A 461,373-nucleotide genomic window follows, 5' to 3' on the forward strand; every position below is an offset into this window, starting at 1 on the left:
GATCTGCATCCCTATTATTCGGATTATAGAGATGATTTAAAACCTATATTAGGATTGCAATCTAAGTTGGTAGACTTTAAATTATTTTTCAAAGGATACCAAACCAATTCAACAATTATGCATGTTATTCGTTATTATGCATCACCCCAGCTGGATTATAAAGGATACAGACCATTATTTGGAAAAGTTAAACCTTCTAAACATATAAACGAAGAAGCTCAATCAAAAATTGAAAAAGGAGCAGAGGATATAGATCAAAATTTTGTAGCCGCGCTCCATATGTTTATTGCAACTGCTAAGGATCATAATATAGATTTGGTTTTTGTTACTTCCCCAACTTATTTTACTGTAGATCATTCTATGAATACTTCTTTTAATAGGATTAAGGCAATAGCCGAAAAAGAAAATATTCCTTTTGTAGATTTTTTTAATGATCAACAATTTATGGGTAAACCAACATTGTTTCATGATCCATCACATTTAAATAATGACGGTGCAAAGCTATTTACCAAAAAATTGGCAGACCAGATTAAAAAATTTAAATAATGTGAGTTCGACGTTATTATATTAGTCAGAGTGACTTTTTATAGTGAGACGCCTTTTTAAAACTAAAATCTTATATCGATTTCACGTTTAATACTATCATGACAGTATTAAAATAGGTTATAAAATAAAAAAACCAGAGTATATCAACTCTGGTTTTTTATAGAATATTTTAGACTAATTAGTTACATGTATTACCTGTATCGGTTACCGCACCTGGATTAGTAGAATTGTTATTTATACATACAAATCTCGCTGCACCAGTTGGTTCAAAGATGGTATTATTAAGCAACGTTACTGATGAGTTATCTCCGAATAATCGAATTCCATCACTCTCTGTAGGGCTAATTTTAGTATTTCCAGAAACTTCTATATTAGAAGCATCTCCAATTTGTAAACCACCATCTACCTTATTATTTTTAAATATGACACCATTTGCTTTAGAGAAACTTATAGCTTTAGAAGTAATAAAAGTATTATTTTCTAGTGTTACTCTATAATCTGCATATTCTGGTTTATTATTAAGCTGTGCAAAATATACGTGAAAACGACCTCCATTAACTGTATTACGTTTTAGAGATATATTTTGTACAAAGGAATTCGTAGCACTTATAGCATTACCAGTTGTGGTAATGGTATTGTCATTGAATTCTGAATTCTTAGATTTTCCTATCTGTAATCCTATTGCACAATCTGTTATGGTATTATTAGTGATATCGGTATCATCTGCATTGGTAGCAATACCCAAATCATATCCAGATATGGTGTTACCAGAAATTATATTGTTGAAAGCAGTTTCACCACCATCTGCCGCAAATATGGCAAAGCGCTCTTTAGCTTCTGGTGATAGTGCTTTAAACGTATTATTGATTATCCTGGTCCCATTGGTATGTGTAAATACTAACTGGGTTTCAAAATTATTATCTTCAACCGTTACAGTTTGACCAATAGTTATAGAAACACATCCGCCTCTACTACCAGTTTCTGTATTTCCTTTGATGAGTACATCAAAGACTCTTTCGAATTCTTTAAGCTCTCCTGTATCAGGATCTCTTCTCCTTGTAGGTTCAATATTGATGCCATATCCAACTTCACCACCATCAGAATTTGTAGAAGGGTTACCAGTATTGGTAAATGTATTATTTAATATTTTGATATCTCTACCTTCTGTCAAAGCGATACTCATTCTTCTACTATTCTCGAATTTACAGTTTTGTACAGTTACATTGGTTGTAGGATTATAGGTGTCTGGATTAAAAGAAAAACCAATAGAGTTAATATTAAGAGAACCACTAGATCCGTCAACAAATCGAACACCATCTATGGTAACATTTCTTCCAGAACGGATTAACAAAGTATGTGAACCATACTGTCCTGCTAATTCACCAGGAGGATAAGCTCTTAGATCTCTATCACCATATAAAACTCCTCCAGATATAGTAATGTTTTCTGCATCTCGCACAGCTAACAGGGCTCCTCTTTCATGTTCTGCAGTACCAGGAAAAACACGTAGGTTGGTATTATCAGACATGACCAGGTTAAAATCAGAAGGCACATTTACGGCTTCAATACCTTTATGATGAACTGTAGAATATGGAGGTGTCGGATTGTGTATCTGGAAAAAAGCATCAAACTTACCAATCTGAAAAGTTTTAGCTCCATAGCCTTTTGTATACTCAAATAATCGTTCTAACTCAAAAGTATTTTCTTGGGCAATGTCAGAAGTAGTAGTTCCTTCGACAATACCTTTCCATCGCGAAGCAAAAAATTTAAAGGTAGGTTCTTTAAGTTGTACATCTCCTTCGATTTCTAATTCAGAACTTAAAAGTTCACCAGCGATAGTACCGCCGGCAAAAATTAATTTTCCATTTTTAACATCACCACCATCAAATTCAAATTTAACATTAGCAGGTAGTGTAATCGTTTCTCCTTTAAGATCTAAAACACAATTAAATATAATTGTAGAATTGGGATCAACAGTAGATAAATCAAAATCACAAGGAGTAGTCACTACATTTGGTGGCGTATCTGCTATTGGATCAATAACAGGAACTTCTCCTTCGGTATCTGGCGGAGTAACTTGATCAACATTTTCTTTGCTACAGGAAATAGCAATACAGCTCATAAAAATAAGTAGGTAATAAGGTAACTTTTTCATTGGGGGGATATTTATTTGGGTTAATTATTATTCTGATTTGAGTTATTTACCATGTTTTTTGAGTTTGTTGTTACTTTTTTGAGTTAGTTATTAAGTGCACTAACGTAAGATTGGGAAATTAATTGTGTAAATTTTATTTGGAAATGTTAAATTTTATTCAAAAAACGTAAATACTTGATTTTACTAGGGCAAACCTTACTTTTTTTGTTGATTTTCCGCAGAAAATAGCAACATTTTCACTAGTCATTTTGACTGGCGATTAAAAAATAAAAGAAACTATAATTTAAAGTTTTCAAACACTCGCATATAACTATATTTGTATCCGAAAATATTTTAGAATCAACTCATTATTATTGTAAACAAAAATAGATGATGAGTTTACTAGTTATACTTTTTAAGTCTGGGGAAAATGCAAAAAATAATTAGGGTTACTACTGTACCTATATCATTAGGGAAATTATTACAGGGGCAATTAAAATTTATGTCTCAATATTATGATATCATTGGGGTATCGGGAGAAGGAGAAGGGCAGTTAGATGTAGTGTCACAGAACGAAGAAGTACGTGTAATCCCGGTAGAGATGACCCGTAAGATTACTCCGATCAAAGATTTAAAAGCAGTCTACAACTTATATAAAGTTTTTAGAAAAGAAAAACCGCAAATAGTACATAGTCATACCCCTAAGGCAGGAACATTGTCTATGTTGGCTGCAAAACTGGCAGGCGTGCCTCATCGTTTACATACGATTGCCGGATTACCACTACTTGAAGCTACAGGAGCAAAGAGAGTACTATTGGATACAGTAGAAAAAGCAACCTATGCCTGTGCTACCAGGATTTACCCAAACTCATCCGGGCTTAATGATATTATTATAGCGAATAAATACACGTCACCAAAAAAATTAAAAGTTATTGCCAATGGGAGTTCTAACGGAATAGATACTTCGTTCTTTGACCCGGGACTTTATACTGAAGAAGAAAATCTGAAATTATCTGATAGTCTTGGTATTAAATCTACAGATACTGTAATTATATATGTTGGCAGACTAGTAAAAGATAAAGGTATACATGAGCTTATTGATGCGTTTAAGAAATTGAATACAGCATCTGCTACTGCAAAATTACTATTAGTAGGTACCTATGAAAAGGATTTGGATCCATTATCCCCAGATGCAGAAGAAGAAATCAATACCAATCCAAATATTATTACTGTAGGCTGGCAGAATGATGTACGGCCTTATTTTGCAATTTCAGATGTATTGGCATTTCCTAGCTATCGCGAAGGGTTTCCTAATGTAGTGATGCAAGCAGCATCTATGGGATTAGCTAGTGTTGTTACTGATATTAATGGGTGTAATGAGATTATAACAGAGGGTATAAATGGCAAAATCATCCCGGTAAAAGATGCAGAACTGTTATTTCAGAATTTAAAAATATTGGTAGAGGATAAGGCGCAACGAGATACCTTGGCCGGTAATGCACGAAAATCGATCACTAGTCGGTATGAACGAAAAGTAGTTTGGGAAGCGCTGTTAAAAGAGTATCGCGCGTTGTAGTTATGGCAACAGATACACTTTTTTAATGTGTGTTTGTATCTGTTTTTGCACATAATTTTTAATAACAATTCCTTGTTAAAAAAAGTTAATTTAATGAGGTGAAAACCGAAATATTGATTGTATATTTACTCTCGATTTTTAGATATAGAATCATAGACAAATTATTAACTTCATTCCCTGGTAGTATAAATAATATTTGTCTGTTTATTCCCCCAATTTTTAGTGTTATATGATAGTCCTGGTTAAATCTTAGGATCATATCATTTGGTTGTTAATATTAATGATTGTAAAGGAGATAATAATTCTTTTATTTCACTTTTTAACAAATGGTTTATACATTTGTTGGATTAAATAATAGAGTCCCTTTTATGGCCGTCTAAACTTTAAAAAGGTGTATAAGTTTTTTATAAAAAGAAGTCTTGATTTTAGTGTATCACTACTATTACTGATCTTTATTTCACCTGTATTTATACTATTGATTCTTTTTCTGGCTATTGCAAATCAGGGTAAACCTTTTTTTGTTCAAAGAAGACCAGGTAAAAATGAAAAGATTTTTAGCATTATAAAGTTTAAGACAATGAACGATAGAAAAGATGCACAAGGAAATCTATTACCAGATAAGGATAGAATAACCAAAGTAGGAGCATTTGTCAGAAAAACTTCTTTAGACGAAATTCCACAATTGATTAATGTATTAATAGGAGAAATGTCCTTGATAGGGCCTCGTCCTTTGATAATAGAATATTTACCTGTGTATAATGATGTTCAAAAAAAGAGACATGATGTAAGGCCAGGTATTACCGGATGGGCTCAGGTTAATGGAAGAAATTCTATTACCTGGAAAAAAAAGTTCGAATATGATGTATGGTACGTAGAAAACTATAGTTTTTTGTTAGATCTAAAAATAATCGGATTAACATTAAAAAAGGTAATACAAAAAGAAGATGTGAATCTATCAAATGACTTGACATCAGAATATTTTGACGGTACAAACTAGTTATATTTCTTAGGAAGAATAGATGAGTAAAAATTTAAACATAGTAGCCTTAACCAAAAAAATGCTTAGAGAAGGTATAGAAAAAAATACCTATTGGAAAGGAAACCTTACCCCATTACCAAAAAGTAAAGCATTATGGTTAGTTTCGAATTCGAGAATAGAAGAGGAGGACTATTGTGGAGTTATTGGTTATGAAGACGAAAAAATGATCTCTTTTGTTTTTATGTTTCCCGATCTGCTTAATAATGGAAACAGAGAACCATCAAAAGTATATTGGATGATCTCCTGGTGGGTGCATAAAGATTATAAAGATACAGTTCTGGGAACCTATATTTATAATGAAGCTGTGAATCTAACAGGGAAACAAATTCTCATAAAATCGTATGCAGAAAATGTAACTACATTTTACGAAAAACAACCTTTTACCGTAATCGCATCAAGATTAAGACATACCATCTTCTTTAGTCTCGATGCATCGATGCTTATAGGAAGGTTTCGGTTTTTAAAATCAATTAAGTTTGTTCTGGATAGAATTGATAATACGGTAGCATCAAGTATTAGGTTACTAAATAGACCTAAAGCTAGAAAAAGAACAGAAACTCTTTCTTATGATTATATCAACCAGATGGATGATGAAACCTGGGAATTTATAGATCCGCTTTGCAAAAATGACCTGATCTATAAAACAAAAGAATATATAAACTGGCAGATTAATGGGATGCAGTATATGCAAACCCCAATAGCAACAAAACATCCATATACATCATTACAAACAGGAACCAGTAATAATATTTACATTCATAACCTTAAAATTATAAAAGAAAATGAAATTATTGGTTTTTTATCTTATGTGATAAATTATAATGAGTTTAATGTTAAATACTTTTTGGTAAAAGAAGAAGAAAATTATAATTTGTGTGTAGATGCTCTTATAGAGAATTTTATCCAAAAGAGAACTAAGTTTATTTTTACAGATGATACTCAATTATCAGATTGTATAACAAAACGATATAGTACTGTTTTTACACATAAGGTGACAAAAAAGGGACTGGCTCATAATGAAACCAAACTCGATTTTGAAAACTCAAATATGTTGAATAGAGATGGACATTTTTATTAAATCCAAAATTTAAACGTGTGAAATTTGTAAAAAAACTACAAGATTCGATAGAAAGCCATTCTGATTGTAATGCTTTATGTATAAACAATACATTTTATACATATCATGATTTCGCTATTGAAATATCTAAAATAAGAGATGCTATAGCAAATACTGTAGAAGATTCTGAAAAACTAATTGGTTTAGTAACCAATGATGATCTTCAGACCTATGCAAGTATCCTTGCACTTTGGCTCGAAGGGAAAGCATACGTTCCTGTAAATCCATCAACACCAATTGAGCGTAATCATAAAGTTTTTGAATTAACAGAAACACGATATGTTATTGATTCTTCTGAAACTTCAATTTATCAAGATTATAACGTTATTGCTTCAGGAGCATTAGATACTACAGATATTAATCTGAAGCCTAAACATGTTTCTGGTGATCAATTAGCATATATATTATTTACCTCGGGTACTACAGGGCTTCCTAAAGGAGTTCCTATTACTTTTGATAATGTTAATGCACTGGTAAATGCGATTGATGTTGAACCAGAATTTAATCTGGTTCCTTCAGATCGATGTTTACAAATGTTCGAACTTACTTTTGATTTTTCTGTAGTCACCTACTTATTTCCTTTCTTATCAGGTTCTTGTATTTATACGATACCAAAAGGGGCAATCAAGTACTTTTATATTTTTAAACTTATTAAAGAACAAAAACTTACAGTTCTTACTATGGTGCCTTCGATCATAAATTATCTAAGGCCATATTTCCCAGAAATTAACGCTCCCGATGTGCGGTATTGTAGTTTTGGAGGAGGAGCATTACATAGTGATATTGCCAAAGAATGGAGTGAATGCCTTCCTAATTGTAAAATATTTAATTATTATGGTCCTACAGAGTTTACTGTTTATAGTGGCTTTTATCCATATCATAAAGAAACTCATCAAAAAGCCCATAATGGAATAATAGCCATAGGAACACCACAAGAAGATACATTGTATCTTGTGGTGAATGAAGATAATGAAGAAGTGCCAGTAAATGTAACAGGAGAACTGTCCCTTGGAGGCCCACAGATAACTCCTGGATATTGGAAAAATGAAGAGCGAAATGCGCAAAGTTTTTTTGTGAAAGAAGAAAATGGAAAAAAACAACGTTACTATAAAACCGGAGATCTTTGTTTTAAAGATGAAGAAGGGGATTTTTTATATGTAGGTAGAGCAGATTTTCAGGTAAAAATTAGAGGATATCGGGTAGAACTGGCAGAAGTAGAATTTCATGCCAAAGCAAAATCAGAGAGAAAAGTGAATATGGTTGCTTTAGATATTACCAATGCATTAGGTAATGCAGAGTTAGGCTTAGCTATAGAATCCGAAGAATTTGATACTGAAGAGATATTCAATTATATGAAAGCTAAAATGCCGGATTATATGATTCCGGGACATATACGATTTATAAAAGAGTTTCCGCACAGTATCAACGGAAAAATTGACAGAAAAGAATTAAGAACATATTTTGACATAAATTAAATAATCAATAATGAGTAAAGAAGAGATTTTATCAAAAGTAAAAGAAGCTTTTGTATCTGTATTAGAGCATGATAATTTTCAGCTTGCTGATGAAACCACAGCAGATGATGTTGATGGGTGGGAATCTGTAACGCATATGATGATTATTTCTGAAGTCGAAAAATCTTTTGGTATTAAATTTAAACTAATGGATTTAATGAATATGAATAATGTTGGGGATTTAATAAGAACCATAGAATCAGAATTATAAGTATATAAAGTACATTTGTAGGTATACCAAGAAATAATTTGTAAAAAAAAACGTGGATGGATAAAGTTTTGATAATTGGTGCTTCGGGTCACGCTAAGGTGATTATAGAAACTATTGAGTTGAATGCAAATTATCAAATTCATGGTCTTATAGATACGTTTAAACCAAAAGGTGAAAAGCTACTTGATTATGAAGTCCTTGGTGCAGAAGATTATATTAAAGATCTTGTAGAAAAAGGGATTAATAAAGGAATTATAGCAATAGGAGATAACTGGACTAGGTTTTTAATGCAAGAGAGAATAAAAAAAATATCTCCGGATTTTGAGTTTATTACAGTAATTCATCCGTCTGCAATAATTAGCCCAAGTGTTGTGATAGGCAAGGGAAGTATAATATTAGCTTCGGTTACTATTAATGCGCATGCAAGGATTGGAGATTTTTGTATCATGAATACCGATGCTAATTTTGATCATGATAGCGATATACAGGACTTTTCTAGTTTAGCACCAGGAGTTACTGTTGGAGGAAATGTTAGTATAGGTACATGTACTGCAATATCACTGGGCGCAAATATCATTCAAGGTATAACTGTTGGGAAACATAGTATTATTGGAGCAGGGGCTTTACTTCTAAACGATGTAGGTGATTTTAAACTGGTATATGGTGTCCCTGGAAAAGAAATAAGAACTGTTGTAAAAGGAGAAAACTATTTGTCTAAGTCCTAAGAATAGAGACTATAATTTTAGAAATAATGGTAAGCTTACGGATATAAAGCGTTGTTAATTAAATTTATAAAAGCGATAAAAAATATATGTACAACCCATATGTAAAACGATTATTAGATTTTGTGCTTTCCTTCTTAGGTTTAGTAATGTTATCTCCCATTATACTAGTGCTGGTTCTAATATTAATTGTGGTTAATAGCGGTAAGCCATTTTTTTTGCAGTTGAGACCGGGAAAAAATGGTCGACTTTTTAAAATCATTAAATTTAAAACAATGTCTGATTTAAGATTAGTAGATAAAGATGATGTACACAATGTTTCTCGTATAACCAAAGCAGGAGCATTTATTAGAAAGTACTCGTTAGATGAGATTTTGCAGCTTATTAATGTTTTAAAAGGAGATATGAGTTTAATGGGGCCAAGACCTCTTTTGGTCGAATATTTACCTTTGTATAATGAAACGCAAAAGAAAAGACATGATGTAAGACCAGGTATAACAGGATGGGCGCAGGTAAAAGGTAGAAATACAATATCCTGGAGTCAGAAATTTGAATATGATGTATGGTACGTAGAAAACCTAAGTTTTATGTTAGATATAAAAATTTTATTTTTAACCATAAAGAAAGTAATTAAGAAAGAAGGTGTAAACATCGATCAAAATACCATTATGCCTGCTTGGAAAGGAAATAACTAATAAAAAAACTTTTATAAAAGTTCTTATAGAACACTATAATTCACACAACCAACAAATCAACTTAAATTTAGTAATGAGTAAAATGAAAATAACTGACGACCCTAAAAAAATAAGGATTTATGGAGCTGGCGGGCATTCTCAAGTCATACGAGAAGTACTAGAAGAGAACGGTTATGAAGTAACCGAAACTTTTGATGATAAACCATCTGGACGTCATTATGCGTCTAAGAATGTAACTTCTGGGGCAAGAAAAAATCTAAAAGAATTTCCACATAAAGGATATCCTGTAATTGTAGCTGTAGGTATAAATGCAGAAAGAGCAGAAATAGCTGGTTTTCTAAAAAGTGATTTTGAAAAGGCAATACATCATTCGGCGATTATAGCCCCAACAGCAAAAATAGGAGAAGGTACCGTTGTTTTTGCGGGAGCGATAATTCAACCCAATACGGTTATTGGAGAGCATGTAATTATAAATACAGCAGCAAGCATAGACCATGATAATATTATAGGAAATTTTGCACACATCTCACCAAAAGCTGCTTTATGTGGTCATGTTGAGGTTGGAGAAGGTTCACATGTTGGAGTTGGTGCTGTTGTAATACCAAAAGTTAAAATAGGAAAATGGTGTACCATTGGCGCAGGAACCGTAGTTTTAAAAGACGTTCCTGATTATTCTACAGTTGTTGGTAATCCCGGTAAAATCATAAAAACAAAACTCTCAAACTTGAAGCTTAATAACAAACCAAAATCATCAGATATCACTTTTATTGGTTCAGGAATTTCATCATCCTTTACGATTTTACATTTTTTAGATCTTATAGAAAGCCATAAAACAAAAAGAAAGATCAATATCAATATAATTGATAAATATAGAGAATTTCACTCTGGGATACCATACGGTTCAAGATCTGGTTTTTCGGTACATCTTATAACGTCTTTAAAAAACTTTTTGCCAGAACCAGAATTGGGAAAATTTATTAAATGGCTTAATAATAATAAGAATTGGTTATTAGACGAATTAAAAAAAGACGGAGGTACATTATCCTCTGAATGGATTACCAAACATGAGGATAAAATTAAAAATAATGAGTGGGAAGATCTTTTTATCCCTCGCCGCTTTTTTGGATGGTATATCAATGAAAAAGTAAAAAACAGATTAGAAGAATTTAAAATCAAAGGTGCTATTGATGTTAATTACATCAATGCAGAAGTGATTGATATAGAAAAATCAGAAAATACATATGAATTGTCTCTAGATAACCAAGACACTGTTTATTCTGAAAAAGTAATCTTATCTGTTGGTTCTCTACCTGTTAATCACCTTTGGAAAAATGAAGATATAATAGAAGAGGATAATTTACTTTTTGTAAATGATCCTTACAGTTCTGAGTTAAAGACAACTTTAGAGAAAATCGATAGCTTTCTTGAAAAACAATCAGAAAAGAAAACTAATGTGCTTATAGTAGGAGCCAATGCAAGTGGATTAGAGTTGCTTTATAAATTAAATGATGTCGAAAAAATAAAGTCTAGAATTAATAAATTCATTATTCTTTCTACTCAAGGATTATTGCCAGATGCTGTTATCGATGAAAAACGAAAAAAAGAATACACGCCTTTTAACTTACAGGCATTAACCAAAGAAAAAAATATAACTGCAGAAATTATAGCAGAAGCAACATTTAAAGATTTGGATTATGCCGATCAGATTCATCTGGGAGCAGCGTCTACAGTAGATATTATATCAAAAGCTTTTGGCACTTTATTAAATAAGTTAGACCCAGAAGAACTAAAAAAGTTTGCTTGCCATTATGGTAATGAAATAGGAAGAAGACAACGATGTGCCGGTTTTCATTATTCTAAAACCGTTGATGAATTGAAGGAGGAGAATCGTTTTGATCATATAGCAGGACGATTTAGAGATATTAATAATGAAACTACAGGAGAATATTCTTTAGAATATTTAGATACAAAATCTGGGAAAAATAAGACCCATGAAGATTCTGTAGGTATAGTGATTAATTGTGTAGGTAGTACAAATCTAACCAAACAAAATATCCCAGAATTATTAAAGAAATTAATAGAGAAAGGATATTGCAAACCTAACGATTCTAAGATAGGATTCGAAGTTAATGAGCAATTAGAAGCTTCTGATAATTTACATATTGTCGGTCCACTACTAGCAGGAAACGTATTTGATGGGAAAGCTGTGTGGCATGTAGAACATTGTGGTAGAATTATATGGCTATCACAAGTGTTATCTGAAAAAATGAATGATTACTTTTTAAAAAAAACTGAATTAAAAGAAAAACCTATATAGTACTAATAAACAACCATACCTAACTAATATTTTTACAATTGGAGCAAAATTACAAACTGTTAATTAAAAACCTTGATGAAAAATCAGACATCATAGAATATAAGACGCTCCTTCAAAAAAAATGGAACAATAATGTATATTATTCGGCTGAGCATTTGTTACATTTTGAGAAGGATTCTGATACGCTAAAATACTTTTTGTTTGAAAAAGAAAATGAGCCTGTTATTCTAATGCCTTTTGTTTTTAGAGAAATAAAAATAAAAGATAAGAAGCATCCGTATTTTGATGTTACAAGCCCGTATGGCTATAGTGGGCCTTTATTTAATGATACTGTTACAGAAGAAGATATTGCTCAATTTTGGGGCAATGTTGATCAATGGTATATGGATCATAATGTAATAACAGAATTTATTCGATTTAGTTTAAATGGAAACCACAAAAAATATTCAGGATGTTTAACTAATACATTATCAAATGTTAGAGGGCATCTTTTAGATAATTTTGACGATCAATGGGTGGCATTTTTACCTAAAGTTAGAAATAACTACAGAAAGGCAGTAAATCACAATTTAGTATTTAAAATATTTCATAAGCATGAAATAACAAAAGATATCATTAAAATCTTTAATGATATCTATGTGAATACGATGAATCGCAATAATGCAGATCGTATTTATTTTTTCTCCAATACTTATTTTGAAAACCTGATATTATCAAATTTAGATAATTTTTCTATTGCTATTGCGTATTATGAAGGTATCCCAATTTCTATCGAACTTATCATTGGTTATAAGGATACTATTTTTGCATTTCTAGGGGGAACAAATGCAGAGTATTTTAGTTATAGACCTAATGATTTTCTTAGAGTAAAAATTATAGAATGGGCGATCAAAAATAATATCAAATGTTATGTTTTAGGAGGAGGTATGAAAGATGGTGATGGATTGTACAGACATAAAAAATCACTTTTTCCAAAAGATGAAGATGTAGTTTTTCATACCGGAAGAAAAATTATTAATGAAAAAATTTACGATGAGCTATGTCGCTCTGCCAATCCAGAATATTCTCATGTTCATAAAGAGAATGTAAAAGATTATTTTTTTCCTTTTTATAGATTAAGTATATGAAAAAGGTCCAGATAGATTATTTTTTTGAACTTTTTGAAAAAGGATTGATACCAAAAATATTTCCTAAGATTGGTACTTTAGAAAGTGAAGAAGGATTAATTAATCCAGATTATGATGAAAAACTAATAAACAATCCCGATACGGTTTACTCGGTTTTCTTTATAGCTGATTATCTGAAGCCAGAACTTAATAAAAGAGTGTTTAATCTAAAAAAAATTAATCAGTTTTTTAAGGGTTACGCAATTTTACTGGATGGTTTTGCTAGTGCAGATGCTTATGTAAAATATCGTTTCCGAAGTAATGCAAAAGGAATAAGAAGGAGAATAAAACGACTCGAATCATGTTTTCAGATTTCATATAAAACATATTATGGCGCAATAGAAGAGGAGGAATACGATCTATTGATGGATTGTTTAGAAAAAATGTTGATCAGAAGATTTAAACAGCGTAATGATGTGAGTCAAAGTCTTATTCGATGGGATCACTATAAAAGCATATATTTTTCTTTGATCAATCAAAAAAAAGCATCATTGTTTGTTGTTTATGATAATGATAATCCAATAGTTATATCACTTAATAATCATTTTCACGGACAATTATTTAGTGCAATATCATCATATGATATTGATTACCGAAAATTTAGTTTAGGGAGTGTAGAGATTTATAAGAAATTAGATTGGTGTATCGCAAATAATCATAAGTCTTATGAGATGGGGATGGGAGATCTTACTTACAAACGAGAATGGTGCAATCATATCTATAATTTTGAACACCAAATAATCTATCCCAAAAAATCTATTTCTGCTGCTCTTACTGCCGCTATCGAATATTTGAAAGTAAGTTTTAAAGAGTTTGTTTTTAAAATGGCTTATGTTCGATATAAAAAATATAAAGCAAAACGAAAAAAGAGCACTGTTGTCTTACAGGAGCCAAAATATCAGGCATTACCTATAATAGAGGCACAGTATGAAAAACAATACCCTATAATAGATTATAATAGTACCGAGTATAATTTTTTAAGAAAAATTGTGTTTGACTTTTTGTATACTAGTATTGAAAAAGTATCAGATGTTAGCGTATTAAAAGTTTTGGAAGAAGAAAATACTTATTTGATTATTGGGAAATCTAAGATGCAAAAAATTGTTTTTGAAACCAGTTCGCATCTCTCCTAAATGATGTCGTTTTTTTACAATCCAGGCATTGTATGTTGATATATATTTGTGATATGAAAAAAACAATTATAGCACGATTAAGTGTACAGAAAGAAAGTGCCGAACAATTTTTGATACATGCAAAAAAGATGGTTCGGGAAAGTAATTTAGAAGAAGCTTGTATAACCTATCGTTTATATCAAGAAATAGATGCTGATACAGAATTTATTTTTTATGAAGAATATACAAATATGAATGCAGTGGATGCTCATAATTCTTCGAATCATTTTAAAGAGTTTATTTCGCTGGTATCCCCAATACTTACATCAGAACCAATAATAGAAGTCTTTTAATTGTTAATCAATAAAACGTCATATAAACCTAATAAAAGTTTGGCAACGTATGTTGACCGAATTTATGTGCTAAAACATTCGGGAGCATTTAAATTGCCTGCGATTTTGCCTGGCACTGGTTTAGAATTGTTGTTTCATACTCATGAACCATTGCTAATAAATAATCATAAATGTGATAATGGCCATATTATTTGTCCAAGAAATTCAATATTACATATAGATGAGTTTAGTGATGTTTCTTTTATATCGGTTCGATTTAAAAGTGGGGCTTTTCGTCACTTTTCTTCAATTCCATTTATAGAGCTAAACAATCAGTTTGCTTCTGTCGAAGATATTTGGGGGGTTAAGGGTAAAGATTTTTTAGAGAAACTAAATGAGCACCATACTATTAATGACAAAATAAAATGTATAGAGTCCTTTTTGCTTAAATGTTTGTATGATTATCATAATAAACAAAATGACAAATGGGATACTATTATGCATTCTTTGTATAAGCAGTATAATTCAATTTCTTTAAAAGAATTAGCTACTTATACTAATTTGAGTTATCGCCAGTTTGAAAGAAATTTTAAATCTCAATTTGGGATTACACCAAAGAAAATTCAACGAATTATACGGTTTGAAGCTACGGTAAAAAAAATACTATTAAACAGAAATCCTGGGTATTTGTCTACTGCATTAGATCATGGCTATTACGATCAAAGCCATTTTATCAACGAATTTCAGTTTTTTACCGAAGAAAAGCCTTCTAACTATTTTGTAACAAAAAATTATGATCATCATTTTTATGATAAATCAATAAAAGCACCAGAAAGATATTAGTTTTTTACAAGGTTGATATCTCCTAAATATTGGGTAATATTCTTTGCTATGATATCTCTACCATGATTGTTCCAGTGTCTGTCATAGATTAAAGTAGTAGAACGATCAGAAGTTTCAAAAGAAGCAGAGAAATCGATGTAATTAAATTTATTTTTTTCTAAATACGATAAAAATAGAGGACTTGTTATTCTGGAGTCTAAAAGAAGCGTAAATCGTTTTTTATCATATCCATATTTAGAAATCAAACTTTTGAAGTTGGCCAGGTATTTCTCTTCATTTTCTTTTTTAATTCTCAAAATTTCGGCATCATCTATCGAAACTGTCTTTTTTTTAGGTTTAAGCATATTAAGGAATCGATACATTAGTTCCTGAGGAGGATCTAAAATCCCAATGCTTTTACAGTATACTATTAGTTTACTTTTTTTAAGCATTTTGTTCATGGGAGACTCTAAAGCTAATCGACTATTAACAACCCGATATTCTGCACGAGTTAAATCGTTAGAGAATTTTATACCCAAAATGACGTGGTCAATAAGATCGAATTGAGATGCATACGAATGTATAAGGTGTAGTTGGTCTGCAAAATCATAACCGGCATAGCCATATTCATATACTTCAATTTCAGGAATAGCATTTTCAATCTTTTTACCAATAGAGTTGTAGTAATTTTGATGAAACCCTTCTATAAATGAATCCCCAACCAATGCTACTTCGATTTTATCTTTTGTTGGGATAAATTCTCTATAAGAATTATATCCTGTCGTATTAATATGATATTCTGAAAAATTTTGCCTTCTGTTTCCGGTAACCGAAAAACCATTTTGGTTTGGTTTCCATTTTTCTACTTTGTATTCGTCGAGAAATCGGGTAGGAGTGTCTTTTCCTAAATGAAAAACACGCACTAAGCCTTCTAATACGATGAGTATTAAAAAAACATATAAGATACTTTTGATTATAAGTTTTTTCATGTGACTTTAAAATTATGTCATAATGCTTTTTTTATTGTCATTATCTATTTTTAATTAGAATTGGAAATAGATAAATGATCTGTCTATGTTGTCATCAAAGAACAGTAACATTCCTAAAATTACTAAAGTATATGCAACAAATCTCACGATTCTAGACTTAAATTTAAAAGGAGCACGCTCGTCTCTTCTAATTCTAAATTCATATAAAATAAAAAGACCTAACAAGATAAAATAATCTATCATACGATATCCTAAAGGATGTTGATAGGTTTCATAAGAAAAATTGACATATATCTGTTCTAAAAAACCAAAAGCATCTGTGATGGACTCAGATCTAAAGAATACTCTAGAAAATGTGACTAATAAAAAAGTGAGTAAAATTTGTGAGATTTCTGTTAAAGAGGGGAACCAACGATTTTCTGCTACTACAGTATTCATATAAATACGATTTCGCCCCATTAAAAAAACAGGAATGTATAAAGCAGCATGAATTGCTCCCCATACAATAAAAGTCCAGTTTGCACCATGCCAAAAACCACTCACCAAGAAAATAATAATAATATTTCTAACCGATTTAAGTTTACTTACTCTGCTTCCGCCAAGAGGGATGTATACGTAATGTCTAAACCAGGTGGATAAAGAAACGTGCCATCGCTGCCAATATTCGGCAACATTTCTAGAAAATGTTGGAAACTTAAAGTTAGACATTAGTTCTATTCCAAATAGTTTGGCTGTTCCTATAGCAATATCAGAATACCCGCTAAAATCTCCATAGACCTGAAAACTAAAAAGCGATACGCCAAGAATTAAAGTAGAAGCAGAATAATCATTATAATTAAGAAAGATATCATCAACAATAGGTGCAATAGAATCTGCAATAACTACTTTTTTAAATAACCCCCAAAGTATAAGCCTTAGACCTTCTGTGCATTGTACGTAATTAAAAATTCTTTTGGTGGTGATTTGTGATAAGAGATTAGAAGCTCTCTCTATAGGGCCAGCAACCAATTGAGGGAAAAAACTAACAAAAGTAGCAAATGCAATAAAATTCTTGGTAGGCGTTAATCTTTTGTAATAAATATCTAATGAATACGACATGGTCTGAAACGTATAAAAAGATATCCCTACAGGTAAAATAATCTGTAATGTCCATGTGCTTTTAAGTTCGTATCCGAACACAGAAAGAAAATCTACCCAGGACCCTATAAAGAAATTGTAGTATTTAAAGAAGCCTAAAAGACCGATGTTAAAAATTACACTTACCCATAACCAGGCTTTTCTTTTTGAAGCAGAATCATTGGCATGAATAGTTTGACCAATAAAAAAATCAACAACTGTACTTGCGAGTATAAGAAATAGAAATCTCCAATCCCATAATCCATAAAAGATATAACTGGCGATAAGTATAAATAAATTCTGAATTTGAATTTTTTTATAGAAAATAAACCAGTAAAGAACAAAAACGACTGGCAGGAATATAAAAAAATCTAAAGAATTGAATAACATCTATACCGTATATAATTATAAAATTCGGAGAAGGGTTACGCAAAGAAATATAGCGAAAATATCTCATTGCTATTGAAGGGCATAAATTTTGTGTATTTAATTTTATAAATCAAATATTTAGGAGGTTATTTTTTATTTGATACTAAATACTAGGTTTTGCTATAAAAAAATGATGATAAGTGGGGGAAATGCCCCTGTTCAGAAATAGGTGTTATCCCCATGAAATTAATTTATTATTAAGCTATACTTGTACCACCCAAAATAGTTTACAAAAAAGTAATACAAAAAATGAATTTTGGTGATGCATTATGTTTAATTTTGCTGTAAATTATGATTTTAGGTATGAATTCGTTTTTTATTACAAGTAGTTTTATGGAGTATCTATAATACTTTTCTTACGGGATTTCCGTATTGTAAGACAATATTTAGGCAAACGTGAGTCATTGAACGTTTTTTTTAAGTATTCTGTCTAAAAAATTAAATTTTGAATTGTTAATTGATTTAACTAGACTATTTTAGCTTTGGAAAACAAATTTAGAGTAAGTTCAAAAAAGGAAGTTCTACCCCCCTTCTTCCAGCGTTTTTTAGATTGTCATCAAAAAGATTTGACTAATTGTTATGCATGTCGCATAATTGTTATGTCAATAGGAATTTATTGTTCATTATTAATGGGAAAATTATGAATATAATTGATTCAAAAAAAATATGGCTTTCTTCACCGCATATGGGTGGATCAGAGCAAAAATTCGTAAAAGAAGCATTCGACACAAACTGGGTAGCACCTTTGGGTCCAAACGTTAATGGATTTGAGAGTGATATTGAAAGTTATCTTGGAGAAGATGTTTATGCTGCAGCATTAAGTTCTGGTACAGCTGCATTACACCTTGGGTTAAAACTACTTGGTGTTACGGTAGGTGATGAAGTATTATGCCAAAGTATGACATTTGCTGCTTCGGCCAATCCAATAGTATATCTTGGTGCTAAACCTGTATTTATAGATAGCGAAAGAAGTACCTGGAATCTATGTCCAGATCAACTAGAAATAGCAATAAAAGACAGAATTGCAAAAGGCAAAAAGCCTAAAGCAATTATTGCTGTGCATTTATATGGAATGCCATATAATGTAGAGGCTATTCATAACATTGCTTCAGAATACAAAATCCCTATATTAGAAGATAGTGCAGAAGCCTTAGGAAGTTCTTATCAAGGAATTAACTGTGGAACTTTTGGAGATATTGCTATCCTTTCTTTTAATGGGAATAAGATTATTACCACCTCTGGAGGTGGATCACTTGTTTCCAAAAAACAAGAACATAAAGATAAAGCCATTTTCTTGGCAACTCAAGCCAGAGACAATGCACCTCATTATGAACATTCTGAAATAGGATATAATTACAGAATGAGCAATATTACTGCAGGCATAGGAAGAGGGCAGATGGAAGTTTTAGATGCCCATGTTGATAATAGACGTAGTAATTTTGAATTTTACAAAAAGAATCTAGAAGATTCCTCTGAAATAAAGTTTTTAGAAGAACCTTCTGGATATCATTCTAATAGATGGTTAACCTGTATAGAAACAAGCTCTTATAAGTTAAGAGAAGGAATACGGTTATCACTGGCAGAAGAAAACATAGAATCAAGACCGTTATGGAAGCCCATGCATCAACAAGCTGTATTTGCAGATTGTGATGCTTACCTCAATGGAATTTCTGATGACCTATTTGATCGAGGCCTTTGCTTACCCAGCGGGTCTAATCTTGAAGAAGATGATTTATATAGAATTGTATCAGTAATTAAAAATGTATTGAGATGATAAAGAGCTACCTTATAAATAATTCGCATAAACACGCATCTAAATGGCTAGTTTTATCTATTGATGTGTTAATTACGATCTTTAATTTCTTTTTGGCGTACGTAATTAGATTTGGAATCACGTTAAATTTTGATACCACTAATTTAATATACCAATTACCAATCATAGCGGGTTTATCTACCTTAAGCTTTTTAATGATAGGATCCTATAAAGGAGTGGTTAGACATACAGGAATGAGAGATGCTTATAACCTGTTTGTTGCTGTAACTATCTTAATTAGTTTAATGGGATTTTTTATGGCATCCAGTAGATTAGCACTATTGCCAGAATTGTTAAATATTCCTGTGTCTATAATTTGCGTGCACTATTTATTAAATATTATAACACTTACTACAAGTCGTTTGATATTTAAATATTGCTACTACTATGTGAAGTCAAAAATAGGAGAAACTTCTAGAATATTGATTTATGGGGCAGGAGATTCTGGATTAATAACCCTTGCAGCGGTTACTAATGATTCTAACAGATCCTTATCTGTAGTTGGTTTTGTTGATGATAATTCTCAAAAAATTGGTAAGACAATTAATGGAATTAAAGTATATTCTTCGGGAATGATTAATCAAAGCTTTATTACAAAGAACAATATTAAGGAGATCGTTGTATCTATTCCGCATATAAGTAAAAAAAGACTCTCAGAAATTTCTGATAACTTGCTTAAGCTAAAAGTTACCGTTAAAATAATACCTGCAGTAAATGATTGGATTGATGGTAAATTAAAGGTTTCTCAAATTAAAGAAATTCAAATAGAAGACTTATTAGAAAGAGCTCCTATTAGTATGGATAATCAGAATATCACACAAGAACTTAATGATAAAGTGATTTTGATAACAGGAGCAGCTGGATCAATAGGAAGTGAAATAGTAAGACAAGCTTCATATTATAGCTATAGACATCTTGTTTTGGTTGATCAGGCAGAATCTCCGTTATATGATTTACAACAAGAACTTTTAAGTAAAGGAGTAACCAATTTTACGCCTATTGTTGCTGATATAAGAGATCATCAAAGAGTAGAAACTATATTTGAAAAATATAGACCTAATATGGTTTTTCATGCAGCAGCATATAAGCATGTGCCTCTAATGGAGAATAATCCTTGTGAGGCAATTAAAATTAATGTACTTGGAACCAGGAAACTTGCAGATTTGTCATCTGAGTTTGGTGTAGATAAGTTTGTTTTTGTATCTACAGATAAAGCAGTGAATCCTACCAATGTGATGGGAGCAACCAAGAGAGTTGCCGAAATGTATATAAAATGTATTAACGGAACCAGTAATACTAAGTTTATTACCACTAGATTCGGAAATGTACTGGGATCGAATGGATCTGTTATTCCATTATTTAAAAAACAAATCCAAAAAGGAGGACCATTAACAGTTACTCATAAAGATGTAACTCGCTTTTTTATGACCATACCAGAAGCTTCTCAATTGGTTATAGAAGCAGGAACAATGGGTAATGGAGGCGAAATATTTATCTTTGATATGGGAGAATCTGTAAAGATTTTTGACCTTGCCAAGAAAATGATACGATTATCTGGCCTTAGATATCCAGAAGATATAGATATAAAAATAACAGGCCTTAGACCTGGAGAGAAATTGTATGAAGAACTCCTGGCTGATACAGAAAATACGTTGCCAACGTATCACAAGAAAATAATGATAAGTAGATTTGATGATAATGATTGTGTATTGGTAAAAGATAAAATTGATGACCTTTGTATTATGAATTTACTAAGTCAGGATCATCAAATTGTAGGAAAATTAAAAGAGATAGTTCCAGAATTTATCTCCAATAATTCTACTTTCGAAAGTATTGACAAAATTAATAAAAAAAGTATTCAAGGTAAGCGAGAAGTTCTTGCATAGAGCTTGATGTAACAAAATAGTAGGTATTATATAGTAAGGGAAAAAATACCTTCAAAACATTTTAGTAAGAAGAGATAGGCTTGTTTAGGGGAATAAACTTGCCTAAATGTTTTATGGTGTTCTTTTAGAACGCGTGAAAGGAAAATAGTATAGATAAAGCAAAATCTTATTGCTAAACTAAATAAAGTTATATTTTTGTAACTCTATTAATAGGCTTACTTATAAAGTATTAAAATATGCGATGTAGATTTTTGTTATTATTTGTGGTATTAATATCAGTTTTTTCCTGTAAAGTACCTGAAAATGTGGTTTATTTTCAAAATTCTGCAAATTTGGAGAAGATTTCTTCTACAAATTCTTTCACCTCTGTTTTTAAAGTTGATGATATCGTTGGGATACTGGTTTCTGCAGCAGATATGGATGCAGCAAGACCATTTAATTTAATGCAAAGTTCTTCTGCATCACTAGGAGAAGGTGGAGGAGGAAATACAGCAATTTCTGCAGGATCAGGTGAACCTACGTACCTAATAAACGAAGAAGGAAATGTTGATTTTCCTGTTTTGGGAGAGCTAAAAATTGCTGGCCTAACTCGAATCGAGGTTAAGGAAATGATTAAAGAAAAACTAAAAATTTATATCAATGATCCTATAGTAAGTGTACGGCTTAAAAATTTTAAGATTACCGTTATGGGAGAAGTATCAAGACCTGGTTCTTATACAATACCCAATGAAAGAATTACTATTATTGAAGCCCTTGGTTTAGCAGGAGATATGACTATTAAAGGAAGAAGAGAAAACCTAATGGTGATTAGAGAAAATGAAGGAGTAAATACATATCATCGTGTAGATCTTACTTCTAAATCAATTTTTGAATCCCCTGTATATTATCTGGCACAAAATGACGTTGTTTATGTTGAGCCAAATAACTCAAGAATAAAAGAATCCAAAACACGTAATAACACCCTAGGTGTCATTATTAGTATTGTTGGTGTAATTATATCTGTAGTAACTCTAGTTGTAAGATAATAAGTATATGATTTCTAATACTAATAATACCCCTACGAAGAATACTAATTTTGATTCGTCTTCTGGATTTAGTTTTAATCTTAGAGATCAAATTTTAAAATACCTTAAACGTTGGTATTGGTTTGTATTAAGTGTCTTTATTTTTGTTGGTTTAGCGTATCTTAAAGTAAGGTATACAATTCCCCAATATAATGTGTCTTCTAGTATTGTGATCTCTCAGGATGAAAGTATGGGTGAATCAGAGTTGTCGGCATTTAAAGATCTTGGTTTATTAGATGACGGGCAGAATAAAATTGAAAATGAGATTCAGATTTTAAAATCAAGAACACTATTAACTAATGTAGTTAATAATTTAAAACTTAATGTTCGATATTTTAGTGAAGGAAGAATTCTGGAAGTAGAGAATTATCCAAAATCGCTTATTGAAATCAATTTTTTATCAGATGATTCTATTGTACATAAAAAATCAAAAGTTTTTCATGTGCAAATTGATTCTGACACCTCTTTCTCTTTTCTAGATGAAAAAAAACAAAAAGTAAGTAACCATTCCTTTGGAAATACTATTAACACTAGTATTGGTGATATTATTATTACTCCAAGTATGGATACTATGAATGCTAGTATTGGTAAAATTATCAAAATTGTAGTAACGCCAGTAAAGTTTGTTGCCGAGTCATATAGAAATAGGTTATCCATTATTTCGGTTAAAAATTCTGGTATTGTTAGATTGTCGTTAAACGACCCGGTCAAGGAAAAAGCAAAAGATATTATTAATAACCTTGTAGAAGAATACAACAAGGCAACTATAGAGAATAAAAAACAAGCTTCGGCAAGAACAGCAGATTTTATAAATGATCGTTTAGAACTTATTTCAGGAGATTTGACCCAGGTAGATGATCAAGCAGCGACGTATCAATCCAGTAGAGGATTAACTAGTAGTGATGTGGCAGTTCAAGCGCAGCAATTTTCAGATTTAGATACAAAAAACTCTCAAGAAATAGCGCGGCTAAACACACAGCTATATTTTATAGAATCGATGCGAAAGTTTGTGCTTAGCCAAGATGGTAAGTTCGATCTTGTACCACAATCTAATTCAGGGTTTAGTGATCCAACAGTTGCCAATACGATATCAAGATATAATAGGTTAATTCTTCAGAGACAACGATTGTTAAAAACTTCGAGTGAAAAGAATCCTGTTGTCGTAAATATAGACCAACAAATTGGCGGATTAAGACAAGTTTTGATTGGGAGTTTAAATAGTTTAAAAAACTCTATTAACGGACAATTACGAAGCTTAAATACCCAGAATCAATATTTTGGAGGTCAAATATATAGCGCACCAACACGACAGAAAGATATTAGAGCTATAGAGCGGGAACAGACCATAAAAGAACAATTATATCTTTATTTACTTCAAAAAAGAGAAGAAGCAGAGATAAAGAGTCATATTACACTTTCTAATGCCAGAGTAATCGATAAAGCATCTACATTAGGGTCATATCCAGTATCTCCAAATAAGAAAACAATATATGCAGGAGCTTTCTTTCTTGGTTTGATATTGCCTTTTCTTATTATTTATACTTCAGATTTGTTAAATGTAAAAGTAAGTTCTAGAGAAGACCTTGAAAAAGTACTTTCTATGCCAATTATTGGGTCTATACCAAAGGTGAAATCCAAAAATAAAATAATGATTTCGCAAAATGATAGATCGGGAATAGCAGAAGCATTTAGGATCTTAAGAACAAATTTAGACTTCTTAATGGCAGGAATTAACAAAACTAAAGGGAAAGTTATTTTTGTTACATCTACTATTTCTGGGGAAGGAAAGACTTTAATCTCTTCAAACTTGGCTAAAACTTTAGCCATTTCAGGAAAAAAAGTAGCCTTTTTGGGTACGGATTTAAGAGATCCTAAATTTCATAAGTTTTTTGATCTACCTAACGGGAAAGATTCTAAAGGACTTACTAATTTTATAATGAATGATGAGTTAACTCCAGAAGATATCATATATAAATATAAAAAAGAAGATGCATTTGATATTGTGCCATCTGGAGCAATACCACCTAACCCTGCAGAACTTTTAATGCAGGAAAGAGTAAATGTAATGTTTAAGTATCTAGAAGAACACTACGATTATATTATTGTAGATACTGCTCCTGTTAGTCTTGTAACCGATACGCTTTTAATAGCAAAACATGCAGATTTAAGTATTTATATAGTAAGAGAAAATTACTCTGATAAAAGAGTATTACAGGTTCCAGAAAATTTCTATAGAGAAAAACGTTTACCAAATATTGCAGTTTTACTTAATGCAGCTGGTAATAAGACTGGTTATAACTATGGATATGGTTATGGGAAAAAGAATTAAGAAAATTCGATATTATTTTTCATTAATGAAGTAATCTTTTTAGCAATTTTAAAATCAAATCCTTTTTCTAAGACTTCCAATTGATGATAATTGTGTACATCTGTACCTGTAAAGTCTATATATCCTTGATCTATCATTTTTTTGGCAAAGGATTTTATTTGGTCACCATAATACCCTGATATTGATAATAGGTTAACCTGAAATAGAAACCCTGATGCTTTTAACTCATCATATTTTTTTAGATCATCTTGATAAAAAGTATATCGCTCTGGATGTGCCAAAATAGGAGTGTATCCCGCTAATTTAATTTCGAATAAGATTTCGTTTAGATTAATAGGAGGGGCAAAAGTAGACATTTCGACCAGGATATAATTTTGGTGTAATGGTAAGATGTCATTATTTTTTATACGTTCATAAAACAAATCGTCCATCATATATTCTGCACTTGCCTGTAATTCGATTTTTGATATTCCCAAAGGAATAAGAACTTCTTTAAGTTTTTTAAAAGTACCAGTTATAGTTTGCGAAGAATTTGGCCATATATCTTGCATTATATGAGGAGTAGTAATGACTTTTTTAAAACCAAAATTTTCAAATTGTTCCAGGATATATCCCGATTGATAAATTGTCTTTACTCCATCATCAATACCCGGAAGCAAATGTGAATGAATATCAATGTAACCATCGGGTACAACTTCTTTAAAAGGAACATCTTTTTTTGATAAGAATCGCAATTTGATTTTTGTTTTGGGGTGAACGTAAAATAAATATATCTGTTATAATAACATTATTAGTGCATTATAGCAAATAAAATGTAAAAATATAGATTTATTATACATAAAAAACTGTTTAAGAATAGAGATTCTTAAACAGTTTAATATAATTAATAGTTATCTTAATACTATCTTTTTGTAATATCTCCTGATCCAGATACCTTTTTATCTTCTTTTTGAGGGTCTCCTTTATAAAATATATCACCAGATCCTGATACACGAGCCTTTAAGTAGGTGGTAGCCATTACTTCAATATCACCAGATCCAGATACGGTTGCTGTTACATTTTTTGCATTTAAGTCATAAGCAGAAAGATCACCAGAACCAGATACGTTCCCGTTAAAACTACCGGCACTTCCCTTTAAAGCCAAATCACCAGAACCAGATACTTGCCCCCATATATTTTCGGCATCTACAACAAGTTGAACATCACCAGATCCAGATACTCCGGTTTTAAAATCAGAAGCTTTAATTGTATCAGAACTATACACATCGCCCGATCCTGATAATGTAACTTGAGTTAGATCTTTAAAAGGAACAGTAATAATTAGTTTTTTTCCTACAGAAGGTTTTAGATAAAACCCTTTTTTTACATAAATTCTAAGAGCATCTCCTTGGATCTCGGTTACTATATAATCAATAAGGTTACTTTCTCCTTTGATTGTGATTTTTCCTTCTGTACCCGATATTAAGGATACATCCAAACTTCCTTTTACTTTTACTTGATCATAGTCTGATGTCGATCTGTTTTTGGTAACAGAATTGCCATTACCATTAATTTTTTTCCCATTTCCCCACCATTGTGCTTGTAAAGAAGTTATACTGCATAGTGTAAGTCCTATAATAAATGCTGCTGTTCTCATTGTATTGATGTATTAATGTTTTGTATATATTAGTTTTTTCTTAATTTGATTCCACCATAGCTAGAGGTTATATTAATTGTTTTCCCGCTATTAGCTTGACCATTATATCCTTGATAATCTTTTTTAGAATCCTTAACGTATTTCTTTTGCACATTTATATTGTCATCTAGTTTAATGCCTCCATACGAAGTTTTGATTGCAAAATCAAAAGTACACCCATCCTCATATCCGATATTAACACTCGTATAATCTGTTTTGATTCTTACACTTTTGAAAGTCGGTTGTAGCGAACGAACTTCGATAGATCCATAATCAGAATCAATACTTAGTTCTTCAGAAATACTTCCAAATTTGGTATTCACATAATCTGAAGCGCCTATTATTTTCCCCCCATTTTCTATTCGAATCCCGCCATAATCGCAGTTGTAGTTTAAGTTTTTTATAGATTTAAACTTTGATTGTGTATAATCTGCATTAAGATCAATCTTATCACCGTTGCCAACTTCAAAATCAGAATAGTCTGCATTGATTTTTCCATTTTTCATGTAAGAAATAGTACTGTTATTAGTATAATCTATGTTGATATAATTGTTATCTCCTAGTAACTCTCCAATAATAATTTGACCATAATCGCAGTTAATTTTAGCATTACCTTTTATCTTATCCAGAGTGATGCTTCCGTAATCATTATTAAAATCTACACTATTAGTTACAGGAACTTTTACGGTATAATTGATTTTCATATTCATATTGTTGTTCCATCCGCTAGTCCATTTATCCCACCAAGAGCTATTATTTTTATTAAAAGTTGTTTTGGCGCTAACCATTTGAGAAGAAGAATCAAACTCGACATCGATAGATTCTAGTTTTTTGATCACTTTTTCTTCATTGTTTCCACTTACTTTAATGGTAATCTCCATAACAATTCGATTTTCATTCCAGGAAGTAATATCCAGGTTACCATAATCATTACTAATTTTTAATAACGCATCTGCGTTAACAGAGAAGTCTTTTTTTAATGTTTTTTCTTTGGTGTATTTCCCTTTCAGATCTCCATTATTGGCTAATGCCAAAGCAGGAATCATCAATAAGAGGATTATATTATAGTATAAAGTTTTCATTTTCTGATAATTTAAATTCGTTAATGCTGTTAATTTTTTGAAGTACTTCGTCTAATAAATTTGCACGTTTCTGAAAGTTCTTAATCATAGCGCTAATTACACGTTTATCATTTCCACTATGAAAAAGATCTTTTTTAAGTGTTTCATAATCAGATTCCAGTTTTTCTAATTGATTCATTGCATCCAAAACCAATTCTTTGGTTTCTATAGAAGAAGCTTTATCGATTTCTTCGAGTTGCAATTGAATAGCAGAGGTAAAAAAGCTTTGAGTTTCCTCCATTTGAGGAGAAACATTTGCCAGATCTACTTCTTCTTTTGGACTAAACATAAAAGTCATTGCTGCCATTCCAAATACTATAGCAATCGAAGCAGCTATTGCAAGTGGTTTATACCAATTTACCTTTTTAGATTGCAATTGTACAACTTTGTTTTGTTGCTGCAACTTTTCTAAAAACCTCATTTGGTGATTAGCAGAAGGTTCATGTATGTCTAATTGATCTTGCATACGTTTAAATAACTTTTCTATTTTATCGGTACTCATACAAATTGTAATTTTTTTCGTAAGCTTTCTTTTGCGCGCGAAATAAGCGTACGACAATTAGAATATGATATATTCATAATCTGACAGATTTCTTCATAATCATAACCTTCTATAAGGTGTAATGATAATGCAGTACTATAGCTGTCTTTAAGTTGAGTTAGTGTATTTAGTACTGTATTTACTTTTACAGAAGCAAGATCTTCTTCTACAATTCCGTTGCTATCTGTAAGAGCATACTCAACAGTTTCTAGGGCTACCTCACGATGAACATCTTTTTTACGTGTAGCGGTTAAACTGGCATTAATAACAATCCTTTTTAACCAGGCCCCAAACATATTATTATCTTCTAGCATCGATAGTTTTGTAAAAGCTGTTAAAAAAGCTTCTTGCATAATGTCTTCAGCTTCTGCTGTGTCCTTTATGATTCTCAATGCTGTATTGTACATTGCCTTATAATAACGATTGTATGTTTCGAGCTGCGCATTTTGATCTTGCTCGCGACATTTCGCAATTAATTGCTCTGTATTTAGTTGGGTTAGTGACAAAAAATATAATTTACTTTAACATAAAGATATATATTGCATTGCTTTGTTACAGTTTTTTAATTTTTTTTTTAAAACTTGTGGCATAACAATTGAAATGTAAATAATGAATCTATAATGAAGGCCATGTTTTAATGGGCTTTATAAGGTTTTTAATTAATTTCATTAAATTCTAAAAAAAATGTTGCTTTGCCGTGATGACAAAATGACTTTGATATATACTTATGGCTAAAACCAAATTTACGACACTTGACAGTTTGTCATTTCAAGGGATAGATGAAGATGCAGAATTAATTCCTTTAATGACGCCAGAAGATGAAGAAGAAATAGACAAAGAAGATTTACCCGAAATATTACCAATATTACCTTTAAGAAATACTGTACTATTTCCTGGAGTTGTTATTCCTATTACTGCAGGAAGAGATAAATCTATTAAACTTCTTAACGAAGCTAATAATGGTAATAAAACAATTGGTGTAGTTTCTCAGAAAGAAGAGGGAATAGAAAACCCATCCTTAAAAGATATTAATAGAGTAGGTGTGGTAGCTCGTATTCTAAGAGTCTTAAAAATGCCAGATGGTAATACTACAGTAATATTACAAGGAAAAAAACGATTTCATATAGACGAAGTTGTAGAAGAAGTACCTTATATTAAAGCTAAGGTTAGAGAAGTTCCTGAAGCCAGGCCAGCAAAAGAGAATAAAGAATTTAGTGCTATAATCGATTCGATCAAAGATTTGGCTCTAGAAATTATAAAGGAAAGCCCAACAATACCTTCTGAAGCTTCGTTTGCTATAAAGAATATAGAGAGTAATTCTTTTCTTATCAATTTTGTGTCTTCTAATTTAAATCTTCCTGTAGAGGAGAAACAGAAATTACTAGAGATTAATGACCTTAAGAAAAGAGCTTTAGCTACTCTAAAATATATGAATGTAGAGTTTCAGAAACTGGAACTCAAAAATGTCATTCAAAGTAAGGTTCAGCATGACATGAGTCAGCAACAGCGAGAATATTTCTTACATCAACAGATGAAAACTATACAAGAAGAACTTGGTGGCGTTTCACATGAAGATGAAATCGAAGAAATGCGTGTACGAAGCAAGGATAAGAAATGGGATGATAAAGTAAAAAAACACTTTGATAAAGAGCTATCCAAAATGCAACGTATGAATCCACAGGTTGCAGAATACTCTATACAACGTAATTATTTAGATCTATTTCTAGATTTACCCTGGAATGAGTTTAGTACAGATAAATTTGATCTAAAACGAGCTATGAAGATTTTGGATAGAGATCATTATGGTTTAGATGAAGTAAAGCGCAGAATTATAGAATACCTCGCAGTATTAAAACTGCGTAATGATATGAAATCCCCGATACTATGTCTATATGGCCCTCCTGGTGTAGGTAAAACTTCATTAGGAAAATCTATTGCAGAAGCTCTGGGAAGAGAATACGTAAGGATATCATTAGGAGGATTGCGTGATGAAGCAGAAATAAGAGGGCATCGAAAAACATATATAGGAGCAATGCCAGGTAGAATTATCCAAAGTCTTAAAAAAGCAGGAACCAGTAACCCTGTATTTGTATTAGACGAAATAGATAAATTATCTGTAGGTAATCAAGGCGATCCATCATCTGCTTTATTAGAAGTTTTAGATCCTGAGCAGAATTCAGAATTTCATGATAATTTTCTTGAGATGGGATTTGACCTCTCTAAAGTAATGTTTATTGCTACCTCTAACAGCCTGGGAACAATTCAGCCTGCACTTAGAGATCGTATGGAGATCATTAATGTTACAGGGTATACAATTGAAGAAAAAATAGAGATCGCCAAGCAACATTTGTTGCCAAAACAGTTAGAAGAGCACGGGTTAGACAAGTCTCATATTAAGATAGGAAAACAGCAACTAGAAAAAATAGTTGAAGGATATACCAGAGAATCTGGAGTACGAGGCCTGGAAAAACAAATTGCTAAAATGGTACGTTATGCAGCGAAGAATATTGCAATGGAAGAGGAGTATAATGTAAAAATTAGTAATGAAGATATTATTGAGGTTCTTGGAGCACCAAAGTTAGAACGTGATAAGTATGAAAATAATGATGTCGCAGGTGTAGTAACAGGACTTGCATGGACAAGTGTAGGTGGAGATATTCTATTTATAGAATCTATTTTGTCTAAAGGAAAAGGTAGTCTGACTATTACCGGAAACTTAGGGAAAGTGATGAAAGAATCTGCTACCATTGCTATGGAATATATCAAGGCCAATGCTGCAGAATTAGGTATTAATCCAGATATTTTTGAAACCTATAATGTACATATACACGTACCAGAAGGGGCTACGCCAAAAGATGGTCCTAGTGCAGGAGTTACAATGCTGACATCTCTGGTTTCTTTATTTACGCAACGTAAGGTTAAGAAAAGTCTTGCCATGACAGGAGAGATTACATTGCGAGGAAAAGTATTACCTGTCGGTGGTATTAAAGAAAAAATCCTTGCTGCAAAAAGAGCACATATAAAAGAGATATTACTTTGCGAAGATAACAGGAGAGATATTAATGAAATTAAATCCGAATATTTAAAAGGGCTTAAATTTCATTATGTAAAGGATATGGAAGATGTACTAAAACTTGCAATTACCAATACCAAGGTTAAGAATGCAAAGAAATTATAAGAGTATATTGTAAAAACAAAAAGCAGCGTTTAAAAATGCTGCTTTTTGTTTTTTATGATTTTATAATCTTCTCTTTTTAATTAAGACATCTTTATATAATTCGAGGTTTTTTAAAACAATGTCGCTTCCTTTTACAACAGTTTCTAATGGTTGATCTCCTAGATGTACAGGAAGTTCTGTAGCTATGGATAATCGATCATCAAGCCCTCTTAGCATTGATCCACCACCTGTTAAATAAATACCAGAATTATAGATATCAGCAGAGAGTTCTGGAGGAATTTCAGAAAGTGTTTCCATAATTGCATTTTCTATTTGTATAATAGACTTATCTAAACTTTTTTTAATCTCTTTATGTGATAATTGTATTTGTTTAGGTTTTCCTGTTAGAATATCTCTTCCTTCTACCATCATTTTTTCTGGAGGTGATGCTAAGGTGTCGATTGCAGAACCAATTTTTATTTTTATTTTCTCTGCCATAGACTCTCCTATATGTAGATTTCGAGATTCTCTCACATATTGAGTAATATCTTCATTAAAAACGTTTCCAGCAATTTTTACAGATTGGCCACTAATTATTCTCCCCAAAGAGATCACAGCAATTTCTGTAGTTCCTCCACCTATATCTACAACCATATTTCCTTTAGGTTCTAGAACATCTATCCCGCCACCTATTGCTGCTGCTATAGGTTCTGGTATTAGAAATATATTTTTTGCATTGAGTCGTTTTGCAGATTCTTGTACCGCTCGCATTTCAACTTCAGTACTTCCGCAAGGGATAGCAATAATCATATTGTAAGAAGTTGCAAAAGCTGAAGTATTAAAAACTGATAACTTTTTGATAAATGTCTTTAGCATTTTCTCTGCTGCATCAAAATTAGAAATAACACCATTATTAAATGGAGATATTGTTTTTATATTCTTGTTAATTTTGCCACGCATCATACCTGCTTCTTTACCTACTGCAATAATTTTCCCGGTAATTTGATGAATTGATATGATAGAAGAGTTGTTTACTGCTATTTTTCCTTTATAGGTAATAAGCGTATTTGAGGTGCCAAGATCTATTGCTATTTTTTCGTTTAAAAAATCAAAAAAGCCCATGATTTGTGTGTACTTAGGTTAATGTGTGTTGATTTAAGGTGTAATAAAGTAGCTTATATTCATGCAGTAGGGGTCTAAAGGTAGATAACTTCGATAAAACGTAATTATTGTGTTTCTAAACAAGTTTTAGCATCATTTCTTGTAACGTCAAATGATTGGACGCCTTTGTTGTAGTGAAGTGATCTCTATATTTTGGTAAGTGATTTATTAGATGTAATTATTTCATTGATAATAACTTTTTTTACATAATCTGTATTTTCCAAATAGTTTGGTTTATTTTTGGTTTTTAATACAAATAGCATTTCTCATAAATTGGAAGACAATAAGATAATAATAGCTATAGATGGACATTCCTCTACAGGAAAAAGTACCGTCGCGAAACAATTAGCCAAAGCATTAGGATATATTTATGTAGATACTGGAGCTATGTATCGAGCGGTTTCTTTATATGCTATGAGGAAAAAAATTATTGACGAGTTTCATTTTGATCAGGAAGCATTAGAAAAGGACCTTTCTGAAATAGACCTTAGATTTAGGATAAACCCAGAAACTGGCCTGGCAGAAATCTTACTTAATGGAGAAAATGTAGAAAAAAAAATCAGGACGCTTACCGTTTCTAAATATGTAAGTAAAATTGCTGCAATCTCGAGTGTTCGTAAAAAATTAGTAGAACAACAACAAAAAATGGGGATGGATAAAGGGATTGTTATGGATGGAAGAGATATAGGAACTGTTGTTTTTCCAAATGCCGAACTTAAACTATTCATGACTGCAACTGCTAAGGATCGCGCAGAACGTAGATTTCTAGAGCTTAGAGAAAGGGGAGAAGATGTAACTTATGAAGATGTTTTAAAAAATGTAGTAAATAGAGATCACATAGATAGTACAAGAAAAGATTCGCCGCTTAAGAAAGCAGAAGATGCTATCAAGATAGATAATTCTAATCTTACCTTAAAAGAACAATTTGAGCAAATTTTACAACTTGCTAAAACTTCTGTTATTACTGCAACTTAATTTTTTGGAGCAACAAGAGAATCTGAGATATTATTTTCGTCTAAATTAAAATCAGAAAGCTCACGAGATTCGTATAATTTCATTTCTTCTTTTACCCATTCGATTAATTGTATATATTCTTCATCATTACTAAGAATAAGGACACGATTTAATCGTAAAAGATGATGATTAGCGTATTGCTTGTATTTTTTTATCGTAGTGTCAGAAACTGAATAAAATGGTTTGTTAACCAGGATTTTATATTGTTTTCCGTTATTCATTACTATTTGATCCTTATGCTCATATATAATCCTTGTTTTGGATAAGGACTGTGCGTAATTATGTAGTGAAATAAATAAGAAAACTAAAAGTAATAATTTTTTCATATAAATATTCTATAGATTCGGAAAGCAAAAATACGGTAAAACCGTAAAATAACAAGGTTTTGTAGTGTTTAGATCGTTGTTTTTTCGATGAAATACACGATTTTTACCTTTTAACTAACTTAAAATGGAAAAAAAGCTATTAAAAAATATTTTTTAATAGCTTTTTTATTCTTGTTTTATTACTGAAATCAATTCATAACTAGTTCATAATTAGTTTATGAACAGATGTTTTATGATCAGTTTTTAACTTAACCAGATATGCACCATTCGCAAGATTACCTGGGTTAAATGATTTATTACTTACATTATCATTTTTGTATACACTTCTTCCAAATAGATCGAAAATGATAACCGAAATATTATCTGTAGGAGCAGTAACTCTAAGCATTGTGTTAGTACCACTTACTACTGGATTTGGTGCTATTGAAACCTGAGAAGCTTTTGTCGTATTAAAACTCTCTACTGTTACACCTCTAGCAGTACCACCTACTGTAAATGAAGTATTTTCTGAACTACCAAAAGAACCACCAGATGCTAGTGTTGTACTACCTGCTGTTAGTGAGTAAGATCCGTTACCATATTGGCAGCAAATACCATCTCCATAAACATCACTTATTGTAAATGTATAAGAACCAGCAGCTAAACACTCTGTAAGAGTTAGTGTAGAACCATCTGCTTGAGAACCATATGTTCCTCCAGAGGCTACAACTTGATTACTACTATTAGTAATTTGCCAGCTTGTCTCTTCTGGGTAGTCATCAAATGTAATAGATAAGTTTACATCGGTACAAGAAGGGTTAACCGTTCCTGTCGTTAGTTTAACATCATCAAAAGCCATATCACCACTCCAGGATGTACTGGTAATTCCATTAAATCTTAATTTAACTGTAGCTCCGGTATATGATGCTAAATCAACACTGGCTGATTTCCAAGAATTACCTTGATTACCAGATTTAGTCCATAAAGAAGTCCAATTAGTTCCATTATCTGTACTCGCCTCTAGTGTTAATGTTCCTATACTGGTACCATACATATGATATTGAAAAGTAAATGTTGCTTGCGATGCAGTACTAAGATCAAAACAAGGAGAGTTTAGTATTGCTCTTTTGTTAGGGAATCCTGCACCATTTCCAGAAGCTTCTGTATATACATAATATGTACCTTCTGCAGCACTTGATGGCCCGGTATTTCTTGATGGAGTTCCATTAGAATCTATAGTCCAGTTAATATCATCACCAGTGGCTTGAGACCATGCTCCGAGCGTATTTTCGAATCCTTCAGTATATGGGAAAGAAGAAATCTCTCCTGTACATCCTCCACCAGTATTTCCTGGTAGTGTAGTTGCAGTTGCAGTATTACTAAAACCAGATTGGTTTCCTGCAGCATCTTTAGCTTTTACTCTAAAAGAATATGATGTATTAGCAGATAACCCAGTAGCTTGATAAGTTGTAGTTGTAGCTGTTCCTATAACTGTATTACCTTGATAAACATCGTATCCACTTACTCCAACATTATCTGTAGAAGCGCTCCAGGATAGATCAATAGTAGTTTGTGTTGCATTAGAGGTAGCTAAACTTGCAGGAGTTGTAGGTGCCTGTGTGTCTCCACCTGTTCCTCCAGTAATTTCAAAGTTAGCATTAGAGATATCAAAGAATATGTTTCCAGATCCTCTTACCATAATTCTGTTTTGTGTTCCTTGAGAATTTGGAACCGTTATACTATGAGAACCATCATTTGGTACCGCTGTAGCGATAACCGTTGGATAAGTATTTCCCCCATCTGTAGATAGTAAAATATCGACATTGGCAGTATTAATCCCATTTCCTGTTGTACCAGCAACATCCCAGGTTACAGTTTGCGTAGAACCAGCAGACCAACTAACATTAGTATTAGGAGTGTTAACTACAAAAGGCCCAGCAGAAGCAGTAACATTAACTTTCATGTTATCACTATTATTTGCTCCACCACCAGCTTTATTGTCTCTAACTGTTAATCTAAAATTTAAGGCTCTCGTTACATCTGGTACAGCTTCCCATTTCCATGAGGTAGCACCAGTTTTAATAGTTTCTAATCTTGGAAAATATCTTTGATTAGATGCAGTAGGAGTATAAGACCTGAAGGCAACACCAGAAGTAGCTGTAGTACTTGGTATTGTTCCAACACGACTATCCGTTTGTTCCCAGCAATAGGTAAGTGCATCTCCACTATTAGCATCAGTACCTTGGCCAGTTAATACAAATGGAGTTCCTTTTGGAACGGTATAATCAGCACCTGCATTTGCAGTAGGAATAGCATTACCTGTATTGGTATTGGTCTGACAACTAGTTGATTTTACATAATTGGTAATCTGCTGGATAGTTACTGCATGAAAATAAGGGTCACTATTCTGTTGTACATCTGTGTTAGCACCTGTAATTCCTGCATATCCCATAATTGTAGTTCCACTTCCTGGCTCTACCTGAATATTGCTATTAGCATCGCCGGTAAATGTAAACGTATGATTTCCACCAAATTGATGTCCCATTTCGTGTGCTACATAGTCTACATCATAAATATCTCCCTGTGGTGTATTTCTAGAAGAAAAACCACTTCCTTTTTTTCCATCTACACATACACATCCGATACATCCTGCATTACCATTTTTTGGAGCAAGAACAAATACATGACCAATATCATAATTAGCTTCTCCAATTACACTCGTTAATGTAGATTGTAACTGGCTGTTGTAACTTCCTGTATATGGATCTGTATTTGCGTTGGTGTATACAACATCATCATTGTTTGAAATAAGAACCATTGTAACTCCGAAATCGGTTTCATATATCCCGTTTACACGAGTCATAGTAGCATTAATTGCTGCCATGGCTCCTGCCTTAGTACCACCGTGAAATTGAGCATACTCCCCAGTAGTCGAAACAGCTAATCGATACGTTCTTAAAACACCGTCATCAGCATTTTTTTGATTGATTGCACCACCAGAAAAATTAGGCGTATCCTTATCAACAGAACAATTTAACCTATCAACAGTACCTGATCTCTGATCTCTAGAGTAAATAGTATATACAGAACCACTGGTTGTATAAGGCTCTATAAATACAGTTTTAGAATTACCAGATAGACGCATACTTTGTAACCCAGAAGGAGCAACACTAAATCTGATTGTAGCTGTTGGATCGTCAATTCCCTGACCAGCATACGATTTAATCTCGGGATATTTGGCTGCAAGATCAGGGTGCATTACAGGAGCTTCTACTATTCTAAAAGATTCCATAGTACCTTGCGCATTTGGAAACTGCATAACAACAGCAGAGCCATTGGATGATTTTCCTCGCAACTGAGAGTCCTGAAGTGCTTTTTTCAGAGCTTCGATATTAAGATCAAAAAGAGTGTTTGATGGTAAATCGGTCTTTGTCTTTATAACATTAAGACTTTTTGAAGAATTAGTTCTTTGCCAAGGATTATTACCTTGTGCGAATACGTGGCCTACAATAAATAAGCCCACGAATAAAAATAATCGCGTTTTCATATAAGTTGAGTTTGAGTTAGGCGGCAAAAGTAGAAATATTATCTAATTTTTTGCTAAATGTTTGATGAATTGTTGGTATTTTGTTGTTATTTATGGTTTTTACGTAATTTAATAACGGTTTTAGTGAAGAATTTTACAATAAATGCGATTCTGTAATAGACTTCTAGTACGCAAAATTTAGAAAGATTAATTTAAGAAGGAGAATTTTTTAGAGAAGTAGGGTATAAAAAGGGAATAAAAAAAGACCACTATAATAAGTAGTCCTTTTTTATTTTAAATATGTATAATATTATAAATTAGGAATAACAAGCTCCTGATCTGGGTGAATAACGTCAGGGTTTTTAAGAATATTTGTATTTGCTTCAAAAATAGCCTTGTATTTCATTGCATCACCATAATAGTGCTTTGCAATTTTGCTTAATGATTCACCACTTTTTACTGTATGTCTATGATATACAGAAGTATCAGCAACTTTAATATCCGCCATAATATCAGAAGGAGAATTACCACCTATTTCTTTTATTTTATCCCAAAGTTGGTTTTTTTCATACTGCGTTTTTGCAGTACCTTTTATCTTAAGAGTTCCATTTTCTTCAGATACATCACCATCCTGGATGTTTAATTCTTGTCCTAAATCCAGAACACTTTGATATTTTGACTTCACCATAACTAAGTTGATTTTAAATTATTAATTAGCTTTACCCAAATATAACAAATAATAGAATGGTGTTCACATAATTTTAGGATTAAAAATTGATCAATTATCGTTGAAATGCATAATTTATCTATATCCGGACACTTTTAATACTATATTCAATGTTCCGTAAACGTTATTATTATATCATTCAGTTGCAATACCTTGGTTTCAGATATCATGGTTGGCAGAAACAACCTACAGTAAATACTCTTCAGCGAATGGTAGAACGAACAATTGCTTTTGTTCTCGAACATAAAGACTTTAAGGTTTTGGCTACAGGAAGAACAGATGCCAAAGTATCGGCTAATCAAACCTATATTGAACTATTTGTAGACCATCAACCTTTGGATATTGAAGTTTTTTATCCTTTATTGAATCAAAACCTTCCTCAAGATATTAGGGCTTTGGGTATTGAAGAAACTAATGAGCAGTTTAATATTATTCAATCCCCAAAGAATAAAGAATATTTGTATTTATTCTCCTTTGGAGAGAAATTTCATCCTTTTTGTGCTCCGTTTATGTACAATATTGCAGAAGAGCTCAATATAAATTTAATGCAAGAAGCGGCTGCGTTATTTGTAGGAAAACATAATTTTAGGTCGTATTGTCACAGGCCTACAAGAAATACGATTTTAGAAGGTGAGGTAACACATTGCGAAATTGAAAAAAATGAAGTGTATACTGCTAGTTTTTTCCCTAAAGAAAGTTATCTTTTACGAGTAAAAGGTGAAGGGTTTAAAAGAAACCAAATTCGCTTAATGATGGGAGCATTATTGGATTTAGGAAAAGGAAAAATAAATCTTGATTTCATTAGACAAACCCTGGATCCTGAATCAGAAGAAATTATATTAGAGCATATAGTTCCTGGTTCCGGATTAATATTAAACTCTGTTGAATTTAAAACATAAACTATGAAAGTTTTATCTACTAATATTGCAACACCACGTAGTATACTTTGGAAAGGAAGAGAAGAAAAAACGGGAATTTATAAACTTCCGGTAGAAGATCCAATATATTTAGAGAAAGAAGATGTTCGAAATGATCATGTTATCGATAGAAAATATCATGGTGGTGTTGATAAAGCTTGTTATTTATATTCGGTAGATCATTATCCCTATTGGAAAACAAAATATCCCGATTTAGAATGGAATTACGGAATGTTTGGTGAGAATGTTACGGTAGAAGGGTTTGACGAAAAAAATATAAAAATAGGATCTGTTTATCAACTTGGAAGCGCTACAATACAGATTTCACGCCCCAGGCAACCTTGTTACAAATTAGGTATTCGTTTTGGTAATCAAGCAGTGTTAAAACAAATGATAGATTCACTGCTTTCTGGAGTATATGTAAGAATAATCCACCCGGGATCTGTTGCTGTTGGTGATGAATTACAGCTAACAAAAGAAAATGATGACGGAATATCTATTGCCGAATTAAATACATTATTATTTCATTATGATGAAAACACACACTTAGAGCTTGCTAAAAAAGCACTTAGTGATACTTTGGTTTCTGATAGTGATAAAAAATATTTTAGAAAAAAAATAAAAGCGTACTAGCATATGCCAGATAAGACAAGATTGCATAGTCCTGATGAAAAAACTATAGTTACTATTGATAATGGTGAGTTAATAAGTTACCAGGTTGATGGTATAGAAGTAATGCACCAAAAAGGAGATTTAGGATGGGGAAATACAGAAATTGAAATGTTTCCTACGATTGGCTCGACTAAAGAAAATCAATTTTCGGTACAAACTCCAAGAGGAGAAGCAAAACTGGATCAGCACGGGATTTTAAGAGTTATGGACTATCTTCCTTTAGCAATTGAGAAAAGTAGTGCTTGTTTTCATAAAAAATACGTAGCGAATACCCAGTTGTCTAATCATAAATTTCCTAATAAATCTACACAACAATGGCTTAACTGGCCATACGATTTTGAGTTTATTAAAACTTTTGAATTATCGAATGAAGCTTTAAAAATTATTTTTGAGGTAAAATCAGAAAAAAATATGCCATTGATGTTAGGGTTTCATCCTGCATTTAAGATTTATAGCCCGAATATCATATTGAAAACTTCAGATCAACATATTTCTTTAGATACTATTTTAAAAGCTGGAGCCTCTGCTTTTTTATTAGAAGATTGTAAAGAAATATCTATCACCAACAATGGTAGTCTTGCTGTTAATGTAAAAACAAATGGTTTTAGACATATCATGCTATGGAGCGAAGTAACAAATATGGTTTGTATAGAACCCATTACTTTTTATCCTGCCAGCGTTCCTGCACATAAATTGCATACCGGGTTTGATTTTAGTTCTGGATATGAAAAATTTGAAATAACCATTTCAGCATCGGCCTCTTGAAAATTCGAAAAATTGAAAATATAATTATTGGAGAAGGTTCGGTTTATTTATAGATACATGAAAATCAGGTGCAGTTTCTTGATTAATTAATTTTACATCTTTAGATTAGACAACAATTTGCTATCTGTAGTATCATAGTATTATTCTACTGGCTTATATTTATTACCTTTTAAATCAACAAAATATGTTAGATCATTTTCTTCTATTGAATAATAAATAGTAGCATATTCTCTATCTGAATGAGAATATCCATATTTAAACTTGTTTAACTCTGCTTCACTGGTATAGGTAATTTTTTCTATTTTTTCTATTTGAGGTTTTACTACCCATTCCATTTTATAACAATCAAATATTGCAAATACTTCGTCTTTTCTCATTATCGATAATCCAAAAGTAGTAGTAGGACTTGGACTTGAAAGAATTTCATCTTTAAATTTTATTTTACCATTAAAATTTTTTAAACTCCATAGGTCATAATCGTTCTGAACAAAAAACCAAACATTTTTTTCGTCATTTGCATCTTTATTAAGCAGTATTTTTTTTTGAGTAAAATCAAACCCTTTAACACTTTTGCCTGAGGTTGTTATGATTCCATATTGTCCGTTTGTTTTAAGTATTGCAATTGCATAGTATTTGTTACCTTTTTTAAATGGTTTTACTTCTTTATATATATCTGAATATTCGGATAAGGAACCTTCTTCATCAACTTTAAACCCTTTATAGTCTTTGTTGTGTGAAGAAATAATTTTTGCACGACATATCTTTGCGAAAGGAATGTCAACAATTTCTTGATATTCAAAAAAGCTAATATCTCCATGTCTATTTATATCAAAACCTACTTCTCTTTTGTAATGTCCTGTCATGTTGGGATGAAAAAACTCTAAATTTCCATATTTAGCAGGTATTACAATATTATTGGTTTTACGATCAATATATCCCCAATAATCTTTAATTCTAAAAGGAATTAAATCTGTTAATTCATAAGATTTAAAATTAGAAAAATCCTTTATGACTTCATTCTTCTTTTCTTCAAACTTTTCTTTTTTTAAATTTTTTATTTCCTTGGTAATATGAAACTCTAAATTTCTTACCATTTGCATTTTGGCAGCATCCAGTTGTTCCGATATCATTAATGTTTTTTCTGTAATTGCTTTCCCGGCTTCAGAACTGTAAAAAGTTATATAGTTGTCTATATCAGATTCTGTATAGGTTTTAGAATATATTGGTATAATGATTGACTTAAATTTAGTGAGAAGTTTTTTCGTAATTTTTTTTTTAACCAATTCTTCATTATTGTCAAAAACTTCATAATAATATTGTGCTTCTTGTTCAATTATTTTAGTTATTGTTTTTTCCATTTGGCCAATAGTTCCGTTTAATTTCAAAAACTTTTCTATTTTTTCATTAATATTTTGAGCATTAACTTGAAGTGCGAAAAATGTAAATAATAATAGTAATATTTTCTGTATCATAAGGTTTATTAGTGTACGTGATAAAATTTTGAATTAAAAATCGTTTTATTCATCTGGTTTTTCTATTATAGAAAGGACATTGTTATTTTTTTAATCCTTTTGAAAATTTAAAAGTTTCGTAAGGTATTGATTGTATACACTATGGCAAATTTAGATGTATAGGTTTACATATTTATACCAGAAAACAGTGATTTATAGTATACAGAAGAATATAATAAATTGTTGTTACTAACTAATCTATTTAGGAATCATAGGATAGAATGTTTTGAAATTAATTTAGAAACTTTTTCTTTTATACAATAGAGTTTGTGTATCTAAGGTATCTATAACTGTTAATGCTATTTTAATAGTATTATAATCAAGTGCTTGTTCAAAATGTTCAAAATATGGTTTTAAGGTTTCTGGATTATCTAATTCTTTTTTAGCATTTTTTACGGCATTAATATCTTCTTTATTTACAAATTGTTTTAAATCAATACTCTCACCATTTTCATAGAGCTTCATTATATGCGAGAAGATAGTAGATTGTGCCAATTGACGTTGCAGTGCTATTTCTTCTATAGAAAGTCCTTGCTGGTACAAGCTTAAAGTTTCTAAATGCGTATTTCCTTTTTTAGTGCTTTTCTTTTTTTTCTTTTTTGTTTTTTTGCAGAAAAGTCAATAATAGCTTTAATAAATTGATATCCGTAGTTTTGCATCTTTTGTCGTCCAACCCCATTAATCTGCATAAATTTTTCATCACTCATTGGACGAAATTTCTCCATTTCTTTAAGAGTTGCATCACTAAAAATCTGATAAGCAGGAATACCAGCTTCTTTTGCTAATTCTAATTGCAGTTGACGTAATTTCTCAAATAGATTAGGCGCTACTCCTTTATCCACTTGCTTTACAGCAGCAACTTGTTTTGCTTTTTCAAACTCCTGTAAATGAGCAAGACTCACTTTTTCTCCTTCAAATAGTACCTTTTGAGAAAGCGAAGTAAGTTTTAGTTTATTGTTTTGATGAAAAGCAATCTCCAAATATCCTTGATTGATTAATTGTATAATGTATTGTTGCCAATTTCTCCATACCATATCACTACCAATACCATATGTTTTTACGTTTTGATATTCTTTTATCATATACAGCAGCATTTTGTGCCCCTCGTAATATATCAATCACAGTGCCAATAGGTTCTTGTTCTTTGATTTGGTTTACTTGTAGATAATGCTTTTTGAGCACTAATAGTCCCATCTATAAAAGTTGGAGGATTCTTACATACATCACAATTCCCACAATCTTCTTCGATTAATTCTCCGAAGTAGCTAAGTAAAATTTTACGTCGACAACTCAGAGAATCAGCACATTGTTTCATGCGATCCAGTTTAGCTAATTGTACTTCTTGATTACCAGACATGTTAGCAAACTTTTATAATCATACTACATCTGCATAGCTATGAAAGAGTAGAGTAGAAGATGGTGTAAACTATCCCGACAGGCACGTCTAATTTCTTGATAATACCCTTCAATATTTTTTTACACAGTAAAACACAATTAATTCATAAAATTTTAGTTACTATAAGGTTGATTCTTAAAAAATTAAGTTTTTATTAACGCCCCAAAATTTTATAATAGAGATCGCTCTATATTGTTAATATTTTAGTTTAACTATTTCAAGAGTCTTAATTATGGTGCATTACAGTGTTTCTATTTTTGTAATGATTATATAATAGACTATAAAAAATAATAACACAAACTCAGTACTTTTGAAAAGGGGCTTTTACATATTAATTTTGGTCTATACTATTTTTCTATCCTGTAGTAGTGATGATAAACTTTTAGAAGATAAATATGTTCGTGGTGTTAGGCTAACGAATAATTATGCAGAAAAAACAAATGATGATACCTTTTTAAGATATATACTTAATGATGATTATATAATTACAGGGGTACATAAAGTTAAAATAAAACCAAGTGTCTCAAAAAAAGAAGATTCTATAACGGTAAAGAAAGAAAAATCTCCTGGAAAAAAGCCAAAGGAAAAAAATAAAAAAATAAAGAAGAGCGTAAAGAAAGAAACAGAAAGTGATTCTATCGAAATTAAATATAGAAGGTATTATTTTATTGGGTTACCACAAGAAGTCACGAGCCAAATAGTAACGCTACCCAAAAGAGAAGGTTTTGACAGGTTGATACAACAACAGGAAGCAACATTAGAAATATTAGAAGAAAAGTTAATAAGCAGAGAAGATATTGGTGGTAAAGTATATAAAGATATAGCGATAGACTACCTTGTGCAAATTGATAATCATTTAAAATTTGTAGAATTTTATAATGAAAGATTGTACGATGCATATTTAAAATTGGTAATAGAAGCAAGACAACTTGATCGTTCGATAGAAGAAGAATATAATACTGTATATGGGAGAATCAATAGCAGTACCGTTAAAGATTCTGTAGATGTAGAAAAACTAGCAATTTTAGAAAAAAAATATACATCTCATAAAGCACTATTAAAAACACTCTTGGATTGGAACTTAAAACTAGAAGATTTTCAAAACTCTACTGATGACTTTAAGATATTAAAAGATCGTAACATTGCAGAGACATTCGAGATGTACAAAAATAAAACTTCGCAAAAAGAAGTAATTCATTATTTAGAGATACGATTAGCAGATTTATTTCATAATACTATGCGATCTCCAGAATAACATTAAGATTTTGAGTTTTCTTCTTCCAAAATTGTTAGTACTAATTTAATAGTATTGTAGGCTATAGCTCCTTCAAAATGTTCAAAATATGGCTTTAAGGTTTCTGGATTATCTAATTCTTTTTTAGCATTTTTTACGGCATTAATATCTTCTTTATTTACAAATTGTTTTAAATCAATACTCTCACCATTTTCATAGAGCTTCATTATATGCGAGAAGATAGTAGATTGTGCCAATTGACGTTGCAGTGCTATTTCTTCTATAGAAAGTCCTTGCTGGTACAAGCTTAAAGTTTCTAAATGCGTATTTCCTTTTTTAGTGCTTTTCTTTTTTTTCTTTTTTGTTTTTTCGGCAGAAAAATCAATAATAGCTTTAATAAATTGGTATCCGTAGTTTTGCATCTTTTGTCGTCCAACCCCATTAATCTGCATAAATTCTTCATCACTCATTGGGCGAAATTTCTCCATTTCTTTAAGAGTTGCATCACTAAAAATCTGGTAGGCAGGAATACCAGCTTCTTTTGCTAATTCTAACCGTAGTTGGCGTAATTTCTCAAATAGGTTAGGTGCGGCTCCCTGATCTACCTGCTTTACAATAGCCGCTTGTTTTGCTTTTTCAAACTCTTTTAAATGTGCCAGACTTACTTTTTCTCCTTCAAATAGTACTTTTTTAGAAAGCGAAGTAAGTTTTAATTTGTTGTTTTGATGAAAAGCAATTTCCAGATATCCTTGATTGATTAATTGTATAATATATTGTTGCCAATCTCTCCACGCTAAATCCTTACCAATACCATATGTTTTTAAATTTTGATATTCTTTATCATATACAGCCGTATTTTGCGCCCCTCGTAATATATCAATCACAGTACCGATAGGTTCTTGTTCTTTGATTCGGGTTACTGTAGATAATGCCTTTTGGGAAATAATAGTTCCATCTATAAAAGTTGGAGGATTCTTACATACATCACAATTACCGCAATTTTCTTCGATTAATTCTCCGAAATAACTAAGTAAAATTTTACGCCGGCAACTTAGCGAATCGGCATATTGTTTCATGCGATCCAGTTTAGCTAATTGTACTTCTTGATTACCAGACATGTTAGCAAATTTTTGCAATTGTACTACATCTGCATAGCTATGAAAGAGTAGAGTAGAAGAAGGTAAACTATCTCGACCGGCACGTCCGATTTCCTGATAATACCCTTCGATATTTTTTGGTAAATTATAATGAATCACCCAGCGTACATTAGATTTGTCTATACCCATACCAAAAGCGATGGTAGCACAAACAATTTGAACTGTATCATTAATAAAACCTTCCTGTACATGAGATCGCTTTTGATGATCTACCCCTGCATGATATGCTTCTGCACTAAATCCCTGGTTTTGCAGTTTTTCTGATAGCATTTCAGTAGTTTTTCTACTTAAGCAGTAGATAATTCCACTATCATTAGGTTTATCTTTTAGAAAGTCAATGATTTGCTCAATTCTTTTGTTTCCTGGTCGTACTTCGAGGCTAAGATTTTTACGATCAAAAGAAGCAAGATGTTGTTTGGCATTCGAAATGTTTAACTGGTCACAAATATCTTGACGTGTCGCTTTATCTGCTGTAGCAGTTAGTGCAATAATCGGAGTTTTAGGAAATCTGTTTTTAAGATACCCCAGTTGTGTATATGCAGGTCTAAAATCATGACCCCAGGCAGAAATACAATGCGCTTCATCTATTGCAATTAAGCTAATTTCTATTTGTGAGAATATTACATCTAAAAAAGATAAACTCTCTGGAGCGATATATAATAACTTGATTTCTTTATCCGATAATTGTTGATAAATTTCCTGCTGCTCGGTTTCAGTTTGGCTACTATTGATAAAAGCTGCTTTAATACCGTTTGCCAATAAGCCATCTACCTGATCTTTCATTAAAGCAATTAAAGGAGAAATAACCAAAGTCACCCCAGGTAATAATAGCGCTGGTAGCTGGTAACATATAGATTTACCACCTCCTGTTGGCATAATAACAAGGTTATCATCTCCGGCAAAAACAGAGGTAATGACATCTAGTTGTAATGGACGAAAGCTATCATACCCAAAATATTCTTTTAAGGTATGTGAAATGAGTTGTTGATCTGGCATAACTACAAAGAAAAGAAAATAGCATGTGAAAATGAATTTGTTTTATTTGTAATTCTTGTGTTGGTTGCAATTATTTAATTATAAATAAAATAAAACTTTTATTTGTTCCAGAAACCCCAAATAGGCTTTTTAGTATATAGATGACGGGATTCTTGTAAGTAAGTATTCATTATCCGAGGTTTGCGGTTTAATATTTTTTCGACTGTATCAGTTGTGGGTTCGGTAACATTAATTGCTAATTCGTCAAGCTCTACGATGTGGCGTGCTAACCATTTAGGTAATTTTGCTCGTGTTGTTAAGGTATGATAGAATTCTTCTGAACTGATATTTATATATTCAATTTTGCTGTTAGTTACAAACGATAACCGTTCTGCCATATCATAGTTTGTAATAGCTTCGGGGCCAGAAAGAATAACTGATTTTTTATGTAGAGGTCGATTTGATATTAAATAATGTACAGCAATTTCTGCAATATCGCGACAATCAATATAATTTCTTGAAGCATTACCCATGGCACCAAAAATTTTACCAAATCGTTTGATAGTAAAAGTATTTCGTTCCCAATTTTGCATAAATGAATGTGGTCTTAAACAACAGTAATCTATTGAGCTTTTGGCAAGCCTTTCTTCAATTTCACGATGCCAGTTACTAACTTCGACCTTTATATCAGAAGGAATTACTGGTGCTGATAATTTAACAATTCGGGTAATGCCAGTTTCTATAGCCATATTGATTATATTGACTTCGTTTTCAACCTGATCGGGAGAAGTTCCTGTCAGTAAAAAAAGAATATCTGCTTTTTTACAGGCGTGTTTAAGTTGTGATTTTGATTTTAAATCGGCACTAATGTAGCTCACATTTGTACATTGTTTATTTAGTTTGATGGGATATTCCCGATCAGGATTTCGTAGTACTCCTCGAACAATATAGCCCTGATTGTTTAATTGACGCATTACTTCTGATCCTACAGCTCCTGTACATCCAAAAACAACAATGGTTGGTTTTATTGTATTCATGATTATTTTTTGATTTTAAATATTGGTTGTCGCCAAGTTGTGATAGTAGTTCCAAGGGTAGTTGAAAAAAGAATATTAAATGTTTCAGGTTTTAGATAAGTTAATTCTATTGTAGTTAAAGCCAAGCATACCATAATGATGACTAGCAATATGGTTCTTATAAATTTATTTGTAGGGAAAAATTGAAGTTTTTCCATATACCACAATAGTATATAACTCAGTATAGAAGAAATAAGGGAAGGAAAAGCGATTGTTGTATAACTTGCTTGCATTACTTCAGAATTATTCATAAACCATCCCGAGATCCAGGACATAGCTGCTGGAAATATATATGATGGAATACTGGCTAAGAGAAATGCTTTGGTATTAAAATTAGTTGACTTATGAAGGTTATCTTTCATTATAATATGCATAAGTAGTTCTTTGTAGATTAGAGCTTTGAATTAGCGAAAAGGATTAAATTTGATTCCGATAGCAATAGAAGATTTTGACTTTGGATTAAAATCATAAACAGTATTCTCATTAGGATCTTGTAAATCATAATTATCATACACAGAGTACAATGCTCGTACCATTATCCCTAAATTATTGGTCATCCAGTAATTATATTCTAAACCAGCAGAAACGGATGTATATATTGCCCGATCAATTTCAGTATTTCTTAGATGAATAGGAGTGTTTAGGTTGGCAGAGAAATCATTTAGATCTCCCAGAAGTTTTATAGAATGTCTATCATTAAGATTGTACTTTATATATGTATTTGGAACTCCTAAAACAAAAGATAGTTTATCATTTACTTTTGCCATAAGATTTATGGTAGGGTTAATTCTCGTTTTACCTGCCATTGTAAGATATCCGGCTCCAAAAGTTAATTTGTAATACCCTGTAGCATTCTTTTTTCCGAATTTTTTTTCGATAAAAACAATACCGTTAATATTAAAATCATCTGCTTCCATATTTCCTTCTAAATTTGATATTATATGGGGCATTGCCAACACATTAAAAGACCAGTTTTTTGAGATTTTATAATTTAATAATAGGCTATAATTTATATTATAAAACTGTTCTATGTTTTTTGAAAATACAGGTACACTCGATTGATATTTATAATGGTGGTAATCGGCTCCAATAGTGTTATATATTGTTAGCCTATTCATTTTGATAGGAGGGAGGCCTAATTTCATGTTGGCCTTTTGATATTCGAATAGGTCATCTTCTATAATCGAAGGAGTGTAATATAGATAAAAAATATCTCTATCTTCATCTAAAACAAATACCTCTCCATTTACCTGACCATTCATTTTGAATATTAACAGTAGCGATAGTATCAATATTTTTTTAATCATTATTTTGGGTTTACAATTTATACAAAGGTCGACTGTATATACACTCTTAAAATTGCCAAATGACAATAAATGATTTTAATACTTATGATGAAATGGTATAAATAAAAAAGCATAGAAAAGGAAGAACCTTACTATGCTTTATAAATGGGTAACATGTTATTGGTCTAAACTATTTGATATTTATTTCTAATACTTTTTTTGAACTAAAAAAATCAAATCTAGCATCGCTAAACGAAGGGATAGACCTTGAGTTTGGATTATTAGATACGCCTGTTTTTTCTTTAGGAATTCCAATAAAATTAGTGTCTAATTTTTCGTTAGAATTTTCATCATGATATATTGCAATAGCATATGTACCGTGTTGTAAATTGTTTATGATTAAGTCATTTTCTCCTTTTTGTACTTTAAATCGCAGTTTTTTAAATGCAAATTCTTCTGAGGTAGGGAAACCCTTATTTGTTTTGTATATATCCACCTGGATATACCCTTTGTAATTTTTAATCCCTTTAACTTTTACCAGAATTTGACCAGTACTATTAATACTTAGAATTCCTAGAAATAGGCTTACAGCGAAAAATAAACTCTTTGTAATCATACATTGTATATTTTTAAATTTATTACAAAGCTATCTGTTATCAAAGTACAAGAAATTACCAAATGACAATAATGTGTCTACAAAGTATAACAGATATGAGTTTATCTACAGATTTCTTTTCTAATTCTACTAAGGGAAGAAGGAGTAACACCCAAAAACAAAGATAAATCTTTAAGAGGGACTCTATTAATAAGGTCTGATCTTTTTAGGAGATCTAGATATCGTTCTTTGGCAGTGAGGGATTGAAAATTATGAATACCATAGAGTACACTGGCAAAAGAATCCTCCCAAACGAGTCTTCCGAATTTTTGCCAAACAGGAAAACGCTCGTAGAGATCTTCCATCTTTTGATATGTAATTGTATATATAATAGTATCTTCTATAGCTCGAATATATGAATCAGATCGTGCCTTGGATTTTATTTTTGAAATATCGGTAATAAGTTCATTTTCAAAAGCAAAATATCTTGTTGATTGCACATCATTTTTTATATCATATATGATGAGGCCTCCAGAATCTACAAAATAGTAATCTGTTACCAATTGTTCTTTTTTTAAAACAAATTGTCCTTTTGATATATGCCTCTGTTTGAAAAAGGAGAGTATTATTTCTAATTCTTTTTCTGTAATGCATACATAACTCTTAATATAATTGGTTAGTTTTTCCATCAATGCTCGTCGCCTTTATAAATCCACATAGGTTCGGTTTCACCGGCTCTAACGAATCCTACTTTTTGATAAAAATCAATTGCTTTACCATCTGCTGTTAACATTTGCATATGAAAATGGCCATATTTTTCCTGCATTTTATCTACTATCATTTTTCCAATACCTTTTCCCTGATAATCAGGATGGATAAGTAAATGAGGATAATACACAACCAAATATCCATCAGAAATTGCATTACCCAGTCCAACCAGATGATCTCCGCTCCAGGCAGAAACTAATGAATGAGAATTCAATAAGGCATTATGTAATTCTATAGGTCTATCTGCAGAACTCCATTTATTAGCTTTATATAAATCGATGATTTGTCTTAACTCAATATTTTTTGTTTCAGAGATTTTTATTTCCATCTAATTTTATTTGTACTAGTATTCTACAGTGTTATTTGTTTATTTTTTCTACGATAAGTATAGTATGAATTTCTTCAACATCATCTGCTTTTTTATATTTTTTTTGAAATGATTCTTTGATCTCTAAAGATGCTGTTATTAGATCTTTTTTAATAGTTGTTAAATCATGATAATAAAAATATACTCTATCTCCACTACTTCCTGATAGATATCCTGAGTCACTTGGGTTTCCGGCAATAAAACTTATATAAAATATTCCTGAGTCATTAAGTAATTTATTGCAATCCATTATCATTTTCGTACAATCTGATTGTGATAAGTAGGGGATACAAAAACCGCAAATAATAGCATCAAATTTATTAGGGATAGTATGTATTTCCCGACTATCCATCACCAGTACTTCTGCGGTTGGATTGTTTTTTCTAGCCAGTTTAATCATATTCTCCGAATTATCTATGGCTGTTATTCTAAAATTAGGATTTTTAGTTAGAAGATACTGGGTAATATTCCCCGGGCCACAACCAATTTCGAGAATATTAGGATTAATTTTAGGAATTAATTCGCAGAATATGTCATAGGTATCATTGTACAAATCCAGATTCATGAATTTATCTTCATAAACCTGAGCTATTTTATCCCAAGTTTTAAATGTTTCCTGGTATCTATCCATTTTTTCTTTTTAGAAGTACATGAAGAATACTTTCATTTCAAATCTCGATTATGGTAGATTCTCCAGAACTAAAATCGTTACAAGTCCATTGCCAAAATTCGTTTAATTTTATTTTTCCCTCTTCCATATATTCAATGTATGATTTACATTTTCCGGTCATTAATTCATGCTCTTTGTTTATGTGTTGATATACAAATTCTAAGTGATCATTAACCCATTTTCCTACCAAATGCCCTTTTATAATTTGCCCGCCGTCATAATTAGCCCAAATGATGTTTTCATTTTGGTTATATCTAAAAATAGTTTCATCTGATACTTCTCCATTATTGGTATTAGATTGTGTCTTGAATTTTTTATTGTTTAAATCAATCTTCATTTTTTTACTTTATTGTGTTCATGAGTAGCGATATATTTGATGCAAAGTATTACTTACTCTATTTTTACATTTTAAAATTCGTCGATTAGAAGGGGCAACTTTAGAAGAAATGTATTGAAAATAGATTTTTGAAATAAAAAAACTATTCACGATGAAGATTACTTACTTTTCTATTAATCGATATCTTTTTCTGTCAAATTCATCTTTCATTTCATTTTGATCATATACTTTCAAAAGTTCAATAAAGCCATCTTTACACAATCGATCTAAATCATTTTGAGAAATATCGTTTGCAGTAAAATACATTGATTCTCCATTTACTTCAATAAACCATGGCATCCACAACACGCCCCACATTTCCCAAAAATATTCAAATTCACTACTATTATTATCAGAACACCTCTCTTTTAATTCACTCAAGAACAATTCTAAACGATCATCCATAAATAATTTGAATTTTTGAAATTATAAATATCAATAGTATCCATTCTTAATATTGTATCCTAAGGGTAATCTAAGATAATAAAGAGAAGTATATGTAGTATGTCAAAATTCTAATTTTTTGAACCGTATTTCTTATTTATAAAAACTAAAGAAATTGGGGATGATATGCATCTAAACTAGAAAAAACTTACATAAAAGAAATTATAAAGTATATGATAAGAAAAAACAGGTATTACTCAAATAAATCAGAACTTAGGTACCTATCTCCACGATCACAGATAATAGCAACAAGCACACCACTTTTTAGTGTTTTTGCTAATTTTATAGCAGCAGTAACAGCTCCACCACTACTCATGCCAGAGAAAACGCCTTCTTCTTTTGCTAATCGTTTTGCCATATCAGTGGCTTCTTTCTGGCTTACTTCGATAACCTGGTCTACTTTATTTGGATTAAAGATTTTAGGAAGATATTCTTTTGGCCATTTACGTATTCCGGGAATTCTGGATTCGTCGGTAGGTTGTACTCCAACAATTTGTATATCTTTTGATTGTTCTTTGAGATAAGTCGATGTTCCCATAATCGTTCCTGTAGTTCCCATAGAGGATACGAAATGTGTAATTTTACCTTGTGTATCTTTCCAGATTTCTGGTCCGGTAGTTTTATAATGAGCACGCCAATTATCATCGTTAGCAAATTGATTTAGCATAACATACCCTTCTTTATTAACTTTATCTTCGGCATAGTCTCTAGAACCTTCTATTCCTATATCTGATGAGGTAAGTGTTACTTTTGCACCAAAAGCACGCATAGTCTGTACTCGTTCTTTGGTAGAATTTTCGGGCATTACTAATTCAATATCCAGTTTAAAAATTCCTGCAATCATCGCCAAAGCAATTCCTGTGTTACCACTTGTTGCTTCGATAAGCTTAGTATTTTGATTAATATCACCACGATCCAGTGCAGATTTAATCATATTATAAGCGGCACGATCTTTAACGCTTCCTCCTGGATTATGCCCTTCTAGTTTTAGATATAATGTAATATTGGGATTGTCTATTAGGGAAGTAGCCTTTACCAAAGGGGTATTTCCTATAAGGTCTAAAATACGATGTGACATTAGATAACTTTTTTGATCTTAATTTCTGCTGTATTTGAAATAATTGAATTTTCGGGAACCGAAGAGGTAATCCATGCATTACCACCAATGGTACTATTGGCTCCAATAACAGTACTTCCGCCTAGTATTGTTGCATTAGCATAGATGGTTACATTGTTTTCTACAGTTGGGTGACGTTTTACATTACGAAGTTTTCTGTCTACATATAATCCGCCAAGAGTTACGCCTTGATATATCTTAACATTGTCTTTTATGATTACCGTTTCTCCGATAACAATACCAGTTGCATGATCAATAAAAAACGATTCTCCGATTTCTGCTCCCGGGTTAATGTCGGTACCTGTTAATCGATGCGAATATTCTGTCATTAATCGAGGGACAAGGGGTAAACCAAATTTAAGAAGCTCGTGACTTAACCTATAGATTGCTATAGCATAAAACCCAGGGTAGGCCATATATATTTCTTCTATAGAATTTGCTGCCGGATCACTTTTCATAAAGGCCTGAGCATCCAGATTTAGTTTTTCTAGTATGCCAGGTAACTTCTCTAGATAGGATTGCCAAAGTTTACTACATGGTTTATCGGTTTCCCAACACGCAAGATCAACAAGCGTTTCGAAAGTTTTTTCAAGACGATCTATATTCTTAGCTACTTCTGTATCTGTATCGAATAATGTATAGAAAAGTAATTTCGTAAAATATTCGGTTTTTTCCTTTAGCTCAAGTTTAAGATTTGGATTCTTTTTCAGCTCTTTTATCTCATCGATAATTTGATCTCTTTCTTTAGTCATTGTAGTTTATTTGAAAACTCTAGTAAATATATAGAATAAAAGGTATAAAAGTCTTTTTAAACCATAAATACTTACATTTTTAAAATAATAATAACATTAGGAGGGAATAATTGCTTGTATTCTGTAATTTTTAGTTAAACTTTCATCAGGATAGGGTATGTGGATAATGAATCATTATTGATCGGTTTATGATTTAAATCATATTTGAGAGCATCGTGTTTATCTATTTTTACATCAATAAAAGATAAAAAGATCTTTTTATAATAAATTAAACTAATTATCACTATGTTATCTAAAAAACAAGCGCGAAATTTCTTTCTGGGAGGAACATTGGTCACTTTTTTGGCATTTATTGGGTTAACGATCTATTCTTTTAGTGAAGAACAAGATCAATCTAACTATACCAATATAACAGAACAAGTGGTGCGTGGAAAACACTTATGGGAAACCAACAATTGTATGGGATGTCATACTCTTCTGGGAGAGGGAGGATATTATGCTCCAGAACTAACCAAGGTTCTCGATAGAAGAGGAGAAGGGTATGTAAAAGCAGTATTAATGACTCCTGTCCCCTGGGCACCAAATGGCAGAAAGATGGTAGCTTATGGTTTCTCTGAAGAAGAAGCAAAAGATCTGATCGCCTTTTTTGATTGGATTGATGATATTGATCTAAATGGTTTTGATAGAGTTGTGTCTCCATTAGCAAAAGATGAAAACTAAATAACTTAAAAATATAAATAGATGAAATACAAATCTCAAAAAGTAGCATACTGGTTCTTTGCCTTATCCATGTTACTATTGGTCTTACAAATTACCTATGGATTTATTATGGGCTTTGCCCGTATTGGTATGGATGGGTTACATGATTTTATTCCCTTTAATACAGCTAGAGCCGTACATACAAATTTATTAGTAGTCTGGTTGTTATCTGGCTTTATGGGGGCTGCATATTATATTATTCCCGAAGAAGCTCAACGTGAACTTGTAAATGTAAAATTGGCTTATGTACAATTAATTTCACTTGCGTTGGTTGGTGTTACCGCTATCGTTGGATACCACTTTAATTGGTGGGAGGGACGTAAGTTTTTAGAAATACCAAGACAATTAGATTTTTTGGTTGTTATTAATGTACTACTCTTTTTAGGATTGATACTCGTGACTCTCTTTAAAGGAAAACGCAGAACTACTACATCATTAGTACTATCTATGGGACTATTGTTTGCTGCTTTATTGTATCTGCCTGGGATGCTACCATTCGATAGCCAGGTGACTGATTCATTTTTTCGTTGGTGGGTTGTACATTTATGGGTAGAAGGAGTATGGGAGCTTATTATGGGAGGTATACTTTCTTTCTTGTTAATTAAGCTTACCGGAGTTGATAGAGAGGTTATAGAGAAATGGTTGTATGTTATTGTGGGGTTAACTTTTTTATCAGGAGTATTAGGTACTGGTCATCATTATTATTATATAGGAGTTAATAAAATATGGTTAATTGTAGGAGGTATATTTTCTGCTCTAGAGCCTCTGGCTTTTTTAGCAATGGCCCTTTTTGCAGTAAATATGTATCGAAAAGGAGAGAAAAAACATCCTAATACCATAGCATTATTCTGGACTATAGGGTCGGCAATTGTGTCCTTTGTAGGAGCAGGACTATTAGGTTTCGCTCACACATTACCTCAGACCAATTTATATACGCATGGTACTCTGGTTACTGCCATGCATGGCCACCTTGCTTTTTGGGGAGCATATGCAATGATTGTACTTGCAATTATTAGTTATTCTTTACCAAATCTAACAGGGAGAAAATTGTACAATAGTGTAAGAGGAAGAACTTCATTCTGGACATCAAATATTGGTATGATAGGTATGACCGTTGCTTTTGGTGTCGCTGGTGTTGCTCAGGTATATTTAGAACGTAAGTTTAAAATGGAATTTATGGCTGTACAAAAAGAAATTAGCATTCACTTCGTTGTATTGATTCTCTGTGCATCATTATTCACTATCGGAATCATATTATATATAATTGATTTTATAAAACATGGTCGCCCTAATGACGAAGCTATGGAAGTTCGAGAAGTCTAATTGATATAAAATATAGTTTTCTTTTTTCAAGATAAGGTCTAAAAAGACATGTTGCGTTTATGTATCTACCTTTCCCCCATATATTGTAGATGTACGATTGATGTTACAGTGATAAAGTGATTTACAAGACTTCATTTATTACTACTCATAACTTTTTAGGCCTTTTTCAATTTAAAAATAATAACATTATGGACCATATTGCTCCCAACGGAAACAAAACAGCACTATCCAAAATGACTACTGAAGTACCACTTAGTCCCCCTTTTTATAAACCCATTGCCAAAGAGATAGAAGTTTTTGAACATTCTTATAAAAGCAAAATCCCATTTTTATTAAAAGGGCCTACAGGTACCGGTAAATCTAGATTTATCGAGTATATGACATATCAATTGGGTAAGCCCCTAATTACAGTTAGTTGCCATGAAGAAACCTCTTCTACCGATTTAATCGGAAGGTATATTATCAAAGGAGCCGAGACCATCTGGCTGGATGGCCCACTAACCACAGCAGTTAAAAAAGGAGCAATTCTTTATTTGGACGAAATTGCAGAAGCAAGACCAGATGTAATTGTTGCCATTCATTCACTTACAGATCATAGAAGAGAGTTGTTCGTTGATAAGTTAGGAGAAACCATAAAAGCACATCCCGATTTTATGTTAGTCGCTTCTTTTAACCCCGGGTATCAAAGAGGGTTTAAAGAATTAAAACCTTCAACCAGGCAACGTTTTGTAGCTGTATCTTTTGATTACCCAGAGGCCAAAATTGAAACCGATATTTTGATAAATGAAACAGATGTTCTTCCGGCAGAAGCCAAGAAATTGGTAAACATTGCAAACAAAATAAGAAACTTAACCGAGTTAGGTCTAACCGAAACTGTTTCGACACGATTGCTGGTTGATGCAGCAAAATTAATTCATTCTGGATTACCAAAACGTCTTGCAGTACATGTAGCTATTGTAGAACCTCTCACAGATGATCTAGAGGTGATAAGTGCTTTAAAAGATCTGTGTGATTTGATGATATAATTTAAAATGCAGAATATTTGGTAATGAGTGTTTAGCTACTCTAAACCAAAATGTAACATATCAATACTAAAATCATGTTTGAGTTTGAACCAGATGAATACATCTTTACCAAATTTGCCCATTATTTCAAGCGTCGCAGAAAGAAAAAAGAAGCAAATTTAACTTACGCAGTAAAGTTAAACGATATAAAACCTCGTTTGACCATTTTTGCAAGAGCTATTACAGGTAAGCCTATAGAAATTTATGAAGCAGAAAGAGAAGGTGGTTATAAAAATAATAACTTCTTTCTACCTTCAAAATATGCTGAATTTTTAACAATCGAAGAAAATATTTCTTTTTATCTATTTAGAGTATTATACCTGGCTACTCAAAAAAACCTGGATTTGAATTGGAATGATACTTTAGAACATTCAGTAGAAGAATCCCGAATACTAGCCTCGGATACTTCATCAAAAGTGTTAAAACATTTATTTGAAGAATTCCCGATCACCGAGAATTATTTCCAAAAATTCGTAGCGTATTATGCTGGGAAAACTAAAAAAAACATACAAATAGATTATTCATTTATTTATGGAAAGTGGATGCGCAATATTCCTGAAGAAATGCTTAATGAAACTTTGAATAATTTTACTGAAAAAATAAAAACTGCCAACCCAGAGCAGCCAAAAACAACTTTGAAAGCCAATGCTGTAGAAGAAATAATTTCGATTCAAGTAGATGAAAAGCAAGTAGAAGATGCTGTTTTGCAACATCAGTTTGAAAAGGTGGAAACGGCAGATGAATTTGGAGGAAATTTCAAAGACATGGATGGAGATGATGAGCTGGATGATCATGCTAATGCTTTAGAAGATTTAAATATGAAGTACACTGTGCGAGTTGATGACACAGCACATTCTGTTTATCAGGCAGATTTCATTGAAAATACAACTATAGCAGAAAGTGCCGAAAGAAATGAAAAAGGGTATTTTATCCCTTATGATGAATGGAATTATGCAAAGCGTACTTATAAAGACAATTTTTGTAAAGTATATCCCAAAACCATCCTAAAAACTGATGTTGGATATTATAAAAAAACAATATCGAAAAATGGATCTACACTGCTTGGACTAAGAAAAATGTTGACAACAGTTAATAATAAATATCAACAACAACGCAGACAGACACAAGGAGAGGAGTTTGATTTAGATGCTATAACCGATTTGTTTGTCGATGTACATTCTGGTATAACCCCATCAGAGAAAATATATTTATCAAAACAAAAAAAAGAAAAAGATCTATCTATTTTACTGTTGTTAGACATTAGCTTATCTAGCGATGGTTATGCTGCAGGTAATCGAGTTATCGATGTAGAAAAACAAGTTTCCATTCTTTTTGGTGAAATATTAGATGAATTTAATATTGATTTCTCGATCAATTGTTTCTATTCTAAAACCAGAAATCATTCTAGTTACATAACGATTAAAGGTTTTGATGATCACTGGAGTAAAGCAAAATTTAAAATAGGAGCCGTAGAACCTGGAGGATATACTCGTATTGGACCCGCACTTCGACATTCGGGGGCATTGTTGGATAAAAGAAATACTAAGAATAAATGGATTATTCTTATTTCTGATGGAAAACCAAATGATTATGATAGATATGAAGGAAAATATGGTATCAATGATATAAAACAAGCCTTACGAGAACTCAATGAACGTCAAATAAATTCGTATGCCTTGGCAATTGAAGCACAGGCAAAATATTATTTACCACAAATGTTTGGGCAAAACCATTATCAAATTTTAACAACACCAGTAGAGCTATTACAATCATTAGTAAAACTCTACGAGAAAATTAAACACCAAAATTAAATGAATTCTTTTTTGCCAGAAGTAGAAAAATTACCAGAGGGACACCCGGTAAAAGTGTATTATCAGGAAAGTGAACTCATCCAGGAATTACTATCAGAATTATATGAAGCAGACGCGATAGTAGACTTTCAACAGTACTTCAATATATTTAATCAGTTAACAACTATAGAAAAACGATTTGCTCGAAAAGAGAACCAGCTATTTCCATATTTAGAGAAACATGGTTGGAACGGTCCCAGCCGGGGAATGTGGTCTTTTCATGACAATTTAAGAGACCAGATTAGGCTGCTAAATACACATAATGCAGAGAGAAATACTACTAAAATCATAGAAAACCTTCCGTATTTGATAGAAGGAATAAAGCGCCTTCTCACTATTGAAGATATGAGATTGTTTCCTATTGCTATGCAAATACTTAGTGAAGAAGACTGGAAAGAATTTTATGAAGGAGACGAAGAAATGGGATGGATGTTATCCCAGAAACCTAAACCATATCCCGCAATAGAAACAGCATATATTCACCCAAGCGAAGATTTTACCGAACGTGATTTACCATTTTCTTTAGAAGATACCTTTCATTATGATGAAGGCTACATGACCCCAAATCAGGTAAACCTATTGCTTCGCTATTTACCGGTTGATATTACTTATGTAGATGAAAACGACAAAGTCATTTTTTATAATCGGGGAGAAGATCGTGTTTTTCCCAGAAGCAAAGGAATTATAGGAAGAGAAGTTCGTTTTTGTCACCCTCCCAAAAGTGTAGATATGGTACTACGTATAGTAGATGAATTTAGAGCAGGAACAAAAGATGTAGCAGAATTCTGGTTTAATTACAGAGGTCAGGTAATTCATATCAGATACTTTGCCATTAGAGATAAACACAAAAATTATAAAGGAGTTATCGAAATGTCTCAGGATGTAACCGAAATTCAAAAACTGAATGGAGAAAAACGATTGTTAGATTGGGATTAAAGAAGATAAATGAAACAAACACCTATTAACTATAGCAATATATACTACCCGCCAGGAGGAATTCTTATGTGGATTATAATTTCTTTAGAATTAATAACTTTTGGAATGGCAATAATAGCAATGGTATACTGTGGTAAACAAGAGCCTGATCTTTTTCATCAATCAAGGATGCTGTTAAATCCAGTTTATGGAATTATTAATACTATTCTTTTGCTTACCAGCGGTTTTTGTATGGCAATTTCGGTTCATTATTTAAAAATTAGTATCCCACAAAAATCTAAAATACTATTATTAGCAACAATGCTGTTTGGGGTGTTATTTTTAATAATAAAAACCTTTGAATACAACGAAAAAATAAATCTGGGCCTTGATATTAATAATAATTTGTTTTTTACATTTTATTGGTTACTCACTTTATTTCATGTTATACATGTTATTGTTGGCTTGGTAATATTAGGCTCTGTTTACTTTGGACTAAGAAATAAGAAAACAAATATAGAAGATGTTGAAGCAAGTGCTTCATTTTGGCATATGTGTGATTTGATATGGTTATTTATCTTTCCTATCATTTATTTATTTTTTTGATAAAAAAAGACATGTCTGTTTTAAGTGATGTACATTAATTTTAAAAGATATCCCATGAAAAAAAGTATAACTATTACCTACGTGTTTTTAATAGTATTAACCGTTATTTCGGGAATAATATCAGGTGCAATAAATAAAAATATTTCTTTTATCATTTTACTGTTGTCTGCATTAAAATTTATTGGCGTATCGTTTTATTTTATGGACTTAAAAAAAGCACATACTTTTTGGCAATCTATTATAATAGGTTATGCTATAGCATTGGTTATCATTGTTTTAATGATTTAATGATGTCGTTGTTTTGCAATTGTAAATCGATCTGCAAGAGATATGAATACTGTATTGAAAAATTGACACAAATTTTGAATACATGAACTGATATTTGTCATAATTATTTTATGAGTTTGATCCTATCTTTAGTATAGAATTTAAACCTAATAGAATGAAAAAAAGAACACCTGTTTCCAAAATTATGACTTCCGATGTAATTACCTTAAATCACACTAATGGTTTAGAAACAGCGGAAAAGCTATTTAAAGAAAATAATATCCGTCATATTCCTGTAGTTAGTGGCGATGCTATTATTGGTATGTTAAGTTATACAGATTTACTACGTATAAGTTTTGCCGATGCTGTAGAAATAGAAGAGCAAGATGTTGACACGGTAGTTTACGAAATGTTTACTATAGAACAGGTAATGGCAAAAAACCTGGTAAGTGTAAGCTCTAGTACTACAATCAAGGAAGTTGCAGAAATATTGTCGAAAAAAGAATTTCATGCATTACCTGTAGTAGATAATGATAAACTGGTAGGTATAGTAACCACAACAGATTTGATAAATTATTTATTAGATCAATTCTAATAACTCGGTTTTTAGAAAATGCAAAAAAGGGAAGTAACGTGCTTCTCTTTTTTTGTTGAAATAAAGTAAAGTTTGATCTACCGTATTCCATAAAATTTAGTTAAACTTCTATAGAGAAAACAGATTTTAGTATTTTTAAGATCAAAGTATATTATATGAGTACCATACCAAAAACAATATTTGAATTTTTAAAAGATCTAAAAGAAAACAATCATCGAGATTGGATGACAGAAAATAAGAAACAGTATCAGAGTAATGAAAAAATACTCAAAGCGTTTTATGCATCTGTCGCAGAACGATTAAATGAGAAAGATGAGATCGAAAAAACTAAAGTATTTAGAATTAATAGAGATGTTCGTTTTAGTAAAAATAAAACACCGTATAATGTACATCGCAGTGCAAGTTTTAGCAGGGCAGGAGCACATAGGAGAGGAGGGTATTATTTGCGATTAGAACCAGGTAATTCACTTATGGCAGGAGGTTTTTTTAGCCCAGAACCAGCAGATTTATTACGGGTTAGGAAAGAATTTGAAATGGATGATCAAGAGATTCGTGAAATATTATCAAATGCAGATTTTAAGAAAGCATTTAATGGTTTTGACTCTTCAAACCAGGTAAAAACTGCTCCAAAAGGATTTAGTAAAGATCATCCTAATATTGATTTAATCAAAAATAAATCATTTTTTGTAGCACATAATTTTACAGATACAGAGGTTTTTGCGCCTGATTTTCTGGATAAAGTAGTATACCATTATGAATTACTAAGACCGTTTTTTGATTATATGAGTGATGTGCTTACTACAGATCTTAATGGTGTTTCTTTAATTGAGTAAAGAATAATGGAAATACGAATCATAAAAGATAATAGAAGAAATATATTGTCTTGTATTAGAGAAGATGGTAGTATAACCAGTATTGGTTTAGGCCCTGATCTTCCTAATCATGATATGGCACATTTTGTTGTAGAATCTTATTTTGGTTTAAAACAAGGGTTTTATGGAATGATAAAATCAGGGATGACCATAGAAGACCTTTCTAATAAAGAAATTATTAAAACCTTAGGAAAAGAATCCTGGCTTGCTGAGATTTTGGCTAGAAATCTTCAAGCATTAGGTTCGGGTTCTAGTACAATAGAAGAATTTATTTCTTTGGTTATTTGGGAAACAAATACGATGTCAATTCAACCTCCAAAAATGAAGTTATCCGATGTTAAAAAAATTAAATCAAGTTTTGATGAGTTATGTAAGCAATGGAAACAATTATCTAATCAGGACCGCCTAAGTTTGATGTTTTAAAAATTATATTACTAACATTGGAAAATTCTGTGAGGTCTTTTAAACTTAAAATGATTTATTAATAAAACCTCACAGATATATTGACCAGTAAACAACAAACTCTTCGATCTTGATTTGATGTAGTTTATGTTGTGATAGGATAGATAAAGGAAATTAAACCTGAGTCATTCCTCCATCAACTTCTAATTCTATACCATTGATATAGGATGCATCATCAGATGCCAGAAATAAAGCAGATTTAGCTATTTCTTCTGGAGTCCCAAAACGACCCAAGGGTACTTGTCTGGCAAAACCTTTTCCCATTTCTTCTGAAACATCTTTTGGGAGCCCCATTTTACTAAAAATTGGAGTTGTAATAGGCCCTGGAGAAATAGAATTAACGCGAATACTTCTGGACTTTACTTCTGATGTTAAAACCCTTTGATAGGCACGTAATGCGCCCTTAGTAGCAGAATATATCGCTAGACCATCAAAGGCTCGATGTGTTACTACAGAATTATTAAAAAGGATTGTTCCTTGATCATTAATATATGGTAATGCTTCTTTAACAGCTAATATTGGTCCTTTTACATTAATATTAAAAATCTCTTCATAATGTGCTTCTGTGATTTCATGGGTTGGAGTAGGGCGTAAAACAACGCCAGCATTAAGGAATAGAATATCAATTTTACCATATTTATTTATGGCTTCTTTAATCAATCTTTTATTATCTTCTGGTTTGGCTACATCTGCTGTAACAGTTATAAAATCCCCTACAAGTGTTTCTGAAACTTCATCCAATGCTTCCTGGCGTCTTCCTGAGAGTACCACTTTGGCACCTTCTTGTAAATACAGTTTGGCCGTTGCTAATCCGATTCCGCTGTTTGCTCCTGTAATAACGGCTACTTTGTTGTGCAGTTTTTTCATCTTAATTGATTTTTTGTTAATAAATTTTACTTGAGGCAATTATTTCGAATATGCTAAACGATACATATGACAATCCAATAATTCCTTATAGGGTTTCTACTGGGGAAGTAGAAATAGAATTATTTTTATTGAATATGCGGTAGAAATCATCATCGTAGTGATATACATGATGTATATCATTAGAATGATGTGTGTGTGTTAAGAAATTTTTAGAATTGAAGAATAAACGATATCCCGAAAGGAATATATCTGGGGTTGACTTGTCATTCTGAAACGCTATTGTTTTATGATAAGTATAGCGATGTCTATTGGTAGTAACAGGTATTATTTTTTTGAAGAAATCTCTATATAATTCTGTTTGACAGGACCATTTGTGAGTATCATTTTTTTCTCCCATAGTATAGTGGTTTTAAGAAGTATATACCAGATGGGATTTGTCTGGAAATTACGCAAAAAAAGTAGGTTTTTTTTATACGTATAATTAATTTTCGGATGATAATATACAAATAATCAATGTGTTATGCAAAACCTGGTATTTTGAGTTTTATAGAATTTTGATATTAAAAAGAATGATGAAAGAATTGAGACACATTTAAAAAGGCCGATTTCTATCAAAATCAGCCTTTTTTACAGAGAAGTATTTTATATTTGACTTAGCCCACCATCAATTTCTAAATCCACACCATTAATAAAAGATGCATCTTCTGAGGCTAGAAATAAAGCCGATTTTGCAACTTCTTCAGAAGTCCCAAAACGACCTAATGGTACTTGTTGAGCAAAACCTTTACCCATTTCTTCAACAACATCTTCTGGTAATCCCATTTTACCATAAAGAGGTGTTTCGATAGGTCCTGGCGCAATAGAATTAACACGAATACCTCTAGACTTTACCTCAGAAGTTAAAACACGTTGATAAGCTCGTAATGCCCCTTTGGTTGCAGAATAAACACCTAATCCATCAAACCCTTTTTGAGAAACAATAGAGTTTGTAAATAATATAGCCCCACCGTCATTGATATGTGGCAATGCTTCTTTGGTAGCTAATATTGGTCCTTTTACATTGGTATTAAATAAAGTATCGTAATGCTCTTCTGTTATTTCATGAGTAGGAGCTACCGGTGCAATGCCAGCATTTAGAAATAAGACATCAATTTTTCCATATTTAGAGGTTGCTTCTTCAATTAGTCTTTTGTTATCTTCTGCTTTGGCTACATCTGCTTTTACGGTAATAAAATCACCTTCAAGTGCTTCTGCAACTTCGTCTAGTGCTTCTTGACGCCTTCCCGAAAGCACCACTTTGGCTCCTTCCTGTAAATATAGCTTTGCTGTTGCCAATCCTATTCCGCTATTGGCCCCGGTAATAACTGCAACTTTGTTTTGTAACTTTTTCATTGTATTATTTTTATATTTATAAATAGTTTATTTGAAACAATCGTTTCAAAATAAGTTAAAAAAAATTAGTATAGCACTTTGAGTACAGTACGAGTGAGATTTCTTAAATCATTTTCATTTTTATTTAGTATTCCTGTCATTCTAAGTCCTTGTATAGACGAAAAGAGGTATAATGCATATTGACCAGCCGTCTGATGCTGATTAAATATCTTTTCCATTTGCCCTTTGGTCACAATATCTTCGAGCATCGCAATCATTCGATCTTGATTTTTTTCCATAAAGGATTTAATCAAAGGCTCCTGGTTTGTCATTTCTGATTTACAATTAATAACCAAACAACCTTTACGATCATTATCATTAATAATTTCATGGATATATAAATCAAAAATAGCTTCAATAGCCTCGCTTGCATTATAAGATTGTGCTAACTTTTGGCTAAAACTGTTTCCATATGTAGACTGATAATGCGAAAGAACTTCGAGAAACATATTTAATTTACTTCCAAAAGAGTTGTAAATACTCGATCGATTTAAATCGGTAGCATCTACCAAATCTTGCATAGAAGTACCATTGTATCCTTTTTTATGAAATACTTCGGTAGCTTTTTGCAACACTGTGTTTCTGTTAAATGTTTCTACTTTTGGCATGCTTAATATGAAATGATCGTTTCAAAAATAATTAAAATTGGCAATGTGTATTGTTATAAAAATCATAAAGTTTATAAAATGAGTTTCATCATCATGTCTGTTTGAAGGTCTGTACCTAACATAAATTTATGAGTATCAAAGATTTTAAAACCATTTCTTTTATAAAACTTGATAGCTCCGGGATTTTTCTCCCAGACACCTAACCAGATAAACTCTATAGATTTTTCTTTTGCTATTTGTAAGATTTTTTGAAATAGCAATTGCCCAATTTTTTTTCCCTGATGCTCTTTTACGACATATATTCGTTCTATTTCCAGAGTATTACCTTCTACAGGTTCTGTCTGAGCATTACCCGAGTTTATTTTAATATATCCAGCTATTTGATTATGTATCCATGCAAAGTAAAACTCAGAGTTTGGATTATGTAGCTCTTCTGTAATATTATCTAAAATGAATTTTTCATTTAGGTATTCATTGATATTCTCTTCTGTGTTATGAGGAGGCCCAAAGGCATCATAAAATGTTTGACGGCCAATATCCAATAACTTACGGTTATCTTCTGGTTGCACTGGTTTGATTAGAACTTCTTTTAATATCATTTTGACAATGAATTACTATTAAATATAAATATTTTTTAGATGAAAAAAAACATTTTTATTTTTCATGCATTTGCACTTATGGTTAATATTACTCAAAAAGGATATAATACTGACTAAACCTCTTAGTTTTTAATAAACAAAAAAACCGCCCACCTTCTATAATACATTTGATTTAGAAAGGCAGTTTTTGAATAGTTGGATAATTTAATATAAGGATGTGGTAATAATGTATAAGTTGCTGATTATTAAATCATTTAACTTTAGTTTAACTTTTAAAATCTAACACAAACCATTATGAAAAATCTAAAATTTGTAGTACTCACAGTACTAATTCTATTTATTTCAAAAGAGGCTTTTTCTCAAAAAATTGTTGAATGTAAAGCTTCAGAAATGAATGAAAAGATGATTAACAAATCGAAGAAGGCTAAAGCAGAATATCTACAATTCGAGAATTTTACCAAAGAATTTATTTCTTCTGAAAAAGTATCAAAGTCAAGAGCAGTTACTTACATTATCCCGGTTGTATTTCACGTGTTCGGAACTGATTTTAGTGGAACAACAGTAAATCGATCAAAAATAGAGAGGGCTTTAGATGAATTAAATAAGGAGTTTCAAGGACGAAATGATGATTTTAACACAGTAGACTCTAGATTTAGATCTATTCGAGGTAAATTAGATATTGAATTTAGACTTGCCAAAAAAGACCCTAGTGGTAATGCCACTACAGGAGTAAAATTTCACGGAGCCCGAAGTGGGTTTGGAAACGATGACACATATGATTCTCAGATAAGACAATTTGCTTGGGATAATTATAAATACATGAATGTTTATATTCAATCTGATTTATATAATGATGGAACATATACTAACTCTGGGGTTGCCTGGTATCCTAATACCGGTATGTCAAACAATAATACTGCTAGAGTAGTATATAATGGACGTTACCTTTATGGAAATACTAATGAAGAATTTGCAGCAGTATTAACTCATGAGTTTGGACATTGGCTAAACCTGATTCATACACATGAAGGTGGATGTAATGGAACCGACCGTGTGAGTGATACTCCACAAGATACTCAATCTAATGGAGGTGGATGTAGTGAGACATCTGATTGTGGTAGATATATCAATTATGAAAATTACATGGGGTATAATGGAGCGTCTGGATGCTACAAAATGTACACAGAAGGACAGATAAGCAGAATGCTTGCAGCTTTACAACATTCTGCCAGAAAACCATTGTGGCAAAGATCCAACCTGATAGCTACAGGTGTAATTGACGGAGGAGGAGGGGACTTACCTGCAATACCTGTAGGGTTAAGAGAATCTAATGTTACATCTACTTCATTTACCGCATTGTGGAATAGCGTATCTACTGCTACTTCATATGATATCCAGTTATGGATTGAAGAAAATGGAAATGCTGACGAGGGATATTGGGAAACACAAGGAAATACATCTCAGACCTCTTATGATTTTTCAAGATTTCCGGCCAATAGTACACAATGGTGGCGAGTAAGAGCGAATAATAGTGAAGGAAGTAGCTCTTATTCTGATTATAGGACAGTAGAACTCTCAGGAGGAGGAGGAGGAGACTTACCGGCTACTCCTGCAGGATTAAGCGAATCTAATGTTACTTCTACATCATTTACTGCGCAATGGAATAGTGTGTCTTCTGCTACTTCATACGATATTCAATTATGGATAGAAGGAAATGGAAATTCTGGATCTTGGGAAACTCAAGGGAATACATCTCGAACTTCTTATAGCTTTAGTGGTTTTCGAACAAATAGTACACAATGGTGGAGAGTAAGAGCAAATAATAGAGAGGGAAGTAGTTCTTACTCTAATTATAGAACTGTAGAACTCTCAGGAGGAGGTGGTGATACATTGCCTTTACCGACAGGTATCCGAAGTGATAACTATAGTTCTGGATTTTATATAGTATGGAATACAATATCAGAAGCGAATCAATATGAAATTCAGCTTAAAACTAATGGAACATGGACTACCGAAGGAACCTCCAATACATATTATTTTTGGGTTGGCAAAAAAGGAAACAGAACCTCATATGAATATCGATTGCGTTCTAGAAATGGATCTGCAACTAGTGATTGGAGTCGTTCTTATACAGCTAATCTGCCTTCATTTGCTACTAACAACTTTACCGAATCAATAAAGATATTTCCTAATTCGGTACAAAGAGGTAATGATGTTTCTATTCACTATACCAATAAGACAGATAAACCTGTTTCTGTAACAATTTATAATCTTAATGGTGTTGTTGTAAAGAACCTTAGTATGACCCTAAAAAGTAATACTATAAGATATAATACAAGTAATTTGCATAGTGGAATGTACTATGTGAAAATAAAAGATGGAATGTTATCTCAGGTTAAGAGGTTAATTGTTCGCTAGGCTATATTGACCAATTATAAATCATTAATTTAATTGATTTGTTGAGTAAGAAAGATGCTATTGATAATGCATTGATAAAAATAACGTTCAGGAAATATTATTTCTGGACGTTATTTATTTACCGTCTATAAAATAAATACCATTATACTAGCTTTAAAAACTTAGAAAATAAAGATTGTGACTGTGAAGATTAATTAACAGTATTAAAAGACCGAAGTGGATTTATCACTTCGGTTTTTTTAAACTAGATAATACGTTTGATTACTCTTAATTTATGAGTGTGTGTGCGTTTCTCGGCATTATAAATCCCGGTGTGATCGATACGATCTACACGTACTTTACCATGCGCATGAATGATGTAGTTGTCTTTCATCATAATACCTACATGGGTAATTGCACCTTCTTCATTATCAAAAAATGCCAGATCTCCGGGTTCACTTTCTTCAATAAAACTTAGTGGATCTCCTTGTGTTGCTTGTTGAGACGCGTCTCGTAATAATTTATACCCATTAAGTTTATATACCATTTGAGAAAACCCACTACAATCAATACCAAAATTTGTTTTTCCGCCCCATAGGTACGGTGCATTAAGAAATAGAAAAGCGGTATTTACGATATTATCTTTAGGTTGTTTTTCTGTAATTCGGGCCCCTTCATAGTGATGCTTAAAAAAGTCTAATGCTTTCAAAGAAGATCCAAGAGGAATAGGCATTAGTTGGTTCTCATCACAGCTTACAAATTCGACCATATCTCCCACCATGCAAAGCGGTTTTTTATCGAAATTAGTATATTCTTCTTCGGTGATTTCTACATATTGTTTGTTATCAATCCAGCCTTCATAACGATCAAAAGCCAATCGAATTTTACTCCATTTTTTACGTTTTTCTAACACTTTAAAATGTTCACCATATAATACTTGGGAAACCATTTCACTAGGGTCTTGAGGTTCAAAACGTAACGGGACAATACTTAAATTACAAATACCGTATTGCATGAATTTTTTATAGGAAAAAGACGAATAAACGTCAGATTATTAAATGATTAGATTGAAATTTAGAAAATCGAAGTTAAGGACCGAAAACTATTCCCTTTAACTTCGATTTTCTAATGTACAACTATACTCTTTCGATTACCATGGCCGATGCACCACCACCACCATTACAGATAGCTGCAGCACCGATCTTGGCGTTGTTTTGTTCTAATACGTTAATTAAGGTAATTAATATTCTTACACCAGAGCATCCTAGTGGATGTCCTAGAGAAACAGCACCACCATTTACATTGGTATTGGTGTCATTAAGTCCCAGAATTTTTTGATTTGCTAGTCCAACAACAGAGAAAGCTTCGTTAAATTCAAAGAAATCTACATCATCAAGAGAGATTCCTGCTTTTTCTATTGCTTTTGGTAATGCTTTTGCTGGTGCAGTAGTAAACCATTTCGGCTCTTGCGCAGCATCTGCATAACTTTTTATTCTTACAAGAGGCTCTAACCCCAGTTCTTGAGCTTTTTCGGCGCTCATAACAACAACAGCTCCTGCACCGTCATTAATTGTAGAAGCATTTGCAGCAGTAACTGTTCCTTCTTTAGAAAAAGCAGGGCGTAAAGCAGGTATTTTTTCCATTTTTACGTTTTTATACTCTTCGTCTTCTATAATCATAATAGGCTCTCCACGACGTTGTGGTACTGCTACAGGTACTACTTCATTATTAAATTTACCATCTGCCCAAGCTTTTGCAGAACGCTCGTAAGATTGGATAGCAAAGGCATCCTGATCTTCTCTGCTAAAATTATGTTCTGTAGCACAAAGATCTGCACAAACTCCCATTGCATTATGGTCATAAGCATCTACTAATCCATCTTTTTGCATACCATCATCCATAGTCTGAGGTCCAAATTTATGCCCTGCTCTTAATCGCACATAATGAGGTATTAAACTCATATTTTCCATCCCTCCGGCAACTACAATATCTGCATCACCCAAAGCAATGGTTTGTGCAGCATGCATAACAGCTTTCATACCACTCGAACATACTTTATTTACTGTCGTACAAGGAACAGTATCGTTGATACCAGCTCCTAATGCAGCTTGCCTGGCAGGAGCTTGCCCATTTCCGGCCTGAACAGCATTACCCATATATACCTCCTGAACTAGTGAAGGATCCAGGTTTATTTTATCTAATGCACCTTTGATTGCAGTAGCTCCTAATTGGGTAGCCGGAACAGTAGATAAACTTCCCATAAAACTTCCTATTGGTGTACGTACTGCAGATACGATTACTACTTCTTTACTCATTATTTATGTTTTAAAAATGTGTGTATTGTTTTTTGCGAATTTAGTGATTTTTAAAGGATATGCATAGTGAAGTTACTAACAAGAGTTATAATGGGGTACTGACTTATTTTTTATGCTATATTGAGTGATGATTTCGAATTACAAAACGATTCTATTGCTACCAGGTTTATAAGTGATTTCACTGTTTTCAGGGGGAGGTATAACTTTTTTAGAGCATATTTTTGCATAAAAAAAGTAATGGAAAATCTAAAATATATTTTTGCTTTGTTTATGAGTATTCTAACTATAGCATGCTCTAATGATGATGATATTGTAGCAACTATAATTACAGTAAAAGATTTTGAAACAGTTATAAAAGAGAATCCGGTTGTTGATCAAGAATTGGGTATTATAGAGGCGAATACCAATCTAGGAACATTAGATTACAGTATTAAATCAGAAGATCCTACAGGTGCTTTTGCTATTGATAGTAAAACAGGAAAACTAACTGTAAAAGATGCTACCCTGTTTGATTATGAAATGAACCCTAAACTTACAGCTATAGTGTTGATTAAGAGTGGAGGAGAAAGTAGAGAAGCAAAGGTAACAGTTGATCTAATTAATATTGTTAAAGCAACCATAACAACAAAAGATTTTGAAACTACTATAGACGAGAACCCAGATCAAGGAAAAGAACTGGGTACTATAGAAGCAACTACAGATGAAGGAGAATTAACATATACTATCAAAACTGAAGAACCCACAGGCGCTTTTGCTATTGATAATAAAACAGGAAAACTAACTGTAAAAGAAGCTACTCTTTTTGATTATGAAACCAGAGATCAACTTACGGCTATAGTGTTGATTAAGAGTGGAGAAGAAAGTGAAGAGGCAAAAATAACTGTATATCTTAATGATATTAATGGTGTTGCAACTATTACTGTGAAAAATCTGGAAGTTACCATTAATGAGAATCCTAATGAACAGGAATATCTGGGGTTTATTGAAGCAACCACCGATCAAGGAGAACTAACTTATATATTGAAAAATGAGAATCCCGAAGGGGCATTCATGCTAGAAAAAGATAACGGAACAGAAGGAGTAACAGGAGTTCATATACAGGTAAAAGATGCTGCTTTGTTTGATTATGAAGCTAGAAATCAACTTACCGCTACAGTACTGGTAATAAATGGTGAAACAAGTAAAGAAGCAACGATCAAAATAAACCTGAACGATATAGCTGGAGATATTAGTTTTGTTGACCCCAATTTTGAAAAGGCTCTATTAGAACATACCGATCCTATAATTGACACTAATGGTGATGGACAAATAACCGAAGATGAAGCCAAAGTTGTTACAGCGTTAGATGTAAAACTAAAAAGTATTATTGATCTTTCTGGAATTGAATATTTTACAGCATTGACTACACTAGATTGTAGCACAAATAATAATTTGACTACTCTAGATTTAAGTAAAAATATAGCATTGACGGAACTGGATTGTAGTAGTAACGACATAACTACCTTAGATGTAAGCAAAAACATTGAATTAACTAAACTAAATTGTAATGGCAATAATCTAACCTCTATTGATGTGAGTAAAAATATAAAACTAAATTTTTTGAATACTTCTCAAAACCCATTAATAGATTTGGATATAAGTAAAAACATAGTATTAGAAACGTTAGGTTATGGCGATGAAAATAGCTCATTAACTACTTTAGATATAAGTAAAAATACAAAGTTGTCTACTTTATTTATTGGATATACCGACTTAACCTCTATAGATTTGAGCAATAATACCGAACTAACTAGACTAGCTTTTCTTTTTAGTAATATGACAACTCTGGATTTAAGTAATAATACAGCGCTAACTCACCTGGATTTTCTAGGAAGTACTATAAACACCTTAGATCTAAGTAATAATGTTGCATTGACTAATCTAGCCTGTAATGGTGCCAACCTATCCTCTCTAAATTTGAAGAATGGTAACAATGCGAATTTAACAGCTAGTTTTCGCAATAACCCCTCTCTTACATGTGTAGAGGTTGATGATCCTACTGCAAACTATAATTGGTCTAAAGATGATACAGCAGTATATTCTAGTAATTGTTCTTTGTAAGTATAATGTAAACATCATATTAAAACAAAAAACGATGATCCCAGATCATCGTTTTTTGCTTTATATCTTAATATCTTTCGGGTTATAATTATAATCACATCAAAGAACTCGTTTTAACCATTTCATATAAATATCACTGAAGAAGATAAATTTTGAAGAAAAAAGGATTACTCAAGATAAGTTCTTTTAGTATTTTTGAGTAATTTCTAAAATATGAAAAGTTTTTTGAACAAATTATATAAAAGACAATCCTCTATATATAGGATTTTTCTTTTTATATGCACCACAGCACTCATTGTATATTTATTTCCTAAAGGAGGGATATTTAAATATGAATTTACAAAAGGTAAACCCTGGCAATATGAAAATTTATACGCTCCTTTTGATTTTGCAATTGCAAAAACCGAAGCAGAAATAGAGGAAGAGAAAAAGCGAATTAATGATAATGTAATTCCTTATTTTGAGTACGACACTATAATTGCTAATTCTGCTAAAGAATCTTATAATACTGCATTTTCTAATTACTTAAAATCACTTGATCAAAGCAGTAGTAGGGATGAAGCAAAGCTTTTTGGTAGAATATTGTTAAATGATATATATAGACATGGAGTGCTGCAAGAAAAATACTCTTATGACAGTGACAGACAAATTTTTTTAAATAAAGGAAATACTGCAGAAGCAATAACATATGGTCAAATTCTAACCTCTGATGTCTTAACTAAAACTATTAATTCCCGTATCGATAAAAGTGAATATACGAAGTTTAAAAGCGATTACGTTGCCTTGTTTTATGATTTAATAAAACCAAATGTTAGGCTAAACAAAAGGCTAACAGAGAGTACTTTGGAAATTGAATTAGAAAAGGTCCTAACTACTAGAGGAGGAGTATCCAGGGGGAGTAGGATTATAGCCAAAGGAGAGGTAGTAGAAGGAGATAAATTACAAATATTAAATTCGTTAAAAGCAGAATATGAATCCCAGGTATGGAGCGATAAAAACTTCTATTGGATCGTATTAGGGTATTGTTTGTTGGTTTCATTAGCACTTATGATGCTCCTTTTGTTTATAAAAAAATATAGAGCAGATATATATGAAAACAATACTCAAGTAACTTTTATTTTCTTTAATGTTCTTTTTCTGGTATTGATAACTACCTTAGTAGTTAAATACCGATCAGATTATATCTATGTTGTTCCTCTATGTATTCTTCCTTTGGTTCTTAAAGCATTTTTTGATTCGAGATTGGGGTTGTTTACTCATGTAATTACAGTGCTTATATTAGGGTTTGTTGTTCCTAATAGTTACGAGTATACTTTTTTGCAGATTATTGCAGGAATTGTAACGATATTAACAATTTCAGAATCTTTTAAGAGGGCTAATTTGTTTATTTCTGTAGGCCAAATCACATTAATTTATATCCTGGCATATATTGCATTTCATATTATTCATGAAGGAAGTATAAGTAATATCGACTGGGTAACAGTTGGGTTGTTTGTGATAAGTGGATTTGCAACTCTTATAGTACACCCTTTAATCTATGCTTATGAAAAGGTTTTTGGATTAATTTCTGATGTTTCATTATTAGAACTTAGTGATACAAATTCGGTTTTACTTAAGGAATTATCTAATAAAGCACCAGGAACATTTCATCATTCTCTTAATGTGGCTAATATTGCAGAGGCTGCTGCTAATGAAATCGGGGCTAATGCAATGCTGGTAAGAGTAGGAGCATTGTATCACGATATTGGTAAGATGGCAAACCCTACATATTTTACCGAAAATCAATCTACTTCTGGTAATGCACATGATATATTATCCCCAAAAGAGAGTGCAAAAATTATTATTGACCATGTGATAAGAGGTATAGAGATTGCCAAAAAAAATAACTTACCTGATCGTGTTATCGATTTTATTAGAACTCACCATGGAACTAGCACCGTTTACTATTTTTATAGCAAAGAAAAAGAAGCGAATGAAAATGTAAATATTGAAGATTTCAGGTATCCCGGACCAAGACCTTTCTCTAAAGAAACTGCCATTTTGATGATGAGTGATAGTGTAGAAGCTGCTTCAAAAAGTCTTAAAAACCCTACAAGTAGTTTAATCGATTCTTTTGTAGAAAAAATAGTAAGCAAACAAATGGAAGATAACCAGTTTCTCAATGCCAATATTACTTTTAAAGAAATCCAACAGATCAAAAAAGTCTTTAAACGTAAACTAACCAATATTTACCACCTTAGGATAGAGTATCCAGAGTAATCATTAGATATGAATATTGATTATGTATGTAGTGATTACTGAAGTTTCACTCTTCAATTACTCAGTCTTCTTTAGGTATTTTTGATCCATCCAAAAAGTTCCAAAAGGGATAATAGAGCAAACTAAAACAATCATAAGTGTTTTGGTGTTCCATTGTTTTTCTGGTTTCACAAGAAATGCAAATACAATATAAATTAGAAAAAGAAACCCATGAGCCATTCCTATTATTTTATTAGGCTCCGGAGATTCGAAAATATATTTTAAAGGCATGGTTACAAAGAGAATGAGTAGGTATGAAATACCCTCAAGATAGCTAATTAGTCTAAAGCTTGAAATCATAAAATTATTGGTGTTACGTTATTTTTCTGGAGTATAATTTAGTTCGAATACCTCTAGATTAAAATAGGGTATTGCTGATAGTAAATGATCAAAAATATCTGCCATTATCTGTTCATAGTTTTTCCAAACTTTGTTATTACTAAAGGCATATATTTCTAAAGGTGTTCCTTGTGCAGAAGGTGGTAATTGACGACTCATAATTGTCATTTCCTTATTGATAAACGGGTGGTTTTCTAGATATAACTCTACATACATTCTAAAAACACCCATGTTAGTCAGGTTTCTTCCATTCATCAATATACTTTTATCAATCTTAGATTGTTGATTGTAAGAGTCTATTTTTTGTTGAGTTGCAGTAAGATACCCTTCAATAAGTTCAATTTTTTTTAATTTATTGAGATCATCTTCAGATAAAAATGAAATACTCGATGTTTTGATTAACAATGCTCTTTTAATTCTTCTTCCACCAGAATTCATCATACCTCGCCAGTTTTTAAAGGACTGTGATGTAAGATAATATGTTGGGATTGTAGTGATCGTTTTATCAAAATTCTGGACTTTTACCGAAGATAGGTTAATCTCGATCACATCTCCATCGGCTCCATATTTTTGCATAGTGATCCAATCCCCAATTCTCACGGTGTCATTTACTGCTACTTGTATACTTGCAACAAATCCCAGAATAGTATCTTTAAAAATTAGAAGAATAACGGCAGACATAGCTCCAAGTGCCGTTAAGAATGTCCATATTGATTTTCCTGTCATCGATGAGAATACCAGAATAGCTCCTATAAACCATACAAATATCATAAACACCTGTACATAACTGTCAATAGGTTTATCTTTAAAGGAGTCTAAAGATTTTAAAAAATCTCTAAACGTTCTAAGGATACTTCTTAAAATCCATATCGTTAATACAATAACCATAATGTTAAATAGGGTTTCCAGGTATTTTTCTGCTGTCGGAAAAGCAATAAATAACATAGGAACAATCCATATTGTTAGCGATAATGGTACTATATGTGCCAGGTAATCAAAGGTTTTATTTTTAACCAAATAATCGTCGAAGGTATTTTTAGATTTTGAAGCATAGCTTTTAAAGATCGTTACAATAACTTTTTTCATTACAAAATCCAATACAAAAAGAACAACTACCAGGATACATATCCCAATAAGAAGGTTTAAGTATTCTGCTGTATGTTCTGAAATACCTTTTGAAACCAAAAGGTTGTAGAAGTAACGGGTTAAATCTTTCATGAATATCTGGTACTAAAATTCATGCAAAAATAGGATTCTAGCTTTTGATACAATACATAAAATGAAAGATTTAACTTTTTAAAAAGATATAGAGCAAATAAGAAGGTTAGAAAAGTTTATTTTTTTGCCATATAAAGCAGAGTCGATAGACAATCATCGCCCCATATTGTTGTTAATTTTTTAATTTAGCAAGATTCCTAATATTTATTGAATATAAAAAATACACGAGAAAATCATTCATGACCCCTCTCGTGCGTTAAACTAAAAATGGATGTTATTTTGTATTATGGACATTCTTCATTTGGCCCAAGTAGTCGAGAAATTTGTATAACATCTATTTCAATTTCTTTTTTGACCCCTTCACCGATGATGGTAAAATACCCTTTTCTTTGTTCACAAGGAGGCGCATCATAACGTTGTATTTGAATAACAAACTCTCCATCTCCTCGACCGCTGCTAGGTATAGGAGAAAACCAAAAAGAACTAGGAACAATTCTCCAATTTGTATTAGATTTTATATGTCCTGGCTTGGAAATACCACCTACATATCCAGAACGAACAAAAGGCCAATCTGCTAAATCAGGAAATTCTAGCCTTGGACCATATAATGCTTGTAATGCTATTTTATCCATAGCGGTAGGACCTGTTCCTGGATTACGAAGACATGACAGATAAATAGAAAGAGGATCAATATCTGTAAAGGATGTTGTTCCATCAATAGGTATTGCCCCATCGAATTGATCTTCGTCAGCTGGTCCATCATTGCAGGAAAATCTCCTATTAAAATAATCAGTATGCCTAAGACCTATAGCATGTCCTAATTCATGGAAAACTACAAGATAAGCTATAGTTTCGTTGCTAGCAGGTATCCCATTAGGAAAAGGATTAAGACGTACTAGATCCCCTGGATTCCCGTTCATATCAGGGTATTCAGCAAAACCTCTGAGTTTACTAAGTGTTTCATCAGCGACTATTTTTATATCCGCTGAAGCAGATTTTACATTAGATCCAAATTCTACACTAAACTTTAGAGTAAGATTAAGTGAGTTATAGACATTTACTGCATGTTGCACAGCCTTCTGAAACATTGGATTTAACGACCTGTCATCTCCTGGTTTTACCATTCCATAAATACTGAGCGTTCTAGGTAGTCCTGTAACCGTATTATTTGTTCGAAAATGCTTGGCGTTCGGATTTTCGCCATGTTGACTTACCATCTCTTTTAGTTGTTGTTCTGTAAAACCTACATCTCCTTGTAATACGAAAAATTTTTCTTCTACATCAGTAACAATATTTTTGAAAGTTCTTGCATAAAGATCACTAACATCATAACCGTCCTTAGCTAATGTTTGTTTTGCATCTTCGAAAGAGAAAGAATCTGATAGTGTGGTTTCTTCTAATTCTGTATCTCCTATAACCTGATCTTTGGTACAGGAAATCGCAAAAAATAATACCATTACCCCTATACAGAGGTTCAATAGGTTTTTGTTTTTCATTTGATTCGTGTTTTTTTAATTAAAAATTTCACGAAAGGTAGTTAAAGAGTATAGTTCTTTCGATGGATAAATTAGACTATAAAGAAGAGTTTATAGGTGTGTATTGAGCGTTTTTTTGTTAACAAACAGGGTTTTCTATTGATAAACAAAAAAGGACTAATGCATCATAGAAGTAAGGAAACTTGAAAAGTTTATTTTTTGCCATATAAAGCAGAGTCGATAGACAATCATCTTTTACTCTAGGTATATTTCGACCCTGCTTTAATATGACAGAATGAATGTTTTTTTAGATGTTATTTAAACAATCCATTTTACTATAATTTATAGTTTAATGATACATTAAACATAGTTCCTAATTGACTAAAATGAAAACCATTATAAGTCATTTGAGAATACCTTTGATTAAAAGTGATCAAATTAGAACGAGTTTTTAATTCTGCAGGATCATTCATAAGTGCATCCCCAGCTGCGTTAAGAGATTTAAACTCCCATTCTGGCAAAACGTTTAATAGGTTATTAACATTTACGGCAATTGTAAATTTATCTGTTGCATTATAATTAATACCTAAATCTGTAACAATTTTTGGGATAAACTCAGTTTTTAAATTAGGCCCCAGACCTTGTTGTCTGAATTCTGTTTTTCCGAAATATGTGTTATTTATAGAGAAATCGAATTTACCTATTTCATAATTTGCTCCTAAAATCCATTTGGTCTTAGGTCTAGAGGTAAAGAATAAAGCTTCCTGAGTTAGATTAACTACAGATTGTCCAGCACTTGCAACAATTGCTGGGTTTTTAACATCTCCATCTCTTTCATTTTCTATTGTATAATTACCTGATAAACTAAATCCAAGATTACCACCAGCAAGATTTATATTTTTATAATTAGCAACTACATCTATACCAGAAGTTCTGGTATCTAGTGCATTAACAAAAAAGCTTAAATCATTTAAGTTATTGTCATTTAGCAATTGATCTAGGCTTGTGTTACCAATACTATTACCAACAGCATCGGTAGCAGTTTTTCCAATTTCGGTACTTAATACAATCCTATCTTCAACCTGAATATTATAATAATCAATAGTGAAGTTTATATTACTGTTAACCTTAGCTCCGATACCTACAGTTATATTTGTAGATTCTTCTGCATCTAATTGTGGAATATCTAATAATTTTGCTTGAGGAGAAACATTATTTATTAATCCACCAACTTGAATTCCTGCTCCTGGAACAAAACTATACTGCGCTTTTTGAGTATAAATTTGATGAAGTGTTGGTGCTCTAAACCCTGTAGAGATAGAGGCTCTTAATGTTAATCTATCTTCTAAGAATTTATAGCGCGAACTTAGTTTCCACACAAAAGCATCACCAAAATCACTATAATCTTCTAATCTAACGGTACCGTTAACCAGAAAATCTTCTGTAATATCATACGCTATATCCAAATATCCCCCAAAATTATAACGGTTAAAAGTTCCTGAGTTTTCGGGACTATTCCCGGCAAATGAATCGGCACCACCACCATCATACGAGGCAAGATCTCCTTCAATAATTTCAAAAGTTTCTGTTCTAAATTCTGCTCCAAAACCAATACTGATTTTATCGGTAACTAATTTTGCAATATCAATATTTCCTACACTATGTCTGAATCCTGTTCCTCCGGGATCAAATGATATAGGGCTATTTTCTCTATACAATTCAGAACCTTGTGTGAGTTCACCAGGATCTACAGTACCATTGTCATTTGAGTCAATCCATGTAGACGGAGAATATACCGTATTACGATTGTGCGAATTATTTACTTTATAGGTTTGTGTGTTTCCACCAGTAGTATAACTTAAATCATAATTCCAACCATTCTTTATAGTTTTAAAACCAATAGTAGCATTATAATCATTTAGATCTCCTTCAAAAGTAGGGACATATCCAATATACTGGCCATTTGGTCCATCAGGGAAAAAATCAGCTAAGTAAGGAAAAGCAGCTTCCGTTCTCCAATATGGAGTTCTGTAATTAGCGAAGCTATTTATTTTTTTATAGACATATGCTGCATTTAGATAGATCTGTGTATGTTTATTTATATCATATCCACCATTTACCAAAAATTTTGCTGCAGATGTTTCTGGTGACCCATTAATATTTCCGGCATCAGGTTTGAGAGCCAAAAATTGATCAACATCTGCTCTTCCTTGTGTATTTGCAGCATTGATTTCTGCAAGTCTGGTAGTATGATTAGGAGTACCTACGTAGTTGTCAATAAATTCTTGCTGAGCTTGTTCGGCTGTAAGACCTGTTAGCGTAGCTCCTCCGTTTAAAGCTTGCCCTCCAGCATCTAAATAGCTACTATAGCTATCAGGATTTGTAAAAACGAAATCATCAAATTCTCCCTGTGCATCTACAGTTCCTGGCCTGTTAGCAAGACTTACCTTAGAGAAGTCTACGGTATAGTTAAAGAACCCTTTGTCTTCTCCTATAGAGCTACCATTATTTAAACTAATTCCAATCGTTTCTCCGTCTCCTTCAGATGTAATTCCTGATCTAATAGTCACAGAGCCTTCTTCTGGATTGTCTTTTAGAATAATATTCATTACACCTGCAATGGCATCAGAACCGTATTGCGCAGATGCACCATCTCTTAATATTTCTACTCGTTTTATGGCATCTGTTGGTATTGCAGAAATATCAGAACCAGTTTCACCTCTTCCCGGAGAGGTTTGAGTATACAATAAAGCACTTAGGTTTTTACGTTTTCCATTAATAAGAATTAGGGTTCTACTAGGTCCCATATTTCTAATCTCATAAGGATCTAATAATGAAGTAGCATCATTAACTGGTGTCTGTACAGTATTAAATGATGGTATTTTATATTGTAATGCTTTATCGAATGTAATTTGACCAGTAGAAGTTAATTCTTTTGCCGGCAATACATCAACAGGGAGCGAAGAAGTAGTATTACTTCTTGGTAGTGCTCTGGATCCAACTAAAATAATCTCTTCAAGTTGTGCTCCACCACTTAATGAGATATTAATGGTTGTTTGAGAATTTACAGGTACTTCTTTAGAATTAAAGCCTACATAACTAAAAACCAGAATACCTTCGGGGTTAACTTCGATGCTGTATTTACCATCAAAATCGGTTGTAGAACCATTACTGGTTCCTTTTTCAATAATATTTACTCCAGGTAAAGGAGAACCATCTGCATCCGAGACGACTCCAGTTACTATCTGTTGCGAAAAGCACAGACTTGTGGATAGTACGATTAAAATAAATGCGAGTTTTTTCATGTAATAATTTGTGTTTAAATGATGTTGGTTTAAAATGATTGTCGGCTAAATATATTTAAAAATGCTAGTATTTAACATAAAGTATTATGAATTTTTCAAAAAATATGTGAAAAACTCATAAAAAAATGTGTTTTTTTTACTTTGAAAACCTTAAAAATTGGCACTTAAAATATGTAGTAATAGTGGCTGTTTTTAGAGGGCTAGTAACCAAATTTTATTGTTGCATTTTGGATACCAAAACGATGAATCGATATAAGGAAATAGTACATGATCGTTATGAAGAAGATAAAATTATAATGTATTTAGTAAAGCTTTTTTTTTTATGTTTAAAAGTGAAAAAATTATAAATATGGAAATAAGAAATATCAATATTTCTTATTATTTTAAAAATAAAAAGACCGCCTAAATATTTAGGCGGTCTTCTAATATATGTTTGGTATTTTTTAGAAATTAAAATCTAATCTAGCATAGTAATAAGCTCCACCAAATCCCATTTGAACAGCATCCCAGTATCCACCAGCTTCTGTTTCACCATCATTTTGTTGATCGGGATATTCATTAAAAATATTGTTTCCTCCGATAGTAAACTTTAGGTTATCGGTAAGCTTATATCCTACATTTAGGTCTGCAGTAATTTTAGCACCGTATACATCTTCTGCATCTGTGAAATCGATAAGAACAATCTCACTAAAATGTGTTAAACCAACCCCGGCATTAAATTTATTTTTGCTGTAATTGGCATTAAAAGAAAACTTACTTTCTGGAGCAGAAGCCAATAAAAATGCTTTTTCTCTTTCTCCAAAGAAGGTAGCTTGGTCTAAACTTCCATTGTTTATATTCTCAATGGTCATATTATTAATGTTTCCGGCTAGTGTTGCTGATATATTACCAAAATCAAAGTTTCCTTTCCAGGATAGTATTAAATCTAGCCCAATAGTTTCTGTATCTACACCATTAGCAAAGAATTGTGCTTCTGCCACATTTGGTATTTGAGGAGCAGCAAATGTTCCTGTTAATACAATTCTATCTTTAACATTAATATAATACCCATCTACTGTAGCTGTAAAACCACCAAAAGTGGCTGTTGCTCCTAAGGCTCCGTTTAATGCTGTTTCTTCGTCGAGTTGTTGAATCCCAAAAGAAGCAGTTACAGGACTATTATTAGCAGATAATAAGGTTTCTGTTGCGACTCCACCCTGGAAATCAGTAAATCTAAGGTTGTAGTATATCTGAGCCAGAGAAGGAGCTCTAAAACCTGTACTTACAGATCCACGAATATTAACACCTTCTGTAGCTTTAATTCTAAAAGCTAATTTACCATTAGTAGTACTTCCAAAATCACTATATTCTTCAAACCTACCTGCAACGCCTAATAAAAAACTATCAGAAATATCTAATTCTGCATCTGCATATATTGAAAGGTTAGATCTTGAACGATCTACTTCGTTTGCAGGACTATACCCAGGGAATCCCTGTGACCCACCAGGTCTCAATTCTCCAGAAAGTGGATCGGTAGGCTGTGTTTGACTTCCTGGATCTGTAATAGGTAAGCCATTAACATCATATGTTGCATAAGACCCTTCTTCGCCAGCAAAAATTTCGAAATTTTCAATTCTGTATTCTGTACCAAAAGCGATGTTTAATCCTTTAAGAATGTTTGGATAATATTTAGAAAGGTCAAGACTGGTTGTGTTTTGACTTAGGCTATGTCCACCAGCATCAAAATCTGTTGGTGAAGAGCCTTGTAACGAGGCGTTTAAAGTTCCTTTTATGAAATAATGAAAATTATTTTTACCCCAGGTATTATTAATATCAATTTTCCAACCGCCTTTAGTTTCTGTTCTAACACCAGCAGAAACAGAATTGTCGATGATATTTGATGTTATCCTTGGGGTAAAACCGTTTGAATAAATAGAAGGTACAACACGTTCTCCATCATTACGTGTAAATGCAAAAGCGTCTGTATCACGATAATTTCTTCCTCCAAAAGCATATATCTCAGTTTTTTCAGATATTGGGATTGCAGCATTAGCAAAGAAATTAAAACCATCTATAGCAGCCTCTCCAAAACCTCTCCTGAAATCAAAACCAGGACGTAGTGTTTTGTTTTTGCTAATATATTCTGTAGTAAAGTTTGCGTAACCATCTTCTCCGATTTCTACTCCATAGTTAGCGGTTATTTTTACAGATCCTCCATCAAAACTTTTATCATCAGCAATGATGTTCCCATCATTTTCGGTATCGAGTCGATTTCCTTCGGTATTAGGAGTTCCCACAGGAAAATCTCCTTTTGCATTCGCATTATAAGCACCGTAACTAATACTTCCTGTTAATTTATTTACATTATCTTTTAGAACAATATTAATAACACCAGCAATAGCATCAGATCCATACTGTGCTGCAGCGCCATCTCTTAAAACTTCAATTCTTTTTATAGCAGACGCAGGAATAGCATTGAGATCTGTTCCAGAGTTCCCTCTTCCACGAGTTCCAAAAACATTAATTAAAGAAGAAGAATGTCTTCTTTTTCCATTTATTAAAACCAAAGTTTGATCGGGCCCAAGACCACGTAAAGTTGCCGGGTCGATATGATCTGCACCATCTGATCCAGATTGCTTATTAGCATTAAAAGAAGGAGCCGCATACTGCAAGAGTTCATTAATTTCTATTTTACCACTTTTGGTAATAACATCTTGCATATCGATAATGTCAATTGCTACAGGAGTATCGGTTGCAGTTCTTTTTGGACTTCTGGATCCAACCACAATAATAGTACTTAATGCTTCTCCTTCGAGGAGAGTGACATCTATTTTTTCTTGTGTTCCTACTTCTATTTCTTGTGTCTCAAAACCGATATAGCTATATATAAGAATAGCATTTGCATCTACAGCAATTGAATAGTTTCCTTGATTATCTGTTGTCGTACCTTTTGCAGATCCTTTTTCTATAATATTTACATAAGGTATTGGAGATCCTGAAGAGTCAGTAACTGTTCCTGTTATTACTTGTTGGCTAAAACACCAACTGGTGAATAAGCAAAATAAAATGAGTGTGATTTTTTTCATAAAAAATGTTTATTTAAGGTGATTGTGTCCTTAAATATATCTAAAAGGTTGGTATTTAGCATAAACTCTCACATGTTTTTTAATTGAATCCCTGGTTTCATTGACGATTGCAGTTAAAAAAAAGAAGTATCAAAATTGCTTATAAAACCAAAAAAGATGAACATTATTTATAACTTAAGGGTGTAAGGATTTACGTTAATATTTTACACCCTTAAGTTTCGAGATATTTAATTACTTTCACTAATTATACACAAGGAGAATTCCATGGCAGTGCGCATAAGGGAGCACTCCATTCACCACCACAAGCTAGACAATCTTGTTCGTTTCTCGGCCATCCAGAACCCTTAATAACCTGAAGTTGTTTTCTGTTAAGTTTCTGGACTCCTTTAAAATTTAAAATTGTTTGTAACATAATTTTTGGTTTTAAGATTTATACTATGATTTTAAATCATCACCTAAATTTAGGTTTTTCAAATAAAGCTGCGCCAATTATTTATCATAAATTATTTATAAATAGAGGTTTACATAGAAAGATTTATATGATAAACAACATAAAAAAACCCGAACCCTATTAGAGATCCGGTTTTTAATTATTAATTAATATTGTCTAAATATTTAGTTTTCTTGATATTTATATACAATTGTAGTTACTTCATCTATTTTAGAATCATACATTTCTAGGATAAAATTTTTATTTTCATCGAAATACCCTAAACAATTATCATTACCCCCAGAGTTTACAATATAGAGCCCTTTTCTTAGAGGTCTTACTTTAGCAATTTTATCTCCTGATTTATTTAAAAAAGTTACGATAAAACCTTTTTCATCAGCTACTTTAGTATAACCCATCATATCCGAAGTTGTTTCAAACTTTTGTACAACTACTTCTTCATCTTCATAAATTGCAGATTGATTAATTTGATCTTCACCATCTGGACTAAACTTTATTTTACCTTTTTTAGTAATGACTTCTTGCTTTTTAATAACTTTTTCTTCACCATTAGGTCCTTTAATACGAATAGTTTTAGTTACTGTTTCTTGTGAAGAGTTTTGTTGATCTTTTTTTTCGTCTGATTGTGCGTGGTTAACAGTAGTACATATCATAAATACTACTGTGATTAGAGTTTTTAAAGTTTTCATTTGTGTATTTATTAGATATAAAACTACAAAAAAACTAAAATATGCTAAAATCTAAAGACTTTAATTGGAAATTTTTGCTGTAATTTATTTATTAAATAATCTTATGAATCTGTACTTGTTTACTATAGATGAATAGCATTATCTTTGCACTCTTAAAAATTGGGAGCGAACTATAGAATATATCCCAACCATTATTAATATACGTACCATGAAAGCAGGAATCGTAGGGTTACCAAATGTTGGAAAATCAACATTGTTTAATTGTTTATCTAATGCAAAAGCACAGAGTGCTAATTTTCCTTTTTGTACCATAGAACCCAATATTGGGGTGGTGAATGTACCAGACCATAGGCTGGAGAAGCTAGAGGAGTTAGTAGTACCCGAACGGGTAATCCCCGCAACGGTAGAAATTGTGGATATTGCAGGTTTAGTAAAAGGAGCGAGTAAAGGAGAAGGATTAGGGAATCAGTTTTTAGGAAATATTAGAGAAACAGATGCTATAATACATGTATTACGTTGTTTTGATAATGATAATATTGTTCATGTAGATGGCTCGGTAGACCCAATTAGAGATAAAGAAACTATCGATATAGAATTACAGCTTAAAGATCTGGAAAGCGTAGAGAAAAAACTGGATAAAGTAAAAAGGGCAGCCAAAACCGGTAATAAAGAAGCACAAAAGGAAGAAGCAATTTTACTAAAACTTAGAGAAGGGCTAGAAGCAGGAATATCGGTTAGAGCAATCGACATCTCTGAAGATGATCATACCGCATATGTTAGACCATTGCAGTTTATAACAGATAAACCAGTACTTTATGTTTGCAATGTTGACGAAGGGGCTGCAGTCGATGGAAATGATTATGTGAAAAAAGTAAAAGAAACTGTTGCATCAGAAAGAGCAGAAGTAATAGTGTTAGCAGTAGGTACCGAAGCTGATATTACCGAGTTAGATGATTATGAAGAGCGCCAATTATTTTTGCAGGATATGGGATTAAAAGAAGCAGGAGCATCAGTATTAATTCGCGCAGCATATAAATTATTAAACCAGCAAACGTATTTTACTGCTGGCGAGAAAGAAGTAAGAGCATGGACGGTTAATATAGGAGCTACTGCACCACAAGCAGCAGGAGTGATTCATACCGATTTTGAGAAAGGTTTTATACGAGCAGAAGTTATTAAGTATGATGATTTTGTAAAGTATGGTAGCGAATCCAAGGTGAGAGAAGCCGGAAAGCTTGGAGTAGAAGGAAAGGCATATGTCGTAAATGACGGAGATGTAATGCATTTCTTATTTAATGTATAAAAATATCTTGTTGATTTATAAAGCCCTTTCTGGTAATGCTAGAAAGGGCTTTTTGTTGGGTATCGTAATTAGAAAGTTTTTAGATTTTTCAAAAATAACAATACTACTATTTTTGAAAAATGCAAAATAGTAAGTTATCCTCGTACGGAATTGCATTGGCAATTGTTGGTATCGTTTTATTCTCTGCAAAAGCAGTATTAGTCAAATTAGCGTATAAATTTGAAATAAGCTCAGAACATCTATTATTGTTTAGAATGTTGTTTTCTTTACCTATATACATTGTACTGGCCTTGTATAAAAAACCAGTAGAGAAAAATAAAATTAGAAGAATAGATTACTTGTGGATTTTATTTTTTGGGTTCGTTGGGTATTATTTAGCTAGTTATTTTGATTTCCTTGGATTGCAATACATTAAGGCAGGGTTAGAACGAATAATTCTTTTTATTTATCCAACACTGGTTATTATTATTTCACGTATTTTTTTGAAGAATATAATAACGAAGCGACAACTATTAGCTATTTTACTAACATATATAGGTGTGATCGTTACATTTTGGGGAGAGCTTCGAATTGAAACTACGCATGTCATTCTAGGTGGTACTTTGGTTTTCTTAAGTGCATTAACCTATGCTATTTATCTCGTAGGGAGCGGATGGTTAATTCCTAAGTTTGGTGTAGTAACTTTTACTTCATATGCAATGATAGTTTCATCTCTATGTATAATTATTCAATATTTGATTTTTGATAGGCAAAATATAATGAACTATCCCTTAGAAGTATATTTTATTTGTATTATCATGGCAGTCTTTTCTACAATTATACCTTCTTATTTGGTATCTGCAGCTATTGCTAAATTGGGAGCTTCTAATTTTTCGATTATAGCAAGTTTGGGACCTGTATCTACAATTTTATTGGCTTATTTCCTTTTGGGAGAAAACTTGTCAATAATTCAGATAATTGGTGCTACAATAGTGATTCTTGGAGTATATGTAATCTCAAAGAAAAAATAAAATAAGGGAAAATCTATTCGCCTATAAAAAGTTTCAATGTTATTTTTGAGTATTTTTTAATGTTTTTTCATTAATTTAACACTCTAATTAGTAAGTGTTTACTTACGTTGATGGGGATTGCTTTCCAAAGAAAAGATTGGATAAGTAAATTAGATTTGTAATATTTATGAGTAAAGGGGGGTTAAGGATAGTAGTACTGTACTGCTTTGTATTTATTAGTATTGTTGGTTATGGACGAATAAACGATAATACTGATGACAGCAAAGTAGCATCACTAGAGACATCCAGTAGAGGTATAATAAAACCGGTAGAGGTTAAAAAGGTAAACTTTGATGAAGATATATATCAAAGAGAGCTTGAAAACAATAAACAAGAAGCGTATTTAGAAGAGATAGCCAGAAAAAATGCTATTATTAATATACTGTTGGTGAGTCTTGTTTTATTATTAATCATCTTGTTTTTATTGTATAGGAAATATAGAGTGAGAAAAAAAAATAGCGATGCTTTAAAAGAAAAAAATGAGCAGCTTATCGAAGCAAAGGCAGAAGCAGAAAAACTTACCAATACAAAATCTCAATTTATTTCTACAGTGAGTCATGAACTAAGAACTCCTCTTTATGGAGTGGTAGGGATTACCACATTATTGTTGGAAGAAAAAGATATTTCGCCAAAGCACAAAAAATTACTTAGTTCATTAAAATTTTCTGGAGACTACCTTTTGGATTTAATAAATAAAGTATTGAAAATAAGTAAGATTGAGTCTAATAATGAAAAACTTACAAAGACTCCTACAAACCTACTTCAGCTTTCTCAGAACTTATTATATTCTTTTGAGTACCAGGCAAAAAATAAAAATAACGAGCTTATTTTAGAAATACCTAATGAACTACCAGATGTACTAAATGTAGATTCTCTTAAAATATCGGAAGTTCTAATTAATCTGATCGGAAATTCATCAAAGTTTACTGAAAATGGAAAAATATGGCTTAGAATAAAAATCCTCTCTATCGAGAATGAGATGATTACTATTAGATATGAAGTAGAGGATAATGGTGTAGGAATCCCAGAAGATAAAAAAGAGTTTGTATTCGAGAAGTTTTCCCAGGTAGGTAGAGAGTTTAATAAGTCTGAAGGAACAGGATTAGGTTTATCTATTGTTAAAAATCTTTTAGAGATGATGGATAGCAAAATTTATTTGGACAGTAAAGAAGGGAGAGGAACCAAGTTTCATTTTGATTTACAATTAGAAATTATAGATGAAAAGGAAGAGAAAGAAATAGACTCGAATAGTAATAACATCAATACTGTTTATAGACGAATATTGGTGGCAGAGGATAATAAAATAAATCAAATTGTTACCAAAAACCTTTTAAATATAATAGGGTATGACTGTACTATTGTAGAGAATGGCTTTAATGCTTTGCAAATGGTTAAAAAAGAAGATTTTGATCTTATTCTGATGGATTTAAATATGCCTTATCTTAATGGAACAGAAGCTACCAGACGTATACGAGAATTTAATGAGATCACACCCATTATTGCTCTTACAGCTGCAGAGTTAAGTGAAGTGCAAGAAGAATGTATGGAAATAGGAATGAATGATATTATTAATAAACCATTAAATAAGAATGACCTTAAAAACATTATAGCAAAGCATTTGTTGCCTTAGTTTTTAATGAGAAGGATATATCTTATTAATAAATGAAATGACGTTTTTAACCACAATTTCTGTACTCTCCTTATGTGGTGTATGCCCAATATCAGGAATTAGTAAATCTTCAGAGTAACCCGATGTGTTTTTTACAATAGAATTTACCTGACCCAGTGTTCCATACTCATCTTTTTCACCCTGAATTATTAGAGAAGGACATTTAATCTTAGGTAAATATTCTTCAATATTCCAGGATTGATAAGATTCAGAAAGCCATGTCTCTGTCCACATTTTAAAAACAGCTTCAGTTTTATTTCCATGGTATTTATATAGTTTTTCTTTAAGAGAAGTATTTTGATACGCAAGGACTGCCGCTTTAATACCGTTAATGGTTTCTTGCTCTACAAATACATGGGCCCCTTCTGTAATAATACCTGTAATTTTTTCTGGAAACAAAGCTGCGGTTAATAAGGCAATACTACCACCATCACTATGGCCAAATAATACCACATTTCTTACCTCTAAATTCTGTATTATTTTTCCTAGAATATAAGCCTCTTCTTTTAAGTAATCATTATTTCTTTTAGAAGTAATAAAAGGAGCAGATTTACCATACCCCTGGCGATCATACGAAAGAATATTGCAACCTGCTTTTTTTGCTATTTGTTTGGGGAAATCTTTCCATAATTCAATACACCCTAAAGAATCATGTAAAAAAATAACGGTTACCTTTTCTGGAGCTAGTAACTCAGGGCTTTTAGAGAATTGTAATCGCTGTTTATCAATTATTAAATCCAAAATAGTGGTTTTGTTATAAAAAGTGCTAAAAATAAGCTAAAGTCTATGCAAATTGTATATTTTGCATCATCAAAATTGACACACTAGACATTTTTTTAAGTCTAGCTAAAGTAAATAGTTAATCCAATACAATGAAAAAAACATTAGCCAAGATTTCCATTGGTGTATTATTAATTGGTTGTGGAACCAATACTCCTACAAATGATATAGCAACAAATGTACCTATAGCAACAGCCATAGATTTAACTCAGGTAAAAGACGATAAAGTTCCAGTTACTATAAATCCAGGACGCTTTATTCAGGACACCGTAAAATATCGTATTCCCAAAGTGGTGCAGGGAACTTATGCTGTAAGTGATTTTGGGAAATTTGTAGATGATTTTAAAGCTTTTGATTATCAGGGAAACGAAATTAAAACAGAAAAAGAAGACACCAATACATGGTTGATTGCAAATGCCAAGCAGCTTGATAAAATTAGCTATCTGGTCAATGATACTTATGATATAGAAAACACAGATGTCGGCACACCTTTCTCTCCTTCTGGAACCAATATAGAGCCAGACAATTATGTGTTAAATCTTCATGGATTTATAGGATATTTTGATGTGCTGAAAAATAATCAGTATGCATTAGAGGTAAAAGCGCCATCGGAAATGAAGAGAACCTCTGCTTTGCCTAATGCAGGATCAATAGTTAATGAGGATAAAGCAGTTACTACAGATAAATATTTGGCAACACGGTATTTTGAAATTACAGATAACCCAATGATGTATGGAAATCTTGATGTCGAAGAATTTATGGTTGGGGATATCAAAATTGTGCTCAGTATATATTCTCCGAATAAAGTACATACAGCGGCTAAGATAAAAGAAACGGTATTTAAAATGATGAAAGGGCAAAAGGCATACCTTGGAGATATCAATAGTACGCCTCGTTATGATATATATTTATATTTAGCACCCAGCACAGAAACTGCTCCGACAGGATTTGGAGCATTAGAGCATCATACATCTACAGTCGTAGTATTACCAGAGCAAATGCCTGATGAAGCATTGGCATCTGCAATGATTGATGTAGTTTCTCATGAATTCTTCCATATTGTAACCCCTCTTAGTGTGCATTCTGAAGATGTACATTACTTCGATTATGACAAACCTACTTTTTCAAAACATTTATGGATGTATGAAGGAGTAACCGAATATTTTGCAACCTTATTTCAGGTTCATCAGGGATTGGTAGAAGAGCAGGAGTTTTATGATAAAATTATGGGTAAAATTCAGAGTGCAAGTGGATTTGATGATACAATGAGTTTTACGGTAATGAGTGAAAATATATTGGATCAACCTTATGCTGCTAACTATGTTAATGTATATGAAAAAGGAGCATTAATAGGCATGTGTATTGATATTCTAATGCGTGAAGAAAGTAATGGGAATCGAGGAATCCTGTCTTTGATGAAAGAGTTATCTCTTAAATATGGTAAAAACAAACCTTTTAACGATGATAAAATTATAGAAGAGATTACGGCAATGACTTATCCAGCTATTGGTGAATTTTTGAAAACTCATGTTGTAGGAAAAACTCCTATTAACTATGAAGAATTCTTTAAAAAAGTTGGGTTATCAGTAGAATCAGAAAGAGTAGAAACAAATTATATCCAAAATTCTGGAGTTTTAATTGTAGCTGGAAATCAGGAAAAAGGAACTATCTTTTTTACAGATTTAGTTTCTGATAATAGTTTCTGGGCAGAAAATGGAGCGAAACCAAACGATGATATTGTAGAAGTAAATGGTACTAAATTGACATTGCAGAATGCTAATAATATACTAGGTGCGACTTTTCAATGGCAAGAAGGAGATGATATTGAAGTTAAACTTAATAGGGCAGGAGAAGAAGTTGTTATTAAAACTAAGGTAACTAAATCTTTTACCAAAGGGAAAAAACTTAAAGCAATTGATAATTCTACAAAAGAGCAATCAGAGCTTAGAAAAGCTTGGTTAAAAGGATAGATATTTATAAAACAAAACTAAAAAAGGCCCTATACAAGGGCCTTTTTTAGTTTTAAATAACTTCTTCATCTTTGTAAGGAATTGTATTTAAAACATATTGTATAGCTTTAATTCGCGCTTCGGTTTTACGATCAGCCTCGATAATAACCCAGGGAGAAAGCTCGGTATTCGTTTTTTCAAACATTTTAACCTTATACTTAGTATATTCTTCCCAGAGTTCTTGAGCCTTTTCATCTACAGGGGTCATTTTCCATTTTTTTAAAGGACTTGATTTGATATCTTTAAAACGAGCAGCTTGTTCTTCTTTGGTGATAGAAAAATAAAACTTAATGAGATAAGTGTCAGATTCTAATATCATTCTTTCAAAATCGTTTACCTGCCCCATAAATGTTGTATACTGATTTTCGGTACAAAACCCATTAACAGGTTCTACAACCGCCCGATTATACCAGCTACGATCAAAAAGAACCATTTCTCCTGGTGTAGGCAATTGATTTACATAACGCTGAAAATACCATTGCCCTTCTTCTTCACTAGTAGGTTTTGGCAATGCTACAATTCGAAAATGCCTGGGGTTTATATGAGAAGTAATTCGGCGTATTGCCCCGCCTTTTCCTGCAGCATCACGGCCTTCAAAAATAATTACTATTTTTTTCTCATTTTTTATGCTCCAGTTTTGTAATTTGATAAGTTCGGCCTGGAGCTCTTTTAATTGTATCTCATATTTAACCATCCTCAATACTTTTTCAACATCAGTCTTTTTATCCATAAACAGATATTTTAAACCAATGGGAGAGTTTAGGATTTCCAAATCTTCTTTAGAAAGGTTAATATGTTTTGTTTTTTGAGTTGTCTTCATTCATCAAATATCTATTTGTTCAATATATCTATAGTACCTTAGAATCACGTTAGGATCAGGAAGTAATGTAGTTTTTGCCTTTGATTTACCTGTATAGTCAAATCTCGATAATACATACCTCATGCTTTCTAAACGAGCAGTTTTCTTACTATTGGTTTTTACAATAACCCAAGGGCTAAATGTTGTATGGGTTTTTGAGAACATTTGTTCTTTGTATTTAGTGTATTTATTCCAGAGTTGTTGCCCTTTCATATCTACAGGGCTAAATTTCCATACTTTTAATGGGTTTTGTAGTCTTGCATCAAAACGTTTTTTCTGCTCTTCTTTCGATATCGAGAACCAAAACTTGATTACTATAATCCCATCTTCATATAGCATATGTTCAAATTCGGGAACCTGCACCATAAAATTTTTATATTGTTTATTGGAGCAAAACCCCATAACAGGTTCTACAACAGCACGATTATACCAGCTACGATCAAAAAAAACAATCTCTCCCGGATTAGGCAATTCTTTAATGTACCTTCTAAAATACCACTGTCCTTTTTCGACTTCGGTAGGTTTTGACAACGCAACAATACGCATAGAACGAGGATTAAGATGCTCTGTGAAACGTTTTATAGATCCTCCTTTACCGGCAGCATCTCTGCCTTCAAAAATTACTGCAACACGCAACTTCTTTTTTGCAATCCATTGTTGAAGGTTTACCAATTCTCCTTGTAGGGAACGTAATTCTTCTTCATATCGAAGTTTCTGTAATATTTTTTTGATATTGATGTTTTTTTGATCTGCAAGACTGATCAAATGTTTCCGTTTTTTGACTTGATTTAACTCTTCAAGTGTAAACATAAAGTTTATAATTTATTATTCTGTAAGTAGTGATTAAAGGTAAAAATAAAATGAATTTTATCGAACTATAGTAACAATTCTTTAGCATAAAAAACTTGAAGAGTATATTTATATTGTTTTTCCGGTTACACTTTCCAGAAAAACCTTTCTTTGGCTTTTGATTTTGCTCCTGTTTTTTTATAAAAGTTGATGGCATCTGTATTAAAATCCGGAGTTTGCCACTGAATAATAGTACAGCCTTCTGATATAGCAAATTCTTTTACCATAGCCATTATTTTTGTGCCAATTCCTTTTCCTCGCGTTTCTTCTTTAAGATATAAACAATCGAGATAGATATAAAAATCAGCATCCCAGGTCGAGAACTGTTTCATAAAAGTTGCATACCCCAAAAGCTCGTTATTTTGTTCTACAACAACACACTTTAGGGCATTCTCTGACCCGAAAAGATATTGCAAAAGTAACATTGCTTTCTTATTAGAATCAAATGTTGTTTTTTCATATATAGCATGAGCTTTACACAGTAAAACAATTTGTTTAATATCTCCTTCTTTTGCAAATCTAATAATCATATTTTTGTTTTTAACATGCACATCGAATTAAGGAACCTTCAGAGGGTTTGGTTCCCTGTGTGGCGTATCCATCAAATTTCCACCATTCAATACCCCCTATTAATTCTTTTACTTTAAACCCAAGTCTGGCCATACGTAATGCTCCTTTGGTCGAAGCATTACAACCTATACCATCACAATAACAAATATAAGTTTTTGTTTTATCAAGATGAGCCGTGTTTTCTACTGTCATTTCCTGATGAGGTAGGTTAATAGCAGTTGGGATATGTTCTTTTTTATACCCAAAAGATTGTCTGGCATCGACCACTACGATATTTTCTTCTTTTTCGAGGGCATTAAATAAGTCAGAAGGATCCATTTCATAAGCTAATTTGTTTTCGTAAAATTTAATTTGATTTTCCATAGTTCTGCGCTTTTATTTTGTCAAATGTAATATCAATTCATTGCTTTTTCCTATGTTTATAGATGAATGATTCGATACTGTAATTGAAATATTTTCACATTCGGTACCATAGTATTATTGTAGTTTTGTTGGTATGGATATTAAGTATTTCAGACTTATAAAAACTATTACAGAAGAGGGTAATATTGCTAACTCATCAGAGCGATTGTTTTTAACGCAATCGGCATTAAGTCATCAATTAAAAGAATTAGAAGGAAGATTAGGTTTTAAAGTATTTCATAGAACCAGAAATAAATGGAAACTAACAGAAGAAGGCCGGGAATTGTATAGAGTGGCTAATGAAGTACTCGAAACTATTGAGCAAGGATTTAATACGATCCAACAAATAAAAACGGGATCTAAAGGAAATATTAAAGTAAGTACAGAGTGTTATTCTTTTTATCAGGGATTACCGGGATTCATTCAAAAAATGAGAATGCTATACCCTCAAATTGATGTAGATCTTATTCTTGAAGCCACACATCAACCGATTTCAAAACTATTATCAAACGAAATTGATATTGCTTTGGTAACTTCTATACCTGCAAATGATCGATTATCAAGTATTACATTGTTTGAAGATGAAACGTATGCTGTTATGCACAAAGAACATAGGTATGGTAAAGCCGAATATTTAAGTGCTAGTGACTTTGCAAATGTTCATTTGATCATTCATTCTTTCCCTTTAGAAACAGTATCTGTTTATGAGCAATTCTTAAAACCCAATAGTATAACCCCTATAAAAATTTCTGCTATCCCGCTTACCGAAGTTTCTTTAGAAATGGTGAATGCCAATATGGGAATCATATGCATGCCAAAATGGGCATTAAAATCACTCAAAATGCCTAGAGATTTAATATTTAAAAGCATTGGGAAGCATGGGGTAAAAAGAACCCATTATCTGGCTGTTAGAAAAGAAGATGTACATAAAAAATATATTAATGATTTTATTTCGAGTTTTAAGGAGGAGTTTCTGGGGATGTGATTTCCGTTTTTTATTTAAAAACGGTCTAATTAAATGCTTCAAATGGCTGCATACCAAATAATCAACAAAATTCACTGTCGATTTGTTAATTACTTTGTAGAAAGGCTGTTTTAATTTTGTAAGTGAAACCTTATATTAGCAGGCATTCTACCCTATATTTATGAGCAAAGAAACCAAATATACCGAAGATAATATACGATCCCTCGACTGGAAAGAACATATACGTATGCGACCCGGAATGTATATCGGGAAACTAGGTGATGGTTCTTCTGCAGATGATGGTATCTATATTTTAGTAAAAGAGGTACTCGACAATTCGATTGATGAGTATGTAATGGGAGCGGGCAAGACGATTGAAATCTCTATTCAAGGAGAAAAAGTAGTTGTTCGAGATTATGGACGTGGGATTCCGCTAGGCAAAGTGGTAGACGTAGTTTCTAAAATGAATACTGGAGGTAAATATGATTCTAGAGCATTTAAAAAATCTGTAGGACTAAATGGTGTAGGTACAAAAGCAGTTAATGCATTATCTACATTCTTTAGAGTAGAGTCTACGCGTGACGGTAAATCAGCTTCGGCAGAATTCGAAAAAGGAAATCTCACCAATCAGGAAACATTAGAAGAAACTTCTCGAAGAAGAGGAACCAAAGTGTCCTTTGTGCCAGATAGTACCATATTTAAGCATTACAAGTATCGTGCTGAGTATGTAGCCAAAATGCTTAAAAACTATGTGTACCTTAATCCTGGTTTAACCATTATCTTTAATGGAGAGAAATATTTTTCAGAAAATGGATTAAGAGATCTTTTGTCCGACAATATAAAAGAAGAGGATAGATTATATGATATTGTTCATCTCAAGGGTGATGATATAGAAATTGCTATTACACATAGTAAAACACAATATAGTGAAGAGTACCATTCTTTTGTAAATGGTCAGCATACCACCCAAGGAGGGACACATCAGGCAGCATTTCGAGAGGCTGTAGTAAAAACAATTAGAGAGTTTTATGGTAAAAATTATGAAGCCAGTGATATTCGTAAATCGATTGTATCTGCGATAAGCATCAAAGTGATGGAACCCGTTTTTGAAAGTCAGACCAAGACCAAATTAGGTTCTACAGAAATGGGAGGAGATTTACCAACGGTTCGAACCTATATTAATGATTTTGTAAAAACTAAATTAGATAACTTTCTTCATAAAAATTCTATTACTGCAGAAAGCTTACAGCGAAAAATATTACAGGCAGAGCGCGAGCGTAAAGATTTATCCGGAATTCGAAAACTAGCAAAAGAAAGAGCAAAAAAAGCCAGTCTACATAATAAGAAATTAAGAGATTGTCGTGTTCATCTTACCGATAGTAAGAAAGATCGTAATCTCGAAAGTACTCTGTTTATTACCGAGGGAGATTCTGCAAGTGGATCTATAACCAAATCTAGGGATGTAAATACTCAGGCAGTTTTTAGCTTACGTGGAAAACCGTTGAATAGCTATAACATGAGTAAAAAGATTGTGTACGAAAATGAAGAATTCAATCTATTACAAGCAGCATTAAATATAGAAGAATCATTAGAAGATTTAAGATATAACAATATTGTAATCGCAACAGATGCCGATGTAGATGGAATGCATATACGATTGTTGTTAATCACCTTTTTCTTACAGTTCTTTCCCGAAGTAATAAAAGAAGGACATTTATATATATTGCAGACTCCGTTGTTTAGAGTTCGGAACAAAAAAGAAACAGTCTATTGTTATTCTGAGCAGGAAAGAAGAGACGCTATTGCAAAATTATCGGGTAAACCAGAAATCACACGATTTAAGGGATTAGGTGAGATTTCTCCAGATGAATTTGTGCACTTTATAGGGGATGATATACGTTTAGATCCTGTAATGCTGGATAAAGAAAAATCGATTGAAGAATTATTGTCTTTTTATATGGGAAAAAACACACCGCAACGACAAGAATTTATCATAGATAATCTAAAAGTAGAACTGGATACAATAGAGGAAGAATTATAATTATTAGAAGCCCCAGAAATTATATATGGATTTGGAAAACGAAAACGAAGAACTACATCACGATTCTACCCCCGAAGATCATCAACCACAAGAGGTGATCACTAAGGTTACAGGAATGTATAAAGACTGGTTTTTGGATTATGCATCTTATGTAATCTTAGAACGAGCAGTACCGGCAATTGAAGATGGTTTAAAACCCGTACAACGTCGTATTCTTCATTCTATGAAGGATCTTGATGATGGTCGATATAATAAAGTGGCCAATATTGTTGGGCATACGATGCAGTATCACCCTCATGGTGATGCCAGTATTGCTGATGCGATGGTACAAGTTGGGCAAAAAGAATTGCTGATTGATATGCAAGGTAACTGGGGTAACATCCTTACAGGAGATAGAGCAGCCGCATCGAGATATATTGAAGCCCGCCTGTCTAAGTTTGCATTAGATGTAGTATACAACCCCAAAGTTACCGACTGGCAATTATCCTATGATGGTAGAAAGAAAGAACCTATTAATCTCCCAGTAAAATTTCCTTTATTACTGGCACAAGGAGCAGAAGGAATAGCCGTTGGATTAAGTACTAAGATTTTACCACACAATTTTATCGAATTGATCGATGCATCCATTAAACATTTACAAGGTAAACGATTTACTATTTTCCCTGATTTTCCTACATCTGGAATAGCAGATTTTACAAACTATAATGATGGTAATCGTGGTGGTAAAGTTAGGGTGCGTGCCGAAATATCTCAATATGAGAAGAACACTTTAGTTATAAATGAGATACCATTTTCTACTACAACTACATCTTTAATAGATTCTATTCTTAAAGCTAATGAAAAAGGAAAGATAAAGATTAAGAAAATAGAGGATAATACCGCAGCAAAAGTAGAAATATTAATACATCTTCCTTCTGGTATCTCCCCTGATAAAACGATCGATGCACTTTATGCATTTACGAATTGCGAAGTGTCTATATCACCATTAGGATGTGTTATAGAAGACAATAAGCCAAACTTTATTGGTGTTTCAGAAATGTTACGCCGTTCTACCGATAATACAGTAGAATTACTAAAGAAAGAGCTCGAGATTCAGTTAGAAGAATTACAGGAACAATGGCATTTTGCATCATTAGAAAGAATATTTATCGAAAACCGGATTTATCGGGATATAGAAGAAGTAGAAACATGGCCGGGGGTGATTGAAGCTATTGATAAAGGATTACAACCTCATATTAAACATCTAAAACGAGCGATTACCGAGGAAGATATTGTACGTCTAACAGAAATTCGAATTAAACGTATTTCTAAATTTGATATAGATAAAGCACAGCAAAAAATAGATGCCCTTGAAGAAGATATAGCTCAGGTAAAACATAATCTTGAGCACCTTATAGAGTTTGCAATAGATTACTTTAAAAGGCTAAAAACTACATATGGTAAAGGAAAAGAACGTAAGACCGAAATCAAGATTTTTGATGATATTGAAGCAACCAAAGTAGTAATTAGAAATACAAAATTATATGTAAATCGAGAAGAAGGATTTATAGGGACTTCACTTCGTAGAGATGAATATGTAGCAGATTGTTCTGATATTGACGATATTATATGTTTTACAGGAGAAGGAAAGTTAATGATCACCAAAGTTGGATCAAAGACTTTTATAGGTAAAAATATAATTCATGTTGCTGTCTTTAAGAAAAAAGATAAACGTACCATCTATAATTTGATTTATCAGGACGGTAGAGGAGGAGCTTCATATGTTAAGCGTTTTGCCGTTACCGGGGTCACCAGGGATAAAGAATATGATCTTGCACAAGGAAAAAAAGGATCAAAAGTCACGTATTTCTCTGCTAACCCAAATGGAGAGGCCGAAGTAATTACTATTTTCTTGCGACAAGCAGGAAGTATTAAAAAATTAAAATTCGACCTTGACTTTGCCGATTTGTTAATCAAAGGTAGAGGGGTAAAAGGAAATATTGTTACTAAATATAATATTAAACGTGTTGAATTGAAAGAACAAGGAGTATCTACTCTAAAACCACGAAGAATTTGGTTTGATGATTCGGTACAACGCCTTAATGTAGATGGAAGAGGAGAATTATTAGGTGAATTTAGAGGAGAGGATCGTCTTTTGATTATTACCCAAAAAGGTAATGCAAAAACAATAATTCCCGAAATGACATTGCATTTTAGTTCGGATATGATTGTTTTAGAAAAATGGAAACCCAAAAAACCAATATCTGCAATATATTGGGATGGGGAGAAAGAAAAATATTATGTAAAACGGTTTTTAATTGAACACCCAGAGCGCGAAGAGGCTTTTATTACAGAACATCAAAAATCTTTCTTAGAAGTTGTCTCTACAGATTATAGACCGATAGCAGAAATAATATTTACGAAACTTAGAGGCAAAGATCAACGACCGAATGAAGAAATAAACCTCGAAGAGTTTATATCGATCAAAGGATCAAAAGCTTTGGGAAATCAATTAACTACACATAAAGTAAAACAGATCAATCTACTGGATCCATTACCGTATGAAGAACAAGAATCACTTCCTGCTGAAGAAATAGAAGTGATAGAAGAAGAGAATGTATCCCCTGAAGCAACCGACAATAAAACTTCAGCAAAATCTTCAGACGCCACCGCCGATACTGGTGAAGAAGGAGAACAAGCTAGTCTTTTTTAGATATTGATTAAAAAGTATTAATATGTAGTGGTCCATATTAATAAACTTAATAGAGAAACTAACTTCTTCAGAAATGATAGAAGAAAAAATACTTTAATTTGTTATTCTGTAAAACTCAAGAAATAGATATCGAGACTGTAGTATCGATAGAAGCCGATACTGAAAACTCACAGTTCATATTACCTAACTCCAGAGAAGAACATTTACACCTGATAAGGGATAGTGATATAGAACATTTGATATTGAAATCTGAAAATAATATAACAATTGGTTTTGTAATATTGGCAGGATTGCAAAATAACAACAGGAGTATTGAATTTCGAAGAATCGTTATAAACTCAAAAGGAAAAGGTTATGGTAGAACGGCAATCAAAGAACTAAAACAGTATTGTTTTAAAAAATTAGATTGTCATCGCTTGTGGTTAGATGTATTCGAAACGAATGAAAGAGCCAGATATTTATATCAATCTGAAGGGTTTAAAGAGGAAGGAATATTAAGAGATAGTATATGGGTTAATGGTGAATTTAAAAACTTAATAATCATGTCGATGCTTGAAAACGAATACATAAACACCACTACCGATAAAATATAGAGCTATTTATCTTAAGATTTCTTTACAAACTTTGTAAGAATAACTATATGTTGCCCATTTGCACGACCTTCGATATGTTCTGAGTTATCATGAACTAATGAAATGTTTCTAACATGAGTACCTCGTTTAGCAGTAAAATTAGCACCTTTTACATCCAGATCTTTTATTAAAACAACAGAGTCTCCAGCTTGTAAAATAGCGCCATTTGCATCTAAATGTTTAATTGCATTTTCTTTATCATCTCCATCTCCTGAGGCATTTGCCCATGCTGTCATATCTTCATCCAGATAAAGCATATCTAATAAGTCTTGTGGCCAACCTTCAGATTTTAATCGATGTAACATTCTCCAAGCCATTACTTGTACTGCAGGAACTTCACTCCACATACTATCATTAAGACAACGCCAGTGATTTACATCTACTTTCTCAGGATCTTCTATTTGTTCTAAACATACTTGGGAAATAAGAATATGTGAGTCCAGACCTGTCCCAGGAGATTTAGGCACTTCATAGACTTTCAAATTTTCAGTTACTCCTGATAATTCACATACAGATCCGCTACGCTTGTGTAATTCTCTTTCTAGACTCATTATAATGATACGTTTATTGTGTAGATTGTTTAATACTGCAAAAGTGCATTAAAATTTATAATTATGAAATAGCAGATACCCTATTTATTGATGATGACAGACAATAATAAAGACCCATTAGAATTCAAAAATATAATAGGCCTTTATTGTCGAAATTTTAATACCTACACATTGATTAATCTGGTAAGCGGTCACGATCAGATTTTTTACGATTAAATCGGTATGTGAGCGTTGCAGTAACCCTTCTACCACTTCTAATCGTAGAGGAAACTAAATTGTAGTTTTGCCTTGTTGTAACTTTTGATCGGTTTTTTAAAGCGGTAGAGCGTTATTTCAGAATAAAAAGCGGAATACAGAGAGACGCAGAAGCACCTGCTAACGCGTTAACAAGCGAAAATCCCTATATTGTTATCAAATCAGGTAATAAACATCACAAAATACATTTAAATACCATTTTATATATTGAAAGTCTAAAAGATTATATAAAAATACATACCAATAAGAAATGTATTGTGGCGAAGTATAAAATCGGTGATATAGAGCTCGAATTAGCAGATAAAGAATTCTTAAGAACACACCGATCTTATATTATTAATCTAAAAAAAGTAACCGCTTTTACAGCAAATGATATTGATATCGATACTGTAGAGATTCCTATAGGTGTTAGTTACAGAGATAAGGTATTTCCTTTCCTCGAGAAAATATAAACACTCTATTCATTCACATATTAAAATTTCAGCTTATATGTATTATTGAATGGGGACCCAGATTTCTTCTTCAGATTTTGGATGATGCGGGCCATGATATTTATCTCCCATAATGGCAAAATGATTTCTTTGATCTAATTCATACCCAGAATTAGGAAGCCATTTTCCGTGTATATAATTCATTGTCTTATTAAAAGTATCTACAGGGCCTTTATGAATAAATATAGCATATTTACCACCAGGCAGTACATAAGATGTCATGTCTTCTGGAATATGATCAAAATCTGTGACTTCAACGGCGGCCCATTTTTCGAACACCACATCTTCTGTAAAAGTATCAAAAGTGATGTCTTCATCAAAAGTCTGTACAGAATAATACCCTGTGTTTTTATTGTTTTTAATTTCAAATCTTCTGGGCATAAATTGTTGCCACATTTGTGAAGTTGTATCATTTGCTAGAGAGGTCTTTATTCGCATCCCTATTAATTTTCTGTCTGTAATCGTAATAATTTTTGGCTCCATAGAAACAAAATCGTTTTGTAGTGTATTGATATCTGTTGGTGATAAAGTATATCGTTCAAAAGCTACAAATCGATGCCCTTTTTTTCGATATTTTCCAGGACTTGTCTTAAAAACAGATTGAAAAGCTCGTGTATATGCTTGTTGAGAATCAAACTGATAACGTTCTGCAATAACTACAATAGGTTCTTGGGTAAGAATTAACTCATGTGCAGATTCAGAAACTCTTCGTTTTCTTACATAGTCTACCACTGTTTCTCCGGTAACAGCCGCAAAAAGACGAATAAAATGATATTTAGAGTAACAAGCTTCCTGTGCAATACGATCCAGTGTAAGTACGTTTTTTAGATTTTCTTCTATAAAAGTAATTGCATTAGAAATCCTATATTGGTATGAATCTTTTATGTTTTCAGACATAATTTGCTTTTTGAACACTACAATAGTACATCTAAAACCCGATTATTTTTTGACCGGTATTGCGAAAGTATACGTTCAGAAAAAACAAACCAAAATATTATATACTGTATAGCTCAAAACACAAGGTTTGTCTGGCAATTTGAAAATATTTTACACTACTAAGTAGTCCCTTGTCTTTATAGGGGCAAAATTATCTGATTAATTAAAAGTCTCTTAACTAACTTAACTGTGGTTTAAATTTTCCTTTACTTTTTCGTATTCGAACAGCGACAACCTTATATTCTGGACACATTGCTTCAGAATCATGAATATCACCGGTTAAATTATTAATCATAATTTCGGGGAAATGAAAAGTAGTACTTAATACACCTTTTTTTACTTCATCTGTAATTCTGGCTTTTACATCTACTTTCCCTCTAGGAGATTCTAGACAGACATAATCACCTTCATTAACTAAGTTTTTCTGAGCGTCTTCTGGATGAATCATTAAATAATCATCAGATAGTATTTGTTCATTAGCCGTTCTACGAGTCATAGCTCCACAATTATAATGCTCTAATTCCCTGTTTGTTGTTAAAATATATGGATAATCTTTGGCATGTGAAGTTAATTCTTTGGTTTCTTCCCAAGAATTAAACTCAAATAACCCTTTTCCTCGTTTAAAATCTGTTTTATGAAGAATTTGCGTATCTGTACCATCTTTTGCAACAGGCCATTGTAATCCATTTACACCTAATCTATCCCATTTAATTCCGGCAAAGAAAGGAACGATTTGAGATATTTCTTCCAACATCCCATCGGGAGTATAATCTGGTTGAGTATATCCCATTTTATTCATAATATCTACAATAATTTGTCCATCTGGTTTAGATCCTTCAATAGGCTCAACAACTTTATGAACTGCTTGCACACGTCTTTCTCCATTGGTAAATGTTCCGCTTTTTTCAAGGAATGATGCACCTGGTAAAATAACGTCTGCATATTTTGCAGTTTCAGTCATGAATAATTCCTGAACAATTACAAGATCGGTTGCCTGAAGTGCTTTAATAACTTTTTGTGTGTTAGGATCTGTTTGCACTACATCTTCTCCTATAATCCAAATAGCTTTTAGATCTCCCGCCAGAGCAGCATCAAACATTTCAGGTATTTTGTATCCTATGTTCATAGGTACATTTACACCGTAAAATTCATTATACTGTTTATTTACCTGATCGTTTGTAACATCCAGATATCCTGCTCCCTGATGCGGTTGTACTCCCATATCTGCAGAACCTTGTACATTATTTTGCCCACGTAGCGGATTTACACCAACACCGCGTCTACCAATATTACCTGTAAGCAAAGCCAAATCTGCAATTTGCATTACAGTAAATGTTCCTTGAGAATGTTCTGTTACCCCTAATCCATGAAAAGACATAGCATTTGCAGCAGAAGCATAGGCAATAGCTGCTTCACGCACCTGGTTACGATCTACACCAGAAACGGCTTCTAGTTTGTCTATATTTATAGAAAGAATTTCTTTTTTATAATCTTCGAACCCTTCAGTCCTGCTTTCGATAAAAGAAGTGTCTGCTAATCCTTCGGTGATGATATAATACATCATCATATTAAGAACAGCTACATTAGTTCCTGGTCGTAATGCTAAGTGGTGTGTCGCATATTTAGCCAATTCGGTACGTCTTGGATCAATAACAATAGATACATTATCACTCTTCATCGCAAACTGCTTTAATTTGGCTCCTGTTACGGGGTGTGCATCGGTTGGGTTAGCCCCAATTACCATAATACAGTTTGTATCTTTTAAGTCATCGATAGAGTTTGTAGCTGCCCCGGTACCGTATGTGCGTTGCATTCCTAAAGCAGTAGGCGAGTGGCATACTCGTGCACAGCCGTCTATATTGTTAGTCTGGATTACAGCTCTAAAGAATTTTTGCATTAAATAATTCTCTTCATTGGTACATCGTGAAGACGAAATCCCTGCCATAGAATCCGAGCCAAATTCATTTTTATAAGCAGTTAATTTTGAAGCGATATATTCATATACTTCATCCCAGCTAACCTTTTCGAATGCCCCATTTCTTTTAATCATCGGAGAATTTAAACGCTCTGGGTGATCGTAAAACTTAAATGCATAACGACCTTTTAAGCAGGTATGTCCCTGGTTTACCTCGGCATCATAAGGAGCTTGAATACTTAATATTTCTCCATTACTGGTTGCAATTTCAAGATTACACCCTACACCGCAATAGGTACAAATAGTTCTTGTTGTATCGGTTGCTTTAATAGCTTTTGACTGAAAAACATCCGAAATAGCAGAAGTTGGGCATGCTTGAGAACAAGCACCACAGCTTACGCAATCAGAATCCATAAAAGATTGATCTAATCCTTTGATAATAGAAGAATCAAACCCTCTTCCAGACATACTTAATACAAATTGTCCTTGCACTTCATCACATGCACGTACACATCGATAACAATTAATACATTTAGATAAATCTGAAGTCATATAAGGATGACTTAAATCTTTTGTTTTATGAAGATGATTGTCTCCCTCTGGATAGCGAACTTCTCTAATTCCTACCTGGGCAGCAACCGTTTGTAGCTCACAATTTCCATTTACCTCACAGGTTAAACAATCAAGAGGATGGTCTGTTAGTACCAACTCAACGATATTTTTTCGTAGTTCTTTTACCGATTCAGAATTTGTGTAAATATATTGTCCTTCTGAAACTGGGGTATGGCAAGAAGCCAAGGTCTTAACAGCTCCGTTTTCTTCTAAGGCTACTTCTACACTACACACACGGCAAGAACCGAAAGGATCTAAGTTTGGTGCATCACATAAGGTTGGAACAAGATTTCTTTCTTTATACCTTCTTATAAAAGAGAGCATGGTTTCTCCTTCAACTATTTCGAATGCCTGATTGTCTATATAAGCTGTTTTCATGATATTAAATGTTTAGTTGAAGTACGTTTTCATTTCATCTTCAAAATAGTGTAACGTATTTCGGATAGGTAGTGGAATACCTCCTCCGTGTGCACATAACGACCCTTGTTCGAGGGTAGTTAAAAGGTCTGAGAACAATTTTTGATCTATTTTATGGCCAGAATGTAATGCATTGCTAGAAAGCTCATGGCCACGTTTTGTTCCTAATCTACATGGAAAACATTTTCCGCAGCTTTCATAAGAAGCAAAATCAAAAAGATGTTCTATAAATTTCATCATTGGAAAACTTGAAGGAATACAAATAATTGATGCGTGACCCAGTAAGAAACCTTCTTTTGAAAATGATTCAAAATCTATTGTTAAATCATCAATTTTTGAGACGGGGACTACTCCTCCAAGAGGGCCACCAATCTGAAGCGCTTTAACATCAGATTTAAATCCACCACCCAAATCATTAATAACTACAGAAAGAGGAGTTCCCATTTCTACTTCATAGAGGCCAGGTCGATTAAAAAAGCTATCTAAGGAGACTAGTTTTGTTCCAGAAGAACGTTCAGTTCCAATTTGTTTCCAGGCATTTCCTCCGTTACTTATAATATAATGTAAGGCGGCTAATGTTTCCACATTATTGACTACAGTTGGCTTATTAAATAAGCCTTTTTGAGCTGGGTAGGGTGGGCGAACACGAACTTCTGGTCGTTGCCCTTCTATAGAGTTGATAAGCGCCGTTTCTTCTCCACAAATATATGACCCTTGTGCCTGTATGATTTTGAAATCAAAATTAAACCCACTGTCTTGAATATTATCCCCGATCAATCCTTCATTTCGAAGATCATCGATAGCATCCTGTACAATTTTTGCAGCTTCAGGATATTCTGCACGTATATACACGATCCCATAACTTGCATGTGTAACATATCCAGAAATAAGCATCCCGAATAATACCGAATGGGGTTGATGTTCTAATAAATATCGATCAGAAAAAGCACCGGGGTCTCCTTCATCGGCATTACAAATAATAAATTTTGTAGTATTTTCTACATTTCTGCAAAACTCTAATTTTAGTCCCATGGGGAAACCAGCACCACCACGGCCTCGAACATTTGAGGTTTTGATTTCTTCCAATATTTCTGCAGAATCTTTTTTGAGCGCATTTATAAGCGGCTTATAAAAATCAGAAATAGTAGTGAATGATTGGGTAAGTATTGCTTTTCCGCTAGCTTTTATAGTATAGTTATCTTGATTTAGCTCATTTTTTGAATTGATAATTTGATCAAGATTATGAAGTGCATCACCAGAATAATTTTTTCCATTATAATGAAATGCGTTATTCTCATGACATCTCCCAAGGCATGTCATATGCCCAATTTCATCTTCCTTGAAATGATCTTTAAGTGAATTGCCTACAGTATCTTGCGTACCGGCACAAACACATGCAGTCCCATTACATACATATACTTTCTTACCTTTGTTTTCGGGCTTTAAAAAATCATAGAAACTAGCTGTACCATAGGCATTGGCTTTTCCAATTAAAAATTCATCAGCTAATTTTGCTAACTCTTCATCACTTGGTGTACCTGCAGGTTTTGCCAGCTCTCCCATTTTATTGAAAAGGCTTTGATCTACTTTTTTTCTACCTAATAATTCACTTAAATTATCTGACATATATTCTTTTTAACTTGCTTTTGTATCGATGTCTCGAAATTGTTTAGTTGTTTTAGTTCGATAAGGATTAGAGTAACAGGTTGCTCTCTGATTACGACAAAATGCTAATAGTGTAATCCCTAGTTCTTTAGAGTAATCAACAGCTAAAGAAGATGGTGCAGAAACCGCCGCTAAAAACGGAATTTTTGCTTTAAAACATTTAACAACGATTTCATAAGAAACACGTCCACTCACAGTAATTATTTTTGCTTGATCCAGTTTGTTTAATAAAATTAGTTTACCAATAACTTTATCTACGGCATTATGACGACCAATATCTTCCATCGAGCATAGCAATTCTCCGGTATTAGTAAACGCTGCTGCTGCATGTGCACCACCAGATTGGTTAAAATTATGCTGTAAAGCACTCATTTTTGTAAATAATTGATGAATAAGATTAACATCAATTATTTCGGTATCATCTATGGTTTTTCCTAGGAAGGATAAATCTCCAAGTTCTGTTCGGCCACAAATGCCACAAGAAGAGACAGATAATAAACTTCTGCTGTTAGAATATCCATCACCTAGTTCTTCTTCAGGAATAGTAAGATTTACTATGGTTACAATACCATCATCATTCTCTTTTTTCAAGACGATATCGGGCAGAAAATTTATGTTTTTAATAATATCTTCAGAATGAAGCATCCCTCGAATTAGGCTAATATCTTCTCCCGGAGTCCTCATAGACACCGTAAAGGGTTTATTGTTGATATTTATTTGCAATGCTTCTTCAATAGTAAGTGAATCTAATGTTTTATTCACTGAATCTACTTCATATTTCTTGCCTTCATAATTTCTAATCGCCATAAGAACTATTAAATTAATAAAGAGCCATTTACACAAAGTTAATAGAAATAATTGTATTATGTTAAACATTAACTATAATGCAAAAGGGCGTATTTATTGATATTAACTTCTAAAATAAGCCTGTAATATTTCCGTCATTATCAATATTGATGTTTTCTGATGCCGGATGCGCAGGAAGACCTGGCATTCTCATCATATCTCCGGTAATTGGCACCAAAAACCCTGCACCTGCAGCTATTTCTATTTCTCTAATAGTTATAGTAAAATCTTTAGGGCGACCTATTAATTTGGGGTTATCAGATAATGATTTTTGAGTTTTGGCAATACAAACCGGAAGATTCTCTAATCCTAATGCTGCAATTGTTCTTAGATTTTTCTTTGCTTTTGCAGTATAATCCACTCGATTTGCACCATATATTTTGGTAGCAATAGTTTCAATTTTTTCGGTTACATCTGCTTCCCAATTGTATAGTGGAGAAAAGTTTGAATCACCAGATTCTACAATCTCTACTACGTGTTTTGCAAGCTCTATGGCCCCTTTTCCTCCTTTAGCCCAAACTTCGGCTAAAGCAACTCTTACATTATTATTTTTTGCAAACTCTTGAATAGCTGCAATTTCTTCATCACTATCAGATACAAATCTATTGATAGCAATAACAGGAGTGATTCCAAACTGCTTTACATTTTCTAAGTGCTTTTCAAGATTTGGTATTCCGTTTTTAAGTGCTTCTACATTTGGATCCGTCAATGACTTTAAATCTGCTCCTCCATGATATTTTAATGCTCGTATTGTAGTAGTGATTACGATTGCTTTTGGTGAAATCCCAGCGCTTTGGCATTTTATATCCAAAAACTTCTCTGCGCCCAAATCTGCACCAAAACCTGCTTCTGTTACGGTATAATCAGAAAGAGACATTCCCATTCGTGTTGCAATTACAGAATTGGTACCTTGTGCTATATTAGCAAAAGGTCCGCCATGAATAATTGCCGGGTTACCTTCTATAGTTTGTACCAGGTTTGGTTTGACTGCATCTTTAAGAAGTGCTGCCATAGCTCCTTCGACTTTTAGATCTTTGGCATATACTGGTTTTTTACCAAAAGTATATCCAATAAAGATGTTCCCTAATCGTTCTTTTAGGTTTTCTAAATCATCTGCCAAGCATAAGATTGCCATAATTTCTGATGCTGCCGTAATATCAAAACCTGTTTCTCTTGGGACACCAGAGGTTGTCCCTCCCAAGCCTACAACAATATGTCGAAGGGCTCTGTCATTCATATCCATTACCCTTTTCCAGGTAACAGTTCTGGCATCTATACCCAATGAATTTGTTTTACTTTGTATATTATTATCAATAACAGCCGATAGTAAATTATGAGCTTTTTCTATAGCAGAAAAATCACCAGTAAAATGCAGGTTAATATCCTCCATCGGAAGTACTTGTGAGTAACCACCACCTGTAGCTCCACCTTTAATCCCAAAAACAGGACCTAATGAAGGTTCTCTTAAAACCACTGTGGTTTGTTTCCCTAATTGGTTTAGACCTTCAGACAGACCGATAGACATTGTGGTTTTTCCTTCACCTGCAGGTGTTGGAGAAATAGCAGTAACAAGAATTAAGTTACTTTTATTCACCTTATTTTTATCAATAACCGAATGTGGTAATTTGGCTTTATACTTACCATACATTTCGATATTGTCAGAATTTAATCCTAGTTTTTCGGCAATAGTACTTATGTGCTTAAGCTGTATCTGTTTTGCTATTTCTAAATCATTCATGTGAAAAATATTTTTTAGGAGTATAATATTAACCAAATTATTTTGATTCTAATATTATACTTGTGAAAAACATTTTCAAATATTAATAATTTGTGTTGATTATAATTAAGGAGCAGAATGGGATCTGATCCAGAATTATTTGTTAGTATAATTATTTATAAATGTGATTGTTTTTATAATGAATGTTCTTTTTTACTTTACATTCATTCTTTTAATATCAAAGAAGCCTGCAATCGCAAAAACAAGAAAATATCCTAAACTATACCATGATACCGTAGGGAACCACCAAAAGAGACTAAGATCTGAAGTTTTTTCATCTAATGGGTTCATGCTTATCATAGAATAGGAATACGGAAAATAAATAGATTCGGGTGCTCTTGCAGCGATTAAACCTACAATTACCAATACCATACCAATGCCTAAAGGAATAATAAAATTTTTAAATCTAAAACTTAACCAGAATTGAATGGCCAAAATACCTAAAACAGAAACAAAAGAGCGAAATAGTATTTTTATATGAAATACATATTCTGGAGAAAATTCTGAAAAATTTAATTGTGGGCGCATGCCACCTAATACATTTCCATTTAGCAAAATTAAACCATAATACATAGCATATGTAGCAAATACAGCAGCAATAATTATGCTTAGTTTACCAAAATAAACACTCCATTTTGGGATTGGTAAGGCAAACAAATGTTTAATAGCCGTAGCTTTATGTTCAACCTGAATGATTAAACTTGTAATAAGGACAATAAATAAAGGAACCAATGCAGGGAGGCTGTTCATAATTTGCTCATTTGCGAATTTATTCCAGGGGTTAATTCCTTCGGCAGGAATCAGTTTTTCCCACTTTACCATATATACTATAAAAAATAATAAAGGGATAAGTAGTGCACAAATAGCTGTTAGCCATAAGGCAAACGTATGTTTTAATTTTAGTGTTTCGTTTCTTAAGCTATTGAAATAGAACGTAGTAGTTGTCATTTTTATTAATTTTCGGTGAGATTAAGAAACAATTCTTCCAGGTTATTTTTAATCGTTACCTGATAAATACCAATGTTATTTTTTTGAAGCGAATCTACCAATACAGGGATTTGGGACTTTTCTTTTACTGAAACAGAAAGAAGGTGTTCTTCATGTTCTATCTTTTTTATTTCGAACCCCATTTGAATCAGTTGATCATATGTGCGATACTTATCGTCTGTTTCAAGTTCAATCTGTAATTGGTCTGATTGTGAATCGGTTAAAGCCTTAACAGTATCTTGAAAAAGCATTTTTCCTTCTCTAATAATCCCAACATGAGTACATGTTTTTTCAATTTCACTTAATAAATGACTTGATATAAAAATGGTGATACCATTTTTGTTCAATTTTTTTATTAATTCCCTCATTTCGATAATTCCCTTTGGGTCCAATCCATTTGTTGGCTCATCTAATATCAATAACTCTGGTTTTGAAAGTAGTGCTATTGCTAACCCTAAACGTTGTTTCATTCCTAGAGAAAAAGTTTTTACCTTTTTGTTTTTTACATGTAAAAGATTGACTGTTTCTAAAACTTCATCTATTCGATCTTTCTTGATATTTTCCCGATATGTAGAGGCAATACGCAAATTTTGTTTTGCACTTAAATGGTTGTAAAGAGAAGGATTTTCTATTAATGCCCCAATTTTTGATAGTGTATCAATTCTATGGTTTGCGAAAGGTTTTTCAAAAACTCTAATATTTCCCGAATTTTTATTGAGTAAACCTAAGAGAAGTCTTATGGTAGTTGTTTTTCCTGAACCGTTTGGACCTAAAAAACCATATATACTTCCTTTAGGAACTTCTAAGTCTAAACTATCGATATCTTTTTTAGATTTCGAATATGAGAAGTTAAGCTTTTCTGTTTGGACTATTAATTGGCTCATTATCTATACATTTCTCAGAAGACGAATCAATCGGTAAGTTGTTACACTTGTTACAATCCCTTCAAGGAAATGTATAGTTTTATGAGTGGTATCAGATATTCATTTTCATCTTAAAGAATTCTATTTCTGAAGAGGTCAATAATTTTTTATCTAAATTTATTAATAATGGAGGCCACTGGTTTGCCCGTAACCAAAATTCCTTGTGATTCTCTTTAATAGTTTTGATCCATGTCCAATCCTTATATTCAGTATCTTTCTTTGGATCGATATGGTTTATGATAATTTCATTTTCAGTAAATCGTATCATAGCATCGAACTCAGTTTTATTGGCTAGAATTTTGCTACTAACTATGATTAATACTATTACTATTAATGTTATAATAGCAAAAATACCCATTGTAGTTTTAAAAGTTGAACCAAATATTTCTGGTTTTACAAAAGCTATTAATGCGCTTGAAATCAGGTATTTCCATACACTTTTATTTAAGAAATTATTAACCTTAGCGTTAAAAATTGTATTGAAGTTTATTGTAAGATGTTTAGAGATATTCATCATTTTGATTTTCTTGTGGCAATTTCTATAAACAAGACTATTTCTTGTTTTTTGGTTGCATTTAAGATAATTTTATAAAGTTCAATTGCTTGGCTATAATTTTTATTTTTTTCATATAACCAACCTAAAAAAGCATACTTAGAAAATGACTTGGTTTCATTTTTAAGTATTCCAGATAATCAATTTCTACATTTTTCAATTCACTTTTAGTGAAATACAAATTTGCTCTTTCTCAAAGTAATTCTGTTGTTTTATTTTTGAGACCTTCAGACCATTTACCTTTTGAATGTTTATACTATTACAGATTATATTTATACTTTTTGTTTAGCTGTTTTTTGCTTTTTTCGTAGTTTAAAGTTTAGAAACTCTATTAATAGAGAGAACGCAATGGTAAAATAGAGGTATCCTTTTGGTATGGTACCAACTTCGCTTTCGAATATCTGAAGATGTGCTAAATGTGCAGCTTCTGCGATAAGCATAAATCCAATAAGAATTAAAAATGAAAGTCCAAGTATCTGAATTGAAGGGTGTTTGTTTACAAAACGTCCTACAGGAGTTGCAAACAGCATCATAATTAATACAGATACTACTACGGCAATAATCATTATTATTAGAGCATCATTAGGATTATCACTTAATCCGTTTGTCATTCCTACTGCTGTAAGGATAGAATCAAAAGAAAAGACAACATTAATTAAGGTGATTTGTACAATTGCATTAGAAAGAGAAGAAGAACTTTTGGCTTCAATTTCTTTTTCTTCTTCACCTTTCTCATCGACCTTTTCATGAATTTCATGAACACTCTTATATAGTAGGAAAATTCCACCGGCAAATAGGATTAAAGCCTGACCACTAATACCAGCTTCTATCCAGGGAAGATTGATATGCCAAAAAGGAGCTTCCATGGCAACTAATAGTGATATACCAAATAATAGAACGACACGCATAACCATGGCTAATAGTAATCCAATATTAGTTGCCTTTTTTCGTTGTTGATCTGGTAATTTGTTAGAAGCCAATGAAATAAAGATGATATTGTCAATACCAAGAACAATTTCTAAAAATGTAAGTGTTAATAGGGCGACCCAAGCATCTGCAGATGTGAAAATTTCGAACATTATTTTATTTTTTTTGCGGTTCCACGTTGTTTATTAGTTGCATCTACTAATCCGTATTCAAAAGTGTAGATGTTTTTATCGGTTGTTAAGATTTTCATATGTATAGCTTTTTTCTCTGCCATATTTTTGGGAGACAATTTTTGTACAATATATTCACAGTCATTAATCCATCGAATACTGGCTGTGTCAACCTTACCTCTGAAATAATCAATTTCTATAGTATCATTTCGAATAAAAGTGGTTGTAACCAATTCACCATCCAGAAAAGTTTCAAATTCAAAAGTCCCTGTATGAAAATCTGTACAGTTGCGTTCTTGTTGGTAACAACTACTCATAAGTAGTGTAGAGAAAAATAGTAAAGCAAATCGCTTCATAATTGTTATAAATGAAAAACGAAAATAATTCTATTTCCAGAAAGTTAATAGAAAGGAAGAAAAAAGTTGTTAAGATTTTTTCATGTGATATGAACTAAAGGTACCATCGGTATAAAAAATAACAATTCTATCTATTTCATTTTCTGTAGAAATTACTCGAGAAATTTTTTCTAGAGGAGGAGTATTTGGATCAGCTATTTTTTCTTCTGGGGATGACTGTGAAAATAAATCTTGTTTAGAAACTGTAATTGGAGGAGGTGTAGATTGAGAAATAGTAGAGGTGTCTGGCAAAGGATTTTTTTTCTCAATAGAAACATTCTCAGATTTAGGAAATGTTCCTTTTCCATATAACAACCATTGTAAATCTACATCGGTATATGCATCAACAATCTTCATTACAAAATCAAGACTAGGTTTGTTACGTCCGCTAAGAATATGAGAAATAGAAGAACGACCTACACCCATGTAATCTGCAAAGGATGAGGCAGATACAGCATGATAATCCATTATTTTTTGGATTCTTTTACCAAAATCTTTATTGTTTACCATTGTAAACTAGTTTAAGAGTAAATATTGGTTACAAAGGTAAACAAATTTGTTGAAAACACTGGTTTACAATTGTAAACTAGTAGCAGAGAGTGTTAAATCATTAATTTACTTAAATACCTTTAATAATCTGATTGTTAAAATTATATGTAATATATATTGTTGTTATTATTTTTTCTGTTAATAACTAGAATACATTTGGAAACATAGTAAGTATTACTGTTTAACGATGTAAACAAATAGATCGATTTTGAGTGTTTACAAATGTAAATAGATTGTTGTTACACTTGTAAACAGTACTCTAGTTTACAAGTGTAAATATTAATCTGATTTGTTATGAATCTTCGGTAAACTATAGTAATTTCGTAACCTTCTAAAACAAATTAATGGATACGCATACATTACAGAACTGGTTCGATACCTATAAAGAAGTTTCTTTATTTGGGCGTTATATTACTCTGGATCATATTTCTCCTTTATTAGATCTTTTATCTTTAAAAACCGAAATTGAACAGATAGGGTTTTCTGAGAATAATGCATCTATACATCTTATTAAATTAGGTAGTGGATCTAAAAAACTTTTGTTTTGGTCGCAGATGCATGGTAATGAAAGTACAACTACAAAAGCTGTATTTGATCTCTTAAACTTCGTTACAGACGTTTCAAATGATTTGGCAAAAACTATTTTAGAAGAGTGTACAATTTATATAATACCTATTTTAAGTCCTGATGGAGCAAAGGCATATACCAGGCTTAATTTTAACCAGGTAGATCTTAATAGAGATGCCCAGCAAAAAACACAAAAGGAAAGCGTAGTGTTTAGTAAACTGGTCAAACGTATTCAACCAGATTTTGCGTTTAATCTTCATGGGCAACGCACTATTTTTAGTGCAGGAGAAACTGAATATCCTGCTACGGTATCTTTTTTATCTCCAGCAAGTGATTTGGAACGATCAATAACTCCAAGTCGTAAAATAGCTATGGAAATCATTGCTAAGATGAATATGGTGCTCCAACAATTTATTCCGAATCAAGTAGGGCGGTATGATGATGGTTTTAATTTAAATTGTGTAGGGGATACTTTAGCGAGTATGGGAATACCTACTATATTGTTTGAAGCGGGGCACTACTCTAATGATTATGATCGTGAAATAACCAGAGAATACATATTTTATTCTCTTATAACCTCAATAGAATGTATAACGACTACTCAAATCACAGGAGATAGATATAAAGATTATTTTTCAATACCAGAAAATAGAAAATGTTTCTATGATATCATTATAAGAGATGTCATGTTAAAGGGAGAAAATGTAGATATAGCCGTTCAATACAGCGAAGAATTAGTCAAAAAGAGTGTGAAATTTATACCAAAAATTGTTAAAATTGGCGATCTTCAAAAATTTTACGGTCATAGAGAGATTATTGGCAAAAAAAGGACAATATATAACGAAAACGTTACAGTAGAGATAGTTCCAGAGGCTATGCTGTTAAAATTTCACCTAAACTCTGAATTATTCTTAATAGAATCAACAAAAAGTTAAAATAAAATGTATGGAAACTGTATTTTTCTGCTAAATTTGCAATGTAAATAATCGGGAAAAATAATAAAAAAACAATATGGCAAAGTTTAAATTAGACGAAGTTGACCACCAAATTCTAGACATGTTGATCGAGAATACTCGTACACCATTTACAGATATCGCAAAAAAATTGTTGATTTCTGCGGGTACAGTACATGTGCGAGTTAAAAAAATGGAAGAAGCAGGTATTATTGAAGGATCTTCTTTAACATTAGACTATAAGAAATTGGGATATTCATTTATAGCATATGTAGGAATTTATCTTCAGAATACTTCGCAAACCAAATTCGTCTTAGAAAGGATTAATGAAATACCATTTGTAACGGTTGCTCATATTACAACTGGAAAGTTTAATATTTTCTGTAAAGTAAGAGCTAAAGACACGAATCATGCTAAGGAGATTATTTTTAAACTAGATGATATTGATGGCGTATATCGTACCGAAACTATGATTTCATTAGAAGAGAGTATTAATGATAAGAAACGATTAATGCACTCTATTTTTCAGGATTTATAAAGGGAATAACTAAACAAATATAGAATAAGCCCTTTAAGAAAAACTTAAAGGGCTTATTAGTTAAAAAACTTTTGTAATTACATATGGCGAGATGTGTTAAATAAATTTTCTCTGCTATATCATTAAAAAGAATACATATTAACCATAAACAAGTACCACCACACCAATGGCTAGAAAACCAAAAATTGAACGTTTTAATGAAAACGTTCTTGCTAAGTACCAGATATACAATAGTATATTTATAACATTACCTTTTGATACTATAAGTAACACAGGGGTGTTATTACCACTTTTTAAAGAAGTGTGCGAAAAAGGCTATGATCAGCACAAGAACCCTACAGAAATCGTAGAAGACTTTTTTTTATTATACCAGGATAATCCTGAGTCAAAAGAAAAGCATGATTTGCTATTTAGGTTTATTCAGTATATCGAACGTCAAGTTGTATTGTTTGATGCAATAGAAGATGCTGCCTTTCCTGTAGTAAACAATATGGATGGCCGAGGGACTTTAAGAAGTATTAAAGAAGAAGCCCAGGCAAAAGGTAAATTAGAAGAGTTAAAAGATTATCTAAGGAGATTTAAAATTCGTCCAACCTTAACAGCTCATCCTACACAGTTTTACCCAGGAACAGTGCTCGGGATTATTCATGATTTAGACGATGCAATTCGTAATAATGATTCTCCCAGAATAAAAAAACTACTAGCTCAGCTAGGTAAAACTGCTTTTTTTAAGAAAGAAAAACCAACACCTTATGATGAAGCAGTAAGCTTGATCTGGTATTTAGAAAATGTATTTTATCATTCTGCAGGAACCATATATAATTATATCCAGCAAAATATATTTGAAGGAGAAGATCTCGAAAATGATTTAATTAATTTAGGATTCTGGCCCGGAGGAGATAGAGACGGAAACCCATTCGTAACGACAGAAATTACTTTAAAAGTAGCAAAACGATTACGAAAAACAATTTTGATCAATTATTATCGTGATATTCGAGTATTAAAACGAAGAATTACTTTTGGTAACCTTCAGGATAAAATAGCGGTCTTAGAAAATGCACTGTATGATAACTTTTATTATGCAAAAACCGCAGAACCATTATCGATAGAAACATTAATGAATGGATTGCTCGAGATTAGAGAAGAATTAATAAAAGAGCATCAATCTTTATTTTTAGAAGACCTGCAAGATCTAATTAATAAGGTGAAAATTTTTGGTTTTCATTTCGGTACACTTGATGTTCGACAAGATTCAAGAATTCATCATAAAGTGCTTACAGAAGTTGTACAGAAGACGAATGAATTGGGATTAGATATTTTTCCCAAACAGTATGAATCTCTTTCTGAAAAAGAACAGGTTAGTGCGCTTTTTACTATTAAAGGAAAATTAGACCCTTCTGTTTTTGATGATGATATAACAAGAGCAACAATAGAATCTATTTATGCGATAAAAACGATACAGCAAAATAATGGAGAACGAGCAGCGAATCGTTATATTATTAGTAATAATGGAAGTGAACTTAATATAGTAGAGACATTTGCGTTAATAAGGCTTTGTGATTGGGAGTTCCCTACGGTAGATGTAATTCCTCTTTTTGAAACAGTTCCTGATTTACAGGTTTCGCACCAGGTAATGGAGTCTTTATATACTAATCCAGAATATATGGAGCATCTGAAACGTCGTGGAATGAAACAAACTATTATGCTTGGTTTTTCTGATGGAACCAAGGATGGAGGATATCTTATGGCGAATTGGGGAATCTTTAAAGCAAAAGAAGCATTAACTGAAATTTCCAGAAAATATAATGTAAAAGTTATATTTTTTGATGGTAGAGGTGGGCCACCTGCAAGAGGAGGAGGAAATACAAACCAATTTTATGCATCTCTTGGCCCAACAATCGAAGATGAGGAAATTCAATTAACTGTTCAAGGACAGACCATTAGTTCTAATTTTGGGACACTGGATTCTTGTCAGTATAATTTAGAACAATTATTAGGAGCCGGAGTAGAAAATGAATTAACAAGTAACGAGGGTAATCTTTTCTCTGTAGAGAATAAGCAGACTATGCAAAAGCTTGCAGATATAAGTTATCAAACTTATGTTGATTTTAAAAATCACCCTAAATTTCTTCCGTACCTGGAGCATATGAGTACATTAAAATACTATGGGAAAGCAAATATTGGTAGTCGACCTTCTAAGAGAAGTAAAAGTGCAACCTTAGATTTTGGTGATTTAAGAGCAATACCTTTTGTAGGAAGTTGGAGCCAGTTAAAACAAAATGTCCCTGGCTTTTATGGAGTAGGAACAGCTCTAAAAGTATTTGAAGAAAAAGGAGAATTTGATAAAGTAATGTCTTTGTATAAGGAATCACCATTTTTTAGAACGTTGATCGGTAATAGCATGATGAGTCTTACGAAGTCCTTTTTTGAATTAACTTCTTATATGAAAGAAGATGAGGAGTATGGCGCATTTTGGGATATCATTCATGACGAATACTTGTTAACCAAACGATTGTTATTTAAGTTAACGGGATACTCAGAGTTAATGCAAAACGAACCTGCAGGAAAAGCATCTATCGATATTAGAGAAAATATCGTATTGCCTCTGCTCACGATACAACAATATGCATTGAAGAAAATTCAGGATTTAAATAGAAATAAAGATGCAAACCCAGAAGATGTTGCAATTTATGAGAAAATGGTAACTCGTTCTTTGTTTGGGAATATTAATGCGAGCCGTAATTCGGCATAATTTTTTAATAAAGTACTGTTAAGGATATTATATTATGAAGCTGGAATGATTAAATTTCAGCTTCATTTTTTAACTCATATTATACTTCATGACAAAGCTTTATAGTGTAATGTGAGTTTACATGCTATTACAAATAAATTGGAATTTAATCTATATCTAATACACTATGGTATCACAGTTAAAAGAAGGGGAATTTAATCCGTATTATGAAACATATATTGCTAAAGCAGAGTCGCCTGATATTGTAAAGGGACTAGAAAACGGCCAAAAAGAATTTGTTGATTTTGTGCAATCTATTCCTGAGGAAAAACTTACTCATGCCTATGCAGAGGATAAGTGGACTGTAGCAGAGGTGTTACAACATGTAATTGATGGAGAACGTATTTTTGCATATCGTGCTTTGCGTTTTGCAAGGAATGATAAAACACCAATTATGGGGTTTGAACAAGATGATTATGTTCCGTATTCAAATGCGAATAATTATAGTAAAGAAGAATTGATTTCAGATTTTCAGTCTGCAAGAGCTAACTCTATTTCATTATTCAAAAGCTTCACTGGTGAAATGTTAACCAGAATAGGAGAGGCGAGTGGTAGCCCTATGAGTTCAAGAGCTGCAGGATATATATTAATAGGACATCAAAAACATCATTTTGAGGTTATAAAAAAAAGATATTTATAAGTATGACAAAAGAAGAAGTTGCCCAGAATTACCTCTCGTTTTTAGAAAAAAACGAAGTAGATAAAGTTGTTAGTTTATTTGCCGACAACGGAATTGTTGAATCTCCATTGTATGGAACAATGCCAGCCAGTAAATTTTATAAGGCTTTGGCAGATGATACCACTACTTCAAAATTAAAATTTGATGGTTTGTTTTTTGAAAAAAACTCCAATAGAATTTCACTGCTCTTTGATTTTGACTGGGAATTAAAAGACGGAAAAAGAGTGGTGTTTAAAGTAGTAGATATTATAGTGCTCAATTCAGAAAATGAGATTCAAAAACTTACTATTATTTATGATACCGTTCATAGTAGGTCAGCAATAGAAGCGTTAAAAAAGTAGTGCAATAGGTTTATAATAAGTTGATTAGAGTTTTTGGATCTAGCTCGTGTCCTCCTGGATGAGTTCTAAATTCAATCTGAGGTAATATTTGCTGCACCCGTACTTTCTCGGCTTCAACTTTTTCGATTTCAAAAAGGGGATCTTTTTCTCCCAGGATATGAGTGATTTTTGTCTGATCAGTTAGAAAAGAAAAATCTTCTCTGGATAATTCTTTAGGAAAACCGCCAGAAATCATAACTAGGGCATCACAATTAATTTTACGGCTGGCAACCCACCGACTAGCAATACTTACTCCTTGAGAGTACCCTAAAACAATTAACTTTGCATGCTCAGGCAGCTCTTCAGATGTTAGTATTGCATCTACATATCGTAATACATTTTTGGTCTCTGCCAGGGTGTTTTCTTTGGTTAACCAACTAGAACCAATACTTCTGTAATTATTACCTTTATAATATTTAGAAGGAGCCTGCGGTGCAATAAAATAATTATCTTCTTTATCAAGGCTTTCAAACAACCGTATAAAATATCTACTTAAGTATCCGATCCCATGAAAAACTAACCAAACATTTTTAGTATCAGGGTGTAGATTATTAAGTGTAGAATATGTGTTTGTAGTAGTGTAAGAAGTTTCTTTTTCGATAGCACTCATATGATATATGATAATAGATCTTTTGTATTTAATTAAGATGAAACCAATCATCAACAATCGGCCACAAGATATCCCGATTTTTTGTCCTAAAAAAATCAAAATGGCCAATATTTTTTAGTTTAAAATCACTTGGTTTTAGATGTTTTCTAGTCACTTTAGCATTTTTGTATACGCGTTCACCCAAAATATCTACTGATTTTTTAGGAGCAAACAAGTCATCATCAATGCTTAATAAAAGCATAGGTTCTTTGATTTCTTTATAATATGTGCTAGTATCTTTTTGGGTAAAATACAACATCGAATCCGGGTGCAGTAAAAAAATAGCCCAATCTTTGGCTACTCTGGTGGTTAAGGGTTTTCCTAATCCAAACCAGCCAGAAGGGTAGTACTCTAAAAGCGATGTGGTAAGCGGTACAAAAAACTTAAAATTAAGATAGATGAGTATTCTCATTTTTAAAGTGAAATGCTTGTAGAATCCAAATTGAGAAGCTACAGTAAAGTATTTGTCATAATATTGATACGCATCGCTAAAGCCGACACTATTGCCACCATAACTATGGCCGATCATATACTGTTCGTTTTCAGGAAATTCTTCTTTTGCATGTTTAGAAACTGATTTAAAATCCTGTGCCCAGAATGCAAAACCATGTTCTTTTAAGGATTGGATGCTCTGAGAGAGAGAATCTCCTATTCCTCGGTAATCAAAAGTAAATACATTACACCCTTTGGTAGCGAGATATTCTGCAAGTGGGTAATAAATTTTTTGAGGAACTGCCACTGCAGGAGCAAAAACTATTGTTTTATGATTAGGAGATTTAGGAACAAATTCATGTACCGAAATAGGATAGCCGTCAAAAGAACGAATAGTGTATGATTCCATGTTTTACTGATTTAATATTGCCGTTTCTGTTCTTTTCATAGCGTTGTTAAGGTATTTTGGATCGTTATAAATCTGCGTTAATAAGATACCTCCTTCAATATCCTGTACCATTTGTTCTGCCAGTAGTAATGCTTTTTCTGTTGAGTGATGTACTTCAAACAGTTGTTGTAGACCTAAAATAAAATCCTTAAAAAATGATTGTATTTCTTTTTTATATATAGGGTCGAGATGAATGGTTTCTAATGCTGTATTTGCCATAATACATCCGCCATCTGAAGCTCTGAATAATTTGTCTAGAAGTAGCTTCATTTTTAACACTTTTTCGTTAAGAGTTAAAGTATTGCTTTCAATAATCCTAAATAGATTGTAATTAAAATAACTGTGAACAGTTGCAAGAACTTCTCTAATTAGATCTTCCTTATTGCTGAAATAATAATAAAAATGAGACTTCTGTATACCACAGGCTTTAGAAAGCTCACTCATACTACTGTTTTGAACTCCGCGAGAGCGCAGGATAGGGATTATCTTTTTCAGAACTTCTTCTTTGGACGTTTTTACTTTTGGCATTTTATTGAACGTTCGTTAAAATAATAATCAAATATAGTTAGAATTATTAAATAGCATTGTATATTTTTGGTTTAAATTATTAAGCTTATGAATTTGACACAGACAGAAGTGCTGGAACAATGCGCTAAGATGTGTAAAAACACTTTAATGGAAACTTTAGAGATTTCTTTCTGTGAAGTTGGCAAAGATTATTTGGTTGCTAAAATGCCGGTGACTCCCAGAGTGCATCAGCCGGATGGTGTTTTACATGGGGGAGCTATGGTGGCATTAGCAGAGAGTGTGGGCAGTGCTGCATCATTTATTTTTCTTAATGCTAAAGATTTTTATATAAGAGGAATAGAGATTTCAGCAAATCATGTAAAGAGTGTTAAGCAGGGTTATGTGTTTGCAAAAGCAGAAATATTACATCAAGGCCGTACTACTCAGTTATGGGATATAAAGATAAAGGATGAAGACGGTAACTTGGTTTCGATAGTTAAGTTGACCACTATTGCGCTTCCTAAAACCAAATAGTATGGACATAGGGGATGTTTATGCTAAAATTGAAGAGCAGTTAGGTCAAAATCTACCTTTTGTGGTATATAGAAAAGCTGATTCTATGACACTACATGCTGTTTTTCAAGAAAATAACCAGATATATGAAATAGAAGATTATACTGTTTCGGGATTTGTTTTTGCTCCTTTTGATAATGCTCATAAAGCCGTTATTATTCCTTCAGAAAAAAGTGACTATTGCACTGCTACCATTTTATCACAAACTGTAAGTAACGAAAAAAGAACTTCAGGAACAATAGGTAATGTTCTTTTGGTAGAATCTGAAGCCCAAAAAAAACATATTGGGCTTGTAAAAAAGGGCATTGAGGCAATACAATCTGATCGTTTTAAAAAAGTAGTATTATCTCGAAAAGAGGAGGTTTCGATACCAGATTCTTTTAGTAGTCTACATATATTTAAAAACCTAATACATTTTTATCCAAAAGCTTTTGTGTACCTATGGTACCATCCAAAAATTGGTACATGGATGGGAGCGACTCCAGAAACCTTGATTCGAGTAAAAAGTAATAATTTTTTTACTATGGCTCTGGCGGGCACCCAGCCTTATATAAATACTATAGATGTCGATTGGGGAACTAAAGAATTAGTAGAACAGAAAATGGTTACTTCTTTTGTTACGAGCAAATTATCTTCAATTATTAATGATATACAACACTCTAAAACTTATACACATAAAGCTGGTACACTTTTGCATCTGCGTACCGATATTAGTGGGGTTTTGGATAATGAAAATTCAAGAATTGAAAAAATAATCGAAGTATTGCATCCCACTCCGGCGGTTTGTGGGCTTCCTAAAGACGAGGCTAAATCTTTTATTCTAGCTACAGAAGGATATAATCGTAAGTATTATACTGGTTTTATGGGAGAACTAAATATGAATGAAGATGGTATTATTAAATCAAATTTGTTTGTAAACCTTCGTTGTATGGAGTTGAGTAATGGTAAAGCTATTCTTTATGTGGGAGGAGGAATCACAAAAGATTCTGATCCAGAGAAAGAATGGGAGGAAACTGTGAAGAAAACAGAGACAATGAAAAGAGTTTTGTTGTAATCAGGGTTAAATTACTTAAAATTCTGGTGTAAATTAGTTCGATATTGTAATTTAGCGATTCGAATGAAGAAACGCTTATATTCAAAAATTCCTTTAGCACAATCTATTGTTACCTTATGCGAAGCAAAAGGAATTACCCATATTGTTATTTCGCCGGGATCTCGTAATGCACCACTAATAATTGGTTTTAGTGAACATCCAGATATGCAATGTTATAGTATCGTAGATGAACGATGTGCTGCATTTTTTGCATTAGGTATTGCACAACAAATCCAAAAACCAGTTGCTTTGGTCTGTTCTTCGGGTAGCGCGTTGTTAAACTATTATCCTGCAATTTCAGAAGCATTTTATAGTGATATACCATTAGTGGTCCTAAGTGCAGATCGCCCTATTGAAAGAATTGATATTGGAGACGGACAAACGATTCGTCAAAAAAATGTATTTGAAAACCATATTTTGTACTCGGCCAATTTATATTCTGAAGTTGTTGCAGAAACAAAAATTGATGATCCCAAAGTACGCCAAAAACACCATGAAGCTCAAAAACATAATGAAAGAGAAATCAATCTGGCGCTAAATAAAGCAATAGAACGAAAGGGCCCAGTGCATATTAATGTACCTTTTTATGAGCCTTTATATGATAAACTAGAGCATCCTACTATTGTTTCCAGAAATATCCCAGTAGAAAAGCCACATCATCAGTTTTCTGAAGATTTACAATCAGAAATGCGTGAAGAGTGGAACCTGGCAAAACGTAAAATGGTATTGATAGGTGTTAATTCGCCAGGTACAGTTGAGCAAAAATGGATAGAATATTTTGCCAATGATCCTTCGGTCTTGGTACTAACAGAAACAACGTCTAATATTCATCATGAGTCTCATATTAATTGTATTGATCAATTGATTTCTACTTTGAATGAGAACGAATTTAAAGCATTGCAGCCAGATATTCTTTTAACTATTGGAGGCATGGTTGTTTCTAAGCGAATCAAAGCATTTTTGCGACAATATCAGCCAAAATCGCACTGGCATATTGATTCGAAAAAAGCATACGACACCTATTTTTGCCTTACAGAACACATAAAACTGCAACCCAATGTGTTTTTCTCGCGTTTTTTTTACAAAATGAAGAGTGTCGACAGTACTTATAAACCTTTTTGGGTTTCTATTAGAGATCATCGCAGATTGAAACATGCAGCATATCTTGATAAAACCCCTTTTACCGATCTTAAAGCGTTTGAAGTTATTTTTGATAGTATTACAGATGGGCAAATGATACAGTTAAGTAATAGTTCTACTGTTCGTTATGCGCAACTATTTACACTAAATCCAACTTTTCAGGTGTTCTGTAATAGAGGAACAAGTGGTATCGATGGAAGTACATCTACTGCCATTGGGGCAGCTCTGGCTTCGGGAGTACCTACGACTTTGATAACGGGAGATCTGAGTTTCTTTTATGATAGTAATGGGTTATGGAATGAATATATTCCTACGAATTTCAAAATTATTGTTATTAATAATGAAGGAGGAGGGATATTCAGAATTTTACCAGGAAAAGAGGAAAGTGTTAATTTTGAAACATATTTTGAAACGACACATCATCTTACGGCAATACATTTATGTAAAATGTTTGGTTTTGAATATCATACCGCGCATACTCTTGAAGAATTAGTTCATGAATCTAAAAAAGTATATGAAAATGATCATATGCCTCAACTGCTTGAAGTTTTTACGCCTCGAAAAGAAAATGATAGTACTTTAGTCGATTATTTTAGGCATTTTGTCTAATTTCCTTGTTTTAATATGCTTTGTTGGTGAATTATTAATGAATAATTCATCTATATTTGATCTGGAAAAAAAATGAACTAAAAACCTAAAAACACATTTATCCTATGAGTAAAAGAGATGAATTAATCACAAAATACGCCGCAGATATCAAAGATAAAATTGGTCAGACTCCAGATATGGATCTTTTAACCAAGGTTACTATTGGATGTGGTCCTTCAATTTATAATGCAGATGCTGCTACAGTATCTGGTTCGGATCAAAGTGAATTAGATACCGTAAAGAAAAACTTTTTAATCAATAAACTTGGTCTTTCTGATGGACCAAAGCTAGATGAAGGTATTGCTTCTGTAATTGAAGCTTATGGTAAATCAAACCGTAATAAATATAGAGCGGTTGTTTATTATCTTTTGACAAAACATTTCGGAAAAGAATCTGTTTATAAATAGTATACGATTTTCTATTACAAAAAAAGGTGTTCATAATCATGGACACCTTTTTTTGTTGAATTTAGATAAACAGAGAGGATTAAAGAATTATCTTTGCGCAAAAAAAATAGAGACATGCTTAAGCTTGGGGAATACAATATGTTAGAGATTGTTAGAGAAAGAGATCAAGGGATTTACCTTTGTGACGAAGAAGGGGACGAGGTTTTATTACCTAATAAGTATGTGCCAGAACAATTTCAAATAAGAGATGTTTTAAAGGTGTTTGTGTATTTGGATAGCTCAGAACGTATTGTTGCTACTACCTTAGAACCTTTTACAACTGTAAAATCTTTTGCCTATTTAAAATGTACAAACGTATCTGAAATTGGTGCTTTTCTGGATTGGGGATTAGAAAAAGATCTTTTTGTTCCGTTTAGAGAACAATCTTCAAAAATGAGAGTAGGTAGCTGGTACCTTGTTTATGTATACCTTGATGAAGAAACCAATCGACTTGTTGCATCAAGTAAGACCAACGCTTTTTTAGATAATTCTTTAGTTTTACTGTCTTCATATGATGAAGTTGATCTTATGGCTTCTCATCCTTCACCACAAGGTTGGAATATGATTGTAAATCAAAAATATCTGGGGTTAGTATATAGTGATGAAATTTTTCAAAAGATTACACCGGGAGATCAGCTTAAAGGGTTTGTGAAAAAAGTTCGCCCTGATGGCAAGATAGACCTTACATTACAACGACATGGGTTTAGAGGAATAGAACCAAATGCAGAGCAGATTTTAAAAGAGTTAAAATCTAATGGCGGTTTTATTGATCTAAATGATAAATCGGATCCAGAAGATATTAAAGAAGTTTTTCAATTGAGTAAGAAAAGTTTTAAAAAAGCTATCGGATCACTGTATAAAGAAAGAAAAATTATTATCGAGAAAGAAGGAATACGTCTGGTAGAGTAGATCAAAAATACAATCCATAGTTATAGTTAAAGGAGAAGTTACTTTTTGCTTGTTTTATTTGGATTAAATCTAAATAAAAAGTATTTTAGCGACCGTTAATTATGGATTGTATTTTTTCTTCAACATACTACGCCTCTTATCAATCATCAACAGAACGATGTTATTATATTGATTTTGGCCATAAAATGGTTAAAATTTCTTTCTGTCAATTACTTAGCCTAAGATATAAGGCAAAACAAATGTCTACATTTGATTATATAGATGATTTGCTTAATCATAATGACACTGTGTTATTATCGCTATGTGATAAAGAACATTTAATTTTATTAGACACATTAATGGTGTTGGATTTTGTAGATCTTATGAAAGGAACATTCGCAATGATAGAATTAAATGCTATGCTGGTATCATGATATTTTGATATTAGATTTAGACTTACTATAAATTAAGTATCGATTAAGTTTTACATCTGGATTTTCTATACTTTTATTAAAAATATTGGAAAATGGAAAATCTAACACGACAAGAAATAAGCATTAACCTAGAGGTAATGGATATGCTTAATAAGCAAATTGAGAAAGAACAAAAGGCCTCGTCACTTTATTTAGCAATGGCTTCATGGTGTGATCAGAAAACGCTTGTAAATAGTGCTTCCTTTTTTTATAAACAAGCAGAAGAGGAAAGAGAGCATATGATGAAAATTTTTAAATTCATTAATGATACAGGCGGGTCTGCTTATTCTCCTAATGTCTCTAATATTACTCATGAATTTTCTTCACTTCGAGAAGTTTTTGAAATGACGCTTAATCATGAGATATCTATCACACAATCTATATACAAAATTGTTGCAAAATGCAGACAGGTAAATGATTTTGGTACAGAGAACTTTTTGATGTGGTTTGTAGAAGAACAGCTAGAGGAAGAAGAAACTATCAAAGATATTTTAGATATGTTTGATTTATCAGGAGATATGCCACTTCAATTCATCGACGAAAGAATTCCCGTTGGTAAATAACCGCATAAAAAGATTTTAAACCAAAATAAATAAGGGTTTCAGATTTTTTTAGAAAGATAAATTAGTATGCTAAACCTGTGATAGGGCAGAAAGCACCACTGTACAAACTAGCATCTTTATATGCCGTGTTTTTTATACCTCCTTTATTAGTGTTAGGGTTGTAACCGTTACCGTATACCCTAAAACCAGATGTTTTAGGCTGTGGGATTGCAACATTATATTTTGATGAAATATTTTTATATTTTGGAGTATCAATATACATCGTATAACTTTTTTTAAAAGCTTGCTGTCTTAGATCTATGGTCAAATCTACTTCCTGTAATTGATATTTTTGAGTTTCAACCTCTTTTTTATGGATTACCAGTGGAGCACTTAGTTGTTCCCATTCTATGGCTATAGTTTGTATGGCATCCTCTTGTCCGTATGATAAAAAGCTGATGCTTCCGATAAGTAGTACTAAAAAAACTTTCATAATGGTAAATATATTATCAATTCAGAATAAAACCATCAAAAACTATACTAAAATCTATTTTTTATTTGAAATAAAATTAAAAATTAGGGGATTTACCCTGTAATTGATGCAGTGAGATATAGTATATTGTAGTATTTTTGAGGATACAAAAAAACATATTAATGAGTTCAATAGATTGGAAAACTGTAAAGGAATACAAAGATATTACCTATAAAAAATCGGGAGGTGTTGCAAGAATAGCATTTAACAGACCAAATGTACGTAATGCTTTTAGGCCAAATACAACAAGTGAACTTTATGAAGCTTTTTATGATGTACAAGAAGATACATCTATAGGTGTGGTTTTGCTTTCTGCAGAAGGACCTTCGACAAAAGACGGAGTATATAGTTTTTGTAGTGGAGGAGATCAAAAATCTAGAGGTCACCAGGGATATGTGGGAGATGATGGTAGACACAGGTTAAATATCTTAGAAGTACAAAGGCTTATTAGATTCATGCCAAAAGTTGTTATTGCAGTTGTACCAGGATGGGCTGTAGGAGGAGGGCATAGCCTTCATGTAGTTTGTGATCTTACTCTGGCAAGTAAAGAACATGCTGTTTTTAAACAAACCGATGCAGATGTTACAAGTTTTGATGGTGGATACGGTTCTGCATATCTGGCAAAGATGGTTGGTCAAAAAAAAGCACGTGAAATTTTCTTTTTAGGAAGAAATTACTCGGCGCAAGATGCTTATGAAATGGGAATGGTAAATGCAGTGATTCCTCATGATGACCTTGAAAATACGGCATATGAATGGGCGCAAGAAATACTTGAGAAATCACCAACATCTATCAAAATGTTAAAATTCGCAATGAATCTTACAGATGATGGTATGGTAGGGCAACAGGTATTTGCAGGAGAAGCAACACGACTAGCATATATGACAGATGAAGCCAAAGAAGGAAGAGATGCGTTTCTTGAAAAAAGAAAACCAGATTTTAAAAACATTAAATGGATGCCTTAGTTTATGTAATTATCAATCTTTCCTAAAATAAGAATTACCTTAGCTATACAATGGATAAGAAAGAAGAGGAGATTATATCGATGCATTATCAGATGGAAAAAACTGATATCAAACAGCAACGGCTGGAGGATCGACTTATCTCTATTTCTGAAGATTTAAAGAGAAGTAAAAGAAGACGTAATTTTTATTTTATATTTATTCTTGTTTTGATGTTGTTGCTAACTGCAGGGAGTTTCTATGTGATCCTCGGGAAAAAGGAAAATATTACCAAAATTGATTCTTTAGAGGGAGAAGTGGATGTTCAGCAACTTGTATTTGAAAATGATTCTTTACAAAAGGAAGTGAATAAACTTAAAACTGATATTTCTAAGTATCAAAATGAAGAACTATCAAATAAGTCAAATTCGACAACTTCTCTTTCGGTTGGTATTGGAGATGCAAAGAAAGAAGAAGAGGGTACTAAAGATGGTAAGTCTAAATTAAAATTTGAAAGGAAATATTGTTACATAAATAAGGTGTATAAAAGCAATGATGTTGTTTTTATAGAAGCAGATATTATAGAGTATTATCAGGGTAGAAAAGCAGTTAAAAAAGCTAAAGAATTAGGCAAAGCTGAGTATGATTTGGATAAAAATGGAGATACATTGTATTTTTTATATAATTATTATTATATTCATAACCAGAGTTCTAAGTCGAAAATATTGGAGCTTGACGATAAGGCGAGGGTGAAGATTGAAAATATTAATCAGATTTCTTCCGGTTTTCCATTAAAGGCTTTCCAGAAAGTAATAACAGATAGGCCTGTTTTAATTTTGGAAATTAGTAATGGAATAGTATATAAAATAACCGAGCAGAAACTCCCTTAAGCATTGTTTAAGAAATATCTTTAGAATAACTAACTAAACTTTTGAAGCTATCCCCCACAATGAAAGTTATGAAAGATGAGGATCTTCTATCTTTACATTACCAGATAGAAAAAGCCGAAATTAAACAGAAAAAGCTCGAAGACCTTCTGGACGAAGAGTCTGATAAGCTGAAAAAAAGTAAGAAATCTAATAGGCTATTTGGGTCATTCTCATTAGTTCTATTTTTACTGACCATTTTTCTTGTAGCTAATGCTTTTTATTTTAGCAAATCACAATCAAAAAGTGGTAAAGCAGAAAATAATGAGCTTTCTGTAATAAAGAAAGAACTAGCTTCTGCTAAGAAGGAGTTAGAAACATTAAAAAAAGAAAAAATTAACCTAAAAGAAATCAAAGATCTATATCTGTATAGAAGTTTGATTAAAAAGGATACCGTGTATTCAGTACAGTTAAAAGCATTTAGCGCAAAAAACACACCAGCTATTTCTGAGAAATTTACAAATGCACTTATTTATAGCGATACTTCTTTCTATAAAATGAGTTTAGGTATTTTTGAAACCTTGAGCGAAGCCCAGGATTTTAGAAAAACACTTATAGCTTCCGGGTTTGATAAAAGAATATTTGTAATATCCTATAAAGACGGAAAACGATTAAAAATAGAAGAATTTCAGTAGCTAATTATCTTAATTTTGGAAAATTAACTGGATCTGCTTCATTTATAATTTCATACACTTTTTCGAAAATATCTTCTGTAGAAGGCTTACTAAAATAATCTCCATCAGTTCCAAAAGCAGGTCTATGCGGTTGTGCGCTTAAAGTCTGTGGCTTGCTGTCTAGGTATTGATACACATTTTGTTCATCAATTAATTTGTGTAAAATATATCCGGTAGCGCCACCAGGTACATCTTCATCAATAATCAATAATCGGTTGGTCTTGGCAACACTTTTAACAATATCATGATTTAGATCAAAAGGAAGTAAAGATTGTACATCAATTATTTCGGCATTAATTCCTACGGTTAGTAGTTCTTTTGCAGCTTGCTCAACCAATCGCAATGTAGAACCGTATGATACCAAAGTGATGTCTGTTCCTTCTTTAACCGTTTCAACAATACCAATTGGTGTTCTTATTTCAGATAAATTAGAAGGCATCTTTTCTTTTAAGCGATATCCATTAAGGCATTCTACAACCAGGGCAGGTTCATCACTATCCATTAATGTGTTATAAAAACCTGCGGCTTTGGTCATATTTCGAGGTACAAGAATATGAATACCTCTTAGTAAATGAATAAGGCCACCCATTTGAGAGCCAGAATGCCATATTCCTTCTAGTCTATGTCCTCGGGTTCTTATAATTAGAGGGGCTTTTTGTTTTGCAAAAGTTCTATATCGCAGTGTAGCAAGATCATCACTTAATCCTTGTATACAATATAAAATATAATCTAAATATTGAATTTCTGCAATGGGTCTAAGTCCTCGCATAGCCATCCCAATTCCTTGCCCTATTATTGTAGCTTCTCTAATACCGGTATCAGATACTCTGGTTTCTCCAAACTTTTCCTGAAGCCCTTCAAGCCCTTGATTTACATCACCAATTTTACCGCTATCTTCTCCAAAAATAAGAGCTTCGGGAATTCTGCTAAACAGCTTTTCGAAGTTATCTCTTAAAATAACTCTACCATCAACTTGTGGTGTATTGGTGTCGTATTGAGCTTTTACTTCCTCTACATGAATAGCACTAGAGTCATTTTCATTATATAAATGGCTACTATATTTTGGTTGAATACGAGAAATGTAATTATTTATCCATTCCTGAAGTTTAGATTTTTCTACAAAATTTTCTTTTGTAATGTATTGTAGTGTTTTTCTTGTAGCTTCAAGAATATCTCTGCGTATCGGTTCTTCTTTTGAAGCTAAAATATTAACCAGAGGAGAAATGAAGTTTTTATTAGCACTTTTGTTTTCGACAGATTTAAGAATTTCTAATGCTTCTTTTTGTTCTGATTTAATTTCTGACAAATAAGCATTCCAAGCTTCGGTTTTTCCTTTTCTTACTTCTTTTTTCGCAGCTTTTTCAAAATCCAGAAGCTCTTCTACTGTTGCAATATTATGTTCAATAATCCATTCTTTAAACTTTTTGTTGCAATCATATTCGCGTTCCCAATTTAATCGCTCTTCACTTTTGTATCTTTCGTGAGATCCAGAAGTAGAGTGTCCTTGTGGTTGCGTTAATTCTTTAACATGAATAATAACAGGAATATGTTTTTCGCGTGCTAATTTTTCGGCTTTTTCATAAGCATCCATTAGTGCAGGGTAGTCCCAGCCATTAACTTTTATGATTTCATAACCTTCGTGATTTTCATCACGTCTAAAGCCTTCTAGAATTAGAGAAATATCTTCTTTGGTTGTTTGATGCTTTGCATGAACAGAGATACCGTATTCATCATCCCAGACACTAACCACCATTGGTACCTGTAGTACACCTCCTGCATTAATAGTTTCCCAAAACAAACCTTCACTAGTACTTGCATTACCAATAGTTCCCCATGCTACTTCGTTTCCTTTACTCGAGAAATTAGAATGATTAGTAATGCTTTTTTCATTTCGATACACCTTTGATGCCTGAGCAAGACCTAGTAATCTTGGCATTTGACCAGCGGTAGGTGAAATATCTGCACTCGAGTTCTTTTGTTGCATCAGGTTTTTCCATGTGCCATCTTCATTAAGACTGTGAGTAGAAAAATGACCTCCCATTTGTCTTCCTGCAGCAAAAGGTTCTTTATTGATATCTGTATGGGCGTATAATCCGGCAAAGAATTGTTCTACCGTATATTGATCAATAGCCATCATAAATGTTTGATCTCTGTAGTATCCCGATCTAAAGTCACCATCACGAAAAACTCTGGCCATCGCAAGTTGTGGTAACTCTTTTCCTCCTCCAAAAATTCCAAACTTAGATTTACCTGTCAATACTTCTCGTCTTCCCAGTAAACTACATTCTCTACTAATTAATGCTATTTTGTAGTCTCTAAGTATTTGATCTCTATATTCTTCGAATGAAATATTAGATGAAGTAATGGTTTCAGGCTGCATGTGAACGGTGTTTTTAATGTTTTGCAAATTTAGCTAAAATCCTAGCCATTTGCAAGGTCGAAACTCTTAATTTTTTTGAATATAATTCATTAAAACTGTATTTTTATTGATGAATTATAGTTTTTGGGCAGTATTTTAAGGATTGGTTAACAAATGCTCAAAATTTTCACATTTATTTTTCAATATAACTTTTTGTAAGAACATTAATACCATTCTCTGGTAAAAAGGCCTATTAATGTTTCTGGACTTAATGTTATGATAAATCGAATTTGCTCTTCATAATTTGGCTGTGATATTTCCCATCCCTTATTAGATACTACAGGAAAAAAGACTTCGAAGTAATCAGCTACTAAACTAAGCCTAACTCCTGCATCATAGACAAATTTTGGAGAGATGTTTTTATTTTTTACCAGTCCTACATCTCCATATGCATAAATCCATTTCCATAAATTGGTATTTGCATTAAAGGTGGTAATCCATTGATTGGCAAAAGGGTATTCGAGTTGTGATTTAAACCCTCCTTCTGCCAAAATAATCTGCTGGCTTACCAAACCAGTATCTTCACTACGTCCAAGATAATTATAATCGAACAAATAATCTGTAGGTCTGTCTAGTGCAAAACTAAAGAAATCACCATCTTTTTCTGTGTCGTTAAAAAGAAAAGACCCTGCAAATAGACGTAAATTTAATTGCCGATTATTAAGAAACAGCTTCCTGTAATTTACGGTAGCCGATAGTTTACTAAAGTTTTTTGATATTTGATAATCAATAGTATATCCTAGAAAATTGATAAGATTAAAATCAGAATATCGATATCTTACATTAAATACGTTATAATCAGGAGTAACAACAGGGTTTTCTTTATCTCGATCTCTAAAAACATTAATATTTCTAAGGAGAAGCCTTTGTTTTTTATTGGATCTAAGATCTTCGGGCCTAAAATAAAAACTTACAGATGATGAAAATCGTTTAAATAATAAATCGGGAGCATAACTAAACATACTACCATTTACCCCATATTGTACTTTATATAATCCATAATCAGACAGTTGTTGTCTATAGGAGATAGATGCTGATCCCAATAATTTATTGGATTTGAAACCATAAGCAGGGGAGAGGTTGTACTGAAAATTTCTTTTTATGAAAGTCTTGTTATAAAATTTTGAAGCTAACAAAAAACCATCGTATACATTAAACTCTACTTCGGGAATAAAAAATACTTGAGTATACCTTGGATCTTCTATATCCTGTAAAAACCTAAACTGTAGTGGTTTGTTAAATATCCATTTTAGGTTTCTATAATTATTACGTCTGTTTACTTCTGGGATGTTCTGATCATAATCCAATACCAGTTTACTAATATCGTCATTCGCAATTTTCACTTTTTTGGTCCCAGTGATCCCCATAAGCCAGGTTTTAGAAACTATATCTTTTTTTCTAAAACCATAAAGAGAAACCGGCATTGTATTATTACCATTATTCTTAATTGTAACTTCAATTGAATCTTTTCCTTTTTTTACAGATTTAATTTTAAAATCAAGCTTTTCATTGGTTTGTACATAATCCTCAAAAAACCATTCTATATCAAGAGGAGCTATATTGATAAGTGCTTTTTTATACTTTTCAGAATTTGTATATTTTAATACATTTTGAGTGTAAAAATCTTTAATACTCTGGTCGACAATGTTATCATCACCCAGGTAATCTTCCAAATATTTAAAACCTACACCTGCCTTATATGCATTTGCAATATTTTTATTAAATTTTACTAATTCATCTTGTGGCTGTAATAAAGGCTGATCTAAAAACAATCGAGCCATGTTTTTATAAGCTAAGAAATATTGATCATTAAAGTCCAGATCGGCAACATGAAACCACCGTATACCGATTACTTTACTTAGTTTACCGATAATTTTCATTTCGGGATAATACTGTTCTGTGTATGCCATCATTAAGTAGATGTGTATCGCATCTTTTATCCAGGCATCGTATCTGGGGTTTATAATAATAGTTCTTTCAAGATAATTTTCGGTAATTGTCTTAAGTTGTTTGATTTCAAACTGAAAACCGTCGGGAAAAGGTCTTAATATATCGGGTAATTGATTTAGTCCATATACAGGATTATTTTTGTAATCATTTTCAGAAATTACAATCTTGTCAAAAGGATATGGGCCTAATTTCTTTTGTAAAAACCCAATAATTCTATCGGTTGCTACCGATTTCATTTCTGGCATTAAATCGTTGTCATCTATATTGCTTATAAACTGAATACCATCAGAAGGGAAACTATAGAAAGAAGATGTTTTTTCTAAGTACAAGTTTGCTTCATTTCTTTTGTTGCCTTCGAGTTGTATGGTTTTGGTTGTTTCATCCTTTGATAGAATGCTATTTTTTTGTTTTAGATCACTAACTATTTCATAGGCAGAAGGCAAAGTGAAATGAATTTGATAATCTACAATAGGAGCATATAGGTCATCCAGGTTTTTATGGCTATAGATATTCCATTTTGTATCATATACGGCTGGAAGGATATACCAATATTTTAAGCTAAAATTTCCGTTAGGGTGATATCCGTACCTGGTAAATTTGCTGCTTGCAATTTTAATTTGATATTTTAAAAGAAAGGTTTGGTTTTCTCCTGGATAAATAGGTTTAGAAGATTTTACCCATAATATATCCTGGATTCCATCGTGTCGTCCCCACTGTAGAGGTTGTGATTCTTTATCACTGACATTTTGGATTATAGTTCCTCCTCGTTCTTCGTCTTTGGCAAAGTAAAAACGTTTTATAAAATCTTCTGCAAATCTTTTGCCAAGGGGAGTGGTCTTATCAGAGAAGCTATTGGCCCAATCATGAAAGAATACTTGTGTAAGTGTATCTTTTGATAAATTCGTATAGGTAACTTCCTGCTCTATAGTTATTATCTTTTTTTTGGCGTCTAGATTAGCATTTATAATGATATTATGCTGTGCAGACCCTGCGGTGAGCGCAAAAAAGATAATTATAAAACTATATATTTTTAAAATATTCAACTTTTATATGTAATTAAAAGGTGTTTTTTAAGATATAAATCAAAAAGGAATATTGTTACCTATTTGGTCTTATCTATTAAAACTTTATTAACTATAGGCATAGCCTTACTATGATACTCTTCAAAACCGATTTTATATTAATAATTGATTTGATAACAAAATGAATTAGAAATTCGGACTTAAATTATACTGAGTATAAAATTTATCTAAAATATCTAATACTTCACCTGGGGTGTCTACAATATGTATTAGGTCTAAATCCCCGGGGCTTATATTTCCGAATTTTTGGAGTAATGTACTTTTTACCCAATCGATTAGTCCTCCCCAAAACTCTGTACTTACCAGTATAATTGGGAATTTTGCAATTTTTTTGGTTTGTATTAATGTTATTGCTTCGAATAATTCATCCAAAGTTCCGAACCCTCCTGGCATAACTACAAATCCCTGAGAATATTTTACGAACATTACTTTACGTACAAAAAAATAGTCAAAATCCAGGCTTTTATCACTGTCGATGTACGGATTGTCATGTTGTTCAAAAGGCAAATCTATATTAAGCCCTACAGAGGTTCCTCCTCCCAGATGTGCTCCTTTATTTCCTGCTTCCATTATACCGGGACCACCGCCAGTAATAACTCCGTAACCCTGATCCACAATTTCTTTGGCAACATCTACAGCTAATTGGTAGTATTTATCATCTGTTTTTGTACGAGCAGATCCAAAAATAGATACACAGGGGCCTATTTTACTCATTTTTTCAAACCCATTAACAAATTCTCCCATAATCTTGAAGATTGCCCATGAATCATTTGTCTTTATTTCATTCCAGCCTTTATGGTGTTGCTCTTTTCTCATAATTTATCTTTTAAATATTGTTGCTTACAGCTCATTCTTTAAAAACTGAGCAGTATAGCTTTTTTTATCTTTTATAATTTCTTCTGGTGTACCTGTAGCTACAATTTTTCCTCCATTTTTTCCTCCTTCATATCCGATATCAACAATATAGTCAGCCATTTTGATTACATCCAGATTATGTTCAATAATTAGAACCGTATTTCCTTTATTTACCAATTCATTTAGTACTTCCATCAAAACACGAATATCTTCAAAATGTAGCCCTGTTGTAGGTTCATCTAGAATATAAAAAGTATTACCGGTATCTCTTTTTGATAATTCTGTTGCTAGTTTAATACGTTGTGCTTCACCGCCGGATAGTGTAGTTGATTGTTGCCCTAGAGTAATATATCCTAAACCAACATTTTGAATAGTTTTCAATTTTCTTGAAATCTTAGGGATATGTTCAAAGAATACACAGGATTCATTGATTGTCATTTCTAAGACATCAGAAATAGATTTTCCTTTATATCGAATCTCTAAAGTTTCTCTATTGAATCGTTTCCCCTGGCAGGTTTCGCATTCTACATATACATCGGGTAAGAAATTCATTTCTATTACCCTTAATCCACCACCTTTACAGGTTTCACATCTTCCTCCTTGAACATTAAAGCTAAAACGTCCCGGTTTATATCCACGAATCATAGCTTCGGGAGTTTTGGCAAATAAGCTTCTTATTTCAGAAAAAACACCTGTATATGTTGCAGGGTTTGATCTTGGTGTACGACCTATAGGAGATTGATTAATATCAATTACTTTATCTGAGTGTTCGAGACCTTTGATGCTTTTATATGGCATTGGTTTTTTTACGCCATTAAAATAATATGCATTTAAAATAGGGTAGAGTGTCTCGTTAATAAGTGTAGATTTTCCACTACCCGAAACTCCGGTAACAGCAATCATTTTACCTAAAGGAATATCAATAGATACGTTTTTTAGGTTATTTCCTGTAGCTCCCTTTAGTGAAATGGTTTTTCCGTTCCCTTTCCTACGTTTGGCAGGGGTTTCAATTTGCCTTCTTCCACTTAAATAATCTGCTGTAAGTGTATCGTGTTGTTGTAATTCTTCTGGAGTACCTTCGCTAATAATTTCTCCACCGTGTTTCCCGGCCAAAGGGCCAATATCGATAACATGATCGGCGCGTTCTATCATATCCTTATCGTGTTCTACAACGATAACAGAATTACCTATATCCCGTAACTGGATTAGTGAATTGATTAGTTTCTGATTATCTCTCTGATGTAAACCGATACTGGGTTCGTCGAGAATGTATAAAACTCCTACCAGTTGCGAACCAATTTGAGTAGCTAATCGTATACGTTGTGCTTCGCCACCAGAGAGCGATTTACTACTTCGGTTTAAAGATAAATAGGTAAGCCCTACATCTACCAAAAATTGAAGTCTGGCATTAATTTCCTTTAATATTTCTCCGGAAATCTTATTTTGTTTCTCGCTTAAATGCTCGGGAAGAGATTTAAACCATTCAGAAAGCTCACTAATATCCATTGCAGATAATTCGGCAATATTCTTTGTATTTACTTTGAAATATAAAGATTCTTTACGTAGTCTTGATCCTTTGCATGATGGACATTGAATATTATCCATAAAATCTTTGGCCCATCTTCGCAATGATGTCGAATCATTATTTTTATATGTATTATCGATAAACGAAGCTACGCCTTCAAAATCAATTTTATAGTCTCTGGTAACTCCAAGAGATTTGCTATTTACAGTAAACTTTTCTTTTCCGCCATGAAGGATAATTTGCATGGCTTCTTCGGGGATTTTTTTTATAGGGTCACTTAATTTAAAATCATAGCGTTGTGCGATTAATTCTAATTGTTTAAAAATCCAATTGTTTTTTTGAGGTCCTTGTGGAGCTAAGCCTCCATTTTTTATCGATATAGCATCATCTGGGATGATCTTTTTTAGATTTACTTCATATAGGTTTCCTATACCATTACATTTAGGGCAGGCTCCTTTTGGAGAGTTAAATGAAAAGTTATTGGGTTCTGGGTTGGGATAAGAAATACCACTAGATGGGCACATTAAATTTCGACTAAAGAAGCGTACTTCCTGAGATTCTTGCTCAATCACCATCAATACATCATTACCGTGATACATTGCAGTATTTATCGTCTCCATTAGACGTTTTGAATTATCCTGGTCTTTGGAGACCTTTAATCGATCAATAACGATTTCGATATCATGAGTTTTATAACGATCGAGCTTCATACCTTTGGTGATATCTTTAATCTCTCCATTAGTACGCACTTTTACAAAACCTTGTTTTGCAATTTGCTCAAATAGCTCTCGATAATGCCCTTTTCTAGAACGAACAATAGGAGCCAGAATGCTTATCTTTTTTTCGGCAAAATCTTTTAAAATTAGATCCTTGATCTGCTCATCGCTATAGCTTACCATTTTTTCTCCGGTATTAAAGCTATAAGCATCACTTCCTCTTGAGAATAATAATCTGAGAAAGTCATAAATTTCGGTAATGGTTCCAACCGTACTACGTGGACTTTTACTGGTTGTTTTTTGCTCGATTGCAATAACAGGAGAGAGTCCATCAATCTTATCGACATCTGGTCGCTCTAATCCTCCTAAAAATTGTCTTGCATAGGCAGAAAAAGTTTCTATATAACGTCGTTGCCCTTCTGCATAAATGGTGTCAAAGGCCAAAGAAGATTTACCAGATCCCGATAAACCTGTAATCACTACTAATTTTTCACGAGGTATGGTAACGTCGATATTTTTCAAGTTGTGAACACGTGCTCCTAAAACCTCAATATTTTCTTCTGATGTAACCATAAATTTTAAACCAAGATTGCAAATGTAGTTATTTGACAGCGTTTTGTGAAATTGGAAAAGTTTCAGTCATGTTAAATCAACATTTTTGTTATAGATATACGTTTTGTATTTTGTAAAAATGTTTTTAATTAACTGAAAAACAGTATTTTGTATATGTGTAAAGCATAAAATCAGCGTATTAATTTTCTTTCAATATAAAATTCATGTAAGAATTTTTTTTTTACAAGTAAGAAGTTTTATGAAATTATGGATACCAGCATTTTAAAAAAAATATATTACAGATTATTAGACATTTATTTGAATTTAAGACCAATTTTTAAAAATAAATATATCTAACAAAATGTTCTTTTTTAAGACTTTTTTTGATTAAAATGATTTTATTAATGATGTTTTTTTAGTTTTTTAACTAAAATATTGAATGATTTGTATTTTTTAGAACTACCTGTGAACTTTTTTAAATCGGTATGTAGAATTAGTAACTTAATTATTCACAAACTCTTTGAAGTTTTTACTATTGATCGTATAAATAGCCCAATGTAGTCAATAGAGGAATTCTTCAAAATTAAAACTAATCACGATGAAAAACATGTTCAAAATTGCAATTACCTTTTTTATGGTAATAAATTTTATGCAGGCTCAACAGTCGCAGCATACACCTAGTGAGTTGGTAAAACAACAAAAAACACAGGGTTCCGATTTTCAAGACGTTAATTTATTTAGTTTAATGACTGCTAAACAAAAAGCAAATGTTCAGCTACCAAAAGAGGTTAAAGATTATACTTTATTTTCTTTAGATGCTAAAAAAATGGCCTCTATGAAGTCTAATGCTCCCAAAACTATGAATTTGGAAATCCCAGGGCAAAAATCTTCTATGGTACTAGAATTGGTTAAAGTTGACATCGCTACAGATGATTTTAAAGTTGTAGAAATGCCTTCTGGTAAAGTTGTTAAATCGGATAAAACTGTTTCTCATTATAGAGGAGTAGTAAGAGGTAAAACAAACTCTATTGCGGCCATTAGTTTATTAGATGGCGAAGTCTCGGGTGTTATAAGTATAGGTGGCGAAAACGGCAACCTTGTTATGGGACGATTAGAAAACAGTTCAGAACATATTATGTATGAGGATAATAATTTACTTCATTTACAAGATTTTACTTGTAATACCGAAGCAAATTATGAAGGTTATACAGAAGAAGAACTTTCAGACAATCCTTCTACCAGTAAAGCAGCAGAAAAGTGTGTTAAAGTATACTTTGATATAGGAAATGATGTTGTAACAGATAAAGGAGGAAGTCAACAGGCTTCTGATTATTTACAATCTATATTTAATCAGGTAGCTATATTATATTCAAATGATAATATGACTGTAAAAATATCGCAGATAAATGCGTGGACGTCTCAAAATCCTTTTAGCGGGTTATCTGATTATTCAAGTTATAGAGAGCAAAATGGTCTTAATGGAGCAGATCTTGGACATTTTGTTACTTATAATTTCTCTGGTGGTGTAGCATATTTAGGTACTGTTTGTCAGCCAAATTATAGATATGGAGTTTCTGGTATTAACAAAACTTTTAATAATGTTCCTACCTATTCATTTTCTGTAATGGTAATAGCACACGAGATGGGACATAACTTAGGTTCAAATCATACTCAGGCTTGTGTTTGGAATGGCAATAATACTGCAATTGATGGTTGTTATAATGTAGAAGGAAGTTGTTCTAAACCAGCGATCCCATCAGATGGAGGGACTATTATGAGTTACTGTCACCTTACTAGTGCAGGAATTAACTTCACCAAAGGATTTGGCCCACAACCGGGTAATGTAATTCGTAACAAGATCAGTTCTTCAAGTTGCCTTCAGGCATGTGGTACTACCGGGTGTAATACTGGTGATTCTGCAACTGTAACGTTTAACAATAATACAGATTGTACTTTAGAGTATTTTACAAATAATAGTTCTCAGTTTTCAATTAGTTCTGGTCAAACCAGACAGGTTTCAACTACTAGAGGAGCAAGCTGGGAAGCTAAAAATTCATCTAATGCTACTGTAGATTCTTTTACGGTTCAATGTAGCCAGAATAGTTATGCTTCTACTGGTAACTGTACGGATGGTGGAATCACCTGTGAAGGAGTACAACCTTATTCTAGTGGTACTGTATATTCTGTAGGAGATCGTGTAACCTATCAAGGAAGTTTATATGAGAGAACATCTACTGGTTGGAAAAACCTGGGAGTATGTCCAACTAATCCAAATGACCCATGTGCAGGAGTACAGCCCTATTCTAGTGGTACAACATATTCTGTAGGAGATAAGGTGACGTATCAAGGAAGTTTATACGAAAGAACATCTACTGGTTGGAGAAACCTTGGACGTTGTGGTTCTGCTACTCAAGCTTCTCTACAAAGAGGTGGAATTTCTGGTGAGCTAAGTATTAAAGCATATCCTAATCCAGCAGATGAAGTTCTTACCATTGAAGTTAGTAATGTATTAAATACTTCTTCTACATTATCTATTAAAGATATTAATGGTAGAGTGCTAAAAGTTGTTGGTTTAGATACTCCTCCTGGAGGAAAAGATCGTCATACTATAGATATTAGTACATTCTCTCCGGGAATGTATTTTGTTCAGGTAACAGATTCTAAAAAGACAGTTACCAAAAAAATATCTATAAAATAATTAGAATTTAATATTTGGGCTATTAGGGGGTGAAACTTTATGTTTCACCCTTTTTTTATGTCTTTTTAGTCGTTCCAGGTTTTAAGATTACTAATTGGGATTCCGAAACCGAGTAATTTATGATGTTGAGAGAGGTGGGCTCCTGTTTTTGTAGTTATCCAGTTTTCCCAGGTAGCTTCAAGCCCTCCAATTGGAATGATAGATACCCACATTTTATAACTTGTAGGTCTGTAGTTCTTGTCAACTTTCCAGAGGTACGAATCTCCGGGAGTAGTTCCTCCAGATTGATAGGTAACCAACAATTCTTTAGTGTCGTTTTCTAAGGTTACTAATTTACGAATTGTTCCTTTGTCAAAAAGCTTATGAGGAGCAATCAACCAAAAAGAGTCATTGTTAAAGTTCACCAATGCTTTTTCTATTATTTTTTTCTTTTTGTGATCACCAAGATGCATTGTACTAAGTACTCGGTTTTTTTCTGGAGAATCCAAATGTAAAAGCACTGAGTGATCATCTACTTTTACAGTTACAGTATTTGATTTTTTATCCCAGAGATAATGGTTTTTATTTCTAAAAGTCCATTGCAAATAATCGGTATTTAGATAGTTATCATGCTTAACAGCACCTAGTATTTTTAATGCAAATTTATCGGCTTCAGGGCCAGGTTTTCCTTCAGGAAGTTTTTCATGTAAAGCAAAATACAAGGTCGCAACCGTAATAACTACCATAGTGAGTATGCTTAGTAGTAGTATTTTAAAAAGCTTTATACCTTTTTTTCTCAAGAGGTTGTGATTTTTAATAAGTGTTGTCTTTTGCTAATGTAGTGAAATACTAAGAAGGTAGCTTCTCAATATTATGATTAATAGCCATCTATTACAGAAATAGAGATTCCCGTTTAAAGAAAAAGAATAGTTCGTGTTGCCTCTCTAGTTAATCATAAAATATAAAACCATTACACCTTAATACCCTATATCATAAAGAAGCATAATACTCAAAAGATGTAAGAATCAATTCATCCGATACAATACAGTTGTATTTTGCTTCACCAATAGTATTTAACAGAACAAAGTAAATATTTCCATTCTCATTCTTTTTATCATGAATAAGAAGTTCCATAATTTTTTTATAATCTCCTGCATCAATATCTATTTTTGGAAATGTAGCCAATATTACAGCGCTAATATGTTCCAAATCTTCTTTGGTTAAAGAAAGCAATTCTTTAGATATATAAGCTTCCATAATCATCCCTATTGCAATAGCTTCACCATGAAGTAATGTAGGTTTTTCTAGATGAGTTAGATAAAAAGATTCGATAGCATGACCTAGCGTATGGCCATAATTAAGATACTTACGAATATTTTGCTCGGTAGGGTCTTCAGAAACAATTTTGTTTTTGATCACTACAGAGTCATAAATCATTTGATCCAAATCTTCAAAATTAAGTTGAGAAAGGTCACTTATTTTTTTCCAATACCCCCGATCTTGAATGAGTCCGTGTTTTAGCATTTCGGCAAAGCCACTACACATTTGATTTACCGGTAAAGTAGCCAGGTATTCTGTGTCAACAAGAACCATTTCTGATTCACTGATCACACCTACCATATTTTTTAAGTTACCCAAATCAACACCGGTTTTTCCTCCTACAGAGGCGTCTACCATTGCCAGTAGTGAAGTTGGGATATTTATATAGTTAATTCCTCTTTTATAAGTACAAGCTATAAAACCACCCAGATCTGTAATAACACCACCTCCCAGATTAATCATTAGGCTTTTTCGATCCATACCTAATTCTGAGAGCGCATTCCAGATACCACTACATGTTTCGATATTTTTATGGATTTCGCCACTCTCTATTTCAATCACTTCGATATCATATTCTTTTTCAATCTTGCTCATTAATAAAGATAAACAGTGCTCATGGGTATTATCATCCACGAGGATACATATTTTTGAATGGTTGGCTTTTTCGAGATATGCGTTCAATGCTGTATAGCATTCTTCACCAAAATATACAACAGAGTCTTTTGAAACTATGGGCTTCATATAGTATTAAATTATAGGGAGCGAAATTAAGCAGAATTTATAATAAAATAAACTCGCAAGTTCTATATTTGCAGATATCTTAAAATAAGTGCAATGTATGCATAAGAATTAATCGTATTTCTATGTGCATATTTTTAAAATTAACTTTTGATGAACCAAAACAATTTGTTTGATAATACTGAGACTGCATTTAGCTTAAAAAGCGACTCAGAGCTAGAAAGAGCGTACTTTCTGTTTAAAATGATTTCTAATGAACCTTTGGTTAGAATAGGAACTGCGGTTACTAATTTTGCTATAAAAGCACATTTACCAGTTCAAGGATTAATAAGAGCTACTGTTTTTGACCATTTTTGTGGAGGAGTTAGTGAAGAAGATTGTTTATCGGTAGTAGATAATATGTATGGCAAGAAGGTATGTTCTGTATTAGACTATTCTGTAGAAGGAAAAGAAGAAGAAGCACAATTTGATGCAGTATTAGAAAAAACAATGAAACTTCTTGAGTTTGCTGATCAAAAAGATGCAATGCCCTTTGGAGTATTTAAACCTACAGGGTTTGGTCGGTTTTTGGTTTGGCAAAAGAAAACCGAAGGCATTCCTTTAAATGCAGAAGAGGAAAAAGAATGGAAGCGTATCGAAGAACGTTTTGATATGGTGTGTAAAAAAGCCTATGATTGCGATGTAGCTTTACTGATTGATGGAGAAGAAAGCTGGATGCAGGACGCTGCTGATGAATTGGTGGCAAAAATGATGAGAAAGTACAATAAAGAAAAAGCGATAGTATATAATACGTTGCAACTCTATAGACACGATCGCCTGGAGTATTTACAAAAATTACACGAAGAAGCACGGGTATATGATTTTAAGATTGGTGTAAAAATTGTACGCGGCGCGTATATGGAAAAGGAAAACGAGCGTGCTAAGGAAAAAGGATATCCAACTCCTATTTGTAAAGATAAACAACATACAGATCAGAATTTTGATACTACTATGAAATATATTTTTGAAAACATAGACGATATCTCTGTTTTTATAGGAACGCATAATGAAGATAGTAGTTACCTGGCGATGAAGTTAATGGCAGAACTTAATATTGCTAAAGATGATTTTAGAGTTTGGTTTGGTCAATTGTATGGAATGAGTGATCATATAAGTTTTAATCAGGCTGCAGAGGGATATAATGTGGCAAAATATTTGCCTTTTGGTCCTGTACGGGATGTAATGCCATATCTAATTCGTAGAGCAGAAGAAAATACTTCGGTTGCCGGACAAACCAGTAGAGAATTGAATCTACTTTCTCAAGAAAAGAAAAGAAGAAGACTATAGGATATCCTTAGAAGTTTTGAAACATGCGATAGAATAGGGTATAGCATTATAGTGTAAGTTTTATAATTTAAAGAATATAAAATGAATCTAAACCAGGTTACCATACCATCTCTTGATGTTTCTACCTCTATTTCTTTTTATAAGAAACTAGGATTACATCTTATTGTTGAATCATTACCACAGTACGCACGTTTTGAATGTGTAGAAGGTGATGCTACTTTTTCTATTCACCTGGTTGATGTATTGCCAAAAAATAATGGTGTGCATGTATATTTTGAAACTGAAAAATTAGATAAAGAAGTAGAACGCCTTATTAACGAAGGGCTGCAATTTGATCTATTGCCTACAGATCAACGCTGGTTATGGAGGGAGGCAAGGCTTAAAGATCCCGATGGAAACCTAATCATTTTATATTTTGCAGGAGATAATAGAAAAAATCCACCCTGGAGAATAAACTAACGTATTGATATCTATTTTTATGAGTCATCCAATCATCGATAAAACTTTTGAAAACCAGGATTTTTCTAATCAAAAATTACCATCAAAAGAATATGATAATTGCACATTTGTAAACTGTAATTTTTCTAAGACAGATATGTCTGTGGTTACTTTTTTAGAATGTAGATTTGATACCTGTAATTTTAATACAATAATGATGAAAGAGACTTCTTTTCAGGAAGTTGTTTTCGATGCTTGTAAAATGCTGGGATTAGATTTTAGTACATGCAATGATTTTCTGTTTGAAGTAGAATTTAATCATTGTAACCTTGATTATGTATCTTTTTATGGCTTTTCTATGAAAAATACTACGTTTAACGATTGTAGTTTAAAAGAAGCAGATTTTACAGATGCTAACCTTACAGGTTCGGCCTTGTCTAATTGTAATTTATCTGGAGCAATTTTTGAAAGAACTATTGCAGAGAAAGTTGATTTTAGAACTGCCAAAAATTTTATAATAGATCCAGAAATCAACAAATTAAAGAAAGCAAAATTTAGTACATCAGGACTTATAGGGCTGTTAACAAAATATGATTTGACGATAGAGTGATTTTGTGTAGTTTTTGTCAGATTATCAGTTTGTTTTGTTTGACGAATTCGAATACTTTTACTAGTCGCTCGATAACTTCAAGAATCTCTTCTTCATTTAATGAAGCAAACCCCATTCTGATTCCGTTGTGTCTTGAATTATCATTATCATAACGACGCCAATCCGGATTAAGTTCTATATCTAGTTTTTCGGCTTCATTACATATGATATCCCAATTATATGCTTTGTTTAACTTTACCCATATTGCCATTCCACCTTTAGGGATTTCAAAATCAAAATAATCACCTAATTTTTCTTTCAATAAAGAACAAAACAGATCTCTTCGTGTTTTATAAATTTTAAGAACCTTGTTACAATGTCTTTGTACATCTCCTGCACTAATCATTTGAGCTAAGGTTTGTTCTAGTAAAGCATCACCTTGCCGATCGATAATCCGCCTTAACCTGGCAGCTTCGTCAACAAAATCTTTTGGAGCAACTAAATATCCAATTCGAATAGCAGGGGCAATAATTTTGGTGAACCCTCCGATATAGATTACATTTCCGTGGTTATCATTACTGGCTAAGGGTAAAATTGGAGCATTACTATAATGAAAATCATAGTCATAATCATCTTCTATAATTGCAAAATTATGATATTGAGCTAATTGCAATAAATGCATACGTCGTTCTGCAGAAAGCGTTACGGTAGTTGGGTGATGGTGGTGAGAAGTAGCATAAACAGCACTAATTTGTTTGGTTTTACAAAGCTTTTCGATAGCATAAGTGTCCAATCCTTGGTTATCTACAGGTACTTGCTCTATATGTGCACCTGCCTCTTTAAACGTGTTATCAGCAGTCATATAATTGGTATTGCCAACAACAATAATTTTATTTTTTGCAGAAAGTAGTAGCTGGCCATTTAAATAGATTCCCATCTGGCTCCCACGGGTAATTAAAATATTATCAATAGTAATATGCAATCCTCTGGTTTGATTAAGATAAGTAACCAAAGCTTTTCTAAGTTCTAAATTTCCATATGTAGAACCATAGGTAAGTAAATTTTCATGGTAACTTTTTTTAGTAATATTTCGGTATACCTTTGCAATTTCTTCTATTGGTGCTAATCTGTGATCAGGGCAACCGTCATCAACAACGAGCATTTTTTTGTTGGCCTTATGCTTAGGTTTACGTACTAAATGCGATCGGGTTAGAAAAGAGAAACCACTTTTCTCTTTCATGTTGTTTTTTAGAACTGGCCGAACAAAATTTTTAGGGTTAATGATTGGTAAAGAACTGGTAACAAAGGTGCCTTTTGTAGGAATGGTTTCGACCCATCCCTGGGAGATAAGTTCTTCATATGCCGAAATTACTGTTTTGCGATGAACATTAAGAGCTTCAGCTAATTTTCGGGATCCCGGTAATTTGGTAGAAGGCGGTAGCTTTCCAGATTTTATGAAACCAATAATTTGATCACATAACTGAAGATATAGATTACGATTACTATTTCTAACAAGAACTATATTATTTTTAAATGGAAACAAAACTGGACTACTTATTATTTATAAACTGGATTGCTTTAGCACACCATAAAACTATTATTTTTGAGTAAGAAATAAAATAAATTATGGCAGAATATTCAACTTCCGCACTTAATAAGGTAGTTCGCGGACCAAAAAGAGCAAATTACGATGTAGATACTATTAATACCATATTAGATGATGCATTTTTGTGTCATGTTGGATATGTGTATAAAAACCAGGCTATTGTGATTCCTATGGCGTATGCCAGAAAGGATGATAAGATCTATTTACATGGATCACTTAAAAATAGAATGATGTTAAGTTTATTAGAAGCAGGAGAGGCGAGTATATCGGTAACACATCTTGATGGATTAGTATTAGCAAGATCGGCTTTTCATCATTCTGCGAATTATAGATCGGTAAATGTATTTGGGAAGGTAAAAAAAGTAGAAGACCCTCAAGAAAAAATGGAAGCCCTGGAGTATATACTTAATCATATGGTTCCTGGTCATTGGGATAATGTAAGACAGCCAAACGAAAAAGAATTTAAAGGAACTTTAGTTCTTGAAATTAGTATAGAAACAGCTTCGGCAAAAGTAAGGGCAGAAGGGGTAAATGATGAACCTGGCGATCTTGATCTGCCAATATGGGCAGGAGTAGTCCCTATTAAACAAGTAGCTTTTGATGCTATTTCGGATAATGATCTGCAAAAGGATATTAAAGTACCAAATGCAGTATTAAATTATGTGACGAACAATAAAAAATAATAGTAGAAATGCTCACTCCAGAAATAAAGAAGTATATTGATAAAAGTGTTTTATGTTGGTTAGCCACATCTTCATTAGATCATATTCCTAATGTATCGCCCAAAGAAGTTTTTACATATTATAGCGATACTACTATTATTATTGCCAATATTGCTTCTCCGCAAACCGTAAAAAATATTAAAGAGAATAATAATGTATGTGTTAGCTTTATAGATGTTTTTGTTCAAAAAGGGTTTCAGTTAAAAGGAGTGGCTAAGATTGTAGCAAAAAATGATCCCGAATATGCTGCTATGCAGGCTCCTTTGTTGCAATTAACCGGAGGTAAGTTTCCATTTGCAACAATCACAAATATTATTGTTAAAGATGTAAAACGAATAATAGCCCCAAAATATATTTTATATCCAGAAACAACCGAAAAACAGCAAATACAAAGTGCACTAAAACAGTACAAACCATAAAAAAACAAAGGATATGCTAGAAATAAGACCTAATTGTGAACATTGTAATAAAGCACTACCTAATGATAGTGATGAGGCAATGATTTGTTCTTATGAATGTACTTTCTGCACTAGCTGTGTAGATAATGTTTTACATAATGTGTGTCCTAATTGCGGAGGCGGTTTTGAAAAAAGACCAACTCGACCGGTAAATTGCCTGACGGGTAATTGCATAGAAAAACACCCTATTGGTACAAGAATAATATATAAACCTATTGATGAAAATGCTTTTAAAGAGATTTTGAAAGAATTTAACAACATAGAACCACGAAAAAGATAAGCAATATAATGGTTGATATAAGAAGAGCAACTATAGAGGATGCAGAAAAGATTTCATCTTTAGGAAGAAAAACTTTTGACGAATCTTATGGGGGATTTTTTAATAATAAAAGCAACCTGATCAATTACTTGGATTGGGCTTTTTCTATTGATAAAATCAAAAATAGTTTAACAAAACCCGAGAACTTATATTGGTTGGTTACCGATACATATAACTCATTACCTATAGGGTATGCCAAATTGAAATTAAATTCCCCTTCAGAGTTTATAGATGAAGAGCATATTTGTAAGCTTCAGCGTATATATTTGCTGCAAGGGTATGAAGCAAGAGGTATAGGAGGGAAGTTGCATCAATGTATCGTAAAGGCAGCTGTTGATAACAAAAATAATTACATATGGTTGTCTAACTTAAAACTAAAAAAACAGGCCGTTGCTTTTTATAAAAAGAAAGGCTACCAAATTGCCGGAGAACATAACTTTACTATTGGTGATGAAACGTTTGAGTTTTGGGCAATGCAAACTAAACTGAAATAACTCTACATGAATAAAGGTTTGAAATATAGAGAAGCTAATGCTGATGATAAGGAAGGACTACGGCAATTAGGGAAAATTTCATACGCAGAGTTTTCAGATGTATTAAGTCCAGAGCACTGGAACACATTAAGTGTTATTTTAGAAAGCGAAGAAAATGTATTAAACTTTATAAAAATTAGTAAAATTTTTATTTGTGAAATCGATTCAGATATAATTGGGATGATTTATTTTATTCCGAAAGGAAATCCAACAGAGTTGTACGAATCTGATTGGTGTTATATACGATTTTTAGGAGTTGATCCAAAATATCGAGGCTTTGGGATAGGAAAAGAACTGGTTAACTTTTGTTTGAGGTATGCAAAAAAGAGTGGAGAAAAAACTATTGCTCTGCACACATCAGAATTTATGAATCCTGCTCGAATTATGTATGAGAAAATAGGATTTAAAAAAATGAAAGAAATTGAACGATTAGGAAAAAAGTATTGGGTGTATACCATGAAGTTATCCTTATTACTTAATTCAATTTAAAGATCGAAATACATATTGTTCTATTTAATGAAAGTAAGGAGCATTAGTTATTTGAAAGCTTTTCTTTTATTTCAGGTTAATTAGCTTTTTACAACTTTTACCTTCTACATTTTTATGATTTTACTCAAAATCCGGATATAAATCTGTAAAAATTCATTTTTTCTCGGATATTTTTATCCGAATTATTTTTATACATAAACAATTAGTATATTACCACCTAACTCATTGATTTCTTTTTTTTGAGTGTAACTGCAATGTGAATAAACCTAACTTTATTTTTGTGTCATGAATTATATTCATAGCCATATTCTTGCCCTAATTTTTGCTCTTTTCGCTTTTCATGTATATAGTCAGCAGAATTCCTTTAGAACTCTTGAGAGGCAATTTGATAGTATTGAGAACGAATCATCTGATAAAGCATTGCTACATGCTCAAAAGATGATAAATTATAGTATAGATTCTAAAAACAAAACCTACTTAGTTAGTAGTTATGTGAAATTAGCTACTGCTTACGAAAATTTAGCGAAGTCTGATTCTGCTGTTGTATTTTATGACAAAGCTCTTGATATTAGTAGATCTGTTGATAGTGATACCTTGTTTGCTTTTGCGGTGATAAGGATGAGTCAATTAAATAGTATACGTGGGGATCAGGAAAAAATTGTAGTGTTAATTTTTGAAGCATTAAAAAAAATAGAAAATAACCAAAACCCAAAACAAAAGCATGAGTTGTACTATAAGCTTTCTGAGGTACATAGAGAACTAGGAAGTTTTGAAAAAGCAGAGGATTATCTACAGCTCATTATTAAAGAAACAGAATTAGATTATTTATTAGCGGCGGCATATAACTCTTTGGGATTGATTCAATACAGTAATAAAGAGTATGATAAAGGAAAAGCTAACCTTTTGAGAAGTATGGAGTTGTATAAGAACCAGAAAGATAACCATAATATTTGTAAGATTTTAATAAATCTAGGGGCGATGCATTACAAATTAAAAAAGCTTGAAAAATCTAAAGAATACTTAATTGAAGCAAGTAAATTGACTAAAGAATTCGGCTATATAAATTTATATAGTATGGTTTTGATTAATCTATCTGTGATATATCATAAAGAAAAAGATTATGAAAAGGAACTAGTTTATTTAAAAAAAGCCGAAGAATTGGCAAAAGAAACCGGTAATTATCAATCACTTTCTTCAATTGCAAATAATATGATACTTGTGTATGCCTTGCAATCCGATATTAAAATGGTTAGGAGATATATAGTTAGATATCGTAACGCAATTGATAGTTTACATAATTTTAAACGTAATCAAAAAATATTTGAAATAGAGGCTGAATATGAAACTTCAAAAAAAGAACTAGAAATAGCACGTCAAAAAGAGTTGGTGCTTACACAGAGAACACATATTGTTATTGCTGTAGTGCTGGTTCTATTATTAAGCATAATATTATTTATGTATATACAACGTTTGAAGAGTCAAAAACTGTTATATGCGAATCAGAAAGAATTAAATGAAGAAAAGGTTAGTAATCTATTAGATACACATAAACTACAAAAAATTAAGGCTTATGTCGATGGCCAGAATAAAGAACGGGAAAGAGTTTCTAAAGACTTACATGATGGTATTGGAGGGAATTTGGCTGCTATCAAAATGAGATTGAATCGTATAAAAAATAAATTACCATCAGAGTTAGAACCTATAATTACTAGTGTGGATTCTACTTATAATGAGATTCGATCTATTTCTCATGATCTAATGCCAAAAAAAATTAACCACTTGTATTTTACAGATTTAATGAAAGAACTTGTGGGTTTTTCTACCAGTAAAGATATAGAGTACAAATATTATATTCATCCAGAAAAAAAAATAAATAATATATCAGAGAGTTTGCAATTAACAATTTATAGAATTATTCAAGAATTGATAACTAATATAAATAAGCACGCTCAGGCAACCGAAGTATCGATAAATATAACGATTCATGAAGAAATTAATGTCGTGAATATGATGGTAGAAGATAATGGCAATGGTTTTAATACTAAAAAAGCCAACTCTGGAGTAGGGTTAAGAAGTATAAAACAAAGAATATCGGATAACAGCGGACTTATAAAAATAGATTCTAACTATGGTATTGGTACAATAGTTTGTGTAGAGCTCCCAATAGGGTAAATAAGTATAATTAGTTTATTGAATAAGATTCAGTGCGTTAATTTTAGCAATAGAATCACAATTTTCGATAAGCATATTAACATTTTTTTCTTTAATAGCTCCTTCAATAAAATAGATTTTGCAAGAATCTAGTTTAGTATTGCTTTTAGAAAAAATCACATCCCCATTTGTTAATAAAAAAGAAACATCTGCAGTATCTATTTCATATTTTATCATATTGTTTGATGCTTGTTCAGAAAAAGCTTTTTTCTTTATTCTAATATTTTTTAGTACCCTGGCAGAAGGGCCATAATCACAAGAAGCTTTTTTTCCGCCAAGAAAGAAAAATAAAAGAATAAGGCCGATGGCAAATCCACCTAAGTAATAAAATAATCGTTGTGCTAATTTCATAAACAGAATGCAATATTATGACGCCAAAAGTAAGCAAAGTTTTAAAAAATCATACGCTTAGCGTTGCAAAGTTTATTATAAAAAGAGTAATGCAATACTATTATAAAATTAGTAAGTTTATATCTCTATAAGAAAGGTCAAACCAATCTGCAATAGGTTTGCTGGTCAAAATCCCATGATAAAAATACAACCCATTCTTAAGTCCACGATCAAAACGTACAGCATTTTCTATTCCTCCTTCATCACCAATTTGTAATAGATAAGGCGTAAAGATATTACTTATCGATAAAGAAGATGTTCTGGCATATCGAGAAGGGATGTTAGGTACACAATAATGTATAATTCCATGTTTTTCAAAAGTTGGGTGGTCGTGAGAAGTAACTTCGCTTGTTTCAAAACATCCTCCCATATCTATACTTACATCAATAATTACTGCGCCAGATTTCATACGTTCTACCATAGTTTCGGTAACTATAATCGGAGCGCGATTTTTTCCTCTTATGGCACCAATTACTACATCACAACGACGTAGAGCTTTTAATAAATTTTTTGGCTGAATAGTAGATGTGTATAAAGGGCGTCCCACATTGGTTTGTATACAACGAAGTTTGGTGATAGAATTGTCAAAAACCTTTACATTTGCACCTAATCCAATAGCCGAACGTGCAGCAAACTCACCAACAGTACCAGCACCAAGAATAACAACTTCTACAGGGGGGACACCACTAATATTACCCATCATTAATCCCGAACCCATAGTTGTAGCACTACTCATCAATTCTGAAGCAATGAGTACGGCCGCTGTTCCTGCAATCTCGCTAAGTGCTCTTACCGCGGGATAAGCACCATCCATATCTCGAATAAACTCAAAGCCAAGAGCGGTGATTCTTTTTTTGGCAAGTCCCTGAAAATATTCTTTGGACTGTGTCTTAAGCTGTAGAGCAGAAATTAATACAGTTTGTGGATTTATATATTCGAGCTCCTCTAGCGAAGGTGGTTCTACTTTTAAAATAATTGGACACCCAAAAACTTTTCTCTTATCATTAGTGATCTCTGCACCTGCCTCGCTATAATCTCTATCGGTAAAACTTGCTCCGATACCGGCATTGGTTTCTAATAAAACTCGATGGCCATGCGCTGTTAATGCAGCTACAGCATCTGGTGTAAGACATACTCGCTTCTCTTGATAATGGGTTTCTTTAGGGATACCAATAAAAAGTTTTCCTTTTTTGCGGGCTACTTCTATCATTTCTTCCTGCGGTAGCAGCTGCTCTTTGGTAAAAGGAGATTTTGGTGTACTCATTTGTGTGAAATTCTGTATCTCAAATTACGAATAAAAATGCCAAGAAAACAAATAGGATTAATTATTTGATGGTATAGCTTTGATTATCAGCATTTCTAAAATGAAAGAATACGCTTTTCATTATCAAGTAAATTAATACTAATACTAATACTATTTTCGGGTAATAATCCTGAAACTTTTTCGGGCCATTCTATAAATATCCACGCATCAGAGTCCAAATATTCTTCAAATCCTATTTGATACGCTTCACCTTCTTCTTTTATTCTATAAAAATCAAAATGATATATTACTCCATCATTACTTTCATATTCGTTTACCAAAGAGTATGTAGGGCTAGAAATGATATCTTCTACCCCTAAATGTTTACATATTTCTTTTATTAGCGTAGTTTTACCAACCCCCATCTCGGCATTAAAGAGAATTATTTTACTCGTTGCATTCGAGATTATTTTTTCTGCCACATCAGGAAGATCCTGCAAGGTATATTCTATTGTCATTTTAATAATTCTATATTCTAAAACCAGAATACTACATAATTTTTGAAGCTATCTAGGATTTAATACTATAAAAGGAATGATCATTTCTTCTAAAGATACTCCACCATGTTGGTATGTATTTCTATAATAACTAACATAATGATTATAGTTATTAGGATAGGCAAAGAAATAATCTCCTTTTGCAAAAATAAAAGAACTGCTCATATTTATTGATGGCAAATGTACCGCTTTTGGGTTTGTTGCTTCCAAAACTTCCTTTCTTTCATAAGTAAGACTTTTTCCTGTCTTATACCGTAGATTAAGACTGGTGTTTTTATCGCCTATCACTTTAGAAGGATTTTTTACATTTATTGTACCGTGATCTGTAGTTAACAGTAGTTTAAATCCAAGTTGTTGTGCTTGCTGAATCATTTCTAGTAAAGGAGAATTTTTGAACCAACTTTGAGTCAATGACCTGTATGATTTGTCATTTGAGGCAAGTTCCTTGATTACTTCCATTTCTGTCTTGCTATGAGAAAGCATATCCACAAAATTATATACCACAACTGTTAAATCGTTGTCTTTTAGTCCTTTGAAATTTGCAGCTAAGGTTTTTCCAGATTTTTCGTTAGTGATTTTATAATATTCATGTTTGATATCCATCCCTAATCGCTTTAATTGTGCGGTTAGAAATTCATTTTCATTCATGTTTTTCCCTCCTTCATCTGTGTCGTCTAACCAGAGATCCGGATGCATTTTTTTCATTTCAGAAGGCATAAGTCCAGAAAAAATTGAATTCCTGGCATATTGCGTTGCCGTTGGAAGAATACTACAATATGAAACTTCTTGTTCTTTTTTGTAATAGTTATTTATGGTAGGTTCAAAAGCTTTCCATTGATCGTATCGCAGATTATCAATTACTACTAAAAGAGTAGGTTGATTTTTACTAATTTCAGGTACTACTTTATCTCTAAATAAAGTGTGAGACATTACCGGAGCTTCTCTGTTTTTATCAAACCAATTGGGATAATTTTTGTCGATAAATTTACAGAATTGAGAATTTGCCTCTACTTTTTGTGATTCTAAAATCTCAAACATCCCGGTATCTTCAATATTCTCTAGTTGTAATTCCCAGTAAATTAGTCTTTGATATAAATCAGACCATTCTTCGTATGAATTTACCATAGCCATATCCATAGCTATTTTTCTAAACTCTTGTTGGTAGTTGGCTGTAGTTTTTTCTGAAACCAAACGAGAATTGTCTAAGTTTTTCTTTAAACTTAAAAGTATTTGATTAGGATTAACAGGCTTAATTAAATAATCGGCGATCTTACTACCAATTGCTTCTTCCATGATATATTCCTCTTCACTTTTGGTAATCATTACTACAGGAATACTATCTTCTTTTTCCTTAATTTCTGATAATGTTTCTATTCCAGAAAGACCTGGCATGTTTTCATCCAAAAAAATGATATCAAAATTATTATCATCTATTATGTCTAATGCTTCAGTTCCACTTTGACACTTGGTTACGTCATAGTTTTTTTGTTCCAAAAATAATATATGCGGTTTAAGCAAATCAATTTCATCATCTACCCAAAGTATCTTTATTTTACTCATCAAAATTTTATTTTATTTTATTTATATATTTAATATATAGCCTATTTATTCACTTTACTAAGAAAACTTTAATAATTTAAATTCTTTTTGAAATGTTTTATATGCCTAGCATATATGTATATTTGCCTCCGTAAATGTAAGATGAACTTGAAAAAAAGAAATAAGCTTAAAATATTAAACGATCCAATTTACGGTTTTATTACGATACCTAATGAACTAATTTTCGATCTTATCGAACATAAGTATTTCCAGAGGTTGCGTCGTATATCTCAGATGGGACTCTCATATTTGGTATATCCGGGAGCACATCATACTAGATTTCATCATGCTTTGGGATGTATGCATCTTATGCAAAAAGCCGTGAGAGTTCTTAGTTTTAAGGGGATTAGCATTTCTGAAGAGGAGGAAGAAGCTCTTTATGTAGCAATCTTGTTACATGATATTGGCCATGGTCCTTTTTCTCATGCGATGGAACATAGCATCGTAAATGAGGTAAATCATGAGTCTATTTCTCTCATGTTTATGGAGAAAATTAATGAAGAATTTAACGGTAGTTTAACGCTGGCAATTCAGATTTTTAAAGGAGAATATCATCGTAATTTTTTACATCAGTTAATTTCGAGTCAATTAGATATGGATCGTTTGGACTATCTGAAACGCGATAGTTTTTATACCGGTGTGGCCGAAGGAAATATCAATAGTGAACGTCTAATTACCATGCTTACTGTTGTTAATGATGAATTGGTAGTAGAAGAAAAAGGGATTTATTCTGTAGAAAAGTTTTTACTGGCCAGGCGTTTGATGTATTGGCAGGTGTATCTTCATAAAACAAGTTTGGTAGCAGAGAATTTATTGATTAGAGTATTGAAAAGAGCTAAAGATTTGGTAGAGAAGGGGACAGAACTAAAAGCTAGTGAAGCATTAACATTTTTTCTTGAAAATAAGATAACAGCAGAAAATTTTACTACAGAAGTTTTAGAAACATTTTCTAGATTAGACGATTATGATATTATTTCAGCAATGAAAGAATGGTCTCGTTCAGAAGATTTTGTTTTAAGCATGCTGTCTTCAATGATTATTGATAGAGATCTTTTAAAAATAAAAATTAAAAAGAAACCTTTTCAGAGTCATAAAAAAGAAAATCATATCGAAAAATTTAAGAAACAATATAAAATTTCTGATGAAGAAGCCCGTTATTTTATTTTTGAAGGGACTATTTCTAACCAGGCCTACCACCTTAATAAGCAGAATATAAATATTTTATATAAATCAAGAAAAATTGTAGATGTAGTTAAAGCTACAGATGAGTTTAATCTTGAAGCCCTATCAAAACCGGTAACCAAATATTTTATGTGCTATCCAAAGCACAAACATTAACACATTTTTTATACTTTTGCTAGAATGATTTTTACAGCCACACAAATTGCGGGTATTTTGAACGGGGAAATCGAGGGAGATGAAACCGTCGAAGTATCTAAACTAGCTAAAATTGAAGAAGGAACTAAAGGTTCATTGACCTTTTTGTCAAATCCTAAATACACCCAATATATCTATTCTACTGATGCATCAATAACTATAGTAGATAAAAACTTTGAGGCAGAGTCGACAATTAAAACAACTCTTATTAGAGTAGATGATGCATATAAAGCTTTTTCCCAACTGCTAGAGTATTATAATATGGTAAAGATGAATAAAGCAGGGATAGAACAACCGAGTTTTATTTCTGAAACAGCATCTTTTGGAGAAAATATTTATTTCGGAGCATTTTCGTACATAGGAGATAATGTGAAAATTGGTGAAAATGCTAAAATTTTTCCTAATGTATATATAGGAGATAATGTAACTATTGGTGATAATGTAATTGTTTTTGCCGGTGCAAAAATATATTCAGAGACCATAATCGGAAATAATTGTGTAATTCATAGTGGAGCAATAGTAGGAGCAGACGGTTTTGGATTTACACCTAACGAAAAAGGAGAATATAGTAAAGTACCTCAAACCGGTAATGTTATAATAGAAAATAATGTTGATGTAGGAGCAGGTACAACTATTGATAGAGCTACACTAGGATCTACAATCATACGTACAGGAGTAAAACTAGATAATCAAATACAAATTGCTCATAATGTAGAAATAGGAGAGCATACAGCAATTGCAGCTCAGACAGGAATTGCAGGATCTACCAAAATAGGTAAACATTGTCTTATTGGTGGGCAAGTTGGTATTGCAGGACATCTTGTTATAGGTAATAATGTGAAAATACAAGCACAATCAGGTATAGGAAGAAATATAAAAGACGGAGAAGCTATTCAGGGGTCCCCTGCTTTAGGATACTCTGACTTTAATAAATCTTATGTACATTTTAAAAATCTTCCCAAAATTGTGGATAGAGTATACAAACTAGAGAAAAAGATAAACAATAATGAGTGATATTGTCGTAGGAAAACAAAGAACCATTAAAAAGGAAATAAAGCTTACAGGTGTAGGCTTACACACTGGAAAAGAAGTAACGTTAACTTTTAAACCGGCACCAGAGAATCATGGCTATGCATTTTGCAGAATTGATCTTGAAGGCAATCCTATTATTGAAGCTGATGCTAACTATGTTGTAAATACACAACGAGGGACGAATTTAGAGAAAAACGGGGTTAGCATTCAGACATCAGAACATGTGCTTGCAGCTTGTGTTGGATTAGAAATCGATAATCTTTTGATAGAATTAAACGCATCAGAACCTCCGATTATGGATGGTTCTAGCAAGTTTTTTATTGAAGCTCTGGAGCAAGCTGGTATTGTAGAACAAGAATCAGAAAGAGAAGAGTATATCGTAAAAGATGTAATTTCTTATGTAGACGAAGAATCTGGTAGTGAAATTATTGTAATGCCATCTGATGAATATCAGGTGACTACAATGGTTGATTTTGGAACCAAAGTATTAGGAACTCAAAATGCTTCTTTAAAACGTCTGTCGGATTTTAAAAAGGAAATAGCAGATGCTAGAACCTTTAGCTTTCTACACGAATTAGAAATGCTGTTAGAACATGGCTTGATTAAAGGAGGAGATTTAAATAATGCTATAGTGTATGTGGATAAAGAATTAAGTCCAAGTACGATGGAGAAACTTAAAGTAGCATTTGGAAAAGAATCTATCGCTATAAAACCTAATGGTATTTTGGATAATTTAACATTACATTATCCAAACGAGGCTGCACGCCATAAATTATTAGATGTTATAGGAGATATTGCATTAATAGGAACAAGGATTAGAGGAAAAATCATAGCTAATAAACCTGGGCATTATGTGAATACCCAGTTTGCTAAAAAGCTTTCGAAGATTATAAAAATTGAAAAACGTAATAAAGTTCCTCAATTTGATCTTTCTAAAGAGCCTTTAATGGATATTAATAAGATAATGGGTATGCTTCCGCATAGACCTCCTTTCCTGTTAATAGACAGAATTTTAGAAATGTCTGATAAACATGTGGTCGGCCTTAAAAATGTAACTATGAATGAACCATTTTTTGTAGGACATTTTCCGGGTGCACCAGTAATGCCAGGAGTACTTCAGATTGAAGCGATGGCTCAGACAGGTGGTATTTTAGCATTGAGTACTGTACCCGATCCAGAAAATTACCTTACCTATTTTATGAAAATAGATAAAGTGAAATTCAAACAGCAAGTATTACCAGGCGATACCTTGATATTTAAATTAGAACTTATCACACCTATTCGTCGTGGTATTTGTCATATGCAGGCTTTTGCCTATGCTAATGGCAAATTAGTTACCGAAGCAGAACTTATGGCGCAAATTGTAAAATCAAAATAATCAATAAAATAGATGAATCAACCATTAGCATACGTTCATCCAGGAGCAAAAATTGCAAAAAATGTTGTAATAGAACCTTTTACAACCATACATAATAATGTGGTGATAGGAGAAGGAACCTGGATAGGTTCTAATGTTACTATTATGGAAGGAGCACGCATAGGAAAAAACTGTAGTATTTTTCCAGGAGCTGTTATTTCTGCTACTCCTCAGGATAAAAAATTTAATGATGAAGATACCATAACCGAAATTGGAGATAATACAACGATTCGAGAGTGTGTTACAATCAATAGAGGGACGACCGATAGAATGAAAACCAAAATTGGAAAAAATTGCTGGATTATGGCGTATTGCCATATCGCCCATGATTGTATTGTAGGTGATAATTGTATATTTTCTAATAATAGTACATTGGCTGGCCATATTAATGTTGGCGATTATGTTGTTTTGGCTGGTATGGCTGCGGTACAACAGTTTTGTAGTATTGGTAATCATGCATTTGTAACAGGAGGATCATTAGTACGTAAAGATGTACCTCCGTTTGTTAAAGCTGCCAGAGAACCTCTATCATATGTTGGGATTAATTCTATAGGTCTGCGCCGAAGAGGATTTACAACAGAAAAAATAAGAGAAGTACAGAATATATATCGAATTTTATATCAGCAGAACTATAACAACACTCAGGCAGTTGCAATTATCGAAGCAGAAATGGAAGCAACACCAGAACGTGATGAGGTTTTGGAGTTTATTAAAAACTCTCAGAGAGGAATCATGAAGGGATATTTTTCTAATTAAGTAATTCGATACAGATAATAATCATAAGAAATTAAAGAATAATGGCAAGTACTAGTGACATCAGAAATGGATTGTGTATCAAATACAATCACGATATCTATAAGATTATTGAATTTTTACACGTAAAACCTGGTAAAGGCCCCGCGTTTGTAAGAACAAAACTAAAAAGCGTGACTACAGGAAAAGTGATCGATAATACATTCTCTGCAGGTCATAAAATTGATGATGTACGAGTAGAAACACATAAGTTTCAGTATTTATATGCCGAAGGTGATACTTTTCATTTTATGAATACCGAGGATTACAATCAAATTACATTACAAAAATCTAGTTTGGATGCTCCTGGTCTATTAAAAGAAGGAGAAGTGGTTACTATTATTATTAATTCTGAAGATCAAATGCCTCTTTCTGTAGAAATGCCTGCAAGCGTTATTCTTGAAGTAACAGCTACAGAACCTGGTGTTAAAGGGAATACAGCTACCAATGCTACTAAACCAGCTACTGTAGAAACCGGAGCAGAGGTAATGGTACCTCTTTTTATCAATGAAGGAGATAAAATTAAAGTTGAAACAGAAAAAGGGACGTATAAAGAAAGAATAAAAGAATAACATTTTATATCCCAAATTTTATAATGAAATTTCCACAAACGCATACCTTACAGCAAATAGCTACTATTATATCGTCAGAGTATGTAGGGGACTCTAATTTCCCGGTTTTAGGGATGAATGAAATTCATGTAGTTTCTCCAGGAGATATAGTTTTTGTTGATCACCCAAAGTATTACGATAAAGCATTACAAAGTGCTGCAACAGTAATTTTGATTAATAAAGAAGTAGAATGCCCAGAAGGTAAGGCGCTCCTTATTTCTGATGATCCTTTTAGAGATTTCAACATACTTACAACATATTTTAAACCCTTTAAAAAAGCAGATTCCTTAATTTCAGAAACCGCTAAAATTGGTAAGAATACAATTATACAACCAGGTAGTTTTGTTGGAAATAATGTGAGTATTGGTGATAATTGTATTATTCATGCCAATGTAAGTATTTATGATAATACTAGTATTGGTAATAATGTTACTATACATGCAGGTACTATCTTAGGAACCGATGCTTTCTATTATCAGAAAAGACCTCACGGATTTGATAAATTAATTTCTGGAGGACGTGTAGTGATAGAGGATGATGTAGATTTAGGGTCGTCCTGTACAATAGATAAGGGAGTTACCGGGGATACTATTATAAAAGAAGGGACCAAAATAGATAACCAGGTACATGTTGGTCATGATACTGTAATAGGGAAAAAATGCTTGATTGCCTCTCAAGTAGGAATTTCGGGTTGTGTTGTTATTGAAGATGAAGTAACGATCTGGGGACAGGTTGGTATTACCAGCGCTATTACTATTGGTAGTAAAGCCATTATTTCTGCACAATCAGGAGTGAGTAAGTCATTAGAGGCTAATAAGAGTTATTTTGGTACTCCTGCAGATGAATTTAGAAAAAAATATAAGGAGATTGCGTCAATACGACAAATCCCTGATTTAATAGATAAATTGAAAAAAAATGAGTAAAACAGTTAAGGATATAGTACGATCTTTTTACCAAACAGATCTTATTCATAATACTGAAGCCTTTTCTGAGTATTTACATCCCGAAATTGAATTGTATTGGAATAGCAGTTTTGGGTTTAACAAGAAAAATTTTAATGATATTAAGACCATGTTTAATGAAATGGCATTGTCTTTTGAAGCTCTGAGATGTGAAATTAGTCACCTAATAGCCGAAGAAAATACAGTGACTATACGATATACATATTTTGTTCAAACTATCGAAGCACCAGATAAAGAAGAGCCTATAGCTCATTTTATTACAATTTGGGAACTTAAGAATGATAAATTATATAGAGGATATCAAATAAGTCAGCAAGGAGATAATGCTCCAGAAAGTATAATGTCATTTATTTCAAAATAATTAGTTTTTCATTTCAACCATAATTTTCAAAAGCTTACTTTTGGAGCTCTAAAAAAAATAAAAAATCATAACGCAATGAGTGTTTTAGTTAATAAAGATTCAAAAATTATTGTACAAGGGTTTACAGGTAGTGAAGGTACTTTTCATGCAGGTCAAATGATCGAGTACGGAACAAATGTTGTAGGAGGAGTTACTCCCGGAAAAGGAGGGCAAACTCATTTAGATAAACCCGTTTTTAATACCGTAGAAGATGCAGTTAGAGAAGTAGGTGCAGATACTACAATTATTTTTGTACCACCAGCTTTCGCCGCAGATGCAATTATGGAAGCTGCAGATGCAGGAATAAAAGTAATTATTACAATTACAGAAGGTATTCCCGTTGCAGATATGATTACCGCTTCAAACTATATTAGCGATAAAGGATGTAGACTTATTGGTCCAAATTGCCCAGGGGTAATTACTCCGGGAGAAGCAAAAGTTGGTATTATGCCAGGTTTTGTATTTAAAAAAGGTAATGTAGGTATTGTATCAAAATCAGGTACGTTAACCTATGAAGCAGCAGATCAAGTTGTAAAACAAGGACTTGGGATAACTACTGCTATAGGAATAGGTGGTGACCCAATTATTGGTACCACTACAAAAGAAGCAGTTGAACTATTGATCAATGATTCGGAAACAGATTGTGTGGTTATGATTGGTGAAATTGGAGGTCAATTAGAAGCAGATGCTGCAAAATGGATAAAAGAAAGTGGAACCTCTAAGCCTGTTGTAGGTTTTATTGCTGGTGAAACTGCACCTGCTGGACGTACCATGGGACACGCCGGAGCTATTGTTGGAGGTAGTGAAGATACTGCCGCTGCCAAAAAAGCAATTATGAGAGAATGTGGAATTCATGTAGTAGATTCTCCTGCAGAAATAGGTAAAAAAGTTGCCGAAGTACTCGGTTAGAAATTATATGATTAATCTCAAAAAATGAGATTAACTTATTGCTTATAAAAAAACTTATAATGAATTTTCATTATAAGTTTTTTTTATAACTTACTTAAAAGCTCTGATGCTTCTTTAAATTTATAATTACTTGAAGACTTTGTAATTTGGAGTAATATATTCTTTGCTTTTGATATGTCATTCTTTTTAAGAAATAATAAAGCTTTATACCATTTACCTTTAGGACTGTCTATAAACTTGTTTTCTATTAGTGTATTAAAACTAATTTCTGCCTTGTCAAATTGTCTTAGTTCCATTTGAGAAATTCCAGTATAAAGATATATGGTTGCTCTATTCTCTTGAGCATTAGAAAGCTCTTTTTCTAAAATATCCAACGATTGCTCATATTCTTTAGCTTCAAATAATTTTTGCGCTTTGATTAGTAATTTTTGTTCACTATTACCCCGATCTACTAAAGAAGGTAGTTCTGATAAATCTAAATAATATGCATATAGTTCATTAGGAGAAGTTTTAAAAGGAGAAAAAAGGGTAAGACCAATAATAACCAAAATAACTGCGATACCTGTGTATAAAAGCCAAGATTGGTTTCTTTTCTTTTGTTGTAGCTGATATTCAGAATTTACTATATGTAATGTATCTTTTAATGTTTGGGTTGATTCACTTCTAAATAATACTTCATACTCATCAATTTCAGAATGGTTGGTATTGCTACTAATACTCCATTCAGAATCATTCAAATTAAGAATGAGTTGTTTCTCAAAATTAACTTTTTCAAGAAAATCTTTATCACTTTCCATTCTTGACAAAACCAGATCTCTTTCTTTTTCTGTAAGTTTGTTATTTAGAAAATCCTGAATTAATATTTGTTCATCTATACTCATAGTTTTTTTAGAGAATTATAACGGTCATCGTTTTTGATTACTTCAGATAATTTTGCTTTACATTTAAAAACACGCTGTCTGGCAACGGTTTCAGAATTATACCCCATTGTTTTTACAATATCTTCATAAGAAGTATTATTAAAAAACAGGGTTAATATTTTTTTACAATTATCTGAGATTAAATTCAACTTTTCGGTGAATAATTCCCATCTTTTTTGTTCTAGAATTGATAATGCGAGATTACGTTCGGCAGGTACTAGTTCAATAATCTCACTATTTGTTACCCTGTTTTTTGAAATTTTTAATTCTCTACGCCATAAATTTTTACAAGAGGTAAATAAATAGGCTTCAAAACTACTCTTGATTTCAAATCTTTCTTTACGGTATCGAACGGTAATCTGCAACAAAGCCTTTTGAAAAATATCTTCGGCATCTTGTTGTTGTCCTTTATTTTGTAGAATAAATTTTCTAACTCTAGGAAATACCAGGTTATAGATGTTCATGATTCCTTTAGAATCATTATTAAGTAAACTGGTAAGGTGTTGTGTTTTTTCCGTCATCAAAAAATAGTGAATCTATTATGCGAAAATAATTTTTTTATCTTCGTTTGGGTAACAAAATTGATGTTTTGGTAACTGATAAGGTGAAATTAAATTAATTTATAAAATTATAGAGATGAAAAGAAGTTTTTTTTTAAATATAGTATTGATTATATGTGCACTTTTGTCTGTAATAAGTTGTACATACGATACTGATATTCCTTATAATGTTACTAAAGAAACAGATGTTAAGCAGGTACGTGCAGTTAGAACTATGGAAGTTTTAATTGAATATAGAAAAGGAATTTCGGAATATAATAAAGAAAAAATTCGTGGCAATTACATCCGTACCGGTCTGTTATTAAGTTGGGAAGAATGTGAAATAAAGGATAATGAAAATGTAGAGGTTTGGATAGTGAATCCCGAAATCTATTATGCAAAGGACCCTGCACCAATTACTGATAGTGATAAGGAAGATATGGAAAGATTGATAGAAAATGCTAATTGTAAAGATTATAAAGAGGATTAACATTGAAATCATCGTATAAATTTCTTTGGATTGGTTTCTTGTGTATAACGGTAAATAGTAATGCTCAGGATCTGTATAGATACTATGAATCCTTATGGAGTCGTAATGATATCACTATTTCTGGTGCACAAAAAGAAGTCGATAGTATTATAAAGATTTATGAAACTAAAGGAGAAATTTTGAACAGCATTAGAATTGCTCACGAATTTTCGAAAAAACTTTATAAAGAAGACTTATATGAAAAAGGAATTAAGTATGTAGAATATGAAATATCGTTATACAGAAAGATACATTTAAAAAATAGTAAGTATGCAAAAGCTCTATATAACTTAGGGCTTTTTTATGCTTTTATAGGGAATTTTGAAAAATCCATATTGTGTTATCAAGAAGTAGTAACTATTGATGTAGATGAATATACTACCGCTAAAGCCTTTTGTGAATTAGGAAAATATTATTTTAAAAAAGGAGATTTTTTTAGATCAAACGACTACTATTCTCGTGGGCTTTCGGAGTTAGAAAAATTTGATAAAAAAAAACTTTTGATTAAAAAGTATATTGATTATTCTCATGTTTTATATGAAATGCGGACTAAAAATAGTCTAGACCGAATGTTAGAAGTACTAAATAAAGCCAATCAACTTTTTAGCCTAATTTCTAATTATTCATTAAAGGATTATAATACCATAAATAATGATTACGTAAATTATTACAATACCGAAGAAAGATTAGATTTTTATAAAGCCCGATATTATTGTTCTAGAAATTTAAATAAAGCCATACAAAACAATGATTCTACTTTTATATATGCATCATATACTAATCTGGGAATTTTGTATACAGATGCTAAGGATCAAAAACAAAAGGACAGCGTTCTATTCTTTTTAAATAATGGATTAAAATATTCCCGAGGAAGAAAAGAGAAATCTATAGTATATCATCAATTCAGTAATTATTTTTTAGAAAATAAAAAGTATCAAAATGCACTTGATAATATCCAAAAATCTCTAATCGCTAGTACTCATTTAGATGGAGACATTAAAGCATTACCCAAGTTTAATAATTTAACAATTTCTGATAATAAGTATAATATTTTATTAGCCTTGATTCAGAAAGCAACGATTCTTATAAAATTATATGAGAAAGAAAATAATAGTAAGCATATTGAACTTGCTCTTTCCAATTTGTTATCAGCAGATAAATTAGTGGATATTTTACTCGATGTTAGCAAGGAAGAAAAATCAAGATTAAACTGGCGAAAAAAAGCTTCAGAAATTTATCTAAAGGGAATACTTGTTTGTGAAATTCTTGATGAAAAAGAAAAAGCCTTTTACTTTTCAGAAAAAAAGAAAGCATTACTTTTAACAGAAGATATCCTTAAGAATACTGATAAATGGCAATTACCAGGTGAAGTATTAGAACTAGAAAATGAGCTTAAAAAGCAGATTCTAGATCTAGAAAATTTAATTTCTTCTCAGAAAAATAGAGACAGTATTAAGAAATTAGAGTATAAGCGTTTTGAATTAAAACAACAATATCAGAAACAAGAAGACTCTTTACAAATAGTATTTCCAGATTATTACAAAGAGAAAGAAACGACTAGCATAATTGATTTAAAGAAAATTCAAGAAACTTTAGATAAAGACAGCGTTATCATATCTTATGTTAGTAATATGGATGATGATGATGATTCTTTTAGTGAATTGTATGCTGTTTTGGTTTCTAATACCAAAACAGAAATAATAAGAATAAGCGAATTAAAAGCTGTAGAAAAACTGATTAGAATATACAGAAATCAATTATCTAAACCTTTTGAGACAGAAGAAGATAGATTAAGATTTCAGGAAATAGCTTCCGAATTATATACTTTATTGATTCCAAAAGGTAAAATCTCAATGTCTTTAAATAAAAAACACCTCATTATAATTCCTGATGGTACTCTACAATATATTCCTTTTGAATCTTTAGTAGTTGATAAGAATACAAATCGATATCTTATAGAAGACAACGAAATAAGTTATGCATATTCTATGTCTTTTTTACAGCATAATGCTACGGTAAAGAGAAAGCCATCTATGGATTTAGTAGCCTTTGCCCCAGTAACTTTTGCACATAGTGATTTAGGTGATATTACCAATAGCATCAATGAGATTAATGCTATAGATGATTATATATCCTTAAGTAGTTACACAGAAAAGAAAGCATCTAAACAAAACTTTTTATCCAAAATAGAGAACCATAAAATAATCCACCTGGCTACGCATGCTAATTTTTCGGATAACCTTCAAATAGCATTTAATGATACTAGTTTAGAATATCATGAGTTATACACGTCCAGAAATCAAGCAGAATTAGTGGTGTTAAGTGCTTGTAATACGTCTTTAGGAAAAATAGCTAAAGGAGAGGGGGTTATGAGTTTGGCTAGAGGGTTTTTCTATGCAGGGACTAATACAGTGATTTCATCTCTATGGAATGCTAATGATAAATCTACAGCTCAGATAATGGAAAGCTTTTATAGTAATTTAGATAAGGGGCAAACTAAATCTAAAGCTTTGCATAATGCCAAAATTAAGTATATAAACTCCACTTCTTTATCAGACGCCTCTCCACATTATTGGGCAACATTTGTGTTAATTGGTGATTCAGAAACCAGATTATTTCCATTCAATAATCTCTTCTATGGGGTGATTTTATTCCTTTCTTCAGTATTGATAATCAGTGTTTTACTGTTTTTTATTAAAAAAAGATAATTTTTTTGGGTAACAAACTAATGATTATGGTCACAGGACAGCATAATTATTAAAAGAGGATCTTTTTTTCTTTTCTAATTATATAATAAAAATTCTTTCGCGAAGAATAGACATATACTGTGAGTGTCTTTAAATATTTGTAGTTAATTAAAATCAAAATTAAAATGAATTATAATAAAGTAAAAAAAATAAGTTTGTTAGCCTTAGTATTTTCAATTGGATTTATTTCTTGTGAGCAACAAGAAGATATTTCTAATGAACAAAACTATAAGATGAAAACTTCTGATTTAAATATTTATGATAAAGAGGTTGATTTAAGTCAATCAAAATTAAGTGTTTCTCAAATTGTTAAAGATTATGTGGGTGATGTACAGGTGTTTATTGAAGAGAACAATTTCAAATCAGTAAAGTACCAAATAGTGTTTAACAACGATAAAATAAAAATTTCTAATTTTGAAATTGTTACTACTATAGCTGATAAAAATGGTGAGTGGACGGCAATGGACGAAGCCTTTAGTTGCCCTGGTGGTCAAGATCTTGTTGACACATGTTGGTCACAAGATTGTGTCGAAGATGCTGTTGCTTCTCAAGCAGAGCATTTCTCGAATGGAGAAACAATATCGATACATCATACGGGGGTATTAGGAGGGGTCAAAGTTTGTTCTAACGTTCAGCCATAAATAACATACCATTGAACAATTATTCGATTGGTAAGTAATAATAAATTGGTATTGTTTTCTATAACTTCATACCATTAGATCAGATACTATTGAAAATAATGAATAAAAACAGCCATTCAATCCAGTGGCTGTTTTTATATTCTATGCTTACATCCTTTAGAAAAACTCTATTCCTGTTCGGTTTATAATCAATGTATTTTGTTGCTGTAAATCAGTGAGTTATAGTTTTTTTTATAAAAAAACAATTTCTTTGGGTAACAAAATACCGATTATGGTCACAGGACAGCGTAATTACTAAAAGAGTGTCACTTTTCTTTTTTAATTACATCATAAAAATTCTTTCGCGAAGAATAGACATAAACTATAAGTGTCTTTAAATGTTTATAGTGTTAATACAATTAAAATTATAATAAATATGTTACACAAATCAAAAATTATAATAACGTTACTTTTAGGTTTTTTACTGTTTTCTTGTACAGAAGAAAATAATACAGACTTACAAAAAAATGAAATAGAGAATGTTTTGGATAGCTCTAAAGATGCTTTGAAATATTGTAACGGATTAGAAGATTCAAAAAATCCATACAATTATATAGGCGAAATACATAATGAAATAGTTAACGCATTTGTTATAAATCATTCTAATGAAAAACTAGACGTTGATGAAATTGTTGCTGTTGTAGAAAATTTGGCGAATACTAATCAGAACTTTTTAAGAATTAAAGATGAAGAGTATACTCCTGTAGACTCATCAGTTATATTAAAAGGGGCTAATGATTTTGAAAATAATTTTCACACCGTCATAAATTCCCTGGATTTGTCTTCACAAGCAAAAGATAAATTAAAAATTGTAGTTGATTATCTATTCGATAAAGCATATTCAAGTAGAGAACCTAATCTAGAAGATGTTCAGAAAAATTTAATAAAATTCGAAAATGATATCCTAAGTAACAAAGGTTTCGATGAATTGGAAAAAAGAACAATTTTATCGGCCATTTCTACAGCAAGATATTCTACGTGTTATTGGTATAATTATTATGGTGCTATAAAAGTAGCTGATAATTCTATTACAAAGAAAAGAAAATGGTGGCAGTGGCTTATAGTTGGTGTTGCAGATGTCGGAGGTGCTATCGCTGGTAGTGCGGGAGGACCAGCTACTGCTGTGACAACGGGAGCATCAGCAAGTACTACTGCTTATAACTTAACGAATCCAAGAAATAAATAAAGAGTTTTGGTTTTGTTGGTAATGACATGACCTCATTTTAGTATAGCGTGAGTTCGAATTGTGAAAATTAATGGTTTTCAAAAATTATTTATAAATAAAACTCATGCTATGAAGTGATTTAAACTTTTTGAAACCATTTGAAAAAAGTTTAAATCACTTCTATATTAAAAATTTAAATATAGTAAAACAAACCGCGATAATTTTAATTTGTATTTATAAATAAATATGAAGTTTTCTTTAATTAATATATCTGCTTTTTTTCTAATTACTTTTATGTTATTTAGTTGCGATAATATAAGTTATGATGGGTGTATATATATAGTATCACGAAATTCAAAAAGTAAAGAAGGAGATTTAGTTTTAAAATATAATTCTACTTCTAATAATATTTCACACATTGGTATTGCACTAAGTAAAGGTGTTGATGCATATGTGTATAATGTTAGTTATGATAGTATTAATAGTTTTGGTTCTTCATTAATAAAAGAAAAGTTAGATCTTTTTTGGTCTTCTCCAAATAAAGAAGATAATAGAATATGGTCATTACCAGTTAGTAAGGAAGATTTCAAAAAAGCAAAAACATACATACGCAAGCTAGAAAACGAAAAAATCTCTTTTGATTTTAACTCTAAAACAGACCTAGGGTTGTATTGCTCAGAATTCGTTCTCAATGTTTTACTTTATGCTAATGATAAAAAATTTCAGGTAAAACCTATTAGTAAAAAATTAAAAGGTTACGAAAGGTTAATAACCAATGAAGAATACTTATCTTATTATCCAGCAGATTTTTTTCTTGAATATTTAAAAATAAAAGAATTGTGAAAAATCTATTTAACGATTTTTCTCTTCCTTGCATTACATATATCTTCAATACCAGTATTTCCTTTTTTTAAAATCCTACAATGTAATCTAATTGAACTGCAGAAGCCTTTTGAAAAACCTTTCTTTTATTGAATACTTGGTATACTTGTATCAAGGCAGTTTACTACCTATAATTTACTCTTCTTATATAATTCTATTCCTGTTAAAATATTCTTAATATTTGTAACATTGATAATAACTACACGTATTATAGTACATTAATTATAAACTAACTCATATAATCAACTCTGGTGTGTTACAAAACACCATAAAACAATTAAAATAACATATGAAATTAATTAAAACGGTTTTGTTATTGCTGTCAGTCATTTGTCTTAGCAATTGTAAAAAATCATCATCAGAAACGAATGTTTCGCAAGAAATTAAAGTCGAACAACATACCGACACAGCAGGCTTCAACTATGAAACTGTTACTAACGATCCAACAGGGTTAAGATTATATACCTTGGAGAATGGCTTAAAAGTATATTTAGCTAAAAATGAAGAAGAACCAAAAATTCAAACCTTTATAGCTGTACGAGCTGGTTCAAATTATGACCCTAAAGAAGCTACAGGGCTTGCTCATTATTTAGAGCATATGGTTTTTAAAGGTACTGATGAGATAGGTACTCAGGATTTTGAAAAAGAAAAAGTATTACTACAACAGATTTCTGATTTATATGAACAACATAAGGCAGAAACAGATGCAGATAAAAAGAAGGAGATATACAAGAAGATTGATGAAGTTTCTTTCGAAGCCTCAAAAATATCTATATCTAATGAATATGATAAAATGATTAGTTCTTTAGGAGCAGAAGGAACCAATGCGCATACATGGTTTGAAGAGACTGTATATAAAAACAAAATCCCGGCTAATGAACTAGATAAATGGCTTAATGTAGAAAGTGAGCGATTTAGTCAACTGGTATTGCGTTTGTTTCATACAGAGCTAGAAGCTGTTTATGAAGAATTTAATAGAGGACAGGATAGCGATGGGTGGAAATCATATGCTGCAATGCTAGAAGGGTTGTTTCCCAATCACCCATATGGGCAACAAAAAACAATAGGAACCTCTGAGCATCTTAAGAACCCTTCAATGGTAGCGATACATAATTATTTTGACAAGTATTATGTTCCTAATAATATGGCTATGGTATTGGTTGGAGATATTGATTTTGATCAAACTATACAGAAAGTAAACAAAGCTTTTGGTGGTTTTGAGAAGAAAGAAGTCGTTCACCCTGTACTACCAAAAGAAGACCCAATAACCAGTCCGGTGATTAAAGAAGTATTTGGACCTACTGCAGAATCTGTCTCTGTGGCATTTCGTTCTGCTGCTATTGGTACAAAAGAAGAAAAACTACTCACATTAGCAGATATGTTATTGGCTAATGGTAATGCGGGCCTAATTGATTTGAACTTAAATCAAAAACAAGTAGTTCAAAATGCAGGTTGTTCACCTACATTTTTAAATGATTACGGGTACCACCAATTTTATGGATCACCAAAAGCAGATCAGACTCTGGATGAAGTGAAAGATTTATTGCTTTCTCAAATTGATAAATTGAAAAAAGGAGAGTTTGATGATTGGATGATCTCTGCCGTAGTTAATGATTTAAAACTTAGCCAAACAAGAGAATATGAAAATAATACTGCATTAGCTTCGGCATATTATAATGCATTTATTCATAGAGAGGATTGGAAAGATAAAGTAGAATTCTTAAATGAACTTAAAAAAGTTTCTAAACAAGAATTAGTAGATTTTGCAAATTCTTTTTACAAGGATAATTATGTAGTCGTATATAAGCGTAAAGGAGAAGATAAAAATATTACCAAAGTAGAAAATCCTGGTATTACACCTGTAGAGTTAAACAGAGATAAACAATCAGAATTTATCAAGGCATTTACTCAGCAAGAAACTCCTGCTTTAACACCTAAGTATATTGATTATAAATCGGCAATTAAAGAAACTAAAACCGATAGCGAATTAAAAGTATCTTATATTGATAATCCTAATAATGATTTATTTAATCTTAGTATCATTTTTGATATGGGAAGAGATAATGATCGTAAAGTTTCTCTGGCAACAGGATATCTGGATTATTTAGGTACAGATAAATACTCTCCCGAAGAGTTAAAGAAAGAGTTCTATAAATTAGGGATTGATTATTATGTAAATGCAGGTTCTGATAAAACGTATGTTGGTATTTCTGGATTAAAAGAAAACCTTGATGCAGGCTTGGCTTTATTAGAACATTTATGGACTAATGCGGTTCCTAACCAGGAAACATATGCAAAATACGTAGATCAGATCGCAAAAGGACGTCAGGATGCGAAAACGCAAAAAGGAAACATTTTGTGGAATGGATTGATGAGTTATGGTATGTATGGTGATAATTCTCCTTTACGTAATATCTATACAATAGGAGAGTTACAGGCTGTTAATCCACAGGAATTAGTAGATAAAATTAAAGAGCTTCGTAATTTTAAACAACGTATATTTTATTATGGTAAAGATGTAGATGCAGCAATAGCCTCTATAAACAAAAATCATAAGATTCAAGGTGAATTGTTAGACTATCCAGAAGAAGTTAAATACGTCCAAAAAGAAACCGGAGGTAATGTGTACTTTGTTGATTATGATATGGTACAGAGTGAAATGATATTTTTGGCAAAAGGATCAGAGTTTGATTCTGGTAAAATGGCAGCTTCAAGATTGTTTAATACATACTTTGGGAGTGGCTTATCGTCTATAGTATTTCAAGAAATAAGAGAGTCAAAATCACTGGCATATTCTGCATTTTCGGCATATTCAACAGCATCAGAAAAAGGAGATTCTAATTATGTATATGCATACATAGGTACCCAGGCAAATAAAATGCCTCAGGCGGTAGATGCAATGATGGATTTAATGACTAATATGCCAGAGGCAGAAGAACAGTTTAACGCCGCAAAAGAAGCAACATTAAAGAAAATTGCTGCTCAGCGTATAACCAAATCTAATATTTTCTGGACTTATGAGGGGTTAAAGAAAAGAGGAATCGATAATGATAACCGAGAAGAGATGTATAATACTATTAAAGATATGACTCTAGATGATCTTAAATCTTTCTTTAATGAAAATATAAAAGGAGAAACCTATAACGTACTTGTAGTTGGTAATAAAAAAGATGTAAATATGGAGGCGTTATCCAAATTAGGTGTAGTTAAAGAAATGGATATTGATTATCTTTTCAATTATGAGAAGAAAAATGAAGATATAAAACTGTAAAATCAGATAAACGATTATTAATTTATAAACCCTGTGAGAAATCACAGGGTTTATTGCTGTTGACCTGTTTGTAATTCTTATATTTGAATTCACATTGCAAATTATAAATGGTTTAGATACCACAAAAATTAGAACATAACGAATGAATCTTTTACAAGGTAAAACAGCTATTATCACTGGAGCTACTCGTGGTATTGGCAAAGGAATAGCAGAAATTTTTGCACAACAAGGAGCAAATATTGCTTTCACTTATAGTTCTTCTGTTGAAGCTGCTAAAACATTAGAAAAAGAATTAAACGGATTAGGAATAAAAGCTAAAGGATATCAAAGTAATGCAGCAAGTTACGATCAGGCACAGGAATTAGCTGCAGATGTATTAGAAACATTTGGTAGTATTGATATTTTAGTGAATAATGCTGGTATTACTAAAGATAACCTTTTAATGCGCATGAGCGAGGAAGACTTTGATAAAGTTATCGAGGTAAACCTGAAAAGCGTATTTAATATGACAAAAGCTGTTCAAAGAACTATGCTTAAGCAACGTAAAGGAAGTATAATAAATATGAGTTCGGTTGTTGGGGTAAAAGGTAATGCAGGTCAAGCTAATTATGCAGCTTCAAAAGCAGGGATTATTGGTTTTTCAAAATCTGTTGCGCTAGAACTTGGCTCTAGAAATATTAGAAGTAATGTAGTTGCCCCTGGTTTTATTGAAACCGAAATGACAGAAAAACTTGACGAGAAAGTTGTAGAAGGATGGCGTAATGCAATTCCACTAAAACGAGGAGGTAGTCCCGAAGATATTGCAAATACATGCCTATTTCTAGCAAGTGATTTAAGTGCATATATTACAGGGCAAGTACTTAATGTGGATGGAGGAATGCTTACTTGATTGTAGAATTACGATTAACGATTTAAGAATCATTTTTTTGAATATTTTAATATTTTTTGATGCTAAAAGTCATTAAATTTCAACTTGAATGAAAAGAGTTGCACTTAACACTCTTAAATAAATTGTAATTCGTAACTCAACTATCGTATATCGTAATTAATAGAATGCAAACAGAAACAATCTTATTGATGATAGCGGCTTTTATAACAGCATTAATTGTTGCATTGTTTCAATACTGGTATAAAACAAAAAACAGGAAAAAAAACATCCTGTTTTTTGCTTTTTTACGCTTCCTTAGTGTTTTTGCACTGCTATTGCTGTTAATTAATCCTACTTTCAAACAGAATACTTATTATGTAGAGAAACCTGCTTTGGTAGTTGCAGTGGATAATTCTTCTTCAATAAAATATCTTAAACAAGATCAGAAAGTTACTCAGTTTGCAAACCAAATTGCTGATAATGAAGAACTCAATGAAAGATTTGATATTACTTATTATTCATTTTCTGATAAATTAAATGATTCTCTACGCTTTTCTTTTGATCAAAAACAGACTAATATATCAAAAGCGTTAGAAGAACTTGAGCAAATTCATAAAAATACAATTGCTCCTACAATTGTGATCACTGATGGAAATCAAACTTATGGTAAAGATTATCAATTTAGTAGCATAGGGTATAAGCAAGCGGTGTATCCGATTATTTCTGGGGATACAATTAAGGTACTGGATACCAAAATACAGCAACTTAATGTTAATCGTTATGCATATTTAAAAAATAAATTTCCCGTCGAGGTAATTCTTACATATTCTGGTAATGAAGAAATTACGACTACATTTCAAGTAAAATCGGGAAATAGCACAATTTTTTCTCAGCCCGTTTCTTTCTCAGGAACAAATAACTCTACAGTAGTTAATTTTACGCTTCCGGCTAATAGAGTAGGTGTAAATCAATATGTTGCCGCATTGACACCTTTGGATATAGAAAAAAACACAATAAATAATTCAAAAACTTTTGCAGTAGAGGTAATTGATCAAAAAACCAATGTGTTGTTGATTAGTGATATAGTACATCCAGACCTTGGAGCTATAAAGAAAAGTGTTGAAAGCAATGAAAGACGAAGTATTACGATTAGTAAACCTAATGAAAAGAGGGATTTAAACGATTATCAGTTAGTTATACTATATCAACCCAACACCAGATATAGAGGAGTTTATGAAAAATTAAATACCCTGAAAAAAAATTATTTTACGATTACTGGCTCAAAAACAGATTGGGTTTTTCTTAATAGGATACAAAATAAATATACCCAGGAAATTACACGGCAGAATGAATATTATGTTCCCAGGTATAACAATAATTATGGAGCATTTCTTCAAGAAGATATTGGTTTTCAAGGTTACCCTCCTTTAATAGGTACTTTTGGAGAAATTAGAATGAATTCGAACCATGACCCTTTATTATATAGGACAATAAGTAACATTGATACAGACGAAATGTTACTTGCAACCATAGAACAAGGAGGAATAAGAGAAGCCGTTTTGTTTGGAGAGGGAATATGGAGATGGAGAGCTCAAAATTATTTAGATACTCAAAAATTTGAAGATTTTGATGAGTTTTTTGGTAAACTGATCCAGTATCTGGCTTCTAATAAAAGAAAGAGTAGGTTAAATACTATCTCAGAGTCATTTTATTATGGTAATGCCAGTGTTATTATTAAAGCAGAGTATTTTACAAAGAATTACGAATTTGACAGGAGAGGAAATTTAAGAATTTCAATTAAAAATAAAGAAACTGAAGCTACCCAGACTATACCTATGTTATTGAAAAATAATTCATATGAAGTGGATTTGAGTAATCTTGATGCAGGAAATTATGACTATACAGTAACAGTATTAGGTGAGAATATAGCACGTTCTGGAAGTTTTGCAATTCTGGAATATGATGTAGAACAACAATTTCTTAACGCAGATGTAACAAAACTGAAGCAAATAGCTACTAATACTAATGGTAAGTCATATTATTTGGACCAAAAAGACACGCTTATAAAAGAATTACTAGAAGATCAAAGATATCAAACGATACAAAAAAATAAGGAAAATGTAGTATCTTTAATAGACTGGAAATATCTTTTAGCAATAGTTATTTTGTTACTTACTATAGAATGGTTTGCACGAAAATATAACGGACTTATTTAAAACTAAAAACTCAAAATTATTATGGAAAAATTACCAAAAATAGGATTGCCTATTCTAATTCTATTAGTATTAGTAATCGTCTTTATTTCAAAATCAACAGAAACTATTGGTTCTGGAGAAGCCGGTGTGCTTTATAAAACATTTGGAGGAGGTGTGGTTACAGATAGTCCACCTCTGGGAGAAGGGTTTCATTTAGTTGCTCCCTGGAATAAAGTAATCGTTTACGAAGTACGACAGCAAGAAGTTTTTGAAAAAATGCAAGTACTTTCTTCTAACGGATTAGAAATTAAATTAGATGCTTCTGCATGGTTTCAACCAGATTATGAAAAATTAGGGTTATTACACCAACAAAAAGGAGAAAATTATGTGGCAAGAGTTTTATTGCCGACAATACGATCTGCAGCCCGTAGTGTAGTAGGAAGGTATACTCCAGAGCAATTGTATTCTAGTAAAAGAGATGCGATTCAAAAAGAGATTTTTGAAGAGACAAAGAAAATTGTAAGTAATCAATACATCCAACTTAATGAAGTATTGGTACGTGATGTAACATTACCACCAACAATTAAAGAGGCAATCGAGCGTAAGCTAAAACAAGAGCAAGAATCGTTAGAATATGAATTTAGATTGGAAAAAGCCAAAAAGGAAGCTGAAAGACAAAAAATTGATGCAGAAGGTAAAGCGGTAGCTAATCAAATTTTAAGCGCTTCGTTAACAGATAAAATTCTTAAGGAAAAAGGAATAGAAGCTACATTACAACTAGCCAAATCACCTAATGCCAAGGTAGTAGTTGTAGGGTCAGGAAAAGATGGAATGCCAATAATTCTTGGTAACCAATAGAAAAACAGGATCGTATGATTAGGTTTACAGGCACTCTAGAGTGCCTGTATTTTTTATAAATTTAAATACGTATAAAACCTCTTAGTAATCATAAACGGTAAAGAATTATAGCAGATGCTATACTATGAAGATCGTAAACACAAAAAATCATTCAAATGGAGATAAAAAATAAGGAGGATTCTTCGTTTTACATAAATAATCCGGATAATACATTTGTAGATAATGTAACTACTGCTATTCTGGAGAAATGTAATGATATAAAGGCATTTCATTCATCTTTACCAGGATATAAACCAACACCTTTAATTCCTTTACCTAACTTATCCAAAAAGTATAATGTTGGTAATATTTATATTAAAGATGAATCATTTCGTTTTGGTTTAAATGCGTTTAAAGGGTTAGGGGCTTCATATGCTATACATCAGGTTCTTAAAAAGAAACCACAGATAGAAACTTTTTGTACCGCTACAGATGGTAACCATGGAAGAGCCGTGGCATGGTCGGCTAATTTTTTTAATAAAAAAGCAGTGGTTTTTGTCCCAAAAGGTACTACAGATCAACGCATAAAAGCTATTGAAAAAGAAGGAGCTATAGTTGAACAAGTAGATGGTAATTATGATAAAACCTGTGCTTATGCTAAAGCAGTAAGTGAAAAAAATGGATGGGAGCTAGTACAGGATACTGCTTGGAAAAATTATGAAGAAATACCGGCATATATTATGGGTGGATATTTAACGCTCTTTCAGGAAATGGAAGATAGCCTTCATCTTGCACAAAACCCAAAAATTGATCTTGTTTTTCTTCAAGCTGGTGTAGGGAGTTTTGCGGGAACAGGAATTAGATATTACATAGAAAGGTATGGAGTAAACCGTCCTAAGATTATCATTGTAGAACCAACAGAAGCAGATGCAATTCTTGCTTCGTTTAAAAAAGGAAAAATAACGACTTCGTTAGGGAATAGTGAAACAATAATGGCGGGACTTAATTGCGGAACACCTTCTCTAGGAGCATGGGATTTAATAAAAAATGGAAGTGATATCTCGATCAAAATTGATGATAAATATTCTAGAGAAGCAATTCGGGAGCTTTATTTCTCTAGAGGTTCGGATACAAAAATAGTTTCTGGAGAATCTGGTGCTAGTGGTTTAGCAGGTTTTATTGCGATCATGAAAGAACAAGAATATGAACCGATAAAAGAAACGCTTCGTATAAATGAAACCACTAATATTCTTTTTATAAGTACCGAAGGCGCAACAGATAAAGATATGTTTGATAGTATTATAAATGAAGAATAATTAATAGAACATTAGAATACAAATGAGAAAAATATTAGAAACTGAAAGATTATCTCTTCGTGAATTTAATCTAGAAGACTCTGATTTTGTTTTAAAATTGGTAAACTCTCCAAAGTGGATAGAATTTATTGGAGATAGAAATGTTAGAACGCAAGCTGAAGCAAAGGGATTTTTAGAAAATAGTCTAATACAAAGCTATAAAGAAAATGGGTTCGGTTTATGGGTAGTTGTATTGAAAGAAACCAGTACTTCTATAGGAATGTGTGGATTAGTAAATAGAGATACACTAGAGGATATTGATATCGGATTTGCAATGCTTCCAGAATATTTAGGATTGGGGTATGGGTATGAAATAGCCAATGCAACAATGAACTATGCTAAAAACACCTTAGATCTTGATAAAATTGTTGGAATAACAAATCCTAATAACATTGCTTCAATTAAGTTGTTAAACAAAATAGGATTACGTTTTGTGAAAACGATAGAATTACCAGAAAAGGATACAGTTCTATTTTTTTCTACTCCTACAGATTTTAAAGAAGAAAATGAACTAAACCAATTAACAACTAGATTTTTTAGCTTGTTTACCAATGCAGAGGGAAAAAGCCCTAATGTTGAAGAAATTGAGAATATCTTTATTACTAATGGCATTATAATAAGTAATACTCATGGTGTTCCGGAAATCTATGATATTAATGAGTTTATAACTCCAAGAAAAAAAATGTTAAGTGACGGGACACTTAAAGATTTTAGAGAAAGCGAAATTTCACATAAAACAGAAATATACGGTAATGTAGCACAACGATTTAGTTTTTATGAAAAATCGGGTAAATTAAACGGGGTGTATTTTGAGTCTCGGGGAATGAAGACTATTCAATTCATCAAAGTTGGTCTTGATTGGAAAATGTCTTCTGTTGCTTGGAGTGATGAAAAATAGAGCATAGTTAGCATTAAATATATAAAAGTTAAATTATGTTAAATTTAACTTTTATTGTGTTAAATTTGGTTTTTTACCGTAATTATATTACTTTTAAACCTTAAACTCAACTAATGCTTATATGAAAAAAAGAATGATCCGCTCGGTTCTACTGGGCTTGGGATTAGTCGCCCTATCAGTAATCGTAATTATTTCTATAAAGAAAGACAATTTAGAACAAAGTACGAACGAAACTGAAATCGATAATCTACGAAAACAACACAATACCTATTTAAAAAACAGCCCCTACAAAGAGACTTTACAATTAACAAAGTCTGAGAGAAAAGCCAAAGGACTTCCGCCAAATAGATATTTTGAGCAAATGTGGGAATTAACTATGAATCCTACAACTGGTAAAACAGAACCAGAGAAGATTTATGCAGTTCAAAAACAATTAGCAAATACAGCAAAAAGAGCTCCGGGAGATGCTCAAGATAACCCTTGGGTAGAAAGAGGTCCTAATGATATTGGAGGACGTACACGAGCTATTTTATTTGACCCCAATGATGCTAATAATAGAAGAGTTTATGCCGGTGGTGTAAGTGGAGGATTATGGGTTAATAACGATATTACATCTGCCGCTTCACAATGGAGTCGAGTGCAGAATGTTCCCGGAAACCTTTCGGTAACTTCTATAACTGTAGATCCCAGAAATAACAACACATGGTATGTAGGTACAGGAGAGCAATATACAGCAGGAGCAGTTGTTGGTAGTGGAGTATACCGTTCTACAGATGGTGGTAATACTTGGCAAGCTGTCAATATCCCTGCTGCTGGAGGCGGAAATATTAATTTTAACGCTACAAACCTTTTCCTTTCAGGGATTTATTATGTAAATGATATTGTAGCATGGAATAATACAGCACAAAATCGTACTGAATTATTCGTTGGAGTAGGAGCACATAGATATGGAGATGCATCTAGTCCCTCTAACTGGCTAGGAATTCAGTCTGCAGGAATTTACCGATCAATAGATGGTGGAGCGAACTGGAATAGAATAGAATCGGCTAATATGCAATACCAAAGAAATGATGTAAATTATTACTATATACCTAACGATTTTGAAGTAGGAGCCGATAATAGATTATGGGTTGGTACCATTAATTCACCATTAGGAAATGGAGGAGGGCGTGTATTTAGCTCTAATGATGGTGCAACATGGACAGAAGCAGCCGCTTCCCCGCTTAATGATTCTAATAGAGTAGAGTTAGAAACATCTGCAACCGATGCTAATAAGATATATGCACTAACTCAAGGAGTTGCCAGAGATGCTAATAATAGAGTAATAGACCCAGTTCATGTTTATCGAAGTACAGATGGTTTTGCAACTGCTCCAACCGCAACAGCATTGCCAAATGATGTAGATAATGGTATTCCTGCAAATGATTTTACCAGAGGACAATCTTTTTATGATTTAATGATAGAATCAGATCCCAATAATGATGATATAGTATATGTAGGAGGAATTGATCTTTTTAGATCAACAAATAGTGGTGATGCATGGAGCCAAATTTCAAAATGGTCTAACAATAATAATTTAGCTGGATTAGGAGCTTCTATTGTTCATGCAGATCAGCATGCTATGGCATTTCGACCAGGGAATTCAAATCAGGCAATTTTTGGTAATGATGGAGGGGTATTTTATGCAAATAGCCTGTCTACGGCTGCAAATAATAATGTATTTGGAGCAAGAAATAATAATTATAATGTAACCCAGTATGTAAAGGCAGGTATAGGACCTAATGGAGCTGGTGATGTAGCAGGTATTTTTTCTGCAGGATCCCAGGATAATGGATCTCAGGCATTTAGAAATGTAGTAGCAGGAATAAATGGATCTGAACCATTAACAGGAGGAGATGGTTTCTACACTTTTATAGATAAAGATGGTGAATATATGATTGCTACATATACAAATAATGTAATTTATAGATTTAATTTACCATGGGATGGACGTAGTAGAATACAAGGAGGAGCCACAACGCTTGTAAATGATGATGGAACAGGTGATTTTGTAAATCAAATGGGATACGATAGTGATGCTAATTATTTATTATCAAATTCCTCTTCTTATGATGCAGCTACAGAGACTTGGAACTATGTTATAAGAACAATTGATGTGGCAGGAAATAGAAATGATACCATTACAAATGCATTATTAACAAGTAAACCAACGGCTTTTATTGCTTCCTCTTTTGCTAATAATACATGGTATGTAGGAACTGCCTCTGGTGGTTTATTAAGATTAACAAATGTAGGTTTTGGAGCAGCTAATTGGGCGGAAATAAATACGCCTTTTGTTGGATCTGTTTCCTCTGTTAGATTAGGAGCAACAGCAAATGATATCATGGTTACGATTCATAACTATGGTGTTACTAGTGTATGGTACTCTTCTGATGCAGGAGTTAATTGGTCAAATAAAGAAGGAGATCTTCCTGATATCCCTGTTAGAGATATTTTACAAAATCCATTAGATAGAACAGAAGTTATTGTAGCAACACAACTTGGAGTATGGGTGACTACTAATTTTGATGCAGCAAATCCAAATTGGGTTAGATCACAAAATGGAATGAGTGATGCTAGTGTAACCTCTTTCGATTATTGGGAAATAAACGGAGATCAAAATAATAATACGATTATAGCTTCTACTTATGGACGAGGCATTTTTACAGGTTCATTTACTGCTAATGGAGTGCAAGATAATGAAGCGCCAACGGCGCCAACAAACCTTATCGCATCTAATGTTGCAGAGACTACATTAACATTATCCTGGACTGCATCTAATGATAATATCGGCGCTACTGAGTATGATGTATATCAAGGAAATACAAGAATAGGGTCTACAGCAGGAACAAGTACTAATATTAATTCGCTAACAGCTAATACCTCTTATCAATTCAGAATCAGAGCTAAGGATGCTGCTGGAAACGAATCTGGTTTTAGTAATACTCTTGATGTTACTACATTAGCTCCAGCACCGGTTGATCCTTGTGCAGGAGTAGCTGCCTATGTTAATGGTCAGGCATATCCAGTAGGAAGCAGGGTGACATTCTCAGGAGATTTGTATGAGAGAACTGCTACAACGTGGATTAATCTTGGAGCATGTGGAGTTCCAGGAGATACTCAAGTACCTACAGCACCAACGAATCTTGTAGTATCTAATGTTGCAGAAACTACACTAACATTATCCTGGACTGCATCTAATGATAATGTCGGCGTTACAGAATATGATGTGTACCAAGGAAATACTAGAATAGGATCTACAGCAGGAACAAGTACTAATATTAATTCGTTAACAGCTAATACTCCTTATCAATTTAGAATTAAAGCTAAGGATGCTGCAGGAAACGAATCTGGATTTAGTAATGAAGTTAATGTTAATACATTAGCTCCAGCACCAGTTGACCCTTGTGCAGGAGTAGCTGCCTATGTTAATGGGCAGGCATACCCGGTAGGGAGTAGAGTAACATATTTAGGAAATCTATATGAGAGAACCGCTACTACGTGGGCTAATCTTGGACCATGTGGAGTTGCTGCTGCTATTGCATCTGTCAATTCGACTCAAAGTACTGATCTTACAGGGCCTCCAATAACTCCGATGCCACTTAGCTTTTATCCTAATCCTGTAGAAAATGATATGTATGTTGCTACAACAGATATATCAGAAATAAATTATATGATAATGAATGCTGCTGGACAAATTGTTGCTCAGGGAGTTATTAATAATAACAGGGTAGATGTTCAAAACTTAAATAAAGGAATATATATACTGAAATTAAAATCAGAAAATGATATAATGATTAAACAATTCGTGAAAAAATAATAATTTTTATAACAGTGATTTGTTTAGAAGGCTGTCTGAAAGGGCAGTCTTCTTTTTTTTTTGAATACCTCTGTTTATGCTTATAAGTAAAAAAGCCTCCATAATATAAATTATGAAGGCCTTACTAAATAGTAAAATGGTTAGTGGTTACTACTTATCTTTAAGTTTCTTAGCTTGCTTTGTCCATTTATCTCTTTCAATCCTACCAGGAAAGAATTGAATAAGAGTAGTTACGGTATCAATATCTTCTGCGGTAAATTTACTAATTTGATCAAAAGTATAGATACCAATACTGTTTAATTTTTCTTCAATAAAAGAACCAATACCGCTAATTAGCTTTAAATCATCCTTTTGAGAGGCATTTGCTTTACCAAAACTATCAAAATTTAATGTAGGCATTTCTCCACCATTAGTAACCGCAACTCCTCCGTGATCCCGCGTCTTAAATGCTTTAATTCCATTTTCGGGATTAGAAAAGGTTGAATTTGCTTTTTCGTTACTTGCATTTTTAAGCATCGCATTTTCTCTTTCACACTCATCTAATGCCTTTTTGTATTTTTTTTTGAGCGCTCTTTTCGATAAAAACCTTCCTAACAAAAATGCCAGGAATAATAGCAATAATAAGCACCACCAATTTGCTTCGTTTAAAAAATCTAACATAGTTGTAATATTTTTAGTTTACGGTTATTTCTATTCTTCTGTTTTTTGCTTTGTTTTCCTCACTATCATTCGGAACGATAGGGTTTGATTCTCCCTTAGATAAGGCTATAATCTTATCTTTAGCTATACCTTGCGAAATAAGATATTCTCGTACATTATTTGCTCTTTGTTGTCCAAACCAGAGATTTGCTTCTTCCTCGCCAACATCATCTGTATGTCCAGTGATTACAACCGATTTATCAGGATATTTATTAATGTAATTTTTAAGTTCTAATGCATAATTAGATAAAGTGGCATCTGGTTGAAATGTTTTTTGACCAAAATTAGAATGCAATGTTCGGGTAGTTATACTTTTTTCAACTTCGACTAATCTAGCTTCATTTAATGTGCTGAAATTTAATAGTATTCCGCCAGGATATTCTCCATTATCAGAGTAGGTGTAATTATTTAATTGCGTTTTGGTTGCAATACGATCTGCATTAATTCCTGCTTTAACCAAAATATCTTTAATAAAGTTAGCTCTAGAACTACCTAATTGTGTACTATCACTATTTTCAGAAGAATTCTCATAACCATAAATGATAAGTTCCTGATCTTGGTGTTGTCCTAAGTAATCAGCTACTTGTTGGCTAAAACCTTTTAGAGAATTGGGGATAAATACATCTCCATTGGTATTGTTAATCTTTAGATTTTCAACATATCTAAATACATCTTGCCCGTGGGGGCCTTTTGCAAATAATCCAACACTTCTATTTGCTGCTGCGATGCTGTCTTCATATGCTTTTTTTGCTAATGCTTCTAATTCGGGATCAGGTTTTTGTTCTACTACAGGTATACTTTCATTAGTGCTTTTTGTACACCAATCACAAGAGTAATACCACCATATTGCCAGCCAGGCAAAAAGTAAAAAAATAAGAAAAGAGGAGAAATTTTTCATGTGTTGTTGATTAGTATTGGTTTTTTAAAGTTATAAAAATGTTTATAATCAACCTATTGCAGGCCTTAAATTCTAAGGATTTAATCATAGAAAAAAGATGAATCGCAAAAAAATAAGCTGAAATGCGTTTGAGTGAAAATAATTTTTTATAAATTCGCAGGGTATTTAGAAAAAACAATGAATAATATATTTGTACATCATCATCATTCTTACATTTTCGCTCAGGCGTGGTAGGTATGATATGTGTATAACACAATAATATGAAAACCCGTTTGAGTAATTCAAACGGGTTTTTTGTTTCTGCAAAACTCGTTTTTGAATTGCTCAAGCACAACAACAAAAAAATGTCAAAAATTAAAATTGCAATTCAAAAAAGCGGGCGCCTTAATGAGGATTCAGTAAAAATACTGAAAGACTGCGGTATTTCGATTGATAATGGTAAAGATCAACTAAAAGCCCAAACCCGTAATTTTCCTATGGAAGTTATGTTTTTACGAAATGGAGATATACCTCAATATCTTAGGGATGGTATTGTTGATATCGCTATTATAGGAGAGAATGTACTTATAGAAAAGGGGAAAGATATTTCGATTACAGAACGACTTAATTTTTCAAAATGTAAAGTTTCTCTAGCAGTCCCAAAAGATTTTGAGTACAATTCGATTAAAGATCTTGACGGAAAAAGAATTGCTACATCATACCCCAACACAGTTAATGAATATCTAGAAAAACAGGGAATCTCGGCAGAATTGCACCAAATATCTGGATCGGTAGAGATCGCACCGAATATTGGTTTGGCAGATGCAATTTGTGATATTGTATCTAGTGGTAGTACATTATTTAAAAATAACCTTAAAGAAGTAGAAGTAATGCTCGCTTCTGAAGCCGTACTTGCAGTGTCTCCAAAAATATCAGACGATAATAAAAAACTTCTTGAAAAATTACAATTTAGAATCAAAGCCGTTTTAAAAGCTAGAAATTCTAAATATGTCCTGCTTAATGCTCCTAACCATAAAATTGAAGATATTGTTAAAATACTGCCAGGTATGCGAAGCCCAACAGTATTGCCACTCGCAGAAGAAGGCTGGAGTTCTATTCATACTGTTGTAGAGAAAAACAAATTTTGGGATATTCTTGATGAGTTAAAAGCAGAAGGAGCAGAAGGAATTTTGGTTTGTCCAATAGAAAAGATGGTTTTATAAATAATTTAATGTGTTTCTGTTACCACAGAAATGAAGAAGAGATGCAAAAAATATACAATCCCAATAAAAATAATTGGCCAGAGATATTAAAAAGACCAACACAAACTGTAGCTGATATTGAAGAAAAAGTGTTGACTGTTTTTAATGAAGTTAAAACAGAGGGTGATCGGGCGGTACAACGATATACTAAAAAATTTGATAAGGTAGATCTTGATGCAATTCTTGTAGATTCTGAAGAAATAGAAGAAGCAAAAAAACAGGTAAATCAGGATTTAAAGGATGCAATACAATTAGCTAAATCTAATATTGAAAGGTTTCATGCGGCACAAAAAACGGATAAAGTTTCTGTCGAAACAACAATCGGAGTGAAATGCTGGCAGGAGAAAAGACCAATTCAAAAGGTAGGATTATACATCCCAGGAGGAACAGCTCCTTTGTTTTCTACAATTTTGATGTTAACCGTTCCTGCTAATCTTGCAGGATGCAAAGAAATCGTATTATGTTCCCCCCCGAATAAGGAAGGAAAAATTCACCCGGCTATTTTGTATGCCGCTAATCTTTGTGGGGTAACAAAAATCTGTAAAGTAGGAGGAATTCAAGCTATTGCAGGAATGACTTTTGGAACAGAAACTATTCCGCCTGTATACAAAATATTTGGTCCGGGTAATCAATTTGTAACGGTGGCAAAACAGCTGGCAACGAAGTTTGGAGTCGCTATAGATATGCCAGCAGGACCAAGTGAATTGCTTGTGGTTGCAGATGATACTGCTAATGCATCCTTTATTGCTTCTGATTTGTTAAGCCAGGCAGAACACGGTAAAGATAGCCAGGTGATTTTAGTATCTACATCTAAAAAAATGATGGATGAAGTAGAAGAAGAGGTAGTTAAACAACTAGCGGTTTTGCCAAGAAAAGAAATTGCCGAAGGAGCTATATCCAATTCAAAATTAATCTGTGTTGAAGATGATCAGCAGGCTATAGAATTGATCAATGAGTATGGCCCCGAGCATTTTATAGTATGTACAAAAAATGAGGATTTTTTTGTAGATAATATAACCAATGCAGGCTCTGTGTTTATTGGTAATTATACACCAGAAAGTGCGGGGGATTATGCCTCGGGGACTAATCATACGCTACCGACCAATGGATATGCAAAACAATATAGCGGTGTAAACCTGGATAGTTTTATGAAGTCAATGACATTTCAGAAAATATCAAAACAAGGCATCCAGAACATAGGTAAAGCAATTGAACTTATGGCCGAAGCAGAAGGTTTACAAGCGCATAAGAATGCAGTAACACTACGATTAGAGAGTTTGAAATAGTTGTTAATTGATTGGCATAAGTAGCTAGTAATCATTAATGAGGTTTTAACCAACAGCAATAAACTAAAAATGAATAAAATTCAATTCAACATAAAACAATTAGTTCGCAAGAACATACAATACCTAAAACCGTATAGTTCGGCCAGAGACGAGTTTACAGATTTTGACCAGAATATGGTTTTTTTAGATGCCAATGAAAACCCTTACGAAAATGGAGTCAATCGATATCCTGATCCGCAACAGAAAAGCTTAAAAAAGATAATAGCAAGTCAAAGAAAAGTTTCAGAAACCAATTTACTTCTTGGTAATGGTAGTGATGAAGTATTAGATCTGATATTTAGAGCATTTTGCGAACCTGGTATTGATAATATTATTACAATGCCTCCTACATACGGGATGTATAAGGTGTTAGCAGATATCAATAATATAGAAGAACAACAAGTGTGGTTAGAAAAAGATTTTCAACCAGATGTCGAAGCGATATTCGCTACAGCGAATAGTTATTCTAAATTACTTTTTATTTGTTCTCCTAATAACCCTTCAGGAAATTTGATTGAACAAAAAAGAATAGAAGAACTTCTTGAGTGTTTTAGAGGATTGGTAATTATTGATGAAGCCTATATCGATTTTACAGATAGAGAAAGTTGGGTAGGGAGTATAGATAAATATCCAAACCTTATAGTAACGCAGACGTTATCCAAAGCGTATGGTTTGGCAGGCATACGATTAGGAATTTGTTATGCTTCCGAAGAAATAATAGCTGTTCTAAATAAAATAAAACCACCTTATAATGTGAACGAATTAACACAACAGCGAGCTTTGCAACGTGTTATCGAGGAAGATCAAATTCTAGCCGAAGTATCCGCGATAATAGAAGGACGTACCCTTTTGGAAGAAGCTTTATCTACCATAAATTTTGTAGAGGAAATATTTAAAAGTGATGCCAACTTTATTTTGGTAAGAGTAGATGACGCTAATAAGCGATACGATCAGTTAATTAAAGAAGGTATTGTGGTTCGCAATAGAAGTACACAACCTTTATGCAAAAATACACTTCGGTTTACAGTAGGTACTAAAGAAGAAAATGAAAAACTAATACGGGTACTTACTTCAATTTCGAAATCGTGAACCCATTTCATAAATTTTTTAAATAAAAGTAAAATTAGAGACAATATTACAGTATGAAATAAGCCATAACAATTAAGTTGATATCCAGCTGAAATGATTTTATGGCGATTCCATCTGACCATTAAAAAACAATAAATATATAAACAGATGAAAAAGAAAGTATTATTTATAGATCGTGATGGTACGATTATCAAAGAAACTGCAGATGAGCAGATAGACGCATTCGAGAAGATGATATTCTATCCAAAGGCATTTACATATTTAGGTAAAATTGCTCAGGAATTAAACTATGAATTGGTAATGATTACCAATCAAGATGGCTTGGGTACCGATGTATTTCCTGAGGATACATTTTGGCCTGTGCATAATTTTATTATGAAATCTTTTGAAAATGAAGGAGTCGTATTTGATAAAGTATTTCTTGATAGAACTTTTCCTCATGAAAATGCAAATACCAGAAAACCAGGAACAGGCTTGTTAACCGAATATTTTTCTGAAGAATATGATTTGATAAATTCTTTTGTGATCGGTGATCGTTTAACCGATATGGAATTGGCTAAAAATCTGGGAGCAAAAGGAATTTTTATTAATGATAATACCAATCTGGGAACAGGAGAAATTACAATAAAAAGGGAAGAGTTAAACAATCATATTGCTCTGGAGAGTAATGATTGGCAAAAAATATATGAATTTCTTAAACTAAAAGATCGCGTTGCAGAAATTTCACGAAAAACCAATGAAACCGATATTTATATCAAACTAAATCTTGATGGTACTGGTAAAGGTAATATTAATACAGGGTTAGATTTTTTTGATCATATGTTAGACCAAATTGCTCGTCATGGTCAAATGGATTTAGATATCAAAGTAAAAGGAGATTTAGAAGTCGATGAACACCACACTATCGAGGATACAGCAATAGCATTAGGAGAAGTATTTAGTAAGGCTCTGGGTGATAAATTGGGAATCGAACGTTATGGCTTTTGTTTACCAATGGATGATTGCCTGGCACAGGTAGCTATTGATTTTGGAGGACGTAATTGGTTGGTATGGGAAGCAGAATTTAATCGCGAAATGATTGGTAAAATGCCAACAGAAATGTTTTTCCATTTTTTTAAATCATTTACCGATGGGGCTAAGGCAAATCTTAATGTAAAAGCAGAAGGGACCAACGAACATCATAAAATTGAAGCCATTTTTAAAGCTTTTGCAAAAGCTATTAAAGTTGCAGTACAACGTGATTCTGGTAAAATGATTTTACCCAGTACCAAAGGAGTGCTATAATTTAGTTACGAATTAAGATTGAAGAATTGTAAATCTGAAATCATAAATCTGAAATATAAAGTGAAAATTGTAATTATCAATTACGGAGCAGGAAATATCCAATCTATAAAATTTGCAATACAAAGACTGGGGTATGAAGCGATATTAAGTAATGATCCCGAAGAAATCAAAGCAGCAGATAAAATTATCTTTCCTGGAGTAGGCGAGGCGAGTAGTGCAATGCATAAGCTTAGAGATTCTGGATTAGATCACTTGATCCCAGAATTAAAACAACCGGTTTTGGGAATTTGCCTGGGGATGCAATTAATGTGTAACTATACCGAAGAAGGAAATACCAAGGGGTTAGGAATTTTCGATGTTGATGTTATACGATTCGATAATCAGGTAAAAGTACCACAGATAGGCTGGAACCAGATAGAATCTCTTGATTCACCTTTGTTTGAAGGGATCTTAGAAAAAGAGCATATCTATTTAGTACATAGTTACTATGCACCAGTTACCAAAAATACAGTGGCAAAGACTCATTATGGAATTACGTACAGTACAGCTTTGCAAAAAGGTAATTTCTACGGAACCCAGTTTCACCCAGAGAAAAGTAGCGTTGTTGGTGAGAAGATATTAATGAATTTTTTGAAACTATAAAAATAAAGTAATAAGTACAAAGTGTTAAGTTATAGTATGAATAAATTTGAGAACCTAAATGTTTGGAAGAAATCTTATAGCATAATACTTAAGACATAATACCGTAAAACTATGAGAATAATACCAGCTATAGATATTATCGACGGAAAATGTGTTCGTCTTTCGAAAGGAGATTATAACACAAAAAAGATATATAATGAAAACCCATTAGAAGTAGCTAAGGAATTTGAAGCCCATGGAATCGAATATTTACATTTAGTGGATTTAGACGGAGCAAAATCTAAACATATAGTCAATCATAGAGTACTAGAGCAAATCGCATCAAGGACAAGCTTGAAAATTGATTTTGGAGGAGGTCTTAAGACCGATGATGATCTTAGAATCGCTTTTGAAAGTGGAGCAAATCAAATTACAGGAGGAAGTATTGCCGTAAAAGATCCCGAAATTTTTGCATCGTGGTTACAAAAGTTTGGAACAGATAAAATTATTTTAGGAGCAGATGCGCATCATGAAAAAATTGCAGTAAGTGGATGGTTAGAAGAAAGTGATAAAGAATTGATTCCATTTATTCAAGAGTATCAGAAAGAAGGAATAACGTATGTGATTTGTACCGATATTAGTAAGGACGGGATGCTACAAGGACCTTCGTTTGAGCTGTATCAAAGGATTTTAAACCAAACAGACAATCTTAAGTTAATAGCATCAGGAGGAATCTCTACCTTTGATGAATTGCCAAAACTAGCAGAAATTGGTTGTGAAGGAACTATTATTGGAAAAGCGATTTATGAACATAAAATAAGCTTGAAACAATTAGAAGAATATATCCTGTTAAAAACATAAAAAAATGGATCAAAAACTTGCTGTTTCTTCTGAAAATAAATCTGCTGAAAAAGCAACTTTTTGAAAAACTGAAGTCTATAGTACATATAGCTCAAGAAGTAATTAGAGATTGCACTGTAAAAGAACTGAGTAAAAAAGAATTATGTTAACAAAGAGAATTATACCATGTTTAGATATCAAAAATGGGCGTACCGTAAAAGGAGTCAATTTTGTAGATCTACGAGATGCAGGTGATCCTGTAGAACTTGCTGATGCGTATTCAAAAGCAGGTGCCGATGAATTAGTGTTTTTGGATATTTCTGCAACAGAAGAACGTCGTAAAACATTAGCAGAATTAGTGCTTAAAGTAGCAGAAAAAGTAAATATCCCTTTTACTGTAGGTGGAGGAATTTCATCTATTGAAGATGTAGACGTTTTATTGCAAAATGGAGCCGATAAAGTATCTATAAATTCATCTGCAGTAAAGAACCCTCAATTGGTTAATGATCTGGCAGGAAAATTTGGATCACAATGTATTACTGTGGCTATAGATGCAAAACAAATCGATGGTAAATGGATAGTACACTTAGTAGGAGGTAAAGTACCTACAGAGCTAGATTTGTTTGACTGGGCGAAAGAAGTTGAAGCACGAGGAGCCGGAGAGATATTGTTTACATCCATGGATCATGATGGTACCAAAGAAGGGTTTGCGAATGAGGCATTGTCTATATTGTCAGAAGAGTTAAATATCCCCATAATTGCTTCTGGTGGAGCAGGAAATATTCAACATTTTGTAGATACATTTAAAAAAGGTAGAGCAGATGCTGCACTGGCAGCAAGTGTTTTTCACTTTAAAGAAATAGAAATTAAAGATTTAAAAAAGAAATTACAGGATAATAAAATTCCTGTACGATTATAAAAAAAAGAATCTTCGATGAGCAAAAACAAATGATATAAATTTTAATATCATAGTAAATTTTTCGAAGTGTTTGATATTATGGAAATAAATTTCAATAAAAATAATGACGGACTTGTTCCTGCTATTATACAAGATGCAATAACTAAGAATGTATTAATGCTTGGATACATGAATCAAGAGGCGTACAATACAACTGTAGAAACAAAAAAAGTAACTTTTTTTAGTCGTACCAAAAATAGATTATGGACAAAAGGAGAAGAAAGTGGTAACATTTTGAATCTAGTAGACATAAAGAATGATTGCGATAATGATTCTCTTTTGATTACAGTGAATCCAATAGGCCCAACTTGTCATAAAGGATCAGATACATGTTGGAACGAAGATAATAAACAATCTTACGGATTTTTGTCAGAGCTTGAAGATGTGATTAGAAATCGAAAAGAAAATCAGAATGATTCAACATCATATGTAGCATCGTTATTTAGGAAAGGAATTAATAAAGTGGCGCAAAAGGTAGGAGAGGAAGCTGTAGAAGTGGTTATAGAAGCTAAAGATGATAATGAAGAGCTATTTTTAAACGAAAGTGCAGACTTATTATTTCATTATTTGATACTTTTACAAGCAAAAGGATATGAGTTAAAAGATATTGTAAAGGTTTTAAAATCTAGAAGTTAATTTATGATAAAAAAATATCACTGAAAACAGGGAGTGTTTTTCTTTCTTTTTTTTGATAAAATTGCAGAATATTATTGTATCAGGATTTCTTTGATTAATAACCTTTTAAAACCTTATGTTTCTTGCTGTTACATATATAAATATTATTATTACTTATGATTAAAAAACTACTCTTCTACACATTTTTTCTTTTGGTGTCTTTTTCTTCATATTCTCAATGTAATTTGGGTCTTACCACTATAGAAAAATGTGGTATGGAAAATATAGACTTCGACGGGATTAACGGACCCGATGGGATTATTAATATATATACTGAGACAGGTACTACACCTGCAGATGGTACATGGCGTATAGATCCAAGATTTAAATCGGCTTTTGATGAAGTAACCGGTAATTTATCTACATGGGCATTAAAAAGAGCAACTACAGCAGTAACTCAAAATGATTACTTTTTCGAATTAATGAATGCTGCCACCTGTGGTACAGATCCGGTTAGAACTGCACGGTTAATTTTAGGTCCATTTTCTGGAGTTGCACTACCACCATCTGGTCCAAATAATGTAAATGCTCAAGGTTGTGACCTTATTGGTTTTGATTTATTTAGTGCGTTTGCATTAGATAGTAATACGCCCTCTCCACATTTGAATGGAGAATGGACATACAATGGTTCGAGTAGTAGTTTTATAAGTGTTGGTAATGATGGTTTTCTTATGGTTGAAATACCTTATCAGCCTGGGTTGCCTTTAGTAGATCAAGAAGTTTTCGAATTGACCTATACCGTTTCTGGTATTGCGGGATGTTCTCCTCCACAACAAACTACCGTTCGGGTAGCTATGGTTAGACAAGTAGATTCGGGAGAATCCGAGCCTACTCATATTTGTGAAGACGATCTTTTGGCAGGAGTATATGATGCCGATATAGATTTAACTAATGACCTATATTTATTAGGAGAAGATATTGAAGGGGTCTGGTTGCCAGAACCTACAGGGCAAATTGATAATTCGCAGGACTCTATGGTTAATTTGAGAGTGATTTATGACAACCTTATTAGCGGTAATAACTTACGATTTGGAAGAGAACAATTTGATTTCATTTACGGTGTAGAGCAGCGTTCTGCGGTGTGTGATGATAAAACTACAAAAGTTAGTTTTGTGTTCTATGAACAGCTAAGGCCATTTAACCAAAAGGATCCTCCTTTTCAAATATGTACTAATATTCCTGGAACAATAGATTTATATGATTTGTTAGAATTTACTACAGAAAACGGCATACCATTCGAATATTTTAGTGATAGAAGTACGAATTGGCGTTTGGTTTCAGGTCCCTCTGATTTAGGGTTACATGTTTTATCACCTCCTGACCCATTAAAACCTTATACACACAGAGGAACAGTAAATACTTTTGGAGCAGATCCTGGTACTTATATTTTTGAATATGCGGTGAGCCCTAATATAAATAGTGATCCCGGTGGTTTTTGTGATCCCTATGAGACCGATATAATGGCAGATTTTTATTGTGAACACCCTTGCGATATTATGACGGCCAGAGTAGAAGTTCAAATATTTGGATTTGACTATGCGGGAGAAGATACAAAAGATATTAACCTGTGCGAATCTCAAGGGCAGGTAGATCTTAGAAGCTTATTAAGAACTAATGGTAATACAATAGCAACTACAGGAGTTTGGATAAATACAGCAGGAGATGTAATTGATAATACGTTTATTTTTCCGAATAGCAGCAGTTCACAAACATTTACATTTACCTACTCAACAAATACAGTAAATGGATGTGTTGATAGTGCAGATTTAACATTTACAATTAACAAATTATCTAATGCAGGAGAAGATGCAAGTGCAACACTATGCTCAGATGATTTAACGATAACCCTTTTTGATCTTTTGGGAGGTAACCCAAGTACAACAGGAACCTGGGCAGGCCCTTTTGGGTATACATCACCAGATCATTTAGGTGTTTTTGATTCTAGTAATGTTTTGCTACCGGTTTTGGGAGCAGGAGAATATATATATGTAGTTCCGGGTAATGCTGGGTGTTCTGCATCAGATCAATCTACAGTAACTATTACTATTGTAGAACCAGTTGATATTGGTAATGATCGAAGTGAAACTTTCTGTAAAATCGATGGTAGGGTTAATTTATATTCACTTTTAGATAGAGATACTCCACGTACTGGAGTTTTTGAAGATACCGATAATACAGGTGCGTTAAACGTAGATGGAGTAGTAGAGTTTGAGACATTAACAAACAATATTTATAATTTTAGATATGTAATAGCAAATACACTGCCTTGTGACCAGTCTTCTTTAAATGTAGCCATACAAATTGTGGATTTACCAATCCCTAACGTACCTCCTCAGGAATTTTGTATTCTTGATGCCGCCAGATTAGAAGATATTGAAGTTGATGTTCTAAATTATAACTGGTACACTACTTTAGAAAGTGAAATTCCTATTATTGATAACCCTTTACTTTTTGATAATCAGGTATATTATATTGCTGCAATTGATGCAAATAATTGTGAATCCGAACGTCTTGAAGTTCCGATAAATATACTAAATACCGGGGAGAGATTTGCAAACGGAGAATTGTGTACTCTTGATTTTCAGGATGGAGTATCACCAAATGGTGATAGTCAGAATGATACTTTTGATTTGTTGATAGAAGAAGTGTATAATATTCCCGAAGCATTTCCTGATTTTGATTTGAAAATATATAATAGATATGGCAGTCTTGTCTATGAAGGAAATATTAATACAGAAGAATTTAGAGGAGAAAGCAATGTGTCAGTACAGTTAGGAGACGATCTTCCTTCGGGAACATACTTTTATGTTTTTGTTCCAAATTTTGAAAATAATTTACCAATACAAGGAAGTTTTTACTTAAGCAGATAAACCAATGAAATTGAAGTTAGTTTTTGTAATGTCAATAATTTTCTGCTCGATGATCTATGCCCAGCAGGAACCACAATATTCTCAATATATGTATAATATGAGTACGGTTAATCCCGCATATGCTACAGGTCAAAATGGTTTGATTTCGACCGGGTTATTATACAGAAGACAATGGACAGGCATTGAAGGGGCTCCGCAGACAGCCAATATATTTGCTAATATCCCTATGAGTGAAAAAATTGAGCTAAGTGTAAATTATGTAAATGATAGGATAGGAGACGCTATCCCTGTTAATAATGATTATATCAACGTTGATTTTGCGTATATCACAAAGATTTCTGATCAGACTCGATTATCATACGGATTGAAAGCAGGTATCAATAATTTCAAAATTGATCCTTCTGGTTCTGATGTCGCTAACGATCCTGCTTTTGCAGATAATACATCTACCACGCAATTAAATATAGGAGCAGGTTTGTATTTGTTTACTAATAATTTTTATGCAGGTATATCCTCGCCCAATTTACTTCCTAGTGATATAGATATCGATGGTATTGGTGTTGCACAAACAAAGACACATATATATGGTATTGCTGGCTATGTTTTTGACTTTGTTGATGAAGTGAAATTAAAACCTTCGATGGTTATTAAGCAAGTTTTAGATTCTCCTTTAACTTTTGATCTTTCGCTAAACTCTTTGATTTATGATAAGTTTGAATTAGGAATATCTTATCGATATACAGACTCTTTTATTGCTTTGGCAGGGTTTAATATTACAAAAAACCTAAAAGTTGGATATTCTTATGATTTTAGTGTAAGTGACTTAAGCGGTTATAATAATGGAAGTCATGAAATTGTAATACTGTTTAATTTTGACCTTCTTAAGTTTAGTAATAAATATTCCTCTCCAAGATTTTTCTAGATGATAAAAGCTAAGATATTATTGATATTAACTATACTGATTACTCAGTTTGCCTTTTCCCAACAAAAAAGCAGAGCAGATCGTTTTTTTGAAAAAGGAGATTATATAAACGCAGCACGGCAATACGAAGATGAGTTAAACCAGGAAGGATATACCAAACATATCCTTAAAAATATTACCACCTCATACTATAATACTTTTCAATTTAGACAGGCGTATCGATATTTAAGGGTATTGACTTCTGGTAAGTTTTATGATAAGGATAAAACATACGATAATCGGTATAACTTTATGATGTACCAGGTACTGTCTGCTTTAGGAGAATATGAAAAATCTGTAGAATACCTCTCTTTGTATAAATCAAATAATACCGTGAGAGATTTTAGTGCCTCTGATGCGATTTCTACAATAGAAGATTTTAAATTGAAAGATGACGATTATACTATAGCAAGTGCTATTTTTAACTCTGAAGCCTCAGAGTTTGGAGCTATTAGGAGAGATAGTATTCTTTACTTTACTACAGATAGACGTCCTTATAGTCCTTTGGATAAGAATTATAGATGGACACATCGTCCGTTTTTGGATATTTATAAGGTGAGAGTAGACAAGGATAATAAACCTGTTTCCGAAATTGAAACGATTTCCAAAGAAATTAATTCAAAACTTCATGAAGGTAATTTCTGTTTTACGGCTGATGGAAATACAATCTACCTATCTAAAAGTAATTCTGAAAAAGGAAAAAAGAAATTTGATAGTATTAATAATAATGCTATTCATTTATATAAGGCTATTAAAGTTGATGGTAAATGGGGTGCGCCAGAGAAATTAGAATTTAATAATGTAAATTATTCTATTGAGCACCCATCTTTAAGTGCAGTGGGAGATACATTGTATTTTAGCTCCAATATGCCTGGAGGATATGGAGATTTTGATATTTATTTTGTTACAGTAAATCAGGATGGTACTTATGGTAAGCCAACTAATGTAGGACCAACTATTAATACCGAGAATCGAGAACAGTTTCCTTTTATTTCAGAAAAAGGAAATCTATTCTTTTCTTCAAATGGGCATTTAGGATTAGGTATGATGGACATATTTGTTTCAGAATTAAGAAGAGGAGAATTTATAAAACCTATTAACTTGGGAGCGCCAATTAATTCTAGCTACGATGATTTTTCTATAACTTATTACAATGAAACAGATGGTTTCTTTGCTTCAAATCGAAAAAAGGCTGGAGATGATATTTATACCTTTTCTCAAATTGGAGATATTTTTCCGCGAGAGTATAGAGCACGTTTTGAAGTTCGGGATTATGCAACCGATAATTATATAGCCAATCCAGATGTTGTTTTATATAATAATGATAATGTAAAGATGTATGAGAGTCAATTAGATTCTATTGCAGCTTTTGATATTAAGATATTTCCCGGGAGATATAATTTTAAAGCTTCTGCAGATAAATATAAAACGAGGACGAAGCCGTTGGTGGTTAAAGAAAAAGAAGAAGAGACCTATATCATCTATTTGGATAGAGCAAAAGATGCCGTTGTAACAGATGAGAGCGATGATAAAAATAGGATACAGATCAACGATAGCACTAATATTAATGAGCGTACCCGAATCAGTGAATCTAATACAGAACGTAGGAAAGAAGAAATTACCAAAACCAGACTAAGAGAAATTCTTCTTGCAGACAAAGATGGCCCTCCGGTTATCGAAAGGAATGGAAAACTATATTTTGATATGCCTCCAATTTATTTTGATTATGATAAATGGAATATACGGGCTGATTCTAAAAAAGTATTGGATAAACTTGCAGTAAAGTTAGAGCGATATAAAACCGTTTATATTAATATAAGTTCTCATACAGATAGTAGAGGTACAGATTCATATAATCAGGTATTATCAGCCAAAAGAGCAGAATCTACTCGTAATTACCTAGCTTTGGTAGGGTATGTAAATGCAAGGAGAATGCAGTTTGTTGGATTTGGAGAATCTCAACCTTTAATTGATTGTGATAGTAAAGTGTGTACAGAAGAAGATCATCAAACCAATCGAAGAAGTGAATTCGAAATTGTTAGGTATTAGTAATTTGCTGAAACACATTATAATCTTTTGTTTTCTAATAAATTAAATTGTACTTTTGCACTCCTTTTTAACGAATAAGAGGATTAAAAAGGACATAGTGTAATTTAATTAATACTTCTGTATAATTTTCGTCTTGATTCTCAATAATATACAGGATACAAATTTTATCTTCAATGTCTGAAGAAACAAAAAACACAGACGTTCAGGAAGTAGAGAAGAAAGCAGTAGCTGAAACTCCACAACAAGCAAACCCTGAACAATTCCTAAAAGATTTTAATTGGCATAACTATGAAGAAGGGATAGATCCTATCGCTGATTCGAAACTTGAAGAGTTTGAAAAGTTAGTTGCCGAGAATTTTGTAGATACCCTAAATGATGAGGTAGTAGATGGAACAGTAATTAACATCACTGATCGTGATGCTATTATTGATATCAATGCCAAAAGTGAAGGTGTTATCTCATTAAACGAATTTCGTTATAACCCAGATCTTAAAGTAGGAGACAAGGTAGAGGTTTTAATTGATGTGCGTGAAGATGCAACAGGTCAATTAATTTTATCTCACCGTAAAGCTCGTGTAATTAAAGCATGGGATAGAGTAAATGGTGCTCATGATACAGGTGAAATCGTAAATGGTTTTGTAAAATGTAGAACCAAAGGTGGTATGATCGTAGATGTATTTGGTATCGAAGCATTCTTACCAGGTTCTCAGATCGATGTGAAGCCAATTCGTGATTATGATGCGTATGTAGGAAAAACAATGGAATTTAAAGTGGTAAAAATAAACCACGAATTCAAAAACGTTGTTGTATCGCATAAAGCACTTATCGAAGCAGATATCGAAGAGCAGAAAAAAGAAATTATTGGTCAATTAGAAAAAGGTCAAGTATTAGAAGGTACGGTTAAGAATGTTACTTCTTACGGTGTATTTGTTGATCTTGGAGGAGTTGATGGATTAGTTCATATTACAGATCTTTCTTGGTCTAGAATCAATCATCCAAATGAGATCGTTGAACTTGATCAGAAATTGAATGTAGTTATCTTAGACTTTGATGAGGCTAAGACTCGTATTCAATTAGGTCTTAAACAATTAAAACCACACCCATGGGAAGCTCTTGATAAAGAACTTAAAGTAGGTGATAAGGTTAAAGGTAAAGTTGTTGTAATTGCTGATTACGGTGCTTTTATTGAAGTTGAAGAAGGAGTAGAAGGATTAATTCACGTTTCAGAAATGTCTTGGTCTACACATTTACGTTCTGCACAAGATTTCGTAAAAGTAGGTGATCAGGTAGAAGCGGTAATTCTTACCTTAGATAGAGAAGAGCGTAAAATGTCTCTTGGTATCAAGCAATTAACTCCAGATCCATGGACAGATATTACTACTAAGTACCCTGTTGGATCTAAGCATAATGGTATTGTTCGTAACTTCACTAATTTTGGTGTATTCGTAGAATTAGAAGAAGGTATCGATGGTTTAATTTATATCTCAGATCTTTCGTGGACTAAGAAAATTAAGCATCCATCAGACTTTACTAATGTAGGTGATAAACTTGATGTAATTGTTCTTGAACTAGATGTAGAAGGACGTAAGTTAAGTCTTGGTCATAAGCAAACAGAAGATAATCCTTGGGATAAATATGAAGGAGAATTTGCTTTAGGAACTAAGCATACTGCAACCATCGGTGAAATTGTAGACAAAGGTGCTACTATAGATTTCAACGAAGATGTTGTTGCTTTTGTACCTTCTCGTCATCTTGAAAAAGAAGATGGAAGTAAGCTTAAGAAAGGTGATGAAGCAGAATTCCAAATTATTGAGTTCAATAAAGAATTCAAGAGAGTGGTTGCTTCTCATACAGCTTTATTCAAGGAAGAAGAAGCTAAAATCGTTAAACAAGCTGCGAAGAAAGCTGCTACAGGTTCAGCAGAAAAAACAACGCTTGGTGATATCGATGCATTAGCAGATCTTAAAGCTAAGATGGAAAAAGGAGGGAACTAGTGTTTTCAACACTTTTTAATATAGTAAAGGCCGTTCTTACGAACGGCCTTTTTGTTTTTAAAAATACACTGTATTCAGGGTTGTTGTGACTCCCGTCTATTTTGAGCTTACTCTATGTAAAATTACAACTCTGCTTTTTTAAAATATACCGTAATCGTGATTATACCTGGGTTTTTGATATATATTGAGAAAAGAAATAACACGGTTATTGAGTCATAATATAATGATATTACTATGTGATAATGTATTGGTGTGGTTGAATTGTAACGTTTTATATCCCTGAAAAATGGGAAGGCATTTTCACTATTAGTGGTATAGTAACAAGGGTGAAGCTTCCTGATATTTGCATTGTAAAAAATCATAAATGTTTTTTAAAATGAAAAATGTAAACAGGGTAATCATATTTGTATTAAATTTCTTAATCATCATTCAGGCAAATGCCAAAGAAACAAATAGGTTGGCAGTTGTAGCAAATGATAAAACGATCATAACATCTGTAAAAAAGAATACAGATACAGAACCAAAAAGTAAAAAAACAAAAAAAGCAATTGAGAATAAAAGTTTTCATTCTATCAAAAAATGGAAAATAACGATAGAATATACAGATGGCGGTATTATGTCTAAAACTATTATGGTACAAGAAAGCTCAGATTTAAGTGCTTTGGAAACAGCATTTTTAGAGGCTGAAAAATACATGGAGACTATTGATAATATAAAGAATTATGAAGTTTCTCCAGTATCCAAAAATTCGTTTGTATTATTAGCTGGTGGGATATAGTATAAAGGATTATTTTATAAAGGCGTAATACGACAATTACGCCTTTTTTTATAGCTAATACTATTGAATTTATCTCTTTTTTAGCTACTATGAATTTAGAACGACTAATTCACATTAATGTGTTTTTAGCAAAGTAGATTTTCTATAGTATGTTATTTAGAAATTGAATTGTATTGTTCTAAAATTTCACTACTTTTGTATTCCAGATATCCATTTGGAGATTATGAGTCAAAAATTACTACTTAGTGCGAAAGAGATTGATATAATTCTGCACCGTTTGGCTTGTCAATTAATTGAAAATCACACGCATTTTAGAGATACTGTTTTAATTGGTATTCAGCCAAGAGGAGCTTTTTTAGCAGATCGTATTAAGAAAATTTTGGTTGATGATTATATGGTAACAGACGTCAAATTAGGTTACCTTGATATTACATTCTATCGAGATGATTTTAGGAGAGGAGAAAAAATTCTTGAAGCTAATAAAACTCATATTGATTTTGTAGTAGAAGATAAACGAATTGTATTTATTGATGATGTGTTGTATACTGGGAGAAGTATTAGAGCAGCTTTAACAGCTGTACAATCCTTTGGAAGACCACAAGAAATCGAACTACTAACATTAATTGATAGGCGTTTTAGTAGACATTTACCTATACAGCCTAATTATAGAGGTCGCCAGGTAGATGCTATAAATCAAGAAAAAGTAAAAGTAGATTGGATAGAAAATGATGGCAAAGATGCCGTGTATTTAATAGAAAATTAAGATCTCTAAATAAGATTGTTTTATTTAAAATTATAAATTAAGACGAATGAGCGAATTAAGTGTACATCACTTATTGGGAATAAAATATCTAAATAAAGAAGATATTGATTTAATCTTTGAGACTGCTGATCACTTTAAAGAAGTTATTAATCGACCAATTAAAAAAGTTCCTTCGCTTAGAGATATAACGATTGCAAATCTTTTCTTCGAAAATAGTACAAGAACAAGATTATCTTTTGAATTAGCAGAAAAACGACTTTCTGCAGATGTAATTAATTTTTCTGCAGCATCTTCTTCTGTAAAGAAAGGAGAAACACTTATTGATACTGTTAATAATATTCTTTCGATGAAAGTAGATATGGTAGTCATGAGGCATCCTAATCCGGGGGCAGGAGTTTTTCTTTCTAAACATGTAGATGCAAGTATTGTTAATGCAGGAGATGGAGCGCATGAGCATCCTACACAAGCTTTGTTGGATTCTTATTCTATACGCGAACGATTAGGAGAGGTAGGAGGAAAGAAGGTTGTGATTGTAGGAGATATTTTGCACTCTAGAGTTGCGCTTTCTAATATCTTTGCTTTAAAATTACAAGGAGCCGAAGTAAAAGTTTGTGGCCCCAAAACTCTGATTCCTAAATATATTGAGAAATTAGGAGTTCAGGTAGAAACAGATCTAAGAAAAGCACTAGACTGGTGCGATGTCGCCAATATGTTGCGTGTACAAAATGAAAGAATGGAGATTAGTTATTTTCCATCAACACGAGAATATACTCAACAATTTGGAGTAAATAAAAAGTTATTGGATAGTCTGAATAAGGAAATTGTAATCATGCACCCAGGACCAATCAATCGTGGAGTAGAAATCACGAGTGATGTTGCTGATTCTAATCAAGCCATAATATTGGATCAGGTACAGAATGGGGTTGCAGTGCGAATGGCTGTAATATATCTTTTAGCTTCAAAAATTAAACGATAATTTATGATTTTTAATAAAGAAGGTTCTACTACTATAATCACACAAGAAAAAACTACAATTATTGAGTTTGTTAAAGGTCTTGAAGACAAGTATGCTTCTCTCGAAAATGATAATATAATTGTTAACTTGTTTTCATTAGAACAAATCTCTGTAGATGATGTTAATGAATTTTTAAGGATTTCTAATCAGCATAAAGCTGCTAAGCATTCATTCGTGATTGTTACAAATAAGATATCCTATGATGAAGTCTTAAGTGAAATAACAATTGTTCCTACGCTACAGGAAGCGTATGATTTGGTAGAAATGGAAGAAATAGAAAGAGATCTAGGTTTTTAAAAAACTGAACTTTTTGTAATTATTTATGCTGCTTTTCGTCTGATAGGTTATGAACAGATTTGCCCCAATTGTAAGTATACTCTTTTTTGTGTGTTTTGGTCATGACGTTATTGCTCAGGACTGGAAATATGATTTTGATGAAGCAAAGTCACTAGCAAAAGAAAAAGATCAAAATATTGTATTGTTTTTTACCGGATCAGATTGGTGCCCTCCCTGTATTAAATTAGAAAGAAATATTTTTTCTAATCAGGAGTTTATAGAATTTGCTGATCAAAAATTTATTTGGGTAAAGGCGGATTTCCCTAAGCGGAAAAAAAATAAACTTTCTTTAACTCAACAAAAGAAAAATGAGATACTTGCTCAAAAATATAATAGAAAATGGGTTTTTCCTGTTATTCTAGTTTTGGATAAGGAAGGAAAAGTATTAGGAGTAACAGGGTATAGAAGAAATCTTGATGCCAAAGGATATATATCATTATTAACATCGTTTGATTCTTTTGGTCGTTAGATTGATTTATAAATAAGATTAGATTATATTCACAGCCTGTTTAACAAATAGGAAAAATAATTTTGAAACTTACGATTTTAGGTTGCTATTCTGCAACTCCCCGAACATTTACAAACCCAACTTCTCAGGTCTTAGAAATAAACAACCATATCTTTTTAATTGATTGTGGTGAAGGAACCCAGGTAGAATTAAGACGAAATAAAATCAAGTTTTCAAGAATCAAACATATTTTTATTTCACATCTTCATGGAGATCACTTTTTCGGACTAATTGGATTAGTATCTACTTTTAGATTACTTGGTAGAGATATACCATTACATATTCATGGTCCTAAGGGAATAAAAGAAGTTATTACATTACAGTTAAAACTTTCTAATTCGTGGACAGATTACCCATTATACTTTCATGAACTTACCAATACAGAATCAGAGATTGTTTTTGAAGACGAAAAAGTAATTGTACGTACAATACCTTTACAACATAGGGTATATTGTAATGGGTTTTTATTTCAGGAAAAACCAGGTGACCGAACCTTGTTAATAGACAAGGTATCTGATTATGATATTGATAAGGCATATTATCGTGCGATAAAAAAGGGAAAAGATGTTGTTTTAGACAATGGTACCGTGATTTCTAATGAAGAGCTGACCGATCCTCCTAAACCCGGTAAGAGCTATGCATTTTGTAGTGATACTAAGTATAATGAAGAAAAAATTCCTTTAATCAAAGACGTTACTGTATTGTATCACGAATCTACTTTTTTAGAAAGCCATAAACATTTGTGTGCAAAAACTGGTCACAGTTCGGCTATTGAAGCTGCTACTATTGCCAAAAAGGCAAATGTTGGATCCTTAATTTTAGGCCATTATTCTACCAGGTATGAAAATATTGAACTTTTTAGGGAAGAAGCAAAAACTGTTTTTGATGATGTAGAAATAGCTGATGATGGTAAAGTGTTTGAGTATTGATATGGTAAAAATTATCTACTTATTATTGTTTTCTATATTTTAAAAATAGGTAAATTGCATAATAATTTGAGATAATGAATAGAGATCTAACAGCATACAGAAAGTCATACGAAAAAAGTTGTTTAGAGGAAGAGAATCTCCCGGATTCTCCTTTTAAGCTTTTTTCTGATTGGTTTGCAGAAGTAGAAGAGGCTGGCGGAGTTGATGAGGCTAATGCAATGACAATAACTACTACAGGATTAGACGGATTTCCAAAAGCAAGAATAGTATTGTTAAAACATTTTGATGAAGACGGTTTTGTGTTTTATACTAATTATTCTTCAGAAAAAGGTAAAGCTATTGCTGCTAATAATAAAGTATGTATTTCCTTTTTTTGGCCTAATTTAGAACGACAGGTAATTATTAAAGGTACAGCACAAAAAACAAAAGAAGAAGAAAGCACTCGTTATTTTTTATCTCGCCCAAGAGGAAGTCAATTAGGAGCTTTGGCATCTGATCAAAGCGAAGTGATTAAATCAAGAGAAGCGTTAGAAAAGCGATTACAATCTTTAGAAAAGGAATATAAAGATATCGATATACCTATGCCTAAATTTTGGGGAGGGTATTGTATAGCACCTATTGAGTTCGAATTTTGGCAAGGTAGAGCTAATCGATTGCATGATCGAATTCGTTATGCTAATCAAAAAAAGAATTGGGAGATAGAAAGATTATCTCCGTGAAAAAAATTACATAATTACAAAACTAGAACGTCTGTTCTTTTGGTATTGGTCTTCAGAACAGTCTTCTCCATCTTTACAGTTATTAACAGGTCTGGTTTCTCCAAATCCAACATAAGAGAGAATTCTGTTTTTAGAGATATTTTTACTTATCAAATAATTATAAATGGATTCTGCTCTTTTTTGAGAAAGGGTTAGGTTATAATTTTCTTCACCACGACTATCAGAATGAGTTTCTATTTTGATTACCATATTTGGGTAGTCATTATTCATAATTTCTACCACTTTATCAAGCTCAATTTCTGCCTTTTCGGTGATATCCCATTTATCAAAATCAAAATAAATTTCATTCAAGTTTATCAGATCATTTATGGTTTTGGTCAATTTTAAATCTGATTTTAAAGGTGATTCAGGTGTACCACTAGACTTCACAATATCCCCAGAAGCAATACCGCCGCTTTTTGTGTTATTAGATTTAGTTACTTCATCCATCTCCCCAGGTATTACCGCAGCAAATTGGCTATTCATTTTCTTTTTAGGAATAGAAACAAGACGGCTGGCATTAGGACAGTTTAATTCACTAATATCTATAGCTAATTTAAATTGATAGAAATCTGGTAGTTCACAAGAGTTGATATGATTATATCCTTTAGAATATTTTACGGTTTCATTTAGGGTTCCATTAAACTCGGCCATCACTGGTTGGTCCACTACAAGAATATCATCAATTGTGTTAATTGACTCGCATTCGGTGTCTACAATCACATTATAACTAATTTTAAATGGTTCACTATCTGTTCTTACCATTTTATTAGGTACTATGAAGTTTAATGTTCGAGATGCTTTGTCGTATTTTACCTTTATTCTTTTGGAGGGTAAAATCATAGTTTTTTCAGAAAGGATTACATTTTTTGGTAAAACATCTTTTATGGTAGTATTTTTTGCATCATCATTACCATCATTATATATGGTAAGGTTATATGTTATTTCTTGTTTTGGAGCTAAAACATCATTTGGATGAATGTATTGATCATTAGCGGTATATTTTGATCTTTTTACAATATGAATTGCAGGCTCGTATATTTCTACACTAAATGCAACTGCCATGACAGAATACCCATCATTATTAGTTGATAATCTAAATTTAGCTTCTGTTTGATTGTTACCTATAATACTATTTCTTACATTTTTTATATCAAATAAATCAGCATCATATCCCAATGTATTTTGGCTTGCAGGGACTCTGGTTTTTACATTTTTTCCATTTTCAGTGATATTGGCATTAAAGAAGTTGTTCATAGGATTGATGCCATCTGCAAGACTTTTATATCTATTAGTTTCATTAGACATTACCTGAAAACGATCTCCTATAATTCCTTTGTCTCCTTCATAAGCAATTACACCTATTTTTCCGTGAACTGCTCCATTAGGAATAGTTTGAAAATTGTTAAAAGAAAAAGCTACAGGTTTTGCTTTTGAGTCAATATTTACAAAACCATCATATACATAAAATCTTTTTCTGGGTTTGGTGTCATCCTCATAAATTACAACCATTGTCCATCCGCCGGCAAGGCCATTACCTAAAGTGTCATCATCATTTACCGCACTAGTAGTAGCTGGGATGTTTGCAACAGTATATGTTCCTAATGGATTTTCTAATTCTAAAATATCTGCAGTGATATCTTTATAGCAAGAATATTGTTTGAACATAGATTCACCATCATTATAGTAATCATGAATTATTTGTCCATTACTAATGGTCGAATAAGACTGTTGTCCAGGATATTTTATTTTTATAGAAGTAATATCATGTTGTCTGTTGTCATCTGCATAAGCAGCTGTCCAATATAAACCAACATGTTTAATAGTATTACAGCTAGAATCAATATCTAAATCTGCACTACTAGAATTAAAAGTAGTTAGGTCATTATCAATATCGATAAAGCCCATCTTAAACAGATTGTTTAATCCACCATCATTGTAGCTTTTATTAGGATCAAATACATCAGACCCATCATCATTACTAACTTTACCCAAAACAGTATTAGATACAAACTTAAAATCCCCCTTAAGTGTTAATTCTGTACGTTTCTTAAGAGGCACCTCTACCTGTCCATATGCAATTGTAGAACCAATACTGCATATGAATATAAGTAGGAACATATTTTGAAACCATTTAAGATTTCTTTTTATAGTAATCACTTTTTCCACCTTTTTTTGTTTTTTATTACCCTACTGATATTATGATAAATTTGTGCTCATAATGTTTGGAGGAAACACTCTGATTTAAGGGAAAACCGTATGTAAATTTATATTTTAACATTTAATTATATACGAAAAAAAACATGTTTTCGATGTAAATGTCATTTTTATCGATTAAAATCAAACGTTTATTATGTTCATTTTCATTATTTTAGCTGTTTTCTCTGTTAATTTTATATTAATTATTTGATAAGTATAGTAGCATAAATATGAAAACCAATCTTACTTATAATTACATAAAAATTGATTTTTTATATTCTTATATTTAAGATTTGTAAAAACGAATCCTTAAACTTGTATTAAATAACTTCATTTTTGCTAAAATAGTATCAGATTCATGAAAACTTTATATATAATAAGACACGCAAAATCTTCTTGGGAATTTGATGTATCGGATGATAAAAGACCTCTTAATGATAGAGGAGTAAGAGATGCCGGATTGGTAGGTGAACATTTGAAAACACTGGTAAAACCGATCGATAAAGTTTTATGTAGCCCTGCTAAAAGGGCGTATAGTACTGCAAAAATTATTGTAAGTCATTTAGATATTCCAGAAAACATATTTTCTTTAGAACCAAAACTTTATGATTTTGAGGGAACCCAGGTTATTGATGTGATAAAAAATTGTCACAATGATATTAATACTTTAATGATATTTGGGCATAATCATGCTTTTACTTCGATCGCTAACCTTTTTGGAGATCAACATATAGATAATCTCCCGACTGCCGGAGTAGTTGCTATAGAATTTGAAGTAGATATGTGGCAAAATATTTCTGTAGGAAAAAACTTATTAACAATTTTTCCCAAATCTTTGAGATAATGACAGAAAATATTAAAAATCAATATATTAATAGAGAATTAAGTTGGCTTCAGTTTAATGCAAGAGTACTACAAGAAGCTTCAGATGATACAGTTCCACTATTAGAAAGGTTACGTTTTATAGGTATATTTTCTAATAATCTGGATGAGTTTTTTAAGGTGAGGTATGCTACCATTAAACGAATAGACCAGGCTGGAAAGGATGGGAAAAATGTACTTAAAGGCACTACGGCAAACGAACTACTAGAAAAGATTACAAATATAGTTATCAAGCAACAAGCAGAAAGTCTTAAAACCATTGATAATATTAAAATTGAACTTGAAAATCATAATATTTTTATTATTGATGAAAATCAGGTTACACCAGATCAAGATGCTTTTATTCGTAACTATTTTGTAAGTAAAGTTAGTCCGGCTTTAGTTACTTATATACTAAATGATCTAGAAAAATTTCCACACCTAAAAGATAGTGTAGCGTATTTAGCAGTAAAACTGGTACTAAAGGATAAAGTTCCTAAAGAAGGGCGAATCTCCAAAATATTACAACAAACCACCAAAGAAAAAATATATGCACTAATCGAGATACCAAAAAATACAGATCGATTTGTTGTACTTCCCGAAAAGGATGGAAAACAATTCATTATCATTTTAGATGATTTGATCAGGTATTGTATGCATATTAACTTTAGTATATTTAATTATGATCGGGCATCAGCCCATATGATTAAAATAACCCGGGACGCCCAGTTGGATTTTGATAATGATCTAAGTAAAAGTTTTATCCAAAAAATATCAAGTAGTGTACGATCTCGCCGTGACGGAGAACCAGTTCGATTTGTATATGATAAAACTATCGAAAGAGATACCCTTGATTTTTTAATGGAAAAAATGGGAGTTGAAAATACAGATAGTATTATTCCTGGAGGAAGATATCATAATCGCAGAGATTATATGAATTTTCCAGATTTGGGCGCTATTAATTTGGTATACCAACCCATTAAACCTTTAGCTATACCTGGTCTTGTTTTGCAAGGAAGCTTATTAGATAAGATAGCCAAAAAAGATTTTCTGCAATACACACCTTATCATACGTTCTCATATACGGTAAAGTTTTTAAGAGAATCTGCAATTGACCCAAAAGTAAAAAGTATTAAAATTACTATATACAGATTGGCAAATATATCTCATATTGCCAGTTCTCTTATAAATGCTGCCAAAAATGGTAAAAACGTTACTGTACAAATAGAATTACAAGCTCGTTTCGATGAAGCTGCAAATATTCGTTATGCAGAGCAAATGCAAAGAGAAGGTATACATTTGATTTTTGGAGTTACCGGGCTTAAAGTACATTGTAAAGCATGTGTAATCGAACGAGAAGAAAAAGGAAAACTTAAACGATATGGTTTTATAAGTACTGGAAATTTTAACGAATCTACAGCAAAAATCTATACCGATTATACTTTGTTTACAACCAATGAATCTATTCTGAAGGAAACCAATAGAGTATTTAAATTTTTTGAAATAAATTATAAAATAAACCGCTATAAACATTTGTTGGTATCCCCGCATTATACAAGATCTTCTCTGGTGAAACTAATAGAAAAAGAGATTAGAAATGTAAAAGAAGGCAAACCAGCAGGAATTAAACTGAAATTAAATAGCTTAAGTGATTATGATATGATAGATAAGCTATATGAAGCAAGTAGAGCGGGAGTGAAAATAGATTTAATTATTAGAGGTATCTGTTGTCTGATACCTGGTATCCCGGGAATGAGTGAAAATATACGAGCAATAAGTGTAATAGATAAGTTTTTAGAACACACACGATTATACATATTTCAAAATGGAGAAGAGCCAAAAGTATATATATCATCGGCAGATTGGATGACACGTAACTTAGATAGAAGAGTAGAGATTTCTTGTCCCATCTATGATGAGGATATCAAATTAGAGTTAATGGATACTTTTGATATTTGCTGGAACGATAATGTTAAAGCCAGAAGACTTTCTAAAGAGCAAGATAATGTGTACATTAAAAACGATAATGAGAAAGTAAGATCACAAAAAGCAACATACGACTATTATTTAAAAAAACTAGGAAATTAATTATTTTGTTAACTATAGAAAAATATGGAGCCATAGATATAGGTTCCAATGCGGTACGATTATTAATAAGTAGTATTCACGAAGAGAAAGGAAAAACTACTAGATTTAAAAAAACAAGCCTCGTTAGAGTACCCATACGATTAGGAGAAGATGTTTTTAAATCTGGACGGGTTTCTCAGGAAAATATTACTAGAATGATAGACGCTATGCAAGCATATCAGCTATTAATGAAAACGCATAAAGTGATTAGATATAAAGCTTGTGCAACATCTGCTATGCGCGAAGCTGAGAATGGAGAAGAAGTAGCTCGCCTTATTAAAGAGAAAACTGGTATTCAAATAGATATTATAGATGGTAAAGATGAAGCCGCTATAATTGCAATGACCGATTTACACGAGTTGGTAAATACAGATGCAACATATCTATATGTAGATGTTGGGGGTGGTAGTACAGAGTTTACACTATACCATAATGGAAATACTATTACATCTAGATCATTTAAATTAGGAACAGTAAGACTTCTTAATAATTTGGTTTCTGATGAAGTATGGAAAAATGTAGAAGATTGGATTAAGGAAAGTATTGTAGGCTACCGTAAAGTTTCATTAATTGGATCTGGAGGAAACATTAATAATATTTTTAAGAATAGTGGTAAAAGAATGGGTAAACCACTATCTTTTTTATATCTAAGTTCATATTATAAATTACTTAATTCTTTAACCTACGAAGAAAGAATTTGGCAACTTAATTTAAATCAAGATAGAGCAGATGTAATTATTCCAGCTACTCGAATATATCTTTCGGCAATGAAATGGAGTGGTTCTAGAGAAATCTTTGTTCCAAAAATTGGCCTATCAGACGGGATTATAAAATCATTATATAATGAAAAACTAAATAATCGTTGAAATTCATAAGTAATACGTTTTATCGATTTTTTAAGGGTAATAATCTGTATAGAGCTCTAAAATGTTAATGAAAATCCATTATTTTGTATTAAATTGAACCGTAACCTAATATTTATATTATGAAAAAAACAGTACTATTCACTGTGATTTTATTAATGTTTGTTGTTTTAAAATCTCAAGCTCAAGAGATTGCATATGGAATAAGACTTGGAGCTAATCTAAGTTCTATTAGTTCTGATGATATTCCCGAAGATCTTAAAGATAGCAGATTTGGTATAGTAGCAGGGTTCTTAGCAGAAGTTCCTATTAACCAAAAATGGAGTATTCAACCTGAGTTTCAATATTCTTCTTTAGGTAATGATGACGAATCTCTAAGAGTAGACTATCTTCAATTACCAATAGTGCTTAAATATAATTTTTCTGAATTGTTTAATGTTCATATTGGGCCTCAAGTAGGGCTTAAAATTTGGGAATGGGAAGATAATTCGACAGGAGAAACCAATTTTAATACATTTAACTTATCTGCAGTTGCTGGTATTGGAGTACATATTACAGAGAATTTCTTTGCTGATTTACGATATGGTTTTGGCGTCTCTAATATTATAGATGATGAAGATATTCCTGGAGGAGCAAAAGGAAGTAATAGGAATATTCAACTCTCTTTTGGTTATAAGTTATAATAATAGGGTAGAAATATTATACATCATATTGCTTATAGTTATCAAAGAAAGACTTCTTTATGATAATACTTTTGTTACTGTATTCTAACAAAAGATTACTATTAAATTTATTAATGATTTTGTTGGTTGTTACTCTGGAAACCCTAATGTAATTAGACAGCTCATTTTGATTAAGAGGAGAGTCTATAATAATTTTTTCAGAATTGTAAGGACACCCAAATTTTTCTTTAAATTCAAAGAGCACTTTTATCAACCGTAATTCTGCAGATTGAATTTGAAGTGTTTTTATTCTGTTTTCATACTCTTGATATTCCTTACCTAGTATTGATAAAAAATCTTTATAAAGATTAGGATTTTTTTTTATAGTCTTTTGTATGATGTTTTTATCAAACTCATACACTTTTGTTTCTTCACTAAGAGATTCGTACATACAATATGAACAAAAATCTATAAAAATAGAACTTGCGCCAAAAACTTGATTTTTTGTCAATATAATGAGAACTACCTCTTCTCCGTGGTCAGTGAAACAACCAATTTTCATAACTCCATTCTTAATAAGATAGATTTTTTTAGAGCATGCCCCTGTACTTTTTATAATCTCATTTTGATAATAAATGTTACACTTATATTGATTGTTTTTTACTAAAATGTTTAATAATTCAAAGCACATAGGGGTTATTTTTAGAAATTGAATTATTTACTGACCTTCATTAAATAAATGTTAAAAAATTGAATTGTTAACAGATAATTAAGTTTTTTATTGTGACTTATACGCATTCTTTTTACGCTAAAAATGTAATATCACACCAATCATAACCAAAATAAAAAAGATTAAATGTTAGAATTTTTATATCAATAATTTCGATGCGTTTCTAATTTCGATGCAACAAATATTAACTCCTAATTTGCACAAACTCATGAAGCGCACAAACTCAACATATAGAGGTATATACAATCTCTGTAAAAACAGTAGTTCCAGAAACCTATATCAGATAATTTTATTTGGTAGATTAAACTAGAAAGGTATTTTTATTATGGAAACTACAGTTTCTCATGCTACTTCTGAAGCAGAAGTACGTGACACTTTTGGGCATATACCCTTAGTACCGGGCGATACTTTTATAAAATCTACAATAGCGAATTTATCATTATCAGATCAGTATCTTTTTCAACGGTTCGGTCAAGGACCAATAACCAGAGTTCCGTATAGATGTATACACCATGCATTTGAGGCTCATGCCAAGGTAAATCCTAACGCTGTTGCTGCTAGTTATTTAGGTGAGGTAGTCACATATAAAGAATTAGACTATCAGGCAAATCTACTGGCTTTAGAACTCATAAAAAATGGAGTTCAAAAAGGTGATAATGTTGGATTATTTGTTCAACGATCAATACCAATGTTGGTAGGGATATTAGCTATCTTAAAAGCGGGAGGTGCTTATGTTCCTCAGCATATCGGACTAGCCAAAGACGAGCAATTAAGGTATGTTGTCAAGTCGGCAAGTATAAATTTAGTACTCACATTATCAGAGTTTAAAGATTTAGTACCCGTAATAGACGATAATAAACTTATTATAATAGATGATTTTTTAAAATCAAATGCAAATAATAATGAGGAAATTATACTACCAAGTGTACCTGTCACCGAAAATGATATTTGCTACATAATTTTTACATCAGGAACAACCGGAGATCCTAATGGAGTCCAGGTTAGTCATGGAAATACGTGTAATATACTCCTTACGTCGCCTGGTAATTTAGGAATGAGACCTGGATTAAAAGTAGGACAAATTTTAAGCATTGCTTTTGATATGTCTGTTTGGGAAATTCTGGGGAGTTTAGCAAACGGAGCTACCTTGGTTATACGCGGAAAAAATATTCAAGAAACAGTAAGTGAGGTAGATGTGGTGATTTCTACACCAACGATTCTTAGTTCTTTAGATGTTACATGTTGCCAGAATGTTCGCGTGGCTATAGTTGCAGGTGAGCCTTGTCCTAGGGTTTTAGCAGAAAAATGGTCTTCGTTTTGTGCTTTCCATAACTCTTGCGGACCTACCGAAACTACAATTATCAATACCGTAAAGCGGTTTTTTCCAACAGATGAATTACTTACCATAGGAAAACCTACACCCAATAATACAGTATATGTTTTAGATGAAAACTTAAAACCCTGTAGCATAGGTGAAGCAGGAGAAATGTGGGCAGGAGGTCTTTGTGTAACTCATGGATATATCAATAATAAAGAGTTAACAAATGAAAGATATGTAGATGACCCATTTCTGGGCCAAGGTAAAAAAATGTTCAGAACCCGAGATTTGGGAAGATGGACTTTGGATGGTGAATTAGAACATTTAGGGAGAACCGATGATCAGGTAAAGATATGTGGTTTTAGAGTAGAATTAGATTCTGTATCCTCTATTATAGAGAAAATGCCAGAAAGTAAAAGAGCAGCTACTTTAAAAATAGATAATAGAACTTTAATATCCTTTGTAAGCCCAGAAGATATTGATCAGGAAAAGGTTAAAAAACAGGTAGAAGAAGTACTCCCATACTACTGTGTTCCTGCAATAGTGGTCGCTATGCCGGAACTTCCAATGACAGACCGTGGTAAAATAGATAAAACGAAATTAATGAATCTGATCCCTCTTAAACAAGAACAGGAAGAAAAAACAACAAGTGTAAAAATAGATCAAAAACCTATAGAAAATGATGAAATACCCAATTTAGAGATCGTACAGTTGCCTCCTCAAAAAAAATCTTTTAGCAGGATATGGAAGGGAGAAAAACTAATGCATTATTACCGCTTGTTTGCACTGCTTTTAATAGCAAATATTGGAATAATGATCTATGGAGCAACAGAAGGTAATTGGTGGTCTCAGCAAGAAATGCGTTTGGATATTATCTCTAAAATCACACTAATTAACTTTACAATAGGGATCCTTATTAGACAACAATATATTATTAATTTCTTGTTTTGGGTTGCGACTAGTATTCCTACAAGTTGGCCTTTGTCGATAAGAAGAAGAGCAGGGAAAATATATCATTTTGGAGGAATTCATATCGGTGGGACAATAAGTGGAACCCTTTGGTTTATAGTGTTTATGGGATCCTTATATTATGATTTTTTTAATCCTCAAAATGAAACTTCTAAGGACATTACATTGTTATGGGTAACTACAATACTTACAGGAATTTTAGTTTTTATGATTATTATGGCTTTGCCAAAATTAAGAGCAAAATTTCATAATAATTTTGAAAAAACACATCGATTTGGTGGATGGACAGCACTAGTCTTATTTTGGGTACAAACAATGCTTATATTAAGCGAAAATGGTTCAGAACAACCTTTTTTAGAAACCATATTCTATTCTTTCAATTTTTGGGCATTAACAGTAATAACGGTTAGTATAGTATTGCCATGGTTGAGATTGAAAAAAGTAAAAGTCGATATTACAAGACCATCAAACCATGTTATTCTGGCACGATTCAATTATGGAGAAACCCCTTTTGCCGGCTCCTCTACAGCAATTAGTAGAGACCCTTTAATGGAGTGGCATTCCTTTGCAAATGTACCAGAGCCAGGTAGAGATGGATTTCGATTAACCATCTCCAGGGCAGGGGATTGGACAGGCGAGCTTATTGATGATATGCCAAAATACTTATGGGTTAAAGGAATAACTACCGCAGGAGTGGGAAATGTTGATAAGCTATTTAAAAAAGTCATTTGGGTAGCGACAGGTAGTGGTATTGGCCCATGTTTACCACATCTTTTTTCTAGAGAAACTCCCGCTCGTTTAATATGGGCAACACGAAATCCAAGAAAAACGTATGGAGATGAATTGGTAGAAGAAATTCTCGAATCACAACCAGAAGCTATCATATGGGATACAGATGCCCATGGAAAACCCGATATGGTGAAACTCGCATACAAAGCATATAAAGATTTTGATGCAGAAGCAGTAATATGTATTTCTAACAAAAAACTTACTTGGAAAGTAGTCTACGGAATGGAAAGTAGAGGGATACCGGCATATGGTGCAATTTGGGATTCTTAAACTTAAATATGTACTAACACAAACTCAACTTTTTTATACAACAACACATAGCTGAAACCAGCAATTTTAATAAAGACATCTTAAAAAATGAATGGTCTTTAGGAGATGCTATGTAAAAATTAAAACTATGAATATAAAAATCGAACAAAGAAAACGGGTAGTGATTATAACCTTAAATCGCCCAAAAGCATTAAATGCACTAAATAGCGCATTGATGCAAGAAATGGTTTCTGTTATGCAGAAACTAGATAAGGACCCTAGTGTAGGGTGCTTTGTAATCACAGGATCTAAAAAAGCGTTTGCAGCAGGAGCAGACATAAAAGAAATGGAAAATAAATCCTATATGGATATGTTTCATGAAAATTATTTTGCTGCCTGGGAAGCTTTTACAGCAATTAGAACCCCAAAAATTGCAGCCGTATCTGGGTATGCTTTAGGTGGGGGATGTGAATTAGCCATGATGTGTGACATTATTTATGCATCTAATACAGCAAAATTTGGGCAACCAGAAATAAAACTGGGAGTGATCCCAGGTATTGGTGGAACCCAACGCTTAACAAAAATGGTAGGAAAAACAAAAGCTATGGATTTGATTCTTACCGGACGTTTAATGAATGCAGAAGAAGCAGAACGAGCAGGCCTGGTATCTCGTATAATACCAATAGAAACCTTATTAGAAGAATCTGTAGAAGCTGCAACAATTATTGCTTCTTATAGTAAAACAACAGCTATGGTTGCGAGAGAAACTATAGACAGAGCTATGGAGTTAGGCCTTCGTGAAGGAGTACTCTATGAAAGAAGAGCTTTTCATGCATTATTTGCTACAGAGCACCAAAAAGAAGGTATGCAGGCTTTTGTAGAAAAAAGAAAAGCTGACTTTTCTATACCTAATCAAAAACAAATCATTCAAGCTCACTAATCATTAAACACATAATTAAAGAAACTAAATCATGAAAAAACTCATAATAATATTAATTGTAATAGGTTTTCAGTATTCAACAATACAAGGACAAGAAGAGAAAAAGAAAAAAGCAACATTAGCTGTAAAAGTGATCCAAAACAGTGTTGCGGGATTTTCGACCTTATTTTTAGGAGGTTTTGAAACTAATAAAAATTTCGATATTACTTTTTATAGTATGTTCTGGACGAATCCTTCTTTCGGAACCCCAGAATCTGGTAGTGATCAATTATTAGAAACAGGTATTGGATTAGGGTTTAAACTAATGGATGGAAAATTATTTCTTAACCCAGGAGTTGGGTTTGCCCACGGTAAATTCTTTTCAGATGTTGCCGGTACAAAGATAGGAGAGGCCGTAATCCCTAATACTTTTGTAGCGTTTCATAACTCTATTTTTGATATAGAAGCATATTTAGCTTATTATAAATCATTAAGAGATAGAGAAGATATCTCAACCAAAGATCTACTTCTTTTTTGGGCAGCACCCGGAATTAATGTAAGTGATCGTTTAGTGCTAGGTGGTTTCTTTGAAGAATTAGCCTTTATGAACCTAGAAAATGACGATGTTAATAAGAATATACAAGTATATCGTTATTTAGGAGGTTCTGTAAAATTAAAACTTGATAATGGTATGGCATTTAGGTTTTCTGCGGGAGCTAACCTGGTTACAGATGTAGGAGCATCGGACGAATTTTATAAAGTATCTGCTTTTATACCATTTTAAGAGGATAAGTGTTAATCCGTATACCAATTCATGCGGTAAGGATTAAAAGTCCGTTTTCACAGTTCAGATTGTTATATTATCTTTACTTGTGATGTAATGAATAAAGCTATCGAGAGATAGCTTTATTCTATTTTTAATCCATCGTATTTATCCATGAATCGTTTCTTTATTTCCCAGAGATTTCATTATTTCTGCTTCAAAAACTAGTAATTCCTGCCACTTTTTGTCGACTTCTTCACGATTTCCATATTGGCGTGTAAAATTTAAAAACATAGTATAATGATTAGCTTCACTTACCATCAGACTTCTATAAAAGTTAGCTAGTTCTTGATCTTCTAATTCTTTAGATAGTAATTTAAAACACTCACAACTTCTGGCTCCAATCAAAGCTGCATATAATAAGCGATATGTTCCAAAATATTAAAATTTAGAGGCAAATATTTTAGATATAATAAAGGTAAGCGAAGTAGCAAATTAGTAGAAAAAATCAAGTCAAAGAGAGCTCCAAAACAGGTCTTACGAAATCTTTGACTTGAATATTATTAAAAAAATAATTATTTGATTTTAAGTAACTTGTATTGTATTAATACATGAATCAAGATGTCTTTTTTCATGTTTTGAGACATGTATTAATAGATTATATTTATTTATTTTATCAACTTAGCAGTAACTTAATTAACACAAATTTGACTAAAATGTTACTATTACAATCCACAAGGCTTTTGGCAGTATTCACAGTTAGAATAACTGCTATTTAGTTATTTCCCAATAATCAGTGCAAAATTACCTCAATCAGAGAGCTCATTCATTCAATTACTATTATTGGATATGATTTTTCTAACAGTGAGATATAAATAGTCTCGTAAATAATTCTACGATCACTTCTTTTGCATTTAAACTAAATTTTTTGACTAATACAAATTACTATTAAAACTCTTAAAGTTTTAATGTGTAGCATCATTTTCTATTTTAGATAAACTCTACTTATGTTACATAATTAGTGTGTTATTTTAGAATTTAACACATTAATGTAGTATGTCAACTTTATAGTTTTATTAGAATTAATTAATATAAAATTTTTAGAGTTAATGGTTTGGGGTCAGCCATTATCAATTAAAGATTCAAATCTCAAAACTAAAAAAAATGAAACGTATATTAACAATCGCCATTGCCTTTTTTACGGTAATGTGCTTTGCGCAAACTCAACCACAAAAGGCTAGTGATCTAGTATCTCAGCAAAAAAAATCTGGTTCGGCTTTTGAAAAAATTCAACTTTTCAAAATTATAAATAAACAAAAAAGTAACCTAAAACTTCCTAAAGGACTTCATGATTATGTGTTATTCTCATTAGATCAAAATAAGATGAAATCTTTTCAAGGGAGTTACCCAAATACTATGAATTTGAGTATTCCCGGGCAGAAATCAGCAATGTCGGTTGATCTTGTAAAAGTGAATATTAAAACAGATGATTTTCTGGCTAAAGGTACACAGGGTAATGTGTTGCCTTCCTCTGGTATAGCACATTATAGAGGTGTGGTAAGCGGACAGTCTAATTCTCTAGTAGCTATCAGTTTTTATAAAGATAATGTATCTGGCTTTATTAGTCCGAATGGCCAAGGAAGTATAGTATTAGGTGCTTTAAGTAATAGCAAGAACCATATTATCTATAAGGACAAGGAACTTAGTTATATAAATGATTTTTCTTGCCACGTAGAAGACAATATGGAAAAAGGATACACTCTTGAAGAATTGTCTTATAATCCACAGAGTAAATCAGCAGCAAAGTGTGTAAAAATGTTCTTCGATATAGCCGCAGATATTGTTAGGGATAAAGGAGGAGAACAACAGGCTACTAATTATATGGAAACTTTATTTAATCAGGTAGCTGCCCTATATGCCAATGATCAGATAACTCTTAAATTATCAGGTACCAAAGCTTGGAGTTCTAATGAACCATTCCAGAATTCTAATCTTGATAGCTATGGTAGATATAGGAGAAATAATGGCCTTAATGGAGCAGATTTAGCACATCTGGTTAATTATTCATTTAATGGAGGATTAGCTGCTTCTATTGGAGGTTTGTGTGGTTCTAAGAATTATGCAGTTTCTGGTATTAAAGGTAGTTTTAGTAATGTACCTACTTATTCTTTCGATGTATTCTTAATTTCTCATGAAACAGGACATAATGTAGGATCACGTCATACACATGCATGTGTATGGAACGGTAATAATACAGCTATAGATGGTTGTGCTGGCCGTGTAGAAGGAAACTGTAGATTACCAGGGAATCCTGCAGGAGGAGGAACCATTATGAGCTATTGCCCACAAACTAGTGTTGGGGTGGATTTTAGCCTAGGATTCGGCTCTCAACCTGCTAATGTGATCCGTAATCATATTTCGAGATCAAATTGTATACAGACTTGTGACGGTGGAGGGTGTAATACAGGAGATGCTATATCGGTAACATTTACCAATAATACAGATTGTACTTTAGAGTATTTCCAGAACAATTCTTTACAGGGATCTGCCAATGCAGGAGGCTCGTATAATGCGAATACTACTATAGGAAGTGCGTGGCAAGCCAAAAAAGCTTCGGGAGATACTGTAGATAATTTTACTATTGCTTGTGGCCAAACAACCTATAACTCTTCAGGAAATTGTAGTAGTGGTGGTGGTAACTGTGATGGTGTAGCGCCATATTCTCCAGGTACAGTTTATAATGTAGGAGATAGAGTAACCTATAATGGATCTTTATATGAAAGAACTTTTAACGGATGGACTAATTTAGGGCCATGTACTACAACAACTGATCCTTGTGCAGGAGTAGCACCATATTCTTCAGGTACAGTTTATAATGTAGGAGATAGAGTAACCTACAATGGATCTTTATATGAAAGAACTGCTACTGGGTGGACTAACTTAGGTACCTGTGGAGGTGCATTTTCTGCTTTCAAAGGAGATGGACCAGCAGGAGCATTACAATTTAAAGCATTCCCTAATCCAGCAAAAGATCTTTTAAACCTGGAAATTAATAATGTGAAATCCGCTTCTTCTCAGATCAGTATCAAGGATATGAATGGAAGAACATTAGAGATCATAGATCTTAAAACACCTCCTGGAGGAAATGTAGTGAGAAAAACAGTAGATATTAGTAAGTTATCTACTGGTATCTATTTTGTGCAAATTACTACTAGTAGTAGAACGCTTACTCAAAAGATTTTTGTAAAATAATTTTTAAATAATAATAAAATTTGACCCTATTTATAAAGAGACTGTCTAAAAAGGCAGTCTCTTTTTTTACTATTTGAGTATGGTTCTTATCCTTAGGCTATATAAACCATAAAGTTGTTTTCAAGACTTAAAGTCAATGCAATCTAGTCTTTTGCTTCCGAGTTATGATGATTTACTTCTCAAGAATTATCGCGTTTGTATAAGTCAATATGATTATCAATCATTTAGATGTAACTAAATTAACTAATCTTATTTATCCATGAATCGTTTCTTTATTTCCCAGAGATTTCATTATTTCTGCTTCAAAAACTAGTAATTCCTGCCATTTTTTGTTGACTTCTTCACGATTTCCATATTGGCGTGCAAAATTTAAAAACATAGTATAATGATTAGCTTCACTTACCATCAGGCTTCTATAAAAGTCAGCTAATTCTTGATCTTCTAATTCTTCAGAAAGTAATTTAAAACGCTCACAACTTCTAGCCTCAATCAAAGCAGCATATAGTAAGCGATGCACAAGTTGGGTTGTTCTACTTCCTCCTTTTGGGAAAAAAGTTATCAATTGGATCACGTAGTCATCCTTTCGATCTCTACCGAGAATCCAGCCCCGTTCAAGGATTTTATCATGAACCATTTTAAAATGACTCATTTCTTCTTTTACCAGTTTTATCATCTCTTGCACTAATTCTGTGTATTCTGGAAAACTCACAATAAGCGATATTGCTGTAGAAGTAGCTTTTTGTTCGCAGTATGCATGATCTGTAAGAATCTCTTCAATATTTTTTTCTACAATATTTACCCATCTTGGGTCTGTGGGAAGTTTTAAGCCTAACATGGTTCTGGTAGTTTTTTTATAATAATTACAAATTTATGAAGTAACTCATTATAGAACTAAGATTCGAAAGAAAATATTAAATTTTTCATTTATCCTTACTCGAAGCAACCTTATAGATTTTTATTCATCTTATTAAAAAGTAGATAGCATGAATACAAAAAAACTGATTGGTCTAATCGTAGTATTCGGAATTTTGGCCTGTAACAGTGATGATGACAATAATAATACAGATAGTTGCGATCAATTAACTGTAATTAGCTCAAAACAATATGTTGATGAACCAGATCATAATCTAACAATAAGTAGTTTAAAAATAAATGAAAATTGTTTGAAAATCAGTTTTGGCTCTAGTGGATGTAGTGGAGATACCTGGGAGTTAAAACTTATTGATTCTGAAGAGATTTTGGAAACCAACCCGCCACAAAGAAATTTGAGGTTGTCTCTAAAAAATGAAGAGTTATGCGATGCATATATTACTAAAGAAATATCGTTTAATATTCTTGGGTTAAAAGTAGAAGGTAACAGAGTGCTGCTTAATATAAAGAACTCAGGCGATCAGATACTTTATGAGTATTAAGGAAAACTATAATAATTTGATGACAAGATAGAACTAAATATCTAAATCAAAAGAGGAGCGTAGCTTATCAATAAGAGGGTTTTTTTCTCTTAATTTTTCATACTTATCCTGGGGAGTGAATGCATATTTTTTAGAAGCTTCTTCGTTTACAGTAATCTTCATTTCAATACTGTAATTTTTTAATTTTTTGAATAGAAACTGTAATAGTCCGGATTGTGCAGCTTCCATATCAACTTTCATCGACTGATTAGGTAATTCTAATAAAATAGAACCTTCGTCAAGGGTTGGAATATTCATAGCAAACATAGATCCGATAATACGCTCTCCTTTTTTATCTTGCATTTTACCATATTCTATCCAGCCTTCTTGCATTTGTGATTCTGTAAATTCTTCTTTTGGTAAATTTTTGGGATCAATTACCTGTTCTTCTTTACTTTCTTCATGTTCTTTCTTCCTTTTAATGCTACTTAGTGATAAGCCAGAAGTTCTACGTTCCTTATGTATTAAAACAGGTTTTTTCTCTAATACTGCAGGAGTTTCGGCTGTAATTGTACCTTCAGAATTATCCTCTTGAATATCAGGATTTACGTCTTTGTTTTGTGTAATCTCAGATACGACAGTGGTTGAAGGTTCTGTTTTTTCTTCTACTTGAGGAAGTATGCTGTTTTGTTTTTCGGTTTCAGTTTTTTCTAAAGTCTTTTCTTTTACTTCAGTTGAAATTTTAACAGGCTTAATTCCTTTTTCTTTAAAGTAAGAAGGAGGAATTATGTAGGGTTTGTCATTTTTTTTTTCTCCATCCACAAGGATAGAGGCAAGTTGCATTAGGCATAACTCGACCAGCAATCTTTGATTGCGACTAGTCTTATATTTTAGATCACAATCATTAGCAAGCTCAATACCTTTAATAAGAAATCCATGGGGGGCTTTTTGTGATTGTTCTAAATACTTAGCCTTCGTTTGTTGTCCCACTTCGAGAAGATTGATAGTAGCTTGGTTTTTACATACTAATAAATCTCTAAAGTGCGATGCAAGCCCAGATACAAAATGATGCCCATCAAAACCCTGAGCAAGAATTTCGTTAAATTCTATAAGAAGTTGTGGGATATTGTTCTCAAGTATTAAATCAGTAGTTTTAAAATACGTTTCATAATCTAATACATTCAGGTTTTCAGTTACTGCCTGTCTGGTTAAATTTTTTCCACTAAAACTAACAACTCTATCAAAGATTGATAGCGCATCTCGCATTGCCCCATCTGCTTTTTGAGCGATAATTTGCAAAGCGTCTTCATCTGCAGTAACCCCTTCTTGCACTGCTACTTGCATTAAGTGATTTTTTGCATCAGTTACAGTAATGCGTTTAAAGTCGAATATTTGACATCGCGATAAAATTGTAGGTATGATTTTATGCTTTTCTGTCGTAGCCAGGATAAAAATTGCATGTTTAGGAGGTTCTTCTAATGTTTTTAAAAAAGCATTAAAGGCCGCTTGAGAAAGCATATGTACCTCATCAATAATATATACTTTATAGTTTCCAACCTGTGGAGGGATGCGAACTTGATCGATAAGGCTTCTAATATCATCAACAGAATTGTTTGAGGCTGCATCGAGCTCAAAAATATTAAAAGCAAAATCTTCATCAGGGTGCTCATTTCCATCCTGATTAATTGTTTTTGCAAGAATTCTGGCACACGAAGTTTTTCCTACTCCTCTTGGTCCGGTGAATAATAAAGCTTGTGCAAGATGATTGTTTTCTATAGCATTAAGCAGTGTATTGGTAATTGCTTGTTGCCCTACAACATCCTTAAATGTTTGGGGTCTGTATTTACGTGCTGATACTATAAAATGCTCCATCGCTACAAAGTTAAAAATTGCTTACAAAAAATAAATTATAGCTATCGGTTTTTATTTTTAGTTATTAACAGTCAAAAAATAATGCTGAATTCTGAATTCTAAGTTCAGAATTATAATACTTTTGCACAAAGCAGATCACCTTATCGCTCTCGATTATTCGGGAGAGGAAAGTCCGGACACCATAGCACAGTATAGCGGGTAACGCCCGTCCGTCGTGAGGCGAGGACAAGTGCAGCAGAAAGTATGTACAGGTAATGCTGTAGTGAAACCAGGTAAACTCTATGCGGTGCAACGCCATGTAAACCAGCTTTTGAGGGTTGTGCGCCCAATGTTGGAGGGTAGGCGGTTTGAACTGGTAAGTAATTATTAGTCTAGATAAATGATAAGGATCTCGATGTATCGGGAAACAGAATCCGGCTTATGATCTGCTTTTTTTTACAACTCTTTTAACAATATCCAATATCAATTTTCTTGTACCTTGTACCACAAGAAAAATTATTTGAATGAAAATTGCTATAGTCTGTTATCCTACCTTTGGAGGTAGTGGAGTGGTAGCCACAGAATTAGGAATTGCTTTGGCAAAACTAAACCACGAAGTACATTTTATTACCTATAAACAGCCTGTTAGGCTAAATCTGTTGAATCCGAATATTCATTTTCATGAAGTAAACGTACCTACATACCCTCTTTTTCATTATCAACCATACGAATTGGCATTATCTAGTAAATTAGTTGATACGATTAAAAAGTATAAAATTGATGTGCTTCATGTTCATTATGCAATTCCGCATGCATATGCGGGATATATGGCAAAAAAAATGCTTGAAGAAGAAGGAATTTATGTGCCAATGGTAACTACATTGCATGGTACCGATATTACCCTGGTAGGAAACCATCCTTTTTATAAACCGGCAGTAACATTTAGTATCAATAAAAGTGATATGGTTACTTCTGTATCTCAAAGCCTTAAAGACGACACATTACGTCTGTTTGATATCAAAAATGATATTGAGGTAGTCCCTAATTTTATTGATGCAAGTCAGAGAAAAACCAGTTTTACAGATTGCCAGCGAGAACTCATGGCAACTCCAGAAGAACGTATAGTTACTCATATTAGTAATTTTAGAGCTGTAAAACGTATCACTGATGTTGTAGATATTTTTTATAATATTCAAAAAAAGATGCCTGCAAAGTTATTAATGGTTGGGGAAGGCCCAGAACGTAAGCCAGCCGAAGAAAGATGTAAAGAGCTTGGTATAAAAGATAAAGTGGTTTTCTTTGGTAATAGTAATGAAATAGATAAGATATTGTGTTTTTCTGATTTGTTTTTACTTCCATCAGAACGAGAAAGCTTTGGTCTGGCGGCATTAGAAGCGATGGTAAATAAGGTACCTGTAATATCGAGTAATGCAGGAGGGATTCCAGAGGTTAATAACCATGGTGTTTCTGGTTATATGAGTGATATAGGAGATGTAAAAGATATGTCAGAAAATTCGATCAAAATTCTGGAAAATGATGGCAGATTAGAAACCTTTAAAGAAAATGCATATAAAGAGGCAATGAAATTTGATATAAGTAACATTATCCCGCTATATATAAAAATGTATGAGAGTGCTTTATCAGCAGTATAATATCATTTATTGATAAAATTAAAAACACCGTTGTCATGTAAATGACAACGGTGTTTTAGTTATTATTTTATTCTAAATAGTATGTCTAAAATGTATATCTGGCAGAAATACCAACATTTACTCCTGTATTGTCTACATCTCTAAACCCGTTTGGTCGATCGATATCATGGATATCAAATGTGGGACGAATACTAAATGCTACCTGAAGCGGGAAATCAAAACGATAATCAACTCCAAAATCTGCTCCGATGTACGGAAAAAATTCACTATCTCTATCTACGCTTGCAACATTAAAACCAAGATATCTAGTTTTAAAATCTATATACCCTGCACCGACACCAGGACCTGCAAACCAATTTAGTTTATCCCAAATATTATATGTCCAATGAAAAAATACTCCACCACGATATGTAGAGATAAAAGAATTTGTTTTAAAGCCTAAATTGGCATCAATTCTATTATGTTCACTTATCATTTGTCGTTGGTATGTAATTTCGGGGCCAAAGCCTTCATCTCCAATAACTCCTTCTGATAACCGAATTCCTATAGCGTTTTCAGGAATATCTTGAGCTTGCAGTTGTGAAACCGAGATAATGATTGATAGTACAAAAAAAAGTTTTTTCATGATTTAAATTTTTAAAAGTTTTAATTGATTATTATAAAAATGGTTAGTGTATCTTAACGTATTGTTTGTAAAACCAGTGTATTGAGAGTATTAATCAAATTTGTATCTGGCACTTAAGCCAAAGTTAAAAATGATATCGTCATTAGTATAACTATCGAAGTATATTTCTGGTCTAAAATCTAAAGAGATTAATAGCGGAAAATCAAAATTGTACTCAATACCAACATCTCCCGTTACGAAGCCAAAAGTGGTTAAATCATCGTCACGAACGATATCAGAATCAAAATCGACTAATCCACCTCCAATTCCTGGGCCAATATACCAGTTTAGACCTCCGTTAATATTAAAAACCCACTGATACATCCCTGTAAGTTTTAGAGCATTGTAGCTTCTTTTACCTTGTACTCCAAGTCCTACCTCTATTCTTGTCTTAGAACTTAAAGCATTTTGATATGAGGCTTCAGCCCAAAAACCTTTTGCTTCACTTAGCCGTAAACCAATAGTATGTTTAGAAATTTCCTGAGACTGTATATTACCCACACAAAGAAATAGAAAAGGAAGTATAAAAAATATATTCTTCGTCATAATCGTAAATAGTAATTTCCTACTTTCCGACTATAACGTCATAAATCTTCTATTCTGTAAGGATAAGTCTTAAATCTTTGTTAAGATTGAATTAACTACTTTGTAACTGCATATCGGTACTCTCAAAAATCTTATCTGCAGAATCAGCAATGAAACCATTAAAAATAACATCTTGATTATTTTTGTAACGATATGAAAATTCATAATAACAGGATGTGATTTCTTTAACGTTTTCTTCAAATTCTACCTCGACTACATCAGCCAAAATACTGGATTGCTCTAATAATTGAGACGGAGAACCTTTTATTTCACCTCCAGAAGTATTCATTTTGAAACCATTCTCTTTGAGGAATTCATTTATCTTGGATAGATTTTTAAATGTTTGCAGTTTATTAACATCTACTGTGAAATGATTAGAGCAAAAGCCATTAACATATACCCAGGCCGCATATTCTGATACCGAAAGAAGTCTTTTGTAAATCTCAAAAGACGGTTTAGCCCAAACCCTGCCTTTTAGGATAAGATCTTCTTGTTGTAAAACTGTATGGTCTATTTGATTTATAGTGTTTTGAATAATACTGTTGAGCTCAACAGAAAATTCTTCAAGAAGCAATTCGCTAATAAAGATTTTTGGTGCATTACCATCACTTTTGTGCTCAAAATGTTTTGCACGTAATTTTTTGGCCTTAAAATGGTATTCTCCTTTGGGTTCATACCCCATAGCAATAAAAGGTTTTGCCAAAATATCAATATTAACTCTTGGATCATTAAAAGTGCGTATTGCAATATGATCGTTAAAAACGGTATTGCCTTCTGCTTCAAATAAAGATTTAATTTTTTGTGCTGAAGGAGTTTTTACAGTGTATTGTTTCCAGAGTTCTTCAAAAAAATAAGTCAAATCCATCTTAATATGTTTTTATTTGAAGCAAAATTATTATTTTTGACTATTATTGCGTGTATATATATTGTTTTTAGTTTCAATTGTGTAAATTTTGTGTCAAATTGAGAATAATGTTTTGTTTTTATTATCAATTTTGACTGTAAGTGTTTTAAATTTTTTAGGAGTATGAATCATTTTGATTATATAGATCAGCAGATTTTATTGCAGATACGTGAAGATGCCAGAAAGCCTTTCTCTCAAATAGCAGAGAATTTAAAAATTTCTAATTCTCTGGTGCATCAAAGAATTAAAAAACTTAAGCAACGTGGTGTAATAAAGAAAGCCGAGTTTGTTGTAGATGAAAAACAGATTGGTTTTAAAACGAAATCTTATGTTGGTATTCGTCTAAGAGAAGCTAGATATGCAAAACAAGTAGTTGATGGTTTAAAAGAAATTCCGGAAATATTAGAATGTAATTATGTTTCGGGTCATTATGCTATTTTCATTCTTATTTTTGCATTTGATAACCATCATTTACGTAAGATTCTGTATGAACAGGTACATCAGATTGATGGTGTCGCAGGAACAGATAGTTTTATTTGTTTTGATACCAATTTTAGAAGGCAGGTTTCTTTAAATTCTTTAGGAAAGAATATTTCGTATGATTGATAAAAGTATATTGACATCTTTACAAAACCAGCTAGAAGGTCAACTACAATTTGATACTTTAATTACTGCTTTATATGCTACAGATGCTTCGGTGTATCGTAGAATTCCCCTGGGAGTAGCATTTCCAAAATCAATACAAGATGTAAAAAAAATAGTTGCTTTTGCATCTCAACATGATATTGGTATTATTCCCAGAACAGCAGGAACTTCGCTTGCAGGACAATGTGTGGGAGATGGTATTGTGGTAGATGTTTCTAAATATTTTACTAAAATAATTGCTGTTGATAAAACCAAAAAAACAGTGACTGTTCAACCAGGAGTGATACGGGATGATCTTAATCGTTTTTTGAAACCGTATGGATTGTTTTTCGGACCTAATACATCGACATCTAATCGTTGTATGATTGGAGGAATGGTCGGAAATAATAGTAGTGGTACTACATCGATTCAATATGGGGTTACAAGAGATAAAGTCTTAGAGTTACAAACAGTATTGTCTGATGGTAGTGAGGTTACTTTTTCTGAAATATCATCAAATGATTTTGAGGAGAAACGAAATTTGGATACCCTTGAAGGAAAAATCTACGACCAGATTTATACCGAACTTTCTTCTAAGGAGATTCAACAACAAATTACGACTCATTTCCCGAAACGAGAAATTCATAGACGTAACACAGGTTATGCTATTGATGAACTGATTGATTCTGAGGTGTTTTCTACAGCGAATACACATTTTAATATGTGTAAACTCCTCACAGGAAGCGAAGGTACATTAACTTTTACAACACAAATTACGTTACAGTTAGATGAACTCCCTCCAGAAGAAACCTTAATGGTTGCGGCGCATTTTAAGACTATCGATGATTGTATGAGAGCAGTAGCGCCTGTAATGCAACATTCGCTATTCACTTGCGAAATGATGGATAAAACCATTTTGGATTGCACAAAAAATAATATCGAGCAATTAAAGAATCGTTTTTTTATTGTCGATGATCCTGAAGCAATCCTCATGCTAGAACTTAGAGCAAACGATGCTAATCATTTAGAACAGCAAAAGGATAAGCTATTAGAAACTCTTGATGATTCAAAATTAAGCTATGCCAATCCAATTTTACGTAAGGAAGAAATAGATAGGGCTTTAGAGTTAAGAAAAGCAGGATTAGGATTGTTGGGTAATATTGTTGGCGATAAAAAAGCAGTTGCTTGTATAGAAGATACGGCAGTTGCTATTCCTGATTTGGCAGATTACATATCAGAATTCACAGATTTAATGAAATCTTACGACCAACAAGCTGTGTATTATGCACATGCTGGTGCAGGAGAGATTCATCTTCGACCGATTCTGGATCTGAAAAAAAGTAAAGACGTAATCCTGTTTAAAAAAATAACAGACGATGTAGCATCTTTGGTAAAGAGATATCAAGGTTCTATGAGTGGTGAGCATGGTGATGGTATTGTAAGGGCTGGATACATACCTTTTATGATTGGTGAGGGTAATTATAAGATTTTAGAACGTATTAAAAGTACATTTGATCCTAATTCTATTTTTAATCCGGGTAAGATTATTGATGCCTATCCCATGGATCAAAAACTACGATATCAGATAGATAGAAAAGAACCAGAGATAGATACTATTTTTGATTTTACCGATTCGATGGGAATTCTAAGGGCTGCAGAAAAATGTAATGGTAGTGGTGATTGCCGTAAGTCTGTAGAAGCAGGAGGAACCATGTGCCCCAGTTATCGGGCTACAAAAAACGAAAAAGATACTACCCGAGGCAGAGCAAATACACTAAGAGAATTTTTAACCAATAGTGAGAAGGTTAATAAATTTGATAATAGAGAATTAAAAGAAGTTTTTGATCTCTGTTTAAGTTGCAAAGGATGTGCTAGTGAATGTCCTTCTAATGTTGATGTAGCTGCGCTGAAAGCAGAATTCGAATATCAATATCAAAAAGAAAATGGAGTATCGTTACGTACAAAGCTTTTTGCCCACAATAATAGATTGAATGCTATAGGGAGAATCGCGCCTGGTTTAACAAATTTTTTCTTTTCCAATGCATTAACATCTAGTGTTTTAAAATCTACTTTAGGTATTGCCAAACAACGAAATTTACCTTTGTTAAGCAAACAATCCTTAAGAAGTTGGTGTAAGCAAAATATAAAAAGAATACAACCAGAGCAACCTATAAAAACAGTATACTTTTTTATAGATGAATTTACGAATCATCTGGATGCTGAAATCGGGATAGATGCTATCGAACTACTCACCAAATTAAATTATAAAGTAAAAATAATTGATCATAAAGAAAGTGGACGGACTTTTATATCAAAAGGATTATTGAAACAAGCCAAAATTCTGGCAAATCTTAATATTAAAGCGTTTAATAGTCATATTACTGCAGAAACTCCTTTAATTGGATTAGAACCTTCTGCCATACTCACTTTTAGAGATGAGTATCTGAGATTGGCTGACGATAAAGAAAATGCAACAGCAGTGGCAACACATACTTTTTTGATTGATGAATTCTTACATGTAGAGATAGGGAAAGGGAATATAAATGCTGATTTGTTTACCGCAGATACTAAAACAATTAAAATACATGGTCACTGCCATCAAAAAGCTTTATCTGGTATACACAATACATTTTCGATTCTAAATTTACCCAAAAACTTTAATGTTACGATTATCCCATCAGGGTGTTGTGGTATGGCAGGATCTTTTGGATATGAGAAAGAGCATTATGATGTTAGTATGCAAATAGGGGAGCAGACCTTATTTCCATCGGTTAGAAAAACACCTAAGGATACTATTATTGTGGCTGTAGGAACCAGCTGCAGACATCAAATAAAAGATGGAACGCAACGAGAAGCATCACATCCTATTAGTATTCTCAAAAATGCTTTAGTATAGATAAGGTTTTAAGACCAGGAATTTCAAGTAAATGTTGGATTTAAAATTATACTAAAATGTTATCCATGTATAGTTTCAGAAGTGCCATAGTTCTGAATAAGTTCTCCTTCAAATTTTAATAAATCTTCCCATTGTTTATCTACATCAATACCTTCTCCGTATTTACGTGCAAAACCAATAAATGTGGTGTAATGACCAGCTTCACTAATCATTAAATCGTGATAGAATTTTGATAGCTCAGGGTCTTTTATTTTTTTTGAAAGAAGCTTAAATCGTTCGCAACTTCTGGCTTCGATCATTGCCGAAAATAATAACCGATTAACTAAACTTTGCTTACGACTACCACCTGTAATACCAAATTTAAACAATTCATTTACATAGCTATCCTTTCGTTCTCGACCCAATTTATAACCACGCTTTTTAATAATTTCATGAACCATTTCAAAGTGCTGTAATTCTTCTTGTGCCAAAGTTAATAAATCGGTAACCAAATCAGTATGTTCAGAATTTAACGTAATTATGGTAATGGCATTTGTGGCTGCTTTTTGTTCGCACCATGCGTGATCTGTTAAGATTTCTTCAATATTTGTTTCCGCAAGAGCTGCCCAACGTGGATCTGTTGCCAGTTTTAAACCAAGCATATTTGTATTGTTTTAAGAGATATATAGTATTGTCAAAGATACGTTTTGCGATTTTTATTTCAATGATTCTAACAACTTAATATATCATTTTTCAAAATATTTATATATACATATAAATTGCTGGCATCAAATAAAAGATGAGGAGATACAAAATGAGGTGTAACGCCTCATTTTGGCATAGATAGAATTTTTAAGAGAGAAATATTAGAATTGATAACGAATCCCTAATCCAAATCCTGTATAAAAATATGTTGAATCAGTACTTTTATTATCGGTAGAAAAAAATATTTCTGGCCTTATATTTAAAGAAATTTGTATTGGGGACTTATTAGGACTGTATTCAATACCTCCATCAGCTATTATTCCTAAATTAGCATTAAATAATGCTCCTCCGCCAATACCCAGATACCAATTAAAATTATTGTAAATAGGAAATACTCTTTGATATATCCCTGTAGCCATTAGACCAACAGTAGGTATGAATTCACTCCCATAAACGCGTAATCCCGTATCAAATTCTAATCTATTTTTACTGTTGATACGAAGTTGATAAGAAATACCAATACCTGCAATATTAGGATCGTTATAATTATCATGATTACTAATAAGAAACTCTGGTCGAACCCCTAGGGTGTGTCTAGAAAACTCTTGTGATTGAGTAGTATTTATAGCCAATACTAAAACAGCAAAAATTAAAACATGTCTTTTGTATATCATAAAAAAGTTTAGGAGTAACAACAACAGGTTTTATTGGGACATCACAAATATGCTGCGAGGTTTTTAAGAAAAAGTCACTGTTTTCAGGGGTATTGAAAAAGTAATAACAGTAAAGCGGGAGTAAGACAGATTATAATTTCTTGAGAGATGTGATTACTTCGTTTACCATAAAAGAGGCTTGCAGGGTCTCGGGATCAATTTCTAAGCTTTCTATCTCTTCAACAGATTCTTCATAAGCTTTCATTGATTCATTCTCATAATGTACTAGTTTCCATGCTGCATCATGATATTCTAATGAAGTTAGATTTTCTATCCAATCTCCAGAATTTAAATAAATGCAGGACCCGTTTTTATCCTCGTATTTACGCATTTGAGGTTGATGGATATGACCACATACTACATAGCTATATTTGTTTTTAACAGCTAACTCTGCAGCAACATCTTCAAAATCATTAATATATTTTACTGCTTTTTTTACACTATTTTTGATTTTCTTAGAAAGAGAAAACTTTTCTTTTCCTATACGTAGCAAAAACCAATTAATAGCTTGATTAAAAAGAATTAGCATATCATATCCCCAACTGCCTAATTTAGCTAACCATTTTGCGTTTTGAATTGAGGCATCAAAAACATCACCATGAAAGAACCATGCTTTTTTACCATCTAATTCTAGAACGAGTTTATCAACTAATTTAAAATTTCCCATTTGAGCATCACTAAACTTGCGAAGCATCTCATCGTGATTGCCTGTGATATAGATAACTTCTGTTCCTTTTGATGCAAACGAAATAATCTTTTTGATAACTTTAAGGTGAGATTTTGGAAAATATCGTTTTCTAAATTGCCAGATATCTATAATATCACCATTAAGAATAAGAGTTTTTGGTTTGATACTGTTTAGGTAGTTGAGAAGCTCTTTTGCATGACAGCCATAAGTACCAAGATGGATATCCGAAATTACAACAAGCTCTACAATACGTTTTTTCATATAAACATAATAATGCCACAAATTAAATAAATTCGTTTTTTTAATAATTATCTAATGATGAGTTTATTGTTATCTGAATTTAATCATTAAAATGATTTGTTACCAGAATATTAAAAATCTGCTCTTTTTCTAACTTGTAATAAGAATTTTAGAAGCTTTAATTAATTTGCCTCCACTTAGAACTATTTTGATAATAATTAGCATAGTTAATACGTTGATGTGATTATATTAACCATTAGCTTAAATTAACATGAAAAATCACACAATTATTACACGCTTATTTGTGTATGCTTCTTTTTTTATAGCTTCTTCGTTCTTAACTTCATGTAGCAAAGATGAAATAGAGAAAAAAACAGATAGTAAACTTCAAAATAGTAGCAATCAACAAAGCAAAAATTTATACCCTTGGGAGTATGAAACCTATAATAGTTATTTGTCAAATTATAAAGAAGAGTATAGTAACGCTAAAAAATCGACAGTAAAATGGTCTTATAATGGAGCTACTGGACCAGAATTTTGGGGAAACTTATCACCAGATTTTGTTTTATGTGCAGAAGGAGCTAGTCAATCTCCAATTGATATTTCATCCAATTGTAGAACTAGTAATGGTTATGGAGATTATTTTGATGATGGAGATGGCTTACATTTTTTTTATAAGAAATCTACTTTAAATGTACTAAATAATACTCATACCATCCAGTTCAGTCCTAAGCCTGGAAGTTATGTAAAACTTAAAGGAGTCCGTTATAACCTTGCTCAGTTTCATGTGCATGCATCTAGTGAACATACTATTGATGGTAGATTTTCACCTTTAGAGATTCACTTTGTTCATACGAATTCAGAAAACGATAAAGATCTTTTAGTGTTGGGTTTATTAGTTGAAAGAGGAAGGTTTAATAGGAGATATAATGGTTTCTGGAAAAGTTCTAACTTCCCTAAAGAGGGGAATTCTATTTTAGAAGTAACACGACCAATAAATTTAGCACATCTTTTACCCAGAAACAAGTCAAGATACAACTATTCAGGTTCGTTAACAACCCCACCTTGTTCTGAGGGGGTTAATTGGAATGTTTTAACCAGAAAAATTAGAATGTCTAGAAATCAAATAAAAGCTTTTACAAGACTGTATTCAGATAATTTTAGACCTGTACAAGAAACAAATGATAGGGATATTGTGTTAGTACCTGATTATTATTGTTACTATTAATTTTTTATATTACTGTCAGGTTTAGGTATTGTATCGGATAAGTCGTAACTATCTTTGTTTCAATGAATACAAAGAAATAAGGGTTTGATTAGATTAAAGTATGCTTAACTTAACACTATAATTAGTTCGTTTTATAGTAAAAATAAAAAGCCAAATTCTTGGATTAACAATCTAGAGTTTGGCTTTTTTATATCATAATACTACTGTATTTTTGAAGATTAAAAATTACATTTGCTAAAAATTGTATGCATGGCAGGAAATACATTTGGTAACCTATTTAAGGTTACTACTTTTGGAGAATCGCACGGAGTAGCAATTGGTGGAGTCATTGATGGTTGCCCCGCTGGTGTAACACTTGACTTAGACGCTATTCAACAAGAACTTGATCGCCGTAAACCTGGTCAGTCGGCTATTGTTACACAACGTAAAGAACCAGATACTGTTGAGTTTTATTCTGGTATTTTTGAAGGTGTTACAACAGGAACTCCGATAGGTTTTGCTATCAAAAATGCAAATCAAAAATCTAAAGATTATTCTCATATTAAAGATTCTTATCGACCGTCTCATGCCGATTATACCTATGATCAGAAATATGGTATTAGAGATTATAGAGGAGGAGGACGCTCTTCTGCTCGTGAAACAGCAAGTAGAGTAGTAGCAGGAGCAATCGCTAAACAAGTATTGTCTGATATAAAATTTCAGGCCTATGTGAGTGGTGTTGGTTCCATCAAATTAGAAAAAAATCATACCGAACTTGATTTATCACTAACAGAAAGTAATATTGTACGATGCCCGGATCCTAAGTTAGCTTCGGAAATGGAACACTACATCAAACAAATTAGAAAAGAAGGAGATACCGTTGGCGGAATTGTAAGTTGTGTTATTTCTGGTGCACCTGTGGGATTAGGAGAGCCAGCTTTTGATAAGCTACATGCCGAATTAGGGAAAGCTATGCTATCTATTAATGCAGTTAAAGGATTTGAATACGGAAGTGGTTTTGCCGGATCAGAACTAAAAGGAAGTGAGCATAATGATCTTTTTAATACCGATGGTACTACACAAACGAATCTATCTGGAGGTATACAAGGAGGGATTTCTAATGGAATGGATATCTATTTTAATGTAGCTTTTAAGCCAGTAGCTACAATTATGCAGGATCAGGAAACTATCGATAAAGAAGGTAATATTGTTACTATGCAAGGAAAAGGGAGACATGACCCTTGTGTAGTCCCCAGAGCAGTACCTATCGTAGAGGCTATGGCTGCTTTGGTACTTGTCGACTATTGGTTAATGAATAGAACAATTAAGAAATAAATTAATATAGAATAGTGTAGTTTTAATGTTTGGACACAAATTAGAATTACTGGCCTGTAAAACACTTATATACTAAAAAAACTGGCCTTTTATTTCGTATTTCGCAATTTCTATCCCCTTTTATTATTTTAAATTTATATATTGGTCGCTGTTTTGGCTTAAAAATTAAATTCTTCACATGAAAAAAATTGCACTGCATTGGAAAATTATGATCGGAATGATATTGGGTATATTATTCGGGTTTTTAATGACAACACTTTCATGGGGAAAAGGATTTACAGGAGATTGGATTGCCCCTTTGGGGACCATATTTGTAAATCTGTTGAAACTAATTGCGGTTCCCTTAATTTTAGCCTCTTTGATCAAAGGAATCTCTGATCTAAAAGATATTTCTAAATTTAAATTGATAGGAGGAAGAACCATCGTTATTTATATCTTAACTACGGTGATTGCAATAACTATTGGTTTACTACTGGTCAATACTTTTAAACCAGGAAATGGAATTACTCCCGAGACTATAGAAAAACTAAGTACAGAATACGCTGGTAATGCTAAAATATCTGAGCGTATCGCTGAGGCTGGTAAGCAAAAACAAAGTGGTCCTTTACAGTTTATTGTTGATATGGTACCTGAAAATGCTTTTAAAGCAATGAGTAACAATAAAATGATGTTGCAGGTGATATTCTTTGCGATTTTCTTGGGTATTAGTATGCTATTAATAAAACCTGCGCAGTCAGAACCTCTTAAAAAATTCTTTGATAGTTTAAATGATGTAGTGTTAAAGATGGTTGATTTGATTATGCTTACAGCTCCATATGCTGTTTTTGCATTATTAGCTAATGTAGTGGTTACTTCTGATGATCCTGATATATTGTTAGCATTATTGAAATATGTTGGTGTTGTAATATTTGGATTAGCGTTAATGATCGTGTTCTATTGTACATTAGTTGCTGTTATTACTAAGAAATCTCCATTATGGTTTTTAAAGGAGATCAGCCCTGCACAACTATTAGCGTTTTCGACAAGTTCTAGTGCAGCTACGCTTCCTGTTACTATGGAAAGAGTAGAAGAGCATATTGGTGTAGATAAAGAAGTATCTAGTTTCGTATTACCAGTTGGTGCCACTATAAATATGGATGGTACCAGTTTGTATCAGGCAGTAGCTTCAGTATTTATTATGCAAGTGCTTTGGCCAGAAGGATTAACTTTTGGTAATCAAATTACTATTGTACTAACTGCTTTGTTGGCTTCAATAGGATCGGCAGCTGTTCCCGGAGCAGGAATGGTAATGTTGGTTATTGTGTTAGAAGCAATTGGTTTTCCGTCGGACAAATTACCAATTGGTTTAGCGTTAATCTTTGCCGTAGACAGACCTTTAGACATGTTAAGAACAACAGTTAATGTTACTGGAGATGCTACTGTGTCTATGATTGTAGCAAAATCAGTTGGGAAATTAGGCGAACCCAATGTAAAAGAATGGGACGATGATTATCAAGGGTAAATTAAATCAAACTTGATTTACTATTTTATTTAACTAACCTTCCAGTTTTTAAGTAATTCAAATAATAGTGGATATTCTGTTTCTCTTTCGGGATTCCACATCATGGTGAGTTGTGCCTTCTGTTTTATATCTTTTAATTCAATAATTTTTATAGGAAATTCATGCCCCTGTAATGAAGATACAGGTTCGAAAGAAATTCCCAATCCAGCTTCAACAAGCCTGAAACTAGTACTTGCAGAATCTGTTTCGTGAATAATTTTTGGGACAAAACCGGCATCAATACAGATAGACTCCAGGATATGAACATAATTTGGACCATCTGCTACAGATGGAAATATAAACTCCTCATTAGAAAAAATAGAAAAATCGGTATAATTATGTTTATCAACAGGATGGTCTTCGGGTAGTAATATTAAAAAATTATCAATACGAAGCACTTTACTTTTCAAATTAAAAGGAACCATCGGGTTGGTCGCAAAACCAATATCTAATTCGTTTTGTTGTAATGCCAAATATTGATCACGGTTATTCATTTCTTTTAAAACTGCTTTTATACCAGGTATTTGACAATTAATTTTTTTTAGAACCTCAGGCAAGATTGTTTGCATTATAGAATGTGTAAACCCTATATTAATCTCTCCGGCATGCCCATTGTGAATATTAACAGTTTGCTTTTTTAATCTTTCTAATTGAGCAAGTTGTTTTTTTACTTCTTTTATAAAATGTAGCCCAGCAGGAGTAAGATTTACATTACGTTTATCTCTTATAAATAGAATAGCCCCAATCTGTTCTTCTAACTGCTTAATTTGCCTGCTTAAAGCCGGTTGAACAATATTTAGTTCTTCTGCCGCTCTCGTGAAATTTAATTTCTCTGATAATGTAACTGCACTTTTTATTTGCTGAAGTGTCATTTATTACTTTTTGTTATTAGTTTATCAAAATTAAGTATTTTTTATTATAAATATAGATAGCTAATTTTGAAATGTTTAAATGTTTGTTTAATCCATTGCGCATATTGGAGAATTACTGATCAGAACTTGTCAGCCTGCTATTCTGGTAGATTGTCTTAATGTAGTTAATACTTTAACTGCTTGTTATACAGGCTGATTTTTCCCAGATTACTGATTTTATATATGTGCTATTAAAAACCTAATTCTAATACGAAACATGCAGAATACAATACCAAAAACAGATATATTAGAGAAAGCTTATGATCCTTCAGATTTCAGAAAGATGGGACATCAAGTTATTGATTTACTTGCAGATCATTTAGAAAAGGTTCAGACCGATCGAGAACATCCTGTACTGCCTTTTCGCAATCCAGAAGAGGAACTATCTTACTGGAAACAAGATTTTGCATCAGATTCGGGGACATTAGATGTATTTAAAAGTATTTTAGATCACTCAGTTCAGGTACATCACCCAAGATATATTGGTCATCAAGTTGCAGTTCCTGCATTAGTTTCAACTTTGGCTGGATTGATGTCTGATTTATTAAATAACGGTACTGGTGTATATGAAATGGGAATGGCGGCTAATGCAATTGAAAAGATCGTTACTGATTTTGTAGCGCAAAGAATTGGATATACTGCAGAAACTTCTGGTTTTCTTACTTCGGGAGGTACTTTGGCTAATCTTACTGCTTTATTAGCAGCACGTAAAGCTAAAGCTCCATCCGCTATTTGGGAACAGGGACATCAAGAAAAATTGGCAGTTATGGTTTCTGAAGAAGCTCATTATTGTATTGATAGAGCAGCCAGAATTCTTGGTTTAGGAAGCGAAGGAATTATTAAAGTACCTGTAGATATAGATTTTAAAATAGATACAAGTGTGCTAAGTAAGCATTTGGATAAAGCTAAATCTGATGGGTTTCATGTGATTGCACTTATCGGTTGTGCGTGTTCTACTGCTACAGGGTCATATGATGATTTAGAAGCATTAGCAGATTTTGCAGAACTAAATAACCTGTGGTTTCATATTGATGGAGCACATGGTGGCGGAGTGGTGTTTTCAAAAAAATATCAACATCTAACTAATGGAATATCTCGTGCTGATTCTGTAGTTATAGATTTTCATAAAATGTTAATGACTCCCGCTTTAAACACAGCATTAATTTTTAAGAAAGAAGAAAATGCTTATCAAACATTTGCCCAAAAAGCTCAATACCTTTGGGATTCTCAACATACCAGAGAATGGTACAATTCGGGAAAACGAACTTTTGAGTGTACAAAATTAATGATGTCTATTAAGGTGTATACCATCCTTAAGACATATGGAGAAGAAATATTCGAAAAGAATATTGATAAACTTTATGATCTGAGTTCGGTCTTTGCCAAAATGGTAAGAGAGCGACCTTCTTTCGAACTAGCTCTTGAGCCAGAAGCTAATATTATTAATTTCAGATATTTCAAAACAGATAGCGAGGATCTTAATACTCTTAATAATACTATTCGCCAATGGTTAGTGAAATCTGGTAAGTTTTATATTGTTCAGACAACAATAGGAGAGCATCGCTATTTAAGAACTACGATTATGAACCCATTAACCCAAGAAGATGATCTAAGAGCTCTTTTGGATGAAATAGAACATATTGCAGAAACTTTGTTGTAATTAGATTTTGATATTTAACATTTGTTAACGCAACGTATACTAAACGTAATTCATCTACTGTTATATAATAGTAACCAAAAATAATAGAGATGAAACATTTTGTTTATGTAATATTCTTATTTACAATAATAGGTTGTAGTGGGGATGATGATGGTGCCCCAGTTAATCCGCCTTCTAATCCATCTGGTTTAACAGGGATTTGGAATTTAGTAAATGTTACAGGTGGGTTTGCAGGTATAAATGATGATTTTAATAAAGGAGTTATAGTTTGGGACTTTGATGATACTAAAAAAAGAGTAGAAGTAACTAATAATAACGCTGCTAATTCTTCTACCGAAGATTTATTTCCAACAGGAATTTATACTTTTTCTATTATTACTATAAATGGTAATAAAGAACTGATCGTCAATGAAAGAAACTTAGGTAATTTTGAGATTACAACTAATGAATTTGTCGTTGACGAACAGTTTAAAGATGGTTTTCGTTATACATTTCGGCGTTAAAGGGTAATCTGTTTGTTTTTTGGATATTTAACTTGATAAGAAAATTGCTTTTCTACCTTTTGCTTAGAAGAAATGTCTAGTTTCCAGGTCATAATACCGGTTTTGGTATCATACTTTGCATTACTAGAATTTATATTATCCAGTTTGATCTCTTTATTTTGTGAAACTGGCATACGATCTTCTAGAGTAATAAAGATTTTATTTTGTTTGTTGTTCTTGATGCTTATTTTGTACCCACGATTTATGATTCTATTATTTCCTGTAAAAGATTTGCTTTTGAAATTATCGAGCAGTTCTCTTTTTACAACAATATTTGGATCTACACCTAGAGAAATGGTTAAACTATCTGTTGTGGCCAGAGGATCAATATTTGTTTTACCAGCAAAACTCCCTTCAAAATAGATATTCGCTTCTCCTGCTAAGAGATTAAATTGTTCCCAGTTTCCTAGTTTTGCGGTAAGAAATACGTTTTCATTAAGTTCTGGTGCGGTATAGTATTGATAATCGGCTTTCATATCAAATTTGTCAATAACAATTACGGTAATATCGGCATTAGAATTAATGGTGTATTTCTTTTTGATTTTAAATCGGGTACTGGTTATTCCCGATTCTTTGGTTTCGACGATTTGGTTGTACTCTTTTTTTTCTTCTTTTCTTTCGGTGGAAGAAATACCACGAATTTTTCCTCGTAATTTAGAAGTAACAACTACTTCTTCCAATGATTTTAAACTTTCATCTAATTTTACATCTATGGATGAAGAATGGATAGGAATCGTTTTATTATTAAACCCAAGATAAGAGAAAGAAAGCTCTCGGCCACCCTGGATATTTATAGTGTATCTCCCGTCAAAACCAGTTTGTATTCCATTAGTTGTTCCTTTTTCTATTACATTAACCCCGGGAAGAGGCATCCCTTGTTTATCTGTAATGATCCCAGATACTCTTCTTATGGTTGGATTGTATTTATAAGAATATTTATTTATGGTATATCCTTTTCTATATCCTCGATACGTAAAATTTAAATATTTTGGATTTAGATCTGGTTTTAGGTTATTAGTATTAGGGTCTCCGGTAGATAGGATGATATTTGCATTTTTCCAATCTGTACCCGTTTGTTGATATACATTTGCTTTATAAGTTATATTAAGTGGTGACTCTGTGCTATTTGATTTAATATCATATAAAGGAAACCATCCAGCATTAGCAACATTATATCGTATTTCTAAAATTAAATTAGAGGCAATAGGGGAGTCTAGTTTCAATTTGATCTCACCTCGTTCTTCTTTGGTATGGTCTTCAAGTTTATTGATTTCATTTTTAAGATCTTGAATTTGATTATTTAGATCATTTACCTTTTGAGTGAGTGTGTATATTTCGTTTTCTATTGCTGTTGATCTTTCTCGATAATAAGCAGAAATTTCTTTTACTTTTTCTAAGGAAATAGGGGTAGCATCACTTCCAATACGTTGATTGTTATTTAAAAGTTTTTGTTCTTGTTGAAGACCCGATACATTATTATTAAAATTATTTTTTTGCTGTAATATTAACTTTAGTTGTTTTTTTAAAGATGCTAACTCTTCAGAATCTTTTTTCTTTTCCAGATAATTAATTGCGAAATTTATGGCAAGAATGGATGTATTGTTTAATCCAGATATTTGAATACTGTTTTCTTCGATATTAGGAGATAGATCTGATAATGTGATCTCATTGGTACCCGAAGTTAGATTCACAGAGGCTGTTCGTTTTATTTGTGCTCCTTCAAGATATACAGTTACCTCTTCTATTGTGGTTTCGGTTTTTTTTTCAGCACCAGCTGTTATCATAAATGAAAAAAACAAAAATAATAATGTATAGATTCTCATAGTAGTACGGTTTTGATTACAAAGCGAATGTATATTGTTACTTTTTTTATTAAAACCCTAATTGAGTGAATTACCCTTTTGATTTAGGTAACGCTTCTTTTTAAATTTGTTTGTTTATATTTTTAATAGGGGAAAAACCCCCTAAGCATTCTTAGTTATAATCCCCTTACGCCGTATCGTTCTTATCAATACATTTGAAGTATCACATAAACACTCATAAAGATGAAACGGCTTTTACTACCCATAGTGCTTATTACTTTTGCTGTAATATGTCTCAGTATTGTACATATTGATAATATTAATAAGTTAGATGCTCAATCAAATGAACTAAGAAAAAAACATCAAACAGAGCATACTGTAAAACATAGAACAAATGATTCTTCGGTTAATATACCAGAAACCAAATGAAGGAATATAGATAATGATTCAATTACTTTTGATCTATAAAAAGAGCGTTGAGTTCTGGAGTTGGAATCATACAACTTTCTTTTTTACCAAACCATTTATATCTGTTTTTGGCAATAATATCGTAAATCCAATCTCTAAAGAATTTAGGTAAAATAAGAAAAACAGAAAGTAAAGGATACATACCAGAGAGTTGTTTTGCAATATGTAGAGCGGCTGTTGACTTATAATAGTAAGCAATATCAGGGTCAATTAATAGTATAGAGTCTAATTTTGTAGAATCAATATTTCTCTCTGCGATTAATCTTTTACCAATTTTACTTTGTAATGGAGCATAGCGAAATACATCATTTTTATCTCGTTTAATAGTAAATAAGACTGCAGTGTTGCATAAATTGCAAACGCCATCAAATAATATAATCTTTTTTCCATCTTCAATCATAGTACAAAGATAATAGGAATATGTAGTATTAATAACCAATTATCAATATATTAAGAATTATTTCGCAATTACAGAATCAATAACCTGTTGTGTCGTAATCTGAAGATTTTTAGGAAGTTTATTATCTTTTGGTAAAACAGCAAGATAGCGATCATTATTAGAATCATAGACTTGCTTGAAAACCGGTTCATCTAATTGTAAGGCATCACAGATTTCTTTAATTAGATCGAGATGATAAATAAGATCAGTACTTCCAAGGTGAAAAACTCCTTTCTTATTGCGATTAATGATATAATGTATTTGTTGTGTTAATTTTGATATAGAAGTTGCATTAATAATTACATTAGGAAAAACTTCTATAGGTGCTCTAAGGTCGTGAAGAGTTTTAAGCTCTTGTACTCTTGGAGTAGTAGAACCAAAAATCATAGGCACCCGAGCTATTACGTATTTATGAGCAGGCAATCGTAATAGTGCATTTTCAATTTTTATTTTGAATCTGCCAAAAACGCTATCACTAAGTGTTTTGTCATATTCATAAGATGGGTAATTGCTAAACGAATCAAATACATTAGCACTGGAGATAAAAATAAGTCGGCATTTATGTTTTTGAATCCATTGTATGATACGTTGATGCGCGTCTAATTGTGAATTAAAGTTACCTCTAAGAGTAGTAATAATAGTAGTTGGTTTAAGATTATCCAGTAAAATAGAGATATCTTCCATTTCCATATCATACTGAAAGAACTTTTGATTTTTTTCAAAAAAAGAATTATCGGTATGGTATGTACCGTAAGTATCAAAATAGGAATTAAGCTCTTTATATAATGCATTTCCTATAAAACCACTGGCTCCTATGATTAAAACTTTCTTCAATGTTAGTGATGTGTAAAAAAAATTAAGTTCCAAATATTACTATTGTAACTTTGAAACTTAACTATACTATTTTTATTGTAAAACTACCCTTTGTAGAAAGGTAATTTTATTACTGTTGCAGGAATTGCATTTTTACGTACCTGGATATTGATTTTACTTCCTGGTTTTGCAAAAATCGAAGGAACATATCCAAGACCAATACCTTTTCCTAAAGAAGGAGACATAGTACCAGACGTTACTATCCCAATACTATTTCCATTTCCGTCTACAATATCATAATCATGACGAGGAATACCGCGTTCATCTAACTCAAAACCAATTAATTTTCGTTCTGCACCATGTTCTTTTTCCTTGGCTAAGGCTTCTGCATTAATAAAATCTTTTGAGAATTTAGTAACCCAACCTAATCCAGCTTCAATAGGAGAGGTGGTATCATTAATATCATTACCATAAAGGCAATATCCCATTTCTAATCTTAATGTATCTCTGGCAGCAAGACCAATAGGTTTAATATCATAATCTGCCCCAGCTTCTAATACTTTACTCCAGATTTGTTCTACTTCAGAATTTTTACAGTAGATTTCAAAACCACCACTACCAGTATATCCTGTAGCAGAAATAATAACATGTTCGATCCCTGCAAAATCAGACACTTCAAAAGTGTAAAATTTCATTGCTTCAAGATCAACAGAGGTTAAAGATTGCATAGCTATGGCAGCTTTTGGTCCTTGAATAGCTAATAAAGAATAGTCATCAGATAGGTCACGCATGTCAGCATTCATTGTGTTATGACTGCTTATCCAATCCCAGTCTTTTTTGATATTAGATGCGTTGACCACCATAAGATACTTTTGATCAGCAATTCTATATACAATTAAATCATCTACAATTCCACCTTTATCATTTGGTAAGTAACTATATTGAGCTTTTCCATCTACTAACTTAGAAGCATCATTAGAAGTTACTTTTTGGATAAGATCTAATGCATTGGGACCTGTAATAAGAAACTCTCCCATATGAGATACATCAAAAACTCCAACACTTTTACGTACTGTTTCGTGTTCTATATTTACACCTTCGTAAGATACGGGCATATTATAACCAGCAAAAGGAACCATTTTAGCTCCCAAGGCAGTATGAATTTCTGTCAAAGCAGTATTTTGCATAATAGATGATTTATGGTTATCAAATAGACGCCGAATGTAAAAAACTTTGTGTAGGTATCCAATGCTTTTTTGTATAATCCTAATAAATTATTGATTAGACATTATAATGATGATTAAAAATTTGAATAAATAAAAGGTACAAAATAATTCTAAGAGCATTTCTGTTCATGGTATTTAGTAACTTTGAATAGTGTTATTAATGTATTGTAAACACATTTTAATTATGCCAACAGGATATTCGGGTACACCTCTAGCCAAAAAATTAGGAATTAAAGATGATGATACGCTAATGCTATATAAACAGCCAAATTATTATTATAGTCTTTTTTCAGATATACCAAAAAGAATTAGAGAAGTACAACAACCTAAAAATGAAAGTGTAGATTTTATTCATATTTTTTGTACCACTTTTATAGAATTGCAGGAAGTAGCAGTCAAACATAAGATTGCTTTAAAAAAGAACGGAATGTTATGGGTAAGCTGGCCAAAAGGAAGCTCATCTATTCCTACGGACCTTAAAAGAGATCTTATAAGAAATTATCTAATTAGTATAGGATTAGTCGATGTAAAAGTGGCTGCAATAGATAAAGATTGGAGTGGATTAAAATTTGTATACAGAATCAAGGATAGAAATTAATGAGGTAATAATTTCTTGATATATCTATTTTTGAAGTTTTTATATCCAAATAATAAATGAATAAGATCCTTGGATATATGTATATATATCAAGGGTTTGCAGTTTATTTTGTGATAATGAAATTTTTAGTGTTAATTATTTGTTGTAGTATCGTTAAAAAAAAATATTTACCTTTATCATGAATTATTGTACTAGTGAAAAAGGAATCACAAATAACACAAAGCTTTTTCATTAAGAATATAAATGAAGGAAATGAAGAAGCCTTCAAGATTCTTTTTGAACTTTATTATAGTAAGTTATTATATGTAGCTCGAAGCTATGTTTCTAATAAAGAAGAAGCAGAAGAGATAGTACAGGATGTATTTGTGAAAATCTGGAAAAACAAAAAAAATATTACTACTAATATTAATGGGTACCTATTTAAGAGTACCAAAAATTCCTGCCTAGATTATCTACGATCCAAAAAATATAAGCTTAATAGCTCAAATAATATAGTACAACTTGAAGCTTTTATAAACCATAATGCACTTGCAGATAAGGATGCTTCTTCTATATTAGAGAAAGAATTAGAACAAAGAATACAGACAGGTATTGAATTACTTCCTAAGAAATGTAAAAAAGTTTTTGTTAAAAGCCGAATTGAAGGTTTAAAGAATAGGGAAATATCTGATGAATTAGATATTTCGATTAAAACTGTAGAGAATCATATGTCTAAAGCAATAAAACATATGAGACTACATTTACGAGAATTCTTATCTTTTTTTTAAAAAAACCAAAAGTTATTAGGGGGTAATCCATATTTGTACGTCTGTATAAATATAAGATTATAATTAATGCAAGAAAAAGACCTTATAAAGTTTATAAAGGGAGATGCTAGTCCTGATGAAAAGAAAATAGTAATCGAATGGATTAAAAAAGATAGTGAGCATCAAAAACAGTTCAATTTACTTAAGGCAAAATATGTTGCTTCTACGTTGGATTCACTAAGTAATATGGATGTTAATGCTCAGTACCAAAGTTTTTCTTCAAAGAGAACTAAGAAGAAAAGATACTATTACACAGCTATTGCAGCATCGATAGTAATCCCTTTTATGATGTGGTATATATTTACACCTTTTCCTAATAACAATTCGATTGTTGATACTACAGAAATTCTTAATTCTAATACTAAGCATGTAGCTACGAGTCATGGAGGGTACAAAACAGTAGTGTTACCAGATGGTTCTACGATTGTATTAAATGCCAATAGTAGTCTTACTTATCCCAATACATTTACAGATAGTATTAGAAAAGTTACTTTGATAGGAGAAGCATTTTTTGATATAAAAAGGGATGTAACCAAACCTTTTATAGTAACTACAGACCATATCAATATTAGAGTTTTGGGTACATCATTTAATGTGAAATCCTATCCAAAAGACGAAAAAATTGAAACTACATTGGTAACAGGAAAAGTTGAAGTTTTTCAACAACAAAAAGAAGGACCCATCGTTTTGGAACCATCGCAAAGGGCAATTTTTGATAAAGAAAAAAGTAATATCAAAGTGGATAAAGTGGATTCTAAAAATATAGTTGCCTGGCAAGAAGGTAAATTAATTTTTGACAAGACCCCATTAAAACAAGTTGTATTAGATCTAAACAGAAAATATAATGTAGAGTTTACAATTAAATCTGATTCACTTCTACAATACAAATATACAGGAGAGTTTGATAACCTTACGCTAAAAGAGGTGTTGGAACTCATCAAAATGTCTTCACCCATTAATTATAAATATGTAAACAACAAAGTCATGCTCAATTCAGAATAATATAATAAATAGAGAAGAGGATGCGGTAACATCCTCTTCTGTTAATCATTTAACTAGACTCAGAATTAGAATAATTAAAATCACACAAAATTATGAAAAAAAACCTTTCCGGAGTTTTCTTATCCAGAAAACATCTTATAAGAATTATGAAAATTTATTCTTTACTTATATGTATTACCATTTCAAAACTATTTTCATTTAATACATATTCTCAAAATATATCAATCTCTCTTGAAGAGGTTACATTGCAAATGGCCATTGAGGAGATTGAACAAAAAAGCGAATTTCGTTTCTTTTATAATAACAATTTGGTCGATATTTCAAGAAAAGTATCTCTTGTAGCGACTAATGAGCGAGTAAAAAAAGTGTTATACGGGCTATTTGATGATACTAATATAAATTTCAAGATTTATAAAAATCAAATTGTTTTATTTCCAAGAAATGTAAAAACATCAGGACTAGCTCTTAGAAATCTATTAGATTATATAGAAGAAAAGTCAATAGAGCAAACCAATAAAAATACGATTGGTAATGAAACCAATACACAGCAAAATTTTGTAAGCGGTACAATACAAAGTGAAGAAGGCTACCCTTTACCAGGAGTTAATGTAATTATTAAAGGTACAAACAAAGGAACATTAACAGATTTTGATGGTAATTATAAACTAGAAGTTAATCAAGGTGATGCCCTGGTGTTTTCTTATGTAGGTTTTGAAACCCAGGAAATTGTAGTAACTAAGAATGTTATAGATGTAGTCCTAAAAGAAGATATTAGTAATCTCGAGGAAGTAGTTGTAACGGGGTATGCGGTTCAGCGAAAATCCAGGCTTACAGGTTCAGCAATAAATGTAAAATTGGAAGCAATTAATGCTACACCAAGAGCAGCTATCCAAGAAAGTATTCAAGGTAACGTTCCTGGAGTATTGGTAACTTCTGATAGTGGTCAACCTGGATCTACACCAAACGTAAGAATAAGAGGTGTTGGATCTTTCACAGCTTCATTTCCACTATACGTCATTGACGGTATACAGACGAGAGATGCCTCTATAATTACTTCTCTTAATCCAGGAGATATTAAAACAATTTCTGTTTTAAAAGATGCTGCTGCCACATCGATTTATGGGACTAGAGGAGCTAATGGTGTCATTGTGATACAAACAAAATCAGGAGAACAAGGTAAGATGATTATTTCATATAGTACACAGGCAGGATTATCTTCTCCAACAGTTGCAAATCGCTTTAAACCTCTTAATACTTCAGAATTAAAAGAGTTATTGGTAGAAGGGATACAAAATGCAGGAATCAGAGATAATGATAACGATGCTTTGGCTTATATAACAGATAGAGGATTTAATCCAGATGTGAATACTAATTGGTTTGATTTGTTAACTCAAGATGGTTTTTACCAACAACACGATCTATCTCTAAGAGGAGGAAATGAAAACACAAAGTATTATATTTCAGGAGGATACTTTAATCAAGAAGGAGTTATTGTTGGGTCTCAATTTGAAAGAATGAACTCAAGAATCAAATTAGACCAAAGAATAAATGATAGAATTAATTTTAGTGCCAATATATCGTATAACAAAAATATTTTTGATATAAGACCAGATGGAGGTGCTTTTGCAAACCCTGTAAGATCCATATATCGAATACGACCAGACATTTCTCCATATAATGAAGATGGGACTTATAATTTTGGTTTTAACAGTACTCATAATCCAGTGGCCCAAGCTGAAACTGAGACAAGAAGAAATATTACGCATAGAATTCTGGCCGGGGCAGATCTATCTTATAAAATACTGGATGGACTTTCGTTTGAATCATCAATTAATATGAATCAAGGATTTAGAGATGATTATATACGACTACCTGCTGGTTTTGGAGATGGCAGACCAACAGGAAGAGGAAATCAAGACTCCGATTTTTTATTCACTTGGCTATTTAGAAACATGTTGAGATATAATATGAGTTGGAGAAATCATAATATGTCAGCTTTTGGGGGGTATGAATTACAAAAAACCAGAAATAAATTTACAGATATACAGGTAGAAAACATACCCGATGGTTTTGTAGACTTAAATGCAGGTAGTTTGCCTACAGAAGCTTCTACAAACAGAAGACAAAGTGGATTAAATTCTATATTTCTTAACGCAGAATATTCTTATAATGAGAAGTATTTGATTAGTGGGTCGCTTAGACGTGATGGTAGTTCTACATTTAAGGATGATAACCAGTATGGTGTTTTCTGGTCTGTTGGTATTGGTTGGAATATAGCCAACGAAGAGTTTATGAGTTCATTAAGTTTTATAAATGACTTCAAATTAAGAGCGAGTTATGGAGAGAATGGAAACGATCCTATTGCTGGTAATGAAAATTCCAATAGTGTAAATGATAATCCTTATGCAGTATTTGATCTTTTTTCTATTAATGATTATGATGGTAGTCCAGGATTGTTCTTCTCTGATTTAGGAAATCCTAATTTAAAATGGGAGGTTAACAAACCTTTAAATATTGGACTTGATTATTCTTTATTTAATAATAGAATACAAGGAAGTTTTGATTGGTATAAAAGAGAAACTACAGACCTTATTAGAGCAAGACCTATTTCATCTACAAATGGAGACGTAGATATTGTACAAAATATTGGTGCAATGGAAAATACAGGAATAGAGTTTGAAATCACTACCCGTAATATTGTGAGCAGTAATAATGGTTTTAGTTGGACGACAAGTTTTAATTATACTACAAATAAAAATAAAGTCACAAAACTATCTGATGGTGGAGAACCAATTATAGATCGTACTCGTATTACAGCAGTAGGAGAAGATTTTGAAACATTTTATTTGGTTCGATATGCAGGTGTAGATCCTGAAAATGGAGAAGCTTTATGGTTTATTAATGATGAATCAGATGCTACTACTAATAATTATGGTGATGCAGATCAGGTAATTATAGGGAATGCTACTCCAGATTTTTATGCAGGACTAAGAAATACATTTTCATATAAAGGAATCTCGTTAGATTTTCAGTTGTATAGTGCTTGGGGTGGGTTGGTATATGATACCTGGAACAGATTTACACTTAGTGATGGTTCCCGAAGACTTTCTAGTACGGGTAATGTAACTCGAGGCACATATGAAAGAAGATGGCAACAACCAGGAGATATAACAGACGTACCAGCTTTTGTTTATGGTAATAGACAAACTGGTCAATCGTCTAAACCATCAAGCAGATTTGTATATGATGGATCTTTTATACGATTACGAGATGTGACTCTTGCATATTCATTACCAGCTAAAAGTATTGAAACAATTGGACTTTCTTCTGCCAGAATTTATATCAAAGGAAATAATTTATATACTTATATAAAAGATGATCGGTTGGAGAGAGACCCTGAGTCCGGATCTGATGGAAGGTTAAACCAGGAGATCCCGATTTCGAGAGCACTGTTCTTAGGTTTAGATTTAACATTTTAATTTATAGCATCATGAAAAATAAAATATTATATACCCTTGCAGCATTTGTTTTGATATTAAGTGCTTGTGAGGACACATTGGAGCAAGAATTTTCTGATAATGTAGAGGTTTCTAATGCCATTGTAGATCTTAATTCTTTAAATTTAGCAGCAAATGGTTCTTATAGCTTGTTTGCAGATACAGATGTGTATAACCGTACTGTGATGTTGCTTCCCGAAATTTTATCTGATAATGCTTTTATAGATGCATTTGATAATACAGGGAGATATTTGGATTTTGATTTATATACAGTAAACTCTAATAATAGATTTATAACTCCAGCCTGGGAGAATCTTACACGTATTATTGCTTCTACTTCAATAATTATAAAAAGGGCAGAGTTGTTATCTTTTCCTGAGTCAGAGCAAGAAGATGCAGAGCAATATATAGGAGAAATGTATGCATTGAGGGCATTGGCATTTCATAATCTTCAATTATTATTTGCACAACCTTATAATTTTACATCAGATGCTTCTCATTTTGGAGTACCTATTCCTGATTTTGAAACTTTGGGAGATGGTGGTACTATTCAAGAACCAGGAAGGAGTACAACGGCCCAAGTTTATGCTCAAATTGAAAGAGATTTAATAAAAGCAACTAACCTTATGAGGAAGCAGTCATCTCCTTCTAGAATGGATGTTTATGCAGCAAAAGCATTACTCGCCCGAGTGTATTTACATATGGAAGATTGGGGAAAAGCAAGAGATATGGCTACCGATGTAATTGATAATAGTGGAAATAAACTATTAGAGAATCAAGAATACATCGCAAGTTGGGCTTTAGATGATAATAGTGAGACTTTATTTACATTGGTAAATAATGAAACTGATAATTCTGGAACAAATTCCATCGGTTATTTTTATCTTACTTATAAAGATGCTTTCGCCACAGACGATTTTGTGAATATTTTGAGTAATACAGATGTTAGAAAAGAATTATACCCGGTTGATGATGGTGTGAATTTGGTTACGAAATTTCCCAAAGTAGCGGCTCAAGATGATAACATACAAATATTAAGGTTATCAGAAATGTATTTAATCAAAGCAGAGGCTCATGCTCAATTAAATGAAGATATAGACGCTCAACAAACTTTGGACGCTATTATACAGAGAGCCGATCCATTAGTAGTTGCATCTACAGAAACTGGACAGGCATTAATAGATAAAATTGTTTTAGAAAGACGTAAAGAATTAGCTTTTGAAGGGTTTAGACTTTATGATCTTAGCAGATATAGAATAACATTTAGTAAATTTCTTCAAGATGGAAACCCTATTGTAATTTCTGCTCCAGAGAACAGAACAATTATGCCTATACCTATCGATGAGATTAATGTAAATCCAAATATAGCTAATCAACAAAACCCAGGATATTAAAATATAAAGAAGGATCAAGATTTGAGTTAGTCATTGGTAATGGGCTCGATTAATATTAAAAATTAGTCGAGCTCATTTAATATAAAGGCCCGTTTGATCAGTATATTTCCATTTAAAAATCCATATCTTGGCAGTAATAAAATGTAATATTTTGTACGTCTAATTTTGAATGGATGAACTATAAGATTCTTGATGAAAATTTGATTTATGATGGTTTTTTAAAAATTAAAAAAGCCATAGTTACTCATGATCGATTTCATAAAAGTACTCCGGTCACATATTCCCGAGAAATGGTAGATCGAGGAGATTCTGTTGCAGTTTTATTATATGAGAAAGACACTAATCATCTAATCTTGATCAATCAATTTCGTTATCCTACCACAAAAAATGGTAATGGTTGGCTTATTGAAATTCCGGCAGGAGGATTAGAAGAAAATGAAGATCCTGTTGCATGCGCTATTCGCGAAACCGAAGAAGAGACGGGATATCAAGTAAATGATTTAAGACATATCACTACATTTTATGCTACACCTGGCGGTTCTTCTGAAAGAATGTATCTGTATTATGCCGAAGTTTTTGAGAAAGACAAAATACATAAAGGTGGGGGACTAAAGGAGGAGGAAGAAGATATAGAGCTATGTAAGTACCATATCTCAGAAATAGATGATTTATTAATATCCGGAAAGATAAACGATGCAAAAACCATTATAGCACTACAATGGTTTAAAATAACCCGGCTTTAAACTATTTTTAGAATACAACTATTTTATTGTATTTTGACATATGTTTATAGTTAAAATAATAATATGTCTATTAATAGCGAAATAGGAACAGAATTAGTGCTCTTTAAAACCTTTGATGACAAGATAACGATCACGTTAAAATCAAAGAATTATGTACCTTTTATTACTCAGGTAAAAGAATTTAATTACAAAGAAGAGGATGCGAGAGTGATTTTTAAAAGATGTGAAGAGACTATTTTTCCAATAGATACAGAAGAAACCAAAGAAGAAGAATACATGACATATATTAAAAATATAGAGTCTGTAGAATTATACGAAATGAGTGATCAGTAGTCGGCAAAACAAAATAATTTCAGGCAGAATAATCAAGTTAGCGTATCATTTTCAAGTTCTATTTCTTAATAAGAAAAATATCATCGAGTTTATGAATTGAAAAAGAAATTGTTATTTACAATTGGTAGTAACGGTGACCTTTTTTAATTTCTTCCAGATTTGATGTTCAAGAGGCTGAGGAGATAAATTAAACAATACAAGGTGCTTATTTTGTAATTCACACCTACTATAATTTACTGTAATATTTAAATCCAACTCTTTTTTTGTAGTAAAAGCATCATAAGTAAGTATTTTTCCTACATATACAGAATCATTTACTTTTTCAAAAAAAGCTTTAGATTTAGGTATTTTGTTCTTTTGTATAGAATCCATTTTGGATACCAAATGCATTAAACCATCAAAATAAGCTTCCATTTCAGATTCAATTTTTTTGGTAGATAGTCGTGGATCGTCATTTAAATCCCATAAAAATGCATATGAAAAATAGTCAGAAGCACCTTCTTTTCCCCATCCAGGAGCAAAACGAACATATTCTATACCCGAATATTGTATAGAAGTGGCAAATTCTAAAGGAAATTCAATAACTTCGCTCCTCCAATTTTCTGAAGCACTTAATAAATTTTTAGTATTTGAATCATTGCCACATTGAACAAATAATATCGTTATTATAATAAAAGGTATGGTTTTTGCAAAAGACATATTAAAGTGTTATTTTATGCAATAAAAATACAAAATTGTTTAATTACAGATTTTTCATAAATTTGTGTTAAAGGGAATAGAATACAAAACCTACAAAATGAATTATTATAGAGAATTTTTACTATTATTTATTTTCGCAATTCAGATGGCCCCAGCTCAGACTGAACAAGATCGAAAAGAAGCAGAGATTATTAATGTCCAAAAGGGAATTGTTGCCAAGCTCACAGGCCATGAACCTATTAGAGGAAGAAAAAAATTAAAAAGCAGATCGAGTGCTTCCGAAAGGAAAACTACTGCCGATTTTTTATTTAGTTCTTTAAAAGATATAGGGCTTAAACCTGAAAAGCATACTTATAATGTAAAGGATAAGAAAGGAAATTTATTTAATGGCGCAAATATCTTTGCAGAGATTCCGGCTACCAATGGTAGTGATGAATACGTTGTGATAGCAGCACATTATGATACTGTTAAGGACAGCCCTGGTGCGGTTCATAATGCTACAGGTGTTGCGATTGCATACTATGTCGCATTGAAATTAACAGAATTAAAGGAACGTAAAATAAATTTCATGGTTGTATTTTTTGACCACTGGAAAAGTAATATGGTAGGTACAAGAATGTTTACCAAAAAATTGAAAGACGAAGAATATAAAATTCATTCCATGCACCGATCTGATTATATGGGTTGGGATAATGATGAAGATAGAGCTATAGAAATGCTAGCATCTAGCCTTAGCTTAGAATCATTATATCGTCTTGAATCTCCCGTGCCTATATATAAGAGAGAAGTGGCTACACCAGAGAGTAGATTTTTCGCTAATTTTGGTTTTGAAACTGTGACACTTACTGCAGAATTGAAAAATGCAGATAATTCACCTTTTGTACGCCAGAGTGAAGATAAGTATACAACGGTAAATTTTAAATACCTGGCATCTACTACGGATATCGTTCATGGAGTAATGAAATCCTTAGCTACGGATTAAAAAAATAAAAACTATACTTTTAAAAGAGTTCTTACTGAAGTAAGAACTCTTTTAATTTTTCATAACTATTTACCATTATGCTGTGTTTTTCCTTATCCATTACTTTTTGGATCTGACTAGGAATTTCTATAGTAGTGTCCAAAGTTTCTTCGACTATATTTAGAAATTTCACGGGGTGTGCAGTTTCTAGAAATATACCATATTCATTATTAGTAAGTTCCTGTTTTTTAAGACCTAAATATCCAACAGCACCATGCGGATCAGCAATATATCCTGTTTCGTTATAAATCATTTTCATAGTTTCTCTGGTTTGATCATCATTAAAACTATATGCAGAGAAATTATTCTTAAGCTCAGCAAAACTATGATTAAAAAGCTGTTGTATTCTAATAAAATTACTTGGATTACCTACATCCATCGCATTAGAAATTGTAGCTTTTGATGGTTTTGGTTGATATTCTGAAGTTTCTAAATACCTAACAACAGTATCATTTATATTGGTCGAGGCTACAAATTGTTTAACAGGAAGCCCTAATTTTTGAGCAACAATTCCAGCGCAAATATTTCCAAAATTACCACTAGGGACAGAAAATATAATATCTTTTTTCTTATGTTTAACCTGTTTGTAAGCAAATAAGAAATAAAATAATTGTGGGAGCCATCTGGCTACATTGATAGAATTTGCCGACGTTAATTGTTTATGATCAGTAATACTTGCATCCAGAAATGCAGTTTTTACCATTTCCTGGCAGTCATCAAATACTCCGTCTACTTCTAAAGCTGTTATATTTTGCCCTAGTGTAGTTAATTGTTTCTCTTGTATTTCACTTACTTTTCCAGTTGGATAGAGAATAACTACATTTACACCTTTTACTCCTAAAAATCCATTTGCGACTGCACCACCTGTATCCCCAGAAGTAGCAACCAAAACAGTAACCTGGTTTTCGTTATTTTTATTAAAATACCCTAAGCATCGCGCCATAAAACGGGCTCCAACATCTTTAAAAGCCATAGTTGGACCATGAAATAGCTCTAAGGTTCCTATATTATTTTCGACTTCTACTACCGGAAAATCAAAACTTAAAACATCAGTCAGAATATCGCGTAGTTCTGGTTCAGGAATTTCATCCCCAACGAATTGTTGTATAGCCTGATAGGCAATTTCAATGTTATCCAGATCTTCTATGTTTTCAAAAAACGAACTGGGTAACGGAGTTATATTTTCTGGAAAGTATAATCCTCTATCTGGAGCTAAACCTTTTATGACAGCTTCAGAAAAAGATACTTTAGGAGCATTATTATTTAAGCTATAGTATTGCATTATTTTTTATTTTCTGTATTCGGTTTCTTCTATTATCTTAATTCCTTTGCTATTAATTTTTGAAATGTGTATATCAAAATCAATTCCTGTTTTGTTGTAAATGTCTTGTATCACATCTGCTACATCGTTTGCAATCTTTATACCTTTACTAAGTGCAAAAATTGAAGGACCCGAACCAGATATCCCTGATCCCAAAGCACCTTTTGCAATAGCAGCATTTTTTACACTGTTAAATTCAGGAATTAAAATGGATCGTAATGGCTCGATAATTACATCATCTAAACTTCTACCGATTAAATCATAATCTTCTGTAAACAATCCAGCAACAAACCCTCCTACATTTCCCCATTGGTGAATTGCTTTTTTTAAGGTTACCTTGTGTTTGATTACAGATCGGGAATCTGATGTTTTTACTTCTATTTGCGGATGAATAACTGTCATTACCAGGTCTTTTGGAGAATGTAGTTTTATAATATCTAATGGATCATAACTACGTACCAAAGTAAATCCACCAAGAAGGGCAGGGGCAACATTATCTGCATGTGCGTTACCGCTTGCTAATTTTTCTCCTTCCATTGCAAATTTTACCAATTCGTGTGTGGTAAATGGATTGCCTAATAAATGATTTATAGCCCAAACAGCACCAGCGCTACTGGCGGCGCTACTTCCTATTCCGCTACCTGCTTTTATCTTTTTGTAAATTTCAATAGCGACTCCAATATTCTTCCCATATGCATTAAGAAAAGCTTCAACAGCAACACCAGCAACATTTTTGTGAGTCTCCATAGGAAGATTAGCTCCTTCAATCTTTGTTATTTTTACACCAGGATCTGCTGTGATAGAAATTATCATTTCGTCACCAACATTATCCAAGCAGCATCCTAATACGTCAAATCCGCAAGAAAGATTAGCAACCGTAGCAGGAGCAAATATTTTGATACTTTTCATTTGTTGTTTTTTTAGTACGTTTTATTTGTCAGACCGACATTTTATACTACTTACTTTTACCAATTCTTATAATATCTGCAAAGATACCAGAAGCAGTAACTTCGGCTCCGGCACCCGCTCCTTTAACAATTAGAGGTTGTTTAGGATATCTATCGGTATAAAAAAGTACAATATTATCACTTCCTTCGAGATTATAAAAGGGATGATCAACTGGTATGTGCTGCAACCCTACTTTTGCATTTTCTGCTTCATATTGTGCTACATATTTTAATCGACATTGTTTTTTGTTGGCCTCTGCCAGGATTTCTTTAAAATGATCTTCGTTTTGGGCTAGTGAATTAAGGAACTCGTCTACACTTTTGGTTTCTAAACTTTCCTGGGGAAGAAATGCTTCATTCTCGATATTATCCAACTCCATAACTTTTTCACTCTCACGAGCAAGGATCAAGATTTTTCGAGCTACATCAACTCCGCTTAGGTCTATCTTAGGATCAGGTTCTGTGTATCCTTCTTGCTGAGCCTGTTTTACGATATCATGAAAAGTAACTTCTTCGGTATAATTATTAAATACAAAATTAAGACTGCCTGATAATACAGCTTGTATTTTATGAATATTATCTCCAGAGGCAATTAAGTTATTAAGTGTGTCTATTATTGGTAAACCTGCTCCAACATTAGTTTCGTATAAAAACGGAGCATTAAATTTTCTAGAGAGATCTTGCAATTCTTCATAATTAGAATATTCATCGGCACATGCAATTTTATTACAAGTTACTACAGCCATGCTTTCTGCCAAATAGTGTTTATAAATCTTGGCAATATTAGGGTTTGCAGTATTGTCTACGAAGATAGAATTACGTAGATTCATTTCTTTTACTTTCGCGAAAAATGATTCTGCATTGGCTTTTTCTCCCTGTGCAAGGGTTTCTTGCCATTTATCAAGATCAATTCCGTTTTCATTAAAGGCCATTGTTTTGGAGTTTGACATCCCGACCACACGAATTTTTAAACGTAATTTATCTTTAAGATATTTATTTTGTTGCTGAAGCTGTTCAAGTAATTTACTTCCTACGTTTCCTACACCAGTGATAAATAAATTGAGCTGTTTCGTTTTTACTTCAAAAAATCGTTCATGTAATATGTTTAAGGCTTTTTTGATGTCTTTTTTTGCAATTACTACAGAGATATTTTTTTCTGAAGCACCTTGCGCGATAGCTCTTATATTTACATTGTTTTTACCCAATGTACTAAACATTTTACCACTCAATCCTTGGTGATGATACATATTATCACCAACCAATGCAACAATAGCTACATCATTTTCTATTTTAACGGGATCTAGTTTATGTTTAGAAATCTCAAATTCGAATGTAGCATCCAAAATAGTTTTGGCTTTCTCTGCTTCAGAAGCTTCGACAGCAAGACATATAGAATGCTCAGACGAAGCTTGTGTAATAAGGATTACATTTATATTTTCTAAAAATAAAGCTTCAAATAAACGTTTTGAAAATCCGGGAATGCCAACCATGCCACTTCCTTCCAGAGAAATGATCGAGATACTATCTATATGACTAATTCCGGTTACTGGTTTTTTTCGTTCTTCTACCTTTCGAGTAATAAAAGTTCCTTGATCCTTAGGTTTAAAAGTGTTTTTAATCACTATAGGAATATTCTTTTCTAATACAGGATGTATAGTAGGAGGGTATATTACTTTAGCTCCAAAATGAGAAAGCTCCATAGCTTCCTGATATGAAATATGATATACTGGTTTCGCTTGTTTTACTAATTTTGGATTGGCAGTATATAGCCCACTTACATCTGTCCAGATTTGTAATTCATTGGCATCGATAGCTGCAGCTAGAATGGCAGCAGTAAAATCAGATCCACCTCTTCCTAATGTTGTGGGTTCACCATCCTGCGTTCTTGCAACAAAACCGGGGAAAAGACTTACTTTGTGGGTACTGTTATTTGCAAATTCTTTAATTCTGGCATTGGTTTCTTTATAATCTATTACAACTTTAGAGTTAATGGTTTTAACAATGAGCTCTCTAGAATCTTTTAAAACGATATCTAAGCCTTTTATTTTGGCAGCTTCAGAGATAATATAAGAAGAGAGCATCTCTCCAAAACTTGCAATTACCGCAGCAGTTTTTGGGGATAATTCACTTAGTAAATATACTCCTTCGCACAATGATTCTAAGGCATTAAGCTCTGCTTTAACCTTACTTATTATTGCACTTTGGGATACGACAGGAATAAGAGCTTTTACAGCCTCAAAATGTCTTTTTTCAATTTCTGCCAGTGTGTTTTTATAATTTTCATTATTAGCAGAAGCTTCCTCTCCGGCTTGTAACAACAAATCGGTAATGCCACCCATTGCAGAAACGACTACATATAAGGATTGATTTTGTGATTGTTGTTTTATGATTTCTATTACACTTTCTATGGTCGATGCATTAGCAACAGAAGAACCTCCAAATTTTAGAACGTTCATATGATATATTGTATTTTTTAAGTTGAAATTATTAATAAAAGTTTTGTTGGTAATTCTTTTTTGTGAATTACATACGTGGTCCGGTGGTAATATATAAATGAACTAACCCCTAAGGGTAATAATAGTAATAGTACCTGTTGTAATAGAAGAAGCCTCAGATACGATAATCGTTCCTAAGGTAAATAATAAAGCCAATAAGAAAATGGTACTAAACATTTGTTTGCTTTACTTTGCGTGTTCAAATGTATAATTTTTTACTTTTAAAGAAAATTAAATTAACGGCATTCTTAAACTTTTACTAATTCAATAATTAATAGCTTATTTCATTATGTAATTCATAAAAAAAGGATGAAACAGAGTAGATTAAAATTGTATTTATTGATTTTGAGAAAGGATTATTTAATTTATTAAAAACTCTTAACATAGAGTTTCTAATATAAAAGCATGAACTAATAGAATACATATTAATACATATAGATAAATGAAAATATTTTCTGCGCAACAAATGCGTATGGCAGATGAAGCTACAATGGTTTCGGCTAAGATCACATCATTAGAATTGATGGAACGTGCTGCAACACAAATTTTTAATTTGATTCATAGCAGGCTACAAGGGTCTCCAATTATGATCCATGTTTTTTGTGGTATAGGAAATAATGGAGGAGATGGATTAGTGGTTTCGAGATTATTGCTAGAACATGGGTATAATGTAAGAACTTATATTGTAAATTTTAGCGATAACAGATCAAAGGAATTTCTATCTAACTATGATCGATTAAAAGAAATAGCAAAGGATTGGCCTATCCAGCTTAAATGTGAAGAGGATTTTCCTCAACTTAAACGTGAGGATATGATTATTGATGCCATTTTTGGTATTGGACTTAACAGGCCATTGGTGCCTTGGGTAGTTTCTTTGATCAAACATCTTAATACTTCAAGGTGTTTTAAACTTTCGATAGATATTCCATCGGGCTTGTATTCTGATAAAGCACCAGATAACCCCGAAGGAGTTATTTTTGCAAATGTTACGGTTACGTTTCAATTGCCAAAGCTTGTTTTCTTTTTACCAGAAACGGGAATGTATACACAAGATCTGGAGGTGATTGATATTGGATTAGATCGCAATTTTTTAATGCAAAACTCTGGTGTCGGCGTCTTAATTAATAAAAACGAAGTATTACCATTATATCGACCAAGACATAAATTTAGTCATAAAGGTACTTATGGTCATTGTGTAGTGATAGGAGGAAGTTACGGTAAGATGGGAAGTGTAGTCTTAGCTACTAAAGCAGCCTTAACGACAGGGGCTGGTTTGGTTACTGCATATATTCCAGAATGCGGATATGAAGTACTTCAGACTGCTGTTCCAGAAGCTATGGTAATTGCAGATAGTGATGATGAATTAGAAGAAATCACCCTGGATTTTAAACCTGCTGCTATAGGAATTGGAATTGGTCTCGGAACTGGTGAAAAAACCATTAGTGCATTTGAAGAGTTTTTAAAAGAAAATACATCTCCTCTTGTGATAGATGCCGATGGGATCAATATCCTGGCAAAAAAACCTGAGTTCCTTGAGAAACTTCCGAAGAAAACTATTTTAACACCACATCCTAAGGAGTTAGAACGATTAGTAGGTAAATGGAAAGGTGATTTTGATAAAATTAAAAAAACAAAGGCATTTTCAAAACAACATGATTGTATTGTACTAATTAAAGGAGCCAACTCTATAACTGTATTTGAAGATCAATTGTATGTGAATAATACGGGGAACCCCGGAATGGCAACTGCAGGAAGTGGTGATGTACTTACGGGAATGATTACTAGTTTATTGTCTCAAGGTTATGATCCTCTGCATGCTGCTGTTTTTGGAGTCTATCTACATGGAAGTTCGGGAGACATAGCTGTTCAAAAAACTGGTTTTGAAGGATTGATCGCTAGTGAAATCTTATCTCATATAGGTCCTGCTTTTATAGCGTTATTTAAAACTCCTAATAATGAAGGGCAACAAGAGAAATAAAGAATACATTTATGCATAGGAAGAATATGTTTTTGCATACAATTTTGTAAGTGTTTTGGAGTTAATTTTAGTGTAATCTAATTACATTTTGAAAGATAATTAAAAAGCAAAATGATGACAAAAACAAAATTATTAATAGCTACTCTACTTTTTGGGGTGCTATTGAATTCGTGTTCTAATGATGATGATGGCCCAGCAGTTGCCATAATAGAATTAGAGACGATCGGATTAAAAGCTCTTACAGGAGGAACCTCTTATCAGGGATGGATTATTGTTAATGGGCAACCTGTTGGTACTGCTAAGTTTACTAACCCTACAGGAGTTGTTCGCTTAGAAGTATTTGCTTCTGACCTTGCAAGTGCAACTCAGTTTATATTGACAGTAGAACCAGTGGGAGATGCTGATAACAATCCTTCTGATACAAAAATTTTGACGGGTAATTTTAATAGTAATTCTGCACAGCTTAGTTTTCTACCAGTAGTTGCTGATCTTTCTAATACATCTGGTCAGTTTTTCTTAGCAACTCCTACAGATAATGCCGGAGGTGTAGATAATGGTAATGATGAGTTTGGTGTATGGTTTATGAATGGTGCTACTACTCCTGGTTTATCTCTTCCTACTCTGTCTAGCGGATGGAAATATGAAGGCTGGGTAGATTTTGGAACTCAAACTTTATCTACAGGTACTTTTTCTAATGTTAGTGGTGTTGATGATGGAAATTTCTTTAAAGGATCAGGAGGAACTGTTCCCGAGTTTCCTGGAGAAGATTTTCTAGTTTTACCGACTCAAGTTCCGATTACAGGAATTACACTTCCTGCTGCCGTAACAAGTAAAAGAGTGTTTATTACAGTCGAGCCTGTTGGGGATGGTGATCCGGCTCCATTTTTTATAGAACCTCTTAGCGCAACTGCAGGAATTACAACGGGATCTGGGAATCCTATTACTATGTTGTCTAATACTATTGTTCCTTCAGGAATTGTAAAGAGGCCAAATTAGTATTTTTAAATAGATGTAGTATAGTAAAAAGGTTGTTTGAAAAATTACTTTTCAAACAACCTTTTTTTTGAATTTTAAAAAACAAGTTATAGATATTATCTCCTTGGATGAAAACTATGTATAACTTCACTTAAATGACTTCGGTCGATATGCATATATATTTCTGTAGTCGTAATGCTTTCATGACCCAACATTAATTGAATAGCTCTTAAATCAGCACCATTTTCTAAAAGATGAGTAGCGAAGGAGTGTCTAAAAGTATGTGGGCTAACCTGTTTATGGATTCCTGCTTTTTCTACCAATCGTTTTATGATCGTAAAAATCATTGCCCTGGTAAGTTGTCTACCTCTTCTGTTTAAAAATAAGGTGTCTTCATGCCCTTTTTTAATATCAATATGATTACGAATTTCGGAAGTGTAAATATTGATATATTTTTGAGTGGTTTCTCCTATGGGTACAAAACGTTGTTTATCACCTTTTCCGGTAACACTAATGTACCCTTCATCAAAAAAAAGACTGGATTTTTTTAAGGTGATAAGTTCGCTTACTCGTAAACCGCATCCATAAAGAGTTTCAATAATTGCACGATTACGTTCTCCTTCTGGTTTACCAAGATCGATTTGAGCAATAATGAGATCTATTTCTTCAACAGATAGTGTATCAGGTAGTTTTCTACCTATTTTTGGAGATTCTATAAGTTCCATTGGATTAGATTCTCTATAATCTTCAAAAACAAGATAATTAAAGAAACTTTTTAATCCAGAAATAATTCTTGATTGCGAACGAGGATTAACCAGTTTTGCTATTTCAAAAATAAATTGTTGAAGTATTTCTTTTTCAATAGAAAGGGGAGTAGTTGCTATGTCTTGATGTTCTAGAAATTTTAATAATCGCTGAATATCAAGAGTGTAGTTAATAATTGAGTTTTCAGACAATCCTCTTTCAATTTTCAGGTAATGTTTGTAGTCTTTTATCGCGTGATCCCATTTCATTACTACTAAGATATAATATAAAAGAAAACCATCCCAATTTACTTATAGATGGTTTAGAAATAATAAATCAATGTTCTTATAGATGTATGACAAATCCTATGTTGAACTGGAAAGCATCTTTATGAAATCGGTCATCTAAGCTAAAATTGTATCGTAACCCTGGTTCAATACTTACCATATCTCCTAGAAAAAATGCATACCCTCCCTGAACACCAAAATAGGATGGATCTTGATTTAGATCTGTACTGGCACCATTATAATCGATTTGTACAGGGATTACTCCAATAATATAATATTTGGCACCTATTTTATATGAAAAAGAGTCAAATGATTCAGAGTCTCCACCTTTATCTACAGATCCATAGCCTAAACCTACTTTTAGAGATAAATCATCCATAATAAAATAACCTACTTCGGTACCGATATTAAAGGTTGATCCCCCATTATCAGAAAAACTTGTAAATTGAATACCCGTATTAGAAGCACTTGCTGCTCCAAAATTTGTATTAGCTTCGATTAGCCATTTTCCTTTAATAGTTTGACCATTGTTTTGAGCATTTGCAAAGACAAAACTTATTACTGCTAAAACAGGTAATATCATTTTTTTCATACTCTATTATTGGTTTTAAAATTGGTTGCTAAACTATTTAATTTGCCAATACAAAAAGTTAATTAGTTATTAATATTTTAGATACTAATTTTGAAAGTGTATTTTTTATTCTTTTGGTAAAGAATAAAAAGTATCAATTTATGGTAGAACATAAATTCTAAAACCATATTAATAATAACATCTAAGAGTATTCTAAAATATTGAAGTGCATTTTTTGTGTGTAGATTCAGGTTTTTTAAAAAATAAAACTACTTTTGAGTAGTAATAGTATTTATTATATGATGAAGAAATTTTTTCTTATTGTTTCTGCCCTAATGATGATCACATCTTTAACTGCTCAACAAGAGAGTGAAGAATTATATACTCGTGCAGGATTTAAATTTGGGCTTAATTATGCAAATATAACCGGAGATATAAAAAATACAGATGCGCGAGTGCGAATGCACCTGGGGGCTGTCATAGAATTTCCTGTATCTCAACGGTTTTTTGTACAGGCAGAAGTATTGTATACAGCACAAGGATATAAAGTTGATGATAATGGAGAAGAAAACAAAATCAGCTTAAATTATTTAACATTGCCTATTATTGCTAAATATTATTTTACAAATAAATTTAGTTTGGAGACAGGACCACAACTGGCTATATTGGCAAATGCAACAGAATCTGCAGAGAATACTCCTGATGAGTTCTTTGATTCTTTTAATAGTTTTGATTTTAGTTGGGGATTTGGAGCTGGATATAAGACAGAGTCTGGTTTGTTTTTTCAATTACGATATAATCTGGGCCTAACAAATATTAATGATATTGATGCCTTAGATATAGATTTTAAACATTCTGTAGCGCAATTATCGGTTGGGTATTTGTTTAAAACTAAGAATAACCGAAGACGACAGGATCCTATTAATGAATAATAAGCATATAATACATAATTGTTTGTTATGAGTTAAACTACTAAAAAATTAAACGTGTGAAATTACTAATCTTAAATGGCCCTAATCTAAATCTCCTAGGTAAAAGAGAGCCAGAAGTATATGGAAATCAAACTTTTGATGAATTCTTTACTCAATTACAATCTGACTTTTCTACACTAGAATTATCTTACTATCAATCTAATATAGAAGGGGAGTTGATCACTAAAATACAGGAAGCAGATGATTGGTGTGATGGAGTTATCCTTAATGCGGGCGCGTATACTCATACTTCTATTGGTATAGGAGATGCTATAAAGGCAATATCAATTCCTGTTGTAGAAGTACATATATCAAATACTTTTGGCAGAGAAGAGTTTAGACATCAATCTTATATATCACCAAATGCAAAAGGTGTTATTCTTGGGTTTGGTTTACAAAGCTATATACTGGCAATACAAAGTTTTTCTAAAAAATAGTTGAGAATAAAAACACCTGTTTTTAAAATAATTAATATAAAAATGCCTTATTATCCAAGATAATAAGGCATTTTTTAAGATATATAACTTATTTATAGATGAATTACTTCATCGTATGCATCTGCTACTGCTTCCATTACAGCTTCACTCATTGTAGGGTGAGGGTGGATAGCTTTTAATACTTCGTGACCAGTAGTTTCTAATTTTCTACCTAATACAGCTTCTGCAATCATATCGGTAACTCCGGCACCAATCATATGACAACCTAGCCACTCACCATATTTTGCATCAAAAATCACCTTTACAAAACCATCCTTGGTTCCTGCTGCACTAGCTTTACCTGAGGCAGAAAAAGGGAATTTTCCAACTTTTAATTCGTAACCAGCTTCTTTGGCTTGCTTTTCGGTCATTCCTACACTTGCAATTTCTGGAGAAGCATATGTACAACCAGGAATATTTCCATAATCGATTGGTTCTACATGCATTCCTGCAATTTTCTCAACACAGGTAATTCCTTCTGCAGAGGCAACATGAGCCAGGGCAGGGCCAGAGACTACATCTCCAATTGCATAAATTCCCGGGATATTGGTTTGATACCAATCGTTTACTACAATTTTATCTCTGTCTGTAGCGATACCTAATTCTTCTAAGCCGATATTTTCTATATTGGTTTTAATACCTACTGCAGATAATACAATATCTGCTTCGAGAATTTCTTCTCCTTTTTTAGTTTTTACCGTTGCTTTTACGCCATCACCACTTGTATCAACACTTTCTACAGAAGAATTGGTCATTACCTTAATTCCTGCTTTTTTGAAATTACGTTCAAACTGTTTTGATACTTCTTCATCTTCAAGAGGAACGAGGTTAGGTAAAAATTCTACGATAGTAACTTCTGTACCCATTGCATTATAGAAATGCGCAAATTCGACTCCAATTGCTCCCGATCCCACCACAATCATTTTCTTTGGTTGAGATTCTAAGGTCATTGCCTGTCTGTATCCAATTACTTTTTTACCATCTTGGGGTAAGTTAGGTAGCTCTCTAGATCTAGCTCCTGTTGCTACAATAATATGTTTTGCTTCATAATCAGTTGCTTTTCCATCTGCATCTGTTACTGTTATTTTATTACTGGCTTTTAATTTTCCAAAACCTTCAAGAACATCGATTTTATTTTTCTTCATAAGAAACTGAACTCCTTTGCTCATTCCTTCTGCTACACCACGACTACGTTTTACAACTGCATCAAAATCTTTATCAAATTTATCTACAGTAAGACCATAATCAGAAGCATGTTTTAAGTATTCAAATACCTGAGCACTTTTTAATAGTGCTTTTGTAGGGATACATCCCCAGTTTAAGCATACTCCGCCTAAACTTTCTTTTTCAATTACTGCGGTTTTAAACCCTAATTGCGAAGCTCTAATTGCAGCTACATAACCCCCAGGACCACTTCCTAAAACGATGATATCATATGTGTTCATAAATGTCGATTTTTTGAAGTCACGAATTTAAGGATAATTCGGCTAACCAAAAAAGGATTTAAGTATTCCTAAGAATAAGATTTTCATTAAAAAGGACAAAAAAACACCACGTTATATGAACATGGTGTTAATTTTTAGTGGTTTTTATTATAATTAGTACGTATTATAAAATATAATTGAATTATGTATTTCTTTAAAAATCTAATTTAAGAGCTGATTGTACGGCTTTAAAATCAGAGAAATCTATTTTTGAATTGTTTGCAAAGGTCGATGGTACTATTACTATTCTAAATACTTGATCATCTGTAAAGTTTGTTCCGATAAGATTAATATCTGGAGTATCTAATAGAATATCTACATCATTTAGAGTAAAATTAAATCTATATGTCAATTTACCTCCGTTGTCTAATTCAATCAGAGGAGTTGGAACCGGTTCCCATACGTCGCGACCATCAACAACATTTTCCAACCTATATACTAAAACTACATCTGCTTCAAAAACTTCTATACCAGAAGGAAAAGGGATATTAACAGCATATTCAGGAGCAATGAAGTCTACATTGTCGATCTCGAATGTTTGTCCTATAGTATCAAAATCTGTATCATCATCGTTAGAACAAGATGTAAATATAAATGTGGCTAGACATAGTAGTGCGAAAATTTTTCTCATGAATTCTAAATTTTATTTATTATCGATTTATTTTTTATTAAAGTCTATACTAACAGAGTTTACACAATAACGTTGACCTGTAGTTGTTGGGCCATCATTAAATACATGACCTAAGTGACTACCGCAGTTTGCACATAATATTTCTGTACGTATCATACTGTGCGATGTATCTTTTATATATTCTACTCTTCCTTCTATTGATTCATCAAAACTTGGCCAGCCACATCCCGAATCAAATTTAGAAACACTTTTAAATAAAGGTGTATCACAAGCCATGCAGGTATATGCTCCATCTTCAAAATGCATATTATATTCTCCGGTAAATGGTCTTTCGGTTCCTTTTTGTCTCAATACTCTATATTGTTCTTCTGTTAGCTTCTTTTTCCATTCAGCTTCAGATTTTTGTATCGGATACTTGCTCATTTTTTTACTCATTAGATTTAAACACTAGAGCATCACCATTAATGCAATGTCTCATTCCTGTTGTTTCTTTGGGCCCATCACTAAATACATGGCCTAAATGTCCACCACATGTTCCACATAGTAGCTCGGATCTAGCATATCCTAATTTATGATCTATATCGTTATCAATGCTTCCTTCTATTGCGCGATCAAAACTTGGCCAACCTGTTCCGCTATCAAATTTGTATTTACTTTCGTATAGCGGAGTATTACATGCAGCGCAATAAAATGTACCATGAGTATATAATTTGTTTAAAGGGCTAGAAAATGGTCTCTCTGTCCCGGCTTGTCTAAGAATATAGTATTGTTCGGATGTTAGAATCTTTTTCCATTCGGCATCCGTTTTAGAAACTGCATATACTTTACTCTCTTTTTTATCCTCTTTTTGCGCTGTACTTGTACAACTTATTGCCAGAATACTAATACATAATACAATAAAACGTTTCATAGTTTTTCTAATTTTAATTATAGTTATACCTAAGTAGTCGTATAAACTGGCTTAGAATAACTAATCAATAACTATTCCAAAATAAATTCTATGATTTTAGATATTACTTTTGGATCTCCCAAAATTTTTCGGTGGCCTAATTGTTCGGTAAGAAGTAGTTGTCCGTTTTCTAGATTATTAATGATTTCATGAGCTGCACTATAATGTACATCAACATCATTTTTATCATGTACTACTAGAGTAGGTATGTTAACTCCGGTAGCAGAGGTTGCTCCAGAGTAATTGTCAAGATCTTCTCCATACCTTTTATCAAAGTATGTTTTTAATAAACGCCCCACTTTTTGGTTTAATTGTAAGTTTTTTGCAAAATTTTTAGTGATTGCAGTAATACTATTGGCTGTACCAATAATAACCAAGGATTTGATTTGTAATCCGAAACGAGTAGTTCTTAATAATGACATTCCACCTAATGAATGCCCTATTGCAGCTTCAAATGGACCGTGAGTTTTTTCTAATTGGTAAATTGTTTCGATAAAAAAGGGCAGCATACTTCTTTTTCCCGGAGCATGACCATGTGCTGGAGCATCAAAACTTACAGTGCTATATCCACATTCTAATAATTGATCTGCAATTTTTGAAAGTTGTGTCCCACTTCCAGACCAACCGTGAGCTAAAAGAATTTTTTTATCAGAATTCCCATAATTATATACGATAACCTCTCGGTTAATTTTTTTAATTCGAATTCTTTCTTTTTTACTTTTTTCATACATTTCTTTCTCTCTATCGGGCATTTTATAACCAAAAGGAGTTAAGAATATTCTGGCAGCAAATCTTGAAGCCAGAAGAGGGGATATCCAATTCAATATTTTTGCAGTATATACAATAGATTTAGGAATTAGAAGTGCCTGTACAGGGATTAGGTCTTTGTCTGCTTTAGCCATTAAATAGGTGTTTATTGAAAGGATAAAAGTTAAATAACAACTGTTCTTGAAATATACAATGATGATAAATTAATAGTATACAAAAAAACGTAAAGAAACAAAAAATGTCTAGTTTTTACATACATATTAGGACTTATATGAATTCTGATAAGATAGTAAAAATAAAATGTAAATAGATTAAATATATCTTCTCAATTCTTTCATATAACCTTTAAAAGTGTTTAATTTTGTAGTTTATTTTTTAATAGGAGTTACATGGGATTACAACCCAAAAGGGTAGATAAAAAAGAGCAAAAAGTACTTTACGATTATCAGAAACGGGATATAGATAAGATATTTAGTCGCCTTAAAGAATTTTCTCAAAAATATAATCTGTTGTATCAACTTCCTACCGGAGGAGGAAAGACGGTTATTTTTTCTGAAATTGTTAGAAGATATATAGAATCCACTCGAAAAAAAGTCGTTGTTCTTACACATCGAATTGAACTTTGTGGTCAAACCTCAAAAATGCTGACTGAGTTTGGGGTAAAGAATAAAATCATAAATAGCTCTGTTAAGGAACTCGATGATCAAAACGAATATATGTGTTTTGTTGCAATGGTAGAAACCCTTAATAACAGGCTTAATGATGATCATTTAGAACTTTATAATGTAGGAATGGTTATTATCGATGAAGCTCACTATAATTCGTTTAGAAAGCTTTTTAAATTTTTTAACAATTGTTTTATCCTTGGGGTTACTGCTACACCACTTAGTTCTAATATGAAACTCCCGATGAAGGATAATTATAATGAATTGATTGTTGGTGATACAATTAGTTCATTAATTAATAGCGGGTTTTTAGCTAAACCTGTAATTTATACCTATGATGTTGGATTAGGATCATTGAAAATAGGGATGAATGGAGATTATACTGTAAAATCTTCAGAAGACCTGTATACCAACATGTTAATGCAGGATAAGCTATTGCATGCTTATGAGGAAAGATCAAAAGGTAAAAAAACATTGATTTTTAATAACGGAATCAATACTTCTATTTATGTTTATGAAACTTTTAAAAAAGCCGGATATCCCATTCGTCACCTTGATAATACAAATAGTAAGCAAGAAAGAGAAGATATTTTGGTATGGTTTAAAAGTACAAGTGATGCAATACTTACTTCTGTGAGTATTCTTACCACAGGATTTGATGAACCCACAGTAGAGAGTATTATTCTTAATAGAGCGACAAAATCACTTACATTATATTTTCAGATGATTGGTAGGGGATCTCGTATATTACCTACTAAGCCAGAATTTTCAATAATCGATTTAGGAAACAATACGGCAAGATTTGGATTGTGGAATTCTGATGTTGACTGGCAATCTATTTTTAGGTCGCCAGATTTCTATTATGATAATCTGGTAGGGGATGAGGAGATAGAACGTAATTTTAGGTATGTACTACCAGAAGAGTTAAGAAAAGAGTTTTTAAAATCTGAAGATATTGATTTTGATATCGAAGCCGAATATGCAAAAACAAAACGTTATGGGCATAGAAGTTTAACGGTTCTTGAAAAATCTATAGAGCAGCATGCTGTAATGTGCGTGCAAAATAGTGAAGATGTTTTTGATGCACGAATCCTAAGTAAACTTTTGGATCAGGACATAGAATATCGTGTACGTAGATATTCTTATTGTATTAGTAAAAGCACTAAAAACTACAGAGATTGGTTAGAAGAAGATTATAAACGAAAATTGAGATCTAAAATCAATCAGCTATTCATGGATGATTAATAGTAATTATACTTTTACAATTAATTTCCCCATATTTTTCCCGTAGAAAAGCATATTTAGAGCATTGGGCAGGTTTTCAAACCCTTCAATAATTGTTTCTTTGTATTTTATTGACTTATCGATAACCCATGGAGTCATTTCTTTAAGCATTTCATCCATTTTATGATTATAATCTCTTGCTAATACTCCTTGTATTGTTGCTCTCTTATATAGTAATTTATGTAAAAACCGAGGGCCCAATTCTGGATTATCCAACCCTCCTGAATACTGAGAAATTTGACCGCAAATTATGATCCTTGCATTAGTATTTATTAATTCGAATATAGCATCGGTGATAAAACCTCCTACATTATCATAATATATATCTATTCCTTCTGGGCATATTCTAGAAAGTTCATTTTTCATTTCTATAGCAGAGGGGTGTTTTTTATAGTTGATTATAGCATCTACTTTCAGCTCATCTTGTAGATATTTGGTCTTTTTATCTGATCCAGCAATACCTACCACTTTACATCCTTTTAATTTTGCTATCTGTACAACAATTTGCCCAACCGCTCCAGAGGCACCAGACACGACAATAGTTTCTCCTGTTTTAGGTTTTCCAACTTCAATTAACCCAAAATATGCAATACGCGCAGGCATTCCTAATACTCCTAATGCGGTAGTTACAGGAGTTTGGTTTGGGTCTAATTTCCGAAGATTATTAGCTTCAGTAATTGCATATTCTTGCCAACCAGTGTATGATAATACCCAATCACCAGTTTTAAGAGAAGTGTTAGAACCGTTTATAGCTATTATTTGACCAACTACTGCTCCGCCTTGAATAGTATTTAAAGGATGAGGACTTTCCCAGGTGTTTTTACTGGATTGCTGAATGCGCATATATGGGTCTATACTAAAATATTCTGATTTTATCAATGCTTCACCAGGTTTAAGATATAACTTAGAAATGGTCGCTTCTTGTATGGTATAATGACTATTGTCTACTAATTTCTCAGGTCTTTTAGTATAAATCCATTGCCTGTTTCTTAATGTTGTCATAATATGTATTAATAATATGATAGTATACTGTGTTAATTTTGTAATACCAAATACTACTATTTGGTATTACAAAATTACACTTTCTACAAATTATATTTCTATTTCTCCAATAAGGTATGGAACCGAATGTCCGCTAAGGAAAACACGGTTTCCATCTAATTTGCAATCTAATTCTCCTCTACGAGCAGACAATTGCTGAGCTTTAAGATTATTTTTCCCTAGTTTTTTAGCCCAAAATGGGACCAGAGAGGTATGAGCAGAGCCTGTAACCGGGTCTTCGGGTTGAATAATCCCATTTGCATCAAATACACGAGAAACAAAATCTGCATGTTTTCCTTCGGCAGTGATTACAATACATAAATAGGGTAGGTCTTTAAGTAAATCGAGTTTAGGATTCTCATTTAATACTTCTTCTTCAGACGAAAGTGTGATTACCAAATCACGAGCAGCAAAAGTAGCAATAGGTTTTGCGTTCAGAGCCTGATAAATTTCGGATGGAATTTCAATAGGTTCTGGTGGTCTCGAAGGAAAATCTAATGTGATTGTTCCGTTATTCTCTTTTTGGGCTTTTAGAATTCCGCTTTTTGAAGAAAACGTAATTTCGTTGATAGAATCGTCAAGATAGTTGAAAATTACATATGCCGATGCAAGTGTAGCATGACCACATAAGTCAATTTCTGCATGAGGCATAAACCATCTTATTTCATAGATGTCATCTTTTTTTACAAAAAAACCGGTTTCTGCCAAATTGTTTTCTACTGCAATGTTCTGTAGAGTTTGGTCCTCTAACCAATGTGGTAAATGACATATTGCGGCAGGATTACCCCCAAATAGTGTTTTGGTAAAAGCATCGATCTGATACATTGAAATTTTCATGATTTTATGTGTTTTGTTTTTAATATTTTTTACAAATTGTACCTGTGTTATTGTTATTAAATAGTTGTTTGTAGCTATCTACTACATCTGCAATATTAACAGGGTAGTATCCAGCAAATTTTTGATCTTCTGGAAAATCTCCTGCAATAGCACCAGGAGCCACAACATTTAACCGAATCCCACGATCTAATTCTTTTGATGCTGCATTAACAAAACTGTGTAGAGCACCATTTACAAGTGATAACCCAACAGCATTAGGTTCATAATGTTCTGCCAGAATACCAGTTGTTAAGGTTATTGAGGCATTGTCATTTATATAATCTTTTGCTATATGCACAAGGTTAACTTGTCCCATTAATTTACTATGTATCCCTATATAATAATCATCTTCTGTTAATTCTGATAAAGGTTTCCAGGAAGCAGTACCCGCAGCATTAATTACTGCGTCTATTTTTGGTAGTTTTTTAAACAACGCTTTTATAGATTCTTTATCTGTAATGTCGATAGGGTAGGATTTGCTAGTACGGTGAGCACCGAATACATCATCATATTCATTTTTAAGGGTATTATAAATTGCACTACCTATTGTACCGGTAGCTCCAATAACTAAGATTTTCATACGTTTTCTTTTTAGATGGTTTCTAATTTATCTCGCGTTAAATTTCCAGGAGTGTTCCCGGTATTGATTGTAGTGTTTGGTTCGAATAGCATTACAGAAACTTCTTGATCCGCCACTGGTCTATGCTCTGTTCCTTTTGGAATAACCAAAAACTCATTGGCTTTTAAATGTACAACTCGATCGCGAAACTCCATTTTAAATTCACCATTTACAACATAAAACATTTCATCTTCGTTATCATGTTTATGCCATACAAATTCACCTTTAAACTTTACTAATTTTACATGTTGTCCATTAAGTTCTCCAACAATTCTTGGATTCCAATGATCAGAAAAGAGAGAGAACTTGTCGTCGATGTTTACTTTTTCTATGTTCATTCTAATATTATTATAATTATATATTTAATTTTATAAATATGTATATCCAAATTTTTTATAACTCTTTATTTATGGTTTCTAAAAACTCTTTAATTACAGATTCATTCCTTTTAAAATATGTCCATTTCCCATGTCTAGTGGTAATTAACAATCCAGCTTTATGCATACCGGTTAGATAATGTGATATAGTAGGTTGTGATAATCCTGATTTATTTTTGATGTGTTGTCCGCATACACCATCGTTAAAATGCCCAAGTTCTTCATGGGGAGGGAAATTGGCCTCTGGATCTTTTAACCATTTAAGTATATCTAAACGTGTTACATTTGATAAAGCTTTATTTATTTCAAGTATTCTTGCATTATTCATGCAACAAATATACATATTTAATTTTATAAATATGATAAAAATCTTGTTATACTATTTATTTATATTAAATATCTAATATTTTTCAGTGTAAACTGTTGTAAATAAGTATCTTATGAAATAATATGATTTTATTGTGTAACAAAACAGGGGAATGTTCGTCTAGTAAGTATAGGCAGTAAAGAAATGAATAATTTCTTGAAAATAAGCAAATTAGTTTTAACGATACCTATAGGGCGCGTATCTTGATATATCTTGAGATGAGTGCTTTAAAAAAAGGTTTATTTGCTTTAAACCAATCATAGAATTGAGTTTCTGTACTTAAAAGAATTCTTGATTCAAATAATATAAATAAGAGCGTTTATCCTGATACATCTTGGGATGGATGCTTTTTTTATGGCCATTCTGATAATTAAACAGTACTTTTTTTGAGTTTTTCCTGTATCCGGATACTGCGTAATTATATTACTTTTACTGAGATTAGTATTCTATGTATTTAGAACTTGTTATTAAAACTATATTCTATTGATCAACTGAAGACTAATCAAATAAATAATATGAAATCTCAATTAACCACAAATATTTACACAAATGAAAATTATCTTAGACTTGGATGGCGTAAAAACTCTAAGTAAAGATGAGCAAAGCAAAATCTCTGGAGCAAGACGTTATGCTTGTACTCAAAGAGGTAGAATGTGCTGCGAACTTGCTCCTGGAGGTCCATTCTGTGATGCTGGTATCTGTACAGGTATTGGTGGATCTGGAGGTTGTCTCTGGTATTGATCATTACTCGAAAAAGAAGTTTAAAAACGAGACTGTTTCATTACAGTCTCGTTTTTTGTTTCTGTTATAATTAGTTTTGCCCTCCTTTTCTGTTTGGGCTTCTTAATTCTGGCCAGGTACGTTGTTTTTTGGTACGTTTATTTATAGGTAATACACTTTTTTCTCTCGAAGTTTTTTTAGGATCTTCACTAGCTTTATATGCTAGAATTGCAGTTAGAATTACATTATTAAGTACATCATCAAATATAATTTTATCGTAGGTATCCCGATTTGTGTGCCAAGTATAATTCCAGTAAGACCAATTAAGTGAACTTAATGAAAATGCAGGAGCTCCGGCTGATACAAAAGAAGCATAGTCAGAACCACCTCCACCAGGAGTTCCTGGAAAAGTAGTTTCTATATGCTTAGTAATGTTTTCGGGAACAGCTTCTAACCACTTTCCTAAATAATCATAAGAATGCAAGAATCCTTGTCCTGATAAACGAACCACACGTCCTGTACCGTTATCCTGATTAAATAACGCTTGTACACCTCCTACAATTTTAGGATGGTCTTCAACAAAAGCTCGTGATCCATTTAAACCTTGTTCTTCGCTTCCCCAAAGCCCAATAAGTATGGTACGTTTCGGGTTTGGGTATATTTTTTTAAGAATTCGTGCGGCTTCCATCATGGTTATGGTTCCGGTTCCATTATCCGTAGCTCCAGTACCTCCGTCCCAAGAATCGAAATGTGCAGAAAGAATAATATACTCGTCAGGCTTTTCGGTTCCTTTTATTTCTGCAATCGTATTGAATGTAGGCATCATTCCTAGTTCTTTAGATTCTGATACGATCTTTATTTTTGGTTTAGAACCATGTTCTACAAGGCGATATAACATTCCATAATCTTCTAATGACAGATCTACTGTGGGTATTTTTTTTGTTCGGGCACTAAATATTTTGTTAACTCCAAACCCTCTAGACCAATTACTTTGTGCTATTCCTACGGCACCAGCTTGTTCTAGCGCAGGAGCAAGAGTTCGACGATTATATCCAGTTTTTTTAATATTTTCTCTCCATGCTTTTGTTTGCTCACTTCTTTGTTCTTTCATCTTTTTGAAAGATTCTTCTGTAGCAAATTCTTCCCAATTATAGTCAGGTCTCCCTGTGGGTTGATTCATAGATGTCATTACAATTTTACCTTTTACATTTGGTAACCATTTCTGAAAAGCAATTGAATCTTTTACCTTCGGAATTACAATTAACTCGGCAACGACACCAGCATTATCGGTGCCAGGACTCCAAGCTAATTGTGTACCTTCAAGAGATTTTACCCAAGGAGATACCATATCAATGTGAGTAATTCCTCGTTGCCATCCACGCCATTCTCCCCATTTTTCATTTCTGGCATCAATTCCCCAGGTTTTATATTTAGCAACAGCCCAATCATGAGCTTGTTGCATTTGTGGAGTACCAACCAATCTAGGTCCAATACCATCCATAAGTTCATGTGCTAGTTCTTTTAATTGAGAATTTTCTGTGGCTTCATTAATAATTTTTTCAATTAATGGATCTTTATTCTGCGCCGATGTGACAAAACAAGAAAGATATATTACAATAGTGATAAGTGTGAGTATGCGTTTCATATAGATTGATTTTTATTTCTACAATTTAAACATATCAATATTTCCATGGTTTTTATTTAACAAAACCTTAATTCATTTGAGATAATTATTTTAAGAAAACAAAATAATCACTATTCTTGCATACGATGAATATTGTTCCGGAAATAACAACTAAAAGGCTTGCTGTTAAGGTAAGGCCTTCGGCAGAAAAGATAATAAAGCAAAGACATCCCTGGGTTTTTGAAGATAGTATTATAAAGCAAAATGTAGAAGGAAAAGCAGGTGATTTGGTGATCGTTTATGATACTAAAAAGAATACCTTTTTAGCTTGTGGTTTATATGACCCATATTCTCCTATACGTATCAAATTAATTCAATTTAGGAAAACAGCACAGATTAATAAAACCTGGTTTGCTGAAAAAATTTCTGAGGCGTACAAAAAAAGGACTCCTTTATTAGAAACAGATACAAATAGCTACCGATTGTTATTTGGAGAAAATGATCATCTTCCCGGATGTATTGCTGATGTGTATGACCAGGTTTTGGTAATTAAGCTATATTCACATATTTGGTTTCCTTATCTAAATTGGATTATTGAACATCTGGTTGCTGTGTCAGGTTGCAACTGTGTTGTGCTTAGGTTAAGTAGATTGTTACAATCTAAAGGTGAAGTATATGATCTAAAAGATGGTCAGGTAATTTATGGAACTCTGAAAAACGAGGTTGTGGTTTTTAGAGAACATGGAGTTTTATTTTCTGCAAATGTAATTAAAGGTCATAAAACAGGATATTTTCTTGATCACCGTCATAATAGAAAAAGAGTAGGGGAGCTTGCCTATGATAAAACTCTTTTGGATGTGTTTTCTTATGCTGGTGGGTTTTCGGTTCATGCTTTAAAAGGCGGCGCAAAGAAAGTTGTAAGTTTGGATATTAGTAAACAAGCTTTGGATATGGCTAAAGAGAATGTTGCTTTAAACGTACATCATGGAAAACATGATGTTATTGTAGCCGATGCTTTTGATGGATTACAGAAATTAATAGATCATAAAACTGTATTTGACATTGTAGTTATAGATCCTCCTTCTTTTGCGAAAAGAGCAAGTGAAATTCATAAAGCTATGATTAGTTATGCTCGATTAGCAGAATTGGGATCGCATTTGGTATCCTCTAACGGGATTTTGGTTTTGGCTTCTTGTTCTTCGAGAGTTTTGGCCGAAGATTTTTTTAAAATTTCTGAAGAGAGTATTCTTAAATCTGGAAGAAGGTTTAGTGTATTAGAAAAAACCAATCATGATATTGATCATCCCATTTCCTTTCCTGAGGGAGCTTATCTTAAATGCGGATATTATAGACTAGATTAAAAAATACCAGGTTTATTTAGAAACCTGGTATTATATTATTTTTTAATGCCTCCCAAAGACATGAACCTTTGCTTTTTTTCGAGATAAATTTTTAGTATCATAAAAAAAGGTAATATCTCTAATTATACGTTTTCCACCTTTAAGATCTATTATTCTTGTTTCGCTTTTACGAGAAAAATTATGTTTTAATTGGATTACATCTTTTTTCCCATTACCATATTGGATAACCATTTTGTGCATGTTTAAAGAGCCTCCTGTAACCTTAACTTTGAGTTTTTTGAATCCTCCTTTTCTTGCTGTTACCTTTATAACATCTTTATCTAATCTATAATTTACTGTTCTTGAACCAAGATGTTCCCAACTATTTGTAGTAGAGGTAAAACTACTTGTTATTAGTAGTGTTATTAGTAAGAATAAAAAAGCAGGGATTTTTTGTAGTGTTATATTATTCATAGTTTTTAAATGTTTTGATTTATTACTAAGACATTTTAAACATAAAAAGGTTTAATCCGTATTTTTTATAAAATTAAAAACGAGATGGATATGATGATCCATCTCGTTTTTAAAAAATAACGTAGTTGTTATTTAAAAGGTATGATTAGTTAGAAGACAACATAGCAAAAAACTTATCCATATTTGGCAATAATACGATTCTTGTACGTCTGTTGATTGCCATATTTTCTTCACTGTCATTCTCAACAAGAGGCTTGTAACTACTTCTTCCAGAAGCGATTAACTTAGCAGGGTCAACATTGTAGTTAGATTGTAGTTTTCTAATAATAGATGTTGCTCTTTTTACGCTTAAGTCCCAGTTATCTTGCACCACTGCATTGCTAATGGTTCTTGGATCAGTATGACCTTCTACCATTACTTCAATACTTGACTCAGAATTAATTACATCTGCTAATTTTTTTAATATTTCATCAGCTTTATTACTTATTCTGTAACTACCGCTTTTGAATAACATTTTATCAGAAATAGATATCATAACTACTGTATTATCGATATCTATAGAAATATCTTCATCTTGTTTTATATCATCTGATAAAGAATTTTTTAAATTATGAGATACTGCCAAATTCATCGAATCTTTTAAGGATTTAGCTCCCTGAAGTTTTTGTTGATCAACCTTGGCTAAGGTTTCTTTCATTTTCTCTTTGGTCTTGTTAGATATTGCTGCAACATCTTCTACCATTACCATTTTTTCATCATTAGAGTCTTTTAAAGAATTGATCTTAGCATTATAATCTGCTACTCTAGCTTCAATTTTAGCAAATTTGCCTTCCAATTCATCTTTTTCTACTGCAGTCTTTTGTAACGTACTACGAGTGTCTTGCAATTCTTGCTCTAATGCAACATATTTCTTCTTTGACACACACGATGTCATGATTAATGCCCCTGACAAAGCAATAAATGTGAATGATCTTTTCATGGTTATTTAATTAATAATTAGTGTTATTTAAACTACTACTACGGCCATTTATTGTTGTACTAATTACTAATGTTTTCATATCAATTTCTTAAAAAGTGTTAATAGTTTTTTGAATACATATTATCCCGTAAAATACCTACGGAAAGCCTGTATAGCTTATGTTCCGTAACATGTTGATTATCAAAATCCTAGGGAGATTGTCGAAAAAAACATAGAAGATGTTAAAAAATAAATTATTGACTTATTGTAATAACGTATTATTTTTACAGTTATATTGTAGAAAATAAACCCCACTACCCAGGTCTACTTTAATTACTAAAAAAAGTATAACAATAATTGATGTTTTTAATTAAAAAAAGACTTGTATTTTACTTCCTGATATTTTCGCCATTCCTGATGATAGTCGCACAGGAAACTTTGAAGCAAACAGAAAATATTCCAGTTGATCATAAAAAGTTAGTCGTACAGGGTGAGATCATCTGTCTACCCATTTATCCCAAAAAGAATAATAATTATTTTCCTGAAGAAAATGATTTGTCAGAAAATTTAGAAGCCTATAATACAAAATGGGATAACCAACAGTTTAATCCATATTGGAATGAGAATCTTACATTTCCCTTTCAGTTAGCATTTCAGGATGAAGATTTTTCACCACCGGTTGATCGTAAAATGGTAATTACATCTCGTTATGGTTGGAGAAGAGGGCGCCCACATCAAGGTATAGATATTGATCTTCAGGTGGGTGATAGTGTAAAATCAATATTAGAAGGTAAAATTCGATATGTTGGATATCATGGCGGACACGGAAATACAGTAGTGGTACGGCACTATAATGGATTAGAGACTGTATATGCCCATCTTTCTAAGTCGTTGGTAAAAGAGAACGATGAGGTGAAAAAAGGACAAATTATAGGCACAGGAGGAGTAACAGGAAATGCAAGAGGAAGCCATTTACACTTAGAAGTACGATATCATGGTAAAAGTATTAATCCAGAGTATTTATTCGAGTTTGCCAGTGATACAAAAATTCGATCAGATACTCTTTTTGTAACGAAGAAATGGATGACACCTAGATATCATAGATCGACTCGTATGAGTAAAATTGTTATTCATAAAACTATAGAGGATATCGCTAGGATTAAAGAAGAACAAAAAAAGATTTATACGGTACGTAAAGGAGATACTCTTCATCGAATAGCCAATAAGTATGGATTGGCAGTTGCTGAAATATGTAAAACCAATTCGCTAAAATATAATTCGGTGCTAAAAATTGGGCAACAAATAATTATAAACTAAATTAGTGGGTATGTATTGGGTTATCTATATGTCTGTGAATCATTTCTAATAAATGATTTTTGTTGTAAGGTTTTAGTATATAATCGTTTAACCCTGCCTGTACTATCTGTCTGTTTAATTGGGTAACATCTACTGCGGTTAAAGCAATGATTGGTGTTTTTGTATCAAACTCACGTATCCTCTTTGTAGTGCCAATTCCATTTAGTTTTGGCATATTAATATCCATAAGTATTACATTATACTCATTTTCTCTAACTAATTCTATAGCATCAAAACCATTATCTATAGTTGTACAGTCAAAGTTTTCTTTAGATAGAATTTTGTCTGCAACCAGGAGATTTAATTTATTGTCATCTACAATTAATACTTTAAGTTTTGAAGTATTAGAATTGTTAAAAGAAGTGTTGTGGTTTATACTTTCTTTATTAACTTGTGACTTAAAATCAATAACTAATGCATACTCAGATCCTGCATGAGAATTATTTTGGATAATAATTTCGCCATCTAGTGCCGAAGCAAGTCTATTTATTATTTTTGAATTAATTCCTGTACCCAGGTATGTTTTTTTTGCATTTCCGACATTAATAAACTCTTGGTAGATAGATTTTTTGTCTTCTTTTGAAAGCTCATCCCCATCGTGATTAATTTTAAAAGAAATAGTAGATATATTTTCTTTTTTCTTAATTAAAATTACCGAGAAATATACATTTCCATTTTTGGTAAAACGTAAGGCATTACTTATCAAATTCATCAGTATTTGAGAAAGGATACCAGGATCCCCATAAATCATTTGATCAATTTCTGGGTCAAACTCAAAATGTAATATGTTATCACTGTTTTCTGTAGCATAGCTAAAGGAATGTGTAAGATTTTGAGTAACCTCTTTTATATCAAATAATACATTTTGTACCGTAATTTCTTCAGAATCTAAAAAATTAACATGTAGAACATTATTAATAAGTGTAAAAAGATAATCTCCAGAAAATTTTAATGATTTCAGGTTTTTATCATTTTTAAGATCAGGATATTCTTCTTCTAGGAGATTAGTAAGTCCCATTATTCCATACAAAGGTGTTCTTAACTCTTGACTAAGAATAGAAATAAGATTTTGTTGCAATTGAAACTGTTTTTCTGTTTCCTTGCTTAAAGATTTTAATTCTATAGTCTTTTTTTTAAGTTTTTTGGTAACTTTTCTGTACTGTAGATACAGAAAAAGGAGCATAACCAGAAGTACTCCCCCGATAGCATAATAGATCATACCTATTTTTAGTAACAAAATAATAAATATAAGGTTTATCTTACAAGTTTGTAGGTGTATTTTTTTACATATTTCTAATAATTTATGGTTTACCGTAAAATTATTAGAGCAATAATAACAAATTCAGTGGTTTAGACATCAAAGTACGTAGTGTTTTAAAGGGGGTATTCTTCAAAATCAACATAAAAGTACCTTCAAATATGATCAATTGGTTATTGATAGGGATGACTAATACTGTTAGTAATTGTAATTATTACAGATTTATAACGTCTTTATTGGTATAAATTATGGATAGGAAATAAGATTTTATAGTGAATTAACAGTCATAAAAGACCTATAATATTTATCTTTACTTAAAATTAATGCGCAGCATAAAAGAGATGAAAGCTAATTTTTGTATAATTTTTTTATTATGTATGGGAATGGTAATGCATGCTCAAATAGAAAATTCTACTTCTTTGCGAATTGATGCTAAAAGTGATCTTAATACAAATAAGTATAGTCTATCTAAAGGTTTAAACCCTAATTTTAATAGTGATTCATCTTTATATAAAACTCCAGAAGCATTATCTGAGTATGCTCGTAATAAGCCAACTTTTGATATGACTGGTAATGATGGTTTTTTTAAACCCAAAGCAGATGCTGTTCCAAAATGGTTTAAAAAAGATAATGAAATCAAAGACGAATATAAAAGTGATCAATATCTGGGTGATTTTAAAAGTGACGGAGAATTTGTAAGATTGATGTATAGAGATCATCAGTTTGTAGATGGTGATGTGGTTAGAATTTATCTTAATGATGCCGTTATTGTTTCAAAAATATTTCTTACTGGAGATTTTAAAGGAATCTCGGTTGATCTTGCTAAAGGATTTAATAAAATAGACATACAGGCATTAAATCAAGGGGAATCTGGGCCTAATACTGCAGAATTTCATCTTTATGATGACAAAGGCAACCTACTTACAAGTAGCGAATGGAATCTTACCACTGGTGTTAAAGCTACATTGATTGTGGTAAAAGATTAAAATACTTACCTTTTTTAGAGCTACTCATTATTATCTATGATAGCTTATTTTAGTAAATTTTAAGAGTATAATTTAAAAGTTCATAAAATATGTATAGGATATTCTGTGATTTTTTTGATATGTCTCATACTAATAAGGAAAATGTAGGCCTATATGAGTAAAGAATACGAGTTTACTCGAATTATTAAGGAAAATGAAGGAGTTATTTTTAAGATAACTACCATTTATACTGATAATTACGAGGATCAAAAAGATCTCTACCAGGAAATTGTTTACCAATTATGGAAATCATACGATAGTTTTAAGGGAGATTCTAAAATTAGTACCTGGATGTATCGTGTAGGTCTTAATACTGCTATTACAAGATTAAAAAAAGAAAAACGAAGAGGAAATCAAATAGAAATATATGATGTGATCATGCGGCAAACCGAACAGTATGACACAGAATTTGAAGAGCGATTGAAAAAATTATATGCCCATATACATAACCTAAATGAATTAGATAAAGGGTTGATTTTACTGCTTTTAGAAGGTAAGAAATATGAAGAAATAGCGGTGATAACGGGCTTATCTCCAACAAATGTTGGAACTAAAATTTCTAGGATTAAGCAAAAATTGAAAACGCAAATTGTAAAAAAATAAGAGAGATGGAATTGGAAGAAATGCAAACAGTTTGGTCTCAGATGAGTGACCAGATAGAAAAACAAAAAAAGTTAACCGATAAAATGATCATTATGATGACACAAGAACAATACAGGCAAAAATTAAATAAAATAGCATATCCAGAGATGATAGGAGCTATTATATGTTATGGTACGGCAATATTGATATTAATTAATGTTAACAAGTTAGATAACTGGTACACTTTGTTATCAGGAATAGTATCTACAGTTATTCTATTAGTTTTACCAGTGTTATCGTTAAGATCAATTTATCAAATGAAAAAAGTAAATATTGCTGTAAATAATTATAAGGAAACATTACTGGAGTATAGTAAAGGTAAAAAACGATTTCAAACAGTTACCAAAATAGGGCTCTATCTAGGTTTCTTTTTAATGTTTGCTATCCTGCCAGTAGCTACAAAGATTCTTAATAATAAAGATTTGTTTTCTGGTACCAAATCTATTTGGCCATTTGTAATATCGATACCGATCGCCATTATAGTCTTTATTACCTTTTCAAAATGGGTGGCCAAGTGTTATAATAACAATATGAATTCTGCAGAGGCATTATTTAAGGAACTTAAAGATGTTGATGTATCATAAAGAAGTGAATATCTAAGCATACTATATTATAAAAGGGCTGTCTAACAACAGCCCTTTTCTCTTTTAATTTAAGGCAAAAAAATGTTCATGAACTACAACGTCCACTGTTGCTCCATCTTCCATTGGTTCCTAGTGTGTATAAAAACCCGTTATAGGTTACTTTATCTCCGGCTGTATAGCTATTATTTCTACTATATTCGTTAACTCCTTCGCAAATATCTGCACTTGGAGTAGTGTCTTTACATTCTGCGATTCGGTTCCATCTTGTAAAATCTCTTTCGTATAAGAATCCACGGTACGTTACTTTATCTCCTACAGAATAGCTTTGTCCGCTTACCCATTCTGCAACACCTTTACAAGGGTTGGTTCCTACAGGAGGGTTACCATCAGACGAATATGCTTTGTTTGTTCCTTCGATATCAAGAGCAGAAAGTGCGGCTTGTCTTCTTGGTAAAACATTTCCGTTAAGGTCTGTTATAGTAGGTTTTCCGTTTTTACTAAATGTATAACTACCATACATCATTGTAGATTTAATATCAAAATCCCTGGTTAGCAAAGTAGCCGAATTACTTTTGTAAAACTGATCCTTAGCTCCATTCTGGATATTGTCAAAATTGATAATAATATGATTATCTCTATCCGAACGGTTTTGCTCATGAATATACCCTAAAGTATGTCCGATTTCGTGAATAATCACAACAGCCGTTGTACGGGTACCTAAACGAATAAATCCTCTAGATCCATTCATCCCCAGAGTCGCGACACCACAATTACAGTTATCTCCATTACTACTAATGGTAACATAATTTGATTCATTAGTACGTTCTTTAAAACGAACATTAGTTTTACTTGTCCATTCATCCATCGATTTTTGAAGTTCACTTCTCACAGATTGGCTAAGTCCATTAATTACATAGACTATAGTATTATTTGTCCATTTACGAACACCTCCACCAAGTCCTAACTTTGCATTTATTCCTGCATCTGGCTCTAGTTTATCAGAAAGAGGAACTTCTGTATCGGTTAATTGATCTTCAAATAACCTGGCATCAGTTCCTTGTAGACTATAAGTTCCATCATCTTCCTTTTTTACAAGAACACGGTCTCCCAAGAAATACTTTTCGATAAATTGATCTTGTCCTTCAATAGTGTCTGGATTTTGATCAAAATCTTCATTTTTTTGACAAGATGCAAAAGATAAAGCAACTGCCAAGGCTCCGATTTTAAATCGGTTTAATACGGTTTTTGTTTTCATTAAGTTTAATTTTGAGTTTATGATTTTCGTTAATCTGTGCACATTGTTTAAACTGGTGACACATCTAATTAGTCTTTAAGATGGAGTTAAAAAAACCGTTAAACTTTCTTAAAATTAATGACACGACTCGAATATTTGATGAAATCGATCTGATATGATTTTACTCTGTATATAAAAATAAATTCATAAAAAAACCTGAATCAACAATCGTGATTCAGGCAATAATATAGTATATAGTAAAATGTTATTTATTACGAAATCAGCCCTTTAGCTATAGAATTTCTCGAAAACCAAACTAAAAAGATAGCAACGACGATAACTATAATTGGCATTATAACTCGATTGCCTGATAATGCCACATAATCCTGTAAAAAGAAATTGTATGTTGCTTGTGCAATAACGGCAATGAGTGAAAGAAGTAGGAGAGGAGAAGCCCATTTTTTTCTAAGGAGTAACGCAAGGCAGCCTAAAGTTCCTGCAAATACTGCTATAGCAAAAGCAGCAGTTACCCAAGCTGGCGTATTGTTATAAAAATTTTGCTCTCCTTCTGGCAAGGTGGCCAATACTTCATCTGTCATAAAAGCTTGACCAATATATGCCATTACCCCCATAATATTCCATAAAAGTGCTAAGACGCTAATAATCCAAAACCATACGGGTGTTTTTGTTTTTGTTTCCATAATCTATTGATATTAAGTTGTTTTGCTGTAACAATGTAATTAGAAACTCAATGAAATACAAATTAAGAGTTTTATAGATGCTAATTTTTTAAAGCACAATAGATGAAAGAGATACCTTTTCATATGAATTGATATAATTCTAGTAACTACAAAATACCGATAATTATTAGTACTTTTAGTATAGGGTTGCTTGGTTTTATAAGTTGAAATATATAGAATTAACAAGTTTTAATCAGAAGAAAACGAAAAACTAAGTAATTTCTAAAGCTCATTAAAAAAGTAGAAACGTTTATATTCTGATTTTTTACTCTAAAACCTGAATATTAAATATGTCAGATCCTATAAAGAATGACAAACTTATTAAACAATATAATCTTGAGCTAGGTAAAGTTTTTTTCTATGTAAATTATCTGATCATTGAAGTGGCAGAAGGTGTTTGTTTTGATTATGAAAAAGCAAAGACATTATCTCTATTAACAAATTTACATTTTGGTAATCGCTCTTTTGGTTATATCTCTCATAGAATAAATTCATATTCACTAGAAGCTACAGATTATATGAAAATAAAGGATGTATTTCCTAATATAAAGGCTTTTGCTGCAGTTACGTACAACGAAACTCAGAAGACAAGTATAAGAATAGAAAATATGTTTTACCAAGAAGGTATCGTGTCTTTCGAGAATATTGAAGAAGCAATTAAGTGGGTTACAGAACAATTAAAAAACGATTCTAGTACTTAATATTCAATACATTATAATATTAAGACATGGTGTCTAAATAATTACTTAAATCTTCTAGAGCGCCATCCCAGAATTGTTCGTAAAACTTTAACCATTGATTTACTTCTTTCAAAGGATTGGCATTGGCCTGGCAAAAACGTTCTCTTCCTTTAGTATCTATATTAATCAAACCTGCTCCTTCTAGGGTTTTTAGATGTTTGGTAATACCCTGGCGACTAATATCGAATTGACTTGATATCTGAGTTATAGGTAGGGCAGTAGCTGCAACCACCAAAGCGTGAAAAATTTCACGTCTGGTGGGATCTGCAACAGCTTTTAATATTGTGGTGATTCTATCCTGCATGAACCATTTGTTTAAGGTAATCGGTTAATCCCGAAATACAATTATCCCATCCACCATTAAAACTATTAAACATTTCAACAGCAGTTTCTCCTTTGTAACCAGAAATACCAGAATGCTCTAGGTATAGTTTAGTTCCTCCTTCGGTTTCTTCTAATACCCATTTAACAGTAGTTTCTATTGGTTTTTCTGTTACAATCCACGAATATACTAAAGTATAGGGATTTGCTTGTTTTACTTCGCCTTTTATAGGAGAGCAATCTCCTCCAGAAGCGTTAAAGATATATTGATATCCTTTTTCGGCTTTAAAATCTGCTTCTATAAACCAGGTCGAAATCTCTTTGGCATCGGTTATAGCGTTCCATACTTTATCGATAGGGTGATTAAGTATTTTCTCTTTGATTATTACATCTTTCATATGTATTAAGTTTTTAGATTAATATGCAACTATATGGTTGCAAATATAAATAAATATATTTAATATGCAACTTTTTGGTTGCTTAAAAAAGTGAACCACCATTATATCAATCATATTTATAGAAAAACAATTGTCTAATTATTAAAAATAGAATATTTTGTGTGTATGGAAAGTATAATTAATTATTTTGAAACGATACCATCATCTCATCGTAGTTTAATTTTGGTAGGAGGGATTACTTTTTTCTGGGGTATAGAATATGCTATGCCTTTGTTTAAATTCAATTATAAAAAGTTTAGACATGCATGGCCCAATATATTTTTTACACTAACAACTATAGTTATCAATTTTGTATTGGCTTTCATATTACTTAAAACCAGTGATTGGACAGTAGTTAACCAATTTGGAGTATTACAATGGTTAGCATTACCGTTATGGGCTACAATAATATTAGGTATTGCTTTACTGGATCTAATAGGAGCCTGGTTGGCACATTATGTTCAACATATCATAAAACCATTATGGATGTTTCATCTTGTACATCATACCGATAATCATGTAGATACCACAACAGCTAATAGACACCATCCGGGAGAAAGTATTATTCGATTTTTGTTTACTACTCTGGCCGTATTTATTGTGGGAGCTCCTATAGGTATAATCATGTTGTATCAATCTTTATCTGTAGTATTATCTCAATTTAATCATGCCAATATATCTTTACCAAAAAAGGTAGATGATATGATAAGTTGGATTATAGTTTCTCCAGATATGCATAAAGTACACCATCATTATGTATTACCATATACAGATACAAATTATGGGAATATCTTTTCTATCTGGGATAGAATTTTTGGCACTTTTGCCAAAATACGAAATGAGGATTTGATATATGGGGTAGATACCTATCCAGATGTGGATTCAAATGCAAATGTGGGTAAATTATTAAAACTCCCTTTTTCAGGATATCGTGCACCTACAGGAGCAAAGTTTGAATCCGAAAAATCGTAATCTAATTCGCTAAAATAGAAATTCATGAACGTTATATCCATTATTTGTTGTTTTATCATTTCAACAGGGCTTTTTGCACAAACTAAAAATGCAATTCTGGATTTTGAGCCCGATCGGGACTATGATAATATACTAGTTAAGAAAGTGTATACCGATACACATACTTCGACTTTTGTAATATGGATTAAAAAGAATGTCAAACCTCATAAACATATAAAACATACCGAACAAGTATTAGTTTTAGAAGGTAAAGCAAGTGTACAATTAAATGATAAAGAAATTATAGTACAAAAAGGGGATTGGGTTACTATACCAGAACAAACTATACATGCTGTAAAAGTTTTATCCAAAATACCGTTGAAAGTAATTTCTGTACAAACTCCCGAATTTAAAGGAGAAGATCGAGTGTTTATAGAGTAATATCGATGTGTTTAAAACACAAAATTTTCATAAAGTAGGTCTACTGTATTCAATTTAAAAGTATTTTGAAAACTAAAGCAGTTGTAAAAATATTTAATATGCGACAACAACGAGTACAGTTTTTGGTTTTATCAATTTTGATATTGATAATAGAGATGAGTTATGCCCAATACAAAAAAACAGATTGGGAAGAAAGAGATACCTGGATGAATGTACCAGAAATCTTTAAACTTGCAGAAGTAGAGCAAGGTAATGCAGTTGCAGATGTTGGTTGTCACGAAGGGTATTTTACGATGCATCTGGCTCAAAAAGTAGGAGAATCAGGAAAAGTCTATGCGGTAGATGTACGAGAAGATAGGATCGAAAAATTAAATAAGTATATTAAAGATCGTAAACTTCGAAATATAAAAACTGTAGTTGGAGATTATGATAACCCTAAATTACCAAATGAAGCATTAGATGTAGTTGTTGTAATGGATACATATCATGAGATGGATGATTATATGAAAATTCTGGATCATATAAAAAATGCACTAAAACAAGGAGGAAGGATTGTAATCATTGAGAAATTTAAAAAACATATGCTCAATACATCTAGAGCAGAGCAGACCGAAGCACATACGTTGTCTTTAAAATATGTGAAGAAAGAATTACAAAAAGCAGGATTTTTGATCACTAAAGAAATTAAGGATTTTGGAAAATGGAAAAATGAAACAGATAAAACGATTTGGATTTTGGTAGGAACTAAAAACAAGTAGCTTTATCGGTTATATCTTTGATTCGTATGTTAGAAGACGTTCGTACTTGTCCAAAACACTCATTATAGATTTGTAATGCCTGTAATCTTCTTTTGTAACAATAGCCGTATTTATCACTAATATCTTACCTGTTCCAGTTTTGGGGTTAAAAAACATATAGGTCTCTGTTCCAGGATCACTACCAGTATGTCCTATATAGCCAACAGGAGTTATCCCCATAAAAAGACCACTATTATATTCTTCATTGTATGGGTTTTTAGTATTTCTGTTTGGTAAGTTTTTAGAAGAAAGTTGCTCTTTAAATAGTTTTGTATAACTATTTTTATCCAATAAAGTACCAGTTCCGTAATATCCTTTAATGAGTTCGATAAGATACTTGCTGAAATCAGTTATATCTGTTAATAAACCTCCATCGGGATATGTAATAAGAGAATATTTTGGTAAACTATCATTACTACTTGAATAAAGTATAGAGTGGTTATCCATATCTATGGTATCAAATGACCAACCCGACGCATCCATACCTAATGGTTTTAAGATATGTGCAATAGTATACTCATCATACGGAATCCCCGTTACACGCTCTATAATATAAGCAGCCAAAGTAGCTCCTATATTGCTATATTTAAAAATAGATCCAGGTTTATTTTTGAGATAGTTTCTCTTTTTGTACCATTCTCCATCTATAGAAAGTAAGTTTCTCAAAAAAATCGGTAGAGCAATAGTTTCTTCGGGATCATTAAAAATTCGATATTTTTTCATGAGTATACCTTTATCTGTCCCTTTATTATTTTTCAGAATATAAGATTTGTCATAGTATTTGGTGTCTAGTATTGTTGATGTATGCGTAGCTAAATGCCTAATTGTTATTGGTGTTTGTGGGTAGTGAGGATTGATCACATTAAAAGGTAAATGTATGTTTACAGGATCATCAAGATTAAGTTTTCCTTGTTCCTGAGCTTTCATTAAAGCAATACCGATTAATGTTTTAGAAACCGAAGCAATATTTTGTATGGTATGAGGTGTATATTCCTTTTTCTTTGACACATCTGCATACCCAAACCCTTTTTTATATAAAACAGCATCTTTATTTACAATAGCAACAGAAAAACCATTAATATACCCTTGTTTTTGTAACATTTTTAATTCGCAGGTCAAAGAGTTAATATGCTCTTCATTATCATTATCCTGTGAATATATCTGATTTAGCGCAAACAGGGCTATTATTAGAATTATCTTTATCATGTATTAGAATATTTTCTACCACAAATCAAAAAATAAAATAAGTATCAAGCGTTCCAATGGATACATTGGAACCAATTTTTATAAAAATAAAGAATGATTAAAGCCTATTTTTATATTCTGAAGGAGAAACCCCCGTTTCTTTTTTAAATATCCTGTAAAAACTGGTTTTAGAACTGAAGCCACATTCATAAGCGATTCCTAAAAGTGTATAGTTTTCGTATTTAGCAGAATTTATTTTTTCTTTTACAGCGTTTACTCGATAGGTATTAATAATATCGTAGAAAGAGACATTCATATACTGGTTTAAAAGAGCAGAAAGTTTTTTATCTGTAGTGGGGATGAGTTGAGCTAATTTTATAAGAGTAAGTTCTTCATCCAGATATGGTTTTTCATTTTTTAGTACCTGTTCTAGCTTTAATCTTAGTTCAGAAAGTTCTGCATCAGTCGAATTTGATAAGTGATGAATACGTTCTTTTTTGGTAGTTTCGGGAGTATCTTCAAGGATTAAAAAATCTGGTAACAATACTTTTGATTGATTTATACCATAGTATCCTAAGTACGAAATGAGAAGTATCATTGCTATAACCGTGATATAGCCATGATCTGTATCTGGATAATCAAAAATATGCTGATAGAGCAATATTAGTAAATCAATACTAATAACTATCCCACTACCTAATAATAAATGTTTAATCCACCCAGCATCTTTCTCGGTAAGATTAGAATAATTAGATTTCATGGCTTTTCTATAGCGGGAAAATAATTTAAAAGATAAGAAAAGGTAGAAAAGAGTATACAAATTAGAGAGCTCTGCTTCTATAACCGAATGTTCGAAATAAAAATCTAAATAATTAAATACTGGTTTTTTAATGATATCTGATATTAGTTCAGGAATTGAAATAAACACAAGATAAGTACAGAAAGGAATAAAGTGTACTATGGTGTTCCTTATCAATTTTTCCTTTTTATGAAACAAAGATTTAATGTATAAAAATAATAATGGACCTATTAACCACTGAGTAATATCGAAAGGAACAAAACTTATCCACTGTAATACATGGATGTCGTGTAAATCGGCGTAAAAAAATATAGAAACAAATAATAGAAAAACAAATAGAACAATAAGAATATACTTAGGTAATTGCTTTTCTTTTGATTTTATTAATAAAAATAGAATTAAAACAGTAATAGTAATACCAACTACTAAAATAAAATCCACAACTAAGGTCATTCATTCATTTTTTTATTAATCTTTTTACAAGAGATTGCTCTCATTTTTAATATAGACTAATATAAATAATTAATGTTACTATCATGTTATATCGAATAGTAGATATCACTTGCTGTTTGATCATCTATATTTCACCAACGTGGATAGCACTTAGCTCTTTCATTTCTTGTTCGGTATATATTCTTGATTTGATGATAAAACGAATTCCCATAGGGATTTCGAGTGAAAAACTAGATCCCCTACCTTTTACAATATCTATAGTTAATTGTGTATGTTTCCAATATTCGAATTGGTCTTCAGACATATAAAAATCACAACCATGAATATTGCCCAGCCAGATATCTGTTTCATTAATCATTAATTCTCCTTTTTGAAAACACATCGGGGAGGAGCCATCACAGCATCCTCCACTTTGATGAAACATCAACTCCCCGTGTTTTGCAGTAAGGGTATCGATTACAGCTTTTGCTGCATCGGTAATCTTAATACGTGATATCATTTTTTCATTTTTTAGAAGAAGCCCATCGCTTTTTTATCGTAAGATATGAGCATGTTTTTAGTTTGGCGGTAGTGATTAAGCATCATTTTGTGGGTTTCTCTACCAATTCCAGATTTTTTATACCCTCCAAAAGGAGCATGTGCTGGATAGGTATGATAGCAATTTACCCAAACACGACCTGCCTGTACTGCTCTCGAAACCTGATAAGCCTGATGAGTATCACGAGTCCATACTCCGGCACCTAATCCATATAATGTATCGTTAGCTATCTCAATAGCTTCTGCCTCATCTTTAAACGTAGTAACACATGCCACAGGACCAAAGATTTCTTCCTGAAATACGCGCATTTTGTTATTCCCTTTTAGAAGTGTAGGTTTTATATAGTAACCATTTTCGAGCCCTTCGATATAGGCAGATTCTCCTCCTGTTAATACTTCGCATCCTTCTTCTTTTCCAATAGAAAGATAGTTTAGTATTTTTTCATATTGATCATTAGAAGCCTGAGCTCCCATCATCGTTTCGGGGTCTAATGGATGCCCTAATTTAATAGCTTCTGTACGCTCAATAACACGTTCTATAAATTGGTCATATATACTTTCCTGAATTAAAATTCTGGAAGGGCAAGTACATACTTCTCCCTGATTGAGAGCAAACATTACTGCTCCTTCTAAAGACTTATCAAAAAACTCATCATCAGCCTCCATGATACTTTCAAAAAAGATATTTGGTGATTTCCCTCCAAGTTCCAGAGTTACCGGAATGATATTTTTTGATGCATATTGCATGATAAGCTGCCCTGTAGTAGTTTCTCCGGTAAAGGCTATTTTATTAATACGTGGACTTGATGCTAACGGTTTACCTGCTTCAACTCCAAAACCATTTACTACATTAAGAACACCAGCAGGAAGTATACCTTCGATAAGTTCCATTAAGATCATAATCCCAACAGGAGTTTGTTCTGCTGGTTTTAAAATAACACAGTTTCCTGCTGCCAGTGCTGGGGCAATTTTCCAAGTGGCCATTAATAAAGGGAAATTCCATGGGATAATTTGCCCAACAACTCCCAGAGGTTCTGGTACATTTATAGATACCGTATTGGCGTCGAGTTCACTAACCGAGCCTTCTTCTGCACGAATTACTCCTGCAAAATATCTAAAATGATCAATCGCTAATGGAAGATCTGCAGCAAGAGTTTCGCGTAATGCTTTTCCATTATCCCAGGTTTCTGCCCGGGCTAATACTTCTAGATTTTCTTCTAATACCGTTGCAATTTTTAATAAACAGTTACTACGATATGTGGCAGAAGAATTGTTCCACTCTGGTGCAGCAGCCCATGCAGCGTCAATTGCAAGTTCTATATCTTCACTGGTAGAACGAGCCACTTTGGTAAAGCTAACTCCGTCAACCGGAGAGATGTTTTCAAAATATAGGCCTTTTACTGGTGAGGTCCATTTTCCTCCAATATAATTATCATATTGGTCCTTAAAGTTTGGTCTTTCCATTTTACTTTTAGGGGATGCTTGTGAGATACTCATAATTTTAGATTTAAAGGTTTTTAAGTAATAAAATGTGTGTGTATTGTCTACATGTGTAATGTGTTGACAAGAAGAGATCTATCCTTAAATATACGGCATTTTGATCATATTACTTTAGCAAACACTGTTAATATTATTGTAGATTTTTAAGGAGTATAACACCCATATATTTATGGGGTGTTTACCTTATGTTTTATAGTTGTAAAACTCTGTTTTACAACTGATTGTGTTAGTATTTTTATGTGATTAATAATTAAAACACAAAAAAAGATGAAAAGTAATCAAAGAGTGGGAAGAGGGGCAGTAAGATTATCAATCCCAGCAAAAGTTGCGTATGATGCAAAAGCCTTTCAAAATAGTATTCATGAGCTGTTAGATGAATTGGGATGTCCAAAATGTTTCTCTGGGGTAGATTGTTATTTTCAGACGATTAGAGATTACGTTTTAGACCCGAGAGAAAATGTAGTTTCACGATCACTGGCTTTTAGAGATCCTTCTCCACAACCTAGTAAATTAATAGCAACAAAAACTCTAAATGTTGGGGTGTCCCCGGCAGTATCTTATGATATTGGTAAGATTGATGAAGCTATAAAAAGTATTTTTGAAGAAATAGGATGCCTGGCATGTTGTTCTGGGAATGATATATTCTTTCAAAACCAGTTTGATTTTAATTTTTAAAACAAATCATGGGTGTAATTGAAAAAACGCTAGAATTAGAATGCCTACCACAATTAGGGGTAGGCATTATTTACTCGCCTACAGTGGCCAATATTAATTTCCCTAATGGGCTAATTGATACGTTTGAAATAGAACCTCAAACATTGTGCATCAGAGATGAAAATGACAACTTGAAGGTACCAACAGAAGTTTTTGAAGAAATACATAAACTACCATATCATAAATTAGTACATAGCATAGGAGCGCCTGTAGGAGGAAGCTTACTGCCCAAAAATGATCAGTTAGCATTAATTAAATATGCTACAACTCTTTTTGAGAGCCCCTGGGTAACAGAACATCTTAGTTTTAACGCCACTACCGAATTTAATACTGGTTTTTTTCTTCCGCCTTGCCAAACAAAAAAAGGGTTGGAATTAGCCATACGAAACATAAAGTATCTTCAAGATAAAATAGGAAAACCAATAGCTATTGAAACCGGGGTAAATTATCTAAAACCCAATAGTCATGAAATGAATGATGGAAGTTTTGTTGCAGAATTATGTAGAGAAACGGGATGTGGAATATTATTAGATATTCACAATATTTTTGCTAATCAATTAAATGGTCGTCAAAGTATTACAAACTTCTTAAAAGAAATACCACTAGAGCATGTAGTAGAAATGCATATTGCAGGAGGAACCGAATTAAATAATTTATGGATGGATTCTCATTCTGGACCTATAGATAAAAGGTTACTTGCTATAACAAAAGAAATTTTACCAGATCTTACTAATTTAAAGGCTGTTACTTATGAAATATTTGATTCTTATATTCCTGTAGTTGGTGATGCTCTTATTATTTCTGAAATGGAAAAAGTAAGAGAACTTTGGGAAAACAGAAAAGAGCAATATCATATTTCTGAAGAAGAAAAATTGCCTAAGACGGTATGTAATATTCAAAAACTTAATCAGGAATTTGATCCTATCGCATGGGAAAACATGCTAGGTAATCATGTTATTGGCCGAGTAGATGAACATAATGTGCTAGAGAATGAAGAAAGAATTAAAATTTATCAAAAGTTAATAAAAGAATTTAGAGCTTCTATGGTAGCTCGAATTTTTAAACTTACAACACGATATATGATGTTGGTGTTAGGGATGGAAGTATTTGCTGCCATTCTTAATGATTTTTGGAAACATTACCCTCCCGAACAACTAAGTCATAAAGAAGCTAAGAATTTTGCTGCTTATCTAATGCATAAAGACTATAAACTTCCTTGGTTAGATCGATTACTTAACTATGAAGTTGCTGTACTTGATACTCTAATGGATGAAACTCTTAGGGTAGTTACATTCGATGCCGACCCTACACCTATGTTTAATGCTCTTTCTCAAGGAAAATTACCAGAAAAAATAGGAGATTTGGGAGATTATGAAGTCGAAATTACTCCCGAAACCTCTACAACAAACTGGATGGTGATATAGTAAAAAAAGAGGCTATATAGTGTATTTGTAGTAATTATTTTGTGTCGTTTTTTTATATTGTTTTCTACAAGAAAGGATTAATAGGAGCCTTCTCTAAAAACAAAGAAAATAACGTTTCTACTTAATTCTCACGAATTTAGTACCTTTAGGTTTGATATTTATTACACGATATCATTAAAACCTAAATATTAACTCAATTTAAATTACTCTTAAAACCAATGAAAAAAAACATCATGTTAATGCTGTTGGTGTATTGCACCATAAGCATTTCTCTTTTTGCGCAAAAAAGTAATAAAGAGCTCGCCAACGAATATCTGAACCTAAAAGGTGAAGTGATTTTTAGCTTCACAATCAATAACAAAGCAGAATTAAGTACTATTACCAAAGAATTAGCTATTGTTCATTTTGATGAAAATACCAATAGTGTTAAAGTAATGGCTAATAAAAGCCAATTTTCTTCTTTCCTACAAAAGAATGTTCCTTTTACCCTAACTTCAGAAGATAATATCATTGGGTATAGAACTATGACTTCTGATCTGGCGATAAAAGCCGCTACATTTCCACTTACTGCATACCCAACATATGCTGATTATGTAACAATGATGAATGATTTTGCCACTAATAATCCATCTTTATGTAAAGTAGAAAATATCGGAGCTACAGGAGAAGGAGATAAATCGATATTATTTGTGAAATTATCAGATAATGTAAACCAAAACGAGCAAGAACCTCGAGTAATGTATACTTCTTCTATGCATGGTGATGAGATCGCAGGATACCCTATGATGCTTAATCTTATTGATTATTTACTAGGAGCTTATAAGAATACAAGTCATCCAAAACACGCTGAGATCAAAACCCTTTTGGATAATAATGAGGTATGGATTAATCCACTGGCAAATCCTGATGGTACATATCGCAATAGTGCAAATAACACATCTGTTGCTAATGCTACCCGAGGAAATGCTAATAATGTAGATTTAAATAGAAATTACCCCGATCCAGATGATGGGGCACATCCAGATGGTAACAGTTATCAGACAGAAACTGTTGCTTTTATGAATTTTGCTGATACCAAACATTTTGTATTGTCTGCTAATTTTCATGGCGGAATAGAATTAATCAACTACCCATGGGATACATACGCAGGAGCACATCCCGATGAGGATTACTTCATTTATGTATCTAAAGAATACAGAGATCACTGTCAGGCGAATAGTCCTTCAGGATATTTTACCGGACAAAATAATGGTATTACAAACGGGTATGCATGGTATGAGGTACAAGGAGGTAGACAGGATTACCAAATATATAATCAGAAAGGAAGGGAAGTTACTGTTGAACTGTCAAACAATAAAACTCCCCCTGCTAATCAATTGGTAAATTATTGGAACTATAATAGAGAAGCACTTCTGGCATTTTTGAAACAAATAAATTATGGTATTCGCGGAGTAGTAACCGATGCATCAACCAGCCAGCCAATACAAGCCAAAGTAACTGTTGTAGGTCGTGAGAGTTATGACTCCTGGACACCCACAGAATTACCAGAAGGAGATTATTACAGACCTATAAAAGCAGGAACTTATGATATTTTATACGAAGCAGAATGTTATGAATCACTTACTTTAACCGGGGTAACAGTAGCAGACTATGCTGCAGTGGTTAAAAATGTTCAATTAACACCTATTGGTGGAGTAGCCCCAACAGGATTAGCAGCATCAAATATACAACCTACAACAGCAACATTGAACTGGAATGCTAATTCTGGAGCTACATATGATGTAAGATATCGTGCTACTGGAAGTTCGAATTGGACTACTTTGTCTTCCAATACAAATACAATTAACATAACCGGGTTAACTGCTACAACTCAATATGAAGCTCAGGTAAGAAGTAATTGCGCAGGAGGAGCAAGTTCTCCTTATAGTACTTTAATAAACTTTACAACTACAGATACTCAAGCTTGCACAGGGGTAAATAGTTTCCCATATACAGAAAGTTTTGAAACTGGTTTGGGCCTTTGGACTAATGCAACCGGAGATGATATTAATTGGACACGAGATTCTGGAGGAACTTCCTCATCGTCAACAGGACCGTCATCGGCTCAAGATGGTACTTTCTATTTATATACCGAGGCATCTACAAATGTTACACCACCAGGAAGCCCAAATAAAACAGCACTTCTTAATAGCCCTTGTATTGATTTGGCAACTCTTTCTGGTATTTCTTTAGAATTTGGATATCATATGTATGGATCTAATATGGGAAGTATGGAAGTCTTAGTGAGTACAGATGATGGAGCTAATTACACATCATTATGGACAAAGAGCGGGGATCTGGGTAATACTTGGAACCAAGCAACAATAGATCTTACTGCATACGCCGGATCGGTCATAAAACTACAGTTTAAAGGTACTACAGGAACAAGTTTTAGAAGTGATATGGCAATAGATAATATTAGTATAAAATCTTCTGCTCCCGATACAGAAGCTCCTTCTGTACCAACTGGACTCACAACATCGTCGGTTACTTCGACTACTATTGGGTTATCCTGGAATGCTTCGACAGATAATATAGGAGTATCGGGATATGAAGTATATCAGGGAGCTACTTTGGTTACAACGGCGACAAGCACCAGTTATACTGTTACTGGATTGACACCTAATACTAGCTATACTTTTTCTGTAAAGGCTAAAGATGCGGCAGGAAATATTTCTTCATCTAGTAATACAGCTAGTGCAACTACATCTGATACTTCAATTACATATTGTGATTCTAAAGGAAACAATGTAAGTTATGAATATATCGATTATGTGGGGCTAGGTGGTATTACAAATACGACAGCTGCAAATGCAGGGTATGGAGATTTTACCAATTTAATTGCAAATATCGGAACAGGAACAAATACAATTGTAGTAAGTGCCGGTTTTGCAAATACGGCATATAGAGAATATTGGAGTATATGGATTGATTATAATCAAAATGGGACTTTTGATGCTGCTGAGCAGATTGTATCAAATTTATCCAATAGTAGTGCTAATCAATCTTTTAATTTTGATGTTCCTACTACAGCTGTGGCAGGTAATACAAGAATGCGGGTATCTATGAAATACAGTACAGCATCTGGACCATGTGATACCTTTACCTATGGAGAAGTAGAAGATTATACCGTAAATATTAGCACTACTTTACTTTCTAAAGGAGATGAACCTTTTTTGGTAAATGATTTGGTATTGTATCCAAATCCGATAAAAGATGGAGTGTTATTTGTAAAAAATATAAATCAAAAAAATGTATCCTTTAGAATCGTCAATTATATGGGGCAAACAGTAATGCAAGATCAATTATCGCAAGATAAAATCAATGTAGCACGTTTATCTGACGGAATGTACTTTTTAGAGGTGAATATGGGTAACAAAACGATTACCAAAAAGTTTATCATAACTAAGTAATTTTTATCTAGATAATAAAAGCTTCCGGAAAATTTATTTCCGGAAGCTTTTTTGATTCAACCTGTTTGGTTTTTTGATTGAAGTATTGATTGTATTTATATTCTTTTCAATTCAATATTTCTAATACTATAGCTAATGGTTAGCAATATCGCTACCAGAATAGCAATGCCAGCGAGATAGCTATATTGGCGATGTAAGCCACCAAAATAGTCTGTAAATGGTACTGCATTAATATTGGCATAGGTGATCATAAAGAATAAGATTTCAAATAATTTCTTTCCTTTGGTCAAAATCCCAGTTAGAACAGCAAGCGAAACAATAAAAACCCCACCTAGTATAATAGAAGTAACATACATAAAATCAAGCTGTATCATATACCTTAATAATAATGGTAAAGCAAGTAAAAGAGCCAATAGTATCCCAGATAGTATTTGAGACAACAAGAGTCTTTTAAGCGGTTGATATGAAGCAAAAGTAAAGAAGTGTGTACTAAACATTCGCTCTTTGGTTACTAATGAAGACCATCTGCTTACTTGTAAGAACCATAGTATGGGCAATATCATTTGATGGGCAATAGATAGAGGAGCAAAACATAACGCCAACATACCTGCAATATTTAATATCCATAACCATTTATGCCCACTTCGTATGAGTAATACAAACTCAGTTTTTATAAGAGGCAATATTTTAAATGAGAGAGAAACTTTTGGAAGATTGGAAATATCAATATCATTATCAATTTTGGTTTGTAAGAGTGTTTTTTTATTTTTTAATTGAAAACGTTCTTTAACTTTAAATCTATGAAAAAACAGAGAGGCAAGGCCAAGTAAAAGAATTCCGAAAATGATCCATCCCATACGACTTAAAATATAACCTATGGGAAAATCTACTCCATCAAAAAGAAAATGATTAGCTTCAGATACATTTCCTAATACGAATCCAATGTTTAATCCACCTAAATCTTCATGAGTTGTAGTATTTCTTACTGTTTCTTCCATTTGAGATGTGATTATCTTAGTGCCAAATGCATCCAAATAAAAATTCTTTGAAGTATCACCAGGCTTATGCAAAGCCATTATTGAAAAAAGAAAGAAAAAAAGAATATTCTGAAGTATAGATTTTTGAATCAAAAAAACTTCAAATAGTACGGCCAGTACCGAAATGAAAAACAACGATGGAATGACAATGATACTGTATGGAGTGATGAATTGAAGTATTTCAAAAGAAAACCCATCATTGTATAAAAAGAATAGTACAATGCTCATTATAAATATAATAAATGCTATAGTACATAAGACTAAAAAGTTACTAATTGTTTTAGATAGTAGGTATCCAAAATTTGAAACCCTTGTAGTAGCTATGATCTGACCTACTTTACTATTGATATCATTTTTAATTGTACCGTTAACCAGGTAAAAACCAACTAAAGAAAGAAAAATACTAGTCATAAGAGCTGTTACATAACCTATCCAGGAGGAGTTATAAAAACCTAGGTAATCTCCGATTCGAATAGTGGAGTAACTCGCACCCGGAGCTGGGATAAATGAATACGCTACAGCAAGACTAATGCATAGTGTAATTAAAAAAGCATAGCTACGAGTACGTTGTAAATAATCTGATTTTATTATCGTTATAAAATTTTTCATAAGTCGATTATGTTATTTTTTAGTAGTATACAGATAAGCATCCTCTAAGGTTGCTTCACATGGTGTTGCTGATTCTATTAAGGTGTCAGAGATGTATCGTACGATAACGGCCTCTTTTTTACGAATAGTATTTAATATACTATGATGATTTTTGAAGTCGGATACTTCCTCTTTGTTCATTGTTATTTCAAATACTTTGTTTTTTACTGTATCGATAATAGTTTTTTGATTTCCCTGGCATAATAGCTGGCCTTCTTTCATTATAGCTACCTGATCCGCTATGGTATCAATATCAGAAACAATATGTGAAGACAAAATAACAATACAATCATTGGCTAATTCTGAAATTAGATTGCGAAAACGTACACGTTCTTCCGGATCCAAACCAACAGTTGGTTCATCAAATAATAATATTTTTGGATGATTAAGTAATGCCTGGGCAATTCCGATACGTTGTTTCATTCCGCCAGAATAATTACCTATAGGTTTTTGGGCTACTTCGGTTAAGTTTAATCCTTCTAGAAGAAATGCGATTCTTTGTTTTAATTGTGTTCCTCCGATACCTTTTAGTGCGGCCATATATTCTAAGAATTCATAAGCATTCAAGTTGGGATATACACCAAAATCTTGAGGTAGATACCCTAGTTGTTTTCGCATATAATTTGGATCTTTTACAACATTGTTCTTGTTGAGTAAAATACTTCCATTTGATGGCTTACTAATCGTAGCGATCATTTTTAATAGTGTAGATTTTCCTGCACCATTAGGACCAAGTAATCCCAAAATACCATTCTCGATATTTAAGGTATATTCTTTTAGACCATATTTATTGCTGTTGTATTTTTTGGATACGTTTTGTATATCTAGTTTCATTTTATTATCGTTTTAGTGGTTTTGATATATTTTTTATGATTCACCTTTTTAGATTGCAACAAAAGTTTTTATCATGCTAATAATAAATAGTACAATAAGAAGGCATAAGTTTACAATTGATTCCATGTTGATTGATTTTTGAATTAACACTTCAAAAGTGAGGGTAAGTCAATAGATTAAAAAGAAAGAATGATCAATGTACAGGATTTAATGATCAATAGTACAAAAGGTGAGTTTGTTCCCTTCATCAGCATATTGAAGATGTTTACAATCAAAAGAACTCCTTTGATCATTAATATCTGTGTTTTAGAAGCATTTTCTAGTATTTTTGAGGACATTTAAAGAAAAAATATGTCCAAATTAGATCGATGGATAGATAATCGTTTTGTACAGAATCTTGTAGTATGGCTTTTTACTACATTAATTCTCACGATGTCTATTCAGTCAGAAAACAGACTTCTTACTGCTGTATGGGCAACACTATATCTTATTGTCCCTGTGTATATAAACAACCTGAAAATACTACCACTATTTAACAGGAAAAATAAACTTTTGGGAATTGGACTTTTTTGTCTAAATGCTTTTTTGTTTAGTAGTATTGCTGTCTTTTTTATGAGTAAACAGTTTCAGAAATTCGAATGGTCGATGTTGTACAATCTTTTTTCTGTAATGATTTTGGCCTTATTATTTAGCTCTGCGATAAAGATTGCAAAAGATAGTTTTACTCGTAGGCAAGAAATAAAGGATGCCGAACTAAAATTGTTAAAAGCACAATTAAATCCACACTTTCTGTTTAATACATTAAACAATTTATACGGTTTATCTGTTGTGAATTCTGATAAATTACCAGATTTAATGTTAAAGCTTTCAGATTTACTACGATATAGCTTATATGATACTAAAGAACAATTAGTGCCTTTGCAAAAGGAAATTCAATATTTACAAAATTATGTGTCTTTAGAACGTATACGCTTAGAAGATAAAACAGAGATAGTGTTAAGTACTTCTGGTGAAATGAGTACTTTAAATATCGCTCCAATGCTTCTGATTGTGTTTGTAGAAAATGCTTTTAAACATTTGGGAGTATCTAAAAAAGGAGAGAGTAGAGTAGTAATTACTACTCAGATAATCGAAGACGAATTATGGTTTAGTTGTGTAAATACAGCTGATTATAAAAGTCATAATGAATCTGATCTTGAAAAAGGGAAAAGTGGTATTGGTTTGCAAAATGCAAAAAAACGATTGACGCTGATATATCCAGACAGACATACCTTGAATATTAATAAAAAAGAAGAAGAGTTCGAAGTTCAATTAACCTTAAAACTATAAATGGAGATTTTAAAATGCATTATTGCCGATGATGAGCCTATTGCTCGTCAGATATTAGAAAATTATATTGAGCAAATCCCTAATTTAGAAGTATTAGCATCTTGCAAAGATGCTTTTGAGGTTATGAAAATTCTTCAAAATCAATCTGCCGATATTCTTTTTTTAGATATTAATATGCCAAAATTATCAGGTTTAAGTTTGTTAAAAACAATGCAGAAACGACCAGATGTGATTATTACAACTGCGTATCCAGAGTACGCTATTGAAGGATTTGAATTGTCGGTAACTGATTATTTATTAAAACCTTTTTCATTAGAACGTTTTATCCAGGCGGTTACAAAAATTCAGAAAAAAAATATAACAGATACTGTAGGAATACACCTTTCAGAAAAAGAAGAGATAACAACTTCGGTTTTTGTAAAAAGCGATAAGAAATTAATTAAGGTACTTTTTAAAGATATTCAATACATAGAAGCTTATGGTAACTATATTAAAGTTTTTACCGACACTATGATTTTAACACCCAATACGTTATCAGATTTTTTTGATAAACTTCCTAAAGAAGACTTTATAAGAATTCATAAATCGTATGTTATTAATTTTAATGAATTAAAACTAATAGAAGGGAACCAGTTAATACTTAATAATGCTACTACTTTACCTATTGGTAAATCCTATCGAAAATTGGTTTTAGACAAAATAGATGGGATGTAGAATAATTATTTAATACTAAACTTTATTTTATGCGTTTTAGGCAAACGGTGAGATATAGTATCGGTAATTTCACTGTCGAATAACCTGTCTAAATTGTTTCCTGCTAAATCTTCAATATGATTGTCGAATAAAATATTATAACTTCCTTTTTCCCAAGGATATAATGGTGTAAAAGACAAGGTTGATTCATGATTAATAAGTTGCCAATTTCCATCAATTTTTCCCCCTTTTGCATTTACAACGATAATACTGTTTTGCGTACTACCATAATCTAAAGACTCATGACATGAAATTAATACATGTGATTTAGAATTTACTTTTGGGGACTGTATTTTCCATGAGTTAACATCGGGTTTTACACGATCGTCATTAGTAATTTGAAATGAGTGTGTAAAATTGTCCTGCATAGATATTCCATTTTTGTCCTTCAACTTTTTTAAAACTACGAGTTTATATGCGTTTTCATTTTTAAAAACCGGACCTAATTGCCTATTGGGGATTAAATCTCGTTTTTGACGCCCAGGTTCTATCCAAATGGTTAGTAGTTTTCCCTGATCACTAATGAGCGCATTCTCTAACGATAAAGCAGCTCTGGGTAATGTATCTCCTGTAGTATTTATGAATCGAATATGATCATAAATATGAGTTTCGTTGATAGGATGAGAGAATTGAATATACCATTTTAAAAGGTTGGAAGGAAGAGTTTTTGCTGAAGGGTAAATCGACGTTACAGAAAGATATTTGTATTCTTCAGGAATATCAAGTGTGAAATATTCTACCGTATCACCATATACTAATGTATATTTTTGATTCCATCCAAAGGGTATTAACGGAGTAAAATGTAGCAATGTTTTTTCCTCGATGAGTTTACCCAACACCGGATTTACATTAGAAAGCTCGTCTTTAGGAACCTCACCTCTATAGATATGTAAATTTCCCGATGTTTTTACATCTTTTTTTACAGTAATATATTCTTTATTAAAAGTAAATTCTGGAGATGTTTGAGAATAGATCTCCAGAACAGTAAAGAATATTATTAAAACGAAAAGTATCGAGTTTTTCACTTTACTAACAGATAATATAAACCATAGCAGTGCTATTATTTCTCGAGCCACCAGCTATTTCCTTTTTTTAGAGTAAGGTTTCCACTAGATTCTCTTTGAACGATAAGAAAACCAGTGCCTCCAAATTTGTCTAACTGTTGTACATTAACATAAGGCAGGTTTACATAACTTACTCCTTCTGCAGCTCCTTTTTTAACGACGGGAGTAGTAAGAGAACCATTGTAGGACTCAAGGTCAGTAAATTCCATTTTCATAAGAGGTCTGTTATTATTGGCTATAAGTAAGTATCGTTGTCCACCATTTTTGATTTCTACCATATCTACAGGACTGTTACCACTTCCTAATTCTGCAATGGTTCTACCTTTATTATGTTCTCCGGGTTTAATGTTATTCATAGGAAAAATAACAAGAGGAGTACAGGTATAGCCAGCGATGATATGGGAGCTACCTTTTATTTTGGTGGGGATAAATGCTTTTATAGGAGCATGAGTTTCATATTGACCGTGCGCAGCATGATAAATCTCTAATGAACCATAATCTTGTTTATCTGTAAAAGGAAAATCAACCGATCTAAAAGTAGAAGCAAATTCTTTATTACTTAAACCAGAAAGCAATACTTTACCAGAAGTATATTTGATATCTGCAACTGCCCACTTACGAAGTTTTCGACCTCGTTTATCCTTCGCTTCTTTATTTACAGGATCGATTAATGAAGTTTTGCTATGAGATATATTATCTAGAGAAACTTTTTTTAATGTATTATGCTCTACACGAAACAATACCACATTACCCGAACTATGATGAACAGAGAGGTAAATATTATCATTTTCTGGATTAACTGCCATATCTGTGATTTGTATTTGATCGATAGCAGAGCCCAACATATCGGCAATTAATTTATCAAGAAAATCAATCTTCACTGCGCTATTATCAACTTTTGGATGAGTACTTAGGTCTATTGCAACAATTTGTGCAGATTTACTATCACCAATAAACAAAATACCTTCTGGTCCAAAGGTCATCGAATTGATAGAAGAAATACCGGGATCACCGGTTTTAAAATCAACTTTTAAAGAAGAATTAGCAAAGATAGGATTTTCTAAAAAAGAAAGGATCAATAAAAGAACGAACGTTATTAATGTTTTCATAATGATTGATTTATAGAATGATCAAAGTTCCTAAATGTAGGAAAAAAGTACTATGCCTACAGTTAAAGAAATGCCAATATGAATTGTAATTTTTTAAACTACTTTAATGGCATTATTTTTGTTTTTATACAATTTAGGAACTTTGATCTTTTAGAAAGAAAGATTCTTTTTTTAGAGTGGTACAATATGATTGCATTAAGAAGTAAGGAGTTTTTGGGAAAAACAACAGAACAATTTTCTTTTGGAAATTATGATATTTCTATGGTAAAATACCATAAACCGGTTTCAGAAGATTGGCATTCTCATGAAAAATATCACCTTTCTTTGGTTTTGCAAGGCGGTAACTTAGAATCTCGAAAGGGAAAGGATATTCAAATTTTTCCAGGAAGCATTGTGTTGTATGATAAGCTAGAGGTGCATCGTAATAGGCATACTGCATTTCCTTCTGAGAATTTAAATATAGAAATCGATGATTCTTTTTTTATGAAAAATGAACTGTCAACTTCGGATTTTAGGACTTCGATTCTTAAAGATACTGTAGTTCAGTTTCAACTACTAAAAATATATAAGGAATTAAAGATCGATGATGCATCTTCTTCAGATTCGATTCATTCGTCATTACTTACATTATTTTCTGGATATAATAAAATGACCGATTATAAACCTATATGGGTCGATACTATTCGAGAATTGTTATGCGATAGATGGGATGAATTTATTACCCTAAAAGAGTTATCAGAAAAAGTACAGATACATCCGGTTACAATTTCCAGATACTTTTCAAAATATTTTAATTGTACGTTGGGAGAGTATATGCGTAGGATTAAAATAGAAAAGGCAATTTTGTTTTTAAAACATACAAACAAATCGCTTACCGAAATTACATTCCTCTGTGGTTTTTCTGACCAAAGTCACTTTTCTAAAACTTTTAAACTTTGTACAGGGTTCAAACCCAATGAATTTAGGCGAATATAGAGAAATGTGCTCTTGAGGTTAATTTCATTCTATTTTTCATGGATTTTTCTTTATTAATTTACACTAGGTAAAAATCACTTGCCAATAATTAATAATTCAACTTTCATGAAACAAACAGTATTACAGAAAAGTAAAATAGTAATCGCATTTCTTTTCATTACAACATCTTTTTTTGCTCAATCTAATAATGAAATCATCAAAGAAGCGCAAAAATTATTAGAAAAAAACTATATCTTCTTAGATAAAGCAAAAGAAATCAATGCTCATTTGGATGCATTGATGGAAAAAGGTTTTTTTGATAATCAATCTCCCAAAGATTTTGCCAAAACACTTACCCAGGAATTACGAAAAATCACAAAAGACAAGCATCTACGGTTTTTATCTCCCAGACCACCAGAACAATCAAAAAAAGATACAAAAGCTTCTTTCATACAGAACCTATCTAGATATAGACCTCCTATGCTAAGGGGATTTAAACTTATGAAATCTAATATTGGATATATCGACCTTGCTTTTTTTGGTGGTTCTGAGGAACATTTGGCAAAAATAGATCAGGTAATGAATGATATGCTTGTTGCAGATGCTATAATTATAGATATGAGAAGAAATGGTGGCGGAAGCCCAACTACGGTAAATTATTTATCGAGTTACTTCTTTAATGAGAAGTTATTGTTAAATACTATTTATTCTCGTGCCAATGATCATACCGAAGAATTATGGGTGGCAGATGTGAAAGGGATAAAAAGGCCTAAAGTACCTGTTTATATACTTACCAGTGATTATACATTTTCTGGTGCCGAAGATTTTTCATACACTATGCAAAGTAGAGGTAGAGCCACTGTAATAGGAGAAGTTACGGGAGGGGGAGCACATCCAACCAGAGGTTTCTCTCTACCAAATGGGTTTAGGATTGCAATCCCTTTTGCAAGAACAATAAATCCGGTTACTAAGACCAATTGGGAAGGTGTTGGGGTGCAACCTGATATAAAAATATCTGCAAGTAAAGCTTTAGAAAAAGCAAAAAAACTAGCATCAGCACAAGCTGTAACATATAGAGATTCATTTTTTGAACCCTTAGAAAAAACTCTTACAGTTATAGAGAAAAATAAGACAACAAGCCAAGAGTCTAAAAATGACATTTACAAACAACTTGTTTTATTAACCCATACTGGTATGATAAATGAAAGTGAAATTAATGCAATGGGGTATTATTATTTACAAAACAATAATCCACAAACAGCTTTAATTATTTTTGAATCTAATACTCAGTTATTTCCAGATTCTGCAAATGCATGGGATAGTCTCGCTGAAAGTTATTTGGGGCTAGAAAACAAAGAAAAAGCAATTGAATATTATGAGAAAGCAATTGAAATGGATCCAAAAGGAGGAGTAGGAGAAAATGCAAGAGGAATGCTAAAAAGAATTAAGTCGCAATAGGTATATGAAATAATATATGTGATTTTATAGTGTACTACTAAAATCACTAACAAAATGCCAAATAAGCTCTACTATTTTTAGAGCTTATTTGGCATTTTTTATATCCAAACCAGACGTTGCATCCAGCACTTAATTAAATTTTAAGTATGGGTTTACCAATATAGAAGAGAAGAAAAAATGAAATTATTTCTCTTTATAGTCAATAATATCTCTTATTTCTACTCCCATATAATCGGCAATTTTCTTTAGCCGCTCAAAATCTTTTACCAGATCTTTTCGCTTAACCACATAATCTCCTGCCTGTGGACTAACTCCTAAAGCTTTAGATATACCGTATACCGTTTTAGCTCCTTTACTTTTTTTAAGGAGCCTTTTTAATTTCTTATTAATCATAAAAGCAAATATACATATAACATTTGATTAATCAAATAAGTTTTTATTAAAGAAATATTTGATTATTAAAAAAATGTTTGTATATTCGTAGCATACAAATTCAAATCATCGAACTATGAAACTTTTATTTGCAACAGTACTATTTTGCGTATCTATAGGAAATGCAGCTCCTTCTAAAACAGGGCCTGATACTGATAAAAAAGAGAAAACAGAACGTAAGAAAGAAGTCGAAAAGAAAACATCGCTGAACAAAAATGTTCACTCTCTGAAAAAATGGAAAATGACGATTGAATATGTTAATGGTAATACGATATCGAAGACGATTGTTGTAAGTGAAAATTCACATCTAAGTGCATTACAAACTGCTTTTGAAGAAGCAGATAAGCACTTAAAGAATATAAAAAATGTAAAAGAATACAGTATCTCTCCTGTAACGAGTTCTTATGTGCTCTTAGCAGGTGATTAAGAATTAATCAGTAACCCCTGAACTTACCTATTTTGATAAAAAAAGAAGCCACATTGCGTGGCTTCTTTTTTTATGAACTTTACAATATGCCTGTATAAGCAACACAGAATAAGATTTTTTTATACAGAAGTGATTTAATGTGTAACTATTTTTGAACATATTCGTCATATTTTAAACGACCAAAATGTCATCAAAACTTCAACACATCATAAAGTATACCTGGATTGGTCTTGTTGCCTTATGTTTGTTGATATATTTTATTTATCCAGCCCTGTTTACAAAAGAAAAAATTGCTTCTTTTGTAGGGCAGTTTCATAAATACGCTTGGATGGCTTATTTTTTAATACATGTGATAAGAGGTTTCATTTTGTTACCCAGTACACCTTTAATTTTTGCGGGTGTGTTATTATTTCCCAATGATTTAGTTTGGGTACTCATTATTTCTTTAATAGGAATTCTTGCATCATCATTATTAATCTACTTTTTTTCGAATACATTAGGCTTTTCTAAAGTATTTGAAAGAAATAATACCAAGTTTAATGTTATAGAGAATAAGTTATTGGGTAAAAATGGTTATTTATATATTATCCTTTGGTCTTTTATACCGGTAGTACCTACAGATTTAATTTGTTATCTATCTGGTGCAATTAAAATTAAAATCCCTGTATTTATTGCTTCTATTTTATTAGGAGAATTAGTTTTATGTTCAATTTATATCTTTGGAAGCACATTCATCATCAATTAGAAATCAATCATAATCAAAAAATCATGTCAAACTTTTTCACAATTACTGCTTTAAAAAACCTAAAACAAACAGGAAGCTTATTTCGAAGTTCTAGAACATTAGCAAATAAACTTGTTGAACCTTTGGATAATAATAAAGATTTGGTAGTAATTGAGTTAGGTGCTGGTGATGGAATTATTACGAAGCAAATTTTAAGCAAAATAGGGGTGAATTCTTATTTACATTCCTTTGAAATAAACCTTTCATTTGTACCTATATTAGAGAATATAAATGATGAACGTTTAACAATACATAATACATGTGTATCTAATTTGGCCACTATTTTTTCTGAAAATAAAGTAGATTTTGTAGTGTCTTGTTTGCCTTTAGCTAATATTGAACGCACATTTAAAAAACAATTGATCGAAGATGTAAAATTTATACTTAAAGATAGCGGAAGCCTAATTCAGTATCAATATTCTAAAAAAGATTTAGAGTTCTTAAAAAATAATTTTACAGACACAAGCACAACACTTTGTATTAAAAATATTCCACCAGCTTTTATTTATAATTGCAAAAACTAAATACCATTAGTTTTTTAGTGTAATACATATTATACTCTAATCATATTTCAAAAAAACAATACATTTCTATCCATTAGAACTATAGAGTTTATAAATTCTACTCTTATATGTTTGACCTACAGGTATTTTATGCGTATTGATTAAGATTCTATTTCCTTCGATAGTTTTTATTTTATCTATAGCAACAATAAAAGATTTATGAACTCGTATAAAATTGTCTTTTAACAAAAGTTCTTCTAAAGATGATATTTTTTCATGACTCACAATCATATCATCATCATTAAGGTAGAGTTTGGTATAATTTCCATATGCTTCAATAAACAAAATTGTTTCTGTAGCTATTTGGTGGTATTTTTTATCGCCCTTAATAAAGAAACGGCTTTGTTTTGCAATAGAGGATGGCGGCGTAGTGGTTGTGTTATTTTTTACAACAGTATTAATCGTTTTATTAATAGCTTTTACAAACCGTTCAAAAGAAAAAGGTTTTAATAAATAATCTGTGATATCAAGTTCATACCCTTCGATAGCAAACTCTTTATATGCTGTTGTAACAATAATTTTTGGGGGATTAGATAGTGTTTTTAAGAATTCAAAACCCGATAATTTTGGCATATTAACATCCAAAAACATAAGATCTACTTGTTTTTTATTAAGCATTTGCATAGCCTCGAAAGCATCATAACAATTACCTGCTTTTTCTAAATGCGGTAGATTATTGCAATACCCCTCGATAATACGATGTGCAATAGGTTCGTCGTCTATAATAATATATCGTATCATTGTATGTCTATCTCTAGGGTTGTTTTGTAAATAGTTTTATCTTTTTTGATAAGTAGTTTATGTTTTTTTGGATAAATAAGTTTTAATCTGTCTTTTAAATTATCCAATCCAATCCCATGTTGACCGGTTTCTTTTGGTTCTTCATAATTATTCTCGATACAAAATTTAATGGTATCGTTTTCTGTTGTTAAATTAATATGAATATAAGCATCTTTTGTTAATCGTTCTACGCCATGCTTAAACGCATTTTCTAGCAAAATGATAAATAACAAAGGTGCAACCTTATCATCTTCATCATAAGTATAATCAAATGTTATAACCACTTTTTTTTGATACCGTATTTTATGTAATTCTATATAGTTCTCTAAATATTTGATTTCATCTTTTAATAATACAGTATCTTGCTTACCTTCATAAATAGTATATCGCATCATATCAGATAGTTTTAGAACTACTTCTGGAGCACTATCTGATTTTTCGACTGTTAAGCCGTATAAATTATTTAATGTATTAAAAAAGAAATGTGGATTTACCTGGCTTTTTAATAAAGCCAACTCGGCTTTTCCTTTTTCTGCTTTCAATGTCTTTAGCCATTTCCATTGCTCAAATAACCAAAGCATAATTAGAATAGGTATAGGTAATGTAAGAATAATGAATGCAATATCTTTTTCATCATTTAGATAAGTGTCTAAGTTTTTAGAAAACAAGCGAACATAAAAGAAATAGGATATTGCGATGGTATAGATTACTAGAATGAACAGCTTATACTTTTTAAAAAATGAAGAAAATAATACATAAAAAACACCTAGCCAGAACAATGTAATTAGAAATATAACAATAGGGTTATCTGGGATTTTCCAATAACTATCTACTGTAATGGCTACTATGAGTAAAAGTATTAGTCCAAGTATTTTATATACTACAATTTTATTTTTTTTGAAATACCTGAATTTATAAATAGGAAGTGAGGCAACAAGCCACCAAAATGTAAAAATAACAATGACCTCTATATGACTATCTTCTGGAATTTTGATGAACTCTATATGCTCTAAATACAGTATTGTAAAGAAGACCACAAAAAAACCAATTACAAAAGCTTTATATTTTTTTAGAAATGTAATCATATCCACAAAAATACAGATGTTATAGTGTCTTGACAATAAATTTGATGAACGATACTTTTTTTTGCATATACACCTTTCTTTTTTATATCAATCCTACTTTGTATCTATTATAGGTGTTTGTATCGATTTTTTTAGTGTAGTGGTCATAAAAGTTGGTTAGTGATCTCATTTCCGGATAGGTTCGTATTAGAAATCATTAATTAATCAAACCATGAACAGATTACATATTCAAAATTTATCTAAAACGTATCCTAATGGAGTAAAAGCCCTGGATAATGTTTCTCTTACCATTACCAATGGTATGTTTGGCTTATTAGGACCCAATGGAGCAGGAAAATCATCTTTAATGAGAACAATTGCTTCATTACAGGAACCTACATCGGGTAAAATAACCTTTAATGACAAAGATATTGTTAACCACCCTCAGGAAATTAGAAATCATTTAGGGTATTTACCTCAAGAGTTTGGAGTGTATCCTAAGATTAGTGCTCAAAATCTACTTCATCATATTGCTATTTTAAAAGGAATATCTAATAAAAGCGAATGTAAAGATCAGGTAGAAGCGCTATTACAACAAACAAACTTATATCAACATCGTAAAAAAGCTGTACATACATTTTCTGGTGGTATGCGGCAACGTTTTGGAGTAGCTCAAGCGTTATTGGGTAACCCACAACTCATTATTGTAGACGAGCCTACTGCAGGATTAGATCCCGAGGAACGTAACCGATTTTTGAATTTATTAAGCGAGATAGGAGAGAATGTGATTGTTATTCTATCGACTCATATTGTAGAAGATGTTCGCGATTTATGTGCAAATATGGCTATTATGGGAGAAGGAAAAATTATAAAACAAGGCAATCCCATAGAGCTTACCAAAGCCTTGGCCGGAAATGTCTGGACAAAAACCATTACAAAGGAAGAACTTCAATTTTATAAAGAGCAGTTTAATATAATCTCCACACGACTAGTTTCGGGGAAAACACAGATTCAGGTTTTTGCCGAGACCATTCCCGAAAACGGATTTGAAACTATGCAACCAGATCTGGAAAGCGTGTACTTCTCTACATTATTTAATAATCAACCTATAAACAGCTAAGCTATGATATCTTCTTTATTACGTTTTGAAGCCAGCTACCAACTCAAACAAAAGGCATTTATTGGTTTCATCATTATTTTCCTTCTTTTTGGATTTATGTTGGGAAGTCAGGGTTCTTCTTTGGCTAAAGTAAATTTTAATTCTGGATACCAGATTAGTTACAATATTGCCATATTATCACTGGGATGTATGTTCGCTATTATGTTTTTTGCCATTAGTGGAATGCTAAGAGATAAGCAATATCGAATGGAAGCCATAATCTATAGCACACCAATAAAGAAACCTCATTTTTTTCTTAGTCGATTTCTTGGAGTATTTGTATTTAGTTTACTTGTTTTTTCGATGACTTTAGTCGGTTTTGCTTTGGGAACATTTATGCCTAACCTGGATCCAGAACGACTGGGATCTTTTCAGGTGACTCATTATTTATGGACATGGTTACTCATCGTTTTGCCAAATGTTTTTATTTGTACTGCATTTGTCTTTTCGGTTAGTGCATTTAGCAAAAATAATATTGCTACATATATTAGTGCAATTCTAATATATGCACTATACTGGATTTGCTCTATCTTTTTCAACTCTCCCTTGTTGGCCAATGCAACACCTGCTTCTCCAGAAAATTTGATTATAGCTGCATTGGCAGATCCGTTTGGACTTTCTGCCTTTTTTGAGCAAACTCAATACTGGACTCCTTTTGAAAAAAATACACGATTACTTTCTCTTTCTGGTAATTTTCTATGGAACAGAGTGCTCTGGATTTCAATATCACTACTAGTTTTAAAAATAACGTACACCTATTTTTCATTTAAGAAATTAAAACAAAAAAGTAAAAGAGTAGCAATTATAGAAGAAAAAGAAATAGTAAAAAAAGCATATTACCCCATTACTACTATAACAACTACGGTAAGAACACATATAGCAAGTTTTAAATCTTTATTAAGAATCGAACTTATCAATGTATTTAAGAGTTTACCCTTTATAGCTATTATACTAATTTGGATTGTTATTGTTGTTACCGAAATTTATACAAGAGTTAATCAAGGTGGGGCATATAATGATAGTTTATATCCAACAACAGATTTACTTATTTGGTTAATTAAAGATCCGTTACCATTTTTAGGATTATTGCTAATTGTATTTTATAGTGGCGAATTAGTTTGGCGCGAACGTAGCTTGCAATTTGACGGTATAATTGATGCTACCCCAGCTTCGAATATGGTATTTTTTTTATCAAAAGCCATAACACTTATTCTACTACCAGTTATATTAATCACAATAAGTATTCTTATCGCTATTGGAATTCAAATAACAAAAGGGTATTATATTTTTGAAATTTGGCAATACTTCTCTATGTTTTATTACTTGGGAATGAGTTTTCTCTTTTACATTTTATTAGCCTTATTTATTCAAAGTTTATCTCCCAATAAATATGCAGGGATGGCAATTACGGGATTGATTATTATCTTTTTTGGAAGCTCTCTTGCTTCATTTATAGGAATTGAACATTCATTACTTCGAATAGGGAGTTTGCCTGCTACAAAATATACAAATATGACAGGTTATGGGGATTATACTAAACCTTTTCATTATTATGCTGTTTATTGGACTGCATTAGGTTTAGTACTTACAGTATTATCTTTTAAATTATGGCAACGAGGTACAATACATAAGTTTGTTTTCAGATTAAAACAACTTCGATATCATTGGAAAAAATGGGAACTTGCTACACTTGTCTTTTTTGGAATACTTTTTATGGCCTCAGGAGCAACTATTTATTATAATAAAAATGTGGTAAATGAATATGTTACAGTAAGCGATAATTTAGATTTTCGTGAAACATATGAAAAAAAATATAAGAAATATGATGTCCCCCGACAGCTTATTCCTGTAGCGATGAAAACCAAAATGGATATATATCCAGATAAGAATTTCTATACTATTAAGGCCGATTATATTCTCGAAAATAGAGGGGAAAAAATTTTACGAGAAATCTTTATTTCAGAGAGGGTTCCGGTTACTAATATGTCTATAGAAAATGCAATATTAGAAAAACACGATAGTGTTTATAATATTCGAATTTTTAAATTCGAAGAACCTCTGGCTCCGGGAGAACAAATAAAATATACCTATGAATTAACTTATCAAAAAAAAGGGTTTGAAACCAGTACTATTTTGGTTAATAACGGATCATTTATACAGCATAGTAATTTTGAACCAATTTTGGGGTACACTACGAGTTTTGAAATCACAGATTCGTTCGAAAGAGAAAAACGTGGGTTACCAAAACAAATAGAGGATGAAAACAATGCTAGCCATTTTAGTGCTGTTGATGTTTCACATGTTAAATTACCATATGAAACTGTTGTGTCTACACAAAAAGATCAGACCGCTATAGCAACAGGAGAATTAATAAAAACCTGGGAAGAAAACGACAGAAACTTTTACCATTATAAATCGTCTCATGATATTATTCCCTTTTTAGCTTACTATTCGGGAGCCTATAAGATCGAAAAAGAAAACTATAAGGGAGTAGAAATCGAACAATATTATCATCCTGGACATGAGTATAATATCAATACTATTTCAGAAAGTACTAAACAAACTTTAGACTATTGTCAAAAACACTTTACAGATTATAAGTTTGATCATATACGAATTGCAGAAATACCGGGACATTGGCGATTTGGAGGACAAGCACAACCAGGAACTATTGCAATGGTTGAGAATCGATTATACCTTACAGATAATCGTAATACAGACAATTTTGATCTTGTAGCCAAACGAACTATTCATGAAGTTGCACACCAATGGTGGGGCCATATGCTTACTCCTAAAAATGTAGATGGAGGAGGGTTAATCACAGAAGGGTTAACCAAATATACCGAAGCAGTTATTATGGAAAAATACTATGGTAAAAAAGCAATTTGGCAATTAAGTAAATCTGCTAATACTAGATATTTTACCGGTCGTTCTTATGCTACCGATCCAGAACCTCCTTTATACATTGGAGAAGGACAATCTTATTTGCTTTATGGAAAAAGCTATGTGTCCCTGTTAGCACTTAGAGATTTGATAGGAGAACAGAATATGAACGAAGCTCTTAGAAAATTGGCAATCAAATATAAAGATGAAAAGGAATCTAAAATTACATCAACAGAATTATTAAACGAGTTTTATTCGGTTACCCCAGAGAAGTACCATATTTTGATAGATGATTGGTTTAAACGTATTATTACATATGATTTACAAATTGAAAATGCAAAGGTTACTGTACTCGACACCGGTAAATACGAAGTTACTATAGACATTTCGGCAAAACGTTTTGAAACCAAAGAAAATGGAGAAGCGATAGCAATTTCAATAGATGAACCTATTCAAATTGGGATGTTTTCAAAAGACCCAAGTACGATAGATCATCAAGATGCTATACTATATTTAAAGCCTCATCAGATCAATACAGATCAAATGCAGATTAAACTTATTGTAGATGAGATTCCACAATATATCTCAATTGATCCTTTTGGTACCCGTTTGGATGCAAATACTATTGATAATACTAAGAAACCCATAGGTATTTAAATGATTAATTTATGATATGGCGAAAAATAATGGGAGTGTAAAAAAAGAATTCATAACTTTCAAAATTCTATTATACTGAATTTATGAAAAAAATACACTTCCTTATTTTTTTGTTAGGTTGTTTTACAGCATCTTTCTCTCAGGATGTAAATGAAACTCATCAATTTTGGAACTCATTACAGAATTTATGCGGAAAATCATTTGAAGGTACTCTGGAACTACCCGTAAAAGATGAGCAATTTGGTGGCAAACGATTAGTGATGCATGTACGTTATTGTAGTGATACCGTTATAAAAATACCTTTTTTTGTTGGGGATGATAAATCCAGAACCTGGGTATTAACGTATAAAAATGATCGTATTACTTTAAAACATGATCATAGGCATGAAGATGGCTCTGAGGATAAAATTACTCAATATGGTGGTAGTACGACAAATCTAGGGCAAAAAGGGATACAAGTATTTCCTGCAGATGAGGAAACCAAAAAAATGATTCCCGCAGCCTCTACTAATGTTTGGTGGATTACGGTTGATGATACAACTTTTACCTATAACTTAAGACGTTTAGGGACTCCACGCGTTTTTAAAGTTGTAATGGATATCACAAAATCGGTAGAAAATCCTGATGCTCCCTGGGGTTGGTTAAAGGATTAATACATCCTCAATTATAGTATTGTATTTATGTTGGATAATATAGATCATAAAATTATCAATAGACTTAAAGATAATTCGAGAGCGTCTTACGTTGAAATAGGTCGACAAATAGGACTTTCTCCATCCTCGGTTAGAGAGCGTATCCAAAAATTAGAGGATCTTGGAATTATAAAAGGGTATAGGGTTGAATTGGATAATAAAAAACTAGGTTTTGGTATTGAAGTTCTTATTATGCTCAAATTATTTAGTGGAAACCTGAATGTGTTTTGTAGTGAATTAGATAAATTTCCAGAAATTGTTGAAGCACACCGTGTTACAGGGGCACACAATATTTCTATGAAAGTGAAATTAATTGATCAATTACACTTACAACAGTTTATTGATAAACTACTACGATATGGTGATCCTACAACGTATTTAATTTTATCTGATATTTAACTCATTTCACCTTCACCAACAGGTTCATTAGCAGTAGAAATCCTAGAATTATTGAATCCGTTATCATTATTGAAATAAACATAGATTGGACTTTCATTTCTTAGCATATCTATTAAATGTTGTAATTGATCATGGTGATAATAAAAGCTATAATATGATCCAGAAACGGTTGCTACGGGGAGTACAGCATTAGGATCTTCTCTAAACCAAACCGAACAGGTTTCTCCACCAACTCCCTTTAAAATTAGATTGGTTTTTCCTAAGCTTCGGGATGACCAATTGTAATATGAATATGTTTTTACTTGAAAAGATGATTGTGCCATAACTTTATAAATTTATTATGACCAAATATACAATGGAAGGCTTTGAGATAAAAGAGTTAAAAGACTGATTGGGAACAGTTAAATCCCTGTTCTTTAAAAAACATTGATATGCAATATCTATTTTTTCGCATTGAAATCATGATTTATAATTGTTTTTTCATCAGGGCCTTCAATAATGTTTAAATGACGAACTTCTCCCGCACCCAAAAATCGGTAACGAATACCTACAAATTTCCCTATAGATTTATTGTATCGTCTCGAGTAGATTTCCTTATCATCAATAAAAACAGCCACTTTTTTTTCTTTGATATTGATATCGATAGCTCTGAAATCAGAAAAATCAACCCCAAAAGCAGAAAGGTCATGTTCTTTACCTCTTAAGTACACATCATTAAGCATTACATTGATATCTGAAACACATCCCGGAATAGAGAAGGGTACTATTAAAGCTCCATTCGTACCTAATATAACTATCCTTAGTTTTTGACAAACCGCCCATTTTTCTCTATACAGATTACGAACAGAGGTCTTGATTTTAATATTATCTCCAGATACATCTCCAAAATCTTTTACCAAATGAAAAGTAGAGACTACAGGTTCTGTAGTAGACTTAATTTCATTAATGATAGTATTTGAAAAAGATAGCGTATCTCGAAATATATCTGTATTTGAGACATATTTTGGGATAGGTTTATAATCTATCGTGCCCACCCAACTATTTGATGTAATAAACAAATCATGCTCTTTTATGATTTGCCCATCAACCAGAAGTTTGGCACCAAAATACCCTGGAAAATAATAAATACCAGTAGCTTTCTTTTGTCCTGGTTTTATTTTAATAGTTTTTGTAACATCCCAGAATTGTTGAATGTATATACTATCGGACTTAATTGTATTTAAATCAAAATCAAAAACTACAGAATTTGGTAACCCTTCGGTTATTGGTCTACTACTAAAAGTGATTTTTGAGGAATCAATATTGGTTACTTCCTCTTTTTTAGCTCCAATCATAGAATAAAACGAAATAAACACAATAGTCATAATCGAGGCAGAAACCATAATAACGCCTAGATTCTGAGTTATTTTTTTCTCTACCCAAGACGGTTTTTTGACATCTTTTTTATTCTTGAAATCTCTCCAATTTGCATATCCAGCAAATTGTGAAAGTGTGTTTAATGTACTAATACTAGGAGCACTCTTATAATTTACTTTACCCCAAACACGTTTTAGAGTTGTTGGACTTAAGAGAATACCTGTGCTTTGCTGAATACTATCACTCAGTTCGATAAATACATCATTATGCCATTGATCAGAGTTTCCCCACTCGAGTTTCTCCTCGATTTCGAGCAAACACTTTTGTACTAATTTATGTTCTGGATACGTATTCATAATATCAAACAAAAGTCATCAAAAATTACGACTTGAACAACATTGAACCAATTTGCACCAACTTGTTTACACTTTATATACTATACATTAGAACTTTGAATGAAATCAAAAAACGAAACTCATGATTAGATATATTATATTCTCTATAGTAAGTATTTTTTTTATTCAAGAAGGGAATTCTCAAAATATAATTCCTTTAGATACGATTCATTGGGAAATAAATGCCCAATCTTATGTTTTAGAAAATTATAAAGGAAAAGATGCAATTTATATTCAGCGTGGCTTAGCATTTTTAAAAGATACTAAATTCTTGAATGGTACTATTGAGTTTGATGTATATCTTACTAACCGACAAGGGTTCCCTGGTGTTCGTTTTAGAGCTTCTGATAGAAATAATATGGAATCTTTTTACCTGCGAGCCCATCTTTCGGGTAAACCCGATGCCAATCAAGCTGCTCCTGTTATTAATGGTATAACACCGTGGCAACTTTATTTTGGACCTAAATATTCTTTTGCATATGACTATAATTATGATGATTGGACCCATGTAAAAATAGTAGTGAATGGTCGTAGAGCACAGATATACCTGGACTATTCTGAAACTCCAAACCTATCGTGGAATCTGGTTCATGATCCCAAAGAAGGACAGATTGCAATAGGAGGCGGGGGTCCCGCGGCCATGCATTATGCGAATTTCAAAATTGATAAAAGTAAATATGAAATAGTAGATTTTAAGCCTATAAAAAGAAAACCTATTGAAGGATTAATTTCAGAATGGCAAGTGTCTGATATGTTTGAAGAAAAATTAGTAAATAATCCATTGAAGCTAAATGAAGTAATTCAATCTAGAAAATGGGGAAAAACAATCCAGGTAGAAGAAGGTACTGCTGCAAACATTGCGAGAGAAGTAGTTTTGGTTGACGGAACTCCCGGAAATACTGTTTTTGCAAAAATTAAAATTACATCAAACAAAGATCAAATAAAGCTTTTTGAATTTGGATACAGCGATAGAGTAGTAGCTATTTTAAACGGCAAGCCTATTTATAAAGGAACAAATAGGTGGCGTTCTAGAGATTATAGATATTTGGGTACTGTAGGATTGTTTGATGCAATATATCTAAATCTTAAAAAAGGAGAAAACACACTTCTATTGGCCGTTTCTGAAGATTTTGGAGGCTGGTTAGTAACAGGGAAATTTCCTGATCAAAATGGGATTAAAATACAATAAAGCAATCTAGTAATGAAAATTATAATTGTGAATCTTTGATAGAGATGATGCGACCGGATAATAATTAAAATTTAGCTAAGTAAGTTATTAATGTTTGGCTTATATATTTTCCCCACAGGAATTTTATGATCCTTAATTGTTATTCGGTTGCCTTCAATTAGTTCTATTTTAGTCTTTGCAATAATAAATGATTTGTGCACCTTTATAAAATCTTTTTTAGAAAGCATCTCTTCAAAAGAAGATAAGGTTTGATGCGTAATGATCATTTGATGTTCTAAATATACCTTTACATAATTTCCATAAGCTTCTAAGAATAAAAGATCTTTTAGTTTTACCTGATAATGCTTTTTGTTGTCTTTTAAAAAGATACTGGAATCATCTATGTTTTTTACGTTTTGCGAATGTAATGACAACGTTCCCTGCACTTTTTGTATTGCTGTAACAAATCGCTGAAAACTAAATGGTTTTAATAAATAATCATCAATATTAAGTTCATAACCTTCTAATGCAAACTCTTTATAAGCAGTAGTTACGATAATCTTAGGAGGATTTGATAATGTTTTTAAAAAATCAAAACCTGTAAGCTTAGGCATATTAATATCTAAAAATACTAAATCTACCTGATGCTGATTTAGGTACTCTATAGCCTCAAAAGCATTATAACAATGCTTTTGAAGCGATAAATAGGGTAAATTACTGCTATAATCTTCAATAATATCGTGTGAAGCGGTTTCGTCGTCTATTATGATGTAGGTGATCATGATTTGTATAATTCTAATTTCACAAAATATATTTGATTTTGATTGCTAATCGTTAATTTATGTTTACCATTTGGGTAAAGTAAATTAAGGCGATCTTGTAAGTTTTCTAAACCAATACCTCCAGACTTTACGTGTGTATCGGGATCATAATTATTTTTGATGGTAAATAGTATTTGGCTGTCGTTTTCTAGTAGCTCAATGTGTATAAAAGATTGATTTACAAGTTTTTCTACCCCATGTTTAAAGGAATTCTCTAACAAGATAATAAACAATAACGGAGGGATAGGGTAGTCCTTATTAATAATACTATGCTTAAAATCAATATCGATTGTTTTATGATACCTGGCTGTTTGTAGCTCAATAAAATTGGTTAAATATTTAATTTCTTCTTCAAGATGAACAGCTTCTTCTTTTCCATCATAAATAGTAAATCGCATCATATCTGATAGTTTAAGCACATATTCTTGTGCGGTATCAGGGTCTTTTTTAATTAATGAGTATAAATTATTAAGTGTATTAAAGAAAAAATGAGGGTTTATTTGAGTTTTTAAAAGTTCTAATTCTGCTTTGACTTTATCATTTTTAAGGGTCTGTATTTTTGCCCACTGTTCAAATGCCCATGAAAAAATGGTATAAAAAATCAATAGTGCTAGTAATATCCCAAATAGATCTGTAAGCCATATATTATGATTAACTACCCAAAAACTTTCTTGATCATCATCTATTCTATTGGCCATATTCATTCCGAAAATCAACAGCCCGATTATAGCTATATATATAATTATTTTTATAGTAGAATTAGGCCAATTTGTTTTTAATTTACCTGTTTTGAAGAGATAAAATAATAACATAAAGGAAATCACTAAACCAGTAAGAAAGTTTAAAAAGATATGTAGTTCACTATTACTATCTTTAAATATCAAGCTTAATGTAGCCAGAATTACAGCAAGAATGATCGTAATATAAAATCTCTTTTTTAATGTCATCATTCAAATATATTAAAGATTCACAGAAACTATGTTATCAGCCATATTTCTATCTAATCTGGTGTAATATGGATCTATACCAATATAGGCCGGAATTTTCTTGGTAATGATTTTAAAAACCATTTCTTTTTTATTGATTTGGTGAGGCTTTAAATAGAGAATATTTTTATCATTATCGATAGTTTCCGGATGTTTTTTAAATATTCCAATTTTAATAGGTTCGTTAATATTGATCGTGATTTCTTTTCCATCGGTATTTGTCTCAAATCGTTGTGCTTTTATATCTACCGTAATTTCGTAATTACCATTCTTAAGTTTTTTATGGGAAGTACTCTTAATTCCTAAATCATAAGTGATTACACGTTTCATCCAATCATCAATTAGGTTATGATATTTGATGGGAGTAACCAGATACAGCTCTTCAAGAAAATCAAGTGTTGTTGCAGTCGGTTTATCACTGTATTTATGTATCATATTTTGTAGTGCCGTATTTACATTAGATTCTCCTATAATATCTTTTATTGCAGACATAACAATAGCCCCTTTACTATATCCTAAATATTGTTGTAACTGACTTAAGTATAATGAAGGCTCTATTTCGGTGGCACGAGAACGACCACTAAAATACCTTTTTACCGTATGTTCTGATAGTTGTCTAACCATAGTTTTACCATATAATTTTTCCATAATTACGGTTTCAGAGTATTTGGCTAGAGATTCTGATAGTACCATGAATCCATTAATTCGCTTTGGTGTAAGTAGCCCTCCCCACCATTGATGTGCTATTTCATGAATGATCACTCTGGCAATTACATTAAAGTTTTGTGGGTTTGAAACATCTCTTTTAAAAACTTTTTCATTAATACTAATTACACCCGGCATTGCCTGGCCATTGGCTCCGCCACCTCCAAATATTGACATTTCGCCGATACGAAGGTGTTTATGAGGATATTTTCCAAAATTATCGGTTGCATAATCAATAGTTGCTTTAGTTACTTTTATCATTTCTGGGATATTTCTATAATGCTCTGGGAGGTAGTACAATTCAATTTGAATGCCCTTATGGTTTGTTTTTTCAATTTTATAGCGTGCCGAATGATATGCCACCATACTGTTAATTTTACCTTTAGATTTATAATGATAATAATTTCTATCATTCGATTTCCAGTGTTTTATTAAATCCCCAGAACATAGTACAGACTGATCCTTTGATGTAGATACTACGGCTTCAAAATCTATATTTTCAAAATTAAATTTCCCTCCGATTTGCAAATAATTGTCATTAACTACTGGTTTTTCTTTTACAGGTAATCCTCGTTTTTCCCGTTCATAAACATGATTAATCTCGTATTCTCTTACATAGCCCAAATGAGGACTAAATTGATGACTTTTAATATAAGATCCATTACTTGTAATACTATGGTCGATATCAAATCCAGAAGAACTTTTGGTTAAATTATATTCCATTTTTAGGATCGAACCCTGTTGCAATGGAGTATGAAGTTTAAATAAGTAGGTTCCTATGATGGAATCATGAAAAACCTGTGTGCTATTTTCTATAGATAGCTTTTTTAATGGTATAGGTGCAGTAATAAAGATTTCTCTTATAGGTTGAGTGTTTGTATTCGTTATCAAACAGGAAGCTTTTACTTCATATTTATGTTTATTTGGAAAAATATCTACTGCTGTTTGTACTGAAACTAATTTTGGTATTACCAGATGATCATATTTTTTATAAGCACGTTCATATTTCTCATTAAAATCATATGCTTCATCTGCTATTTCATATTCATTGATGATGTTGGTATTATAGTAGATATAGCTACCGATAGTTACGAATAGAAAAACAAAGCTTATCAATAGTACTCTTTCTTTTTTATTCCATATCCTTTTAGTGTATGTTTTGATAGTAGAAATGGTTCCTCTTTTCCATAATTTAAAACCGAATAGGGCCGTTACTCCTGCAAAAGTGATCCAATACAAGGATAACCAGTTAAATTTTACAACATATTGTCCGTATGCATTAAAATCAGAATATGCTCTGGCCATACTGGGTAGGTTGTTGAAAAGAACCAAAGGATGTTCTAATCCTATGCTATTGCTTAAGGGACCAAATAATAACATAATACCTCCGGAAATGACCATTCCTAAATACTTGTTAGAAACTATATTTTGAATTAATAATGCAAAAATTGTGTATAATAAAACCTGAAGCCCTCCGAAGTACAACATCGAAAAATAATGAGTTAATCCTAAATCGTAATAACCATTTGAAAGCTGAAATGTTATTGCAACAAATATTGATATTAAAATAAGTAGTATGGGGATTATAGCTATTGTAATATACTTAGAAATAAAAAATGTACTATTTTTTATAGGGGTTGCCTCAATAATCTCATGAAACTTGTTAGATCTTGATTTCCATACTACCTCACCAGTATAAAAAACAATGAGTAACAATCCCATTATTGGTAAAATTTCATGAATCAAACCTATAAACAGGTCTGTAGTAGGGTAACGATTTCCGTAAATCCCAAAACTACGTACGCTATTATTAAATGCCAGTACAATCATAGCAATCCATAATAGCATAATGACCAGAAAAGGAATTCCTGTAATTATCATTTTTGTATCTAATATTACAATCGATCTAATGCGTGCTATTCTAGCTGCTAATGTATCTGAAACAGTAGTTACAGGTGTGTAAGTAGAATTACTAGTTGTATCTTCTATAGATATAGCTTGTTTTTTTATTTTTTGATCTAGTTTCCTGAAATAGAATAATCGATAAGATATTAGTATAGATGCAAGGCCAAAAAACATCCAAATAATTCTGTTCCATACAAAATGTCCTGATAGTGAAATAAGAGTTTCGTTTTTTTCTATTGGTGTTAAGAACTGAGTTTGTTCAAAAAAAGCACTTAACCCTATTGGATCTACTAAAGACGCAATTTCTAAAACCTCTGGATCAGAAAGTATAGAGCCACCAACAAGAGGAGAATTAATATAGAACCCCGAAATCCAATGAATAGCAATAAGCAAGAGCCCGATGATATATGTCACTATTGCTTTTTGAGATAGGAGTGTTGCCGAGAATAGAAAAGTAGTACAGATAAAAGCATTAGACACTATAATTGTTAACCAGGGCCATAGATAATGACTTATGTCAAAATGGTGTAATGCCTCTGGATTTTGATTGGCAATGTTTGTTCCAATAAAGACCCCTAATAACGCACTGCTACCAATGAGAAGAGATATCAAAAAGAGACCTAGAAAGCGATTGATTAAAAAGCTATGTTTTTGTATTCCTGTACTAAAAATAATTTCTTTCGTATGAAAAGTTGTATCCCGAAGTAATCCATTCACACAAAAAAATATACTGGCAAATACAACACCTATACTAATAATGCCTGATAGAAAACTTAAGTTATAAGCATCGTTATACATGTTGCTAAATTCTAAATATTGAAAAGCTTGTGTAATGGCAAGAACACCATATCCTATAAACAGTACTAGAAATAGTATGAAGGAAGTTTGACGAGTATGATATCGCCATTCGAACTGAAGTAATTTCATAGTCATAATTATATTATAGTATTGATTGTTTATTAATTGTAGAAAAATAGACATCTTCTAAATCTGGTTTAGAAGCTTCAAATCCTTGTTCTGGCCGATGATCTGCTAATACGCGAAGTTCTATTTTACCACCAAATAATCGAGTTGATAAGACATTAAAGGCATTTTTGAAAGCCAAAACATTTTCTTTGGCGACAACCTTATGCCATATTTTACCTTCTAAGTGAGTAATAAGTTCTGAAGGAATACCTTGTTTTAGTATTTTTCCTTCTCCCATAATTGCCATATGAGCGCATAGATTTTTAATGTCTTCAACAATGTGGGTAGAAAGAATGATAATTCTATGTTCTCCTATTTCACTTAGTAAATTATGAAAACGATTACGTTCCTCTGGATCTAAGCCTGCAGTGGGTTCGTCTACAATAATAAGTTTGGGATTGCCTAGCAATGCTTGTGCAATGCCAAATCGCTGACGCATACCACCAGAGAAGGTCTTTACAGATTTTTTGCGTACTGCATATAGATTCGTTTGATGTAATAACCCTTCTATCTGTTCTTTACGTTCTTTGCTATTTAGGATGCCTTTTAGTACCGCGATATGATCTAATAATCGAATTGCTGATATTTTGGGATATACCCCAAATTCTTGAGGTAGATATCCTAATTGATTTCGAATAATTTGTGGTTCCTTATTACTATGTGTATCATTAAATAATATGTTTCCTTGAGTAGGCTCTTGTAGTGTAGCTAAAGTACGTATTAGTGAAGATTTTCCTGCTCCATTCGGACCCAATAACCCGAACATACCATTGGTAATCGTTAGGTTGATATCCTGTAATGCTTTTACTCCGTTGGGATACGTTTTAGATAGATTTTCAATTTTTAAAGTATTCATAGGATTCGTTTTAATTGATGGTACGAACCTACTTATAGCATCCAAATCTTGCTATTTATTTTGATGAACGTCCTTTAAGTGTTGATGAAAAATCAATAGAAAGAGACATAGTTTTATGATTATATGATGTTGTATTGTTTTGAAATAAAGCTGTTTAATGATATAATGCCCTCAATAAAAATGAGTATAGGTAAGTAATTAGGTATTATTTATATATTAGCCTCTATCTATCAAAGTGTAGTTTTTTGATACTGAAGATGTATATTATTAACGATCTAAATACCAGGAGGAAGATAAATTAATGAGATCATCAAAGAAAAAGAGATTTTCAATTTTATTTGATAAACATTACAAAAAACTCTTCAATTATTCTTTTAAGGTGGTTAAAGAAAGAGATCTTTCTCAAGAATTAGTACAAGAAACATTTATTAAACTTTGGGAAAAAATAGAGCAAATTCAATCAAATGATCGTTCGATAGAATCATTTCTTATTGTCACTTTGAAGAATAAGATAATTGATCATAGCAGAAAGCATAAAACCCGGGAAAAACATACCAATTTATATTCACTAAACCGGGATATACAAGAAAACATAGATAATAAATGGGAGCTGTCACAAAAAATAGATAGTATTTATGCTTCACTTCCTCCCAAAACGATAGAAATATTTAGATTATCAAGAGACCAGGGATTTACTTATCAGGAGATTGCTCTACAAAAAAATATTTCTGTAAAAACAGTAGAACTTCATATTTCCAAGGCTTTAACAGCATTTAGACAAGGGTTACAAGATTATTTATAATTTTTGATAGGGTGTAACTATGCGACCAACGTCTTATAGTAAAATACCTTATTATGGAACAGGATCAAATAACAGAAGTAGACATTTGGGGATATATCTCGAAAAGTGCAGATATAGCTACAAATGAAAGGGTAGAAGAGTGGATGAATTCTGATGATTTCAATGAAAATCTATTTAATAAAATACAGAATATTTACAATGCCACTGGCGAAAAAATCCCAAAGCATAGTGATTTAGAAACAAATGTTGCCAAACAAAAGTTTTTTAATTCAATAGAAAATAAAGAAAGGAAAAACTCTAGTTGGAAAAAGATCATAAAATATGCAGCTATGGCAGCGATTTTGGTATCAACTGCCGTATATACCTATCAAATAATACCAAATGATATTATAAGCATTGAGACTGCGTATAGTGATCATGAACAAATACATCTTCCTGATGGTTCTGTAGTTTGGTTAAATTCTTCAAGTAAGCTGTCTTACAATCCAAAATCTCCAAGAACACTATTTTTAGATGGTGAAGCTTTTTTTGAGGTAGCAAAAGACAAAGAACACCCTTTTACTGTAGAGACGCCAGATCATGTTATCGTAAAAGCTTTGGGAACAAGTTTTAATGTAAAATCGTATGCAAAAAATACATTTACAGAAACCGTATTATTAACCGGTAAAGTCGAAATGAGCTCTAAGGAGTATTTAAAAAATAGCATCATAATGCTTCCAAATGATAAAGTAAAAATTTTTAAGAATGATGGACGCGTACTTACTTCAAAATCCAATAATGCTGTTAGTAGTATTGCCTGGAGAGCAGGTAAAATACAATTCAATAATAAACCATTTTTGGAAATAGCTAATGATTTAAAAATTCAACATAATGTGAATATACGTTTTGAAAACGCACAAATATCCAATTCAAAATTTACCGGATCCTTTGATCAAGATTTACCAATTAATGACATTCTGGAAGTATTAAAAGCTTCAAAAGATTTTAAGTATGAATATAATACAAAAGCAAATGAGTGGATAATAAAATAAAAAAGTGGGAAAACTGCCATTTTCCCACCGATGTGTCAATAGTATTCTAATCGCGAAATCAGTAATAATTAACAACATTCAAATTTATGAAAATAAAACAGTTCGTTCTGTCTTGGCAGGTAAAAAACCCTGGCAAAAAAAGTATTCTATTAATGAAATTATCATTTTCTCTTTATCTACTGGGTTGTTTACAACTTATGGCTATCAATGGCTTTTCTCAGGATAAGGTTACATTAAATCTTGAAAACACTCAATTAGAAACCATATTAAAACAAATTGAGAAACAAACTTCTTATAGTTTCATTTATAATAATGATGAAATCAATGTGTTACAAAGATTTGATATTAAGATAGTTGACAAAGATGTAGCTAAAGCACTTAATGAATTATTGCAAACTACTTCGATCAAATATCTGGTAAAGAATAGTTTTATTATACTTTCTAATCGCCCTCAACAAAAAAATAAATATACCCTAAGTGGAACAGTGAAAGATGCTGCAACTGGTGAAACGTTACCTGGAGCTAGTGTCTATGTAAAAGATGGCGATAAAGGAGTTACTACCAACGAATATGGTTTTTATTCTATTACACTTCCTGAAGGTAATTATAGTTTCCAAATTTCATATTTAGGATATAATCTAAAAGAGATAAAAATTGAATTAACCAAGAATATAAAACTCGATATACAGCTAGAACCAGCTTCTAATGAATTAGATGAAGTAACAATTACTGCTAATAATGAAAATAAAAGTCAGGTTAATACGATTGCATCTGGTGTTTCTACTTTAAAAGGTTCGGAAATTAAACGATTACCAGCTTTTTTGGGAGAGCCGGATATCATGAGAGCATTATTAACACTTCCTGGTGTAAATACGATTGGAGAAGGCGCTTCGGGAATTAATGTTAGAGGAGGTAATATAGATCAAAATCTAGTGCTATTAGATGAAGCACCAATTTATAATCCGACTCATGTATTTGGTTTATTTTCAGGGTTTAATACAGATGCGATTAAAGAAATGAAATTATATAAAGGAGGGATTCCTGCACGATTTGGAGGTAGAGCATCTTCTGTTTTAGAAATTAGACAACGTGACGGAAATACTAAAACTTTTAAAGGAGAAGGAGGATTAGGACTATTGTTTTCGAGGCTTACACTAGAAGGACCAATAAAAAAGGAAAAACTAAGCTTTTTGATTTCTGGTCGCAGATCTTACTTTGATGTGTTTTTTCCAATTATAGGAGGACAAGTAAAAGATCAAAAAGTTTTCTTTTATGACTTGAGTTCTAAACTTAGCTGGAAGATTAATAAAAACAATACCTTGTTTTTGTCAGGCTATTTTGGAGCCGATGTCATGAAACTACTTTTTGAAGGAGAAGTTATTCCAGAAGGTAAAGAGCCGGATGACAAAACAGATTTTAGCTGGAAAAATGCTACAGCTACATTACGTTGGAATCACATATTCTCTAACAAGCTCTTTATGAATATTTCGGGAATATATAGCCAATACAATTATAAATTAAAAAGTACAGATGGAGGGCCTCTAGATACCTATAGTAGTATAAAATGGAAGTCTTCTATAGAAAACTTTATCGTAAAACCAGATTTTACTTATTATCTCAATCCTAGTACAAAAATGAGATTTGGAGTAAATGGTACGTCATACCGGTTTACACCAGCAAAGGCTTCCAGTGATGATATTGGTATCAATACTATAAATCTCGAAAAAGAAAAAGGAATAGAGATTGCTCCTTATATAGAATATGAGAAAAAATGGAGCAGATTTTCATTTAGTACCGGATTACGGTATTCCTGGTTTGGTAATTTTGGATATAACAAAGTTGCGGTGTACAGCCCCGGGGTTCCGCAAAATGTAACTACCATTGTAGATACTCGTGAGTATAAGAAAGGAAAACTTATTAAAAGCTATACTGGTTTTGAGCCTCGAGTTTCGCTTAAGTATAATTTAAAAAATAATAAAGCATTAAAGTTAGGGTACAATAGGATGTTTCAATACATTCATTACATATCAAATACAACTGCAGCTTTTCCTTTCGATGTATGGAAACTATCGGGAGTACATATAAAACCTTTAGAAGTACATCAGATTTCTGCCGGGTACGCATATGATACACAAAATAAACACTATAATTTTACTGTCGAAGGGTATTATAAAACCTTCAAAAACATAGTAGAGTATAAAAATGGTGCGAACTTATTATTAAATGAAAATATAGAAACACAATTGTTACCCGCAAAAGGGTATTCTTACGGAACAGAATTTGGAGTTTATAAAAATACAGGAAAATTAAGAGGAAGTATTAATTATACCTATTCTGTTACCAAAAGAAAAACGACCAGTATTTTTTCTTCAGATAATATTAATGATAGTAGATATTACCCATCAAATTATGATCGACCACATGTTTTTAATATTACTACCGATTATACAATAGGGTCAAAGTGGAATGTTGGACTATTTTTTACATATCAATCAGGAAGACCTATAACAAAACCTACAGGACGATTGATTTTTGATAACAATCCGTATTTAACCTATTCAGATAGAAATGCATATAGATTGCGCAGTACACATAGAATGGATATTTCATTTACATATACTCCAAAAAAGCCTAATAAAAAGTGGAAAGGTAGTTGGTCTTTTGGACTCTATAATCTGTATGCACGTAAAAATGCTTTTTCATCTTTTTCGATATTTAAAAATAATCGATTAAGATCATATGATTTTTATCTAATTGGTGCACCTGTACCCTTTATCACGTACAATTTTAAATTTTAAGACTATGAAATCATTATATCGAATTATAGTAATCATCCTTTGTTTTATCCCTATATTAAGTTGCCTTAAAGAAACACCGTTAGATGCAGAGTTTGAACCACAGGTTTTTATCTATGGATACCTTATCAATAATACAGATAACATAAAAATCACCATTCAAAAAACAGTTCCGGTTAATAATACCACCTTGGATCCTATTAATGATGCCTCTGTATTTTTATACACCGAAGACCCTGATGGTACGGTTAGACTTGTTACTGATGATTTTCAGGTGTCTGAAGGAGTATATTTAAGTACTGATGCAGTGATTGGCCTTATTGGAAACAAGTATTGGATTGAAGTGATACTTGCCGACGGAACTACGTATGAGTCTGTTCACGAGCCATTAAAAGAACCTGTGCAAATCAAAACTATAAGTAAAGTAAATGGTTATCCAAGAGTAATTTTTAGTGATCCAGGAAATGAAACCAATTTTTATCAGGTTCACTTTTCCTTTTATAATAATGGAAACCTTATTTCCGAAGTATTCGAATTATCTAATGATGTTCTTTTTAATGGAAATGAAAATGCATTTATAGAAACTCTGACTAGTGGAGGAGATATTTTAACAGTGAGTCTTTTAAATTTAAATTTTCACACCTATGAGTATTATGTAGCTGCTCATGAACAATACGAAAATCAGGTAGATTTTGGAGATCCAGAAACCACAGAGCCTTTTTTAATATTTTCAAAACCTCCTATAAATTTAATAGGGAATATTAGAAATACAACAACAGATAGAAAAGCATTAGGTTTTTTTGGAGTGTTTAGTTTTAGCTATCAAGAGATATCATTTTAGTTCATCTATATAAATGAAGCCAACTAGAATGATGGTTAGCTTGAAATGATTCTAATATCTAAATTTTATACTACGGGAAGAACGTACGAACTTCCCGTTTTTATAATTAGAAAACAAATATTCTTTAAATGACATTCATAGATAAACTAAAGCCATTCATAGATATTAATTACTGGTGCTAGTATTCGATTGTAGTTTTGAGTCATAACAAAAACAAAAGTAATGGCTCGATTAATTACAATCATTATTATTCTATTATTGTCTTTTCTCAACTCTTTCTCTCAATCTTTGAAAGGTGAAATTATTGATATAGATACCAATAAACCAATACCATATGCAACTGTAATTTTAAAAAACCAAAAAGGAGAGTTTTTAGAAGGTGTAACAACTAATGATAATGGTATTTATAATATTGATTATCAAGATGGTAAATATACTGTAGAAGCAAGTTTTATAGGATACGAAACGTATGTATCCTCTGTAGTAATCGATAAAAATACCACTTTGGATATTACGATGAGAACAGAAGCAACAACGCTGGATGAAGTAACACTTGTCGCAGAAGAAACCACAGTAAAACAATTAATCGATAAAAAAGTAGTACATGTAGGAAAAGATTTATTATCTGGCGGGGGCGATGCAGCAACCGTATTAAGTCAATTATCCGAGGTACAGGCAGATCAAAATGGAAATATTAGTCTAAGAGGAAGTCAAAATGTAAATGTATTAGTTAATGGGAAACCTTCGCCATTAAGTACAACAGAACTATTGCAACAAATTCCTTCTGATGAAATCAATAAAATTGAAATAATAACATCACCATCTGCAAAATATCAAGCTAATGGCCTTACCGGAATTATTAATATCATTACCCATAAAAAAGTACGTAAAGGGATTGTCATAACTACAAGTTTAAATGGTAATTCCTTGGGAAGCCACGGTGCAAATGGTGCAATTAATTATGGAAGATCTAAAACTAGTTATAGATTTGGTGGTTCTTACAAGAAGAATATCTTTGAAAATGAAAATACCCAAAATCGATCAGGAACTCAACCATTTACACAGTTAAGCGATTTTAAATTTGATGGAGATGTGTATAAAGTTAATGGAGGTATAGACTGGTTTCCAAATGATGATAATGAATTTTCTTTAGGTTTAGACTATACAGATAATGGACATGTTTTAGATAATAAAGCCAATATATTTCAGAATGATATTACTACTTTTCAAAACATTTTGGGTAGTCATTCTCATAAAACATTTAATGCCAATGGTAATTATAGGCGTTATTTTAAGGAGAGAGAAAATTTTCTTGAAATAGATATTCAGTTATCCGATAATGCAAATATTCTAAAAAGTGATTTTAGACCAAATCTGGGAATCACAGATAATGCTACCGATAACGACGTTTTTATTACAAGTCTGGCAATGGATTATTCAGGAGCACTAAGTGAGAAGTTCAAGATTGAAGCTGGAACATTTTGGAATCGACAAAACCTTGATAATTCACGTTCTTTTTTTAATGAAGACAATATTACTATATCACAAGAAAGTTTTGAAAATACACAATCGACATATGCTGCATACACATTAATCAAATATAACCTAAAAGGGATAAACATTCAGGCAGGAGTGAGGGGAGAGCTATTTGTGAGAAAAGCAAATCTTAAAACAGATAACACCAGTATAGAAAGTGATTTTACGAACTTATTTCCCTCTTTGCATTTAAGTTATACAGTACGAGAAGATCAAACATTTATTTTTGGATACAATAGAAGAACATCCAGACCTACCTTAAGCCAAGTAAACCCTATAGCTTTTCAGATTAATGAGTTTTCAATTAGTCAGGGAAATCCAGCTTTGGAGCCAGAGTTTTCAAATAATTTTGATGTTTCTTATCAATTCAAAAAGAAAAGTCTAAAAATAACACCAGCTTTTGCCTATCGTCTTAAAGAGAATGTTATTACAACCAATAATTATGTAAATGATGATGGTATTAATGTATATACTTCTGTAAATAATGGCGCAACGAATGCTTATGGAATAGAAATGGCGATACACATAAAACCCTATAATTGGTTAAATACTGATTTAAACTTTAATTGGAATTATGAAGAATTTAAAAATGATCAAATTGGCTTTACCCGTAATTTTAATAGAAGCTATAACCTAACTCTAAAAAATCAATTCAAAATATCTCAAAAAACGAACATGGTGGTATCCTGGCGTTATAATGGTCCTTCAAAAGGATTTTTTTATACCCAGGAGACTACCCAAAAAATAGATTTAGGAATCAGGCATAAAATCTTAAAAAATATGGGAAGTCTAAATTTACGGGTAACAGACCTTTTTAATACGCAACGTTTTGAAGGTATCAATTCTGGCACTGGGTTTTTACAAGACTATGCATATAAACCTATTTCCAGGGTTGTACATTTGGCGTTTTCTTATCGCATAAATGGGGGAACTGTGAAACAGCGAAATAAAAAATCAAGACGCTACAATAGTGGTCTCATTGATTAATATTAAATTTACGATAAGCGTATGAAAAAAGTGTTTGAAATAAAATATTTTGAAATAGGATTACATATCCTATTTTGGATATTATACTTTACCTATCCTATCATTAAGTTTGGTGATCGTAACAGGTTTTCTTTTGATTTCACCGAAGCAGTTTTGAATACTGTTTTTATTGGAGTTTCTGTATATATTGCTCATTTTTTCTTAGTAAAAAATTACAAAGGCATAAAAGCGTTGATCGTATTTTTAGTGATCTTTCTTTGTATAGTATATTTAAACTGTTACCTAAATGGTAAAACTTGTCAATGCAATTTTAGGCTTTGTTTTATTAATAAAACGGTAGAATACTTATTGATAAATGCTTTTTTTCTGGCCATATTTACGATTAAGAAGAATATCATTAGTAACCAAATATTAGAAAGAACAGAACAAGAACGAGTTCAGGCAGAGTTAAAGAGTCTTAAAGCACAGTTAAATCCTCATTTTTTATTCAATACCTTAAACATGTTGTACTCTAATGCAATCCTTAAGGATGAAGTTTTGGCAGATAAAATTCTAAAACTCTCTGATAGCCTTCATTATTTAATGCATGAAGGAGAAAAACCAAATGTACCTTTGTTGCAAGAAATAGAATTTATTAATGGATATATAGAATTACAAAAAGCCCGACTAGGAAAAAAAATAGATATTAAATTTTCTAATACTCTGGACAATCCGAAACAGGATATACCGCCATTGTTAATGATTCCTTTTATTGAAAATGCATTTAAGTATTCAAGTATGGTAGAAGGGAAGAAAATACCGCTTTGTATTGATGTAAAACTAGCAAATGATGTACTCAATTTATGGGTAGAAAATCGATATGATTCCAGATATTCTTCAAAACAATCAGAAGTATGGAAAGATAGTGGGATTGGTATCGAAAATGTAAAAAAGAGATTAGCTTTATTGTATCCAAATAAACATACGCTTACAATCGAGTCATTAGAAGGTACTTTTAAAGTGAATTTAAAAATTGATCTAAAATGAGATGTATCATTATAGAAGATGAACTGCCCGCACAGCAATTATTGATCAAATATATAGAGCAGTCTTCAGATATCGAATGCATTGGTGTTTTTGAGTCAGTTTCAGAATTACCTTTATATGTCCTTAACGAAGTAGATTTCATATTATTAGATATACAATTGCCAGGAGCTAATGGTTTAGATTTCTTAAAAAGTTTAGAAATAAAACCAAAAGTTATTATTACAACTGCCTATAGAGATTATGCAATTGATGCTTTTGAAGAAGCTGTAGAAGATTATCTACTCAAACCTTTTTCTTATCATAGATTTTTAAAATCTGTAATGCGAATACAAAATACCCTTACAGATAAAAATACGATTCATAATGAAAAAGAACTATTTGTATATACAGATAAAACCTTTTATAAAATAATCAAAACCGATATTAATTATATTAAATCAGAAGCCGATTACGTATATATACATTATAGTGAAAAGAAATTGTTAGTTCAGGATAGTTTGAGCAACTGGGAACACAAACTTAAAGATGATGGTTTTATAAGGATTCATAGATCATACCTCATTAATTTTAGAAAAATTGATAGAATAGAAGGGAACCTTGTGCACATAGAAAAAGAAGCTATCCCTATAGGAAAGACATATAGAACATCTTTTTTTACTATTATTAAAAAATAAGATGAAAGCTATTCAGGGATTAAAAAATACAGTTACAAAACAATAAAAGGTGAAATAATCGACCTAATTTATTATGTAAAAGTGCTTTTGATGTGTTAGATATTTATAGCCCTATTTTTTAAAACTAAAAGATTAAACTTCTGTTAAACAAAATTCGTTAGACCTATTTTTTGTAGATTTGCTATATAAATGAAAAAGTTAACCCATAAAATATTAGCTGTTTTAATGGCGATGGTAGTATTCGTATCTACCATATCGTTTACAATAGATATGCATTATTGTGGAAATACTTTAGTAGATGTTGCTTTGTTTAAAGAGGCAAAAACTTGTGGAATGGACCAACAAGTTTCTAATCCCATCACATGTTCGATAATGGCCAAAAAAAGTTGTTGTACAGATAAGCAACTCACTTTTGATGGACAGGATGAGCTTCAAAATTCATTTGATAAAATCACTTTAGAGCAACAGGCTTTTGTTGCTATCTTTTATTATTCATATATCAACCTTTTCGAAGGACTTGAGAATAATATCATCCCTTTTAAAGAGTATCCACCTCCTTTTTTAGTCAAGGATATTCATGTGCTTAACGAAACCTTTCTTATTTGATACATTAGAGTATTAAAATTATGCCCGGTGATGATCCATTTGGGCTAGAACTGTTGTTTGTACTTTACAGATAACGTCTTCTTCTAATTATCAAATAATCAAAGTATATGCTAAACAAAAGCATCAAATTTCTTATCGAGAATAAATTGGTTGCAGTCCTTATGGTAGCTCTTTTTGTAGGGTGGGGCGTAGTAAATGCACCATTTGGGTGGCAAACCGGAATATTACCTAGCGACCCTGTAGCGGTTGATGCCATACCAGATATTGGCGAAAACCAGCAAATTGTATTTACAAAATGGCAAGGACGGTCACCGCAAGATATCGAGAATCAGATTACATATCCCTTAACTACTTCACTTTTAGGAGTTCCTGGAGTAAAGACCATTCGTAGCTCTTCGATGTTTGGATTTTCTAGTATTTATATCATTTTTGAAGAAGATGTAGAATTCTATTGGAGTAGGAGTCGTATTCTGGAAAAACTAAACTCTCTACCATCAGGGTTATTACCAAATGGAGTAAGCCCTGGTTTGGGACCCGATGCAACTGGTTTAGGTCAGATTTTTTGGTATACTTTAGAAGGACGGGACGAAAACGGTAATGTAACTGGTGGTTGGGATTTACAAGAACTAAGAAGTATCCAGGATTATTATGTAAAATATGCATTATCATCTGCAGGCGGAGTATCAGAGGTAGCTTCTATTGGTGGGTACGTACAAGAATATCAAGTAGATGTACATCCAGAGTTAATGCGCCAGTATAACATTAGTTTACAGCAAATTGTTAATGCAGTTAAACAATCAAATCGAGATATTGGTGCGCAGACCTTAGAAATTAATCAAGCAGAATACCTTATTCGTGGTTTAGGATACATAAAATCTATCGCCGATATAGAAAACGCCGTAGTGACATCAGAGGAGTTTACCTCAATACGTATTAAAGATATTGCCAGCGTTAGTTTAGGGCCAGAAGCAAGAAGAGGTATTCTGGATAAAGAAGGTGCAGAAGTAGTAGGAGGCGTTGTTGTTGCACGTTATGGAGCAAACCCATTAGAGGTTATCAATAATGTGAAAGATAAAATTAACGAACTTAGTACCGGATTACCATCCAAACAATTAAAAGATGGTCGTACCTCACAATTAACCATAGTTCCTTTTTATGATCGAACCGAACTTATTCATGAAACAATAGGTACACTTAACGACGCTCTTACCTTAGAGATTTTGATAACCTTTCTTGTTGTCATTATTATGGTATTTAATCTTAGAGCTTCAATTCTTATTTCAGGACTCTTACCAGTAGCCATTTTAATGGTTTTTATAGCAATGAAATTGTTTGGCGTTGATGCCAATATCGTTGCTTTATCAGGTATTGCCATTGCCATTGGTACTATGGTAGATATGGGAGTGATACTTTCAGAAAACATTATAAGGCATTTGGATGATAATAAAAATCACTTACCAGTGAATACAGTAGTGTATAATGCTACTGCAGAAATTTCTGGAGCGATATTAACAGCAGTACTAACCACCATAATCAGTTTTATTCCTGTATTTACGATGATCGGTGCAGAAGGAAAACTATTTAGACCATTAGCATTTACCAAAACAATGGCACTTGCAGCATCAATCATAGTAGCCTTGTTCCTCATCCCTCCATTTGCTGCTTTTCTATTCAAAAAGAAAAATATAAAAACCTCAATGAGTTATATAATCAATGGTGTTTTAATTGTATTAGGAGGTACAGTAATTTTTAATGGTATATGGTTAGGTATCATTTTGATAGCTTTCGCAATAACAGCTATACTTGGCTTAAGAGGTGTGGTTTCACAAAAGCATATTAATTTGACAAATATTAGTATAGCAGTAATAACTATAGTGTTTTTACTATCAGAGTATTGGAGGCCTCTTGGAGTTGATAAAAGTATGTTTGTAAACCTCATTTTTGTAGCAATCATTTGCTTTGGGTTGTTAGGTACTTTTACGCTGTTTAGAAAATACTATACCAGAATATTACGATGGGCGTTGAACAATAAATTACTATTCTTATCTCTACCCACCATTATCGTTGTTTTTGGTTTTTTAATCATGAAAAATATTGGGAAAGAATTTATGCCTTCATTAAATGAGGGATCTTTCCTATTGATGCCGACCACATTATCACATGCTGGAGTGACAGAAAATAAAAGGATATTACAGCAATTGGATATGGCGGTAGCAAGTATTCCCGAAATTAAAACTGTTGTTGGTAAAGCCGGAAGAACAGAATCTTCTCTTGACCCAGCTCCATTATCAATGTATGAGAACATTATTTTGTATAAGCCCGAGTATATGCTTAATGAAAATGGGAAGAGACAACGATATAAGGTTAATGAGGACGGCTTATTTATAAGTAAAGATGGTAATTTGATTGACAATAAAAACTATGATGTTAATCCTGATAAAACCAGTAAAGTATCAAAAAAGAAATATTTCTCGATTAATAGAGAAAGTCTTATTCCTGATAATAACGGTGAATTCTACCGCAACTGGAGACCAGAAATCAAGAGTCCAGATGATATTTGGAGTGAAATCATAAACGTCACAAAATTACCAGGAGTGACTTCTGCTCCAAAATTACAACCGATAGAAACCCGATTGATTATGCTCCAAACAGGAATGCGTGCACCAATGGGGATTAAAGTAAAAGGGCAAAACTTAAAACAAATTGAAGCTTTTGGAATTCAATTAGAAGAGATATTAAAAGAGGTAGATGGTGTAAAAGATGAAGCTGTTTTTGCCGACCGTATTGTTGGGAAACCTTACTTAATTATAGATATTGATCGAGAACAACTGGTTCGTTATGGAGTATCTGTTGAACAGGTTCAGCAAATTATGGAAGTCGCAGTAGGAGGGATATCTCTTACACAAACGGTTGAAGGCAGAGAGCGTTACGGAGTAAGAGTACGCTATCCTAGAGAACTTCGGGCTAACCCAACAGATCTTGCAACTATTTATGTTCCCTTAAAAAAAGAAAGTTCGATACCGCTAAGTGAATTGGTAGATATTCGTTATGAACAGGGACCACAAGTGATAAAAAGTGAAGATACATTTCTAGTGGGTTATGTTTTATTTGATAAAAAAGATGGTTTTGCAGAAGTAAATGTGGTTAAAAGCGCGCAAAATCTAATAAAAACTAAGATTGATAATAACGAACTGATTGTTCCAAAAGGAATCACCTATCAATTTACGGGTACTTATGAAAACCAATTGAGAGCAGAAAAGACATTATCGATTGTAGTACCATTAGCTTTGGTTATTATCTTTTTGATCCTCTATTTCCAATTTCGCTCAATAACTACTTCTTTCATAGTATTTACAGGTATTGCAGTAGCTTTTTCTGGCGGGTTTTTAATGATCTGGCTATATGGTCAGGATTGGTTTTTAAACATTAGTTTCTTTGACGAAAACTTGCGAGATCTGTTTCAGGTTCATACAATCAACCTCAGTGTTGCCGTATGGGTTGGTTTCATAGCACTTTTTGGTATTGCTACAGATGATGGAGTAGTAATGGCTACTTATCTTAAACAGACGTTTGATAAAAATAAACCAAAATCCCTTGATGATATTAGAACATCTGTAATCGAAGCAGGAGAGCAAAGAATTCGTCCATGCCTCATGACTACCGCAACTACAATTCTTGCACTATTACCAATATTAACATCTACCGGTCGTGGGAGTGATATTATGATACCCATGGCAATTCCTTCCTTTGGAGGGATGGGGATTGCACTTATAACACTATTTGTAGTACCAGTATTATTTGGTTGGAAAAAAGAAATAGAAATGAAAAATGTAAAACGAAAAATGTAAAATTTTGAGGAGTGTTTGATTATTGAATTAAAATTATGAGTAAAAATATATTAAAAGATAAGAGTTATGCATTTGCAGTAGAAATTGTAAAACTGACTCAGGTTCTCGTTTCTAATAAAAAAGAGTATGTAATTAGTAAGCAACTATTACGAAGCGGTACTGCTATTGGAGCATTAATTAGAGAAGCAGAATTTGCACAAAGTAAAAAAGATTTTATTAGTAAAATGAGTATCTCATTAAAAGAAGCGAATGAAACTTTTTATTGGATAGATTTAATTAAGGACACAGGATATATTGATATCACTATACATAAGCAATTATCTTCTAATGCTAAAGAGTTAGTAGCTATGCTTGTTAGTAGTATTAAAACAACTAAATCAAGGCTATGATTAGATCAGGTATATTTAACAAAGAAACCTTCATTAAGTTAGAAGTCTTAAAAACCTTTCATGGGGCAGCGTTTCATTTTTCATTTCTCATTTTTGGTTTTTCACTTTTCACTTTTCATTTAACACACGCTCAACAACTTGAATCTTATATTCAAGAGGGATGGCGTAATAGTGCTAAAATTCAGTCTTTTGAGTTGCGTTATGCTGTTGCAAAAGAAAAAATAAAAGAAGTAAACACGATACCTAACACACAGTTTGGTGTAGGGTATTTTGTAAGCGAACCTGAAACACGTACAGGAGCGCAGCGTGCAAAATTTTCGATCCAACAAAAGCTACCTTGGTTTGGAACAATCACAGCAAGAGAGAATTATTCTACTGCTATGGCAGAGGCAGAATATGTGGATATTGTAATTATGAAAAGAAAATTAGCACTTTCGATTTCTCAATCGTATTATAAATTATTTGCAATACAAAACAAACAAAAAATCCTCGAAGATAATATTCTACTATTGCAAACATACGAGAAGCTGGCATTAACATCTGTAGAAGTTGGTAAAGCCTCTGCAGTTGATGTATTAAGGCTACAAATTCGTCAAAATGAATTAGAACAACATAAAGCGGTACTTAAAGAAAGTTTTCTGGCAGAACAAATAGTTTTTAATGCTTTACTCAATCGGGATTCTGATATTGAAATAGTTGCTCCCAGTGAAATGAATATACCAGTAGAAGACCCTATTACCAACAATGAAAACTTACAACTTAACCCAGAATTACTTAAATATGATAAAATATATGAAAGCATAAAACAATCAGAATTACTTAATCGAAAAGAAAAGGCACCACAAATTGGCTTTGGACTTGACTACATACCAGTATCAGAGAGAAATGATGTTACTATAAGTGATAATGGTAAGGATATTATAATGCCTATGGTATCTTTTTCTATACCAATATTTAATAAACGTCATGATTCCCGAACTCGTCAAAACGAATTACGTCAGCAAGAAATTACAGCACAAAAAGAAGAACGGTTAAATCGAATGGAAACGATTTTAGGAAAGGCTATTTCTAGTAGAAATACTGCAAGAATCAAATACAATACCCAGAAAGAAAATTTAAAACAGGCTAAAAATGCAGAAGAAATATTAATAAAAAGCTATGAAACAGGGACTATAGATTTTAATGATGTGTTAGACATCCAGGAACTACAACTTAAATTTCAGCTAAATCAAATAGAGAGCATACAGTTATACTATATAGAAGCTGCAATAATCAATTACTTAACAAATTAAAAAACAATAATCTTTAAAAAAATAAACAAATGAGAAACTTAAAAAATTATGATATTAGAATAATTTTGGGAGCAATACTAGCATTAACAATACTATCTTGCAAAGAGAATGATACATCTAAAACAGAAGAGAAACAAGATCATCATTCTGAGGTGGGGCATAACGAAGATCATAGTAGTCATGATGTAGAACAAACAACAGAGGTTCAGTTTACAGATGCTAAGACAGCAGAAGCTTTTCAGCATTATATCCATATTAAGACTGCTTTGGTAAACACCGATGTTAATGAAGCAAAAACAGGAGCTCAAATGCTTGCCAAAGTAACAGAGAACGAAGTGTTTAAATTGGCAGCTGAGTCAATATTCAATACAGATGACATCGAGGCACAAAGAAAAGCGTTTACAGAAGTTACTACTCAAATGGAAACCTTACTTAACGGAGCATTATCATCGGGAGAAGTTTATAAGCAATATTGTCCAATGGCATTTGATAATACAGGCGCATATTGGTTGTCTAAAGAAAAAGAAATTAGAAACCCATATTTTGGAGATCGTATGTTAAAATGTGGTAGTGTTGCCAAAACTATAAAATAAGTATACTGGCTATTCGATCTGATCTCTAAAACAATAATGTTAACAGATGAAGAAAATTTTAATTAAAAATATGGTTTGCAATCGGTGTAAAACTGTACTACAACAGGAGTTTGAAAATGCCAAAATTCCGGTTGAAACAATAGAATTGGGAGAGATCGTTTTTAGCAGTATCGATAGCTCGATTTTTAAAAAAGTAAATGAGATCATTACCCGTAATGGTTTCGAGATCATAAATGATGAAGTAGATCTCATTGTAGAACAAGTGAAATCCTATTTGATAAGCGAATTGTCAAAAGAAAACATAGTAAATGAAAATCTATCTGACCTTATTTCAAAATATATGCATAAGGACTATTCTGTGATAAGTAAATTGTTTAGTAGTAATGAAGGTTTGACTATAGAAAAATATTTTATTCGTCTTAAAATTGAAAAAGCGAAGGAATATATTCAAATGGGAAATTTAAGTTTTTCTGAAATAGCATATACATTGAATTATAAAAGCGGAAGTCATCTGGCAAAACAGTTTAAAACAATTACAGGGATGTCTATGAGTAACTTTAAAAACCTACAATTGTGGGATCGCCAACCACTAGACCAAATTGTATAAGAAGAAACCATAATTATCAAATAAAAAGAGATGTGAACTCAATAATTTTGGAGATCAAACAACAATAAATATAGCAGATGAAACACATATATAAAATATCTGGAATGACTTGTAATGGCTGTCGGGGTCATGTAGAGCATATACTCGATACTGTGGATGGTGTGATCAGTGTGTCTGTTGATCTTGAGAAAGCAGAAGCAATTATTGAGACAGAAGAACACATTTCTTTAACTGTTTTTCAAGAAAGATTAGCAAGAGAAGGGGGACGTTATGGAATTCACCTTCCTGGGACACAGGATCTGGACGATAAACCCAAACAGATTAAACCTAAAGGAAAAGGTACAGGAGTTTTTTATTGCCCAATGCATTGCGAAGGAGACAAAACATACAATGCGTTACAGGATTGTCCTGTATGTGGGATGGATTTAGTTGAAGAAATAACATTACATACAATTGCTGTAGAACAGTATACCTGTCCAATGCATCCAGAAGTAATTAAAGATGCTCCGGGATCCTGTTCTATTTGTGGTATGGATCTAGTAGTATTACAACCAGATATTTCTGAAGAAGAGAAGAATTATAAAAAATTACTAAAGAAATTCTGGATAGCTGTACTATTTACGGTCCCTATTTTTATAATAGCGATGTCAGATATGTTTTCGAGTAATCCACTTAATGATATTTTAGAGTTAAAATACTGGAACTGGATTCAATTTGTACTTTCTGTTCCTGTAGTGTTTTATGCTACCTGGATGTTTTTTGAACGTGCCGTACGTTCTATAAAAATCTGGAACCTCAATATGTTTACCCTTATTGGTGTTGGGGCAGGTGTTGCATGGTTGTTTAGTGTTTTAGCTATACTTTTTCCCAATTTTTTTCCAGATCAGTTTAAAACAGAATCAGGAACAGTACACGTTTATTTTGAAGCAACTACTGTTATCTTAACGCTCGTACTTATGGGGCAAGTATTAGAGTCACGAGCACATAGCAAAACAAATTCTGCAATTAAGGAGTTATTAAAACTTGTACCTAACAAAGCAATACGTGTTAAAGAAGGTGAAGAAGAAGAAATTTCTATTGATCAGATAGAATTAAATGATATCCTACGTGTAAAACCTGGAGATAAAATACCTGTAGATGGATCAATCTTTCAGGGGCAAACATCTGTAGACGAATCAATGATTACGGGCGAACCAATACCAGTAGATAAGATTGAAGGCGATCAGGTAAGTAGTGGAACCATTAATGGAAATCATTCTTTTTTATTGAAAGCAGAAAAAGTGGGATCCGAAACGCTTTTGTCAAAGATTATACAAATGGTAAATGATGCAAGCCGTAGTCGTGCACCTATTCAAAAACTGGCAGATATTGTTTCGGGATATTTTGTTCCTATAGTGGTTATTATAGCGCTAATTACATTTGCCGTTTGGGTATTTTATGGCCCCGATCCCGCTTATGTTTATGCATTTGTAAATGCGATTGCTGTACTCATCATTGCCTGTCCGTGTGCCTTAGGATTGGCTACACCTATGTCTGTAATGGTCGGAGTTGGAAAAGGAGCCCAAAACGGTGTGCTTATTAAAAAGGCAGAAGCACTCGAAACCATGAACAAAGTTGATACCCTTATTGTAGACAAAACAGGAACCATAACTGAAGGAAAACCTACTGTCGAAGACGTAGTGCCTTTTGGAGATCGATTTGGTAAAGAAGAAATTCTTCAATACATCATTTCTCTTAATAATTTAAGCGAACATCCATTAGCTCAGGCAACTGTGAAGTATGGAAAAGAACAGCATATTAAATTGTTAGATGTAAGTGAATTTAAAGCAGTAACAGGAAAAGGAGTAGAAGGGAGTATTGCAAACCTAAAAGTGATATTGGGTAATGAAAAAATGTTAGAACATGCCAATGTGTCCATTTCAGATGAATTTAAAAAACAAGCTGAATCTTATCAGAAGAAAGGAAAAACAGTGTCGTATTTATCTATTGACCAAGATATAGCTGGTTATATCGTTATAGGAGATAAAATCAAAGAATCCAGTAGTAAAGCTATTAAACAATTACAGGATAAAGGAATTGAAGTTATTATGCTTACTGGTGACAATTATAATACAGCCCATGCAGTAGCTAATGAGCTTCATCTCACAAACTTTAAGGCAGAAATGTTACCAGAAGATAAATTGGGTGAGGTCGAAAAGTTACAGCATAGAGGTAGGGTGGTTGCAATGGCTGGAGATGGTATTAATGATGCTCCTGCTCTTGCAAAAAGTGATGTTGGTATCGCAATGGGTACAGGTACCGATGTAGCAATAGAGAGTGCAACTATTACTTTGGTAAAAGGAGATTTACAAGGTATTGTAAAAGCAAAAAAATTAAGTGATAAAGTAATGAAGAATATCAAACAAAATCTTTTCTTCGCACTTATTTACAACGCATTAGGAGTACCTATAGCTGCCGGAGTACTTTTTCCTTTTTTCGGAATTCTGTTATCTCCTATGATTGCAGCTCTGGCAATGAGTTTTAGTTCTGTATCCGTAATAACTAATGCTTTACGATTAAAAACAATACATATTAATTAGATATGGTTAAAAGACAAACAGCAATAAAAATTAGAAAAGTACATAGGTACTTAGGCCTCTTTTTAGGAATTCAGTTTTTGCTATGGACGGTTAGTGGTTTATATTTTAGCTGGACAGATATTGATGATATTCATGGAGATCAATTTAAAAACGAAACTATTGATGTTATATCCTTTAATGACTTGATAAAACCTTCTCGAATAGAGACAAAGGAAGCTATCCAATCATTAGAGCTTAGAGAAATAGCCGGGCAACCATATTATTGGATAAATGAGAAGCAGCTTTTTAATGCAACTACCGGAGCGCCAAAACCTGAAATTACTACTTCTGAAGCTTTAAAAGTTGCAGAAAAGAATATGTCACCAGAATTAAAAGTAATAAGTATAGAAAAAATAGAAAAAGTAGGCAATCATCATGAATATCGTGAAAGACCACTACCAGCCTATGTTATTTCATATGAGCACTCTCAAAAAGTAAAAGCATATATCTCGGTAAAAGATGGAAGTTTCCAAAGAGTAAGACATCGATCGTGGCGTTGGTTTGATTTCCTTTGGATGACTCATACCATGGACTATGAAGGAAGAGACAATTTTAATACAATCATTCTTAGAACTTTCTCTCTATTAGGATTAATAACAGTACTAAGTGGATTCACTTTATGGTTTGTATCCTCGCCAACCATTAGAAAAATAAAAAAAAATAAACGTCATGAATAGGAACATCATTTATATAGGTATAGCAGTTCTTGTGGGATTATTAGGAGGTTACTTTATTTTTGGTAGTAACGATTCTACAAAACATAATCACAATAATCATCAGGAAGAAGCTATAAAGGATCAAATGTGGACTTGCTCGATGCACCCACAAATCATGCAGGCAGAACCTGGTGATTGTCCGATATGTGGTATGGATCTAATTCCGGCAGGAACCAAAACAGATGGTCTATCTGCCGATCAATTTAAAATGACCGAGAATGCTATGGCATTAGCAAATATCCAAACTACTAGTATTGGTGACCTAACAACAAGTGATAAAAACAGAATTACGTTATCTGGGAAAATAATGGAAAATGAAGAGGCAAATGCTGTACAAGCCAGTTATTTTGATGGTAGAATTGAACGGTTGAATGTTAATTATAAAGGACAAGAAGTTAGAAAAGGACAAAAATTAGCAACTATTTATGCACCAAACCTTGTCGCAGCACAACAAGAACTTATTACCGCAGTATCGCTTAAAGAATCCCAACCAATACTATATAAAGCTGTTCGTAATAAATTAAAGTTATGGAAACTTTCAGATAACCAAATCAATGCAATAGAGTCTTCTGGTAAAGTTCAGGAAAACTTTCCCGTTTATGCAACCGTTTCGGGTACCGTTTCAGAAGTAATGAGTGCAGAAGGAGATTATGTAAAACAAGGGCAGCCTATTTTAAGAGTAAGCAACCTTAGTACAGTATGGGCAGAATTTGATGTGTATGAAAACCAAATTGCACAATTTAAAAAAGGACAGCAAATTAATATTACTACTACAGCCTATCCCGATAAAAAATTTGAAGGCACAATTTCTTTTATAGACCCGACTTTAAATACTAAAACGCGAACCGTTACTATAAGAACTAATCTTAATAACCGTGATCATCTTTTTAAACCAGGAATGTTTGTAACCGGTAGTGTTGCAAGTAAAAATAAGACTACAGAACAACTTATTGTTCCGGCAAGTGCTGTGTTATGGACAGGTGAGCGCTCTGTGGTATATATAAAAACAAGTGCTAACGAGCCCATTTTTGAAATGAGAGAAGTAGTATTGGGAAATGCTACAGGAAATACATATACAATTCTAAATGGACTTGATAATGGTGATGAGATCGTAACTAATGGAGCATTTACTGTTGATGCAGCTGCACAATTACAAGGTAAAAAATCAATGATGAATAAAGAAGGAGGAAAGACTATGACTGGTCATGAAGGGCATATGGGAATGCAAATGGAAGTATCAAAGTCATTGCAGAAAGATTTTTTACCAGCCTTTATACCATACTTACAAATGAAAGATGCATTTGTAGATTCTAATGCTTCTCAGGTTTCTACTTTTGCTAAAGCGACAAATAAACTCTTAAAAGCAATTAAAACTTCAAATTTGAGTATCATAGAAAAAACTCATCTTACAAATAGTATTAACACGTTAGATCATCTTGCAAATACTGAAGAATTAGAAAAACAAAGAACCTATTTTGTTTCATTGAATGAAAATATAGTAGCATTAGTATCCAACTTCACTGAATTAAATACAGCAATATATGTACAAAAATGCCCAATGGCCAATACCAATAAAGGAGCTATTTGGATAAGTAAGGAAAAAGAAATTCGTAATCCTTATTTTGGTGATGCAATGCTAACTTGCGGTAGTGTTATTAATACAATTAAATAGAGATAGGAAAAAGAAACATCATCTTTTAATACTAACACTATTTTTTAATAGCATTGGTTAAGTTATGTTTATATACATTACCAATGGGAATATCAATTCCTGTTATTTTTAAGCGATTACCTTCAATCGTTTGTATTTTTTTAAGAGCAATTATATAGGAACGGTGTATTCTTAAAAATTGATTTTTTGGCAAAGTGTTTTCAAAATTAGTTAACCTGTCTAATGATGTAATGGTCTCATTCTCGAGATGTATTTTGACATAACTTCCTAAACTTTCTAGATATAAAATACTATCTAATTGAATTTGATGCATTTTTTTGTCTCCTTTTACAAATATGCTATCATTTTGGTTTATAGTATTCTTAGTGTTTGATAAAGCTTGGTTTTGCGCTCCCTTTTGTATGCTATCCATCATTTTCTTTTGACTTTGAGCTTTATTTATAGCTTTTAAAAACCGTTCGAAGCTAAATGGTTTTAAGAGGTAATCCAGAATATTTAGTTCATAACCTTCAATAGCATATTCTTGATACGCTGTAGTTACAATAATTAAAGGAGGATTACTTAGGGTACGTAAGAAATCCAATCCTTTAAGCTTGGGCATATTGATATCTAAAAAAATTAAATCTACCTGATTTTCATTTAAATAATTCATAGCTTCAAATGCCGAATGGCATTCTTTCACAACATTTAAAAATGAAAGATTAGCGCAATAGTTTTTTATCACTTTATGTGCCAAAGGTTCGTCATCAATTGTAATGCAGTTCATTATAAATTTAATTTTAAATCAATAGTAAAAACAGTGTCCTTTTTAGCAATCTTAAGTTCATGTGCATTCGGATAAATTAAAGATAATCTTCTTTTCACATTTTTAAGACCGATTCCACCATCATTTTCATTTTCGGTGTCACTAAAATTGTTTTCAATATGTAGGTGCAATATCTTTTCTGTGGCCTGTAGTTTAAAGTTTATAAATGCATTTTTTTCCATATGATCAAAACCGTGTTTAAATGCGTTTTCTAAAAATACAATTAAGATCATAGGTGCAATTTGTTTTGATGCATCATCGATCTTTTTTTCTAAAGTAATAATTCCACGATTATGATGCCGCATTTTTTGCAATTCAATAAAATTTTCTAAATATGTTACTTCTCCTCCAATAGAAACTTTGGGTTCTTTGCAATCATAAATTGTATAACGCATTATTTCAGACAATTTCAAAATTAACGATGCTGTTTTATCAGATTTTTCAAGTGAAAGCGCATACAAGTTATTTAATGTATTAAAGAAGAAATGCGGATTGATTTGATTTTTTAGTAATGACAATTCTAAATGAAGACGATCATTTTCGATTTGGTTTATTTTAGAGAGTTGAATAAACCATCGATAAGATAGGTTTAATAATGTAGAAATCAGTATAATAACAATCATGCCAGTGATACCTTTTTCTGGTTCCATTTCCTGGTATGGTTGATTAAACCAATAGTGATCCATTAAGGGTTCGCCATATCCTATTATATACCCCCAACCAATGATTACGATAAGAAGTAATATAACATAAATGAAATATCGTTTTTTTACTAAATACCTGGGTATAATCCAATATACATTAAAATAAATAGGAGGAGCTATTAATAAAAGGATACTCGTAGCAGCTTGAAGAAAATAATTGGTTAAGGAAGATAGAGTAAATGCATTTTTATCAGAAATAACAAAACCTAGTACAACTAATAAAATGATACTAGACAATACTAAAACATGTATAAGAATGTTTTTTTTGGGGGTATCTAGTGTTTGGATTTTCATAGTAATGTATTCTTGGAAATAAAAATATTAAAACTATTGGAGTTTGACTATTCTAATTAATGAATACCATATTTTCATCAATGAAACTATGTTTTTTATCAACGAACAGCATTCATTAATAGTGATAGACCTTTTAACTATTTATATCGAGGAGTTGGTTAAAAAAAATTGATTTTTTCTTTCTCTTGCCTTCTTTTTGTTCCTGACTTTAAATCAATAGCTTATGGAATTAGTAATCAAAAATTTATGCAAAACATATTCAAACGGAGTAAAAGCATTAGATAATCTTTCCCTCGAAATTTCTAACGGAATGTTTGGTTTGTTGGGCCCGAATGGAGCTGGGAAATCATCGCTTATGAGAACGTTATCCACTTTACAGGAGGCAGATAGTGGTACACTATATTTAGATGATATCAATATTCTCGAAAATCCAATTGAATTGCGAAAAGTATTAGGGTATTTACCACAAGAATTTGGAGTATACCCAAAAATTACAGCAAAGCAATTACTAGATCATTTAGCAATATTAAAAGGAATAACCAATAACAAAGAAAGAATAGAATTAGTGAATTTTTTATTGCAAAAAGTAAATCTATATGAAAAAAGGAACAAAAGTGTAAAAGGTTTTTCTGGTGGGATGAAACAAAGAATTGGTATTGCTCAAGCCTTAATTGGTAACCCAAAACTAATTATTGTTGATGAACCTACTGCGGGATTAGATCCCGGAGAAAGAAACAGGTTTCATAACCTTCTCGCAGATGTCGCAGAAGATGTTATTATTATTCTTTCTACGCACATTGTAGAAGATGTGAGAGAATTATGCCAAAACATGGCAATCATGAATCAAGGGAAACTAATTTGTAAAGGTAGACCACAAGATGTAATCGATGAATTAAATGATAAAGTATGGCAGAAGTTAATTGAACGAAATGAACTCGAGGATTACAGTAATCAGCATATGATTATCTCTAATAAAATGGTTGGAGGTAAACCATTGATTCATGTTTTAAGTGATATAAAACCGGGAGTAGGATTTACTCTTGTTCCACCAACTCTGGAAGATGTGTTTTTTTCTAAAATTAATACCACCAGAGAAGTAATTTAAAATTGTATTAACCAACTTAAAGCGAAATATTATGTTTAAATCATTCCTTTTTAAAGAGATTGCTATGGGTATAAAAAGGCCCATGATATATATATTCTTTTTCATATTTACAATAATTGCAACTATCGGGGTTATCAATGATAATATCGTATTTGGAGGAGCTATAGGAAACGTATTAAAAAATGCTCCTCATGTTATCACAATGTATGTAGCGAATATGTCAATTTTTGGATTGTTAATCGCTACGGCATATTTTAACAATGCGGCTTTGAGAGATTATCAAAATCATTTCGATGAAATTCTTTTTAGTACACCCATTGATAAAGCTAGTTATTTTTTTGGTCGTTTTTTCGGAGCACTTTTTTTGTCTACGATCCCACTATTAGGTGTGCTTTTGGGGTTTTTAATTGGGTCTGATATTGGTTCCGAATCGGGAATGATAAATGCTAATAGAATAGGAGACCTTCAATTAAGCTTTTTTATAAATAATTATTTTTTATATGTGTTACCCAATATGTTCGTTTCGGGAGCTATTATTTATGCCGTAGCTCTAAAATGGAAAAATACAATCATATCTTTTATCGCAACGATCATCATTATTATTGGATATCTGGTGGCAGGAACGTTCTTAACCGATATTAGCACCGAATACTTAGCCGCACTCACAGATATTTTGGGGGTTAGGGCATATCAAATAGATTCTAAATACTTTACAAGTGTTGAAAAAAACACAAATGTTATATCTGCAAGTGGGTGGTTAATTATAAATAGAATCCTTTGGGTAATTATTGGGCTTGTTATCATCATTAGTTCATATCTGTCTTTTTCATTTATTCAGAAGAATAAAAAAGTAGAAAAAGAAAAAGAAGCCAGTAAAAAAGATACGACTATAAAAATTTACAGCCTTCCAAAAGTGCAAAGTAGTTTTAATTTTATGACTTCAAAAAAGCAGTTTATTAGTTTTTTTAAAATAAACTTTTATACTATTTTAAAAAGTAACACTTTTAAAATAATGCTTATTGTTGGTGCTTTACTTCTAGTTAATAAATTACTAAATGGGTTTGATTTTTATGGAGTTAAATCATATCCTGTTACTTATAAAATGTTGGATTTTAATCGGCCTGTAAGTACGATTTTTGGAATGATCATGTTAGTTTTTTTTAGTGGAGAATTGGTGTGGAGAGAACGATCAAGCAATATTAGCGGAGTTATAGATGGATCACCACACAGTTCAATCGTTTTGCTTCTTGCCAAAATTACTTCATTAATAGCGATTAATGTTATATTCGATGTGTTCCTTATTTTGGTTTCTATTAGTTATCAATTGTCTAGTGGATATACCAGTCCAAATATCGATGTGTATTTATTAGATTTTATTTACTCTGGATTATCAATGTATATAGCCTGGTCTTGTATTCTAGTCTTTATACAAATTATTATAAACCATAAATATATAAGCTATTTCATTTCAATACTATTACTTTTTTTATTTGAATTTGTTATTGTAGATGCTTTAGGAATAGAATCATTTATGTTAAATCTAGGTTTCACTCCAAATTATCAATATTCTGATATGAACGGTTTTGGTGCAGCACTAGTTTCAAAAAACTGGTTTAGTCTATATTGGATATTGTTTGGATTATTACTTGTTAGTATAGGAAGTTTGTTATGGATGCGAGGTTCTATAAAGGGAATAAAAGATAGAATTAAGTCTGCAAAAAAACATTTTACAAAGAAACAAGCATTGACTTTAATTACAATTTTTTGTTTGTTTTTCCTTACTTCATGTTTTGTTTACTACAATACACAAGTAGTAAACTCTTATAAGTCTGCCAATGAAATAGAATTTATGCAGGTTTCTTATGAGAAGATGTACAAAAAATTTGAAAATATCCCGCAACCCAAATTTGGTGATGTTACCTATGAGGTAGATATATATCCCGAAGAACGTAATTTGCTTGCTAAAACTCATATTACCTTGTTAAACAAGACAAATGTGGCAATAGATGTTTTGCATTACTCTATTTTACGTTACTATGCAACAGAGAAATGGGACATTACTTTAGAGATTCCGGATGCAAAATTAGTTTTTGAAGATAAAGAATTAGGATATCTAATATATAAATTAGATACTCCGTTACAACCCGGCTCTAAAATGAATATTGTTATTGATGCTGTGTATAAAAGTCAAGGGTTCGAGAACAGTGTTTCAAATTTACGCGTCGCAAAAAATGGAACTTTTATTCAGGAAGCTTACATATTACCTACAATTGGGTATGATGAAAATAATGAACTCATGGATCAAAATGACAGAAAGAAATATAATCTTCCAGTAAGAAAACAAATGGCGCAATTACGTACTAATGATAATATTAGTACTAAACAAAATTATTTTACCGAAGGAGAATCTGATTGGGTAAATGTTGAAACAATTATTTCAACATCAAGCAATCAAATTGCTATTGCTCCTGGAACATTAATAAAAGAATGGAAAGCTAATGGACGTTCATATTTTAAGTATAAAAATGACCATAGCTCTTTAAATTTTGTCAATTTTATGTCTGCAGAGTATGAGGTATCTCGCAAAAAGTGGAATGGTATAGATATCGAAGTATATTATCATAAAGATCATGATTATAATATTGATATGATGTTGGATGCTATAGAAGAATCATTAAAATATTATACCAAAAACTTTGGGCCTTATGTTCATAACCAGGCCAGAATCATCGAGATACCAAGGTATTATAACTTTGCGCAGGCATTTCCTGGTACAATGCCTTATACCGAAGGTGGTGGATTTACAACTGATCTTTCAAACAAAAATGATAACAATATTATTGAAGCTATTATAGCGCATGAAATGGCACACCAATATTGGGCACATCAGGTAGTAGGGGCAAATATGCAAGGAGCTACTATGTTATCTGAAAGTTTTTCAGAGTATGCTGCATTAATGGTAATGAAAAACAGGATAAAGGATGATAGTAAAATGAGACAGTATCTGAACTATGATTTTGAAAAATATCTAAAAGGTAGAAGTGCTGAAGCCGAAAAAGAATTGCCGCTGTATAAAGTAGAAGATCAAGGGTATATTCATTATGGTAAGGGAAGTGTTGTCCTGTATGCTTTACAAGATTATATAGGAGAAGATAAAATGAATACTGCTTTAAAAAACTTTTTAGATGAATATAAATATAAGGAATCACCCTATCCAACAACTCATGATTTTCTAAGACATCTGAAACCGCAAGTTCCCGATTCATTAAATTACTTGATAACTGACTGGATAAAAGAAATCACCTTATATGATTATCGTTTAAAAGATGCTACGTATAAAAGGAAAGAAAATGGGAAATATGAAGTTTCCATAGATATTGAAGCATATAAAATAAAAGTCGATAGTTTAGGGGTCGAAAACAAGGTGAATCAACGTGATTGGGTAGATATAGGAGTATATAGAGACACAGATGAAAAGCACTTGATGTACTCAAAAAGAGTCCTTTTTGTCGATGAGAAAATGAATTTCTCTTTTGAGGTTGATACCATTCCTGCAAAAGCTGTAATCGATCCAAAACGATTATTAATAGAAAGAGTAATCGACGATAATAGTAAAGAATTTTGAGAAAGATATAATCTTTAATAAATATTCAGCAAAAGAGCATAAGAGTAGGGTAAAGTGTAAAAAGTGGTTAGTACTTTTAATTTTGATTTCCTATTCTTATGCGGCAGCTGAAGACAAAATATCATAGATCTTATAACCATAGAGCAAAGATCTTGATGAAAATAATAAATATACCATGTAAAGCCATTTATTCGCTAGCTTTTTTAAAACTGTACAGAATACTCTATTTATACTTCTATCTTTGCCAAAAATTATTTTATGTCAAGACAGTTTTCTGATTTAGGAGTTTTAGTTCCATTACAAAAAAGTTTAGTAGATCTAAATTTTTCTACACCAACCGATATTCAGGAAAAATCAATTCCTATTTTATTACAGAAAAAGGATGATTTTGTTGGTTTAGCCAAAACCGGAACAGGAAAAACAGCTGCATTCGGATTACCGTTGTTGCAAATGATTGATGCAAGTAGTCCAAGCATTCAGGCCGTAATATTAGCTCCGACCAGAGAATTAGGACATCAGATTCATAGCGATTTAACATCTTTTATTAAGTATTTACCAGATATTTCTATTGCATCAGTGTGTGGAGGGATTCCTATCAAACCCCAAATAGAACGTTTAACGAATACAACCCATATCGTTATTGCAACTCCTGGACGTTTAATTGATTTAATTAATCGTAATGCTATTGATATTAAAAAAGCTAACTATTTAGTTCTGGATGAGGCAGATGAAATGGTAAACTCATTAAAAGAAGATTTGGATAAAATAGTTGCAGTGCTACCAAAAAACAGAAGAACCATTCTGTTTACTGCTACGATGCCAGGAACCATAAAACAGATGGTGCAAAATTATATGTCTAAGCACATTATTCAAGTAAGTGCAGATATGGAAACCGTTGGGCATCAAGGTATAGATCACCGGTATGTTGTTGTAGAACCTATAGAGAAGTTAGAAGTTTTAATGCATTTTCTTAACTCAAAAGAAGGAGAGCGAGGTATTATTTTTTGTAAAACAAAAGCGGCAGTAAATAAGCTGGCAAAGAATCTTGCAATTAATAAATTTTCTTCTGGGGCACTACACGGTAGCTTATCACAGCCTATTCGTGATAGAATTATGGGACAATTTAGAGAAGGACATATAGATATTCTTGTCGCTACAGATTTGGCAGCTAGAGGAATTGATATCAAAGAAATATCATATGTAGTCAATTATCATTTGCCAGATGTTTACGATACCTATGTACACCGAAGTGGAAGAACTGCTAGAGCAGGAGCAAAGGGATTATCTTTAACAGTATTACAACAAGACGAAGTAGAAGATTTGGCAGAATTTGAATCTGTTCTAAGTATAGCTTTTAAAGAATTCAAAAAAGCTGATGAACAAAGTATCGAAGAAAATAATGGGCTTTTATGGGCAAAGAAAATATTTAAAACCAAACCCAATCATACAGTTTCTAACGAATTTAAAGATAAGATTAAAACAGTTTTTCATCACCTTACCAAAGAGGAATTGATAGAGAAACTGTTAGCAAATTACCTTGCGCAACATATAAAAACAGAAATACCTAAGAAGAAAAAGAAATAAAACGTATGGCAAATATCATTAAAAAGCAACAGCATATTCTTGATAAATTAAATATTAAGTGTTTGAATCCAATGCAGGAAGATGCTCTTGTTGCTATTGAAGAAACCGAAAATACGATTATACTTTCTCCTACCGGAACAGGTAAAACTCTAGCATTTTTATTGCCTATTATTGCTACTTTAGATCCTGAAAGCACAGAGGTACAAGCTTTAGTTTTGGTGCCATCAAGAGAATTAGCTATTCAAATAGAACAAGTAGTTAGAGAAATGGGATCAGGATATAAAGTAAATGCTGTATATGGTGGTCGCTCTATTTCTAAAGATAAAATAGAACTAAAGCATACTCCGGCAATTCTTATTGGTACACCTGGCAGAATAGCAGATCATTTCAGTAGAGAACGTTTTTCTAAAGAAAGTATAAAAACATTGGTGCTGGATGAATTTGATAAATCATTAGAAGTTGGTTTTGAATATGAAATGAGAGGCATTATAAATGAATTACCAGGAATAAATAGAAGAATATTAACCTCTGCAACACAAGAAATAGACATTCCTGATTTTGTCAAATTAATAAATCCAACTATTATTGATTACTTGGGGGATGGTGTTTCTAATCTGACGATAAAGACTGTAGTGTCTCCTTCAAAAAATAAGTTAGATACTCTTGTTGCATTATTACATCAATTAGGTAATCAACCCGGAATTATATTTTGTAATCTAAAAGATACTATAAGCGAGGTAAGTCACTTCCTGGGTAAAAATAATATTAATCACGGTTGTTTTTATGGAGGAATGGAACAGAAAGATAGAGAACGTTCTTTAATCAAATTTAGAAACGGTACCCATCAGATTATTATTGCTACCGATTTGGCAGCAAGAGGAATCGATATCCCAGAGATTAAATATATTGTTCATTACCAGCTTCCGTTAAAAAGAGAAGAATTTACACATCGAAATGGTAGAACAGCCAGGGTAAATGCTAAAGGAACCGCATATGTATTGAAATGGGAGAAAGAAAATTTACCAGATTTTATCGAAAATTCTGAAATAGAAACGATTACTAAGCACTCTATACGAAAACCTCAATATTGGCAAACTTTATTTATCTCAGGAGGTAGAAAGGATAAAATCTCAAAAGGAGATATAGCCGGTCTATTCTTTAAACAAGGTAAAATTAATAAAGACCAATTGGGAGTTATAGAGTTAAAACAAGATTGTACGTTTGTTGCTGTGCCTGTTTCTATAGCCGATGAACTAGTTGCAGCATTGAATAACAGTAGATTAAAGAAAAAGAAAATTAGAGTAACTAGTATATAAAAAAGGAATACAGTTTCATAGCCTATAAATTTATGGCACCATATTTGAAATGCATAAAGTAATTATTAAAATTAAATTATATTACAATGAGTAAAGGAACAGTAAAATTCTTCAACGATGCCAAAGGTTTCGGTTTTATTAAAGAAGAAGGTTCAAACAAAGAGCATTTTGTGCATATTTCTGGATTAGTAGATGAAATTCGTGAAGGTGATGAAGTAGAGTACGACCTTAAAGAAGGTAACAAAGGATTGAATGCAGTAAACGTAAAAGTTATCTAAACATATACGCTTAAATTTTGTATTAAGAGACCTATCAATTCTGATAGGTCTCTTTCTTTATAATACGCTGAAAGAACATTTCTTATAAAGTTTATTATTTTTTAAGATAAAATCCTTTTAAAACTCCCGAAAGACATTAATTTTACAGGCCTAAAAAAATAGAAAGTTATGTCTGAGATGACTACAGAGTCAGAAGAAAGAAAAACCGGAAAAGAACTATATAGTTACCAAAAAGGAGCAATCAATAAGATTTTTAAAAGTTTTGAAGATGCTCCCGAAGACTATCACTTATTATATCAACTACCAACCGGTGGTGGTAAGACAGTGATTTTTTCTGAAATAGTAAGACAATACCTTAAACATCATAACAAAAAAGTATTGGTGATGACACATCGTATAGAGTTGTGTAAACAAACATCTAAAATGCTTACTGGGTTTGGAGTAGTAAATAAAGTAGTAGACAGCAAGGCAAATCTGGATGATCAAGAGGAGTATAGTTGTTTTGTAGCTATGGTAGAAACTTTAAACAATAGACTAAATGAAGATAAACTTGATATCTCAGACATAGGTTTAGTCATTATTGATGAAGCGCATTATAACTCTTTTACCAAATTATTTAAGTTTTTCGAAAAATCTTTTATTTTGGGAGTTACAGCTACACCGTTGAGTTCGAACATGAAATTGCCGATGAAGGATAACTATAACGAACTGATCGTTGGTGAAACAATAGAATCCCTAATCGAAAACGAATTTCTTGCCCGAGCAGAAGTCTTTGCTTATAATATGGGGTTAACTTCTTTAGAAGTTGGATCTAATGGGGATTATACTGTAAAATCATCAGAAGACCTGTACACAAACCAGGATATGCTGGGTAAATTATTAGATGCATATAAAAAACATTCTCTAGGTAAGAAAACGCTAATTTTTAATAATGGAATTAATACTTCATTACATGTTTTTGATACATTTAGAGCAGCAGGATTTCCCATTGCACATTTAGATAATACGGCCACAAAAAAACAGAGAAGTCAAATCCTAAAATGGTTTAAAGAAACACCTAACGCTATTTTAACATCGGTAAGTATCTTGACTACGGGGTTTGATGAACCTACGGTAGATACAATTATTTTGAATAGAGCTACCAAATCTTTGACTTTATATTATCAAATGATTGGTCGTGGTTCTCGTATTCTTAAAAATAAATCTAAGTTTTCTGTAATTGATCTGGGGAATAACCTATATCGTTTTGGACCTTGGGGTGCAGATTTGGATTGGCAAAAAATATTTAATTCCCCAAATTATTATATGGATAAACTCCTTAATGATGAGGAGATTGAAGGTAAATTTAGGCATGAGATGCCAGAAGAATTAAGAGCAGAATTTGCTAATTCTGAAGAAGTATATTTTGATATCAAAGAGACATATATACAATCTGTAAAAAATGGCCAATCGTCTAAAGTCGTATTAGAGCAGTCGATAGCTCAACATGCCAAGATATGTATCGAAAATAGCGAAGATATTTATGATGCATTAGGATTAGCTAAAATGCTGGGAGAGGATATTAATTATAGAATCCAAGCTTATGCCAAGTGTATTAGTAAGAGCACCCATAATTTTTTAACCTGGTTAAAAGATGATTATCGAAAGAAGCTAAGTACATATTTACGAGATAATTTTGATACTTTATTTGAAGAAATTCATGGTAGACCGCCAGAAGATTAGTTATCTAAAATTTCCAAACAATAAAGCGGCTTTTTTTATTACCCTGTTCCATTGCAATGGTAGTATGTGTCGCTTTTAATTTATCTAATTGTTTCTTTAATTTGGGTAAGTGTTCTTTTTTAGAAACCAGACTTGTAAAAAAGCCCACTTGCCGGGCAAAAGTAACACTTTGTTTGATCATTCGTTTTAAGAATAAAGCTTCACCACCATTGCACCAGAGCTCGTTGGCCTGGCCTCCAAAATTGAGTTCAAGATGTTCTGCAATACCTAAATTCTTTACCTTTCTAAGTGTTCCTTTAGAAGCTTCTTCTTTTGAGGCATGAAATGGAGGGTTACACATGGTGAAATCAAAGTATTCCTCATTTTTTATAACTCCTTCAAATATATTAGCGTTGTTAGTCTGGTGTCTTATTTCAATAGAATCACTCAGCTGCTGATTTATTTTAATATTATTTTTTGCAGATATCACCGCTTTTTCATCAATATCTGCTCCTACCATATACCAATCATATACCTGTGCCCCTAAAATGGGATAAATGCAGTTGGCACCCATGCCAATATCCAAACCTTTTATTTTGGTAGTAACTCCTTGTTTTACCAGAACATCGGCTAAATGATGTATGTAATCCACTCTCCCAGGAATAGGAGGGCAGAGGTAACCTTCTGGGATATTCCAATCCTTTAATCCATAATGATGTTTTAAAATAGCTTTGTTTAGTTCTAAAACTGCTTTTTGGTTAGAGAAATCTATGGTGCTGTTCCCAAATGTATTGATAAATACAAAAGCTTCTAATGCCTCATGCACATTAATTAGTATTGTAAAATCATATGGTTTGTTATGAATGTTATTGGGATGCACGCTTACTTAGTTTATTTATTATTTTTATCGTCTAACTTCACTAATACTCTATTTAAACTTCTTAAAGTAATCCCCATATAATTAGCGATATCTTTTTTAGAAATTATTTTGGTAAGCTCAGGGAAAGCCTCTTTAAGCTTTAAAATATTATCTTCTATGGTATAGGATTGCTGGTAAGAATGCCTAGGAGCTTTATAACCAATTTTAATCGCCATAGCTTTCATAACCAGTCTATTAAATCTTTTGTCTTGCTCTAGCAAATAATTAAAATGGGTATAAGAGATTTTATAAACCTCCAACCTCGTGATGGCTTCAATACTACAAAAGCTTAATTTACCACTAAAAACCTCTAATTCTCCAAACTTCATTCCTTTACCCAGGAACTCCTGAATAAAATCTTTTCCATTCTCATCAGACAAATAACACTTTGTGATGCCCTCTTTAATAATAAAAACAGAAGAATATCTTTTATCTTGTTCTATTATTTTTTGTTTTGGCAGAAATCTTTCTTCAATAAAATAGTTCATATCCAAACGACAAAGAATATCAATATAATCCAATAATTCCTGGTCTGTTCTTATCATTTCTTTTGTACTTGGACATTTGTCCTTTTTATTTAATTCTACAAATTATTTCTTTGAACCCAGTAAAATTATACAATAAAAAGGGATAAAATATTGCAAATGGAAAGATTATTAAAACAAATAGAATTTATTAAAGAAATCGATAAAATTAAATACATCCAACGTCAAACCAAATTATTTAATAGTGACAGACGCGAAAATGATGCAGAACATAGTTGGCATTTGGCTATGATGGCACTTGTTTTAGCAGAACATTCTAATGCACCTATTAATATTCTTAAAATTTTAAAAATGGTATTGATTCATGATATTGTTGAAATAGATACAGGAGATGTTTTTATTTATGATACCTTAAAAAATCATACAAATACTGAAGAAGAACTAAAATCGGCTAAACGAATATTCGGAATACTCCCAGAGGAACAATCAAAGGAACTTATGGAGATTTGGCTGGAGTTTGAAGAAGGAAAAACTAATGAAGCTAAATTTGCCAAGGCATTGGATAGATTTGAGCCTACTCTTCAAAATGACTCTAATAATGGTGGTACATGGTATGATTTTGATGTTGAATATCAAAAAGTTCATGAAAAAACAAAGATCATAGATAAAGGATCTACTCGTTTATGGAGATATTCTGAAGCATTAATTAATAAACATTATAAAACTGTATTGGATGATTAATCAGAAATATTCTATCTATACGGTTAATTTTGTATTGATTTGTTTAAGTTCCTTATTCTTTTCTGCAAGCTATAATATGTTAATCCCAGAATTACCTGCATATTTAAGTAATCTTGGTGGGGCAGAGTATAAAGGGTTAATCATTTCTTTATTTACACTTACAGCAGGGTTATCAAGGCCTTTTAGTGGTAAAATTACAGATACAATCGGGCGCAAACCAGTAATGACTATTGGTGTAATTGTATGCTTAATATGTGGTTTTTTATACCCTGTATTAACTACTATTTCTGGTTTTCTTTTTTTAAGACTATTACATGGCTTCTCTACGGGCTTCAGTCCGACAGCAATTTCTGCGTACATAGCAGATATTGTTCCCAAAGAACGTTGGGGAGAAGCTTTCGGGATACAAGGTTTATGCTTTGGAACAGGCTTGGCTTTGGGGCCAGCTCTGGGGAGCTTTATTAAAATGTACTATTCTTTTGATGTACTATTCTATAGCTCTTCGCTAGTTGCTTTCATAGCCTTCGCGTTAATAGTTAATGCAAAAGAAACGCTAAAAAACAAACAGCACTTTAATAAATCTACTCTCAGGATTTCGAGAAATGACATTATCGCTATAGAAGTTATGCCATCGGCAATTATAACTTTTTTATGTTATATCGCTTTTGGAGTTATTTTAACCTTAATTCCTGATTGGAGTGATCATTTGGGAATCATGAATAAAGGAACATTCTTTATTGTTTTTACTATTTCTTCTCTATGTATTCGATTTATGACGAGGAAAGTATCAGATAATTATGGGCGAAAAATTATAATTATTATAAGTCTTATCGTTTTGTTTTTGGCATTAATTCTCATCGGTTTTCTAGATACTACTAATGGCTTGCTTATAGCAGCAGTTTTCTACGGATTAGCAATGGGGGTGCTGTCTCCGACATTAAACGCTTGGACTGTAGATATGAGTAACCCTAATCATAGAGGAAAAGCAATGGCAACAATGTACATTGCTCTAGAAGCAGGTATCGGTTTGGGAGCTTTCTTTTCTGGATGGTATTATCAAGATGTAATTTCTAAAATCCCACTAATTATGTATGCGTGTGCATTTATGGTTTTTATAGCATTTATTTATATGATATATAAACTTAAAGAAAAATGATAGTTTTAAAATAACCTTCTTAAAAAAGTATTAGAGTCATGTAATTAAATTGTTTAAAGCTAATTGATAGTAATGAGTTAAGACAACACAATATTCATAACAAGAAAGCGTACATTTAAAATAACTACTTATAACAATTGTTTTTCTATAGCAATTTTAATAATACCAACACTATTTTTGGCACCAAGTTTACTCATCAAATTCATTCGATGAGTTTCAACTGTCTTTACACTAATAAATAATTTTTCAGAAATTTGTTGAGTAGTCAATTCTTCATAAATTGCAATAAGAACATCTTTTTCTCTTCTGGTTAAATTTGGCTTTAATCCATTACAATTTTTACTCTTTATGGATTGTTTTAGTAGTTTACTATGGATATCTTTTTGTAAATATAATTCTCCAGAAAGAACTGTTTTTATCGCACTAATAAGCTCTAATTTATCAGTGTTTTTTAGTAAATAGCCATGTACACCATTTTTAAGCATACGTTTCACAAAGGTAATATCTTCAAAATTTGTAAGTGCAATAATTTTTAATTCAGGATAGCTTTTAAGAAGTTGTTTACTTAAATCAATCCCATTAATATCTGGTAAATTAATATCTAACAATAGTACATCTGGTAGCTGTAATGCTAAGTTAGTTATTGTTATTTCGGCATTCTCATAGACTCCTGTTATTTCAATTTCTGGTGTCGTTTCAAGCATAGACACAATACCATTAAGTACCATAACGTGATCGTCTGTTATTGCAATTTTAGTTATCATCGAATTTGTCTGTATCTATTTCTATAGTATAAGATGTTCCTTGGTTATTTGATATTAAATCCATTGTTGCGTGTAAACACTCTATTCTGGATTTAACATTTTCTAAACCAATCCCGCTATTGGTTTTAACTTGATCTGTATCAAAGCCCTTACCATTATCTTCAACAGTGAGATGAATACTATTTCTTCTACAACTCATCTGTACATGTATTTCATTTGCTTGGGCATGGTTTAAGCTATTGGTTACTAATTCTTGTATTATTCTAAAGATATTTATTTCTACACTCTTAGGTATTTGAATAGGATCTCCGATATGCTGAAAGTTAATATTTTGCGGATGTATTTCATCCATATTTTGACAATATTCATAAGTTGCTTCTATAATATTGAGTTTTTCTAAAGAAGGAGGTATTAAATTATGTGAAATTGCCCGAACATGCATGCACGATTCATCAATCATAGAAACTACTTCTTTTATTACTTTATCATTTGTTTCTAATATTGAAGACAGTTTATATTTTATGGCAGACAGATCTCCATTTACACCATCGTGTAGTTCTTTTGCAATTCGTAAGCGTTCTTTTTCTTCGCCTTGAATTAAGGTTTCTAATGTTTTTATTTTAAATTCTCTTTTTAGAGTAAAAATTTCTTGATTTTTACGTTTCTGCCTTTGTTTAAATACCAACCATGAAAGAAAGGAAATTAATAATAAAAAAGTAGATATTCCGATTAGGTAATTAAATTGTGTTTTCTTTTTTTGAAGGCCTTTGGCACTTTGCTCTAATTCTAATTGTTGAGTTAATATTTCGTTATCCTTTTTTTTGGTTTTGTATTTGATTTCAAGCTCACTAATGCTTTTTAAATGATCAACCTGAAGAATACTATCTTTATATTGAGTATGACTTTTAAAGTTAGCTAAAGCTTGTTGTGGACTATTTTGTAGTAAATAGGTGTCACTAAGGGCCAAATATACTTCAGAAATCAGGGATAAATCATGAATACTTTTTGCTAGTTCTAAAGCTATATTAAAATGAGATTGAGAGATATCTTTTTGTAATAATTTACCATAAGTGACTCCTAATTGCATATGAGTTTCAACTAACTCATCTTTATCCTCCAGTTCTTCTCTAATAACTAAAGCTTTTTTTAGTAATATAAGCGATTTATTAAGTTGATTCTGTTTTTCAGATACAACTCCTAGATTATTATAATTTCTAGCAATTTCTTTCTTATTTTCATTCTTCAAATTAACAATTAGTGATTCATTAAAGTAATCACTTGCCAGTTTAAATTTAGATAATTGCACATAATTCCCTCCTATATTATTTAAAATAGTACCTAAGGCAAATTTTATATTTTCGTTATTCGTAGATTTTGAAATAGCAACCGCTTCTATTTGATGATCAATACTTTTTTGATACTTATCAAGAATCATATATACATTTGCAAGATTTAGAAGCTTGATAAATTTCCCATACTCATTCTTGTTTTTTTCGTCATACACAATTCCTTCAAGGTAAATTTCTATTGCTTTTATATAATCGCCTTGATTTTTACGTAGCATCCCTAGAGAAGAATAAACCGCAGATTTATCTAATCCTTCTGAATCAAATATCTGAAAAGAGTTTTCAAAATAATATTTAGCCGAATCGTATCTATTCGTATATAAAAAAGCATTCCCTATATACAGATTAGCTTTTGCTTTAATTTTAGTGTATTTAATTTGTGTCGCAAGTTTTTCTGCTCTTTTTCCATAAATTAAAGAGGTGTCAATATTTTGATATAAGTAGTAATAGGCCAAATCATTTAATACTTGTGCTTTGATAGTGTCTTCTTGTTTTTTATCTAATTCGAGTTTTAAACTGTCTATGATTGAAGATGTTTGTGCCAAAATTGACTTTGCAGCTATAAGAAGGATTAAAATGCTGATTTTCGTTTTCAAATTGTCGTTGTTTTTTTTAGAAGAATACTATAAATGTAATGGTTTTTATATGTTACTATATTTTATATAGGCTATATATGAATTCATGATAGGGTCTTAAAAGAAATAACAATGGTCAAAACCTGTTATTTATTATTCTTTATACTAATGATATACTCTTCTTTTTTTGATAAGTAATAAAAGGCATTAGCAGAGAATCTTGCCGTTGCTATACTGCAATTAATTCTTTCACCCACAAAAAAAACCATTTGATTTTCTCCTCCATATATTCCAAAACTATTAATTTTATTTTTTGGATTGTAGTTTAAATTCAGAGGCAACTTATTATCTTGGTTTAGTCCAACAATTGATATTGTATATTTTTTATGAATAAGAGGATTATAAAAAGTGTTATTATTTCCTGCCGAAACACAAATTATAACTTTATTTTTATAGGCATGTTTATATGCCGCTAACATCTCAGATGAAAGATGTTTTGTCCCCATAACTTCTAAAGAAATACTAATAACATGAGCTCCTTGATCCACAGCTTTAACAATAGATCTAGCTAACAAAATATAATTTTTGAAAACAGATTTGTGTTTGGGGTAAAAAGGGCAAATAATGACATCTGCTTCTGGATTTTCTTCGGTTATTATTTTTAACATTTTTTGTCCGTGATTTCTAAATTCTGGGACTCCAAAAAAATCGGAGTCCCATGAATCATTAGGATCTGTAGTAAATACTTTTATCTTTTCAGACCGTTCATATGGTAAACCATCAATTAATGCTACTCTAATACGTGCATTCATAGTGTTTTTAATTACCGCCACAACCGAAGATATCAAATTCCATTATTTGTCCAAATGCACCTCCAGTTACCGATCCATTATTTTCGAGTTTAGCTTTTGGGGTACAACCTTGCTGAATGCTATAAAGCAGGACGGCACCAAAAACGCTTAAACCTGTTACAGCAACGATTGAGATGCATATTGCAACTGTCATACCTATCATTACCTCATTAATAGTTATATTTCTAGAAATTAGAGAATTATTGATTGGGTTGATTACATTAAAAAGCTTTTGAGCATCAGGTCCTTCAACTCTTAAAGTAAAAGGTTTTTTTTGATTGATATAGCCTATAGATAGTTGATACCAATCCCTTTCTCCAAAAATCACTATAGGTTTTTTTGATACACTGCCATTATCATCGGTAAATACTTTTAGTTTATAACTACATTTACTAAAAGGACTATAGGTCCACATAACTTTTATTTCCTGATTACCTGTTGCATTGGCCTTAGGTGTACTTAATACATTAAATGTTGCTATACCAATATGCGATGATGACATTGTGATTGTTAAACGTGAGTATTTTTGCCCTGCAGGTATTTTTATTTTTATTGTATCAATACCAGCTCCACTAAGAATATTGTTATTATTACCATGTGATTTTGTTTTGTTATAAATTAGTTTTGACATTTTATTAAGTTTTTTATTATTAATATTTTTTTAAATGAAAAATGTTTGAATCTTAGATTTTTTTTAAACTAAAAAACTGTACCCAGATATTTCATAAAATTGCTGTTTCTGATTTGTGTCATTCTTGTTTTATTTAATTCCAATTTTGCTGATTACAAGGTAGTTTTGTGTATTGTGAAAAGCTTAAGGGTATTCCCTGATTTGTTAAAAATCAGGGAATACCCTTAAGTATAATATGGGTTTTAGCTAATTATTTATAGCATTTTCTGCTATCTACAAGTGTTATTATAGAGACCGGAGTGTACATCTGTTAAGTGTAGATAGAGTGGGAGAGAAGATTTCTAAATAAATTGGGATTTCTAAAACAGTATAATTGAATGGATAAATGGTTATATAATGGTAATTAGATCGCAATTCGGAGGTATATACAAAAGATAAATTAAAAGCTAATTAATTGTTTTTAAACAATACCCCAGATCAGATATTACAACCATTTTGCTTTTATATCCCTATATTTTGTTCTTCCAATAGGAATAAGTTCGCCATTTTTTAATTCTGCAATATACCTACTACCCGATTTCACAATAATCTCTTTTATCTCAGATATTTTTACCAAATATGATTTATGAATACGTTCAAAAGTATCTGGTAGTAATTGCTGTAGTTTTTCAAGAGATTTATCATGCAATTCTTTTTTTCCGTTAGTAAGGAATAGTTCTGTATACCCACCTGCACCTTTAATAAATAATACTTCTTCTATAGGGATCAATTGTATTCTCCCTTTTTTCTTAACTGCCAATAGTTTAACCTTATGGGTTTCTGTTTTTTCTTTTGACAAAACTCTATTAAAGGCCTGCTCTAATCTACCTTTGCTAAAAGGCTTAGGTACAAAGTCTAACACTCCATATTCAAAAGCTGATATTGCTCGTTCACTATTTGCAGAAATGATAACGGTATGAAACGATTCTGAAACTGCCGTACCAAGGATATCAAAACCATTTTCTCCATTAAGGTTTAAATCCAGGAGTACTACATCCAACGAATTATTTTTAATAAACTCCAGTGCTTCAGGCAGTGCTTCTACACGGTGCAACGAGCCTAATGTGTTTGTAAAGAATTCTCTGGTCATTCTTTCGATTCTCTTGGCTATTCTGGCTTCATCTTCAACTATTAGGATATTCATAGGGCTAGTTATCTATTTTTATACTGTTTTTCCAACCATTTGGTGTAGCTTCAGAAGAAAAACTCCATTTAGAAGCATAGCTTTCTGTTAGTCTTGCCTTAATATATTTAATTCCTGTACCTTCTATTATCTTTTTTTCTGCATCTCTCACTCTGGCAATCGTTAAAAATGTATAGGTTTTATAAGTATCACCTGTTTCAAAAATTAATTTGAATGTTATACTATTATTATCATTAGGAAGGCCATGAGTTATTCCATTTTCTAATAAGGTATGTAATATTGCCGGAGGTATTTTTTGATCAGCATCTATATTTTCTTCTTCCCAATGATATTTTATTTCTTTTCGATACTCCATAATATTAAGATGTGTACGGCATAGTTCTATTTCCTGACCAATAGGAATTAGGGTTTGATTTTCTATTTGGTTAAAAAGTTTAAATTCCTGAGCCAGTGCTTCTATAAAAGCAACTCCTTTTTGTGGTGATTCTTCAACCCAATCTATCAATGAAGTTAGTGTATTCATTAAAAAATGTGGTTGAATATTCTTTTTTAGTAATTCTAGCCGAAGGCGAGTAGATTGTACCAAAGATTCTTCATAAGCCAGTCTTTGCTCTTTTGTTCTCACAGAGAGGATATAAAACATTCCTAGAAGGATAATACCAAAACCTGCAAAAAGACTGATATCATAATAAGTAATAGCATTTATGAGGGCACATATGAGCAATGCCAATAGTACTATGACAGCTCCTTTCATTCTTTTGTAGATCCCAAAAACCACTATCCCAAAAGAAAAAAACCACATGGTCATAGCCATGTTATAAGCAGTATAATCATGATTTTCATGTTGTATGGAAAATACAAATATCAGAACACCAATATATATGTATAAAATCATCTTTTGTCTAGGAAATGGAAATTGCAAAGAAAAATATAGTGGTGTCAAAATTGCAATAATAAAAGTTAGAACTCCTATAATTTCCAATCGAATATGATGTTGACTATAATGAATAGGAATATAGAATTTAACATATTCCATCATAATTAAAGCAAAAAAGAGAAAACAGTTAATGCTAAAGATTAGGATTGAATATCCTTTGTTTTCACTTAAAAAAAGGAAAAAGAAATATAGCGAAGCTAATAAGAATGCACCCGCAAAAATATGCATAAAAGCTGTATTGATAAGCTCGGATCTTACCAAGTGATCATAATCATCTACATATACATAAAGTTTTCTCGAATGATCAGGATGATAATATAGACTAGTTCGTAATGCAAGTACATGAGATCCTTTTGTTGCTAAAGTGTCAGGGATGCCAAAAGTCGCCCATAGCTGACCAGACGGATCATGAGTAGTTTCTTGTCCCGGGTTTCCATTTTCACCAATGAGTACCCCGTCCCAAAAGACATCGTATTCTCCAAAAGTATTTATGAATACTCCATAATGCTGAAATGATTCGGGGGACTTTGTAATTTCAACCTCGGTTCTGGACCAAAAAACTTCTCCTTCCGTTACATCTGCTTTATTTTTCCATTGCTGGTCATTCCAGTTTTTGGTAGCCCATTCTGGGCGATCTCCTATTTTATATCGAGAATCGTTGGTTTTAGAAACACGATCTCTAGAACAAGAACTTACCAGCAGAACAGTGAATACTAAAAGGAAATAGTGTAATAATTTAAAATTCATGTATTGTAAAATAGTATCAAGTAAAATTAACTTAAAAACAGGACTTCTTAGAGTTGTTCAATCATATATAGAGCAGTTGATGAAAAATACCTTGAAAAGATACTGACTAAAACCGAGTTTTACTCTATCAATTAAAAATCGACAGTATGTGATATACCATGACCGATTAGATTAAAATGAAAATCTAAATGAATATTGGTAATTCCATCTGATAACTAAAAAAACAAGTACGTAAAACAGATGAGACAAAATTTAAAAGCCTTAATACTAGTTTGGTTTTCAATAACCTGTACTATGGCACAACAATCAAAAACAGGAAAAGCAGAAGTTACCGGAAAAGTAATTGAGAACGTGACAAATGAAGCGTTACCATTTGCATCAGTAGTTTTAAAAGATGCGACACAGCAATTAGTTGAAGGAGTAATCACCAACGAAGAAGGAGTGTATGCCATTATGGATATTCCTGTCGGAAATTACAATTTAGAGGTAACATATACCGGATTTAAAGCACACTCACAACCATTAGAAATCAAAGAAAATCGTCAAAAAATAAATCTAAAACCAATCCTATTATTGGAAGAAACAGTTTCGCTCGATGAAGTAAAAATTACTACCGAGGTATCACAAGTTTCTTTACGTTTAGACAAAAAGGTATTTAAAGTAGGTAAAGATATATTATCACAAAGTGGTTCGGTTACAGATGTATTAGGTAATGTACCATCGGTTGCAGTAGATCCATCAGGAACGGTACAATTAAGAGGTAATGCCAATGTTACTATTTTGATTAATGGCAGACGTTCTGGCTTAACATCTGCACAGGCATTAGAACAAATCCCTTCTGATAATGTAGATCGGGTAGAGGTAATCACTACTCCTTCTGCAAGATATGACGCTTCAGGATCAGCAGGGATCATTAATATTATTCTTAAGAAGAATACCAAAGGAGGACTAACAGGGCAATTAAGAGGGGTTGTAGGAACTCCAGACGATTATAGATTATATGGCAGTTTTAGCTATAAAGCACAAAAGTTTAATTTTTTTGCTAATGCGGGAATTCGATATACAGATTACGAAGGAGAGTATACTAAACAACAAACCTCTACCAGAAATAATACCACAGTACATTTAGACCAACGCGAGGATCAGGATAGGCATGATGATGGAAAACTAATTTATGTTGGTGCAGACTACTATCTAAATAAAAACAATGCTATCACAGCTGCTTTTTATAGAAATCAAACTGAAGATACTGATGAAACAATGCTTTCTTATGGATATACCTCTGCTACGACAGCAATTGATAGTATATTGACAACCCTAGGAAACTCTAAAGAAAAAAGATCCTATAACCAGCTTGAAATGAATTATACCAAAACCTTTGCAAAAGAAGGAAGGAAATTAACTTTTGACCTACAGTATGATTTCTGGGATAGTACAAAAAAATGGAATGTTCGTACTCAAAAAGAGACTCCTATAATGACCCCAATATCAAATTTGAGAACAAAATCTACAAACAAGAATAATGATATTGTTTTACAATCTGACTTTGTAACTCCTTTTGGAGAAACAACAAAACTGGAAATCGGAGCCAAATTTGAAAACAGGCATGTAACCGATGGATTTATTGCCGAAGAACTTGTAAATGATAATTATCAATTATTAGATAATCTGGATAATGAGATAGCATACGACGAACGAATTATTGGAGGATATGTTCAATACGGAAGTAAGATTGGTAAGTTTAGCTATTTACTAGGCTTACGAATTGAGGATACTAATATTAAGATCAAAGATGAGGAAGGGAGTTTTAATAACACTAACGCCTTCACTAATTTGTTTCCTACGTTAAACTTAGGATATGCTATTGGTGAAAAAACAAATTTTCAAGTAAGTTATAGTAAAAGAATAAACAGGCCTTCATTATGGCAATTAAATCCATTTTCTGAGCTTGAAGATTTTAACACTCGATTTTTTGGTAATCCAGCATTAAAATCTGCATTTACTGATGCTGTAGAGGTATCGCTTTTACAAAAAGGAACAAAATTCACCATAAATCCAAGTATTTATTATTCCTATACTACAGATGATACACAATGGTATACTACTCAGAATGATGACGGTGTTTTTGTAAGTACGATTATCAATTTAGATTTAGAAGAACGATATGGCTTTGAGCTTTCAGCTTCTTATAATCCACTAAAATGGCTTAGTTTTAATGGAGATTTTAATGCCTATCGTTTTAGCCAGGAAGGTATAGCTGGGACACAAAAACTAGACTTCTCTGATGAAACATGGCAAACTTCTTTAAGTACCAGAATAAGGCTTAAACATGGTATTTCAATTCAAAGTAGGTTTAATTACCAGGGAGAAAGAGGTAATGCTCAATCTAAAAGAAAATCAATTTCATATCTTAATTTGGGAGCCAGTAAAAAGTTATTTAAAAATAAGGCGAATTTGATATTTAATGTTAGTAATGTCTTTGATAGTCGTAAAACCCGAGAAGAGATAACCGGTACAGATTTTTTTGTAAACCAGATGAGAAGTCGTAATGGTGCGAGATGGTCATTGAGTTTTGTATACAAGTTTAATGGTAAATCGGGGCACAAAACCAGACGAGTACAACGAAGTAATAGAAATTAATCGGTTACATAACTATAGTATTATTTATATAGTACAAAACATTATAACAATGAGAAATTACAACTTTATATTTTTGACACTGGTATTTGCATTACTTTTAAATGCTTGCAATACTAAAAAACAGAATAAAAATAATAGTGATTCACTAACTACAGAAGGGACTTATTTTGGACAAAAACCACCGGGCTTAATTCCTGAAATTTTTGCACCAGGTGTTATTTCAATCAATGGTAGGTTTGAGGGGACTGTTTCGTTTTCTCCTAATCTAGAAGAAATATATTTTGAAGCTAGTTATGAAGACGAAGAAACATCTATCTATTTCTCAAAACTCGATGGTAATAAATGGACTACTATTAAAAGAGCAAATTTCACCAATGGGAAAAAAAATGAAGAATTGCATCCATTTGTCAGTCCTGATGGTAAAAGAATTTATTTCACAGCTTTGGATTCCGTTTTTGTAGATGAGAAAATTTGGTACGTAAACCGTTTAAAGGATTCCTGGAGTGATGCAATAAAACTTAATTCACCTATAAACGATGACCTTGTGTTTTTTCCTAACCAGGCGAAAAATGGCGACTTGTATTATTTCAATTTGTCAAAATTTAAAACGTACTATTCGCCCAACAAAAATGGTGAATATGCCGAAGTAAAGAAAGTTGATATTGAATTTGGCCATCACGCGTTCATTTCTTCATCTCAAGAGTATTTACTGGTGGCTGCTAAAAACAAAGAAGATGAAAATAGAAAGGATAATGACATTTATGTCTGTTTTAAGAAGCAAGACAGTACATGGACAAAACCAATTAACCTTGGAAATACAATAAATTCTAATTTTGATGAAAAAAATCCGAGTATCACTCCAGATGGTAAATATCTATTTTTTGGCAGAGCGGAAAGAAACGGAGAAATTGGGCTAGCAAATGTTTATTGGGTAAGTATAGAAGTTATTAATAAAGTACGACCCGTTGATCTTTAAGGAATAACAATGAAATTAGTACACATCATTAATACTAACTATCATATGTTTGGTAAAATCATATAAAAAACAATTAAAACACTTAAAATTATAAGAGTTCAAAAAAATAATTATTAAAGCCTTACCAGATAGTAAGGCTTTTAATTTTTCATTTTATTAATCATGTATAAAAAATGACTAAAAAATAGATTAATTGGTTAAAACTCGATTCAATCTTGTCGTTTATCACAAAGCATCGAGAGCAACTACTTCGGTTATTAAATTTGAAGAGATATAAATACAAATTTTACAATTATGAGAATGCCTTTTTCAGAATTTATTACTAGTGGAGATTTAAAGTTCGTTGTTGCTTTTTGCATATGTACTGCTATAGCTGGGTATCATTTTTTCAAAAAACTACAAACTAAAAAAGAAGAGGAAAACCAGGAGTTGGTAAAGCATCACAATCTAAAAATTGGTAGTGCTGCTTTTTGGATACTCATTTTAAGTGTTTTGTCTTTATTATTGGGATTGATGCATAGTTTCTATTTTATTGGAAAAACAGGAGGAATTGCACCAGGGCTAATCTTTCAGGGGATATCTAATACATTAATTACTCCTGTGCTAGGGATTTGTCTATATATGGTTTGTAGAATTTTGCATGGAATGAGTAATTCTAATCTATCAACATCCTAATTGCTCTTATGAAACACATAATTTTGTTTAACCTGTAGCGATTATTACTTCAATAACTGAATAATATTTGTTTTATAGATTTTCCCAATAGGAATAACATCATTACCAATAGATATCCTATTTCCTTCAATACTTTTAATGTGCTTTACAGCTACAGCAAATGATTTATGAACCTGTAAAAAATAATCTTTGGGCAATGATTCTAGCAGATCAGAGATTTTCTCTCTAACAGTAATAGTTTCGGTTGTGGTGATTACTTTGGTATAATTTCCTGCAGCTTCCATATATTGAATAGTATCAATAACTACTTGTATATACTTTTTGTTACTATGAAGAAAAATTGTTTCTGCTGTAGTACTATTTTCAGCTACTTCGGTTGGAGGTTGCACTCTGGTAGTAGTGCTTACCGCCTTGTTTACCGCTTTTAGAAATCGCTCAAAACCAAAAGGTTTTAATAAATAATCAGAGATGTTGAGCTCATAACCTTCTAAAGCATATTCTTTATATGCTGTAGTTACAATAACTTTGGGAGGTGAAGGCAAGGTTTTTAAGAACTCGAAACCTTTTAATTTTGGCATGTTGAGATCCAGAAAAATTAAATCTACCTGATTCTCATTTAAATATTCGAATGCTTCTAATGCATCATAACAATTCTTCATCAATTTCATATTGGGTAATAAATCGCAATACCCTTTAATAATATCATGAGCTATATGTTCATCATCAACAATTAAGTATTTGATCATAATTGATTTAGTATTAGTTGCGCTTTATAAATATCTTCAGTTACGGTATACGATATAGAATGTTTCTTAGGATACACAAGTTCAAGTCTTCGTTCCAAATTATTTAAACCAATTCCTGGTTGTTCAGTATTTTCTGATGGATCAAAATTATTCTCAACTTCAAAATGTATTTCATTTTCTTTGGCAATCATATTAACATCTACATAAGCATTCTCTCTTAAATTTTCTACACCATGCTTGAAAGCATTTTCTAAAAGTATAATAAATAGTAAAGGCATCACTTTATATCCTTCATTTTCAATCTGGAGATTAAAATTAACTTTTATTGCTTTATGATAACGCATCTTATGCAATTCTATATAATTTTTTAGATATGATACTTCTTCTTCCAGGGTAACCACGTCTTTTTGGCCATCATAAATACTATATCGCATCATATCAGACAGCTTAAGAATCAATTCTTTTGCTTTTTTTGAATCTTTATCTACCCAACCGTATAAGTTATTAAGCATATTAAAAAAGAAATGTGGGTTGACCTGGCTTTTTAAATGCAATAGTTCGGTTTTTGCTTTTTCATTTTTTAAAGTTAAAATCGATTTTATTTGTTTGAAAACCCATCGAATTGTTAAAAAAATGATTAGTGGAAAATAGATGAAGACTATAATAACCAATACATCATTGTTCTCATATTCTTCGAGTAATATCAAAATCCTTCCTCCACCAATTACAAAAGACCAAAAGACTATTTTTTTTATAACCGATTTAGAAATAGTGGGAGCTCCTTTTTTCTGGAGGTAGTAATTCCTGATAAGTATTATTCCAAAAATTAAAATATAAATAAATAGTAAAGTAAAAACAGTAGTAAATACGGGTTGATTTGGGTGAGATTCAAATATTCCGATAAAGCATGTTAATCCCGTTAGGAATGTGGTGATTCTAATTTCATTTTTTGACCATAGTCGAGAGGAATTTCTTTGTTTTTTTCTATTGAATAACCAGGAGAGCAGTAAATATCCAATACTACTAACTGCCAAAAAAACGAATAAGGTACCTGTAAGCTCGATACCCGAAGCCATACAGATTATTCCTATAAACCATAAAAAAATGGATATCCCAAGGGAGAATATCGTTCGTCTATATTTTCTAAATAATAACATCATATACCCAAAACTAGGGTAATAAAATGGTACAACCAAAGAAGTTGATAAACATACCTTATACGGGTTTCAACTTCGAGAAAAGTGTGATGAAGTCACTTAATACCTGTCAAAAGCCTTTGTGTCCCTAATCAAACCAAGCTTATCACATTTATCATAATACTACCTGGTTTGACTATTATGTTTGATCAAATAATTCAATCAAAATGAACAGTCTTACAAATACTAACCATTATAAATTTCATTCATACATTATGAGAACACACGTATTTAACTTTGTTTATTCTTTCATACTACTACTACTAATATTTAGTACGGTCACCACAGCTCAAGAGCAAATTCCCAGTGACAGTATCCTAGGGAACTGGGATGGTAATATCGTTATTAATGAAAATAAATCAATTGGTATTATCTGGCGTTTCGAAAAATCAGATCAAGGTAAACTAATTGGTTTTATGGGACCAGCTTCTAAAGGAGTTGCAACATTACCAATGCAGCATATTGTTATTACCGATACAACACTCGGTTTTGAAATACATTCTGAAGGAAGCTATTCTGGTCAAATTTCAGAAAAAGGAATTACAGGTATCTGGAGTTCTAAAAGTGGAAAACAACTTACTTTAAATATGACTCGGGAATTGACCGAGGAACAGATTAGGAAACGATTCAATACAACCAAAACGGTTAAAAACTCAAATGATATCCATCAAAATATTAAACTCGGTAATGTAGAAGCTGTTAACATTTTTTTAGATAAAGGTAATGACATTAATGAGAGGTATGATAAAGGATATACGTTGCTTTTGTATGCTATAAAAAACGATAGAACTCATAAGATCGCCAAGTATTTATTGAATCGTGGTGCAGACCCAAATTTAGTTTCTGATGGTATTACACCATTAATGTATGCGGTAGCCTATAGAAACTATACAATTATTGAAGAGCTTATAGATCATAAAGCAGAAATCAATTATGTGAGCAGTAAAAAACAAACTGCATTGGCAATTGCCATTAAAAGCAGAGATAAAGAAGCGGTTAAAATGCTACTAAATCATGGAGCAGATCCTAATATTAAAATTCATAACGAATACACAGCTATCGATTTAGCAAAAGAAGATAACATCAGAGATATTTTAGAAGTATTAAAAGTACCTTATAAAGAACCTTCTGATGGCCCTTACGTAACCGAATCTGAAACAGAACGTATTGCTGTTTGGATAAATGAAGGAAAAAAGCACACAAAAAAAATCAGCAATAAAACTCCTCATGTTATTGAATACAAAGGGATGAAAGCAACCTTATGGGATAGTAATCCTGCCGAAGTAGAAAAACTAGAGTACAATGGTAAATTTAAAATTGCTGCTATTAGTGATATTCATGGGCAATACGATGTATTTATACAATTATTACAACGTAATGGTATTATCGATGAGAATCAAAAATGGAACTTTGGTAATGGTCATGTTGTCGTTACTGGGGATATTTTTGATCGAGGATCTCATGTGACCGAAGTACTATGGTTTTTGTATGACTTAGAAAAACAAGCAGAAAAAAGAGGAGGAAAACTACATGTATTACTAGGAAATCATGATGTAATGGTTCTCAATGGAAATTTACGCTCTGTGCATCCTAAATACAAGGACATTGCAAACATACTAGGTAAACCTTTAACATCTCTTTTTGCTAAAGGCAGTGTTCTGGGAGATTGGTTAAGAACACGACCTGTTTTGGTTAAAATAAATAATCTTCTATTTACCCATGGCGGATTTCATCCGGATCTCGTATCAAAAGGGGTTTCAATCGATCAAATCAATAAAGAATTTAAACAACAGCTGGTGGTTAGTGAATTGCCCGAAGCACGTAATGATCTCGGCACTTTTCTACATAGAAATAATGGTCCTATCTATTATAGAGGGTATTTTCAGGGAGAACTGGCTACTACAAAACAAATTGATCAATTACTACAACATTTTGGGGTAACACATATCATTGTTGGCCATACTACACATAGACAGATAGAAACACGTTACCAGGGCAAAGTAATTGTGATTGATGCAAATATGAAAAGTGGAAAAATGGGTGAAATTCTATTGTGGCAATCTGGTGAATTTACTCGTGGAACCCTTTCTGGAGAGAAACTTCCTATGGTGTCCGAAAAAAATTAATAGCTAAAAATAACAAAGTACTGTATATCTAATTTAACAACTTCAATCAAAAAACGAACACTTATGGAATTAGTCATAAAAAACTTAACAAAGACATATAAAAACGGAGTAAAAGCCATTAACAACCTAAGTCTCGAAATAGGTACGGGAATGTTTGGATTATTAGGACCTAACGGTGCTGGGAAATCTACACTAATGCGAACTATTGCAACACTTCAGGAAGCAGATGAAGGTACAATCACTTTTGGGGATTTGGACGTATTAACTCAAAAAAATGAATTGAGAAAAGTATTAGGGTATTTACCACAAGAGTTTGGAGTATATCCTAAGGTATCTGCAGAAGTACTACTGAATCATTTGGCGGTACTTAAAGGATTGATAAATACTAAGGAAAGAAAAGAGGTGGTTAAGGCACTTTTATATAAAACGAATTTGTACGAACATAGAAAGAAGAATATGGGCGGTTTCTCTGGAGGGATGAAACAACGTTTTGGTATTGCGCAAGCATTACTGTCTAATCCAAAACTTATTATCGTAGATGAACCTACTGCTGGTCTTGACCCTGCAGAAAGAAACCGATTCTATAATTTGCTAAGTGAGTTAGGCGAAAATACGGTTGTCATCCTTTCTACTCATATTGTTGATGATGTTAAAGAATTGTGTACCGATATGGCTATTGTTAATCGGGGAGAGGTACTTCTGAAAGGAAACCCTGTACATGCTATCGAGCAATTAAAAGGAAGGGTATACAAAAAAATAATCAAGAAAAATGAATTAGAGAGTTACAAACAGCATCATGTGGTAATTGCAGAAAAATTCTTGTTAGGTAAACCCATCATTCATGTTCTTAGTGATAACGATCCGGGAAATGGATTTATACCTATTCAGGCAGATTTAGAAGATGTGTATTTCTCACAGATTTTTGGTGGAGATCAATATCAAAATGCATTCCCATTATCATAAGACAGATCTAATATTTTTCATTTCAATCTAATTTCAACAACATTATGTGGTACGAAATACTAAAATTCGAAATAAAGTACAGAGCCAAACGCCCTGATACGTATATATACTTTGCTATTGTGTTTTTATTCTCTCTTGTAGCAGCAGATGTTCTCATGGATGGGAATTCTGGAGCCTTGGGTACAAATTCTGCTCAGGATATAGCAAGAATAATGGCAATTGTCTCAGCTTTTTTTACAATGATTACTTCTATGATCATGGGAGTAGCTGCTTTAAGAGATTTTGATCATAATATGGAATCTCTGATGTTTATAAATCCTATCAAAAAACGAGATTATCTCATCGGGCGTTTTATTGGGTCATTCATCATATTATTATTTATTTTCAGTGGCCTGCTTTTTGGACTTATGCTAGGTCAATTTATGCCATGGCGTGATGTAAATATTATGTTACCTTTTAATTTCTGGCATTATTTACAACCTTTCTTGTATCTGGTGATACCCAATATATTCTTTTGCGGGGCAGTTTTCTATGTTGGAGGCGCTTTAAGCCGAAAATTAATGGTTGTATATATCCAGGGGGTATTTTTGTTAATGGCGTATATCGTAACGCTTACATTATTACGAAACCCAGATCATCGTTTTTTTGCAGCTCTTCTTGATCCATTTTCTTTTCAAACTATTAGTATAGTAACTCAATTCTGGACCAAAACAGAACAAAGTACGTTAATGCTTCCTGTAGAAGGAGTGCTGCTATATAACAGGTTGTTATGGATAGCAATCGGGATAATTACTTTGGTAATAGGGTATTATAAGTTTAATTTCAACTTGATTAGAGGTAAAGCTTCAAAAAAGAAATTAATCGCTATTCCTGAAGAAGAAAACAAATCTGCTGTAAACAATATGAATAGTCTAGTCCCAAAGGCTTACATATACTTTGGTACCAAAGCTAGTATATTTCAATTTTGGAAACACGTTTTATTTAATTTTAAATCAATTCTTAAAGAAACTTCTTTCTGGGCCATTGTTCTATGTGGGGTGAGTATAATATTTATCAATTCTATTAATTTAGGAACTGCTTATGGTGTTAATAGTTATCCTGCCACATATATTATAGTAGAAGAACTTCAGGAAATGTCAATATATTTCTTCTTAATGATTCTTTTATTTTATTCTGGGGAACTTGTCTGGAAAGAGAGGGACACGAAATTAAGCGGTATTTATGATACTATTCCCATGTCTGATTTTATCAATTTGGCTGGTAAGTTTGTTGGGCTTATGCTTATATATGTCGTGTTAATGGTGGTTCTAATACTTTCAGGTATTATTTTTCAAACCCTTAGTGGGTATCACAACTATGAATTGGATGTGTATTTTATAGGGTTTTTTATTGAAATTTTCCCTTTTCTTATCCTTCTAACATTTGTTTCCTTCTTCTTCCAGGTGCTAACAAACCATAAATTCTTAGGACATATTATGGTTGTTATCTTCTTCTTTGTTGCTTTTATTTTATTAGAAGTATTAAAATTAGATCATGGATTATACGCTTTTGGTGGAGGTGATTTAGGCACATATTCAGATATGAATGGTTACGGACATTTTTTATGGCCTTATATAAGTTTCAAAATATATTGGATATTGTTTTCTATTGTTCTGTTTATTGTTGCTGTCATCTTTTCGGTACGGGGAACAGAAACACAAATGAAAAAACGTTGGAAACTAAGTAAACAACGATTGACCAAACCTTTGATAAAACTAGGAAGCGTTACTATTTTAATCTTTGCTTTATTAGGAAGTTACATTTTTTACAATACTAATATTCTTAATGAATATTCATTTCCGAAGGAAGAGAACATGTATAGAGTAAATTATGAGAAAAAACTTAAGCATTTTGAGTATTTGCCACAACCAAAAATTGTAGATGTAAACCTAAAAGTAGATCTTTTTCCATCTGATAGAGATTATACGGCAGAAGGGTATTATGTATTGACTAATACTCATGATACAGCTATTAATGAGGTTCATGTTCAAAAACTACCAAATTATCAGGTAGCAATCAAATATATAAAATTTGAAAAAGGAGCTACGATAAATAATGATAATGAAGAGTATAGTTATTATATCTATACATTAAATGAACCACTGAAACCAGGAGATTCTCTTAAAATGGAGTTTAAACAAACATTTACCACAAATGGTTTTGTTGAGAAATCAGGCACAAGAATTATTTATAACGGAACATTTTTTGATAATTTTCACTTCCCAACATTAGGATATAATAGAAGTCATGAATTACGTGATGATAATGAGCGCAAGAAACATGGCCTAAAACCTAGAGGTAGAAGAGCCAAAAGAGATGATCCATACGCAATTAAAGAAGGATTGTCTAAAGGTGATGGAGAAGAAATTAATTTTGAAATGGTTATAGGTACTGATAACGGTCAAATCGCTATTGCTCCTGGGTATTTACAGAAAAAATGGAAAGAAAACAATCGTAGTTATTTTCATTATAAAATGGATAAACCCATGTCTAATTTTTATTCTATTGTTTCTGCCAGGTATGAAGTATTAAAAGATAGGTGGATACCTACTCATGATAGTTTGGGTAATGCTGTTAATCTTGAAATTTATTATCATAAAGGACATGAGTACAATTTGAAAAGAATGATGAAAGGAATGAAAATGTCTTTTGATTATTTTAGTACTCATTTCGGACCTTATCAATACAAACAAATGCGAATATTAGAATTTCCTCGGTATGAAATTTTTGCTCAATCTTTTCCGAATACAGTACCTTTTTCTGAAGGGATCGGATTCTTGATGGATATTGATGACGAACATGATGTAGATATGGCTTTTTATGTAACAGCTCACGAACTGGCACATCAATGGTGGGGACACCAGGTAAACCCTGCTTCTGTGCAAGGAAAATCAATGATATCTGAAGCTTTAGCTCAATATTCTGCTATCATGGTACTAAAAGAAGCTTATCCCGAAGAAAAAGTAAGACAATTTATTCAAACACAAATGAACCGTTATCTAACCGGAAGAGCAGGGGAACAAATAAGCGAAATGCCTTTGTCGTTAGTAGAATCTGGGCAAGAATATATTCATTATGGTAAAGGATTGGTTAATCTATATGCATTGCAGGATTATATCGGAGAAAACAGCGTAAATCTCGCTTTAAGAAATTTTATTAGAGATTGGAACAGCTACGATGGCTTATTAAAAACAAAGACAGAAAGATATCCAACTACAATAGATTTACTTGGTTATTTTAGAGAAGTCACACCAGATAATCTACAGTATATTATTGTTGATTTATTCGAAACAGTAACGCTATATGAAAATAAGACAACCACAGGAGTATATGAAGAGCTTTCAAAAAATAAATATGAAGTGAACCTAACGTTAGATGTTACAAAATACCATATTGATAGTACAGGAGTAGAAAAATCAATATCAATACATGATTGGATTGATATTGGAGTATATGGAGAAGGGTCTGACGGAAAAGAAGAATTAATCTATTTAGAGAAGCACAAAATTACAGATCGGATAATGCAATTAGAAATTCTTGTAAACCAAAAACCAATCAAAGCAGGTATTGACCCATTGAATAAACTAATCGACAGAAAAATTGAAAACAATCTGCAAGAGCTTTTAATTAAACAATAATAAATAAGCTTTTGTTGAGATTATTTAATAAAGATACCTCCATAGATATTTGCTGTGGGAGTATCTTTATTAAATACCCATTCTCTTTCTACAATAAATACCTTCTAATGGGTATTTATTTATAACTATATGTAAAGATCTTTATACATCTAAAAATAAGGGGGATTCACCTCTTTTTTTAGATGTATATTTTCATTAAATTTAAATACTTCAATCGTTTGCAATATTACCCCGAATTTATAGTAACAGTAATTAGTTCATTATAGATGGTTAATTATGAACTTGTTTTGTGCTGGCCAGGTGAATAAACCCCTAATTATATTAATAGTAATAAAAAGTAATTTCTAAAATGAATATACAAGAACAAATCATGAAGGGCTTTTCTACTACATCTAATATTTCCCTACATGATGAAGAAAATGTAAATAGAACAACTCGTTTTTTTACTACAGCAAATAAAATTTTAGAAAATGCAATTAATGACCCGCAACGTAAATTAATGAACAAATTTACTGCTGATGGTCTTATAAAAAAAGAGCTTATATCTGATGCCACTGTTCATGAGAATTATGCAGGGAAACCTATAGAAAGACCAGTTGTCGATTTGGTTCAGCAGGGTGGTGGAATGTACGGAATTGCGTTATTAGGATATACTTACATTATGGAAAAGATAGGTATTCGTTTTTATAGTCACGGAGGAACAAGTGCTGGAGCAATCAACGCTTTATTTTTGGCATCTATTCCTAATGCTATATATACCGAAGATTCAAAATTTCAATATGATGGTAAATCACATCAGGTTACTAAATCCGAAATCCTTACTCATATCATTGCAAATACAGATTTTAGTAAGTTCATGGAGAAAAATGGAATAATAGGTTGGTTACAGCAAAAATTACTTAGGAATTACAAGTCTATTATTTTAAAACTTTTTTTAGGAGTTTTTTCTATTGGGTTTCTTGTAGGTATATATAGTCTTTTTGGTATTATTTTTAATATTGCAAACGGAATCTCGGGAACAGAACTTCGACTTTTTGATTTTATAATAGGAACGCTAAATGTAGCTGCACTTTTACTATTTATTTATATCCTTTTTGTGAAAATATTAGACAAGGATTTCGGTATTAATACTGGGGAAAGATTTTATAGCTGGGCAGAAAACCTTCTATTATCTATAGAAATAGAGACCAAAAACGACCTCACAAAAAGAATGGGACAGGTGCAATTGGTGAAAGCTAAAAAAGGTGATAAACCAAGATTAGTATTAATTACTTCTAATTTGACTCATAATCGTATTGTGAAATTTCCTGAGAGAGCAGATGATTACTGGACTTCTCCCGGAAATATAAAACCAGCAGCTTTTTTAAGAGCGACAATGTCAATTCCTTTTATTTATAAAAATTTTACTCCAGGTAAAGAACACTACAAAAATGATAAGAATACCGAAAATTCAGTAAAACTTAATGCAAGGTTTGTAGATGGAGGAATGCTCTCTAATTTTCCTATTCGTGAATTTCACAGAAAAGACAATGTAGTGCCAAGATTTCCAACTTTTGGTGTTCTCCTTAGTGAAAGGGTAGTAGGTAATCAAAAAGAAGATAAAAACCCATCGAAGAGTGTAAAAAAACTGGAAGATATTACATTGATTGGATATATCACATCCTTCATAAGTACATTCAGAAATTTTTATGATAATGATTTTCTATTTAATAATAAAGAAATAGAGAAAAGGGTGGTGACAGTAGATACAAAAGATCATAATTGGTTAGATTTTTGGATGGATGATGCAGAAAAAGCAAAGCTATTTAATAAAGGTGTTGATGCAGCGATCAGTCAAATTGAACAATTTGACTGGAAAACCTATAAAGACATACGCGAAGAAAAAATTAAAAACCTAAATTAATGAAAAAGTTAAGATTTTATAGTAACCTATGGAAAATCAGTGTAGTACTAGTTGTAATATTAGGTGTCTTGTTTGCATATATTCCATCAATACAAGTTGAGAATCTTATCAATATTCAATTTTCTAATTCTTTAATAGAATTTAATGAATTAGTAAAAAATCCACTGTATTTCAAGAATAATACATATTATGATTTTGTTTTTATTATAGCATATTCATTTCTTTTTTATTATTCATTACGAGTTTTTGAACACACTTTAAGTTTAACACTTAAACCCTGGTTTTTTATAGTTTGCTTTATCCCCGGGCTATTAGATTGTATAGAAAATATATCTGGTTTGTATTTAGTGGATTTGATTGGTAATAGCACTAGTGAAAATACATCCAATATATTTTCTGTTTTTTATTGGTTTGTTAGGCTGAAATGGGTTTTTGTTATCTTCTTTATATTAATGACAGTAACGATTTCACTTTACTATTTTGTATTAACTATGGAAAGATGGATCGAGATTCTTTTTTTTCCTAAAAAAGCAAAGTGATTAAATGTCTTTTATCTATAAATATTAACCCCGAATCTCATATCAAAAACACCTTTTTATTGGTATTTTTGATGTAATACACTGAAAACAGTCTATTAAATTAATAAACCAACTACAAAATATAAATATATAAGCATGAAAACATTTAAAATGAGTACTAATTCTGAGGTAAAACTTAATCTAAAGATTAGTACTGAAGCCTTGGTAGGTACCAATGTTAAATTAGATAGTAAGATCTTAAAAAAGAGTAGCACGTACAACTTCTCTACGAATTTGGGTAATAGTACTGATATCGTAAATAAAAAACTTAATGTAGTAACAAATTGCTTTGTAACCGATGAAAACATTGATCCAATCTTAGAAAATACGGTTTTTAAGATTACTCTAAAAGATGATGGAAATGAACAAAGTTATGAAGGTAAAAAACTGAAAATTGATGATGAGTTTTTCATTGTTTTTATTGTTGTTGAACTAGTAAAAAATTAAAATAATGAACCACAAATCTATCTTATATATAATTCTATGTGTATGCCTATCATTTTCTGGTTGGACACAAGAAGGCAAAACGGATCAAAACCTGAGTGATTTTACAATGAGTAATCCAAGTTCTCCTGCGTTTTTATTAGTAGGAGAATCTCCGACAGAAATTTATACACCTACTAATCTTAAAGCATTAGCGCTACATGTATTCAATAATTTTGGAGAAAGCTTTTCTATAGAAGTAGCTCCTTACTTTTTTATCAATCGAAAGAGTAAGAACAGAACCTATTATAAATATATCGGTATAGAAGAGGATCAAACTACAGGAGCGGTGAAACAAAAACCATTTAGAGGATTAAACACGACAACTTTATCTTTTGCTTATGTTGATAAAGAATTTGAAGGTATTGTTGGTAAAAGAAAAACCTATGCAGTAGGACTACGTACAACTTTGTTACGTTTTTATGATAAAGACAAAATATATGAAGAAGCAAAAAAAGTTGGTAATATCCTTAAAAACCTAGATAACCCTCCTGTTGATGTATTAGCAGATGCTAGCGGAGATGATCCTGTAAAACGAGCAATAGCAGAGAAAGCTATTATCGAGCATTATAAAAAAGAAAAAGAGAGAATACGCCCACAATTAAAAGAGTTTAAAAAAACTGTTAAACCCTATGTTAGTGTAGATGGTGCTATTGGATATAGTGCATTGTTTAAGGGAGATAAAATAGATTCTGGTACAGCTAATCGCCTAGGGAGTTGGATTACAGGACAAGGAAGTTTGGTTCTAAATGAAGGGTCAGATAGTGAACGAAATAACTATCTAAATGTATTAGTAACTGCCAGGTATATTGAGGATGAATTTAATATTGATGCGAATGACCAATTCTTTAAAACATTTTATCGGGATTTGGGAGCAAAAGTAGAACTTGAAATAGATCGATTTTCACTGGCATACGAATATATTTCTCGTAACGGAAGCATAAATAGTGAACGTTCTGTAGGAACTTTAAAATACACACTTTCAAAAGATATCACATTAATTGGTGGCTTTGGAAAAGATTTTCCTGTAGATGATAATTTGGTTACCGTATTTGGAATAAATTGGGGAGTGAATTTTGGAGGTAAAGTTGCAATGAAGGAGTAATTTGTGATAGCTATTATAACCCGTAAATAATCAATGTTTTAATAGAAAAAAAACAGAAATATAACCTTATGAATACTGTACACCAGTTAATTCAAACTATTGATTCTGCAATTACCAGTATCCAAAATCGTGATGATTATAAAACTATAAAATTTAATACAGAGAAAAATGAATTAACAGCCTCAGAAGTTGTTATTTACTTTAATCAACTTAAGCAAGCCGTTTTAGTATCACAAGAAACCCGAAAAAACATATCGAATACTCAATTACAAGAGACTTCTATAATTACAACTACTATTATTAAAAGTAACCAGTTAATAATATCTGATGGGCAACTAGATCTTAATCGTACAATTTCACCAAGCTTTGCAATAGAAGAAAATCTAACCTTACAAGTTTTGCTTACTGCTATTCAAGAGTACAAAAATGTATACCCCTAAATTTCTACACATGATTCTTTAATACTACTCATTCATACAGATAAAACGGTAATATGGAATGTGTTGTTTTAGAACAATAAATAGGTATGGAAGGTAATAATTATATTTTTTTTATATATTTTTTACATTTTATAATCTAAATTGTGGCAACAATTTTAAAAGAGGCTTATTAAAAACTAATTTTAAATACTTTATGAAAACTAAATTCATTTATTCACTTCTAATTTTTACAATGTTTTTTATGGCATGTAAGACAGAAAAAAAACCTGATTTAGAACCAGAACCCTATAAATCTATTGAGGCTCCTGTAGCCAAGAAGGTTGCCGAAGAGTTAAAAGCGCACGGAGATACACGTATTGATAATTACTTTTGGATGCGTCTAAGTGATAAGCAAAAAAATGCTGAAACACCCGATGCGCAAACTCAGGATGTACTAGATTATCTTAATGCAGAAAACCACTACAAGGATGGAGCAATGAAACATACAGAAGGTTTACAGAAAAAACTGTATGATGAAATTGTAGGACGTATTAAAAAAGACGACTCTTCTGTTCCTTACAATGATAATGGTTACTCGTATTATACTCGATATGAAAAAGGCATGGATTATGCTTTATATTGTCGTAAGAAATTAGAAGACAATAGTAAAGAAGAAATTATGCTTAATGGACCAGAACTGGCAAAAGATCATGCTTACTATGCTATTGGAGGCCGATCAGTAAGCCCGGATAATAAACTTTTGGCCTATAGTGTAGATACCGTTTCACGACGTCGTTATGTAGTTTATTTTAAGAACCTAGAATCAGGAGAAATACTTTCTGATGAACTTAAAAATACAGGAAGAGGAGCTGTGTGGGCAAATGATAATAAAACTGTTTTTTATGCTTCTAAAGACCCTGTAACACTTAGACAAGATAAAATATATAAACATGTATTAGGAACAGATCAATCTGAAGATGAGTTAGTTTTTCATGAAAAAGATGAAACCTTTAGCTGTTTTATATTTAAATCCAGATCAGATAAATATCTTATGATCGGTAGTGATCAGACACTATCTACAGAGTATCAATATTTAGATGCCAATACTCCTAATGATGAATGGAAGATCATTCAGCCTAGAGAAAGAGATTTAGAATATGGTGTTGATCATTATGATGGTCATTTTTATATAAGAACAAATCTTGATGCTAAGAATTTTCGTTTAGTAAAAACACCTGTTACAGCTACTACCAAGGAAAACTGGGTAGATGTTATTCCACATCGCGAAGATATTCTACTACAGAGTTTTGTACTCTTTAAAGAACATTTGGTTTTACAAGAACGTGTTAATGGATTACGTACTATTCGTATTATGAAATGGAATGGAGATAATGATCATTATATCGAGTTTAATGATCCGGCATATGTGTCATATCCTACTACTAATCTAGATTTTGACACCAATATTTTACGATATGGATACACCTCTTTAACGACTCCTAATAGTACTATCGAGTATAATATGGATACTAAGGAACGAAAAGTATTAAAAGAAGAAGAAGTAGTAGACCCAAATTTTTCTAAAGATAACTATGTATCAGAACGTCTTTATGCAACAGCTAGAGATGGTGTAAAAGTTCCTATTTCTTTAGTATATAAAAAGGGAGTACAAAGAAATGCTAATACTCCTTTGTTACTCTACTCTTATGGTTCATACGGAAGCAGTACTGAGCCATTTTTTAGATCTAACAGACTTAGTTTATTAGATAGAGGTTTTGTATATGCCATGGCGCATATTAGAGGAGGACAAGAAATGGGAAGACATTGGTATGAGGATGGAAAGCTACTTAAAAAGAAAAATACATTTACCGATTTTATTGATTGTGGAGAATTTTTGGTAAAAGAAGGTTTTACAAGTGCAGAACATATGTATGCAATGGGAGGTAGTGCCGGTGGTTTATTGATGGGGGCGGTGTTAAATATGAAACCCGAACTATGGAACGGTGTTGTAGCAGCTGTACCCTTTGTTGATGTAGTTTCAACTATGATGGACGAAACTATACCACTAACCACTTTTGAATTTGATGAGTGGGGAAATCCTAAAAATAAAGAATATTATGAGTATATGAAATCATACTCTCCTTATGATAATGTTGAAGCAAAAGCGTATCCGAATACGTTAATCACAACAGGATATTGGGATAGCCAGGTACAATACTGGGAACCTGCAAAATGGATTGCTAAGCTGCGAGAATTGAAAACCGATGATAACCTCCTTATTATGGATTGTGATATGGAAACAGGTCACGGAGGTGCTTCAGGACGTTTTCAACGTTACAAACGTACTGCTCTTTCTTATGCCTTTATGATGGATCTTGAAGGAATGAAAGAATAAATAGTATAGTAAATAAAAACAAAAAGCCAGTAAGAATGTGTTCTTACTGGCTTTTTGTTTTCATCTTTATTTTATAATTATAAAGAAACCAAAAGATTATCTATATGATATAAATACCGTTATGGAATATGCTCTAAGACTAATTAAAAAAATGTAATGGAACCCTGTTGTAAAAATCATGATATAGAAAAGAGGTGTTAAAGTTTGTGTTAAAAACAACTGTGCTACAGATAACTAATTACTCTAAATAGATACTTTTGTTCATACAATGAATCTTTCCTTTGGTAAATATTGTTTATTAAGAGCACTAATAACTCTGATATTTGCACTTTTTTTTGGTAATAAAATTAGTGCAAATAGTACTACTTCTTATTACAATTTAGTAATCGAATCTTTTTCTATACATAGTATAGATAATGAAACAGATTATGAGCATGATGGTCAAACGTTTATCGATAGCCTGGACTTAAATGAACTTGAAGACAGGGAAGAGGAAGAAGAATATGTGAAATGCGCTTTTTGTGCATTTCAAGACAAAAAGATTATTACTAAAAATAATGATAATTTTAATCAAAAAAATTATCAATTTCCCACTGCAAAAGGCAAATACTATATTCTGTACTGCTGCCTAAAAGTATATTCATAAAGTTATTATTTATAAGTCTTAAATGTTAGGAATTAACTTTTGTTAGTTCCCGATTTTGATATTTAATTTTAATAATAATATTGTGAAATATATAAAAATCATACTGTTTATTATTCCAATAACAGTATTTAGTCAAAACCCGACTACAGAAAAAAGTTATAGTTCCTGGAATTCTCTAATTATCGATTATACTATAAACAATAAGGTTTATATAAAAAATGAAGCTCATTTTAGGCGAACAGACTTTTTAAAAAATTGGCAACAAATATTAATTAGACCATCTATACATTATAAATTCAATACAACTCTGGATTTTGGAATTGGCTATAGTTTTGCTAAGAATTATAGGGCTACGCATAATTTTAATGAAAACAATGTTTGGGAACAGGTAACATTATCTCATACATCAGGAAAGTCTAATTTCAAACATCGATTTAGATTTGAACAACGTTTCATTGAACAGTTTGTAGAAGTAACGCCTAATGTTTTCAAAGCAAATGAAACAGATTATAAAATGCGATTTAGATATCGTTTTACATTTCAGATTCCTTTGTTTACAGTATATAATAACACAAAAATAAAAGCAGCTGTTTTTGATGAAATTTGGTTGAATACTGATTCGGGAATTGTTCCTAAATCTTTAAATCAAAACTGGTTTTATGTTGGATTATCATATCCTATACTTAAAAACACATCTATAGGACTTGGTTATATGAATGATTATATGCCAATAGCAGATCATTTTAGAAGTAACCACATTTTACAAACAACACTTAAGTTCCACATTTAAATATAAAAGAAATGAAAACCACTAATAATATGGTATTTATAGCTGTAATTACGGCTATACTAGTATCCTCTTGTACGAATACAAAAGAAAAAATTAAAAGAGAGCATTCTATAGAAGTTGCTAAAGAAAAAACTACTTCGACAACTGATCATGCAAAAAAACATTGGAGTTATGTAGGGGAAACAAGTCCAGAACATTGGGCAGAAATTGAAAAGAACTCAGAATGTGGAGGAAAATTTCAATCTCCTATAAATATTGTGAGTTTAGATGCAATCGTCGATCCTAATTTAAAACCTTTAGCTATTCATTATGTATCTAATACCAAAATACATGATGTAGTTAATAATGGTCACTCCATTCAATATAATTTTGAAGAAGGAGATTATCTTATGTACAAAGGTGATAAATATGATTTGAAACAAATTCATTTTCACGAATCTTCAGAACATACCATAAATGGTATTAGATATCCAATAGTAATACATATGGTACATACTAATTCTAAAGGCGAATACTTAGTGCTTGCTGTAATGGCAAAAGAAGGTCAGACCAGTGCTCCTTTCAGATTTTTAGAAAGCTATTTGCCTCTTAAAAAAGGAGAAACTAAAGCTATAGGAAAACCATTTAATCTTAGTTACAACCTTCCAAAAGATAAAGAATATTATACCTATGTTGGATCATTAACCACACCACCATGTACTCAAGGTGTAAACTGGGTTATTTTTAAAGAACCCATCACAATATCTTTAGAACAAGTAAATATCTTAAGAGATCTGATGCCTTTAAATAATTATAGAAATGAACAACCATTAAATGGAAGAGAAGTGAAAATGACAAAATAATCGGGCCAAAACAAAAAAGAGAAAAGAGCTTGTTATTATAGTAAGGAATGAGGCCAGAATCCATTTTTAGTAATATATAAAACTGATGGATTCTGGCCTCATTCATACTAAAACCTATAAATGAAGGTCATAAAATACATTATGCACATATCGAGTGTAAAGCATTGAAAATTAAGTTTTTTATAAGAGTTGTATGTATAAAAACCTGCTTTGTTTTTTGTATATTTATATGTGGTTCATTTCATTTCGTACTAATTAAGATTGTTTTTTTGATATAGATTGGATTATCAGAAATATAATAGAATATTACAATGACCTTCGGATATGACTACTCTTATAAAACCAAACCTATTAAACTGTCTCAGTAAACAATTAGTTTTATTAAGAATTACAGTTTTTATTTTCACACTTTCTTTTGGCACTACCATTGCTCAGGGTGTCGGAGATGTTGATCCTTACCATAATAAAAGAATTGAAGAAGTTAAAATCATAATTACTAACCCATCAAATGATTCTATACTTAATAATCGGATTCGTGACAAAATACGTCAAGATTTAAAGACTTTTCCTGATAATCGATTTTTAAGAAATCATATCGAATTTTCTTTATCTCGATCACGTCAAGATCCTAAGATTGCCACAACCAAAATAGAAGTAGGGTTTGGGGCAATTGGGGGAATTATACTTACCATTAATGTAACTTTAGGAGATCAGGTTGGCGAATCGACAAAAACCGGATTTGTAACGTCAGGAAAAATTAATGACCTTCCAAAGCTATACAATTTTGGATCTACATTTATTCGCTTAAAACTTGAAGCGCTTGCAATTCATTATAGCAATACGAATGCATGGTACGGTAGACCCGACGCACTTCTCGATGGTAACCCATTAGTATCGGGGATACCCTCGGGAGATGGATATGACGATTGGGTCGAAGGATTTACTCATTTGGGAACTTATGGAATTACTCCATTACATAATAATCTTCATATATATGCTGGTCTTAGTGCAATAGTAAGTGGTTCTAAAGGACAAGAGCTATTCACAAACAAGACAAGAGGTTATATCGGTGTTGAGGATGCATATATTGGTTTAATTACAGGAAAAACCTGGGAAAATGGTAATCGACTTGTAGTAAATGCCTCTATTGGTCGACAACGCTTTACCCTTGGAGATGGGTTTCTTATCATAAATACCTCGGCAAATGGTAGTAAAAGAGCAGCATTACAATCTAATCCTCGTTGGGCAGCAGATATGGTGGCTCGTGGTAGTGTAAAATACAATAACACCTTATTAGAATTATTCTATCTCGACCCAGATGAATTACCGGTAGTAGATTCTAAAACAAGGATCACAGGAATTAATGTAGAAGCACAACCTGTAAAAGGACTCTCTGTAGGAGCGAGTTTATTGTATATACCAAAGTCTGATTTTGGTTATTTTACATCAGCAGAAGTTCTTAGTCGAGAAGGCTTACAAGTTGTAGATGCACGTTTTCGTTGGCAACCCAAACCGCCTGGAAATTCAGGTTTTTTTATTACGGGAGAAGGTGGGTTGCAAAGAAATAAAAATTTTCCAATGCGCGCATATGGCTACTTTGGTGAGTTTGGTTGGAGTTTTTCAAAACTTCCCTGGACACCAACCTTAAGCTATCGGCATGCTCGTTTTTCTGGTGATGATCTAAATACCGATCGATTTGAGCGATGGGATCCTCTATTATCTGGTGGAAACGGAGAACAATGGGTACAAGGAATAAATCATTTTAAAGTCGTGCAGATTTCAAATGTAGTTGCACACAAGTTTCAATTACGTGTACGCCCAATCCCAAAACTTGAACTGGTACCTCAATTTTGGTTATTTAAAGCAGATGATCTAACAAATTTAGGAGGAAATCCAGCACTCTCATTTTTAGAATCCAAAGATTATGGGGTAGAGGGTAATTTAACTTTTAAAGTGTTTTGGTCGCGTAAGGTTTATATCCAGGGACATGTGGCAGTTACATTTCCCGGTGAAGCCGTAAACAGGGCCTTAATAGAAGATCCATCAAATTGGTGGAGTACTATGCTATTTATACGATACGCACTTTAATTAGATGTAACAAACATATTCTAGTAACTCAATAAAACATAAAATCATGAATCGAAGAAACATGTTAAAAAACACAACGCTTGCTACTATAGGTGCCAGCGCTGGTATGGCTTGCGCTAACGACTCTAGAGGATCTGAAACTGCTTCAGCATTATTAGCCTCAGAGAATATAGTAGGAAAAAAAGATGTTAACCCGGTTAATCCGGCATATTTCATTCCAAATCGCTTTAAAGACAAAACAATTATTATTACCGGATGCGCAAGAGGAATGGGTAAAGCAGCAGTAAAAAGGGCAGCTCTAGAAGGTGCAAATATTGTAGGTGTAGACTGGCTTAAAGAAGAAGGAAATGCGGTTATAAATGAAATTGTTAAAGATGGTGGTTCTGCAAAATTCGTTTATGGTGATGTTTCTACTAATGAGACCTGTAAAGAAATGGTTAAAACAGCAGTAGATTCTTATGGTAAATTAGATTATGCCATAAATAATGCAGGTGTAATGGATGCAATATTTCCCGGAGACCCTATAAACTATGAAAAACAAAAACACCTTACATTTAGTCGATGTCATGAAGCAACAGATGAGTATTGGGATGTAGTGATGCGAGTAAATACAACAGGAGTATTTAAATGTATGCGTGAAGAATTAAAACAAATGGTAGCACAAAATCAAGGTGGTGCAATCGTTAATGTCGCATCGGTTGCAGGGTTACGAGGTTTTTCGGGAACTCCCTCATATGTCGCAAGCAAACATGCCGTTAATGGGCTAACAAAAAATGCAGCGATAGATTATGCAGAATATGGTATACGAATCAATTCTGTGTGTATGGCCAATACTGCAACACCAATGGTAGAGCGAGCTTATCAACTTGTCATGGCTAAGGTAAAAGCTAGTGGAGGTAATGCTGGCATGGGAAATATTAAAACCAAAAGCCTTCTGCAGTATACAGATTCTAACCATCGAGACGCAACACCAGAAGAACAGGTAGCAATTATGTTATTTTTATTGTCTGAAGAAGCATCTAATATCACTGGAGCAAATTATGCTACCGATGGTGGGTTTACTGCGTATTAAAGTAGTTGTACTTATGTATACAATCGATAACTACGAATAAAAACTAATATTAATTTTTAAATCATTATATAATGGAAACATTAACTATTACAGAATCAATTCTTGAAGATTTATGTAGAGGAATTAGTTCTAGATTAGAAAAGGAAACTAATCGAGAGAAAGCTGCAGATTCTTTTATAGAAATACTTGTAAAAGACTTAAAAGAATTACAAGAAGATCATGCTATCTCTTTATCTGTTCAAAAAAGAAGCGCGGGAGAATATGTTAACGAAAGGCGTTATCATGGTGTGCGAAAGGGGTCTGATGGGAAACCACTATATTGTGCAGTTCTCAATACTCATTTCAATTTTCAAATAGCACTTTTAGAATAACAAAAAACTACAAATCAGATATATTCATTTTGTAATTATCCCCAATGGGAATTTCAATGGTATTAATTTCAATATCCTGTTTTGTATACGCCGTAATTTTATCCCGATTTACGATGTAAGATCGATGTGTTCTTATAAATCGTTCATCTAATCTATCTTCAAATGCAGTTAAGCTATATTTTATAAGTCGGGTTTTATTAGACAAATGAATCTTAATATAATCTTTTACGCTTTCTATATATAGAATATCATCATAGAAGACTTTTACTTGTTTTCGATCCTCGCGTATAAAAATAAAATCATCCTTTTTTGGGATAGTCTTTTCAATTTCGGTAGAGGCTGATCGCGTATTTTGTAACGAAATGAATTTTTCGGTTGCCATAAAAAACCTACTAAAAGTTATAGGTTTTAAAAGATAATCAACAGCATTCAATTCAAATCCATCAAGAGCATAATCTCTATACGCTGTTGTAAATATTACATGAGGCTTAACAATAAGGTTTTTAAAAAAATCCGTGCCTTTTAATACAGGCATTTCTATGTCGAGAAAAAGTAAATCAATTGATTGTTGCTGTAATATTTTACTAGCTTCTATAGCACTATTACAAGATGCCACTAATTCAAAACCATCTAACTGTTTCAAATGCGTTTCTATTAGCTCTCTGGCTAATTCTTCATCATCTACTATTAAACACGTATACATTATTTAGCTTCCAAAATTAAACGAACACAATATTTATCACTTTCTTCCTTAATATCCAAAGAATAATCATCTCCATACAGTAAATCTAATTGTTTTTGAACATTACTCAATCCTATACACCTCTGATTTTTATTTTCAACAGATATCGTTGATTTAGAATTTTCAATATTAAAAATAATATGATTGCTATCCGAACTAATTGTGATTGAAATAAAAGCTTCCTTTAGTTCCTGAGTCACACCATGTTTAAAAGCATTTTCTATAAAAGTTAATAGTAACAAAGGAGCTATTTTTGAATCCTCTGTGCTATTATTTTTAAAAGAAATACGAACTCTGTTGCCATACCGTATTTTTTCTAAAGCAATATAATTCTCGATCAACTCAATTTCTTTTTGGATGGATACAAATTTGCTATTACAGCGATACAACATATAATCCAAAATATCAGATAGTTTTTCAATCACTTCTGGTGCATGATCTGATTTTTTTATGGCCAGAGCATACAAATTATTTAATGTATTGAATAAAAAATGCGGATTTAATTGATTTTTCAAAGCAGTCAATTCAGCTATTTTTTTTTGCTCATTTAGTTTTAAATAATTCTGCTGGTTTTTATAAAACCTAAACATTAAAAGTAGGGCAGTAGGAGTTAAAAATTTAATACTCTTACTCAAAAAAACCGAAAAACTTAGAAGTCTTTCCCAAAAAGATTGTTTCGCATAATGTTGAACTATTGGGCTATAGTAGTCAAAATACCTTACATCATAATAGTATATTCTATAATATATATACATGGCGTACATAACAAACAATAGAATAATCAACCATAGAACAAACCAACCTGTTTTTCCTTTATTCAAAAAATTTGGTACCAAATAGTATAGACAAGTGTATGCTATTAGTATTTGTATGGCAATGAAGATGATATAAGATTCAAATAGTTGTAGATAGCTACCATTATAATTATCAATATTAGCAGATAATGTGAAATACAAGAATATACCTATCCAGAACAATACGTGTCGTATTTCTGTTTTGTCAAAGTATGTTTTTAAAGACTTCATAAAGAAAATAACAAATATAGCTTATACTAGTCGTATAATGATTATTTATCTACCAAGCTAGTATTTAAGGCTATAAATAGGTGAAAAACAACTACAAAAACCTAAAAAGGTCTTAATAGACTGAACTTCCTCTTCGGTCTACTTTTAAAAAAACATAAGAGTATCAACCATAGTTTTGATTAAACTTAAAATATAAATCTATGAAACGTCTATTTTTTACTACGTTCCCTTTTTGTTTTTTACTTGTTTTATCACAATACAAGATGATGAACCATGATAAAACTATTATAAACAACGATACACTTCTTTATAAGAGTACAAACGAAATAGTCAAAACAAACCATTCATTTTCAGAAAAGGAAATGATTGAAAAAACGCTTAATAATTATATTCAAGGGAGTTCTTACAATGAATTAGAAAAACTAGAAAGTGCTTTTGCTGCAGATGCATCTTTATACCTTACAGTAAAAGGTACCTTTAAAAGATTAACTCCAGTAGATTATATCAATTATTTTAAGAATAAGAAAAAAGGAGTCTATAACGGACGAACAGGAAATATTCTATCAATCGAGATATATCGTGATATAGCTACAGCCAAAGTCGAAATTTTTATTCCGGAGAGAAAAACAAAACTAATGGATCTTTTTCTATTAAAAAAGCTGAAAGGTGATTGGAAAATAATTACTAAAACAGCTACAAAGCTATAGGTTTCTAAATTTTATATATGAAAAAAATATTTTTGATAGCACTTTGTTTCCTATCTACTTTCCATACTCTGGCACAAACAAAAACCATTCAATTTAAAAAGGCTACAATTACCATAGATGGCCAGTTAGATGAATCTATCTGGAAAGAACTTCCTGAGTATTCTGGTTTTTATAATTATATGCCAATAGATGAAGGTTTAGCAGAAAATCAAACATCTGTACGACTATTTCATAATGGAGAATATTTATACGTGAGTTTAATTTATAATGATACTACACCAAAAACACAGGTTAGTTCTTTAAAAAGAGATGTTCCTATTGGATTAAGTGATGGGTTTGCCATGGTTTTAGATACACAAAATCAACAACAAAACGCATATTATTTTTCTGTAAATAGCTATAGTACACAAATAGATGGTATTGTTGAACGTATTAATGAAGGATATGATTTTAGCACAAGTTGGAATACGATATGGAAAGCTAAAGCCTTTATGAATGGTAAGCAAAAACAATACGAAATAGCTATTCCTTTAAAAGCCTTAAATTTTGACACGAATAATGCTATTTTCGGAGTTCAGTTTTATGTTAGGGATATTAAAAAGAATTCCTGGACTATTTTTAAAAATGTAAAACGTAATTATCGTCTTTTTGATTTGCGATTTACCGAAAAAATGACCGTTGAAGCTTTACCTAATACATCAACTTCACGTTTTACAACAACACCATCTATTACTGCAAACTATCAGAACGATGTGGTAGAAGATGATACAGAAACTACATTTAAACCAAGCCTGGATGTGCAATACAATGTTACTTCTTCTCTTCGATTAGATGCGACAATAAATCCTGATTTTTCACAAATCGACATTGATCAACAAGTAACAAACCTAACCCGATTCTCAGTTTTTTTCCCAGAAAGGCGTAATTTTTTTCTCGAAAACTCTGATCTATTTTCAAATCTGGGTGTTGATGGTGTGAATCCTTTTTACTCAAGACGTATAGGAGCAAAATCAGATATTCAATTTGGGTTAAAATTATCAGGAAATGTATCTCCAAAAACCAGAATCGGAATTCTAAACGTACAAACCGATAAAGAAAATGAAATCGCTTCAGAAAATTTTGGAGCTCTTGTTACCGAACAACAACTATCAAAAAACTTTACCACAACTGGTTTTTTTATCAATCGACAACAAACCGATAAATTTGAATTCACAAATGACTATAATCGAGTAGCAGGTATTAATATAAATTATAAATCTGATAATAATAAGTGGCTTGGCCTGGCAAATTTTGGAAAAAGTTTTACTGATGGAATTTCTAAAGACAATAACTTTTATAATGCAGGAATTTGGTTTAACAAAAGAGGATTAGAATGGAATGCTGCAATCAAAAATGTAGGCAAAAATTATATAACCGATGTTGGTTTTACACCAAGATTGTATAATTATGATGCTATTAATGATGTTGTGGTAAGAGAAGGATATACCCAAACCACAGCAGGAATAGAATACCAAAAGTTTTACGAAAAATCAAAAACAATAAACTCTGTTCGTTATTTAAATTATAGTAATGACACCTATCTGGATGAACATGGTAAATTGAATCAGTCATCACATTTCTTAAATTCAGCTGTATTCTTTAAAAATCTATCAGCTTTATATTATGTATTTAGATATGAGTATGTGGATTTAAGGTATGGTTTTGATCCATTAGGAAATGGTAATTCTTTAATCCCAAATGAATATCGCTTTGGGATTTTAAAAATCGGATACAACTCTGCAAATAACCAAAAATTTAGATATCGTTTCAATATACAAAAAGGAAATTACTATAGCGGAAAAAGAATGGCAGCAGGAGCTTATCTAAATTATCAGTTATTACCATTTGCAAATTTAGAAATGAGATATGATATTAATAAAATTGATTTGAATCTGTTAGGAAAAGAAACTTTTCATTTAGCTCGTTTTACGGGACAAATTTTCTTTTCTAATCGATTAAACTGGACAACCTATGTGCAATACAATACACAACGAGATAATTTTAATATCAACAGCAGGTTACAATGGGAATATAAACCTTTATCATATATTTATTTGGTTGTTTCTGATAATTATAACAAAGATATTGCCCGCACAAATTGGGGAGTTGCCTTTAAAATGAATTATCGTTTTGATTTTTAATCATTGATTTTTTATAAAGAAATCTAATCACAAAACCAATACACCAAAATTTGAAATAATAGAAGCAATTAAAGAAAAGAAATAAGGAAATGCATATAAAAGGTTACACGTTAAACTCTAATTTGTAACCTTTTTTTTAATCATCTTGTCAAATACATGTGAATTCACAATACATAGTTACTCACATCTAAAATTTGATAAAATGAATCAATTAAAGCAAATTTCTATAGTATATATATTGTTATTCATAACAATGTCAGGAATATCTTTTGGACAAACTAATTCTGAATTTATAAGAGTTCCCGATGGAAGAAATATTAATGTTTTTAAACTTAACCAACATATAGAAAAAGCAATGGACTCCATAGGAGTGCCAGGCCTTTCTATTGCTATAGTGAATAATAACAAAATTGTATATCATAATACATTTGGAGTTGTAAATAATAAGACACAGGAACCTGTAACCAAACAAACTATCTTTGAAGCAGCCTCTCTCTCTAAACCATTGTTTGCATATTTTATAATGAAAATGGCAGAAATGGGTAAGATTGATATAGATAAACCAATTTATCCATATCTTAAAACTATATTTCCTGCAGGAGTTATTGCTAAAGAATCTTTTGAAGCGTATCAGACTTTAACTCCTCGCATTATAATGTCTCATGGAACAGGAATTCCTAATTGGGTCAAAGGGCCTATCAAAATAGCCTTTAAACCTGGAACAGGTTTTTCTTATTCTGGTGAAGCATATCAACATTTAGGAGCCGCTTTTGGGACAAAATTAGATATTGGGTGGGGCAGTGCACTAGATTCTCTTTTTCTTAAAGAAGCAGCGCACCCCATCGGTATGAATAAAAGTTTTTATACTTGGAATGATATATTAGAAAACCATGCAGCTAAGGGACATATGAAAGGTAAAGTAAACCTGGAAATGCATAGGGGTAAAAAAGTAGGACCTGGATATAGTTTGCAATCTGATGCCCAGGATTATGCTTTATTTTTGATAGAAATGATGAATCCCAAGAATATAAAAAAGCATACTCGAGACGAAATGCTTAAAGAGCATAATCATTTTAAATCTGATAGCAAACTTTTAAAAGAGACAGGGCAAACAGGTTGGGGGCTCGGTTTTGCTCAGAAACCTACACCACATGGAATGATGCATTTACATACGGGAAACAATCAAGATTTTCAGGCATATACCATGTTTATCCCCGATCAAGAATACGGGTTTGTAATGTTTGGGAATTCGGATAATTTGTTTCCTTTACTAGAAACAATAGAACAACTTTTAGGAGAACATTTTTAAGATAATCATATGAACAATTTAGATGAATTTTTAGGATTTATTACCATTATTATAGCAGCAATACTTCTTGTTTTCATAATTGCCAGATATAACTATCTCATTAAAAAAGCAATGATAGAGAAAGGAATGTACCTGGATCAAAAAACTAATAAATTTAAATACCTGGATATTGGGTGTATTGTATTTGGATTAGGAATAGGGTTGTTGGTTTCATCTCTGTTTACTACAATGAATTTATTAGAAGACACTGCAGATTTATTAGTTTGGGGTACGATTTTAATTTTCGCTGCTGGTGGATTAGTAGTTGCTCATTTTATAAGAAAAAAACTTGAGAAATAATCCTACACAACAGGATTACGAGCTAATTCGTAAAATAAATAAAGGTGATACATCTGCTTTTAGACAACTTGTCTATATATATAAAGATGTATCACTTTCTTTGGCGTCTTCTATTATAAAAGATTCAAGTATTGCAGAAGATGTAGTGCAAGATGTATTTATTAAAGTGTATCATAAATTAGATACGTTTAGCTTCAAATCTTCATTTGCTACTTGGTTATATCGAATTGTTGTTAATACATGTTATAATCAATTAAAAAAACAAAAACAGAATGTACCCCTAAAAGTTATTGAGGATACAGCTATTATCATTTCAGAAGAAAAGAATATACTAAATGAAGCCGATCAAAAGAAATATATCAATCTGGCATTACAAAAATTACGCTCGGATGAGTCTTTATTATTACGACTTTTTTATCTCTGTGAGCTAAGTATTAAAGAAATAGAAGAGATTACTGGTTTTAAACCTTCAAAAATCAAAGTCGATTTACATAGAGGTAGAGAAAATATACATTTTCAATTAAAACGATTACTAGGAAACGATTTAAAACATTTACTATGAAAGAAGAAGAATTAAAAAAAATCATGAGTAAGAGTACCATAGAAACCTCAGATGATTTTATAAATACACTTATGAATACTATTGAAGTAGATCAAGAAATTAAGGTAACGTCGTTTTGGTGGTCATTTAAGCCTATTTTGATTACATGTTCAGTATTAATATTAACCATAACATTTATTCTTTTTAAATTTTTAAACTATAGTAATATTTCTTTAAATGTACTAGCCAAAATTCCTAGAACACCAGTATTTGTTGTTGTTACATTAGTACTCTTATTTTATATAAATTCTATTATAAGATTAAACGAATATCGCAGTACAAAAAACAGATTTGGTAATGAATTTAAATAATGTCTAATTAAGATTGGTAGCTAACGAAGAATAAATGTGCATAAAAGGAAATTATTCATTTTTGGTGTACGAATAATTACTATTTTTTATAAATAGTTACTTGTTAAAAGTATGTATATTTACCCCATCCTACATTTTTAAAACTACATATTATACCTCAATTTAGAATATTTAGGAATCATTTTCAATATAGTTAAGTATTAAGAATAAGAAAATTGCACTAGTGAAAGTATTTATTTCTCTAATTTTATTGGTTTTTACCTATTCTTTTAGTTTAGGACAAACCATGATTCATGATCCGGGAGGAAATTTGTCCCAACGCTGGCAAATCAATAATGATACTATTAAGCTTTTTAAAATAGTACCCTATAAGCCAGTTTATTTTTTACTGGCCAATTATACTAGCGATATAAATAATCAACCTCTAAGTGATAATCCAATAAATTCTGTAGATGAACCTTCTGATTTTACTAATACCGAATTAAAATTTCAACTTAGTTTTAAAACCAAGGCAATACGAAATATATTAGGTAAAAAGATTGGTGGGGATTTATGGGTTGCCTATACGCAGTCATCACGCTGGCAGTTATATAGTGCACATATTTCAAGACCTTTTAGAGAAACTAATTATGAGCCAGAGTTTATGTTAACCTTTCCTACAGCTTATAAAATATGGGGATTAAATGGTGTATTTGCAGGCATTGGTATTAATCATCAAAGTAATGGGAGATCAAATCCCTTATCCAGAAGTTGGAACAGGGTTATTTTACAGGTTGGATGGGAGACTCCTTCTTTAAGCATTGTATTGAAACCCTGGTGGCGTGTACAAGAAACTCCCATAGAAGACAACAACCCGGGAATAGAGAATTACCTAGGGCGTGTTGAACTTTTATCTGCATTCTCAAAAGGAAGACATGATATAAGTATAATAGCAAGACATTCTCTGCGAGGAGGGAGTAGAAATCGAGGTAGTATTAGATTAGATTATGCAATTAAAGTACTAGACCTATTACAAATTCATGCTCAGGTATTTCATGGGTACGGAGAAAGTCTTATTGATTATAACCATAAGCAAACTACTGTTGGGGTAGGGCTATCCCTTTTGCAATGGAGGTAGTGTTTTTTAGAGTAGTGTATGTAATGATTTAATTACTGCAATTAACTGAAATATAAATGGTTTGATTTTTTTGATAAAAACCTCTATCTCTGGAGTATACTTATATGAAACTATAAAGTAGTTGATAGGAGCTCTTTTACTTTAAAATAATTTACTATCTTTTCATACGTTTATAGATCATCTAATATAATCAACCAAGACCTCCCTATGGAAATTTTCTCTTCTTACAATGTTATTATAGGAATTTCGCTTATTATAATCTTATCCTTTATTTTTAATGGAGTTGCCAAAAAAACTAATGTTCCTGCGGTACTTTTATTAATTATTCTGGGGATTATCATACAATATATTCTTAAAGCTTTTGGTGGGGATACGATTGATTTTTTTCCAATGCTTGAAGTGTTAGGTATTGTTGGGTTGATTATGATCGTTCTCGAGGCAGCCTTAGAATTAGAGTTAAAAAGTGATAAACTCATGCCCATTCTTAAATCGATGGCCATTGCTTTAATTGGATTAATTGCCTCTACATTTATAGCAGCTGTAATTTTAAAAGCGTTAGTAAAAGGGATGACAATGCAGTCTGCATGGTTGTATGCTACACCACTATCTATATTATCCAGTGCAATTATTATACCCAGCGTATCATCACTACCCATTGCAAAAAAAGAATTTCATATCTATGAAAGTACGTTTTCGGATATTCTGGGAATTATGTTGTTTTATTTCCTTACAGGAAGATTAAATCCGGCAGAAGATTCGGGAGTAGGTGGTTTTTTCCTTAACCTAATACTTACGATTGTGATTTCATTAGTAGCTAGTTATGCTATTATCCTAATATTTCAGAAAATTAAAAGTCAGGTAAAGCTGTTTTTACTTATTGCTGTACTATTACTATTGTATGCTTTAGGGAAAAAAATGCATTTATCATCATTAATAATTATTTTGATCTTTGGATTAGTAATTGCCAATATGAAATTATTTTTTCAAGGAAAACTTAGAGGATACCTTCATCTCGAAAAAGCAAAATCTATTTATCACGAGCTACACGTAATTACTGCCGAAACAGCCTTTGTAGTACGTACATTATTCTTTGTGATTTTTGGGATAACCATTGTACTTTCTTCTTTATTAAGTCTAAAAGTTACACTAATTAGTCTTTTGATATTAATCTCTATTTACGTTATACGATATGGTTTGCTACGTCTTTTTATGGGAAAAGATATTTCACCTCAATTGTTTATTGCACCAAGAGGGTTAATTACAGTACTTTTATTTTATGCTATCCCTGCAGAAGCTATGATTGAAGGATTCGAACCGGGAATATTGTTATTTGTAATTATAGGGACCAGCTTGATTATGACAGGAGGGATGATAAGAGATAAAAAAATGAACCCAAATCAAGAATTGGAAACAGCAGAACCCAAAGAAAGTATAGAAGAAACCGAATATTTTATTAATAATACAACAGATCTAAGTGAAATTGATGATGCTTTGCCATCATCTGATGAACATGAAACCGAATAATGAAACGTTTACATCGATTAACAGCCATATTAGTAAAGCTACAATCTAAAAAAGTTGTTCAGGCGGCAGAATTAGCAAATAAGTTTGAGGTGAGTTTACGTACCATATATAGAGATATGCAAGCGCTCACCGATGCAGGAGTGCCAATCGGAGCCGAAGCAGGAACAGGATACTATCTGGTAGATGGATATTCCTTGCCACCCGTTATGTTTACAGAAAAGGAAGCAAATGCATTACTTACTGCTTCTAAGATCATAAAAACTAACAATGACCAATCCTTGATTAATGAATATCAGGAAGCTATAGATAAGGTAATTGCAGTACTTAAAACTACACAAAAAGAAAAACTCAAAATTCTAGAAGAACGCGTTTTTACGTATAACAGGACTGCAATTCACCCAAGTACTTCTTTATCTGTCATTCAACAAGCAATTACAGATTTTAGAGTGCTCGAAATCCAATATACCAAAGCGTCCGGGGAGTATAGTAAAAGGTTGATTGAACCACTTGGAGCTTATTTCACTAACAATACGTGGATTATGATTGCTCATTGTAGATTAAGAAAAGATTATCGTGAGTTTAGAACAGATCGAATTGTTAATCTTATTGAAACTCAAAAGCTTTTTTCTCCAAAACATTTTAGCCTCGAGGATTATTACAAAAAAAGAGCCGAAGAGTGTGATTTTTCAACTTTTCCAAAAGAAAAATACTACTGACATAGGGTTGTCACAGGTGTGATTTAGTTTTGATGAAAATCATAAATCATAAACAATTAATCCTAATCATTATGATAAGCCTATTGTTTAATTGTGCAACAAAACCAAATCAAAACCCTGTATTAATGAAAACCAGAAGTAAAGTAGTAGAAGTTGTATTGTTTGAAGTCAATCCCGGATACTCACAGAAAGAAGCTGAAAGAGCATTAGCTTCTCTAAATGATGTATTAAAATTATATTACGGATTTATAGAAAGAACCACAGCAAAAAATGGAGAAGGTAAATACATCGATATTGTATATTGGAGCGACATGAAATCTGCCAAAGATGCCGCTTCTGGTATTATGAAAAACGATATAGCAACTTCTGCTTTTAGTATCATTAAACAAGAATCCGTTCAAATGCATCACTTTGATACATTTAATCACTTTGAAGAATAATATCAAAAATCGATCATGTCAATATTTATTTTGGATATGATTCTTTTTAGCAAGATTTTCTAATCAAAAATTAAAACGGTTTAAACAATAAGGCATTATAAATTTATAATGCCTTATTGTTTAAATAAAATTATTACCTAAAAATAAACAAAAGCAGAATAAAATTCTTTTATTAGTTAAATAAGTGGATTTAATACCTGATTATGGAGTTTTATTGGAACTTCATTATTTTATAAAGCACTATACACAAGTATTTTACATCAGTATAATAATATACTTTGTTTGCTTTTTTTTAGATATTGGACTTTGATTTTGGTAGTAAAAGATATTATTATATTATGACTTCTTCTCTCATCAAAAAGTAAGTAAAATGTTTTTTTACCTAAAAAAATAACATTTCAATTTATAAATAAAATAGAAAAAGACTAAAAAGTGTTTATGTGATCATAAGAGATTATACAGAATTTTGTATCTATCTTATGGCGTGTATTTAAGCATTTTACGGGAAGTGTTTGTAATTTTTTATGACAACTTATTGTATTGTTTTTTTATATTTCTCAAGAATAATAATGATGATAATGGAGGTTGTAATAATGTATAAGAAAATGAATGTATATATGTTTTTTACTCACAATTAATTTAGAATATTTTTCTAGATAGATAATTTGTATTGGAATATTTTTCTTTTAGGTTTGCTTTGTAAATGGCTAAAAGAAAAAAAATGAATACATATAGAGATGCAAACCAGATTTTAGATTCAATAATAATAGGGGCGGGGCAAAGTGGATTAGCAGCAGCATACTATCTTAAGCAATTAAACAGAAATTTTGTTGTAATAGATAGCAACTCTGAAATAGGAGAATCTTGGTTAAAAAGATGGTCATCATTAAAACTATTTACACCTTCTCAATATAATAATTTACCTGGGTATGATTTTCCCTCGCCTAAAGGGCATTATCCAAATAAATATGAAGTAGCAGAATATCTAAAAATGTATGCAAAAAAATTTGAGTTTACCGTGTTGTTCAATAGAACGGCTTCAGCTATTAAAAAAGAAAAAGGTGTTTTTGAAATATTTTGCCAGGACGAAATATTTTATGCGCAAGAGGTAATTGTAGCAAGTGGACCATTTCATATTCCATTTGTGCCAGGTTTTTCGAAAAATGTCTCTAATGATGTTATTCAAATACATAGTAAACAATATTTGAATCCAGATCAGTTAAAAGAAGGAAATGTATGTGTGGTGGGCGCAGGAGATAGCGGTGTTCAAATCACTAAGGAAATTGCTGAAACAAACCGCAAAGTATATCTGTCATGTGCAGAAAATACTTTTACGACGTTCCCTCAAGAGTTTTTAGGTAAAACACTATGGTGGTGGTTGAAGATATCGGGATTACTTTCTATAAGAACAGGTTCGTTTCTGGGGAAATATATTCAAAATAGACAACAACCAATTATTGGTACAGATGTAAAAGCATTACTCAATAAGTCCAATGTTTTCAAAGTCGGTTTAACTACAAATTATAAAGACAACAAACTTCATTTTCAGGACACTTCTACAGAAGTATCTAATATAATATGGGCAACGGGGTATAAACCAGATTTTGGTATGCTGAAATTTCCAAATATTTTGAATGTCAATGGATATCCAAAAAACAAAAGAGGAGTTTCAGAGATTTACGGCCTTTATTTTATAGGGTTACCCTGGATGCAGACAAGAGGTTCTGCAACTCTTGGGGGTGTAAAAAAAGATGCTAAATACCTCTTTGAGTATCTGAAAAAACAAAATTTAAAACCTATGAAATCTACAGTACAAGTTGATAAAAAGAAAGAAGAAGTATTAGAAGTTGTGAATTAAAGTGAGGAAAACTCATATATCCTTTCTATGCATAAAGCAAAATCTAATAAGAAAAAATCGTATGTGTTCTGTTTTTTTTTTTTATTAATTTTGATAACACTTATCGTTTGATACTTATATAGATGATCCCAGAACATATTCTTAATAGAAAAGGAGCCAGAAGTTTTAAAGACCTTGATGATGAAGTTATATCTTATTTAAATAAAGGATTAATCCAAACAGCAAATCTTATGGAGTGGCTTACCGTAGACCAGTTGGCACTCTTAAAAAAAATCCTTGATGATATAAAAAAACCGGATTGGTATGATAATTTTTATGAAGCGGTATCTGCCCAAAAAAAACCTTCTGCTAATGCTAATACCAAAGTTATAGGAACGACTTTTCTAGAGCTAACCAATGATCAAAGTATTATTGATTACCTTTCTAATCATATTTCTGATGTTCCCAGATGTTGGGTTGCCTATTGGGCAGGTCTTAGAGAAAGTAAAATTGATAAAAAACTTGAGGCTATTGCTCCTTATGCAGCAGATGTACACTTTGGAGTTAGAGAAGTAGCTATATTTTCTTGTAAAGAAGGTATTATAGAACATCTTGATATGGCTATTGATGTTTTATCAGAATGGACTTCTAGCAATGATGAAAATATTAGGCGATATGCAGTAGAAGCTACACGCCCTATAGGAGTGTGGACTAAAAAAATAGACGAACTCAAAGAACACCCAGAAAAAGGAATCTCACTATTAGATCCTCTTAAATCTGATCCTTCTAAATACGTTAGAGATTCTGTGGGTAATTGGCTCAATGACGCCAGTAAATCTAAGCCAGAATGGGTTAAAAATGTATGTTCAAGGTGGGAAAAAGAATCTACTACCAAAGAAACACGGTATATTCTAAAAAAAGCATTACGAACTATTAATAAGTAAAGTTCTTTATTGCGACAAAATAGCTGTTTTTTACTTTTTTACACGACCTGATTTTGAATATATCAATAGTTAGAAAATGATATAATCTAACCCGTTCTATTGCGAATTCTTCATCGAATGTTGATAATGAAATTTTTTGGTTATTTTTTTATTAAATAATCATTAACACTGCTTGTTTTTGAGATAACTTCAACCGGTATCTATTGGGTTTTTCATAGTTTTAAATGATTTTTAAATCAATAAAAACAGATTAAAAAAAATAGGTTCGTTTTATTCATGAATATTTTTCATATAAGTTTTGAGTGTTATCCCATTGCCAAAGTTGGAGGGCTTGCAGATGTTGTAGGTGCTTTGCCAAAATATCAAAACAAAATGGAGCATACAACTAGTGTAATAACTCCGTTTTATGACAATCAGTTTGTCAAAGATTCGAAACAAAAAACTATATATAAAAGCACAATACGGTTAGGAGAAATCACATATCCATATAGCATAGAGAAAGTACAATCTTCTGATATTGTGTTCAATGCATACTTGGTATACATCAAGGATATGTTAGATAGACCTAATGTGTATAATCATGAAGATGATGCAGAACGATGCATTACTTTTCAATTAGCGGTTCTAGACTGGATAACTGTTCTAGAAAAGATGCCCGATATAGTTCACTGTCATGATCATCATACTGCATTGATGCCGTTTTTGATGACTCATGCAGATCCATATACAAATCTTCAGGAAATACCTACGATTTTAACCATTCATAATGCACAATATCAAGGGCAGTTATCGTATGATAAATTACATTATTTACCTGCTTTCGATAGAGATAAAATAGGACTACTAGATTGGGATAACTGTATTAACCCTCTGGCTTCGGGAATAAAATGTGCCTGGAGAGTGACTACAGTTTCCCCAAGTTATATGGAAGAGCTGCAAGAAAATGCAAATGGTCTGGAAAGGCTATTAAGACATGAAAGAAAAAAATGTATCGGAATCCTCAATGGAATTGACACCTATACTTGGGATGCCGAGACAGACCCAATGATAATTAGTAACTACCAAAGAGCCAATGTAGTTTCTGGCAGAAAGGAAAATAAAAAATGGATTTGTAATCATTTTGATCTAGATATAAACAAACCTCTTTTTGGCTTCATAGGACGATTAGTAGGAGAAAAAGGAGCAGATCTATTACCAGATATCATAAAAGAATCACTACATACTACCGATATAAACATTATGATTTTGGGTTCAGGAAATTCTGAAACCGAAGAACAATTACAGGTATTACAAGAAAAATTTGCTGGTAGATATAATACATACATAGGGTATGACGAAAAATTATCTCATATCATTTATGCAGGAGTAGACTTTTTATTAATGCCATCTCGTGTAGAACCTTGTGGCCTTAATCAGATGTATGCATTACGATATGGTGCCATTCCTATAGTTAGAAGAATAGGAGGACTTAAGGATACGGTTATAGATATAGGAGAAGAAGGTTTTGGAATATGTCATGATAATGCTTCTGTACAAGAGGTTTGCTATGCGATAAAACGTGCGGTAGTTCTATATGAGGATCAAAAAAAATATAAAGAAATACAAAAACAGATTATGAAAATCGATCATTCATGGGATCGATCTGCTCATCAATATATCGCCATATATGAATCACTAATACCATAAAATGATCAACAAAAAAATTCTTGCCATTATTTTAGGAGGAGGTCAGGGAACCCGATTATCCCCTCTTACAGACCAACGATCTAAACCTGCAGTATCTATAGCTGGAAAGTACAGATTAGTAGATATTCCAATTTCTAATTGTATACATTGTGATATAAAAAGAATGTTTGTGCTTACCCAGTTTAACTCTGCATCCCTAAATAGGCATATTAAGAATACGTATATTTTTAGCAATTTTAGCGATGCTTTTGTTGATATTCTGGCAGCAGAACAGACTCCGGATAATAAAACATGGTATCAAGGTACTGCAGATGCAGTACGCCAATCGATGTATCAATTATTAAATCATGAGTTTGAATATGCATTGATCTTATCTGGTGATCAGTTATATCAAATGGATTTTAATGAGATGTTAGATGCTCATGTAGATAAAGGAGCTGATATATCAATTGCAACTATACCTGTTAAATCGAAGGAAGCTACCCAGTTTGGAATCCTAAAAACAGATGAGAATAGTTTTATCTCTTCTTTTGTAGAAAAACCAGAGCTGAAAGAACTTTCTGGATGGGAGTCTGAAGTAAGTGATGAAATGAAAAATGAAAATAGGCACTATCTGGCATCTATGGGAATTTATATATTTAATAAACAACTCCTGGTTGATATTTTATCTAATTCTGATACTATTGACTTTGGAAAAGAAATTATTCCTCAGGCAATTTCAAAAAATAAAGTATTGGCATATCAATATGAAGGATATTGGACAGATATCGGAAATGTACCCGCTTTTTTTGAAGCAAACATTAACTTAACCGATGATATTCCTCAGTTCGATTTGTTTAACAAAGAAAATTCGGTTTTAACCAGGCCACGTATACTTCCTCCTTCAAAAATTTCGGGTACCCGATTAAACAAATCCATGATTGCCGAAGGCTGTATTATTAATGCCAAAGAAATAGAACGCTCTGTAATTGGTATTCGCTCAAGAATTGGAAACGATACAATGATCAAAAATACCTATATGATCGGAAGTAACACTTATCAAAATATGAGTGAATTAGAAAATGATCATAACAATGGGATTCCGCCGATCGGTGTAGGAGACCGATGTACTATTACCAATACTATTATCGATAAAGATGCCAGGATAGGAAATGATGTTGTTATTAATGGAGGAACTCATCTTGAAGACACCGAACAAGATTCATATGTAGTAAGAGAAGGTGTTGTTGTTATAAAAAAAGGAACTGTAATCCCTGATGGATTTAAATTATAGTATGTATGGGTAGTGTAACTCCTTGTAGTTTCTTTTCAGAATTTGATATAAACCTTTTTAAAACAGGTAAACACTATCGTCTATACGAAAAATTCGGTTCCCATATCACTACAATTAATGGAGTAGAAGGTACCTATTTTTCTGTTTGGGCACCTTCTGCAAAATCAGTTTCTGTAATAGGAGATTTTAATCGTTGGGTAGAAGGAAAACATCAATTATATGTACGATGGGATGAGTCCGGAATATGGGAAGGCTTTATTCCAAACATAGGAAAAGGAAGTGTGTATAAATATAAAATCCACTCTAATCATAATGATATCAAGACAGAAAAGGCAGATCCTTATGCCCGGCGGTGCGAACATCCTCCAAAAACAGCTTCTGTTGTCTGGGATGATAGTTATAATTGGGAAGATGCAGCATGGATGAAGAAACGTAAAGAGTACAATGCTCTTGATGCTCCTTATTCTATTTATGAAGTGCATTTGGGTTCTTGGAAAAAAAAGATAGAAGAAAATCGGTCTTTATCATATATAGAACTGTCTGATGAATTAGTTTCTTACGTTAAAGAAATGCAGTTTACTCATGTAGAATTGATGCCAGTGATGGAGTACCCTTATGATCCTTCATGGGGATACCAGATTACTGGATATTTTGCGCCTACGTCTCGTTTTGGATACCCAGAAGAATTTAAAGTATTAATTGATAAGCTTCATCAAAATGATATTGGAATTATCTTAGACTGGGTACCATCACATTTTCCCGAGGATACTCATGGTCTTGGTTTTTTTGATGGAACATGCCTCTATGAACACCCTGATAAGAAAAAAGGATATCATCCAGATTGGAAAAGTCTAATATTTAACTACGGAAGAAATGAGGTAAAAAGCTTTCTGATTAGTAATGCTATTTTTTGGTTGGATCAGTATCATGCTGATGGATTAAGAGTAGATGCTGTGGCCTCTATGTTATTTCTTGATTATTCTCGTGAAGATGGAGAATGGGAACCCAATATATATGGCGGGAGAGAAAACCTCGAAGCTATTGCTTTCATGAAAGAATTAAATGAAGAAGTATATCATAGTTTTCCCGATGTACAAACCATAGCAGAAGAATCTACATCGTTCCCTATGGTTTCTAAACCTGCCTATCTGGGAGGGTTAGGTTTTGGGATGAAGTGGATGATGGGATGGATGCATGATACATTACAGTATTTTGCAAAAGAACCTATTTACAGAAAACACCATCAGAATGATCTTACCTTTAGTATGACCTATGCCTTTACCGAAAATTTTATGCTTCCACTATCACATGATGAAGTCGTTCATGGTAAAAGCAGTATAATCGGAAGAATGCCAGGAGATGAATGGCAGCAGTTTGCTAACCTTAGACTGTTATATGCCTATATGTTTACACATCCGGGAGCAAATCTGCTTTTTATGGGAGCAGAACTAGGACAGCGAGAAGAATGGAATTTTCAGAATAGCTTAGATTGGTATATACTTCAGTATACATACCATTCTGGAATTCAGAAAATAATAAAAGATTTAAATATATTATATAGAAAATATCCTGCATTATATCAACAACAATTTAGTACTTCTGGTTTTGAATGGATAAGTTATGATGATCATGAGAATTCGGTAATTGCATATATCAGAAAAGGAAATGATAAAGAAGATCCTTTGATTATTGTTTGTAATTTTACGCCAATACCAAGAACAAATTATCGCATAGGACTGCCAAATAAAGGAAAATTAATACCATTATTTAATAGTGATGCTACAGTATATGGAGGTAGTGGTATTTCTAACCAAAAAGAAATAACTATAGAAGAGAAAAAATGGCATTATCGAAAATATTCTGTAGAGATTATCATTCCTCCATTAGCAGTTGTTGTATTTAAAATCAATACTCAAGTATATAATAATTTTATAAGCAATTAGGAGTTTCCCAAATCTAACTAATCGAAAAAAGAGAACAGTATGATTATCAATACAGAACTAGAACAAAAAGGAAATTTATTTCCTGGTAAGATCATTTCCTTTTCCCAACATGTAGATACTCTAAATTTTACCACAGAAAACGGAGTAATTCTACAGGTTACTATTCTAAGAGGAAGTGTAATTCGTTTTCGATATGCGACCGATAATAATTTTGAAAAAGACTTCTCTTATGCTATAAGTGAAACAGGAGCCAGGGGGTATAGTATGCTAAAAGTGATTGAGACTGATGTAGAATATACTATTACAACTTCAAAAATTAGTATTTGTATTACTAAAGCAAATATTCATGTAACTATTTATGACAATGAAAGTAATATTATCTGTAAAGATGATTGGGGTTTTCATTGGGAGCAAAGCTATGAGTATGGAGGGAATATTGTGAAAATGAGTAAATCTGCACCTCAGGGTGAGTGTTACTACGGCCTTGGAGATAAACCAATGCACCTTAATCTAAAAGGAAAACGTGTAGAAAATTGGGCAACCGATCAATATGCTTTTGGCAAAGACCAGGATCCACTATATAAGAGCGTTCCTTTTTATATCGGGATGTATGAAGAAAGAGCCTATGGGATATTTTTTGACAATACCTTCAAAACCTTTTTTGATTTTTGTCATGAGCGACGTAATGTAACTAGCTTTTGGGCTCAAGGAGGAGAGATGAACTATTATTTCTTTTATGGTCCTAATATGCAAGATGTGGTTACACGATATACAGATCTAACCGGTAAGCCCGAGTTACCACCACTATGGGCTTTGGGGTATCATCAATGTAAATGGAGTTATTATCCAGAGAAAAAAGTAAAAGAAGTAACTCACAAGTTCAGAGAACTTCAAATCCCTTGTGATGCTATATATCTTGATATCGATTATATGGATGGTTTCAGGTGTTTTACCTGGAATAAAGAATATTTTCCTGATCCCAAACGTATGGTAGCAGAGTTGGCAGAAGATGGGTTTAAAACAGTGGTTATCATTGATCCCGGAATTAAGATTGACGACGAATACTCTGTATATCAGGAAGCGATGAAAAATGATTATTTCTGTAAAAGAGCCGATGGCCCCTATATGCGAGGAAAAGTATGGCCAGGAGAATGTTTCTTCCCAGATTTCACCAATCCAAAAGTAAGAGAATGGTGGGCTGGATTATTTAAAGAAATAATTGATGAAATAGGAGTAAAAGGAGTGTGGAATGATATGAATGAACCTGCTGTGATGGAGGTTCCTGGAAAAACATTTCCAGATGATGTACGCCATAGTTATGATGGTAATTATTGCAGCCACAGAAAGGCACATAATATATATGGTACTCAAATGGCCAGAGCGACCTATGAGGGTGTAAAACGATTTGCATACCCTAAGCGACCTTTTATCATCACACGATCTGCGTATTCTGGAGCACAACGATATACTTCTTCATGGACAGGAGATAATGTGGCTACCTGGGAGCATCTGTGGATTGCCAATATCCAGGCACAGCGTATGAGCATGAGCGGGATGTCTTTTACGGGTAGTGATATTGGAGGGTTTGCAGAGCACCCAACAGGAGAACTATATGCCCGATGGATTCAACTGGGAGTATTTCATCCGTTCTGTCGTACACACTCCTCTGGAGATCACGGTAATCAGGAACCGTGGACTTTTGGAGAAGAAGTTGTAGATGTAACCAGAAAATATGTAGAATTGCGATATCAACTATTGCCATATCTATATACCATGTTCTGGGAATATGCAGAGGCAGGAATCCCCATGCTAAAATCTTTGGTATTGTATGACCAGGAAGATTTGCAAACCCATTATAGGACCGATGAATTTATATTTGGAAACCAAATTCTGGTATGCCCAATACAAGAGCCTAATGCCAAAGGTAGAAGAATGTATATTCCTAAAGGATATTGGTATAACTACTGGACCAGAACATATGTAAAAGGAGGAAAAGAACAATGGGTAGATGCTGATCTGGATATTATTCCATTATTTATTAAAGAAGGAGCAATTATACCTAAATATCCAATACAACAGTATGTAGGAGAAAAGAAGATAGAAGAATTAAAACTAGAAGCATACTATAAACTAGGAAATAAAGAGGTGTCCAAAATTTATGAGGATGCCCAGGATGGGTATGATTATGCCAAAGGAAGATATAGTCTTAGGAGTTTTTCTTTTACAGGGAAAGAAAATGAAGTTATTATTCAGCAACATAAAGATGGTAGTTATATTACCGAATATGAAACGATGCAAATAGAACTGATAGGGCTTCCGTTTAAAATAAATGAAATCGAAATTGACAATGTTGTAGTTTCATTTGAAAGTGTAGGTTTTGATACCAAAAATAATATACTAACTGTGCCTAAAAGTTTTACAGAACTTCATATTATAGCCAAGTAATTACCTTTTATCGAACAATAAGGCATTATATAGATTTTTTGAAAGAAATATTAGCTATTGTTTTTTGATGATAGCCTGTTATTTTCGTAATTTTAACAAAATTGAAAATTCAAGATAATATTAATATATGAACACGCGAAAATCTATAATCCTATTAGGAACTGTTTTATTATTTATGTCCTGTGCGACAAACCCATTTACTGGTAAACAGACATTGGCATTAGTCCCTAATTCTCAGATATTACCAATGGCTTTTCAGCAGTATAATCAATTCTTAGGAGAGAATAAGGTTATAAAAGGAACATCTGACGCACAAATGATCACTCGAGTTGGCCAAAAAATAGCAAAAGCATCAGAACGCTGGTTAAATGCTAATGGTTATCAAGGGTACCTTAAAGATTATAAATGGGAGTATAATCTTGTAGAAGATAAAAATGTAAATGCCTGGTGTATGCCAGGAGGTAAAATTGTATTTTATACTGGGATTTTACCGATTGCAAAAAACGAAACTGGTATAGCTGCTGTAATGGGGCATGAGGTTGCTCATGCATTAGCAAATCATGGTCAACAACGAATGAGTGCTGGTCAAATCCAACAAGTAGCAGGAGCAGCAACTGCAATTGCAGTAAGTGGGAAAGATCAAAAAACACAACAAATCGTTGGTACAGCATTTGGTTTAGGAAGTCAATTTGGAGTAATGCTGCCTTTTAGTAGAAGTCATGAAACAGAAGCTGACCGTATAGGATTACAATTAATGGCAATTGCTGGTTACAATCCTGATGAAGCTGCAGAATTGTGGAAACGTATGAAAGCAAATAGTGGAGGACAAGCTCCGCCAGAGTTTATGAGTACCCATCCATCAAGTGATACGCGTATTGCTAATCTAACAGCATGGGCTCCTGCAGCAAGGGCGGAAGCCAAAAAATTTGGGGTGACCTCTTTTAAATAATTGTAAAGTTTATAATCTTAAAAAGATTATACTTACTTTAGAAGCTGTTCTGAGCAAATTCAGAACAGCTTTTTTTATATAAATTGTTATATTAAATCACTACTCGAAGTGATTGTAATCTGATGGATATATCTTAACTTTATAAGTAAATGAGTAAACTACTACCAAAAGGGCATAAAAAATTATTAAATGCCTGGGCTTTCTACGATTGGGCAAATTCAGTATATAATTTAACGATTTCTTCAGCGGTTTTTCCCATTTTTTGGGGAGCACTCACTATAGTTAGAAATGATCAGGGAGAAATTGTTAATGATACAGTACGCTTCTTAGGGTACGATTTTAATAATGATTCTTTAATAAGTTATGTTACTGCTTTAGCATTTCTAACCGTATCTATAATTAGTCCATTACTTTCAGGGATAGCGGATTATGTAGGGAATAAGAAGAACTTTCTTAAATTCTTCTGTTATTTAGGTGCATTATCATGTATTGGTCTTTATTGGTTTAATCTCGAACACCTTTGGTTTGGATTACTGTGCTACTTCTTGGCCTTAATTGGTTTTTGGGCTAGTTTGGTATTTTATAATTCGTATTTACCAGATATAGCATTTCCAGAGCAACAAGATGCTATTAGTGCCAAGGGATATTCCCTAGGATATATAGGAAGTGTAATTTTATTGATTATTAATCTTGTTATGATCTTAAAATATGAATGGTTTGGTTTTGAAAGTGAAGGTGTACCAACCAGATTATCTTTTATTATGGTAGGAGTTTGGTGGATCGGGTTTAGTCAATACACATATTATTATCTACCGAGAGGGAATAAGAAAGATGTAATAACCAAAGCTGTAATTTTTAATGGCTTTAAAGAGCTGAAAATGATATGGAAAGCGCTTCAGAACGATATACGACTTCGTAGGTATCTAAGTGCGTTTTTTGTGTATAGCATGGCAGTACAAACCATTATGCTTATTGCTACCTATTTTGGAATCGAAGAATTAGACTGGGGAGAACAAAACCCAACTACCGGGTTAATCATAAGTATCCTACTAATTCAGCTTGTTGCTGTATTTGGAGCATACCTTACTTCTAAAGCGTCTTCAAAATTCGGAAACATACAAACATTGATTGTAATTAACTTTATCTGGATTGGTATTTGTGTCTATGCGTATACAATTACCACACCATATCAATTTTATGTTACTGCAGCAATTGTAGGCCTTGTTATGGGAGGTATTCAAGCATTATCAAGATCTACATACTCAAAGTTATTACCAGAAGACGCAGTTGATACAGCCTCATACTTTAGTTTTTATGATGTATCAGAAAAAATAGGTATTGTAATCGGGATGTTTTCATATGGAATTATCGCTCAGGTAACCGGAAGTGTACGATATTCGATTCTTTTCTTAATCCTCTTCTTTGTGGTTGGTCTTGTCTTATTATTCAGAGTACCAAAAACAAAATGATTACATACTAAAACCTTGTAAGGTTTTTATAATAATAAGAAAAAGGGTAAAGGCAAATAAAAATCTTTTATCCTTTTTTTGTGTATTTCATCTGGTTTTTAAGATTATTTGGTCTGTGATAATTAAATATCATTTTGAAATATAATAATATTGGAAACGTTATCGTTATTAGCTATTTTTATATAATAAAACTCACGACAATGAAAAAACTTATGTTAGCGTTGGTAGTTGTACTACTGGCTTCCTGTAATACTACTCAACAAACCGTTATTGCAGCAAAAAAGACCCTGAAAGGGGAGTGGTCTCTTGACAAAATCTCTTATGACCGTCAGGGGATATTTGAAGTAAATCTATATAATGATGCCTCTGCCGAATGTTTTACAGGAAGTGTCTGGAAATTTATCCCAAATAATAATACCGGAAAATATGAAGTAAATCAAAGTAGTTGTGTTTCTACAGGAGCAAGAAACTTTAGATTTACAATTCCTAAGCCCGAGGGTAATGGAGCGTATTATTTTATGTTTAAACCCATAAACGAAAAGAAAAAAAGTACAAATAATAATGCTGGTTACAGAATGCTTTTGGATCACCTTGATGATACTACTATGACATGGAAAATGACTGTAAGCCTAGAGGGGAAACCTTTTGTAATCACCATGAATTTTAATAAATTACAATAAACTCAAATCGATAAATGATGAAGACAAATCTTAAAAAAATAGTGGTTGCCGTAATGGCTGTTGCAATTTTAACAAGTTGTGAAGCTGTTAAAAACTCAAATAACACACAAAGAGGAGCAGTAATTGGTACTGCAGCTGGAGCTGTGATAGGAGGAATTATAGGAAATAATGTCAAAAACAAGAACTCTGCACTTGGTGCTGTCATCGGTGGTGTCGTTGGAGGTGTTGCTGGTGGTGTAATCGGTAAGCAAATGGATAAACAAGCTCAGAAAATTGAGTCAGAAATACCAGGAGCCGAAGTAACAAGAGTAGGAGAAGGTATAGATGTAGTATTTGATGAAAATAGTGGAGTATATTTTGCTACAAATAAATCTACTCTTAATTCGAAGTCTAAAACTAATCTTAATAAATTAGCTGGTATTTTTAAAGAATATCCAGATACTAATATTATTGTAGAAGGACATACAGATAGTACAGGTGATGATAATTATAATATGTCATTATCTCAAAAAAGAGCAAATGCTGTTACAAACTATTTAATATCTCAGGGAATAAGCAAGAGTCGTTTAACGACTTATGCTCACGGAGAGACACTTCCAAAATATGATAATGCGACTCCGGCAGGAAGAGCTAAAAATAGAAGAGTTGAGCTTGGTATTGTTGCTAATGATAAGATGAAGCAAGATGCACAAAAGCAAGTAAAGCAATAAATTTTTGTAATAAAACATTTAAAATCCCTACTATACAGTCGGGATTTTTTTATGCTTAATTTTTAATGTATCTTCAATACTTGGACACGTATTCACACATAATAATCATTGGCGGAGGGCTTGCCGGACTAACCAATGCTATTCACTTAGCTAAGGCAGGTATTCCTGTTACACTTGTCGAAATGAACACGTATCCAAAACACAAAGTATGTGGCGAATATATATCTAATGAAGTACTACCATATTTTGAATTTTTAGATATAGATATCAATGCTTTACAGCCTACCAGAATTTCAAAATTTATTATAAGTACACAAAAAGGAAAATCTATACAAAGTACATTGCCTTTAGGAGGTTTTGGAGTTAGTAGATATGCTCTTGACTATTACCTATGGAAAAAAGCAGCGGCAGCAGGAGTACAGCTAATACAAGATCAGGTAACCGATGTACATTATCATAATAATCGTTTCCAAATTAAAACAGCAGGCGATCGTATCCTAACCAGCGATTATGTTATTGGTGCATATGGAAAACGGACTCAACTTGATAAAACTTTAAAACGAGATTTTAGTTATAGAAAATCTCCCTGGTTGGCTGTTAAGGCTCACTACAAGGCAGATTTTGATTCAAATACAGTCTCGTTACATAATTTTGAAGGAGGATACTGTGGTCTTTCTATGGTAGAAAACAACATCGTAAATGCGTGTTATTTGGCTACTTATGACAGTTTTAAAAAATATAAAGATCTAGATACCTTTCAAAAGGAGGTTCTGTGTAATAACCCACATTTATGTACATTTTTTAAGAAGGCCGAATCATTATTTGATATTCCTATTACGATAAGTCAGATAAATTTTGATAAGAAAAACCCTGTTGAAGATCACGTTTTTATGACCGGAGATGCTGCTGGTTTAATTCACCCCCTTTGTGGTAATGGTATGGCAATGGCAATACAAAGTGCTCAGATACTTAGCGAGCTACTAATACATAATTATAATCAGGGTTTAATAACTCCCCGAAAAATAATAGAAATAGAATACACCAAACAATGGAATAAAGCATTCTCTAAAAGATTGTATACCGGTAGAGCATTACAAAAAGTCTTATTAAATGGTAGATTACAACAGCTTTCTTACACAATAGCTAATACTATACCGGCTATTGTACCCAGAATTATAAAACAAACCCATGGAGAGCCTTTGATATGTTAGCAAATTTACAATATAGAAGTAATGAGGTAGAACTCATGGATAATCCAGAGATTGAAGAAAAGGCTTTGCAAATAGCATTATCCGATATTTCTAGGGTAAACAAATGGTTGGGAGGCAATGCAATTACTAGTAAGGCTGTACACACTTTGGTCAAAAATCTTAATCCTTCACAAGAGATTACAATTCTTGATTTAGGTTGTGGTGATGGTGAGATGTTAAGGGCAATTGCAGATTCGTTTAGAAAAGAAAAAAGGAATATAAAATTTATAGGTATTGATCTGAATAATAAATGTTTAGATTACGCTACTAAAACAAGTACTTCATATCCTGAAATATCCTTTTTTAACAAAAACATTTTAGAAATAGAAGCTTCAGAATTTTCTTGTGACATCATTATTTGTACGTTAACATTACATCATCTTAGAGACGAGGAGATTAAAAAAATTATTAAAAAAGCTGTTAACCTGGCAAAAACTGCAGTGGTAATTAACGATCTTCATCGTAGTGCATTGGCATATTATCTTTTTAAAATATTTAGCTTCTTTTTTATTAAAGGGTATGTGGCAAAAAATGACGGATTGGTTTCTATAAAAAGAGGATTCAAAAAACAAGAGTTGTTATATTTTGCCAAAGCACTTCATCTACAAGATTACAAAGTGGATTGGAAATGGGCCTTCCGGTATCGGTGGATTATAAAAACTGCAAGTAAATAAAATTAAAAAAGTAAGAAAAATTGAGTGTAAAAATAACTGCTGTAACCAAACAACTCCCACAATACATGCGGGAGACAAAAGAAATATTACCCTTTGTTTCTGAATGGTTATCGGGCCAGAATGAACGTTTCAGACGTAAGGTGATTAAGATTTTTGAAAATGCAGCAGTAGATCGACGTTATGGGATCATGAGTATCGAAGAAGTATTTTTGGCAACTTCTTTTGAGGAGAAAAACGATATCTATATCAGAGAAATAAAGAAATTAGGGACTTCTGTTTTAAAAAAAGCCTTAGAAAAAGTCGATTGGGATCCTAAATCTCTTGATTACATCATTACTGTAAGTTGTACGGGCATTATGATTCCTTCTATTGATGCATTTATTATTAATGATCTTAATCTCAAACAAGATATTGTGAGGTTACCAGTTACAGAAATGGGATGTGCAGCAGGTGTTTCTGGGATTATTTATGCAAGAAACTTTCTGCAAGCTAATCCGGGAAAGAGAGCTGCGGTAATTGCCATAGAATCACCTACAGCAACATTTCAGTTAGATGATTATAGCATGACTAATATGGTAAGTGCTGCTATTTTTGGTGATGGAGCGGCGTGTACATTATTATCATCTGAAGAAGATGCTATAGGTCCAAAAATTATAGGAGACGAAATGTATCATTTTTATGATGCAACAACAATGATGGGTTTTAAACTAACTAACGGAGGCTTACAAATGATATTAGACCCTAAAGTGCCGGAAACCATTGCCGCCCATTTCCCTAATGTTATCCATCCTTTCCTTGCAAAATATAACAAAACTATTGAAGAAGTAGATCATCTTATTTTTCATCCTGGTGGAAAAAAGATAGTACAGACCGTAGAAGAGCTTTTTGGACATTTAGGAAAGAATATAGAGGATACAAAAGCTGTTCTGATGGAATACGGTAATATGAGTAGCGCCACTGTGTTGTATGTGTTAGAACGATTCATAGAACAAAACCCGGCGCCAGGAGAAACAGGACTTATGCTTAGTTTTGGGCCAGGATTTTCTGCACAAAGAATATTGCTGGAATGGTAAAAAAGACTATTTTTCATTTCCGAGAAGTCGAAACTTTTTTAAATGAAACGCGTGAATAAAGATTTTATAGATAAAAATGAATGGGCACTCATCTTGGGTGGCAGTAGTGGTTTGGGCTTAGCCTCTGCCAAAAAACTAGCTTTACATGGCATGAATATTATCATTGTGCATCGCAATCGTAAAAGTGAAATAAATCATATTGAAGCTGATTTTGAAACAATAAGAGAAACAGGAGTTGGTTTTCTTTCATTTAATATAGATCTTTTGAAACCAGAAAAACGAATAGGGGTTATTGCCGAAATAAAAGATGCCATAGATGAAGGGCGCATAAAAACAATTGTACATAGCGTTGCAAAAGGAAATCTAAAGCCTATGATTGATGCCGAACATGTATTAAAGAATGATGATTTTCATTTAACTATTGATGCTATGGCAATTAGCCTTTATGATTGGGTTACATCGATTTTTAAAGCAACATTGTTTGCAGAGGATACAAGAATTATTTCTTTTACCAGTGAAGGAAATACCAAATCCTGGAAAAATTATGCAGCTGTTTCTGCTGCCAAAGTAGCCCTCGAAGCCATTACCAGAAGTATAGCACTAGAATTTGCACCTTACGGTATTAAAGCCAATTGTCTGCAACCTGGAGCAGTAGATACTCAATCATTACGAATGATACCTGGTCATGAACAGATTGTGAAGCATAGTATAAAGCGTAACCCGTTTAATCGAATTACAACACCAGAAGATGTAGCGAATGTAGTGTATCTGCTATGTAAAGAAGAAGCCTCCTGGATTAATGGTTGTGTGATACCTGTAAATGGAGGTGAACATTTAAACTAATTATAGAAATAGATATGAAAAACATGTTAATTCTGTGTCTCCCAATTATGCTTTACATTCTGTCTTGTAAAGAAGATAGTAATAATACAGGAGATGTAGTTACCGATGCAGATGATAATAAAGCAGAGATTATCAGTGTCGAAGTAACAGGAGAAGAGGGTAAGTACTCTTTTAATGTTGGTATTAAGAGTCCGGACAAAGGCTGTAATCAATATGCAGATTGGTGGGAAGTTATTTCTGAAGATGGAGAATTGTTTTATAGAAGAATTTTAGGTCATAGCCATGTGAGTGAGCAACCTTTTGTACGATCAGGCGGGCCAGTTCCTATTAAAAAAGATCAAATAGTGTATGTGCGTGCACATATGAACACAAGTAAATATGGTGATAAAGTATTTAAAGGTAGTGTAGCTGTAGGGTTTACAGAAAGTACTTTGGAGAGCGAATTTGCAGATAATTTAGGAACAAAACAACCGCTTCCGGATGGATGCGCATTTTAAAACTCATTTAATTTTGGATATAGAAGATATTATACAAGAACTACCCTACAGCAAACCCTTTTTGTTTGTAGATGAAATTCTGGAGATTGATGATCATCATATAAAAGGGAGTTATACATTTCTAAAGGATGAATATTTTTATGAGGGACATTTTAAAGACAATCCCATTACTCCTGGAGTAATACTTACCGAATGTATGGCTCAAATCGGGATGGCGTGTTTTGGGATTTATCTTTTGAAAGGAGAATGGAGTAAAACCAATTTTGGAGTAGCAATGACCAGTAGTGATGTTAATTTTTACCACCCTGTTTATCCTGAAGAGAAAGTGACTGTAATTGCTACTAAAGAATATTTTAGATTTAATAAGTTAAAATGTAAGGTTGTCATGTATAATTCTGAGGACGTGTTGGTTGCTAAAGGAATTGTAGCAGGGGTAGCTTTTAAAAAATAAAAGATGAGTAGTATAGGATATTCGTTAGTAAAATTAGTACTTAGACTGAAAGGAGAAAAGAAATCCTGGTCTCAAGATCCTATTGAATACCATAAAAAAAGAAAACAAGATATACACACCCCTAATACAAAGCTTTTATTAGGTAGTACCTTTGAAACTAAAGAGGTATACAATAGTAAAGTAACCAGTATTGTCCCTAAAAATACCAATACAGATTTTTTGTTATTGTATTGTCACGGAGGAGCCTTTGTTTATGGTCCTACCCGAGAAAACTGGTTAGCAATCACTAAGATCGCAAAACAAGCACGTTCTCATGCCTGGATGGTAGATTACCCAAAAGCACCAGAAAACACTATTAAAACAATAACAGAAAGCATATATCAAGTGTATCTCGAAGCGATAAAAACATACGATCCATCCAAAATCATTCTAATCGGTGATTCTGTAGGCGGGAATTTGATAATGACTCTTACGCAACGATTGCTAAAAGAAGAATCTAAATTACCAAATAGGTTAATAGCGATTACACCAATGATGGACGCCAGCTTAACAAACCCAAAAATTAAGGAAATTGATTTGATAGATCCTATTCTTAGTGTGAAAGGAGTGAAATCTGCAAAGAAGATGTGTGCAGGTCAATTATCGTTAAAAGATCAGATGATTTCCCCAGTATACGGTGATTTTAACGATTTCCCACCAATGCACCTATTTACTGCTACAAATGACATCTGTACGCCTGATCAAGAGGTGCTAATAGATAAAATAAAAGAGGCACAAGGTAAAATAGAAGTTATTAAAGGAAAAGGAATGCCACATATATGGCCAATACTACCTATACTATCTGAAGCTAAAATTGCTATAAAGGAAATAGTATCGATTATTAACTCAGCTATGAATGATAAATAGAAGGCGTGTAGTTATAACAGGTTTAGGTGTAGTCGCTCCAAATGGAACGAACGTTTCAATGTTTAAAAAACATGTTCGTGATGGAGTAAGTGGTATACAATATATAGAAGAATTAAATCATCTTAATTTCTCTTGTCAACTAGCTGGTTTACCATTATATAAAGAAGATTATTTAAATAATTACTTTAACTCTATTCAATTGCGTGGATTGAATGCTTCTGGTATGGAATATGGAGTTATTGCAGGTATGGATGCTTGGAAAGATTCCAAGTTGCCTATCAATGATTCTGAAACACCACTTTGGGATGCTGGTGTTATTTTTGGAACCGGAATATTAGGTGTCGATAAATTTAGAGAAGCAATTTATAAAGTAGACGAAGGCAAAGTAAGACGGTTGGGTAGTACCACAGTTACGCAAACTATGGCCAGTGGTATTAGTGCTTTTTTAGGCGGTATATTAGGATGCGGAAATGTGGTTACTACTAATTCTTCGGCTTGCAGTACAGGTACCGAAGCTATTTTGATGGCTTATGACCGGATAAGTGATGGTAAAGCAGAAATCATTCTGGCGGGTAGTACAAATGATAGTGGTCCCTATGTGTGGGGAGGCTTTGATGCTATGCGTATTCTCCCATATAAGTATAATGATAATCCTACTAGTGCTTCGCGACCTATGAGTGCCACAGCTAGTGGTTTTGTACCTGGGAGTGGAGCAGGGGCTTTGGTTATCGAAAGCCTGGATAGTGCCCAAAAAAGAGGAGCTACAATCTATGCAGAGATTTTGGGCGGACATGTAAATAGCGGTGGGCAACGTAAAGGGGGAAGTATGACAGCTCCTAATAGTGAAGCGGTACAGCATTGTATTCGTAAAGCGGTAGCGGATGCAGGAATAGATCCGGGAAAAATCGATGCAATCAATGGTCATCTAACCGCTACAACGATGGATAGTGTCGAAATACAAAATTGGTGCATCGCCTTAGAACGAAAAGGACAGGATTTTCCGTATATCAATTCACTTAAGAGTATGGTAGGGCATTGCCTGGCAGCTTCTGGTAGTATAGAAAGCGTAGCTACTGTATTGCAATTAAAAGAGGACTTCATCTTTGGAAATACAAATTGTGAAGATTTACATCCCGAAATAGAAAATTGGGTATCCAGGGATCGAATCCCTACCAAAACATTGGATTATGCTCCCAATATTATCGCAAAAGCTAGTTTTGGATTTGGAGATGTAAATGCTTGCGTTATCTTTAAAAAATACACATAAAAGAATAGTATCAAAAATAAATATTGAATCAACTCTAATTAAATTATGACAAAAGAAGAATTACTTTCTAAATTAAAAACAATCATAACGCCGTATGTGCAAAATGAAGAAGGGCTTAATACCCTTACCGAAAACACTGATTTTATAAAAGATCTGGAAATTAATTCTGCAAATCTGGTAGATGTAGTACTTGATGTTGAAGATGAATTCGATATTGAGATTGATAATGAATCGATGGAGAAGATGTTAACTATTAAAGCTTCAATAGCCGTTATAGAAGATAAATTAGCGTCCAAATGATTGGTAATGATATTGTAGATCTTCAATTGGCCAAAGCCCAGAGTAACTGGCAGAGAAGAGGGTGGCTTCAAAAAATATTTACCATACAGGAACAACAGTATATTTTTGCTTCAGAAAAAATAGAATTGCAGCTCTGGCAGTTTTGGAGTATGAAAGAGGCGGCATATAAAGCTCACCAGAGGCGATTTAATCTTTCTCGCAGGTATAACCCCAAAAATTTTGAATGCACACCAAATAGAGAGGTCTATGTTGGTAATTACAGTTATAAAACACATACAGAGACGCAAAAGGAATATGTGTATAGCATTGCAGTGGTATCTGATGTAGATTATCACTCTTCAGTATATGATAAAGCAATGAATACACGTTCTAAGTTAAAAGAAACAATTTCTGAAAAACTAAATATAGATTCGTCTCTCATTTATTTTACTAAAAATAGTAGAGGAATTCCCTTAGTACATATTGATCAAAAAACAATACAATTACCGCTGTCACTAACACATCACGGAAAATACTCGGCATTTGTCGTTTCAATTTAACAATTTGTCGTTAATTGAATTAGATTTCAACAGTAATAGGATCTAAAAAGCAATTAAGCTTTGTTTCTTATTCTTTTATACACAACTTACTGATAAAATTTACCCCTATCGCACCATTTATCCCGTTCTTTTTTATCAAAAAAGAGGGTTAATTGCGGGAATCCTAATATTGGATCGGTGTCTTCATCAATAATTTTGACAGCAGCCATACTTACATCTTTTTCATTCCTGAAATGCAGTTCTACATCATGAGGGTAATCTGTATTCGATTTTGGGTTTCCAAATGTACATTTACTTTTATAAATAAACTTCCAGTTTAAAAAAACCGATGTTATTTCCTCTCCAAGATAGGACTGCCAGTGAGGGGATGCATCATATATCTTTCTAAAGTATTTCTTTTCTCTTTCCCAATACCTGATTCTCTTAATATATACCCCTTGTAAAAACCCAAGTTTTAATTCATCTGCGGTATAGATATGAAATACCTCACCATCGGTACACTGTATAAAAATTCCTTCCTGTATCGCATGATACGTTGTATTGATACTAAACACACCTTTGTACCACACTTTCTCAATAGTGGTATGTTTCAAAGCCAAAAAAGCAATTTCGAGATCTGTTTTAACCTTACTCATCAGGTTCCATTATAAATCTGATATCTGCCAAAGCTTCAGAATATACAATTGGTGGTACATCTTTAAAAGGTATTAATCTTTTATCTGTTGCCGATGTAGGGTTGTCATAAACATAACTCCCGGTTTGCACAGCATCTTTAACTACAAAATAAAATGCTCCTGAATCCATATTCTCTTGATAACTTTCTCTAACCGGAAGATTATTGGTATCTATAAAAGCATCGATGTTATCTGCAGAAAATGTTTTCTTATACGAAGTTACACCACCACCGTCTGTCACAGATCCTCTTTTCCAGCCTTTTTTCATCGCTCGGTATCTAAAAATACTTACTTGTTGGTGTTTTTCAGTGAATATTTTGGATAGGGTTGTTTCTTTATGCTCTTCTGTGAGTTTTTCAATAGTTCTTTCTAATTGTTTAAAAGTTGATGTAATATTTTTAGTACTAAAATACGCTAACCAACTTTTGGTAAGATCTACACCTAAAGGTAAAGGATGCGCTAGCATTATTTTATCGGTATCTTTTAGTAAAATGGTGTTAGAACATACATCTACAAAAGAACCATCTTCGAGAACAATGAAGCTTTCTTGGGTATCATTCTTAACCCACACAGCACTTTGAGAAAAGGCAAAAGCAACGGGATTCTCCATAAAAAACGCTTTCCAGTCGGCTGCGGGCCAATGTCGTTGTGTAACCAAATGCATCTCCATCGACTGTGCAAATTGTTTTGCTACATCATTAAGTATTTTTGTGTTTTCTTTTATAACTTTCTTAAAATCAGCAGAAGCTTTAGGTACTGTTCGTATAATTTTTCCTGTATCATTTCTAAATTTAAATTGAAGATTTACATCAATGAGCATAGTGTACGTTGCTCTGCCTTCATGTATCTGTAGTTCACGACCAGGAAAATCAAAATCAGGAATCATACGCTCTTGCAATTCAAGGAAGGTTAGATCCAAATGATCAGCAATAGTTATAAGAGCTTCCTCTGCCGTTGCAGCAACGCTATATCTATCACGGTATTTTTTCATGATTTTATCTAGTACCAGTGCTGCATCATATGAACTCATAAGGCCAAGTAATTGGCAAGCCGCATCGCTTCGCTTTTTTAATCCTTCTTCTTCCAAAGCCTTAAGTATATCGGCTCCTCCAAAAAGTCCTATTGCAGCAAAAGCTGGTTTGTTTTTGGCAACCAACCCTTTGTTTTTTTGCACTTTATGCCATACTACAGTAGCAAACTCCTGGGATTTCTTTTTATCTACAAGTAAATACAATGGTGAGGCTTCAATATCTGGTTCTACAGTATTGCTGCATTTTTGTTTATAAAAGATATAGTCGATCTCTTTTTTTGTAAACTTAGAACCATCAGCCCAATAAAGAGCAGGAAGTTTATTTGCCCAGCTAAATACTGGTTTTTTGAGTTTGCCTAAAGCTTCAATTTCTTTAATTCTATTCTTCATTTCTAGAATAGTAACAGTACTGGAATTTTGCTCTTTATAAACAAGTTCTATAACAATCTCCCGTATGGTATCATTTTTCTCGGTTTTGAGTAATTCTGAAAAAACGGTACGTAATGCAATATTTTCTTGTTTATCTTCTAAAAATAGTAAAGCCTTAACCGCTATTAGTCTATCTGCATCTTTTTTAGATTTTAGCAATTGTAAAGCTTCATTTATGATTATAGTATCCTGATATAGTCGAGATAGCTCAAGACAAGCCATTTTTGAGATACTTTCATTTTTAGCCTTTACTAATTCCCAAACCTTTTGGTGATACTTAGTATAGTCTATTTTATCAATTATCTTAAAAAGATATCTAAAATGTTCTTCAGAACGTGAACTATCCGGATTTATGTTTAGGGCTTCTCCAACAATATCTACAGCTTCCTGACCAAAATGTTGTATTGCTATTCTCGTGATGTTAAGGTCAATCACTTTTACGCTTTTAACATACTCAAAAACAGTATCCTTAAGCTCTAATACGAATAGTTCTAATGCCCAATCAATAAATTCTGGTGTGCAATCAAAATACCGACGACCTAATGACCATGAAAATTTAAAACTTGCATCATTTTTCTTTTCTGCAGAGATGATTTTTAGGGTTTCCTGTACCTTTATAAATGTTTCTGCCTGATATTTTTCTTTGGCATGGTAGATCAATATTCGATAGCACTCCATAATGCATTCATGACAATCTGTTTGCTGTAATAAATCATGAATATAACCTTCATATGATTCGAAATCAAAATCACATAATGTTTCCAGTAAATAGAAAGGGATATGACGTTGCGCACCACCAGAACCTTTATATTCCCCAATGAATAGAAGTTTAGAGAGGTGAATATCTAGTAATTCCCTGTTATTTTTTAGCATGAAAGTAATAAACGGAGTTCGTATACGATAGGTAATTACCTGATCAAAAACAGAATTAGCATCCTCTTCTAATCTCGCCAAAAGGTATCTACCAACAGAGTTTGGGGTTTCATTAGAGAGACTAAACGAGGTTTCTGAAGACATTTCTGATAAAAAAGCAGAAAAGCATGTTTGCTCATTAATCCCTACAGTTGCTAAACGTTCTAGTATTATACTAAACAAATCCTGATCCGGTTCTTCTTTCTCTAACTGAGGAATGAACCATTTAGAGAAAAAATCTTCATGGTAGCCTCTATATGAAGGGCCATCAATAAAACGGTTTTGTTTCTCAAAATAAAAGGCGTCCTGGCAAATGAAACAAAGGATTCTATAATCAATAAAATTCCAATCGGTAATAGGAGCAAGAAGGGTAATAATAGGTTCATGATCATTATAATTGATTCTCTTTGCTTCTGGTAATTCATCAGATTCACCTAGTATAAATTTTTGTAATACCTCTACATTAGCCTGTTCACTTTCATAAACATCATCCTTTATCTCATCAAAAACTTCGGTTATTTTATCTAATCTTTCTGAAACTAGTTCGGATTTATTAGCTGGGACTTCTGGGATATTGATTATTTTTTCTTCTTTCTCTTCTTTGGATAAAAATTCTCTAATCCCTGAAATATCTATAAAAAAACTACTCCCAATAATATCCTTTGGAATATTCTTAATATTATCTATCTCTATTTCAAAATCTTCTAATTCGGTAAGATTGACAAATTCCTTTGGGATTGCAGTTATTTTTTTACAGTAATCCAATTCTAATGTTTCTAAAGCGTCTAACTCACAAATGCTGAGCGGAAAATGATCAAAGTGGTTTACATTAAGTTTTAATTCTGTAAGATTTTTAAGCTTTCCGATTTCTGCAGGCAAAGCGGTTAAACAATTTCCTGACAGGTCGAGTGATTCTAAAGCTGTTAAATCTCCGATTTCTTTCGAAATTATTGGTGCTTGAGGAAGCGGAGCTCCATAGGTTTCTGTTCTGTTACTCTTAAAAACTAACAATTTTAGTTGCGATAATTTACCGATCGATACGGGTAATCCTTCAATATTAGGAAGGCTATCTAACTTTAATATAGTTAATTTAGACAGTTGATCTATTTTAGATATACTAGAATAATTAGCACTTCTTATAGATAGTTCCTCTAAATTTTTGAGTTCCATAATAGTATCAGGAATCTTGACTTTTTGAAAATAATCACCTTCTATGTCAAGTATCCTCAAATTTGTTAAGTTTCCTATTTCTTTAGGAATATTATCTTCAAATCCACTTATTCGTAATTCTTCTAATCCTGTACATTTACAAATTAGCGGAAGCAATCTGGGATCCTTTTTTTTAAACACATTTTCGGTTAAATCCAGAGTTTTACTTTTTTCGTGTAATGCCTGTTGGACTTTAAACAAAGTATCGGGTTCTACACCAGGAATATGAAGTGTAAGTTCGGTATATCCTCCTTTTATTTTTGATTGTACAGCTTTTTCAGCTTCTTTTTTGCATTTTTCTTCAGACTCAAAATCTTTCTTATTTGTGCGTAGTGTATTTCCAATACCACCATAAGCTACTTTATAAGATGTACCACTGGTTTCTATTTTCCAGATTTTGGTATCATTAACCAATTGTTTTTTCATGAATGCGCAATATTTAAAACTCTATCTAAGAGCTTCAAATATATAATTAACGGTAAGAAATAGCACCACTGTTTTCAGTGAAAAAATGGAGGTAATTAAATACTAAAAAAACTATCTAAGTATCGGAAAATAAAAACGAATATCTAATTTGTTTTGCTCTCGTTTGTCGTGAATATTAACATCAAAATCACTAGAGTGAATCGTAGTTTTGCCTAATAATTTTTTGTCATCAAGAGAGAACGTGATAATCACTTCTTTTTGTATTCCCTTAATAGTAAGGTTGCCAATAACTTTATAAGTATTGGTGTCAAAAGCAACTACATCGGTACTCACAAATCTTATTTTTGGGTATTTTTTTCTATAGAAGAATTTTTCCCACATTAAATGCCCGTCACGCAAAAAATTATCGGTATCTAGTGTATTAATAAGTGCAGTACCTTTAAAACTTGCGTTCTCCGGGTCTTTAGGGTTGAAATTAATCTTAAAGTCTAAACCTGCAATAGTACCAGAAGTTTTATCTTTTATAAAATCAAAAGAAACTCTTGACTTTTCTTTATCGAAAACGATGCCTTGATAGTCATTGATTAAGGCATAATCAGAAGTCGGGCTGGTTGGTAATTGTGTAGCGTTAGGAATAATATCTTGCCCAAATCCTTGAGCATACAAAATACCAATCAATATGTAGAGAAAAGTTCTCATAGGGATAATTATAATGTTACTAAGTTAGAAATAATCAAGAACCATTCCAAGGGTTTATTTACCCCAATTGTATACCATCATTCAACTATAAAGCTAACAGGTATTTAACCTTTTGATTTACAGCTTTTTAACTCTTTACAGAAAGTATGGTTATTTATACTTTTGCTCTTAATAAAATTGCAATTTTAAAAGAAGTAGAGGGAAACTATGCATAAGAACTCTCGATATAACAAATTTTATAAAAACACAGATCATGAAGAAAAATGGAATATATGAAGATCAGAATACAGATGAAACAACGGTTATCGAAGAGGCTTTTGAAGGAACTGGAGATATAATAGAATCCGAAGAATTCGATGATACCTTGGGAGAGGAAACAGAAGAATCTGCCAATGACTACTTAGAGGTGAGTAGTGAAAATAGTGGGGGTGATCAGGATTTTGAAGACCTTGAAACTCCTTTTGAAGGTAATGAAAGTGGCATAACAGAAGGTTCTCAAACCGAAGAAGGAACTCTGGAAAAAGTTTCGGGCTACGACTACTCGGTGTTAGAAGAGCAAGAAAGCGAAGAAGAGGATGAAGAAAATCTTTTGGATGCATATTATGCAGAGTTTGGAGATCCTACTGCAGCAATGCTAATGCGTAGCGAAAGTGGTAAGAAAATGATGCAGGAAGTTGTTATCGGTAAAGATGATCGTAAACAAATTAAGGGAACAACCAAGTATCCCTGGCGTGCTATCTGTTCTTTAAGAATTAAAGCGAAAGATGGTACTAATTGGATTGGCACAGGATTTCTTATTGGTCCCAGAACAGTTATTACGGCGGGCCATGTGGTCTATATGCATAAGCATGGTGGCTGGGCCAAGAGTATCGAAGTAATCCCAGGAAGAAATGGTAGTAAAAAACCATACGGATCATGTAAGTCTTCTCATTTCCATTCGGTTAAAGGATGGACTAAGAGTAAAAAGAGAAGTCATGACTATGGAGCAATCATATTACCAAAAAACTGTAAGTATGGTAACAAAGTAGGATATTTTGGATATGGAAATTATGGTTTCTTTGATTTATTGGGACTAAAAGTAAACCTTTCTGGATATCCTGGGGATAAACCAGCAGGTACACAATGGTGGCATGCCAGAAAAATTAAAACCGTTACATCCAGAACATTAGTATACAATATTGATACTGCAGGAGGACAAAGTGGTTCTCCGGTATGGCGAATCAAAAATGGTAAACGCTATGCTGTAGGAATCCATACCAATGGATATTCTTTGGGGAACTCTGCTACTCGAATTACAAAACCAGTGTTTAAGAATCTCAAAAACTGGAAAAACAAATACAAATAGTAAGTAAAACAAAAAGGATGAGCATTTTTATAAAAGAGAATGCTCATTCTTTAAAAAACAAATATAAGTACTAATGGCAGCTACAATTAGAGGAAAAATAGTAGATCAAAAATCTAAAAAACCTGTAGAAGAAGCAGTAATAACTTTAACGATCACCGGGATGACACGATTAGTAGATATAGCACAAGTAACCGATGATGCTGGAGCTTTTTTCTGGAATGATCTGACTCCAGGAAAATACGATATACTCATTATCGCAGGGGGGTATGCAAACAGAAAAATTTCAATCCTACTAAATACAAACGAAGAACAGGAAATTTTTATTGAACTCTAAATCCTAAAAGAAGGATTGTTCGTACGTATCTTAAAATAAATATAAAGTACTACAAATGAGTAGACTAAAATTAAAAAAAATGATAACTTAGAAAGAGAATTAATTGTTAGTCGCGTGATTCACTAAAACTTTCCACTATGAGTAGTAAAGAAAAAACCACTAGAAAAAGACGATTCGCAGATTTCCAGAATAAATACCGTAGGTCTTCAAATTTTGGATACGGATCAAAGAGAGATCAGTTCGCCATTGCCGGAAATGGTGATCTATCTATACCAGATGACCCTAAAAAAGCATAGTGATCAACACAAGTAATCACTCTGTTAATTAAGTAGCACGTTGTTGTTTTACAGATACTTTTAGATATACCAGAATTATAATTGAAAGTAGTGCACAGACCAAAAACCCTATAAATAGAGGTAGGGTAGTACCCGAAACAAATCTTCCTATATAAGTGCTAATAGGGACTGCCATAATAGTAGAAACAAAACCTGTGATTGCAGCACCTATTCCCGCAATATGACCAATAGGTTGCATGGCCAACGCCCTTAAATTTCCAAATAAAAAACCAATAGCAAAAAATTGCATTCCGAAGAAAAGCAATAATATACCTACGCTTGGATTTGAAGAATCATAAAATAATACAATATACAAAAGTGAAATCGCAAAAAATGCGAGTAGAGAAGTGGTAACCAGTTTCTCCATACCATATTTTAAAACCAGTGTTCCGTTTAAGAAAATAGCAGAACCTATAGAGATTGCCAAAAGACCAAATATATACGGAAATTCTTCTTTTAATTGATATTGCTGTTCAAAAATTTGTTGAGAAGTACTAAGATATACCATAAAAGACCCCACAATGAAGCCCGAAATAAGCGTATAGCCCATGGTTGTTTTGTATTGCATTAATTCCTTCAGGCCATCTATAAAAATAGTAGATGTAAATTTTATACGTTTAGATATTTCGAGGGTTTCGGCTTGTCGTTTCCAAAACCAAAAAGAGACTAGTATACTAAATAGTACTTGTACATAAAAAATGGTTTGCCAATCATAATGATCTAATACAAATTTACCTAATGCAGGAGCAATAATAGGCACCAAAAGAAATACTACAGTAATAAATGACATGATACGTGCCATATAATCTCCGCTATAAATATCTCGAATCATGGCAATAGCAATAGTTCTGGGAGCAGATAATCCGATACCTTGCAGAATTCGACCCAATACCATCATTTCTATACTTGTAGCAAAAACGCAGATAAAGCTTGCGATAATAAAAAGTAATAGTCCCATATATACAACAGGTTTTCTTCCTATACTATCTGATATGGGACCAAAAAATAACGGACCAATACCAAGGCCCAGAAAAATCATGGTTATTAATAACTGATTGTCTGCGACTTGCCGGGTGCCAATAGTAATCCCAATAATATCTAACGCAGGTAAAAGTGCATCTATAGCCAAAGCTACGATAGACATTAGAGATGCCATAAGGGTTACAAATTCGAACTGGGCTAACTTATTTTTTTGCATCTGGCAAAAGTAATGCATTTGGCCCACAAAGGTTTAAAGCAGAATGTTATATTCTGTAACGTTACACCATTTTTAATAGTCTTTTATGTGAATTGTACTTTTTTAACCAATACCATCACTTAATTATGAGAAATAGTGACACTTTAACATATAATAGACAAAGGTTAAAACTGTTTCGAATACTTAGAAGAAGGCGTTACGTACTTGTAATAGGAGTTGTATGTTCTGTTTTCTTATCCGGAAAACAAATATATGCTCAGGAAAAAGAAACAGATGCAAATGGGGTAGCAGATAAGAAATCAAAGTTAGCAATTGGTGGATTTTCGTATTCTGGACTATCAAGTCGTGAACAGCATGCATATTTTACAATTGACTACCAAGTAAATTCAAATTTGTTTATAGAAATACAGGGGTATAATGATACATATCTTTCTGCAGATGTTTTTAAAATGCCGATTAGAGGAAAATTACAATTAACAAATAAATTTCATCTTTATTCTGGTTTGGAAATAGAACTCACACGAAATGTAGATATCTATGATATAGAAGTTCCTTTACAGACCAAGTTTATATATGGTATGGGGTATGATTTTGATACTAATTTTTCTTTAGAGGTAAATCATAATCTAAACTTTGGCACATCTGAGTTTGGATATTATGGAACCCCAAATTTATTATATGTCCGAGGAAGGTATAGGTTTTAGAAGCTAAAATTTTCTACTTATAATCTGATTCACTGAAACTTATGTTAAAAAAACGTATTGATATTTAAAAAAATGGTATATTATTTGATGCAATAATTAGTAATATAATCATAAAAATGAAAACTCTTTTTATACTACTTACAAGCTGTTTACTAATGAGTTGTGGAAGTTCACAAAATCTGGCGGTATCTACAGAGCAAAGTAAAGCATTAGATGAATTAGTAGCGCAAAAAAAACTCGAGATTATATCGGATTGGGCCTCACCAGTAGCGAGCAATAGTTTTAACGCATTGGCCAATAGCGGGTTACTACCTGTAGGAAGTACAGGGAATAATATAAACCTAATCGGAAATTTTAATCATTTTAGAATCCTGGGAGATAGCATCTCTGTGGATTTGCCATACTATGGAGAACGTCAAATGTCTGCAGGTTTCAATAATAAAAATAATAATATAGAATTTGATGGTGTACCAGAACATGCTAAAGTTACATATAATGAAAAAAAGCAACGGTATTCGATGAATTTTGAAATTAGGAACGCTACAGAATGGCTTAGAATATCGATAATACTATATCCAAGTTTGAGAAGTGAAATTATGATACAGAGCAATTACCGAACATCGATACGATATAGAGGTATAGTATCAAAATTAGAAGATAAGAATCATACTGCAGTATCGAATAATTAGTCTGATTGAATCAATAGTAGAGAAGCATTCAAATATTCTATTTTACATAATATAAATTATAGTACAAATATATAATATGAGTAAAACAGCGAATAGAACTTTTTCTGTTCTATTTTACATAGATGCAGATATAGCGCCTTTAGGTCTATATCGTCAGCATTTATGTAACAGCTGTTTTACGACCTAAGTTTCAATTTATATTCGTAGCTATAATGTTCCCAGCCACATCAACCCGCAGCTTTTTATATTTGTAGCTATAATTTACTTACAAGGTTAATATTTTTTTAGATGAGTTCGTGATATGCTTCGCAGTTGCCGTTATGTAAAATTGCCGCTGCCTATGCGCTCGATTGTTTTATAAAAATTAAAATGCCTGATATGGCATTTATTTTTACACACAATATCCAACCCGCATAGCCCACACCAAAAAAAGCAAATACTTTTAGGTAGCTTACAAATCGCGTATTTGATAAAATATACGTGCAAAAAGTTTTTATGCGATTCTCGTGACGTTGCCGCATAAGCATAAAATTACTCTAACGAGATAATTTCTATGCACATGCTAGCCACAGAACACAGATTAAACATTTTAAAGGTTTGCATATCTTTTTGTCTTGACCCTTCGATAAACTCAGGGTAAATGTCAAAAGAACAAAAAAACCTGTGCTGAGCTTGTCGAAGTATCAAGGCTGCACAAAACTTTAGAAACAATGTACGGCTCAATCGCTATATTTTAGAAAACATTGTAACTCGTTAAGATTCCTTTGAACTAGCCTTAAACACTAGAACTATTAATAAAAGGTATTACTAGCCCTCTAAAATATGTACGCTCTCTCGCCTATTGTTTTACCAAAGTTTTATGAGGCCGTTTTAACTATGATTAAGCTTTTAGTTTGTCAATCATATTTTCTAATGCGAATTTGCTTAGTTCTGGAATGGTATTACTAGATACTTTAATCTCCCAATTAGATAAACTAGGCATTAAACTCACTTCGTTTTCTATAAAGATATTACTATGAGACTGTGATAATTGTTTTGATGGGATTAAATAAATAACCTTCGGTTTTTTATCTATTATTAAAACTAAAGCGACAAACAAGCTATCTTTTAATTCTCCTAAATCTTGTTTGGATATTTTAATACTGCGTTGTGTAGTATCTAAATCTATTGATTTTAGATATAAATGGTTAGTTCCAATTAAAAAATCAACCTCTTCCCTCCCATCGAGTTTTGCTGTTAATTCTATGTCAAAACTTGTTAATTCAGATTTTAGGAAATCTATAATTAAAGAAGACATTAGATTTCTTCTTTTAATTTAAGGTCTTTACAAACTTGTTTAAATACTTCACAAGGGTCAACATCTATTGCTAAAGCAATTAGATATAATTCATCTGCTCTAAGCTTAGTACGTTCATTATTAGCTAACTCACTAAGTCTAGTCTTGCTAATTCCTGTTTTTCTAGAAACATCGGAACGATTAACTGATTTTCTTGATAGGAATAAACCTAATTCGGTCATTATTGTCTGTTTTTAAGAACATAAATTTACATAATAAGATAAATTATTCCGATTTTATGAACTCTTGATTTTTATTTTATCCGTATTTATGTATATTTGTTCTGATAATCGGAATATTTAATCTTAAAACAAGAATAATGCCAAGTTCAAGATATACAAAAGCACAGCTAGAACAGATAGTACATACGCAATTAGATAATTTAAATGCGATTCATGACTTATTACGTATTATGAAGCTTCAAAATGAATTAATTGAAAATGCTAATAAAAAATTAAAGGATGAAGTAATTGATTTTAAGAAACGAGTTAATTATGGGAGTGGTAAATAATAATATAAATATTGATTTATTCATCATTTCCTTTTCTTCCTTTACCAAATAAATAAATAAATTAATACAACACTTGACAATGATAATATTATGATAGAATAAAGTATAACAGTTTGTTAAGTTTTTCTTCTAATTCATTTATTATATTTTCCCAATGTTCTTGCCATCTTTTACTCCCTCTATTTACAAGATACCAAGCAAAAGAAAAAAAACAGCCAATAGAACAAATAATTAAAATATATTCAATATCAATTTTATTTTCTTTGCTATAAGCTATTAATGAAGCAAAAAAACCTGCATAAATTACAGCAAGAAACCCCCAAAAATACTGAGCTCTTTTCCAGTAATGCGTTATTTCAAAATCACGAAGCTCATACGCTCTTTTTAATTGTTCTTCAAGCTTTTCTTCAGTCATTTCTTTTTTTTTTGAGTTAAATCAATTAATTCTTTTAATTCGATTAAGTTTTTTAAGTTTACATTATCTTCTACGTAATAAGAATCACAATATTTTTTTATATCCTTTGCATAATTTATAGCAAATACTTCTAATTGTTTTATTTTAATAATAATTGTACCTAAATCTTGTGTTAGTTTTTCTATACCGTCAATTTCAAAAGGCACACGATTTTTTTGCAACAATAATAACTCGTTAAATAATGGTTCATAATATGTGATTTTTAAATCTGTTAAATCAGAATCAATTGTAGAGTTATTAATACTATTATTTATATAATCTGTATAGTTTCTATAATTTAACCAAAAATCTGTTAATGATTTAAAATAAGGAAAATTAAAAAGGTTATAAGGAGGTATGTGATAAGTCTGAATGTATTTATTTCTAATGTTATGTAAGTCTGTAAGAAAAGATTGGATATTTGTTTGAATAGAATATTTAAGTCTTACTTTTTCTTCCATTTGAGAAGAATATTTTTCTCTTATATGCGGAGTAATTTTTAAATAAAAATCGATATTTCTATAAAAATTAAGAAATTTCTTTTCCCAATCTTTTTCATCTTTAAAAAAATGCCTAAATGACCTATAAACAGTCATATAATCCATTTCAATTATTCTATTAAAATTTTCATTAACTGTAAAATAAGTTTGATTTGATAAAGTTGGGTGTAGCAATTCTTTTTTATAAAAAGTTTTAAGGTCTTTACCTTGGTGTTTTATGTCTCCAATTATTGAACCTAAAAAACTACTAATTAATTTTAATAAATCCCTTTGCTCTTCAACTTTTTCCTCTCGTGTTTCTTTTTTTTCTTTTAATATTTGTTCTCTTTGTTCTAGAACTTGATAAATAACAAATAAAATTGATAGAAAAGCTAAAACACCTCCAATTAAAGCACCATAAGCTGAAATAATGTGGTTTCTTTTATCAAAATCTACACTAAACCATTTCCAATTATTCGTTTCATTGACAGCGTCAATAGTTAAAAATAATACAATAACTAAAGTTAATATAGATGCTACTGTGATTAGTATTTTATATTGTTTTATTTTCTTAATCATAATATAATTTTAATTTCCTCTTCATTCAATCCATATAACTCATAAACCATTCGGTCTATTTCTTTGTCCAATTTATCAATCTGAGATTTTAATTGTTGAGCCTCTGCCTTTTTGGTTTCAAAAACTTCCATCCACTCCATTTCATCTAGCTTGGTAAGCTTCTCTCTTCCTGCTTTTTTAATAGCTTTGTTGAGTTCTTTAATAAAGTCTTCAAATTCTAACTCGTGCCAACTTTGAAGTTTCTTAGAGAATTTTTCTATTGAGAATTGAGAAGTTAAATATTGTAAAAAGTTTGATAGTTTTTTATTTATTTTGGCTCTAGTAGTGAGCATATTTGTTGCTTTTTCAGAAAGGATATTTCTTAACTCTTTAGTTCCTTCTGGTAATGGGAATGAACCTAGCTTGTCTAAACTTATTTTAGCAAATACTTTTCCTTTTATATCGTGTAATAATCTATAAAAAGAAGTAGCAGGCTTTGAGTTGAGTACAGCTAATAAGAAATCTAAACTGTAATTCTCATCAATTTGATAAATACCGTGTACTAAAGTATCAAAATATAAGTTTTCAGTATCTTTTGTAACTACGAACCTATCACCTGTCTTTCTAACTAGAAGTTTTGTGTTTTCGAATAGGTCTGGAGTTCTAAGAGCAAAATCTATTCGAGTTTGCTTTTTCATTCCTTCTTTACTTTTTATGTCATCTAAAGTTAGGTTATCAGCTAAATTTGGGTCATAGTTTACATATTGTCCTCCCCAATTTGAGCTATAACTATTAAACTCTTTTCCCCAAATAATAGGTTTATGTTTATCAGATTCTTTATTATCTGAAACCAATATGTGTTTTATGTTTCCTGGATTAAGACCATTTTTTAATTTGTAATAATCCTTAATTGATTTATATCTGCGTAATTTAATAAGCAGCTTACTTCCTCCTTTAACAATTGGAGAAATCTCACAGTGAGGTGTATTAAGAAAGAATGATTGTTCAATATCATTAATTATACATTTATTGCCTTCAAAATCAAAATAAGTATCAGCAGATATTAATTTAATTTTTTCTTTTTCGTTATTATTTGTATTCCTCTCAAATTTCAAAATTAGACTTCCTCCTACTTCTGCATCAGGAAATACTTTTTCAGCTAACATAAATATTTCGTGAACTTTAGATTTTTCTAAAAGATGTCGTCTTATATTCTCAAAGTATGTATTGAAAAGCAATGATTTAGGAATGATAAAATGTACAAGACCTTTTTCAAAAATTTGAAATATTCTTTCAATAAATAAAATGTATAAGTTTATTTTATAATTAGTTAAAGGGAAATTCTTTTTATAATATTCTTCTTCATTAGAATCTAAAAATATTCCATAAGGAGGATTACCAATTATCACATCAAAGCCACCTTTAGCAAATATTTTTGGAAACTCTTCTTCCCATTTAAAAGATTTATCTCCTGCTACAGTTTTACTATCTATTAAAGAGTTTCCGCATTTAATATTGTTACTTAAACTGTTTAGTTTACGTCTTGGTTGAGCAGTACGTAACCATAATGAGAGTTTTGCTATTTCAACAGATTCTTCATTTAAATCTACGCCATAAATATTATTCTCCAATACCGTGTTTTCAATATCGGGAAACACCATTGATTTACCTTGTACAATAGACATCAATTCATCTAATTCTCCGTGTTCCTTAATTAAAAAATCTAATGATTGATTAAGGAAAGCTCCAGAGCCACAAGCTGGGTCACAAATTGTAATTTGTAATAACCAAGAACGATAAGTTTCTATTATTTCAATTAATTTATAACCTTCAACAGAGACATTGGTCTTTATCTTTTTAATTGTTTTAACAATCCCTTGTCCAGTTTGAACTTGAATTTCTTTTTTAACAGTACGTCTTTCTTTTAATAAGTAATTTTTCCCAGTATCAATATTTGAAATTCCTAGCTCTTCTTTCTTTTCACTACATAGTTTACCAACTGTATTATCTACTATATATTTGGTAATGTACTTAGGGGTGTAAAAGACTCCGTCTTTTTTACGTTTTGCTTTTTGTTTATCAAAAACAACACCATCAATTTCGGCATTTATACTTTCAATCTCATTTAGAGAGTTCTCAAAAATATGTCCCAAAATGTTTACATCAACTTCACTCTCGAAATCTCTAGATTGCAATGTGTTAACGTGATTATAAAGTAAATCATTATCTATTAACAAACTATCGAGAATAGCATCAGGTTTAAACAATCCTCCATTGTAGGCAAAAATCTCTTCTCTGGAATTGGTCTTTTGACGTCCTGTATCTAAATCATTGAAATACTGTTTAAACAAATTATATAACGGTCTTTCATCTCCAAAGTCATTATCTGCTTTCCATTTATCGAGTATTTTTTTTGTGGAGTTACTAGTCAATAAAGTGCTGTCTTCTGCAAAGAAGATAAACAGGAAACGGTCTATTAATTTTTGTGATTTTTTAAATAATGTGCGCTTAATATTTTTTGTTCCTTTCTCTTTATCTTCATTATTTAATTCAGTACGAAAAACTTGGTTTTTTATATTCTGTTTTACCAAATCACGAAATAGCTCACGTTTAAATAGTGAATAATCTTTATATAAATCATCAGTAATCTTCTTTTCTTTTTGAATAGAAGCTTGTTTTATAGTAAGAGGTAGATTGTTAAGAATATTATCTTTTGCTAAGCACAAATACATTAATTGAAATTGCTCTTCGGTAAGAGTAAACAAATTGAACTCTTCAAATTCTACAGCATTATTAATATAAAAGCGTAGTTTTTCAAAATTGGAAGTGATAACATAAACACATCCTGTTTGATTAGCTTTATAATCGAAAGCTTGTTGTCGTATCTTTTCTAAATCTTTAAGCTTTGTACTTTTAAGCTCTATAACTCCTAAAGCTTTGCTATCTTTTAAAATGGCTCCATCTGCTTTTTTTGCTCCTTTTTCGTTTTTAAACTCTGTTGTAAGATTGTATTTTGGGTCTGGATTTATGGTGTAACCAAAGATAGTTACAAAGAGTTCCATTAAAAATTTTTGCTGGAAACCTTCTTCTTTTATTTCCCTTATATTTTGCTGTCTAACGGAATTGTGAAAGTATTTTGTGAATTTTTTATATGCTTTAAATACAAGTTCTTTGTCTTGTAATGCTAAATATGTTTTAAGTACTGAGTTTTGATATAATGCCATTTAAAAGTGTAAATTCCTAAAGGTATTAATTATGAATATATTGTGCTATTAATTTTGCATACAATATTTATTCCCATTACATACACATTCCCGCTTCACTCCTATCGTCACTTCGGGCAAAGCGTATTCCATTACATTTTTAAAGAAACTTTTAGAAAGAAAAAAATCAAAGAAAATTGAGGTATAAACTTCGCTTTTACCAAAGCAAAGTGACCCTTCGTCAGGCTCAGGACAAAGCATAACGCAAGTACATTATGATACAAAAATAGTAATTCATAATTCCAGCTGCATCATCTCGCAGCTTTACAAAATTGATTCACAGGATCAATTTTGTAAACTCGTATAAAATTGCTTTATTAACAAAAATCAAGTTGGTTTTATTGTTATTGATTAAATTTATTAGCACTTTATAACTAAAACTATTTACTATTAAAGAATCCGATGCGAGAAAAATTGCGGGTATCGTTGAGCCTTAATTTAGAAGAAGTATTATTCTTATAAATTATACGGTTTTCAGGGATAAAACTGATCTGAAATTTAAATTATATTTACGTTCTAAATAACTAACAACAAATACAATAATAAAACCCCAAAGATGAAAGAAGAAATAAAATGGTTTGAAGAAATGACCCAATATCTATTCAAAGAATACAAATCTTTGTTTTTAAAAAAGGTAGTGGATTATGAAAAAGGGTCTATAAAAAAAATTGCCCTTTTAAGAAACCAGTACCTAGATTATGATGACGATGATAACGATTATGTTGTTGTTGACTACTCATTAGGAATCTATTCTAAGGATCAGGTGCGAGTGTTAAAAAATAAAATAGACGAATCGTCTAATAGCGACGTTTTAGAGGATGTTAAAGACCTTTGGGGACCACCATTACTAAATGCAGCGTGGGAAAAAAGTTACGACTATAGTACAGATTTTGAGATGTTCCAGCACTGTACTGTGCTGGCTAATATAGCACAAAAGCTATTAGAGGACACGGAAATTGAACCTTATGTTATGAAAGGTGCCTCGGTCTTTATAAAAAGCTTTGGCGATTTTAACGAGGAGTGCATGGTGCCTATGTATACAGGAATTATTCCAGAAACTACAATTCGTAAAAAAGTTATAGCTGATTTTGTTACTACTGATGAAAATAAAAAATTGTTGCTGTCGCTTTGGAATAAAGAAATCACAGAACCAGGAAAAACCCTTTTTAAGAAAATAGGTATTAATCCATTACCAAATTACCCAAGTAAAAACGATATTAGTAAAGAGTTGTTTAAAGCACGACATATACTGGTTGACAAGGAAAATGATGGAGAAAGTAAAGAGGTACGTAATAAAGCAGCTATAGCAAGTCTGGAACCGTATTTAGAAGACATTAAACCGTATACTGGGAAAAAATCAAAAAAAATAACGGAAGCTATTAAAGAACATGAAAGCGCATGCAATTATTTGGGATTATGGTATAAGGGGTTAAAGGACTATGACCAGGCAGAAAAATGGTGGAAACGTTGTTATCAAATCCTACCTACAGAGGCAGGTGCTTTAAACCTTTGTTTAATCTATAAAAACAATAAGCCTAATTACCCAGAATTTTTAAAAATCTGTGAGCATTTAACGTCTATTTATAACAAATTGTCTTCATATAGTCAAATGTATGCATGGGAGTACTTAGCGACTGCTTATGTGCTGAATGAAGAGATAGAAAAAGCAATTAGCACCTTTAAAACACTGATAAAAGATAACCCCGATGAGGAGATATCGTATTACAAATCATTAGCAAATAAAGCGTTAGACAAATTGTTTGAACAAAGAGAAAAAGATGAAAAGCTAAAAAACAAATTGTTAAATGTCTTTGAATCACAAAAAGACACAAAACAAAAATAAAAAGAAGTGAATCTTAATGAAAAGACTATAATTAGCTCATATTCAGAAGCAAAAAACTAAAAGATGAAGACTTTGATTTTAAAAAGAGAGTTAATTATTCAACAGAAGAAATAAACCATTCCATACACATTTTACCTCCATTCCTCTACCTTTTCAGCAAAAAGAGTATTCCATTACATTTTTAAGAAACTTTTGGAAAGAAAAAAAATAAAGAATATTAGTTCTAGTAAAAGCTTTTTAACAAAACAAAGCGAACCTTCGGCAATACTTCGACAAGCTCAGTGTGACAGCTCAGGGTAATACATAACGCAAGTACATTATGATACAAAAATAGTAGTCATAATTCCAGTCACATCATCTCGCAGCTTTACAAAATTGATCCTGTGAATCAATTTTGTAAACTCGTATAAAATTGTTTTAAACTTTAAAAATTATTGTTTTATTGTATTCGGATGTGCGTTATAGACTATAAATTCTTTTCATGATCCATACTTTGGTTTAATACACGAACAATTAAAATATCAATATCTGTAGCTAAATAAAAAATAGTGTGAGATTTATAAGAAAATCGCTTTAATGATAGAATAAATTCTGATGCATCACGCCCAAGATTAGTATTATCAGCTAATACTTGAAAAAGTGTATGCATTCCTAATAAGTAATCCTTGGCTTGTTTTAACCCAAATGTTTCAATGCCATATTCATACATTTTGGCAAGATCAATTTCGGCTTTTCTTGATAATTTATAAACGCCCATCTGCTCGCATACGTTCTTCGACTTCTTTCATAATATCTGGAACAGACTTATCACTAATACCACTATCCATACCTTCTGTTATAGCAGCTTTAAGTGCTGAGAACTTTGCTTTTTTAGCTTGGTCACGCCTTACTAAATCACGAAGATACTCACTATCATTTGTAAATTCTCCTGCCTTAATTTGAGATTTTATCCACTTATCCTGCTTCTTTGTAAATGTGATCGTTTTTCTAATTGTTGACATAATCAAATGTTTAAATAATCATACTATTGGTGTAATATACAATATTGATTAAACATTCCAAAATTAAGAGCTCCTAATTAATGCTCTTGTAATCATTCCCATTCCACACACATTATGCTTCCCTCCTATTATGTCGTCGCATAAAAAGTATTCCATTACCTTATATTATTATTTAAAGCATACTTTTCAAGTTCTTCAATAGTTGGAATTTTAATGCTTTGTTTTACGGTATCTAAATCTAGTGGTTGTTAAGTATATTTGATGAGTTCTTAATCTTTAAAATCTCACATCTCAATTTTTGATACAGGTTAAATAATATCTAATTTTATTTATTCCCAATACGGATTTTAATTCAGCCTGCTTTGACTTATATTTAAACGAATACTAATATGAATACAAACGAACAATGTAAATTGCTATATGAAAAAGGAATAAAGTTTATAGAAAAAAAGCAATTTAAAGAAGCAATTGAATCTTTCACCCTTGCAGAAAAAAATAGCCCTCAAGGTTATCCGGAAGCCTCATTTCAAAAAGGGTATATTTATCTTTTTACGAATCAATTTGAGAATGCCATTATTTCATTTACAAATGCCGAAAATTACTCCATTAGTGGCTCTTATCCTTCAGCCTCACATAACAAAGGCTTGGCATATAAAAAGTTGGGGCAAATTGGAAGCAGTCTAAAATCATTTGCAAAAGCTGTTAATGACTCACCAAATGGATTTCCAGAAGCATCTTGTGAAATGGGAGCCATATATTATGAATCGAAACTATATAAAGAGGCGGTGAATGCATATAAAAAGGCATTATCTGACTCTCAAAATGACTACCCAGTTGCTTCTAATAATTTAGGGCTTACTTATGATAACCTTGGGGATTATGAGAAAGCTCTTGAATTTCTAACACAGAGTGAGAATAGTCCAACAGAATGTTATCCACATGCCTCCTATAATAAAGGGCTTATTTACAAAAAAATGGGTAAAATGCAAAGTAGCTTAGCATCATTTAATAAGGCGGACAATGATTCACCAAATGGTTATCCATTGGCAACTCTGAATATGGGAAACATATATTGGGAATCAGGCAATCTTGAATTGGCTTTAAAGGCATTTAATAAATCAGAATTAGATTCTCCTAACGGTTATCCAGATGCATCTAATAATAAGGGGCTTATTTATCATAGGTTAGGGCTTTTACATAAAGCTCTGGAATCATTTACAAAAGCCGACGAGGGTCGCAGTGAAGGTTATCCTGATGCGGCATTGTATATAGGATTAATTTACAAGGAACTTGGGGATCTTGAAAGAGCGCTTCGATTTTATACAAAAGCCGAAAATGATTCGGAAAATGGGCATCCTCATTCCTCATTCAACAAAGGGGTAACTTACTTATCGTTGAGACAGATGAATAACGCTCTCAAATCATTTTCCAAGGCTGAAAAGGATTCACCCAAAGGCTATCCACTAGCCTCATTCGACAAAGGAAGGATTTATTTTACTTACGAGGACCTTGAAAATTCAATTAATAGTTTCCAGAAGTCCATACAAGACTCAAAAGATAATATCTATCCAAAAAGTCAAATGTGGCTTTCAAGATGTTTCTTTCAACAAGAAAAAAAGGATTTGGCTAAAGAGCACGCCTATTTGGCCTTGAAACAAGATAATAGAGATAGTGTAATTATAGAATATATCAATTTTCGATATTCAGATCAAAACTCCAAAGATATTTATGCTTCACGATTAAAGTATCTGGATACAGTATTCATAAATTATGTATTAAATGTTAATTTTGATAATTTTAAAACTGACAGCAGGTTATATGAAAAGTTGATTCGAAAAATTGGAATCCAAGAGAACAATTTTGAAACTTTTCACAAGATATTAAGAGAAAAAGAAATTGTTCTTCCGGTAGATATTAGTCACAAAGAACGGCTTCGTCTATCATACTTAATTTATTTCTTGAATGGAGATTATCACAACGCTTTCTACCTACTGGATAAAGACATAGATAATCATTACGGACATGAAAATATTGATCATTATTTTTATTTTATAACAGCTTACCTCATTGGAGAACCTGTCAATGAACTTAGTTATTTCTTGAATTGGTCAATTGACTCGAAAGATGAAATTGATGAAGAGTTATTAGAGTGGTCAAACAAAGTTCGTTATGCAATTGAAAACAGAAATTATATTGATCCTTATCTTTTAAACATTCCTTTACAAAACAAAATCATTAGCAATAAATGGTTGTCAAACAACACATATCATCCTTGGATAAAAACTGCCTTGGAAACAATAAATAATCCAAATATTACCTATACACTGCCAATAACCGAAAATGAACTAATAGGTCTCCTTCCCCAATTTTTAAAGAGGTTTGATCGTAACTGGGAATCTGAGACTGTACAAACCGAGCAAAAATTCAGAACCATTATTAAACTAGTGGTTAATGCCAAAAACCAAGATGATTTCAGAGATATCATTTTAGCAATAAGAGAGGGTATCAAACTTGGAATACCATATTTAAAATTGCTTATTAAGTTGATGGATATGACCAGGCTAGAAAAAAACCTAACAATCAGAAAAAACATAATTTTATTACAAAGCGCTGTACTCGTATCTGAACGTTTCGAAAACAAAAAGGAAATGCCTATTAAGGAAAGACTGGTTATTGAAACGGTTAAATCCTTAGCTATTGACGGTTCCTTACTTTTGCTGGATATTTCAGTATTTGGAATCGGTACTGCTATTTCCACAATTTTGGCTATATCGGACCATATAAAGGGTAACAACCGAAAGGAAAGGGTTGAATCCGTTTTTAGTCAGATGTCTTCAGATATAGTATGAATTAATAATGTACATATATCTAAATCGTTTACTAACCAATTACGGATCTCGATATAAATTAAGAAGTTATCTGAATTTTGGTGTTCATCATTATGATAATGGTGAATATGAAAAAGCTTTGGAATACTATAATAAAGCAAAAGAACTTGATGATAAAACTTATTTGCTAGATGAGTATATAGAAAAGGCAAAGAGGAAATTAAGTTTGTCTATCCCATTCCATACACATTTTGCCTCCACTCTTCTACCCTAGCAGCAAAAGAGTATTCCATTACAGTTGCCAAAGAAACTTGGGATAGGAAAAAAATCTAAAAAGAAAAGTAGTTATTCATAATAGGTTTTTTCTCCCAAGCAAAGTGACATAACGCCATAAAAAAACTAGCCTTTTAGAATGATTCAAAATTCACGTATTTGATAATAAGTTTATTTGTATGAATAAAATCGTTCTACAAGCGGGAAAATTAAAATTATTTTATAAGCAGCTTCATTCATGAGGAATAGTCTCTAACAGGTCAGTTTTCTCAAAATAATCCAAGTCAATACTTTTTACAGCTTCCTGTTGAAAAAAAACGTGATTAGCTGCTTTTCTCAAAAGTTCATCTAAAGGTGTTTTTCGTTGCAATTGTTCCAATACTTTATGTCCCAATAAGGACATAAGTTGTATTGTAATAGGAAGAACATATTCCCCATTATTCTTGTATCCAGTCATAAGTTCTTTATCAAACTTATCTTCATCCCAATGGGCTAATGCTGTTCCAGGTCCTCCATCTCTTTCTACTTCCATTCTTTTCAAATCACCTAATTTATTTATAGCCCTTGAGGTGAATTCACCAGTATTTTTATTGAAGAGTTTACCCCAATCTTCCCATCCTATACCTAATGTATGTCCAATCTCATGGATAATGGTTCCAGCAATATCATTTTCTGTGTAGCTCCCAAGAAATTTCGTATTGAACTCAACAATTCCATATCTAACACCATCTTTTTCATAGGGTTTATAGGCTCGAGCTATTGTCCCCCTTAAACTAGTAAAGGTTCCTAAGCGAACTACGATTGATTTTTTTGGTTCAATAAATTGATTCCAAAAATTACACGACGTCCTTGCTCCTTGTTGAAGTTTCCCATCCATATCAGAAATGATCTTATATGTTATGAAATTGGGTGATTCAGTATTATTGTTTAATTCCTGTGAATCAGGAGAAGTTTCCTTAGCTTTGATAAGCCACGAAATAGTATGTTGCATAGTTCTCAATTGAATGGACTCTGCTCCTGTAAGGTCTCTATTCAAAGTATTAATACGGTTAGCTTCAGCAACCAATCCATCAATAAGTTCATTGATTGTTTTTGCCTCTCTTTTTATCTTTTCCAATGATGATTCCGTTGATTCAGCCTTTAGTCGATGTTGCTTGAGAATTTGCATCAATCTACTCTCAGATTGAGATTCCTCTTGAGAAACCAATCCTAATGGTATATCCCTGCTCCAAGAATCAAAGAATCTTAAACTAGTAACCTGCTCAATTTCTTCAAGCGTAGCTGGATAATCTTCTGGACTAGAGTTCCCTGGTGCATTTTGAGGAATCATAAAGCAATCTATATGTGCTTTTGACAGTGTGTCATAGGGGTATCTATATGGATCCACAGTAATACAGAAGTATGCATCAGGAACAGGTAGATGTTTGCCTTTTCCTCTATAGATCATTTCTGGTTGGTCACCAAAAATCGGACCGACAATAGCCCAAACATGATCATGTTCCTTAGGCTTGTCTTCTATTTGACGAATTGCATTTTCTAATTTCAACCATACACCACTATTAAGTGAAGCATACTGAGGACTCATATTCGACATAAAAAAAGTCTCCATTTGAGCTAATCTACCAAATTGTCTATTAATAACTTCATTAGGGGTCATATGACCTACATTAAGTTGTATTCCTCCAATTTTCCCAAAAGTTTTCTTGCCAATACGGAATTTCTTATCAAGTCTTAAATCATTGTAATAATTGATTGGGCGGTCATATTTCACATCAGCATCGGCATGCGCCACCCGATAAGCCGACCAAGCTGGTTGTAGACGATCTGGTGAGAAACCAACTACATATCCATGATTAATAAGTATTTGAATTTCCCTGTTTTCATCAGTATTTTGTGGTGCTCCTCTCCAAAGGTGTATATCTACTAAATGGGTAAGGTTCTCACTTTTCGGATGGATTGTCGTGTTGTCCATAGATTGATAAACTTTAATTCATAATTATTGAATAAAACTATATCAAAAATCCTCACCCTACCATACCCATTAAAGAGTATATTTTAGAGAGAATACCATTCCATACACTTTGCTACCACTTCTCTGCTCTAGCTACAAAAAGAGTATTCCATTACATTATTTTAAGAAACTTTTGGGAAAGGAAAAAAATCTAAAAAGAAAGAAGTATATTTAATTATTCATTATAGTACAAAGTGTAGCATTTTCACCAAACAGGAGAATATACGTTTGTAAACTATAATTCTATATTGTATAAAAAGCCCTCAAGCCCTGAGAATTAATTAAAACTTAAAACAGGGTCATGCAAGCGATGTTATATCATACGGCCATCAAAATTGTAGCCGATTTATCCCCATATTTCGGATCTCTATTCGGGTGACAAAATGCATCTCTGTTTTCCCTAATAA

Annotated in this window: 407 protein-coding genes, 1 other RNA gene and 1 pseudogene (2 of these 409 cut by a window edge); 246 read left to right on the forward strand and 163 right to left on the reverse strand. The window is 32.2% G+C overall.

Annotated elements, in window-relative coordinates:
• Window positions 1-546 carry the 3' portion of a hypothetical protein gene (locus DK441_RS22825; RefSeq protein WP_109852898.1) on the forward strand. Its footprint begins 393 nt before the window's first position, so only the last 546 of its 939 coding nucleotides appear in the window; its start codon lies beyond the left edge, outside the window; its stop codon occupies window positions 544-546.
• Window positions 547-724: 178 nt separating this feature from the next.
• On the opposite strand, the gene DK441_RS22830 is transcribed toward DK441_RS22825, so the two are convergent.
• A complete protein-coding gene (locus DK441_RS22830) occupies window positions 725-2,701 on the reverse strand; it encodes a right-handed parallel beta-helix repeat-containing protein (RefSeq protein ID WP_109852899.1) in 1,977 nt (658 codons plus the stop codon).
• Between the two features lie 409 nt (window positions 2,702-3,110).
• On the opposite strand from DK441_RS22830, the gene DK441_RS22835 reads away from it, so the two are divergent.
• From DK441_RS22835 to DK441_RS22890, 12 genes are all read left to right on the forward strand, one after another.
• Complete coding sequence (locus DK441_RS22835) at window positions 3,111-4,256, forward strand: glycosyltransferase family 4 protein (RefSeq protein WP_109852900.1); 1,146 nt, start codon at window positions 3,111-3,113, stop codon at window positions 4,254-4,256.
• A gap of 391 nt (window positions 4,257-4,647) precedes the next feature.
• Entirely contained in the window at window positions 4,648-5,253 is a 606-nt protein-coding gene (locus DK441_RS22840) for a sugar transferase (protein WP_109852901.1), read from the forward strand.
• 22 nt (window positions 5,254-5,275) lie between these two features.
• Window positions 5,276-6,373 (forward strand): hypothetical protein, encoded by a 1,098-nt coding sequence (locus tag DK441_RS22845; RefSeq protein WP_109852902.1) that lies wholly within the window; start codon window positions 5,276-5,278, stop codon window positions 6,371-6,373.
• 17 nt (window positions 6,374-6,390) lie between these two features.
• Window positions 6,391-7,887: an AMP-binding protein gene (locus DK441_RS22850; RefSeq protein WP_109852903.1), complete on the forward strand. Its 1,497-nt coding sequence runs from the start codon at window positions 6,391-6,393 to the stop codon at window positions 7,885-7,887.
• Between the two features lie 10 nt (window positions 7,888-7,897).
• Window positions 7,898-8,137 (forward strand): acyl carrier protein, encoded by a 240-nt coding sequence (locus DK441_RS22855; protein ID WP_074406514.1) that lies wholly within the window; start codon window positions 7,898-7,900, stop codon window positions 8,135-8,137.
• Window positions 8,138-8,193: 56 nt separating this feature from the next.
• Entirely contained in the window at window positions 8,194-8,862 is a 669-nt protein-coding gene (locus DK441_RS22860; protein WP_109852904.1) for an acetyltransferase, read from the forward strand.
• An 86-nt stretch (window positions 8,863-8,948) separates the two neighbouring features.
• Complete coding sequence (locus tag DK441_RS22865; RefSeq protein WP_109852905.1) at window positions 8,949-9,554, forward strand: sugar transferase; 606 nt, start codon at window positions 8,949-8,951, stop codon at window positions 9,552-9,554.
• Window positions 9,555-9,636: 82 nt separating this feature from the next.
• Window positions 9,637-11,871, forward strand: coding sequence for a NeuD/PglB/VioB family sugar acetyltransferase (locus tag DK441_RS26810; RefSeq protein ID WP_160112246.1), 2,235 nt, complete (start codon window positions 9,637-9,639; stop codon window positions 11,869-11,871).
• Window positions 11,872-11,909: 38 nt separating this feature from the next.
• Window positions 11,910-12,998 carry a GNAT family N-acetyltransferase gene (locus DK441_RS22875; RefSeq protein ID WP_109852906.1) on the forward strand — a complete coding sequence of 363 codons (1,089 nt, stop codon included), beginning with the start codon at window positions 11,910-11,912 and terminating at the stop codon, window positions 12,996-12,998.
• Window positions 12,995-14,170, forward strand: coding sequence for a GNAT family N-acetyltransferase (locus tag DK441_RS22880; protein WP_109852907.1), 1,176 nt, complete (start codon window positions 12,995-12,997; stop codon window positions 14,168-14,170). Before DK441_RS22875 ends, DK441_RS22880 begins: the two co-directional genes overlap by 4 nt.
• Before the next feature lie 53 nt (window positions 14,171-14,223).
• Window positions 14,224-14,502: a putative quinol monooxygenase gene (locus DK441_RS22885; protein ID WP_160112247.1), complete on the forward strand. Its 279-nt coding sequence runs from the start codon at window positions 14,224-14,226 to the stop codon at window positions 14,500-14,502.
• On the forward strand, window positions 14,503-15,324 hold the full coding sequence (locus tag DK441_RS22890; RefSeq protein WP_109852909.1) for an AraC family transcriptional regulator: 822 nt from the start codon (window positions 14,503-14,505) through the stop codon (window positions 15,322-15,324).
• Here the strand turns inward: DK441_RS22890 and DK441_RS22895 are convergent.
• Both DK441_RS22895 and DK441_RS22900 read right to left on the reverse strand, forming a co-directional pair.
• On the reverse strand, window positions 15,321-16,292 hold the full coding sequence (locus DK441_RS22895) for a hypothetical protein (RefSeq protein WP_109852910.1): 972 nt from the start codon (window positions 16,290-16,292) through the stop codon (window positions 15,321-15,323). The two genes, DK441_RS22890 and DK441_RS22895, sit on opposite strands and share 4 nt — an antisense overlap.
• Before the next feature lie 54 nt (window positions 16,293-16,346).
• Window positions 16,347-17,798 carry an MBOAT family protein gene (locus DK441_RS22900; protein ID WP_109852911.1) on the reverse strand — a complete coding sequence of 484 codons (1,452 nt, stop codon included), beginning with the start codon at window positions 17,796-17,798 and terminating at the stop codon, window positions 16,347-16,349.
• 679 nt (window positions 17,799-18,477) lie between these two features.
• Between DK441_RS22900 and DK441_RS22905 the strand changes: the two genes are divergently transcribed.
• The 4 genes from DK441_RS22905 to DK441_RS22920 all read left to right on the forward strand — a co-directional run bounded on the left by DK441_RS22905 (window position 18,478) and on the right by DK441_RS22920 (window position 24,929).
• A complete protein-coding gene (locus DK441_RS22905; protein WP_109852912.1) occupies window positions 18,478-19,611 on the forward strand; it encodes a DegT/DnrJ/EryC1/StrS aminotransferase family protein in 1,134 nt (377 codons plus the stop codon).
• Complete coding sequence (locus DK441_RS22910) at window positions 19,608-21,536, forward strand: nucleoside-diphosphate sugar epimerase/dehydratase (RefSeq protein WP_109852913.1); 1,929 nt, start codon at window positions 19,608-19,610, stop codon at window positions 21,534-21,536. The genes DK441_RS22905 and DK441_RS22910 overlap by 4 nt, the downstream gene beginning before the upstream one ends.
• Window positions 21,537-21,868: 332 nt before the next feature.
• Window positions 21,869-22,561, forward strand: coding sequence for a polysaccharide biosynthesis/export family protein (locus tag DK441_RS22915; RefSeq protein ID WP_235015813.1), 693 nt, complete (start codon window positions 21,869-21,871; stop codon window positions 22,559-22,561).
• Window positions 22,562-22,568: 7 nt separating this feature from the next.
• Window positions 22,569-24,929 carry a polysaccharide biosynthesis tyrosine autokinase gene (locus DK441_RS22920; protein WP_109852915.1) on the forward strand — a complete coding sequence of 787 codons (2,361 nt, stop codon included), beginning with the start codon at window positions 22,569-22,571 and terminating at the stop codon, window positions 24,927-24,929.
• Here the strand turns inward: DK441_RS22920 and DK441_RS22925 are convergent.
• From DK441_RS22925 to DK441_RS22945, 5 genes are all read right to left on the reverse strand, one after another.
• Entirely contained in the window at window positions 24,926-25,663 is a 738-nt protein-coding gene (locus tag DK441_RS22925) for a tyrosine-protein phosphatase (protein ID WP_109852916.1), read from the reverse strand. The two genes, DK441_RS22920 and DK441_RS22925, sit on opposite strands and share 4 nt — an antisense overlap.
• 167 nt (window positions 25,664-25,830) lie before the next feature.
• Window positions 25,831-26,565, reverse strand: coding sequence for a head GIN domain-containing protein (locus DK441_RS22930; protein WP_109852917.1), 735 nt, complete (start codon window positions 26,563-26,565; stop codon window positions 25,831-25,833).
• A 29-nt stretch (window positions 26,566-26,594) separates the two neighbouring features.
• Window positions 26,595-27,686, reverse strand: coding sequence for a hypothetical protein (locus DK441_RS22935; RefSeq protein WP_109852918.1), 1,092 nt, complete (start codon window positions 27,684-27,686; stop codon window positions 26,595-26,597).
• On the reverse strand, window positions 27,667-28,227 hold the full coding sequence (locus tag DK441_RS22940; protein ID WP_109852919.1) for a hypothetical protein: 561 nt from the start codon (window positions 28,225-28,227) through the stop codon (window positions 27,667-27,669). Before DK441_RS22940 ends, DK441_RS22935 begins: the two co-directional genes overlap by 20 nt.
• Complete coding sequence (locus DK441_RS22945; RefSeq protein WP_074406498.1) at window positions 28,224-28,772, reverse strand: RNA polymerase sigma factor; 549 nt, start codon at window positions 28,770-28,772, stop codon at window positions 28,224-28,226. The genes DK441_RS22940 and DK441_RS22945 overlap by 4 nt, the downstream gene beginning before the upstream one ends.
• Before the next feature lie 221 nt (window positions 28,773-28,993).
• On the opposite strand from DK441_RS22945, the gene lon reads away from it, so the two are divergent.
• Window positions 28,994-31,444, forward strand: a complete 2,451-nt coding sequence (lon, locus tag DK441_RS22950) for an endopeptidase La (protein ID WP_109852920.1) — start codon at window positions 28,994-28,996, stop codon at window positions 31,442-31,444.
• A gap of 60 nt (window positions 31,445-31,504) precedes the next feature.
• Here lon and DK441_RS22955 read toward each other — a convergent pair whose 3' ends face one another.
• Entirely contained in the window at window positions 31,505-32,545 is a 1,041-nt protein-coding gene (locus tag DK441_RS22955; protein ID WP_109852921.1) for a rod shape-determining protein, read from the reverse strand.
• Between the two features lie 312 nt (window positions 32,546-32,857).
• Here DK441_RS22955 and cmk point away from each other — a divergent pair, with 312 nt between their 5' ends.
• Window positions 32,858-33,559, forward strand: a complete 702-nt coding sequence (gene cmk, locus DK441_RS22960) for a (d)CMP kinase (RefSeq protein WP_109852922.1) — start codon at window positions 32,858-32,860, stop codon at window positions 33,557-33,559.
• Here the strand turns inward: cmk and DK441_RS22965 are convergent.
• The 3 genes from DK441_RS22965 to DK441_RS22975 all read right to left on the reverse strand — a co-directional run bounded on the left by DK441_RS22965 (window position 33,556) and on the right by DK441_RS22975 (window position 38,117).
• Window positions 33,556-33,924, reverse strand: a complete 369-nt coding sequence (locus DK441_RS22965) for a hypothetical protein (RefSeq protein ID WP_074406494.1) — start codon at window positions 33,922-33,924, stop codon at window positions 33,556-33,558. The genes cmk and DK441_RS22965 overlap by 4 nt on opposite strands.
• A gap of 199 nt (window positions 33,925-34,123) precedes the next feature.
• Window positions 34,124-37,450, reverse strand: coding sequence for a reprolysin-like metallopeptidase (locus DK441_RS22970; protein WP_109852923.1), 3,327 nt, complete (start codon window positions 37,448-37,450; stop codon window positions 34,124-34,126).
• A 289-nt stretch (window positions 37,451-37,739) separates the two neighbouring features.
• Window positions 37,740-38,117 carry a LysM peptidoglycan-binding domain-containing protein gene (locus DK441_RS22975; protein ID WP_025663587.1) on the reverse strand — a complete coding sequence of 126 codons (378 nt, stop codon included), beginning with the start codon at window positions 38,115-38,117 and terminating at the stop codon, window positions 37,740-37,742.
• Between the two features lie 149 nt (window positions 38,118-38,266).
• Here DK441_RS22975 and DK441_RS22980 point away from each other — a divergent pair, with 149 nt between their 5' ends.
• The 3 genes from DK441_RS22980 to DK441_RS22990 are packed head-to-tail and all read left to right on the forward strand — an operon-like array spanning window position 38,267 to window position 40,510.
• Window positions 38,267-39,055 carry a tRNA pseudouridine(38-40) synthase TruA gene (locus tag DK441_RS22980; protein WP_109852924.1) on the forward strand — a complete coding sequence of 263 codons (789 nt, stop codon included), beginning with the start codon at window positions 38,267-38,269 and terminating at the stop codon, window positions 39,053-39,055.
• 3 nt (window positions 39,056-39,058) lie between these two features.
• Complete coding sequence (locus tag DK441_RS22985; protein ID WP_109852925.1) at window positions 39,059-39,706, forward strand: MOSC domain-containing protein; 648 nt, start codon at window positions 39,059-39,061, stop codon at window positions 39,704-39,706.
• 3 nt (window positions 39,707-39,709) lie between these two features.
• The gene (locus DK441_RS22990) at window positions 39,710-40,510 is read left to right on the forward strand and encodes an aldose epimerase (protein WP_109852926.1); all 801 of its coding nucleotides are present in this window, start codon (window positions 39,710-39,712) and stop codon (window positions 40,508-40,510) included.
• A gap of 140 nt (window positions 40,511-40,650) precedes the next feature.
• On the opposite strand, the gene DK441_RS22995 is transcribed toward DK441_RS22990, so the two are convergent.
• The 4 genes from DK441_RS22995 to DK441_RS27105 all read right to left on the reverse strand — a co-directional run bounded on the left by DK441_RS22995 (window position 40,651) and on the right by DK441_RS27105 (window position 43,378).
• Window positions 40,651-41,982: a DUF2059 domain-containing protein gene (locus tag DK441_RS22995; protein WP_109852927.1), complete on the reverse strand. Its 1,332-nt coding sequence runs from the start codon at window positions 41,980-41,982 to the stop codon at window positions 40,651-40,653.
• A gap of 276 nt (window positions 41,983-42,258) precedes the next feature.
• Window positions 42,259-42,564 carry a helix-turn-helix domain-containing protein gene (locus DK441_RS27095; RefSeq protein WP_235015814.1) on the reverse strand — a complete coding sequence of 102 codons (306 nt, stop codon included), beginning with the start codon at window positions 42,562-42,564 and terminating at the stop codon, window positions 42,259-42,261.
• A gap of 11 nt (window positions 42,565-42,575) precedes the next feature.
• Window positions 42,576-43,103 carry an HRDC domain-containing protein gene (locus tag DK441_RS27100; protein ID WP_235015815.1) on the reverse strand — a complete coding sequence of 176 codons (528 nt, stop codon included), beginning with the start codon at window positions 43,101-43,103 and terminating at the stop codon, window positions 42,576-42,578.
• A 32-nt stretch (window positions 43,104-43,135) separates the two neighbouring features.
• Window positions 43,136-43,378 carry a RecQ family zinc-binding domain-containing protein gene (locus DK441_RS27105; protein ID WP_235015816.1) on the reverse strand — a complete coding sequence of 81 codons (243 nt, stop codon included), beginning with the start codon at window positions 43,376-43,378 and terminating at the stop codon, window positions 43,136-43,138.
• Between the two features lie 349 nt (window positions 43,379-43,727).
• Here DK441_RS27105 and DK441_RS23005 point away from each other — a divergent pair, with 349 nt between their 5' ends.
• The gene (locus DK441_RS23005) at window positions 43,728-44,672 is read left to right on the forward strand and encodes a hypothetical protein (RefSeq protein WP_160112249.1); all 945 of its coding nucleotides are present in this window, start codon (window positions 43,728-43,730) and stop codon (window positions 44,670-44,672) included.
• 2 nt (window positions 44,673-44,674) lie between these two features.
• Here the strand turns inward: DK441_RS23005 and recQ are convergent, their stop codons facing one another.
• The 12 genes from recQ to epsC form a co-directional block, all read right to left on the reverse strand.
• Window positions 44,675-46,804 carry a DNA helicase RecQ gene (gene recQ / locus DK441_RS23010; RefSeq protein WP_109852929.1) on the reverse strand — a complete coding sequence of 710 codons (2,130 nt, stop codon included), beginning with the start codon at window positions 46,802-46,804 and terminating at the stop codon, window positions 44,675-44,677.
• A gap of 98 nt (window positions 46,805-46,902) precedes the next feature.
• Window positions 46,903-47,820, reverse strand: coding sequence for an NmrA family NAD(P)-binding protein (locus DK441_RS23015; protein WP_109852930.1), 918 nt, complete (start codon window positions 47,818-47,820; stop codon window positions 46,903-46,905).
• Between the two features lie 2 nt (window positions 47,821-47,822).
• Window positions 47,823-48,233, reverse strand: a complete 411-nt coding sequence (locus DK441_RS23020; protein ID WP_160112250.1) for a hypothetical protein — start codon at window positions 48,231-48,233, stop codon at window positions 47,823-47,825.
• A gap of 30 nt (window positions 48,234-48,263) precedes the next feature.
• A complete protein-coding gene (locus DK441_RS23025; RefSeq protein WP_109852931.1) occupies window positions 48,264-49,166 on the reverse strand; it encodes a DUF6268 family outer membrane beta-barrel protein in 903 nt (300 codons plus the stop codon).
• A 169-nt stretch (window positions 49,167-49,335) separates the two neighbouring features.
• Window positions 49,336-49,761: a DUF2141 domain-containing protein gene (locus DK441_RS23030; RefSeq protein WP_109852932.1), complete on the reverse strand. Its 426-nt coding sequence runs from the start codon at window positions 49,759-49,761 to the stop codon at window positions 49,336-49,338.
• 101 nt (window positions 49,762-49,862) lie between these two features.
• Window positions 49,863-50,429, reverse strand: coding sequence for a Crp/Fnr family transcriptional regulator (locus DK441_RS23035; RefSeq protein WP_074406482.1), 567 nt, complete (start codon window positions 50,427-50,429; stop codon window positions 49,863-49,865).
• Entirely contained in the window at window positions 50,429-50,836 is a 408-nt protein-coding gene (locus DK441_RS23040; protein ID WP_109852933.1) for a GNAT family N-acetyltransferase, read from the reverse strand. The genes DK441_RS23035 and DK441_RS23040 overlap by 1 nt, the downstream gene beginning before the upstream one ends.
• A 31-nt stretch (window positions 50,837-50,867) precedes the next feature.
• Complete coding sequence (locus tag DK441_RS23045; protein ID WP_109852934.1) at window positions 50,868-51,506, reverse strand: trans-aconitate 2-methyltransferase; 639 nt, start codon at window positions 51,504-51,506, stop codon at window positions 50,868-50,870.
• Between the two features lie 37 nt (window positions 51,507-51,543).
• Entirely contained in the window at window positions 51,544-51,882 is a 339-nt protein-coding gene (locus DK441_RS23050) for a hypothetical protein (protein WP_025663598.1), read from the reverse strand.
• A 162-nt stretch (window positions 51,883-52,044) separates the two neighbouring features.
• The gene (locus tag DK441_RS23055; protein WP_109852935.1) at window positions 52,045-52,326 is read right to left on the reverse strand and encodes a hypothetical protein; all 282 of its coding nucleotides are present in this window, start codon (window positions 52,324-52,326) and stop codon (window positions 52,045-52,047) included.
• A gap of 232 nt (window positions 52,327-52,558) precedes the next feature.
• On the reverse strand, window positions 52,559-53,443 hold the full coding sequence (cysM, locus tag DK441_RS23060) for a cysteine synthase CysM (RefSeq protein ID WP_109852936.1): 885 nt from the start codon (window positions 53,441-53,443) through the stop codon (window positions 52,559-52,561).
• Window positions 53,443-54,234 (reverse strand): serine O-acetyltransferase EpsC, encoded by a 792-nt coding sequence (gene epsC / locus DK441_RS23065; RefSeq protein WP_109852937.1) that lies wholly within the window; start codon window positions 54,232-54,234, stop codon window positions 53,443-53,445. The genes cysM and epsC overlap by 1 nt, the downstream gene beginning before the upstream one ends.
• A gap of 285 nt (window positions 54,235-54,519) precedes the next feature.
• Between epsC and DK441_RS23070 the strand changes: the two genes are divergently transcribed.
• The 10 genes from DK441_RS23070 to DK441_RS23115 all read left to right on the forward strand — a co-directional run bounded on the left by DK441_RS23070 (window position 54,520) and on the right by DK441_RS23115 (window position 62,908).
• A complete protein-coding gene (locus tag DK441_RS23070) occupies window positions 54,520-54,954 on the forward strand; it encodes a cytochrome c (protein WP_074406475.1) in 435 nt (144 codons plus the stop codon).
• 21 nt (window positions 54,955-54,975) lie between these two features.
• Window positions 54,976-56,316: a cbb3-type cytochrome c oxidase subunit I gene (locus DK441_RS23075; protein WP_109852938.1), complete on the forward strand. Its 1,341-nt coding sequence runs from the start codon at window positions 54,976-54,978 to the stop codon at window positions 56,314-56,316.
• A gap of 188 nt (window positions 56,317-56,504) precedes the next feature.
• Entirely contained in the window at window positions 56,505-57,341 is an 837-nt protein-coding gene (locus tag DK441_RS23080; protein ID WP_305000512.1) for a CbbQ/NirQ/NorQ/GpvN family protein, read from the forward strand.
• 74 nt (window positions 57,342-57,415) lie between these two features.
• A complete protein-coding gene (locus DK441_RS23085; protein WP_109852939.1) occupies window positions 57,416-59,191 on the forward strand; it encodes a nitric oxide reductase activation protein NorD in 1,776 nt (591 codons plus the stop codon).
• Window positions 59,192-60,166: a DUF438 domain-containing protein gene (locus DK441_RS23090; protein ID WP_109852940.1), complete on the forward strand. Its 975-nt coding sequence runs from the start codon at window positions 59,192-59,194 to the stop codon at window positions 60,164-60,166.
• Window positions 60,167-60,271: 105 nt separating this feature from the next.
• Complete coding sequence (locus DK441_RS23095; protein WP_235015817.1) at window positions 60,272-60,751, forward strand: cytochrome c oxidase subunit 3; 480 nt, start codon at window positions 60,272-60,274, stop codon at window positions 60,749-60,751.
• Window positions 60,752-60,805: 54 nt separating this feature from the next.
• Window positions 60,806-61,039 (forward strand): cytochrome C oxidase subunit IV family protein, encoded by a 234-nt coding sequence (locus DK441_RS23100; RefSeq protein ID WP_109853612.1) that lies wholly within the window; start codon window positions 60,806-60,808, stop codon window positions 61,037-61,039.
• Window positions 61,040-61,193: 154 nt separating this feature from the next.
• The gene (locus DK441_RS23105; RefSeq protein WP_074406470.1) at window positions 61,194-61,613 is read left to right on the forward strand and encodes a CBS domain-containing protein; all 420 of its coding nucleotides are present in this window, start codon (window positions 61,194-61,196) and stop codon (window positions 61,611-61,613) included.
• 155 nt (window positions 61,614-61,768) lie between these two features.
• Window positions 61,769-62,446 (forward strand): DUF2461 domain-containing protein, encoded by a 678-nt coding sequence (locus DK441_RS23110; RefSeq protein WP_109852942.1) that lies wholly within the window; start codon window positions 61,769-61,771, stop codon window positions 62,444-62,446.
• A 6-nt stretch (window positions 62,447-62,452) separates the two neighbouring features.
• On the forward strand, window positions 62,453-62,908 hold the full coding sequence (locus DK441_RS23115; protein WP_109852943.1) for a hypothetical protein: 456 nt from the start codon (window positions 62,453-62,455) through the stop codon (window positions 62,906-62,908).
• Between the two features lie 153 nt (window positions 62,909-63,061).
• Here the strand turns inward: DK441_RS23115 and DK441_RS23120 are convergent, their stop codons facing one another.
• From DK441_RS23120 to DK441_RS23135, 5 genes are all read right to left on the reverse strand, one after another.
• Window positions 63,062-63,814, reverse strand: coding sequence for an SDR family NAD(P)-dependent oxidoreductase (locus DK441_RS23120; protein WP_109852944.1), 753 nt, complete (start codon window positions 63,812-63,814; stop codon window positions 63,062-63,064).
• A gap of 85 nt (window positions 63,815-63,899) precedes the next feature.
• The gene (locus DK441_RS26815; protein WP_160112251.1) at window positions 63,900-64,211 is read right to left on the reverse strand and encodes a hypothetical protein; all 312 of its coding nucleotides are present in this window, start codon (window positions 64,209-64,211) and stop codon (window positions 63,900-63,902) included.
• A 245-nt stretch (window positions 64,212-64,456) separates the two neighbouring features.
• Window positions 64,457-65,206, reverse strand: coding sequence for an SDR family NAD(P)-dependent oxidoreductase (locus DK441_RS23125; protein WP_109852945.1), 750 nt, complete (start codon window positions 65,204-65,206; stop codon window positions 64,457-64,459).
• Window positions 65,207-65,271: 65 nt separating this feature from the next.
• Window positions 65,272-65,853, reverse strand: a complete 582-nt coding sequence (locus DK441_RS23130; RefSeq protein ID WP_074406464.1) for a TetR/AcrR family transcriptional regulator — start codon at window positions 65,851-65,853, stop codon at window positions 65,272-65,274.
• 71 nt (window positions 65,854-65,924) lie between these two features.
• Window positions 65,925-66,452, reverse strand: a complete 528-nt coding sequence (locus DK441_RS23135; RefSeq protein WP_109852946.1) for a GNAT family N-acetyltransferase — start codon at window positions 66,450-66,452, stop codon at window positions 65,925-65,927.
• 294 nt (window positions 66,453-66,746) lie between these two features.
• On the opposite strand from DK441_RS23135, the gene DK441_RS23140 reads away from it, so the two are divergent.
• Window positions 66,747-68,870 (forward strand): zinc-dependent metalloprotease, encoded by a 2,124-nt coding sequence (locus DK441_RS23140; RefSeq protein WP_109852947.1) that lies wholly within the window; start codon window positions 66,747-66,749, stop codon window positions 68,868-68,870.
• 244 nt (window positions 68,871-69,114) lie between these two features.
• On the opposite strand, the gene DK441_RS23145 is transcribed toward DK441_RS23140, so the two are convergent.
• Both DK441_RS23145 and DK441_RS23150 read right to left on the reverse strand, forming a co-directional pair.
• On the reverse strand, window positions 69,115-69,864 hold the full coding sequence (locus DK441_RS23145) for a C40 family peptidase (protein WP_109852948.1): 750 nt from the start codon (window positions 69,862-69,864) through the stop codon (window positions 69,115-69,117).
• 121 nt (window positions 69,865-69,985) lie between these two features.
• A complete protein-coding gene (locus tag DK441_RS23150) occupies window positions 69,986-71,164 on the reverse strand; it encodes an acetyl-CoA C-acyltransferase (protein WP_109852949.1) in 1,179 nt (392 codons plus the stop codon).
• Between the two features lie 237 nt (window positions 71,165-71,401).
• Here DK441_RS23150 and DK441_RS23155 point away from each other — a divergent pair, with 237 nt between their 5' ends.
• Window positions 71,402-73,264: a hypothetical protein gene (locus DK441_RS23155; protein ID WP_109852950.1), complete on the forward strand. Its 1,863-nt coding sequence runs from the start codon at window positions 71,402-71,404 to the stop codon at window positions 73,262-73,264.
• A gap of 213 nt (window positions 73,265-73,477) precedes the next feature.
• Window positions 73,478-75,523 (forward strand): HD family phosphohydrolase, encoded by a 2,046-nt coding sequence (locus tag DK441_RS23160; RefSeq protein WP_109852951.1) that lies wholly within the window; start codon window positions 73,478-73,480, stop codon window positions 75,521-75,523.
• Between the two features lie 57 nt (window positions 75,524-75,580).
• Here DK441_RS23160 and DK441_RS23165 read toward each other — a convergent pair whose 3' ends face one another.
• The 7 genes from DK441_RS23165 to DK441_RS23190 all read right to left on the reverse strand — a co-directional run bounded on the left by DK441_RS23165 (window position 75,581) and on the right by DK441_RS23190 (window position 86,104).
• Window positions 75,581-75,862 carry a DUF3817 domain-containing protein gene (locus DK441_RS23165; RefSeq protein WP_109852952.1) on the reverse strand — a complete coding sequence of 94 codons (282 nt, stop codon included), beginning with the start codon at window positions 75,860-75,862 and terminating at the stop codon, window positions 75,581-75,583.
• 18 nt (window positions 75,863-75,880) lie between these two features.
• Window positions 75,881-77,119, reverse strand: a complete 1,239-nt coding sequence (locus tag DK441_RS23170) for a mechanosensitive ion channel family protein (protein WP_109852953.1) — start codon at window positions 77,117-77,119, stop codon at window positions 75,881-75,883.
• A 284-nt stretch (window positions 77,120-77,403) separates the two neighbouring features.
• Window positions 77,404-78,615: a M57 family metalloprotease gene (locus DK441_RS23175; RefSeq protein WP_109852954.1), complete on the reverse strand. Its 1,212-nt coding sequence runs from the start codon at window positions 78,613-78,615 to the stop codon at window positions 77,404-77,406.
• A 314-nt stretch (window positions 78,616-78,929) separates the two neighbouring features.
• A complete protein-coding gene (locus DK441_RS23180; protein ID WP_109852955.1) occupies window positions 78,930-81,899 on the reverse strand; it encodes a TonB-dependent receptor domain-containing protein in 2,970 nt (989 codons plus the stop codon).
• Window positions 81,900-82,342: 443 nt separating this feature from the next.
• Window positions 82,343-84,964, reverse strand: coding sequence for a TonB-dependent receptor (locus tag DK441_RS23185; RefSeq protein WP_109852956.1), 2,622 nt, complete (start codon window positions 84,962-84,964; stop codon window positions 82,343-82,345).
• 244 nt (window positions 84,965-85,208) lie between these two features.
• Window positions 85,209-85,376, reverse strand: a complete 168-nt coding sequence (locus DK441_RS26940; protein WP_200822880.1) for a hypothetical protein — start codon at window positions 85,374-85,376, stop codon at window positions 85,209-85,211.
• A 203-nt stretch (window positions 85,377-85,579) separates the two neighbouring features.
• The gene (locus DK441_RS23190) at window positions 85,580-86,104 is read right to left on the reverse strand and encodes a hypothetical protein (RefSeq protein WP_109852957.1); all 525 of its coding nucleotides are present in this window, start codon (window positions 86,102-86,104) and stop codon (window positions 85,580-85,582) included.
• 208 nt (window positions 86,105-86,312) lie between these two features.
• On the opposite strand from DK441_RS23190, the gene ychF reads away from it, so the two are divergent.
• The 3 genes from ychF to DK441_RS23205 all read left to right on the forward strand — a co-directional run bounded on the left by ychF (window position 86,313) and on the right by DK441_RS23205 (window position 90,086).
• Entirely contained in the window at window positions 86,313-87,407 is a 1,095-nt protein-coding gene (ychF, locus tag DK441_RS23195; protein ID WP_109852958.1) for a redox-regulated ATPase YchF, read from the forward strand.
• Window positions 87,408-87,526: 119 nt separating this feature from the next.
• Entirely contained in the window at window positions 87,527-88,417 is an 891-nt protein-coding gene (locus DK441_RS23200; RefSeq protein ID WP_109852959.1) for a DMT family transporter, read from the forward strand.
• Between the two features lie 166 nt (window positions 88,418-88,583).
• Window positions 88,584-90,086 (forward strand): response regulator, encoded by a 1,503-nt coding sequence (locus DK441_RS23205; RefSeq protein WP_109852960.1) that lies wholly within the window; start codon window positions 88,584-88,586, stop codon window positions 90,084-90,086.
• A 3-nt stretch (window positions 90,087-90,089) separates the two neighbouring features.
• Here the strand turns inward: DK441_RS23205 and DK441_RS23210 are convergent, their stop codons facing one another.
• Window positions 90,090-90,866 (reverse strand): alpha/beta fold hydrolase, encoded by a 777-nt coding sequence (locus tag DK441_RS23210; RefSeq protein ID WP_109852961.1) that lies wholly within the window; start codon window positions 90,864-90,866, stop codon window positions 90,090-90,092.
• A 131-nt stretch (window positions 90,867-90,997) separates the two neighbouring features.
• Here DK441_RS23210 and DK441_RS23215 point away from each other — a divergent pair, with 131 nt between their 5' ends.
• Window positions 90,998-92,875 (forward strand): peptidase M61, encoded by a 1,878-nt coding sequence (locus DK441_RS23215; RefSeq protein ID WP_109852962.1) that lies wholly within the window; start codon window positions 90,998-91,000, stop codon window positions 92,873-92,875.
• A 52-nt stretch (window positions 92,876-92,927) separates the two neighbouring features.
• On the opposite strand, the gene ppk2 (DK441_RS23220) is transcribed toward DK441_RS23215, so the two are convergent.
• The 4 genes from ppk2 (DK441_RS23220) to DK441_RS23235 form a co-directional block, all read right to left on the reverse strand.
• Window positions 92,928-93,734: a polyphosphate kinase 2 gene (gene ppk2, locus DK441_RS23220; protein ID WP_109852963.1), complete on the reverse strand. Its 807-nt coding sequence runs from the start codon at window positions 93,732-93,734 to the stop codon at window positions 92,928-92,930.
• Window positions 93,735-93,737: 3 nt separating this feature from the next.
• Complete coding sequence (gene ppk2 / locus DK441_RS23225; protein WP_109852964.1) at window positions 93,738-94,583, reverse strand: polyphosphate kinase 2; 846 nt, start codon at window positions 94,581-94,583, stop codon at window positions 93,738-93,740.
• Window positions 94,584-94,708: 125 nt separating this feature from the next.
• Window positions 94,709-95,152, reverse strand: coding sequence for a GNAT family N-acetyltransferase (locus DK441_RS23230; protein ID WP_109853613.1), 444 nt, complete (start codon window positions 95,150-95,152; stop codon window positions 94,709-94,711).
• A 10-nt stretch (window positions 95,153-95,162) separates the two neighbouring features.
• Window positions 95,163-95,555, reverse strand: coding sequence for a rhodanese-like domain-containing protein (locus DK441_RS23235; protein ID WP_109852965.1), 393 nt, complete (start codon window positions 95,553-95,555; stop codon window positions 95,163-95,165).
• A 133-nt stretch (window positions 95,556-95,688) separates the two neighbouring features.
• Between DK441_RS23235 and DK441_RS23240 the strand changes: the two genes are divergently transcribed.
• From DK441_RS23240 to DK441_RS23255, 4 genes are all read left to right on the forward strand, one after another.
• Window positions 95,689-96,579: a LysR family transcriptional regulator gene (locus tag DK441_RS23240; RefSeq protein WP_109852966.1), complete on the forward strand. Its 891-nt coding sequence runs from the start codon at window positions 95,689-95,691 to the stop codon at window positions 96,577-96,579.
• A 160-nt stretch (window positions 96,580-96,739) separates the two neighbouring features.
• Complete coding sequence (locus DK441_RS23245) at window positions 96,740-98,599, forward strand: DNA topoisomerase IV subunit B (RefSeq protein ID WP_109852967.1); 1,860 nt, start codon at window positions 96,740-96,742, stop codon at window positions 98,597-98,599.
• A gap of 25 nt (window positions 98,600-98,624) precedes the next feature.
• On the forward strand, window positions 98,625-101,291 hold the full coding sequence (locus tag DK441_RS23250) for a DNA gyrase/topoisomerase IV subunit A (RefSeq protein WP_109852968.1): 2,667 nt from the start codon (window positions 98,625-98,627) through the stop codon (window positions 101,289-101,291).
• A gap of 98 nt (window positions 101,292-101,389) precedes the next feature.
• A complete protein-coding gene (locus DK441_RS23255) occupies window positions 101,390-101,884 on the forward strand; it encodes a GNAT family N-acetyltransferase (RefSeq protein WP_109852969.1) in 495 nt (164 codons plus the stop codon).
• A gap of 11 nt (window positions 101,885-101,895) precedes the next feature.
• On the opposite strand, the gene DK441_RS23260 is transcribed toward DK441_RS23255, so the two are convergent.
• Window positions 101,896-102,474: an alkylphosphonate utilization protein gene (locus tag DK441_RS23260; RefSeq protein ID WP_109852970.1), complete on the reverse strand. Its 579-nt coding sequence runs from the start codon at window positions 102,472-102,474 to the stop codon at window positions 101,896-101,898.
• A 437-nt stretch (window positions 102,475-102,911) separates the two neighbouring features.
• Here DK441_RS23260 and DK441_RS27110 point away from each other — a divergent pair, with 437 nt between their 5' ends.
• Window positions 102,912-103,181 carry a LytTR family DNA-binding domain-containing protein gene (locus DK441_RS27110; RefSeq protein WP_255412339.1) on the forward strand — a complete coding sequence of 90 codons (270 nt, stop codon included), beginning with the start codon at window positions 102,912-102,914 and terminating at the stop codon, window positions 103,179-103,181.
• Between the two features lie 42 nt (window positions 103,182-103,223).
• Here the strand turns inward: DK441_RS27110 and DK441_RS23270 are convergent, their stop codons facing one another.
• The 11 genes from DK441_RS23270 to DK441_RS23320 form a co-directional block, all read right to left on the reverse strand.
• Window positions 103,224-104,117 carry a GyrI-like domain-containing protein gene (locus DK441_RS23270; RefSeq protein ID WP_109852972.1) on the reverse strand — a complete coding sequence of 298 codons (894 nt, stop codon included), beginning with the start codon at window positions 104,115-104,117 and terminating at the stop codon, window positions 103,224-103,226.
• Between the two features lie 217 nt (window positions 104,118-104,334).
• The gene (gene fdhF / locus DK441_RS23275) at window positions 104,335-107,061 is read right to left on the reverse strand and encodes a formate dehydrogenase subunit alpha (protein WP_109852973.1); all 2,727 of its coding nucleotides are present in this window, start codon (window positions 107,059-107,061) and stop codon (window positions 104,335-104,337) included.
• A gap of 12 nt (window positions 107,062-107,073) precedes the next feature.
• The gene (locus DK441_RS23280) at window positions 107,074-108,726 is read right to left on the reverse strand and encodes an NADH-ubiquinone oxidoreductase-F iron-sulfur binding region domain-containing protein (RefSeq protein ID WP_109852974.1); all 1,653 of its coding nucleotides are present in this window, start codon (window positions 108,724-108,726) and stop codon (window positions 107,074-107,076) included.
• 9 nt (window positions 108,727-108,735) lie between these two features.
• Entirely contained in the window at window positions 108,736-109,572 is an 837-nt protein-coding gene (gene fdhD / locus DK441_RS23285; protein WP_109852975.1) for a formate dehydrogenase accessory sulfurtransferase FdhD, read from the reverse strand.
• Window positions 109,573-109,681: 109 nt separating this feature from the next.
• Window positions 109,682-111,349 (reverse strand): formate--tetrahydrofolate ligase, encoded by a 1,668-nt coding sequence (locus DK441_RS23290; RefSeq protein WP_074406430.1) that lies wholly within the window; start codon window positions 111,347-111,349, stop codon window positions 109,682-109,684.
• A gap of 192 nt (window positions 111,350-111,541) precedes the next feature.
• Window positions 111,542-112,336, reverse strand: a complete 795-nt coding sequence (locus DK441_RS23295) for an ABC transporter permease (protein ID WP_109852976.1) — start codon at window positions 112,334-112,336, stop codon at window positions 111,542-111,544.
• Between the two features lie 5 nt (window positions 112,337-112,341).
• Window positions 112,342-113,259, reverse strand: coding sequence for an ABC transporter ATP-binding protein (locus DK441_RS23300; RefSeq protein ID WP_109852977.1), 918 nt, complete (start codon window positions 113,257-113,259; stop codon window positions 112,342-112,344).
• A 91-nt stretch (window positions 113,260-113,350) separates the two neighbouring features.
• Window positions 113,351-113,815 (reverse strand): hypothetical protein, encoded by a 465-nt coding sequence (locus DK441_RS23305; RefSeq protein WP_109852978.1) that lies wholly within the window; start codon window positions 113,813-113,815, stop codon window positions 113,351-113,353.
• A 308-nt stretch (window positions 113,816-114,123) separates the two neighbouring features.
• Window positions 114,124-114,930 carry a TerC family protein gene (locus DK441_RS23310; RefSeq protein ID WP_109852979.1) on the reverse strand — a complete coding sequence of 269 codons (807 nt, stop codon included), beginning with the start codon at window positions 114,928-114,930 and terminating at the stop codon, window positions 114,124-114,126.
• Entirely contained in the window at window positions 114,930-115,304 is a 375-nt protein-coding gene (locus tag DK441_RS23315; protein ID WP_109852980.1) for a DNA topoisomerase IV, read from the reverse strand. The genes DK441_RS23310 and DK441_RS23315 overlap by 1 nt, the downstream gene beginning before the upstream one ends.
• A 69-nt stretch (window positions 115,305-115,373) precedes the next feature.
• Window positions 115,374-115,853, reverse strand: a complete 480-nt coding sequence (locus tag DK441_RS23320) for a helix-turn-helix domain-containing protein (RefSeq protein ID WP_109852981.1) — start codon at window positions 115,851-115,853, stop codon at window positions 115,374-115,376.
• A gap of 383 nt (window positions 115,854-116,236) precedes the next feature.
• Here DK441_RS23320 and DK441_RS23325 point away from each other — a divergent pair, with 383 nt between their 5' ends.
• The 4 genes from DK441_RS23325 (at window position 116,237) to DK441_RS23340 (ending at window position 121,381) form a co-directional block, all read left to right on the forward strand.
• Window positions 116,237-117,394: a M14 family zinc carboxypeptidase gene (locus DK441_RS23325; RefSeq protein ID WP_109852982.1), complete on the forward strand. Its 1,158-nt coding sequence runs from the start codon at window positions 116,237-116,239 to the stop codon at window positions 117,392-117,394.
• Between the two features lie 76 nt (window positions 117,395-117,470).
• Entirely contained in the window at window positions 117,471-117,950 is a 480-nt protein-coding gene (locus tag DK441_RS23330) for an Lrp/AsnC family transcriptional regulator (RefSeq protein ID WP_025663656.1), read from the forward strand.
• Window positions 117,951-118,116: 166 nt separating this feature from the next.
• Window positions 118,117-120,702: a phosphoenolpyruvate carboxylase gene (locus DK441_RS23335; RefSeq protein WP_109852983.1), complete on the forward strand. Its 2,586-nt coding sequence runs from the start codon at window positions 118,117-118,119 to the stop codon at window positions 120,700-120,702.
• A 166-nt stretch (window positions 120,703-120,868) separates the two neighbouring features.
• Window positions 120,869-121,381: a DinB family protein gene (locus tag DK441_RS23340; RefSeq protein WP_109852984.1), complete on the forward strand. Its 513-nt coding sequence runs from the start codon at window positions 120,869-120,871 to the stop codon at window positions 121,379-121,381.
• A 136-nt stretch (window positions 121,382-121,517) separates the two neighbouring features.
• Here DK441_RS23340 and DK441_RS27300 read toward each other — a convergent pair whose 3' ends face one another.
• From DK441_RS27300 to DK441_RS23360, 4 genes are all read right to left on the reverse strand, one after another.
• A complete protein-coding gene (locus DK441_RS27300; protein ID WP_160112252.1) occupies window positions 121,518-121,679 on the reverse strand; it encodes a DUF4783 domain-containing protein in 162 nt (53 codons plus the stop codon).
• Between the two features lie 92 nt (window positions 121,680-121,771).
• Window positions 121,772-122,410: an alpha/beta hydrolase gene (locus DK441_RS23350; RefSeq protein WP_109853614.1), complete on the reverse strand. Its 639-nt coding sequence runs from the start codon at window positions 122,408-122,410 to the stop codon at window positions 121,772-121,774.
• Window positions 122,411-122,438: 28 nt separating this feature from the next.
• Complete coding sequence (locus DK441_RS23355; RefSeq protein ID WP_109852986.1) at window positions 122,439-123,290, reverse strand: alpha/beta fold hydrolase; 852 nt, start codon at window positions 123,288-123,290, stop codon at window positions 122,439-122,441.
• Window positions 123,291-123,293: 3 nt separating this feature from the next.
• Window positions 123,294-123,857: a TetR/AcrR family transcriptional regulator gene (locus DK441_RS23360; RefSeq protein WP_109852987.1), complete on the reverse strand. Its 564-nt coding sequence runs from the start codon at window positions 123,855-123,857 to the stop codon at window positions 123,294-123,296.
• Between the two features lie 87 nt (window positions 123,858-123,944).
• On the opposite strand from DK441_RS23360, the gene DK441_RS23365 reads away from it, so the two are divergent.
• From DK441_RS23365 to DK441_RS23395, 7 genes are all read left to right on the forward strand, one after another.
• A complete protein-coding gene (locus DK441_RS23365; RefSeq protein ID WP_109852988.1) occupies window positions 123,945-124,370 on the forward strand; it encodes a PaaI family thioesterase in 426 nt (141 codons plus the stop codon).
• 1 nt (window position 124,371) lies between these two features.
• Entirely contained in the window at window positions 124,372-125,463 is a 1,092-nt protein-coding gene (locus DK441_RS23370; protein WP_109852989.1) for a chorismate-binding protein, read from the forward strand.
• A 63-nt stretch (window positions 125,464-125,526) separates the two neighbouring features.
• Complete coding sequence (gene menD / locus DK441_RS23375; RefSeq protein ID WP_109852990.1) at window positions 125,527-127,251, forward strand: 2-succinyl-5-enolpyruvyl-6-hydroxy-3-cyclohexene-1-carboxylic-acid synthase; 1,725 nt, start codon at window positions 125,527-125,529, stop codon at window positions 127,249-127,251.
• A gap of 104 nt (window positions 127,252-127,355) precedes the next feature.
• The gene (locus DK441_RS23380; protein WP_109852991.1) at window positions 127,356-127,697 is read left to right on the forward strand and encodes a DUF2853 family protein; all 342 of its coding nucleotides are present in this window, start codon (window positions 127,356-127,358) and stop codon (window positions 127,695-127,697) included.
• A 114-nt stretch (window positions 127,698-127,811) separates the two neighbouring features.
• Window positions 127,812-128,645, forward strand: coding sequence for a S1 RNA-binding domain-containing protein (locus tag DK441_RS23385; RefSeq protein ID WP_109852992.1), 834 nt, complete (start codon window positions 127,812-127,814; stop codon window positions 128,643-128,645).
• A 101-nt stretch (window positions 128,646-128,746) separates the two neighbouring features.
• Window positions 128,747-129,058, forward strand: coding sequence for a hypothetical protein (locus DK441_RS23390; protein WP_109852993.1), 312 nt, complete (start codon window positions 128,747-128,749; stop codon window positions 129,056-129,058).
• Between the two features lie 92 nt (window positions 129,059-129,150).
• Window positions 129,151-129,660: a ferritin gene (locus DK441_RS23395; RefSeq protein ID WP_109852994.1), complete on the forward strand. Its 510-nt coding sequence runs from the start codon at window positions 129,151-129,153 to the stop codon at window positions 129,658-129,660.
• Between the two features lie 61 nt (window positions 129,661-129,721).
• On the opposite strand, the gene DK441_RS23400 is transcribed toward DK441_RS23395, so the two are convergent.
• The gene (locus DK441_RS23400; RefSeq protein ID WP_109852995.1) at window positions 129,722-130,132 is read right to left on the reverse strand and encodes a hypothetical protein; all 411 of its coding nucleotides are present in this window, start codon (window positions 130,130-130,132) and stop codon (window positions 129,722-129,724) included.
• 161 nt (window positions 130,133-130,293) lie between these two features.
• Between DK441_RS23400 and DK441_RS23405 the strand changes: the two genes are divergently transcribed.
• The 3 genes from DK441_RS23405 to DK441_RS23415 all read left to right on the forward strand — a co-directional run bounded on the left by DK441_RS23405 (window position 130,294) and on the right by DK441_RS23415 (window position 132,673).
• Window positions 130,294-131,136 (forward strand): 1,4-dihydroxy-2-naphthoyl-CoA synthase, encoded by an 843-nt coding sequence (locus DK441_RS23405; protein WP_200822881.1) that lies wholly within the window; start codon window positions 130,294-130,296, stop codon window positions 131,134-131,136.
• A gap of 50 nt (window positions 131,137-131,186) precedes the next feature.
• A complete protein-coding gene (locus DK441_RS23410; RefSeq protein WP_109852996.1) occupies window positions 131,187-132,002 on the forward strand; it encodes a hypothetical protein in 816 nt (271 codons plus the stop codon).
• Between the two features lie 68 nt (window positions 132,003-132,070).
• Window positions 132,071-132,673, forward strand: a complete 603-nt coding sequence (locus tag DK441_RS23415) for a hypothetical protein (protein WP_160112253.1) — start codon at window positions 132,071-132,073, stop codon at window positions 132,671-132,673.
• Window positions 132,674-132,677: 4 nt separating this feature from the next.
• On the opposite strand, the gene DK441_RS23420 is transcribed toward DK441_RS23415, so the two are convergent.
• The 4 genes from DK441_RS23420 to uvrA all read right to left on the reverse strand — a co-directional run bounded on the left by DK441_RS23420 (window position 132,678) and on the right by uvrA (window position 141,832).
• Window positions 132,678-135,092 carry a thiamine pyrophosphate-dependent enzyme gene (locus tag DK441_RS23420; RefSeq protein ID WP_109852998.1) on the reverse strand — a complete coding sequence of 805 codons (2,415 nt, stop codon included), beginning with the start codon at window positions 135,090-135,092 and terminating at the stop codon, window positions 132,678-132,680.
• Between the two features lie 203 nt (window positions 135,093-135,295).
• Window positions 135,296-138,124, reverse strand: coding sequence for a metalloprotease (locus DK441_RS23425; RefSeq protein WP_235015821.1), 2,829 nt, complete (start codon window positions 138,122-138,124; stop codon window positions 135,296-135,298).
• A gap of 165 nt (window positions 138,125-138,289) precedes the next feature.
• Window positions 138,290-138,979, reverse strand: a complete 690-nt coding sequence (locus DK441_RS23430; protein ID WP_109852999.1) for a TIGR00730 family Rossman fold protein — start codon at window positions 138,977-138,979, stop codon at window positions 138,290-138,292.
• Window positions 138,980-139,003: 24 nt separating this feature from the next.
• Window positions 139,004-141,832 (reverse strand): excinuclease ABC subunit UvrA, encoded by a 2,829-nt coding sequence (uvrA, locus tag DK441_RS23435; RefSeq protein WP_109853000.1) that lies wholly within the window; start codon window positions 141,830-141,832, stop codon window positions 139,004-139,006.
• 577 nt (window positions 141,833-142,409) lie between these two features.
• Between uvrA and DK441_RS23440 the strand changes: the two genes are divergently transcribed.
• Entirely contained in the window at window positions 142,410-144,509 is a 2,100-nt protein-coding gene (locus DK441_RS23440) for a M12 family metallo-peptidase (protein ID WP_109853001.1), read from the forward strand.
• 65 nt (window positions 144,510-144,574) lie between these two features.
• Here DK441_RS23440 and DK441_RS23445 read toward each other — a convergent pair whose 3' ends face one another.
• The gene (locus tag DK441_RS23445) at window positions 144,575-145,288 is read right to left on the reverse strand and encodes a hypothetical protein (RefSeq protein WP_160112254.1); all 714 of its coding nucleotides are present in this window, start codon (window positions 145,286-145,288) and stop codon (window positions 144,575-144,577) included.
• Window positions 145,289-145,478: 190 nt separating this feature from the next.
• Complete coding sequence (gene aroB, locus DK441_RS23450) at window positions 145,479-146,549, reverse strand: 3-dehydroquinate synthase (protein WP_109853003.1); 1,071 nt, start codon at window positions 146,547-146,549, stop codon at window positions 145,479-145,481.
• A 150-nt stretch (window positions 146,550-146,699) separates the two neighbouring features.
• Between aroB and DK441_RS23455 the strand changes: the two genes are divergently transcribed.
• The 3 genes from DK441_RS23455 to DK441_RS23465 all read left to right on the forward strand — a co-directional run bounded on the left by DK441_RS23455 (window position 146,700) and on the right by DK441_RS23465 (window position 148,920).
• Window positions 146,700-147,872 carry a proline dehydrogenase family protein gene (locus tag DK441_RS23455; protein WP_109853004.1) on the forward strand — a complete coding sequence of 391 codons (1,173 nt, stop codon included), beginning with the start codon at window positions 146,700-146,702 and terminating at the stop codon, window positions 147,870-147,872.
• Between the two features lie 81 nt (window positions 147,873-147,953).
• Complete coding sequence (locus tag DK441_RS23460) at window positions 147,954-148,331, forward strand: VOC family protein (RefSeq protein WP_109853005.1); 378 nt, start codon at window positions 147,954-147,956, stop codon at window positions 148,329-148,331.
• A 19-nt stretch (window positions 148,332-148,350) separates the two neighbouring features.
• On the forward strand, window positions 148,351-148,920 hold the full coding sequence (locus DK441_RS23465) for a pentapeptide repeat-containing protein (protein ID WP_109853006.1): 570 nt from the start codon (window positions 148,351-148,353) through the stop codon (window positions 148,918-148,920).
• Between the two features lie 16 nt (window positions 148,921-148,936).
• On the opposite strand, the gene DK441_RS23470 is transcribed toward DK441_RS23465, so the two are convergent.
• Window positions 148,937-150,442: a PLP-dependent aminotransferase family protein gene (locus DK441_RS23470; protein ID WP_109853007.1), complete on the reverse strand. Its 1,506-nt coding sequence runs from the start codon at window positions 150,440-150,442 to the stop codon at window positions 148,937-148,939.
• A gap of 83 nt (window positions 150,443-150,525) precedes the next feature.
• Between DK441_RS23470 and DK441_RS23475 the strand changes: the two genes are divergently transcribed.
• From DK441_RS23475 to DK441_RS23500, 6 genes are all read left to right on the forward strand, one after another.
• Window positions 150,526-151,188: a pyridoxamine 5'-phosphate oxidase family protein gene (locus tag DK441_RS23475; protein WP_109853008.1), complete on the forward strand. Its 663-nt coding sequence runs from the start codon at window positions 150,526-150,528 to the stop codon at window positions 151,186-151,188.
• 8 nt (window positions 151,189-151,196) lie between these two features.
• Window positions 151,197-151,646, forward strand: coding sequence for a pyridoxamine 5'-phosphate oxidase family protein (locus tag DK441_RS23480; RefSeq protein ID WP_109853009.1), 450 nt, complete (start codon window positions 151,197-151,199; stop codon window positions 151,644-151,646).
• A gap of 13 nt (window positions 151,647-151,659) precedes the next feature.
• Window positions 151,660-151,965 (forward strand): DUF1272 domain-containing protein, encoded by a 306-nt coding sequence (locus DK441_RS23485; RefSeq protein WP_109853010.1) that lies wholly within the window; start codon window positions 151,660-151,662, stop codon window positions 151,963-151,965.
• 8 nt (window positions 151,966-151,973) lie between these two features.
• Window positions 151,974-152,498, forward strand: a complete 525-nt coding sequence (locus tag DK441_RS23490; RefSeq protein WP_109853011.1) for a GNAT family N-acetyltransferase — start codon at window positions 151,974-151,976, stop codon at window positions 152,496-152,498.
• A gap of 6 nt (window positions 152,499-152,504) precedes the next feature.
• The gene (locus DK441_RS23495) at window positions 152,505-153,026 is read left to right on the forward strand and encodes a GNAT family N-acetyltransferase (RefSeq protein WP_109853012.1); all 522 of its coding nucleotides are present in this window, start codon (window positions 152,505-152,507) and stop codon (window positions 153,024-153,026) included.
• Between the two features lie 285 nt (window positions 153,027-153,311).
• Window positions 153,312-155,198 carry a tetratricopeptide repeat protein gene (locus DK441_RS23500; RefSeq protein WP_109853013.1) on the forward strand — a complete coding sequence of 629 codons (1,887 nt, stop codon included), beginning with the start codon at window positions 153,312-153,314 and terminating at the stop codon, window positions 155,196-155,198.
• 15 nt (window positions 155,199-155,213) lie between these two features.
• Here the strand turns inward: DK441_RS23500 and DK441_RS23505 are convergent, their stop codons facing one another.
• The 4 genes from DK441_RS23505 to DK441_RS23520 form a co-directional block, all read right to left on the reverse strand.
• Window positions 155,214-155,588, reverse strand: a complete 375-nt coding sequence (locus tag DK441_RS23505) for a DUF4258 domain-containing protein (protein WP_109853014.1) — start codon at window positions 155,586-155,588, stop codon at window positions 155,214-155,216.
• Window positions 155,589-155,688: 100 nt separating this feature from the next.
• A complete protein-coding gene (locus DK441_RS23510; RefSeq protein ID WP_074406390.1) occupies window positions 155,689-156,891 on the reverse strand; it encodes an alanine dehydrogenase in 1,203 nt (400 codons plus the stop codon).
• Between the two features lie 95 nt (window positions 156,892-156,986).
• Complete coding sequence (gene tsaE, locus DK441_RS23515; RefSeq protein WP_109853015.1) at window positions 156,987-157,388, reverse strand: tRNA (adenosine(37)-N6)-threonylcarbamoyltransferase complex ATPase subunit type 1 TsaE; 402 nt, start codon at window positions 157,386-157,388, stop codon at window positions 156,987-156,989.
• A 48-nt stretch (window positions 157,389-157,436) separates the two neighbouring features.
• Window positions 157,437-158,987: a bifunctional response regulator/alkaline phosphatase family protein gene (locus DK441_RS23520; protein ID WP_109853016.1), complete on the reverse strand. Its 1,551-nt coding sequence runs from the start codon at window positions 158,985-158,987 to the stop codon at window positions 157,437-157,439.
• A 147-nt stretch (window positions 158,988-159,134) separates the two neighbouring features.
• On the opposite strand from DK441_RS23520, the gene DK441_RS23525 reads away from it, so the two are divergent.
• The 8 genes from DK441_RS23525 (at window position 159,135) to sucD (ending at window position 166,526) form a co-directional block, all read left to right on the forward strand.
• Window positions 159,135-160,364, forward strand: a complete 1,230-nt coding sequence (locus tag DK441_RS23525) for an HD domain-containing protein (protein WP_109853617.1) — start codon at window positions 159,135-159,137, stop codon at window positions 160,362-160,364.
• Between the two features lie 24 nt (window positions 160,365-160,388).
• The gene (lpxD, locus tag DK441_RS23530) at window positions 160,389-161,417 is read left to right on the forward strand and encodes a UDP-3-O-(3-hydroxymyristoyl)glucosamine N-acyltransferase (protein ID WP_025663697.1); all 1,029 of its coding nucleotides are present in this window, start codon (window positions 160,389-160,391) and stop codon (window positions 161,415-161,417) included.
• On the forward strand, window positions 161,410-162,813 hold the full coding sequence (locus DK441_RS23535; RefSeq protein ID WP_025663698.1) for a bifunctional UDP-3-O-[3-hydroxymyristoyl] N-acetylglucosamine deacetylase/3-hydroxyacyl-ACP dehydratase: 1,404 nt from the start codon (window positions 161,410-161,412) through the stop codon (window positions 162,811-162,813). Before lpxD (DK441_RS23530) ends, DK441_RS23535 begins: the two co-directional genes overlap by 8 nt.
• A 12-nt stretch (window positions 162,814-162,825) precedes the next feature.
• Window positions 162,826-163,608, forward strand: coding sequence for an acyl-ACP--UDP-N-acetylglucosamine O-acyltransferase (gene lpxA / locus DK441_RS23540; RefSeq protein ID WP_024769297.1), 783 nt, complete (start codon window positions 162,826-162,828; stop codon window positions 163,606-163,608).
• Window positions 163,609-163,649: 41 nt separating this feature from the next.
• The gene (gene efp, locus DK441_RS23545) at window positions 163,650-164,216 is read left to right on the forward strand and encodes an elongation factor P (protein ID WP_074406386.1); all 567 of its coding nucleotides are present in this window, start codon (window positions 163,650-163,652) and stop codon (window positions 164,214-164,216) included.
• 23 nt (window positions 164,217-164,239) lie between these two features.
• Window positions 164,240-165,178 carry a UDP-3-O-(3-hydroxymyristoyl)glucosamine N-acyltransferase gene (gene lpxD, locus DK441_RS23550; protein ID WP_109853017.1) on the forward strand — a complete coding sequence of 313 codons (939 nt, stop codon included), beginning with the start codon at window positions 164,240-164,242 and terminating at the stop codon, window positions 165,176-165,178.
• A complete protein-coding gene (locus DK441_RS23555) occupies window positions 165,171-165,578 on the forward strand; it encodes a nuclear transport factor 2 family protein (RefSeq protein ID WP_109853018.1) in 408 nt (135 codons plus the stop codon). Before lpxD (DK441_RS23550) ends, DK441_RS23555 begins: the two co-directional genes overlap by 8 nt.
• Before the next feature lie 75 nt (window positions 165,579-165,653).
• A complete protein-coding gene (sucD, locus tag DK441_RS23560) occupies window positions 165,654-166,526 on the forward strand; it encodes a succinate--CoA ligase subunit alpha (RefSeq protein WP_025663703.1) in 873 nt (290 codons plus the stop codon).
• A gap of 83 nt (window positions 166,527-166,609) precedes the next feature.
• On the opposite strand, the gene DK441_RS23565 is transcribed toward sucD, so the two are convergent.
• Together DK441_RS23565 and DK441_RS23570 are read right to left on the reverse strand one after the other, a co-directional pair.
• On the reverse strand, window positions 166,610-167,407 hold the full coding sequence (locus tag DK441_RS23565; RefSeq protein ID WP_109853019.1) for a tol-pal system YbgF family protein: 798 nt from the start codon (window positions 167,405-167,407) through the stop codon (window positions 166,610-166,612).
• Window positions 167,404-167,967 (reverse strand): RNA polymerase sigma factor, encoded by a 564-nt coding sequence (locus DK441_RS23570; protein ID WP_109853020.1) that lies wholly within the window; start codon window positions 167,965-167,967, stop codon window positions 167,404-167,406. Before DK441_RS23570 ends, DK441_RS23565 begins: the two co-directional genes overlap by 4 nt.
• A gap of 163 nt (window positions 167,968-168,130) precedes the next feature.
• Here DK441_RS23570 and DK441_RS23575 point away from each other — a divergent pair, with 163 nt between their 5' ends.
• The 12 genes from DK441_RS23575 to DK441_RS23630 all read left to right on the forward strand — a co-directional run bounded on the left by DK441_RS23575 (window position 168,131) and on the right by DK441_RS23630 (window position 187,271).
• The gene (locus DK441_RS23575; protein ID WP_160112255.1) at window positions 168,131-168,475 is read left to right on the forward strand and encodes a hypothetical protein; all 345 of its coding nucleotides are present in this window, start codon (window positions 168,131-168,133) and stop codon (window positions 168,473-168,475) included.
• A 2-nt stretch (window positions 168,476-168,477) separates the two neighbouring features.
• The gene (locus DK441_RS23580) at window positions 168,478-171,222 is read left to right on the forward strand and encodes a CHAT domain-containing protein (protein WP_160112256.1); all 2,745 of its coding nucleotides are present in this window, start codon (window positions 168,478-168,480) and stop codon (window positions 171,220-171,222) included.
• 164 nt (window positions 171,223-171,386) lie between these two features.
• Window positions 171,387-171,902, forward strand: a complete 516-nt coding sequence (locus DK441_RS23585) for a hypothetical protein (protein WP_109853023.1) — start codon at window positions 171,387-171,389, stop codon at window positions 171,900-171,902.
• Window positions 171,903-172,317: 415 nt separating this feature from the next.
• Complete coding sequence (locus tag DK441_RS23590) at window positions 172,318-173,127, forward strand: hypothetical protein (protein WP_109853024.1); 810 nt, start codon at window positions 172,318-172,320, stop codon at window positions 173,125-173,127.
• 225 nt (window positions 173,128-173,352) lie between these two features.
• Window positions 173,353-173,949, forward strand: a complete 597-nt coding sequence (locus tag DK441_RS23595) for a hypothetical protein (RefSeq protein ID WP_109853025.1) — start codon at window positions 173,353-173,355, stop codon at window positions 173,947-173,949.
• 328 nt (window positions 173,950-174,277) lie between these two features.
• Window positions 174,278-177,259, forward strand: coding sequence for a pitrilysin family protein (locus DK441_RS23600; protein WP_109853026.1), 2,982 nt, complete (start codon window positions 174,278-174,280; stop codon window positions 177,257-177,259).
• 142 nt (window positions 177,260-177,401) lie between these two features.
• Window positions 177,402-178,148 carry a 3-oxoacyl-[acyl-carrier-protein] reductase gene (fabG, locus tag DK441_RS23605; protein ID WP_025663711.1) on the forward strand — a complete coding sequence of 249 codons (747 nt, stop codon included), beginning with the start codon at window positions 177,402-177,404 and terminating at the stop codon, window positions 178,146-178,148.
• Between the two features lie 164 nt (window positions 178,149-178,312).
• Window positions 178,313-180,343 carry a hypothetical protein gene (locus tag DK441_RS23610; RefSeq protein ID WP_109853027.1) on the forward strand — a complete coding sequence of 677 codons (2,031 nt, stop codon included), beginning with the start codon at window positions 178,313-178,315 and terminating at the stop codon, window positions 180,341-180,343.
• 21 nt (window positions 180,344-180,364) lie between these two features.
• Window positions 180,365-181,180 carry a prohibitin family protein gene (locus DK441_RS23615; protein ID WP_074406374.1) on the forward strand — a complete coding sequence of 272 codons (816 nt, stop codon included), beginning with the start codon at window positions 180,365-180,367 and terminating at the stop codon, window positions 181,178-181,180.
• A gap of 155 nt (window positions 181,181-181,335) precedes the next feature.
• Entirely contained in the window at window positions 181,336-182,475 is a 1,140-nt protein-coding gene (locus DK441_RS23620) for a diaminopropionate ammonia-lyase (protein ID WP_109853028.1), read from the forward strand.
• 22 nt (window positions 182,476-182,497) lie between these two features.
• Window positions 182,498-183,412: a GNAT family N-acetyltransferase gene (locus tag DK441_RS23625; protein WP_109853029.1), complete on the forward strand. Its 915-nt coding sequence runs from the start codon at window positions 182,498-182,500 to the stop codon at window positions 183,410-183,412.
• A gap of 121 nt (window positions 183,413-183,533) precedes the next feature.
• Window positions 183,534-187,271 (forward strand): fibronectin type III domain-containing protein, encoded by a 3,738-nt coding sequence (locus DK441_RS23630; protein WP_109853030.1) that lies wholly within the window; start codon window positions 183,534-183,536, stop codon window positions 187,269-187,271.
• Window positions 187,272-187,421: 150 nt separating this feature from the next.
• On the opposite strand, the gene DK441_RS23635 is transcribed toward DK441_RS23630, so the two are convergent.
• Window positions 187,422-187,931 (reverse strand): hypothetical protein, encoded by a 510-nt coding sequence (locus DK441_RS23635; protein WP_109853031.1) that lies wholly within the window; start codon window positions 187,929-187,931, stop codon window positions 187,422-187,424.
• Window positions 187,932-187,944: 13 nt separating this feature from the next.
• Window positions 187,945-188,868, reverse strand: coding sequence for an OmpA family protein (locus DK441_RS23640; protein WP_109853032.1), 924 nt, complete (start codon window positions 188,866-188,868; stop codon window positions 187,945-187,947).
• Between the two features lie 344 nt (window positions 188,869-189,212).
• On the opposite strand from DK441_RS23640, the gene hisG reads away from it, so the two are divergent.
• The 19 genes from hisG (at window position 189,213) to pdxH (ending at window position 209,823) form a co-directional block, all read left to right on the forward strand.
• Window positions 189,213-190,070: an ATP phosphoribosyltransferase gene (gene hisG / locus DK441_RS23645; RefSeq protein WP_109853033.1), complete on the forward strand. Its 858-nt coding sequence runs from the start codon at window positions 189,213-189,215 to the stop codon at window positions 190,068-190,070.
• 41 nt (window positions 190,071-190,111) lie between these two features.
• Window positions 190,112-191,395: a histidinol dehydrogenase gene (gene hisD, locus DK441_RS23650; protein ID WP_109853618.1), complete on the forward strand. Its 1,284-nt coding sequence runs from the start codon at window positions 190,112-190,114 to the stop codon at window positions 191,393-191,395.
• 69 nt (window positions 191,396-191,464) lie between these two features.
• On the forward strand, window positions 191,465-192,523 hold the full coding sequence (hisC, locus tag DK441_RS23655; protein WP_109853034.1) for a histidinol-phosphate transaminase: 1,059 nt from the start codon (window positions 191,465-191,467) through the stop codon (window positions 192,521-192,523).
• Between the two features lie 147 nt (window positions 192,524-192,670).
• Entirely contained in the window at window positions 192,671-193,807 is a 1,137-nt protein-coding gene (gene hisB, locus DK441_RS23660; protein WP_109853035.1) for a bifunctional histidinol-phosphatase/imidazoleglycerol-phosphate dehydratase HisB, read from the forward strand.
• A gap of 60 nt (window positions 193,808-193,867) precedes the next feature.
• Window positions 193,868-194,449 carry an imidazole glycerol phosphate synthase subunit HisH gene (hisH, locus tag DK441_RS23665; RefSeq protein ID WP_109853036.1) on the forward strand — a complete coding sequence of 194 codons (582 nt, stop codon included), beginning with the start codon at window positions 193,868-193,870 and terminating at the stop codon, window positions 194,447-194,449.
• Between the two features lie 111 nt (window positions 194,450-194,560).
• Window positions 194,561-195,289: a 1-(5-phosphoribosyl)-5-[(5-phosphoribosylamino)methylideneamino]imidazole-4-carboxamide isomerase gene (gene hisA, locus DK441_RS23670; protein WP_109853037.1), complete on the forward strand. Its 729-nt coding sequence runs from the start codon at window positions 194,561-194,563 to the stop codon at window positions 195,287-195,289.
• A gap of 142 nt (window positions 195,290-195,431) precedes the next feature.
• The gene (gene hisF / locus DK441_RS23675; protein ID WP_109853038.1) at window positions 195,432-196,187 is read left to right on the forward strand and encodes an imidazole glycerol phosphate synthase subunit HisF; all 756 of its coding nucleotides are present in this window, start codon (window positions 195,432-195,434) and stop codon (window positions 196,185-196,187) included.
• 78 nt (window positions 196,188-196,265) lie between these two features.
• On the forward strand, window positions 196,266-196,862 hold the full coding sequence (hisIE, locus tag DK441_RS23680; RefSeq protein ID WP_109853039.1) for a bifunctional phosphoribosyl-AMP cyclohydrolase/phosphoribosyl-ATP diphosphatase HisIE: 597 nt from the start codon (window positions 196,266-196,268) through the stop codon (window positions 196,860-196,862).
• A 254-nt stretch (window positions 196,863-197,116) separates the two neighbouring features.
• Window positions 197,117-199,771, forward strand: a complete 2,655-nt coding sequence (locus tag DK441_RS23685; RefSeq protein ID WP_109853619.1) for a gliding motility-associated C-terminal domain-containing protein — start codon at window positions 197,117-197,119, stop codon at window positions 199,769-199,771.
• Between the two features lie 4 nt (window positions 199,772-199,775).
• On the forward strand, window positions 199,776-200,693 hold the full coding sequence (locus DK441_RS23690; protein WP_109853040.1) for a type IX secretion system membrane protein PorP/SprF: 918 nt from the start codon (window positions 199,776-199,778) through the stop codon (window positions 200,691-200,693).
• Window positions 200,694-202,781, forward strand: coding sequence for an OmpA family protein (locus DK441_RS23695; RefSeq protein WP_109853041.1), 2,088 nt, complete (start codon window positions 200,694-200,696; stop codon window positions 202,779-202,781).
• A gap of 173 nt (window positions 202,782-202,954) precedes the next feature.
• Window positions 202,955-204,775 (forward strand): 30S ribosomal protein S1, encoded by a 1,821-nt coding sequence (gene rpsA / locus DK441_RS23700; protein WP_025663730.1) that lies wholly within the window; start codon window positions 202,955-202,957, stop codon window positions 204,773-204,775.
• A gap of 376 nt (window positions 204,776-205,151) precedes the next feature.
• The gene (locus DK441_RS23705; RefSeq protein ID WP_160112257.1) at window positions 205,152-205,553 is read left to right on the forward strand and encodes a hypothetical protein; all 402 of its coding nucleotides are present in this window, start codon (window positions 205,152-205,154) and stop codon (window positions 205,551-205,553) included.
• Between the two features lie 223 nt (window positions 205,554-205,776).
• On the forward strand, window positions 205,777-206,316 hold the full coding sequence (gene pyrR / locus DK441_RS23710; protein ID WP_025663732.1) for a bifunctional pyr operon transcriptional regulator/uracil phosphoribosyltransferase PyrR: 540 nt from the start codon (window positions 205,777-205,779) through the stop codon (window positions 206,314-206,316).
• 46 nt (window positions 206,317-206,362) lie between these two features.
• Window positions 206,363-207,292 (forward strand): aspartate carbamoyltransferase catalytic subunit, encoded by a 930-nt coding sequence (locus DK441_RS23715; RefSeq protein ID WP_074406357.1) that lies wholly within the window; start codon window positions 206,363-206,365, stop codon window positions 207,290-207,292.
• Window positions 207,293-207,295: 3 nt separating this feature from the next.
• Entirely contained in the window at window positions 207,296-207,628 is a 333-nt protein-coding gene (locus DK441_RS23720; RefSeq protein WP_109853043.1) for a ribonuclease Z, read from the forward strand.
• 49 nt (window positions 207,629-207,677) lie between these two features.
• The gene (locus tag DK441_RS23725) at window positions 207,678-208,136 is read left to right on the forward strand and encodes a thioredoxin family protein (RefSeq protein WP_109853044.1); all 459 of its coding nucleotides are present in this window, start codon (window positions 207,678-207,680) and stop codon (window positions 208,134-208,136) included.
• Between the two features lie 62 nt (window positions 208,137-208,198).
• Entirely contained in the window at window positions 208,199-209,104 is a 906-nt protein-coding gene (locus DK441_RS23730; RefSeq protein ID WP_109853045.1) for a ribonuclease Z, read from the forward strand.
• 74 nt (window positions 209,105-209,178) lie between these two features.
• Complete coding sequence (gene pdxH, locus DK441_RS23735) at window positions 209,179-209,823, forward strand: pyridoxamine 5'-phosphate oxidase (RefSeq protein WP_109853046.1); 645 nt, start codon at window positions 209,179-209,181, stop codon at window positions 209,821-209,823.
• Between the two features lie 6 nt (window positions 209,824-209,829).
• Here pdxH and DK441_RS23740 read toward each other — a convergent pair whose 3' ends face one another.
• A complete protein-coding gene (locus DK441_RS23740) occupies window positions 209,830-212,031 on the reverse strand; it encodes an OmpA family protein (RefSeq protein WP_109853047.1) in 2,202 nt (733 codons plus the stop codon).
• Between the two features lie 388 nt (window positions 212,032-212,419).
• On the opposite strand from DK441_RS23740, the gene DK441_RS23745 reads away from it, so the two are divergent.
• The 4 genes from DK441_RS23745 (at window position 212,420) to DK441_RS23760 (ending at window position 216,595) form a co-directional block, all read left to right on the forward strand.
• Window positions 212,420-212,905, forward strand: coding sequence for a histidine phosphatase family protein (locus tag DK441_RS23745; protein WP_074406351.1), 486 nt, complete (start codon window positions 212,420-212,422; stop codon window positions 212,903-212,905).
• Window positions 212,905-215,010 (forward strand): polyphosphate kinase 1, encoded by a 2,106-nt coding sequence (ppk1, locus tag DK441_RS23750; RefSeq protein ID WP_109853048.1) that lies wholly within the window; start codon window positions 212,905-212,907, stop codon window positions 215,008-215,010. Before DK441_RS23745 ends, ppk1 begins: the two co-directional genes overlap by 1 nt.
• 5 nt (window positions 215,011-215,015) lie before the next feature.
• Window positions 215,016-215,915 (forward strand): exopolyphosphatase, encoded by a 900-nt coding sequence (locus DK441_RS23755; protein WP_109853049.1) that lies wholly within the window; start codon window positions 215,016-215,018, stop codon window positions 215,913-215,915.
• A 119-nt stretch (window positions 215,916-216,034) separates the two neighbouring features.
• Window positions 216,035-216,595 (forward strand): porin family protein, encoded by a 561-nt coding sequence (locus DK441_RS23760; RefSeq protein WP_109853050.1) that lies wholly within the window; start codon window positions 216,035-216,037, stop codon window positions 216,593-216,595.
• A gap of 16 nt (window positions 216,596-216,611) precedes the next feature.
• Here DK441_RS23760 and DK441_RS23765 read toward each other — a convergent pair whose 3' ends face one another.
• Window positions 216,612-217,265, reverse strand: coding sequence for a Crp/Fnr family transcriptional regulator (locus DK441_RS23765; protein ID WP_109853051.1), 654 nt, complete (start codon window positions 217,263-217,265; stop codon window positions 216,612-216,614).
• Window positions 217,266-217,629: 364 nt separating this feature from the next.
• Between DK441_RS23765 and DK441_RS26945 the strand changes: the two genes are divergently transcribed.
• The 3 genes from DK441_RS26945 (at window position 217,630) to DK441_RS23785 (ending at window position 222,332) form a co-directional block, all read left to right on the forward strand.
• Entirely contained in the window at window positions 217,630-220,650 is a 3,021-nt protein-coding gene (locus DK441_RS26945; protein ID WP_200822882.1) for an amino acid adenylation domain-containing protein, read from the forward strand.
• Between the two features lie 127 nt (window positions 220,651-220,777).
• Window positions 220,778-221,569, forward strand: coding sequence for an enoyl-CoA hydratase (locus DK441_RS23780; RefSeq protein ID WP_109853052.1), 792 nt, complete (start codon window positions 220,778-220,780; stop codon window positions 221,567-221,569).
• Window positions 221,570-221,600: 31 nt separating this feature from the next.
• Window positions 221,601-222,332, forward strand: coding sequence for a DUF6733 family protein (locus DK441_RS23785; protein WP_074406344.1), 732 nt, complete (start codon window positions 221,601-221,603; stop codon window positions 222,330-222,332).
• A 147-nt stretch (window positions 222,333-222,479) separates the two neighbouring features.
• Here DK441_RS23785 and miaE read toward each other — a convergent pair.
• Window positions 222,480-222,740 (reverse strand): annotated as a pseudogene (miaE, locus tag DK441_RS23790) (tRNA isopentenyl-2-thiomethyl-A-37 hydroxylase MiaE); the annotation flags it as partial.
• Between the two features lie 735 nt (window positions 222,741-223,475).
• Between miaE and DK441_RS23795 the strand changes: the two are divergent.
• Window positions 223,476-225,563: a M12 family metallo-peptidase gene (locus DK441_RS23795; protein WP_109853054.1), complete on the forward strand. Its 2,088-nt coding sequence runs from the start codon at window positions 223,476-223,478 to the stop codon at window positions 225,561-225,563.
• 253 nt (window positions 225,564-225,816) lie between these two features.
• On the opposite strand, the gene DK441_RS23800 is transcribed toward DK441_RS23795, so the two are convergent.
• On the reverse strand, window positions 225,817-226,398 hold the full coding sequence (locus DK441_RS23800) for a tRNA-(ms[2]io[6]A)-hydroxylase (RefSeq protein WP_109853055.1): 582 nt from the start codon (window positions 226,396-226,398) through the stop codon (window positions 225,817-225,819).
• Between the two features lie 148 nt (window positions 226,399-226,546).
• Between DK441_RS23800 and DK441_RS23805 the strand changes: the two genes are divergently transcribed.
• Window positions 226,547-226,975: a hypothetical protein gene (locus DK441_RS23805; protein WP_109853056.1), complete on the forward strand. Its 429-nt coding sequence runs from the start codon at window positions 226,547-226,549 to the stop codon at window positions 226,973-226,975.
• Between the two features lie 33 nt (window positions 226,976-227,008).
• On the opposite strand, the gene DK441_RS23810 is transcribed toward DK441_RS23805, so the two are convergent.
• Window positions 227,009-228,826 (reverse strand): DNA polymerase III subunit gamma/tau, encoded by a 1,818-nt coding sequence (locus DK441_RS23810; RefSeq protein ID WP_109853057.1) that lies wholly within the window; start codon window positions 228,824-228,826, stop codon window positions 227,009-227,011.
• A 127-nt stretch (window positions 228,827-228,953) separates the two neighbouring features.
• Between DK441_RS23810 and rnpB the strand changes: the two genes are divergently transcribed.
• Window positions 228,954-229,262, forward strand: an RNA gene (gene rnpB, locus DK441_RS23815) — RNase P RNA component class A.
• Between the two features lie 67 nt (window positions 229,263-229,329).
• Window positions 229,330-230,457, forward strand: a complete 1,128-nt coding sequence (gene bshA / locus DK441_RS23820) for an N-acetyl-alpha-D-glucosaminyl L-malate synthase BshA (protein ID WP_109853058.1) — start codon at window positions 229,330-229,332, stop codon at window positions 230,455-230,457.
• Between the two features lie 85 nt (window positions 230,458-230,542).
• Here bshA and DK441_RS23825 read toward each other — a convergent pair whose 3' ends face one another.
• The 3 genes from DK441_RS23825 to DK441_RS23835 all read right to left on the reverse strand — a co-directional run bounded on the left by DK441_RS23825 (window position 230,543) and on the right by DK441_RS23835 (window position 232,571).
• The gene (locus DK441_RS23825) at window positions 230,543-231,082 is read right to left on the reverse strand and encodes a hypothetical protein (protein ID WP_109853059.1); all 540 of its coding nucleotides are present in this window, start codon (window positions 231,080-231,082) and stop codon (window positions 230,543-230,545) included.
• Window positions 231,083-231,172: 90 nt separating this feature from the next.
• Window positions 231,173-231,667 carry an outer membrane beta-barrel protein gene (locus tag DK441_RS23830; protein WP_109853060.1) on the reverse strand — a complete coding sequence of 165 codons (495 nt, stop codon included), beginning with the start codon at window positions 231,665-231,667 and terminating at the stop codon, window positions 231,173-231,175.
• A 91-nt stretch (window positions 231,668-231,758) separates the two neighbouring features.
• Window positions 231,759-232,571, reverse strand: a complete 813-nt coding sequence (locus DK441_RS23835) for a DUF1338 domain-containing protein (protein ID WP_109853061.1) — start codon at window positions 232,569-232,571, stop codon at window positions 231,759-231,761.
• Between the two features lie 162 nt (window positions 232,572-232,733).
• Between DK441_RS23835 and DK441_RS23840 the strand changes: the two genes are divergently transcribed.
• Window positions 232,734-233,216, forward strand: coding sequence for an Lrp/AsnC family transcriptional regulator (locus DK441_RS23840; RefSeq protein ID WP_051475984.1), 483 nt, complete (start codon window positions 232,734-232,736; stop codon window positions 233,214-233,216).
• Entirely contained in the window at window positions 233,209-236,130 is a 2,922-nt protein-coding gene (locus tag DK441_RS23845) for an FAD-binding and (Fe-S)-binding domain-containing protein (RefSeq protein ID WP_109853062.1), read from the forward strand. Before DK441_RS23840 ends, DK441_RS23845 begins: the two co-directional genes overlap by 8 nt.
• A gap of 59 nt (window positions 236,131-236,189) precedes the next feature.
• Here DK441_RS23845 and DK441_RS23850 read toward each other — a convergent pair whose 3' ends face one another.
• The 3 genes from DK441_RS23850 to DK441_RS23860 all read right to left on the reverse strand — a co-directional run bounded on the left by DK441_RS23850 (window position 236,190) and on the right by DK441_RS23860 (window position 238,476).
• Window positions 236,190-236,771: a tRNA-(ms[2]io[6]A)-hydroxylase gene (locus DK441_RS23850; RefSeq protein ID WP_109853063.1), complete on the reverse strand. Its 582-nt coding sequence runs from the start codon at window positions 236,769-236,771 to the stop codon at window positions 236,190-236,192.
• 204 nt (window positions 236,772-236,975) lie between these two features.
• The gene (locus tag DK441_RS23855; RefSeq protein WP_109853064.1) at window positions 236,976-237,488 is read right to left on the reverse strand and encodes a hypothetical protein; all 513 of its coding nucleotides are present in this window, start codon (window positions 237,486-237,488) and stop codon (window positions 236,976-236,978) included.
• Between the two features lie 130 nt (window positions 237,489-237,618).
• Window positions 237,619-238,476, reverse strand: coding sequence for a UDP-2,3-diacylglucosamine diphosphatase (locus tag DK441_RS23860; RefSeq protein WP_109853065.1), 858 nt, complete (start codon window positions 238,474-238,476; stop codon window positions 237,619-237,621).
• A 250-nt stretch (window positions 238,477-238,726) separates the two neighbouring features.
• Between DK441_RS23860 and DK441_RS23865 the strand changes: the two genes are divergently transcribed.
• From DK441_RS23865 to DK441_RS23875, 3 genes are all read left to right on the forward strand, one after another.
• Entirely contained in the window at window positions 238,727-239,683 is a 957-nt protein-coding gene (locus tag DK441_RS23865) for a carbonic anhydrase (RefSeq protein ID WP_109853066.1), read from the forward strand.
• Between the two features lie 249 nt (window positions 239,684-239,932).
• Window positions 239,933-240,997, forward strand: a complete 1,065-nt coding sequence (gene aroC / locus DK441_RS23870; RefSeq protein ID WP_109853067.1) for a chorismate synthase — start codon at window positions 239,933-239,935, stop codon at window positions 240,995-240,997.
• Window positions 240,998-241,175: 178 nt separating this feature from the next.
• Window positions 241,176-242,498 carry a dicarboxylate/amino acid:cation symporter gene (locus tag DK441_RS23875; protein ID WP_109853068.1) on the forward strand — a complete coding sequence of 441 codons (1,323 nt, stop codon included), beginning with the start codon at window positions 241,176-241,178 and terminating at the stop codon, window positions 242,496-242,498.
• A gap of 29 nt (window positions 242,499-242,527) precedes the next feature.
• Here DK441_RS23875 and DK441_RS23880 read toward each other — a convergent pair whose 3' ends face one another.
• Window positions 242,528-243,409 (reverse strand): LysR family transcriptional regulator, encoded by an 882-nt coding sequence (locus DK441_RS23880; RefSeq protein ID WP_109853069.1) that lies wholly within the window; start codon window positions 243,407-243,409, stop codon window positions 242,528-242,530.
• Window positions 243,410-243,665: 256 nt separating this feature from the next.
• Here DK441_RS23880 and DK441_RS23885 point away from each other — a divergent pair, with 256 nt between their 5' ends.
• Together DK441_RS23885 and DK441_RS23890 are read left to right on the forward strand one after the other, a co-directional pair.
• Window positions 243,666-245,108: an aminotransferase class I/II-fold pyridoxal phosphate-dependent enzyme gene (locus tag DK441_RS23885; protein ID WP_109853070.1), complete on the forward strand. Its 1,443-nt coding sequence runs from the start codon at window positions 243,666-243,668 to the stop codon at window positions 245,106-245,108.
• An 89-nt stretch (window positions 245,109-245,197) separates the two neighbouring features.
• The gene (locus DK441_RS23890) at window positions 245,198-245,611 is read left to right on the forward strand and encodes a hypothetical protein (RefSeq protein ID WP_109853071.1); all 414 of its coding nucleotides are present in this window, start codon (window positions 245,198-245,200) and stop codon (window positions 245,609-245,611) included.
• On the opposite strand, the gene DK441_RS23895 is transcribed toward DK441_RS23890, so the two are convergent.
• Window positions 245,608-247,473, reverse strand: a complete 1,866-nt coding sequence (locus tag DK441_RS23895) for a DUF4139 domain-containing protein (RefSeq protein ID WP_109853072.1) — start codon at window positions 247,471-247,473, stop codon at window positions 245,608-245,610. The genes DK441_RS23890 and DK441_RS23895 overlap by 4 nt on opposite strands.
• Before the next feature lie 222 nt (window positions 247,474-247,695).
• On the opposite strand from DK441_RS23895, the gene DK441_RS23900 reads away from it, so the two are divergent.
• The gene (locus DK441_RS23900; RefSeq protein WP_074406326.1) at window positions 247,696-247,881 is read left to right on the forward strand and encodes a hypothetical protein; all 186 of its coding nucleotides are present in this window, start codon (window positions 247,696-247,698) and stop codon (window positions 247,879-247,881) included.
• Between the two features lie 22 nt (window positions 247,882-247,903).
• Here the strand turns inward: DK441_RS23900 and DK441_RS23905 are convergent, their stop codons facing one another.
• From DK441_RS23905 to gcvT, 3 genes are all read right to left on the reverse strand, one after another.
• Window positions 247,904-248,320, reverse strand: a complete 417-nt coding sequence (locus DK441_RS23905; RefSeq protein WP_109853073.1) for a thiol-disulfide oxidoreductase DCC family protein — start codon at window positions 248,318-248,320, stop codon at window positions 247,904-247,906.
• 57 nt (window positions 248,321-248,377) lie between these two features.
• Window positions 248,378-249,193, reverse strand: coding sequence for a sugar nucleotide-binding protein (locus tag DK441_RS23910; RefSeq protein WP_109853074.1), 816 nt, complete (start codon window positions 249,191-249,193; stop codon window positions 248,378-248,380).
• A gap of 83 nt (window positions 249,194-249,276) precedes the next feature.
• Window positions 249,277-250,359, reverse strand: a complete 1,083-nt coding sequence (gene gcvT / locus DK441_RS23915) for a glycine cleavage system aminomethyltransferase GcvT (protein WP_109853075.1) — start codon at window positions 250,357-250,359, stop codon at window positions 249,277-249,279.
• Between the two features lie 223 nt (window positions 250,360-250,582).
• Between gcvT and DK441_RS23920 the strand changes: the two genes are divergently transcribed.
• The 7 genes from DK441_RS23920 (at window position 250,583) to DK441_RS23950 (ending at window position 258,771) form a co-directional block, all read left to right on the forward strand.
• Window positions 250,583-250,996, forward strand: coding sequence for a DUF3052 domain-containing protein (locus DK441_RS23920; RefSeq protein WP_109853076.1), 414 nt, complete (start codon window positions 250,583-250,585; stop codon window positions 250,994-250,996).
• 194 nt (window positions 250,997-251,190) lie between these two features.
• Window positions 251,191-251,763, forward strand: coding sequence for an RNA polymerase sigma-70 factor (locus DK441_RS23925; protein ID WP_025663772.1), 573 nt, complete (start codon window positions 251,191-251,193; stop codon window positions 251,761-251,763).
• A gap of 66 nt (window positions 251,764-251,829) precedes the next feature.
• The gene (locus DK441_RS23930; protein WP_109853077.1) at window positions 251,830-252,804 is read left to right on the forward strand and encodes a FecR family protein; all 975 of its coding nucleotides are present in this window, start codon (window positions 251,830-251,832) and stop codon (window positions 252,802-252,804) included.
• A 92-nt stretch (window positions 252,805-252,896) separates the two neighbouring features.
• Complete coding sequence (locus DK441_RS23935; protein WP_109853078.1) at window positions 252,897-256,283, forward strand: TonB-dependent receptor; 3,387 nt, start codon at window positions 252,897-252,899, stop codon at window positions 256,281-256,283.
• Window positions 256,284-256,294: 11 nt separating this feature from the next.
• Window positions 256,295-257,695, forward strand: coding sequence for a RagB/SusD family nutrient uptake outer membrane protein (locus DK441_RS23940; RefSeq protein ID WP_109853079.1), 1,401 nt, complete (start codon window positions 256,295-256,297; stop codon window positions 257,693-257,695).
• A 173-nt stretch (window positions 257,696-257,868) separates the two neighbouring features.
• A complete protein-coding gene (locus tag DK441_RS23945) occupies window positions 257,869-258,438 on the forward strand; it encodes an NUDIX hydrolase (protein WP_109853080.1) in 570 nt (189 codons plus the stop codon).
• A gap of 63 nt (window positions 258,439-258,501) precedes the next feature.
• Window positions 258,502-258,771, forward strand: a complete 270-nt coding sequence (locus DK441_RS23950; RefSeq protein ID WP_109853081.1) for a hypothetical protein — start codon at window positions 258,502-258,504, stop codon at window positions 258,769-258,771.
• A gap of 111 nt (window positions 258,772-258,882) precedes the next feature.
• Here DK441_RS23950 and DK441_RS23955 read toward each other — a convergent pair whose 3' ends face one another.
• The gene (locus DK441_RS23955) at window positions 258,883-259,470 is read right to left on the reverse strand and encodes a hypothetical protein (protein WP_109853082.1); all 588 of its coding nucleotides are present in this window, start codon (window positions 259,468-259,470) and stop codon (window positions 258,883-258,885) included.
• 97 nt (window positions 259,471-259,567) lie between these two features.
• On the opposite strand from DK441_RS23955, the gene DK441_RS23960 reads away from it, so the two are divergent.
• Window positions 259,568-260,452, forward strand: coding sequence for a M28 family metallopeptidase (locus DK441_RS23960; RefSeq protein WP_074406316.1), 885 nt, complete (start codon window positions 259,568-259,570; stop codon window positions 260,450-260,452).
• Window positions 260,453-260,483: 31 nt separating this feature from the next.
• Here the strand turns inward: DK441_RS23960 and thrC are convergent, their stop codons facing one another.
• From thrC to thrA, 3 genes are read right to left on the reverse strand one after another with little or no spacing between them, the layout of a single operon-like run.
• The gene (gene thrC, locus DK441_RS23965; RefSeq protein ID WP_109853083.1) at window positions 260,484-261,773 is read right to left on the reverse strand and encodes a threonine synthase; all 1,290 of its coding nucleotides are present in this window, start codon (window positions 261,771-261,773) and stop codon (window positions 260,484-260,486) included.
• A 6-nt stretch (window positions 261,774-261,779) separates the two neighbouring features.
• Window positions 261,780-262,721 carry a homoserine kinase gene (locus tag DK441_RS23970; protein WP_109853084.1) on the reverse strand — a complete coding sequence of 314 codons (942 nt, stop codon included), beginning with the start codon at window positions 262,719-262,721 and terminating at the stop codon, window positions 261,780-261,782.
• Between the two features lie 46 nt (window positions 262,722-262,767).
• Window positions 262,768-265,215: a bifunctional aspartate kinase/homoserine dehydrogenase I gene (gene thrA / locus DK441_RS23975; RefSeq protein WP_109853085.1), complete on the reverse strand. Its 2,448-nt coding sequence runs from the start codon at window positions 265,213-265,215 to the stop codon at window positions 262,768-262,770.
• A gap of 481 nt (window positions 265,216-265,696) precedes the next feature.
• On the opposite strand from thrA, the gene DK441_RS23980 reads away from it, so the two are divergent.
• Together DK441_RS23980 and DK441_RS23985 are read left to right on the forward strand one after the other, a co-directional pair.
• A complete protein-coding gene (locus DK441_RS23980; RefSeq protein ID WP_109853086.1) occupies window positions 265,697-267,232 on the forward strand; it encodes an NAD(P)H-hydrate dehydratase in 1,536 nt (511 codons plus the stop codon).
• A 114-nt stretch (window positions 267,233-267,346) separates the two neighbouring features.
• A complete protein-coding gene (locus tag DK441_RS23985) occupies window positions 267,347-268,228 on the forward strand; it encodes an anti-sigma factor (RefSeq protein ID WP_109853087.1) in 882 nt (293 codons plus the stop codon).
• A gap of 95 nt (window positions 268,229-268,323) precedes the next feature.
• On the opposite strand, the gene xerD is transcribed toward DK441_RS23985, so the two are convergent.
• Both xerD and DK441_RS23995 read right to left on the reverse strand, forming a co-directional pair.
• Window positions 268,324-269,220, reverse strand: a complete 897-nt coding sequence (xerD, locus tag DK441_RS23990) for a site-specific tyrosine recombinase XerD (RefSeq protein ID WP_025663785.1) — start codon at window positions 269,218-269,220, stop codon at window positions 268,324-268,326.
• Between the two features lie 76 nt (window positions 269,221-269,296).
• On the reverse strand, window positions 269,297-269,830 hold the full coding sequence (locus tag DK441_RS23995) for a hypothetical protein (RefSeq protein ID WP_109853088.1): 534 nt from the start codon (window positions 269,828-269,830) through the stop codon (window positions 269,297-269,299).
• A gap of 278 nt (window positions 269,831-270,108) precedes the next feature.
• Here DK441_RS23995 and DK441_RS24000 point away from each other — a divergent pair, with 278 nt between their 5' ends.
• Window positions 270,109-270,741: a porin family protein gene (locus DK441_RS24000; RefSeq protein ID WP_109853089.1), complete on the forward strand. Its 633-nt coding sequence runs from the start codon at window positions 270,109-270,111 to the stop codon at window positions 270,739-270,741.
• Between the two features lie 56 nt (window positions 270,742-270,797).
• On the forward strand, window positions 270,798-271,217 hold the full coding sequence (gene aroQ / locus DK441_RS24005; RefSeq protein WP_109853090.1) for a type II 3-dehydroquinate dehydratase: 420 nt from the start codon (window positions 270,798-270,800) through the stop codon (window positions 271,215-271,217).
• Between the two features lie 92 nt (window positions 271,218-271,309).
• On the opposite strand, the gene lpdA is transcribed toward aroQ, so the two are convergent.
• From lpdA to DK441_RS24030, 5 genes are all read right to left on the reverse strand, one after another.
• The gene (lpdA, locus tag DK441_RS24010) at window positions 271,310-272,701 is read right to left on the reverse strand and encodes a dihydrolipoyl dehydrogenase (protein ID WP_109853091.1); all 1,392 of its coding nucleotides are present in this window, start codon (window positions 272,699-272,701) and stop codon (window positions 271,310-271,312) included.
• Between the two features lie 193 nt (window positions 272,702-272,894).
• A complete protein-coding gene (locus DK441_RS24015; RefSeq protein ID WP_109853092.1) occupies window positions 272,895-273,371 on the reverse strand; it encodes a hypothetical protein in 477 nt (158 codons plus the stop codon).
• 27 nt (window positions 273,372-273,398) lie between these two features.
• Window positions 273,399-273,794, reverse strand: coding sequence for a peptide-methionine (R)-S-oxide reductase MsrB (gene msrB, locus DK441_RS24020; RefSeq protein ID WP_109853621.1), 396 nt, complete (start codon window positions 273,792-273,794; stop codon window positions 273,399-273,401).
• Between the two features lie 4 nt (window positions 273,795-273,798).
• Window positions 273,799-274,281: a peptide-methionine (R)-S-oxide reductase MsrB gene (gene msrB / locus DK441_RS24025; protein ID WP_109853093.1), complete on the reverse strand. Its 483-nt coding sequence runs from the start codon at window positions 274,279-274,281 to the stop codon at window positions 273,799-273,801.
• A 71-nt stretch (window positions 274,282-274,352) separates the two neighbouring features.
• The gene (locus DK441_RS24030; RefSeq protein WP_109853094.1) at window positions 274,353-275,222 is read right to left on the reverse strand and encodes an alpha/beta hydrolase; all 870 of its coding nucleotides are present in this window, start codon (window positions 275,220-275,222) and stop codon (window positions 274,353-274,355) included.
• A 255-nt stretch (window positions 275,223-275,477) separates the two neighbouring features.
• On the opposite strand from DK441_RS24030, the gene DK441_RS24035 reads away from it, so the two are divergent.
• Complete coding sequence (locus DK441_RS24035; RefSeq protein WP_109853095.1) at window positions 275,478-276,998, forward strand: DEAD/DEAH box helicase; 1,521 nt, start codon at window positions 275,478-275,480, stop codon at window positions 276,996-276,998.
• Between the two features lie 6 nt (window positions 276,999-277,004).
• Here the strand turns inward: DK441_RS24035 and DK441_RS24040 are convergent, their stop codons facing one another.
• The 5 genes from DK441_RS24040 to DK441_RS24060 form a co-directional block, all read right to left on the reverse strand.
• On the reverse strand, window positions 277,005-278,039 hold the full coding sequence (locus DK441_RS24040; protein ID WP_109853096.1) for an NADP-dependent oxidoreductase: 1,035 nt from the start codon (window positions 278,037-278,039) through the stop codon (window positions 277,005-277,007).
• Window positions 278,040-278,129: 90 nt separating this feature from the next.
• A complete protein-coding gene (locus tag DK441_RS24045; RefSeq protein WP_109853097.1) occupies window positions 278,130-278,915 on the reverse strand; it encodes a PhzF family phenazine biosynthesis protein in 786 nt (261 codons plus the stop codon).
• 19 nt (window positions 278,916-278,934) lie between these two features.
• On the reverse strand, window positions 278,935-279,534 hold the full coding sequence (locus DK441_RS24050; protein ID WP_109853098.1) for a short chain dehydrogenase: 600 nt from the start codon (window positions 279,532-279,534) through the stop codon (window positions 278,935-278,937).
• 11 nt (window positions 279,535-279,545) lie between these two features.
• Complete coding sequence (locus tag DK441_RS24055) at window positions 279,546-279,911, reverse strand: cupin domain-containing protein (RefSeq protein WP_109853099.1); 366 nt, start codon at window positions 279,909-279,911, stop codon at window positions 279,546-279,548.
• A gap of 55 nt (window positions 279,912-279,966) precedes the next feature.
• Window positions 279,967-280,278, reverse strand: a complete 312-nt coding sequence (locus tag DK441_RS24060) for a helix-turn-helix transcriptional regulator (RefSeq protein ID WP_109853100.1) — start codon at window positions 280,276-280,278, stop codon at window positions 279,967-279,969.
• 588 nt (window positions 280,279-280,866) lie between these two features.
• Between DK441_RS24060 and DK441_RS24065 the strand changes: the two genes are divergently transcribed.
• Complete coding sequence (locus tag DK441_RS24065) at window positions 280,867-281,058, forward strand: hypothetical protein (RefSeq protein ID WP_074406298.1); 192 nt, start codon at window positions 280,867-280,869, stop codon at window positions 281,056-281,058.
• Between the two features lie 70 nt (window positions 281,059-281,128).
• On the opposite strand, the gene DK441_RS24070 is transcribed toward DK441_RS24065, so the two are convergent.
• Window positions 281,129-282,682, reverse strand: a complete 1,554-nt coding sequence (locus DK441_RS24070) for a M20/M25/M40 family metallo-hydrolase (protein WP_109853101.1) — start codon at window positions 282,680-282,682, stop codon at window positions 281,129-281,131.
• A gap of 125 nt (window positions 282,683-282,807) precedes the next feature.
• Between DK441_RS24070 and DK441_RS24075 the strand changes: the two genes are divergently transcribed.
• Window positions 282,808-284,022 carry a class I SAM-dependent rRNA methyltransferase gene (locus DK441_RS24075; RefSeq protein ID WP_109853102.1) on the forward strand — a complete coding sequence of 405 codons (1,215 nt, stop codon included), beginning with the start codon at window positions 282,808-282,810 and terminating at the stop codon, window positions 284,020-284,022.
• A gap of 42 nt (window positions 284,023-284,064) precedes the next feature.
• Here DK441_RS24075 and DK441_RS24080 read toward each other — a convergent pair whose 3' ends face one another.
• Both DK441_RS24080 and DK441_RS24085 read right to left on the reverse strand, forming a co-directional pair.
• Window positions 284,065-284,475, reverse strand: coding sequence for a DUF2541 family protein (locus tag DK441_RS24080; RefSeq protein ID WP_109853103.1), 411 nt, complete (start codon window positions 284,473-284,475; stop codon window positions 284,065-284,067).
• 145 nt (window positions 284,476-284,620) lie between these two features.
• Window positions 284,621-285,454, reverse strand: coding sequence for an OmpA family protein (locus DK441_RS24085; protein WP_109853104.1), 834 nt, complete (start codon window positions 285,452-285,454; stop codon window positions 284,621-284,623).
• A 417-nt stretch (window positions 285,455-285,871) separates the two neighbouring features.
• Here DK441_RS24085 and DK441_RS24090 point away from each other — a divergent pair, with 417 nt between their 5' ends.
• Window positions 285,872-286,750, forward strand: a complete 879-nt coding sequence (locus DK441_RS24090) for a M23 family metallopeptidase (protein WP_160112258.1) — start codon at window positions 285,872-285,874, stop codon at window positions 286,748-286,750.
• A gap of 1 nt (window position 286,751) precedes the next feature.
• On the opposite strand, the gene DK441_RS24095 is transcribed toward DK441_RS24090, so the two are convergent.
• Window positions 286,752-288,026: a response regulator gene (locus tag DK441_RS24095; protein WP_160112259.1), complete on the reverse strand. Its 1,275-nt coding sequence runs from the start codon at window positions 288,024-288,026 to the stop codon at window positions 286,752-286,754.
• A 344-nt stretch (window positions 288,027-288,370) separates the two neighbouring features.
• Here DK441_RS24095 and DK441_RS24100 point away from each other — a divergent pair, with 344 nt between their 5' ends.
• The 3 genes from DK441_RS24100 to DK441_RS24110 all read left to right on the forward strand — a co-directional run bounded on the left by DK441_RS24100 (window position 288,371) and on the right by DK441_RS24110 (window position 290,298).
• Window positions 288,371-289,033 (forward strand): hypothetical protein, encoded by a 663-nt coding sequence (locus DK441_RS24100; RefSeq protein ID WP_160112260.1) that lies wholly within the window; start codon window positions 288,371-288,373, stop codon window positions 289,031-289,033.
• A gap of 153 nt (window positions 289,034-289,186) precedes the next feature.
• On the forward strand, window positions 289,187-289,675 hold the full coding sequence (locus DK441_RS24105; protein ID WP_074406290.1) for an RNA polymerase sigma factor: 489 nt from the start codon (window positions 289,187-289,189) through the stop codon (window positions 289,673-289,675).
• 5 nt (window positions 289,676-289,680) lie between these two features.
• The gene (locus tag DK441_RS24110) at window positions 289,681-290,298 is read left to right on the forward strand and encodes a hypothetical protein (protein WP_109853108.1); all 618 of its coding nucleotides are present in this window, start codon (window positions 289,681-289,683) and stop codon (window positions 290,296-290,298) included.
• An 85-nt stretch (window positions 290,299-290,383) separates the two neighbouring features.
• On the opposite strand, the gene DK441_RS24115 is transcribed toward DK441_RS24110, so the two are convergent.
• Both DK441_RS24115 and DK441_RS24120 read right to left on the reverse strand, forming a co-directional pair.
• Window positions 290,384-291,553, reverse strand: a complete 1,170-nt coding sequence (locus DK441_RS24115; protein WP_109853109.1) for a M12 family metallopeptidase — start codon at window positions 291,551-291,553, stop codon at window positions 290,384-290,386.
• A gap of 251 nt (window positions 291,554-291,804) precedes the next feature.
• Entirely contained in the window at window positions 291,805-292,233 is a 429-nt protein-coding gene (locus DK441_RS24120) for a hypothetical protein (RefSeq protein WP_074406287.1), read from the reverse strand.
• A gap of 329 nt (window positions 292,234-292,562) precedes the next feature.
• On the opposite strand from DK441_RS24120, the gene DK441_RS24125 reads away from it, so the two are divergent.
• Window positions 292,563-292,973: a hypothetical protein gene (locus DK441_RS24125; RefSeq protein WP_109853110.1), complete on the forward strand. Its 411-nt coding sequence runs from the start codon at window positions 292,563-292,565 to the stop codon at window positions 292,971-292,973.
• 19 nt (window positions 292,974-292,992) lie between these two features.
• Here the strand turns inward: DK441_RS24125 and DK441_RS24130 are convergent, their stop codons facing one another.
• Window positions 292,993-293,316 carry a helix-turn-helix transcriptional regulator gene (locus tag DK441_RS24130; protein WP_109853111.1) on the reverse strand — a complete coding sequence of 108 codons (324 nt, stop codon included), beginning with the start codon at window positions 293,314-293,316 and terminating at the stop codon, window positions 292,993-292,995.
• Window positions 293,306-293,731, reverse strand: coding sequence for an SRPBCC domain-containing protein (locus DK441_RS24135; protein ID WP_025663814.1), 426 nt, complete (start codon window positions 293,729-293,731; stop codon window positions 293,306-293,308). Before DK441_RS24135 ends, DK441_RS24130 begins: the two co-directional genes overlap by 11 nt.
• A 165-nt stretch (window positions 293,732-293,896) precedes the next feature.
• On the opposite strand from DK441_RS24135, the gene DK441_RS24140 reads away from it, so the two are divergent.
• The 3 genes from DK441_RS24140 (at window position 293,897) to DK441_RS24150 (ending at window position 295,920) form a co-directional block, all read left to right on the forward strand.
• Window positions 293,897-294,742 carry a sterol desaturase family protein gene (locus DK441_RS24140; RefSeq protein ID WP_109853112.1) on the forward strand — a complete coding sequence of 282 codons (846 nt, stop codon included), beginning with the start codon at window positions 293,897-293,899 and terminating at the stop codon, window positions 294,740-294,742.
• 24 nt (window positions 294,743-294,766) lie between these two features.
• Complete coding sequence (locus DK441_RS24145) at window positions 294,767-295,162, forward strand: cupin domain-containing protein (protein WP_109853113.1); 396 nt, start codon at window positions 294,767-294,769, stop codon at window positions 295,160-295,162.
• A 98-nt stretch (window positions 295,163-295,260) separates the two neighbouring features.
• Entirely contained in the window at window positions 295,261-295,920 is a 660-nt protein-coding gene (locus DK441_RS24150; protein ID WP_109853114.1) for a class I SAM-dependent methyltransferase, read from the forward strand.
• Window positions 295,921-295,929: 9 nt separating this feature from the next.
• Here the strand turns inward: DK441_RS24150 and DK441_RS24155 are convergent, their stop codons facing one another.
• The 4 genes from DK441_RS24155 to DK441_RS24170 form a co-directional block, all read right to left on the reverse strand.
• Entirely contained in the window at window positions 295,930-297,165 is a 1,236-nt protein-coding gene (locus tag DK441_RS24155; RefSeq protein ID WP_109853115.1) for a serine hydrolase, read from the reverse strand.
• A 97-nt stretch (window positions 297,166-297,262) separates the two neighbouring features.
• The gene (locus DK441_RS24160) at window positions 297,263-298,396 is read right to left on the reverse strand and encodes an AraC family transcriptional regulator (protein WP_109853116.1); all 1,134 of its coding nucleotides are present in this window, start codon (window positions 298,394-298,396) and stop codon (window positions 297,263-297,265) included.
• A gap of 124 nt (window positions 298,397-298,520) precedes the next feature.
• Window positions 298,521-298,895, reverse strand: a complete 375-nt coding sequence (locus DK441_RS24165) for a DUF779 domain-containing protein (protein ID WP_109853117.1) — start codon at window positions 298,893-298,895, stop codon at window positions 298,521-298,523.
• 11 nt (window positions 298,896-298,906) lie between these two features.
• Window positions 298,907-300,430 carry an aldehyde dehydrogenase family protein gene (locus DK441_RS24170; protein ID WP_109853118.1) on the reverse strand — a complete coding sequence of 508 codons (1,524 nt, stop codon included), beginning with the start codon at window positions 300,428-300,430 and terminating at the stop codon, window positions 298,907-298,909.
• A gap of 270 nt (window positions 300,431-300,700) precedes the next feature.
• Between DK441_RS24170 and DK441_RS24175 the strand changes: the two genes are divergently transcribed.
• From DK441_RS24175 to DK441_RS24185, 3 genes are all read left to right on the forward strand, one after another.
• Window positions 300,701-301,108 (forward strand): hypothetical protein, encoded by a 408-nt coding sequence (locus DK441_RS24175; RefSeq protein WP_109853119.1) that lies wholly within the window; start codon window positions 300,701-300,703, stop codon window positions 301,106-301,108.
• A gap of 8 nt (window positions 301,109-301,116) precedes the next feature.
• Window positions 301,117-302,571 (forward strand): DUF692 family multinuclear iron-containing protein, encoded by a 1,455-nt coding sequence (locus DK441_RS24180; RefSeq protein ID WP_109853120.1) that lies wholly within the window; start codon window positions 301,117-301,119, stop codon window positions 302,569-302,571.
• Window positions 302,572-302,789: 218 nt separating this feature from the next.
• Window positions 302,790-306,023, forward strand: a complete 3,234-nt coding sequence (locus DK441_RS24185; RefSeq protein WP_109853121.1) for a M14 family zinc carboxypeptidase — start codon at window positions 302,790-302,792, stop codon at window positions 306,021-306,023.
• Between the two features lie 95 nt (window positions 306,024-306,118).
• On the opposite strand, the gene DK441_RS24190 is transcribed toward DK441_RS24185, so the two are convergent.
• Both DK441_RS24190 and DK441_RS24195 read right to left on the reverse strand, forming a co-directional pair.
• Window positions 306,119-307,669 carry a hypothetical protein gene (locus DK441_RS24190; RefSeq protein WP_109853122.1) on the reverse strand — a complete coding sequence of 517 codons (1,551 nt, stop codon included), beginning with the start codon at window positions 307,667-307,669 and terminating at the stop codon, window positions 306,119-306,121.
• 12 nt (window positions 307,670-307,681) lie between these two features.
• The gene (locus DK441_RS24195; protein ID WP_109853123.1) at window positions 307,682-308,542 is read right to left on the reverse strand and encodes an ABC transporter ATP-binding protein; all 861 of its coding nucleotides are present in this window, start codon (window positions 308,540-308,542) and stop codon (window positions 307,682-307,684) included.
• Window positions 308,543-308,893: 351 nt separating this feature from the next.
• Here DK441_RS24195 and DK441_RS24200 point away from each other — a divergent pair, with 351 nt between their 5' ends.
• Both DK441_RS24200 and DK441_RS24205 read left to right on the forward strand, forming a co-directional pair.
• Window positions 308,894-309,871 (forward strand): sensor histidine kinase, encoded by a 978-nt coding sequence (locus DK441_RS24200; protein ID WP_109853124.1) that lies wholly within the window; start codon window positions 308,894-308,896, stop codon window positions 309,869-309,871.
• Window positions 309,872-310,585: a LytTR family DNA-binding domain-containing protein gene (locus DK441_RS24205; RefSeq protein WP_109853125.1), complete on the forward strand. Its 714-nt coding sequence runs from the start codon at window positions 309,872-309,874 to the stop codon at window positions 310,583-310,585. It begins immediately after the preceding gene.
• Window positions 310,586-310,590: 5 nt separating this feature from the next.
• Here DK441_RS24205 and DK441_RS24210 read toward each other — a convergent pair whose 3' ends face one another.
• Together DK441_RS24210 and DK441_RS24215 are read right to left on the reverse strand one after the other, a co-directional pair.
• The gene (locus DK441_RS24210) at window positions 310,591-311,700 is read right to left on the reverse strand and encodes an Ig-like domain-containing protein (protein WP_109853126.1); all 1,110 of its coding nucleotides are present in this window, start codon (window positions 311,698-311,700) and stop codon (window positions 310,591-310,593) included.
• Window positions 311,685-312,797 (reverse strand): hypothetical protein, encoded by a 1,113-nt coding sequence (locus DK441_RS24215; RefSeq protein ID WP_109853127.1) that lies wholly within the window; start codon window positions 312,795-312,797, stop codon window positions 311,685-311,687. Before DK441_RS24215 ends, DK441_RS24210 begins: the two co-directional genes overlap by 16 nt.
• A gap of 78 nt (window positions 312,798-312,875) precedes the next feature.
• Between DK441_RS24215 and DK441_RS24220 the strand changes: the two genes are divergently transcribed.
• Window positions 312,876-313,772 carry an AraC family transcriptional regulator gene (locus tag DK441_RS24220; protein WP_109853128.1) on the forward strand — a complete coding sequence of 299 codons (897 nt, stop codon included), beginning with the start codon at window positions 312,876-312,878 and terminating at the stop codon, window positions 313,770-313,772.
• A gap of 105 nt (window positions 313,773-313,877) precedes the next feature.
• The gene (locus tag DK441_RS24225; RefSeq protein WP_109853129.1) at window positions 313,878-315,209 is read left to right on the forward strand and encodes a S41 family peptidase; all 1,332 of its coding nucleotides are present in this window, start codon (window positions 313,878-313,880) and stop codon (window positions 315,207-315,209) included.
• Between the two features lie 183 nt (window positions 315,210-315,392).
• Here the strand turns inward: DK441_RS24225 and DK441_RS24230 are convergent, their stop codons facing one another.
• Window positions 315,393-315,602: a hypothetical protein gene (locus tag DK441_RS24230; RefSeq protein ID WP_074406266.1), complete on the reverse strand. Its 210-nt coding sequence runs from the start codon at window positions 315,600-315,602 to the stop codon at window positions 315,393-315,395.
• Between the two features lie 115 nt (window positions 315,603-315,717).
• Between DK441_RS24230 and DK441_RS24235 the strand changes: the two genes are divergently transcribed.
• From DK441_RS24235 to DK441_RS24245, 3 genes are all read left to right on the forward strand, one after another.
• Window positions 315,718-316,068: a hypothetical protein gene (locus DK441_RS24235; RefSeq protein ID WP_109853130.1), complete on the forward strand. Its 351-nt coding sequence runs from the start codon at window positions 315,718-315,720 to the stop codon at window positions 316,066-316,068.
• A 184-nt stretch (window positions 316,069-316,252) separates the two neighbouring features.
• Window positions 316,253-316,813, forward strand: a complete 561-nt coding sequence (locus DK441_RS24240; protein ID WP_109853131.1) for a TVP38/TMEM64 family protein — start codon at window positions 316,253-316,255, stop codon at window positions 316,811-316,813.
• A 23-nt stretch (window positions 316,814-316,836) separates the two neighbouring features.
• Window positions 316,837-317,376, forward strand: a complete 540-nt coding sequence (locus DK441_RS24245; protein ID WP_074406263.1) for a class I SAM-dependent methyltransferase — start codon at window positions 316,837-316,839, stop codon at window positions 317,374-317,376.
• A gap of 66 nt (window positions 317,377-317,442) precedes the next feature.
• Here the strand turns inward: DK441_RS24245 and DK441_RS24250 are convergent, their stop codons facing one another.
• Together DK441_RS24250 and DK441_RS24255 are read right to left on the reverse strand one after the other, a co-directional pair.
• A complete protein-coding gene (locus DK441_RS24250; RefSeq protein ID WP_109853133.1) occupies window positions 317,443-318,156 on the reverse strand; it encodes a LytTR family DNA-binding domain-containing protein in 714 nt (237 codons plus the stop codon).
• Window positions 318,153-319,280: a sensor histidine kinase gene (locus DK441_RS24255; RefSeq protein WP_109853134.1), complete on the reverse strand. Its 1,128-nt coding sequence runs from the start codon at window positions 319,278-319,280 to the stop codon at window positions 318,153-318,155. Before DK441_RS24255 ends, DK441_RS24250 begins: the two co-directional genes overlap by 4 nt.
• A 211-nt stretch (window positions 319,281-319,491) precedes the next feature.
• Here DK441_RS24255 and DK441_RS24260 point away from each other — a divergent pair, with 211 nt between their 5' ends.
• The 4 genes from DK441_RS24260 (at window position 319,492) to DK441_RS24275 (ending at window position 325,049) form a co-directional block, all read left to right on the forward strand.
• On the forward strand, window positions 319,492-320,379 hold the full coding sequence (locus tag DK441_RS24260) for an ABC transporter ATP-binding protein (protein ID WP_109853135.1): 888 nt from the start codon (window positions 319,492-319,494) through the stop codon (window positions 320,377-320,379).
• A 3-nt stretch (window positions 320,380-320,382) separates the two neighbouring features.
• Complete coding sequence (locus DK441_RS24265; protein WP_109853136.1) at window positions 320,383-323,958, forward strand: M1 family aminopeptidase; 3,576 nt, start codon at window positions 320,383-320,385, stop codon at window positions 323,956-323,958.
• Window positions 323,959-324,041: 83 nt separating this feature from the next.
• Window positions 324,042-324,611, forward strand: coding sequence for a hypothetical protein (locus tag DK441_RS24270; protein ID WP_109853137.1), 570 nt, complete (start codon window positions 324,042-324,044; stop codon window positions 324,609-324,611).
• Between the two features lie 27 nt (window positions 324,612-324,638).
• The gene (locus DK441_RS24275; protein ID WP_109853138.1) at window positions 324,639-325,049 is read left to right on the forward strand and encodes an Lrp/AsnC family transcriptional regulator; all 411 of its coding nucleotides are present in this window, start codon (window positions 324,639-324,641) and stop codon (window positions 325,047-325,049) included.
• Here the strand turns inward: DK441_RS24275 and DK441_RS24280 are convergent.
• Together DK441_RS24280 and DK441_RS24285 are read right to left on the reverse strand one after the other, a co-directional pair.
• Window positions 325,046-325,372 (reverse strand): hypothetical protein, encoded by a 327-nt coding sequence (locus DK441_RS24280; protein WP_109853139.1) that lies wholly within the window; start codon window positions 325,370-325,372, stop codon window positions 325,046-325,048. The genes DK441_RS24275 and DK441_RS24280 overlap by 4 nt on opposite strands.
• A gap of 117 nt (window positions 325,373-325,489) precedes the next feature.
• Window positions 325,490-326,761, reverse strand: coding sequence for a hypothetical protein (locus tag DK441_RS24285; protein ID WP_109853140.1), 1,272 nt, complete (start codon window positions 326,759-326,761; stop codon window positions 325,490-325,492).
• Window positions 326,762-326,882: 121 nt separating this feature from the next.
• Here DK441_RS24285 and DK441_RS24290 point away from each other — a divergent pair, with 121 nt between their 5' ends.
• Window positions 326,883-327,989: a hypothetical protein gene (locus DK441_RS24290; protein ID WP_109853141.1), complete on the forward strand. Its 1,107-nt coding sequence runs from the start codon at window positions 326,883-326,885 to the stop codon at window positions 327,987-327,989.
• 71 nt (window positions 327,990-328,060) lie between these two features.
• Here the strand turns inward: DK441_RS24290 and DK441_RS24295 are convergent, their stop codons facing one another.
• Genes DK441_RS24295 through DK441_RS24310 form a run of 4 tightly spaced genes read right to left on the reverse strand, consistent with a single transcriptional unit; the run spans window position 328,061 to window position 334,207 of the window.
• Complete coding sequence (locus DK441_RS24295) at window positions 328,061-328,750, reverse strand: LytTR family DNA-binding domain-containing protein (RefSeq protein WP_109853142.1); 690 nt, start codon at window positions 328,748-328,750, stop codon at window positions 328,061-328,063.
• Window positions 328,747-329,739 (reverse strand): sensor histidine kinase, encoded by a 993-nt coding sequence (locus tag DK441_RS24300; protein ID WP_109853143.1) that lies wholly within the window; start codon window positions 329,737-329,739, stop codon window positions 328,747-328,749. The genes DK441_RS24295 and DK441_RS24300 overlap by 4 nt, the downstream gene beginning before the upstream one ends.
• A 9-nt stretch (window positions 329,740-329,748) precedes the next feature.
• Window positions 329,749-333,312 carry a M1 family aminopeptidase gene (locus tag DK441_RS24305; protein WP_160112261.1) on the reverse strand — a complete coding sequence of 1,188 codons (3,564 nt, stop codon included), beginning with the start codon at window positions 333,310-333,312 and terminating at the stop codon, window positions 329,749-329,751.
• 13 nt (window positions 333,313-333,325) lie between these two features.
• Window positions 333,326-334,207: an ABC transporter ATP-binding protein gene (locus DK441_RS24310; RefSeq protein WP_109853145.1), complete on the reverse strand. Its 882-nt coding sequence runs from the start codon at window positions 334,205-334,207 to the stop codon at window positions 333,326-333,328.
• Window positions 334,208-334,508: 301 nt separating this feature from the next.
• Here DK441_RS24310 and DK441_RS24315 point away from each other — a divergent pair, with 301 nt between their 5' ends.
• From DK441_RS24315 to DK441_RS24390, 16 genes are all read left to right on the forward strand, one after another.
• Window positions 334,509-335,009, forward strand: a complete 501-nt coding sequence (locus DK441_RS24315; RefSeq protein ID WP_109853146.1) for an RNA polymerase sigma factor — start codon at window positions 334,509-334,511, stop codon at window positions 335,007-335,009.
• A 53-nt stretch (window positions 335,010-335,062) separates the two neighbouring features.
• Window positions 335,063-336,040 (forward strand): FecR family protein, encoded by a 978-nt coding sequence (locus tag DK441_RS24320; RefSeq protein WP_109853147.1) that lies wholly within the window; start codon window positions 335,063-335,065, stop codon window positions 336,038-336,040.
• 86 nt (window positions 336,041-336,126) lie between these two features.
• Window positions 336,127-338,838 (forward strand): TonB-dependent receptor, encoded by a 2,712-nt coding sequence (locus DK441_RS24325; protein ID WP_109853148.1) that lies wholly within the window; start codon window positions 336,127-336,129, stop codon window positions 338,836-338,838.
• A gap of 4 nt (window positions 338,839-338,842) precedes the next feature.
• A complete protein-coding gene (locus DK441_RS24330) occupies window positions 338,843-339,676 on the forward strand; it encodes a DUF4249 family protein (protein ID WP_109853149.1) in 834 nt (277 codons plus the stop codon).
• 222 nt (window positions 339,677-339,898) lie between these two features.
• Window positions 339,899-342,199, forward strand: a complete 2,301-nt coding sequence (locus tag DK441_RS24335; protein ID WP_109853150.1) for a TonB-dependent receptor domain-containing protein — start codon at window positions 339,899-339,901, stop codon at window positions 342,197-342,199.
• 21 nt (window positions 342,200-342,220) lie between these two features.
• The gene (locus tag DK441_RS24340) at window positions 342,221-343,225 is read left to right on the forward strand and encodes a sensor histidine kinase (protein ID WP_109853151.1); all 1,005 of its coding nucleotides are present in this window, start codon (window positions 342,221-342,223) and stop codon (window positions 343,223-343,225) included.
• The gene (locus DK441_RS24345) at window positions 343,222-343,899 is read left to right on the forward strand and encodes a LytTR family DNA-binding domain-containing protein (protein WP_109853152.1); all 678 of its coding nucleotides are present in this window, start codon (window positions 343,222-343,224) and stop codon (window positions 343,897-343,899) included. Before DK441_RS24340 ends, DK441_RS24345 begins: the two co-directional genes overlap by 4 nt.
• 189 nt (window positions 343,900-344,088) lie before the next feature.
• Window positions 344,089-344,505 carry a hypothetical protein gene (locus tag DK441_RS24350; RefSeq protein ID WP_109853153.1) on the forward strand — a complete coding sequence of 139 codons (417 nt, stop codon included), beginning with the start codon at window positions 344,089-344,091 and terminating at the stop codon, window positions 344,503-344,505.
• Between the two features lie 107 nt (window positions 344,506-344,612).
• On the forward strand, window positions 344,613-348,353 hold the full coding sequence (locus tag DK441_RS24355) for an efflux RND transporter permease subunit (protein WP_109853154.1): 3,741 nt from the start codon (window positions 344,613-344,615) through the stop codon (window positions 348,351-348,353).
• A gap of 35 nt (window positions 348,354-348,388) precedes the next feature.
• Window positions 348,389-348,742 (forward strand): four helix bundle protein, encoded by a 354-nt coding sequence (locus DK441_RS24360; RefSeq protein WP_109853155.1) that lies wholly within the window; start codon window positions 348,389-348,391, stop codon window positions 348,740-348,742.
• Window positions 348,739-350,034: a TolC family protein gene (locus DK441_RS24365; RefSeq protein WP_109853156.1), complete on the forward strand. Its 1,296-nt coding sequence runs from the start codon at window positions 348,739-348,741 to the stop codon at window positions 350,032-350,034. The genes DK441_RS24360 and DK441_RS24365 overlap by 4 nt, the downstream gene beginning before the upstream one ends.
• A 29-nt stretch (window positions 350,035-350,063) precedes the next feature.
• Complete coding sequence (locus DK441_RS24370; RefSeq protein WP_109853157.1) at window positions 350,064-350,627, forward strand: DUF3347 domain-containing protein; 564 nt, start codon at window positions 350,064-350,066, stop codon at window positions 350,625-350,627.
• 46 nt (window positions 350,628-350,673) lie between these two features.
• Window positions 350,674-351,234 (forward strand): AraC family transcriptional regulator, encoded by a 561-nt coding sequence (locus DK441_RS24375; RefSeq protein ID WP_235015824.1) that lies wholly within the window; start codon window positions 350,674-350,676, stop codon window positions 351,232-351,234.
• A 77-nt stretch (window positions 351,235-351,311) separates the two neighbouring features.
• Window positions 351,312-353,813, forward strand: a complete 2,502-nt coding sequence (locus DK441_RS24380; RefSeq protein WP_109853158.1) for a heavy metal translocating P-type ATPase — start codon at window positions 351,312-351,314, stop codon at window positions 353,811-353,813.
• Window positions 353,814-353,815: 2 nt separating this feature from the next.
• Window positions 353,816-354,529, forward strand: coding sequence for a PepSY domain-containing protein (locus tag DK441_RS24385; protein WP_109853159.1), 714 nt, complete (start codon window positions 353,816-353,818; stop codon window positions 354,527-354,529).
• Complete coding sequence (locus tag DK441_RS24390) at window positions 354,522-356,240, forward strand: efflux RND transporter periplasmic adaptor subunit (protein ID WP_109853160.1); 1,719 nt, start codon at window positions 354,522-354,524, stop codon at window positions 356,238-356,240. Before DK441_RS24385 ends, DK441_RS24390 begins: the two co-directional genes overlap by 8 nt.
• A gap of 37 nt (window positions 356,241-356,277) precedes the next feature.
• On the opposite strand, the gene DK441_RS24395 is transcribed toward DK441_RS24390, so the two are convergent.
• The gene (locus DK441_RS24395; RefSeq protein ID WP_109853161.1) at window positions 356,278-357,006 is read right to left on the reverse strand and encodes a LytTR family DNA-binding domain-containing protein; all 729 of its coding nucleotides are present in this window, start codon (window positions 357,004-357,006) and stop codon (window positions 356,278-356,280) included.
• Window positions 357,006-358,043: a sensor histidine kinase gene (locus tag DK441_RS24400; RefSeq protein WP_109853162.1), complete on the reverse strand. Its 1,038-nt coding sequence runs from the start codon at window positions 358,041-358,043 to the stop codon at window positions 357,006-357,008. The genes DK441_RS24395 and DK441_RS24400 overlap by 1 nt, the downstream gene beginning before the upstream one ends.
• A gap of 223 nt (window positions 358,044-358,266) precedes the next feature.
• Between DK441_RS24400 and DK441_RS24405 the strand changes: the two genes are divergently transcribed.
• The 6 genes from DK441_RS24405 (at window position 358,267) to DK441_RS24430 (ending at window position 367,673) form a co-directional block, all read left to right on the forward strand.
• A complete protein-coding gene (locus DK441_RS24405; RefSeq protein ID WP_109853163.1) occupies window positions 358,267-359,148 on the forward strand; it encodes an ABC transporter ATP-binding protein in 882 nt (293 codons plus the stop codon).
• 31 nt (window positions 359,149-359,179) lie between these two features.
• Complete coding sequence (locus tag DK441_RS24410) at window positions 359,180-362,773, forward strand: M1 family aminopeptidase (RefSeq protein WP_109853164.1); 3,594 nt, start codon at window positions 359,180-359,182, stop codon at window positions 362,771-362,773.
• A 258-nt stretch (window positions 362,774-363,031) separates the two neighbouring features.
• The gene (locus DK441_RS24415) at window positions 363,032-364,357 is read left to right on the forward strand and encodes a DEAD/DEAH box helicase (RefSeq protein WP_109853165.1); all 1,326 of its coding nucleotides are present in this window, start codon (window positions 363,032-363,034) and stop codon (window positions 364,355-364,357) included.
• Window positions 364,358-364,362: 5 nt separating this feature from the next.
• The gene (locus tag DK441_RS24420; protein WP_109853166.1) at window positions 364,363-365,673 is read left to right on the forward strand and encodes a DEAD/DEAH box helicase; all 1,311 of its coding nucleotides are present in this window, start codon (window positions 364,363-364,365) and stop codon (window positions 365,671-365,673) included.
• 86 nt (window positions 365,674-365,759) lie between these two features.
• Entirely contained in the window at window positions 365,760-365,951 is a 192-nt protein-coding gene (locus tag DK441_RS24425; protein ID WP_074406230.1) for a cold-shock protein, read from the forward strand.
• Between the two features lie 168 nt (window positions 365,952-366,119).
• A complete protein-coding gene (locus DK441_RS24430; protein ID WP_074406229.1) occupies window positions 366,120-367,673 on the forward strand; it encodes a DEAD/DEAH box helicase in 1,554 nt (517 codons plus the stop codon).
• A gap of 4 nt (window positions 367,674-367,677) precedes the next feature.
• Here the strand turns inward: DK441_RS24430 and rlmF are convergent, their stop codons facing one another.
• Window positions 367,678-368,532, reverse strand: a complete 855-nt coding sequence (gene rlmF, locus DK441_RS24435; RefSeq protein ID WP_109853167.1) for a 23S rRNA (adenine(1618)-N(6))-methyltransferase RlmF — start codon at window positions 368,530-368,532, stop codon at window positions 367,678-367,680.
• 11 nt (window positions 368,533-368,543) lie between these two features.
• Entirely contained in the window at window positions 368,544-369,116 is a 573-nt protein-coding gene (locus DK441_RS24440) for a Crp/Fnr family transcriptional regulator (protein ID WP_109853168.1), read from the reverse strand.
• A 93-nt stretch (window positions 369,117-369,209) separates the two neighbouring features.
• Between DK441_RS24440 and DK441_RS24445 the strand changes: the two genes are divergently transcribed.
• Together DK441_RS24445 and DK441_RS24450 are read left to right on the forward strand one after the other, a co-directional pair.
• Window positions 369,210-369,797, forward strand: coding sequence for an HD family hydrolase (locus DK441_RS24445; protein ID WP_109853169.1), 588 nt, complete (start codon window positions 369,210-369,212; stop codon window positions 369,795-369,797).
• Window positions 369,790-370,953, forward strand: a complete 1,164-nt coding sequence (locus DK441_RS24450) for an MFS transporter (RefSeq protein ID WP_109853170.1) — start codon at window positions 369,790-369,792, stop codon at window positions 370,951-370,953. Before DK441_RS24445 ends, DK441_RS24450 begins: the two co-directional genes overlap by 8 nt.
• 128 nt (window positions 370,954-371,081) lie before the next feature.
• Here DK441_RS24450 and DK441_RS24455 read toward each other — a convergent pair whose 3' ends face one another.
• The 6 genes from DK441_RS24455 to DK441_RS24480 form a co-directional block, all read right to left on the reverse strand.
• Complete coding sequence (locus DK441_RS24455; protein WP_109853171.1) at window positions 371,082-371,717, reverse strand: response regulator transcription factor; 636 nt, start codon at window positions 371,715-371,717, stop codon at window positions 371,082-371,084.
• Window positions 371,707-373,659, reverse strand: a complete 1,953-nt coding sequence (locus DK441_RS24460) for a sensor histidine kinase (protein WP_109853172.1) — start codon at window positions 373,657-373,659, stop codon at window positions 371,707-371,709. The genes DK441_RS24455 and DK441_RS24460 overlap by 11 nt, the downstream gene beginning before the upstream one ends.
• Window positions 373,660-373,784: 125 nt before the next feature.
• Window positions 373,785-374,450, reverse strand: a complete 666-nt coding sequence (locus DK441_RS24465) for a S8 family serine peptidase (RefSeq protein WP_109853173.1) — start codon at window positions 374,448-374,450, stop codon at window positions 373,785-373,787.
• A gap of 7 nt (window positions 374,451-374,457) precedes the next feature.
• A complete protein-coding gene (locus DK441_RS24470; RefSeq protein ID WP_109853174.1) occupies window positions 374,458-375,120 on the reverse strand; it encodes a hypothetical protein in 663 nt (220 codons plus the stop codon).
• Between the two features lie 484 nt (window positions 375,121-375,604).
• Complete coding sequence (locus tag DK441_RS24475; RefSeq protein WP_109853175.1) at window positions 375,605-376,303, reverse strand: LytTR family DNA-binding domain-containing protein; 699 nt, start codon at window positions 376,301-376,303, stop codon at window positions 375,605-375,607.
• Window positions 376,304-376,307: 4 nt separating this feature from the next.
• A complete protein-coding gene (locus DK441_RS24480; protein ID WP_109853176.1) occupies window positions 376,308-377,987 on the reverse strand; it encodes a histidine kinase in 1,680 nt (559 codons plus the stop codon).
• 240 nt (window positions 377,988-378,227) lie between these two features.
• Between DK441_RS24480 and DK441_RS24485 the strand changes: the two genes are divergently transcribed.
• The 3 genes from DK441_RS24485 (at window position 378,228) to DK441_RS24495 (ending at window position 382,278) form a co-directional block, all read left to right on the forward strand.
• A complete protein-coding gene (locus DK441_RS24485) occupies window positions 378,228-380,627 on the forward strand; it encodes a TonB-dependent receptor domain-containing protein (RefSeq protein ID WP_109853177.1) in 2,400 nt (799 codons plus the stop codon).
• Window positions 380,628-380,676: 49 nt separating this feature from the next.
• Window positions 380,677-381,603 (forward strand): PD40 domain-containing protein, encoded by a 927-nt coding sequence (locus tag DK441_RS24490; RefSeq protein ID WP_109853178.1) that lies wholly within the window; start codon window positions 380,677-380,679, stop codon window positions 381,601-381,603.
• A 294-nt stretch (window positions 381,604-381,897) separates the two neighbouring features.
• The gene (locus tag DK441_RS24495) at window positions 381,898-382,278 is read left to right on the forward strand and encodes a hypothetical protein (protein ID WP_160112262.1); all 381 of its coding nucleotides are present in this window, start codon (window positions 381,898-381,900) and stop codon (window positions 382,276-382,278) included.
• 44 nt (window positions 382,279-382,322) lie between these two features.
• Here the strand turns inward: DK441_RS24495 and DK441_RS24500 are convergent, their stop codons facing one another.
• Both DK441_RS24500 and DK441_RS24505 read right to left on the reverse strand, forming a co-directional pair.
• On the reverse strand, window positions 382,323-383,024 hold the full coding sequence (locus DK441_RS24500; protein WP_109853180.1) for a LytTR family DNA-binding domain-containing protein: 702 nt from the start codon (window positions 383,022-383,024) through the stop codon (window positions 382,323-382,325).
• Window positions 383,021-384,184, reverse strand: a complete 1,164-nt coding sequence (locus tag DK441_RS24505) for a sensor histidine kinase (RefSeq protein WP_235015825.1) — start codon at window positions 384,182-384,184, stop codon at window positions 383,021-383,023. The genes DK441_RS24500 and DK441_RS24505 overlap by 4 nt, the downstream gene beginning before the upstream one ends.
• A gap of 251 nt (window positions 384,185-384,435) precedes the next feature.
• Between DK441_RS24505 and DK441_RS24510 the strand changes: the two genes are divergently transcribed.
• The 15 genes from DK441_RS24510 to DK441_RS24580 all read left to right on the forward strand — a co-directional run bounded on the left by DK441_RS24510 (window position 384,436) and on the right by DK441_RS24580 (window position 403,678).
• Entirely contained in the window at window positions 384,436-386,346 is a 1,911-nt protein-coding gene (locus tag DK441_RS24510; RefSeq protein ID WP_160112263.1) for an ankyrin repeat domain-containing protein, read from the forward strand.
• Window positions 386,347-386,409: 63 nt separating this feature from the next.
• Window positions 386,410-387,309 carry an ABC transporter ATP-binding protein gene (locus tag DK441_RS24515; RefSeq protein ID WP_109853183.1) on the forward strand — a complete coding sequence of 300 codons (900 nt, stop codon included), beginning with the start codon at window positions 386,410-386,412 and terminating at the stop codon, window positions 387,307-387,309.
• A gap of 44 nt (window positions 387,310-387,353) precedes the next feature.
• Window positions 387,354-390,986, forward strand: coding sequence for a M1 family aminopeptidase (locus tag DK441_RS24520; protein WP_109853184.1), 3,633 nt, complete (start codon window positions 387,354-387,356; stop codon window positions 390,984-390,986).
• 349 nt (window positions 390,987-391,335) lie between these two features.
• On the forward strand, window positions 391,336-392,889 hold the full coding sequence (locus tag DK441_RS26820; protein ID WP_200822883.1) for a patatin-like phospholipase family protein: 1,554 nt from the start codon (window positions 391,336-391,338) through the stop codon (window positions 392,887-392,889).
• Window positions 392,889-393,428 (forward strand): hypothetical protein, encoded by a 540-nt coding sequence (locus DK441_RS24530; protein WP_109853185.1) that lies wholly within the window; start codon window positions 392,889-392,891, stop codon window positions 393,426-393,428. The genes DK441_RS26820 and DK441_RS24530 overlap by 1 nt, the downstream gene beginning before the upstream one ends.
• A 135-nt stretch (window positions 393,429-393,563) precedes the next feature.
• Window positions 393,564-393,914 carry a hypothetical protein gene (locus DK441_RS24535; protein ID WP_160112264.1) on the forward strand — a complete coding sequence of 117 codons (351 nt, stop codon included), beginning with the start codon at window positions 393,564-393,566 and terminating at the stop codon, window positions 393,912-393,914.
• Between the two features lie 4 nt (window positions 393,915-393,918).
• Window positions 393,919-395,055 (forward strand): hypothetical protein, encoded by a 1,137-nt coding sequence (locus DK441_RS24540; protein ID WP_109853187.1) that lies wholly within the window; start codon window positions 393,919-393,921, stop codon window positions 395,053-395,055.
• A gap of 68 nt (window positions 395,056-395,123) precedes the next feature.
• Window positions 395,124-395,495: a hypothetical protein gene (locus tag DK441_RS24545; protein ID WP_109853188.1), complete on the forward strand. Its 372-nt coding sequence runs from the start codon at window positions 395,124-395,126 to the stop codon at window positions 395,493-395,495.
• Window positions 395,496-395,736: 241 nt separating this feature from the next.
• Window positions 395,737-397,869 carry a S9 family peptidase gene (locus tag DK441_RS24550; protein ID WP_235015826.1) on the forward strand — a complete coding sequence of 711 codons (2,133 nt, stop codon included), beginning with the start codon at window positions 395,737-395,739 and terminating at the stop codon, window positions 397,867-397,869.
• 268 nt (window positions 397,870-398,137) lie between these two features.
• Window positions 398,138-398,515: a hypothetical protein gene (locus DK441_RS24555; protein ID WP_109853190.1), complete on the forward strand. Its 378-nt coding sequence runs from the start codon at window positions 398,138-398,140 to the stop codon at window positions 398,513-398,515.
• A gap of 82 nt (window positions 398,516-398,597) precedes the next feature.
• Complete coding sequence (locus tag DK441_RS24560; protein WP_160112265.1) at window positions 398,598-399,305, forward strand: DUF2490 domain-containing protein; 708 nt, start codon at window positions 398,598-398,600, stop codon at window positions 399,303-399,305.
• A gap of 11 nt (window positions 399,306-399,316) precedes the next feature.
• A complete protein-coding gene (locus DK441_RS24565) occupies window positions 399,317-400,147 on the forward strand; it encodes a carbonic anhydrase (RefSeq protein ID WP_235015827.1) in 831 nt (276 codons plus the stop codon).
• 324 nt (window positions 400,148-400,471) lie between these two features.
• On the forward strand, window positions 400,472-402,235 hold the full coding sequence (locus DK441_RS24570; protein WP_109853192.1) for an alginate export family protein: 1,764 nt from the start codon (window positions 400,472-400,474) through the stop codon (window positions 402,233-402,235).
• A gap of 46 nt (window positions 402,236-402,281) precedes the next feature.
• Window positions 402,282-403,307 carry an SDR family NAD(P)-dependent oxidoreductase gene (locus DK441_RS24575; RefSeq protein ID WP_200822884.1) on the forward strand — a complete coding sequence of 342 codons (1,026 nt, stop codon included), beginning with the start codon at window positions 402,282-402,284 and terminating at the stop codon, window positions 403,305-403,307.
• Between the two features lie 71 nt (window positions 403,308-403,378).
• Window positions 403,379-403,678, forward strand: a complete 300-nt coding sequence (locus DK441_RS24580) for a hypothetical protein (RefSeq protein ID WP_109853193.1) — start codon at window positions 403,379-403,381, stop codon at window positions 403,676-403,678.
• A 7-nt stretch (window positions 403,679-403,685) separates the two neighbouring features.
• Here the strand turns inward: DK441_RS24580 and DK441_RS24585 are convergent, their stop codons facing one another.
• Both DK441_RS24585 and DK441_RS24590 read right to left on the reverse strand, forming a co-directional pair.
• Window positions 403,686-404,381: a LytTR family DNA-binding domain-containing protein gene (locus DK441_RS24585; RefSeq protein ID WP_235015828.1), complete on the reverse strand. Its 696-nt coding sequence runs from the start codon at window positions 404,379-404,381 to the stop codon at window positions 403,686-403,688.
• The gene (locus tag DK441_RS24590) at window positions 404,381-405,445 is read right to left on the reverse strand and encodes a sensor histidine kinase (protein ID WP_109853195.1); all 1,065 of its coding nucleotides are present in this window, start codon (window positions 405,443-405,445) and stop codon (window positions 404,381-404,383) included. The genes DK441_RS24585 and DK441_RS24590 overlap by 1 nt, the downstream gene beginning before the upstream one ends.
• A 200-nt stretch (window positions 405,446-405,645) precedes the next feature.
• Between DK441_RS24590 and DK441_RS24595 the strand changes: the two genes are divergently transcribed.
• From DK441_RS24595 to DK441_RS24740, 30 genes are all read left to right on the forward strand, one after another.
• A complete protein-coding gene (locus DK441_RS24595) occupies window positions 405,646-406,152 on the forward strand; it encodes a nuclear transport factor 2 family protein (RefSeq protein WP_109853196.1) in 507 nt (168 codons plus the stop codon).
• Window positions 406,153-406,169: 17 nt separating this feature from the next.
• A complete protein-coding gene (locus DK441_RS24600) occupies window positions 406,170-408,332 on the forward strand; it encodes a DUF5916 domain-containing protein (RefSeq protein WP_109853197.1) in 2,163 nt (720 codons plus the stop codon).
• 202 nt (window positions 408,333-408,534) lie between these two features.
• The gene (locus tag DK441_RS24605; protein WP_109853198.1) at window positions 408,535-409,641 is read left to right on the forward strand and encodes a serine hydrolase; all 1,107 of its coding nucleotides are present in this window, start codon (window positions 408,535-408,537) and stop codon (window positions 409,639-409,641) included.
• A gap of 9 nt (window positions 409,642-409,650) precedes the next feature.
• On the forward strand, window positions 409,651-409,980 hold the full coding sequence (locus DK441_RS24610; protein ID WP_109853199.1) for a hypothetical protein: 330 nt from the start codon (window positions 409,651-409,653) through the stop codon (window positions 409,978-409,980).
• Window positions 409,970-410,542, forward strand: a complete 573-nt coding sequence (locus DK441_RS24615; RefSeq protein ID WP_109853200.1) for an RNA polymerase sigma factor — start codon at window positions 409,970-409,972, stop codon at window positions 410,540-410,542. The genes DK441_RS24610 and DK441_RS24615 overlap by 11 nt, the downstream gene beginning before the upstream one ends.
• Window positions 410,539-410,892, forward strand: coding sequence for a hypothetical protein (locus DK441_RS24620; protein WP_109853201.1), 354 nt, complete (start codon window positions 410,539-410,541; stop codon window positions 410,890-410,892). Before DK441_RS24615 ends, DK441_RS24620 begins: the two co-directional genes overlap by 4 nt.
• A 223-nt stretch (window positions 410,893-411,115) precedes the next feature.
• Window positions 411,116-412,009, forward strand: a complete 894-nt coding sequence (locus DK441_RS24625) for a phospholipase A (RefSeq protein ID WP_160112266.1) — start codon at window positions 411,116-411,118, stop codon at window positions 412,007-412,009.
• 207 nt (window positions 412,010-412,216) lie between these two features.
• Entirely contained in the window at window positions 412,217-413,533 is a 1,317-nt protein-coding gene (locus DK441_RS24630) for a cation:proton antiporter (protein WP_109853203.1), read from the forward strand.
• On the forward strand, window positions 413,533-414,249 hold the full coding sequence (locus DK441_RS24635; protein WP_109853204.1) for a YafY family protein: 717 nt from the start codon (window positions 413,533-413,535) through the stop codon (window positions 414,247-414,249). The genes DK441_RS24630 and DK441_RS24635 overlap by 1 nt, the downstream gene beginning before the upstream one ends.
• A 125-nt stretch (window positions 414,250-414,374) precedes the next feature.
• The gene (locus DK441_RS24640; protein ID WP_160112267.1) at window positions 414,375-414,689 is read left to right on the forward strand and encodes a hypothetical protein; all 315 of its coding nucleotides are present in this window, start codon (window positions 414,375-414,377) and stop codon (window positions 414,687-414,689) included.
• A gap of 721 nt (window positions 414,690-415,410) precedes the next feature.
• Entirely contained in the window at window positions 415,411-416,547 is a 1,137-nt protein-coding gene (locus tag DK441_RS24645; protein WP_235015830.1) for an NAD(P)/FAD-dependent oxidoreductase, read from the forward strand.
• Window positions 416,548-416,669: 122 nt separating this feature from the next.
• Complete coding sequence (locus DK441_RS24650) at window positions 416,670-417,470, forward strand: DNA alkylation repair protein (protein ID WP_109853206.1); 801 nt, start codon at window positions 416,670-416,672, stop codon at window positions 417,468-417,470.
• 276 nt (window positions 417,471-417,746) lie between these two features.
• Window positions 417,747-419,156: a glycogen synthase gene (locus tag DK441_RS24655; protein WP_109853207.1), complete on the forward strand. Its 1,410-nt coding sequence runs from the start codon at window positions 417,747-417,749 to the stop codon at window positions 419,154-419,156.
• A gap of 1 nt (window position 419,157) precedes the next feature.
• Window positions 419,158-420,429 (forward strand): glucose-1-phosphate adenylyltransferase, encoded by a 1,272-nt coding sequence (locus tag DK441_RS24660; RefSeq protein ID WP_109853208.1) that lies wholly within the window; start codon window positions 419,158-419,160, stop codon window positions 420,427-420,429.
• 5 nt (window positions 420,430-420,434) lie between these two features.
• Complete coding sequence (gene glgB, locus DK441_RS24665) at window positions 420,435-422,372, forward strand: 1,4-alpha-glucan branching protein GlgB (RefSeq protein WP_109853209.1); 1,938 nt, start codon at window positions 420,435-420,437, stop codon at window positions 422,370-422,372.
• A 39-nt stretch (window positions 422,373-422,411) separates the two neighbouring features.
• Window positions 422,412-424,817 (forward strand): glycoside hydrolase family 31 protein, encoded by a 2,406-nt coding sequence (locus DK441_RS24670; protein WP_109853210.1) that lies wholly within the window; start codon window positions 422,412-422,414, stop codon window positions 424,815-424,817.
• 127 nt (window positions 424,818-424,944) lie between these two features.
• Window positions 424,945-425,766 (forward strand): M48 family metallopeptidase, encoded by an 822-nt coding sequence (locus tag DK441_RS24675; RefSeq protein ID WP_109853211.1) that lies wholly within the window; start codon window positions 424,945-424,947, stop codon window positions 425,764-425,766.
• A 149-nt stretch (window positions 425,767-425,915) separates the two neighbouring features.
• Window positions 425,916-427,235, forward strand: coding sequence for an MFS transporter (locus DK441_RS24680; protein ID WP_109853212.1), 1,320 nt, complete (start codon window positions 425,916-425,918; stop codon window positions 427,233-427,235).
• A 200-nt stretch (window positions 427,236-427,435) separates the two neighbouring features.
• On the forward strand, window positions 427,436-427,915 hold the full coding sequence (locus DK441_RS24685; RefSeq protein ID WP_109853213.1) for a lipocalin family protein: 480 nt from the start codon (window positions 427,436-427,438) through the stop codon (window positions 427,913-427,915).
• 17 nt (window positions 427,916-427,932) lie between these two features.
• Window positions 427,933-428,625, forward strand: a complete 693-nt coding sequence (locus tag DK441_RS24690) for an OmpA family protein (RefSeq protein WP_109853214.1) — start codon at window positions 427,933-427,935, stop codon at window positions 428,623-428,625.
• A gap of 80 nt (window positions 428,626-428,705) precedes the next feature.
• Window positions 428,706-429,836, forward strand: coding sequence for an NAD(P)/FAD-dependent oxidoreductase (locus DK441_RS24695; RefSeq protein ID WP_109853626.1), 1,131 nt, complete (start codon window positions 428,706-428,708; stop codon window positions 429,834-429,836).
• On the forward strand, window positions 429,830-430,549 hold the full coding sequence (locus DK441_RS24700; RefSeq protein WP_109853215.1) for a methyltransferase domain-containing protein: 720 nt from the start codon (window positions 429,830-429,832) through the stop codon (window positions 430,547-430,549). Before DK441_RS24695 ends, DK441_RS24700 begins: the two co-directional genes overlap by 7 nt.
• Before the next feature lie 20 nt (window positions 430,550-430,569).
• Complete coding sequence (locus DK441_RS24705; protein WP_109853216.1) at window positions 430,570-431,622, forward strand: type III polyketide synthase; 1,053 nt, start codon at window positions 430,570-430,572, stop codon at window positions 431,620-431,622.
• A 51-nt stretch (window positions 431,623-431,673) separates the two neighbouring features.
• Window positions 431,674-432,465, forward strand: a complete 792-nt coding sequence (locus DK441_RS24710; protein ID WP_200822902.1) for an SDR family oxidoreductase — start codon at window positions 431,674-431,676, stop codon at window positions 432,463-432,465.
• Window positions 432,466-432,479: 14 nt separating this feature from the next.
• Window positions 432,480-432,962, forward strand: coding sequence for a hypothetical protein (locus DK441_RS24715; protein WP_160112268.1), 483 nt, complete (start codon window positions 432,480-432,482; stop codon window positions 432,960-432,962).
• Window positions 432,963-432,975: 13 nt separating this feature from the next.
• Window positions 432,976-433,413, forward strand: a complete 438-nt coding sequence (locus tag DK441_RS24720) for a 3-hydroxyacyl-ACP dehydratase FabZ family protein (RefSeq protein ID WP_109853627.1) — start codon at window positions 432,976-432,978, stop codon at window positions 433,411-433,413.
• 3 nt (window positions 433,414-433,416) lie between these two features.
• A complete protein-coding gene (locus tag DK441_RS24725) occupies window positions 433,417-434,319 on the forward strand; it encodes an alpha/beta hydrolase (RefSeq protein ID WP_109853219.1) in 903 nt (300 codons plus the stop codon).
• On the forward strand, window positions 434,309-435,586 hold the full coding sequence (locus DK441_RS24730) for a beta-ketoacyl synthase (RefSeq protein WP_109853220.1): 1,278 nt from the start codon (window positions 434,309-434,311) through the stop codon (window positions 435,584-435,586). The genes DK441_RS24725 and DK441_RS24730 overlap by 11 nt, the downstream gene beginning before the upstream one ends.
• A gap of 45 nt (window positions 435,587-435,631) precedes the next feature.
• Complete coding sequence (locus DK441_RS24735; RefSeq protein WP_024770212.1) at window positions 435,632-435,886, forward strand: acyl carrier protein; 255 nt, start codon at window positions 435,632-435,634, stop codon at window positions 435,884-435,886.
• Complete coding sequence (locus DK441_RS24740) at window positions 435,883-436,425, forward strand: 4'-phosphopantetheinyl transferase superfamily protein (RefSeq protein ID WP_109853221.1); 543 nt, start codon at window positions 435,883-435,885, stop codon at window positions 436,423-436,425. The genes DK441_RS24735 and DK441_RS24740 overlap by 4 nt, the downstream gene beginning before the upstream one ends.
• Window positions 436,426-436,511: 86 nt before the next feature.
• Here the strand turns inward: DK441_RS24740 and DK441_RS24745 are convergent, their stop codons facing one another.
• From DK441_RS24745 to DK441_RS24755, 3 genes are all read right to left on the reverse strand, one after another.
• Window positions 436,512-437,060 carry a hypothetical protein gene (locus DK441_RS24745; protein WP_109853222.1) on the reverse strand — a complete coding sequence of 183 codons (549 nt, stop codon included), beginning with the start codon at window positions 437,058-437,060 and terminating at the stop codon, window positions 436,512-436,514.
• Complete coding sequence (locus tag DK441_RS24750; RefSeq protein WP_109853223.1) at window positions 437,053-441,105, reverse strand: DUF4132 domain-containing protein; 4,053 nt, start codon at window positions 441,103-441,105, stop codon at window positions 437,053-437,055. The genes DK441_RS24745 and DK441_RS24750 overlap by 8 nt, the downstream gene beginning before the upstream one ends.
• Before the next feature lie 111 nt (window positions 441,106-441,216).
• Window positions 441,217-441,804: a YceI family protein gene (locus tag DK441_RS24755; protein ID WP_109853224.1), complete on the reverse strand. Its 588-nt coding sequence runs from the start codon at window positions 441,802-441,804 to the stop codon at window positions 441,217-441,219.
• Window positions 441,805-442,057: 253 nt separating this feature from the next.
• Between DK441_RS24755 and DK441_RS24760 the strand changes: the two genes are divergently transcribed.
• From DK441_RS24760 to DK441_RS26825, 3 genes are all read left to right on the forward strand, one after another.
• A complete protein-coding gene (locus tag DK441_RS24760; protein WP_109853225.1) occupies window positions 442,058-443,149 on the forward strand; it encodes a serine protease in 1,092 nt (363 codons plus the stop codon).
• 73 nt (window positions 443,150-443,222) lie between these two features.
• Window positions 443,223-443,483 (forward strand): carboxypeptidase-like regulatory domain-containing protein, encoded by a 261-nt coding sequence (locus DK441_RS24765; protein ID WP_109853226.1) that lies wholly within the window; start codon window positions 443,223-443,225, stop codon window positions 443,481-443,483.
• Window positions 443,484-443,620: 137 nt separating this feature from the next.
• The gene (locus DK441_RS26825; protein ID WP_160112269.1) at window positions 443,621-443,779 is read left to right on the forward strand and encodes a hypothetical protein; all 159 of its coding nucleotides are present in this window, start codon (window positions 443,621-443,623) and stop codon (window positions 443,777-443,779) included.
• Between the two features lie 28 nt (window positions 443,780-443,807).
• On the opposite strand, the gene DK441_RS24770 is transcribed toward DK441_RS26825, so the two are convergent.
• Window positions 443,808-445,016: a multidrug effflux MFS transporter gene (locus tag DK441_RS24770; RefSeq protein WP_109853227.1), complete on the reverse strand. Its 1,209-nt coding sequence runs from the start codon at window positions 445,014-445,016 to the stop codon at window positions 443,808-443,810.
• Between the two features lie 125 nt (window positions 445,017-445,141).
• Between DK441_RS24770 and DK441_RS24775 the strand changes: the two genes are divergently transcribed.
• The gene (locus tag DK441_RS24775; protein WP_109853228.1) at window positions 445,142-445,720 is read left to right on the forward strand and encodes a hypothetical protein; all 579 of its coding nucleotides are present in this window, start codon (window positions 445,142-445,144) and stop codon (window positions 445,718-445,720) included.
• A gap of 116 nt (window positions 445,721-445,836) precedes the next feature.
• Window positions 445,837-446,409 (forward strand): DUF4251 domain-containing protein, encoded by a 573-nt coding sequence (locus tag DK441_RS24780; protein WP_109853229.1) that lies wholly within the window; start codon window positions 445,837-445,839, stop codon window positions 446,407-446,409.
• 880 nt (window positions 446,410-447,289) lie between these two features.
• Here the strand turns inward: DK441_RS24780 and DK441_RS24785 are convergent.
• Window positions 447,290-447,706 carry a hypothetical protein gene (locus tag DK441_RS24785; RefSeq protein ID WP_109853230.1) on the reverse strand — a complete coding sequence of 139 codons (417 nt, stop codon included), beginning with the start codon at window positions 447,704-447,706 and terminating at the stop codon, window positions 447,290-447,292.
• Window positions 447,706-447,927, reverse strand: coding sequence for a helix-turn-helix transcriptional regulator (locus DK441_RS24790; protein ID WP_109853231.1), 222 nt, complete (start codon window positions 447,925-447,927; stop codon window positions 447,706-447,708). Before DK441_RS24790 ends, DK441_RS24785 begins: the two co-directional genes overlap by 1 nt.
• 137 nt (window positions 447,928-448,064) lie before the next feature.
• Between DK441_RS24790 and DK441_RS24795 the strand changes: the two genes are divergently transcribed.
• Complete coding sequence (locus DK441_RS24795) at window positions 448,065-448,256, forward strand: hypothetical protein (RefSeq protein ID WP_109853232.1); 192 nt, start codon at window positions 448,065-448,067, stop codon at window positions 448,254-448,256.
• A gap of 88 nt (window positions 448,257-448,344) precedes the next feature.
• On the opposite strand, the gene DK441_RS24800 is transcribed toward DK441_RS24795, so the two are convergent.
• Genes DK441_RS24800 through DK441_RS24810 form a run of 3 tightly spaced genes read right to left on the reverse strand, consistent with a single transcriptional unit; the run spans window position 448,345 to window position 452,971 of the window.
• On the reverse strand, window positions 448,345-448,671 hold the full coding sequence (locus DK441_RS24800; RefSeq protein ID WP_109853233.1) for a hypothetical protein: 327 nt from the start codon (window positions 448,669-448,671) through the stop codon (window positions 448,345-448,347).
• The gene (locus DK441_RS24805; protein ID WP_109853234.1) at window positions 448,668-449,768 is read right to left on the reverse strand and encodes a hypothetical protein; all 1,101 of its coding nucleotides are present in this window, start codon (window positions 449,766-449,768) and stop codon (window positions 448,668-448,670) included. Before DK441_RS24805 ends, DK441_RS24800 begins: the two co-directional genes overlap by 4 nt.
• A complete protein-coding gene (locus DK441_RS24810) occupies window positions 449,765-452,971 on the reverse strand; it encodes an N-6 DNA methylase (RefSeq protein ID WP_109853235.1) in 3,207 nt (1,068 codons plus the stop codon). Before DK441_RS24810 ends, DK441_RS24805 begins: the two co-directional genes overlap by 4 nt.
• A gap of 595 nt (window positions 452,972-453,566) precedes the next feature.
• Here DK441_RS24810 and DK441_RS24820 point away from each other — a divergent pair.
• Entirely contained in the window at window positions 453,567-454,853 is a 1,287-nt protein-coding gene (locus DK441_RS24820; RefSeq protein WP_109853237.1) for a lipopolysaccharide assembly protein LapB, read from the forward strand.
• Window positions 454,854-455,319: 466 nt separating this feature from the next.
• Here DK441_RS24820 and DK441_RS24825 read toward each other — a convergent pair whose 3' ends face one another.
• Both DK441_RS24825 and DK441_RS24830 read right to left on the reverse strand, forming a co-directional pair.
• Window positions 455,320-455,610, reverse strand: coding sequence for a type II toxin-antitoxin system RelE/ParE family toxin (locus tag DK441_RS24825; RefSeq protein WP_109853238.1), 291 nt, complete (start codon window positions 455,608-455,610; stop codon window positions 455,320-455,322).
• Entirely contained in the window at window positions 455,597-455,854 is a 258-nt protein-coding gene (locus tag DK441_RS24830; RefSeq protein WP_109853239.1) for a type II toxin-antitoxin system ParD family antitoxin, read from the reverse strand. The genes DK441_RS24825 and DK441_RS24830 overlap by 14 nt, the downstream gene beginning before the upstream one ends.
• 389 nt (window positions 455,855-456,243) lie before the next feature.
• Between DK441_RS24830 and DK441_RS24835 the strand changes: the two genes are divergently transcribed.
• Entirely contained in the window at window positions 456,244-458,703 is a 2,460-nt protein-coding gene (locus tag DK441_RS24835; RefSeq protein WP_109853240.1) for a tetratricopeptide repeat protein, read from the forward strand.
• A gap of 7 nt (window positions 458,704-458,710) precedes the next feature.
• The gene (locus DK441_RS24840) at window positions 458,711-458,956 is read left to right on the forward strand and encodes a hypothetical protein (protein ID WP_109853241.1); all 246 of its coding nucleotides are present in this window, start codon (window positions 458,711-458,713) and stop codon (window positions 458,954-458,956) included.
• Between the two features lie 231 nt (window positions 458,957-459,187).
• On the opposite strand, the gene DK441_RS24845 is transcribed toward DK441_RS24840, so the two are convergent.
• Together DK441_RS24845 and DK441_RS24850 are read right to left on the reverse strand one after the other, a co-directional pair.
• Window positions 459,188-460,927, reverse strand: coding sequence for a DNA/RNA non-specific endonuclease (locus DK441_RS24845; protein WP_109853242.1), 1,740 nt, complete (start codon window positions 460,925-460,927; stop codon window positions 459,188-459,190).
• A gap of 357 nt (window positions 460,928-461,284) precedes the next feature.
• Window positions 461,285-461,373 carry the end of a hypothetical protein gene (locus tag DK441_RS24850; RefSeq protein WP_109853243.1) on the reverse strand. It continues 562 nt past the right edge of the window, so the window shows 89 of its 651 coding nt (coding positions 563-651); the start codon falls outside the window, past its right edge; it ends in the stop codon at window positions 461,285-461,287.

The sequence above is a fragment of the Aquimarina sp. AU58 genome, from assembly GCF_900312745.1.
Taxonomy (GTDB): domain Bacteria; phylum Bacteroidota; class Bacteroidia; order Flavobacteriales; family Flavobacteriaceae; genus Aquimarina; species Aquimarina spinulae.

Excerpts from the sequence above, each read along its gene's own strand:
- DK441_RS22830 (WP_109852899.1), bottom strand. The coding sequence starts at position 2,701 with ATGAAAAAGTTACCTTATTACCTACTTATTTTTATGAGCTGTATTGCT.
- DK441_RS22835 (WP_109852900.1), top strand. The coding sequence starts at position 3,111 with ATGCAAAAAATAATTAGGGTTACTACTGTACCTATATCATTAGGGAAA.
- DK441_RS22845 (WP_109852902.1), top strand. The coding sequence starts at position 5,276 with ATGAGTAAAAATTTAAACATAGTAGCCTTAACCAAAAAAATGCTTAGA.
- DK441_RS22855 (WP_074406514.1), top strand. The coding sequence starts at position 7,898 with ATGAGTAAAGAAGAGATTTTATCAAAAGTAAAAGAAGCTTTTGTATCT.
- DK441_RS22860 (WP_109852904.1), top strand. The coding sequence starts at position 8,194 with ATGGATAAAGTTTTGATAATTGGTGCTTCGGGTCACGCTAAGGTGATT.
- DK441_RS22865 (WP_109852905.1), top strand. The coding sequence starts at position 8,949 with ATGTACAACCCATATGTAAAACGATTATTAGATTTTGTGCTTTCCTTC.
- DK441_RS26810 (WP_160112246.1), top strand. The coding sequence starts at position 9,637 with ATGAAAATAACTGACGACCCTAAAAAAATAAGGATTTATGGAGCTGGC.
- DK441_RS22880 (WP_109852907.1), top strand. The coding sequence starts at position 12,995 with ATGAAAAAGGTCCAGATAGATTATTTTTTTGAACTTTTTGAAAAAGGA.
- DK441_RS22885 (WP_160112247.1), top strand. The coding sequence starts at position 14,224 with ATGAAAAAAACAATTATAGCACGATTAAGTGTACAGAAAGAAAGTGCC.
- DK441_RS22895 (WP_109852910.1), bottom strand. The coding sequence starts at position 16,292 with ATGAAAAAACTTATAATCAAAAGTATCTTATATGTTTTTTTAATACTC.
- DK441_RS22900 (WP_109852911.1), bottom strand. The coding sequence starts at position 17,798 with ATGTTATTCAATTCTTTAGATTTTTTTATATTCCTGCCAGTCGTTTTT.
- DK441_RS22905 (WP_109852912.1), top strand. The coding sequence starts at position 18,478 with ATGAATATAATTGATTCAAAAAAAATATGGCTTTCTTCACCGCATATG.
- DK441_RS22910 (WP_109852913.1), top strand. The coding sequence starts at position 19,608 with ATGATAAAGAGCTACCTTATAAATAATTCGCATAAACACGCATCTAAA.
- DK441_RS22920 (WP_109852915.1), top strand. The coding sequence starts at position 22,569 with ATGATTTCTAATACTAATAATACCCCTACGAAGAATACTAATTTTGAT.
- DK441_RS22930 (WP_109852917.1), bottom strand. The coding sequence starts at position 26,565 with ATGAGAACAGCAGCATTTATTATAGGACTTACACTATGCAGTATAACT.
- DK441_RS22935 (WP_109852918.1), bottom strand. The coding sequence starts at position 27,686 with ATGAAAACTTTATACTATAATATAATCCTCTTATTGATGATTCCTGCT.
- DK441_RS22940 (WP_109852919.1), bottom strand. The coding sequence starts at position 28,227 with ATGAGTACCGATAAAATAGAAAAGTTATTTAAACGTATGCAAGATCAA.
- lon (WP_109852920.1), top strand. The coding sequence starts at position 28,994 with ATGGCTAAAACCAAATTTACGACACTTGACAGTTTGTCATTTCAAGGG.
- DK441_RS22955 (WP_109852921.1), bottom strand. The coding sequence starts at position 32,545 with ATGGGCTTTTTTGATTTTTTAAACGAAAAAATAGCAATAGATCTTGGC.
- DK441_RS22965 (WP_074406494.1), bottom strand. The coding sequence starts at position 33,924 with ATGAAAAAATTATTACTTTTAGTTTTCTTATTTATTTCACTACATAAT.
- DK441_RS22970 (WP_109852923.1), bottom strand. The coding sequence starts at position 37,450 with ATGAAAACGCGATTATTTTTATTCGTGGGCTTATTTATTGTAGGCCAC.
- DK441_RS22975 (WP_025663587.1), bottom strand. The coding sequence starts at position 38,117 with ATGGTGAAGTCAAAATATCAAAGTGTTCTGGATTTAGGACAAGAATTA.
- DK441_RS22980 (WP_109852924.1), top strand. The coding sequence starts at position 38,267 with ATGTTCCGTAAACGTTATTATTATATCATTCAGTTGCAATACCTTGGT.
- DK441_RS22985 (WP_109852925.1), top strand. The coding sequence starts at position 39,059 with ATGAAAGTTTTATCTACTAATATTGCAACACCACGTAGTATACTTTGG.
- DK441_RS22990 (WP_109852926.1), top strand. The coding sequence starts at position 39,710 with ATGCCAGATAAGACAAGATTGCATAGTCCTGATGAAAAAACTATAGTT.
- DK441_RS22995 (WP_109852927.1), bottom strand. The coding sequence starts at position 41,982 with ATGATACAGAAAATATTACTATTATTATTTACATTTTTCGCACTTCAA.
- DK441_RS27100 (WP_235015815.1), bottom strand. The coding sequence starts at position 43,103 with ATGATAAAAGAATATCAAAACGTAAAAACATATGGTATTGGTAGTGAT.
- DK441_RS27105 (WP_235015816.1), bottom strand. The coding sequence starts at position 43,378 with ATGTCTGGTAATCAAGAAGTACAATTAGCTAAACTGGATCGCATGAAA.
- recQ (WP_109852929.1), bottom strand. The coding sequence starts at position 46,804 with ATGCCAGATCAACAACTCATTTCACATACCTTAAAAGAATATTTTGGG.
- DK441_RS23015 (WP_109852930.1), bottom strand. The coding sequence starts at position 47,820 with ATGAATACAATAAAACCAACCATTGTTGTTTTTGGATGTACAGGAGCT.
- DK441_RS23020 (WP_160112250.1), bottom strand. The coding sequence starts at position 48,233 with ATGCATATTATAATGAAAGATAACCTTCATAAGTCAACTAATTTTAAT.
- DK441_RS23025 (WP_109852931.1), bottom strand. The coding sequence starts at position 49,166 with ATGATTAAAAAAATATTGATACTATCGCTACTGTTAATATTCAAAATG.
- DK441_RS23030 (WP_109852932.1), bottom strand. The coding sequence starts at position 49,761 with ATGATTACAAAGAGTTTATTTTTCGCTGTAAGCCTATTTCTAGGAATT.
- DK441_RS23035 (WP_074406482.1), bottom strand. The coding sequence starts at position 50,429 with ATGGAAAAACTAACCAATTATATTAAGAGTTATGTATGCATTACAGAA.
- DK441_RS23040 (WP_109852933.1), bottom strand. The coding sequence starts at position 50,836 with ATGGAAATAAAAATCTCTGAAACAAAAAATATTGAGTTAAGACAAATC.
- DK441_RS23045 (WP_109852934.1), bottom strand. The coding sequence starts at position 51,506 with ATGGATAGATACCAGGAAACATTTAAAACTTGGGATAAAATAGCTCAG.
- DK441_RS23050 (WP_025663598.1), bottom strand. The coding sequence starts at position 51,882 with ATGAAGATTGATTTAAACAATAAAAAATTCAAGACACAATCTAATACC.
- DK441_RS23055 (WP_109852935.1), bottom strand. The coding sequence starts at position 52,326 with ATGGATGATCGTTTAGAATTGTTCTTGAGTGAATTAAAAGAGAGGTGT.
- cysM (WP_109852936.1), bottom strand. The coding sequence starts at position 53,443 with ATGTCACATCGTATTTTAGACCTTATAGGAAATACCCCTTTGGTAAAG.
- epsC (WP_109852937.1), bottom strand. The coding sequence starts at position 54,234 with ATGACTAAAGAAAGAGATCAAATTATCGATGAGATAAAAGAGCTGAAA.
- DK441_RS23070 (WP_074406475.1), top strand. The coding sequence starts at position 54,520 with ATGTTATCTAAAAAACAAGCGCGAAATTTCTTTCTGGGAGGAACATTG.
- DK441_RS23075 (WP_109852938.1), top strand. The coding sequence starts at position 54,976 with ATGAAATACAAATCTCAAAAAGTAGCATACTGGTTCTTTGCCTTATCC.
- DK441_RS23080 (WP_305000512.1), top strand. The coding sequence starts at position 56,505 with ATGGACCATATTGCTCCCAACGGAAACAAAACAGCACTATCCAAAATG.
- DK441_RS23085 (WP_109852939.1), top strand. The coding sequence starts at position 57,416 with ATGTTTGAGTTTGAACCAGATGAATACATCTTTACCAAATTTGCCCAT.
- DK441_RS23090 (WP_109852940.1), top strand. The coding sequence starts at position 59,192 with ATGAATTCTTTTTTGCCAGAAGTAGAAAAATTACCAGAGGGACACCCG.
- DK441_RS23095 (WP_235015817.1), top strand. The coding sequence starts at position 60,272 with ATGGCAATAATAGCAATGGTATACTGTGGTAAACAAGAGCCTGATCTT.
- DK441_RS23100 (WP_109853612.1), top strand. The coding sequence starts at position 60,806 with ATGAAAAAAAGTATAACTATTACCTACGTGTTTTTAATAGTATTAACC.
- DK441_RS23105 (WP_074406470.1), top strand. The coding sequence starts at position 61,194 with ATGAAAAAAAGAACACCTGTTTCCAAAATTATGACTTCCGATGTAATT.
- DK441_RS23110 (WP_109852942.1), top strand. The coding sequence starts at position 61,769 with ATGAGTACCATACCAAAAACAATATTTGAATTTTTAAAAGATCTAAAA.
- DK441_RS23115 (WP_109852943.1), top strand. The coding sequence starts at position 62,453 with ATGGAAATACGAATCATAAAAGATAATAGAAGAAATATATTGTCTTGT.
- DK441_RS23120 (WP_109852944.1), bottom strand. The coding sequence starts at position 63,814 with ATGAAAAAACTGCACAACAAAGTAGCCGTTATTACAGGAGCAAACAGC.
- DK441_RS26815 (WP_160112251.1), bottom strand. The coding sequence starts at position 64,211 with ATGGGAGAAAAAAATGATACTCACAAATGGTCCTGTCAAACAGAATTA.
- DK441_RS23125 (WP_109852945.1), bottom strand. The coding sequence starts at position 65,206 with ATGAAAAAGTTACAAAACAAAGTTGCAGTTATTACCGGGGCCAATAGC.
- DK441_RS23130 (WP_074406464.1), bottom strand. The coding sequence starts at position 65,853 with ATGCCAAAAGTAGAAACATTTAACAGAAACACAGTGTTGCAAAAAGCT.
- DK441_RS23135 (WP_109852946.1), bottom strand. The coding sequence starts at position 66,452 with ATGATATTAAAAGAAGTTCTAATCAAACCAGTGCAACCAGAAGATAAC.
- DK441_RS23140 (WP_109852947.1), top strand. The coding sequence starts at position 66,747 with ATGAAAAATCTAAAATTTGTAGTACTCACAGTACTAATTCTATTTATT.
- DK441_RS23145 (WP_109852948.1), bottom strand. The coding sequence starts at position 69,864 with ATGCAATACGGTATTTGTAATTTAAGTATTGTCCCGTTACGTTTTGAA.
- DK441_RS23150 (WP_109852949.1), bottom strand. The coding sequence starts at position 71,164 with ATGAGTAAAGAAGTAGTAATCGTATCTGCAGTACGTACACCAATAGGA.
- DK441_RS23155 (WP_109852950.1), top strand. The coding sequence starts at position 71,402 with ATGGAAAATCTAAAATATATTTTTGCTTTGTTTATGAGTATTCTAACT.
- DK441_RS23160 (WP_109852951.1), top strand. The coding sequence starts at position 73,478 with ATGAAAAGTTTTTTGAACAAATTATATAAAAGACAATCCTCTATATAT.
- DK441_RS23165 (WP_109852952.1), bottom strand. The coding sequence starts at position 75,862 with ATGATTTCAAGCTTTAGACTAATTAGCTATCTTGAGGGTATTTCATAC.
- DK441_RS23170 (WP_109852953.1), bottom strand. The coding sequence starts at position 77,119 with ATGAAAGATTTAACCCGTTACTTCTACAACCTTTTGGTTTCAAAAGGT.
- DK441_RS23175 (WP_109852954.1), bottom strand. The coding sequence starts at position 78,615 with ATGAAAAACAAAAACCTATTGAACCTCTGTATAGGGGTAATGGTATTA.
- DK441_RS23180 (WP_109852955.1), bottom strand. The coding sequence starts at position 81,899 with ATGAAAAAACTCGCATTTATTTTAATCGTACTATCCACAAGTCTGTGC.
- DK441_RS23185 (WP_109852956.1), bottom strand. The coding sequence starts at position 84,964 with ATGAAAAAAATCACACTCATTTTATTTTGCTTATTCACCAGTTGGTGT.
- DK441_RS26940 (WP_200822880.1), bottom strand. The coding sequence starts at position 85,376 with ATGTTACAAACAATTTTAAATTTTAAAGGAGTCCAGAAACTTAACAGA.
- DK441_RS23190 (WP_109852957.1), bottom strand. The coding sequence starts at position 86,104 with ATGAAAACTTTAAAAACTCTAATCACAGTAGTATTTATGATATGTACT.
- ychF (WP_109852958.1), top strand. The coding sequence starts at position 86,313 with ATGAAAGCAGGAATCGTAGGGTTACCAAATGTTGGAAAATCAACATTG.
- DK441_RS23200 (WP_109852959.1), top strand. The coding sequence starts at position 87,527 with ATGCAAAATAGTAAGTTATCCTCGTACGGAATTGCATTGGCAATTGTT.
- DK441_RS23205 (WP_109852960.1), top strand. The coding sequence starts at position 88,584 with ATGAGTAAAGGGGGGTTAAGGATAGTAGTACTGTACTGCTTTGTATTT.
- DK441_RS23215 (WP_109852962.1), top strand. The coding sequence starts at position 90,998 with ATGAAAAAAACATTAGCCAAGATTTCCATTGGTGTATTATTAATTGGT.
- ppk2 (WP_109852963.1), bottom strand. The coding sequence starts at position 93,734 with ATGAAGACAACTCAAAAAACAAAACATATTAACCTTTCTAAAGAAGAT.
- ppk2 (WP_109852964.1), bottom strand. The coding sequence starts at position 94,583 with ATGTTTACACTTGAAGAGTTAAATCAAGTCAAAAAACGGAAACATTTG.
- DK441_RS23230 (WP_109853613.1), bottom strand. The coding sequence starts at position 95,152 with ATGATTATTAGATTTGCAAAAGAAGGAGATATTAAACAAATTGTTTTA.
- DK441_RS23235 (WP_109852965.1), bottom strand. The coding sequence starts at position 95,555 with ATGGAAAATCAAATTAAATTTTACGAAAACAAATTAGCTTATGAAATG.
- DK441_RS23240 (WP_109852966.1), top strand. The coding sequence starts at position 95,689 with ATGGATATTAAGTATTTCAGACTTATAAAAACTATTACAGAAGAGGGT.
- DK441_RS23245 (WP_109852967.1), top strand. The coding sequence starts at position 96,740 with ATGAGCAAAGAAACCAAATATACCGAAGATAATATACGATCCCTCGAC.
- DK441_RS23250 (WP_109852968.1), top strand. The coding sequence starts at position 98,625 with ATGGATTTGGAAAACGAAAACGAAGAACTACATCACGATTCTACCCCC.
- DK441_RS23260 (WP_109852970.1), bottom strand. The coding sequence starts at position 102,474 with ATGAGTCTAGAAAGAGAATTACACAAGCGTAGCGGATCTGTATGTGAA.
- DK441_RS23270 (WP_109852972.1), bottom strand. The coding sequence starts at position 104,117 with ATGTCTGAAAACATAAAAGATTCATACCAATATAGGATTTCTAATGCA.
- fdhF (WP_109852973.1), bottom strand. The coding sequence starts at position 107,061 with ATGAAAACAGCTTATATAGACAATCAGGCATTCGAAATAGTTGAAGGA.
- DK441_RS23280 (WP_109852974.1), bottom strand. The coding sequence starts at position 108,726 with ATGTCAGATAATTTAAGTGAATTATTAGGTAGAAAAAAAGTAGATCAA.
- fdhD (WP_109852975.1), bottom strand. The coding sequence starts at position 109,572 with ATGGCGATTAGAAATTATGAAGGCAAGAAATATGAAGTAGATTCAGTG.
- DK441_RS23290 (WP_074406430.1), bottom strand. The coding sequence starts at position 111,349 with ATGAATGATTTAGAAATAGCAAAACAGATACAGCTTAAGCACATAAGT.
- DK441_RS23295 (WP_109852976.1), bottom strand. The coding sequence starts at position 112,336 with ATGACAACTACTACGTTCTATTTCAATAGCTTAAGAAACGAAACACTA.
- DK441_RS23300 (WP_109852977.1), bottom strand. The coding sequence starts at position 113,259 with ATGAGCCAATTAATAGTCCAAACAGAAAAGCTTAACTTCTCATATTCG.
- DK441_RS23305 (WP_109852978.1), bottom strand. The coding sequence starts at position 113,815 with ATGATGAATATCTCTAAACATCTTACAATAAACTTCAATACAATTTTT.
- DK441_RS23310 (WP_109852979.1), bottom strand. The coding sequence starts at position 114,930 with ATGTTCGAAATTTTCACATCTGCAGATGCTTGGGTCGCCCTATTAACA.
- DK441_RS23315 (WP_109852980.1), bottom strand. The coding sequence starts at position 115,304 with ATGAAGCGATTTGCTTTACTATTTTTCTCTACACTACTTATGAGTAGT.
- DK441_RS23320 (WP_109852981.1), bottom strand. The coding sequence starts at position 115,853 with ATGGTAAACAATAAAGATTTTGGTAAAAGAATCCAAAAAATAATGGAT.
- DK441_RS23325 (WP_109852982.1), top strand. The coding sequence starts at position 116,237 with ATGGATACGCATACATTACAGAACTGGTTCGATACCTATAAAGAAGTT.
- DK441_RS23330 (WP_025663656.1), top strand. The coding sequence starts at position 117,471 with ATGGCAAAGTTTAAATTAGACGAAGTTGACCACCAAATTCTAGACATG.
- DK441_RS23335 (WP_109852983.1), top strand. The coding sequence starts at position 118,117 with ATGGCTAGAAAACCAAAAATTGAACGTTTTAATGAAAACGTTCTTGCT.
- DK441_RS23340 (WP_109852984.1), top strand. The coding sequence starts at position 120,869 with ATGGTATCACAGTTAAAAGAAGGGGAATTTAATCCGTATTATGAAACA.
- DK441_RS23350 (WP_109853614.1), bottom strand. The coding sequence starts at position 122,410 with ATGAGTGCTATCGAAAAAGAAACTTCTTACACTACTACAAACACATAT.
- DK441_RS23355 (WP_109852986.1), bottom strand. The coding sequence starts at position 123,290 with ATGGAATCATACACTATTCGTTCTTTTGACGGCTATCCTATTTCGGTA.
- DK441_RS23360 (WP_109852987.1), bottom strand. The coding sequence starts at position 123,857 with ATGCCAAAAGTAAAAACGTCCAAAGAAGAAGTTCTGAAAAAGATAATC.
- DK441_RS23365 (WP_109852988.1), top strand. The coding sequence starts at position 123,945 with ATGAATTTGACACAGACAGAAGTGCTGGAACAATGCGCTAAGATGTGT.
- DK441_RS23370 (WP_109852989.1), top strand. The coding sequence starts at position 124,372 with ATGGACATAGGGGATGTTTATGCTAAAATTGAAGAGCAGTTAGGTCAA.
- menD (WP_109852990.1), top strand. The coding sequence starts at position 125,527 with ATGAAGAAACGCTTATATTCAAAAATTCCTTTAGCACAATCTATTGTT.
- DK441_RS23380 (WP_109852991.1), top strand. The coding sequence starts at position 127,356 with ATGAGTAAAAGAGATGAATTAATCACAAAATACGCCGCAGATATCAAA.
- DK441_RS23385 (WP_109852992.1), top strand. The coding sequence starts at position 127,812 with ATGCTTAAGCTTGGGGAATACAATATGTTAGAGATTGTTAGAGAAAGA.
- DK441_RS23390 (WP_109852993.1), top strand. The coding sequence starts at position 128,747 with ATGGATTGTATTTTTTCTTCAACATACTACGCCTCTTATCAATCATCA.
- DK441_RS23395 (WP_109852994.1), top strand. The coding sequence starts at position 129,151 with ATGGAAAATCTAACACGACAAGAAATAAGCATTAACCTAGAGGTAATG.
- DK441_RS23400 (WP_109852995.1), bottom strand. The coding sequence starts at position 130,132 with ATGAAAGTTTTTTTAGTACTACTTATCGGAAGCATCAGCTTTTTATCA.
- DK441_RS23405 (WP_200822881.1), top strand. The coding sequence starts at position 130,294 with ATGAGTTCAATAGATTGGAAAACTGTAAAGGAATACAAAGATATTACC.
- DK441_RS23410 (WP_109852996.1), top strand. The coding sequence starts at position 131,187 with ATGGATAAGAAAGAAGAGGAGATTATATCGATGCATTATCAGATGGAA.
- DK441_RS23415 (WP_160112253.1), top strand. The coding sequence starts at position 132,071 with ATGAAAGATGAGGATCTTCTATCTTTACATTACCAGATAGAAAAAGCC.
- DK441_RS23420 (WP_109852998.1), bottom strand. The coding sequence starts at position 135,092 with ATGCAGCCTGAAACCATTACTTCATCTAATATTTCATTCGAAGAATAT.
- DK441_RS23430 (WP_109852999.1), bottom strand. The coding sequence starts at position 138,979 with ATGAGAAAAGAGCAACACCATAAAGGCTGGAATGAAATAAAGACAAAT.
- uvrA (WP_109853000.1), bottom strand. The coding sequence starts at position 141,832 with ATGGTTACATCAGAAGAAAATATTGAGGTTTTAGGAGCACGTGTTCAC.
- DK441_RS23440 (WP_109853001.1), top strand. The coding sequence starts at position 142,410 with ATGAAAAACATGTTCAAAATTGCAATTACCTTTTTTATGGTAATAAAT.
- aroB (WP_109853003.1), bottom strand. The coding sequence starts at position 146,549 with ATGAAGCCCATAGTTTCAAAAGACTCTGTTGTATATTTTGGTGAAGAA.
- DK441_RS23455 (WP_109853004.1), top strand. The coding sequence starts at position 146,700 with ATGAACCAAAACAATTTGTTTGATAATACTGAGACTGCATTTAGCTTA.
- DK441_RS23460 (WP_109853005.1), top strand. The coding sequence starts at position 147,954 with ATGAATCTAAACCAGGTTACCATACCATCTCTTGATGTTTCTACCTCT.
- DK441_RS23465 (WP_109853006.1), top strand. The coding sequence starts at position 148,351 with ATGAGTCATCCAATCATCGATAAAACTTTTGAAAACCAGGATTTTTCT.
- DK441_RS23475 (WP_109853008.1), top strand. The coding sequence starts at position 150,526 with ATGGCAGAATATTCAACTTCCGCACTTAATAAGGTAGTTCGCGGACCA.
- DK441_RS23480 (WP_109853009.1), top strand. The coding sequence starts at position 151,197 with ATGCTCACTCCAGAAATAAAGAAGTATATTGATAAAAGTGTTTTATGT.
- DK441_RS23485 (WP_109853010.1), top strand. The coding sequence starts at position 151,660 with ATGCTAGAAATAAGACCTAATTGTGAACATTGTAATAAAGCACTACCT.
- DK441_RS23490 (WP_109853011.1), top strand. The coding sequence starts at position 151,974 with ATGGTTGATATAAGAAGAGCAACTATAGAGGATGCAGAAAAGATTTCA.
- DK441_RS23495 (WP_109853012.1), top strand. The coding sequence starts at position 152,505 with ATGAATAAAGGTTTGAAATATAGAGAAGCTAATGCTGATGATAAGGAA.
- DK441_RS23500 (WP_109853013.1), top strand. The coding sequence starts at position 153,312 with ATGAATTATATTCATAGCCATATTCTTGCCCTAATTTTTGCTCTTTTC.
- DK441_RS23505 (WP_109853014.1), bottom strand. The coding sequence starts at position 155,588 with ATGAAATTAGCACAACGATTATTTTATTACTTAGGTGGATTTGCCATC.
- DK441_RS23510 (WP_074406390.1), bottom strand. The coding sequence starts at position 156,891 with ATGAGTACACCAAAATCTCCTTTTACCAAAGAGCAGCTGCTACCGCAG.
- tsaE (WP_109853015.1), bottom strand. The coding sequence starts at position 157,388 with ATGACAATAGAATATACCTTGCAGGATCTTCCTGATGTGGCAGAAAAA.
- DK441_RS23520 (WP_109853016.1), bottom strand. The coding sequence starts at position 158,987 with ATGAGTAAAATAAAGATACTTTGGGTAGATGATGAAATTGATTTGCTT.
- lpxD (WP_025663697.1), top strand. The coding sequence starts at position 160,389 with ATGATTTTTACAGCCACACAAATTGCGGGTATTTTGAACGGGGAAATC.
- DK441_RS23535 (WP_025663698.1), top strand. The coding sequence starts at position 161,410 with ATGAGTGATATTGTCGTAGGAAAACAAAGAACCATTAAAAAGGAAATA.
- lpxA (WP_024769297.1), top strand. The coding sequence starts at position 162,826 with ATGAATCAACCATTAGCATACGTTCATCCAGGAGCAAAAATTGCAAAA.
- efp (WP_074406386.1), top strand. The coding sequence starts at position 163,650 with ATGGCAAGTACTAGTGACATCAGAAATGGATTGTGTATCAAATACAAT.
- lpxD (WP_109853017.1), top strand. The coding sequence starts at position 164,240 with ATGAAATTTCCACAAACGCATACCTTACAGCAAATAGCTACTATTATA.
- DK441_RS23555 (WP_109853018.1), top strand. The coding sequence starts at position 165,171 with ATGAGTAAAACAGTTAAGGATATAGTACGATCTTTTTACCAAACAGAT.
- sucD (WP_025663703.1), top strand. The coding sequence starts at position 165,654 with ATGAGTGTTTTAGTTAATAAAGATTCAAAAATTATTGTACAAGGGTTT.
- DK441_RS23565 (WP_109853019.1), bottom strand. The coding sequence starts at position 167,407 with ATGAGTATAGATGAACAAATATTAATTCAGGATTTTCTAAATAACAAA.
- DK441_RS23570 (WP_109853020.1), bottom strand. The coding sequence starts at position 167,967 with ATGACGGAAAAAACACAACACCTTACCAGTTTACTTAATAATGATTCT.
- DK441_RS23585 (WP_109853023.1), top strand. The coding sequence starts at position 171,387 with ATGAATTATAATAAAGTAAAAAAAATAAGTTTGTTAGCCTTAGTATTT.
- DK441_RS23590 (WP_109853024.1), top strand. The coding sequence starts at position 172,318 with ATGTTACACAAATCAAAAATTATAATAACGTTACTTTTAGGTTTTTTA.
- DK441_RS23595 (WP_109853025.1), top strand. The coding sequence starts at position 173,353 with ATGAAGTTTTCTTTAATTAATATATCTGCTTTTTTTCTAATTACTTTT.
- DK441_RS23600 (WP_109853026.1), top strand. The coding sequence starts at position 174,278 with ATGAAATTAATTAAAACGGTTTTGTTATTGCTGTCAGTCATTTGTCTT.
- fabG (WP_025663711.1), top strand. The coding sequence starts at position 177,402 with ATGAATCTTTTACAAGGTAAAACAGCTATTATCACTGGAGCTACTCGT.
- DK441_RS23610 (WP_109853027.1), top strand. The coding sequence starts at position 178,313 with ATGCAAACAGAAACAATCTTATTGATGATAGCGGCTTTTATAACAGCA.
- DK441_RS23615 (WP_074406374.1), top strand. The coding sequence starts at position 180,365 with ATGGAAAAATTACCAAAAATAGGATTGCCTATTCTAATTCTATTAGTA.
- DK441_RS23620 (WP_109853028.1), top strand. The coding sequence starts at position 181,336 with ATGGAGATAAAAAATAAGGAGGATTCTTCGTTTTACATAAATAATCCG.
- DK441_RS23625 (WP_109853029.1), top strand. The coding sequence starts at position 182,498 with ATGAGAAAAATATTAGAAACTGAAAGATTATCTCTTCGTGAATTTAAT.
- DK441_RS23630 (WP_109853030.1), top strand. The coding sequence starts at position 183,534 with ATGAAAAAAAGAATGATCCGCTCGGTTCTACTGGGCTTGGGATTAGTC.
- DK441_RS23635 (WP_109853031.1), bottom strand. The coding sequence starts at position 187,931 with ATGTTAGATTTTTTAAACGAAGCAAATTGGTGGTGCTTATTATTGCTA.
- DK441_RS23640 (WP_109853032.1), bottom strand. The coding sequence starts at position 188,868 with ATGAAAAATTTCTCCTCTTTTCTTATTTTTTTACTTTTTGCCTGGCTG.
- hisG (WP_109853033.1), top strand. The coding sequence starts at position 189,213 with ATGTCAAAAATTAAAATTGCAATTCAAAAAAGCGGGCGCCTTAATGAG.
- hisD (WP_109853618.1), top strand. The coding sequence starts at position 190,112 with ATGCAAAAAATATACAATCCCAATAAAAATAATTGGCCAGAGATATTA.
- hisC (WP_109853034.1), top strand. The coding sequence starts at position 191,465 with ATGAATAAAATTCAATTCAACATAAAACAATTAGTTCGCAAGAACATA.
- hisB (WP_109853035.1), top strand. The coding sequence starts at position 192,671 with ATGAAAAAGAAAGTATTATTTATAGATCGTGATGGTACGATTATCAAA.
- hisA (WP_109853037.1), top strand. The coding sequence starts at position 194,561 with ATGAGAATAATACCAGCTATAGATATTATCGACGGAAAATGTGTTCGT.
- hisF (WP_109853038.1), top strand. The coding sequence starts at position 195,432 with ATGTTAACAAAGAGAATTATACCATGTTTAGATATCAAAAATGGGCGT.
- hisIE (WP_109853039.1), top strand. The coding sequence starts at position 196,266 with ATGGAAATAAATTTCAATAAAAATAATGACGGACTTGTTCCTGCTATT.
- DK441_RS23685 (WP_109853619.1), top strand. The coding sequence starts at position 197,117 with ATGGAAAATATAGACTTCGACGGGATTAACGGACCCGATGGGATTATT.
- DK441_RS23690 (WP_109853040.1), top strand. The coding sequence starts at position 199,776 with ATGAAATTGAAGTTAGTTTTTGTAATGTCAATAATTTTCTGCTCGATG.
- DK441_RS23695 (WP_109853041.1), top strand. The coding sequence starts at position 200,694 with ATGATAAAAGCTAAGATATTATTGATATTAACTATACTGATTACTCAG.
- rpsA (WP_025663730.1), top strand. The coding sequence starts at position 202,955 with ATGTCTGAAGAAACAAAAAACACAGACGTTCAGGAAGTAGAGAAGAAA.
- DK441_RS23705 (WP_160112257.1), top strand. The coding sequence starts at position 205,152 with ATGAAAAATGTAAACAGGGTAATCATATTTGTATTAAATTTCTTAATC.
- pyrR (WP_025663732.1), top strand. The coding sequence starts at position 205,777 with ATGAGTCAAAAATTACTACTTAGTGCGAAAGAGATTGATATAATTCTG.
- DK441_RS23715 (WP_074406357.1), top strand. The coding sequence starts at position 206,363 with ATGAGCGAATTAAGTGTACATCACTTATTGGGAATAAAATATCTAAAT.
- DK441_RS23720 (WP_109853043.1), top strand. The coding sequence starts at position 207,296 with ATGATTTTTAATAAAGAAGGTTCTACTACTATAATCACACAAGAAAAA.
- DK441_RS23725 (WP_109853044.1), top strand. The coding sequence starts at position 207,678 with ATGAACAGATTTGCCCCAATTGTAAGTATACTCTTTTTTGTGTGTTTT.
- pdxH (WP_109853046.1), top strand. The coding sequence starts at position 209,179 with ATGAATAGAGATCTAACAGCATACAGAAAGTCATACGAAAAAAGTTGT.
- DK441_RS23745 (WP_074406351.1), top strand. The coding sequence starts at position 212,420 with ATGAAAACTTTATATATAATAAGACACGCAAAATCTTCTTGGGAATTT.
- ppk1 (WP_109853048.1), top strand. The coding sequence starts at position 212,905 with ATGACAGAAAATATTAAAAATCAATATATTAATAGAGAATTAAGTTGG.
- DK441_RS23760 (WP_109853050.1), top strand. The coding sequence starts at position 216,035 with ATGAAAAAAACAGTACTATTCACTGTGATTTTATTAATGTTTGTTGTT.
- DK441_RS23765 (WP_109853051.1), bottom strand. The coding sequence starts at position 217,265 with ATGTGCTTTGAATTATTAAACATTTTAGTAAAAAACAATCAATATAAG.
- DK441_RS26945 (WP_200822882.1), top strand. The coding sequence starts at position 217,630 with ATGGAAACTACAGTTTCTCATGCTACTTCTGAAGCAGAAGTACGTGAC.
- DK441_RS23780 (WP_109853052.1), top strand. The coding sequence starts at position 220,778 with ATGAATATAAAAATCGAACAAAGAAAACGGGTAGTGATTATAACCTTA.
- DK441_RS23785 (WP_074406344.1), top strand. The coding sequence starts at position 221,601 with ATGAAAAAACTCATAATAATATTAATTGTAATAGGTTTTCAGTATTCA.
- DK441_RS23795 (WP_109853054.1), top strand. The coding sequence starts at position 223,476 with ATGAAACGTATATTAACAATCGCCATTGCCTTTTTTACGGTAATGTGC.
- DK441_RS23800 (WP_109853055.1), bottom strand. The coding sequence starts at position 226,398 with ATGTTAGGCTTAAAACTTCCCACAGACCCAAGATGGGTAAATATTGTA.
- DK441_RS23805 (WP_109853056.1), top strand. The coding sequence starts at position 226,547 with ATGAATACAAAAAAACTGATTGGTCTAATCGTAGTATTCGGAATTTTG.
- DK441_RS23810 (WP_109853057.1), bottom strand. The coding sequence starts at position 228,826 with ATGGAGCATTTTATAGTATCAGCACGTAAATACAGACCCCAAACATTT.
- bshA (WP_109853058.1), top strand. The coding sequence starts at position 229,330 with ATGAAAATTGCTATAGTCTGTTATCCTACCTTTGGAGGTAGTGGAGTG.
- DK441_RS23825 (WP_109853059.1), bottom strand. The coding sequence starts at position 231,082 with ATGAAAAAACTTTTTTTTGTACTATCAATCATTATCTCGGTTTCACAA.
- DK441_RS23830 (WP_109853060.1), bottom strand. The coding sequence starts at position 231,667 with ATGACGAAGAATATATTTTTTATACTTCCTTTTCTATTTCTTTGTGTG.
- DK441_RS23835 (WP_109853061.1), bottom strand. The coding sequence starts at position 232,571 with ATGGATTTGACTTATTTTTTTGAAGAACTCTGGAAACAATACACTGTA.
- DK441_RS23840 (WP_051475984.1), top strand. The coding sequence starts at position 232,734 with ATGAATCATTTTGATTATATAGATCAGCAGATTTTATTGCAGATACGT.
- DK441_RS23845 (WP_109853062.1), top strand. The coding sequence starts at position 233,209 with ATGATTGATAAAAGTATATTGACATCTTTACAAAACCAGCTAGAAGGT.
- DK441_RS23850 (WP_109853063.1), bottom strand. The coding sequence starts at position 236,771 with ATGCTTGGTTTAAAACTGGCAACAGATCCACGTTGGGCAGCTCTTGCG.
- DK441_RS23855 (WP_109853064.1), bottom strand. The coding sequence starts at position 237,488 with ATGATATACAAAAGACATGTTTTAATTTTTGCTGTTTTAGTATTGGCT.
- DK441_RS23860 (WP_109853065.1), bottom strand. The coding sequence starts at position 238,476 with ATGAAAAAACGTATTGTAGAGCTTGTTGTAATTTCGGATATCCATCTT.
- DK441_RS23865 (WP_109853066.1), top strand. The coding sequence starts at position 238,727 with ATGAAAAATCACACAATTATTACACGCTTATTTGTGTATGCTTCTTTT.
- aroC (WP_109853067.1), top strand. The coding sequence starts at position 239,933 with ATGGCAGGAAATACATTTGGTAACCTATTTAAGGTTACTACTTTTGGA.
- DK441_RS23875 (WP_109853068.1), top strand. The coding sequence starts at position 241,176 with ATGAAAAAAATTGCACTGCATTGGAAAATTATGATCGGAATGATATTG.
- DK441_RS23880 (WP_109853069.1), bottom strand. The coding sequence starts at position 243,409 with ATGACACTTCAGCAAATAAAAAGTGCAGTTACATTATCAGAGAAATTA.
- DK441_RS23885 (WP_109853070.1), top strand. The coding sequence starts at position 243,666 with ATGCAGAATACAATACCAAAAACAGATATATTAGAGAAAGCTTATGAT.
- DK441_RS23890 (WP_109853071.1), top strand. The coding sequence starts at position 245,198 with ATGAAACATTTTGTTTATGTAATATTCTTATTTACAATAATAGGTTGT.
- DK441_RS23895 (WP_109853072.1), bottom strand. The coding sequence starts at position 247,473 with ATGAGAATCTATACATTATTATTTTTGTTTTTTTCATTTATGATAACA.
- DK441_RS23900 (WP_074406326.1), top strand. The coding sequence starts at position 247,696 with ATGAAACGGCTTTTACTACCCATAGTGCTTATTACTTTTGCTGTAATA.
- DK441_RS23905 (WP_109853073.1), bottom strand. The coding sequence starts at position 248,320 with ATGATTGAAGATGGAAAAAAGATTATATTATTTGATGGCGTTTGCAAT.
- gcvT (WP_109853075.1), bottom strand. The coding sequence starts at position 250,359 with ATGCAAAATACTGCTTTGACAGAAATTCATACTGCCTTGGGAGCTAAA.
- DK441_RS23920 (WP_109853076.1), top strand. The coding sequence starts at position 250,583 with ATGCCAACAGGATATTCGGGTACACCTCTAGCCAAAAAATTAGGAATT.
- DK441_RS23930 (WP_109853077.1), top strand. The coding sequence starts at position 251,830 with ATGCAAGAAAAAGACCTTATAAAGTTTATAAAGGGAGATGCTAGTCCT.
- DK441_RS23935 (WP_109853078.1), top strand. The coding sequence starts at position 252,897 with ATGAAAAAAAACCTTTCCGGAGTTTTCTTATCCAGAAAACATCTTATA.
- DK441_RS23940 (WP_109853079.1), top strand. The coding sequence starts at position 256,295 with ATGAAAAATAAAATATTATATACCCTTGCAGCATTTGTTTTGATATTA.
- DK441_RS23945 (WP_109853080.1), top strand. The coding sequence starts at position 257,869 with ATGAACTATAAGATTCTTGATGAAAATTTGATTTATGATGGTTTTTTA.
- DK441_RS23950 (WP_109853081.1), top strand. The coding sequence starts at position 258,502 with ATGTCTATTAATAGCGAAATAGGAACAGAATTAGTGCTCTTTAAAACC.
- DK441_RS23955 (WP_109853082.1), bottom strand. The coding sequence starts at position 259,470 with ATGTCTTTTGCAAAAACCATACCTTTTATTATAATAACGATATTATTT.
- DK441_RS23960 (WP_074406316.1), top strand. The coding sequence starts at position 259,568 with ATGAATTATTATAGAGAATTTTTACTATTATTTATTTTCGCAATTCAG.
- thrC (WP_109853083.1), bottom strand. The coding sequence starts at position 261,773 with ATGCAATACTATAGCTTAAATAATAATGCTCCTAAAGTATCTTTTTCT.
- DK441_RS23970 (WP_109853084.1), bottom strand. The coding sequence starts at position 262,721 with ATGAAAAGTATCAAAATATTTGCTCCTGCTACGGTTGCTAATCTTTCT.
- thrA (WP_109853085.1), bottom strand. The coding sequence starts at position 265,215 with ATGAACGTTCTAAAATTTGGAGGTTCTTCTGTTGCTAATGCATCGACC.
- DK441_RS23980 (WP_109853086.1), top strand. The coding sequence starts at position 265,697 with ATGAAAATATTTTCTGCGCAACAAATGCGTATGGCAGATGAAGCTACA.
- DK441_RS23985 (WP_109853087.1), top strand. The coding sequence starts at position 267,347 with ATGACAAAAACAAAATTATTAATAGCTACTCTACTTTTTGGGGTGCTA.
- xerD (WP_025663785.1), bottom strand. The coding sequence starts at position 269,220 with ATGAAATGGGATCACGCGATAAAAGACTACAAACATTACCTGAAAATT.
- DK441_RS23995 (WP_109853088.1), bottom strand. The coding sequence starts at position 269,830 with ATGAAAAAAATGATATTACCTGTTTTAGCAGTAATAAGTTTTGTCTTT.
- DK441_RS24000 (WP_109853089.1), top strand. The coding sequence starts at position 270,109 with ATGATGAAGAAATTTTTTCTTATTGTTTCTGCCCTAATGATGATCACA.
- lpdA (WP_109853091.1), bottom strand. The coding sequence starts at position 272,701 with ATGAACACATATGATATCATCGTTTTAGGAAGTGGTCCTGGGGGTTAT.
- DK441_RS24015 (WP_109853092.1), bottom strand. The coding sequence starts at position 273,371 with ATGAGAAAAATTTTCGCACTACTATGTCTAGCCACATTTATATTTACA.
- msrB (WP_109853621.1), bottom strand. The coding sequence starts at position 273,794 with ATGAGCAAGTATCCGATACAAAAATCTGAAGCTGAATGGAAAAAGAAG.
- msrB (WP_109853093.1), bottom strand. The coding sequence starts at position 274,281 with ATGAAACGTTTTATTGTATTATGTATTAGTATTCTGGCAATAAGTTGT.
- DK441_RS24030 (WP_109853094.1), bottom strand. The coding sequence starts at position 275,222 with ATGGCTAAAGCAGACAAAGACCTAATCCCTGTACAGGCACTTCTAATT.
- DK441_RS24035 (WP_109853095.1), top strand. The coding sequence starts at position 275,478 with ATGGGATTACAACCCAAAAGGGTAGATAAAAAAGAGCAAAAAGTACTT.
- DK441_RS24040 (WP_109853096.1), bottom strand. The coding sequence starts at position 278,039 with ATGACAACATTAAGAAACAGGCAATGGATTTATACTAAAAGACCTGAG.
- DK441_RS24045 (WP_109853097.1), bottom strand. The coding sequence starts at position 278,915 with ATGAAAATTTCAATGTATCAGATCGATGCTTTTACCAAAACACTATTT.
- DK441_RS24050 (WP_109853098.1), bottom strand. The coding sequence starts at position 279,534 with ATGAAAATCTTAGTTATTGGAGCTACCGGTACAATAGGTAGTGCAATT.
- DK441_RS24055 (WP_109853099.1), bottom strand. The coding sequence starts at position 279,911 with ATGAACATAGAAAAAGTAAACATCGACGACAAGTTCTCTCTCTTTTCT.
- DK441_RS24060 (WP_109853100.1), bottom strand. The coding sequence starts at position 280,278 with ATGAATAATGCAAGAATACTTGAAATAAATAAAGCTTTATCAAATGTA.
- DK441_RS24065 (WP_074406298.1), top strand. The coding sequence starts at position 280,867 with ATGAAAATTATCTTAGACTTGGATGGCGTAAAAACTCTAAGTAAAGAT.
- DK441_RS24070 (WP_109853101.1), bottom strand. The coding sequence starts at position 282,682 with ATGAAACGCATACTCACACTTATCACTATTGTAATATATCTTTCTTGT.
- DK441_RS24075 (WP_109853102.1), top strand. The coding sequence starts at position 282,808 with ATGAATATTGTTCCGGAAATAACAACTAAAAGGCTTGCTGTTAAGGTA.
- DK441_RS24080 (WP_109853103.1), bottom strand. The coding sequence starts at position 284,475 with ATGAATAATATAACACTACAAAAAATCCCTGCTTTTTTATTCTTACTA.
- DK441_RS24085 (WP_109853104.1), bottom strand. The coding sequence starts at position 285,454 with ATGAAAAGATCATTCACATTTATTGCTTTGTCAGGGGCATTAATCATG.
- DK441_RS24100 (WP_160112260.1), top strand. The coding sequence starts at position 288,371 with ATGCGCAGCATAAAAGAGATGAAAGCTAATTTTTGTATAATTTTTTTA.
- DK441_RS24105 (WP_074406290.1), top strand. The coding sequence starts at position 289,187 with ATGAGTAAAGAATACGAGTTTACTCGAATTATTAAGGAAAATGAAGGA.
- DK441_RS24110 (WP_109853108.1), top strand. The coding sequence starts at position 289,681 with ATGGAATTGGAAGAAATGCAAACAGTTTGGTCTCAGATGAGTGACCAG.
- DK441_RS24115 (WP_109853109.1), bottom strand. The coding sequence starts at position 291,553 with ATGAAAACAAAAACCGTATTAAACCGATTTAAAATCGGAGCCTTGGCA.
- DK441_RS24120 (WP_074406287.1), bottom strand. The coding sequence starts at position 292,233 with ATGGAAACAAAAACAAAAACACCCGTATGGTTTTGGATTATTAGCGTC.
- DK441_RS24125 (WP_109853110.1), top strand. The coding sequence starts at position 292,563 with ATGTCAGATCCTATAAAGAATGACAAACTTATTAAACAATATAATCTT.
- DK441_RS24130 (WP_109853111.1), bottom strand. The coding sequence starts at position 293,316 with ATGCAGGATAGAATCACCACAATATTAAAAGCTGTTGCAGATCCCACC.
- DK441_RS24135 (WP_025663814.1), bottom strand. The coding sequence starts at position 293,731 with ATGAAAGATGTAATAATCAAAGAGAAAATACTTAATCACCCTATCGAT.
- DK441_RS24140 (WP_109853112.1), top strand. The coding sequence starts at position 293,897 with ATGGAAAGTATAATTAATTATTTTGAAACGATACCATCATCTCATCGT.
- DK441_RS24145 (WP_109853113.1), top strand. The coding sequence starts at position 294,767 with ATGAACGTTATATCCATTATTTGTTGTTTTATCATTTCAACAGGGCTT.
- DK441_RS24150 (WP_109853114.1), top strand. The coding sequence starts at position 295,261 with ATGCGACAACAACGAGTACAGTTTTTGGTTTTATCAATTTTGATATTG.
- DK441_RS24155 (WP_109853115.1), bottom strand. The coding sequence starts at position 297,165 with ATGATAAAGATAATTCTAATAATAGCCCTGTTTGCGCTAAATCAGATA.
- DK441_RS24160 (WP_109853116.1), bottom strand. The coding sequence starts at position 298,396 with ATGACCTTAGTTGTGGATTTTATTTTAGTAGTTGGTATTACTATTACT.
- DK441_RS24165 (WP_109853117.1), bottom strand. The coding sequence starts at position 298,895 with ATGATATCACGTATTAAGATTACCGATGCAGCAAAAGCTGTAATCGAT.
- DK441_RS24170 (WP_109853118.1), bottom strand. The coding sequence starts at position 300,430 with ATGAGTATCTCACAAGCATCCCCTAAAAGTAAAATGGAAAGACCAAAC.
- DK441_RS24175 (WP_109853119.1), top strand. The coding sequence starts at position 300,701 with ATGAAAAGTAATCAAAGAGTGGGAAGAGGGGCAGTAAGATTATCAATC.
- DK441_RS24180 (WP_109853120.1), top strand. The coding sequence starts at position 301,117 with ATGGGTGTAATTGAAAAAACGCTAGAATTAGAATGCCTACCACAATTA.
- DK441_RS24185 (WP_109853121.1), top strand. The coding sequence starts at position 302,790 with ATGAAAAAAAACATCATGTTAATGCTGTTGGTGTATTGCACCATAAGC.
- DK441_RS24190 (WP_109853122.1), bottom strand. The coding sequence starts at position 307,669 with ATGAAAAATTTTATAACGATAATAAAATCAGATTATTTACAACGTACT.
- DK441_RS24195 (WP_109853123.1), bottom strand. The coding sequence starts at position 308,542 with ATGAAACTAGATATACAAAACGTATCCAAAAAATACAACAGCAATAAA.
- DK441_RS24200 (WP_109853124.1), top strand. The coding sequence starts at position 308,894 with ATGTCCAAATTAGATCGATGGATAGATAATCGTTTTGTACAGAATCTT.
- DK441_RS24205 (WP_109853125.1), top strand. The coding sequence starts at position 309,872 with ATGGAGATTTTAAAATGCATTATTGCCGATGATGAGCCTATTGCTCGT.
- DK441_RS24215 (WP_109853127.1), bottom strand. The coding sequence starts at position 312,797 with ATGAAAACATTAATAACGTTCGTTCTTTTATTGATCCTTTCTTTTTTA.
- DK441_RS24220 (WP_109853128.1), top strand. The coding sequence starts at position 312,876 with ATGAATTGTAATTTTTTAAACTACTTTAATGGCATTATTTTTGTTTTT.
- DK441_RS24225 (WP_109853129.1), top strand. The coding sequence starts at position 313,878 with ATGAAACAAACAGTATTACAGAAAAGTAAAATAGTAATCGCATTTCTT.
- DK441_RS24230 (WP_074406266.1), bottom strand. The coding sequence starts at position 315,602 with ATGATTAATAAGAAATTAAAAAGGCTCCTTAAAAAAAGTAAAGGAGCT.
- DK441_RS24235 (WP_109853130.1), top strand. The coding sequence starts at position 315,718 with ATGAAACTTTTATTTGCAACAGTACTATTTTGCGTATCTATAGGAAAT.
- DK441_RS24240 (WP_109853131.1), top strand. The coding sequence starts at position 316,253 with ATGTCATCAAAACTTCAACACATCATAAAGTATACCTGGATTGGTCTT.
- DK441_RS24245 (WP_074406263.1), top strand. The coding sequence starts at position 316,837 with ATGTCAAACTTTTTCACAATTACTGCTTTAAAAAACCTAAAACAAACA.
- DK441_RS24250 (WP_109853133.1), bottom strand. The coding sequence starts at position 318,156 with ATGATACGATATATTATTATAGACGACGAACCTATTGCACATCGTATT.
- DK441_RS24255 (WP_109853134.1), bottom strand. The coding sequence starts at position 319,280 with ATGATTACATTTCTAAAAAAATATAAAGCTTTTGTAATTGGTTTTTTT.
- DK441_RS24260 (WP_109853135.1), top strand. The coding sequence starts at position 319,492 with ATGAACAGATTACATATTCAAAATTTATCTAAAACGTATCCTAATGGA.
- DK441_RS24265 (WP_109853136.1), top strand. The coding sequence starts at position 320,383 with ATGATATCTTCTTTATTACGTTTTGAAGCCAGCTACCAACTCAAACAA.
- DK441_RS24270 (WP_109853137.1), top strand. The coding sequence starts at position 324,042 with ATGAAAAAAATACACTTCCTTATTTTTTTGTTAGGTTGTTTTACAGCA.
- DK441_RS24275 (WP_109853138.1), top strand. The coding sequence starts at position 324,639 with ATGTTGGATAATATAGATCATAAAATTATCAATAGACTTAAAGATAAT.
- DK441_RS24280 (WP_109853139.1), bottom strand. The coding sequence starts at position 325,372 with ATGGCACAATCATCTTTTCAAGTAAAAACATATTCATATTACAATTGG.
- DK441_RS24285 (WP_109853140.1), bottom strand. The coding sequence starts at position 326,761 with ATGAATACGTATCCAGAACATAAATTAGTACAAAAGTGTTTGCTCGAA.
- DK441_RS24290 (WP_109853141.1), top strand. The coding sequence starts at position 326,883 with ATGATTAGATATATTATATTCTCTATAGTAAGTATTTTTTTTATTCAA.
- DK441_RS24295 (WP_109853142.1), bottom strand. The coding sequence starts at position 328,750 with ATGATCACCTACATCATAATAGACGACGAAACCGCTTCACACGATATT.
- DK441_RS24300 (WP_109853143.1), bottom strand. The coding sequence starts at position 329,739 with ATGATGACATTAAAAAAGAGATTTTATATTACGATCATTCTTGCTGTA.
- DK441_RS24305 (WP_160112261.1), bottom strand. The coding sequence starts at position 333,312 with ATGAAATTACTTCAGTTCGAATGGCGATATCATACTCGTCAAACTTCC.
- DK441_RS24310 (WP_109853145.1), bottom strand. The coding sequence starts at position 334,207 with ATGAATACTTTAAAAATTGAAAATCTATCTAAAACGTATCCCAACGGA.
- DK441_RS24315 (WP_109853146.1), top strand. The coding sequence starts at position 334,509 with ATGAGATCATCAAAGAAAAAGAGATTTTCAATTTTATTTGATAAACAT.
- DK441_RS24320 (WP_109853147.1), top strand. The coding sequence starts at position 335,063 with ATGGAACAGGATCAAATAACAGAAGTAGACATTTGGGGATATATCTCG.
- DK441_RS24325 (WP_109853148.1), top strand. The coding sequence starts at position 336,127 with ATGAAAATAAAACAGTTCGTTCTGTCTTGGCAGGTAAAAAACCCTGGC.
- DK441_RS24330 (WP_109853149.1), top strand. The coding sequence starts at position 338,843 with ATGAAATCATTATATCGAATTATAGTAATCATCCTTTGTTTTATCCCT.
- DK441_RS24335 (WP_109853150.1), top strand. The coding sequence starts at position 339,899 with ATGGCTCGATTAATTACAATCATTATTATTCTATTATTGTCTTTTCTC.
- DK441_RS24340 (WP_109853151.1), top strand. The coding sequence starts at position 342,221 with ATGAAAAAAGTGTTTGAAATAAAATATTTTGAAATAGGATTACATATC.
- DK441_RS24345 (WP_109853152.1), top strand. The coding sequence starts at position 343,222 with ATGAGATGTATCATTATAGAAGATGAACTGCCCGCACAGCAATTATTG.
- DK441_RS24350 (WP_109853153.1), top strand. The coding sequence starts at position 344,089 with ATGAAAAAGTTAACCCATAAAATATTAGCTGTTTTAATGGCGATGGTA.
- DK441_RS24355 (WP_109853154.1), top strand. The coding sequence starts at position 344,613 with ATGCTAAACAAAAGCATCAAATTTCTTATCGAGAATAAATTGGTTGCA.
- DK441_RS24360 (WP_109853155.1), top strand. The coding sequence starts at position 348,389 with ATGAGTAAAAATATATTAAAAGATAAGAGTTATGCATTTGCAGTAGAA.
- DK441_RS24365 (WP_109853156.1), top strand. The coding sequence starts at position 348,739 with ATGATTAGATCAGGTATATTTAACAAAGAAACCTTCATTAAGTTAGAA.
- DK441_RS24370 (WP_109853157.1), top strand. The coding sequence starts at position 350,064 with ATGAGAAACTTAAAAAATTATGATATTAGAATAATTTTGGGAGCAATA.
- DK441_RS24375 (WP_235015824.1), top strand. The coding sequence starts at position 350,674 with ATGAAGAAAATTTTAATTAAAAATATGGTTTGCAATCGGTGTAAAACT.
- DK441_RS24380 (WP_109853158.1), top strand. The coding sequence starts at position 351,312 with ATGAAACACATATATAAAATATCTGGAATGACTTGTAATGGCTGTCGG.
- DK441_RS24385 (WP_109853159.1), top strand. The coding sequence starts at position 353,816 with ATGGTTAAAAGACAAACAGCAATAAAAATTAGAAAAGTACATAGGTAC.
- DK441_RS24390 (WP_109853160.1), top strand. The coding sequence starts at position 354,522 with ATGAATAGGAACATCATTTATATAGGTATAGCAGTTCTTGTGGGATTA.
- DK441_RS24395 (WP_109853161.1), bottom strand. The coding sequence starts at position 357,006 with ATGAACTGCATTACAATTGATGACGAACCTTTGGCACATAAAGTGATA.
- DK441_RS24400 (WP_109853162.1), bottom strand. The coding sequence starts at position 358,043 with ATGAAAATCCAAACACTAGATACCCCCAAAAAAAACATTCTTATACAT.
- DK441_RS24405 (WP_109853163.1), top strand. The coding sequence starts at position 358,267 with ATGGAATTAGTAATCAAAAATTTATGCAAAACATATTCAAACGGAGTA.
- DK441_RS24410 (WP_109853164.1), top strand. The coding sequence starts at position 359,180 with ATGTTTAAATCATTCCTTTTTAAAGAGATTGCTATGGGTATAAAAAGG.
- DK441_RS24415 (WP_109853165.1), top strand. The coding sequence starts at position 363,032 with ATGTCAAGACAGTTTTCTGATTTAGGAGTTTTAGTTCCATTACAAAAA.
- DK441_RS24420 (WP_109853166.1), top strand. The coding sequence starts at position 364,363 with ATGGCAAATATCATTAAAAAGCAACAGCATATTCTTGATAAATTAAAT.
- DK441_RS24425 (WP_074406230.1), top strand. The coding sequence starts at position 365,760 with ATGAGTAAAGGAACAGTAAAATTCTTCAACGATGCCAAAGGTTTCGGT.
- DK441_RS24430 (WP_074406229.1), top strand. The coding sequence starts at position 366,120 with ATGTCTGAGATGACTACAGAGTCAGAAGAAAGAAAAACCGGAAAAGAA.
- DK441_RS24440 (WP_109853168.1), bottom strand. The coding sequence starts at position 369,116 with ATGATAAGAACAGACCAGGAATTATTGGATTATATTGATATTCTTTGT.
- DK441_RS24450 (WP_109853170.1), top strand. The coding sequence starts at position 369,790 with ATGATTAATCAGAAATATTCTATCTATACGGTTAATTTTGTATTGATT.
- DK441_RS24455 (WP_109853171.1), bottom strand. The coding sequence starts at position 371,717 with ATGATAACTAAAATTGCAATAACAGACGATCACGTTATGGTACTTAAT.
- DK441_RS24465 (WP_109853173.1), bottom strand. The coding sequence starts at position 374,450 with ATGAATGCACGTATTAGAGTAGCATTAATTGATGGTTTACCATATGAA.
- DK441_RS24470 (WP_109853174.1), bottom strand. The coding sequence starts at position 375,120 with ATGTCAAAACTAATTTATAACAAAACAAAATCACATGGTAATAATAAC.
- DK441_RS24475 (WP_109853175.1), bottom strand. The coding sequence starts at position 376,303 with ATGAATATCCTAATAGTTGAAGATGAAGCCAGAATAGCCAAGAGAATC.
- DK441_RS24480 (WP_109853176.1), bottom strand. The coding sequence starts at position 377,987 with ATGAATTTTAAATTATTACACTATTTCCTTTTAGTATTCACTGTTCTG.
- DK441_RS24485 (WP_109853177.1), top strand. The coding sequence starts at position 378,228 with ATGAGACAAAATTTAAAAGCCTTAATACTAGTTTGGTTTTCAATAACC.
- DK441_RS24490 (WP_109853178.1), top strand. The coding sequence starts at position 380,677 with ATGAGAAATTACAACTTTATATTTTTGACACTGGTATTTGCATTACTT.
- DK441_RS24495 (WP_160112262.1), top strand. The coding sequence starts at position 381,898 with ATGAGAATGCCTTTTTCAGAATTTATTACTAGTGGAGATTTAAAGTTC.
- DK441_RS24500 (WP_109853180.1), bottom strand. The coding sequence starts at position 383,024 with ATGATCAAATACTTAATTGTTGATGATGAACATATAGCTCATGATATT.
- DK441_RS24505 (WP_235015825.1), bottom strand. The coding sequence starts at position 384,184 with ATGATGTTATTATTTAGAAAATATAGACGAACGATATTCTCCCTTGGG.
- DK441_RS24510 (WP_160112263.1), top strand. The coding sequence starts at position 384,436 with ATGAGAACACACGTATTTAACTTTGTTTATTCTTTCATACTACTACTA.
- DK441_RS24515 (WP_109853183.1), top strand. The coding sequence starts at position 386,410 with ATGGAATTAGTCATAAAAAACTTAACAAAGACATATAAAAACGGAGTA.
- DK441_RS24520 (WP_109853184.1), top strand. The coding sequence starts at position 387,354 with ATGTGGTACGAAATACTAAAATTCGAAATAAAGTACAGAGCCAAACGC.
- DK441_RS26820 (WP_200822883.1), top strand. The coding sequence starts at position 391,336 with ATGAATATACAAGAACAAATCATGAAGGGCTTTTCTACTACATCTAAT.
- DK441_RS24530 (WP_109853185.1), top strand. The coding sequence starts at position 392,889 with ATGAAAAAGTTAAGATTTTATAGTAACCTATGGAAAATCAGTGTAGTA.
- DK441_RS24535 (WP_160112264.1), top strand. The coding sequence starts at position 393,564 with ATGAAAACATTTAAAATGAGTACTAATTCTGAGGTAAAACTTAATCTA.
- DK441_RS24540 (WP_109853187.1), top strand. The coding sequence starts at position 393,919 with ATGAACCACAAATCTATCTTATATATAATTCTATGTGTATGCCTATCA.
- DK441_RS24545 (WP_109853188.1), top strand. The coding sequence starts at position 395,124 with ATGAATACTGTACACCAGTTAATTCAAACTATTGATTCTGCAATTACC.
- DK441_RS24550 (WP_235015826.1), top strand. The coding sequence starts at position 395,737 with ATGGCATGTAAGACAGAAAAAAAACCTGATTTAGAACCAGAACCCTAT.
- DK441_RS24555 (WP_109853190.1), top strand. The coding sequence starts at position 398,138 with ATGAATCTTTCCTTTGGTAAATATTGTTTATTAAGAGCACTAATAACT.
- DK441_RS24565 (WP_235015827.1), top strand. The coding sequence starts at position 399,317 with ATGAAAACCACTAATAATATGGTATTTATAGCTGTAATTACGGCTATA.
- DK441_RS24570 (WP_109853192.1), top strand. The coding sequence starts at position 400,472 with ATGACTACTCTTATAAAACCAAACCTATTAAACTGTCTCAGTAAACAA.
- DK441_RS24575 (WP_200822884.1), top strand. The coding sequence starts at position 402,282 with ATGAATCGAAGAAACATGTTAAAAAACACAACGCTTGCTACTATAGGT.
- DK441_RS24580 (WP_109853193.1), top strand. The coding sequence starts at position 403,379 with ATGGAAACATTAACTATTACAGAATCAATTCTTGAAGATTTATGTAGA.
- DK441_RS24585 (WP_235015828.1), bottom strand. The coding sequence starts at position 404,381 with ATGTATACGTGTTTAATAGTAGATGATGAAGAATTAGCCAGAGAGCTA.
- DK441_RS24590 (WP_109853195.1), bottom strand. The coding sequence starts at position 405,445 with ATGAAGTCTTTAAAAACATACTTTGACAAAACAGAAATACGACACGTA.
- DK441_RS24595 (WP_109853196.1), top strand. The coding sequence starts at position 405,646 with ATGAAACGTCTATTTTTTACTACGTTCCCTTTTTGTTTTTTACTTGTT.
- DK441_RS24600 (WP_109853197.1), top strand. The coding sequence starts at position 406,170 with ATGAAAAAAATATTTTTGATAGCACTTTGTTTCCTATCTACTTTCCAT.
- DK441_RS24605 (WP_109853198.1), top strand. The coding sequence starts at position 408,535 with ATGAATCAATTAAAGCAAATTTCTATAGTATATATATTGTTATTCATA.
- DK441_RS24610 (WP_109853199.1), top strand. The coding sequence starts at position 409,651 with ATGAACAATTTAGATGAATTTTTAGGATTTATTACCATTATTATAGCA.
- DK441_RS24620 (WP_109853201.1), top strand. The coding sequence starts at position 410,539 with ATGAAAGAAGAAGAATTAAAAAAAATCATGAGTAAGAGTACCATAGAA.
- DK441_RS24630 (WP_109853203.1), top strand. The coding sequence starts at position 412,217 with ATGGAAATTTTCTCTTCTTACAATGTTATTATAGGAATTTCGCTTATT.
- DK441_RS24635 (WP_109853204.1), top strand. The coding sequence starts at position 413,533 with ATGAAACGTTTACATCGATTAACAGCCATATTAGTAAAGCTACAATCT.
- DK441_RS24640 (WP_160112267.1), top strand. The coding sequence starts at position 414,375 with ATGAAAACCAGAAGTAAAGTAGTAGAAGTTGTATTGTTTGAAGTCAAT.
- DK441_RS24645 (WP_235015830.1), top strand. The coding sequence starts at position 415,411 with ATGAATACATATAGAGATGCAAACCAGATTTTAGATTCAATAATAATA.
- DK441_RS24650 (WP_109853206.1), top strand. The coding sequence starts at position 416,670 with ATGATCCCAGAACATATTCTTAATAGAAAAGGAGCCAGAAGTTTTAAA.
- DK441_RS24655 (WP_109853207.1), top strand. The coding sequence starts at position 417,747 with ATGAATATTTTTCATATAAGTTTTGAGTGTTATCCCATTGCCAAAGTT.
- DK441_RS24660 (WP_109853208.1), top strand. The coding sequence starts at position 419,158 with ATGATCAACAAAAAAATTCTTGCCATTATTTTAGGAGGAGGTCAGGGA.
- glgB (WP_109853209.1), top strand. The coding sequence starts at position 420,435 with ATGGGTAGTGTAACTCCTTGTAGTTTCTTTTCAGAATTTGATATAAAC.
- DK441_RS24670 (WP_109853210.1), top strand. The coding sequence starts at position 422,412 with ATGATTATCAATACAGAACTAGAACAAAAAGGAAATTTATTTCCTGGT.
- DK441_RS24675 (WP_109853211.1), top strand. The coding sequence starts at position 424,945 with ATGAACACGCGAAAATCTATAATCCTATTAGGAACTGTTTTATTATTT.
- DK441_RS24680 (WP_109853212.1), top strand. The coding sequence starts at position 425,916 with ATGAGTAAACTACTACCAAAAGGGCATAAAAAATTATTAAATGCCTGG.
- DK441_RS24685 (WP_109853213.1), top strand. The coding sequence starts at position 427,436 with ATGAAAAAACTTATGTTAGCGTTGGTAGTTGTACTACTGGCTTCCTGT.
- DK441_RS24690 (WP_109853214.1), top strand. The coding sequence starts at position 427,933 with ATGAAGACAAATCTTAAAAAAATAGTGGTTGCCGTAATGGCTGTTGCA.
- DK441_RS24700 (WP_109853215.1), top strand. The coding sequence starts at position 429,830 with ATGTTAGCAAATTTACAATATAGAAGTAATGAGGTAGAACTCATGGAT.
- DK441_RS24715 (WP_160112268.1), top strand. The coding sequence starts at position 432,480 with ATGAAAAACATGTTAATTCTGTGTCTCCCAATTATGCTTTACATTCTG.
- DK441_RS24725 (WP_109853219.1), top strand. The coding sequence starts at position 433,417 with ATGAGTAGTATAGGATATTCGTTAGTAAAATTAGTACTTAGACTGAAA.
- DK441_RS24730 (WP_109853220.1), top strand. The coding sequence starts at position 434,309 with ATGATAAATAGAAGGCGTGTAGTTATAACAGGTTTAGGTGTAGTCGCT.
- DK441_RS24735 (WP_024770212.1), top strand. The coding sequence starts at position 435,632 with ATGACAAAAGAAGAATTACTTTCTAAATTAAAAACAATCATAACGCCG.
- DK441_RS24740 (WP_109853221.1), top strand. The coding sequence starts at position 435,883 with ATGATTGGTAATGATATTGTAGATCTTCAATTGGCCAAAGCCCAGAGT.
- DK441_RS24745 (WP_109853222.1), bottom strand. The coding sequence starts at position 437,060 with ATGAGTAAGGTTAAAACAGATCTCGAAATTGCTTTTTTGGCTTTGAAA.
- DK441_RS24750 (WP_109853223.1), bottom strand. The coding sequence starts at position 441,105 with ATGAAAAAACAATTGGTTAATGATACCAAAATCTGGAAAATAGAAACC.
- DK441_RS24755 (WP_109853224.1), bottom strand. The coding sequence starts at position 441,804 with ATGAGAACTTTTCTCTACATATTGATTGGTATTTTGTATGCTCAAGGA.
- DK441_RS24760 (WP_109853225.1), top strand. The coding sequence starts at position 442,058 with ATGAAGAAAAATGGAATATATGAAGATCAGAATACAGATGAAACAACG.
- DK441_RS24765 (WP_109853226.1), top strand. The coding sequence starts at position 443,223 with ATGGCAGCTACAATTAGAGGAAAAATAGTAGATCAAAAATCTAAAAAA.
- DK441_RS26825 (WP_160112269.1), top strand. The coding sequence starts at position 443,621 with ATGAGTAGTAAAGAAAAAACCACTAGAAAAAGACGATTCGCAGATTTC.
- DK441_RS24770 (WP_109853227.1), bottom strand. The coding sequence starts at position 445,016 with ATGCAAAAAAATAAGTTAGCCCAGTTCGAATTTGTAACCCTTATGGCA.
- DK441_RS24775 (WP_109853228.1), top strand. The coding sequence starts at position 445,142 with ATGAGAAATAGTGACACTTTAACATATAATAGACAAAGGTTAAAACTG.
- DK441_RS24780 (WP_109853229.1), top strand. The coding sequence starts at position 445,837 with ATGAAAACTCTTTTTATACTACTTACAAGCTGTTTACTAATGAGTTGT.
- DK441_RS24785 (WP_109853230.1), bottom strand. The coding sequence starts at position 447,706 with ATGTCTTCTTTAATTATAGATTTCCTAAAATCTGAATTAACAAGTTTT.
- DK441_RS24790 (WP_109853231.1), bottom strand. The coding sequence starts at position 447,927 with ATGACCGAATTAGGTTTATTCCTATCAAGAAAATCAGTTAATCGTTCC.
- DK441_RS24795 (WP_109853232.1), top strand. The coding sequence starts at position 448,065 with ATGCCAAGTTCAAGATATACAAAAGCACAGCTAGAACAGATAGTACAT.
- DK441_RS24800 (WP_109853233.1), bottom strand. The coding sequence starts at position 448,671 with ATGACTGAAGAAAAGCTTGAAGAACAATTAAAAAGAGCGTATGAGCTT.
- DK441_RS24805 (WP_109853234.1), bottom strand. The coding sequence starts at position 449,768 with ATGATTAAGAAAATAAAACAATATAAAATACTAATCACAGTAGCATCT.
- DK441_RS24810 (WP_109853235.1), bottom strand. The coding sequence starts at position 452,971 with ATGGCATTATATCAAAACTCAGTACTTAAAACATATTTAGCATTACAA.
- DK441_RS24820 (WP_109853237.1), top strand. The coding sequence starts at position 453,567 with ATGAAAGAAGAAATAAAATGGTTTGAAGAAATGACCCAATATCTATTC.
- DK441_RS24825 (WP_109853238.1), bottom strand. The coding sequence starts at position 455,610 with ATGGGCGTTTATAAATTATCAAGAAAAGCCGAAATTGATCTTGCCAAA.
- DK441_RS24830 (WP_109853239.1), bottom strand. The coding sequence starts at position 455,854 with ATGTCAACAATTAGAAAAACGATCACATTTACAAAGAAGCAGGATAAG.
- DK441_RS24835 (WP_109853240.1), top strand. The coding sequence starts at position 456,244 with ATGAATACAAACGAACAATGTAAATTGCTATATGAAAAAGGAATAAAG.
- DK441_RS24840 (WP_109853241.1), top strand. The coding sequence starts at position 458,711 with ATGTACATATATCTAAATCGTTTACTAACCAATTACGGATCTCGATAT.
- DK441_RS24845 (WP_109853242.1), bottom strand. The coding sequence starts at position 460,927 with ATGGACAACACGACAATCCATCCGAAAAGTGAGAACCTTACCCATTTA.